Source organism: Klebsiella pasteurii (genome assembly GCF_018139045.1).
In the GTDB taxonomy this organism is placed as follows: Bacteria; Pseudomonadota; Gammaproteobacteria; order Enterobacterales; family Enterobacteriaceae; genus Klebsiella; species Klebsiella grimontii.
The window spans coordinates 1,773,176-2,234,548 of the sequence record NZ_CP073236.1 but is presented as its reverse complement, the minus strand read 5'-3'; the positions used below and the strand labels follow the sequence as shown (position 1 = coordinate 2,234,548).

395 protein-coding genes, 9 tRNA genes, 4 pseudogenes, 1 riboswitch and 1 other annotated feature (2 of these 410 only partly in view) are annotated in these 461,373 nt (G+C 54.8%); of the genes and pseudogenes, 223 read left to right on the top strand and 185 right to left on the bottom strand.

Annotated features, from left to right (window positions below):
• From nrdB to ubiG, 3 genes are all read right to left on the bottom strand, one after another.
• On the bottom strand, positions 1 to 139 hold the beginning of the coding sequence (gene nrdB, locus KCG39_RS10375; protein ID WP_211811598.1) for a class Ia ribonucleoside-diphosphate reductase subunit beta. The gene continues 992 nt to the left of window position 1, outside the view; only the first 139 of its 1,131 coding nucleotides appear in the window; the start codon lies at positions 137 to 139; its stop codon lies beyond the left edge, outside the window.
• A gap of 103 nt (positions 140 to 242) precedes the next feature.
• Positions 243 to 2,528: a class 1a ribonucleoside-diphosphate reductase subunit alpha gene (gene nrdA / locus KCG39_RS10370; RefSeq protein WP_142468003.1), complete on the bottom strand. Its 2,286-nt coding sequence runs from the start codon at positions 2,526 to 2,528 to the stop codon at positions 243 to 245.
• Positions 2,529 to 2,873: 345 nt separating this feature from the next.
• Positions 2,874 to 3,602 carry a bifunctional 2-polyprenyl-6-hydroxyphenol methylase/3-demethylubiquinol 3-O-methyltransferase UbiG gene (gene ubiG / locus KCG39_RS10365; protein ID WP_004123052.1) on the bottom strand — a complete coding sequence of 243 codons (729 nt, stop codon included), beginning with the start codon at positions 3,600 to 3,602 and terminating at the stop codon, positions 2,874 to 2,876.
• Between the two features lie 185 nt (positions 3,603 to 3,787).
• On the opposite strand from ubiG, the gene gyrA reads away from it, so the two are divergent.
• Complete coding sequence (gyrA, locus tag KCG39_RS10360) at positions 3,788 to 6,421, top strand: DNA topoisomerase (ATP-hydrolyzing) subunit A (protein ID WP_004123050.1); 2,634 nt, start codon at positions 3,788 to 3,790, stop codon at positions 6,419 to 6,421.
• A gap of 131 nt (positions 6,422 to 6,552) precedes the next feature.
• Complete coding sequence (rcsC, locus tag KCG39_RS10355) at positions 6,553 to 9,399, top strand: two-component system sensor histidine kinase RcsC (RefSeq protein WP_004123047.1); 2,847 nt, start codon at positions 6,553 to 6,555, stop codon at positions 9,397 to 9,399.
• A 43-nt stretch (positions 9,400 to 9,442) separates the two neighbouring features.
• Here the strand turns inward: rcsC and rcsB are convergent, their stop codons facing one another.
• Together rcsB and rcsD are read right to left on the bottom strand one after the other, a co-directional pair.
• Positions 9,443 to 10,093 carry a response regulator transcription factor RcsB gene (rcsB, locus tag KCG39_RS10350; RefSeq protein WP_004103995.1) on the bottom strand — a complete coding sequence of 217 codons (651 nt, stop codon included), beginning with the start codon at positions 10,091 to 10,093 and terminating at the stop codon, positions 9,443 to 9,445.
• A gap of 16 nt (positions 10,094 to 10,109) precedes the next feature.
• Positions 10,110 to 12,770 carry a phosphotransferase RcsD gene (rcsD, locus tag KCG39_RS10345; RefSeq protein ID WP_004123044.1) on the bottom strand — a complete coding sequence of 887 codons (2,661 nt, stop codon included), beginning with the start codon at positions 12,768 to 12,770 and terminating at the stop codon, positions 10,110 to 10,112.
• A gap of 770 nt (positions 12,771 to 13,540) precedes the next feature.
• On the opposite strand from rcsD, the gene KCG39_RS10340 reads away from it, so the two are divergent.
• Positions 13,541 to 14,635, top strand: a complete 1,095-nt coding sequence (locus KCG39_RS10340) for a porin OmpC (RefSeq protein ID WP_004123039.1) — start codon at positions 13,541 to 13,543, stop codon at positions 14,633 to 14,635.
• An 80-nt stretch (positions 14,636 to 14,715) separates the two neighbouring features.
• Here KCG39_RS10340 and KCG39_RS28150 read toward each other — a convergent pair whose 3' ends face one another.
• The gene (locus tag KCG39_RS28150; protein WP_464338689.1) at positions 14,716 to 14,859 is read right to left on the bottom strand and encodes a hypothetical protein; all 144 of its coding nucleotides are present in this window, start codon (positions 14,857 to 14,859) and stop codon (positions 14,716 to 14,718) included.
• On the opposite strand from KCG39_RS28150, the pseudogene apbE reads away from it, so the two are divergent.
• The 5 genes and pseudogenes from apbE to mgtE form a co-directional block, all read left to right on the top strand.
• Positions 14,798 to 15,790 (top strand): annotated as a pseudogene (gene apbE, locus KCG39_RS10335) (FAD:protein FMN transferase ApbE); the annotation flags it as partial. The gene KCG39_RS28150 and the pseudogene apbE overlap by 62 nt on opposite strands.
• Positions 15,791 to 15,862: 72 nt before the next feature.
• Positions 15,863 to 16,927: a bifunctional DNA-binding transcriptional regulator/O6-methylguanine-DNA methyltransferase Ada gene (ada, locus tag KCG39_RS10330; protein WP_004123023.1), complete on the top strand. Its 1,065-nt coding sequence runs from the start codon at positions 15,863 to 15,865 to the stop codon at positions 16,925 to 16,927.
• A complete protein-coding gene (gene alkB, locus KCG39_RS10325; RefSeq protein WP_004123021.1) occupies positions 16,927 to 17,577 on the top strand; it encodes a DNA oxidative demethylase AlkB in 651 nt (216 codons plus the stop codon). The genes ada and alkB overlap by 1 nt, the downstream gene beginning before the upstream one ends.
• Before the next feature lie 76 nt (positions 17,578 to 17,653).
• The gene (locus KCG39_RS10320) at positions 17,654 to 19,297 is read left to right on the top strand and encodes a multidrug ABC transporter permease/ATP-binding protein (protein WP_211811597.1); all 1,644 of its coding nucleotides are present in this window, start codon (positions 17,654 to 17,656) and stop codon (positions 19,295 to 19,297) included.
• Positions 19,298 to 19,465: 168 nt separating this feature from the next.
• A complete protein-coding gene (mgtE, locus tag KCG39_RS10315) occupies positions 19,466 to 20,902 on the top strand; it encodes a magnesium transporter (protein WP_004123017.1) in 1,437 nt (478 codons plus the stop codon).
• Here mgtE and KCG39_RS10310 read toward each other — a convergent pair.
• Positions 20,865 to 22,112 (bottom strand): SulP family inorganic anion transporter, encoded by a 1,248-nt coding sequence (locus KCG39_RS10310; protein WP_004123015.1) that lies wholly within the window; start codon positions 22,110 to 22,112, stop codon positions 20,865 to 20,867. The genes mgtE and KCG39_RS10310 overlap by 38 nt on opposite strands.
• Before the next feature lie 279 nt (positions 22,113 to 22,391).
• Between KCG39_RS10310 and mqo the strand changes: the two genes are divergently transcribed.
• Entirely contained in the window at positions 22,392 to 24,026 is a 1,635-nt protein-coding gene (gene mqo, locus KCG39_RS10305) for a malate dehydrogenase (quinone) (protein WP_142468000.1), read from the top strand.
• Positions 24,027 to 24,068: 42 nt separating this feature from the next.
• Here the strand turns inward: mqo and eco are convergent, their stop codons facing one another.
• Complete coding sequence (gene eco, locus KCG39_RS10300) at positions 24,069 to 24,560, bottom strand: serine protease inhibitor ecotin (RefSeq protein WP_004123012.1); 492 nt, start codon at positions 24,558 to 24,560, stop codon at positions 24,069 to 24,071.
• A gap of 336 nt (positions 24,561 to 24,896) precedes the next feature.
• Here eco and KCG39_RS10295 point away from each other — a divergent pair, with 336 nt between their 5' ends.
• A complete protein-coding gene (locus KCG39_RS10295) occupies positions 24,897 to 25,319 on the top strand; it encodes a hypothetical protein (RefSeq protein WP_087829143.1) in 423 nt (140 codons plus the stop codon).
• A gap of 65 nt (positions 25,320 to 25,384) precedes the next feature.
• On the opposite strand, the gene KCG39_RS10290 is transcribed toward KCG39_RS10295, so the two are convergent.
• The 4 genes from KCG39_RS10290 to KCG39_RS10275 form a co-directional block, all read right to left on the bottom strand.
• Positions 25,385 to 26,491 carry an AI-2E family transporter gene (locus KCG39_RS10290; RefSeq protein WP_004123009.1) on the bottom strand — a complete coding sequence of 369 codons (1,107 nt, stop codon included), beginning with the start codon at positions 26,489 to 26,491 and terminating at the stop codon, positions 25,385 to 25,387.
• 178 nt (positions 26,492 to 26,669) lie between these two features.
• Positions 26,670 to 26,746, bottom strand: a tRNA-Pro gene (locus KCG39_RS10285).
• Between the two features lie 77 nt (positions 26,747 to 26,823).
• A complete protein-coding gene (gene yejM, locus KCG39_RS10280; protein WP_004122956.1) occupies positions 26,824 to 28,584 on the bottom strand; it encodes an LPS biosynthesis-modulating metalloenzyme YejM in 1,761 nt (586 codons plus the stop codon).
• Positions 28,585 to 28,603: 19 nt separating this feature from the next.
• On the bottom strand, positions 28,604 to 28,831 hold the full coding sequence (locus tag KCG39_RS10275; RefSeq protein ID WP_004133900.1) for a YejL family protein: 228 nt from the start codon (positions 28,829 to 28,831) through the stop codon (positions 28,604 to 28,606).
• Positions 28,832 to 29,009: 178 nt separating this feature from the next.
• Between KCG39_RS10275 and yejK the strand changes: the two genes are divergently transcribed.
• Entirely contained in the window at positions 29,010 to 30,017 is a 1,008-nt protein-coding gene (gene yejK, locus KCG39_RS10270) for a nucleoid-associated protein YejK (RefSeq protein WP_004122954.1), read from the top strand.
• Positions 30,018 to 30,067: 50 nt separating this feature from the next.
• Here yejK and KCG39_RS10265 read toward each other — a convergent pair whose 3' ends face one another.
• Positions 30,068 to 30,826, bottom strand: coding sequence for a DeoR/GlpR family DNA-binding transcription regulator (locus KCG39_RS10265; RefSeq protein WP_004122952.1), 759 nt, complete (start codon positions 30,824 to 30,826; stop codon positions 30,068 to 30,070).
• Positions 30,827 to 30,906: 80 nt separating this feature from the next.
• Between KCG39_RS10265 and KCG39_RS10260 the strand changes: the two genes are divergently transcribed.
• Positions 30,907 to 31,509: an NUDIX domain-containing protein gene (locus KCG39_RS10260; protein ID WP_142467999.1), complete on the top strand. Its 603-nt coding sequence runs from the start codon at positions 30,907 to 30,909 to the stop codon at positions 31,507 to 31,509.
• A 58-nt stretch (positions 31,510 to 31,567) separates the two neighbouring features.
• Here KCG39_RS10260 and rplY read toward each other — a convergent pair whose 3' ends face one another.
• Both rplY and radD read right to left on the bottom strand, forming a co-directional pair.
• Positions 31,568 to 31,852 carry a 50S ribosomal protein L25 gene (gene rplY / locus KCG39_RS10255; RefSeq protein ID WP_004122948.1) on the bottom strand — a complete coding sequence of 95 codons (285 nt, stop codon included), beginning with the start codon at positions 31,850 to 31,852 and terminating at the stop codon, positions 31,568 to 31,570.
• Positions 31,853 to 31,989: 137 nt separating this feature from the next.
• The gene (gene radD, locus KCG39_RS10250; protein ID WP_049112169.1) at positions 31,990 to 33,747 is read right to left on the bottom strand and encodes a DNA repair helicase RadD; all 1,758 of its coding nucleotides are present in this window, start codon (positions 33,745 to 33,747) and stop codon (positions 31,990 to 31,992) included.
• Positions 33,748 to 33,893: 146 nt separating this feature from the next.
• On the opposite strand from radD, the gene rsuA reads away from it, so the two are divergent.
• The 3 genes from rsuA (at position 33,894) to KCG39_RS10235 (ending at position 36,481) form a co-directional block, all read left to right on the top strand.
• Positions 33,894 to 34,613, top strand: coding sequence for a 16S rRNA pseudouridine(516) synthase RsuA (gene rsuA / locus KCG39_RS10245; protein WP_087829141.1), 720 nt, complete (start codon positions 33,894 to 33,896; stop codon positions 34,611 to 34,613).
• Positions 34,610 to 35,806: a Bcr/CflA family multidrug efflux MFS transporter gene (locus KCG39_RS10240; protein ID WP_004122939.1), complete on the top strand. Its 1,197-nt coding sequence runs from the start codon at positions 34,610 to 34,612 to the stop codon at positions 35,804 to 35,806. The genes rsuA and KCG39_RS10240 overlap by 4 nt, the downstream gene beginning before the upstream one ends.
• 330 nt (positions 35,807 to 36,136) lie before the next feature.
• Complete coding sequence (locus KCG39_RS10235; protein WP_004122937.1) at positions 36,137 to 36,481, top strand: YejG family protein; 345 nt, start codon at positions 36,137 to 36,139, stop codon at positions 36,479 to 36,481.
• A 3-nt stretch (positions 36,482 to 36,484) separates the two neighbouring features.
• Here the strand turns inward: KCG39_RS10235 and yejF are convergent, their stop codons facing one another.
• The 10 genes from yejF to yeiP all read right to left on the bottom strand — a co-directional run bounded on the left by yejF (position 36,485) and on the right by yeiP (position 49,031).
• Entirely contained in the window at positions 36,485 to 38,074 is a 1,590-nt protein-coding gene (gene yejF / locus KCG39_RS10230; protein WP_032741910.1) for a microcin C ABC transporter ATP-binding protein YejF, read from the bottom strand.
• Position 38,075: 1 nt separating this feature from the next.
• Positions 38,076 to 39,101 (bottom strand): ABC transporter permease, encoded by a 1,026-nt coding sequence (locus KCG39_RS10225; RefSeq protein WP_004132447.1) that lies wholly within the window; start codon positions 39,099 to 39,101, stop codon positions 38,076 to 38,078.
• Positions 39,101 to 40,195, bottom strand: coding sequence for a microcin C ABC transporter permease YejB (locus KCG39_RS10220; RefSeq protein WP_004122930.1), 1,095 nt, complete (start codon positions 40,193 to 40,195; stop codon positions 39,101 to 39,103). Before KCG39_RS10220 ends, KCG39_RS10225 begins: the two co-directional genes overlap by 1 nt.
• Before the next feature lie 9 nt (positions 40,196 to 40,204).
• Positions 40,205 to 42,010: an extracellular solute-binding protein gene (locus KCG39_RS10215; RefSeq protein WP_032742169.1), complete on the bottom strand. Its 1,806-nt coding sequence runs from the start codon at positions 42,008 to 42,010 to the stop codon at positions 40,205 to 40,207.
• A 70-nt stretch (positions 42,011 to 42,080) separates the two neighbouring features.
• A complete protein-coding gene (locus tag KCG39_RS10210) occupies positions 42,081 to 43,643 on the bottom strand; it encodes a cyclic di-GMP phosphodiesterase (RefSeq protein WP_004122925.1) in 1,563 nt (520 codons plus the stop codon).
• A 189-nt stretch (positions 43,644 to 43,832) separates the two neighbouring features.
• A complete protein-coding gene (mepS, locus tag KCG39_RS10205; RefSeq protein ID WP_004122922.1) occupies positions 43,833 to 44,402 on the bottom strand; it encodes a bifunctional murein DD-endopeptidase/murein LD-carboxypeptidase in 570 nt (189 codons plus the stop codon).
• 426 nt (positions 44,403 to 44,828) lie between these two features.
• Complete coding sequence (locus tag KCG39_RS10200; protein WP_162626038.1) at positions 44,829 to 45,542, bottom strand: phosphatase PAP2 family protein; 714 nt, start codon at positions 45,540 to 45,542, stop codon at positions 44,829 to 44,831.
• Positions 45,543 to 45,577: 35 nt separating this feature from the next.
• Complete coding sequence (locus KCG39_RS10195; RefSeq protein WP_142467997.1) at positions 45,578 to 46,555, bottom strand: CobW family GTP-binding protein; 978 nt, start codon at positions 46,553 to 46,555, stop codon at positions 45,578 to 45,580.
• Positions 46,556 to 46,674: 119 nt separating this feature from the next.
• Positions 46,675 to 48,141 (bottom strand): mannitol dehydrogenase family protein, encoded by a 1,467-nt coding sequence (locus tag KCG39_RS10190; RefSeq protein ID WP_142467996.1) that lies wholly within the window; start codon positions 48,139 to 48,141, stop codon positions 46,675 to 46,677.
• A gap of 317 nt (positions 48,142 to 48,458) precedes the next feature.
• Positions 48,459 to 49,031: an elongation factor P-like protein YeiP gene (gene yeiP, locus KCG39_RS10185; RefSeq protein ID WP_004122911.1), complete on the bottom strand. Its 573-nt coding sequence runs from the start codon at positions 49,029 to 49,031 to the stop codon at positions 48,459 to 48,461.
• A gap of 148 nt (positions 49,032 to 49,179) precedes the next feature.
• Here yeiP and KCG39_RS10180 point away from each other — a divergent pair, with 148 nt between their 5' ends.
• Positions 49,180 to 49,434 (top strand): YkgJ family cysteine cluster protein, encoded by a 255-nt coding sequence (locus KCG39_RS10180; RefSeq protein ID WP_004122909.1) that lies wholly within the window; start codon positions 49,180 to 49,182, stop codon positions 49,432 to 49,434.
• 98 nt (positions 49,435 to 49,532) lie between these two features.
• On the opposite strand, the gene KCG39_RS10175 is transcribed toward KCG39_RS10180, so the two are convergent.
• Positions 49,533 to 50,231 carry a transcriptional regulator YeiL gene (locus KCG39_RS10175; protein ID WP_004122908.1) on the bottom strand — a complete coding sequence of 233 codons (699 nt, stop codon included), beginning with the start codon at positions 50,229 to 50,231 and terminating at the stop codon, positions 49,533 to 49,535.
• A 135-nt stretch (positions 50,232 to 50,366) separates the two neighbouring features.
• On the opposite strand from KCG39_RS10175, the gene rihB reads away from it, so the two are divergent.
• Complete coding sequence (rihB, locus tag KCG39_RS10170; protein WP_087829138.1) at positions 50,367 to 51,299, top strand: ribosylpyrimidine nucleosidase; 933 nt, start codon at positions 50,367 to 50,369, stop codon at positions 51,297 to 51,299.
• Between the two features lie 333 nt (positions 51,300 to 51,632).
• A complete protein-coding gene (locus KCG39_RS10165; protein WP_004122903.1) occupies positions 51,633 to 52,883 on the top strand; it encodes a NupC/NupG family nucleoside CNT transporter in 1,251 nt (416 codons plus the stop codon).
• Positions 52,884 to 52,919: 36 nt separating this feature from the next.
• Here KCG39_RS10165 and setB read toward each other — a convergent pair whose 3' ends face one another.
• Positions 52,920 to 54,101: a sugar efflux transporter SetB gene (gene setB / locus KCG39_RS10160; protein WP_032742168.1), complete on the bottom strand. Its 1,182-nt coding sequence runs from the start codon at positions 54,099 to 54,101 to the stop codon at positions 52,920 to 52,922.
• 330 nt (positions 54,102 to 54,431) lie between these two features.
• On the opposite strand from setB, the gene fruB reads away from it, so the two are divergent.
• The 6 genes from fruB to KCG39_RS10130 all read left to right on the top strand — a co-directional run bounded on the left by fruB (position 54,432) and on the right by KCG39_RS10130 (position 61,729).
• Positions 54,432 to 55,562: a fused PTS fructose transporter subunit IIA/HPr protein gene (gene fruB, locus KCG39_RS10155; protein WP_004870368.1), complete on the top strand. Its 1,131-nt coding sequence runs from the start codon at positions 54,432 to 54,434 to the stop codon at positions 55,560 to 55,562.
• Entirely contained in the window at positions 55,563 to 56,501 is a 939-nt protein-coding gene (gene fruK / locus KCG39_RS10150) for a 1-phosphofructokinase (RefSeq protein ID WP_004103928.1), read from the top strand.
• A gap of 16 nt (positions 56,502 to 56,517) precedes the next feature.
• Positions 56,518 to 58,194, top strand: coding sequence for a PTS fructose transporter subunit IIBC (gene fruA, locus KCG39_RS10145; RefSeq protein ID WP_142467995.1), 1,677 nt, complete (start codon positions 56,518 to 56,520; stop codon positions 58,192 to 58,194).
• Positions 58,195 to 58,519: 325 nt separating this feature from the next.
• Complete coding sequence (locus KCG39_RS10140; RefSeq protein WP_142467994.1) at positions 58,520 to 59,455, top strand: pseudouridine kinase; 936 nt, start codon at positions 58,520 to 58,522, stop codon at positions 59,453 to 59,455.
• The gene (locus KCG39_RS10135) at positions 59,448 to 60,383 is read left to right on the top strand and encodes a pseudouridine-5'-phosphate glycosidase (protein WP_004122893.1); all 936 of its coding nucleotides are present in this window, start codon (positions 59,448 to 59,450) and stop codon (positions 60,381 to 60,383) included. Before KCG39_RS10140 ends, KCG39_RS10135 begins: the two co-directional genes overlap by 8 nt.
• Before the next feature lie 95 nt (positions 60,384 to 60,478).
• Positions 60,479 to 61,729, top strand: coding sequence for a NupC/NupG family nucleoside CNT transporter (locus KCG39_RS10130; RefSeq protein ID WP_004122892.1), 1,251 nt, complete (start codon positions 60,479 to 60,481; stop codon positions 61,727 to 61,729).
• A 32-nt stretch (positions 61,730 to 61,761) separates the two neighbouring features.
• On the opposite strand, the gene KCG39_RS10125 is transcribed toward KCG39_RS10130, so the two are convergent.
• The 3 genes from KCG39_RS10125 to KCG39_RS10115 all read right to left on the bottom strand — a co-directional run bounded on the left by KCG39_RS10125 (position 61,762) and on the right by KCG39_RS10115 (position 64,863).
• Positions 61,762 to 62,850 carry a sugar kinase gene (locus KCG39_RS10125; protein WP_004122891.1) on the bottom strand — a complete coding sequence of 363 codons (1,089 nt, stop codon included), beginning with the start codon at positions 62,848 to 62,850 and terminating at the stop codon, positions 61,762 to 61,764.
• A gap of 1 nt (position 62,851) precedes the next feature.
• Positions 62,852 to 63,709 (bottom strand): deoxyribonuclease IV, encoded by an 858-nt coding sequence (nfo, locus tag KCG39_RS10120; RefSeq protein WP_142467993.1) that lies wholly within the window; start codon positions 63,707 to 63,709, stop codon positions 62,852 to 62,854.
• Between the two features lie 104 nt (positions 63,710 to 63,813).
• Positions 63,814 to 64,863, bottom strand: coding sequence for a YeiH family protein (locus KCG39_RS10115; RefSeq protein ID WP_004122887.1), 1,050 nt, complete (start codon positions 64,861 to 64,863; stop codon positions 63,814 to 63,816).
• Positions 64,864 to 65,036: 173 nt separating this feature from the next.
• Between KCG39_RS10115 and yieE the strand changes: the two genes are divergently transcribed.
• The 3 genes from yieE (at position 65,037) to cirA (ending at position 69,807) form a co-directional block, all read left to right on the top strand.
• Positions 65,037 to 65,903, top strand: a complete 867-nt coding sequence (gene yieE, locus KCG39_RS10110) for a DNA-binding transcriptional regulator YeiE (protein WP_004122885.1) — start codon at positions 65,037 to 65,039, stop codon at positions 65,901 to 65,903.
• Positions 65,904 to 66,061: 158 nt separating this feature from the next.
• Positions 66,062 to 67,531, top strand: a complete 1,470-nt coding sequence (locus tag KCG39_RS10105) for an amino acid permease (protein WP_004122883.1) — start codon at positions 66,062 to 66,064, stop codon at positions 67,529 to 67,531.
• Positions 67,532 to 67,833: 302 nt separating this feature from the next.
• Positions 67,834 to 69,807: a catecholate siderophore receptor CirA gene (gene cirA / locus KCG39_RS10100; protein WP_004122881.1), complete on the top strand. Its 1,974-nt coding sequence runs from the start codon at positions 67,834 to 67,836 to the stop codon at positions 69,805 to 69,807.
• A gap of 173 nt (positions 69,808 to 69,980) precedes the next feature.
• Here cirA and KCG39_RS10095 read toward each other — a convergent pair.
• Positions 69,981 to 71,214: pseudogene (locus KCG39_RS10095) on the bottom strand (mechanosensitive ion channel domain-containing protein); the annotation flags it as partial.
• Positions 71,215 to 71,583: 369 nt separating this feature from the next.
• On the opposite strand from KCG39_RS10095, the gene KCG39_RS10080 reads away from it, so the two are divergent.
• Complete coding sequence (locus tag KCG39_RS10080; protein ID WP_142467991.1) at positions 71,584 to 73,062, top strand: DUF1254 domain-containing protein; 1,479 nt, start codon at positions 71,584 to 71,586, stop codon at positions 73,060 to 73,062.
• 14 nt (positions 73,063 to 73,076) lie between these two features.
• Positions 73,077 to 74,540: a DUF1254 domain-containing protein gene (locus tag KCG39_RS10075; RefSeq protein WP_211811596.1), complete on the top strand. Its 1,464-nt coding sequence runs from the start codon at positions 73,077 to 73,079 to the stop codon at positions 74,538 to 74,540.
• A 121-nt stretch (positions 74,541 to 74,661) separates the two neighbouring features.
• On the opposite strand, the pseudogene KCG39_RS10070 reads toward KCG39_RS10075, so the two are convergent.
• The 3 genes and pseudogenes from KCG39_RS10070 to fghA form a co-directional block, all read right to left on the bottom strand.
• Positions 74,662 to 76,031: pseudogene (locus KCG39_RS10070) on the bottom strand (IS3 family transposase).
• A gap of 41 nt (positions 76,032 to 76,072) precedes the next feature.
• Positions 76,073 to 77,208, bottom strand: a protein-coding gene (locus tag KCG39_RS10065; RefSeq protein ID WP_208431119.1) for an IS3 family transposase whose coding sequence is annotated in 2 segments (ribosomal slippage) — positions 76,073 to 76,962 and positions 76,962 to 77,208 — 1,137 coding nt in all. Because the reading frame shifts where the segments join, the coding sequence is not laid out codon by codon here.
• A 362-nt stretch (positions 77,209 to 77,570) separates the two neighbouring features.
• Positions 77,571 to 78,407 carry an S-formylglutathione hydrolase gene (gene fghA / locus KCG39_RS10060; RefSeq protein WP_211811595.1) on the bottom strand — a complete coding sequence of 279 codons (837 nt, stop codon included), beginning with the start codon at positions 78,405 to 78,407 and terminating at the stop codon, positions 77,571 to 77,573.
• Positions 78,408 to 78,775: 368 nt separating this feature from the next.
• On the opposite strand from fghA, the gene folE reads away from it, so the two are divergent.
• The 9 genes from folE (at position 78,776) to KCG39_RS10015 (ending at position 87,720) form a co-directional block, all read left to right on the top strand.
• Positions 78,776 to 79,444 (top strand): GTP cyclohydrolase I FolE, encoded by a 669-nt coding sequence (folE, locus tag KCG39_RS10055; RefSeq protein ID WP_004103895.1) that lies wholly within the window; start codon positions 78,776 to 78,778, stop codon positions 79,442 to 79,444.
• 15 nt (positions 79,445 to 79,459) lie between these two features.
• Positions 79,460 to 80,617 carry a DUF418 domain-containing protein YeiB gene (yeiB, locus tag KCG39_RS10050; RefSeq protein WP_004122865.1) on the top strand — a complete coding sequence of 386 codons (1,158 nt, stop codon included), beginning with the start codon at positions 79,460 to 79,462 and terminating at the stop codon, positions 80,615 to 80,617.
• A 155-nt stretch (positions 80,618 to 80,772) separates the two neighbouring features.
• Positions 80,773 to 81,795 (top strand): HTH-type transcriptional regulator GalS, encoded by a 1,023-nt coding sequence (gene galS, locus KCG39_RS10045; protein WP_004122864.1) that lies wholly within the window; start codon positions 80,773 to 80,775, stop codon positions 81,793 to 81,795.
• 288 nt (positions 81,796 to 82,083) lie between these two features.
• Positions 82,084 to 83,082: a galactose/glucose ABC transporter substrate-binding protein MglB gene (mglB, locus tag KCG39_RS10040; RefSeq protein ID WP_004122863.1), complete on the top strand. Its 999-nt coding sequence runs from the start codon at positions 82,084 to 82,086 to the stop codon at positions 83,080 to 83,082.
• Between the two features lie 118 nt (positions 83,083 to 83,200).
• The gene (mglA, locus tag KCG39_RS10035; RefSeq protein ID WP_004122862.1) at positions 83,201 to 84,721 is read left to right on the top strand and encodes a galactose/methyl galactoside ABC transporter ATP-binding protein MglA; all 1,521 of its coding nucleotides are present in this window, start codon (positions 83,201 to 83,203) and stop codon (positions 84,719 to 84,721) included.
• A gap of 15 nt (positions 84,722 to 84,736) precedes the next feature.
• Positions 84,737 to 85,747, top strand: a complete 1,011-nt coding sequence (mglC, locus tag KCG39_RS10030; protein ID WP_004122861.1) for a galactose/methyl galactoside ABC transporter permease MglC — start codon at positions 84,737 to 84,739, stop codon at positions 85,745 to 85,747.
• 216 nt (positions 85,748 to 85,963) lie between these two features.
• Entirely contained in the window at positions 85,964 to 86,635 is a 672-nt protein-coding gene (locus KCG39_RS10025; protein ID WP_087829132.1) for a CsgG/HfaB family protein, read from the top strand.
• 72 nt (positions 86,636 to 86,707) lie between these two features.
• A complete protein-coding gene (locus KCG39_RS10020; protein ID WP_004122858.1) occupies positions 86,708 to 87,064 on the top strand; it encodes a DUF4810 domain-containing protein in 357 nt (118 codons plus the stop codon).
• Entirely contained in the window at positions 87,061 to 87,720 is a 660-nt protein-coding gene (locus KCG39_RS10015) for a DUF799 domain-containing protein (RefSeq protein WP_049113998.1), read from the top strand. The genes KCG39_RS10020 and KCG39_RS10015 overlap by 4 nt, the downstream gene beginning before the upstream one ends.
• An 82-nt stretch (positions 87,721 to 87,802) precedes the next feature.
• Here KCG39_RS10015 and sanA read toward each other — a convergent pair whose 3' ends face one another.
• From sanA to KCG39_RS09990, 5 genes are all read right to left on the bottom strand, one after another.
• On the bottom strand, positions 87,803 to 88,519 hold the full coding sequence (gene sanA / locus KCG39_RS10010) for an outer membrane permeability protein SanA (protein WP_004122854.1): 717 nt from the start codon (positions 88,517 to 88,519) through the stop codon (positions 87,803 to 87,805).
• A gap of 124 nt (positions 88,520 to 88,643) precedes the next feature.
• On the bottom strand, positions 88,644 to 89,528 hold the full coding sequence (cdd, locus tag KCG39_RS10005) for a cytidine deaminase (RefSeq protein ID WP_004122852.1): 885 nt from the start codon (positions 89,526 to 89,528) through the stop codon (positions 88,644 to 88,646).
• A 127-nt stretch (positions 89,529 to 89,655) separates the two neighbouring features.
• Complete coding sequence (locus KCG39_RS10000; protein ID WP_004122851.1) at positions 89,656 to 90,351, bottom strand: CidB/LrgB family autolysis modulator; 696 nt, start codon at positions 90,349 to 90,351, stop codon at positions 89,656 to 89,658.
• Positions 90,348 to 90,746 (bottom strand): CidA/LrgA family protein, encoded by a 399-nt coding sequence (locus KCG39_RS09995; RefSeq protein WP_004122849.1) that lies wholly within the window; start codon positions 90,744 to 90,746, stop codon positions 90,348 to 90,350. The genes KCG39_RS10000 and KCG39_RS09995 overlap by 4 nt, the downstream gene beginning before the upstream one ends.
• 121 nt (positions 90,747 to 90,867) lie before the next feature.
• Positions 90,868 to 91,785, bottom strand: a complete 918-nt coding sequence (locus tag KCG39_RS09990) for a LysR substrate-binding domain-containing protein (RefSeq protein WP_004122848.1) — start codon at positions 91,783 to 91,785, stop codon at positions 90,868 to 90,870.
• 128 nt (positions 91,786 to 91,913) lie between these two features.
• On the opposite strand from KCG39_RS09990, the gene mhbT reads away from it, so the two are divergent.
• The 9 genes and pseudogenes from mhbT to KCG39_RS09945 all read left to right on the top strand — a co-directional run bounded on the left by mhbT (position 91,914) and on the right by KCG39_RS09945 (position 102,432).
• The gene (gene mhbT, locus KCG39_RS09985) at positions 91,914 to 93,272 is read left to right on the top strand and encodes a 3-hydroxybenzoate transporter MhbT (protein WP_142467890.1); all 1,359 of its coding nucleotides are present in this window, start codon (positions 91,914 to 91,916) and stop codon (positions 93,270 to 93,272) included.
• Between the two features lie 11 nt (positions 93,273 to 93,283).
• A complete protein-coding gene (gene gtdA / locus KCG39_RS09980; protein WP_004122841.1) occupies positions 93,284 to 94,321 on the top strand; it encodes a gentisate 1,2-dioxygenase in 1,038 nt (345 codons plus the stop codon).
• A 23-nt stretch (positions 94,322 to 94,344) separates the two neighbouring features.
• Positions 94,345 to 95,043 (top strand): fumarylacetoacetate hydrolase family protein, encoded by a 699-nt coding sequence (locus KCG39_RS09975; RefSeq protein ID WP_142467889.1) that lies wholly within the window; start codon positions 94,345 to 94,347, stop codon positions 95,041 to 95,043.
• A gap of 8 nt (positions 95,044 to 95,051) precedes the next feature.
• Positions 95,052 to 95,696 carry a maleylacetoacetate isomerase gene (maiA, locus tag KCG39_RS09970; RefSeq protein WP_049112284.1) on the top strand — a complete coding sequence of 215 codons (645 nt, stop codon included), beginning with the start codon at positions 95,052 to 95,054 and terminating at the stop codon, positions 95,694 to 95,696.
• 8 nt (positions 95,697 to 95,704) lie between these two features.
• Positions 95,705 to 96,898 (top strand): 3-hydroxybenzoate 6-monooxygenase, encoded by a 1,194-nt coding sequence (locus KCG39_RS09965; RefSeq protein WP_004122835.1) that lies wholly within the window; start codon positions 95,705 to 95,707, stop codon positions 96,896 to 96,898.
• 172 nt (positions 96,899 to 97,070) lie between these two features.
• Positions 97,071 to 98,009 (top strand): tRNA dihydrouridine(16) synthase DusC, encoded by a 939-nt coding sequence (dusC, locus tag KCG39_RS09960; RefSeq protein ID WP_032742166.1) that lies wholly within the window; start codon positions 97,071 to 97,073, stop codon positions 98,007 to 98,009.
• A gap of 152 nt (positions 98,010 to 98,161) precedes the next feature.
• Positions 98,162 to 98,995, top strand: coding sequence for a transcriptional antiterminator BglG (gene bglG, locus KCG39_RS09955; protein WP_004122830.1), 834 nt, complete (start codon positions 98,162 to 98,164; stop codon positions 98,993 to 98,995).
• Between the two features lie 53 nt (positions 98,996 to 99,048).
• Positions 99,049 to 101,020 (top strand): annotated as a pseudogene (bglF, locus tag KCG39_RS09950) (PTS beta-glucoside transporter subunit IIABC).
• 17 nt (positions 101,021 to 101,037) lie between these two features.
• A complete protein-coding gene (locus KCG39_RS09945) occupies positions 101,038 to 102,432 on the top strand; it encodes a glycoside hydrolase family 1 protein (protein ID WP_211811594.1) in 1,395 nt (464 codons plus the stop codon).
• Positions 102,433 to 102,534: 102 nt separating this feature from the next.
• Here KCG39_RS09945 and KCG39_RS09940 read toward each other — a convergent pair whose 3' ends face one another.
• On the bottom strand, positions 102,535 to 103,269 hold the full coding sequence (locus KCG39_RS09940; protein WP_049112290.1) for a class I SAM-dependent methyltransferase: 735 nt from the start codon (positions 103,267 to 103,269) through the stop codon (positions 102,535 to 102,537).
• A gap of 119 nt (positions 103,270 to 103,388) precedes the next feature.
• Here KCG39_RS09940 and mdtQ point away from each other — a divergent pair, with 119 nt between their 5' ends.
• On the top strand, positions 103,389 to 104,828 hold the full coding sequence (mdtQ, locus tag KCG39_RS09935; protein WP_004122822.1) for a multidrug resistance outer membrane protein MdtQ: 1,440 nt from the start codon (positions 103,389 to 103,391) through the stop codon (positions 104,826 to 104,828).
• Between the two features lie 105 nt (positions 104,829 to 104,933).
• On the opposite strand, the gene KCG39_RS09930 is transcribed toward mdtQ, so the two are convergent.
• Complete coding sequence (locus tag KCG39_RS09930) at positions 104,934 to 105,503, bottom strand: DedA family protein (protein ID WP_004122820.1); 570 nt, start codon at positions 105,501 to 105,503, stop codon at positions 104,934 to 104,936.
• Positions 105,504 to 105,658: 155 nt separating this feature from the next.
• Between KCG39_RS09930 and KCG39_RS09925 the strand changes: the two genes are divergently transcribed.
• Entirely contained in the window at positions 105,659 to 106,246 is a 588-nt protein-coding gene (locus KCG39_RS09925) for a Yip1 family protein (RefSeq protein WP_004122818.1), read from the top strand.
• A gap of 176 nt (positions 106,247 to 106,422) precedes the next feature.
• Complete coding sequence (gene pbpG / locus KCG39_RS09920) at positions 106,423 to 107,370, top strand: D-alanyl-D-alanine endopeptidase (protein ID WP_004122816.1); 948 nt, start codon at positions 106,423 to 106,425, stop codon at positions 107,368 to 107,370.
• Positions 107,371 to 107,507: 137 nt separating this feature from the next.
• Here pbpG and KCG39_RS09915 read toward each other — a convergent pair whose 3' ends face one another.
• A complete protein-coding gene (locus KCG39_RS09915; protein WP_004122814.1) occupies positions 107,508 to 108,062 on the bottom strand; it encodes a GNAT family N-acetyltransferase in 555 nt (184 codons plus the stop codon).
• Positions 108,063 to 108,159: 97 nt separating this feature from the next.
• Entirely contained in the window at positions 108,160 to 109,902 is a 1,743-nt protein-coding gene (gene dld, locus KCG39_RS09910) for a D-lactate dehydrogenase (RefSeq protein WP_004122812.1), read from the bottom strand.
• Between the two features lie 194 nt (positions 109,903 to 110,096).
• Here dld and bglX point away from each other — a divergent pair, with 194 nt between their 5' ends.
• The 5 genes from bglX (at position 110,097) to KCG39_RS09885 (ending at position 116,305) form a co-directional block, all read left to right on the top strand.
• A complete protein-coding gene (bglX, locus tag KCG39_RS09905; protein WP_004122810.1) occupies positions 110,097 to 112,394 on the top strand; it encodes a beta-glucosidase BglX in 2,298 nt (765 codons plus the stop codon).
• Positions 112,395 to 112,561: 167 nt separating this feature from the next.
• Positions 112,562 to 113,479 carry a glycine betaine ABC transporter substrate-binding protein OsmF gene (osmF, locus tag KCG39_RS09900; RefSeq protein ID WP_123829087.1) on the top strand — a complete coding sequence of 306 codons (918 nt, stop codon included), beginning with the start codon at positions 112,562 to 112,564 and terminating at the stop codon, positions 113,477 to 113,479.
• 7 nt (positions 113,480 to 113,486) lie between these two features.
• Positions 113,487 to 114,644, top strand: coding sequence for an ABC transporter permease (locus KCG39_RS09895; protein WP_112165649.1), 1,158 nt, complete (start codon positions 113,487 to 113,489; stop codon positions 114,642 to 114,644).
• Positions 114,637 to 115,584: an ABC transporter ATP-binding protein gene (locus KCG39_RS09890; RefSeq protein WP_049114780.1), complete on the top strand. Its 948-nt coding sequence runs from the start codon at positions 114,637 to 114,639 to the stop codon at positions 115,582 to 115,584. The genes KCG39_RS09895 and KCG39_RS09890 overlap by 8 nt, the downstream gene beginning before the upstream one ends.
• Positions 115,568 to 116,305 carry an ABC transporter permease gene (locus KCG39_RS09885; RefSeq protein ID WP_142467887.1) on the top strand — a complete coding sequence of 246 codons (738 nt, stop codon included), beginning with the start codon at positions 115,568 to 115,570 and terminating at the stop codon, positions 116,303 to 116,305. Before KCG39_RS09890 ends, KCG39_RS09885 begins: the two co-directional genes overlap by 17 nt.
• On the opposite strand, the gene KCG39_RS09880 is transcribed toward KCG39_RS09885, so the two are convergent.
• Together KCG39_RS09880 and KCG39_RS09875 are read right to left on the bottom strand one after the other, a co-directional pair.
• On the bottom strand, positions 116,280 to 116,393 hold the full coding sequence (locus tag KCG39_RS09880; RefSeq protein WP_004103838.1) for a protein YohO: 114 nt from the start codon (positions 116,391 to 116,393) through the stop codon (positions 116,280 to 116,282). The two genes, KCG39_RS09885 and KCG39_RS09880, sit on opposite strands and share 26 nt — an antisense overlap.
• Before the next feature lie 159 nt (positions 116,394 to 116,552).
• Complete coding sequence (locus tag KCG39_RS09875; protein WP_004122800.1) at positions 116,553 to 117,311, bottom strand: MerR family transcriptional regulator; 759 nt, start codon at positions 117,309 to 117,311, stop codon at positions 116,553 to 116,555.
• A 210-nt stretch (positions 117,312 to 117,521) separates the two neighbouring features.
• Here KCG39_RS09875 and KCG39_RS09870 point away from each other — a divergent pair, with 210 nt between their 5' ends.
• Genes KCG39_RS09870 through KCG39_RS09860 form a run of 3 tightly spaced genes read left to right on the top strand, consistent with a single transcriptional unit; the run spans position 117,522 to position 120,444 of the window.
• Entirely contained in the window at positions 117,522 to 119,210 is a 1,689-nt protein-coding gene (locus KCG39_RS09870) for a sensor histidine kinase (RefSeq protein ID WP_004122798.1), read from the top strand.
• A complete protein-coding gene (btsR, locus tag KCG39_RS09865) occupies positions 119,204 to 119,923 on the top strand; it encodes a two-component system response regulator BtsR (protein WP_049113730.1) in 720 nt (239 codons plus the stop codon). Before KCG39_RS09870 ends, btsR begins: the two co-directional genes overlap by 7 nt.
• Before the next feature lie 53 nt (positions 119,924 to 119,976).
• Complete coding sequence (locus KCG39_RS09860; protein WP_004138601.1) at positions 119,977 to 120,444, top strand: YehS family protein; 468 nt, start codon at positions 119,977 to 119,979, stop codon at positions 120,442 to 120,444.
• Positions 120,445 to 120,555: 111 nt separating this feature from the next.
• Here the strand turns inward: KCG39_RS09860 and KCG39_RS09855 are convergent, their stop codons facing one another.
• The 8 genes from KCG39_RS09855 to metG form a co-directional block, all read right to left on the bottom strand.
• Positions 120,556 to 121,017, bottom strand: coding sequence for a YehR family lipoprotein (locus KCG39_RS09855; RefSeq protein ID WP_004122790.1), 462 nt, complete (start codon positions 121,015 to 121,017; stop codon positions 120,556 to 120,558).
• Positions 121,018 to 121,029: 12 nt separating this feature from the next.
• Positions 121,030 to 123,060: a hypothetical protein gene (locus tag KCG39_RS09850; protein WP_211811593.1), complete on the bottom strand. Its 2,031-nt coding sequence runs from the start codon at positions 123,058 to 123,060 to the stop codon at positions 121,030 to 121,032.
• Positions 123,057 to 124,193 carry a vWA domain-containing protein gene (locus KCG39_RS09845; protein ID WP_087829122.1) on the bottom strand — a complete coding sequence of 379 codons (1,137 nt, stop codon included), beginning with the start codon at positions 124,191 to 124,193 and terminating at the stop codon, positions 123,057 to 123,059. The genes KCG39_RS09850 and KCG39_RS09845 overlap by 4 nt, the downstream gene beginning before the upstream one ends.
• Positions 124,193 to 126,478, bottom strand: coding sequence for a DUF5682 family protein (locus tag KCG39_RS09840; RefSeq protein ID WP_211811592.1), 2,286 nt, complete (start codon positions 126,476 to 126,478; stop codon positions 124,193 to 124,195). Before KCG39_RS09840 ends, KCG39_RS09845 begins: the two co-directional genes overlap by 1 nt.
• Before the next feature lie 10 nt (positions 126,479 to 126,488).
• Positions 126,489 to 127,577: an ATP-binding protein gene (locus KCG39_RS09835; RefSeq protein WP_004122781.1), complete on the bottom strand. Its 1,089-nt coding sequence runs from the start codon at positions 127,575 to 127,577 to the stop codon at positions 126,489 to 126,491.
• A gap of 77 nt (positions 127,578 to 127,654) precedes the next feature.
• Positions 127,655 to 130,666 carry a DUF4132 domain-containing protein gene (locus tag KCG39_RS09830; protein ID WP_211811591.1) on the bottom strand — a complete coding sequence of 1,004 codons (3,012 nt, stop codon included), beginning with the start codon at positions 130,664 to 130,666 and terminating at the stop codon, positions 127,655 to 127,657.
• Positions 130,667 to 130,680: 14 nt separating this feature from the next.
• A complete protein-coding gene (locus tag KCG39_RS09825; RefSeq protein WP_142467884.1) occupies positions 130,681 to 134,394 on the bottom strand; it encodes a WGR and DUF4132 domain-containing protein in 3,714 nt (1,237 codons plus the stop codon).
• 141 nt (positions 134,395 to 134,535) lie between these two features.
• Entirely contained in the window at positions 134,536 to 136,569 is a 2,034-nt protein-coding gene (metG, locus tag KCG39_RS09820) for a methionine--tRNA ligase (protein ID WP_142467883.1), read from the bottom strand.
• A 151-nt stretch (positions 136,570 to 136,720) separates the two neighbouring features.
• On the opposite strand from metG, the gene apbC reads away from it, so the two are divergent.
• Both apbC and KCG39_RS09810 read left to right on the top strand, forming a co-directional pair.
• Complete coding sequence (gene apbC, locus KCG39_RS09815; RefSeq protein WP_087829118.1) at positions 136,721 to 137,830, top strand: iron-sulfur cluster carrier protein ApbC; 1,110 nt, start codon at positions 136,721 to 136,723, stop codon at positions 137,828 to 137,830.
• Positions 137,831 to 138,181: 351 nt separating this feature from the next.
• On the top strand, positions 138,182 to 138,511 hold the full coding sequence (locus tag KCG39_RS09810; RefSeq protein ID WP_004122766.1) for a hypothetical protein: 330 nt from the start codon (positions 138,182 to 138,184) through the stop codon (positions 138,509 to 138,511).
• Positions 138,512 to 138,570: 59 nt separating this feature from the next.
• On the opposite strand, the gene KCG39_RS09805 is transcribed toward KCG39_RS09810, so the two are convergent.
• Positions 138,571 to 138,888: an RcnB family protein gene (locus tag KCG39_RS09805; protein ID WP_024359184.1), complete on the bottom strand. Its 318-nt coding sequence runs from the start codon at positions 138,886 to 138,888 to the stop codon at positions 138,571 to 138,573.
• A gap of 169 nt (positions 138,889 to 139,057) precedes the next feature.
• Between KCG39_RS09805 and KCG39_RS09800 the strand changes: the two genes are divergently transcribed.
• Positions 139,058 to 139,978, top strand: a complete 921-nt coding sequence (locus KCG39_RS09800; protein ID WP_004122762.1) for a LysR family transcriptional regulator — start codon at positions 139,058 to 139,060, stop codon at positions 139,976 to 139,978.
• Between the two features lie 51 nt (positions 139,979 to 140,029).
• On the opposite strand, the gene KCG39_RS09795 is transcribed toward KCG39_RS09800, so the two are convergent.
• Together KCG39_RS09795 and KCG39_RS09790 are read right to left on the bottom strand one after the other, a co-directional pair.
• On the bottom strand, positions 140,030 to 141,373 hold the full coding sequence (locus KCG39_RS09795; protein ID WP_112165660.1) for an NCS2 family permease: 1,344 nt from the start codon (positions 141,371 to 141,373) through the stop codon (positions 140,030 to 140,032).
• Positions 141,374 to 141,375: 2 nt separating this feature from the next.
• Positions 141,376 to 143,187, bottom strand: a complete 1,812-nt coding sequence (locus KCG39_RS09790; RefSeq protein ID WP_142467881.1) for an adenine deaminase — start codon at positions 143,185 to 143,187, stop codon at positions 141,376 to 141,378.
• Between the two features lie 120 nt (positions 143,188 to 143,307).
• Here KCG39_RS09790 and KCG39_RS09785 point away from each other — a divergent pair, with 120 nt between their 5' ends.
• Positions 143,308 to 144,222, top strand: coding sequence for a LysR family transcriptional regulator (locus KCG39_RS09785; protein ID WP_176690180.1), 915 nt, complete (start codon positions 143,308 to 143,310; stop codon positions 144,220 to 144,222).
• A 55-nt stretch (positions 144,223 to 144,277) separates the two neighbouring features.
• Here KCG39_RS09785 and KCG39_RS09780 read toward each other — a convergent pair whose 3' ends face one another.
• Positions 144,278 to 144,700 (bottom strand): universal stress protein, encoded by a 423-nt coding sequence (locus KCG39_RS09780; RefSeq protein ID WP_142467880.1) that lies wholly within the window; start codon positions 144,698 to 144,700, stop codon positions 144,278 to 144,280.
• 174 nt (positions 144,701 to 144,874) lie between these two features.
• A riboswitch (TPP riboswitch) is annotated at positions 144,875 to 144,971 on the top strand.
• A gap of 34 nt (positions 144,972 to 145,005) precedes the next feature.
• Here KCG39_RS09780 and thiM point away from each other — a divergent pair.
• From thiM to KCG39_RS09765, 3 genes are read left to right on the top strand one after another with little or no spacing between them, the layout of a single operon-like run.
• Positions 145,006 to 145,779 (top strand): hydroxyethylthiazole kinase, encoded by a 774-nt coding sequence (gene thiM / locus KCG39_RS09775; protein ID WP_112165680.1) that lies wholly within the window; start codon positions 145,006 to 145,008, stop codon positions 145,777 to 145,779.
• Complete coding sequence (gene thiD / locus KCG39_RS09770; RefSeq protein WP_004122696.1) at positions 145,776 to 146,576, top strand: bifunctional hydroxymethylpyrimidine kinase/phosphomethylpyrimidine kinase; 801 nt, start codon at positions 145,776 to 145,778, stop codon at positions 146,574 to 146,576. The genes thiM and thiD overlap by 4 nt, the downstream gene beginning before the upstream one ends.
• Positions 146,577 to 146,632: 56 nt before the next feature.
• Entirely contained in the window at positions 146,633 to 147,379 is a 747-nt protein-coding gene (locus KCG39_RS09765) for a GntR family transcriptional regulator (protein ID WP_004122693.1), read from the top strand.
• Here the strand turns inward: KCG39_RS09765 and KCG39_RS09760 are convergent.
• From KCG39_RS09760 to KCG39_RS09750, 3 genes are read right to left on the bottom strand one after another with little or no spacing between them, the layout of a single operon-like run.
• Positions 147,353 to 148,309 (bottom strand): PfkB family carbohydrate kinase, encoded by a 957-nt coding sequence (locus KCG39_RS09760; protein WP_004122691.1) that lies wholly within the window; start codon positions 148,307 to 148,309, stop codon positions 147,353 to 147,355. The two genes, KCG39_RS09765 and KCG39_RS09760, sit on opposite strands and share 27 nt — an antisense overlap.
• Positions 148,306 to 149,310 (bottom strand): ADP-ribosylglycohydrolase family protein, encoded by a 1,005-nt coding sequence (locus tag KCG39_RS09755; protein WP_123829096.1) that lies wholly within the window; start codon positions 149,308 to 149,310, stop codon positions 148,306 to 148,308. The genes KCG39_RS09760 and KCG39_RS09755 overlap by 4 nt, the downstream gene beginning before the upstream one ends.
• Positions 149,307 to 150,590, bottom strand: a complete 1,284-nt coding sequence (locus KCG39_RS09750; protein ID WP_032741899.1) for a nucleoside permease — start codon at positions 150,588 to 150,590, stop codon at positions 149,307 to 149,309. Before KCG39_RS09750 ends, KCG39_RS09755 begins: the two co-directional genes overlap by 4 nt.
• Positions 150,591 to 150,838: 248 nt before the next feature.
• Between KCG39_RS09750 and fbaB the strand changes: the two genes are divergently transcribed.
• Positions 150,839 to 151,891 (top strand): class I fructose-bisphosphate aldolase, encoded by a 1,053-nt coding sequence (gene fbaB / locus KCG39_RS09745; protein ID WP_004103793.1) that lies wholly within the window; start codon positions 150,839 to 150,841, stop codon positions 151,889 to 151,891.
• 137 nt (positions 151,892 to 152,028) lie between these two features.
• Here the strand turns inward: fbaB and KCG39_RS09740 are convergent, their stop codons facing one another.
• Together KCG39_RS09740 and KCG39_RS09735 are read right to left on the bottom strand one after the other, a co-directional pair.
• Entirely contained in the window at positions 152,029 to 153,636 is a 1,608-nt protein-coding gene (locus KCG39_RS09740; RefSeq protein WP_142467878.1) for an FGGY-family carbohydrate kinase, read from the bottom strand.
• A 30-nt stretch (positions 153,637 to 153,666) separates the two neighbouring features.
• Positions 153,667 to 154,416 (bottom strand): SDR family oxidoreductase, encoded by a 750-nt coding sequence (locus KCG39_RS09735; RefSeq protein ID WP_004122684.1) that lies wholly within the window; start codon positions 154,414 to 154,416, stop codon positions 153,667 to 153,669.
• Between the two features lie 257 nt (positions 154,417 to 154,673).
• Between KCG39_RS09735 and KCG39_RS09730 the strand changes: the two genes are divergently transcribed.
• Positions 154,674 to 155,675: a LacI family DNA-binding transcriptional regulator gene (locus KCG39_RS09730; protein ID WP_087829107.1), complete on the top strand. Its 1,002-nt coding sequence runs from the start codon at positions 154,674 to 154,676 to the stop codon at positions 155,673 to 155,675.
• 21 nt (positions 155,676 to 155,696) lie between these two features.
• Here KCG39_RS09730 and KCG39_RS09725 read toward each other — a convergent pair whose 3' ends face one another.
• Positions 155,697 to 156,638, bottom strand: a complete 942-nt coding sequence (locus KCG39_RS09725) for a sugar-binding transcriptional regulator (RefSeq protein WP_004122682.1) — start codon at positions 156,636 to 156,638, stop codon at positions 155,697 to 155,699.
• A gap of 206 nt (positions 156,639 to 156,844) precedes the next feature.
• Between KCG39_RS09725 and dalD the strand changes: the two genes are divergently transcribed.
• The 12 genes from dalD (at position 156,845) to KCG39_RS09665 (ending at position 170,171) form a co-directional block, all read left to right on the top strand.
• Complete coding sequence (gene dalD / locus KCG39_RS09720; RefSeq protein WP_004122681.1) at positions 156,845 to 158,212, top strand: D-arabinitol 4-dehydrogenase; 1,368 nt, start codon at positions 156,845 to 156,847, stop codon at positions 158,210 to 158,212.
• A 9-nt stretch (positions 158,213 to 158,221) separates the two neighbouring features.
• Entirely contained in the window at positions 158,222 to 159,685 is a 1,464-nt protein-coding gene (xylB, locus tag KCG39_RS09715) for a xylulokinase (RefSeq protein WP_004122679.1), read from the top strand.
• A gap of 68 nt (positions 159,686 to 159,753) precedes the next feature.
• Complete coding sequence (dalT, locus tag KCG39_RS09710) at positions 159,754 to 161,031, top strand: D-arabinitol transporter (RefSeq protein WP_004122677.1); 1,278 nt, start codon at positions 159,754 to 159,756, stop codon at positions 161,029 to 161,031.
• A gap of 48 nt (positions 161,032 to 161,079) precedes the next feature.
• The gene (locus tag KCG39_RS09705) at positions 161,080 to 161,742 is read left to right on the top strand and encodes an HAD family hydrolase (RefSeq protein WP_004122675.1); all 663 of its coding nucleotides are present in this window, start codon (positions 161,080 to 161,082) and stop codon (positions 161,740 to 161,742) included.
• Positions 161,743 to 162,040: 298 nt separating this feature from the next.
• Positions 162,041 to 163,195, top strand: coding sequence for a mandelate racemase family protein (locus KCG39_RS09700; protein WP_142467877.1), 1,155 nt, complete (start codon positions 162,041 to 162,043; stop codon positions 163,193 to 163,195).
• Between the two features lie 119 nt (positions 163,196 to 163,314).
• Positions 163,315 to 164,937, top strand: a complete 1,623-nt coding sequence (locus tag KCG39_RS09695) for an ABC transporter substrate-binding protein (protein ID WP_087829106.1) — start codon at positions 163,315 to 163,317, stop codon at positions 164,935 to 164,937.
• Positions 164,934 to 165,971, top strand: a complete 1,038-nt coding sequence (locus KCG39_RS09690) for an ABC transporter permease (protein WP_087829105.1) — start codon at positions 164,934 to 164,936, stop codon at positions 165,969 to 165,971. Before KCG39_RS09695 ends, KCG39_RS09690 begins: the two co-directional genes overlap by 4 nt.
• Entirely contained in the window at positions 165,968 to 166,873 is a 906-nt protein-coding gene (locus KCG39_RS09685; protein ID WP_004122667.1) for an ABC transporter permease, read from the top strand. Before KCG39_RS09690 ends, KCG39_RS09685 begins: the two co-directional genes overlap by 4 nt.
• The gene (locus KCG39_RS09680) at positions 166,845 to 167,708 is read left to right on the top strand and encodes an ABC transporter ATP-binding protein (protein ID WP_087829178.1); all 864 of its coding nucleotides are present in this window, start codon (positions 166,845 to 166,847) and stop codon (positions 167,706 to 167,708) included. Before KCG39_RS09685 ends, KCG39_RS09680 begins: the two co-directional genes overlap by 29 nt.
• A gap of 10 nt (positions 167,709 to 167,718) precedes the next feature.
• On the top strand, positions 167,719 to 168,492 hold the full coding sequence (locus tag KCG39_RS09675) for an ABC transporter ATP-binding protein (RefSeq protein WP_004122658.1): 774 nt from the start codon (positions 167,719 to 167,721) through the stop codon (positions 168,490 to 168,492).
• Between the two features lie 415 nt (positions 168,493 to 168,907).
• Entirely contained in the window at positions 168,908 to 169,714 is an 807-nt protein-coding gene (locus KCG39_RS09670) for a winged helix-turn-helix domain-containing protein (protein ID WP_004122656.1), read from the top strand.
• A complete protein-coding gene (locus KCG39_RS09665) occupies positions 169,701 to 170,171 on the top strand; it encodes a hypothetical protein (protein WP_004122654.1) in 471 nt (156 codons plus the stop codon). Before KCG39_RS09670 ends, KCG39_RS09665 begins: the two co-directional genes overlap by 14 nt.
• Here KCG39_RS09665 and yegS read toward each other — a convergent pair whose 3' ends face one another.
• The 9 genes from yegS to KCG39_RS09620 all read right to left on the bottom strand — a co-directional run bounded on the left by yegS (position 170,172) and on the right by KCG39_RS09620 (position 184,802).
• Entirely contained in the window at positions 170,172 to 171,065 is an 894-nt protein-coding gene (yegS, locus tag KCG39_RS09660) for a lipid kinase YegS (protein WP_142467876.1), read from the bottom strand.
• Positions 171,066 to 171,309: 244 nt separating this feature from the next.
• The gene (trhP, locus tag KCG39_RS09655) at positions 171,310 to 172,671 is read right to left on the bottom strand and encodes a prephenate-dependent tRNA uridine(34) hydroxylase TrhP (RefSeq protein ID WP_004122648.1); all 1,362 of its coding nucleotides are present in this window, start codon (positions 172,669 to 172,671) and stop codon (positions 171,310 to 171,312) included.
• Between the two features lie 119 nt (positions 172,672 to 172,790).
• Complete coding sequence (locus KCG39_RS09650; protein ID WP_049114079.1) at positions 172,791 to 173,510, bottom strand: hypothetical protein; 720 nt, start codon at positions 173,508 to 173,510, stop codon at positions 172,791 to 172,793.
• Positions 173,511 to 173,689: 179 nt separating this feature from the next.
• Complete coding sequence (baeR, locus tag KCG39_RS09645; protein WP_004122643.1) at positions 173,690 to 174,412, bottom strand: envelope stress response regulator BaeR; 723 nt, start codon at positions 174,410 to 174,412, stop codon at positions 173,690 to 173,692.
• The gene (gene baeS, locus KCG39_RS09640) at positions 174,409 to 175,944 is read right to left on the bottom strand and encodes an envelope stress sensor histidine kinase BaeS (protein ID WP_142467875.1); all 1,536 of its coding nucleotides are present in this window, start codon (positions 175,942 to 175,944) and stop codon (positions 174,409 to 174,411) included. Before baeS ends, baeR begins: the two co-directional genes overlap by 4 nt.
• Entirely contained in the window at positions 175,941 to 177,356 is a 1,416-nt protein-coding gene (mdtD, locus tag KCG39_RS09635) for an MFS transporter (RefSeq protein WP_123829103.1), read from the bottom strand. The genes baeS and mdtD overlap by 4 nt, the downstream gene beginning before the upstream one ends.
• Position 177,357: 1 nt before the next feature.
• Positions 177,358 to 180,435, bottom strand: coding sequence for a multidrug efflux RND transporter permease subunit MdtC (gene mdtC / locus KCG39_RS09630; RefSeq protein WP_142446781.1), 3,078 nt, complete (start codon positions 180,433 to 180,435; stop codon positions 177,358 to 177,360).
• Positions 180,436 to 183,558, bottom strand: a complete 3,123-nt coding sequence (locus tag KCG39_RS09625; protein ID WP_004122635.1) for an MdtB/MuxB family multidrug efflux RND transporter permease subunit — start codon at positions 183,556 to 183,558, stop codon at positions 180,436 to 180,438.
• Complete coding sequence (locus KCG39_RS09620) at positions 183,558 to 184,802, bottom strand: MdtA/MuxA family multidrug efflux RND transporter periplasmic adaptor subunit (RefSeq protein WP_087829102.1); 1,245 nt, start codon at positions 184,800 to 184,802, stop codon at positions 183,558 to 183,560. The genes KCG39_RS09625 and KCG39_RS09620 overlap by 1 nt, the downstream gene beginning before the upstream one ends.
• 383 nt (positions 184,803 to 185,185) lie before the next feature.
• On the opposite strand from KCG39_RS09620, the gene KCG39_RS09615 reads away from it, so the two are divergent.
• From KCG39_RS09615 to KCG39_RS09600, 4 genes are all read left to right on the top strand, one after another.
• Entirely contained in the window at positions 185,186 to 185,947 is a 762-nt protein-coding gene (locus tag KCG39_RS09615; protein ID WP_004122631.1) for a dimethylarginine dimethylaminohydrolase family protein, read from the top strand.
• 27 nt (positions 185,948 to 185,974) lie between these two features.
• Entirely contained in the window at positions 185,975 to 186,748 is a 774-nt protein-coding gene (locus tag KCG39_RS09610) for an ABC transporter substrate-binding protein (RefSeq protein WP_004122619.1), read from the top strand.
• Positions 186,749 to 186,812: 64 nt separating this feature from the next.
• Positions 186,813 to 187,505, top strand: coding sequence for an ABC transporter permease (locus tag KCG39_RS09605; RefSeq protein WP_024359158.1), 693 nt, complete (start codon positions 186,813 to 186,815; stop codon positions 187,503 to 187,505).
• Positions 187,502 to 188,227, top strand: a complete 726-nt coding sequence (locus tag KCG39_RS09600) for an ABC transporter permease (RefSeq protein ID WP_004122607.1) — start codon at positions 187,502 to 187,504, stop codon at positions 188,225 to 188,227. The genes KCG39_RS09605 and KCG39_RS09600 overlap by 4 nt, the downstream gene beginning before the upstream one ends.
• Here the strand turns inward: KCG39_RS09600 and KCG39_RS09595 are convergent, their stop codons facing one another.
• Complete coding sequence (locus tag KCG39_RS09595; RefSeq protein ID WP_004122605.1) at positions 188,228 to 188,683, bottom strand: Lrp/AsnC family transcriptional regulator; 456 nt, start codon at positions 188,681 to 188,683, stop codon at positions 188,228 to 188,230. It lies immediately after the preceding gene.
• A 14-nt stretch (positions 188,684 to 188,697) separates the two neighbouring features.
• Here KCG39_RS09595 and KCG39_RS09590 point away from each other — a divergent pair, with 14 nt between their 5' ends.
• The gene (locus KCG39_RS09590; protein WP_087829100.1) at positions 188,698 to 189,816 is read left to right on the top strand and encodes a succinylglutamate desuccinylase/aspartoacylase family protein; all 1,119 of its coding nucleotides are present in this window, start codon (positions 188,698 to 188,700) and stop codon (positions 189,814 to 189,816) included.
• Here KCG39_RS09590 and KCG39_RS09585 read toward each other — a convergent pair.
• Positions 189,788 to 190,720, bottom strand: coding sequence for a proline iminopeptidase-family hydrolase (locus KCG39_RS09585; RefSeq protein WP_049113253.1), 933 nt, complete (start codon positions 190,718 to 190,720; stop codon positions 189,788 to 189,790). The two genes, KCG39_RS09590 and KCG39_RS09585, sit on opposite strands and share 29 nt — an antisense overlap.
• 84 nt (positions 190,721 to 190,804) lie before the next feature.
• Positions 190,805 to 191,557, bottom strand: coding sequence for a helix-turn-helix transcriptional regulator (locus KCG39_RS09580; protein WP_004122595.1), 753 nt, complete (start codon positions 191,555 to 191,557; stop codon positions 190,805 to 190,807).
• Between the two features lie 201 nt (positions 191,558 to 191,758).
• On the opposite strand from KCG39_RS09580, the gene KCG39_RS09575 reads away from it, so the two are divergent.
• From KCG39_RS09575 to KCG39_RS09545, 7 genes are all read left to right on the top strand, one after another.
• On the top strand, positions 191,759 to 192,658 hold the full coding sequence (locus KCG39_RS09575; protein WP_049113251.1) for a proline iminopeptidase-family hydrolase: 900 nt from the start codon (positions 191,759 to 191,761) through the stop codon (positions 192,656 to 192,658).
• Positions 192,658 to 193,596 carry an ABC transporter permease gene (locus tag KCG39_RS09570; RefSeq protein WP_004122588.1) on the top strand — a complete coding sequence of 313 codons (939 nt, stop codon included), beginning with the start codon at positions 192,658 to 192,660 and terminating at the stop codon, positions 193,594 to 193,596. The genes KCG39_RS09575 and KCG39_RS09570 overlap by 1 nt, the downstream gene beginning before the upstream one ends.
• Positions 193,593 to 194,438, top strand: coding sequence for an ABC transporter permease (locus KCG39_RS09565; RefSeq protein ID WP_142467873.1), 846 nt, complete (start codon positions 193,593 to 193,595; stop codon positions 194,436 to 194,438). Before KCG39_RS09570 ends, KCG39_RS09565 begins: the two co-directional genes overlap by 4 nt.
• Positions 194,435 to 195,415 carry an ABC transporter ATP-binding protein gene (locus KCG39_RS09560; RefSeq protein ID WP_064362993.1) on the top strand — a complete coding sequence of 327 codons (981 nt, stop codon included), beginning with the start codon at positions 194,435 to 194,437 and terminating at the stop codon, positions 195,413 to 195,415. The genes KCG39_RS09565 and KCG39_RS09560 overlap by 4 nt, the downstream gene beginning before the upstream one ends.
• Positions 195,415 to 196,449, top strand: a complete 1,035-nt coding sequence (locus KCG39_RS09555) for an ABC transporter ATP-binding protein (protein WP_004122577.1) — start codon at positions 195,415 to 195,417, stop codon at positions 196,447 to 196,449. The genes KCG39_RS09560 and KCG39_RS09555 overlap by 1 nt, the downstream gene beginning before the upstream one ends.
• Positions 196,430 to 197,944, top strand: coding sequence for an ABC transporter substrate-binding protein (locus tag KCG39_RS09550; protein ID WP_004122573.1), 1,515 nt, complete (start codon positions 196,430 to 196,432; stop codon positions 197,942 to 197,944). The genes KCG39_RS09555 and KCG39_RS09550 overlap by 20 nt, the downstream gene beginning before the upstream one ends.
• A gap of 276 nt (positions 197,945 to 198,220) precedes the next feature.
• Positions 198,221 to 199,453 carry a dicarboxylate/amino acid:cation symporter gene (locus KCG39_RS09545; RefSeq protein ID WP_235891357.1) on the top strand — a complete coding sequence of 411 codons (1,233 nt, stop codon included), beginning with the start codon at positions 198,221 to 198,223 and terminating at the stop codon, positions 199,451 to 199,453.
• Between the two features lie 299 nt (positions 199,454 to 199,752).
• Here KCG39_RS09545 and KCG39_RS09540 read toward each other — a convergent pair whose 3' ends face one another.
• From KCG39_RS09540 to KCG39_RS09525, 4 genes are all read right to left on the bottom strand, one after another.
• Positions 199,753 to 200,370, bottom strand: a complete 618-nt coding sequence (locus tag KCG39_RS09540; RefSeq protein ID WP_004122561.1) for a helix-turn-helix transcriptional regulator — start codon at positions 200,368 to 200,370, stop codon at positions 199,753 to 199,755.
• 108 nt (positions 200,371 to 200,478) lie between these two features.
• A complete protein-coding gene (locus KCG39_RS09535) occupies positions 200,479 to 200,619 on the bottom strand; it encodes a small membrane protein (RefSeq protein WP_004138686.1) in 141 nt (46 codons plus the stop codon).
• A gap of 365 nt (positions 200,620 to 200,984) precedes the next feature.
• Entirely contained in the window at positions 200,985 to 201,683 is a 699-nt protein-coding gene (locus tag KCG39_RS09530; protein ID WP_004122558.1) for a response regulator transcription factor, read from the bottom strand.
• Positions 201,680 to 203,587, bottom strand: a complete 1,908-nt coding sequence (locus KCG39_RS09525; RefSeq protein ID WP_049113241.1) for a sensor histidine kinase — start codon at positions 203,585 to 203,587, stop codon at positions 201,680 to 201,682. Before KCG39_RS09525 ends, KCG39_RS09530 begins: the two co-directional genes overlap by 4 nt.
• 713 nt (positions 203,588 to 204,300) lie before the next feature.
• Here KCG39_RS09525 and fdnG point away from each other — a divergent pair.
• The 4 genes from fdnG (at position 204,301) to KCG39_RS09505 (ending at position 210,582) form a co-directional block, all read left to right on the top strand.
• Positions 204,301 to 207,360 carry a formate dehydrogenase-N subunit alpha gene (fdnG, locus tag KCG39_RS09520; RefSeq protein WP_142467872.1) on the top strand — a complete coding sequence of 1,020 codons (3,060 nt, stop codon included), beginning with the start codon at positions 204,301 to 204,303 and terminating at the stop codon, positions 207,358 to 207,360.
• 126 nt (positions 207,361 to 207,486) lie between these two features.
• Positions 207,487 to 208,389: a formate dehydrogenase subunit beta gene (fdxH, locus tag KCG39_RS09515; RefSeq protein ID WP_004122548.1), complete on the top strand. Its 903-nt coding sequence runs from the start codon at positions 207,487 to 207,489 to the stop codon at positions 208,387 to 208,389.
• Positions 208,386 to 209,015, top strand: coding sequence for a formate dehydrogenase cytochrome b556 subunit (gene fdoI / locus KCG39_RS09510; protein WP_004122546.1), 630 nt, complete (start codon positions 208,386 to 208,388; stop codon positions 209,013 to 209,015). The genes fdxH and fdoI overlap by 4 nt, the downstream gene beginning before the upstream one ends.
• Positions 209,016 to 209,295: 280 nt before the next feature.
• A complete protein-coding gene (locus KCG39_RS09505) occupies positions 209,296 to 210,582 on the top strand; it encodes a citrate synthase (protein WP_004122544.1) in 1,287 nt (428 codons plus the stop codon).
• 124 nt (positions 210,583 to 210,706) lie between these two features.
• Here KCG39_RS09505 and yegD read toward each other — a convergent pair whose 3' ends face one another.
• Positions 210,707 to 212,059, bottom strand: coding sequence for a molecular chaperone (yegD, locus tag KCG39_RS09500; RefSeq protein WP_087828848.1), 1,353 nt, complete (start codon positions 212,057 to 212,059; stop codon positions 210,707 to 210,709).
• A gap of 136 nt (positions 212,060 to 212,195) precedes the next feature.
• On the opposite strand from yegD, the gene alkA reads away from it, so the two are divergent.
• The 4 genes from alkA to asmA all read left to right on the top strand — a co-directional run bounded on the left by alkA (position 212,196) and on the right by asmA (position 216,347).
• Positions 212,196 to 213,044 (top strand): DNA-3-methyladenine glycosylase 2, encoded by an 849-nt coding sequence (gene alkA, locus KCG39_RS09495; RefSeq protein ID WP_049131073.1) that lies wholly within the window; start codon positions 212,196 to 212,198, stop codon positions 213,042 to 213,044.
• Between the two features lie 114 nt (positions 213,045 to 213,158).
• Positions 213,159 to 213,800, top strand: a complete 642-nt coding sequence (udk, locus tag KCG39_RS09490; RefSeq protein WP_004122537.1) for a uridine kinase — start codon at positions 213,159 to 213,161, stop codon at positions 213,798 to 213,800.
• 90 nt (positions 213,801 to 213,890) lie between these two features.
• Positions 213,891 to 214,472 (top strand): dCTP deaminase, encoded by a 582-nt coding sequence (gene dcd, locus KCG39_RS09485; RefSeq protein ID WP_004122535.1) that lies wholly within the window; start codon positions 213,891 to 213,893, stop codon positions 214,470 to 214,472.
• 27 nt (positions 214,473 to 214,499) lie between these two features.
• Positions 214,500 to 216,347 (top strand): outer membrane assembly protein AsmA, encoded by a 1,848-nt coding sequence (asmA, locus tag KCG39_RS09480; protein ID WP_112167119.1) that lies wholly within the window; start codon positions 214,500 to 214,502, stop codon positions 216,345 to 216,347.
• A 243-nt stretch (positions 216,348 to 216,590) separates the two neighbouring features.
• On the opposite strand, the gene KCG39_RS09475 is transcribed toward asmA, so the two are convergent.
• Positions 216,591 to 218,177 (bottom strand): TerC family protein, encoded by a 1,587-nt coding sequence (locus KCG39_RS09475; RefSeq protein WP_112167121.1) that lies wholly within the window; start codon positions 218,175 to 218,177, stop codon positions 216,591 to 216,593.
• A gap of 958 nt (positions 218,178 to 219,135) precedes the next feature.
• On the opposite strand from KCG39_RS09475, the gene galF reads away from it, so the two are divergent.
• The 22 genes from galF to KCG39_RS09365 all read left to right on the top strand — a co-directional run bounded on the left by galF (position 219,136) and on the right by KCG39_RS09365 (position 246,659).
• A complete protein-coding gene (gene galF / locus KCG39_RS09470; protein ID WP_024360046.1) occupies positions 219,136 to 220,032 on the top strand; it encodes a UTP--glucose-1-phosphate uridylyltransferase GalF in 897 nt (298 codons plus the stop codon).
• Positions 220,033 to 220,492: 460 nt separating this feature from the next.
• Positions 220,493 to 221,122 (top strand): phosphatase PAP2 family protein, encoded by a 630-nt coding sequence (locus KCG39_RS09465; protein WP_087771515.1) that lies wholly within the window; start codon positions 220,493 to 220,495, stop codon positions 221,120 to 221,122.
• A gap of 997 nt (positions 221,123 to 222,119) precedes the next feature.
• A complete protein-coding gene (locus KCG39_RS09460; protein ID WP_123829112.1) occupies positions 222,120 to 223,553 on the top strand; it encodes a capsule assembly Wzi family protein in 1,434 nt (477 codons plus the stop codon).
• A gap of 130 nt (positions 223,554 to 223,683) precedes the next feature.
• Positions 223,684 to 224,823, top strand: a complete 1,140-nt coding sequence (locus tag KCG39_RS09455; RefSeq protein WP_112167129.1) for a polysaccharide export protein — start codon at positions 223,684 to 223,686, stop codon at positions 224,821 to 224,823.
• Positions 224,823 to 225,257 (top strand): arsenate reductase/protein-tyrosine-phosphatase family protein, encoded by a 435-nt coding sequence (locus tag KCG39_RS09450; protein WP_049080040.1) that lies wholly within the window; start codon positions 224,823 to 224,825, stop codon positions 225,255 to 225,257. The genes KCG39_RS09455 and KCG39_RS09450 overlap by 1 nt, the downstream gene beginning before the upstream one ends.
• Before the next feature lie 15 nt (positions 225,258 to 225,272).
• Positions 225,273 to 227,438 carry a polysaccharide biosynthesis tyrosine autokinase gene (locus tag KCG39_RS09445; protein ID WP_112167131.1) on the top strand — a complete coding sequence of 722 codons (2,166 nt, stop codon included), beginning with the start codon at positions 225,273 to 225,275 and terminating at the stop codon, positions 227,436 to 227,438.
• A gap of 111 nt (positions 227,439 to 227,549) precedes the next feature.
• Entirely contained in the window at positions 227,550 to 228,977 is a 1,428-nt protein-coding gene (gene wbaP / locus KCG39_RS09440) for an undecaprenyl-phosphate galactose phosphotransferase WbaP (protein ID WP_112167133.1), read from the top strand.
• 35 nt (positions 228,978 to 229,012) lie between these two features.
• Positions 229,013 to 229,924: a glycosyltransferase family 2 protein gene (locus KCG39_RS09435; protein WP_112167135.1), complete on the top strand. Its 912-nt coding sequence runs from the start codon at positions 229,013 to 229,015 to the stop codon at positions 229,922 to 229,924.
• Positions 229,925 to 229,975: 51 nt separating this feature from the next.
• The gene (gene rffG, locus KCG39_RS09430) at positions 229,976 to 231,040 is read left to right on the top strand and encodes a dTDP-glucose 4,6-dehydratase (RefSeq protein ID WP_142468545.1); all 1,065 of its coding nucleotides are present in this window, start codon (positions 229,976 to 229,978) and stop codon (positions 231,038 to 231,040) included.
• A gap of 20 nt (positions 231,041 to 231,060) precedes the next feature.
• The gene (rfbA, locus tag KCG39_RS09425; RefSeq protein ID WP_112167138.1) at positions 231,061 to 231,930 is read left to right on the top strand and encodes a glucose-1-phosphate thymidylyltransferase RfbA; all 870 of its coding nucleotides are present in this window, start codon (positions 231,061 to 231,063) and stop codon (positions 231,928 to 231,930) included.
• Between the two features lie 2 nt (positions 231,931 to 231,932).
• Positions 231,933 to 232,469: a dTDP-4-dehydrorhamnose 3,5-epimerase gene (gene rfbC, locus KCG39_RS09420; RefSeq protein WP_112167140.1), complete on the top strand. Its 537-nt coding sequence runs from the start codon at positions 231,933 to 231,935 to the stop codon at positions 232,467 to 232,469.
• Complete coding sequence (rfbD, locus tag KCG39_RS09415; RefSeq protein ID WP_112167142.1) at positions 232,466 to 233,329, top strand: dTDP-4-dehydrorhamnose reductase; 864 nt, start codon at positions 232,466 to 232,468, stop codon at positions 233,327 to 233,329. The genes rfbC and rfbD overlap by 4 nt, the downstream gene beginning before the upstream one ends.
• Before the next feature lie 25 nt (positions 233,330 to 233,354).
• Positions 233,355 to 234,230 (top strand): glycosyltransferase, encoded by an 876-nt coding sequence (locus KCG39_RS09410; RefSeq protein ID WP_112167144.1) that lies wholly within the window; start codon positions 233,355 to 233,357, stop codon positions 234,228 to 234,230.
• On the top strand, positions 234,172 to 235,086 hold the full coding sequence (locus tag KCG39_RS09405; protein ID WP_227635292.1) for a glycosyltransferase: 915 nt from the start codon (positions 234,172 to 234,174) through the stop codon (positions 235,084 to 235,086). The genes KCG39_RS09410 and KCG39_RS09405 overlap by 59 nt, the downstream gene beginning before the upstream one ends.
• Before the next feature lie 11 nt (positions 235,087 to 235,097).
• Positions 235,098 to 236,258: an EpsG family protein gene (locus KCG39_RS09400; RefSeq protein ID WP_112167149.1), complete on the top strand. Its 1,161-nt coding sequence runs from the start codon at positions 235,098 to 235,100 to the stop codon at positions 236,256 to 236,258.
• Between the two features lie 30 nt (positions 236,259 to 236,288).
• Positions 236,289 to 237,530, top strand: a complete 1,242-nt coding sequence (locus KCG39_RS09395; RefSeq protein WP_211811590.1) for a hypothetical protein — start codon at positions 236,289 to 236,291, stop codon at positions 237,528 to 237,530.
• Positions 237,531 to 237,561: 31 nt separating this feature from the next.
• Complete coding sequence (wcaK, locus tag KCG39_RS09390) at positions 237,562 to 238,833, top strand: colanic acid biosynthesis pyruvyl transferase WcaK (protein ID WP_142468547.1); 1,272 nt, start codon at positions 237,562 to 237,564, stop codon at positions 238,831 to 238,833.
• On the top strand, positions 238,830 to 240,056 hold the full coding sequence (locus KCG39_RS09385; protein ID WP_112167155.1) for a glycosyltransferase: 1,227 nt from the start codon (positions 238,830 to 238,832) through the stop codon (positions 240,054 to 240,056). Before wcaK ends, KCG39_RS09385 begins: the two co-directional genes overlap by 4 nt.
• The gene (locus tag KCG39_RS09380) at positions 240,053 to 241,378 is read left to right on the top strand and encodes an oligosaccharide flippase family protein (RefSeq protein ID WP_123829114.1); all 1,326 of its coding nucleotides are present in this window, start codon (positions 240,053 to 240,055) and stop codon (positions 241,376 to 241,378) included. Before KCG39_RS09385 ends, KCG39_RS09380 begins: the two co-directional genes overlap by 4 nt.
• A gap of 164 nt (positions 241,379 to 241,542) precedes the next feature.
• Entirely contained in the window at positions 241,543 to 242,949 is a 1,407-nt protein-coding gene (gene gndA, locus KCG39_RS09375) for an NADP-dependent phosphogluconate dehydrogenase (protein WP_112167159.1), read from the top strand.
• A 246-nt stretch (positions 242,950 to 243,195) separates the two neighbouring features.
• The gene (ugd, locus tag KCG39_RS09370) at positions 243,196 to 244,362 is read left to right on the top strand and encodes a UDP-glucose 6-dehydrogenase (protein WP_112167161.1); all 1,167 of its coding nucleotides are present in this window, start codon (positions 243,196 to 243,198) and stop codon (positions 244,360 to 244,362) included.
• Between the two features lie 431 nt (positions 244,363 to 244,793).
• Positions 244,794 to 246,659: an acyltransferase family protein gene (locus KCG39_RS09365; protein WP_142468548.1), complete on the top strand. Its 1,866-nt coding sequence runs from the start codon at positions 244,794 to 244,796 to the stop codon at positions 246,657 to 246,659.
• 1,299 nt (positions 246,660 to 247,958) lie between these two features.
• Here the strand turns inward: KCG39_RS09365 and KCG39_RS09360 are convergent.
• Both KCG39_RS09360 and KCG39_RS09355 read right to left on the bottom strand, forming a co-directional pair.
• Positions 247,959 to 248,081 (bottom strand): small membrane protein, encoded by a 123-nt coding sequence (locus KCG39_RS09360; protein ID WP_004138729.1) that lies wholly within the window; start codon positions 248,079 to 248,081, stop codon positions 247,959 to 247,961.
• Between the two features lie 477 nt (positions 248,082 to 248,558).
• Positions 248,559 to 249,563, bottom strand: a complete 1,005-nt coding sequence (locus KCG39_RS09355; protein ID WP_004122469.1) for an NAD-dependent epimerase — start codon at positions 249,561 to 249,563, stop codon at positions 248,559 to 248,561.
• 1,297 nt (positions 249,564 to 250,860) lie between these two features.
• On the opposite strand from KCG39_RS09355, the gene KCG39_RS09350 reads away from it, so the two are divergent.
• From KCG39_RS09350 to KCG39_RS09320, 7 genes are all read left to right on the top strand, one after another.
• Complete coding sequence (locus tag KCG39_RS09350) at positions 250,861 to 251,628, top strand: ABC transporter permease (protein ID WP_004122466.1); 768 nt, start codon at positions 250,861 to 250,863, stop codon at positions 251,626 to 251,628.
• Positions 251,628 to 252,368: an ABC transporter ATP-binding protein gene (locus tag KCG39_RS09345; RefSeq protein WP_004122464.1), complete on the top strand. Its 741-nt coding sequence runs from the start codon at positions 251,628 to 251,630 to the stop codon at positions 252,366 to 252,368. Before KCG39_RS09350 ends, KCG39_RS09345 begins: the two co-directional genes overlap by 1 nt.
• Positions 252,369 to 252,381: 13 nt before the next feature.
• Positions 252,382 to 254,274, top strand: a complete 1,893-nt coding sequence (locus KCG39_RS09340) for a DUF4422 domain-containing protein (RefSeq protein WP_087828824.1) — start codon at positions 252,382 to 252,384, stop codon at positions 254,272 to 254,274.
• Between the two features lie 18 nt (positions 254,275 to 254,292).
• Complete coding sequence (gene glf / locus KCG39_RS09335; RefSeq protein WP_049114063.1) at positions 254,293 to 255,447, top strand: UDP-galactopyranose mutase; 1,155 nt, start codon at positions 254,293 to 254,295, stop codon at positions 255,445 to 255,447.
• On the top strand, positions 255,444 to 256,337 hold the full coding sequence (locus KCG39_RS09330) for a glycosyltransferase (protein WP_004122456.1): 894 nt from the start codon (positions 255,444 to 255,446) through the stop codon (positions 256,335 to 256,337). Before glf ends, KCG39_RS09330 begins: the two co-directional genes overlap by 4 nt.
• Entirely contained in the window at positions 256,338 to 257,483 is a 1,146-nt protein-coding gene (locus tag KCG39_RS09325; protein ID WP_172879726.1) for a glycosyltransferase family 4 protein, read from the top strand.
• 131 nt (positions 257,484 to 257,614) lie between these two features.
• Positions 257,615 to 258,934 carry a glycosyltransferase gene (locus KCG39_RS09320; RefSeq protein ID WP_142468550.1) on the top strand — a complete coding sequence of 440 codons (1,320 nt, stop codon included), beginning with the start codon at positions 257,615 to 257,617 and terminating at the stop codon, positions 258,932 to 258,934.
• Positions 258,935 to 259,017: 83 nt separating this feature from the next.
• Here KCG39_RS09320 and hisIE read toward each other — a convergent pair whose 3' ends face one another.
• From hisIE to hisL, 9 genes are all read right to left on the bottom strand, one after another.
• Positions 259,018 to 259,617: a bifunctional phosphoribosyl-AMP cyclohydrolase/phosphoribosyl-ATP diphosphatase HisIE gene (hisIE, locus tag KCG39_RS09315; RefSeq protein WP_004122447.1), complete on the bottom strand. Its 600-nt coding sequence runs from the start codon at positions 259,615 to 259,617 to the stop codon at positions 259,018 to 259,020.
• Positions 259,611 to 260,387 (bottom strand): imidazole glycerol phosphate synthase subunit HisF, encoded by a 777-nt coding sequence (gene hisF, locus KCG39_RS09310; protein WP_142446877.1) that lies wholly within the window; start codon positions 260,385 to 260,387, stop codon positions 259,611 to 259,613. Before hisF ends, hisIE begins: the two co-directional genes overlap by 7 nt.
• Positions 260,369 to 261,106, bottom strand: a complete 738-nt coding sequence (hisA, locus tag KCG39_RS09305; RefSeq protein ID WP_004122442.1) for a 1-(5-phosphoribosyl)-5-[(5-phosphoribosylamino)methylideneamino]imidazole-4-carboxamide isomerase — start codon at positions 261,104 to 261,106, stop codon at positions 260,369 to 260,371. Before hisA ends, hisF begins: the two co-directional genes overlap by 19 nt.
• Positions 261,106 to 261,696, bottom strand: coding sequence for an imidazole glycerol phosphate synthase subunit HisH (gene hisH / locus KCG39_RS09300; RefSeq protein WP_004122439.1), 591 nt, complete (start codon positions 261,694 to 261,696; stop codon positions 261,106 to 261,108). The genes hisA and hisH overlap by 1 nt, the downstream gene beginning before the upstream one ends.
• Positions 261,696 to 262,763, bottom strand: a complete 1,068-nt coding sequence (gene hisB, locus KCG39_RS09295) for a bifunctional histidinol-phosphatase/imidazoleglycerol-phosphate dehydratase HisB (RefSeq protein ID WP_004122437.1) — start codon at positions 262,761 to 262,763, stop codon at positions 261,696 to 261,698. The genes hisH and hisB overlap by 1 nt, the downstream gene beginning before the upstream one ends.
• Entirely contained in the window at positions 262,760 to 263,821 is a 1,062-nt protein-coding gene (gene hisC, locus KCG39_RS09290; RefSeq protein ID WP_004122434.1) for a histidinol-phosphate transaminase, read from the bottom strand. The genes hisB and hisC overlap by 4 nt, the downstream gene beginning before the upstream one ends.
• Positions 263,818 to 265,122, bottom strand: a complete 1,305-nt coding sequence (hisD, locus tag KCG39_RS09285) for a histidinol dehydrogenase (RefSeq protein ID WP_004122432.1) — start codon at positions 265,120 to 265,122, stop codon at positions 263,818 to 263,820. The genes hisC and hisD overlap by 4 nt, the downstream gene beginning before the upstream one ends.
• Before the next feature lie 39 nt (positions 265,123 to 265,161).
• Complete coding sequence (gene hisG / locus KCG39_RS09280) at positions 265,162 to 266,061, bottom strand: ATP phosphoribosyltransferase (RefSeq protein WP_004122431.1); 900 nt, start codon at positions 266,059 to 266,061, stop codon at positions 265,162 to 265,164.
• 47 nt (positions 266,062 to 266,108) lie between these two features.
• Positions 266,109 to 266,231 (bottom strand) — a sequence feature (His leader region).
• Entirely contained in the window at positions 266,207 to 266,257 is a 51-nt protein-coding gene (gene hisL / locus KCG39_RS09275) for a his operon leader peptide (RefSeq protein WP_009654477.1), read from the bottom strand. It overlaps the preceding feature by 25 nt.
• Before the next feature lie 175 nt (positions 266,258 to 266,432).
• Between hisL and KCG39_RS09270 the strand changes: the two genes are divergently transcribed.
• The 4 genes from KCG39_RS09270 (at position 266,433) to KCG39_RS09255 (ending at position 269,831) form a co-directional block, all read left to right on the top strand.
• Positions 266,433 to 267,257: an SDR family oxidoreductase gene (locus KCG39_RS09270; RefSeq protein ID WP_004122430.1), complete on the top strand. Its 825-nt coding sequence runs from the start codon at positions 266,433 to 266,435 to the stop codon at positions 267,255 to 267,257.
• A gap of 37 nt (positions 267,258 to 267,294) precedes the next feature.
• Positions 267,295 to 268,185: a LysR family transcriptional regulator gene (locus KCG39_RS09265; protein WP_123829121.1), complete on the top strand. Its 891-nt coding sequence runs from the start codon at positions 267,295 to 267,297 to the stop codon at positions 268,183 to 268,185.
• Positions 268,186 to 268,420: 235 nt separating this feature from the next.
• Positions 268,421 to 268,483, top strand: a complete 63-nt coding sequence (gene yoeI, locus KCG39_RS28075; RefSeq protein ID WP_096335043.1) for a membrane protein YoeI — start codon at positions 268,421 to 268,423, stop codon at positions 268,481 to 268,483.
• Positions 268,473 to 269,831, top strand: coding sequence for an APC family permease (locus KCG39_RS09255; RefSeq protein ID WP_004122426.1), 1,359 nt, complete (start codon positions 268,473 to 268,475; stop codon positions 269,829 to 269,831). The genes yoeI and KCG39_RS09255 overlap by 11 nt, the downstream gene beginning before the upstream one ends.
• 73 nt (positions 269,832 to 269,904) lie before the next feature.
• Here KCG39_RS09255 and KCG39_RS09250 read toward each other — a convergent pair whose 3' ends face one another.
• The 4 genes from KCG39_RS09250 to nifL all read right to left on the bottom strand — a co-directional run bounded on the left by KCG39_RS09250 (position 269,905) and on the right by nifL (position 275,037).
• Positions 269,905 to 270,408, bottom strand: a complete 504-nt coding sequence (locus KCG39_RS09250) for a nitrogen fixation protein NifQ (RefSeq protein WP_004122425.1) — start codon at positions 270,406 to 270,408, stop codon at positions 269,905 to 269,907.
• On the bottom strand, positions 270,408 to 271,814 hold the full coding sequence (gene nifB, locus KCG39_RS09245; protein WP_142468551.1) for a nitrogenase cofactor biosynthesis protein NifB: 1,407 nt from the start codon (positions 271,812 to 271,814) through the stop codon (positions 270,408 to 270,410). The genes KCG39_RS09250 and nifB overlap by 1 nt, the downstream gene beginning before the upstream one ends.
• A 164-nt stretch (positions 271,815 to 271,978) precedes the next feature.
• The gene (gene nifA / locus KCG39_RS09240) at positions 271,979 to 273,553 is read right to left on the bottom strand and encodes a nif-specific transcriptional activator NifA (RefSeq protein ID WP_004122422.1); all 1,575 of its coding nucleotides are present in this window, start codon (positions 273,551 to 273,553) and stop codon (positions 271,979 to 271,981) included.
• Positions 273,550 to 275,037: a nitrogen fixation negative regulator NifL gene (nifL, locus tag KCG39_RS09235; protein ID WP_112167175.1), complete on the bottom strand. Its 1,488-nt coding sequence runs from the start codon at positions 275,035 to 275,037 to the stop codon at positions 273,550 to 273,552. Before nifL ends, nifA begins: the two co-directional genes overlap by 4 nt.
• A gap of 321 nt (positions 275,038 to 275,358) precedes the next feature.
• Here nifL and KCG39_RS09230 point away from each other — a divergent pair, with 321 nt between their 5' ends.
• Positions 275,359 to 275,889, top strand: a complete 531-nt coding sequence (locus KCG39_RS09230; protein ID WP_004122417.1) for a flavodoxin — start codon at positions 275,359 to 275,361, stop codon at positions 275,887 to 275,889.
• A gap of 23 nt (positions 275,890 to 275,912) precedes the next feature.
• Here KCG39_RS09230 and nifM read toward each other — a convergent pair whose 3' ends face one another.
• The 14 genes from nifM to nifH form a co-directional block, all read right to left on the bottom strand.
• Positions 275,913 to 276,713, bottom strand: coding sequence for a nitrogen fixation protein NifM (gene nifM, locus KCG39_RS09225; protein ID WP_004122413.1), 801 nt, complete (start codon positions 276,711 to 276,713; stop codon positions 275,913 to 275,915).
• Positions 276,710 to 277,156 carry a nitrogen fixation protein NifZ gene (locus KCG39_RS09220; protein ID WP_087828818.1) on the bottom strand — a complete coding sequence of 149 codons (447 nt, stop codon included), beginning with the start codon at positions 277,154 to 277,156 and terminating at the stop codon, positions 276,710 to 276,712. Before KCG39_RS09220 ends, nifM begins: the two co-directional genes overlap by 4 nt.
• Positions 277,153 to 277,413 (bottom strand): nitrogenase-stabilizing/protective protein NifW, encoded by a 261-nt coding sequence (locus KCG39_RS09215; protein ID WP_004122407.1) that lies wholly within the window; start codon positions 277,411 to 277,413, stop codon positions 277,153 to 277,155. Before KCG39_RS09215 ends, KCG39_RS09220 begins: the two co-directional genes overlap by 4 nt.
• The gene (gene nifV, locus KCG39_RS09210; RefSeq protein WP_139529788.1) at positions 277,413 to 278,555 is read right to left on the bottom strand and encodes a homocitrate synthase; all 1,143 of its coding nucleotides are present in this window, start codon (positions 278,553 to 278,555) and stop codon (positions 277,413 to 277,415) included. The genes KCG39_RS09215 and nifV overlap by 1 nt, the downstream gene beginning before the upstream one ends.
• Positions 278,556 to 278,569: 14 nt before the next feature.
• A complete protein-coding gene (gene nifS / locus KCG39_RS09205) occupies positions 278,570 to 279,772 on the bottom strand; it encodes a cysteine desulfurase NifS (RefSeq protein WP_142468552.1) in 1,203 nt (400 codons plus the stop codon).
• Between the two features lie 30 nt (positions 279,773 to 279,802).
• Positions 279,803 to 280,627 carry a Fe-S cluster assembly protein NifU gene (nifU, locus tag KCG39_RS09200; RefSeq protein WP_004122401.1) on the bottom strand — a complete coding sequence of 275 codons (825 nt, stop codon included), beginning with the start codon at positions 280,625 to 280,627 and terminating at the stop codon, positions 279,803 to 279,805.
• Positions 280,628 to 280,822: 195 nt separating this feature from the next.
• Positions 280,823 to 281,293 (bottom strand): NifB/NifX family molybdenum-iron cluster-binding protein, encoded by a 471-nt coding sequence (locus tag KCG39_RS09195; protein WP_004122400.1) that lies wholly within the window; start codon positions 281,291 to 281,293, stop codon positions 280,823 to 280,825.
• Positions 281,280 to 282,665 (bottom strand): nitrogenase iron-molybdenum cofactor biosynthesis protein NifN, encoded by a 1,386-nt coding sequence (gene nifN / locus KCG39_RS09190; RefSeq protein WP_004122397.1) that lies wholly within the window; start codon positions 282,663 to 282,665, stop codon positions 281,280 to 281,282. The genes KCG39_RS09195 and nifN overlap by 14 nt, the downstream gene beginning before the upstream one ends.
• Positions 282,666 to 282,675: 10 nt before the next feature.
• Positions 282,676 to 284,049: a nitrogenase iron-molybdenum cofactor biosynthesis protein NifE gene (gene nifE / locus KCG39_RS09185; RefSeq protein ID WP_049114606.1), complete on the bottom strand. Its 1,374-nt coding sequence runs from the start codon at positions 284,047 to 284,049 to the stop codon at positions 282,676 to 282,678.
• A gap of 239 nt (positions 284,050 to 284,288) precedes the next feature.
• Positions 284,289 to 284,951 (bottom strand): NifB/NifX family molybdenum-iron cluster-binding protein, encoded by a 663-nt coding sequence (locus tag KCG39_RS09180; protein WP_112167183.1) that lies wholly within the window; start codon positions 284,949 to 284,951, stop codon positions 284,289 to 284,291.
• Between the two features lie 10 nt (positions 284,952 to 284,961).
• On the bottom strand, positions 284,962 to 285,180 hold the full coding sequence (gene nifT, locus KCG39_RS09175; protein WP_004122392.1) for a putative nitrogen fixation protein NifT: 219 nt from the start codon (positions 285,178 to 285,180) through the stop codon (positions 284,962 to 284,964).
• Between the two features lie 39 nt (positions 285,181 to 285,219).
• Positions 285,220 to 286,782 (bottom strand): nitrogenase molybdenum-iron protein subunit beta, encoded by a 1,563-nt coding sequence (gene nifK / locus KCG39_RS09170; RefSeq protein ID WP_004122390.1) that lies wholly within the window; start codon positions 286,780 to 286,782, stop codon positions 285,220 to 285,222.
• Positions 286,783 to 286,837: 55 nt separating this feature from the next.
• Positions 286,838 to 288,286, bottom strand: a complete 1,449-nt coding sequence (nifD, locus tag KCG39_RS09165) for a nitrogenase molybdenum-iron protein alpha chain (RefSeq protein ID WP_032741895.1) — start codon at positions 288,284 to 288,286, stop codon at positions 286,838 to 286,840.
• 16 nt (positions 288,287 to 288,302) lie between these two features.
• The gene (gene nifH / locus KCG39_RS09160; RefSeq protein ID WP_004122384.1) at positions 288,303 to 289,184 is read right to left on the bottom strand and encodes a nitrogenase iron protein; all 882 of its coding nucleotides are present in this window, start codon (positions 289,182 to 289,184) and stop codon (positions 288,303 to 288,305) included.
• Between the two features lie 404 nt (positions 289,185 to 289,588).
• Between nifH and nifJ the strand changes: the two genes are divergently transcribed.
• Positions 289,589 to 293,104, top strand: a complete 3,516-nt coding sequence (gene nifJ / locus KCG39_RS09155) for a pyruvate:ferredoxin (flavodoxin) oxidoreductase (RefSeq protein ID WP_142468553.1) — start codon at positions 289,589 to 289,591, stop codon at positions 293,102 to 293,104.
• A 7-nt stretch (positions 293,105 to 293,111) separates the two neighbouring features.
• On the opposite strand, the gene KCG39_RS09150 is transcribed toward nifJ, so the two are convergent.
• Entirely contained in the window at positions 293,112 to 293,423 is a 312-nt protein-coding gene (locus tag KCG39_RS09150) for an ArsR/SmtB family transcription factor (protein ID WP_004122375.1), read from the bottom strand.
• 238 nt (positions 293,424 to 293,661) lie between these two features.
• Here KCG39_RS09150 and fusA point away from each other — a divergent pair, with 238 nt between their 5' ends.
• Positions 293,662 to 295,764, top strand: coding sequence for an elongation factor G (gene fusA / locus KCG39_RS09145; RefSeq protein WP_211811589.1), 2,103 nt, complete (start codon positions 293,662 to 293,664; stop codon positions 295,762 to 295,764).
• Between the two features lie 105 nt (positions 295,765 to 295,869).
• Here the strand turns inward: fusA and sbcB are convergent, their stop codons facing one another.
• Positions 295,870 to 297,294 (bottom strand): exodeoxyribonuclease I, encoded by a 1,425-nt coding sequence (gene sbcB / locus KCG39_RS09140; RefSeq protein WP_142468555.1) that lies wholly within the window; start codon positions 297,292 to 297,294, stop codon positions 295,870 to 295,872.
• A gap of 180 nt (positions 297,295 to 297,474) precedes the next feature.
• Here sbcB and dacD point away from each other — a divergent pair, with 180 nt between their 5' ends.
• From dacD to cobS, 7 genes are all read left to right on the top strand, one after another.
• Positions 297,475 to 298,641: a serine-type D-Ala-D-Ala carboxypeptidase DacD gene (dacD, locus tag KCG39_RS09135; RefSeq protein ID WP_211811588.1), complete on the top strand. Its 1,167-nt coding sequence runs from the start codon at positions 297,475 to 297,477 to the stop codon at positions 298,639 to 298,641.
• Between the two features lie 153 nt (positions 298,642 to 298,794).
• Entirely contained in the window at positions 298,795 to 300,231 is a 1,437-nt protein-coding gene (locus tag KCG39_RS09130) for a capsule assembly Wzi family protein (RefSeq protein ID WP_142468557.1), read from the top strand.
• 126 nt (positions 300,232 to 300,357) lie between these two features.
• The gene (gene sbmC / locus KCG39_RS09125) at positions 300,358 to 300,831 is read left to right on the top strand and encodes a DNA gyrase inhibitor SbmC (protein WP_142468558.1); all 474 of its coding nucleotides are present in this window, start codon (positions 300,358 to 300,360) and stop codon (positions 300,829 to 300,831) included.
• Between the two features lie 102 nt (positions 300,832 to 300,933).
• A complete protein-coding gene (locus KCG39_RS09120) occupies positions 300,934 to 301,992 on the top strand; it encodes an FUSC family protein (protein WP_004122357.1) in 1,059 nt (352 codons plus the stop codon).
• 168 nt (positions 301,993 to 302,160) lie between these two features.
• The gene (locus KCG39_RS09115) at positions 302,161 to 302,496 is read left to right on the top strand and encodes a DUF496 family protein (protein ID WP_004103624.1); all 336 of its coding nucleotides are present in this window, start codon (positions 302,161 to 302,163) and stop codon (positions 302,494 to 302,496) included.
• Between the two features lie 193 nt (positions 302,497 to 302,689).
• Complete coding sequence (locus KCG39_RS09110) at positions 302,690 to 302,923, top strand: bifunctional adenosylcobinamide kinase/adenosylcobinamide-phosphate guanylyltransferase (protein WP_004122355.1); 234 nt, start codon at positions 302,690 to 302,692, stop codon at positions 302,921 to 302,923.
• Positions 302,924 to 302,962: 39 nt separating this feature from the next.
• A complete protein-coding gene (gene cobS, locus KCG39_RS09105) occupies positions 302,963 to 303,703 on the top strand; it encodes an adenosylcobinamide-GDP ribazoletransferase (protein WP_004122352.1) in 741 nt (246 codons plus the stop codon).
• Between the two features lie 254 nt (positions 303,704 to 303,957).
• Here cobS and KCG39_RS09100 read toward each other — a convergent pair whose 3' ends face one another.
• Positions 303,958 to 305,067, bottom strand: coding sequence for an adenosylhomocysteinase (locus KCG39_RS09100; protein WP_087829196.1), 1,110 nt, complete (start codon positions 305,065 to 305,067; stop codon positions 303,958 to 303,960).
• A 185-nt stretch (positions 305,068 to 305,252) separates the two neighbouring features.
• Between KCG39_RS09100 and KCG39_RS09095 the strand changes: the two genes are divergently transcribed.
• Positions 305,253 to 305,984, top strand: a complete 732-nt coding sequence (locus KCG39_RS09095; protein WP_142468559.1) for an HPP family protein — start codon at positions 305,253 to 305,255, stop codon at positions 305,982 to 305,984.
• A 49-nt stretch (positions 305,985 to 306,033) separates the two neighbouring features.
• Here the strand turns inward: KCG39_RS09095 and KCG39_RS09090 are convergent, their stop codons facing one another.
• Positions 306,034 to 306,423: a tautomerase family protein gene (locus KCG39_RS09090; protein WP_112167192.1), complete on the bottom strand. Its 390-nt coding sequence runs from the start codon at positions 306,421 to 306,423 to the stop codon at positions 306,034 to 306,036.
• A gap of 114 nt (positions 306,424 to 306,537) precedes the next feature.
• Between KCG39_RS09090 and KCG39_RS09085 the strand changes: the two genes are divergently transcribed.
• Complete coding sequence (locus KCG39_RS09085) at positions 306,538 to 307,455, top strand: LysR family transcriptional regulator (protein ID WP_004122339.1); 918 nt, start codon at positions 306,538 to 306,540, stop codon at positions 307,453 to 307,455.
• Here the strand turns inward: KCG39_RS09085 and KCG39_RS09080 are convergent.
• Both KCG39_RS09080 and shiA read right to left on the bottom strand, forming a co-directional pair.
• A complete protein-coding gene (locus tag KCG39_RS09080; protein ID WP_112167195.1) occupies positions 307,448 to 308,179 on the bottom strand; it encodes a lipoyl protein ligase domain-containing protein in 732 nt (243 codons plus the stop codon). The two genes, KCG39_RS09085 and KCG39_RS09080, sit on opposite strands and share 8 nt — an antisense overlap.
• A gap of 9 nt (positions 308,180 to 308,188) precedes the next feature.
• Positions 308,189 to 309,523, bottom strand: coding sequence for a shikimate transporter (gene shiA, locus KCG39_RS09075; RefSeq protein WP_004122334.1), 1,335 nt, complete (start codon positions 309,521 to 309,523; stop codon positions 308,189 to 308,191).
• Positions 309,524 to 309,826: 303 nt separating this feature from the next.
• Between shiA and KCG39_RS09070 the strand changes: the two genes are divergently transcribed.
• The 4 genes from KCG39_RS09070 to KCG39_RS09055 all read left to right on the top strand — a co-directional run bounded on the left by KCG39_RS09070 (position 309,827) and on the right by KCG39_RS09055 (position 313,145).
• Complete coding sequence (locus KCG39_RS09070) at positions 309,827 to 310,324, top strand: putative pterin-binding protein (protein WP_004122319.1); 498 nt, start codon at positions 309,827 to 309,829, stop codon at positions 310,322 to 310,324.
• A 10-nt stretch (positions 310,325 to 310,334) separates the two neighbouring features.
• Positions 310,335 to 312,260 (top strand): putative bifunctional diguanylate cyclase/phosphodiesterase, encoded by a 1,926-nt coding sequence (locus KCG39_RS09065; protein ID WP_004122317.1) that lies wholly within the window; start codon positions 310,335 to 310,337, stop codon positions 312,258 to 312,260.
• Positions 312,261 to 312,465: 205 nt separating this feature from the next.
• Complete coding sequence (locus KCG39_RS09060) at positions 312,466 to 312,798, top strand: TehB family protein (protein WP_004122313.1); 333 nt, start codon at positions 312,466 to 312,468, stop codon at positions 312,796 to 312,798.
• A gap of 8 nt (positions 312,799 to 312,806) precedes the next feature.
• A complete protein-coding gene (locus KCG39_RS09055; protein WP_049115863.1) occupies positions 312,807 to 313,145 on the top strand; it encodes a DUF1869 domain-containing protein in 339 nt (112 codons plus the stop codon).
• Positions 313,146 to 313,230: 85 nt separating this feature from the next.
• On the opposite strand, the gene KCG39_RS09050 is transcribed toward KCG39_RS09055, so the two are convergent.
• Complete coding sequence (locus KCG39_RS09050) at positions 313,231 to 313,929, bottom strand: GntR family transcriptional regulator (protein WP_112167196.1); 699 nt, start codon at positions 313,927 to 313,929, stop codon at positions 313,231 to 313,233.
• 257 nt (positions 313,930 to 314,186) lie between these two features.
• Here KCG39_RS09050 and KCG39_RS09045 point away from each other — a divergent pair, with 257 nt between their 5' ends.
• Together KCG39_RS09045 and KCG39_RS09040 are read left to right on the top strand one after the other, a co-directional pair.
• Positions 314,187 to 315,722 (top strand): PTS transporter subunit EIIC, encoded by a 1,536-nt coding sequence (locus KCG39_RS09045; RefSeq protein ID WP_142468561.1) that lies wholly within the window; start codon positions 314,187 to 314,189, stop codon positions 315,720 to 315,722.
• An 11-nt stretch (positions 315,723 to 315,733) separates the two neighbouring features.
• Positions 315,734 to 317,062, top strand: a complete 1,329-nt coding sequence (locus KCG39_RS09040; RefSeq protein ID WP_004122302.1) for a 6-phospho-alpha-glucosidase — start codon at positions 315,734 to 315,736, stop codon at positions 317,060 to 317,062.
• Positions 317,063 to 317,100: 38 nt separating this feature from the next.
• On the opposite strand, the gene KCG39_RS09035 is transcribed toward KCG39_RS09040, so the two are convergent.
• From KCG39_RS09035 to KCG39_RS08990, 10 genes are all read right to left on the bottom strand, one after another.
• The gene (locus KCG39_RS09035; protein WP_375293862.1) at positions 317,101 to 318,576 is read right to left on the bottom strand and encodes an EAL domain-containing protein; all 1,476 of its coding nucleotides are present in this window, start codon (positions 318,574 to 318,576) and stop codon (positions 317,101 to 317,103) included.
• Positions 318,563 to 319,468, bottom strand: coding sequence for a fimbrial protein (locus KCG39_RS09030; protein WP_211811587.1), 906 nt, complete (start codon positions 319,466 to 319,468; stop codon positions 318,563 to 318,565). Before KCG39_RS09030 ends, KCG39_RS09035 begins: the two co-directional genes overlap by 14 nt.
• Positions 319,469 to 319,485: 17 nt before the next feature.
• Complete coding sequence (gene fimG, locus KCG39_RS09025) at positions 319,486 to 319,989, bottom strand: type 1 fimbrial minor subunit FimG (protein WP_004122292.1); 504 nt, start codon at positions 319,987 to 319,989, stop codon at positions 319,486 to 319,488.
• A gap of 12 nt (positions 319,990 to 320,001) precedes the next feature.
• Positions 320,002 to 320,529, bottom strand: coding sequence for a type 1 fimbrial adaptor subunit FimF (gene fimF, locus KCG39_RS09020; RefSeq protein WP_004122289.1), 528 nt, complete (start codon positions 320,527 to 320,529; stop codon positions 320,002 to 320,004).
• Between the two features lie 10 nt (positions 320,530 to 320,539).
• Positions 320,540 to 323,167: a fimbrial biogenesis usher protein gene (locus tag KCG39_RS09015; protein WP_211811586.1), complete on the bottom strand. Its 2,628-nt coding sequence runs from the start codon at positions 323,165 to 323,167 to the stop codon at positions 320,540 to 320,542.
• 75 nt (positions 323,168 to 323,242) lie between these two features.
• Positions 323,243 to 323,953 (bottom strand): fimbria/pilus periplasmic chaperone, encoded by a 711-nt coding sequence (locus KCG39_RS09010; protein WP_004122277.1) that lies wholly within the window; start codon positions 323,951 to 323,953, stop codon positions 323,243 to 323,245.
• 46 nt (positions 323,954 to 323,999) lie between these two features.
• Positions 324,000 to 324,536: a type 1 fimbrial minor subunit FimI gene (gene fimI / locus KCG39_RS09005; RefSeq protein ID WP_004122275.1), complete on the bottom strand. Its 537-nt coding sequence runs from the start codon at positions 324,534 to 324,536 to the stop codon at positions 324,000 to 324,002.
• A gap of 72 nt (positions 324,537 to 324,608) precedes the next feature.
• Positions 324,609 to 325,154, bottom strand: coding sequence for a type 1 fimbrial major subunit FimA (fimA, locus tag KCG39_RS09000; protein ID WP_004122273.1), 546 nt, complete (start codon positions 325,152 to 325,154; stop codon positions 324,609 to 324,611).
• Positions 325,155 to 325,193: 39 nt separating this feature from the next.
• Entirely contained in the window at positions 325,194 to 325,694 is a 501-nt protein-coding gene (locus KCG39_RS08995) for a helix-turn-helix domain-containing protein (RefSeq protein WP_032741891.1), read from the bottom strand.
• Between the two features lie 1,056 nt (positions 325,695 to 326,750).
• A tRNA-Asn gene (locus KCG39_RS08990) sits at positions 326,751 to 326,826 on the bottom strand.
• A 330-nt stretch (positions 326,827 to 327,156) separates the two neighbouring features.
• Here KCG39_RS08990 and nac point away from each other — a divergent pair.
• The 3 genes from nac to ldtA all read left to right on the top strand — a co-directional run bounded on the left by nac (position 327,157) and on the right by ldtA (position 330,151).
• Positions 327,157 to 328,074 carry a nitrogen assimilation transcriptional regulator NAC gene (nac, locus tag KCG39_RS08985; protein WP_004122265.1) on the top strand — a complete coding sequence of 306 codons (918 nt, stop codon included), beginning with the start codon at positions 327,157 to 327,159 and terminating at the stop codon, positions 328,072 to 328,074.
• Positions 328,075 to 328,180: 106 nt separating this feature from the next.
• The gene (gene cbl, locus KCG39_RS08980) at positions 328,181 to 329,131 is read left to right on the top strand and encodes an HTH-type transcriptional regulator Cbl (RefSeq protein ID WP_112166281.1); all 951 of its coding nucleotides are present in this window, start codon (positions 328,181 to 328,183) and stop codon (positions 329,129 to 329,131) included.
• A 111-nt stretch (positions 329,132 to 329,242) separates the two neighbouring features.
• Positions 329,243 to 330,151, top strand: coding sequence for a L,D-transpeptidase (gene ldtA / locus KCG39_RS08975; RefSeq protein WP_235891345.1), 909 nt, complete (start codon positions 329,243 to 329,245; stop codon positions 330,149 to 330,151).
• Positions 330,152 to 330,271: 120 nt separating this feature from the next.
• Here the strand turns inward: ldtA and KCG39_RS08970 are convergent, their stop codons facing one another.
• A complete protein-coding gene (locus KCG39_RS08970) occupies positions 330,272 to 330,877 on the bottom strand; it encodes a glutathione S-transferase family protein (protein WP_224325809.1) in 606 nt (201 codons plus the stop codon).
• Between the two features lie 216 nt (positions 330,878 to 331,093).
• Here KCG39_RS08970 and KCG39_RS08965 point away from each other — a divergent pair, with 216 nt between their 5' ends.
• Positions 331,094 to 332,041: a LysR substrate-binding domain-containing protein gene (locus tag KCG39_RS08965; protein WP_004122256.1), complete on the top strand. Its 948-nt coding sequence runs from the start codon at positions 331,094 to 331,096 to the stop codon at positions 332,039 to 332,041.
• Positions 332,042 to 332,055: 14 nt separating this feature from the next.
• Here the strand turns inward: KCG39_RS08965 and KCG39_RS08960 are convergent, their stop codons facing one another.
• Positions 332,056 to 333,054 carry an aldo/keto reductase gene (locus KCG39_RS08960; protein WP_004122254.1) on the bottom strand — a complete coding sequence of 333 codons (999 nt, stop codon included), beginning with the start codon at positions 333,052 to 333,054 and terminating at the stop codon, positions 332,056 to 332,058.
• Positions 333,055 to 333,154: 100 nt separating this feature from the next.
• On the opposite strand from KCG39_RS08960, the gene KCG39_RS08955 reads away from it, so the two are divergent.
• Positions 333,155 to 334,069: a LysR family transcriptional regulator gene (locus KCG39_RS08955; RefSeq protein ID WP_142468204.1), complete on the top strand. Its 915-nt coding sequence runs from the start codon at positions 333,155 to 333,157 to the stop codon at positions 334,067 to 334,069.
• A 156-nt stretch (positions 334,070 to 334,225) separates the two neighbouring features.
• On the opposite strand, the gene KCG39_RS08950 is transcribed toward KCG39_RS08955, so the two are convergent.
• From KCG39_RS08950 to KCG39_RS08940, 3 genes are read right to left on the bottom strand one after another with little or no spacing between them, the layout of a single operon-like run.
• Entirely contained in the window at positions 334,226 to 334,993 is a 768-nt protein-coding gene (locus KCG39_RS08950) for a molybdopterin-dependent oxidoreductase (protein ID WP_004122251.1), read from the bottom strand.
• A complete protein-coding gene (locus KCG39_RS08945) occupies positions 334,983 to 335,591 on the bottom strand; it encodes a cytochrome b/b6 domain-containing protein (protein WP_112166277.1) in 609 nt (202 codons plus the stop codon). The genes KCG39_RS08950 and KCG39_RS08945 overlap by 11 nt, the downstream gene beginning before the upstream one ends.
• Before the next feature lie 14 nt (positions 335,592 to 335,605).
• The gene (locus KCG39_RS08940; protein ID WP_112166276.1) at positions 335,606 to 336,232 is read right to left on the bottom strand and encodes a hypothetical protein; all 627 of its coding nucleotides are present in this window, start codon (positions 336,230 to 336,232) and stop codon (positions 335,606 to 335,608) included.
• Between the two features lie 139 nt (positions 336,233 to 336,371).
• Between KCG39_RS08940 and KCG39_RS08935 the strand changes: the two genes are divergently transcribed.
• Together KCG39_RS08935 and KCG39_RS08930 are read left to right on the top strand one after the other, a co-directional pair.
• Positions 336,372 to 337,043: a heavy metal response regulator transcription factor gene (locus KCG39_RS08935; protein WP_004122240.1), complete on the top strand. Its 672-nt coding sequence runs from the start codon at positions 336,372 to 336,374 to the stop codon at positions 337,041 to 337,043.
• A complete protein-coding gene (locus KCG39_RS08930) occupies positions 337,040 to 338,458 on the top strand; it encodes a heavy metal sensor histidine kinase (RefSeq protein ID WP_142446695.1) in 1,419 nt (472 codons plus the stop codon). Before KCG39_RS08935 ends, KCG39_RS08930 begins: the two co-directional genes overlap by 4 nt.
• A gap of 49 nt (positions 338,459 to 338,507) precedes the next feature.
• On the opposite strand, the gene KCG39_RS08925 is transcribed toward KCG39_RS08930, so the two are convergent.
• Positions 338,508 to 338,583, bottom strand: a tRNA-Asn gene (locus KCG39_RS08925).
• A gap of 6 nt (positions 338,584 to 338,589) precedes the next feature.
• Between KCG39_RS08925 and KCG39_RS28070 the strand changes: the two genes are divergently transcribed.
• The 3 genes from KCG39_RS28070 (at position 338,590) to KCG39_RS08915 (ending at position 340,435) form a co-directional block, all read left to right on the top strand.
• Positions 338,590 to 338,769, top strand: coding sequence for a DUF5951 family protein (locus KCG39_RS28070; protein ID WP_220676329.1), 180 nt, complete (start codon positions 338,590 to 338,592; stop codon positions 338,767 to 338,769).
• An 8-nt stretch (positions 338,770 to 338,777) separates the two neighbouring features.
• A complete protein-coding gene (locus KCG39_RS08920) occupies positions 338,778 to 340,235 on the top strand; it encodes an EmmdR/YeeO family multidrug/toxin efflux MATE transporter (RefSeq protein ID WP_049114763.1) in 1,458 nt (485 codons plus the stop codon).
• Positions 340,236 to 340,359: 124 nt separating this feature from the next.
• Positions 340,360 to 340,435 (top strand) — tRNA-Asn (locus KCG39_RS08915).
• 824 nt (positions 340,436 to 341,259) lie between these two features.
• On the opposite strand, the gene KCG39_RS08910 is transcribed toward KCG39_RS08915, so the two are convergent.
• Positions 341,260 to 342,714: an AMP nucleosidase gene (locus KCG39_RS08910; protein WP_004122234.1), complete on the bottom strand. Its 1,455-nt coding sequence runs from the start codon at positions 342,712 to 342,714 to the stop codon at positions 341,260 to 341,262.
• 131 nt (positions 342,715 to 342,845) lie between these two features.
• The gene (locus KCG39_RS08905) at positions 342,846 to 343,103 is read right to left on the bottom strand and encodes a histidine kinase (RefSeq protein WP_004122231.1); all 258 of its coding nucleotides are present in this window, start codon (positions 343,101 to 343,103) and stop codon (positions 342,846 to 342,848) included.
• Between the two features lie 177 nt (positions 343,104 to 343,280).
• Here KCG39_RS08905 and KCG39_RS08900 point away from each other — a divergent pair, with 177 nt between their 5' ends.
• Positions 343,281 to 344,816 carry an alpha/beta hydrolase gene (locus KCG39_RS08900; protein ID WP_375293859.1) on the top strand — a complete coding sequence of 512 codons (1,536 nt, stop codon included), beginning with the start codon at positions 343,281 to 343,283 and terminating at the stop codon, positions 344,814 to 344,816.
• On the opposite strand, the gene KCG39_RS08895 is transcribed toward KCG39_RS08900, so the two are convergent.
• Positions 344,808 to 345,740, bottom strand: a complete 933-nt coding sequence (locus KCG39_RS08895; protein WP_142468202.1) for a nucleoside recognition domain-containing protein — start codon at positions 345,738 to 345,740, stop codon at positions 344,808 to 344,810. The genes KCG39_RS08900 and KCG39_RS08895 overlap by 9 nt on opposite strands.
• A gap of 227 nt (positions 345,741 to 345,967) precedes the next feature.
• Here KCG39_RS08895 and pagP point away from each other — a divergent pair, with 227 nt between their 5' ends.
• Positions 345,968 to 346,543: a lipid IV(A) palmitoyltransferase PagP gene (gene pagP / locus KCG39_RS08890; protein WP_004122223.1), complete on the top strand. Its 576-nt coding sequence runs from the start codon at positions 345,968 to 345,970 to the stop codon at positions 346,541 to 346,543.
• Positions 346,544 to 346,709: 166 nt separating this feature from the next.
• Here the strand turns inward: pagP and KCG39_RS08885 are convergent, their stop codons facing one another.
• From KCG39_RS08885 to KCG39_RS08875, 3 genes are read right to left on the bottom strand one after another with little or no spacing between them, the layout of a single operon-like run.
• On the bottom strand, positions 346,710 to 347,633 hold the full coding sequence (locus KCG39_RS08885) for an acyltransferase (protein WP_162626068.1): 924 nt from the start codon (positions 347,631 to 347,633) through the stop codon (positions 346,710 to 346,712).
• A gap of 38 nt (positions 347,634 to 347,671) precedes the next feature.
• Positions 347,672 to 350,734 carry an efflux RND transporter permease subunit gene (locus KCG39_RS08880; RefSeq protein ID WP_004122215.1) on the bottom strand — a complete coding sequence of 1,021 codons (3,063 nt, stop codon included), beginning with the start codon at positions 350,732 to 350,734 and terminating at the stop codon, positions 347,672 to 347,674.
• Positions 350,734 to 351,819, bottom strand: a complete 1,086-nt coding sequence (locus KCG39_RS08875) for an efflux RND transporter periplasmic adaptor subunit (RefSeq protein WP_004122212.1) — start codon at positions 351,817 to 351,819, stop codon at positions 350,734 to 350,736. The genes KCG39_RS08880 and KCG39_RS08875 overlap by 1 nt, the downstream gene beginning before the upstream one ends.
• 533 nt (positions 351,820 to 352,352) lie before the next feature.
• Here KCG39_RS08875 and KCG39_RS08870 point away from each other — a divergent pair.
• From KCG39_RS08870 to KCG39_RS08855, 4 genes are all read left to right on the top strand, one after another.
• Positions 352,353 to 352,784, top strand: coding sequence for a universal stress protein (locus KCG39_RS08870; protein ID WP_142468201.1), 432 nt, complete (start codon positions 352,353 to 352,355; stop codon positions 352,782 to 352,784).
• A 50-nt stretch (positions 352,785 to 352,834) separates the two neighbouring features.
• Positions 352,835 to 355,522, top strand: a complete 2,688-nt coding sequence (locus tag KCG39_RS08865; RefSeq protein ID WP_142468200.1) for a cation-transporting P-type ATPase — start codon at positions 352,835 to 352,837, stop codon at positions 355,520 to 355,522.
• Between the two features lie 168 nt (positions 355,523 to 355,690).
• Complete coding sequence (locus tag KCG39_RS08860) at positions 355,691 to 356,620, top strand: alpha/beta hydrolase (RefSeq protein ID WP_004122203.1); 930 nt, start codon at positions 355,691 to 355,693, stop codon at positions 356,618 to 356,620.
• Positions 356,621 to 357,129: 509 nt separating this feature from the next.
• The gene (locus tag KCG39_RS08855) at positions 357,130 to 358,317 is read left to right on the top strand and encodes an OmpP1/FadL family transporter (protein ID WP_142446689.1); all 1,188 of its coding nucleotides are present in this window, start codon (positions 357,130 to 357,132) and stop codon (positions 358,315 to 358,317) included.
• A 980-nt stretch (positions 358,318 to 359,297) separates the two neighbouring features.
• On the opposite strand, the gene KCG39_RS08850 is transcribed toward KCG39_RS08855, so the two are convergent.
• Positions 359,298 to 360,395, bottom strand: coding sequence for a GGDEF domain-containing protein (locus KCG39_RS08850; protein WP_004122194.1), 1,098 nt, complete (start codon positions 360,393 to 360,395; stop codon positions 359,298 to 359,300).
• A gap of 813 nt (positions 360,396 to 361,208) precedes the next feature.
• Between KCG39_RS08850 and KCG39_RS08845 the strand changes: the two genes are divergently transcribed.
• Complete coding sequence (locus tag KCG39_RS08845; protein WP_112166260.1) at positions 361,209 to 362,840, top strand: mechanosensitive ion channel family protein; 1,632 nt, start codon at positions 361,209 to 361,211, stop codon at positions 362,838 to 362,840.
• 10 nt (positions 362,841 to 362,850) lie between these two features.
• On the opposite strand, the gene KCG39_RS08840 is transcribed toward KCG39_RS08845, so the two are convergent.
• From KCG39_RS08840 to mtfA, 11 genes are all read right to left on the bottom strand, one after another.
• Positions 362,851 to 363,852, bottom strand: coding sequence for an HAD family hydrolase (locus KCG39_RS08840; protein ID WP_087829036.1), 1,002 nt, complete (start codon positions 363,850 to 363,852; stop codon positions 362,851 to 362,853).
• Positions 363,849 to 364,862, bottom strand: a complete 1,014-nt coding sequence (locus KCG39_RS08835; RefSeq protein WP_049114542.1) for a BatD family protein — start codon at positions 364,860 to 364,862, stop codon at positions 363,849 to 363,851. The genes KCG39_RS08840 and KCG39_RS08835 overlap by 4 nt, the downstream gene beginning before the upstream one ends.
• Complete coding sequence (locus tag KCG39_RS08830; protein ID WP_142468198.1) at positions 364,859 to 366,376, bottom strand: VWA domain-containing protein; 1,518 nt, start codon at positions 366,374 to 366,376, stop codon at positions 364,859 to 364,861. The genes KCG39_RS08835 and KCG39_RS08830 overlap by 4 nt, the downstream gene beginning before the upstream one ends.
• Positions 366,373 to 367,350: a VWA domain-containing protein gene (locus KCG39_RS08825; RefSeq protein WP_004122177.1), complete on the bottom strand. Its 978-nt coding sequence runs from the start codon at positions 367,348 to 367,350 to the stop codon at positions 366,373 to 366,375. The genes KCG39_RS08830 and KCG39_RS08825 overlap by 4 nt, the downstream gene beginning before the upstream one ends.
• Positions 367,343 to 367,783 (bottom strand): DUF4381 domain-containing protein, encoded by a 441-nt coding sequence (locus KCG39_RS08820; RefSeq protein WP_211811585.1) that lies wholly within the window; start codon positions 367,781 to 367,783, stop codon positions 367,343 to 367,345. Before KCG39_RS08820 ends, KCG39_RS08825 begins: the two co-directional genes overlap by 8 nt.
• The gene (locus tag KCG39_RS08815) at positions 367,784 to 368,689 is read right to left on the bottom strand and encodes a DUF58 domain-containing protein (RefSeq protein WP_123829143.1); all 906 of its coding nucleotides are present in this window, start codon (positions 368,687 to 368,689) and stop codon (positions 367,784 to 367,786) included.
• Positions 368,689 to 369,687 (bottom strand): AAA family ATPase, encoded by a 999-nt coding sequence (locus KCG39_RS08810; protein ID WP_049114546.1) that lies wholly within the window; start codon positions 369,685 to 369,687, stop codon positions 368,689 to 368,691. Before KCG39_RS08810 ends, KCG39_RS08815 begins: the two co-directional genes overlap by 1 nt.
• Positions 369,684 to 370,979, bottom strand: coding sequence for an anaerobic sulfatase maturase (locus KCG39_RS08805; RefSeq protein ID WP_142468197.1), 1,296 nt, complete (start codon positions 370,977 to 370,979; stop codon positions 369,684 to 369,686). The genes KCG39_RS08810 and KCG39_RS08805 overlap by 4 nt, the downstream gene beginning before the upstream one ends.
• Before the next feature lie 91 nt (positions 370,980 to 371,070).
• Entirely contained in the window at positions 371,071 to 372,663 is a 1,593-nt protein-coding gene (locus KCG39_RS08800; protein ID WP_004122160.1) for an arylsulfatase, read from the bottom strand.
• 784 nt (positions 372,664 to 373,447) lie between these two features.
• Positions 373,448 to 373,523, bottom strand: a tRNA-Asn gene (locus KCG39_RS08795).
• 100 nt (positions 373,524 to 373,623) lie between these two features.
• Positions 373,624 to 374,424 (bottom strand): DgsA anti-repressor MtfA, encoded by an 801-nt coding sequence (gene mtfA / locus KCG39_RS08790; RefSeq protein WP_162626065.1) that lies wholly within the window; start codon positions 374,422 to 374,424, stop codon positions 373,624 to 373,626.
• Between the two features lie 90 nt (positions 374,425 to 374,514).
• Here mtfA and KCG39_RS08785 point away from each other — a divergent pair.
• Positions 374,515 to 374,604, top strand: a tRNA-Ser gene (locus KCG39_RS08785).
• Between the two features lie 442 nt (positions 374,605 to 375,046).
• Here KCG39_RS08785 and KCG39_RS08780 read toward each other — a convergent pair.
• The 4 genes from KCG39_RS08780 to KCG39_RS08765 form a co-directional block, all read right to left on the bottom strand.
• Complete coding sequence (locus KCG39_RS08780; protein WP_049114781.1) at positions 375,047 to 376,504, bottom strand: glucosyltransferase domain-containing protein; 1,458 nt, start codon at positions 376,502 to 376,504, stop codon at positions 375,047 to 375,049.
• Positions 376,501 to 377,493 carry a glycosyltransferase family 2 protein gene (locus KCG39_RS08775; protein WP_087829029.1) on the bottom strand — a complete coding sequence of 331 codons (993 nt, stop codon included), beginning with the start codon at positions 377,491 to 377,493 and terminating at the stop codon, positions 376,501 to 376,503. Before KCG39_RS08775 ends, KCG39_RS08780 begins: the two co-directional genes overlap by 4 nt.
• A complete protein-coding gene (locus tag KCG39_RS08770; protein ID WP_032741888.1) occupies positions 377,490 to 377,879 on the bottom strand; it encodes a GtrA family protein in 390 nt (129 codons plus the stop codon). Before KCG39_RS08770 ends, KCG39_RS08775 begins: the two co-directional genes overlap by 4 nt.
• A 610-nt stretch (positions 377,880 to 378,489) precedes the next feature.
• The gene (locus KCG39_RS08765) at positions 378,490 to 379,560 is read right to left on the bottom strand and encodes a porin (protein ID WP_004122148.1); all 1,071 of its coding nucleotides are present in this window, start codon (positions 379,558 to 379,560) and stop codon (positions 378,490 to 378,492) included.
• A 625-nt stretch (positions 379,561 to 380,185) separates the two neighbouring features.
• Here KCG39_RS08765 and drpB point away from each other — a divergent pair.
• From drpB to KCG39_RS08745, 4 genes are read left to right on the top strand one after another with little or no spacing between them, the layout of a single operon-like run.
• Entirely contained in the window at positions 380,186 to 380,467 is a 282-nt protein-coding gene (drpB, locus tag KCG39_RS08760; RefSeq protein ID WP_004122146.1) for a cell division protein DrpB, read from the top strand.
• Positions 380,468 to 380,509: 42 nt separating this feature from the next.
• A complete protein-coding gene (locus KCG39_RS08755; RefSeq protein ID WP_004122145.1) occupies positions 380,510 to 381,205 on the top strand; it encodes a phosphohydrolase in 696 nt (231 codons plus the stop codon).
• Between the two features lie 56 nt (positions 381,206 to 381,261).
• Positions 381,262 to 382,695, top strand: coding sequence for a DNA cytosine methyltransferase (locus KCG39_RS08750; protein WP_032742142.1), 1,434 nt, complete (start codon positions 381,262 to 381,264; stop codon positions 382,693 to 382,695).
• On the top strand, positions 382,676 to 383,170 hold the full coding sequence (locus tag KCG39_RS08745; RefSeq protein ID WP_004122141.1) for a very short patch repair endonuclease: 495 nt from the start codon (positions 382,676 to 382,678) through the stop codon (positions 383,168 to 383,170). The genes KCG39_RS08750 and KCG39_RS08745 overlap by 20 nt, the downstream gene beginning before the upstream one ends.
• Here the strand turns inward: KCG39_RS08745 and yedA are convergent.
• The gene (gene yedA, locus KCG39_RS08740; protein WP_211811584.1) at positions 383,145 to 384,056 is read right to left on the bottom strand and encodes a drug/metabolite exporter YedA; all 912 of its coding nucleotides are present in this window, start codon (positions 384,054 to 384,056) and stop codon (positions 383,145 to 383,147) included. The genes KCG39_RS08745 and yedA overlap by 26 nt on opposite strands.
• A 184-nt stretch (positions 384,057 to 384,240) precedes the next feature.
• Here yedA and KCG39_RS08735 point away from each other — a divergent pair, with 184 nt between their 5' ends.
• From KCG39_RS08735 to dgcQ, 3 genes are all read left to right on the top strand, one after another.
• A complete protein-coding gene (locus KCG39_RS08735; RefSeq protein ID WP_049123283.1) occupies positions 384,241 to 385,152 on the top strand; it encodes a DUF808 domain-containing protein in 912 nt (303 codons plus the stop codon).
• Between the two features lie 75 nt (positions 385,153 to 385,227).
• Complete coding sequence (locus KCG39_RS08730) at positions 385,228 to 385,407, top strand: YodC family protein (protein WP_004122136.1); 180 nt, start codon at positions 385,228 to 385,230, stop codon at positions 385,405 to 385,407.
• 107 nt (positions 385,408 to 385,514) lie between these two features.
• The gene (gene dgcQ, locus KCG39_RS08725; RefSeq protein ID WP_004122134.1) at positions 385,515 to 387,182 is read left to right on the top strand and encodes a cellulose biosynthesis regulator diguanylate cyclase DgcQ; all 1,668 of its coding nucleotides are present in this window, start codon (positions 385,515 to 385,517) and stop codon (positions 387,180 to 387,182) included.
• Between the two features lie 329 nt (positions 387,183 to 387,511).
• Here the strand turns inward: dgcQ and yodD are convergent, their stop codons facing one another.
• Entirely contained in the window at positions 387,512 to 387,727 is a 216-nt protein-coding gene (gene yodD, locus KCG39_RS08720; protein WP_142468196.1) for a YodD family peroxide/acid resistance protein, read from the bottom strand.
• A gap of 132 nt (positions 387,728 to 387,859) precedes the next feature.
• Between yodD and dsrB the strand changes: the two genes are divergently transcribed.
• The gene (gene dsrB, locus KCG39_RS08715) at positions 387,860 to 388,048 is read left to right on the top strand and encodes a protein DsrB (protein ID WP_004122127.1); all 189 of its coding nucleotides are present in this window, start codon (positions 387,860 to 387,862) and stop codon (positions 388,046 to 388,048) included.
• A gap of 41 nt (positions 388,049 to 388,089) precedes the next feature.
• On the opposite strand, the gene rcsA is transcribed toward dsrB, so the two are convergent.
• On the bottom strand, positions 388,090 to 388,713 hold the full coding sequence (gene rcsA / locus KCG39_RS08710; RefSeq protein ID WP_049114926.1) for a transcriptional regulator RcsA: 624 nt from the start codon (positions 388,711 to 388,713) through the stop codon (positions 388,090 to 388,092).
• Between the two features lie 453 nt (positions 388,714 to 389,166).
• Between rcsA and yedD the strand changes: the two genes are divergently transcribed.
• Positions 389,167 to 389,583: a lipoprotein YedD gene (gene yedD / locus KCG39_RS08705; protein ID WP_162626064.1), complete on the top strand. Its 417-nt coding sequence runs from the start codon at positions 389,167 to 389,169 to the stop codon at positions 389,581 to 389,583.
• A gap of 51 nt (positions 389,584 to 389,634) precedes the next feature.
• Here the strand turns inward: yedD and amyA are convergent, their stop codons facing one another.
• Positions 389,635 to 391,122: an alpha-amylase gene (amyA, locus tag KCG39_RS08700; RefSeq protein ID WP_142468195.1), complete on the bottom strand. Its 1,488-nt coding sequence runs from the start codon at positions 391,120 to 391,122 to the stop codon at positions 389,635 to 389,637.
• A 201-nt stretch (positions 391,123 to 391,323) separates the two neighbouring features.
• Between amyA and tcyJ the strand changes: the two genes are divergently transcribed.
• From tcyJ to sdiA, 5 genes are all read left to right on the top strand, one after another.
• The gene (tcyJ, locus tag KCG39_RS08695; protein ID WP_049114929.1) at positions 391,324 to 392,124 is read left to right on the top strand and encodes a cystine ABC transporter substrate-binding protein; all 801 of its coding nucleotides are present in this window, start codon (positions 391,324 to 391,326) and stop codon (positions 392,122 to 392,124) included.
• Between the two features lie 95 nt (positions 392,125 to 392,219).
• Positions 392,220 to 393,206, top strand: coding sequence for a D-cysteine desulfhydrase (dcyD, locus tag KCG39_RS08690; RefSeq protein ID WP_123829150.1), 987 nt, complete (start codon positions 392,220 to 392,222; stop codon positions 393,204 to 393,206).
• A 15-nt stretch (positions 393,207 to 393,221) separates the two neighbouring features.
• Positions 393,222 to 393,890 (top strand): cystine ABC transporter permease, encoded by a 669-nt coding sequence (gene tcyL / locus KCG39_RS08685; protein ID WP_004103458.1) that lies wholly within the window; start codon positions 393,222 to 393,224, stop codon positions 393,888 to 393,890.
• Positions 393,887 to 394,639 (top strand): L-cystine ABC transporter ATP-binding protein TcyN, encoded by a 753-nt coding sequence (gene tcyN / locus KCG39_RS08680; RefSeq protein ID WP_004122108.1) that lies wholly within the window; start codon positions 393,887 to 393,889, stop codon positions 394,637 to 394,639. The genes tcyL and tcyN overlap by 4 nt, the downstream gene beginning before the upstream one ends.
• Positions 394,640 to 394,927: 288 nt before the next feature.
• Positions 394,928 to 395,650: a quorum-sensing transcriptional regulator SdiA gene (gene sdiA, locus KCG39_RS08675; RefSeq protein ID WP_004122106.1), complete on the top strand. Its 723-nt coding sequence runs from the start codon at positions 394,928 to 394,930 to the stop codon at positions 395,648 to 395,650.
• A gap of 66 nt (positions 395,651 to 395,716) precedes the next feature.
• On the opposite strand, the gene KCG39_RS08670 is transcribed toward sdiA, so the two are convergent.
• Complete coding sequence (locus tag KCG39_RS08670; RefSeq protein ID WP_004122104.1) at positions 395,717 to 395,941, bottom strand: DUF2594 family protein; 225 nt, start codon at positions 395,939 to 395,941, stop codon at positions 395,717 to 395,719.
• Between the two features lie 462 nt (positions 395,942 to 396,403).
• Here KCG39_RS08670 and uvrY point away from each other — a divergent pair, with 462 nt between their 5' ends.
• The 8 genes from uvrY (at position 396,404) to KCG39_RS08630 (ending at position 401,747) form a co-directional block, all read left to right on the top strand.
• Positions 396,404 to 397,060 (top strand): UvrY/SirA/GacA family response regulator transcription factor, encoded by a 657-nt coding sequence (gene uvrY / locus KCG39_RS08665; RefSeq protein ID WP_004122102.1) that lies wholly within the window; start codon positions 396,404 to 396,406, stop codon positions 397,058 to 397,060.
• Positions 397,057 to 398,889 (top strand): excinuclease ABC subunit UvrC, encoded by a 1,833-nt coding sequence (gene uvrC, locus KCG39_RS08660; protein WP_004122101.1) that lies wholly within the window; start codon positions 397,057 to 397,059, stop codon positions 398,887 to 398,889. Before uvrY ends, uvrC begins: the two co-directional genes overlap by 4 nt.
• 57 nt (positions 398,890 to 398,946) lie before the next feature.
• Positions 398,947 to 399,495 carry a CDP-diacylglycerol--glycerol-3-phosphate 3-phosphatidyltransferase gene (gene pgsA / locus KCG39_RS08655; protein ID WP_004122100.1) on the top strand — a complete coding sequence of 183 codons (549 nt, stop codon included), beginning with the start codon at positions 398,947 to 398,949 and terminating at the stop codon, positions 399,493 to 399,495.
• A 151-nt stretch (positions 399,496 to 399,646) separates the two neighbouring features.
• Positions 399,647 to 399,722, top strand: a tRNA-Gly gene (locus tag KCG39_RS08650).
• 38 nt (positions 399,723 to 399,760) lie between these two features.
• Positions 399,761 to 399,834 (top strand) — tRNA-Cys (locus KCG39_RS08645).
• 13 nt (positions 399,835 to 399,847) lie between these two features.
• A tRNA-Leu gene (locus KCG39_RS08640) sits at positions 399,848 to 399,934 on the top strand.
• Positions 399,935 to 400,124: 190 nt separating this feature from the next.
• Positions 400,125 to 401,012 carry a dihydrodipicolinate synthase family protein gene (locus KCG39_RS08635; RefSeq protein ID WP_004122098.1) on the top strand — a complete coding sequence of 296 codons (888 nt, stop codon included), beginning with the start codon at positions 400,125 to 400,127 and terminating at the stop codon, positions 401,010 to 401,012.
• A gap of 66 nt (positions 401,013 to 401,078) precedes the next feature.
• The gene (locus tag KCG39_RS08630) at positions 401,079 to 401,747 is read left to right on the top strand and encodes a YecA/YgfB family protein (RefSeq protein WP_004122096.1); all 669 of its coding nucleotides are present in this window, start codon (positions 401,079 to 401,081) and stop codon (positions 401,745 to 401,747) included.
• Positions 401,748 to 401,778: 31 nt separating this feature from the next.
• Here the strand turns inward: KCG39_RS08630 and tyrP are convergent, their stop codons facing one another.
• A complete protein-coding gene (gene tyrP / locus KCG39_RS08625) occupies positions 401,779 to 402,990 on the bottom strand; it encodes a tyrosine transporter TyrP (protein WP_211811583.1) in 1,212 nt (403 codons plus the stop codon).
• 195 nt (positions 402,991 to 403,185) lie between these two features.
• Between tyrP and KCG39_RS08620 the strand changes: the two genes are divergently transcribed.
• A complete protein-coding gene (locus tag KCG39_RS08620; RefSeq protein ID WP_004122091.1) occupies positions 403,186 to 403,425 on the top strand; it encodes a YecH family metal-binding protein in 240 nt (79 codons plus the stop codon).
• 36 nt (positions 403,426 to 403,461) lie between these two features.
• Here the strand turns inward: KCG39_RS08620 and ftnA are convergent, their stop codons facing one another.
• Positions 403,462 to 403,959 carry a non-heme ferritin gene (ftnA, locus tag KCG39_RS08615; RefSeq protein WP_004122089.1) on the bottom strand — a complete coding sequence of 166 codons (498 nt, stop codon included), beginning with the start codon at positions 403,957 to 403,959 and terminating at the stop codon, positions 403,462 to 403,464.
• A gap of 422 nt (positions 403,960 to 404,381) precedes the next feature.
• On the opposite strand from ftnA, the gene KCG39_RS08610 reads away from it, so the two are divergent.
• Positions 404,382 to 405,020, top strand: coding sequence for an RpiB/LacA/LacB family sugar-phosphate isomerase (locus KCG39_RS08610; RefSeq protein ID WP_004122087.1), 639 nt, complete (start codon positions 404,382 to 404,384; stop codon positions 405,018 to 405,020).
• Positions 405,021 to 405,072: 52 nt separating this feature from the next.
• On the opposite strand, the gene KCG39_RS08605 is transcribed toward KCG39_RS08610, so the two are convergent.
• The gene (locus KCG39_RS08605) at positions 405,073 to 406,494 is read right to left on the bottom strand and encodes an MFS transporter (protein ID WP_142468194.1); all 1,422 of its coding nucleotides are present in this window, start codon (positions 406,492 to 406,494) and stop codon (positions 405,073 to 405,075) included.
• A 209-nt stretch (positions 406,495 to 406,703) separates the two neighbouring features.
• Between KCG39_RS08605 and azuC the strand changes: the two genes are divergently transcribed.
• Together azuC and KCG39_RS08595 are read left to right on the top strand one after the other, a co-directional pair.
• A complete protein-coding gene (gene azuC, locus KCG39_RS08600) occupies positions 406,704 to 406,787 on the top strand; it encodes a stress response protein AzuC (RefSeq protein WP_004136622.1) in 84 nt (27 codons plus the stop codon).
• Positions 406,788 to 406,865: 78 nt separating this feature from the next.
• Positions 406,866 to 407,117, top strand: coding sequence for a DUF2766 family protein (locus KCG39_RS08595; protein ID WP_142468193.1), 252 nt, complete (start codon positions 406,866 to 406,868; stop codon positions 407,115 to 407,117).
• A gap of 46 nt (positions 407,118 to 407,163) precedes the next feature.
• On the opposite strand, the gene KCG39_RS08590 is transcribed toward KCG39_RS08595, so the two are convergent.
• Positions 407,164 to 408,675, bottom strand: coding sequence for an MFS transporter (locus tag KCG39_RS08590; RefSeq protein WP_177447596.1), 1,512 nt, complete (start codon positions 408,673 to 408,675; stop codon positions 407,164 to 407,166).
• Positions 408,676 to 408,978: 303 nt separating this feature from the next.
• A complete protein-coding gene (locus tag KCG39_RS08585; RefSeq protein ID WP_004122084.1) occupies positions 408,979 to 409,482 on the bottom strand; it encodes a non-heme ferritin-like protein in 504 nt (167 codons plus the stop codon).
• 537 nt (positions 409,483 to 410,019) lie between these two features.
• Between KCG39_RS08585 and KCG39_RS08580 the strand changes: the two genes are divergently transcribed.
• From KCG39_RS08580 to otsA, 6 genes are all read left to right on the top strand, one after another.
• A complete protein-coding gene (locus KCG39_RS08580; RefSeq protein ID WP_004122083.1) occupies positions 410,020 to 410,592 on the top strand; it encodes a DJ-1/PfpI family protein in 573 nt (190 codons plus the stop codon).
• Between the two features lie 273 nt (positions 410,593 to 410,865).
• Positions 410,866 to 411,846 (top strand): arabinose ABC transporter substrate-binding protein, encoded by a 981-nt coding sequence (locus tag KCG39_RS08575; RefSeq protein WP_004122082.1) that lies wholly within the window; start codon positions 410,866 to 410,868, stop codon positions 411,844 to 411,846.
• A 61-nt stretch (positions 411,847 to 411,907) separates the two neighbouring features.
• Entirely contained in the window at positions 411,908 to 413,422 is a 1,515-nt protein-coding gene (gene araG / locus KCG39_RS08570; RefSeq protein ID WP_004122081.1) for an L-arabinose ABC transporter ATP-binding protein AraG, read from the top strand.
• 14 nt (positions 413,423 to 413,436) lie between these two features.
• Positions 413,437 to 414,417, top strand: coding sequence for an L-arabinose ABC transporter permease AraH (araH, locus tag KCG39_RS08565; protein WP_004122080.1), 981 nt, complete (start codon positions 413,437 to 413,439; stop codon positions 414,415 to 414,417).
• Positions 414,418 to 414,575: 158 nt separating this feature from the next.
• Positions 414,576 to 415,379 (top strand): trehalose-phosphatase, encoded by an 804-nt coding sequence (gene otsB / locus KCG39_RS08560; protein ID WP_004122079.1) that lies wholly within the window; start codon positions 414,576 to 414,578, stop codon positions 415,377 to 415,379.
• Entirely contained in the window at positions 415,354 to 416,778 is a 1,425-nt protein-coding gene (otsA, locus tag KCG39_RS08555; protein WP_004122078.1) for an alpha,alpha-trehalose-phosphate synthase, read from the top strand. Before otsB ends, otsA begins: the two co-directional genes overlap by 26 nt.
• Positions 416,779 to 416,806: 28 nt before the next feature.
• Here the strand turns inward: otsA and uspC are convergent, their stop codons facing one another.
• Both uspC and KCG39_RS08545 read right to left on the bottom strand, forming a co-directional pair.
• Positions 416,807 to 417,235: a universal stress protein UspC gene (uspC, locus tag KCG39_RS08550; RefSeq protein WP_004122077.1), complete on the bottom strand. Its 429-nt coding sequence runs from the start codon at positions 417,233 to 417,235 to the stop codon at positions 416,807 to 416,809.
• 129 nt (positions 417,236 to 417,364) lie between these two features.
• Positions 417,365 to 417,523, bottom strand: a complete 159-nt coding sequence (locus tag KCG39_RS08545; protein WP_157261974.1) for a hypothetical protein — start codon at positions 417,521 to 417,523, stop codon at positions 417,365 to 417,367.
• Between the two features lie 76 nt (positions 417,524 to 417,599).
• On the opposite strand from KCG39_RS08545, the gene KCG39_RS08540 reads away from it, so the two are divergent.
• Entirely contained in the window at positions 417,600 to 419,183 is a 1,584-nt protein-coding gene (locus KCG39_RS08540) for an MFS transporter (protein ID WP_004122076.1), read from the top strand.
• Positions 419,184 to 419,187: 4 nt separating this feature from the next.
• Positions 419,188 to 420,327, top strand: a complete 1,140-nt coding sequence (gene bglB, locus KCG39_RS08535; protein ID WP_004122075.1) for a beta-galactosidase BglB — start codon at positions 419,188 to 419,190, stop codon at positions 420,325 to 420,327.
• Between the two features lie 118 nt (positions 420,328 to 420,445).
• Here bglB and argS read toward each other — a convergent pair whose 3' ends face one another.
• Positions 420,446 to 422,179: an arginine--tRNA ligase gene (argS, locus tag KCG39_RS08530; RefSeq protein ID WP_004122074.1), complete on the bottom strand. Its 1,734-nt coding sequence runs from the start codon at positions 422,177 to 422,179 to the stop codon at positions 420,446 to 420,448.
• Between the two features lie 230 nt (positions 422,180 to 422,409).
• Here argS and KCG39_RS08525 point away from each other — a divergent pair, with 230 nt between their 5' ends.
• Both KCG39_RS08525 and cutC read left to right on the top strand, forming a co-directional pair.
• Positions 422,410 to 422,979 (top strand): VOC family protein, encoded by a 570-nt coding sequence (locus KCG39_RS08525; RefSeq protein WP_004122073.1) that lies wholly within the window; start codon positions 422,410 to 422,412, stop codon positions 422,977 to 422,979.
• 76 nt (positions 422,980 to 423,055) lie between these two features.
• Positions 423,056 to 423,799, top strand: a complete 744-nt coding sequence (cutC, locus tag KCG39_RS08520) for a copper homeostasis protein CutC (RefSeq protein WP_142468192.1) — start codon at positions 423,056 to 423,058, stop codon at positions 423,797 to 423,799.
• Between the two features lie 222 nt (positions 423,800 to 424,021).
• Here cutC and cmoB read toward each other — a convergent pair whose 3' ends face one another.
• Genes cmoB through KCG39_RS08495 form a run of 5 tightly spaced genes read right to left on the bottom strand, consistent with a single transcriptional unit; the run spans position 424,022 to position 427,642 of the window.
• Positions 424,022 to 425,032: a tRNA 5-methoxyuridine(34)/uridine 5-oxyacetic acid(34) synthase CmoB gene (gene cmoB, locus KCG39_RS08515; protein WP_123829157.1), complete on the bottom strand. Its 1,011-nt coding sequence runs from the start codon at positions 425,030 to 425,032 to the stop codon at positions 424,022 to 424,024.
• Positions 425,029 to 425,772, bottom strand: coding sequence for a carboxy-S-adenosyl-L-methionine synthase CmoA (gene cmoA, locus KCG39_RS08510; RefSeq protein WP_004122069.1), 744 nt, complete (start codon positions 425,770 to 425,772; stop codon positions 425,029 to 425,031). The genes cmoB and cmoA overlap by 4 nt, the downstream gene beginning before the upstream one ends.
• A gap of 39 nt (positions 425,773 to 425,811) precedes the next feature.
• Positions 425,812 to 426,207 (bottom strand): MAPEG family protein, encoded by a 396-nt coding sequence (locus KCG39_RS08505; RefSeq protein WP_004122068.1) that lies wholly within the window; start codon positions 426,205 to 426,207, stop codon positions 425,812 to 425,814.
• Between the two features lie 53 nt (positions 426,208 to 426,260).
• Positions 426,261 to 427,079, bottom strand: coding sequence for a DUF72 domain-containing protein (locus KCG39_RS08500; RefSeq protein WP_004122067.1), 819 nt, complete (start codon positions 427,077 to 427,079; stop codon positions 426,261 to 426,263).
• Positions 427,076 to 427,642 carry a hydrolase gene (locus KCG39_RS08495; protein WP_142468191.1) on the bottom strand — a complete coding sequence of 189 codons (567 nt, stop codon included), beginning with the start codon at positions 427,640 to 427,642 and terminating at the stop codon, positions 427,076 to 427,078. The genes KCG39_RS08500 and KCG39_RS08495 overlap by 4 nt, the downstream gene beginning before the upstream one ends.
• 268 nt (positions 427,643 to 427,910) lie before the next feature.
• On the opposite strand from KCG39_RS08495, the gene aspS reads away from it, so the two are divergent.
• The 6 genes from aspS to ruvB all read left to right on the top strand — a co-directional run bounded on the left by aspS (position 427,911) and on the right by ruvB (position 433,300).
• A complete protein-coding gene (aspS, locus tag KCG39_RS08490) occupies positions 427,911 to 429,698 on the top strand; it encodes an aspartate--tRNA ligase (protein WP_142468190.1) in 1,788 nt (595 codons plus the stop codon).
• 1 nt (position 429,699) lies between these two features.
• The gene (gene nudB, locus KCG39_RS08485) at positions 429,700 to 430,143 is read left to right on the top strand and encodes a dihydroneopterin triphosphate diphosphatase (protein ID WP_004122064.1); all 444 of its coding nucleotides are present in this window, start codon (positions 429,700 to 429,702) and stop codon (positions 430,141 to 430,143) included.
• A gap of 28 nt (positions 430,144 to 430,171) precedes the next feature.
• Complete coding sequence (locus KCG39_RS08480; RefSeq protein ID WP_004122063.1) at positions 430,172 to 430,912, top strand: YebC/PmpR family DNA-binding transcriptional regulator; 741 nt, start codon at positions 430,172 to 430,174, stop codon at positions 430,910 to 430,912.
• A 154-nt stretch (positions 430,913 to 431,066) separates the two neighbouring features.
• Positions 431,067 to 431,588 carry a crossover junction endodeoxyribonuclease RuvC gene (ruvC, locus tag KCG39_RS08475; protein ID WP_004113791.1) on the top strand — a complete coding sequence of 174 codons (522 nt, stop codon included), beginning with the start codon at positions 431,067 to 431,069 and terminating at the stop codon, positions 431,586 to 431,588.
• An 81-nt stretch (positions 431,589 to 431,669) separates the two neighbouring features.
• The gene (gene ruvA, locus KCG39_RS08470) at positions 431,670 to 432,281 is read left to right on the top strand and encodes a Holliday junction branch migration protein RuvA (protein ID WP_004103390.1); all 612 of its coding nucleotides are present in this window, start codon (positions 431,670 to 431,672) and stop codon (positions 432,279 to 432,281) included.
• Between the two features lie 8 nt (positions 432,282 to 432,289).
• Positions 432,290 to 433,300, top strand: coding sequence for a Holliday junction branch migration DNA helicase RuvB (gene ruvB / locus KCG39_RS08465; RefSeq protein WP_004122062.1), 1,011 nt, complete (start codon positions 432,290 to 432,292; stop codon positions 433,298 to 433,300).
• A 145-nt stretch (positions 433,301 to 433,445) separates the two neighbouring features.
• Here ruvB and znuB read toward each other — a convergent pair whose 3' ends face one another.
• On the bottom strand, positions 433,446 to 434,231 hold the full coding sequence (gene znuB, locus KCG39_RS08460; RefSeq protein WP_004122061.1) for a zinc ABC transporter permease subunit ZnuB: 786 nt from the start codon (positions 434,229 to 434,231) through the stop codon (positions 433,446 to 433,448).
• Positions 434,231 to 434,983 (bottom strand): zinc ABC transporter ATP-binding protein ZnuC, encoded by a 753-nt coding sequence (znuC, locus tag KCG39_RS08455; protein WP_004122060.1) that lies wholly within the window; start codon positions 434,981 to 434,983, stop codon positions 434,231 to 434,233. Before znuC ends, znuB begins: the two co-directional genes overlap by 1 nt.
• Before the next feature lie 78 nt (positions 434,984 to 435,061).
• On the opposite strand from znuC, the gene znuA reads away from it, so the two are divergent.
• The 3 genes from znuA to lpxM all read left to right on the top strand — a co-directional run bounded on the left by znuA (position 435,062) and on the right by lpxM (position 438,448).
• A complete protein-coding gene (gene znuA, locus KCG39_RS08450) occupies positions 435,062 to 436,006 on the top strand; it encodes a zinc ABC transporter substrate-binding protein ZnuA (protein ID WP_004122058.1) in 945 nt (314 codons plus the stop codon).
• Positions 436,007 to 436,021: 15 nt separating this feature from the next.
• Positions 436,022 to 437,344: a murein DD-endopeptidase MepM gene (gene mepM / locus KCG39_RS08445; RefSeq protein WP_004122057.1), complete on the top strand. Its 1,323-nt coding sequence runs from the start codon at positions 436,022 to 436,024 to the stop codon at positions 437,342 to 437,344.
• A gap of 117 nt (positions 437,345 to 437,461) precedes the next feature.
• Positions 437,462 to 438,448, top strand: coding sequence for a lauroyl-Kdo(2)-lipid IV(A) myristoyltransferase (gene lpxM, locus KCG39_RS08440; RefSeq protein ID WP_004122055.1), 987 nt, complete (start codon positions 437,462 to 437,464; stop codon positions 438,446 to 438,448).
• A gap of 26 nt (positions 438,449 to 438,474) precedes the next feature.
• Here lpxM and dcuR read toward each other — a convergent pair whose 3' ends face one another.
• From dcuR to KCG39_RS08425, 3 genes are all read right to left on the bottom strand, one after another.
• Complete coding sequence (gene dcuR, locus KCG39_RS08435; protein WP_049114578.1) at positions 438,475 to 439,191, bottom strand: two-component system response regulator DcuR; 717 nt, start codon at positions 439,189 to 439,191, stop codon at positions 438,475 to 438,477.
• A gap of 64 nt (positions 439,192 to 439,255) precedes the next feature.
• Positions 439,256 to 440,941, bottom strand: a complete 1,686-nt coding sequence (locus tag KCG39_RS08430; protein ID WP_211811582.1) for an NAD-dependent malic enzyme — start codon at positions 440,939 to 440,941, stop codon at positions 439,256 to 439,258.
• A 62-nt stretch (positions 440,942 to 441,003) separates the two neighbouring features.
• Positions 441,004 to 441,951, bottom strand: a complete 948-nt coding sequence (locus KCG39_RS08425) for an AEC family transporter (protein WP_004122045.1) — start codon at positions 441,949 to 441,951, stop codon at positions 441,004 to 441,006.
• Between the two features lie 412 nt (positions 441,952 to 442,363).
• Between KCG39_RS08425 and KCG39_RS08420 the strand changes: the two genes are divergently transcribed.
• Positions 442,364 to 443,698, top strand: coding sequence for a 2-hydroxycarboxylate transporter family protein (locus KCG39_RS08420; protein ID WP_142468188.1), 1,335 nt, complete (start codon positions 442,364 to 442,366; stop codon positions 443,696 to 443,698).
• A gap of 50 nt (positions 443,699 to 443,748) precedes the next feature.
• On the opposite strand, the gene pyk is transcribed toward KCG39_RS08420, so the two are convergent.
• Together pyk and KCG39_RS08410 are read right to left on the bottom strand one after the other, a co-directional pair.
• Positions 443,749 to 445,191: a pyruvate kinase gene (gene pyk / locus KCG39_RS08415; RefSeq protein WP_004122043.1), complete on the bottom strand. Its 1,443-nt coding sequence runs from the start codon at positions 445,189 to 445,191 to the stop codon at positions 443,749 to 443,751.
• Between the two features lie 125 nt (positions 445,192 to 445,316).
• Positions 445,317 to 446,222, bottom strand: a complete 906-nt coding sequence (locus KCG39_RS08410; RefSeq protein ID WP_162626063.1) for a MurR/RpiR family transcriptional regulator — start codon at positions 446,220 to 446,222, stop codon at positions 445,317 to 445,319.
• A 319-nt stretch (positions 446,223 to 446,541) separates the two neighbouring features.
• On the opposite strand from KCG39_RS08410, the gene zwf reads away from it, so the two are divergent.
• The 3 genes from zwf to KCG39_RS08395 all read left to right on the top strand — a co-directional run bounded on the left by zwf (position 446,542) and on the right by KCG39_RS08395 (position 450,728).
• Positions 446,542 to 448,017: a glucose-6-phosphate dehydrogenase gene (gene zwf / locus KCG39_RS08405; protein WP_004122041.1), complete on the top strand. Its 1,476-nt coding sequence runs from the start codon at positions 446,542 to 446,544 to the stop codon at positions 448,015 to 448,017.
• A gap of 220 nt (positions 448,018 to 448,237) precedes the next feature.
• Positions 448,238 to 450,049 carry a phosphogluconate dehydratase gene (gene edd / locus KCG39_RS08400; protein WP_004122039.1) on the top strand — a complete coding sequence of 604 codons (1,812 nt, stop codon included), beginning with the start codon at positions 448,238 to 448,240 and terminating at the stop codon, positions 450,047 to 450,049.
• Between the two features lie 37 nt (positions 450,050 to 450,086).
• Positions 450,087 to 450,728 (top strand): bifunctional 4-hydroxy-2-oxoglutarate aldolase/2-dehydro-3-deoxy-phosphogluconate aldolase, encoded by a 642-nt coding sequence (locus tag KCG39_RS08395; protein WP_004103368.1) that lies wholly within the window; start codon positions 450,087 to 450,089, stop codon positions 450,726 to 450,728.
• 45 nt (positions 450,729 to 450,773) lie between these two features.
• On the opposite strand, the gene purT is transcribed toward KCG39_RS08395, so the two are convergent.
• Entirely contained in the window at positions 450,774 to 451,952 is a 1,179-nt protein-coding gene (gene purT / locus KCG39_RS08390) for a formate-dependent phosphoribosylglycinamide formyltransferase (protein ID WP_004122035.1), read from the bottom strand.
• A 135-nt stretch (positions 451,953 to 452,087) separates the two neighbouring features.
• On the opposite strand from purT, the gene KCG39_RS08385 reads away from it, so the two are divergent.
• The 3 genes from KCG39_RS08385 (at position 452,088) to ptrB (ending at position 455,473) form a co-directional block, all read left to right on the top strand.
• Positions 452,088 to 452,447, top strand: coding sequence for a YebG family protein (locus KCG39_RS08385; RefSeq protein ID WP_004122033.1), 360 nt, complete (start codon positions 452,088 to 452,090; stop codon positions 452,445 to 452,447).
• 151 nt (positions 452,448 to 452,598) lie between these two features.
• A complete protein-coding gene (locus tag KCG39_RS08380; RefSeq protein ID WP_087828999.1) occupies positions 452,599 to 453,279 on the top strand; it encodes a tellurite resistance TerB family protein in 681 nt (226 codons plus the stop codon).
• Positions 453,280 to 453,412: 133 nt separating this feature from the next.
• Entirely contained in the window at positions 453,413 to 455,473 is a 2,061-nt protein-coding gene (ptrB, locus tag KCG39_RS08375; protein ID WP_087828998.1) for an oligopeptidase B, read from the top strand.
• Positions 455,474 to 455,479: 6 nt separating this feature from the next.
• Here the strand turns inward: ptrB and exoX are convergent, their stop codons facing one another.
• Both exoX and KCG39_RS08365 read right to left on the bottom strand, forming a co-directional pair.
• Positions 455,480 to 456,139, bottom strand: a complete 660-nt coding sequence (exoX, locus tag KCG39_RS08370; RefSeq protein WP_004122030.1) for an exodeoxyribonuclease X — start codon at positions 456,137 to 456,139, stop codon at positions 455,480 to 455,482.
• Positions 456,140 to 456,217: 78 nt separating this feature from the next.
• Positions 456,218 to 456,448 carry a DNA polymerase III subunit theta gene (locus KCG39_RS08365; RefSeq protein ID WP_004122029.1) on the bottom strand — a complete coding sequence of 77 codons (231 nt, stop codon included), beginning with the start codon at positions 456,446 to 456,448 and terminating at the stop codon, positions 456,218 to 456,220.
• Positions 456,449 to 456,583: 135 nt separating this feature from the next.
• On the opposite strand from KCG39_RS08365, the gene yobA reads away from it, so the two are divergent.
• The 3 genes from yobA to KCG39_RS08350 are packed head-to-tail and all read left to right on the top strand — an operon-like array spanning position 456,584 to position 458,187.
• On the top strand, positions 456,584 to 456,958 hold the full coding sequence (gene yobA, locus KCG39_RS08360) for a CopC domain-containing protein YobA (RefSeq protein ID WP_004122028.1): 375 nt from the start codon (positions 456,584 to 456,586) through the stop codon (positions 456,956 to 456,958).
• Positions 456,959 to 456,962: 4 nt separating this feature from the next.
• On the top strand, positions 456,963 to 457,832 hold the full coding sequence (copD, locus tag KCG39_RS08355; protein ID WP_004122027.1) for a copper homeostasis membrane protein CopD: 870 nt from the start codon (positions 456,963 to 456,965) through the stop codon (positions 457,830 to 457,832).
• 16 nt (positions 457,833 to 457,848) lie between these two features.
• Entirely contained in the window at positions 457,849 to 458,187 is a 339-nt protein-coding gene (locus KCG39_RS08350; RefSeq protein ID WP_004122026.1) for a YebY family protein, read from the top strand.
• A gap of 384 nt (positions 458,188 to 458,571) precedes the next feature.
• Here KCG39_RS08350 and KCG39_RS08345 read toward each other — a convergent pair whose 3' ends face one another.
• Together KCG39_RS08345 and KCG39_RS08340 are read right to left on the bottom strand one after the other, a co-directional pair.
• Positions 458,572 to 459,531, bottom strand: coding sequence for a Csu type fimbrial protein (locus KCG39_RS08345; RefSeq protein WP_049114593.1), 960 nt, complete (start codon positions 459,529 to 459,531; stop codon positions 458,572 to 458,574).
• A gap of 14 nt (positions 459,532 to 459,545) precedes the next feature.
• Positions 459,546 to 461,373, bottom strand: the 3' portion of a protein-coding gene (locus KCG39_RS08340) for a fimbria/pilus outer membrane usher protein (protein ID WP_142468187.1). The gene runs 503 nt beyond the window's last position; the window shows 1,828 of its 2,331 coding nt (coding positions 504-2,331); the start codon falls outside the window, past its right edge; its stop codon occupies positions 459,546 to 459,548.

Genomic DNA, 461,373 nt, shown 5'->3' with positions numbered 1-461,373 from the left:
AGGAGAGCTGTTTTTCAATCAGCTTTTCGAAGATGTCATATTTTTGCTGATCGTAGCGGGCGACGTTCACCGGCTGACCAAAAAACATCGGCTCAAGCAGCTGATCGTTTTTGGTCTGAGAAAAAGTGGTATATGCCATGAGTGAGGATCCTGTCCTGGAATTACAAGCCGGGTGGCACTTCGCTAACCCGGCCTACAATATACCGTAGGCCCGGCAAGCAACGCGCCGCCGGGCAATATTATCAAATCTTACATGCGCCGCTTTCGCAGCCGTCGTCCTGGATGGACGGCGCCAGATCATCCTGAGCATCTTCCGCGCCATCGCGAGTGTTGTGATAGTACAGCGTTTTGACGCCGAACTTATAGGCATTGAGCAAGTCTTTCAGCAATTGCTGCATCGGCACTTTACCTGACGGGAAGCGAGTCGGATCGTAGTTGGTGTTGGCAGAAATCGACTGGTCGATAAACTTCTGCATAATACCGACCAGCTGCAAGTAACCGTCGTTGTTCGGCATTTCCCACAGCAGCTCGTAGCCGTTCTGCAGTTTTTCGTAATCCGGCACCACCTGGCGCAGGATCCCGTCTTTCGATGCTTTGATGCTGACGTGGCCGCGCGGCGGCTCAATGCCGTTGGTGGCATTGGAGATCTGCGAAGAGGTCTCGGACGGCATCAGCGCGGAGAGCGTGGAGTTACGCAGGCCGTGCGTTTTGATCGATTCGCGCAACGCTTCCCAGTTGTAATGCAGGGATTCATTGACGATCGCATCCAGGTCTTTTTTATAGGTATCGATCGGCAGAATGCCTTTGGCGTAGGTGGTTTCGTTGAACCACGGGCACGCGCCCTGCTCGATAGCCAGTTCGTTAGAGGCTTTCAGCAGGTAGTACTGAATCGCTTCGAACGTTTTATGCGTCAGGTTGTTGGCGCTGCCGTCGGAGTAGCGTTTACCGTGCTTCGCCAGATAGTAGGCAAAGTTGATCACGCCAATACCCAACGTGCGACGGCCCATGGCACCGCGTTTGGCTGCCGGGATCGGGTAGTCCTGATAATCCAGCAGGGCATCCAGCGCGCGAACGGCCAGTACCGCCAGCTCTTCCAACTCATCAAGGCTATCGATAACGCCGAGGTTGAAAGCGGAGAGGGTGCACAGCGCAATTTCACCGTTTTCGTCGTTCACATCTTCCAGCGGCTTGGTCGGCAGGGCGATTTCCAGGCACAGGTTGGACTGGCGCACCGGCGCGACAACCGGGTCAAACGGGCTGTGGGTGTTGCAGTGATCGACGTTCTGGATGTAGATACGGCCGGTGGAGGCGCGCTCCTGCATCATCAGCGAGAACAGCTCTACCGCTTTGATGCGCTGCTTGCGAATGCTGTCGTCCTGCTCATATTTTGTGTACAGACGCTCGAACTCGTCCTGATCGGCAAAGAACGCATCGTACAGGCCCGGGACGTCTGATGGGCTGAACAGGGTGATATCGCCGCCTTTCAGCAGGCGGGTGTACATCAGCTTGTTGATCTGTACGCCGTAGTCCATGTGACGAACGCGGTTGGCGTCGGTGCCACGGTTATTTTTCAGCACCAGCAGGCTTTCGACTTCCAGATGCCACATCGGGTAGAAGAGGGTCGCCGCACCGCCGCGCACACCACCCTGGGAACAGGATTTTACCGCGGTCTGGAAGTGCTTATAGAACGGGATACAGCCGGTGTGGAACGCTTCACCGCCGCGAATCGGGCTACCCAGCGCGCGGATGCGGCCGGCGTTGATGCCGATACCGGCGCGCTGAGAGACGTATTTAACAATGGCGCTGGAGGTGGCGTTAATCGAATCCAGGCTGTCGCCGCACTCGATCAGCACGCAGGAGCTGAACTGGCGGGTTGGGGTGCGCACGCCGGACATGATCGGCGTGGGCAGGGAGATTTTAAACGTCGACACCGCGTCATAGAAACGCTTGATGTAGTCCAGACGCGTCTCGCGCGGGTAGTTGGAGAACAGGCAGGCGGCAACCAGAATGTACAGGAACTGGGCGCTTTCGTAGATCTCGCCGGTGACGCGGTTCTGCACCAGATATTTACCTTCGAGCTGCTTAACCGCCGCGTAGGAGAAGGTCATATCGCGATCGTGCTCGATGAACGAATCCATCTGCTTGAACTCTTCTTCCGTGTAGTCTTCCAGCAGATGAGTATCGTATTTGCCGTTTTTCACCATTTTCGACACGTGGTCGAACAGCGCTGGCGGCTCAAACTGGCCGTAGGCTTTTTTACGCAGGTGGAAAATCGCCAGGCGGGCGGCGAGATACTGGTAATCCGGGGCATCGCGGGAAATAAGGTCCGCGGCGGCTTTGATAATGGTTTCGTGAATGTCGGCGGTTTTGATGCCGTCATAGAACTGAATGTGGGAACGCAGTTCTACCTGGGAGATGGATACGTTATTCAGCCCTTCTGCCGCCCAATCCAGCACGCGGTGGATTTTATCGAGATTGATGCGCTCGGTGCTACCGTCGCGCTTTGTCACCAGCAGACTCTGATTCATGTGGATTATACCTGTCCGTGAAAGAAAATATCCCCCCACTTATCCACAGATCGCCGTTGTGACTAACTCTGTGGATAAATACTATATGTAGGGGGTTGTCGATAAAAGAAACGCTATATGGTGAGTATTCTAGTAAGGATTCTTTTGAGTACAAGAGTTGATTTTGAGGTTAAATTGAGGTTGCGGAAGGGTAATGATCGCGAAATCCACGCCACATAAGGCCTGGAGAAGATGTCAATAAAACAGAAAAAAAAATGAAAATTTGATCGAGTGCTGATTTCTTCATCGGAAGAAAAAATCACGCGGCTTGATGCCGCGCAATCATCATAGGAAAAACAGCTGACGCTATGCCTTCGTCGCCGTTGTATGCAACATATAGTTAACATCAACGCCCGGCGCCAGCTTGAAGGTATTGGTCAACGGATTGTAGTGAAGACCGGTAATATGCTGCTCTTTCAGAATAGTCTCATCAACCCAGCCGATCAGCTCCGCTGGTTTAATAAATTTCTTCACGTCATGGGTACCTTTTGGCACCATCTTCATCACGTATTCGGCGCCCACGACCGCCATCAGCCACGCTTTACCGTTACGGTTAATGGTCGAGAAGAAGACCTGGCCGCCGGGTTTGACCAGCCGCGCGCATGCGTGGACCACCGACTGCGGGTCCGGGACGTGCTCCAGCATCTCCATGCAGGTCACGACGTCATACTGCTGGGCATGCTTCGCCGCGTGCTCTTCAACGGTTTCCTGGACGTATTCGACCTGAATACCGCTCTCCAGGGCGTGCAGCCTGGCCACCTGTAACGGTTCGAAACCCATATCCAGACCGGTCACCGTCGCGCCTTCCCGAGCCATGCTTTCAGCCAGGATGCCGCCGCCGCAGCCGACATCGAGCACTTTTTTGCCAAACAGGCCGCCGGCGCGCTCCGCGATATAGCCAAGACGTAGAGGGTTGATGCGATGTAACGGCTTGAATTCGCCTTCTAAATCCCACCAGCGCGAGGCGACGGCTTCAAATTTAGCGATTTCATTATGATCAACATTGTGGGCCACCGACGGTTTTTCGGCATTCATGGGCGCTTTTACTCCTGTTCAGTTCAGACCCGCGAGTATATCAGGCCTCAGGGATGAATAAACCGTCTATCCCTGTCGCCTTCCGCCGCGCGAAAATCATTGGGTATAGGTTTACCCGTATCACTACGGGTGTGTTATAATTTGCGACCTTTGAATCCGGGATACAGTAGAGGGATAGCGGTTAGATGAGCGACCTTGCGAGAGAAATTACACCGGTCAACATTGAGGAAGAGCTGAAGAGCTCGTATCTGGATTATGCGATGTCGGTCATTGTTGGCCGTGCGCTGCCGGATGTCCGAGATGGCCTGAAGCCGGTACACCGTCGCGTACTATACGCCATGAACGTATTGGGCAATGACTGGAACAAAGCCTATAAAAAATCTGCCCGTGTCGTTGGTGACGTAATCGGTAAATACCACCCTCATGGTGATACTGCCGTATACGATACCATTGTACGTATGGCGCAGCCATTCTCCCTGCGTTACATGCTGGTAGATGGCCAGGGTAACTTCGGTTCTGTCGACGGCGACTCCGCCGCAGCGATGCGTTATACGGAAATCCGTATGTCGAAGATCGCTCATGAACTGATGGCCGACCTGGAAAAAGAGACGGTGGATTTCGTCGATAACTATGACGGCACGGAAAAGATCCCTGACGTTATGCCGACCAAAATCCCGAACCTGTTAGTCAACGGTTCGTCCGGTATCGCGGTAGGTATGGCGACCAACATTCCGCCGCATAACCTGACCGAAGTGATCAACGGCTGTCTGGCCTACGTTGAAAACGAAGACATCAGCATTGAAGGGCTGATGGAACATATTCCGGGTCCGGACTTCCCGACCGCCGCGATCATCAACGGTCGCCGCGGCATTGAAGAGGCCTATCGTACCGGTCGCGGTAAAGTGTACATTCGCGCGCGCGCGGAAGTGGAAGCTGACGCGAAAACCGGTCGCGAAACCATCATCGTGCATGAAATTCCGTATCAGGTGAACAAAGCGCGCCTGATTGAGAAAATCGCTGAGCTGGTCAAAGACAAACGCGTCGAAGGCATCAGCGCGCTGCGCGACGAGTCTGATAAAGACGGCATGCGTATCGTGATAGAAGTGAAGCGCGATGCGGTGGGTGAGGTGGTTCTTAACAACCTTTATTCGCAGACTCAGCTCCAGGTCTCCTTCGGTATCAACATGGTTGCCCTGCACCATGGTCAGCCGAAGATCATGAACCTGAAAGAAATTATTGCCGCGTTCGTGCGCCACCGCCGCGAAGTGGTGACCCGCCGTACGATTTTTGAACTGCGTAAAGCCCGCGATCGCGCGCACATCCTCGAAGCGCTGGCGATTGCCCTGGCCAACATCGATCCGATTATTGAGCTGATTCGCCGCGCGCCGACGCCGGCGGAAGCGAAAGCTGGCTTAATCGCCCGTTCATGGGATCTGGGCAATGTTTCCGCGATGCTGGAACGTGCAGGCGATGACGCCGCGCGTCCGGAATGGCTGGAACCTGAATTCGGCGTGCGCGACGGCCAGTACTACCTGACCGAACAGCAGGCACAGGCGATTCTGGATCTGCGTTTGCAGAAACTGACCGGCCTTGAGCATGAAAAACTGCTCGACGAATACAAAGAGCTGTTGGAACAGATTGCGGAATTGCTGCACATTCTGGGCAGCGCCGATCGCCTGATGGAAGTTATCCGCGAAGAGCTGGAGCTGGTCCGTGAACAGTTCGGCGACGCGCGCCGTACCGAGATCACCGCTAACAGCGCCGATATCAACATCGAAGACCTGATCAACCAGGAAGATGTTGTCGTGACCCTTTCGCATCAGGGCTACGTGAAGTATCAGCCGTTAACCGACTACGAAGCGCAGCGTCGCGGCGGCAAAGGCAAATCTGCGGCGCGTATCAAAGAAGAAGACTTTATCGACCGTCTGCTGGTGGCCAACACCCACGACACGATCCTCTGCTTCTCCAGCCGCGGTCGTCTCTACTGGATGAAAGTTTATCAGTTGCCGGAAGCCAGCCGCGGCGCGCGCGGTCGTCCGATCGTCAACCTGCTGCCGCTGGAAGCCAACGAGCGCATCACCGCGATCCTGCCGGTCCGCGAATACGAAGAGGGCGTGAACGTCTTTATGGCGACCGCCAGCGGTACCGTGAAGAAAACGGCGCTGACCGAATTCAGCCGTCCGCGTTCCGCCGGTATTATCGCGGTTAACCTTAACGAAGGCGACGAACTGATTGGCGTCGATCTGACTTCCGGTCAGGACGAAGTCATGCTGTTCTCAGCCGCCGGTAAAGTGGTGCGCTTTAAAGAGGACGCCGTCCGCGCGATGGGCCGTACCGCCACCGGCGTGCGCGGCATCAAGCTGGCCGGCGAGGACAAGGTGGTCTCGCTGATCGTTCCGCGCGGCGAAGGCGCCATCCTGACCGTCACGCAGAACGGCTACGGTAAACGTACCGCGGCTGAAGAGTATCCAACCAAGTCGCGTGCGACCCAGGGCGTTATCTCTATCAAAGTCACCGAACGCAATGGTTCCGTTGTGGGCGCGGTGCAGGTAGATGACTGCGACCAGATTATGATGATCACCGATGCGGGCACGCTGGTACGAACCCGCGTTTCTGAAGTGAGCATTGTGGGTCGTAACACTCAGGGCGTGATTCTGATCCGCACCGCGGAAGATGAAAACGTGGTTGGCCTGCAGCGCGTAGCTGAGCCGGTTGATGACGAAGAGCTGGATGCCATCGACGGCAGCGCGGCGGAAGGCGATGAGGATATCGCGCCGGAAGCGGATACTGACGATGATATTGCCGAAGACGAAGAGTAATTCTCTGCGGTGATTGTTCTGAAAGGGTCGGGGCTATCCCCGACCCTTTTTGTTTTCCCGTTGCGGGACCGTTGTTTTATCGTTACCTTAACGCCATTCTGTTGAGCCCCTGACGGCCGAGCATCGCCACATTGAAATATCTAGCTTCTTTCCATAACACGTTAAAGGTTTCACGCTATCTATTCAGAGCGCTGGCGGTACTACTGTGGGTGCTGGTCGCTTTTGTGTCGGTGTTTTACATCGTCAATGCTTTGCACGATCGCGAATCGGAAATTCGCCAGGAATTTAATCTCAATGCCGATCAGGCGCAGCGCTACATCCAGCGTACCGCCGATGTGATCAAAGAGCTGAAGTACGTTGCGGGCAACCGGCCGATGGACGGCGGCGAAGGCGGTGATACGCCGGTTCAGCGCGGCGATATCGCGATACCTAATTTTGAACCGCTCTACCCGGACTCCGACTGCGCGCTGATGAGTACGACCTGGCGTAATTCGCTACAGTCACTGGCGTGGTTTATGCGCTACTGGCGTGACAATTTCTCAACGGCCTACGACCTCAATCGTATTTTTTTGATTGGCAGCGACAATCTGTGTATGGCCAACTTCGGTCTGCGCGATATTCCGCTGGAGCGGGACCAGGCGTTAAAAGTGCTGCATCAGCGCATTGAGCAGTATCGCGACGCGCCGCAAAACGAGCGCGGTAATAATCTGTTCTGGATAAGCCAGGGCGTGCGTCCGGGCGTTGGTTATTTCTATGCGTTGACCCCAATCTATGTAGCGAATCGCCTGCAGGCGATGCTCGGCGTAGAGCAAACCATCCGTATGGAAAGCTTCTTTACTCCTGGTAGTCTGCCGATGAACGTCACTATCCTCGACGATAACGGTCAGTCGCTGATTTCGCTTGCCGGGTCGGACAGTAATATTAAAGCGGATGCGAAGTGGATGCAGGAGCGTCTGTGGTTCGGCTATACCGCCGGTTTTCGCGAGCTGGCGATGAAAAAAAACCTGCCGCCATCATCCCTGAGTATTGTCTATTCGGTGCCGGTGGATCAGGTGCTGGAACGCATCCGGATGCTGATACTGAACGCTGTGGTGCTCAATCTGCTCACCGGCGTGCTCCTCTTTGTCCTCGCCCGAATGTATGAACGGCGGATTTTTATTCCGGCGGAAAATGACGCCCAGCGGCTGGAAGAGCATGAGCAGTTCAACCGAAAAATCGTTGCCTCCGCGCCGGTGGGGATCTGTATTTTACGTACGCTCGACGGCACCAACATCCTGAGTAACGAGCTGGCGCATAACTATCTCAACATGCTAACCCACGAGGACAGGCAGCGGCTGACGCAAATTATCTGCGGCCAGCAGGTGAACTTTGTCGATGTGCTGACCAGCAATAACACTAACCTGCAAATCAGCTTTGTCCACTCGCGCTACCGTAATGAGAATGTGGCGATTTGCGTGTTGGTGGATGTCTCGGCGCGCGTCAAAATGGAGGAGTCGCTGCAGGAGATGGCCCAGGCTGCCGAGCAGGCCAGCCAGTCGAAATCAATGTTCCTCGCCACCGTCAGCCACGAACTGCGCACGCCGCTGTACGGGATTATCGGTAACCTTGATTTATTGCAGACCAAAGAGCTGCCGAAGGGCGTCGATCGCCTGGTGACGGCGATGAACAACTCTTCCAGCCTGCTGCTGAAAATTATTAGCGATATCCTCGACTTCTCAAAAATTGAGTCCGAGCAGCTAAAAATTGAGCCGCGGGAGTTTTCGCCGCGCGAGGTCATGAACCATATTTCCGCCAACTATCTGCCGCTGGTGGTGCGTAAGCACCTGGGGCTGTACTGTTTTATTGAGCCCGACGTACCGCAGCTGATGTCCGGCGATCCCATGCGCCTGCAACAGGTTATTTCCAACCTGCTAAGTAATGCGATTAAGTTTACCGATACCGGCTGTATTGTCCTGCACGTAGAGCGGGCGGATGATTATCTGCGCATCAGCGTACGCGACACCGGCGAAGGGATCCCGGCGAAAGAGGTGGTACGCCTGTTCGATCCATTCTTCCAGGTCGGAACCGGGGTGCAGCGCAACTTCCAGGGGACGGGACTCGGTCTGGCGATCTGTGAAAAGCTTATCAGCATGATGGATGGCGATATTGCCGTCGAAACCGAGCCCGGCATGGGCAGCCGGTTCACCATTCGTATCCCGCTTTATGGCGTACAAAATACGCCGCCGCTACTGATTGACGGCCTGGCTGAAAAATGCTGCTGGTTGGCGATTGATAACAGCTCGCTGGCGGTGTTCGTCGAGCAGTTGCTGACATTTCACGGCGTCCCGGTCCGTCGTTTTGACGGGCAAACGCCGGGAGCGGAAGATATTCTGTTAACCGATAGCGAGACGTATGAAGCCTGGACCGGCTGCGCAATGGTGATCTTCTCTCGTCGGCATATCGGTATTCCGCAGGAGCGGGCGCCCGGCGAATGGCTGCATAGCGTGGCCACGCCCCATGAACTGCTGCCGCTTCTGGGACGCATCTTCCATATCGCCGTGGCCAGCGCGGAAAACGGGCCCGCGCTATCCGCGGCGGATGCGGAAACCACCAGCAATGATGACATGATGATCCTGGTGGTAGACGATCATCCTATTAACCGACGTCTGCTGGCCGATCAGCTGGGATCGCTGGGCTATCAGTGCGTGACGGCAAATGATGGGGTCGATGCGCTGAATGTTCTGAGCAAGCAGCATATTGATATCGTGCTTAGCGACGTCAACATGCCGAATATGGACGGCTATCGCCTGACCCAGCGCATACGCCAGCTGGGACTCACGCTGCCGGTGATCGGGGTCACCGCCAACGCCCTGGCGGAAGAGAAGCAGCGCTGCCTGGAGTCGGGTATGGACAGCTGCCTTTCTAAGCCGGTGACTCTGGATATTATCAAGCAGACCCTGACGGTCTACGCAGCACGGGTACGTAAGGGAAGGGAGTAAGGCAGTTTCCCGGATAGCGCTGCGCTATCCGGGAAGGGAGACGTTAGTCTTTATCCGTGGAGCTCAGGGAAACGGAAGAGAGGTAGTTAAGCAGGGCAATGTCGTTTTCCACACCGAGCTTCATCATTGCCGATTTTTTCTGGCTACTGATGGTTTTGATACTGCGGTTGAGCTTTTTGGCAATCTCTGTGACCAGGAAGCCTTCGGCGAACAGACGCAATACCTCACTCTCTTTAGGCGACAAACGTTTGTCGCCGTAACCGCCGGCGCTGATTTTTTCCAGCAGGCGCGAAACGCTTTCCGGGGTGAATTTTTTGCCCTTTTGCAGCGCGGCCAGCGCTTTAGGCAGATCGGTTGGCGCACCCTGTTTCAGGACGATCCCTTCGATGTCCAGATCCAGCACCGCGCTCAGGATCGCCGGGTTGTTATTCATTGTCAGGACAATGATGGACAGATCCGGGAAATGACGCTTGATGTATTTGATAAGCGTAATGCCATCGCCGTATTTATCACCGGGCATGGATAAATCGGTAATCAGGACGTGTGCGTCCAGCTTTGGCAGATTGTTGATTAATGCGGTGGAGTCTTCAAACTCGCCGACAACGTTCACCCACTCAATTTGTTCAAGTGACTTACGAATACCGAACAGTACGATCGGATGGTCATCGGCAATAATTACGTTCATATTGTTCATGTATTAGGCTACCTTGCTACAGCAAGCTCTTGACGTAGTCGTCAATGTCGCTGATATATTTTTCTATGCCTTGCGCATCTTTTTCTCGAATCAGATGCTCAAGCGTTTCACATAACTGCTTGCCGGGTACCAGATTTAGCATAGCAAACGCCCCTTTGAGGCGGTGAGCGGTCTGCGCCAGCGCGGCGAAATCGCCTGTTGCCCGTTCATTATACAGCCTCTTAACATCATCTGGTACCGTGTCTGCAAACAGCGTGTAATAGCCGCTGGCATGCAGTTCGGCGTTACTTTCGCTACCGGCTGAGGAAGGGGGCTCCTCTTCCTCAGCAAGCTGCTGCTCAATCAGCTGGAGGATAGCTTCCTGCATCGCAGCGCTGATATTAAAGTTTACGCGGAGCTGACCAGGACCAATCTTATGAACCCGGACTTCATCATCGCTTAAAAGCAAGCCCGAAGCAGTAAGATTAGACGGATTATCCGTTAAAAAGAGATCATATTGTTGACTTGTGATTCTGTCATCCGGCGTGATGCAGGTGGCCCCCCAGCTTTCAAGCTGGCGGGTGACGATACGGCGGACTTCATGGGCCGTTACATCAAGCAGTATTACGACCTCATCCAACAGATGTTCCCCTGAATCACTCTCCTCTGCGCTGGCGGCCATTTTTAGATGCAGGGAGTAGCGGGTGCCCAGTGACTCGCGCGCTTTGATATTGAGCTGCCCGCCTAGCTTGCGGGTCAGGCGATCGCAGAGCCAGAAGGTGAGGGCGTTGGCTTTGCCGTAAAGGTCTGCCTGCGTCTCGTTGAGGAACGGGAAGTGCATATTGTCGATTTCATTCGCCGAAACGCCGTTGCCGGTATCCAGAATACGGAAGGTCAGGCGGTCGTCAGCTGATTCATCTTTACTCACTTCCAGGGTGATTTTGCCGATAGGCGTGGTGGTAACCGAATATTGGATGAGCAGTAAAAGTGTGCGGCGCAGGGCGTCGCGATCGCCGTAGCGTTGCTCATTGGCCGGCAGCGAGTTGTTAATCAGCAGCTGAAGACCTTTACGTTTGATGATGGGCAGGACTTCAGGCACCACTTCATCTATCAATTCCTGAATGGAGAACAGACCCTGCGCGCTCTTCCAGCTATCGGTCTCCAGCAGGTTTGCCAGCTGTATTTCATCGACCAGTTGGACCAGTTCATCTGCATGCTGGGCCAGCTTGCGGCTTTCAGCTATGCCGAGCGCCGCGGCTTCTTCCGCCAGCGTTTGCGCTGGCTGCTTCAGCGCCATACCGATATGCTGCATAAAAGCAGTGCGGCCCTGCTGGTTTTTCTCATACAGGCGCTGGGCCTGCTTGAGCTTCTTATTCACCAGCACTTCACGGTCCTGATCGCGAATAATAAAGATTTGCGTACGCGGCGAAACCTGGCTGCGGAACTGACGGATTTCATACAGTTCATTGTTCACCGTCGCCTGAATCACGCCCTGATGCTGATCGGCCATGTTAATGATGTTTTGCAGGTTCAGATGCGGCAGCAGATGATCGGCAATCGGATTGCTAATCACCGTACGGTTAGCGTCCAGATCGTGCACCAGAAGCCCTAGCGGCAGCAGGGAAACAATCTCTTCGTGAATGGCGCGCTGGGCGCGCAGCTCATTATTGGCTGCCGAAGAGACCGCCGTTCCCACGATGCTTTTACGGCCGCTGTAGTGGCGAAAGGTCGTAAATCCGAACAGCGCCAGCGCCAGCAGACCAATATTCAGCAACAGCGGCAGTAAGATACTCTGCAAGGACTCCAGAATCAGCTCGCTAAAGGGCACCATCCAGACCAGACGCATACCGGTGGTATTAATGGTGGTGAGAATTTCAATCTGCGGGCCGTTAAAGTTAATGCTAACGATGTCGGCGGCTTCTTTATCCGGGTTGCTGTTGACGCTTTGCGACGGATCGGGCTCCAGCCGGAAGCTCTCCAGCGACATACTAGGAGGAATGAGATCGTTAATGGGCAGATCGAAGGCGACAACGGTCGCCAGGTGACCGGGCTGGTTGAATGTCGTGCGTAAAGTAAAGTAGTAGCCGTTTTGCCAGGCAAGGTGGCGCAGCGACGAAAAGGTCTCGCGTTCATCTAAGGTGTTGGCCTGAAGCAGCATTTCTGCCCGTCGTGATTCGACGACGCTGCTGATGGTCGACTCTTTGAAGCTGGAAGAGAGGTCTTTTAAGGGCAGCGTTGAAACCAGAATCAGGCTGTTATCAAGCCCGTTCAGGTAATACATCGACCAGGGGATCGTCTCGGCGCCCCACAGGATATCGAGATAGTTGGAGATTTTTTGCGTCATTTCCAGCGTTGAGCCGTCATGCGAGCCAAAAATCAGCGCTTCTGTTTTGCGCCGGGGTTTCTCCAGGTAGTAAACATCCTGTTTTAAACGCGTTTCCTGGAGCCCTGTCTCTGAGACTGAACTGGACGAGGTCGCAGCGATATTGTCATAAATCTGCCAGGTGGCGTAGCGCCAGGTATCGATGCGTTTATGTAAGTCGTAGCTGACATCGACCACCTGGTAGCTTTTGTCTTTAAGCCAGGTGTTAACGGCGCTTTGGATCATGACCCCCATCGTCGCCAGTAGGACGATGACCATGAGAATAAAGAAGCGAGTAATGTTGCCGGGTATCAGGGAAAATTTTTTCGGGGTCATCGTGTGAGAATACGACTCATCATTGTGTGTAAACGGACTGTTGCACCAAGTTAACCGGGGGCAGCGCAGATGCTACGAACAGTATAAGGGTTAACGTCCAAAATCCATACATCTGAATATCCTACAATGACTTTTTGCCTTGAGATTTATGCCAAACCAGCGGGGCGTACAAAGATGTACGTCCCGGTTATTTTTGTACAATTATTTACGGATTCGATAATGTAAATAGCACTAAATAACAAGAAATTATATAAATTACTCCGATTTTAGCCGTAAGTTGTTTGATTAATAACCGTTATTTTTTTCGCGGTTAGCAGGGAATAATTAAAGATGTGTAAAGAAGGGTAAAAAAAACCGGATGCGAGGCATCCGGTTGAAATAGGGGTAAACAGACATTCAGAACTGAATGACGGTAATAAATAAAGTTAATGATGATAGCGGGATTAATTTTAGTCCCAGATGAGAATTTTGTTTTACCATTCAGTGCTATAGGTGTGTAACTGTGTAACTCTTTGACATTGATTGATAATTTTTATTTTTTGATTATTAGTGCTTATTTTTATGAGCTTTTTGTGCAGAAAAAAAGTTCCCTTGCATTTACAATTTGAAACATCTTGTGGGTATTTTGAAACATCTTAGAAGTTTTAGTATCATATTCTTGTTGGATTATTCTGCATTTTGCAGCACAATGAAATAGCCGACTGATTAGAAGGGTAATCAGTAAGCAGTGGCAATAATAAAAGGCATATAACAAACAGAGGGTTAATAACATGAAAGTTAAAGTACTGTCCCTCCTGGTACCGGCACTGCTGGTAGCGGGCGCAGCGAATGCGGCTGAAGTCTATAACAAAGATGGCAACAAATTAGACCTGTACGGTAAAATCGACGGTCTGCACTATTTCTCTGACGACAAAGGTCAAGATGGCGACCAGACCTACATGCGTCTGGGCATCAAAGGCGAAACCCAGATCAATGATCAGCTGACCGGTTACGGCCAGTGGGAATACAACGTCCAGGCTAACAACACCGAAAGCTCCAGCGATCAGGCGTGGACTCGTCTGGCGTTTGCAGGTCTGAAATTCGGCGACGCGGGCTCTTTCGACTACGGTCGTAACTACGGCGTTGTTTACGACGTAACTTCCTGGACCGACGTTCTGCCGGAATTCGGCGGCGACACCTACGGTTCTGACAACTTCCTGCAGTCTCGCGCTAACGGCGTGGCAACCTACCGTAACTCTGACTTCTTCGGTCTGGTTGACGGCCTGAACTTTGCTCTGCAGTATCAGGGTAAAAACGGCAGCGTAAGCGGTGAAGGTTCGACCAACAACGGTCGTGACTGGAACAAACAGAACGGCGACGGTTACGGCACTGCTGTGACCTATGATATCTACGACGGTATCAGCGCTGGTTTCGCGTACTCTCACTCTAAACGTACCAGCCAGCAGAACACTGTTCCTGCTCTGGGCCGCGGCGACAACGCTGAAACCTACACCGGTGGTCTGAAATATGACGCCAACAACATCTACCTGGCGACTCAGTACACCCAGACCTACAACGCAACTCGCGCTGGCAACCAGGGCTTTGCTAACAAAGCTCAGAACTTCGAAGTGGTTGCACAGTACCAGTTCGACTTCGGTCTGCGTCCGTCCGTGGCTTACCTGCAGTCCAAAGGTAAGGATCTGGAAGGTTACGGCGATCAGGATCTGCTGAAATATGTTGATGTAGGCGCGACCTACTACTTCAACAAAAACATGTCCACCTACGTTGACTACAAAATCAACCTGCTGGACGACAACCGCTTCACCCGTGCTGCCAATGTGTCTACCGACGACATCGTTGCTCTGGGCCTGGTTTACCAGTTCTAAGTACGCAGAAGTTTGAAAAAAGGCGCCGATGGCGCCTTTTTTTATGCCCGGTTTAACCTTACTGGTGTACTCTTTGCGCCTTAGCCAGAGGAAGCCAATTTTATGGATATCACTTTTTTCCGCGCCGCCCTGTTCGGCGCCTGCGTATTACTTTCAGGCTGTGATTCAGCCACCTCTCCCCAGACGCCAAAATCCGCCGCCACCGTGCTGGATGGCAAAACCATGGGCACATTCTGGCGGGTCAGCGTCATCAACCTTGATGAGGCGAAGGCCGAGGCGCTGCGCCAGAAAGTGCAGGCTCAGCTCGATGCCGACGACCGTCTACTTTCTACCTGGAAGAACGATTCAGCGTTGATGCGCTTTAACCATTCGCCGGGAACGTCGCCGTGGCCGGTCAGCGAGGCGATGGCAGATATCGTGACGATGTCGCTGCGCATTGGCGCGAAAACCCATGGCGCCATGGATATCACCGTCGGGCCGCTGGTCAATTTATGGGGCTTTGGTCCGGATAAACAGCCGGTAAAAACGCCGGATGCGCAGCAGATTGCTGCGGCGAAAGCGCGCAGCGGATTACAGCATCTGACGGTGATCAACCAGGCCGGCCAACAGTATCTGCAAAAAGACATTCCGGATCTGTTCGTCGATCTCTCTACCGTGGGTGAAGGCTACGCCGCCGATCATCTGGCGCGCCTGATGGAGCAGGAGGGGATCTCGCGCTATCTGGTCTCGGTGGGCGGCGCGCTGGTGAGCCGGGGTATGAATGCGGAAGGGCAGCCCTGGCGGGTGGCGATCCAGAAGCCAACCGATCGCGAAAACGCGGTGCAGGCGATCGTTGATATCAACGGCCACGGCATCAGCACCTCCGGCAGCTACCGCAACTACTATGAGCTGGACGGTAAGCGCATCTCGCACGTTATCGATCCGCAAACCGGGCGGCCTATTGATCATAAACTGGTTTCGGTGACCGTTATCGCCCCGACGGCGCTGGAGGCCGACGGCTGGGATACCGGGCTGATGGTGCTGGGGCCGGAAAAAGCGCAGGACGTGGTTCGCGAACAGGGGCTGGCGGTATATATGATTGTCAAAGAGGGTGACGGGTTTAAAACCTGGATGTCGCCGCAGTTCCGCGCGTTCCTCGTCGGCGAGAAAAATTAAAGCGCAAGATTTCGGGTTTTTGTTAACGGACTTCGGGCCAGACTGCAGATACACTTACAGCAGGAGTCCGTGATGAAACCGATAATGATTGATACCGATGAGCGCCGCTGGCAGGCGGTATGCGAACGTGATGCCCGCGCCGATGGTCAGTTTGTTTTTGCCGTGCTGACCACCGGCGTTTGCTGCCGTCCGTCCTGTCGTTCGCGTCGCGCGCTGCGGGAAAATGTTCGCTTTTACCCTGACGTTGCAACCGCGCAGGCGGAAGGCTTTCGCCCCTGCAAACGCTGCCAGCCGGAAAAAACCGACCCGCAGCAGCAGAAGGTAGAGAAAGTGGCCGCCGCGTGCCGTCTGCTGGAGCAGGAAATGCCGGTGACGCTGGAGGCGCTGGCGCGTCAGGCCGCGCTCAGCCCCTTTCATTTTCACCGCCTCTTTAAATCCGTCACCGGAATGACCCCTAAAGCCTGGCAACAGGCCTGGCGCGCTCGCCGTTTACGCGAAGCGCTGGGGCAGGGGGAGAAAATTACCGATGCGGCGCTGTCGGCCGGCTTCCCGGACAATAGCAGCTACTATCAGCAGGCAGATGCCGCGCTGGGGATGACCGCCCGCCAGTTTCGCCGCGGCGGCGAGGATCTCGATATTACCTGGGTATGCGGCGATGGTCCGCTGGGACGCTGTCTGGTGGCTGAGAGTAAGCGGGGCGTGTGCGCCGTGCTGCCGGGAGAGAGCGATGCTTTGCTCTACGCTGAATTAGCCAGCCTGTTTCCCAATGCGCGGCTGCATCCGGGCGATGATGCTTTTCGTCAGCGGGTGGCGCAGGTATTTTCCCATCTTGATGACCACCGGCAGCCGTTTTCCCTGCCGTTGGATTTGCGCGGCACGGCTTTTCAGCTTCAGGTCTGGCAGGCGCTGCGTCAGATCCCGGCGGGAGAGACCCGCAGCTATCGCCAGGTCGCGCAAAGTATCGGCCGCCCCCGCGCGGTGAGAGCGGTGGCAAGCGCCTGCGCCGCTAATAAGCTGGCGCTGGTTATTCCCTGCCATCGGGTCGTTCGCCAAGATGGGGCGCTATCCGGCTATCGTTGGGGAACGGCGCGCAAGGCGCTGTTGCTGGCGCGAGAAGCGTCATCCGAGGAGAAATAATGTTCGATCTTTTTGCCGATACGCCGCCCTGGCAGGAGCCGCTGGCTCCGGGGGCGATAATTTTGCGCCGCTACGCCCGAGAGCGCGCCCCGGCGCTGTTGCAGGCAATCGCCGGGATTGCCGATCGTTCGCCTTTTCGCCAGATGGTCACCCCCGGCGGTTATACGATGTCGGTGGCGATGACCAACTGCGGCGAGCTGGGCTGGACGACGAACCAGTATGGCTATCTTTATGCTGCCGACGATCCGCTGACCGGCAAGCGCTGGCCGCAGATGCCGCCGCCTTTCCGCGAGCTGGCCGCAGAGGCCGCGGCGGCGGCTGGCTATGCGCGCTTTACCCCGGATGCTTGTCTTATCAACCGCTACCAGCCCGGCGCGAAGCTGTCGCTGCATCAGGATAAAGACGAGCATAACCTGCGAGCGCCGATTGTCTCCGTCTCGCTGGGGCTGCCGGCAATATTTCAGTTCGGCGGGCTGCGGCGTAACGATCCGCTACAGCGTGTGCTGCTGGAGCACGGCGATGTGGTGGTCTGGGGCGGCGAATCGCGGCTGTTTTACCACGGTATTCAGCCGCTCAAAGAGGGCATCCACCCGGAGACCGGCGCCTGTCGTTACAATCTCACTTTCCGCCTGGCGGGTAATAAAGAATAAAAATAAGAATTATTCTTGCTGTCATCGTCGAGCAGTTTAAACTGCTGGCTGTTTTTGCTTGCCCGGATTATGCGTTATGGAACTTCTTCTTCTTGTCTGGCGTCAATATCGCTGGCCGTTTATCTCCGTCATTGCCTTGAGCCTGCTGAGCGCGGCGCTGGGTATTGGGCTTATCGCCTTCATTAACCTGCGCCTGATAACCCTTGTCGATACCTCCCTGACGGTCCTGCCGGAGTTCCTCGGGCTGCTACTGCTATTGATGGCGGTCACCCTCGGCTCGCAGCTGGCGCTGACCACGCTTGGCCACCATTTCGTCTACCGCCTGCGCGGCGAATTTATTAAGCGCATTCTGGATACGCAAATCGAGAAGATCGAGAAAATCGGCAGCGCGTCTCTGCTGGCCGGGTTAACCAGCGATATCCGTAATATCACCATTGCCTTCGTGCGCCTGCCGGAGCTGGTGCAGGGGATTATTCTCACCTTCGGTTCCGCCGCCTATCTGGCCTGGCTGTCGGAAAAAATGATGCTGGTTACCGCCCTGTGGCTGGCGTTGACCATCTGGGGCGGATTTATGCTGGTATCGCGGGTTTATAAGCATATGGCGTCGCTGCGCGAAAGCGAAGATAAGCTATATCACGACTACCAGACGGTGCTCGAAGGTCGCAAAGAACTCACTCTCAACCGCGAGCGCGCCGAATATGTGTTTAATCAGCTCTATCTGCCGGATGCGCGAGAATACCGGCACCATATTGTTCGCGCCGATACCTTCCATCTGAGCGCGGTTAACTGGTCGAATATTATGATGCTGGGCGCGATTGGCCTGGTCTTCTGGATGGCCAACAGCCTGGGCTGGGCCGATACGGCGGTGGCGGCGACCTACTCGTTGACCCTATTATTCCTGCGCACGCCGCTGCTCTCGGCGGTAGGCGCGCTGCCCACTCTGCTCAGCGCGCAGGTGGCATTCAACAAGCTGAATAAGTTTTCGCTCGCGCCGTACCGCGCTGAATTTCCGCAGCCGCAGGCGCATCCCCACTGGCAGACGCTCGAGCTGCGCGACATCACCTTCCATTATGCTGACAACAGCTTTGCGGTTGGGCCGATTAATATGACCCTCAAGCGCGGCGAACTGGTCTTTCTGATTGGCGGCAACGGTAGCGGGAAATCGACGTTGGCTATGTTGTTGACCGGTTTGTATCAGCCCCTTTCCGGGCAGATCCTGGTCGACGGGCAGCCGATGGCGGCGGATAAGCCGGAAGATTATCGCAAGCTGTTCTCGGCGGTGTTTACCGACGTCTGGCTGTTTGACAGACTGCTGGGGCCGGAAGGAAAGGCGGCTGACCCGGCGCTGGTGGAGCAGTGGCTGGGTTATCTGCAGATGAACCATAAGCTACGGCTCGACGATGGCAAAATCCTCGACCTGAAGCTGTCAAAAGGGCAGAAAAAGCGCGTGGCGCTGCTGCTGGCGTTAGCGGAAGACAGAGATATCATTATGCTTGATGAATGGGCGGCGGATCAGGACCCCCATTTCCGCCGTGAATTCTACCAGGTGCTGCTGCCGCTGATGAAGGAGATGGGTAAAACCCTCTTTGCTATTAGCCATGACGATCACTACTTTCAGCACGCCGACAGGCTGCTGGAAATGCGCGGCGGCCAGTTGTCTGAGCTGACCGGAAATGAGCGCGAGCTGGCGACGCGCGACGCGGTCGCCCGTACCGCCTGATCGCTTTATGCCGTCCCGGAGGCGCCAGCCGACCTCCGGGCTTCCCGCAGGCTGCTGTTTTTTCCGTCGACTGAATTCATAGCGGTTATTATTTCCGCCTCCTCGCGCTATGCTTAAGGCTTCCGGCCTGCTGGTCTGACAGATATTTTTACAAGGATTGCCTGACCGATGTCCGTTTTGCATAAAAAAAGCGCCAGATTGCGTGACGAAGAGCGCGCCCGCCTCATTTGGCTCCTGAGCACTGATAAAGCCGTCACATCTTCGCTGCTGGGGAAATTAACCCTCGCTGAACGTTACGATGACAGCACGCTTGCCGACGATCTGGCGGAAGTGGAGATGCTGGTTTCCCACCTGCCGCCCCCGGACCTTGCCGATGCGCTTGAGGCTCTGCCTTATGATGCGCGCAACGCGCTCTGGCGGCTGGTCGCTGACGATAAGCGCGGTGAAGTGCTGCTGGAGGCATCGGAAAGCGTCTGGGGCGACCTCATTGAGGAAATGAGCGATCACGACCTGCTGTTCGCGCTGCAAAATCTCGATATTGATGAACAGGTCTACCTGCTGCAGCACCTGCCGCGCGATCTGACCGGACGTTTGCTGGCAACGCTGCCCGCGGATAAGCGCGCGCGTATTCGCCAGATGATGCGCTACGCCGACAATACCGTCGGCGCGATCATGGAGTTTGAGGTCATTACCGTTCGTCCGGAAGCCACCCTTGCGGCGGTACAGCGCTATCTGCGGCGATTAGGGAAAATGCCGGAGAACACCGACAAACTGTTTGTTACCACCCGCAATAAGCTGCTGCTCGGCGAACTCGAGCTGCAAACCATTCTGCTTAACGATGCGCAGAAGCGGGTAGGGGAAGTGATGGAAGGCGATCCCGTCACCTTCCAGCCGCACGAGGATGCGGAAAAAGTGGCGCGTACTTTTGAACGTGATGACTTACTCAGCGCCGCGGTGATTGATGCCGACGGCAAGCTGATGGGGCGTTTAACTATCGATGAGATCGTTGATGTGGTCTATGAAGAGACGGACAACGATTTACGCCGGATGGGCGGCCTGAGCAACGACGACGACGTTTTTGCCCCGGTCAGTAAGGCGGTGAAGACCCGCTGGGCCTGGCTGGCGGTGAATCTATGCACCGCATTTATCGCCTCCCGCGTTATCGACGGTTTCGAACACACCATCTCCCAGCTGGTGGCGCTGGCCTCACTGATGCCGATTGTCGCCGGGATCGGCGGCAACACCGGCAATCAGACGATCACCATGATCGTACGGGCAATGGCGTTACAGCATATTCAGCCGGGAAGCTTTTCGTTTCTGATCCTGCGTGAGATGGGTGTTGCGCTGATCAATGGGATCGTCTGGGGCGGGATCATGGGGGCCATTACCTGGTGGCTGTATGACGATCCGCAGCTTGGCGCCGTGATGACCCTGGCGATGATGCTCAACCTGCTAATGGCGGCGATGATGGGCGTGATTATCCCGATGGTGATGGTTAAGCTAGGTCGCGATCCGGCGGTCGGCTCCAGCGTGATGATTACCGCGATTACCGACACCGGCGGATTCTTTATTTTTCTTGGGCTGGCGACGATTTTTCTGATGTAGACCGCGCTTGATTACGCAGGCGACGGGGGATCAGCACCATCGAAACCAGGCCTGCCAGGACGCCAATTGCCAGATTGCTGGTGCCGACGGTCGCGCCGACGGTTACCAGCATCACCAGCGTTTCCGGCCACGGGTTGCGCGCCAGCTCCGCCGGACGAACGCTGTGCCAGCTAAAGGTTTTTACCGCCACAATCACCATCACGCCGGCGAGAACGGCCATCGGGATTTTCGCCATCACTTCGCTGAGCGCGGTCACCAGCAGGAGGAGCACCAGGCCTGCGACAATGGTCGAGACGCGGCTGCGCGCTTTACCCATTTCAACGTTAACGATGGTCTGGCCGATCATTGCGCATCCGGCGATGCCGCCATAAAACCCGGCGAGGATATTGGCGATGCCCAGACCGGCGCTCTCGCGCGCCTTACTGGAAGGGGTATGGGTCAAATCATCGACCAGCTTCGCCGTCAGAAGTGACTCCATCAGGCCGACAAAAGCGATGCTCAGCGCGCAGGGCCAGATGATGCTCAGCGTGGTTAAGTCCAGAGGCACCATCAGGCTGGTTAATCCCGGCAGTCCGCCGCTCATGGAGCCTTCGTCGCCGACGGTCGGCAGCAGCTGGCCGCTGAAAACGGTAAACAGGGTCAACAGAACGATAGCAATCAGCGGAGAAGGGACTGCCTTAATAAAGCGCGGCGCCCACAGCACAATCAGCAGCGTTAACACGAACAGGCCGATAATCAGCGGCTGCTTGCTCCAGAAATGCGGTACCTGAGCAAAAAAGATGAGAATACCCAGCGCGTTAACAAAACCGGTCATCACCGGCTGCGGGATAAAGCGCATCAGGCGCGCCATGCCGCAAATGCCAAACAAAATTTGAATAACGCCTGCCATCACGACCGCTGGCAGAATGTAGCCGACGCCGTATTGATGCACCATTGGACCAATAACCAGCGCCACCGATCCGGCGGCCGCGGTGACCATGGCTGGCCGTCCGCCCAGGAGCGACATCGCCATACACAGCACCACGGAGGCAATCAGGCTAACTTTCGGGTCAACGCCAGCGATAACCGAGAAGGAGATGACCTCAGGGATGAGCGCCAGTGCGGTGAGCACGCCAGCCAACGTTTCACGCGTCAGCAGCGCGGGCGAACGCAGTATCTGGCCTAATGCGCCAGCGTCAGCGGAGGTAGCGGGATCAGAAACTGGAGGCATAAAAAAAGTTCGCAGATTTTAAAAATTTGGCGGCAGGATCGATCGCTGCTTACGTGCGGTCGGTCACAAAACCGAGGATAATAGCGCGTAAGCGTCGCTGACACCAGTACAAAATGTGATTTGCGATACACGTTTATTAAACATTTTTATAACAGATCTCAAAACTCAACTTAAAATTTAAACAATATTTAAATTTTTTTTCTTCAGTGTTACCTTTGAAGCCGAGAATCGTTTCACCTGCGCTAAATAAAAAAGCGAGTAAAGTAAGGCTCAAATCCGATGAAGAAAAAGATGGCCGTACCCAGCTCACAGGCGGTTGGTTCCAATAACACTCGGACCAACACCCGCCATGAGCAAGAGACGGATGTATTGTTGATTGGCGGCGGCATCATGAGCGCCACGTTGGGAACCTGGCTGCAGGAACTGGAGCCGGACTGGTCTATTACCATGGTCGAGCAGATGTCCAGCGTCGCGGAAGAGAGCTCGAACGGATGGAACAACGCGGGCACCGGCCACGCGGCGCTGATGGAATTGAACTATACGCCGCAAACCGCTAACGGTATCAATATCGATAAAGCGGTCGATATCAACGAATCTTTCCAGATTTCTCGTCAGTTTTGGGCCCACCAGGTGACCCGGGGCATTCTGAAAAAGCCTAAATCCTTTATTAACAGCGTGCCGCACATGAGCTTCGTCTGGGGCGAAGACAACGTTAACTTCCTGCGCGCCCGCTATGCGGCGTTACAACAAAGCGAGCTGTTCCGCGGTATCCGCTACTCCGAAGATCATCAACAAATTAAAGAGTGGGCTCCGCTGGTGATGGAAGGACGCGATCCGCAGCAGAAGGTGGCCGCAACCCGCTCGGAAGTCGGCACCGACGTGAACTACGGTGAAATCACCCGTCAGCTGATCGCCGGGCTGCAAACCCATGACAATTTCTCGCTTCAGCTGGGTACCGTGGTACGTCGCTTTAAGCGCAACGCCGACAATAGCTGGAGCGTCACGCTGGCGGATGCGAACAATCGCCACCAGAAACGGGTTATCAGGGCTAAATTTATCTTTATCGGCGCCGGCGGCGCCGCGCTGACCCTACTGCAGGAAACCGCTATTCCGCAGGCGAAGGAGTACGCGGGCTTCCCGGTCGGCGGTCAGTTCCTGGTCTGTGAGAACCCGGAAGTGGTTAACCATCATCTGGCTAAAGTCTATGGCCAGGCGGAAGTGGGCGCGCCGCCGATGTCGGTTCCGCACATCGACACTCGTATTATCGACGGCAAACGCGTGGTGCTGTTTGGGCCGTTCGCGACCTTCTCAACCCGCTTCCTGAAAAATGGTTCGCTTTGGGATCTGCTGGCTTCCACCAACACGTCGAACATCATGCCGATGCTCAACGTCGGGCTGGATAACTTCGATCTGGTCAAATACCTGATTAGCCAGGTGCTGCAAAAGGACAAAGATCGTCACGCGGCGCTGTGCGAGTATTACCCGGAAGCGCGCAAAGAAGACTGGCGCTTATGGCAGGCCGGCCAGCGCGTGCAGATTATCAAGCGTGATGAGAAGAAGGGCGGCGTTCTGCGTCTGGGTACCGAAGTCGTCAGCGATGATGAAGGTACCGTTGCCGCGCTGCTGGGCGCCTCGCCGGGGGCTTCCACTGCGGCGCCAATCATGCTGCAACTGATGGAGAAAGTGTTCAAAGAGAAGATTAACTCCGCGGACTGGCAGGCGAAACTGAAAGCGATCATACCGAGCTACGGTACGCGTCTGGATGGCAACGCGGCGGAAATTGAAAGGGCGTTGGCGTGGACCAGCGAAGTGCTGGAATTGCACTATGAGCCGCTTACCGCTGCTGACGATGTGCCGCAGGCGACGTTGAAACCGCTGCCTGAAGGCAAACCTATCGCGGATATCGCGCTGTAAATGCTTTCCGGCGGCTCTGGCCGCCGGAATCTGACTTAACCATTAACGCTCAACGGCAGTGCCGATGGTTTCGTCCGCTCGCCAGATACGATATTTCACGTCGATATTAGCCGGGGTGTAAACCACAATAGGTAACCTGCTGTTGTAACGCAGCATTCCCGCATCGCCCAGGCCAGCCATCACAAACTGTTTCTCTTTTTTACCGTCCGGGCAGGCCATCATGGTTGAGACGGGTGACGTCACTTTATCAAACACGTAGTAGTCGTAGCCCCAGCCTTCCAGGGTTCTGCTTTCCAGCTGGCCGCCAAGGCGGTGGCGATTGCAGTCGACTTCCAGCGTCTGGCCAATTAACAGCTCTACTTTTAATGCGGACTCATCCTGCTGCTGCGGCAGCTGAATCACTTGACGCTTCATCCCTTGTTCCGCCTTAGGATACGGAGCGATTTTTTCCAGCGGCTGCTCAGCAGCAACGGCGCTCGCGGAAACGCAGGCGATGGCCAGCAGGGAGGCGGCAAACGTAGTGATTTTTTTCACGAGAGTAATCCTTTGTTATCAATCATAAACAGCACAATGTTAGCATTGGTTTGCGTTATGGGTAGTGGTGTTTACCAAAGTTTTCATAGTTTCTAGTTATAAGTTCTGCTGGTGTGGTGGAGGCAGTTGTTCATCCCCTACGGCAGTCCGCGGTTTCCCCTTGCAGCCAATTATTGGTAATGTGAATTTTAAAATGATTATGATCAACAAAAGAATTAATTTACATATGAAATTATTTCATTCGTTATATTTATCTTCCGTCATTTAGAATGTTTTATAAGGGAAATTAATTGAAAGGGAATTGTTCATTTAAATAATTGATATGAGTGATGGTAGATGAAAGTGAAAAAGGTTTTACTGGTTGCGTCGCTGGCGGTTTTTTCGCTATTGGCAGGGTGCACTTCCGAGGCACAGCGTTTGGCGAACTGCGAGGCCAAGGGGATTTCCCGCGATACCTGCTACTTAGCGGAGCAAAATCGTCAGGCCTCGATGAATGCAGCTTATGAGAAGCAGGCCTTAGAAAACGCCGCTGCTGCCGTTCAGCATAGTCAGAGCGCGAAGGTGAAAACCCGGCATTTTAACGGCATGGAGATTAAAGGCACCAGTACCGGCTTAAGTATTGATGGTAAAGCGGCGGCGGTGATTGAGAAAAATAAAGACGCGACCGTTTACCAGCAGGGGCTTTACAACTTTATCGTTTACGCCAACGGTAAAATTGCCGTCACTCAGGACGGCGTGTTTAAAGGCTACGCCAAATAAAAGCGCCGATCGGGGGGATATGTTCCCCCTGTATGCCTGCGCTGCGGCGGTCCAAAAGGAACGCGTTACTCCTCGTGATTTTTACCCTCTTCTAAGAAATCCTCATCAAGCTCGTCGATATTTCCGGCGTGATCGCGTCCGGACAGCAGGTTCCAGCAAGCGATAAACAGGGCGGCGATCAGCGGGCCGATAACAAAGCCGTTGATGCCGTAGATTTCCATGCCGCCGATGGTGGTGATCAGGATCAGGTAGTCCGGCATTTTGGTATCTTTGCCAACCAGTAAAGGGCGGAGAATGTTATCGACCAGGCCGACGATGATCACAAAAAAGCCAACGATAAACGCCCCCTGCCATAGCTGACCGGTCGCGAAGAGATAGACCGCCGCAGGAACCCAGATGATCGCCGAGCCCACCGCCGGAATGAGCGACAGAAACGCCATCAGCGCGCCCCACAGGATGCTGCCATCAAGACCCACGATCCAGAACGCCAGTCCGCCAAGCGCGCCCTGCGCGAGGGCGACCGCCACGGTACCTTTGACGGTTGCTCTGGAGACGGCGGCAAATTTGGCGAAAAGATGCTGCTTCACGTGATTTGATAGCGGCAGGGATTCAAGGATCAGCCTGACCAGGTACGGACCATCTTTTAGCAGGAAAAACAGCAGGTAAAGCATGATGCCGAAGCTGATGGTAAAACCGAACGTGCCTTTACCAATCAAGAATGCGCTACCGGCCAGGTACTGGCCTCCTTTAAGCGCAACGTCCGAAAGCTGGCGCTGAATTTGTTCCGCGCTATCAAGGTTATGCTCTGAGAGGAAGCTCCTTGCCCATTCTGGCAGGTGCGCAAAGAGGCTGGCTACCACAGTCGGGAACTGGGTATCGTTATGCTGCAGTTTGGTGTAAACCACGTTTAGCTCGAAGGCCAGCGACGAGAGTATGATCGCCAGAGGGGTAAACACGATCAGACAGATAATCACTATCGTTAGAAACGCCGCCAGGCCGTTGCGCTCGCCAATCCGATCGCGCAGTTTGTTCTTCACCGGGTGGAAGATTACCGCCAGAATTGCTGCCCATAAAATAGCTGAATAATAGGGGGAGAGAACGTCGAAAAAAGCAAGGGTGACGATCAGCACGATCAGGATGAAAAATCCCTTCGTAAGTCCATTAACTCTCATGTGAATCCTTCATAAAAATGACGTGTACCATCAAATAATAGAAGCTTTTCCATGATTTACAATCAAAGTGGCTGGTGCAGTTTGCTGAGAACAGGGAGGATATATGACATTAAAAAACCCGCAGTCTTTGTAAGAGTGCGGGTTCTTAAGGGGTTACCGATTTAATCGGTGAATAATTTGGTCGGCACGAGAGGATTTGAACCTCCGACCCCCGACACCCCATGACGGTGCGCTACCAGGCTGCGCTACGTGCCGATTCGTGGGGAACAATATTACCCGTTCCCCAAGCGAATGCAAGCCGGGAAATGACTGATTGATTTATAAATAATCAATCAGTTAGCGATAAAGCGTTTTTCATCGGTCAGCACCTGCAGCAACAGGCTGAGCTGCGGTTTTTGATCGTTAATTTTCTCGCCGTCGCTGTTCCATGTTCGGTAAGTACCGTTGTGATTAAGCACGACGGTGACCTTCGGCGTGGTAATGGCCAGCGTATCGCTATTCGCTGCGGTGACCCAGGCACGGCGACGGGCGGCGCTAAACAGATCTTCGCCTTGCGAATACTCGTTTGCCGGGGTCGAAACGTGGAGCAAACGCTGCATCAGCGTCGTCATCACGTCTTTGTTATCCGTCAGTGTCGCGATTTCCTGAGCCGGCGTACCTGGCCAATGGATCACTAAGGGAACCTGCAGCTGCTCACGAGACCAGCCAAACTGCTCATGCTGCGGGTTCAGCGGCATTCCGCGGCCCGCCGTCACGATCACCACCGTGTTGTCGAGCTTGCCCGCTTCGCGCAGCGCGTTCAGCACGCGACCAATTTGCGTATCGACCGCACCGGCAGCGCTGCTGTAGCGACGGACAAAGTTTTGCTGCTGACCGTCGTCAAGGGTGGTGCCGTTGAGCGAAACCCATGAGAACCAGCGGTTTTCATCCTGGGCGTAGCGGTCCAGCCAGTTAATCCACTGGTTAGCCGTCTGCTCATCGCTTTGCGCTTTCGCGGCTGGCAGTGAAAAATCGGACAGCAGCGCCTGGCGGTAGAGCGGGCTGCTAAAACCGTCGGACGAGAACAGGCCCAGCTGGTAGCCCTGTTGGTTCAGCGAAGTAATCAGCGCTGCGGGAATACGCGCTGAGAGGACGCCGTCCATATAGCTCGGCGAAATACCGTAGAACAGGCCAAACATGCCGCTGTCAGCGGTGTTGCCGGAGCTCATATGCTGGGTAAAGTTAACGTTCTCTTTCGCGAACCCGGCCAGCGCCGGCATGTTTTTCTCAAAGCGTGAATAATTAAGATTATCAACGGTAATCAGCAGCACATTATAGCCGGTACCGAGATCGCGATAACGCAGATCGCTCAGCGGGTATTGCACCGAGACGGCTTCCGGCGCGCCTTGTTCCACCAGGCGGCGCTGGTAGTCCTGCGCGTCGAGCAGACCGTGTTTTTCGAGGAAACGGCGCGCCGTCATCGGATAGGAAAGCGGCAGGTTGGCCCGCTGCATGGTTATTGGGCGATAGAAATTGGCGTCCGCCCAGATATAGACCAGGTGGCTACTGATAAAAGAAATAAAGAAGAACCAGGCAACGGGACGCGCATAGTGGCGGCGACGCGTCAGGCTGCGCAGCTTCTGCCAGCTCCAGGTCGCAAACAGCATCTCCAGCAGGAAAATGATCGGCACGCTGATAAACATCAGCTGCCAGTCGCGCGCCATCTCGTTCTGGTCAGGGTTAATCACCAGTTCCCAGACAAAGGGATTAAGATGCAGGTGAAAACGGGTGAAAACTTCGCTATCGATCAGCAGCAGCGTCATGCCCACGGTCGCCAGAACAACCGAGATAAAGCGCATTAAGCGCTGAGAGACGACGATAAAAGTCAGCGGGAAAAGAATCAGCACGTAGCTGGTAAAGACCAGGAAGCTGAAGTGACCAACGAGACTGACGTACGAAAAGAGGCGTCCGGCAAGCGTCGTTGGCCAGTCGGCGACAAACAGATAGCGACTGCCGAGCACCATAGCCAACAACATGTTGAAAAGGGCGAACCAGTGCCCCCAACTGACCATCTGGGAGACTTTTTCTCGGTAGGGCTGACGAAGAGTCACCATATACTGTTGTTCGTTATCCTTAGTGCGCCGGATCGTCGTTGATAGATGACTGCAGCGCCTGGGCAAAAGAACGGGCGATGGCCTGACGCTGCGCCGGCGCGACGCTACTATTGATCAGGTTAGTCACCATATTGCCCAGTACCATCAGTGACAGGTCAACGGGCGCTTTATGTGTTTCCAGAACGCTCGTCAGCTCGCTGAGCAGCTGTTCGACGTGTTCATCGCTATAGCGGGATAATTGCGGCATAAACTCAAAATCTGTTTGTTCGTGAAAGGGCAACATATTACCGTAGCAGCAGCTTTTTTTCCGCATTTTTTCGCCGCGACGCAAAAGCGCGCGGCTTCGCTCGCAAAGAGTCACGCGGCGGTTGCGTCGTCGCCCCGCCGGTGGTTGAATACCGCCCGGTCTAAAAGGAGAGTTTAACATGAGTCTGGATATCGACCAGATTGCCCTGCATCAGTTAATCAAACGTGATGAACAAAATCTGGAGCTGGTGCTGCGCGAGTCACTGCTGGAGCCGACGGCGACGGTGGTGGAGATGATGGCCGAACTGCATCGTGTCTACAGCGCGAAAAATAAAGCCTACGGCCTGTTTAATGAAGAGAGCGAGCTGGCGCAGGCGCTGCGCGGGCAGCGTAAGGGCGAAGAAGCGTTCCTGCCGTTTAGCCGCGCCGCTACCGGTCGCCTGCGCGACGAACTGGCAAAATATCCCTTTGCTGAAGGCGGAATCGTGCTGTTTTGCCAGTATCGCTATCTGGCGGTGGAATATCTGATGGTGGCGGTGCTGAACAACTTAAGCAGCATGCGCGTTAATGAAGAGCTGGATATCAGCTCCACCCATTATCTGGATATCAATCACGCGGATATCGTCGCCCGTATTGATTTAACCGAGTGGGAAACCAACCCGGAGTCAACGCGCTACCTGACCTTCCTGAAAGGCCGGGTAGGGCGCAAGGTGGCGGATTTCTTTATGGACTTCCTCGGCGCTAGCGAAGGGCTGAACGCGAAAGCGCAGAACCGCGGCCTGCTGCAGGCGCTGGATGATTTCGCCGCCGATGCGCAGCTGGATAAATCTGAGCGTCAAAACGTGCGCCAGCAGGTATACAGCTACTGCAACGAACAGCTGCAGGCCGGTGAGGAAATCGAGCTGGAGTCGCTATCAAAAGAGCTGGCGGGCGTCAGCGAGAAGACGTTTCAGGAATTTACCGCGGAACAGGGCTACGAGCTGGAAGAGAGTTTCCCGGCGGATCGCAGCACTTTGCGTCAATTAACCAAGTTTGCCGGCAGCGGCGGCGGGTTAACCATCAACTTTGACGCGATGCTGCTGGGCGAGCGGGTGTTCTGGGATCCGGCCACGGATACCCTAACCATTAAAGGCACGCCGCCTAACCTGCGCGATCAGCTGCAGCGCCGCACCTCCGGCGGAAATTAAAACGCGAAATCCCGACGCCGAGTCGGGATTTTTTTAGCCTTAGGCCTGAGCTATCCGGCGCAGACGATCTCTACGCCATCGATGGCTAACTGCTGGCGCAGCGCCTCATCTAATGTCGTATCCACGATCAGCGTACTGACCAGACCCAGCTCGCCGATAGCAAAGGCCGACGCGGAGTTCAGCTTCTCTTGTGACGCCATCACCACCGTTTCGGCAGCCCGCGTCGCCAGCGCGCGCTTGATTCCCGCTTCTTCATAATCGCCGGTGGTGAATCCCGCCCGCGGGTGAACGCCGGTGACGCCCATAAAAAACAGATCGGCATTGATGCGGGAGATACTTTCCAGGGCGGCGGACCCGACGCTGACCACCGAATGTTTAAACAACCGGCCGCCAATCAAAATCACCTCGATCAACGGTTTATCCACCAGCGCGACGGCGATCCCCGGGCTATGGGTGACAACTGTACACGCGAGGGTAGCCGGTAGCAGACGTACCATCTCTCCGGTGGTGGTGCCGCCGTCGATAATCACTACCTGGCCGGGTTGAATGAGCTCTACCGCGCGCTGGGCAATGGTCTGCTTTGAGGCGATTTGCACGCTCTTTCTTGTTTCAATGGGCGCGATGGCTTCGGAAACCGGCAGCGCGCCGCCGTGGACGCGCTGCAGTTTGCCTTCCGCGGCCAGCTCCCGCAGATCCCGGCGAATGGAGTCTTCTGAGACGCTAAAGCGCTGGCTGAGATCCCCTGACATTACCTGTTTTTCCTCGGCGAGGATCTGCAAAATCTGCTGTTTTCTCTGGCTGGCAAGCATCAAAATACCTTCATGAGTGATCTTGTTTGTGCACGATTATGCATGTTATGTTGCTCTCTGTCACCTAAAAGGGGAAAAACATGCACGATGATGCACCGCGCGTTCGCCATATTCGCGAAACGCTATTATCGGACAACTGGTACACACTCAAGAAATATACCTTCGAATTATTACGCCGGGACGGGCGCTGGCAGGAGCTGAGTCGGGAAGCTTACGACCGCGGCAACGGCGCGGTGATCCTGCTCTACAATCGTGAAAAGCAAACGGTAGTGCTGGTTCGCCAGTTTCGCTTTCCGGTGTGGATTAACGGTCATGATGGCTTTTTGATCGAAGCCGCAGCCGGACTGCTGGATAACGCTTCTCCGGAGGCGCGCATCGTTGCCGAAGCCGAAGAGGAGACCGGTTTTCGCGTCACGCGGATTGAGCCGGTATTCACCGCTTACATGAGCCCCGGTTCGGTGACGGAGAAGCTTTACTTTTTCATCGCCGAATACTCTGCCGACGATCGGCGCGGCGACGGTGGCGGTGGCGGTCTGGCGACGGAAGGGGAAGATATCGAGGTGCTGGAGTGGCCGCTGGAAAAAGCGCTACAGGCTATTGGTGAAGGGGAAATCGTCGATGCGAAAACGATTATGCTGCTGCAGCATCTGGCACTGAATGCGGCAACGTTGTTAGCCCGATAAACAAAACGCCCCGAACCTTGCGGAGCGGGGCGTTTGCCATACAACTTTCAGTCGGCGATTAAGCGCGAACGAAGTCGATGTGAGTCAGCTTCGGCTTGAACGGGTGACGCTGAACAGCCTGAGCTTTAACTTTCTCTTCTTTGCCATCAACAACGAGGGTCAGAACTTCGTTGTAGAACTCAGCGTTGTTCTGCATGTTCCACACTTTGTCGTGATCCAGTTCGATTGCTACTGGCGCAGCTTCGCCGCCATAGATGATGGCCGGGAATTTGTTAGCTGCACGCAGGCGGCGGCTCGCACCCTTACCCTGCTCTTTACGTAATTCTGCATTGATAGTAAACATTGATGTCTCTCTATATATAAATCCTGCTACAGGCGACCCAGCAGCAGGCAGATTATCTGCTTTGCGAATGCAAAAGCGGGCGGCATTATAGCCGCCATACGTTTTTGCGGCAACCAAAACCTCAGGCGTACGGAGGATTAACGCAGTTCATTGGCCCGGCGGAATCGGCCCTGATAATCAAATACTTTCTCCCGCACCTGCCAGTATTGCCCCTTCATGCGCGCCACGACAAAGTCCGGATGGCGCAGCAGCGCCTGCTGGGCGAGGATATCGGCGGGCGTTATCCAGCGCAGCGGCACGCCCGGCGTTCGGGTGTGTGGGCGGATAAAGAGCTGCTCAAAGGCGGTGCGCTGGGCGGGGGTATGCAGGCGGAAGCGCTCGCTGACCTCCGCGCCATCTTCGTCGTAATAGGTGATTTTCAGCCAGTTGCCTTTATCATCCGCGCCGTGCTGCAGATCCATTCCGCTACAGCGCAGCACCAGCGCGTCTTTTAGCTTCAGCGCGGCTTTCAGCATGTCATCGGGGTCGACCAGAATGGTATCGCACTCGCGGCAGCGGCGGGCGGCGATATCGTTTTCCGCGTTACACTGCGGGCAGTTTTTGAAGCGAAAGCGAAAATCACACTGCTCGCGATGGCCTTCGTCATCTTCAAACCAGCCCTGGCAGCGGCGGCCAAAGTGTTCAATCAGCGTGCCGTCGGCGGTGGTTTTCCCCCAGAAAGTATTGGCGAAACCGCATGCCGGGCAAAACACCTGGACCGGCACGTTGTCGCTTTTTCCTTTCGGCGTCCCCACTTCCGGGGCATAGAGATCGTGCGGATTCCCGGCGTAATCAAGGATCAGGCAGTCGGTTTTACCCGGCGCCAGGCGCAGGCCGCGGCCGACGATCTGTTGGTAAAGACTCACCGACTCGGTCGGGCGCAGGATGGCGATCAGATCGACATGCGGCGCATCAAATCCGGTGGTCAGCACCGCGACGTTGACCAGATAGCGATACTGCTGGGCTTTAAACGCTTCAATGATGCGATCGCGCTCTGGACCCGGCGTTTCACCGGTGATTAAAGCCGCTTCGCCCTGCGGAAGTAACCCGGTCACTTCGCGGGCGTGTTCAACGGTGGCGGCGAAAATCATCACTCCTTTGCGCGTGTGGGCGAACTCGACGATTTGGCTAACGATATGCGGCGTGACGCGCTGCTGTTTTTTCAGCTCATGGTTCAGGTCGGACTCGCTGAACAAGCCATTGCTTTGCGCCTGGAGACGGCTGAAGTCATACTGAACCACCGGCATATCCAGCCGCTCCGGCGGCGTCAAATAGCCGTTCTTAATCATATAGCGCAGCGGCAGCTCGTAGATGCAGTCGCGAAACAGCGCTTTTTCATCGCCGCGCACCATGCCGTGGTAGTGGAATTGGTAAATCCATCCCTTGCCGAGGCGAAAAGGCGTGGCGGTCAGCCCCAGCAGACGCAGATGCGGATTGACCTGCTGAAGGTGGCTGATGATCTGCTGGTACTGGCTGTCATCATCGTCGCTGATGCGGTGGCACTCGTCGACGATCAGCAGCGAAAACTCGCCCTGAAACTGGTCAAGGTTGCGGGCGACCGACTGCACGCTGCCAAAGACCACTTTACCGTGGCTCTCTTTGCGCTTAAGGCCCGCGGCGAAAATATCCGCCTCCAGACCGAGCGCGCAATACTTGGCGTGGTTCTGTGCCACCAGCTCTTTAACGTGCGCCAGCACCAGTACCCGACCGCGCGCCAGGCGCGCCAGTTCGGCGATGACCAGGCTTTTACCTGCGCCGGTCGGCAGGACAATCGCGGCGGGTTCATGGTGGCGGCGAAACCAGGCGAGCGTGGCGTCGACCGCTTCTTTTTGGTAGGGACGTAGTGTAAAGGTCATGAATTTATAGCGGTTAATTAACTCGCGAATAGTATGCCACGAATCTTTTCCCTTGAGTGGTGTTAATAGCTCGTTATACTACCTATGAAATTCTTCTTTTTCGGGCGCGTTGCCCGCTCCAGCACTCTTACAGGCTAAAAAATCTCATGCGACTTGATAAGTTTATCGCTCAGCAACTTGGCGTTAGCCGGGCTATTGCCGGGCGTGAAATCCGCGGCAGCCGCGTTACCGTGGACGGCGACATTGTAAAAGACTCCTCCTTCAAGCTTCTGCCGGAGCATGACGTCGAGTATGACGGCAATACGCTGGTTCAGCAGACCGGCCCGCGCTACTTTATGCTCAACAAGCCGCAGGGGTACGTGTGTTCCACCGACGATCCGGATCATCCAACGGTCCTTTATTTCCTCGACGTGCCGGTGGCGCACAAGCTGCATGCCGCGGGTCGCCTGGATATCGACACGACCGGGCTGGTGCTGATGACCGACGACGGCCAGTGGTCCCACCGCATTACTTCTCCTCGCCATCATTGTGAAAAAACCTATCTGGTGACGCTGGAAAACCCGGTTGACGAGACGACCGCCGAGCAGTTTGCCAAAGGCGTTCAGCTGCATAATGAGAAAGAGCTGACCAAACCGGCGGTGCTGGAAGTCGTGACCCCGACCGAGGTCCGCCTGACCATTAGCGAAGGGCGCTATCATCAGGTTAAGCGAATGTTTGCTGCGGTGGGTAACCATGTGGTGGGCCTGCATCGCGAACGTATTGGCGACATTGCGCTTGATGCGGCGCTGGCGCCCGGTGAATATCGTCCGCTGACAGAAGCTGAAATTGCCAGCGTCGGCGGCCAACATGCGCGGAGTAAAACGTGACGGCAAAGCAGAATTCTTCGTTAGGGATTGTGTTTATTCTAGGCCTGCTGGCGATGTTAATGCCGCTGTCGATTGATATGTATCTTCCGGCGCTGCCGGTGATCGCGGCGCAGTTTAACGTGCCGGACGGCAGCGCGCAGATGACGCTGAGCACCTATATTCTGGGCTTTGCCCTCGGCCAGCTGTTGTATGGCCCGATGGCGGACAGCTTAGGGCGTAAGCCGGTTATTCTTGGTGGTACGCTGGTTTTTGCCGCGGCGGCGGTGGCCTGCGCGCTGTCGCAGACTATCGATATGTTGATTACCATGCGCTTTTTCCACGGTCTGGCGGCCGCAGCGGCGAGCGTGGTGATTAACGCCCTGATGCGTGATATCTATCCCAAAGAAGAGTTTTCGCGGATGATGTCGTTCGTCATGCTGGTGACGACCGTCGCGCCGCTGGTGGCGCCGATGGTCGGCGGCGCTGTGCTGGTGTGGTTTAGCTGGCATGCGATATTCTGGATCCTCGCGCTGGCTGCACTCTTAGCCTCGGCGATGATCGCGTTCTTTATTAGCGAGACCCTGCCGCCGGAACGCCGGCAGAAGTTTCACATTCGTACTACGTTAGGTAACTTCGCGACCCTGTTTCGCCATAAGCGGGTGCTTAGCTATATGCTGGCAAGCGGCTTTAGCTTCGCCGGGATGTTCTCGTTTCTGAGCGCCGGCCCGTTTGTGTATATCAATATTAACCACGTTTCGCCGCAGCACTTTGGCTACTATTTTGCGCTGAACGTCGTGTTCCTGTTTGTCATGACTATGATCAACAGCCGGTTTGTGCGGCGGGTTGGGGCGCTAAATATGTTCCGCGCCGGGCTGTGGATCCAGTTTGCCATGGCGGTATGGATGGTGGTATGCGCGCTGTTTGACGTGGGTTTTTGGGCGCTGGTGTTTGGCGTAGCGGCTTTCATCGGCTGCGTTTCGATGGTCTCTTCCAACGCGATGGCGGTGATTCTCGATGAGTTTCCGCATATGGCCGGGACGGCTTCCTCGCTGGCAGGCACTTTCCGTTTCGGCATTGGCGCCATTGTCGGCGCGCTGCTATCGATGGCAACGTTTACCACCGCCTGGCCAATGCTGATTTCGATCGCCTTCTGCGCCAGCAGCTCCATCCTCTTTTATCTCTACGCCAGCCGACGGCGCAAAGCCGCGCGCTAAGCGACTTTCAGGGGGCGATATCGCCCCTTTTTTTGATGCATGTCAACCGAATCCGGCTTCTCAGTTCAGTAATTTGTTTATTTTATGTAAAATCAAATCGCTCTAAAAGTCGCATGATTGCGATAAAAAAGTTGTTTTAGATCACAGAAACGGGTACATATAGCCCGAAGATGTTCCACCTGCACAATTATAAACTTTTACATTACAAACCAATAACACGGCTATGCCACTGGTGTAAGCGTTTTCTGTGCAGGATCAGGACTAGTTGTCAATAATGTGTTAGTATTGATGTAAAATTATTGTGAAGTATTTTGCTTCCGGGGTAAACACGTGAATACACTGCAACTCTCTATCGTACACCGTCTGCCGCAGAGCTATCGCTGGCTGGCCGGTTTTGCAGGTTCAAGAGTTGAACCGATTCCGCAAAACGGCGCCCAGAGCGAAAATAGCCTCGTGGCGTTGAAATTACTCAGCCCCGATGGCGAAAGCGCGTGGCCGGTCATGCATAAGCTCAGCCAGGCGCTTAGCGACATCGAGGTCGATAGCTCTGTCGTTGAATGCGAAGGGGAACCGTGCCTGTTTGTTAACCGTCAGGACGAATTTGCCGCAACCTGTCGCCTGAAAAATTTCGGCGTGGCGATTGCAGAACCCTTCTCCGGCAACAACCCCTTCTGACCGTCAGCTCAACGCCAGCAGCTGACGGGTATACTCCTGCTGCGGAGCGGTAAATACGCGCTCGCACTCACCCTGCTCGACGACTTCTCCCTGCCGCAGCACCATTACCTGATGACACAGCGCCCGCACGACGCGTAAATCATGGCTGATAAAAATATAGGCCAGCTGATGCTTTTGCTGCAACGCCTTCAGCAGAGTGAGGATTTGCGCCTGCACGGTTTTATCCAGCGATGAGGTTGGCTCATCCAACACAATAAGCTGCGGTTTGACGACCAGCGCCCTGGCGATAGCGATGCGCTGACGCTGGCCGCCGGAGAAGGCGGCAGGGTAGCGATGCCGGGATTGCGGATCGAGCCCTACCTCCTGCATCACCTGAATCACCGCCTGTTCCCGTTCGGCGGGCGTAAGCGTCGGCTGATGAACGCGCAGTCCCTCTTCAATAATTTGCAGCACGTTGAGCCGCGGGTTTAGCGATGAGTTAGGGTCCTGAAACACCACCTGCATGCGGCGACGTAGCGGCAGCATCTGCCGACGGTTGCGTCCCTGAAGCGCCTCACCGTCAAAGGCGATCGCGCCAGCGGAATGAATCAGACGCAGAAGCGCCAGCCCGGTGGTGCTTTTGCCCGATCCTGACTCGCCGACCAGCCCCAGCGTTTCTCCCGCGCGCAAATGAAAGCTGACGGCATTAACGACGCGGTTATGATCGACAACCCGTCGCAGCAGACCTTTACGTATCGGAAAGGCGATACTCAAGTTTTCCGCCCGCAGTAATACCGGCGCATCGGGCGCGAGCGGGACGGGATCGCCCGACGGCTCGCTGTCCAGCAGGCGGCGGGTATAAGGGTGTTCGGGGGCGGAGAACAGCGCCTGGCAGCCGTTTTGTTCAACGCAGCGGCCATTCTGCATCACCGCGACGCGATCGGCGAGCTGACGAACGATGCTCAGATTATGGGTGATAAACAGCAGCCCCATATTTAACTCTTGCTTCAGCTCGCGCAGCAGCGTGAGGATTTGCGCCTGCACCGAGACGTCCAGCGCGGTTGTGGGTTCGTCGGCGATAAGCAGCTCCGGGCGGGTCAATAGCGCCATGGCGATCATCACCCGCTGGCGCTCGCCGCCGGAGAGCTGATGCGGATAGTCAGCCAGCCGCCGGGGCGCATTGCGGATCCCGACGCGCTCCAGGCAGTCGAGGATTTCTCCGCGGGCCGCTTCTTTACGCATCCCGCGATGCAAGGAGAGCACTTCGTACAGCTGTTTTTCCAGGGTATGCAGCGGATTAAGCGAAACCATCGGTTCCTGGAAGATCATCGCGATGCGGTTACCGCGCACGCCGCGCAGGGTGCGTTCATCGGCATGCAGTAGCGACTGACCGTGAAAGCGGATATCGCCGGTGGGATAGCTGACCGGCGGCGACGGGAGCAGCCGCAGCACCGATAGCGCGGTCACGCTCTTACCGGAGCCGGACTCGCCGACCAGCGCCAGGGTCTCGCCGACGGCAATCTGCAGCGACAGTTCGCTGACGACCGAAGTGGTTTCTCCCTGCTGACGAAAGGCGATGGAGAGATTATCGATATCTAACAGAGGTTGCGTCATGCTACACCGCCTTGCTTGGATCAAAGGCATCGCGAACCGCCTCACCAATAAAAATCAATAACGTCAGCAGTACCGCCACCGATAGAAAGGCGGCGATGCCCAACCAGGGCGCCTGAAGGTTGTTTTTACCCTGCAACAGCAGCTCACCCAGCGAAGGTGAGCCCAGCGGCAGGCCAAAGCCGAGAAAATCGAGCGAGGTCAGGGTGGTTATTGAACTACACAGAATGAACGGCAGAAAGGTCAGGGTGGCGACCATGGCGTTAGGTAGCATATGGCGTAGAATAATCGCGCGATCGCTGACGCCAAGCGCCTGCGCGGCGCGGATATAATCATAGTTACGGGTGCGCAGGAACTCGGCACGGACGACGCCGACCAGCGTCATCCAGCCGAACAGCACGGTAATGGCCAGCAGCCACCAGAAGTTGGCCTGCACAACGCTTGAGAGCAGGATAATCAGAAACAGCGTCGGCATTCCCGACCATACTTCGATAAACCGCTGTCCCCAGAGGTCAATTTTTCCACCGTAATACCCCTGAACGGCGCCGGCCATCACCCCCAGCACGCTGGAGAAGAAGGTCAGCAGCAGACCAAAGAGAATGGAAATGCGCGTACCGTAGAGAATTCGCGCCAGCACGTCTCCGCCGTTGGCATCGGTGCCCAGCCAGTTCTGGGCTGACGGCGGCGAAGGGAAGGGCGCGTCGGTGGCGAAATTTATGGTCGTCGCGCCGAACCGAACCGGCGCCCACAGGGCCCAGCCGTTATCGTCCAGCCGCTTTTGCAGCCACGGGTCCTGATAGTCGGCGGCGGTGGCAAAGCTGCCGCCGAAAGTGGTCTCGCTGTAGTTTTTCAGGAGCGGGACGTAGAGGCTGCCCCGGTACTGGACGAGCAGCGGCTTATCGTTAGCAATCAGCTCAGCGCACAGGCTACAGGCGAAAAGCGCTAAAAAGATCCATAGCGACCAGTAGCCGCGGCGGTTGTGGCGAAAACGCGCCCAGCGGGCCTGGTTGACGGGACTAAAAAATGACATTAGCGGCCCTCAAAATCGATACGCGGATCGACCAGCGTATAGCTGATATCGCTGATGATATTCAGCAGCAGGCCAATCAGGGTAAAAATATACAGCGTGCCGAACATGACCGGGTAATCGCGAGATACGGTGGCCTCATAGCCCAGTAGCCCCAGTCCGTTTAGCGAGAACATCACTTCAATCAGCAGCGAGCCGGTAAAAAACATACTGATAAAGGTGGCCGGGAAACCGGCGATTACCAGCAGCATGGCGTTGCGAAATACGTGTCCCCAGAGGATCTGCTTTTCGCTGACCCCCTTGGCGCGGGCGGTAACCACGTACTGCTTGCGGATTTCATCAAGAAAGCTGTTTTTGGTCAGCATAGTGAGGGCGGCAAAACCGCCGATCACCGTTGCCAGCACTGGTAGGGTGATATGCCAGAGATAGTCGAGGATTTTTTGGTACCAGGGCAGGCTGTCGAAGTTGGCTGACACCAGCCCGCGCAGCGGAAAGAGATCGAAATAGCTGCCGCCAGCAAAGATAACGATCAGCAAAATGGCGAACAGGAATGCCGGGATTGCATAGCCGATAATAATCAGCGTACTGCTCCAGACGTCAAAATGGCTGCCGTTGCTGACCGCTTTACGGATCCCCAGCGGAATCGACACCAGATAGATAATGAGCGTACTCCATAAACCCAGGGTGATAGAGACCGGCAGGCTGTCTTTAATCAGCTGTAGTACCGATGAGCTACGAAACAGGCTATCGCCAAAATCAAAGCGCAGGTAATCTCCGAGCATTTTAAAATAGCGCTCGTGCAGAGGCTTATCAAAGCCGTAGCGGTGGGTTATCTCTGCAATCACCTCCGGGTCCAGCCCGCGCCCGCCGCGATAGTGCCCATCGCTGATGTTGCTGACCCCGGTACGCGCATGACTGGCGGCCATGCCGCCGTCTCCGGCGCCGGGCAAGCCGCCGCGGTCGCCGAACTCAATCGCCGCAATCGCCTGATCGACCGGACCGCCGGGCGCGATCTGCACAATAAAAAAGTTAATGGTGATAATCGCCCACAGGGTGGGGATGATGAGCAGTAGTCGGCGGAGCAGATATGCACCCATCTTAATTCCTTAGCGTCTGTCCGCGGGGAGTCTGGCCGCTTTGCTTGCGTCGTACCACCAGTTTTCGAAACCGGAGGAGTAGACCGCGCGGGTCTGCGGGAAGGAGAATTTGTCCCAGTAAGCGGTTCGGTCCTGCGCCATATACCACATCGGCAGCATGTAATAGTTCCAGGTCAGCACGCGGTCGAGAGCCCGGCCCAGCGGCAGCAGCTTTTCTTTATTACCCTGCCAGCGAATAATCTGCGCGATGAGCCGGTCGACGGCCGGGTTTTGTACTCCTGAGGCGTTGTAGCTGGAGTTTATATATTCGGAGTCCCAGGAGACTTGCAGGTCGGTGCCGGGCCAGGGGGTGGCGCGCCAGACGTTAGGCATCATGTCGTAATCCCGGCTGCGCTTGCGGTTACTGTATTGGGAGTTGTCGACCTGGCGAATATCCATGACGATGCCGAGCCGCTGGAGGTTGTGCTGGAAGGGCAGGACCCAGCGATCGCTACTGCCAGAGGGGAGCAGCAGCTCAAAGCGTAACGGTTTGCCGCTCTGCGCGTTTACCCGCTGCTGGTTTTTCACTATCCATCCCGCCTGGTTGAGGATGGCATCGGCTTTGAGTAAATTCTCTCGCGCAAAACCGTCGCCGCTGGAAACCGGCGGCCGGTATATCTGCGTGAAGACTTCAGCCGGGATCTCTTTTTTCAGCGGCGTCAGCAGGGCGAGCTCGTCGGCATCTGGATAATCGCGCGCCGCATATTCGGTATTCTGAAAGAAGCTGTTGGCGCGGCTGTAGGAGCGATAAAACAGCGCCTTATTCATCCATTCAAAATCAAAAGCGAGGGTAATGGCTTCGCGTACCCGGCGGTCGGAAAATACCGGGCGCTGAATATTAAACGCCAGCCATTGCGTGTTCTGCGCCGAGGTGTTGGTGTATTCGTCTTTTACGATATAGCCGTGGGTAAAATTGCGCCCGACGTAACGAGTAGCCCAGTTTTTGGCAACGTTCTCTTCGCGACGGTCAACGGCGCCGGCCTTAAAGGCTTCGAAAGCAACGTTGTCGTCCAGGTAATAGTCGTAGCGCAGCGTATCGAAATTCCAGCGTCCGCGGTTGACCGGTAAGTCGGCGGCCCAGTAGTCTTTTACCCGCGAGTAGGTAATGTACTGGCCCATGCGCCAGGCAGTGATGCGATACGGACCACTGGCCAGCGGTGGCGCAGAGAGTGGATCGCTAAGCTTATGGTGCTGCCAGTATTTTTCCGGCATAACGGGCAGCGTCATCAGGCTAAGCATGTTCTCTTTGCCCGGTTTGGCTAAATCAATGCGGACGGTGAGTGGAGCGATGGCTTTTACCGTGGTGCCTTTATAATAGAGGCGAAACTGCGGTACCCCTTCGGTCATAAACTTCTGGAAGGTAAACGCAACATCGGCGGCGGTGATGGGGCTGCCGTCGTGATAGCGCGCGCGCGGATTGAGCGTAATCTCCATCCATGAAAAATCATCGGCATAGCGCGCATGCTCGGCAATCAGCGGATAGTAGCTGCCGGGCTCATCGTCAGAGGTGGTGAAGAGCGTATCGTATAAACTTTCGGTACGAATACCCGGGTTGCCGCGCATGGCGTAGCGGTTGAAATTATCAAAGGTGCCGATGGCGGCGAGGGTAATTGCGCCGCCTTTAGGCGCGGCGGGATTGGCATAATCGTAATGGGTGAAGCCTGCGGCGTATTTCGGCTCGCCGATAATCGCGAACCTGTCGCTCTCTTTAATGGTTTGCGCCTGGCTGTGCAGGCTAAATAAGGTCAACAGTATCAGGCTGATGCGCGCAAAAATAACCAGGATATCGTCCTCCCATGCCGGGCCTGAAACGGCCTGACCTCTGATAGCAAATAATAAAGGACACTTAGCGGGTTGTGAAATATTTCGCCGGTTCATCATGGGCGGCGATCAGCGCTTCCAGCGTCAGCGGTCGGCTTAACCAGTATCCCTGCAAATAATTTACCCCATGATCGCGCAGCCATTCCGCCTGCTCCTGCGTTTCCACGCCTTCGGCGACGGTGGTGAGCTTCAGCCGGCGGCTTAGGGTGATAACGGCGTCCAGCACCGGCGAGGTCACGGTCTCCGTGCCGATAGCCTGTACGAAGCCGCGGTCTATTTTCAGGTAATCAAAGTTATAGCGTTCCAGATAAATTAGCGCGCTATGGCCGGTACCGAAATCATCAATCGCGATTTCAAAACCCTGCTCGTGCAGCCAGTCGAAGTTTTCTAAGGAACGATTTTTATCGATCATCGCGCGCTCGGTGATTTCCAGCACCACGCTAAAATGGTCGGCCGGCATGGCGGCGGTGAATCGCTGCAGATCCTGCTGAAAGCTCCCGGCGTGTAGATGCATGGGGGAAATATTGATCCCCAGCTTGCTCCCGGCGGGCAGGAGCGTTTGCAGAACAGGCGCATCCTGCGCAATCAAGGTTAAGAGATGGCGGGTAAGCGGAATGATGATCTGCTGGGTTTCCGCAAGGTTGATAAAGACATCGGGAGGGATCTCGCCGGCCACCGGATGCCGCCAGCGCATCAACACCTCAATGCCGCTAATTTGTAGCGTCTCTGACCTCACCACCGGTTGATAGACCACGTAGAACTGATCGTTTTTGATGGCCAGTAGAAGCTCTTTGCGCGGGTCCGACTTAATGGTGAGGACGTAGTAGCTTAAAAGCCCGGCCAACAGTCCGCAAACGACGCCCAACAGCAGAGCAAACTGCGTATTCTCCGCCAGCCAGCTGTTGGCGTAGAGATAGACTTTCAGCGGCAGGCCGTCAATTTGCGTCTGGCGAATGGGTGGCGAGATCAGGGTCTGCGGGTCGATGAGTTGGTTACTGAAGGTGGAAATGGCGACGTCCTTAATAGCCAGCGCCAGGCCGCTGAAATCATTCTGTCGCGCTGAATAGAGGATATAGGGCGTCAGGTTGGCATTAATCGAGACAAAAATACCGTCTTTCCCACCGTGGGGGCTACGGACCCACAACGCCAGCGCTGCGCTTTTGGGCATCATTGGCGTCCCGGGCAGAATCGCCATATCGACCGCTTGCGTTACATCAAGCTGCGGTATGAGCTGGGTTAAGGGCGTACTCATGACGCCTGTAGCGGAGGAACAAAACGCGAGGCCATTTTTGACCAGCAGGACAGCGCGGACGTTTGGGCTGAAGGCCGCATGGGCGGTTAAGCCTGAGGCGACGTTCTCACATGGCTCATCGACCAGCGGCTGCAGGTCGTGGATAGTCTGATTTAAATCGTGAAAATAGTCCTGCAGATAGGTATGGACGTTGTTAATAATGGCGTCGAAACGCTCCGCCCGGTTGTGATAAATCACCATAAACTGGATGCTACCGGCCAGCAGGGCGACGGCTATTCCAATACATATACTTGTCAGCCAGATTTTTCGCCGGGGAGCGAGGTGACGGGTAGGCATAGGCTATATTGTCAGTCCGTATTGTTGATGTGCGCCAAAGGGCTGATAGAAAACGTTTTTTCTATCCCTGCTTAAAGACATAGCTTATTTTACGAAGTTTATTGGCTGGCGAGCAAAAAAAAACACCGCCTCGGCAGTGTTTTTTTGTTTCTACCGTTGGCCAAGGGATTAACCAACGGTAGAAGACGATTACGAACGACTCAGAACGCGTCGCGCTTCGTTATAGCGCTTTTTCCAGTACGGTTCATCCATGCTTGAAATGGTCACACCGCTGCTGGTGGATGCATGAACAAACTGATTGTTGCCGATATAGATGCCAACGTGGCGGCCCGTGGAGCCGGCGCGGAACAGGACTAAATCACCGGTACGCAGCTGGGCGCGGCTGATCGATTTTCCAGAATCCTGCTGCTCTGAAGTGGAGCGGGGCAGTTCCAGGCCAAACTGTTCACGAAAAGTCCGTTGCACAAAGGCGGAACAATCGATGCCTTTACGGGTGCTGCCGCCGAGGCGGTAACGCACGCCCTTCCAGCTGGCATACTGATCCATCAAGCGGGACTTGACGTCCAGGTTGCGGACCATCGTTTCAAATTCATCCTGAGAGGCTTGCAGTGATGATAAATCGCCACTACCCACAGCAAGCGTCTCAGAATGCATATTTCTGGCGGTACTATTTGAACTACACGCGGAAAGCAGAACCGCAACTGCAATCGCGGGGGCGACCCGCAAGATATATCTCAAAATCGGCTGAGATTTGACCATGCTGTGTGTTATCCCTTGTTGTCCTTAACGACAATGTCGTTATAAAAAATGCCAAACGTGTTAGAGCCTAATTACCTGGTCGCAATGAGACAATTCCGTAAGCATAAAACTGTGGAGTCACGCACAAATTTATTCATTCTTTGAATTGATGTCGCTGACGAGGCAAAACGAGATTGAGGTTACCCGATCAACCGGGGGATGGCGAGCGGTTTTACGCATTTTCTTATAAGTATTTTTGCGACAAAAAGTGAATCATCGGCAAAGGACAAAATAGCGGCAGTGATGGGTAAAAAATACGCAATTTACTCATTTTTAAGATGATTAATATGACAGAAAGATGATGCAGGATGAGAAAACAGGCGAGGGCAAAAAAAGGGACCCAGAACGATCCCTTATGAATGATATTAATTAATTGTAAAGATAGATTTAAATTTTTGCTTTTCTACCCGGAAGGTGGCGCTCAAATAAGGCAATAACACTATCGCTCAATGAGGTCATCAATACCCAGGGGGCGCCTATGAGCACTGCCGTTAATGAGCCGACGGCAATATCGGTAAACCAGTGGGCGCCAATCATCACGCGTGGGAAAGCGAACACCACGAATATTACCAGCGCGATAGCAAACGCCCGGCGGCCAAAATAACGCCACATAAATGACGCAAATATCAGCAGCATCATCCCGTGATCGCCCGGGAAACTGTCTTTTGAAGCATCTTTGGTGGGGAATGAGATCACATCGCTCACTTTGGTGATGTCGGTAAAAGAGAGCGAAGGGCTGGCGCGCTTAACCGGCATCAGGTGCTGGGCCAGCTGATTGATAATGACGGCAGCCAGCAGCATCACCAGGCCGATGATAATCACCCGCCGGCGTCCGGCGCTCTGCTCTTTAAACCAGAAGCTCAGCATCAGGCTGCCCATCGCCAGTAGCGAGCAGGCGTCAAAGGCACGGTTATTGATAATCGCCAGCAGCCAGGTATAGGCGGTGCTCACGCCAACCAGGTGATTAAAGAAATAGAAGATCGCCGAGTCCAGCGGATTCCAGAAACCATGGTTAACGGGAAGGTACCATGAACAAAAAAGCGCTATACCCGCCGCGTTCAGCAGCAGAATAAGGGGAATTCGATTTTTAATCATAACTATCGTGTATTGGGTAAACGACGGCAACCATAGCCGTCTTAACTTAAACGAATCCTCAACAAGGAGGCCTGCAGTGCATTCCAGTCGGTCTCGGTATCGGCAATCAGCTCGATGCGGCTGTCGGGAGGGGAGAGGTTCTGCGTCTCAATATGCAGATCAAGCTGTTGGCGATTGATCCTTACCAGCCCCTCCGCAATGCGCATCACGCCTTTGACGCGCCCGACCGGCGCCAGGCGCGCCCATTCGAGCAGGGCAACGGTGTCGAAAACGGTTTCAGCGTCAAAAATCCAGCCGCAGGCGTGATAGCCCTGACCGCTATTCAGGCTGCGACGCCAGCGCTGATGGGCGGGGAGGCTAAGTGCCGCAAGGCCTTGTTTCTGCCCGTGGCCGTGCGCGTGTTCGGCGCTGGCGGGGAGCGGCGCAATATTGCGGCGCGGTAAATCAAGCAGCATCGGGTCGATATTGCCCCGCGTGGCGCTGACGAACCGGCGATCGCCCGCGTAGGCCTGCCACCATGCGGCAAAGGCGCGTTGACTTTCCTCCGTCGAGCGGTCGGCTTTATTGCTGATAATAACGTCAGCGGCCGCCAGCTGGTCGCGAAAGTTGTCGTTGGTCACCGCTTTTTCGTCAAGCAACTGGCGCGGGTCCAGCACGCACAAGGTGGCGCGCAGGTCGATCCACGGCTCGTATACCGAGGCGGTCAGCATATCGAGGATCTGTTTAGGATGGCCCAGCCCGGTGGGTTCTATCAGCAGGCGATCGGGTTTGCCCTGGCGTAGCAGGGTATTAAGCCCGACCTGCATCGGCAGGCCGTTTACACAGCACATGCAGCCGCCGGGGATCTCTTTGAGCAGCGCGCCGCTTTCCGCCAGCAGCGCGCCGTCAATACCCACTTCACCAAACTCGTTGACCAGCACGGCCCATTTTTCATCCGCGGGCTTATTGGCCAGCAGATGCAAAATCGTCGTGGTTTTACCGCTGCCGAGAAACCCCGTGATCAAGTTGGTTTTGGTCACTTTTTCTCCAGGATAAATGTAATGTTGTAACAGTTACGCCTATCCTGACGAAAAAAAGCGAAAAAGAGAAGTCTTAGCGCGGACAGAAGGGGACTCTGTCCGCTAAAAGGCAGTTATTGTTAAGCGTTCAGCGTGGCGGCAATCGCCTGACGCGCACCAAAGGCGGCAAGCTGATGCCATGCGGCGGTGATGTGAGCAACAAACTGCGGATCCTGCGGCAGGTCGTGACCGAAGATCTCCTCAAGCGTAAGCAGGGCCGCTACGCGCTGGTGTTCATCGCTGGCGGAGACCAGTTTCTGTATCTTATCGGCCAGCGGATCGCGAATATCAATGGCATTTCCGCCATCATCAATACCGCTGACGTAGCGCATCCAGCCCGCGACGCCGAGCGCCAGGAGCGGCCAGCGGCTGCCTTGCGTAAGGTGGACGCGAATACCGTCAAGCATACGTTGCGGCAGCTTCTGGCTGCCGTCCATGGCGATTTGCCAGGTCCGATGCTTCAGCGCCGGGTTGCTGAAGCGTTCGATCAGGCTGTCAGCATACGCCGTCAGATCCACGTCCTGAATAGATAAGGTCGGCGCCTGTTCGTCAAGCATCAGGCGGTATGCGGCGCTGCGGAAAATCGGATCCTGCATGCAGTCGCTAATATGCGCATGACCTGTCAGATAGCCAAGCCAGGCGAGGAACGAGTGGCTGCCGTTGAGCATCCGCAGTTTCATCTGTTCCCACGGCAGGACGTCATCGGTCATCTGGACGCCCGCGGTTTCCCAGGCCGGGCGTCCGGCAACGAAGTTATCTTCGATGACCCATTGAATGAAGGGTTCGCAGCTGATAGCGCAGGGGTCTTCTACGCCCAACGCGGCGCTAATTTCCGCCAGCGATTCATCGGTGGCGGCTGGCACAATACGGTCAACCATGGTGCCGGGAAAACTGACGTGCTCGGCGATCCACTGCGCCAGCTCCGGGCTCCGTTTTTCTGCCATTCCCAGCACGGCGTTTTTCACCACATGCCCGTTGTTGGGGATGTTATCGCAGGAGAGGACGGTAAACGGCGGTAGTTCACGCTGACGGCGGCGCGATAACGCTTCGACCAGAATGCCGGGAACCGATTGCGGCAGCGTCGGGTTTTGCAGATCGTGGATAATGCGCGGCTGCGTCATGTCCAGCAGGCCGCTGGCCGGATCGATGCAGTAGCCTTTCTCGGTGATGGTCAGAGAGACGATGGCGACCTGTGGTTCGCAAAATTTCTCAATAATCGCGGCCAGCGAATCCAGTTTTGCGTTCAGGCATTCATGGACGGCGCCGACCACGATTGGCTGATTGCCCTCGGCGCCTTTTTCTAGCACGGTAAACAGGTGGTTCTGCTGGCGAAGCTGGCTCATTAGCCGATCGCCGCTGAACAGACTGATCTCACAAATCCCCCAGTCCCCGCCGCCGGCGTTAAGCACCCGATCGGTGAGGAGCGCCTGGTGCGCGCGATGAAACGCGCCGAAACCAAAATGCACAATACGCGAACGCAGCTGGCTGCGGTCATATTGAGGGAGCTGTACGCCTTCCGGCAGCGTAGCCGTAGCAATGGTAGTCATTCTTAACACACCTGATTAACGGATAATTAACATTCCCAGTGTAAAGTTATATGACAACAAATTAAATTGGTGAGCCTTATTTATCCGCTTAATGTGAGCTCGATCATCAATTGTTAGCTGAATACCCGGCTGGCCTGAAAAGTGGGCGCGCTTAACGGAGGAGAGGAGCGATAGTTTAATTACTATTGGTATAACAACTTTGCAGCGAGTGAAGGGAGAGCAACGTTGCCAGCAGAGAGAGGGCCAGGCGCTGCGGATAAGGTGCGAAAAAAAAGGACAGCCGCTGGCTGCCCTTTATGATGTTGCAAACGCAGAGTTTAGTCCGCGCGGCCCATATAGCGACTCTCTTCGATATGGATACGAATGCGCTCGCCCGCGCTCAGGTATTCAGGCACCTGAACAACAAGGCCGGTGCTCAGCGTCGCCGGTTTGTTACGGGCGCTAGCGGATGCGCCTTTAATACCTGGTGCCGTCTCAACGATTTCCAGATCCACGGTCTGCGGCAGCTCCAGCGCCAGCAGCTGGCCGTCCCAGGTCAGAACCTGCATATCCGGCATGCCGCCTTCCGGCATAAACAGCAGCTCTTCTTCGATTTGCTCTTTGGTAAAGATATACGGGGTGTAATCTTCTTTATCCATAAAGACGTATTCGTTGCCATCGATATAGGAGAAGTCAACGAAGCGGCGGGTCAGGGTGACGGTATCAACGATGTCGTCGCCTTTGAAGCGTTCTTCCACTTTCAGGCCGGTGCGTACATCGGAGAAACGCATTTTGTACAGCGTCGCTGCGCCGCGGGCGCTGGGTGACTGAATATCAATATTTTTAACAATCAGCAGTTTGCCGTTGTAATTCAGCACCATACCTTTTTTAATTTCATTCGCTCTTGGCATTGCAGTAATCCTGTCACTTAAAGGGTCGAAAATATCGCGTAAAACTACTCGCGCCGGGCCTTTCAGGCAAGTGGAATTCGTCTGTTTTGCTATCTTCAGGTAAAACGTTTAGGCTGGGCTGCTAAAAGCGTTATCGGAAGAGTCGATTATGGAATGCCGCCCTGAATGCGGAGCTTGCTGTATCGCTCCTTCTATCTCCAGCCCTATCCCGGGCATGCCGCAAGGCAAGCCGGCAAACACCCGCTGCGTGCAGCTATCGCAAAATAATCTCTGCGCTATTTTTGGCTCGCCGTTAAGGCCGAAAGTGTGCGCCAGCCTGAAGCCGGAAGCGGAAATGTGCGCCTCCAATCGCGAAGACGCCATGACCTGGCTGCTTCATCTTGAACAGAGCACCTCTGCGTAGTGCATTTACCCGTCATACTTCAAGTGGCATGTGCGTTGGCTTCACTCGCTCACGCCTCCTGAAACTTGAATTATTTAGGGTATAAATTTTGTAAAAGCTTAATGCAATAAATCAGAAAAATTATGCTCAGGATCCATCTCCCGCGCGAGGGCGATCAGTTTCTTCTTATTACCAAGAGCGTAGCCGGATTTCTGTTTAACCAGCAGGCCTTCCTGACAGAATTGTGCGATCACATATAATAAATGACGATACGACACTCCCATATATTCCGCCGCCGGGGTATGTTTTTCGTGATAAATATCACAATGCTGAGTTAATAAAATAAATGCTGCCAGACGATTCACCAGTGGAAAAGATTGATTTTGGGTGAGCGACACGATGTTACGGTAGTTTTTTTGGCTTAACGCGATACAGAGATTACGCAGGAAAATGACGTCATTCAGCAACAAAGGGCGGAATGAAGCGATGGGCAGCGCCAGGCACCAGCACGCTTCGATGGCCTGAACGCCACGCGGATCGTGATGTTTATCAATGAGTTCTATCTCGCCGATAAAGCAGGGTGCGCCAAAGAAGTCGATCAGCGAGACCCGACCATTAGCTGATGTGGTGTAAAGCTTAGCCCGGCCGCGTGCGAGGTAAAAAAGGTGCGCGGGTTGAGCCCCCTCTTTAACAATATAATCCCCTGCCACAGCGTGGAACAATCGTGTATCCCGCACAACATCGACGGAAAATTTTTCCAGGTACCCCGAGTCGCTTATCAATTGCTGCTTGAGATTTTCATTTTGGATTTCTTTCACGGTCGCTTCCCGGTATGAGATTTCTCATATTCAGTATCAGTTTTCGCCTGGTATGCTGCAAACGTTAATCCGATACCTGTTTAATCCTGCTGTAATAACATAAAAATGGCGTAAAAGCGAAAAGAGGGAATAAAAATGGAAAAAAGAAAAATTATACTCGACTGCGATCCAGGTCACGATGATGCTATTGCGATAATGATGGCGGCCAGACATCCGGCAATTGATTTATTAGGAATAACAATTGTTGCGGGTAACCAAACGCTGGATAAAACGTTAGTCAATGGATTAAATGTTTGCCAACATTTAGATGTCAATGTGCCGATTTATGCCGGGATGCCACAGCCAATTATGCGTCAGCAAATTGTCGCTGATAATATTCATGGTGAAACCGGACTGGATGGGCCGGTATTTTCACCGTTAACTCGTCAGGCAGAAGAAACGCATGCGGTTAAATATATTATTGACACGCTCATGGCTAGTGAGGGTGACATCACGCTGGTGCCCGTTGGCCCACTGACCAATATAGCCGTCGCCATGCGAATGCAGCCGAAAATCCTGCCGAAAATTCGCGAGATTGTATTAATGGGCGGTGCTTATGGTACCGGAAACTTTACGCCATCGGCAGAGTTTAATATTTATGCCGACCCTGAAGCCGCTCGCGTGATATTCAGCTCGGGTGTCCCTCTGGTCATGATGGGTCTCGATTTGACTAATCAGACGGTCTGCACCGCTGATGTTATTGCACGCATGGAAAAAGCCGGCGGTCCGGCGGGACAGTTGTTTAGCGATATCATGAATTTCACCCTCAAAACGCAGTTTGAAAACTACGGCTTAGCGGGTGGTCCGGTGCATGATGCCACCTGCATCGGCTATCTGATTAATCCTCAGGCCATCAAAACACAGGACATGTATGTTGAGGTAGATGTTAACAGCGGCCCCTGCTATGGCCGTACGGTCTGCGACGAACTGGGCGTACTCGGTAAAGCGCCGAATACCAAAGTCGGCATCACTATTGATACCGATTGGTTTTGGGGTTTAGTCGAAGAGTGCGTGCGGATGTACCGCTAATTCACTTTGTACCAGGCGTGCGGAATATCCCTCATCGCCTGATATACCCGTCGTCTTTCAAGCGGCTTCTTTGTTGGCTACGTTCGTTCACCCCCGTCACTTACTTGAGTAAGATCCTGGGGCTTTAATGAGGGACATCCGTGTCCCTTACCAAAGGCAGCCTTTGGCTGTTCAAATTCGTACCAGACGAATTTGTCTCTCTTGCCGCCTCTAAGCAACTTGAAATCCATTGGGTATAGAAACAGGCGGGCAGTAAGCTGTCGCCCGTAATAAAATCAGACATACCAAAACCTGGCGTAATGCCGGGTTTGCTGGCATCAAGAGATAATCATTATGGATATAATGAGAAGTGTTCTGGGTATGGTGGTATTACTGGCAATCGCTTTTCTACTGTCAGTAAATAAAAAACGAATTAGTCTGCGCACGACTGGCGCGGCGCTGGTACTGCAAATTGCTATTGGTGGTATTATGCTCTATTTTCCGCCAGGAAAATGGTTGGCGGAGCAGGCGGCTTTCGGCGTACATAAAGTGATGACCTACAGCGATGCCGGTAGCGCATTTATTTTTGGTTCGCTGGTCGGGCCGAAAATGGATCTCTTATTCGATGGTTCTGGTTTTATTTTTGCTTTTCGGGTATTGCCTGCCATTATTTTTATCACCGCATTGGTAAGCCTGCTTTATTATATTGGCGTAATGGGAATACTGATCCGAACTCTTGGCGGAATTTTCCAGAAAGCGCTGAATATTAGCAAGATTGAGTCGTTTGTTGCCGTTACCACCATTTTCCTTGGGCAAAATGAGATCCCGGCGATCGTTAAGCCCTTTATTAATAAGCTAAATCGTAATGAGCTATTTACCGCGATTTGCAGCGGGATGGCTTCAATCGCCGGGTCGACGATGATTGGCTATGCCGGGCTGGGCGTGCCGATTGATTATCTGCTGGCGGCATCGCTGATGGCGATTCCCGGCGGTATTCTGTTTGCCCGCCTTCTCAGCCCGGCGACTGAAGTATCGCAGGTGACTTTCGAAAACCTCTCCTTCACCGAAACTCCGCCGAAAAGTTTTATTGAAGCCGCGGCTAGCGGCGCGATGGCTGGGGTAAAAATTGCCGTGGGCGTGGCGACGGTAGTGATGGCGTTTGTGGCAATTATCGCTCTGATCAACGGCGTGATTGGCGGTATCGGCGGTTGGTTCGGTTTTGGTCACGCGACTCTGGAGGGGATTTTCGGTTATATCCTTGCACCGCTGGCCTGGTTAATGGGCGTTGACTGGAGTGATGCGACGCTGGCGGGCAGCCTGATTGGCCAGAAGCTGGCGATTAACGAGTTCGTAGCCTACCTCAACTTTTCGCCGTTCCTGCAAACGCCGGGAGCGCTGGATGTGAAAACTATCGCCATTATTTCTTTTGCGCTATGTGGTTTCGCCAACTTTGGTTCTATTGGCGTGGTGGTTGGCGCATTCTCGGCAATTGCACCCCAGCGCGCGTCTGAAATTGCCCAATTGGGGATGAGGGCGCTGGCTGCGGCAACGCTGTCAAACTTAATGAGCGCAACAATTGCCGGGTTTTTTATTGGCCTGGCGTAATACTCTGGTGTGCCGCTGATGCGGCACACCGCTGCTTTACACGTCTTTAATACGCCACAAGCAGGCCTGGGTAGCTACGCCCATGACCAGCGCAATCCAGAAGACGGCGTGATAGCTCCAGATTTCCGCGACGACGCCCGCCAGCGAACCGGCGATAATCCAGCCAACGCGCGTGGTATTGGTATAAAGCGTAGTGGCCGCGCCCGCCTGTCCGGGCATCAGATCCTGAAAATAGAGCATGCCGATACCGGCGAGAATGCCGATAAATATGGCGTTCAGCGCCTGCAGGGCCAGCAGCAGTCCGGGGGTATGTACGGTTAGCATGCCAACGTAAAACAGCACGCCGGCCACCGCTGAGATGCGCATCAGGAAGCGCTTGCCGAAGCGTTTGGCATAATAGCCCGCAATCAGCATGGTCGGGATTTCCAGTCCGGCGGCGGTGCCCATCATGACTCCGGCCAGCTTCTCCGATAAATGCAGCTCATTGATGATAAACAGCGGCATATTAATGATGTACAGGCTGTTGATTCCCCACATCAGCGTACAGATGATAAACAGCAGCAGCGCGTCGCGGCGGTTGGTGCGCGGCGTTTCGAGATGTCCCGTAGCGATCTTCGGCTCTTTACGCATGCTGGGAAGAAAAAACCAGACCATTGCGCCGCAGATCACAAAGGCGACCGCCGCGCTGAGATACATCACGGTAAAGCCGAAACCCATCGCCAGCGCGTAGGCCAGCGGCGGCCCGATAACCCATGCCAGAGACACCTGAGCGCGCAGAATCGAGCTGAACATGACCGCCTCGCGGCCCGTTTTGTCCGCATGCTCGCGGGCGAGGGCAAACATCTGCGGGTTCGCGGTGGAGCCGAAGCTGCTGAGGAATACGCCGATAAACAGCAAAATAAAGTAGTTACGGTTCCAGGCGAAGAGCACGCAGGCCAGCACGCCCATCAGGCAGCAGAAGACGATCAGCCGCTTGCGGTCGCCTTTGCGATCCGAACGCCCGGCGAGGAACTGGCTTACCAGAATGCCGATCACCGCGCTGCCGGTAAAAAAGAAGCCGACCATCGCCGGTCGGACGTGAACCTCGTTAGTCAGAAACAGACTCAGCGTCGGCGTCTGGAGTGCCCCGGCGATACCCGTCAGGAAGGCGACGATCAGAAAGGCGGAAGAGGTGAAATCAAACCCGCGTCGTGGCAGGGCGGCGCTACTGTTTTGCATGTCGGCGTTCATCGGTTTTCAGGAGTCGCGGAGTTTACGCCGTCACTCAGAAAATGAACAGTACCAGGGCACGAATAAATCAAAAAGACGTTTCAAAATCAAACTTCAGCAGAAAGCTGAAGTTTTCCCTTCATCCAGCTCCTGCTTCAGCAAAAGTGTGCTGTATCTCTAACTTCTGTTATCAGGAAACGAACTTTTCTTGCCTGGCGGCTAATAAAGGTACAGACTTCTTGAAACGTTTCAGCGTCATCGGGAGATTCTCCAGCAGGTAGATGACGCATTTTTTCTCAAAGTAGCTGAAACGATTCAATTCAGCAGGAGAGGAGAACCATGTTCCAGTTATCTGTGCAGGATATTCATCCCGGTCAGCAGGCCGGTAATAAAGAAGAGGCTATTCGTCAGGTTGCCTCCGCGCTGGTCAGCGCGGGCAACGTGGCAGACGGCTACGTCAACGGGATGCTGGCTCGCGAGCAGCAAACCTCCACTTTCCTTGGCAACGGTATTGCGATTCCGCACGGTACCACCGACACCCGCGACCAGGTGCTGAAAACCGGCGTTCAGGTTTATCAGTTTCCGCAGGGCGTGACCTGGGGCGAAGGGCAAACCGCCTACGTCGCCATCGGTATCGCCGCCAGCTCGGATGAACACCTTGGGCTGCTGCGTCAACTGACCCACGTGCTGAGCGACGACTCCGTTGCTGAACAGCTTAAGTCCGCGACGACCGCCGAAGAGCTGCGCGCCCTGCTGATGGGCGAAAAGCAGAGCGAAGCGCTGAAGCTGGATAATGAGACGCTAACCCTGGACGTTGCGGCCAGCGATCTGCTGACCCTGCAGGCGCTGAACGCCGCGCGGCTGAAAGAAGCCGGCGCCGTCGATGCTTCCTTTGTTAGCCGTACGATTAATGATAAACCGCTGAACCTCGGTCAGGGCATCTGGCTGAACGACAGCACCGAAGGCAACCTGCGCAGCGCCGTTGCCGTCAGCCGCGCGGCCAACGCCTTCACCAGCGATGAGCAGCCGGTTTCTCTGCTGATTACCGTCGCGATGGCCGATGACCAGCCGACGGCGGTGCTTAATCGCCTGAGCAATCTGCTCCTTGATAAAAAAGCTGACCGCTTGCTGAAGGCTGATGGCGCCACGCTGCTGGCTCTTCTGACCAGCGACGATGCGATTGCCGAAGATGTTCTCAGCGCGGAATACGTTATCCGCAACGAGCACGGGCTGCACGCGCGTCCCGGCACGATGCTGGTTAATACCATTAAACAATTCTCCAGCGACATTACCGTCACCAACCTTGATGGTTCGGGCAAGCCGGCAAACGGCCGCAGCCTGATGAAAGTCGTGGCGCTGGGCGTTAAGAAAGGTCACCGCTTGCGCTTTACCGCGCAGGGTGAAGATGCGCAGCAGGCGCTGGATGCGATTGGCGAAGCGATCGCCGCAGGCCTTGGGGAGGGCGCATAAATGAGCAGACGTGTCGCAACGATTACTTTAAACCCGGCCTATGACCTGGTGGGTTTTACCCCGGAAATTGAGCGCGGTGAGGTTAACCTCGTTCGCACCACCGGTTTGCACGCCGCAGGGAAGGGGATCAACGTTGCAAAAGTGCTGAAAGATCTCGGTATTGACGTCACCGTTGGCGGTTTCCTCGGTAAAGACAATCAGGATGGTTTTCAGCAGTTGTTCAGCGAGCTGGGCATCGCAAACCGTTTTCAGGTCGTTCAGGGCCGTACCCGTATCAACGTCAAGCTGACTGAGAAAGATGGCGAAGTTACTGACTTCAACTTCTCCGGCTTTGAAGTGACGCCGGGCGACTGGGAGCGTTTTGTTAATGATTCTCTTAGCTGGCTGGGCCAGTTCGATATGGTCTGCGTAAGCGGTAGCCTGCCGTCCGGCGTTAGCCCGGAAGCGTTCACCGACTGGATGACCCGTCTGCGTAGCCAGTGCCCGTGCATCATTTTTGATAGCAGCCGCGAAGCGCTGGTTGCGGGGCTGAAAGCGGCTCCGTGGCTGGTTAAACCTAACCGTCGCGAGCTGGAAATCTGGGCTGGACGCAAGCTGCCTGAGATGAAAGATGTCATTGAAGCTGCTCATGCGCTGCGTGAGCAGGGCATCGCTCACGTGGTTATCTCCCTGGGCGAAGAAGGCGCCCTGTGGGTTAACGCATCCGGAGAATGGATTGCCAAACCGCCTTCAGTAGAAGTGGTTAGCACCGTTGGCGCCGGCGATTCAATGGTTGGCGGCCTGATTTATGGCCTGCTGATGCGTGAGTCCAGCGAGCATACGCTGCGCCTGGCAACGGCAGTCGCCGCGCTGGCGGTGAGTCAGAGCAATGTCGGTATTACCGATCGTACCCAGTTGGCCGCAATGATGGCGCGCGTCGACTTACAACCCTTTAATTAACAGCAGGAGAGGCATAATGAAAACGCTGCTGATTATTGATGCCGGGCTTGGACAGGCTCGCGCCTATGTGGCGAAGACCCTGTTAAGCACCGCGGCGCAAAAAGCGCAACTCGAACTGATTGATAACCCAAATGACGCTGAGCTGGCGATTGTGCTGGGGACGGCGCTGCCGGCCGACAGCGCGCTGAATGGCAAAAAGGTCTATCTCGGCGATATCAACCGCGCCGTGGCTCACCCGGAGCTGTTCCTCGGGGAAGCCAAAAGCCATGCGACGCCTTACGCCGCTCCGGCCGCTGCTGCGTTGCCGGCTGCGGCTAACGGTCCAAAACGTATTGTGGCGGTCACCGCTTGCCCGACCGGCGTCGCGCACACCTTTATGGCGGCGGAAGCGATTGAAACCGAAGCTAAAAAACGCGGCTGGTGGGTGAAGGTTGAAACGCGCGGCTCCGTAGGCGCGGGGAATGCAATCACCCCGGAAGAGGTTGAACAGGCGGGTCTGGTGGTCGTCGCTGCCGATATCGAAGTGGATCTGGCGAAATTCGCCGGTAAGCCGATGTATCGCACCACCACCGGCCTGGCGCTGAAGAAAACCGCGCAGGAGCTGGATAAAGCCGTGGTTGAAGCGAAACCGTATCAGCCTGCGGGTAAATCCCAGGCCGCGGCGGAAGGCAAAAAAGAGTCCGCGGGCGCCTATCGCCACCTGCTGACCGGCGTGTCATACATGCTGCCGATGGTGGTGGCGGGCGGTCTGTGTATCGCGCTCTCCTTCGCTTTTGGTATTAAAGCTTTTGAAGTGAAAGACACCCTGGCCGCGGCGCTGATGCAAATCGGCGGTGGCTCAGCCTTCGCGCTAATGGTACCGGTCCTGGCGGGCTTTATTGCCTTCTCTATCGCTGACCGTCCTGGCCTGACGCCGGGTCTTATCGGCGGTATGCTGGCGGTGAGCACTGGTTCTGGCTTTATCGGCGGTATTATCGCCGGTTTCCTTGCCGGCTACGTGGCGAAAGCGATCAGTACGAAGCTGAAGCTGCCGCAAAGTATGGAAGCGCTGAAACCGATCCTGATCATTCCGCTGGTTTCCAGCCTGATCGTCGGTCTGGCGATGATTTACCTGATTGGTAAACCCGTTGCCGGGATCCTCGAAGGTCTGACCCACTGGCTGCAAACGATGGGGACGGCGAACGCGGTTCTGCTCGGTGCTATCCTCGGCGGTATGATGTGTACCGATATGGGCGGTCCGGTGAACAAAGCGGCCTACGCGTTTGGTGTTGGCCTGCTGAGTACCCAGACCTATGCGCCGATGGCGGCTATCATGGCGGCGGGTATGGTTCCACCGCTGGCCCTGGGCCTGGCGACGCTGATTGCGCGTAAAAAGTTCGACAAAGCGCAGCAGGAAGGCGGCAAGGCCGCGCTGGTTCTCGGCCTGTGCTTTATCACCGAAGGGGCGATTCCGTTCGCCGCACGTGACCCGATGCGCGTCCTGCCTTGCTGTATCGTTGGCGGCGCGGTGACCGGCGCGATGTCCATGTGGGTTGGCGCGAAGCTGATGGCGCCGCACGGTGGTCTGTTCGTCCTGCTGATCCCTGGTGCGATTACGCCGGTGCTTGGCTACCTGATGGCGATTGTGGTCGGTACGCTGGTCGCAGGTCTCTCCTACGCGGTGCTGAAACGTCCTGAAGTTCAAGCCGCCTGATAGACGTAGCAAACGCTTCTCAAGGGCAGAGTCTTCTCTGCTCTTTTTTTATGCCGCATTCTTCCTCCGCCCTCCCGCCGTATGTGCTCTTCTTCGCATTTTTAAACTGTTTAAAAACCATACTGGCCAAATTTTGTGATTTTGTTCATGTTCATATGAAAATCCTATTTTACCTCTCTTTACTTTAAAATTATTCCGCTTACCATAAACACATGTTCACATTCAAACATGTGTTTAAATGAGGGGCTGTGAATCGTGAGGTGTTTATTTACTGATATTAAATAATTTTACTGCCATAGCGTTTTTTATGCTGGAGGGTATTTTTATGCCTGAAAATGATTACGTTGTGATTATTGGATCGGCAAACATGGATGTGGCTGGTTATTCCAATGTGTCGCTAAACTACGCTGATTCTAATCCTGGGAAAATAAAATATACTCCCGGCGGCGTGGGGCGCAACATTGCGCAAAATATTGCCTTATTGAATAAAACGGCGTGGCTATTATCCGTTGTTGGTGACGATTTTTATGGTCATTCATTATTAAATCAAACGGCCCAGTCCGGGGTTCACGTCGATAAATGTAAGATAATCCCGGGTGAAGGCACATCAAGCTATTTGTCGCTGCTTGATAATACCGGTGAAATGCTGGTGGCGATTAATGATATGAGCATCACTGAGCATATTACGCCGGCCTTTTTAAGGCAGCATCAAGACTTTATCTGCGGCGCCGCGGTGATTGTTGTTGACTGCAATATTAGCGAGTCGGCGCTGGCCTGGCTAATGGAAAATAGCGGCTCGACGCCCATTTTTGTTGACCCGGTTTCTGCCTGGAAATGCGTGAAAATCAGCCAGCACCTGGGGCGTATTCACACCCTGAAACCGAACCGGATTGAGGCTGAAACGCTGAGCGGCATCGCGCTGTCCGGCACTGAAGATGTGGCTCGCGTAGCCGACTGGTTTCACCATCATGGCCTGAAACGCCTGGTGTTGAGCATGGGCGGCGACGGCGTTTACTACAGCGAGAAAGATGGGGAACGCGGCTGGTCCGCGCCGCTGAAAACCCAGGTTGTCAATGTCACCGGCGCCGGTGACGCGATGATGGCCGGTCTGGCCTGCTGCTGGCTCGACGGCTGCTCATTTTCGCAAGCGGTGAAGTTTGCTCAGGGATGCTCTTCTCTGGCGCTTTCATCGGAATTCACCAATAACCCTAAATTATCTTACGCCAACGTAAAAAAGTTAGTGGAGAAAGAATATGTCTGAATTAAATATTTCCTCTGAATTATTACAGATTTCTGCGGAAGTTCAGCAGGCGTTAAAAAATAACCAGCCGATAGTGGCGCTGGAATCGACGATTATTTCTCACGGCATGCCGTTTCCGGAAAATGCGCAAACGGCGCTGGAAGTAGAAGAAACCATTCGTCGCCAGGGGGCGGTGCCGGCAACCATCGCAATTATTCATGGCGTAATGAAAGTTGGCTTAAGCCGTGAAGAAATTGAACTTCTGGGTCGCGAAGGTCATAACGTCGCCAAAGTCAGTCGTCGTGATTTACCCTTTGTTGTCGCCGCAGGATTAAATGGCGCGACCACCGTGGCGTCTACCATGATTATTGCGGCGATGGCCGGAATTAAAGTCTTTGCGACCGGCGGTATTGGCGGGGTACATCGTGGCGCCGAGCACACATTTGATATTTCCGCCGATTTACAGGAGCTCGCTAATACCAACGTTACCGTGGTCTGTGCCGGTGCGAAATCTATTCTCGATCTCGGTTTAACCACCGAGTATTTAGAAACGTTTGGCGTCCCGCTTATTGGTTATCAAACTTCGGCGCTGCCGGCATTCTTCTGCCGAACCAGCCCGTTTGACGTCAGCATTCGCCTCAATAGCGCCAAAGACATCGCCAAAGCGATGGCGGTGAAATGGCAGTCGGGTCTGAATGGCGGCATGGTGGTGGCAAATCCTATTCCTGAAGCGTTCGCGATGCCGGAAGAGAAAATCAATGCCGCCATCAACCAGGCGGTGAAGGAGGCGGAAGAGCAGGGCGTAGTGGGTAAAGCGAGCACGCCGTTCCTGCTGGCGCGCGTCGCGGAACTGACCGGCGGCGATAGCCTGAAATCCAACATTCAGCTGGTCTTCAACAACGCCGTTCTGGCCTGCGAGATTGCCAAAGAGTATCAGCAGATCGCCTGACGACAGTCGCGGGCCGTTTGCGGTTGCCCGCCCCGATATCAACGATACCGAAAGCCTGGCCTGCGCCGGGTTTTCCACCAGGTAAGGATATCATTATGGACATCATGAGAAGTCTTCTGGGGATGGTGGTGTTGCTGGCCATTGCCTTTGCGCTGTCAGTTAATAAAAAACGCATCAGCATCAGAACGGTAGGGGCAGCGCTGCTGCTGCAAATCGTGATTGGCGGGGTGATGCTCTATTTTCCCCCTGGCAAGTGGCTGGTCGAGCAGGCCGCGCTTGGGGTACACAAAGTCATGTCCTATAGCGACGCCGGAAGTGCGTTCATTTTTGGTTCACTGGTCGGCCCGAAGATGGACGTGCTGTTTGACGGCGCCGGCTTTATCTTCGCCTTTCGCGTTCTGCCCGCCATCATTTTTGTTACCGCGTTGATCAGTCTGCTTTACTACCTCGGCGTGATGGGGCTGCTGATCCGAATCCTCGGCGGGATCTTCCAGAAAGCGCTGAATATCAGCAAGATCGAGTCTTTCGTCGCCGTGACCACCATTTTCCTTGGGCAAAACGAGATCCCGGCGATCGTCAAACCGTTTATCAACAAGCTCAACCGCAATGAGCTGTTTACCGCGATTTGCAGCGGGATGGCGTCGATCGCCGGGTCGATGATGATCGGCTATGCCGGTATGGGCGTGCCGATTGATTATCTGCTGGCCGCTTCGCTAATGGCCATCCCCGGTGGGATTCTGTTTGCCCGTATGCTGAGTCCGGCAACTGAAGCATCCCAGGTTACTTTCGACAATCTCTCTTTCACCGAGACGCCGCCGAAAAGCGTGATCGAGGCAGCGGCGTCAGGGGCGATGACCGGCCTGAAAATTGCCGCCGGGGTGGCCACCGTGGTGATGGCATTTGTGGCGATTATCGCGCTGCTGAACGGTATTATCGGCGGCATTGGCGGCTGGTTTGGCTACGGTCACGCGACGCTGGAGGGGATTTTCGGCTTTCTGCTCGCACCGCTGGCGTGGATCATGGGCGTTGACTGGAGCGATGCGACGCTGGCAGGCAGCCTGATTGGCCAAAAGCTGGCGATCAACGAATTCGTTGCCTATCTCAACTTCTCGCCCTACCTGCAAAGCGGCGGAAACCTGGACGTGAAAACCGTTGCGATTATTTCGTTTGCGCTGTGCGGTTTCGCCAACTTTGGCTCGATCGGCGTGGTTGTCGGGGCGTTTTCGGCTATTTCACCGCAGCGCGCGCCGGAAATTGCCCAGCTTGGACTGCGCGCCCTGGCGGCGGCCACGCTCTCTAACCTGATGAGCGCCACCATCGCCGGGTTCTTTATTGGGCTGGCATAATGTGATGCGCGCGCCGCGTCTGCGGTGCGCTGCTATCCGTTGGGAAGTAAATTGAGCGCGTTATCAACGGACAAAGAGGGGTTGTTGATGCTGTCGCTGGCGCGGGTGATGGCGGTGCAGGCCATGGCGAAAGCGGCGCTCTCTTTAAAGTCGCTGCCGTCGAGGTAGCTATAAAGTAGCCCGGCCATCAGCGCATCGTCGGCGCCGAAGCTGTCAATCGTCGTATGGCCCGGCAAACTCATCCGGAAGCGTTCGCCGCCGGCTTCGCTACAGAAAATCGAATCATCTTCCGAGCAAATCACCACCCGCTGGGTGCCTTTTTCGTGTAGCCATGCTAGCGCCCGATCGCGATCGGCCTCGTTTTCAATGGGCTCGCCCCAGAGAATCTGCAGTTCGCGCAGCGTGGGTTTCAGCGTGTGGATCTTTCCCAGCCACGGGCGAATGCGGTGCGCTTTAAACTCTGACACGGTATCAACAAACACCGGAATAGCGTTGGTCAGAGTAAACACCCACTCCAGCGACTGTTCCGTTAAATTACAATCGACCAGAACGACGCCTGCATGCGTCAGTAGATCCCGATACTGATTCAGCAGCTGCGGCGTGAGCGACTGTAAAATATGCGTATCGTTAATCGCCAGCACCGTCTCTTCCTGCGGATTGGCGATGGAGAGGTAGGTGGCGGTATTGTGACCGTGCAGGCGGATACAGCTTTGCACGTTAACCCCGGCCTGTCGGGTCTGCTCCAGCAGCGTTTCGCCATAAAAATCGCTGCCGACGGCGGAAATCAAATGCACATCGCGGCCCAGCAGCGCCAGGTTATGCGCGATATTTCGCGCCACGCCGCCAGCGGAGCACTGGATATTACCCGGATTTGACACCGGTTGAGGATAATGGATATCGGCAATTCCGCGGATATCCATATTCACCGCGCCCAGCGAGACGCAATACTCCTGCTCGGTAAGGATGTAGCCTTTGCCCTTGATGGCCCCCTTACGCGTGAGGTCCATAATATGCGCGGCTACGCGGGAGCGGCTAATCTGCAGAATATCGGCAATCTCATGCTGCTGAATCAGCGGGTTGCGCCGCAAAATTTTGAGGATCTGCTTTTCCCTGTCGTTCATATCAGACCGTAGCCTCTTCCGTTTGCTGAGCCCGCAGCCAGGCGATCTCTTCCGCCCAGATATCAGGATTGATCGTTTCCAGAATCAGCGGGATACCGTCAAAGCGGCTGTCCTGCATAATCCAGCGGAAAGCATCATGGCCGATATTGCCTTCACCCAGGCTGTGGTGACGGTCAACGCGGCTGGCGAACGCGCTTTTCGCATCGTTCAGATGCATACCGCGCAGATACTGAAAACCGACAATCCGTTCGAAATCAGCGAAGGTTTTTTCACACTCTTCGGCGCTGCGCAGATCGTAGCCGGCGGCGAAGGCATGGCAGGTATCAATGCATACGCCGACGCGTGATTTATCTTCTACGCCGTCGATGATGGCCGCCAGATGCTCAAATTTAAAGCCCAGGTTACTGCCCTGGCCGGCGGTGTTTTCAATCACCGCCGTAACGCCATCGGTTTTTGCCAACGCGATATTGATCGATTCGGCGATTCGCGCCAGACATTCGTCTTCCGGGATTTGCTGCAGATGGCTACCCGGATGGAAATTCAGCAGCGTCAGGCCGAGCTGCTGGCAGCGGGAGAGTTCATCAATAAACGCATCGCGGGATTTTTCCAGCGCATCCTCAACCGGATGGCCGAGGTTTATCAGATAGCTGTCGTGCGGCAGAATTTGCCCCGGACCGAAATGGTGCTTTTCGCAGGCGGCTTTAAATTCAGCAATGGTTTCGTCGCTCAGAGGCGCGGCGCGCCACTGGCGCTGGTTTTTGGTAAAGAGGGCAAATGCGGTCGCGCCGATTTCGGCTGCGCGAATGGCGGCGTTGGCTACACCGCCGGAGGCGCTGACGTGCGCTCCAATATATTTCATAAAAAAACTCCAGATAAGCCGCTGGGGGGAGGGTAATGATAGCGGCTTAGCCGGAGAGTTACATCATCCTTAATACAACCTGAGTCGCGAGGGGCTTCAGGCCATCAGGCCATCAGGCTATGAATGGCCAGGTTAATCGCGCCGCCGCCGACAATCAGCCAGGCGAAGAGCATCAGCGCCATCAGCAGCGGTTTGGCGCCGGCTTTTTTCAGCGCGCTGACGTGGGTGGTCAGGCCGAGGGCGGCCATCGCCATCGCCAGCAGTACGGTATCCAGCGTGACCAGCATATCGACAACCGCTTTCGGCAGCAGGTGGAAGGAGTTAAACACCGCCACCAGAATAAACAGGATCGCAAACCACGGAATGGTGATTTTGCTTTTTTCCCCGCCGTTGGCCGGGGCTAGTTGTTTCACGCGCGCGGCGAGGAACAGCAGGAACGGAGCCAGCATCATCACGCGCAGCATTTTTGCAATCACCGCCGCGTTTTCCGCGTCCGGACCCACCGCGTGGCCCGCAGCGACAACCTGAGCAACCTCATGCATCGTCGACCCCATATAAATGCCGTAGGCTTCCGGCGTAAACCAGTGCGCCAGGAAGGGATAAATAGCCGGGTACAGGAAGATGGCAATGGTGCCGAAAATGACCACCGTGGCAACGGCAACCGTCACTTTGCTGGCTTCCGCTTTGACGACCGGTTCGGTCGCCAGCACCGCTGCGGCGCCGCAGATGCTGCTGCCGGCGCCAATCAGCCAACTGGTATGTTTATCCAGGCCGAAAACCTTTTGCCCAAGAAAGCAGGCGATAAAAAAGGTGCTGGAAAGTGTCAGCGCGTCAATGACGATACCGCCTATCCCGACGTCGGCAATCTGGGCGAACGTCAGGCGAAAGCCGTATAAAATGATGCCGAGACGCAGCAGGTGCTGCTTGGCAAAGATCACGCCGCCGTCGCAGGGCTGCCAGATTTTCGGGTAAACCGTGTTACCGATGACCATGCCGAATAAGATAGCCAGCGTGAGGGCGCTGAAGCCCGCGCCGGCGATAGCCGGATAACTACCGGCCCACAGCGCTGCGCCGGTGAGAACGGCGGTCAGCGCCAGTCCAGGTGCAAAGTGCCGCAATGGGCGATGTTTAGTCGGTAAAGTGAGTGCTGTCATAACCTTCTCCTTTGTCTGGGAAAAGCATACGACCCGCTGGTTTAAATATAAAATTGATTATATATTTATAATTAATCGAAATAAGTGGTAAATGCGCGATTTCGCGGTTTGAGATCGATGGACCTCAGCCTCACGCCGCGGATCGCGAGTTGTATATAAAGGCAGGAAAAATCATGCATATCACGCTAAGGCAGCTGGAAGTTTTTGCTGAAGTATTAAAAAGCGGTTCGACGACGCAGGCATCGCAAATGCTGGCGCTTTCCCAATCGGCGGTTAGCGCGGCGCTGACCGATCTCGAAGGGCAGCTGGGCGTGCAGCTATTTGACCGCGTAGGGAAAAGGCTGGTGGTCAACGAGCACGGCAGGCTGCTTTATCCGCGGGCGCTGGCGCTGCTGGAGCGGGCGCTGGAGATAGAACAGCTGTTTCGCGGCGACAACGGCGCGATCCGCGTCTACGCCAGCAGCACCATCGGCAACTATATTCTGCCGGAAATTATTGCGCGCTATCGACGCGATCTGCCGGATTTACCGCTGGAGCTGAGCGTAGGCAATAGCCAGGACGTGATCAATGCGGTGGCCGATCTGCGCGTGGATATCGGGCTGATTGAAGGTCCCTGTCACGCCGCGGATATTATTGCCGAACCCTGGCTGGAAGATGAACTGGTTGTCTTTGCCGCGCCGGATTCGCCGCTCCTCGAAGGGGAGGTGACGCTGCAACGGCTGGCGGAAGCGCCGTGGATTTTACGCGAGCATGGCTCTGGGACCCGGGAAATCGTCGACTATTTATTACTCTCGCATTTACCGGCGTTTCATCTGGGGATGGAGCTGGGCAACTCGGAAGCCATCAAGCACGCTGTGCGCCATGGCTTAGGCATTAGCTGCCTGTCGCGACGCGTGGTGGCGGAGCAGCTTGAAGTGGGGTCTTTGGTAGAGCTGACGATCCCGCTGCCGCGTTTAACCCGCACCTTGTGGCGCATTCATCACCGGCAGAAACATATTTCCAAGGCATTACAGCGATTTCTGCATTATTGCGACGTGTAAAAGTGACACAATGCGCGCTGGCGTTTCCGGGATTTCATGCTTTACTAATAATCCATGCTCGATCATGAAGCTCTCTTATAACTTTGCAATTGTATCGGATGGATCACAGACACTCTGCTACAATCTCGCCTCGTTTTTTGGATGGATAGCATTTTCACATGGTTTCGGATACTAAAACCACAGAAGCGCCCGGTTTACGTCGTGAACTGAAGGCGCGCCACTTGACCATGATCGCGATTGGCGGTTCCATAGGTACAGGTCTTTTTGTTGCCTCTGGCGCAACGATTTCTCAGGCGGGCCCTGGCGGGGCGCTGCTCTCTTATATTCTCATCGGCCTGATGGTTTATTTCCTGATGACCAGCCTCGGCGAGCTGGCGGCGTTTATGCCGGTGTCCGGCTCTTTTGCGACCTACGGGCAAAATTACGTTGAGGAAGGCTTTGGTTTTGCCCTGGGCTGGAACTACTGGTACAACTGGGCGGTAACCATCGCCGTTGACCTCGTTGCCGCTCAGCTGGTGATGACCTACTGGTTCCCCGATGCGCCCGGCTGGGTCTGGAGCGCGCTGTTCCTCGGTATCATGTTCCTGCTGAACTGGATCTCGGTAAAAGGCTTTGGTGAAGCGGAATACTGGTTTTCGCTGATCAAAGTCGCCACCGTCATCATCTTTATTATTGTCGGCGTGATGATGATCTTTGGCATCTTCAACGGCGCACAGCCTGCGGGCTGGAGCAACTGGGTCGTCGACGATGCGCCGTTTGCCGGTGGCTTTGCGGCGATGATTGGCGTAGCGATGATTGTCGGCTTTTCGTTCCAGGGAACCGAGCTTATCGGCATCGCGGCCGGCGAGTCGGAAAACCCGGAGAAGAATATTCCGCGCGCCGTACGGCAGGTGTTCTGGCGTATCCTGTTGTTCTATGTGTTCGCGATTCTGATTATCAGCCTGATCATTCCGTATACCGATCCGAGCCTGCTGCGTAACGACGTTAAAGATATTTCCGTTAGCCCGTTCACGCTGGTCTTCCAGCACGCGGGGCTGCTGTCGGCAGCGGCGATTATGAACGCGGTTATCCTGACGGCGGTACTGTCGGCGGGTAACTCCGGGATGTACGCGTCCACCCGCATGCTCTACACTCTGGCCTGCGATGGCAAAGCGCCGCGTATTTTCTCTAAGCTGTCCAAAGGCGGCGTACCGCGTAATGCGCTGTATGCCACCACGGTGATTGCAGGGCTGTGCTTCCTGAGCTCGATGTTCGGTAATCAGACCGTTTACCTGTGGCTGCTGAATACCTCCGGCATGACCGGTTTTATCGCCTGGCTGGGGATTGCTATCAGCCACTATCGCTTCCGTCGCGGCTACGTGCTGCAGGGGAACGATCTCAACGACCTGCCGTATCGTTCAGGCTTCTTCCCACTGGGGCCGATCTTCGCTTTCGTGCTGTGCCTGATCATTACCCTGGGCCAGAACTACGAAGCGTTCCTCAAAGATACCATCGACTGGGGCGGCGTGGCGGCAACCTATATCGGTATTCCGCTGTTCCTGGTGATCTGGTTCGGTTACAAGCTGGCGAAAGGGACGCGTTTTGTACGCTACAGCGAAATGAAGTTCCCGGAGCGCTTTAAAGGCTAAACCGCGCTCGCATAGTCAGATAAAACCCTCTCATGAAGAGGGTTTTTTTATGTCCCCAGCCCTTACAAATTGACACATTTCTCCATAATTTTATTGATAACTGTAATCATTATCTTTATCATTTCCGCCAAATTCAGGATGAAGCCAATCCCCGTATCTTGCAGAGGGTCAGACTGACAAGGGGCGACCAGCCACATCTACTGTAAAAAATTGCGCGCATACGCCGTTAGAGCGCTATGCCGACAGTACCTGTGAGCAGGACCTTTTTGTTTGTTTTGTTGTACACCTCATGGAGATATGGAATGTTCAGGCTAAACCCTTTTGTCCGGGCCGGATTATGCGCGTCCGTCGTATCCCTGGCGTTTCCGGCGCTCGCCGACGTCAATGAAGAAACGCTGGTCGTCACCGCTGCGGCAACTGAACAGAGCGTCAAAGATGCGCCCGCCAGTATTAGCGTTATCACCCAGCAGGATTTGCAGCGTAGACCGGTACAAAACCTGAAGGATGTCCTGCGGGAAGTGCCGGGCGTGCAGCTCACCAACGAAGGGGATAACCGCAAAGGGGTGAGCATTCGCGGCCTCAGCAGCGGCTATACGCTGATCCTCGTTGACGGCAAACGCGTTAACTCGCGCAACGCCGTTTTCCGCCACAACGATTTTGATCTCAACTGGATCCCGGTTGATGCCATCGAACGTATCGAAGTCGTGCGCGGGCCGATGTCCTCACTCTATGGTTCCGACGCCCTCGGCGGCGTGGTGAATATCATCACCAAAAAAGTCGGCCAGCAGTGGACCGGCACCCTCAGCGCGGACACCACTCTTCAGGAACACCGCGATCGCGGCGATACGTACAACGGTCAGTTCTTTACCAGCGGCCCGCTGATTGACGGCGTGCTGGGGATGAAAGCCTACGGCAGCCTGGCGAAGCGCGCCAAGGACGATCAGCAGGCTTCCAGCAACGCAGCGGGCGAAACGCCGCGTATTGAAGGCTTCACCAGCCGCGACGGCAACGTCGAATTCGCCTGGACGCCAACCGATAATCAGGACATGACCGCAGGCTACGGGTTTGATCGCCAGGATCGGGATTCCGACTCTCTTGACCGCAACCGCCTCGAGCGCCAGAACTACTCCCTGAGCCACAACGGCCGCTGGGATGTCGGCAATAGCGAGCTGAAATTCTACGGCGAGAAAGTGGATAATAAAAATCCGGGTCAGGCCGGGACCATCACTTCTGAGAGTAACTCGGTTGACGGCAAATACGTTCTGCCGTTGGGAATGATTAACCAGCTGCTGACCTTCGGCGGCGAATGGCGTCACGATAAGCTGAAAGACCCGGTCAATCTGAGCAGCGGCAGCCAATCCACCTCCGCCAGCCAGTACGCGCTGTTCCTCGAAGATGAATGGCGGATCATCGAACCTCTGGCCTTGACCACCGGCATTCGTATGGACGATCACCAGACCTATGGCGATCACTGGAGCCCGCGCGCTTATCTGGTGTATAACGCCACCGATACCGTGACCGTGAAGGGCGGCTGGGCGACGGCATTTAAAGCGCCATCCCTGCTGCAGCTGAACCCGGACTGGACCACCAACTCCTGCCGCGGCTCGTGCAGCATTATCGGTAACCCGGATCTGAAACCGGAAACCAGCGAAAGCTTCGAGCTGGGCCTGTACTATCGCGGCGAAGAGGGCTGGTTTGACGGCGTGGAAGGAAGCGTCACCACCTTCCAGAATAACGTTGACGATATGATCGATATCCTGCGTACCTCCAGCGCCAGCGAAGCGCCGGGCTACCCGAACTTTGTCGGCTGGAAAACGGTGAACGGTAAACGCGTGCCGATCTTCCGCTACTTCAACGTCAATAAGGCGCGTATCAAAGGGGTAGAAACGGAATTGAAGGTGCCGTTCGGCGACGAATGGAAGCTGACGGTTAACTACACCTATAACGATGGCCGCGACCTGAGCAACGGCGGCGATAAACCGCTGCAAACGCTGCCGTTCCATACCGCTAACGGTACTCTCGACTGGAAACCTCTGGACGACTGGTCCTTCTACGTCACCGCCAACTATACCGGCGAACAGCGTTCGGTCAGCGCGACGGGCAAAACGCCCGGCGGCTACACCATGTTTGATATCGGCGCGGCCTGGAACGTCACCAAAAACGTCAAGCTGCGCTCCGGGGTACTCAACGTTGGCGATAAGGATCTGAGCCGCGACGACTATAGCTATACAGAAGAAGGCCGCCGCTACTTTATGGCCGTCGATTACCGCTTCTAACTGGGCGATAAAAGAGGGCTGGCGGGGAAACCTGCAAGCCCTCGCAAAAGGCGCTCAGGGTGAAGCCAGACGGAAAAGCGGTGGGCGAACCCACCGCTCCAGGTGGCTACTTACCGGGGCGAATAATGGCACGAATACTGCCGCAAGTATTTCTAATATACCCTAAAGTTATTTTGTGCGCTGAGATTGGTGATCTTGCCGCTGACCACCACTGCGTTAGGCACGGTGACCACATAGTTTTCTCGGGTGATAATTTTGGTGGCGAGCATGCCTATTTCGCTGACTTTGCCTTCATTATCTGCCACGCGAATGACATCCCCTCTGCGCAGCGCGCGGGAATAAATAAGCACCAGACCGCTCATGGCATGGTTCATTACCCCCGCCGATCCCAGCGTTAACATCAGGCCAAAGAAGACGCTGATACCCTTAAAAGCCAGTGAATTTGCCCCCGGTAAAAACGGGTAAGCCGCAGACAGCGCAAATAACCACACCATCACCGAAATCAATTTGCGGGTCGCGCCAACCGTTTCGGGATGCAGGCCTGGAAACTGCAAGCGCCCCGCCTCGACCTGATTAAGGACCATCTTAAGAAGCTTAAGAATGAAGGCGGTGATGAGGAAAATAATCAACACAATCAGCAAGCCGGGCAGCGATGACGCGATGGAGAAGGCAATCTGACGAATGACGCGCAGAGACCAGTCACCCAACGATGTTGCCCAGACGCGAGTCCAGGGGAACATGCCAAACGCCCAGCTCAGCCATGTGTAAAAGGCAAAAATAGCGAGAATAATCATCAGCAGAGCGAACAGTCGGGCCTCCACAATGCCGATATATCGACGCCAGCTTTGCGGGATTTTGCTGCGCTGTTCCACCACACGCCGACGGAAATAGCGGCTGACCCAGCGGTACGCGCGCCATGCGCCGTAGAAAAAGCCGACTAAAACCAGCAATCCCGCCAGCGTTTTAATTCCGGAAAGCACCAGCCAGCCGGTATCGTACTGCTCGCGAAGCGCTGCGTTTCCATGCGGGCCAGTACGCGCTGCGCGGCCTGATCCAGAGTCAGATCGTCGCCCTCGTCCAGATCGGCCTGGGTCAGCAACATAACCGGTTTGCCATTCATCACGATAAGTCGGCCCTGCTGGTGATAGCGCATCACTGGAATGATTTTTAGCGGCTCACTGACATCCGCCTTTGTGAAGCCGGGTAAGGTATTTCGAATACGTAAAACCCGCTCTTCCGGCGTGGTGAGACCAAATTTGCCTGCAGCATTACCATCGGTTGATGGAATATATAAACCGTACGGGCTCGCTCTGCGTCGGTGGGTTCCTGGCGGGGTTCTGCGGCAAGAGAATAAAACGAGATAATCGATAACATCGCCAGGATAATTGCGAGCACAAGTTTATTCATACCCACCACCGAGTAATGTGAAATTATCATTATTATTCAGGCAACCAGCCGAGCGGCAGATTCTGTATTTTCTGAGCATAGACCAGCGATTCACATCTGCAATTTCTTCACGTGAGCGTGGCCGCCATTGCTCAACGTCCCGCCTGACGCTATCCGGTGCCCTCGCTGAAAAAAACGCATGATATCGCCAAATAATGCATTAGTAATAGTTTCAGAAATTTATAAATAAACAATTATAAAGATTACATTTTTGCAGTTTTGACTATTCTTAAATGGGTTCCCTTTTTGATGTCAGAGCACACCCACAATTACCACTCTGGAAGCCATTTTTACCTCTGATTATTCGTCCTACTCATTCAGGAAAGTTTTATGAAAGTTAAAGTCATCACTACCGCGGTTTTGCTGGCGCTCATGTGGACTCAGCCCGCATCAGCCGCCGAAGCGCCTCTGTCACCCCTCATGAAACAACTGAATAACGGTAACTGGCTTCCTCAGGAAGAGGCTCAGTCGCTCAGCGATGAACTTTACTATCAGGATGCAATCCAGGCCTATATTCAGACGTTGCCGTTGCTCAACACCATTGGACTACGCGACGGTTCAGAGGCGGCATTTGGCAAAGGCTATAACGTCCTGCCTATCTGGAAAGAGCGGATGGACAGCCGCGCCGTGGTACCCACGCCGAACGGCGACGTTATCTATTCAATGAGCTATCTGGATCTGAAAGAGACCGGCCCGCTGGTCATCAAAGCGCCGCCGAACGTGATCGGCATGTTTACCGACTTCTTCCAGAAAACCATTACCGATGTGGGCGCTATTGGGCCGGATCGCGCCCGCGGCGGCCTGTACCTGCTGTTACCGCCGGACTACGAAGGACCGGTGCCTCAGGGGTACTACGCGTTTAAATCATCGACCTACAATGTTTTCCTGTTCTTCAGAACCATTATGGGTAAAGGCGACGGTAAGCCAGACCCGGTTCCGGCGGTGAAAAACGCGGAAACCACACGCGTGTATCCGCTGTGGGATGTCGAAAAAGAAGTCAAACCGATGCAGTTCCCGGACGCCAGCGGCAAGCGCGTCAATATGATGTACCCGACCGACGCCAGCTACTGGCAGAAACTGAAAACCTTCGTGGACTATGAGCCGTTGACGGCAATCCCGGAAGAAACACGCAGCGCGTTACTGAGCATTGGGATGGTGAAAGGCAAACCGTTCAACCCGACTGCGAAACAGCAAGAGATGCTGAAAAAAGCCGTCGAGACCGCGCCGCGGATGATCCTTGCGCGTCGCCAGGTGGGCCGGGACGATCAACGCCAGTTGTATTACAAGGACCGCCAGTGGGAAAACTCATGGGCGGGAGCAACAGCGGAGTGGATGCAGTACGGCACGCTTGATGCCAATCAGCGCGCGGCATTTTTCCAGATTGCCTATTCCAGCGCCGCGGCAATGGTGATGCACACCACGGGGGCGGGGTCTAAATATCCGTATGCGGTCAAGGACAATACAGGCAAGTTCCTTGACGGAACCAACACTTACAAGCTCCATTTGCCACCAAACCCGCCAGCCGCGCTGTTCTGGGCGGTCACCGCTTATAACATCACCGACGGTACCATGCCGGAAACTGACCAATTACTGCCATCGACTAATGGCTATTACAACATACCCAAAAATAAAGATGGTTCGATTGACCTCTGGTTTGGGCCGAATAAACCAGAAGGCGTCGCCGACAGCGCGTTTATTAAAACCGTTTCTGGCCGTAATTTCCTCGTGGCATTACGACTTTATGGTACCGAAGACGGTTTCTATGACCAAACCTGGGTGCCGGACGATCTGGTTCAAACCAATAAATAACAGTGAGACATAAGATGAAAATAAAACACCTGGCGATGTTGACTGCTCTGATGTTAAGCGCCGGAGCTTTTGCCCAGAACGCGCCGTTGACGATCCCGCATCCGACCAAATTTGATGAGCTGAAACAACCGTCACCGGACGTCACGATGCCGGAGAGCTATGTGAAGGCCATTGCACAGCAGCCCTACCTTTGGGGCTGGCCAATGGTGAACCAGTTCAACCGCCGTGAAACAATCACCAAAGTACCATACCCGGCACTTAACGGTGGGATGGTTCCGGTCGCGCCGATGGGCCAGCTCAGCATGCTCACCGACTACATCAAACCGGAAGAGACCTTTGTTACCTGCCCGAACCAGGACGTGGCCTACGGCCTTGGCTTCTTTGAACTGGATAAAGAGCCAGTCGTTATCCAGGTGCCTGATTTTGGCGACCGATTCTGGGTTTATGCCATCTATGATGCCCGTACCGATCAGATTGGCAATGTGGGTAAACCCTATGGAACGAAGCCCGGTTTCTATTTGCTCGTGGGTCCCAACTGGAAAGGCGAAACGCCAAAAGGCTTTAACGGCGTAATTCAGTCTTCGACAGAAATGGCGAACGTCATTCCCCGTATTCAGATGGATGATACGCCGGAAGATCGCAAGGCGATTCAGGCTCCCATCAAAGAAGTGATGACTTATCCGTTGAGTCAGTTTGATGGCAAGATGAAATCCTATGAATATTCCAAAATTCCGGCAATCGGCGATAAACCGGATGCCAGCGCCGGAGAAACGCCTTGGGTCGTTCCGGAAAAATTCTTTGACCAGTTCGCTAACGTGCTGGAAAAAGTACCGCCGCTGCCGGGTGAAGAGGCCCTGTATGCTCAATTCCACCATCTGGTAGAAGCAGGCAAGAAAAACCCGGAAATCCGTAAATGGATGGATGCAGCCGCAGTCGAGACGGACAAAACCGTCATCGCGGATTTCTTTAAATGGAAGAACAACGGTGTGCCTGCGGGCAACGGCTGGAACCGTTCAAAAAATAATGCCGAGTTTGGTGTGGATTACTACAACCGTACCGGTACGTCCAAATCCAATATGTTCGACAACAAGCCGGACGAAACGCAGTATTTCTACACCGACAATGATGCCACAGGTAAGCAGCTTTCCGGTGAGCATGATTACACAGTAACCTTCCCTAAAGGCGGTCTTCCGCCGGTGAAGGGCTTCTGGTCACTTACGCTCTACAACGGCAAGCATCTGTTCAGCCCAAATGAACTGAACCGTTATTCGCTGGGGACGAAAAATAAAAACCTGAAGTATAACGAAGACGGTTCACTGACGCTCTACGTAAGCAAAAAGCGCCCTGCAGAGGATAAAGTGAATAACTGGCTACCGGCACCTGATGGCAACCTGTCACTCTATATCCGAGCATATTGGGGGGAACAACCAATTCTGGATGGTACCTGGCAGCCGCCAAAAATTGAAACGGTTAAATAAGCCGCCAGTAGCCCTCTGTTTATGACAGGGGGCTTTTTCCGCTTTTCGCTCATAGCAGACATTTACGTGAGCATATCCACCGACGTACAGGTTTCCTGATAGCATCCCTGTACAGACCTTGTTAATTTCTGCCTGGATAGCTCTTTAGGCGGTATTCAACCGGGCTTAGTACGTTAAATTTAAGGCTAATTCGTCGGGTATTGTAGTATCTTATGTAATCTTCAATAGCTATCTTAAGTTCATCAATATCCTTAAATTTTTTGGTGTAAAAACATTCTGATTTTAAAGTCCCGAAAAAACATTCTGCACAGGCATTATCGAGGCAGTTGCCTTTGCGGGACATACTTTGGATGATGCCAAACGCTTGTAACTGATACTGGTACCATCGATGACGGTATTGCCAGCCCTGATCTGAATGAAGAACCGGATTGATACCCGCATCAAGTCTGGCAAATGCCTTCATGAGCATGTCATCGATCATCGGCATGGTTGGACGTTCTGAAATACTGTAGGAGATCACTTCGTTATTGAAGAGATTAATAATGGGTGAAAGGTAGAGTTTGCGGCCACTGACGGCGAATTCAGTGACATCGGTGACCCATTTTTCATTGGGCCGTCTGGCTTTGAAATTTCGTTGCAGGATATTGTCAGCAGCGCGCCCATGTTCACCCCGCCATGAACTGTAGCGCTTAACTCTTATCGCAGCTTTGAGACGAAGCATATTCATCAGATGTTGAATCACTTTGTGGTTCAACGCTCCTCCCTCCCTTCTGAGCGCCAGTGCTATCTGCCGATAACCATAGCGACCCTGGTTCTCATCATAGATCTCTTTGATTCTGCATTTTACTTCATCGTATTTTCACGGAGCGCGGAGTGCTTTCAGATGATAGTAAAACGTACTCCTGGGTATTTGAGCTATCTGCAAAAGCTGATCGAACGAATAGTGCTGCCTCAGTTCGTCGATAATTCTGACCTTATCCCTTACCGAACTAAGGCTTTCAACTTTTTTAGATAAAGTACCCGTAACTCAAGACGCCGTACTTTCTGTTCAAACTCCTGAATACGTTTATCTATAGAACGTTCCAGTGCTACCTCAAACGCAACGGGATCATCAATCATATGAAGTGCCCTCTTTTTGCCTACACGAAGAGAACGAAGACCTTCCTCTCCATGTTCGCTGAACACTTTCATCCACTTCCCAAAAGAGGCTGCACCAGCGACGTTAAATTTCGTAGCAGCCTGCGTCTGGGAAATTTGCCCCGTAAACACAGCCTTCACGGCCTCAATTCTGATTTCGGGATCAATTGATACGCCCTTATCTCTGGGCTTAAGACCTTCTTCTCCATAAGCATCATAGGCTGCAACCCATAATCTTACCTGGGTTCTTGGAACATTTAAGCGAGTTGATGTTAAGCGATAGCCCTCATCAGTAGCTAAATAGTGCATAACCACTTCGAGGCGCTGTTCAAAGGAGTACTTACGTCTGGACATGGGACTTGGACTGACCCCACAACAGTAGACATTTCCTGTCCTCACGACGAGGCCTGTTCAAAGGCCTCCGGACTGACGCCGCCGAGGTGGCTGTGACGCCGGGTCCGGTTGTAGAACACTTCAATGTAATCGAAGATATCCGCCCGGGCCAGATCCCTGGTTTTATATATGCGTTTTCTGATCCGTTCTTTTTTCAGCGAACTGAAGAACGATTCGGCCACCGCATTATCCCAGCAGTTGCCACGCCTGCTCATGCTCGGCGCCAGGTTATTGGCCCGGCAGAAGCGCTGCCAGTCGTCACTACCGTACTGGCTGCCCTGATCGCTATGTACGATAACCTCGCCGTCCGGTTTTCGACGCCACACGGCCATCATCAGCGCGTCGAGCGCCAGTTCGCGTGAGAGAGTGGGTTTCATCGACCAACCGACCACATTACGGGCGAAGAGATCGATAACCACCGCCAGATACAGCCAGCCCTGCCAGGTGCGGATATAAGTAATATCGGTGACCCAGACCTGATTGGCCCGGACAACGGTAAACTGCCGCTGCACACGATTAGGCGCAACCACTGAAGGTCGGCCAGCGATACGACGCGGAGCTTTATAGCCGCGCACGGCTTTAATCCGGTTCAGTTGCATAATGCGGCCCACCCGGTTTTTACCGCAGATTTCCCCGATTTCGTTCAGGTCGCCATGAACCCGGCGGTAACCGTATACGCCTCCGCTCAGTGAATAGGAGTCACGGATAAGCGTCAGCAGACGCTGGTTATCTTTATCCCGCGCGGAGACCGGGTTATGCAGCCACGCATAAAACCCGGCCCGGGCAACGCACAACACCCGACACATCGTCATGACACCCCATACAGAGCGGTGCTCATTGATAAAGCGGTACTTCAGTCGGGCTCCCTTGCAAAGTACCGCGCGGCCTTTTTCAGTATGTCCCGTTCTTCCTCAGTGCGCTTCAGTTGGGCCCTGAGCTTCAGGATCTCGCTTTTCGCTTCCAGTAAATCACGGGCATGCTGCTCGCTGTTATCGGGTTTAATAGCCCGTAACCACTTATAGAGACTGTGTGCTGAAACGCCCAGCCGGTCAGAAACTTCGGCGACGGAATAACCGCGTTCCGTTATCTGACGGACGGCTTCTTCCTTAAATTCAGGTGTAAATCGTGGTGTGCCCATACGCTCCTCCTATGCTCAAACTATAGGGCAGGATCGTCTACCGGGGCGGGGTCAGTCCAACTATAGGGCAGGATCGTCTACCGGGGCGGGGTCAGTCCAACTCTCCAATTTGAGAGTCCAACTAAATGGGTGCAGTGCATGGGTGATTACATTACCTTCGGGGCTTTCTTATTTCTGCCTCAGCACAACGGTAAAACTCAATCCTGCCCTGAGACGAAAGCCTCAAGCGCCGCCAAAAATCATACCCCCGATGACGGAAAATACACTACCTCTCTGTATATACTCGTTTTTATGACTATTTGATAGTGAGGTATTTTGCGTATCAATGCGCCTGGAAGGAGCTTCACGACGCATTGAGATGATCAGGCGAAGAGGTACCGGGCGTGGAAGCGCAGGTGGTCCTCAATAAATGAGGCGATAAAGTAGTAGCTGTGATCGTAACCGGGCTGAATGCGCAGGGTTAACGGCCAGCTTTTCAGCCGCGCGGTTTCCGCCAGTACTGCCGGCTGCAGCTGCTCGGCAAGAAATGCATCGCTGTCACCCTGATCAATCAGGGTTGGAATCGCGTCAGATTCGCTGCTGGCCTGCATTAACGCGCAGCTGTCCCAGGCCTGCCAGGCCGCTTCATCCGCTCCCAGATAGGCGGTAACGGCTTTTTTGCCCCAGGGAACCTGGGTCGGGTTAACGATAGGCGCGAACGCGGAAACGCTGACGAAGCGGCCCGGATTCTTCAGCGCCATCACCAGCGCGCCGTGGCCGCCCATGGAGTGTCCGCTGATGGCGCAGCGATCGCTGAGAGTGAACTCGCGGGCAATCAGCTGCGGCAGCTCGTCGCGAAGGTAATCGAACATGCGGAAATGCGCTGACCACGGCGCCTGGGTGGCATTGAGGTAAAAGCCCGCGCCTTTACCCAGATCGTAAGCGCTATCGTCGGCAACATTATCACCGCGCGGGCTGGTGTCCGGCATCACCAGCGCAATGCCCAGTTCGGCGGCGACGCGCTGAGCGCCCGCTTTGGTAGTGAAGTTTTCATCATTGCAGGTCAGGCCGGAGAGCCAGTAGAGAACCGGCGGCGGCGCGTCCGCGTTGGCGGGCGGTAAAAAGATGCTGAAGGTCATTGCGCAGTTCAGCGTTGCGGAGTCGTGCCGCCAGCGTTGCTGCCGACCTTCAAAACAGCGGTGCTCTTCGAGCAGTTCCATGCAGGGCTCCTTAAGTGTCTCAGGCGTAATTTTCCATAATACAGATATTTCATGGTCTCGTGAGTAACTTTCACTTCCTCCTTTTCGGAACGTATTGCATCATTAATGCAACTTTTAACCAACATGCTGACCTTGCCGTAGCGGCAGGAGTCGCGCTATGGGGCGGCGATTGGGTTGGTTGCGGCAAGGTGAGCAGGGCGTTGCGTGACGCATCGTAGTGCGCTGGTCTGGCGGCGTGGAACGAGAGGTGACGCCAATTTCAACAATTATCGATGCGGCTACTGGATTCTGTGCGTCACCTCACGCACAATGAATACAAACTTTGCCCTCAGAAGAGCAAAGAGCGCCACACCTGCAGGAGAACAAAAATGTCATCACTGAGTAAAGAAGCCATACTCGTTCATGAAGCGCTGGTCGCTCGTGGGCTGGAGACGCCGCTGCGTCCGCCAGTACAAGAAATTGATAATGAAACTCGCAAGCGTCTGATCGCCGGACACATGACCGAGATTATGCAGCTGTTAAACCTTGATCTAAGTGATGACAGCCTGATGGAGACTCCGCATCGCATCGCCAAAATGTACGTCGATGAGATTTTCTCCGGCCTGGACTACGCCCGGTTCCCTAAAATCACCGTCATCGAAAATAAGATGCAGGTTGATGAAATGGTGACCGTACGCGATATCACTCTGACCAGCACCTGCGAACACCATTTTGTCACGATCGACGGCAAAGCGACGGTGGCCTATATCCCGAAAGATTCGGTAATTGGCCTGTCGAAAATTAACCGCATCGTGCAGTTCTTCTCCCAGCGCCCGCAGGTGCAGGAGCGACTGACGCAGCAGATCCTCACCGCGCTGCAAACGCTATTGGGAACCAGCAACGTCGCGGTTTCCATCGATGCGGTGCACTACTGTGTGAAAGCGCGCGGCATTCGCGATGCGACCAGCGCCACCACCACCACGTCGTTGGGCGGCCTGTTTAAATCCAGCCAGAATACCCGCCAGGAGTTCCTGCGCGCCGTACGTCACCACAACTAAAACGGAGCAGGGTACATGGAGAGAAATGTCACGCTGGACTTTGTCCGCGGCGTCGCCATCCTCGGTATCCTGCTACTGAATATCAGCGCCTTCGGTTTACCGAAGGCCGCTTACCTCAACCCGGCGTGGTCCGGGAGCATCTCCGATAGCGACGCCTGGACCTGGGCGATTCTCGATCTGCTGGCGCAGGTCAAATTCCTGACCCTGTTCGCCCTGCTGTTTGGCGCCGGGCTTCAGCTTTTACTGCCGCGCGGCAAGCGTTGGATCCAGTCGCGCCTGACGCTGCTGGCGCTGTTGGGCTTTATACACGGTCTGTTTTTCTGGGACGGCGATATTCTGCTGGCTTATGCGCTGGTAGGGCTGGTGGGATGGCGAATGGTGCGCGACGCCCACGATGTCAAATCGCTGTTTAATACCGGCGTGGTGCTGTACGTCATTGGCGTGGCGGTACTGCTACTGCTGGGATTGATTTCCGGCAATACGCCCAATCGTTCGTGGGTGCCGGACGCGGCCAATTTGCAGTACGAGCAGTACTGGAAGCTAAAAGGCGGCTTTGAGGCGGTGAGCAATCGCGCGGATATGCTGTCGGATAATCTGCTGGCGCTGGGCGCGCAGTACGGTTGGCAGCTGGCCGGTATGATGCTGATGGGCGCCGCGCTAATGCGCAGCGGCTGGCTCAAAGGGCAGTTCAGCCTTCACCATTACCGGCGTACCGGCGGGCTGCTGATTATCGCCGGAATGGCGGTCAATTTGCCCTCTATCGTCGCCCAGTGGCATCTGGGCTGGGATTATCGTTGGTGCGCATTTTTGCTACAGGCGCCGCGCGAGCTGAGCGCGCCGCTGCAAACCATCGGCTACGCGGCGCTGGCCTGGGGCTTCTGGCCGCAGCTGTGTAAGTTTCGTCTGGTGGGGGCGATTGCCTGCGTCGGGCGCATGGCGCTGACCAACTATCTGCTGCAGACCCTCATTTGCACCACCCTATTTTACCGCTTCGGCCTGTTTATGAAGTATGACCGCTTACAGCTGTTAGCCTTCGTGCCGCCCGTATGGGCGGTGAATCTTCTCTTCTCGTGGTTTTGGCTACGTCATTTCCGCCAGGGGCCCGTTGAATGGCTATGGCGCCAATTCACCCTGCGTGCGTCGGGGACATCATTAAAAGATACATCCAGATAACGATCTGGATCACAATCATTAACAAAATGGATGTAACCGTTTCCATCCCTGTGACCTCACTCACGTAGCGTACCGCACGTCGCTGCCAGAATAGCCTCCTTGCTGAACACAGGAGGTGAGTGTGACGTACTGCAATGCTCTACAGGTTGGTGAGTATGATCACCATTCGTGATGTCGCCCGCCAGGCGGGGGTTTCCGTTGCGACGGTTTCGCGCGTGCTGAATAACAGCGCGCTGGTGAGCCCGGATACGCGAGAAGCGGTAATGAAGGCGGTAACGCTATTGGGCTATCGGCCGAACGCCAACGCGCAGGCGCTGGCGACGCAGGTCAGCGATACCATCGGCGTGGTCGTGATGGACGTGTCGGACGCCTTTTTTGGCGCGCTGGTCAAAGCGGTTGATACCGTCGCCCAGCAGCATCAGAAATATGTGCTTATCGGCAATAGCTATCATGAAGCGGAAAAAGAGCGTAACGCCATTGAGGTGCTGATTCGCCAGCGCTGTTCAGCGCTGATCGTCCATTCCAAGGCGCTGAGCGACGCGGAGCTGGGGGATTTTATGGAGCATATGCCGGGAATGGTGCTGATTAACCGCATCGTGCCGGGGTACGCCCACCGCTGCGTTGGGCTGGATAACGTCAGCGGCGCGCTGATGGCGACCCGCATGCTGCTCAATCATGGTCACCAGCGCATCGGCTACCTCTCTTCCAATCACGGCATCGAAGATGATGAATTACGGCGGGAAGGATGGTTCAGGGCGTTACATGAACACGGCATTGTCGCTCCCGAAAGCTGGGTGGGATCCGGATCTCCGGATATGCAGGGCGGCGAGGCGGCGATGGTCGAACTGCTGGGGCGCAACCTCGGTCTGACCGCGGTCTTCGCCTATAACGACAGCATGGCGGCCGGCGCGCTCACGACGCTTAAAGATAACGGCATTGCCGTACCGCAGCATCTCTCGCTGATCGGTTTTGATGATATCCCCATTTCCCGTTACACCGACCCGCAGCTGACGACGGTGCGCTACCCGATTATGTCGATGGCGAAACTGGCGACCGAGCTGGCGCTACAGGGCGCGGCGGGGAAGCTGGATCGTGAAGCCAGCCACTGCTTTATGCCGACGCTGGTGCGCCGGCATTCGGTGGCGCAGAGGCAAATTGTGGGGCCGATCACTAACTAATTATCTGCCTGATGTAACCGCTTTCAATATGTGAGTGATTTCACAGTTTGTTAACATTAAGCTGACTATGATTGCTGCGTTTACAAGTCTGAACATACTATGTCACGGTGATTAATCACTTTTACAGCAGTAATCGGCGTTAAACGATGAATAAAGCCGTTTTTCAGGAGCGGTACCCTACACGGAAGACAGAATTACAGTCGTGAATGTCGCTGTGCAGTAACATTAATGTAACGCTCGCCAGCCATTTTCACACCAAAGACCCTGCATAATAAAACCGGAGATTCCATGAATAAGAAGGTGTTAACCCTGTCTGCTGTAATGGCCAGCATGTTATTCGGCGCCGCGGCGCACGCAGCAGATACGCGTATCGGCGTGACGATCTATAAATACGACGACAACTTTATGTCGGTGGTGCGTAAGGCAATTGAGAAAGACGGCAAATCGGCGCCGGATGTTCAGCTGCTCATGAATGACTCGCAAAACGATCAGTCCAAGCAGAACGATCAGATTGACGTACTGCTGGCAAAAGGCGTGAAGGCGCTGGCGATTAACCTGGTTGACCCGGCGGCGGCGGGGACGGTCATCGATAAAGCCCGTAGCCAGAACGTGCCGGTGGTATTCTTTAACAAAGAGCCATCCCGTAAGGCGCTGGATAGCTACGATAAAGCGTACTACGTCGGTACCGATTCAAAAGAGTCCGGCGTGATTCAGGGTGACCTGATTGCCAAGCACTGGAAAGCGAACCCGAACTGGGATCTGAATAAAGATGGCCAGATTCAGTTTGTCCTGCTGAAAGGCGAGCCGGGCCATCCAGATGCGGAAGCGCGTACTACCTATGTGATTAAAGAGCTTAACGACAAGGGCTTCAAAACCCAGCAGCTGGCATTAGACACCGCCATGTGGGACACCGCTCAGGCGAAAGATAAGATGGATGCCTGGCTGTCTGGCCCGAACGCCAACAAAATTGAAGTCGTTATCGCTAACAACGATGCGATGGCGATGGGCGCGGTAGAAGCGCTGAAGGCCCACAATAAGAGCAGTATCCCGGTATTCGGCGTCGATGCGCTGCCGGAAGCGTTAGCGTTGGTTAAATCCGGCGCTATGGCGGGTACAGTACTGAACGATGCCAACAACCAGGCGAAAGCCACCTTCGATCTGGCGAAAAATCTCGCCGATGGCAAAGAACCGGCTGCCGGCACTAACTGGAAAATTGAAAATAAGATTGTCCGCGTACCGTACGTGGGCGTTGATAAAGACAATCTGAGTGAATTTATCGGTAAGTAATAGCTTAATAAGCTGCGGGCGTGCGCGCTGTACGCCCGATTATTCCTGATACAGAACCCGTCCCTGTTCGTCGTTAATTCGTCGGCTGGGGTATGCACGCACGCAGCCAGGTATAACTATGGTCAGCAATAATAGCGAACGGTCAGGCGAATATTTGTTGGAAATGACCAACATCAACAAATCGTTTCCTGGCGTCAAGGCTCTCGATAATGTGAACCTCAAGGTTCGTCCCCACTCTATTCACGCCTTAATGGGGGAGAACGGCGCGGGCAAATCAACATTATTAAAATGCCTATTTGGGATCTACCAAAAAGATTCCGGCAGTATTCTTTTTCAGGGGCAAGAGATCGATTTCCATTCGGCTAAAGAAGCCCTGGAAAACGGTATTTCAATGGTTCATCAGGAATTAAACCTGGTCTTACAACGTTCGGTGATGGACAACATGTGGTTGGGACGTTATCCCACCAAAGGCGTGTTTGTCGATCAGGACAAAATGTATCGTGATACCAAAGCGATTTTCGATGAGCTGGATATTGATATCGACCCGCGCGCTCGCGTCGGTACGCTATCGGTATCGCAAATGCAGATGATTGAAATTGCGAAGGCATTTTCCTATAACGCCAAAATTGTCATTATGGATGAGCCGACCTCTTCGTTAACCGAAAAAGAGGTCAACCATCTGTTTAAAATTATCCGTAAGCTAAAAGAGCGCGGCTGCGGTATAGTCTATATTTCCCACAAAATGGAAGAGATCTTCCAGCTGTGCGATGAAATTACCATCCTGCGCGACGGCCAGTGGATCGCCACTCAGCCGTTGGAAGGGCTTGATATGGATAAGATTATCGCGATGATGGTCGGTCGCTCCCTCAATCAGCGCTTTCCGAACAAAGAAAATAAGCCGGGTGAGGTGATTCTCGAGGTGCGCAATTTAACCTCATTGCGCCAGCCGTCGATTCGCGATGTCTCTTTCGATCTGCACAAAGGCGAAATCCTGGGTATTGCCGGACTGGTTGGCGCGAAACGTACCGATATCGTCGAGACGTTATTTGGTATTCGCGAGAAGGCCGGTGGGACGATCAGGTTGCACGGTAAGAAGATTAATAATCATAGCGCCAATGAAGCCATCAACCACGGCTTTGCCCTGGTGACCGAAGAGCGACGCTCGACGGGAATTTATGCCTACCTGGATATCGGTTTTAACTCGCTGATCTCCAATATTAAGAAATACAAGAATAAGGTCGGATTGCTGGATAATTCACGCATGAAAAGCGATACCCAATGGGTGATTGATTCGATGCGCGTGAAAACCCCAGGGCAGCACACGCAAATTGGTTCGTTGTCCGGTGGTAACCAACAAAAAGTGATTATCGGTCGCTGGCTATTAACCCAGCCGGAAATTCTGATGCTCGATGAACCCACGCGTGGGATTGACGTTGGGGCAAAGTTCGAAATTTATCAGCTGATCGCCGAGCTGGCAAAAAAAGACAAAGGGATCATTATTATTTCCTCCGAGATGCCGGAGCTGCTGGGTATTACTGACCGTATTCTGGTAATGAGCAATGGTCTTGTTGCCGGAATTGTTGAGACTAAAACCACCACGCAAAACGAAATTCTCCGTCTTGCGTCGTTGCACCTTTAAGATCAGGGGCTCCTCATGAGTGCGTTAAATAAAAAGAGTTTTCTCACCTATTTGAAAGAAGGTGGGATTTACGTGGTTCTTTTAGTATTGCTGGCTATTATTATTTTCCAGGATCCGACATTCTTAAGTTTGCTGAACTTAAGTAATATTCTGACCCAGTCTTCGGTGCGTATTATTATCGCGCTCGGCGTGGCCGGACTTATTGTCACTCAGGGTACCGACCTTTCAGCCGGACGTCAGGTCGGTCTCGCGGCGGTTATCGCCGCCACGATGCTGCAGGCGGTGGACAATGCCAATAAGGTGTTCCCGGAGATGGCTACGATGCCGATCCCGCTGGTTATCCTGCTGGTGTGCGCGATCGGCGCGGTCATTGGTCTTATCAACGGTATTATTATCGCTTACCTGAACGTGACGCCATTTATCACCACTCTCGGCACGATGATCATCGTTTACGGTATCAACTCCCTGTATTACGACTTTGTTGGCGCGTCGCCGATTTCCGGCTTCGATAGTCACTTCTCGCAGTTTGCCCAGGGGTTCGTGGCGCTGGGCTCATTCCGCCTGTCGTATATTACCTTCTATGCGCTGATTGCGGTGTTCTTCGTATGGATCCTGTGGAACAAAACCCGCTTTGGTAAAAACATTTTTGCTATCGGCGGTAACCCGGAAGCGGCGAAGGTTTCCGGCGTCAACGTCGCTCTGAACCTGCTGATGATTTATGCGCTCTCCGGCGTGTTCTACGCCTTCGGCGGCCTGCTGGAAGCCGGACGCATCGGTTCGGCGACCAATAACCTTGGCTTTATGTATGAACTGGATGCCATTGCCGCCTGCGTGGTCGGCGGCGTATCGTTCAGCGGCGGGGTCGGCACCGTGTTCGGCGTGGTGACTGGGGTGATTATCTTCACCGTCATCAACTACGGTCTGACCTATATCGGCGTGAACCCGTACTGGCAGTACATTATCAAAGGGGCGATTATCATCTTCGCCGTGGCGCTGGATTCGCTGAAGTATGCGCGGAAGAAGTAAGTTCCTCTGTTGATAAAAGCTGCCTTCGGGCAGCTTTTTTATTTTGCGCGGGTCTGGCTCACGAAAATCGATATTGCTGAATAAATAGCTATTAGTCTTTTCATATCACGAATGAATTAATGAGTTTGTCAAGATGTAAACATATATTTATATATCTTTCCGCCAACTACGGATATTATGCTCATTTGCTTTTTGATGATGGAAAGGAACCATACAATGTTAAAGAAAATGATTGCCGCGATAGGCTTCGCAAGCCTCTTTTTATTGAGCGGCTGCGCAAAAGAATCATCCCGCTCTCTTGAAGTCGCCAAGGTGACGACCTGGAATACGCCTTACCACGGCGCTCGCAGCCCAATTTCAGTGGGTAAGTTTGATAACCGCTCCAGCTATATGAACGGCGTATTTTCTGATGGCGTCGATCGTTTGGGTAATCAGTCAAAAACAATTCTCATAACACATTTGCAACAAACCGGGCGATTCAATGTTCTCGATCGGAGTAATATGGCCGAGTTGCAGAATGAAGCCAGTATAAAAGGAACCAGCCAGACGCTGAAGGGCGCTGATTATGTGGTGACGGGCGACGTGACCGAATTTGGGCGCAAGGAAGTCGGGGACCATCAGTTATTTGGCATCCTGGGAAGAGGGAAGAGCCAAATTGCCTATGCCAAAGTGAATCTGAATATCGTAAATGTCCAGACATCCGAAGTCGTTTTTTCATCGCAGGGTGCCGGGGAGTTTGAGCTTTCTAACCGCGAAGTGATCGGATTCGGCGGTACCGCCAGCTATGACTCCACGCTAAACGGAAAAGTGTTGGATCTCGCTATCCGCGAAGCCGTAAATAATCTGGTTGCAGGTATCGAAAGCGGTGCGTGGACACCGGCTAAATAATCGTTCTGATTTCGACATTTCCCGTGTGCGCACGGTGAAATGTCGCGTTAAATCATAATATGGATGTTAAAAATGAATATTATTCGTTCTGTTTTCATTCTGCTCGCCGTGGCGGTGATAAGCGGTTGTGCGACAAGCCCCAAACCTCTCTATAGCTGGAATGAATATCAGCCTGTGGTTTATGAGTATTACGCGCTGGATATGGGGCCACAAGAGCAAATCGAAGCATTAAAAAAAGATATTGAAAAAGCGCGGGCGCAGGCCCTTCCTGTTCCTCCGGGACTGCATGCGCATCTGGGGATGTTATATATCGATACCGGTCATCCGGAATTGGCAAAAACAGAATTTGAACAGGAGAAACGGCTGTTTCCTGAATCCAGCCAGTTTATGGATTTTCTGTTGAAGAAAATGCAGGGAGGCAAAGCATGAAAAAGTTATATGTATTATGCGCAGGTTTATTAGTGACCCTGTTGTTGAGCGGTTGCGCACCGAAAAAATCCTATGACTACACGGCATTCAGGCAGAGTAAACCGAAGAGTATTCTGGTCCTGCTGCCGAAAAACGAATCACCGGACGTTAAAGCGGGCTATGGGGTACTTTCGCAGGTCACGCTGCCGCTTGCCGAGGCGGGATATTATGTTTTCCCTGTTGCCGTCGTTGAGAACACCTTTAAACAAAATGGCGTCGTGAATGGTGAAGAAATGCACGGTGTCAGCCATCAAAAGCTAAGAGAAATTTTTGGCGCCGACGCTGTGCTCTATCTTAAGGTCACGGAATATGGGACATCGTATCAGGTTATCAATAGCGATACGCGTGTCGCCGTTTCCGGTGAACTGGTGGATATTCGTAACGGGAAACTATTATGGAAAGGCAGCGCGGTAGCTTCCAGCAGCGAAGGTGACAGCAGCGGCGGTTCGCTTTTAGGCATGCTTATCCAGGCTGCCGTTGACCAGATAGTCAACACCATGACCGACAGAAGCTATAAGGTTGCGGGTATTGCCGATGCGCGCCTGCTTACGCCTGCCGCGCCGGCGGGTATGTTGTACGGCCCTCGCTCTCCTAAATACGGTAAAGATTTGCAATAGCGTCCTCAATAGATGGCCGATGCGCGCCTTTGCATCGGCCATTTATTGCTTATCAGGAAGCCGTCTTTGCCAGATAACGAGGCTACTTCTCTTTTTTCTGCAGCTCCAGCAGCTGCTGGGGCGTGACCGCAGGATAGGACTGCGCGCCGTCGGGAACTTCCTGCTGCGCGGGGATGGGGATCAGCGGGCCTAAAAAGCGCGGCTCGCGTTTAAAAATATAGAGATCCGCCAGCGCGCCGAAGCGGGCGCCGAACTCGCGCAGGCGAACGCTCCACATATCTTTTGGCGACGGTACCGCGTAGCACTGCGCCTGAATCCCCATATGCAGGGCAATAAACAGCGCCCGCTCGCAATGGAAGCGTTGGGTAATGATAATAAAGTCGTTCGTATCGAAGACTTTACGGGTGCGAACAATCGAATCGAGGGTACGAAAACCCGCATAGTCCAGCACGATATCCGCCGGATCGACGCCGGCTTTGATCAAATCGCGGCGCATGGTCATCGGCTCGTTATAGCTTTGCAGCGCGTTATCGCCGCTGAGCAGCAGATAGTTCACTTTGCCGCTGTTGTAGGCGTTCAGCGCGCCCTGAATCCGGTAACGATAATATTGGTTGATAACCCCGGTACGGTAGTACTTGGCGGTACCGAGCACGACGCCGACCTGGCGGTAGGGCAGGTCCTGTAGCTCATCGTAAATATAGGGAGAGGTTTTCCAGCTCATCCAGCGGTCGAGACCCAGCACGGTTAACAGCAGCAAGCCGAACAGGACTAACAGGCTGTATAACACACGCTTTAACATGAACCTGGCTCAATAGTGGATGAGGGAAGCTTCAGGCTACTTTACCCGTCGGGCAAGCGCAAGAAACCGTCGTTTAATTGCGGGGATTTTCAACAGTGCGGGCCGTTTGGCCCGCAGAATGTGACTAACCTAACAGTACGCGATCGATATTATGGCAGCCCAGCGCCTTTAGCGTCGCCGCGGTGGCGTCCCACTGAATTAGCGCCGCATCGGCCTTCTCGGCCAGAATCGCGCGCTGGATATCCGGGTAATCGTATCCATTGAGGCTCAGTAGATTTAGCGCGCCCTGTAGCGGAGGCAGCGTCGGGTTAAAAGCGGCGTTCTCGGCATAGCTGCCGGTGAAAAGGGTACCGTCTTTCAGCTCCAGCGCAACGCCGGATGGCGAATTGCTGTAAGGCATGTGGCAACGGTTGGCCGCCTGAATCGCCGCCTGAGCCAGCGCGTCGCCACTGAGCGGGAAGCCGTGGTCCTGCTCATCCATCAGCAGTATTTTAATGTCCAGATCTTTCGGGCCGAAAGCGTCCGGCAAATAGTGCTGCAGCGAATGCGCCTCGCGACCGGGGAGGTGGATGCGCAGCGCCAGGCCGCTGTTCAGCTCGTTCATAAACTGTCGGCAGTGGCCGCAGGGAGTGTAGTTAACGGTAATCGCCCGCAGGGATTTTTCGCCGCGCAGCCAGGCATGGCTGATGGCGCTTTGTTCGGCGTGCACGGTTTGCTGCATGGTGGCGCCGAGAAATTCCATATTTCCGCCGAAGTACCAGGTACCGCTGATGCCGCGGGCAATCGCGCCGACGTTAAAATGCGACAGATCGGCCCTCGCGCAGGCCGCCGCCAGCGGCAGCAAAGCAAAGGCCAGCGCGTCTTCATCCAGCCCCGTTGCGCTTTGCAGCGCCGCAACCTGGTCTGCATTCAGCAGGGCCGGGAAATGCCGATCGGCCAGCATCGGGGCGATGGCCGCTTGCAGGTCCGCCGCCAGTTGGGGAAGAACAGCTTGAAAACGTGGGTGCATGGCGTTGCCTCATAACAATGTAATGGAAATCTAGTGTACGGGGGGTGACAGCCTGTATATGTGATAAACATCTCATTGTCATTGCAACTAATTCGTGTTGCATTTAAAAATGTGATTCAAATCACAATTATCCAACAACAGCTAAAATAAGCGGAAATAAGAACGGCGCGACCAGCGAGGTAATGATCCCGCAAAGCACCAGCGCCAGCGAGCTGAATGCCCCTTCCTGATAGTCGAGCTCAGCGCAACGGGCGGTCCCCAGGGCGTGGGATGCGGTGCCCATCGACAGCCCGCGCGAGGCTTTGGTGCGGATGCGCATCACATTCAGCAGGGTGTGGCCAAAGACCGCGCCGAGAATGCCGACGAAAATCACGCACACCGCGCTGATCGCCGGGATCCCGCCAATGCTGCTGCTCACCGCCATGGCAATCGGCGTCGTCACCGATTTCGGCAAAATAGAGGCGGCAATCTGCGGGGTTGCGCCCATCATCAGGGCAACGGTAGTGCCGGTGACCATCGCCACCACGCTGCCGATAAAGCAGATGGTGATGATTGACTTCCAGCGGGCGCGGATTTGGTGCAGCTGCTCATACAAAGGAAAGGCCAACGCCACCACCGCCGGCTGCAGCAGGTCATTAAGAATTTTGCTGCCGAGGAAATAGCGCTCGTAGGAGATGCCGGTAATCAGCAGAAAAGGTATCAGCACCACCATCGCCACCAGCAGCGGGTTGAGCAGCGGAAATTTAAACCGCGCCGCCAGCCTGCGGGCAAGGAAAAAGACGGCCAGGGTTAGCGGCAGCGACCACCAGATTTCATGGATCATTCTTCACTTCCTTTTTGTCCAACCACTTTGCGCTCACCGTGAACCAGGTGTGAACTCCAGCTGACGACTAAAAAGACGACCAGCGTGCTTATCGCGCAGGAAACCACCACCGGGCCAAACTGCGCGCGCAGTAAATCCCAGTACTGCATGACGCCGACGCCGATAGGCACAAATAGCAGCGCCATATAGCGAATCAGAATGTTGCAGCCGGGGTTGACCCACTGTGGCGGCATGATCTGCAGCGCCAGCAGAAAAAACAGAATCAGCATGCCAATAATGCTGCCGGGAATAGCGATCGGCAGTAGCGAAGAGAGAAAAATGCCCGCATACAGGCAGGCGTAGATGAGCACGAAAGCGCGCAGATACTGCCAGACAATAATCAGTGATTTACTCATGGTAATAACCCTTGATGAACCGCATTCATCATACAATTAAAGCCAAAAATGTGCTACCGATCACATCATGAATTCTACGCATACCTGCAATAGAGACGGGGAACAGCAAAACGGACGGCTATCAGAGTGTAGATTGCAGCGACAGGCAGTGCAGAAACCGGCTCAGCGCCAACGACGGTGTTTCACTTTTTCGCCAGAACACCCCAACGCTACCTTTTTGTTCAATGCGCGGCAAATTAAGAATCGCCAGCTGGTGCTGGGCCGCGTAGCGCTGCGCCAGGCGCAAGGAGAGAATTGAGACCATATCGCTACTCTGCAGCAGGTTGCTGGTCACGTTCATCGAGGCCGATTCGATAGTATTCTCCGGCAGCATCACGCCGTTATCCACCAGCGCGTTGTCGATGCTCAGGCGAATTGGCGTGCCGGTGGGCCAGACAATCCAGCGCCAGGGGGAGAGGTCGGCCCAGCTTAATTGCGGTTTCTGGGCCAGCGGGTGATCGGGGCGGGCGACAAAGCAGACCGGTTCGGTGTAGAGCACCCGGTAGCTCAGCGGCAGTTCCAGCGCCCGCCCGCCAACGCGTCCGACAACGACATCAACCACGCCGGCGAGCAGATCGTTAAGCAGCGGCGTCATGACCTTTTCTTCGATATTCAGGTGCAGGGTCGGCATCTCTTTGAGCAGTTCGAGAATTGCCTGTGAGACGCAGTCGGTCGCCACCGGCGAACAGCCAATCATCAGGCTGCCCACCTGTCCGCCCTGTTTAAAACGCTCGATTTCATACTGCGAACGCGACATATCGTTAATCAGCCGCTGGGCGTGCTGAAGCAGCAGCTTTCCGCCTTCGGTCGGGCGCAGGCCTTTGCTATGGCGTTCGAACAAAGTCATGCCGACTTCCTCTTCAAACTGGCCGAGCCATTTGGAGAGCGCGGGCTGAGTAATGTTAATCATTTTCGCCACCTGCGTGAGATTGCCTTGCTCCCCCAGCGCCACCAGCATCTGTAAATGATGCAGCTTGAGTTTCTGCGTCCAGTTCACCATTAGGTATAACCTCCAGGTTATGTCTATGCCCGAAATACCATTGTACATTTCATTGCCATGCTTACAAAATCGCAACATAAAAGAAATAAATACAACATCTACTTCCCTACCTGCTCTGAGGCATAACCATGACTCAACGACTTGAACTACAAAAACTACTCAATGCCGCGCCAGTCGGCGCCCGACAATGGCGCGTGATTATCTGCTGTTTCCTGGTGGTCATGCTCGATGGTTTCGATACGGCGGCGATTGGTTTCATCGCCCCGGATATCCGTAGTCATTGGCAGCTCACCGCCGGTGACCTCGCGCCGTTATTTGGCGCAGGGCTGCTGGGCCTGACCGCCGGGGCGCTGCTCTGCGGTCCGCTCTCCGACCGCTTTGGCCGTAAACGGGTAATTGAGTTCTGCGTCGCTCTATTCGGCCTGTTCAGCCTGCTTTCCGCGTTTGCCCCCGATCTACAGATGCTGGTGTTCCTGCGTTTCCTGACCGGGCTCGGCCTCGGCGGCGCGATGCCTAATACCATTACCATGACCTCGGAATATCTGCCTGCCCGGCGGCGTGGGGCGCTGGTGACCCTGATGTTTTGTGGATTCACACTCGGCTCGGCGTTCGGCGGCGTGGTCAGCGCGCAGCTGGTCCCGCTGATTGGCTGGCACGGCATTCTGGTTCTCGGCGGCGTTTTACCGTTGATGCTGGCGGTGGCGCTGATACCGCTGCTTCCCGAGTCTCCGCGCTGGCAGATCCGTCGCCAGCTCCCGCAAGCGGTGATAGCCAAAAACGTTGGCGCAATAACCGGCGAACGCTATACCGATACCCATTTCTGGCTTGATGAGCCTGCCGCAGCGGCGAAGGGCAGCATCAGCCAGCTGTTCGCCGGGCGTCAGCTGGCCATCACCTTAATGTTATGGGTGGTGTTCTTTATGAGCCTGTTGATTATCTATCTGCTCTCCAGCTGGATGCCGACGCTGCTTAACCATCGGGGGATTGATTTACAGCACGCTTCGTGGGTCACCGCCGCCTTCCAGATTGGCGGTACCTTCGGCGCCTTGCTGCTCGGCGTGCTGATGGATCGCTTCAATCCCTATCGGGTGCTGGCGCTGAGCTACGGCCTGGGGGGGGTGTGTATCGTCATGATTGGCCTGAGCGAGAACGGCCTGTGGCTGATGGCGCTGGCGATTTTCGGCACTGGGATTGGCATCAGCGGTTCGCAGGTCGGCCTCAATGCGTTAACCGCCACTCTGTATCCCACCCAAAGCCGCGCGACCGGTGTGAGCTGGTCAAACGCGGTCGGCCGCTGCGGCGCCATCGTTGGCTCGCTCTCCGGCGGCGTGATGATGGCGATGAATTTCTCTTTTGACACCCTGTTTTTTGTTATCGCAGTACCGGCCGTCGTTAGCGCCGTGATGCTTGTCCTGCTGACGCTTGCCGTCCGCAACCCAACATCTGTACCTGCCGCGTTGCCTTCTGCGGGCATCGTGAATAAATAAGGAGAACGCTCATGACTCAATCTTCAATGGAAATCAATAAAGATCGTCAGCAGTACTATCAGCATATTTCCGGGCAAAACCTGACGCCGCTTTGGGAATCCCTGCACCACCTGGTGCCGAAAACGCCGAACGCCACCTGCGCCCCGGCCTACTGGAATTATCAGGAGATTCGTCCGCTGCTGATGAAAAGCGGCGAGCTGATTGGCGCGAAAGAAGCGATACGCCGCGTGCTGGTGCTGGAGAACCCGGCGCTGCGCGGACAGTCATCGATTACCTCATCGCTGTATGCTGGTTTACAGCTGATCATGCCCGGAGAGGTAGCGCCGAGCCATCGGCACAACCAGTCGGCGCTGCGCTTTGTCGTGGAAGGCGAGGGGGCGTTTACCGCCGTTGATGGCGAACGCACCGCCATGCGCGCCGGGGATTTTATTCTGACTCCGCAGTGGCGCTGGCACGATCACGGCAACCCCGGCAATGAGCCGGTGGTCTGGCTCGATGGTCTCGACCTGCCGCTGGTGAACTATTTGGGCTGCGCTTTTGCTGAGGATTACCCGGAAGATCAGCAGCCGGTGACCCGCAAAGAGGGAGACTACCTGCCGCGCTACGCCGCCAATATGTTGCCGCTGCGCCATCAGGTCGGTAACTCTTCGCCCATCTTTAACTATCGTTACGACCGCAGTCGCGAAGCGCTGCACGACCTGACGCGAATGGGCGATGCCGACGAGTGGGACGGCTATAAAATGCGCTACGTCAATCCGGTTACCGGCGGCTATCCGATGCCGTCGATGGGCGCTTTCCTGCAGCTGTTACCGCAAGGGTTTACCTCACGCGCGGCGAAAACCACCGACAGCACTATCTATCATGTGGTGGAAGGTAGCGGCCAGGTCACCATTGGCGAACAGACCTTCACTTTCCAGGCAAAAGATATCTTCGTGGTGCCGACCTGGCACGCCGTCTCTTTTAACTCTGCCGAAGATACCGTGTTATTCAGCTTTTCGGACCGTCCCGTGCAGGAAGCGCTCGGCCTGTTCCGCGAAGCGCGTTATTAAAAATGAAGAATAAGGAATCCATCATGACTCAATACGTTTTTGCCCCCCAGGCCCCGATTAGCGTTCCAGTTGTCGGCAGCGATGAGCAGTTTCCGGTGCGCCGCGTTTACTGCGTGGGCCGCAACTATGCCGCCCACGCGCGTGAAATGGGCTTTGACCCGGATCGCGAACCGCCGTTTTTCTTCTGTAAGCCGGCCGATGCGGTGGTGCCCGTCGCCGCGGGAGAAACGCTGAACCTGCCGTATCCGACGCAAACCGATAACTATCACTATGAAATTGAGCTGGTGGTGGCGATTGGCAAACAGGGAAGCGATATCCCGCAGGAGCAGGCCCACGAGTATATCTGGGGCTATGCCACGGGGCTGGATATGACCCGCCGCGATCGCCAGATGGAGATGCGCCAGATGGGCCGTCCGTGGGAGATTGGTAAAGCTTTTGACCTTTCCGCGCCGATTGCGCCGCTGCACAAAGCGGATGCGGCGGACGTGAACCAGGCCGGAATTTGGCTGCAGGTGAACGGGGAAGATCATCAGCGCAGCGATATTCGCCACCTGATCTGGTCGGTCAATGAAACCATCAGCTATCTTTCCGGCTTCTTTGAGCTGCAGCCAGGCGATCTGATTTTTACCGGCACGCCGGAAGGCGTCGGCGCGGTGGTGAAAGGCGATGTGATCACCGGCAACGTAGAGGGTCTGACGCCAATCGCCGTGCGTGTGGTGTGAGGTGAATGATGAAGCTGTACAGTTTTTTTAATAGCTCGGCGTCATATCGCGTGCGGATTGCGCTGGCGCTGAAGGGCATTGACTACCAGAGCGTGGGGGTCAACATCCGCATTGGTCAGCAGAACGCGCTGGAATACCGGCGGCTGAATCCGGTTGGCCTGGTGCCAACGTTGATCACCGATGATGGCGAATCTCTCGGCCAGTCGCTGGCGATTGCCGACTGGCTGGATCGGCACTATCCGCAGCCGCTGCTGCTGCCTCAGGACGACAGCGCGCGGATGCGGGTGCTGGAGATTGTTTACGCCATCGCCTGCGATATTCACCCAATAAACAACATGCGCGTTTTACGCTACCTTGGCGACGAACTGAAGGTAAGCGAAGAGGATAAAAAACGCTGGTATGCGCACTGGATCCAGCAGGGATTCAGCGCCGTCGAGCAGCTATTGCGCCACGCGAAATCCGGCGATTTTTGCGTGGGCGATGCGCCCACCCTGGCGGACTGCTGTCTGGTGCCGCAGTGGGCCAACGCCTTGAGGATGGGCTGCGATCTCAGCCACTATCCACGCTGTCAGGCGGTCTATGACGCCTGCACCCGGCTGCCGGCGTTTATCGCCGCTGCGCCGGAAAACCAACAAGATAAGATCCCGGCTTAGGAGGCAACATGGCAAAAGTAATGCGAGCAATCATTGTCGGCGGTGGGATTGGCGGGGCAGCTACCGCTCTCTCTCTGGCGCGCCAGGGCATCAAGGTCATGCTGCTGGAAAAGGCCCATGAAATCGGCGAAATCGGCGCCGGGATCCAGCTTGGCCCTAACGCGTTCTCGGCGCTGGACAGCCTCGGCGTCGGCGAAGTCGCCCGTCAGCGTGCGGTCTTTACCGATCATATCACCATGATGGATGCGGTCAACGGTGAAGAGGTGGTGCATATTGAGACCGGACAGGCGTTCCGCGACCATTTTGGTGGGCCGTATGCGGTGATCCACCGGGTAGACATCCACGCCACCGTCTGGGAAGCCGCGCTGACCCATCCGGCTGTCGAGTATCGCACCTCGACGCAGGTGGTGGATATCCGCCAGACCGCCGATGACGTGACGGTTTTTGATGATAAAGGCAACAGCTGGACGGCGGATATTCTGATCGGCTGCGACGGCGGTAAGTCTGTGGTGCGCCAAAGCCTGCTGGGCGATTCGCCGCGGGTCACCGGCCACGTGGTCTATCGTGCGGTCGTCGATGCCGCCGACATGCCGGATGATTTACGCATCAATGCGCCGGTGCTGTGGGCCGGTCCGCACTGCCACCTGGTACATTACCCGCTGCGCGGCGGCAAGCAGTACAACCTGGTGGTGACCTTTCACAGCCGGGAAACAGAAGAGTGGGGCGTGCGCGACGGCAGTAAAGAAGAGGTGCTCTCCTACTTTAAAGGTATCCACCCGCGTCCCCGGCAGATGCTGGATAAGCCGACCTCCTGGCGCCGCTGGTCCACCGCCGACCGCGAGCCGGTAGAGAAATGGGGCAACGATCGTATTACGCTGGTCGGCGATGCCGCGCATCCGGTGGCGCAGTATATGGCCCAGGGGGCCTGTATGGCGCTGGAAGATGCGGTGACGCTGGGTAAAGCGCTGGCGCAGTGCGACGGCGACGCCGCCCGCGCTTTCGCGCTGTATGAGTCGGTTCGTATTCCGCGTACCGCGCGGATCGTCTGGTCGACGCGTGAAATGGGGCGGGTCTATCACGCCGCCGGCGTTGAGCGCCAGGTACGCAACCTGCTGTGGAAAGGCAAAACCCAGAGCGAGTTTTATCGCGGCATCGAGTGGCTGTACGGCTGGAAAGAGGATAACTGCCTGGAAGCACGTTAAGCGGCTTTGCATTTCCCGGGTCGCAAACAGAGGTGACCTTGTAGCCCGGCTAAGCGCAGTGCAAGCCGGGAAGCAGCAGAGCCGCGGCAGGGAAAACCGATATTGGCCCCTTTCAACCCGCATCCAGAGGCGCTAACATAGCGCCTCTTTTTTCCGGGCAATGAAAAACAATATGCGTGTACTACTGGCGCCGATGGAAGGCGTGCTCGATTCGCTGGTGCGCGAGCTGCTGACCGAAGTGAATGATTACGATCTCTGCATCACTGAATTCTTGCGCGTGGTGGATCAGCTCCTGCCGGTAAAATCGTTCTACAGACTGTGTCCGGAACTGCATAACAACAGCCTGACGCCGTCCGGCACCCGCGTGCGCGTGCAGCTGCTCGGGCAGTATCCGCAGTGGCTGGCGGAAAACGCCGCTCGCGCGGTCGAGCTCGGTTCCTGGGGCGTTGACCTCAACTGCGGCTGCCCGTCAAAGCTGGTAAACGGCAGCGGCGGCGGGGCGACGCTGCTTAAAGACCCTGAGCTTATCTATCGCGGCGCGAAAGCGATGCGCGAGGCGGTTCCCGGCCATCTGCCGGTCACGGTAAAAGTACGGCTTGGCTGGGACAGCGGCGAGCGGCGATTTGAAATTGCCGATGCGGTCCAGCAGGCCGGAGCCAGCGAGCTGGTGGTGCACGGCCGCACCAAAGAGGACGGCTATAAAGCGGAGCGCATCGACTGGCAGGCCATTGGCGAAATCCGTCAGCGTCTGACTATTCCAGTGGTGGCCAACGGCGAAATCTGGGACTGGCAAAGCGCCCAGGATTGCCTGGCCGCGACCGGCTGCGACTCGGTGATGATTGGTCGCGGCGCCCTGAACGTTCCAAACCTGAGCCGGGTGATAAAATATAACGAACCGCGTATGCCCTGGCCGCAGGTGGTCGAACTGCTGCAAAAATACACCCGTCTGGAAAAGCAGGGCGACACCGGCCTTTATCACGTCGCGCGTATCAAACAGTGGCTGAGCTATTTGCGTAAAGAATACCTTGAGGCTGCTGAGCTGTTCAGCGCGGTACGCACCCTACAGGATTCAACCAGCATTGCGCGCACGATTAACGACTGGCGTAGCTAAACTATCTGACCGGCATCACATTTTTTAGCTTGTCCCATTGAGATTACCCGGCGGACAGTGAAATACTCACTACCGATTGTTACTGCTCCGGCAGGCAAAACCTGATTTCCTGGCATCCGTCGGGGTCAGGTTTTTTTGTTTTTGGGGTTCATATGCAAATCGCCAAAGTACTTAATAATAATGTAGTGGTGGTTGTTGATGAGCAGCAGCGCGAACAGGTAGTCATGGGCCGAGGGCTTGCCTTTCAAAAACGCGTTGGTGACTCTCTTGATGAAAGTAAAATTGAAAAGGTCTTCGCGCTACAGAGCGATGAACTGGTTGGCCGTTTAGGTGAATTACTCAGTCAAATACCGTTAGAAGTGATGACGACCTGCGATCGGATCATCGATCTGGCGCGCGGTCGTCTCGGTAAGTTACAGGATAGTTTGTACATTACCCTGACCGACCACTGCCACTTTGCGATTGAGCGGCAGAAGAAGGGCATCGCCATTCGTAATGTGCTGCTGTGGGAAATAAAGCGGTTGTATCCGAAGGAATTTGAGTTAGGGCAGGAGGCGCGGGCGATCGTCAGCAAACGGCTCGGGGTTGAACTGGCCGAAGATGAAGCGGGTTTTATCGCCCTGCATCTGGTCACGGCGCAGCTCAACAGCGAAATGCCGGAAGTGATGCACGTGACCCGGGTCATGCAGGAGATCCTGCAGCTGGTGAAGTATCAGCTGACGCTGAACTACGACGAAGAGTCGCTGAGCTACCAGCGCTTTGTCACCCATCTCAAGTTTTTCGCCCAGCGTATGCTGACGCGAACGGTGGTTGAAGATGATGATGTGACGCTGCACAGCGCGGTAAAGGATAACTACCCTAAAGCGTGGAAGTGTGCGGAAACCGTCGCCCGGCACCTGCAAAAGAGCTATCAGCGGCCGCTGACGACGGAAGAGATTATGTTTCTCGCCATTCATATTGAGCGGGTGAGAAAAGAGGGACGCTAAGCGCCGATCGGGCCTGGCGCATAGCTCCCACTCTACAACTGGATTGTTACTGCATTACGCAGGCAAAACCTGAGCGCAACGCCTACACGGCGTTGTTCTCGGGTTTTTTTATTTTTAATACTCAGTTAACGATGCCTGCGGGCAGCGGAAGTAAGGAAAAACAGCATGGAATATAAAGCACTCGCGCAGGATATTCTCACTCGGGTAGGCGGCAGAGAGAATATTGTGAGTCTGGTTCACTGCGCTACACGGCTGCGTTTTAAGCTCAAAGATAGCAAGAAGGCGGATGCCGAAGGACTGAAGGCGAACCCTGGCGTCATTATGGTCGTCGAAAGCGGCGGCCAGTTTCAGGTGGTTATCGGTAATCACGTGCACGATGTCTGGCTGGCGGTGCGCGGCGAAGCCGGCCTGACGGATGACAGTGAGCCGGTGGCGGTAAAAGGCGAAAAAGTGTCGATTATCGGCCAGCTTATCGACATTGTTTCCGGTATTTTCACCCCGTTTATCGGCGTCCTGGCGGCCTCGGGGATCCTCAAAGGCTTGCTGGCGCTGGCGGTGGTTTGCGGCTGGTTAACGACGCAGCAGGCAACCTACAAAATCTGGTTTGCCGCCAGCGATGCGCTGTTCTTCTTTTTCCCGCTGTTTCTCGGCTATACCGCAGGCAAGAAATTTGGCGGCAACCCCTTTATTACCATGGTGATCGGCGGCGCGTTAACCCATCCGCTGATGATTCAAGCGTTTGACGCCAGCATGGCGCCCGGCGCCGCGACGGAGTATTTTCTCGGCATTCCCGTGACCTTTATCAATTACAGCTCCTCGGTCATTCCGATTATCCTCGCTTCGTGGGTCAGCTGCTGGATTGAAAAACGCAGCAACGCGATACTGCCTTCCTCAATGAAGAACTTCTTCACGCCGGCGATTTGCCTCGCCGTCGTCGTACCGCTCACGTTTCTGATTATCGGCCCCGTAGCCACCTGGCTGAGCCAGCTGCTGGCCAATGGTTATCAGCTTATCTATCAGGTTGCGCCCTGGCTTGCCGGCGCGGCGATGGGGGCGCTGTGGCAGGTATGCGTTATCTTCGGCCTGCACTGGGGATTGATACCGTTAATGATTAACAACCTCGCCGTGCTGGGCCATGATTCGATGATGCCGATGCTGCTGCCTGCGGTGATGGGCCAGGTGGGCGCCGCGCTGGGGATTTTCCTGCGCACTCGCGATGCGCGGCAAAAAGTGCTGGCGGGTTCTGCGGTTTCCGCCGGGATCTTCGGCGTGACCGAGCCGGCGATTTATGGTCTGAACCTGCCTTTACGCCGTCCCTTTATCTTCGGCTGCGTTGCTGGCGCCATCGGCGGCGCGATGGTTGGTTTTAGCGACAGCCACGTCTACTCTTTTGGTTTCGGTAACATTTTCACGCTGGCGCAAATGATCCCGCCGGAGGGCATTGACGCTACGGTGTGGGGCGGCGCGGCGGGGATGTTTGCCTCGTTAATCATCGCCTGCGTACTCACCCTCGTCGCCGGACTGCCGCGCAGCAGCGCTGAGCAGGCTGCGGTTGTCGTGGCTCCGGCCTCGGAAAACGATATCCTGGCGCCGATGACCGGCAGCGTTCTGGCGCTGGATCAGGTGCCTGACAGTACCTTCGCCAGCGGTCTGTTGGGCAAGGGCGTGGCGATTATTCCCTCAGTGGGCAAGGTTATCGCGCCGTTCTCGGGCGAAGTCGCTTCCATTTTTCAAACCAAACACGCCATCGGTCTGCTGAGTGACAGCGGCATTGAGCTGCTCATCCACGTTGGCATCGACACCGTTAAGCTCGATGGCGTGCCGTTTACCGCCCATGTAAAAGAGGGCGACAAAATCAAAGCGGGCGACCTGCTGCTGGAGTTTGACCGCCAGGCGATCCTGGACGCCGGCTTTGATCTGGCGACGCCCATTATTATCAGCAACAGCGATGATTATCGTGCTCTCGACATGGTCTCCGCCAGCGCGGTGGAAGCCGGTCAGCCGCTGTTGTCTATAACCCGTTAATCACAGGAGAGAGATGAATGAAGAGATTCCCGCAGGCGTTTTTATGGGGCGGCGCGACCGCGGCAAATCAGGTCGAAGGCGCTTATCTGGAAGACGGGAAGGGATTAACCACTTCTGACGTCCAGCCGCGCGGCGTATTTGGCGAAGTGGTAGAGCGCGTACCCGGCGATAGCGGCATTAAGGATATCGCCATCGATTTTTACCACCGTTATCCGGAAGATATCAGCCTTTTTGCCGAGATGGGCTTTAACTGCCTGCGCGTATCAATTGCCTGGGCGCGTATTTTCCCTAACGGCGATGAGGCGCAGCCAAACGAAGCCGGGCTGGCCTTTTACGATAAGCTGTTTGATGAAATGGCGAAGCACAATATTACTCCGCTGGTGACCCTGTCCCACTATGAGATGCCGTGGGCGCTGGTAAAAAACTACGGCGGCTGGGGCAATCGCAAAGTGATTGGCTTCTTCGAGCGCTATGCCCGTACGGTGTTTGAGCGCTACCAGGCGAAGGTCAAACTGTGGCTGACCTTCAATGAAATCAATATGTCCCTGCACGCGCCGATGACCGGCGTCGGTCTGCCGGCCGACAGCAGCAAAGCGGAAGTCTACCAGGCTATTCACCATCAGCTGGTGGCGAGCGCGCTGGCGGCAAAGGCCTGTCATGACATCGTGCCAGAGGGCAAAATCGGCAATATGCTGCTCGGCGGCCTGATGTATCCGCTCAGCTGCAAACCGGACGATATTTTTGAAACCCTGCAGCAGAACCGCAGCTGGCAGTTCTTTGGCGATGTCCAGTGCCGCGGCGCTTACCCGGGCTATATGCTGCGCTATTTCCGCGACAACGGCATTAACCTCGAAATAACCGATGCCGATCGCGCCGCCCTGAAAGAGACCGTCGACTTTATCTCCTTCAGCTACTATATGACCGGCTGCGTGACCGCTGACGAAGAGCTGAACAAAAAAGCGCGCGGCAATATTCTCAGCATGGTGCCGAACCCGCACCTGGCAAGCTCGGAATGGGGCTGGCAGATTGACCCGCTCGGTCTGCGCACGCTGCTGAACGTGCTGTGGGATCGCTATCAGAAACCGTTGTTTATCGTGGAAAACGGCCTGGGCGCCAAGGATAAGGTGGAAGCCGACGGCAGCATCAACGACGATTACCGGGTCAGCTACCTTAACGACCATCTGGTGCAGGTTCGTGAGGCCATAGAGGACGGCGTTGAGCTGATGGGCTACACCAGCTGGGGGCCTATCGACCTGGTGAGCGCGTCGAAGGCGGAGATGTCCAAACGCTACGGTTTTATCTATGTCGATCGCGACGATGAAGGCAACGGCACCCTGGCGCGCAGCCGCAAGAAGAGCTTCTGGTGGTATAAAGAGGTGATTGCCACCAACGGCGGCAGCTTAAAAGAGTGATTGCTCTGGACAGGTAAAGCGTTAGCTGCCAGCTAATAAAATGCGAGCACGGAAGCTGACATCATTCTTATGGCCCGGATAACCTCCGGGCCATTTTGCGTATTACGCCGGCTTGCGCGCGCGCAGGAGGAAAATCATCGGCCGCTCTTTTTCTTCATCCAGCGCCGGCTGAGCGGCAATCTGCTCCGCCGTCGGTCCCCACTCATCCAGATGCTCGATGATAAAACCGGCGGCGATCAACTGGTTTATCCAGGTGGATAGCTTGCGGTGCTGTTTTTTCACTCCGTCGGCAAACCAGTTGCTGATGCGCTCGCCCTCCTGCTGGTAGTGGCTCACCGGCCAACTTTTCTGTCCGTTCTCATCCACCTGCCAGCCCTGCTGCGGCGGGGCGGTGTAGATGGGATGTTCAGCGGAAAACAGCAGCGTGCCGCCGGGCGTCAGCGCCTGGTAAACGGTGGCGAACAGCGGCGCGACGTCGGGCAGATAGTGCAGTGCCAGCGAGCTATAGACCAGCTCGCAGCTATCGGCGGGCAGGGTAAGCGTCTGGAGATCTTCGCAGCGATAGCGAATACCTTCGCCGTGGGTCATTTCGCGGGCGCGATCCAGCATACGGCTGGAGAGATCCAGCCCGTCCACCTGCACGGCGCCCTGGTCACGGGCCCAGCGGCAAAACCAGCCGTAGCCGCAGCCAAGATCGACGACGCGTAAACCGGATAACGGTGGAAGCATTTGCTGAAGGGTTGGCCACTCAGGCGCGCCTTCCAACCCTTTGACTGAACGGTCGAGGGTGGCGTATCCGGCAAAAAAAGCGGGATCGTCATAGATGTTCTGACTCATTTTCACTCCATGAGAAGTTTATTTTTAGCCTGCTAATAGTTACGGCACACGCTTTACTAAACGGCAAGGATGCAAGTAGCTTAATATACCCGACCTTATTTAATCATCTGACCGATTTCATGAACCTGACTTTGAGCAAACGCGCGTTGGCTGGCCTGCCACTGGTTATCGCGCTGGCGGGCTGCGCGCCATCGCACGATACTGGCAAGCCGCTCCAGCAGCAAACCCCGGCATCCCACGTCGCAATGGAACTGCCCGCCGCCGTGAAAAACGGCTGGCCGCAGAGCAACTGGTGGCAGGATTATCATGACCCTCAGCTCAATAGCCTGATTCAGCGTGCCTTAGCCAACGCCCCGGATATGCAGATTGCCGAACAGCGCATCAGGCTGGCGGAAGCGCAGGCGCGGATGTCGAAGTCTAACCTGGGACCGAACCTGGATTTTTCCGCCGATATCGAACGGCAGAGAATGTCCTCCGAGGGGCTGATGGGGCCGTTTGCCACCGATACCGAGGGCAACACCGGGCCGTGGTATACCAACGGCACCTTCGGACTGACCGCCGGATGGGATCTGGACCTGTGGGGTAAAAACCGCGCGCTGCTTAAAGCGCGCATCGGTGAAGTCAAAGCCCAGGTCGCCGAAGAGGCCCAGACCCGCGAACTGCTGGCCGGCAGCGTCGCCCGCCTTTACTGGCAGTGGCAGACCGAAGCGGCCATTAAAAACGTGCTGACGCAGGTGAAGCAGGAACAAAGTAATGTCGTCACCGTGGATACTGCGCTGTACCAGCGCGGGATCACCAACTCGGCCGAAGGGGCGGAGAACGATATTAACGTCAGTAAAACCGATCAGCAGCTCGCCGACGTAGCGGGTAATATGAAAGAGATCGAAGCGCGGCTGATGGCGCTGACCAACAGCCAGAGCCAGGCGCTGAATCTTCATCCGGCGGATTTACCCGCCGTCAGCGCGCAAATGCCCAGCCAACTGGGCTATGAGCTGCTGGCGCGACGCCCGGACCTGCAGGTCGCGCACTGGTATATCGAGGCTTCATTAAGCGAAGTTGATGCCGCGAAAGCCGCGTTTTATCCGGATATCAACCTGATGGCCTTCTTGCAGCAGGATGCTCTGCATCTCAGCGATCTGTTCCGCCACTCTGCCCAGCAGATGGGCGTCACCGCCGGGCTGACCCTGCCGATCTTTGATAGCGGCCGCCTGAACGCGAACCTGGATATCGCCAGCGCGCAAAACGCCCTGTCGATAGCGAAGTACAACAAAGCGGTGGTCGATGCGGTGAACCAGGTGGCGAAAACCGCCAGCCAGATGGAAACGCTGATGGCGAAAAATCAGCAGCAGCAGCAGGTTGAAAAAGATGCTCAGCGGATGGTCGCGCTGGCCCTGGCGCGAATGAATGCCGGGATCATTTCCGGCTCGCGCGTCAGCCTGGCGAAGCTGCCGGCGCTGCAGGAGCGGATTGCCGCGCTGCGCCTGCACGGCCAGTGGCTTGATGCCAGTATTCAGCTGACTTCCGCGCTGGGCGGCGGATATCATCAGGCGGCGAAGTAGTTCTGTTTCCCCGGCTCGCGCTGCGCTTAGCCGGGCTACAGATTGCGTAGTCCATGGGGTTTGTAGCCCGGATAAGGCGTTTACGCCGCCATCCGGGAACTCTCGTTACTCTTTCTTCTTTGCCTCGCGGCGCTTTAGCCACCAGTGCGCCGCAACCACCAGTGCCACCGCCAGAATCAGCCAGATCCAGTGCTTGAGATGCGCGTCCAGATGATGCAGCCACGGGCCAATCGCTTCGCCGCCGAGATAGCCGAGCGTGGTAAAGATAAGCGCCCAGATAATCGCGCCGAGAATATTCAGCGGCAGAAACACCTTCGGCGGCAGGCGGCTGGCGCCAATCAGCAGTGGGCCGATAACCCGGAAGCCGTACATAAAGCGGGTGCCGATGACAAACAGGTAGGGGCGACGCTGGATCATGCGCTGGGCTTTCTGGATCCGTTTTTTCTGGCGCGCAAACCGCCGCAGGATCCGTCCGCCAAAGCGCCTGCCGAGCAAATAAAGCAGCTGATCGCCAATCATGCCCCCGAGGGCGACCGAAATAACCACCAGCCAGAACTTCAATAATCCCTGATGTGCCGCCACGCCGCCGAGCAGCGTAATGGTTTCGCCTTCCGCCATGCTGCCAATGACCAGCGCCGCGTAGCCGTACTGGGAAATCAGGTTATTGATATCCATATAAAGATTAACTCCATAAAACGTCAGTCCCTTAATCATACACCCTGATGATAAAAATGCGGGGGAAGCGCATTTTTCTCGCTGTACACAAAATAATCTACAAGGTGAATTATACTTGGATCAATGCTGTACCACGCCGTGACAAGGGGGACGCTATGAACCATGTCTGGGGGCTCTTCTCTCATCCTAATCAAGAGATGAGCGTTATTAAAAGTGAAAACGAAACCGTTTCGCATCACTATACGCACCATGTGCTGGTCATGGCGGCGGTTCCGGTTATCTGCGCCTTTATCGGCACCACGCAGCTGGGCTGGAACTTCGGCGACGGCACGGTGGTAAAACTGTCGCTGATGACCGGGCTGGCCCTGGCGGTGCTGTTTTATGCCGTCATGCTCGCCGGGGTGGCGGTGATGGGGCGGGTTATCTGGTGGATGGCGCGAAGCTATCCGCAGCGGCCATCGCTTAAGCGCTGTATGGTTTTCGCCGGCTATGTCGCCACGCCGCTTTTCCTCAGCGGGCTCGTGGCGCTCTATCCGCTAGTGTGGCTGTGTGCGCTGGTGGGAACCGTTGCGCTGCTGTATACCGGCTATCTGCTGTATCTCGGTATTCCGACTTTCCTTGGGATCAATAAAGAAGAGGGGCTGAGCTTCGCCAGCTCGACCCTGGCGATCGGGGTGCTGGTGCTGGAAGTACTGCTGGCTATCACCGTCATTCTCTGGGGATACGGCTACCGACTCTTCTGATTTAACTCATTGCCGGCATAAATAGATTTTTATGTCGGCAATGCAGCATTTGTTCACGATTCTTATTAGCCAGCTCGCGTTCTGACAGGGTATGATGATTTTTGCCAGCGGCGTCATCACCCCAGCGCCGCGGCGTACGTTCATAACGTGCAAAAATACTTTTCAGAATGTTCACGATGACCAAATTTCGAGTTTCTTTGCTCAGCCTGACGTTGCTGCTGGCTGTGCCTTTTGCGCCCCAGGCGATGGCTAAAACTTCCACGGCGATGACCGCCTCCCAGCCGGATATCGCTTCCGGCAGCGCGATGATTGTCGATCTTGCCAGCAAAAAAATCATCTATGCCAGCCAGCCGGATCTGGTTCGCCCGATGGCGTCGATCACCAAGGTGATGACCGCGATGGTGGTGCTTGACGCCCATCTGCCTCTTGATGAAATGCTGACCGTTGATATCAGCCAGACGCCTGAGATGAAAGGGATCTATTCGCGCGTTCGCCTGAACAGCCAAATCAGCCGCCGCAATATGCTGCTACTGGCGCTGATGTCGTCGGAAAACCGCGCCGCCGCCAGCCTGGCGCACCATTATCCGGGCGGCTACGACGCGTTTATTCGCGCGATGAACGCCAAGGCGCAGGCGCTGGGGATGACCCGTACCCGTTACGTCGAGCCCACCGGCCTGTCGATTCATAACGTCTCTACCGCGCGCGATCTGACTAAGCTGCTGATCGCCAGCGAGCAGTATCCGCTGATTGGCCAGCTGAGCACCACCAAAGAAGATATGGCGACATTCGCCCACCCGGCCTACACGCTGCCGTTCCGCAATACCAACCATTTGGTCTACCGCGACAACTGGAATATACAGCTGACCAAGACCGGCTTTACTAACGCGGCGGGCCACTGCCTGATTATGCGGACGGTAATTAATCAGCGCCCGGTGGCGCTGGTGGTGATGGATGCATTTGGTAAATATACCCACTTTGCCGACGCCAGCCGTCTGAGAACGTGGATTGAAACGGGAAAAGTGATGCCGGTTCCGGCTTCCGCGCTCAGCTATAAAAAGCAGCGTGAAGCGCAAATGGCCGATGCGATGCTGAAAGGCGGCGCGCAGACCGCGCAGAACGATTAACCCCATTTCCCCGGCTTGCGGCGCGCAGATTGCTGGATATCTGTAGCCCGGCTAAGCGCAGCGCGAGCCGGGGAATTTTCCCGGCGGCGGCGCTGGCGCGCCTGTCCGGGCTACCGTTTACCCGCGACGCTAAGGGGTTACTCCGGCAGCGTCCAGTCGCCATCGCCGAGCGGGCGCTGCATAATCAAGGTATCCCGCCAGTCGCCCATCTTATAGCCGACGCTGCGCAGCTGACCTGCCACGCTAAAACCGAACTTTTTATGAATCGCGATCGACCCGGCGTTGCTGTGCCCGTCGCCGATAATCGCCAGCATCTGCCGCCACGGTCCCTGTTCGCATTTCGCAATTAACCGCGAGAGTAGGGCGCTGCCGATACCGCGTCCGCCCATTCCCGCTTCAACGTAAATCGACTCTTCCAGCGTGTAGCGATAGGCCGGACGCGGGCGGTAAAAAGTGGCGTAGCAGTAGCCGACGATGGTTCCGCGCCACAGGGCTACCAGCCACGGCAGACCGCTATCGCGCACGGTTTTGATACGCTTGCGCATCTCATCGACGGTTGGCGGGATCTCTTCAAACGAGGCGCGTCCATTGAGTACGTGCCAGACGTACAGCGCGGCGATGGCGTGGGCGTCATCGGGCAGCGCTTCGCGGATCTCTATGTCAGCGTCATGTAGCTTATCCACTGCGGGCATGATGGGTGGGTTCCTTAAACGGGTTTGCCGGAGAGGAGAATTCTCCGGCGTGCAGCGTAATACAGAAGCCCCGGGGCTGAACAGTCCCCCGTGCGGATTATTGCCGTTCGGCGGCGCTTGTCGTTTTATCCGGCGCTTCGCCCCAGTATTTTTGCTTACTGGTTTTACCGATCCCCGGATTCATGCTGTTGGTGGGATCGTTTTCGCGATAGAAGCGTTTTAAGCTTTCCGGCGCTTCATACAGATGGCCGACGTTATGCTCGGCCGGATACTGAGCGCCGCGCTCCTTCAGCAGCACCAGCATTTTCTCTTTCAGTTCGTGGGCATCGACGCCTTTTTTCACGATGTAATCCTGATGGAAAACGTGGCACATAAAGTGGCCGTAATAGAGCTTATGCACCAGTTGGCTATCAATATCGGCGGGAAGATGCTCAAACCACTCGGTGTCGTTACGGCGCAGGGCGATATCCAGCGCCAGAATATCTTCCACCTCATCGGCGTGAACCGCCTGGTAGCGGATCGCCGCGCCCGCGGCGGCAAAGCGGTGCAGAAAGGCTTTGCTGCCTTCTTCCGCAGTGCAGACGAAGAAATCGCCTTCGGCGTTCTTAAAATATTCCCCGAGCCAGGCCTGGGCTTCTTCGATGCCGTCACCCGCCATCTTCAGCAGCAGATGGTGTTCGTATTTATCGCGCCAGGTTTTCATTCGCTCCGGCAGATGCGCCGGGAAGACGTGACCCAGTTTTTGCATAAAGCGGTCGGTGAAGTGCGGCTTAAACAGCGACACTTTCTCCAGCATCGCGTCGGTACGGCCCTTCATGGTAAAGAAGAACGGCATTTTATCGGTGCCGAGCTTGTCGATCATCAGGAAGGTATCTTTCCCGTACTGCTCGGCGATATCGTAAATATCGCGGTGCATGTACTCGCCTGCCACCGGCAGATGGTTAAATTCGGCGAGAATATGGCGGCGAATTTCGGTCAGCACTTCCGGGCGGTTGGTGCCGATATAGAAGACCTGCTGGCGTTTTTCCGCCGGGAAGGTATCGAGGCGCACGGCGAACACCGCCAGCTTGCCGGCGCAGCCCGAGGATTCAAACAGGCGATCCGGGTCGGCGTTGTAGCGCGCCGGGGTATCGGCATTTACGTCGCGCACGCGGGTGACGTAATCATGATCGTGGGCGTGGCGACCATCGTGGCGGACATCTTCATCTTTAACCCGCTCGTCGTCGAGGCGGCTGAGGATTTGCTCCGGCGTGGCGCCGAGGTCAATGCCGAGGTGGTTCACCAGGCTGAGCTTGCCGTTTTCATCGATTTGCGCGTATAGCGACATTTCGGTGTACGCCGGGCCGCGCTGGACCAGCGAGCCGCCGGAGTTGTTGCAGATCCCGCCGACCACCGATGCCCCGATGCAGGATGAACCAATGACCGAGTGCGGCTCGCGGCCCAGCGGCTTCAGCGCTTTCTCCAGCGAATAGAGCGTCGTGCCGGGATAGGCCAGCACCTGCTCGCCTTTACCCAGCAGATGCAGTTTATCCAGGCGCAGGGTGCTGATAATCACGATATCGCGGTCATAGTCGTTGCCGTTCGGCGTTGAGCCTTCGGTCAGGCCGGTATTCGCCGCCTGCATCAGAATGATTTTGTCGGCGTTGACGCAAGCGCTCAGTACGCGCCACAGCTCCAGCAGCGTACCGGGAAAGACCACCGCCAGCGCGTCGCCCTGGCCGGAGCGGAAGCCTTTACGGTAGCGCTGGGTTTTAGCCGGGTCGGTGAGCAGATGGGACGAGCCGACCAGACGGGTGAGTTCAGCCAGAAAAGCGTTGTTATGGGTTGTTGCAGATGACATGTTCCACTCCTTGTGGTGGTACAAAATTATCAAAAATAAGAATAGCGCTTTGTATGACAATTTGATGCATCAATGTTTCGAAAAATCAGAGAACAACGCGCGCTTTATTCAGGCGTCTCGTTTATGTTTATGGCAGACTTCGATTTTTGCTATCTTTTCGCCGATCTGGTCGACTGGAACAATGAGGGATAAAAATGAAATGGCTTTGTACTGTAGGCGTCGCTGTGAGCCTGGCGCTGCAACCCGCGCTGGCGGATGAATTGTTCGGCAATCATCCCCTAACGCCGCAGGCGCGGGATGCGTTTGTGACGGAACTGCTGACGAAAATGACGGTGGATGAAAAAATCGGTCAGCTGCGCTTAATTAGCGTCGGCCCGGATAACCCGAAAGAGGCCATCCGCGAAATGATCAAAGAAGGTCAGGTGGGGGCGATTTTTAACACCGTGACCCGCCATGATATCCGCACTATGCAGGATCAGGTGATGGAACTCAGCCGCCTGAAAATCCCGCTCTTTTTCGCCTATGACGTGCTCCACGGCCAGCGCACCGTTTTCCCGATTAGCCTTGGTCTGGCCTCTTCTTTTAACCTCGACGCAGTGAATACCGTCGGGCGAGTATCGGCGTACGAAGCGGCCGATGATGGCCTGAACATGACCTGGGCGCCGATGGTCGACGTCTCCCGCGACCCGCGCTGGGGCCGCGCCTCGGAAGGCTTCGGGGAGGATACCTACCTGACCACCGAGATGGGCAGGGCGATGGTCGAGTCGATGCAGGGGAAAAGCCCGGCCGAGCGCTATTCGGTGATGACCAGCGTCAAGCACTTTGCCGCCTACGGCGCGGTTGAAGGCGGAAAAGAGTACAACACCGTTGATATGAGTCCGCAGCGCCTGTTCAACGACTATATGCCGCCGTACAAAGCGGGGTTGGATGCGGGCAGCGGCGCGGTCATGGTGGCCCTTAACTCGCTTAACGGCACCCCGGCGACCTCCGATGCCTGGCTGCTCAAGGACGTGCTGCGCGACCAGTGGGGCTTCAAAGGCATTACCGTCTCCGACCATGGGGCCATCAAAGAGCTGATTAAACACGGGGTGGCGTCGGACCCGGAAGACGCGGTGCGCGTGGCGCTGAAGTCCGGCATCAACATGAGCATGAGCGACGAGTACTACAGCAAGTATCTGCCCGGCCTGGTGAAGTCCGGGAAGGTAACGATGGCGGAGCTGGATGACGCGACCCGCCACGTGCTGAACGTCAAATACGATATGGGCCTGTTTAATGACCCGTATAGCCACCTGGGGCCGAAAGATTCCGACCCGCAGGATACCAACGCCGAAAGCCGCCTGCATCGCAAAGAAGCGCGCGAAGTTGCGCGCGAAAGCCTGGTGCTGCTGAAAAACCGTCTCGATACGCTGCCGCTGAAAAAATCGGGCACTATCGCGGTGATTGGCGCCCTGGCCGACAGCAAGCGCGACATGATGGGCAGCTGGTCGGCGGCGGGCGTGGCCGATCAGTCGGTGACCGTGTTGACCGGTATGCAGAACGCGCTGGGCGACAAAGGCAAGATTATCTATGCCAAAGGCGCCAACGTGACCGACGATAAAGGCATCGTCGACTTCCTCAATCTGTACGAGAAAGCGGTGCAGGTTGACTCGCGCTCGCCGCAGGAGATGATTGACGAAGCGGTGGCGGCGGCGAAGCAGTCTGACGTGGTGGTTGCCGTGGTGGGTGAGGCGCAGGGTATGGCCCACGAAGCCTCCAGCCGTACCGACATCACCCTGCCGCAGAGCCAGCGCGCCCTGATTAGCGCCCTGAAAGCGACCGGCAAGCCGCTGGTGCTGGTGCTGATGAACGGCCGTCCGCTGGCGCTGGTGAAAGAAGATCAGCAGGCCGATGCGATCCTCGAAACCTGGTTTGCCGGTACCGAAGGCGGCAACGCGATTGCCGATGTACTGTTCGGCGACTACAACCCGTCGGGCAAGCTGCCGATGTCCTTCCCGCGCTCGGTTGGACAAATCCCTACCTACTACAGCCATCTCAACACCGGTCGTCCGTACAATGCGGATAAGCCGAACAAGTACACCTCGCGCTACTTTGACGAGGCCAACGGTCCGCTCTATCCGTTTGGCTACGGCCTCAGCTACACCACCTTTAGCGTTTCCGACGTGAAAATGTCGGCGCCGACCCTGCAACGTGACGGCAAAGTGACCGCCAGCGTGCAGGTGACCAATACCGGCAAGCGTGAAGGAGCGACGGTGATTCAGCTTTATCTGCAGGACGTCACCGCTTCCATGAGCCGTCCGGTGAAAATGCTGCGCGGCTTCAAGAAGGTGACCCTCAAGCCGGGCGAGACGCAAACCGTCAGCTTCCCGATTGACGTTGAGGCGCTGAAGTTCTGGAACCAGCAGATGAAGTACGATGCCGAGCCGGGTAAATTCAACGTCTTTATCGGCGTCGATTCCGCCCGCGTGCAGCAGAGCGAGTTTGAACTGCTGTAATGGCGATTTGTCGCCCGGGTAAGGCGTCAGCCGCCACCCGGGAACACGCTTTCCGTTATCCTAAAGGCCGATTAATCGGCCTTTTCTTTTTCCGCTCCGCCCTAAATGAACTACGCTTTTCTCTTAAGCTCCTGTTAATGGAGCGCAAATTAAAGAGGGACGCGAGGATGATAAAGGCAAGTGTTTGGTCAGGCGCGCTGGCGCTGGCGGCCCTGATTAGCCTGCCGCTGCAGGCGGCCGAGCCGGTTAAGGTCGGCTCAAAAATTGACACCGAAGGGGCGCTGCTCGGCAATATTATTTTGCAGGTGCTGGAAAGTCATGGGGTAAAAACCGTCAATAAAATCCAGCTTGGCACCACCCCGGTGGTGCGCGGGGCGATAACCGCCGGTGAGCTGGATATTTACCCGGAATATACCGGCAACGGCGCGTTCTTCTTCAAAGAGGAGAACGACCCGGCGTGGAAAAACGCGCAGCAGGGATACGAAAAAGTCAAAAAGCTGGACGCGGAAAAGAATAAGCTCATCTGGCTCACCCCGGCTCCGGCCAACAATACCTGGACTATCGCCGTTCGTCAGGATCTGGCGGAGAAAAACCACCTCGCCTCATTAAGCGACCTCGCTGGCTATCTGCAAAAGGGCGGCGACTTTAAGCTGGCCGCCTCGGCGGAATTTATTGAACGGCCGGACGCGCTGCCGGCGTTTGAAAAAGCCTACGACTTTACGCTCAAGCAAAATCAGCTGCTGTCGCTGGCGGGCGGCGATACGGCGGTCACCATCAAAGCGGCGGCGCAGCAAACCTCCGGCGTGAATGCGGCGATGGCCTACGGTACCGATGGCCCGGTCGCCGCGCTGGGTCTGCAAACCCTGAGCGACCCGAAGGGCGTGCAGCCGATTTATGCGCCCACGCCGGTCGTGCGTGAAGCGGTGTTAAAGGCGTATCCGCAGATAGCCGACTGGCTACAGCCGGTATTTGCCAGCCTGGATGAAAAGACGCTGCAAAAGCTGAACGCCAGCATTGCGGTAGAGGGGCTGGATGCGAAGAAAGTCGCCGCCGACTATCTGCAACAAAAAGGGCTGCTGAAGTAGCGCGCGCGTGACGATTCGTTGCGGTAACCGGGTTGCGCTGCTGCTGGCATGGCTATTGCTATTGGCGATGGCGCTGCCGTTTATTAGTTATGCGCCTAACCGTCTATTATCCGGCGAGGGGCGTTGGCTATGGCAGGTCTGGCCGTGGCTGGCGGGGGGGCAGGCGGCGGTCGCGCTGCTGATAGCGCTGCTGAGCTGGCGTTCCGGGCGCCTCCCGCTGCTGTTTATCTTCCTGCTGGCGGATCTGCTGCTGCCTCTATTGCTGTGGGGGGCCGGCAGGGCGGCGGTGCAGCTGGCCCAGAACGGTTCTTCTTTGGCCCGCACCTCGCCGGGCAGCGGTCTGTGGCTGGCGCTGGCGCTTTGCCTGCTTATCGCCAGCGATGCGGTTCGTCGCCTGACCTCCCGCACCCTGTGGCGCTGGCTGCTAAATGCGCAAATCTGGCTGCTGCCCGCGCTGCTGCTGGGGTTCGGCGCGCTCAATGACCTCTCTTTGCTGAAAGAGTATGTCAATCGCCGCGATGTTTTTGACGATGCGCTGTCTCAGCATCTGATCCTGCTGTTCGGCACACTGCTGCCGGGGCTGCTGATTGGTATACCTGTTGGCGTTTGGCTCTGGCGGTATCCCCGCTGGCAATCGCCGGTTTTTGCGGTTCTCAACGTGATTCAAACCATTCCCTCCGTCGCGCTATTTGGCCTACTTATCGCGCCGCTGGCCGGGCTGGCGCGGCAGTTTCCGACGCTGGCGCAGATCGGCGTTTCCGGGACCGGTATGACGCCAGCGCTGATCGCGCTGGTGCTGTATGCCCTATTGCCGCTGGTGCGCGGGGTGACGACCGGCCTGCAGCAGGTGCCGCGTGAAGCGCTGGAGAGCGCGGCGGCGATGGGGATGAGCGGCGGGCAGCGCTTTCGCCAGATACAGCTACCGCTGGCCTTGCCCGTACTGTTGCGCAGCCTGCGGGTGGTCAGCGTGCAAACCGTCGGTATGGCGGTGGTGGCGGCCCTGATCGGCGCGGGCGGTTTCGGCGCGCTGGTTTTCCAGGGGCTGCTCAGCAGCGCGCTGGATCTGGTGCTGCTGGGGGTAATCCCGACCATCGCGCTGGCGGTGGTGGTGGATGCGTTATTCGCGCTGTGGGGCGCATTACTGAAAGGAGCGGCCGGTGATTGAGTTTGACGGCGTCAATAAAGCCTTTGCCGGACAGCCTGCGGTGAAAAACCTCAATCTGCACCTGCGTGAGGGGGCATTTTCGGTGCTGATCGGCACCTCCGGTTCGGGGAAGTCGACCACGCTGAAGATGATTAATCGTCTGGTGGAACACGATAGCGGGACGATCCGTTTCGCCGGGCAGGATATCCGCCAGCAGCCGGTGCTCGAACTGCGCCGCAAAATGGGCTACGCCATCCAGTCCATCGGCCTGTTTCCCCACTGGACGGTGGCGCAGAACATTGCCACCGTTCCGCAGTTGCAGAAGTGGTCGCGACAGAAAACTCAGGCGCGGGTCGATGAACTGATGGCCTTGCTGGGGCTGGAGCCCGGCCTGCGCGAACGCTACCCGCATCAGCTGTCCGGCGGGCAGCAGCAGCGCGTCGGCGTGGCGCGCGCCCTGGCGGCCAACCCGGAAGTGCTGCTGATGGATGAACCCTTCGGCGCGCTCGATCCGGTGACGCGCGAAGCCTTGCAGCAGGAGATGATCCGTATTCATCGCCTGCTGGGACGCACGATAGTGCTGGTGACCCACGATATCGATGAGGCGCTGCGGCTGGCAGACCATCTGGTGTTGATGGACGGCGGCGAAGTGGTACAGCAGGGGGAGCCGCTGCAGATGCTGCTTGAGCCGAAAAATGCGTTTGTGCAGACCTTCTTTGGCCGCAGCGAATTGGGCGTACGTCTGTTATCGCTGCGCGGCGTCGGTGATTATCTGCGCCGCGACGAGCGCCTGGCAGGGGATGCGTTAAACGTGGCGATGACCCTGCGCGAGGCGCTGTCGCAGTTCGTTGCCCATCGCCGCGAGGTGCTGCCGGTGGTTGATGAGCAGGGAGAGGCCTGCGGGACGCTGCATTTTGCCGACCTGCTGCGCGAGGAGGCCCGGCGTGAAGGCGCTGCGTGATCCGCTGCTGTGGCTCAGCGCCATGTTTATCGCGCTGCTGCTGGCGTTGCCCTACAGCGCGCCGCTGTTCAGCGCGCTGTTTCCCGAACTGCCGCGTCCGGTTTATCAGCAGGAGAGTTTTGTCTCTCTCACCCTGGCGCACTTTTGGCTGGTGGCGCTCTCCAGCCTCGCGGCGACGATCGTAGGCGTCGGGGCCGGGATTGCGGTCACCCGTCCGGGTGGAGATGAGTTTCGTCCGCTGGTGGAGACCATCGCCGCAATGGGGCAGACGTTCCCGCCGGTCGCGGTGCTGGCGATTGCGGTTCCGGTGATGGGGTTTGGCTGGCAGCCCGCGCTTATCGCGCTGGCGCTGTATGGCATATTGCCGGTTTTGCAGGGCACGCTGGCCGGGATTGGGGCGGTACCGTCCGGGGTGTTAACTATCGCGCAGGGGATGGGGATGAGCGGCTGGCAGAGGCTGATGAAGGTTGAGCTGCCGCTGGCGGCGCCGGTGATGCTGGCCGGAATTCGTACCTCGACTATCGTCAATATCGGTACGGCGACCATTGCTTCAACCGTTGGTGCGAATACGCTCGGTACGCCGATTGTTATCGGCCTCAGCGGATTTAATACCGCTTATGTGATTCAGGGGGCGCTGCTGGTGGCGCTGGCGGCGATTATCGTCGACCGGGGGTTTGAACGGCTGAACCGGCAAGTCAGCCGACACCACCGCGAACAATAAATGAATAACCGGCCAGCATCACGCCGCCGATGCCGCTGATGGCCATAAATAAGAACAGGGTAATTACCGCAATTTTCGCTGGCTTCATAATAGGCTCCTGATGTTAACGCAGGGATTATACGGTGAAGCGCAGGTGTTAATAAAACATTAATTGCTTTTTAGCGACGACAATAACCCCGGCTTGCGCTGCGCTTAGCCGGGCTACCGGGCCACAGATTGCGGGTAACCCGTAGCCCGGACAGGCGCGTCAGGCGCCGCCTCCGGGAGACGTGGCGGTGGCGTGATTGAGCCAGATAATCTGGCCCTGCTGCTCCCAGAGACGCATTTGGTTGACCTGAGCGCTACAGGGCGCTTCTCCACACCAGACCATCAGCGTACTCTCGGGGAAAAGCTCTGGCCGGAGTTGGTTTAGCGAATGGGCGAGAATATCCACCCGCCAGCCCTGCTCACTGGCTATCCATCCCTCCAGCCATAGCCGGGTAATATCGCTAACGTTCCAGCCAATAACCAGCGCATGGTTGCCGGGGTATTTTGCCGTAGATGAGAGACTGCGCGCGATATGATTAATCAGAATACCGTCAAGGATGCCACGCAGCGCCAGCAACGTCGGCTGCGGGCTAAGCAGGCGCTGGCGCAAAGGATTAATCAGGTGCTTGACCAGAATGTGCGCAGAGTCGCTGTGGTTGCGCTCCTTAAGCCACATGCGCAGGCGATGATAGCTACCGGTTTGTAAATAATCGAGCAGGATCTCCTGTTGAGCGCGCCAGCCGTCGGCAACCTCCTGCTCGTTATCCATCAGCAGCGTTTTCACTTTCCCGACCTGCACGCCGGAATCAATCCAGCGTTTAATTTCGCGAATGCGGTCTATTTCATATTCGTTGAACAGGCGATGACCGCCGTCGGTACGCTGAGGTTTCAGTAATCCGTAGCGCCGCTGCCAGGCGCGTAACGTCACGGGATTGATATCGCAAAGCTGGGCAACTTCGCCGATTGTATAAAGCGCCATTTTCTCCTCCCGCAGTGTTCTCCTCTATTAACTGTAGAAGCTGTTTGCCGAAGCGGGAATTTTTGTCTGTTTTTTGTACAGGGACGAACCGGCGAGACGCTGAAAAATGTGATCTTAACCATGAATTATCATTTTCATGTATTGCTTCAAAGAAAGTTATAAGCAAGCAGTGTATGTTACGCGCTTTCAAATGAAGTGTGGTCTGCGGGTATGTACGAGTTCGATCTGGTGTTGCTGCTGCTTCAGCAGATGTGCGTGTTTTTGGTCATCGCGTGGCTGATGAGTAAAACGCGGCTGTTCATCCCGTTAATGCAGGTCACCGTCCGACTACCGCACAAGCTGCTGTGCTACGTGACCTTTTCCATTTTCTGCATCCTCGGCACCTACTTCGGCCTGCATATCGAAGACTCGATCGCCAATACGCGAGCCATCGGCGCAGTGATGGGCGGCCTGCTGGGCGGCCCGGTAGTCGGCGGTCTGGTGGGGCTGACCGGCGGGCTTCACCGCTATTCGCTGGGCGGCATGACGGCGCTGAGCTGCATGGTGTCCACCATCGTTGAGGGGCTACTTGGCGGCCTGGTGCACAGCATTCTGGTCAAACGCGGGCGGCCGGATAAAGTCTTCAGCCCGCTTACCGCCGGCGCGATTACCTTTTTCGCCGAAATGGTGCAGATGCTGATTATTCTGCTTATCGCTCGCCCGTTCGAAGATGCGCTGCATCTGGTACAGAGCATCGCCGCGCCCATGATGGTTACCAACACCGTCGGGGCGGCGCTGTTTATGCGCATCCTGCTGGATAAGCGGGCGATGTTTGAAAAATATACCTCGGCTTTCTCAGCCACGGCGCTGAAGGTTGCCGCGTCGACGGAGGGGATCCTGCGTCAGGGATTTAACGAAGAGAACAGTATGAAGGTCGCGCAGGTGTTGATCCAGGAGCTGGATATTGGCGCGGTGGCGATAACCGATCGCGACAAGCTGCTGGCGTTTACCGGAATCGGCGACGATCACCACCTTCCCGGGAAACCCATCTCTTCGCTGTATACCCAAAAGGCGATAGATACCGGCGAAGTCGTTTACGCCGACGGCAACGAAGTGCCTTACCGCTGCTCGATTCATCCCAACTGTAAGCTGGGCTCGACGTTGGTTATCCCGCTGCGCGGCGAAAATCAGCGGGTGATCGGCACCATTAAGCTCTATGAAGCGAAAAACCGCCTGTTCAGCTCGATCAACCGTACGCTGGGAGAGGGGATTGCGCAGCTGCTGTCGGCGCAGATCCTGGCTGGTCAGTATGAACGGCAAAAAGCGTTGCTGACGCAATCGGAAATCAAACTGCTGCACGCGCAGGTGAACCCGCACTTCCTGTTCAACGCGCTGAATACGCTAAAAGCGGTGATTCGCCGCGATAGCGACCAGGCCGGGCAACTGGTGCAGTATCTGTCGACCTTTTTTCGCAAAAACCTGAAGCGGCCTGCGGAAATTGTTACCCTGGCGGATGAAATTGAGCATGTGAACGCCTATCTGCAGATTGAGAAAGCGCGTTTTCAGGCCAATTTACAGATTCAGATGCTGGTGCCCGAAGCGCTGGGACAGCATCAGCTTCCGGCGTTTACCCTGCAGCCAATCGTCGAAAACGCCATTAAACACGGGACTTCGCAGCACCTCGGGGTGGGCGAGATCACCATCCGCGCCAGTCAACACGAACGTTGGCTGCAGCTGGATATTGAAGATAATGCCGGGCTGTACCAGGACAAACCCAGCGCCAGCGGGCTGGGTATGAACCTGGTCGACCGCCGGCTGCGGGCGCGCTTCGGCGCCGACTGCGGGATCACCGTAACCTGCGAGCCGGAATGTTTTACCCGCGTCACGCTGAGACTGCCTGTGGAGGACAACGCATGTTAAAAGTATTAATTGTCGACGACGAGCCGCTGGCGCGTGAAAATCTGCGTATTTTGCTGGAGACACAGCCTGATATTGAGATCGTCGGCGAATGCGGGAATGCCGTCGAAGCGATTGGCGCGGTGCACAAACTGCGTCCCGATGTGCTGTTCCTGGATATCCAGATGCCGCGCATCAGCGGTCTGGAGATGGTTGGCATGCTCGATCCCGAGCATCGCCCCTATATTGTCTTCCTCACCGCGTTCGACGAGTACGCAGTGAAGGCCTTTGAAGAGCACGCGTTTGATTATTTACTGAAGCCGATTGAATCCACCCGGCTGGAAAAAACGCTGGTTCGTCTGCGCCAGGAGCGCAGCTTGCAGGATATGACCGTCCTCGACGATACTCAGCAGGCGCTGAAGTACATTCCCTGTACCGGACACAGCCGGATCTGGCTGCTGCAGATGGAAGATGTGGCCTTCGTCAGCAGCCGGATGAGCGGGATTTACGTCACCGACCGCGAAGGGAAGGAGGGCTTTACCGAGCTGACCCTGCGCACCCTGGAGAGCCGTACGCCGCTGCTGCGCTGCCATCGCCAGTACCTGGTGAACATGTCCCATCTCAAGGAGATCCGCTTTGAGGAGAACGGCCAGGCGGAGCTGCTGATGCGCGCCGGGCAAACGGTACCGGTCAGCCGCCGCTATCTGAAGAGCCTGAAAGAGGCGATTGGGCTGTAAAATGGCGGAATCGTGATAGACTGAGCGGCAGATTTTTTCATCATGAAGGCAATATGATCAGTAACGATATCTTACGTAGCCTGCGCTACACCCTGAAAACCAACAACAACGGCCTGGTCAGTATTTTTGCGCTGGCGGATGCGCCAGTGAGCGCGGAACAGCTGGTTCCCTGGCTGAAAAAAGAAGACGAAGAGGGGTTTGCGCGCTGCCCGGATATTGTGCTGTCCAATTTCCTTAACGGCCTGATTTACGCGAAGCGCGGTAAAGATGAATCCGCGCCGCCGCTCGCGGTCGAGCGCCGGGTCAACAACAACATCGTGCTGAAAAAGCTGCGAATCGCCTTCTCCCTGAAGACGGATGATATTCTCGCTATCCTCACCCAGCAGAAATTCCGCGTCTCCATGCCGGAAATCACCGCCATGATGCGCGCCCCGGAGCATAAAAACTTCCGCGAATGCGGCGACCAGTTCCTGCGCTATTTCCTGCGCGGGCTGACCGAGCGCGAACACGCGAAATCCTGATATGCCTCCCCCCAGCTTGCGGCGTAAACGCTTGAGCCGGGCTACCCGAAGACACAGCCCCGTCACCCGGCTCGCGTAGCGCTAGCCGGGAATTCTCCAAACCAGGCAGGGCTATTTCACTTCTTTAAATCCTTGCGATTTCAGCAATTTCTCCGACTCGCTCAGTGAAATAAACTTTTGTGAACAGTCGGTAAAACTGGCCCCCGGCAGGTGACACAGCTCGCTGATTTTAGCCTGATTAAAGTCGATGGAGAGGTGCTCCTGGGCAGCGTGCTCTTTATAGTCGACGCTGTGGGTGACGCCTTTGATTTTGCTGTAGGCCGCGCCGATAGGGTCGATGACCTTACGCGCCTGCTCTTCGTTACTTACCCCGAGCGATTGATAGGGGATAATGTTATCCGCGTCCTGGCGGGTGACGACATCGCCTTTGTAGTGATAGGTGTAGGTCAGGTCAACGCCGTTGATCGTGTTGTTGAACGTTTTGACCTCATCTTTGTTGTTATCGCAGCCGACAAGCGTGGCCATCAATAGCGTTGCGCCCAGAGCGGCGATAATCCTGCGGTTAAATTTCATTATCATTCCTTGTTAATCAATCATCATCTCTAATTGTATACAGAGTTGCGCGATGGTGCTGAGCGTATCCTCGGAGGTGGCCGTTTCGCTCTCGCCCAGCTGGCGGAGCAGGCGCGCAAGATGGCTAAAACCAGCGTTTGCCAAATCGACGCTCAGCGTTTGAGCCTCGCGAAACAGACTCTTTTGCTGATAGCGCAGGCCGTTGTGCAGTATCTGGATCAGCAGCGTTCGGGCGCGCTGCAGCAGACTTTGGGCCAGCGAAGGCGGCGGTAATATATTACCAGCGGGCAGTGGCCCGACGGAAAGCGGTTCGGCGTTCAGCGCCCAGGCGCGGCTGCGGGTCATCATGACCAGCGGCTCCAGACAAAGCATCCCGCCGCTAAGGGTGACCAGCCCGGAAACCATCACCACCGGATCGTCCTGTTGTTGTAGCAGCGCCGCCATTCGCTCAACGGCATACGGCGCGCTGGCGCAGACGGGGAGAGACAGCTGCAAAAGGTTGTCTTGTCCTTCGCCGCTGAGCACTAGCGCATCCAGCGTTTGTCGGGCGGCGTCCCACCCAACGGCTACGCAGGAATCCACGGGTAAAATAAACAGATTATCAACCTGGTCTAGCGGGCGCACCCAGGCCGGATCGCGCTGGCGCAGATGCTCGCGCAGCGCTGCGGCGCCCGGCTCGCGCAGCGCTGCGGCGCCCGGCTGGCGCAGCGGCGCGCTGAGCAAAAGCCAGGCATCTTCGCTGAGCGGAACGTTGCTGCTCAGGCGGTGGCGCGCGCCCAGCAGCAGTTCGCCGCCGGCGTTACGGCTCGCGGATTGCGTAATAATTTGCCCGCCCGCCAGCGTACTGGCCTGAAAGCTAAACAGACGGCGTTGCCATAGCGGACTTTGCGCTCTTTCAGCCAGCGGCCAGCTGCGCGACAGATGCATAACGCTGCCGGTATCGGGATCGCTAAACCAGATGCATAAGCCGTAGCGATGGTTATCCTGCCAGCAGCGCATGCCCAGTGAAATAAGCCGCAGATGGTCGAGCTGGGCTTCGCCGGCGATCCCCAGACCGACGACGGTACGCCACGGCAGAGGCGGGGTCTGGCCGGTATCGGCAAGCTGCGCCATGTGGGCGGCGCTCTCAAGTCGGGCGTTAAGGCCTGCAAGCTGGGCGAGCAGTTGTTCAGGATGGTAATGGCTGGCGCGCTGCTCAAAAGCCGTGACGCCTTCGCGCAGCTCGGCAAGCGCGGAGACGACCCAGCGCCAGTTAGCCGCCTGGGCTGCGCGCTGCGCGCGGGTGAACGCGGCCTCAAAGCCGATCGGCGGCTGGCTGACGCCGTTATGCCACAGCAGCTGACTGAGCTGGCGCAGGCGAAGTCGACAGGTCTCGCCCTCGGGCGTATCAAAAGGCCCGCCGCGGGCGGCTATTTTACGACTGCGCGTTTGCCATACCAGATGCGTAAAGCCGGGCTGCTGGGCTTCAGCATCGGTAAAGGCCTGCACCGCCAGCGCCACGTGCTCGCACAGCGAACAGTCCACGCAGTCGCAGCGGGCAAAACGGATGCTGCTGCGGGAATAAAAACGCACGTCGCTCATCGGCAGCTTTGCCGACGGCGCTTCGTTTGGTCGGCAGAATAATTCCACCGTTATCCCTTTATCCGCCAGCTGTTGTGCCCGCTTCAGAATCGATTCGGGCAGGGTGGCCAGTTCTTCTTGCCACTGTCCGGGATGCCAGCGTTCGGCGCTTTCCGGCTCCGCTTCGGCGAGGGCATTGCCGGCGTTGGCGCGCTGATAGCTCAGGATGAGCATCACCCGGTGACGGCACATTCCGCTGGCGCCGCAGGTACAGCTGGACTCTTTGAGGGCCTGATCTTTTGCCAGCCGGGTACAGGTGCCGTCGCTAAACACGGCGGTAAGCGTACCGTCGTCATCCTGCTCCAGCTCGGGGATATTGCCGTTATCCAGCTCTTTCTGACCGCGCTTGACGAAACCGGCGTTGCTCAACGCCATGAGCGCCTGCGGCGTAAGTTCCAGTAGTTCAGGGCGTAAAGGAGTCATGATTGTAAATTCTCCGCCAGCCAGGAGGCCAGCTCACCGGGAGTCATGGCGGCAATTTGCGCCCCGACGTTGACCAGCGCCTGGGCCATATCGTGGTCATAGCAGGGAGACGCCGAGCTGTCTAACGCCGCCAGCCCGAGGACTTTGACGCCGCTTTGCGCGCACTGCTTCACCTGGTTTATCAACAGCGAGTTCGCGCCGCCCTCAAAAAAGTCGCTCACCAGTACAATGACGCTCTTGTGCGGTTGTTCAATCAGCTGACGCGCGTATTCTACGGCCTGAGCGATATTGGTGCCGCCGCCAAGCTGGACTTTCATCAGCAGTTCAACCGGGTCGGCAATGTCATCGGTCAGATCCACCACGCTGGTATCAAATGCCACAAGGTGGGTGCGAATGCCGGGCAACTGCCACAGGCAGGCGGCCATGACCGCCGAATGGATAACCGAATCCACCATCGAACCGCTCTGATCGACCAGTAAAATCAGCTGCCATTTTTCGCTGTGACGTTTAACGCGGCTGATAAATTTTGGCGCTTCAATGTACAGCTTGCCGCGCTGCGGATCCCAGTGCTTGAGATTGGCGCGCAGGGTTTGTTTGAAATCGAAATTGCGCGCCAGCGGAATGCGCGAGGGTCTTTGCCGGTCGCGCGTGCCGGAAAACGCCTGACGAACCTCTTTTGCCAGCCTGGCCATAATCTGCTCGACCACCTGACGTACCAGCTTACGGGCGGCGTTAAGCACTTCAGGATTCATCAGATGCTTTGTATGCAGCACCGCGCGCAGCAGGCTTTCGGAAGGCTCGATGCGTTCCAGCACTTCCAGATTAGTCACCACTTCGTCGATGCCGTAGCGCAGCACCGCATCGCTCTCCAGCCGCTCGATAACCGGCTGCGGAAAAAGCGTATGGATGGCGTTGATCCAGTCCGGCGTCGTCAGACTGGACTCGTCCAGTCCGCCCTGACGCTCGCCCCGCTGTAGCCGTTGCGGATCGCGGCCATAAAGCCACTCAAGCGCCTGGTCTATCCGGCGGGCGTGCTCATCAAGGCCGCCGAGGCTATTCTCGGCGGCCTGGCCCAGAATCAGCCGCCAGCGCTGGAGTTCTCGGATGGTCAGAATATCGGATAGCGTATTCATTAGCGTGCTCCCCAGCGGCTTAGCGCTGCCAGCGCCTGCTGTTCCCGCTGCTGGTGATAGATTAGCTGCCCAGGCGAGCAGGAAACCGGCGCCTGTAGGGCATGCGCCGGCAGCATGGTCAGGTGATAGTGATCCAGCACCAGGCGGGCCAGATCGCCGCGTTCCCGGGGCGGTAGCCAGCCCATCGCCGCTCGTAAATCCGGCAGCGCGAGAATAAACTCATCCTCCGTCAGCCTGGCGAGGAGCTCGCTGAATCCAGTGATAAAGGCGGGCTGACAGGCAAGCTGGTGGCGCGCCAGCGCCAGCAAACCGTGGGCCGCTTCCCCCAACGATGCCGGAGGGAGCTGCGTTAGCAGGGTCAGCGCCGTTTCGGCGGAGGCGGCGGGATGTTCAAGGCGAATCAGCGCGCCGAGCGCCGCCCCGCGGTCAAGCGGTGCGGCGTCAAACGCGTGAATACGCCGCTCAAACAGCGCCATGGCGGCGTTGAGTGAAATCCCGGGTAAAACGGTACCGCTATGTATATCGCGCAGGATATGGCACAGGGCCCGCCAGCTATGCAGATGGGCGTGAAACTGCTTTTCGTCGGCAACGCCGCTGGATTCGCAGAGCCACAGCGTCCGGTCAAGGGCCGCGCAGAGCGCGATCTCCAGCACCTCGGCGTTCTGCATGCCGCTGCTGTCATCCCGCTGCCACAGGGCGTAAAGCACCTCCAGCGCCGGACCCATTTCCGCAAACCGGCTCTCTTCGGCAATCAGCTGCGCCAGCTGTTCCAGCAGCTGCTGGCTAAAGGTGGAGAGCCCCGCCAGCGCTGCCTGATTCAGGCTGGCGGCGAGGCTTTTGATGCCAAAAGAGGCAAGAATATCCGCTTCCAGCCGCTGGCGCGCGGCCTCCGCAAGTGACGCGCCGTAGCGGGAGGCTTCAATCAGGACTGCATGCTGCTCCATGGTCCGAAACAGAGCCCAGCGCTCTTCGCCGTCGCCGGAAAGCGTCACAGCGCTGCCCGTTCGCTGCTGGAACCCGGGGATCTCGAGGATAGACAGGCGGTGTAGCACCTGACTTTTGGCTAATCCACCGGGCTCAAAGCGGTTGAGATTCAGGTTTGAAGGTAGGGAAATTCCGACCCGCGTCAGCTCGCGATCGACGTCCTGCGGCAGCGGCGGCAGCGGTGTTTCCTGAGCGAGCTTGCCGAAACCGGCTCCCGCCAGCGCGTCAACGATGGTCAGCAGAATAGGATCGGTTTGCGGATGTATCACGCCGCGGTAGCTCCACGGCAGCGGGGCGTTCAGCGCTTCTTTAATCAATGAACCTGCCAGCGCGTCAAGCCAGTCGCAGCGCAGCGGCCGGGTATGGCCGCGCATTTGCGCCAGCGCCATAGCGCGCAGGTGGGCGGCAGCCAGATCTGCCGTTGAGGCCGGAAGACGATGCTGACGCAGGCGGGTAAGGATGGTTTTCAGCAGCTGTTCCCCGGCCCGCCGCTGGCCGAAGTGCCAGCACCAGTTTTGCCACACCGGCGCCGGCATACCGGAAAGATAGCCCGCCAGCACGTCCAGCCGCTTTTCGCTATAGGGGGTCAGATAGCTGCCGGTGACGCTACCGGGCGTTGGAGGGGGCGGAGATTCCGGCTCCCTCTCCTGCGCCAGGCAATTGCGCCAAAGAGCTTTCAGCGCCGGCGCGTGCCAGCCGCCGCAGATCGCCACCACCGGGCCATTATTTTGCTGCATTGCCCATGCCAGCCAGCGGGCCATATAGTCTTCCCGCTGCCGGCTGTTTTCGCCGCCGCTGCTGTCGCCGCGCAGCTGGATAAAGTACGTCTCCAGCGCCTGCTCCAGTTCGGCGCTCTGGGTTTCATCTTCAAACAGATGATCCCACAGCGTGTCGCTATTCTCCATTCCGCTGGCTTCGAGCAGACGCTGCTGCTCATCGACGCGGCGAGCGTCGGAGACATCGCTGTCGTCTTGTTCCTGCGCCCAGGCAGGCAAATCGATAAAGCGGATTTGAGCTCCGACCGCTCGCGCGGCCAGCAGGGCCTGCCACTCCGGGGAGAATTCGGCGAACGGCGTCCAGGCGCCGCGTCCCGCCGCGCCGCCATCCTGAGACTGACAGTAGCTATAAATGGCGATAGGCAGCTGATGAGATAAAAACAGCTCATCCAGACGCTGGTTAAAATCCACCGGACCTTCAATCAGAACGTAGCCCGGACGCGTATGTTCTATGCGTTCTTTCACCAGCCTGGCGCAGGCCGGACTGTGGTGGCGAACGCCGATAATTAACGGCTGCTCTGGCATGCGTGTTCCCTCACGGCAGGCGGTGGCGGGCCTGATAGTAGGCCTGCCAGTGGGCTTCTTTGTGCGAGCCGACGCGTTGTTCAAAATAGCGGCGCAGGCGGGCGCGATCGTCTTCGTTATCTTTGACGATGGTACCGGCGATGCAGTCTACCAGGTCGGCGGGTTCGCCGGCGCGACCGGCCAGGAACCACGCTCGCACGCCGACGGCGTGGGCGACGTTGACCGCTTCGGCGGTGGACATAATGGCGTTGAGGGTGTCCATCGAGGTTTTCTTACTCCCTTCGGCGCGCAGATCGCGGAAGGTCTGGACCAGCAGTTCCAGTACCGCATCAGGAACTTTGTGCGGGATGCCGCTATGCTCCAGCAGGCGGGCCGAAGCGTTAGCCACCAGCTCCAGCTCCTGCTGAAAGTCCATAATCGGAAAGACGGTTTCGAAGTCGAAGCGGCGTTTCAGCGCCGCGCTCATTTCGTTAACCCCGCGATCGCGAGTATTGGCGGTGGCAATAATATTAAACCCGGCGCGGGCGTACAGCTGGCTATCGTCGCCGGTGAGTTCCGGGATCGCCATCACGCGGTCAGAAAGCATCCCCAGCAGGCAATCCTGAACCTCCAGCGGCGTGCGGGTAATCTCTTCAAAGCGGACGATTTTGCCATCGCGCATGCCCTGATACAGCGGGGCGGGAACCAGCGCCTGCGTCGACGGGCCCTGGTTTATCAGCAGCGCATAGTTCCAGGCATATTTGATTTGATCTTCGGTAATCGCCGCACCGCCCTGAATGGTGAGCCCGGCGTCGCCGCAGATAGCGGTAGCCAGCAACTCAGAGAGCAGCGATTTTGCCGTACCTGGTTCTCCCACCAGCATCAGACCCCGCCCGGTCGCCAGCGTCACCAGCATGCGTTCGACGGCGGCCGGGCTGATGACCACTTTACGGCTGATGTCGCGTGCGCTATCGCCAAGAATAAACGCGCGCGCCGCAGGCAGGCTTAGCTGCCAGCCGGGCGGGCAGGGGAAGGGGTCATTCTGTTGCAGCCGCGCGAGCTCATCGGCGTACAGGACGGCGGCTGGGGGACGCTGAAGATGTTGTTCCTGTTGTATCATCGTTTCTTCCTTAAAGAGACCGCGGTAATTGGAGCGTTTTTATCCTATGTGCAGCGAATAGCGTAAATGCGCTTTGCTTATCCACGGAAAATGATCTCAATCGTGCTTAGCGCCTCGCTGAGATCCTGTGGATCGAGCTGTGAGAACGCAGCGGGCCGTTCGCCATCATAGAGTCTGATGGCGGCAAACCGCTGAGGAGCCTTCGCATCCATGTTGTAGTGCACGAACCCTGGCGTGACTTCCAGAATCAGTCGATGCCGCCCGACATCGTAGCAGAAACGGTTTTCAGCGCCCTGCCACCAGCCGCGGCTGCGGATGCCCAATAATTGCCCGCAGGTTGTTGATTTTCCCTGCCAGCGCGTAAGCTCGCTGCGGGCGGTTTCTTCCGCCAGCAGCTGCACCGTCTGGCGCGTCAGCTGGCGGAACGGTGGCAATAGCTGATAATCGGCAAAAATTTGGCTAAATGCTGCCTGCGTTGCGTCATCCATTTCCAGCGGATGAGCAAGGCCGAACAGCGCCTCTTCCGGTAGAGCGATAGTGTCATCCTGGCCATCGCAGAATTCCCCTTCCGCGGCGACGCGAAAGGCGTTGAGCAGACGACGGGGTTCACTGGCGGCGTAGATTCCCCATACCAGGCGCCGGGTCAGATTGTTGGTCAGCGGATGATCGACAAACAGCGATTGAAACTCCGTTCGCGTCCAGCGCCGCGCCAGCCGCAGGGCGTTTTCCAGATGCGGCAGCAGGCGTTTGGCTACCTGGGCTGCGTCTTTTTTCAGGCCTTTCAGTCTGGCCAGCGCTTCCGCAGCTTTTACCTGGTCATCTTCGGCGCGCAGGCGCGGCAGGCTCTTTTGCCGCGCTCCCTGCTGGTCGTAAATCACCGGCAGCAGATTTTCATCAAAACGGACATAAAAGCCACGGCAACCAAAATCAAAAGCCAGCGTTTGGGGATCGTCCAGCCCCAGCGTAGGCGTTAGCCGATCCTGCAGCTGCTCTTCGCTGAGATCGCGGGCTTCGGCGACCTCTTTAAGAGACTGCCCGGCGCTTTCGCGCAGCGGGCGGGATTTGGCGCGCTGCGCGATGTGGTGCAGCTGCAGCAGCGCCATATCGCTGCCGATGCGGGTGAGAAGATGCAGCCCGCTGGCGGCGCGGGCGGATTTCCCTTCCTGCGGCCAGGCCAGGATAAGCTGGGTTAAATCACGCACCGTCGCTTCATCGCCAAAAATCCCCAGCGCCTGAAACGCCCAGTTCTCTTTGGCCGGGGCTCCGGCAGTCTGCCATGCGCTAAATAAATCCCAGACGAAAGCGGCCAGCGATTGGGGCTGGCAGGCGGCTTTGACTAAATCCAGTCCGCCGTAATGATGGCCGCCCTGGGCGAAGCGCAGCATTTCGCCGAAGATCTCCAGCGCATCGTCGGTCAACGGCTGGTCGGTGCCGATAAGCCGCGGCCTGCGCCAGAGCGTCGGTTGCCAGAAGTCAGGCGCTTTGGGAATGCGAACAGGGTAGTTGTCCAGCGGATCCTGCGTCAGCAGCTGTTCCAGCTCCGCCCACAGCGCCGGTTCGTTCCAGCGTTGTGCTACCGCTTTCAGCCGTTCATGGTGGCCTTCCTGGTACAGCAGACGCAGCGCGTTAATAGCCGCCTCGCGGCTATCGCCCGCTTTATCGAACGCCAGTGGGATTAACGCGGCGGCTGCGTGCTCCGGCCACTGCAGGAGCCACTGACGAGCCAGTTGGCTGTGCGCCTGCAAGCGTCGCCAGACGCGGGCCATCGGTAGCGCCAGCTCCGTTGCGCCGAGATGCGTCAGCAGGGGGAAGATCTCCTTTGGCCGATGCTGCAACGCCAGCAGCAGGCCGGGTAGGGCATCGGTCCCGAGAATACTCAGCGCATATTCGGTGCCGACAAATCTAAAGTTCGCGTCATTGATGCCCTGCCAGGCCGCCAGCGCCCGTTCGCGAGGCAGCTGCATAAGCAGATAAAGATTCCAGCAGTCGTTGGGGTTGTAGGCTTTTACCAGGTAATCCCCCCATGCCTCCAGTAGCGTAGCGATATCGAAGTTTTGCAGTGCGTGGCAGGCGTTGCCCCACCAGACATATCGATGAAAATATTTCTCCGTATCGAAATGGTCCCGCTTGCCGCATAACGTGTACTGGTGGAACAGGTATTCAATGCTCTGAAAGCCCAGCTCCTGCATGACGATAGTGCTATCTATGCTGGCGAGACGTTCATCGAGTGGAAGGTTATTAAAGAAACAGGCGGGTTTGCTGGCAGCCAGCGCTTCCCGCTCTCCTGGCTGCCAGTACTCCTGCGGCGCAACGGTTAGCGACGTTAGCGCAAAACGCGGGGACGCGGCTTTTTTCTTTTTGCTGCGCCACGGCGGCGAGCGCAGGATCTCCGGCAGGCAGGAGCGATCGGTTGCCAGCGTAACGTCTAAAGGCATCGATGGTCGGCTGGCCGCCAGAAGTTCCTGTGCCTTCGTGCTTAGCCAGGGCGTAACCTGCTCAGCCAGCTGAGGATGCGTATTGAGCAGCGTCCGCAGCAGCGTTCTCCAGCTCTCTTCACACTTTTTCTCTGCGATCTCAGGATAGCCCGGACGCGCGGGCGGTTCCGGCAGCGCCAGCAATTCCCCTACAGCGGCCAGAGCGGCGTGGGGATATTTCTTAGCGAATGTTGACACGCGCTGCTGGCTGGATTTGTTTTTATCCGCCACCAGCAGCAGCCGGATAGCCTGCGGATGGTTAATTTGCGCCAGCAGGCTGCCGCAGTCATCCCGGTACGCATATAGCGCCAGCCTGGAGATCGCCGCCAGCGCGCGGGCGGGCATTGCCGGTTTGGCTACGCCCAAATAGCCGAACGCCTGTGCAATAGCCTGCCGCCATTCGGCAGTGCATGTTTCATAGTCCCACGTAAGGGCCTGAATATGTTGATAGCGCGAGGGAATATCGTTCGCCAGTCGTTGCAGGCGTCCCTCTTCGACCGGCGGTACCGGGTCGCCAGACCAGCGGCGATGGCTTAACGGTTGTTTGCCCTTTTTAAAGGACAGCTCCAGCTGCGCGTCATCCGCCAGCCATGGCGGGAGTGCTGTGTTGTGCATAAACGTTCCTTGTGTTACTCAAACAGTCCGTCAATATCGTTAATCAATTCGCTAATGGTGACTTTATCCAGCACCGAAAAGGTTGCCTGCTGATGGCCGTTGCTGCCCCATCCGTACTGCCGGGCACTTCCGGAAAAAAGCCAGACTTTCGTTAACTGCTGCTCCGCGCTGAGTTCATCAGGCAGCATACCCACGGCGAAACCTTCGTCAATCTCCATCACCAGCGCCCACTGTCCCAACGGTTTTAGCATCCAGCCGATCCAGCCCGCATCCTGCGGGTCGCCGCGCAGCCAGCCTTTATTCGCCAGCCCGATCACCCGGCCGCTCGGGCACTTGCGCCCGGCCCAGCGGGTCAGTTCGCTGGCCGTCAGCTCGTCCGGGGTCAGGGTATAACAGTTGCGATCGAGCTGACGGAACGGCGGCAGCAGTTCATAGTCGGCAAACAGCTGGCCGAAGGCGGCTGCATCCTCCGGGGACATTTCCAGCAGGTGCGGAAGGCCGATATGAATGTTGCCTTCCGGCAGGGTGAAGAGGTCGTCATCGGCGTTACCGTAGCTGTTGTCCTCCGCCACGCGGAAGCAGGCCAGCAGGTTGTTTTCCTCACCGTATACGCCCCAGATAAGGCGACGGGTGAGATGGCGCACCAGCGGATGATTAACCAGGAACAGGTTGAAGTTTTCCACCGTCCAGCGACGACGCTGGCACATGGCTGACTCCATCCGCGCAATTTGCTGGGCGGCAATTGTACGGGTGTCTTTTTTCAGAGCCTTGTAGCGATTAACGGCCTCGGCGGCCAGCGCGCTATCGTCGCTTTTATTCGGTTTCGGCAGGTCTTTAAGGCGGCTGCCGTTTTCATCGCGCACGTAGGGTTTAAGCGCTTCATCAAAGCTCACGATAAAGCGCCGCGGGCCGAAATCGAGGGTGAGTGTTCCATCATCGTTGAGCCCCAGATCCGGAGCGAGGCGATCTTCCAGCTCTTCCACGGTGAGCCCGCGGCTTTCGGCGATCTCACCGATTTTTTCTCCCGCGCGCGCCTGCAGCGCCTTAAATTTCAGCTTTTGGGCGATACCGTTTAGCTGCATCAGGGCGATATCGCTACCGATGGCGGCGAGAATATCCAGCCCGACAGTGGCGCGTTTATGTTGAGATTCTCCCGGCCACGCCCGGATCAGCGGCGTCAGCTGCCGGGCGGTATCGTCGTTGCCGAAGATACCGAGCGTGGTAAAGGCCCAGCTCTCTTTCGACGGTGCCCCGGCGGTTTGCCAGGCGCTGAACAGATCCCAGGCGAAGGCGGCGAGTGATTCCGCGGTGCAGAAATCTTTAACCTGCTGCAGCCCGGGATAAATACCTTCCTCTAACGGGAAGCGCAGCATTTCACCAAGCGATTTTAACGCCGTATCCGGGAGAGCCAGGCCATTTCCCCGCAGCAGCGGCCGTGCCCACAGCCCTGGCTGGTAAAACGCCGGGAGGGGCGGAATTTTGGTCGGATAGTTATCCAGCGGGTCGAGCGCCAGCAGGGCGCCGACGGCCTCCGCTACCTCCGGCTGGTGATAGCGCCGCGCGACCTCTTCAAGCAGCGGCTGATGGCCCTTCTCTACCAGCATACGGATTGCCAGACGCGCGCTATCCTGCGCTTCGCCCGCTTTGCCGAAGGCGGCGGGCAGCAGGCCGGTAATGGCGTGTTCCGGATAGGCCAGTAGCCACTCGCGCGCGCCTTCACGCAGCGTTTTGAGCTTGTTAAAGGCGCGGGCGATCATCGGGGCGATTTCGCTGGCGGCAAACCAGATAGCGACCGGTAAATTTTCCTGCGGATAGCGTGAAAGAGAATGGATAAAACCCGGCAGCCCGGCAAGACGCAGGTACGTCATCACATATTCCGCCCCGGTGTGCGGTTCTTTACTGAGCGCGTTCCAGGCCTGAAGCGCCTGCTCAGCGGGCAGCGCGGCGAGCATATAAAGATTCCACTCTTCCTGGCGAAAAGTACGGGAACTTTTAAATTCCGTAATCAGTGCCGGGTAGTCCTGCCGCTGCCAGGCATCCACAATGGCGTCGGATATGTCTTCAAAACGGTGACCATTCCAGCGCTGGAAGCCTAACTGGCTCAGGTATTTTTTTTCTCCCTTTCCTGTGCCCATCTCCACCTGATGTGCGTACCAGCTATGTTGTTTGAGGAGCTGCTTGCTTGCTTCTTCCGTCAGCATACAGACCGGTTCTATAGTAAGCGGCGTTAAGCTCAACTGGGGAACAGGGGATTTTTTCTTTTTCGCTATCCATGGTGGGGATACCAGTACCGCTGGCAGCATATCGGCGCTGGCGCAATCGGCCTGCTGGTTTAATTGCTGCAGGCAGGATTCCAGCAGCGTGACGGCCCGCGCCGAGAGCCACGGCAAAATTTGCCCGGCCAGCTGCCGATGGGTGCTCAGCAGGGTCATCAGCATGATGCGCCAGCGCTTCTCTTCTTTTTGCGTCAGCAGTTCGGCTAGTGCCGCCATCGCCGCGTGGGGGAAGCGGAGGCTGGCCTGAGACATCCGTTCGTGGCAGCGTTTTCCTTGTTCGCTCACGCGGATCAGTTGCATCAGCGCCTGCGGATGGTTTACCTCGCTGACCAGTTCTCCGCACAGGTCATCGTGCACGTAGGGGGCGAAGCGGGCGATGCCGGCAACGCCCTGTTCGCGCATCACCGTCGCGTTCCAGATGCTGCCGTGGTAGTAATCGTTAAACAAATTTTCCGCCTGATAAGGCTCCAGCGCTTTTACCAGCTGCGGGTCGCGAACCACCAGCTTAAGCCATTCCGCGGTGCGGACATTTTTATGCGCCAGCACCCGACGCGCAATGTCGTCAACAATATCCTGGCGCTCTGGCAATAAGATGGCGACCAGAGGCAGCTGCCCGACGGGCATATCCGCCAGGGCGGCGATCAGTTTATCTACGCACTTTTGCCAGAGCGGCTCTTCGGCCTGGGCCAGATGGGCGCGCAGACGAACGTCGAGTAAGCTCGGCCCCCTCGCGACGGTAGGCTCTGAATGGAAGGTCACCTGCACGGTTTGATAATTATATTCAAATTCAATGTGCTGCAGGGCGATAAACGTGTCGACGGCATATTCCAGACCGTAGACGTAAACAATTTCGTCCATCAGGTTGGCATTATCGCCGCTGCGCCAGCCCCGGCGGGTCGCAACGGCAACCTGTATCGCCAGCGCCGCAGGCGAGAGCGGGCCATCGGTAAGGGCGTCGTTGATGGTTTGCTGCCAGTAGGCCGAGCAGTCGGCGCAGTTGAAGGTGACGGTTTTTCCTGATTGCTGATGAATCGCTTTCCCGAGGTCCATTAGTTCGTTATCTTCCGGGGCCGCGATGGGGTTACCGGGAAAGAGGCGAGAAGGGAGCGCTTTTTCAAGCAGCTCATCGGATAAAAGCAGTTCGCCATCGTCCGCCAGCCACGGGCGGGTGATGTCCGCAGGCGTTAAGGCGTATTCGGGCTGCGGGGCGGCTGATGGAGATGCGGGTAAGGCAGGCCGCTCGGTGTGAGTATCTTCAACGTAGCCTTTGCGGATTTTTTCGTTAATCAATTTGACTTCAGTCTTGCTGGCCGCCGCCGCGTCGGCAAAGGTTTTGATCTGGCTCTGCCCGTTTGTGCCAACCTTGCCCCAGCTTAGATGCAGCTCGTGGCCCTGTTGCTCAATCGTCCAGAATTTATGTGATTTTTCGTCATGATAAATAAAGGTTTTCATCAACGTCCCTGTGTTTTTATCCAGCCTGGCGTTGATGCTAACAGCTATTGACAGGAACACCGAGGGTGGGGGTAGCAAGAATACAATTTTCAGAATTCATAAAATAAAAAAAGCGCTGCCGGAGCAGCGCTTTATGCGTCATTACTTGACCTGCTGGCCCGGCTGAGCGCCGCTGTCCGGGCTTAACAGGAAGATATCTTTCCCGCCAGGACCCGCGGCCATCACCATACCTTCAGAGATGCCGAAGCGCATTTTACGCGGCGCCAGGTTAGCGACCATCACCGTCAGGCGGCCAATTAGCGCCTGCGGATCCGGGTAGGCGGAGCGAATACCGGAGAAGACGTTGCGCTTCTCGCCGCCGAGATCCAGCGTCAGGCGCAGCAGTTTGTCGGAACCGTCGACGAACTCGGCGTTTTCAATCAGCGCGATGCGCATATCCACTTTGGCGAAATCGTCAAAGGTGATGGTTTCCTGAATCGGATCGTCCGCCAGCGGGCCGGTGACCGGTGCTGACAGCGCTTTGACTTCTTCTTTCGACGCTTCAACCAGCGCGTCAACCTGCTTCATCTCGATGCGGTTATAGAGCGCTTTAAAAGCGTTAACCTTGTGACCGAGCAGCGGCTGCTGGATAGCATCCCAGCTCAGTTCGCCGTTGAGGAACGCTTCGGCGCGGGCGGCCAGCTGCGGCAGGACCGGCTTCAGCCAGGTCATCAGCACGCGGAACATATTCAGGCCCATGGTGCAGATGGCCTGCAGGTCGGCGTCGCGCCCTTCCTGTTTAGCCACCACCCACGGCGCCTGCTCGTCAACGTAGCGGTTTGCTACGTCGGCCAGCGCCATGATTTCGCGGATCGCCTTACCGAACTCGCGGCTGTCCCACGCTTCGCCAATGCTTGTTGCCGCATCGGTAAAGGTTTGATACAGCTGAGGATCGGCCAACTCTGAGGACAGCATGCCGTCGAAACGCTTGTTGATGAAACCGGCGTTGCGCGAGGCGAGGTTCACCACCTTGTTGACGATATCGGCATTAACGCGCTGCACGAAGTCTTCCAGGTTCAGGTCGATGTCATCAATACGCGACGAGAGCTTGGCGGTGTAGTAGTAGCGCAGACTGTCGGCGTCAAAATTATTCAGCCAGGTGCTGGCCTTAATAAAGGTGCCGCGCGACTTGGACATCTTGGCGCCGTTGACCGTCACGTAGCCGTGAACGAACAGGTTGGTCGGTTTGCGGAAGCTGCTGCCTTCCAGCATCGCCGGCCAGAACAGGCTGTGGAAGTAGACGATGTCTTTACCGATAAAGTGATACAGCTCGGCGGTGGAGTCTTTCTTCCAGTATTCGTCGAAGCTGGTGGTATCGCCGCGCTTGTCGCACAGGTTCTTGAAGGAACCCATGTAGCCGATCGGCGCGTCCAGCCAGACGTAAAAATATTTACCCGGCGCGTTCGGGATTTCGAAGCCGAAGTACGGCGCATCGCGGGAGATATCCCACTGCTGCAGCCCGGACTCGAACCACTCCTGCATTTTATTCGCCACCTGCTCCTGCAGCGCGCCGCTGCGGGTCCACGCCTGCAGCATTTCGCTGAACGACGGCAGGTCGAAGAAGAAGTGTTCAGACTCGCGCATCACCGGCGTCGCGCCGGAGACGACCGATTTTGGCTCGATAAGCTCGGTTGGGCTGTAGGTCGCGCCGCACACTTCGCAGTTATCGCCGTACTGATCCGGTGATTTGCACTTCGGACAGGTGCCTTTTACAAAACGGTCCGGCAGGAACATGCCTTTTTCCGGATCGTAGAGCTGAGAGATGGTGCGGTTTTTGATAAAACCGTTCTCTTTCAGGCGCGTATAGATAAGCTCCGACAGCTCGCGGTTCTCGTCGCTGTGCGTGGAGTGATAGTTGTCATAGCTGATGTCGAAGCCAGCAAAATCGGTCTGATGCTCCTGACTCATTTCGCCAATCATCTGTTCCGGGGTGATACCGAGCTGCTGCGCTTTCAGCATGATCGGGGTGCCGTGGGCGTCGTCGGCGCAGATGAAGTTGACCTCATGGCCGCGCATTCGCTGGTAACGGACCCAGACATCAGCCTGGATGTGCTCCAGCATGTGGCCGAGGTGGATTGAGCCGTTTGCGTACGGCAGCGCGCACGTTACCAGAATTTTCTTCGCGACTTGAGTCATAGTGGGCATTACATCTTCTATTGTAAAAAGGGGTTTCGATGTTACCGCAAAGGCAATAATTTGGTAAGCCCAAAGCTTATTGTGGGGGAATTATTCCCTTTAAGGTAAACTTAACGCACAAGATTCAACTCACAATAACAAAGGAGTCGGGATGAGTTCGCAATCCCAGGCCAAATCCCCCGAGCGTCTGCGTGCGATGGTCGCCGGGACCCTGGCTAATTTCCAGCACCCAACCCTGAAACATAACCTCACTACGCTGAAGGCGCTGCATCACGTCGCTTGGCTGGACGAGACCGTACACATTGAAATTCAGATGCCGTTCGTCTGGCATAGCGCATTTGAGGTGCTCAAGGAGCAGTGCAGCGCCGAGCTGCTGCGCATTACCGGCGCCAAAGCCATTGACTGGAAGCTGACGCACAGCATCGCCACGCTGCAGCGGGTAAAAAATCAGCCCGGCATCAACGGCGTGAAAAACATTATCGCTATCAGTTCCGGCAAGGGTGGGGTGGGTAAATCGTCTACCGCGGTCAACCTCGCACTGGCGCTGGCGGCGGAAGGGGCGAAAGTCGGCATTCTGGATGCCGATATTTACGGCCCGTCAATTCCGACCATGCTCGGCGCGGAAGATCAGCGTCCAACCTCGCCGGACGGCACCCATATGGCGCCGATTATGAAATTTGGTCTCGCCACCAACTCCATCGGCTATCTGGTCACCGACGATAACGCCATGGTCTGGCGCGGCCCGATGGCCAGCAAAGCGTTAATGCAGATGCTGCAGGAAACCTTGTGGCCGGATCTCGATTATCTGGTTCTGGATATGCCGCCGGGCACCGGTGATATTCAGCTGACGCTGGCGCAAAACATTCCGGTCACCGGCGCGGTGGTGGTGACCACGCCGCAGGATATCGCCCTAATCGACGCCAAAAAAGGCATCGTGATGTTTGAAAAAGTCGAGGTCCCGGTACTGGGGATTGTGGAAAACATGAGCATGCATATTTGCAGCAACTGCGGACACCACGAGCCTATCTTCGGTACCGGCGGCGCGCAAAAGCTGGCGGAGAAATACCATACCCAGCTGCTGGGCCAGCTGCCGCTGCATATCACCCTGCGTGAAGATCTCGACAAAGGGACGCCGACGGTGGTGGCGCGCCCGGAAAGCGAGTTTACCGAAATCTACCGCCAGCTGGCAGATCGCGTCGCGGCTCAGTTGTACTGGCAGGGCGAAGTTATCCCCGGTGAAATAGCCTTCCGCGCGGTCTGATTTCTCCTCCCTTTTGAACCGTACGTCGCGTTGCGCCGTACGGTTTTTTATTATATCCCTGCCCGTTTTCTCTCGCTGAAATAATCACCGCTTGAATAATATTAGCGTTAAATATTACTTGTTTTTATTCACATTTAGCGATGTTGAGATTTATCAATAAAACATATTGTTAACATTGTTTTCCTCTGGCGGTTATGCGAGCTTAATTAGCATTGAAGTGAAGTATTTTAATTCGCCGTGACGATGTTTAATTTTGGCTGTGTGATTTGGCGAAATTTGGAAGTTATCAGTACGACGTCAATAAAAACGATGGAAGGAAAGTAGCGCTGTAATACATTTCCGGAGTGCATGATGAACAACATTGCTCTAATCGTTAAGTTACGAGAACTACTGGTTATTTTTATGCATACGCGCACGCTGCCGGAGAAAGCCGCAGACGCGTTACGCTATTGCCAGGAGCATCTCCCGATAGTTGAAATTCCGATAGGCGCTTATGGCGAATACAGTGATATTTTTGAACAGCTTGTTTTTTTATCGGATGAGAAGAGTCGTCCTGCCCCGGATGATTTACTGCGTAGCGGCGGCGATTTGATATTAAGTATTTTAATGCTCTATGAGCAGGTTGCTTCCGGGATTGCCGTCGAGGAATTTATGCATAAACAAAACCGCTTTAACGGATAGCGTTATCGCATCGGAAAAGGAAACGCCAGCGGCAGGGATAGCGCGCTGGCGTTCGGCTTTTAGCGATGGTAGAAAATCTCGCCATCATAGATTTTGAGGATTTTTCCCTCGGTTTCGGTAATCAGCACGTAGCTTCCGCCCATATAGGTCCAGCGGGTCCCGGCATCCGGCGCAGGTAAATTGCGCTGCTGCCACTGCTTGATGTTGTATTCTGGCGTGAGGTACAGCGGCGGGACGGTATCGCCGATATGGAATTGTTTGAAGTCTGCGGTCACCCCATCCAGCTCATATTTCTGTATACCTTCGCCGGACGCCGCCCACGCTCCGCTTGAGCAGGCCAACAGTACGCCCAGAAGCATCATTTTTGTTTTACGCATAATTTCCCCATTATTATCCTGGACACAAAATCGCAGCCTCGTATGATTCCTGATACGTCAAGGAAATGGCAAGCGTTGGTTTGGTTAAAAGTGTAAGCAAACGGTGATGCGGCGGCGTTTTTCATCGTGGCGCGCCTGTTTTGAGAATAATCCGGGGTGGGGAGTGGGTATGTTCAGGCTGGAAGATCTGGCATTGTTTGTCCGCGCGGCGGCGTTAAGCAGCTTCAGCGATGCGGCGCGGGAGGCCGGGCTGCAGCCCGCGCAGGTCAGCGCGGCGATAAAGCGTCTGGAAACGACGCTAAATATCCGTCTATTCGCCCGTTCGACGCGGAGCTTACGCCTGACGCCGGAGGGAGAAACCTGGCTGCCCTATGCCATGCAGATGATCGATACGCTGCACGCCGGGCTGCAAAAAATCCACACGCCGGATGACGAAGTTCGCGGAACGTTACAAATCGCCGTGCCGTCCGACCTTGGGCGCAATTTGCTTCTGCGCGTGTTTCGCGCTTTTCGTCAGCGCCATCCTGCGCTGCGCCTGCGGATTCTGTTTTCCGATCATCGGACCGACGTGTTTAAAGACCCGGTGGACGTCGCGTTTCGCTACGGCGATAACGACGATGCTTCGTTTATTTCTCTGCCCGTCGCGCCGGATAACCGCCGGGTGCTGGTGGCCTCGCCCGGCTGGATAGCTGAAAACGGCGAACCGCAGACGCTGGAGGATTTGTCCCGGTACAACGCGCTGACCTACGTGCTGCGCGGCAGGGCGTTTGACCGCTGGCCGTTGAGCCTGGAGGGGAAAGTCCATCACGTGCAGGTTTCCGGCACTATCGTGAGCGATGACGCGGAGGTGATACGCCGCCTGGCGATTGCCGGGGAGGGCATTGCCTTCAAATCTGAACTCGACGTCGGCGATGATATCCGGGAAGGGCGGCTGCGGGTGCTGTTGCCGCACTATCAGGGAGACGTGGTGCCGCTGAATATGATTTGCCCGCACCGTAAGCAGCTTTCTCCCGCAGTACGGCTGCTGTACGAAGAGGTGAAAGAAGCGTGTGAAGCGTTTAATTCCTGCACGCCCTCAGCGGGCCGGTAACCCGGACAAGGCGCGCCAGCGCCTCCTCCGGGAGAACGTTCGGCGCTAACCTTAATGCTTCACCAGCGTGGCAAAGTAGTACACCAGCGGAATCGCGAGGATCCACAGCCCGATGGGGATTTCCCGCCACTTCCCGGCGATGGTTTTGATCACCACATAAAACAGCAGCCCGCCGGCAATCCCGGTGCCGAAGCTATTCGCAATCAGCGTAATCATCACCATCATCAGCACCGGCAGGCCGTCGGTGAAGTTTGCCAGATCCACTTTGCGCAGGCCGCTGAACATGTTCAGCCCAATCAGGATCAGCGCCGGCGCGGTCGCCTCTTTCGGAATCATCAGCGCCACCGGAGTAAACAGCAGCATCAGGAGGAACATCACCGCCGCCGACAGCGCGGTCAGCCCGGTTTTACCGCCGGCTTCCGCTGCCGCCGAGGATTCAATCAGCGCGGTCGCCGCCGGAATGCCCAGCCAGGGGCCAACGGCCGCGGCGATCGAGTCAACCATAAACGGGCGATTGATATGCGGCATATTACCTTCTTCATCCAGCAGGCCCGCTTCGCCGCCGACCGCCAGCGTGGTGCCCATGGTGGAAAAGAACTCTGAAGCGAAGAACACAAACAGGAACGGCAAAAAGGCGATATTCAGCGCGCCCAGCATGTCGATTTGCCCCAGCACCGGCGTCAGCGAATGCGGCATATCGATAAAGCTGCCCGGGAGTCTGGTGACGCCCATCGGAATGCCGACCAGGGTGGCAAAGAGAATCGCCCACAGAATTGAGCCGGGGATTTTTCTCGCCTGCAGGGCGATGGCCAGAAACAGCCCGCAGAGCGCCACCAGCGCACCCGGCGAGAGAAAATCGCCGAGCATCAAGGCGTTGGTTTTGGCGTTGGCCAGCACCAGCCCGGCGTTACGGAAGCCCAGCACCGCGACGAACAGCCCGATGGACGCCGTTAGCCCGAGTTTGATCGACTGCGGCACCGAACGCGTCACCACCTCACGCAGGCCGAATTTGGTCAGCAGGAAAAACAGAATTCCCGACCAGCAGGCGATACCGAGACCGATCTGCCAGCCAATGCCTTCGCTGCCCGCCAGCGTGACGCCGACCAGCACTGAGCCGCCGATGCCCGGTCCGACGATAAACGGCAGGTTGGCATAAAACGCCATCAGCAGCGTACCGCCGACGAACACCAGGATCGTGCCGGTGGTTGCCGCACCTTTATCCATCCCGCCAACCGCCAGCAGGCCGGGGATAACCACCAGCAGATAGGCGGCGGCGAGAAAGCCGGTGATGCCCGCGAGGCATTCGGTGCGCAGCGTACTGCCGCGGGAATACAAGGCAAAACGGCGCTCCAGCCAGCTTCCTTGCGCGGATGAATGAAGGGTATTGTCGGCCATGCTCAGGCTCCCTGAAGATTATTGTTGTGTTCTGTGTGTTCCGGAATTTCCCGGCAGTCTATCAGCGGCTCGACTATCTGGCGGGTGCCGCCGTCGGTCAAACCTAAATCCGTCAAATGCGGACCGGCATTACAGGCCAGGCAGGTACCTTCAATCGCCTTAAAGACGCGGTAGGGCGGCTCCCAGTCGGCAATTTTCGCGCTCAGGTCGCGAAGCTCGCGGAACTGCCGCGCCAGCTCCGTGGCGGGTAAGTCGGAGAGCATCCCGGCAATTGGCATCGCCACGTGGGCGAGGATTTTTCCCTGCTGCGACAGCGCCATGCCGCCGCCGGATTCGATCAGCCGGTTTGCCGCCAGCGCCATATCGTCAGGATCGCGGCCGAGCACCACCAGGTTGTGGGAATCGTGGGAGTAGCTGGTGGCGATGGCGCCGCGCAGTTCGCCCCAGCCCTCTAATAGCGCAATTTGTGGTTTTGCTTCGTGACGACCGTGGCGATGCTTAACCCAAATCAGGCTAAACCCGTCCGGTATTTGCACTTTGCCATCGCGGACCTGTACCTCAACGTCTCCCCACTGGGTGAAGCGCGCGCCGCGAATATGCCGCAGGCGGGCGACGCCGTGGCGAATCACGCCGACGCGGAGGATAAAATCGGCTGGGCTGAGCGGCGGCATCTGTAGGGTATCGCGCGGCGGGGTTACGCCGCTCGCCGACGGAATCGACTCAAGCAGGGCGCCCTCGCGGGCAATCAGCTTCCCGGCGACGTAAACTTCCCGCGCGGCGAGCTTTTCTAATGAATCGAAAACCACCAGATCGGCGCGGCGTCCGGCGGCAATCAGCCCCAGATCGTTACGTTGCAGCCGGATCGCCGCGTTTAAGGTGGCGAAACGTAGTACGTCTGTTGCCGGCAATCCGTGCTCAATCAGCAGGTTGAGCAGGGCGATAATGCCGCCTTTTTCCAGCAGCATATCCGGCGGCACATCGTCGGTGCAGACGGTGATTTGCGAGGAGAGATGCGGCAGCGTTTTCAGGGCGTTAACGATATCCGGCAGCAGGTAAGGGTGCGAACCGCGGATCTCGATCGTCAGCCCGGCGCGCAGCTTTTCCAGCGCATCTTCCGCCGAGGTGAGTTCGTGATCGGAGGAGACCCCGGCGGCGAGATAGGCCTGCAGATCCGCGCCGCTCAGGCCGCGCGCGTGGCCTTCAATCAGCTTGCCGCTGTCCAGGCCGGCCTGGATAATCTCCTGCATCCTCTCGCTGCCGTGCAGCACGCCATGCATGTCCATCACTTCGGCGACGCCGCAAACTTCCGGCCAGGCCAGCATAGTAGCCATTTCCGCGCCGGCGAAATCCGCGCCGGACATCTCCAGCCCCGGCGTTGACGGTACGCTGGAGGGGGCGGCGACCATCACCCGCAGCGGCAAATGGCGGCTGGCGGCGACGGCGTAGCGCACGCCCTCAACGCCCAGCACGTTGGCCAGTTCGTGCGGGTCCCAGAATACCGCCGTGGTGCCCTGAGCCAGGACAATTTCGGCATAGCGTTCAGGCGGCAGGTGAGAGCTTTCAAGATGGACGTGGGTATCCATCAGCCCAGGCGATAAAAAGCGTCCCGCCAGCGAGCGGCGTTCGTGGGCATCGGAACGGCTGCCGCGCGGGTGTACGCTGGCGATCCTATCGCCGACGATCCCGACGTCGGCCTCGCGAATTTCGCCGGTGGCCATGTCGACAATCTGCGCGTCGGTTAATAAGAGATCGAACGGGGATTCACCGCGTGCGGCCTGAACGGCGCGGCGACGGGTTTCAGCACTGCTGGACATAACAACTCCGGCACAAGGATAATGGGGATACTCTAGGGGCAGAGCAAACGTTTGCCCAGATGAATAAATTTATCGCCCGATAACCTCGGGTTATTCTGCATGCTCACCGTTGACGAAAACATGATGACCGAACCCTGGCAGCGTCTGCCCGCGCTCTCTCTCAAGCAGATTCAGTACTTTGTGACCCTGGCCCAGCTGCGTCACTTCACCGACACCGCTAACCGGTTGGCTATCAGTCAGCCGGCGCTAAGCAGCGCGTTGCGGCAAATCGAGACGGTGCTGGGCGGCAAGCTGGTCAACCGTACCGCCTCGGCGGTCACCTTAACCGATCTGGGGGCGGCGATTTTGCCCCACGCCCGGCGGGTGTTGAGCGTGGCGCAGCTGGCGTTTCAGGATATGCAGCAGATAGTCGAGGCCGGCGGCGACGGTACGGTGCGTATCGGGCTGGTGCCCTCGGTGAGCTCGCTGCTGTTTCCGCTGCTGCCGCAAACGCTGGCCCAGGCGTTTCCGCGCCTGAGGGTGGAGTTCCACGATCAGACCAACGACGCCCTGTTTTGCGAACTGCAGTCGGGAAAGATAGATTTTGCCATTGGCGCAATAGATCGTTCGTTACCGCCAGAGCTGCAGGTTTATCCTCTGCGCGAAGATCCGTTTGTCGCGGTGCTGCACTGCGACGATCCACTGGCCGGGCAGCCGCATCTGCCGTGGAAGCTGCTGGCAGGGCGCGATATCGCGGTATTCTCAAAGGGCAATATTCAGCGGCTGGTCGGCGCGCTGGCGGAGAGCCATCGTCTTACGTTGAATACGCGTTATCAGGTTGACTATATTGAAACGCTTTACGGCCTGGTTCGCTCCCGGCTGGCGGTGGCGATTCTGCCTGAGCTTTATACCACTCACCTTCAGGATCCGGCGTTAAAGGTGGCGCAGCTTCAGCAGCCCGCGCTGACGCGAACCGTGGCGCTGATGCGCGGACCGCAGCCTCTACCACCGCTGATTGAGGAATGTTTCGCATTATTACTGAGTTCGCTGCGCTGACCGGCGCGGGGAGGGGAGCCCGACGAACGCAGCGCGCCGCCTCCGGGAAAGGCGGTCAGGGAAGATGCTTAATCAACACGTCGACGGTAAGATGATTAATATACTCCAGGGAGTGTGACGCGAGAACGCCCAGCAGCCGATTATGGTGTCCGGCAATAATCAAATCAATTCCCCGCTTATGCACGCACTCTTCGACATCGGCAAAACGACGCGTGGTTACCAGCGATAGCGTCTGCACCGGTAGGGCGACCGTGGTGGCCAGCTCAGTGAGCAGCGCTTTGGCCTGAATGACCTCCTGCGAAACATCGTCATTCATCAGGCTATCTGAGACGTAATTTAGCGCCCGATAGTCAGTACTGATATGGGCGATAGTAATGCGCATCGCGTTTTCTTCCGCCATTTTCGCGGCGTGCGCCAGCAGCGGAACGCCGTCAAGGCTGCTGTTGATGAGTACCAGGGCGTGTTGATATACGGGCATGACAACACCTTTAACGAGACAATACCTTGATTAATTTTGAGCCTACAGTATGGGGAAAGCAAATCAAACAATGCGTTGTACCGTCAGGGAGTTACCGTGTGATTTTTGATGCCTGCGCCGGCTTGCGTTGTTCCGCGACTTACCGTAACCTGCCCGCTGAGAACGTTTTTATCTCTCAATGACTCGGGGTGCCCTTCCTTGTGAAGGCTGAGAAAAACCCGTACCACCTGATCTGGATAATGCCAGCGTAGGGAAGTCAGAGACCGCAGGGTCGTCGCTTCTTCATCGCCTGGCGGGAGCAAACGATGTCTGACCTGCTGAACCCCGCGCATATTGCCCATCTGCGGCACCTTTTTCACCACCATTCCCCTCTTGTGCACTGCATGACGAACGACGTGGTGCAGACCTTTACCGCCAACGTCCTGCTGGCGATTGGCGCATCCCCGGCGATGGTTATCGACCCGGACGAAGCCAGCCAGTTTGCCGCTATTGCCGATGCTCTGCTGATAAATGTCGGTACGCTGACCGTCGAACGCGCGGCGGCGATGCGTGCGGCGGCGCGCAGCGCGCAGCAGGCGGGCAAGCCCTGGGCACTGGACCCGGTGGCGGTCGGCGCGCTGACCTTACGGACAGAATTTTGCCGGGAGCTGCTGGCGCTGCAGCCTGCCGCCGTTCGCGGTAATGCCTCGGAAATTATGGCCCTGGCCGGAATGAGCGGCGGCGGGCGCGGCGTCGATACCACCGATACCGCCGCCGCCGCGCTGCCCGCGGCCCAGGCGCTGGCCCGCCAACTGAATACCGTGGTCGCGGTCACCGGTGAGGTCGATTACATCACCGATGGCCAGCGTACGCGCGCGGTCACCGGCGGCGATCCGCTGATGACCCGGGTAGTCGGCACCGGCTGCGCGCTATCGGCGGTGGTTGCCGCCTCTGCGGCGATGCCCGGCGATCGGCTGGAAAACGTGGCCGCAGCCTGCGGTCTGATGAAGCGCGCGGGGGGAAAAGCGGCGCGACAGGGCGGCCCCGGCAGCTTTACTCCTGCCTTCCTCGATGCACTCTATGCGGGAGGTGATCTGTGAAACGAATTAATGCGTTAACCATCGCCGGCACCGACCCGAGCGGCGGCGCGGGGATCCAGGCGGATCTCAAAACCTTCTCAGCGCTGGGCGCTTACGGCTGCTCGGTCATCACCGCGCTGGTGGCGCAAAACACCCGTGGCGTCCAGTCGGTGTACCGTATCGAGCCTGATTTTGTCGCCGCGCAGCTCGATTCGGTTTTCAGCGATGTGCGCATCGATACCACCAAAATCGGGATGCTGGCGGAAACCGATATCGTCGAGGCGGTGGCGGAACGGCTGGCGCGCTACCGGATAACCAACGTGGTGCTGGATACCGTCATGCTGGCAAAAAGCGGCGATCCGCTGCTCTCAGCCTCGGCGGTGGAGACGCTACGTCAGCGCCTGCTGCCGCAAGTCTCGCTGATCACCCCGAATCTGCCGGAAGCGGCGGCGCTGCTGGATGCGCCGCATGCCAGAACGGAAAAAGAGATGCTGGAGCAGGGCAGAGCGCTGCTGGGAATGGGCTGCGGAGCGGTATTAATGAAAGGCGGCCATCTCGATGATGCGGAAAGCCCGGACTGGCTCTTTACCCGCGACGGGGAGCAGCGCTTTACCGCGCCGAGAGTCCAGACCAAAAACACCCACGGTACTGGCTGTACTCTGTCGGCGGCGCTGGCGGCCCTGCGTCCGCGTTACGAGGATTGGGGGCGAACCGTGGCGGAAGCCAAGGGCTGGCTCTCGGCGGCGCTGGCGCAGGCGGATTCGCTGGAAGTGGGGCACGGCATCGGCCCGGTACACCATTTTCACGTATGGTGGTAGTCTTCATGCCTGGCGAAAAGTATACTGTTTCCTGACTTTCGCCAGGAAAAAACACGATGGAACAAGCGCATACCCTGTTGATCGCACAACTGAACGAGCGTATTGCAGCGCCGGATAACACGCCGCTGTACCTGAAGTTTGCTGAAACGGTTAAAAATGCTGTTCGCAGTGGTGCGCTGGAGCACGGTAATATTCTCCCCGGCGAGCGCGACCTGAGCCAGTTGACGGGGGTGTCGCGCATTACCGTTCGCAAAGCGATGCGGACGCTGGAAGACGAAGGGGTGGTGACCCGAGCTCGCGGCTACGGTACGCAAATCAATAATATCTTTGAGTATTCATTGAAAGAGGCGCGCGGTTTTTCGCAGCAGGTGGTGCTCAGAGGAAAAAAACCTGACACTCTGTGGGTCAACAAACGGATAGTGAGCTGCCCGGATGAGGTGGCGACACAATTGGCGATTGCCCCGCAAAGTGATGTATTTTTGCTCAAGCGAATTCGCTATGTGGATGATGAGGCCGTGTCCATAGAAGAGTCCTGGGTTCCTGCCCAACTGATTCATGATGTTGATGCTATCGGCGTGTCGCTGTATGACTATTTTCGCAGTCAGCATATCTTCCCGCAGCGTACGCGCTCGCGTGTCAGTGCACGTATGCCGGATGCCGAATTTCAGTCGCACATTCATATGGATGAAAAAATACCGGTGCTGGTTATCAATCAGGTTGCACTCGATCAACAACAGCGGCCGATTGAATACAGCATCAACCGCTGTCGTAGCGATCTATACGTTTTTGTGTGCGAGGAGTAATGCTTCGCGCGTTGGGCTACAATCACCGCCGCGATGTCCTACCACCCAGGACGCAACCGCATTACCAAGCAGTACCGACTCGCCCAGCGTCCATCCAGAGGCGAGTCCGGCTAGCGTCCCTCCGGCGTGGCTGTCACCTGCACCGATTGTATCGACTACCGCCACAGGGAACGGTGCTGCCAGTCCCTGTTCTTCCGCGCTGAAGTACCATGCACCCTCTTCGTCATGACGAACAATCAACGGCATTGCGAATTTCTTTAGCCAGGCCTGACCAACCGCTTCGGTTGCCACGGGTAATCTAAAGCGCTCTGCGGCGATCTCCGCCTCCTGACGATTCAGCGAAACAATGGGCTTACAGGCCATGATTCGCTGCATTAACGTCTCGGGGATATCAGCGATACGCGGGCCGAAATCGATATACGGCGTAATATCGCGCAGAGATTCCAGCCAGTGCACCAGCACTTCCCCGCAGGGTGATGCCAGTTGATAACCAGAAAGTGACACCAGGCTTTGCGGCGGAACAGTTAGTTGCGCCAGCCAGGCGGGATTCCACTGGTTTTCAACACCGCTAAACGACATAAACGTGCGTTCGCCGTCCGGCTCAACCAGCGCAAGACACCAGCCGTTGTCACCCGTGACGCCGTCGATGCGGCTGGAAAGCCCTTCCCGGGCCATGTTATTACGGATGATATCAGCCCATACGCCTTGTCCAACGGGTAGGGCGTTATCGGCTTCCATTCCCAGACGTTTCAGGGCAACCGCAATATTCAGGGCACAGCCGCCAATATTGACGCTTTGCTGTTGCAGTTCAATATCACAGCCTCGCCAGGGGAGGGCGTAAGCGTCAGCAATCACATCGATGACCGCCGCGCCGACGATGGTGATGGGACGCTTGTTGCCTAAGGTGGGTAATCGTTGCATCAGATTCATGATGCCTCCCGTTGCTCTCGGTAGTGTGCAAGCGCCGTGGCGTAGCGGGTAAAGTCAAGTTGGTTCACTTCATCAAGCTGTTGCTTCAGGGTGGCGTCGATAGAAGAAATCCCCCTCAGTGCACCGCAAATTGCAGTTGCCATTGCGCCGATGGTGTCGGTATCGCCACCGAGATTTGCGCACAGAATGGCGCAGCGGTTAGGGTCGCCTCCAGCCAGCTCAACCATCGCAATTGCGCAGGGAACGGATTCAAGGGTACTGGTGCCTGCGCCAACGCGCTGATAGAGTCCCTCACAGGCTGATTCAATACCATCTGCCTGACGTACCACGCACAAAGCCAACTCCAGCCTGGCAGCCAGCGAGGCACTAAAAGTGGTGATCCGCTTTTCCTGCGCCTGGCGTGCCACAGCAGGCAGCGAGTCGACAATCGCCTGCCAGCTATCTCCTTCGATAGCCCGAGAGATTGCCCACGCCACCACGACGGCACCCGCAATCGCGAGGTCGGATTTATGCGTGGGGCTGGAAGCCAGCGCCACCTCATCAATAAAGCTGTCTAGCTGTGTTGGTGCGAGCAGGCAGCCTAGCGGTGAGACGCGCATCGCCGCCCCATTCGTGACGCCGTTGTTCTCCAGTTCATCGATCGGTACTGCGTCGCGAATGGCATTGAGCGCAATTTTAGAAGTCGGACCCAGCACGTTTTTATTGAACGCATCGAACCCTTCAGCCCAGGCAAGGATATTGCGCCCGATAACTTCTGGTGAGATTTTGCCATGGCATTCAATGATGGCATCCGCGAGGCAGAGCGCCATCGATGTATCATCCGTAAATTCGGCACGATTAAAGTAACAGGCTGCATTGTTTTCAGCCGGTCCGGGTAGAAAGCGATCAATCCACCCAAAGTGAGCTTTAACGCGTGAGCGAGGCCAGAGTTCAGACGGCATGCCCATCGCATCGCCTAATGCCTGCCCGTAGAGCGCGCCGAGAATACGTTCCGTTTTCATTTAACTTCCTCTTGTTTCAGTGCAGCATCGCAATCGTCGTTTTGCACCTTAATAGCGGTGATCTCTGTATCCGATTCGCGAAAGAAAATCATAAACAACACGGCGATAACGGCGATCATAGCGGCGCCGAAGCCCCACATTCCTGCCCAGTTGAAGGTCAACCCATTTACCGGCTCTTGATAAGCAAACATTTTCTCCATCATTACGCCGCCCAGACGATAGCCGAGTAAACTGCCAAACCCCTGGCAGCAGAGCGTGATTAGCCCTTGCGCCGCCGTACGCATGTGTACCGGTGCTTTTTTATCAACGTAGATATAGGCAGTAACGTAATAGAAATCGTAGCTTACGCCGTGAAGCAAAATTCCAAGAAACAGCAGGGCATAGGTGAAGTATTGATCTGCACCGCCGTAGACGAAAAATCCGTAACGAATCGCCGCGGTGATAAGACCAAGTAATAATACCTTTTTAATGCCAAAGCGTGTGGTGAAGAACGGTAGTGCCAGCATGAAGAAAATTTCAGAGAACTGGCCGAGCGTCATCCATCCTGTCGCGTTTTGCATTCCGACTTCCGTGAGGTAGCCGTTGGCGAAGATGTAGTAGAAAGCCAGCGGCATAGCGAACAGGAATGAGCAGAAGAAAAACACAAGGAAGTTTTTATCACGTAACAGGATGAGCGCGTCCAACCCCAGCATCACTTTTAAATCCAGCTTGCCGGTACTCTTCGGCGGCGTATCGGGCAGCATAAAGGCAAAAATACCCAGCAGCACCGAGCTGCCAGCAGTGATCAACAAAGGGATATTGGTCGGAGAAATATCGCTATAGCCCATCATTTGTGGCAGAAAGCCGCAGACCAGGCCTGAGACAATCCAGCCAATGGTGCCCATCACGCGAATGCGGGGAAAATCACGTTCGACATCCGGCACGTTGGCAAAAGCGATGCTGTTGGTCAGTGCAATGGTCGGCATATACGTGAGGGAATAGGCCAGCAACAACGGGAAGAAGCCGCTGAAGGTGGTTTGCTGCGCGGCGAAATACATTAATACCGCGCCGACAAACATCAGTACGGCCAGCACTTTCTGCGCTGAGAAAAAGCGATCGGTCAATGAACCTACGAGGATCGGCGAAAGGATCGCCGCAATGGCGGTACAGGCATAGGACCAGCCAATTTCACCAGCGGTAAATCCGCTTTTATTCAGCCATAACCATAAAGGGACAAACCACGCGCCCCAGATAAACCACTCAATGAACATCATGAATGACAGCTTTACTGTAGTTTTCATCTTTAAATCCTTCATGATAGGTAAGGTACGTAATAACAATACCATTATATAATACCTTTTAAATACCTTTGGGGTGGAACTTTGACCGATATAACATTTTCCCGGTTATGGATGATGTCAGTGGATGACATTTAAAAATCCCTCTGCAATGGAAAAATCCCACTTTCGATACCAGACTTATTGCTGCCCAAAATAATTGGGTTGGGAAAACGCATGCCGGTTTCGACCGGCACTTACGGGAGATAGCTATGACTGATATTACGCAGTTGCTTGGCAAAGATGCCGACACGCTTTTACAGCACCGCTGTATGACAATTCCAGCCGACCAGCTCTATTTACCGGGGGCGGATTATGTCGATCGGGTGATGGTGGATAACAATCGTCCGCCGGCGGTGCTGCGTAATATGCAAACCCTGTATAACACCGGCCGCCTGGCGGGAACCGGGTATCTGTCGATCCTGCCGGTCGACCAGGGCGTAGAGCATTCTGCTGGCGCCTCATTTGCCGCCAACCCGCTGTACTTTGATCCGAAAAATATCGTCGAACTGGCCATTGAGGCCGGTTGTAACTGCGTGGCCTCCACCTATGGCGTGCTGGCCTCGGTGTCGCGCCGCTATGCGCACCGTATCCCCTTCCTGGTCAAACTGAACCACAACGAAACGCTGAGCTACCCGACCGAATACGATCAGACGCTGTACGCCAGCGTTGAGCAGGCGTTCAATATGGGCGCCGTGGCGGTCGGGGCGACGATCTATTTCGGTTCCGAACAGTCTCGTCGGCAAATCGAAGAAATCTCCGCTGCGTTTGAACGCGCGCACGAACTGGGTCTGGTGACCGTACTGTGGGCCTATCTGCGTAATTCGGCGTTTAAGAAAGATGGCGTCGACTATCACGTCTCCGCTGACTTAACCGGTCAGGCCAACCACCTGGCGGCGACCATCGGCGCAGATATCGTGAAGCAGAAAATGGCGGAAAATAACGGCGGCTATAAAGCGGTGAACTTCGGCTATACCGACGATCGGGTTTACAGCAAGCTCACCAGCGATAATCCGATCGATCTGGTGCGTTACCAACTGGCGAACTGCTATATGGGCCGTGCCGGGCTGATTAACTCCGGTGGCGCGGCGGGCGGCGAAACCGATCTGTCCGACGCGGTGCGCACGGCGGTTATCAATAAGCGCGCGGGCGGCATGGGGCTGATCCTCGGACGTAAGGCGTTTAAAAAATCGATGGCCGACGGCGTGAAGCTGATCAATGCCGTGCAGGATGTCTATCTGGACGGCAAAGTCACCATTGCTTAACGGCTATATAAGCCTGTAAAGCAGCAGCGTCGTCTGTCTTTCCCGGCGGCGCTGCGCCTGGCCGCGCTACCGGTTCACCGCTGTCTGCAGGCCGGTAGCCCGGACAGGCGCGCCAAGCGCCGCCTCCGGGATCCCGCTTATTCGCGAATTAGCCGCGCCGTGTGCTGTAGCGTTTTATATGCTTCATAGCGCCGCTGATGATCGGCGCTAAATTGTTCTACGCAGCGATAGGTTTTATCCACCCGCGTAAACTGCTTCATCGCTTCCGGTAGGGAAGGGGCGACTTTACCTGCTACCGAGCCGAGGATGGCCGAACCTAACAGTACCGGCTCGCTGCTGGCGGTGCTAACTACGGTAACGCCGCAGGCATCGGCTAATAGCTGACGCACCAGCGGATGCTGTCCGGCACCGCCGCTAATGATGATATTCTCGCTGCGGATGCCGCACGCCTTCTGCGCGTCAATAATCTGCCGCAGGCCGTAACCGATCCCGCACAGCCCGGCGACGTAGAGCGCCATCAGGTTGTCCAGGTCCCGCTCCATCCCCAGCCCGGCGATAATTGCTTTCGCGTGCGGGTCGGCCAGCGGCGCCCGATTACCTAAAAATTCAGGCACCACGTGCAGCCCGGCGGCGAGTGTGACCGCAGCAGAAGAACTTTCCACTTTCGCCAGCACGCTATCGGCAAGATAAACCGGTAGCGGGACGCCGCGCGCCTTGGCCAGCGCCTTAGCCTCGGCGGCGGCGGGATGGAAGCTCAGCAACTGGTCGATGGCCGCTCCGGCCGCGCTCTGTCCGCCTTCGCTCAGCCAGAACCCTGGCACCATCGCCGAGTAATATGGTCCCCAGACGCCGGGCACGAACACCGCTTCCTGAGTGGTGGTCATGGTGCAGGAGGAGGTGCCGAAAACGTAGGCCATGTTATTGACCGCGCCGTTAAGCACGCCGACGGTGCCGATACCACCCGCGTGGGCATCGATCATACCGACCGCCACCGGAGTACCGACGGGCAGGCCCATCTCCTCTGCCGCCGTGGCGCAGAGGCCGTCGCCGCAGGGGGTTCCCGGATCGACAATACGCTGGCCGATGCGGACAAAATCTTCATCCGCCAGCTCTTCGAGGCCAATCTGGCGGAAGTACCCGGCGTCCCAGCGTTGTTCATGCGCCAGGTAGGTCCATTTACAGGTCACGGTGCACGCCGAGCGGGCTAAATCGCCGCTTGAGCGCCAGGTCAGATAATCCGCAAGATCGAAGAAGTGGCGCGCCTGCTGATAAGTGTGCGGGCGGTTCTCCTTCAGCCAGAGAATTTTCGGCGTTTCCATCTCTGGCGAGATTTTACCGCCGACGTACCGCAATACCGCGTGGCCCGTGGCGTTAATTTTTTCCGCCTGCCCGGTGGCGCGGTGATCCATCCAGACGATGATATTGCGATCCGGGTCTTCCGAAGGACCGACGGCCAGCGGCGCATCGTTTTCACCGATCACCACCAGCGAGCAGGTGGCATCGAAGCCGATACCGGCAACCGAGGACGGCGCGACGCCGGCGCTGGCCACCGCCGTTTTAATGCAGTAGCACACCGCCTGCCAGATCTCTCGGCTTGACTGTTCCACCACATTTCCGGCACTGCGAAATAGGGTAATTTCCCGGGTCGCGTGGGCGACAAGGTCTCCCCGCAGATTGAACACTCCGGCGCGAACGCTGCCCGAACCGACATCGACGCCAATAATATGTTGCGTATCGCTTTGCATAAAATCCTCTCACACAGGCTGGTTGAACGGTCAGAGATCCACGCTGTTCGGCAGGATCACGATGTCGCGTACGGTGACGTTTTTCGACCGCGTCACCATAAACAGCACTGACTCGGCCACTTCAATCGGCTGCATCAGGCTGCCGTTGGCCAGCGCTTCGTCCATTTTGGCTTTCGGCCAGTCGTCCAGCAGGGCGGTGACTACCGGGCCCGGCAGCACGGCGCCGACGCGCACGCCGTACTGGGAAACCTGGCGGCGGGTGGTATGCACAAACGCCTGAACGGCAAATTTCGACGCGGTATAGATAGGCTCCCAGATCACCGGTACCACGCCCGCGATAGAGCTGGTGAAGATAATGTCCCCGGACTTTTGCGCGATAAGATGCGGCAGGACGCTGCGCACGCAGCGGAAGGCGGCGTTGGTATTGAGGTGCAGCACGCGATCCCAGACGTCCGGGTCGCCCTCGGCCACCGGCCCGCCGATATAGGCTCCGGCGTTGGCGTGGAAAATATCAAGACGCCCGGTGAGCTGCAAAATTCCCTGCAGAAGGTTATCAACCTGATCCGCCTGCATCAGGTCAACCTGCAGGGCGAAGGCGTTTTCGCCGAGTTCGGCGACAAGTTTGTTGAGCTTTTCCCCTTCGCGGTCGATAAGCACCACTTTTGCGCCAGCCCCGAGCAGGGTTTTCGCGCATTCGAGGCCGATACCGGACGCCGCGCCGGTGATAGCGGCAACTTTACCGCTGAGGGAAGTATTCATAGAGGAGACAGAGTGGTTCATTTTATAATCCTTTACAGAGTTTGGTTGGCACTATCGAGCGCGAGGGCATCGCGTTCGACGTTAAAGACAAAAACTTGTTAAGGTATTGAATATGAGCGTCATTTCTTGAGTTTTTCTGGAATATTAATGCTGAATGCGTTAATACTTCGGAAAGTCGAATGGAAGCTCAATCGATGAAGCTCATGTTGCGCTAGCTTCATCGATTGAGCAAGTGGGGAAATTAACAGCGAAATGATTTTGTGACGCAAGTTGGGAAAATGAAGAAAATCACGATTTACGACCTGGCGGAACTTTCCGGCGTTTCGGCGAGCGCGGTGAGCGCTATCCTCAACGGCAACTGGAAAAAGCGCCGTATCAGCGCAAAGCTTGCCGAAAAGGTGACGCGGATTGCCGAGGAGCAGGGATATGCCATTAACCGCCAGGCCAGCATGCTGCGCAGTAAAAAATCGCACGTCATTGGCATGATTGTCCCCAAATACGATAACCGCTATTTCGGTTCGGTCGCCGAGCGCTTTGAGGAGATGGCCCGCGAGCGCGGCCTGCTGCCGATCATCACCTGTACGCGTCGTAGCCCGGAGCTGGAAATTGAAGCGGTAAAAGCGATGCTCTCCTGGCAGGTTGACTGGGTGGTGGCGACCGGGGCAACCAATCCGGACAAAATTACCGCCCTGTGCCAGCAGGCAGGCGTGCCCACGGTCAATCTCGACCTGCCGGGGTCTGTCGCCCCGTCGGTAATATCGGATAACTACGGCGGCGCGAAGGCGCTGACCCAAAAAATCCTCGCCAATAGCGCTCGCCGCCGGGGGGCGCTTGCGCCGCTGACCTTTATTGGTGGACGCAGCGGCGACCATAATACCAGCGAGCGTTTACGCGGCTTTCACGATGCGCATCGGGAGCTGGGGTTGAGCGTGCCGCAGGAGAACATCCTGGCGCCCGGTTATTCGAAAGGTAAAGTCGAGGCCTGCCTGCAAGAGCGGTTTGGCGCAGCGGAGACCCACTTGCCGGGGATATTTGTCAACTCGACGATATCGCTGGAAGGGGTGGTGCGCTGGCTATCGCAGGCGGGGCTGACCGGTAGCGAACAGCCGCCGATGGGCTGCTTTGACTGGGACCCGTTTGTCTATCTGCTAGGGCACGATATCGACATGGTGCAGCAGGACGTACCGGCGATGCTGGAAGCGGTGTTTCAGATTATCGATTCCGGCGATGCCAGCCAGCAGCGGATTGAAATTCCGCCGCTGTTGATGAGCAGCCGCTAAGCCGCTTTCTGGCGGTTGACGTTAGCGCGTCAGCAGCCAGCGGGCGGTATGTTCATCGGTCACCAGGCCATTGATCCAGCCGCCTTTAAGCGCCGCCAGAATCGCCGGACGTTTGTACTCGCCGCACGCCACCGCGATGCGCGGGCACTGGTTCTGGCGAATGTCATAGCTGGTAATCATTCTGTTGATTTCGCTGTCAACCACGCCGCCTTCGGCATCAATAAAGCGCCCCATAATCTCGCCGATGCCGCCGCGGGCGGTCAGCTCATCCATCTGCGCCTGATTGATAAAGCCGTCTTTGAAGATGGGGCTTTGGGTACCTAATGGCCCAATGCCGACAAAAATAACGTCCGCCTGGCGGGCGACGGCGGAAACGCTGCGGAACAGCCGGCTGGTGCACCACATGTCGTACTCCTCCTGAGTTTGCGCGTAGCGCGGCGCGGGCCACTGATAGTATTTGGCCTTAATTTTGCTGGTCAGCAGCAGCGGGACGTCATCGTAATAGTTGCACTGTCCGTCGGCGTCCATGGCGCTGATTAGCGCCACGCAGCGGGTATTCTGGCTATCGAAATCGATGCGCTGCAGCGCTTTTTTTAGGGTCAGGCCGGAACCCAGACCGATGATTTTCTCTTTATCATCCTGCAGATAGCGGGCCATCAGCTGATAGCAGCCGAACGACACGCTATCGAGGGTGCTTTCTTCGTTAAAGGCGGGCACGACATTGCACTCGATGAGCCGGTACTTCTCCTGCAGCAATTGTGCGTAATCGAGGCAGTTAGCCACCGGATGGTGCAGGCTAATCGACACGATCCCTTCTTCTTTCGCGGCGGCGATCAGCCGCTGCACCACCGGCCTCGAGGTGCCAAGCTGGCTGGCGATCTCGCTCTGATTCTGCCCGGCGATGTAGTACATCCATGCGGCGCGGACCTTCTGATCCAGCCGGATATCGTCTTCTTTGCTCATGGTTTCCCGCCCTAAGTTGCTGGCCGCGGCGATAATTTCACCCGGCGAATACCCGCATTCTGGCCGTGGTCAGGATAACTGGCAAGCTTTTGCTCTTTTTTGGTCATTTGTAATTTGTTTGGGTAATTGTTCTTTTGTGATCCATGGCTCTTATTTTGGTCAAATGATCAATTACAGTGAGCCCATCAACTCAAGGAGATCAGAACATGAACAATAAATTCACATGGCTTCACATTGGTCTGGGTTCTTTTCATCGCGCTCACCAGGCGTGGTATCTGCATCGTTTGATCGCTTCCGGAGATAAGCGCTGGCATATCGCGGCGGGGAATATTCGCAACGACGCCGAGCAGGTGGTCCAGGCGCTGGCGGCGCAGGGTGGACGCTACGTGCTGGAAACCGTCAGCCCGGAAGGGGAGCGCGAATATGAAGAAATCACCTCCATTCAAAAATTGCTGCCGTGGCAGGCCGGGCTGCAGCCGCTGATTAACGAAGGGGCAAACCCGCAGACCAAAGTTATCGCCTTTACCGTGACGGAAGGGGGCTACTACCTGAATACCCGCCATCAGCTGGAAACCAGCAACCCCGATTTGCAGGCGGATCTGGCAGGGGAGTGCAAAACCATTTACGGCACCCTTGCGCGGATTCTGGAAAAGCGCATGGCCGACAACGCCGGGCCGCTGACCCTGCTGAACTGCGATAACGTGCGCCATAACGGCGAACGCTTTCACGACGGCATGGTTGAGTTCCTGCAGCTAACCGGCAAGCAGGCGGTGATTGACTGGATGGCCGTCAACACCACCTGTCCGAATACCATGGTCGACCGCATTACACCGCGTCCGGCGGCTGACCTGCCCGCGCGCATCAAAGCGCAAACCGGTATTGACGATAAAGCGCCGGTGATGGGCGAGACCTTTATCCAGTGGGTAGTGGAAAACAACTTCCGCGATGAACGCCCGAACCTGGAAGCGGTCGGCGTGGAGATGGTTGCATCGGTGATCCCTTATGAAGAGGCGAAAATCCGCATACTGAACGCTTCGCATAGCTGCATCGCGTGGGCGGGGACGTTAATCGGCCAGCAGTATATTCATGAAAGTACGCTGACCGACTTCATCTACGCCATTGCCGACCGCTACGTCACCGAGGATGTGATTCCGTGCCTCGGCGATAACGGCATTGACCTGCCGACCTATCGTGACGTGGTGCTCAAGCGCTTTACCAACCCGTATATCCAGGACACCAACCAGCGCGTCGCCGCCGATGGCTTCTCGAAAATTCCGGCGATGATCGCGCCAACCCTGCAGGAGTGCTACCAGCGCGGCGTCCGCCCGGAAGCGACCGCCATGCTGCCCGCGCTGTTCTTCGTCTTTATGGAACAGTGGCATAAAGGAACCCTGCCGTATCAGTACCAGGACGGCATCCTCGACGCTCAGGCGGTACATGAAATGTTTGAAGCTCAGGATCCGGTGGCCCTGTACGCCCGTAATACAGCGCTGTTTGGCACGCTTGCCGACAATGTCGATTTCCTGGCGCTGATGCGCGAGAAGATCGCCGCAGTTTATACGCTGATTAACTAAGAGGTGGCTATGTATCTGGGTATCGATCTCGGCACATCGGAAGTCAAAGCGCTGGTCATTGATGAGAACAATGAGGTTATCGCCAGCCATAGCGCGCCGCTGAGTATTCAGCGTCCCCATCCGCACTGGTCAGAACAATCGCCGCAGTCATGGTGGGAGGCGACGGAGTATTTGATGGCCACGCTGCGGGAAAAATGCGCCCAGCACTGGCCGGCCATTAAAGCCATCGGCCTTTCCGGGCAGATGCACGGCGCGGTCCTGCTGGATGACGAGGGGGAGGTGATTCGCCCGGCCATTCTGTGGAACGACACCCGCTGCGCCGCAGAGTGCGCGGAGCTGGAAGAGATGGCGCCGGAGCTGCATCAGGTGGCGGGAAACCTGGCGATGCCGGGCTTTACTGCACCGAAGCTGCTGTGGGTTCGCCGCCACGAGCCGCACTACTTTCAGCGCACCGCCACGGTGCTACTGCCGAAGGATTATCTGCGCTATCGGATGACCGGTAAGAAAGTCTCCGATATGTCGGACGCCGCCGGGACGCTGTGGCTGGACGTGGCGAAGCGCGACTGGTCCGACTCTCTGTTGGATAAGTGCGGCCTGGCGCGCAGCCAGATGCCGACACTGGTCGAAGGCTGCGAGGTGTCCGCCACGCTTGACCCGCAGGTGGCCGAGCGCTGGGGGCTGAACCCCTCGGTAGCGGTTGCCGGCGGCGGCGGCGATAACGCGGTCAGCGCCATCGGCGTCGGCGCGGTCTCGCCGGGAGACGCGTTTATTTCGCTCGGCACCTCCGGGGTGCTGTTTGTGGTGACCGACGCCTATCGTCCAGCGCCGCAGTCGGCGGTACACGCCTTTTGTCACGTTCTGCCGAATCTGTGGCATCAGATGAGCGTCATGCTCAGCGCCGCCAGCTGTTTGCAGTGGTTCTGCCGCCTGACCGGCACTACGGAGGTAGCGCTGCTGGAGGAGATTGCCCAACTTAGCGAGGAGGAGAAGGCCCATGCGCCGTTCTTCTTACCCTATCTCTCCGGCGAACGTACCCCGCACAACGATCCTGACGCGCGCGGCATGTTCTGGGGCATGACCCACTCCAGCCTGCGCGCCCAGCTCGGCTACGCGGTGCTGGAAGGGGTGAGCTTTGGCATCAATGACGGCCTGCGGGTGCTGAAAGAGAGCGGGACGCGGATCGAACAATGTTCGCTGGTTGGCGGCGGCGCCCGCAGCCCGTTCTGGGCGCAGCTGTTGGCCGATATTCTCGATATGCCGGTGGTGACCCACAAAGGCGGAGAGACCGGCGGGGCGCTGGGCGCGGCGCGGCTGGCCTGCCTGGCGGCGGGCAAACCGCTTGCCGCGGTGTGTGAAAAACCGGAGGTCTGGCAGACCTGGCGCGCTGACCCGGCACGCCATCAGACCCTGATGCAGCGCTACGCACAGTTTAACTCCTTGTATTTAAACGATCTGAACTACCGGAAGCACTAATTTTTATCACGATAACCGTTCCGGTGAACTTACCGGAACGGCCTCCTGTACCCTAAAACGAGGTCATTATGTCTATCAATAATAAACAGTGGCTCGGCTTACCCCTGAACCTGCTCTGGGGATACATCGCCATTGCCGTATTCATGACCGGCGACGGTTTTGAACTGGCATTTCTCTCGCATTACATCAAAGAGCTCGGTTTCTCCCCGGCGCAGGCTTCATTTGCTTTTACCCTCTACGGCCTGGCCGCCGCGCTGTCGGCGTGGATCTCCGGCGTGGTGGCGGAAATCATTACCCCGCTGAAAACCATGATGATTGGCTTCGTGCTGTGGTGCGTGTTCCACGTACTGTTTCTCGTCTTCGGCCTCGGCCACGCGAACTATGCGCTGATCCTCGTTTTCTACGGTATCCGCGGCTTCGCGTATCCGCTGTTCCTCTACTCGTTTATCGTTGCCATTATCCACAACGTGAAAAGCGATAACGCTAGCTCGGCGATCGGCTGGTTCTGGGCGGTTTACTCGATCGGTATCGGCGTTTTCGGCAGCTATATTCCGAGCTTTACCATTCCGCATATCGGCGAGCTGGGGACGCTATGGCTGGCGCTGGCTTTTTGCGTCACCGGCGGCATCATCGCGCTGGCTTCCCTGCGCCATATTCAAACGCCGCGCCATATGCAGAACCTGACCACTCGCGAGAAGTTTTCCGAGTTGGGGCGGGCGGCGACGTTGCTCTATACCAACCGCAATATTCTGCTGTCGAGCATGGTGCGGATTATCAATACCCTCTCGCTGTTTGGCTTTGCGGTAATTATGCCGATGATGTTTGTCGATGAGCTGGGCTTTACCACCTCCGAGTGGCTGCAGGTGTGGGCGGTGTTCTTCTTCACCACCATTTTCTCTAACGTGCTGTGGGGCATTCTGGGGGAAAAACTGGGCTGGATGAAGGTGGTGCGCTGGTTTGGCTGCATCGGCATGGCGCTCTCCAGCCTGGCGTTTTACTACATTCCGCAGCACTTCGGACATAATTTCGCGATGGCGATGATTCCGGCCATTGCCCTGGGGATCTTTGTCGCCGCCTTCGTACCGCTGGCAGCGGTCTTCCCGGCGCTGGAGCCACAGCACAAAGGGGCGGCTATTTCGGTTTACAACCTGTCGGCGGGGATGTCGAACTTTCTCGCACCGGCCATTGCGGTGATTTTGCTGCCGTTCTTCAGCACCATCGGGGTGGTGATCGCCTATACCGCGCTGTACGTGGCGGCCTTTTTCCTCTGCGCGTTTATTCACGTCGAGCAGCCGGGTTTTACCCGCAAGGAAGCGCCGGCCGGCGAGCAGGTGGAGTTCTCTTAAGATAATGCGGCTGGCATGCCCGGCATGCCAGCCTTAACGAGGTGGATGATGAGTATTCAGGCAGTAATTTTTGACATGGATGGCGTCATTATTGATTCCGAATCCCTGTGGCGGCGGGCGCAGATCGAAGCCCTCGCCCGCTGGGGGGCAACGGCGAGCGATGAGGAGTGCGAAAGGCTGACCAAAGGTAAACGCCTTGACGACATTGCCCGTACCTGGTGTCAGTATTGTCAGCTTGACCTCGCCCCGCAGCGGCTTGAAGACGCCATACTGCAGCGTATCACCGGCCTGATCGCCGCCGAAGGCGAGCCGATGCGCGGGGTGCGCGAGGCGTTACGCTATTTTCGCCACGCGGGCTATAAGATTGCGCTCGCTACTTCTTCATCCCGTCAGGTTATCTCCGCGGTGCTGAACAAGCTCTCGCTCTGGCACTATTTTGACGTTATCTCCAGCGCGGATGATGAAGCGCAGGGCAAGCCGCATCCGGCGGTGTATCTGACGACGTTGCGTAAGCTCAATCTCGACGCCAGCCGGTGCCTGGTGATTGAAGATAGTTTCAACGGCTTTAGCGCGGCCCAGGCCGCAGGTATCGCCACGGTGATTATTGCCGAAGATAGCCAGCATGCGCGCTTCCAGGCCGCCGCTGGCCGCTATCAGGCTTTACCTGAGCTGCTGGAAAACCTCAACGCAGCGGCGGAAGCGGTCGAATAACTGACTCTTTCGTGGGCGCAGAACATCTCGGGATGTACCCGGTCGGTCACTCTCTTTTCTGCGCTCACGCCCCCTTTTTCATTATGCCGATCCTTCTCACATATCGCCCATCTTTTGTGAAAACAGTCACGTCCTGTTGTGCCAATGCCCAAATTTATTGCCTTGCTTAGCGGTGTTTGTCCGAGGCACTGCTACGTAATTGTGCTTAGATTAGATATTGAAACGTATTTTCAATAATGTGAAACCACTTTACCGATTTAACTCTATAGATCGGATTTGGCCGTGATAAGGACCGAGCATGAAAATTGAATCTGTAAATGTCACCGTTTTCCAGTATCCCACGCGTCGGGTTTCTGACAGTGCCGGACACTCCCATCCTGGAGCGGAAAGCATGGCGAAAATGGCGATGCTGACCATTACCGCCGATGATGGCACCCGGGGTTTTTCGTTTGCGCCACCGGAAGTGGTACGCCCGTTCGTGGTGAACACCTTTTTTCGCAAGGTGATGGTGGGGCAGGACCCGTTTAACCGCGAGCGTATCTGGCAGGATCTTAACCACTGGCAGCGCGGCAGCGCCCATCAGTTGACCGAGCGCGCGCTGTCGTTTGTGGAACAGGCGCTGTGGGACCTGATTGGTCGCAAGCTCAATATGCCAGTGTATAAGCTGCTCGGCGGCTATCGCGATACCGTTCCCGCCTACGGCAGCACCATGTGCGGCGACGATCTGCCTGGCGGTCTGTCGACCCCAGAAGAGTATGCTGCTTTTGCCGAAAAGCTGGTCGCCCGCGGCTACAAGGCCATCAAGCTGCACACCTGGATGCCGCCGATCGCTTTTGCGCCCAATCCGAAGATGGACATTAAAGCCTGCGCGGCGGTGCGCGAAGCGGTAGGGCCGGATATCGACCTGATGATTGACGGCTATCACTGGTACAGCCGCGCCGAGGCGCTGTGGATTGGCAAAGAACTGGAAAAACTCAACTTCGCCTGGTTTGAAGAGCCGATGGAGGAGGATTCGATGTCCTCCTACGCCTGGCTGGCGGAAAACCTGTCAATTCCCATCGTCGGACCGGAGAGCTTCGGCGGCAAGCATCATATGCGCGCCGAGTGGGTGAAAGCCGGAGCCTGCGACATCCTGCGCGCCGGGGCCAACGGCGTGGGCGGTATTACCCCCACCATGAAGGTGGCGGCGCTGGCGGAATCCTTCGGTATGGATTGCGAAGTCCACGGCAACGGCGCGGCAAGCCTGGCGGTAGTCGGCGCGATCCGCAATTGCCGCTGGTACGAGCGCGGCCTGCTGCATCCATTCCTCGACTACGATGAGCCGGCGGCCTATCTCAACAGTATTGTCGACCCCATGGATGACCAGGGTTTTGTGCATTTGTCACAGCGTCCGGGTCTCGGCGAAGACATTAATTTTGCGTATATCGAAGCCAACACCGTTAGCCACGACTGATTCAAAAAAATAAATGCCCGATGGCGCTGCGCTTATCGGGTCTGCGGCCCGGTAGACCGGATAAGGCGAAAATGCCGTCATCCGGCAACATGTACCCTACAGTACAGGCAAACAGAGATATGAAAAAAACCTCCCGACTGGCAGCGTGCTTACTCGCGCTCGCCGTGTCGATGGGGAGCGGGGCGGCGTTGGCGAAAACGCCGCCGGATCAGCTCATCATCGGCATGAATATGAATAACCTGCTCACCCTTGACCCGGCGGCGATGACCGGGAACGAAGTGGTGGGGATCGTGGTTAACCTCTACGACTCGCTGGTGGAGCTTGATCCTGAGCAGCTCACCAACGTCAGGCCCGCGCTGGCGAAATCCTGGGACATCAGCCCGGATGGCAAAACGCTGACCTTTCATTTGCGCGACGACGTGAAGTTTCATTCCGGCAACCCGCTGACCGCCGCTGACGTGGTGTGGTCGATGCGGCGTATTTTGCATCTCAACCTCGCCCAGGCCTCGGTGTGGAAATCCTACGGCTTCAGTAAGAAAAATATTGATAACCAGGTGAGCGCCCCGGACGACGTGACGGTACAAATCGTGTTACCGAAAGATAACGACCCGCAGCTGGTGATCTACTCGCTGGCGGCGCTGGGCAACCTCGGAGTGCTCGACAGCAAAACGGTGCAAAGCCACCAGCAGGATAACGACTGGGGTAACCGCTGGCTGACCACCCATGAAGCCGGCTCCGGGCCGTTCACGCTGGAAACCTGGCAGGCTAAAGATGTGCTGCGCATGAAACGCAATCCTGACTACTGGCGCGGCGAGGCGAAAATGAGCCGCGTGGTGCTGCGCCATTTCCAGGAGTCGCAAACCCTGCGCCTGATGATCGAAAAAGGCGACCTCGATATTGCCAACAATATGGCGGTTTCCGACATCAACGCCCTGCGCGGCGACCCCCAGCTGACCGTCGACGCGGTGCAGCGCGGCACAATGTACTACGTGGCGATGAGCATGAAAGAGGCGCACTTCGCTAACCCGAAAGTGCGCGAAGCGGTGCGCTATCTGATTGATTACCAGGGTATCAATAAAGCGCTGATGCCGGGCTACGGGGTGCTGCACCAGCGGCCGATTAAGGCGGGCATGCCGTCAACGCTGCCCGACCCGGGCTATAAGCTGGACGTGGCGCGGGCGAAAAAGCTGCTGGCGGAAGCGGGCTATCCCAACGGCTTTGACACCACGCTGCGGGTCCTCTCGGATCAGCCGTTCCTGAACATTGCTATCGCCGTGCAGTCGACGCTGATGCAGGCGGGGATTAACGCCAAAATTATCACCGGCACCGGTAACCAGATCTACGGCGCGATGCGCGAGCGTAAATTTGACCTGTTGGTAGGACGCGGCGGCAGCGGAATGGAGCCGCACCCGCACTCCAGCCTGCGCGCGCTGGTCTATAACCCGGATAACAGCGATGAGGCGCGCCTGACCAACTTCCAGGGCTGGCGCACCGGCTTTTACGACCCGCAGCTCAATTCGATGATTGACCATGCCCTGCTGGAACGCGATGCGCAAAAGCAGGTCGCCGATTACCAGGCCATTCAGACGCGCTACGACCAGCTGATCCCAGCGTTAATTCCGCTTTCGCAGATGGTCGATTCGGTGGTGGTGCGCAACGAGGTGCGGGATTATCAGCCGCACCCCTCCGCCACCACTTTTCTGCGTGACGTCTATAAAACCCGCGAAGGAGAGAAAGGATGAGCACCGCAATCCTTGCGCCCGGCTCACGCGGCCGGCGCTTATCAAAACGGCTGCTGCAGGTGGTCATTACCCTGTTCGGCCTGCTGCTGCTGACCTTCACCATTGGCCGCGTTATGCCCATCGACCCGGTGCTGGCGATTGTCGGCCCGGACGCTGATCAGAGTACCTATCAGCAGGTTTACCAGCAACTGGGGTTTGATAAATCGCTGACCACCCAGTTTGGGATCTATTTCGTCAACCTGCTGCACGGCGATCTGGGCAACGCGCTGCTGACCGGGAAACCGGTGGTGGACGATATTATTCGCGTGTTCCCGGCCACCATGGAGCTGGCGACGATGGCGATTATCGTCGGCGCCGGGCTGGGCATCCCGCTCGGCGTGCTGGCGGCGGCGCGACGCAACAGTATATCCGACTATGTGGTGCGCATTATCAGCCTGGCGGGCTACTCAACGCCGATCTTTTGGGTGGGGATGATGGGGCTGTTGCTGTTCTACGCCTGGCTTGGCTGGGTGGGCGGCGCCGGTCGGGTAGACCTCGGGCTGGACGGTATTGTGCCACGGCGTACCGGTCTGATGACCGTCGATGCGCTGCTGGCGGGCAACGGGCAGGTGTTCTGGAACGCCATTAACCACCTGATACTCCCCGCCTCGCTGCTCGGCTTTCACTCGCTGGCCTACATCAGCCGAATGACCCGCAGCTTTATGCTGGCCCAGCTGTCGCAGGAGTTCATTATTACCGCGCGGGTGAAAGGGCTGACCGAGCGTCAGGTCATCTGGAACCATGCGTTTCGCAATATCCTCGTACAGCTGCTGACGGTGGTGGCGCTGGCCTACGGCGCGCTGCTGGAAGGCGCGGTACTGATTGAAACCGTCTTCTCCTGGCCGGGCTTTGGCTCCTATCTCACCGGCAGCCTGCTGCTGGGCGATATGAACGCGGTGATGGGCTGCGTGCTGCTGGTGGGGGTGATCTTCGTGATGCTCAACCTGCTCTCCGACATGCTGTATCAATTCTTTGACCCGAGGACAAAATCATGACCGTTTCTCTGGATACGCCGCTTTCCGGCGGCACGGGCGAAGGCCGCCAGCGGCTGCGGCGCACGGCGTCGCGGGCGGCCGGGTTTATTGGCAAAATGGCGCGCAATCCGTTAACGGCCATCGGCGGCGGAATTATCTTTCTGCTGCTGGTGGTGGCGATTTTCGCGCCGCTGATTGCGCCTTACAACCCGCTGGTGCAGGACCTCAACAGCGCGCTGGTCGCCCCGAACGCGCAGCACTGGTTCGGCACCGATGAGTTTGGCCGGGATATCTTTAGCCGCCTGGTGTACGGCTCGCGCATTACCCTTTACATCGTGCTGCTGGTCTCGGTGACCGTCGGTCCGCTCGGGCTGCTGCTCGGCGTCAGCGCCGGCTATTTCGGCGGCAAAGTCGATATGGTGCTGATGCGCGTCACCGATATTTTCATCTCCTTTCCGAGTCTGGTTCTGGCGCTGGCGTTCGTCGCCGCCTTAGGCCCGGGACTGGAGCACGTGGTTATCGCCATCACGCTTACCGCCTGGCCGCCGATTGCTCGCCTGGCGCGCGCCGAAACCCTCTCTCTGCGCCAGGCTGATTTTATCTCCGCCGTACGTCTGCAGGGCGCGTCATCGGCCCGCGTCCTCTGGCGGCATATCGTGCCGCTGTGTCTGCCGTCGGTGATTATCCGCATCACCATGAATATGGCGGGGATCATTCTGACCGCGGCCGGTTTGGGCTTTCTCGGTCTCGGCGCGCAGCCGCCGGAGCCGGAGTGGGGGGCGATGATCTCCAGCGGGCGCACTTACATGATGGAGTGCTGGTGGGTGGTTACGATTCCGGGGCTGGCGATTCTGATCAACAGCTTAGCGTTCAACTTTTTAGGAGATGGCCTACGTGACATCCTCGATCCTCGCAGCGAGTAATGCTCCGCTGCTCGACGTACGCGATCTGTGCGTCGACTTTGTTAACGGCAGCGCGGTGACCCATGCCGTGCGCGGCGTCTCCTTCCAGCTGGGGCGTGAAAAGCTGGCGATTGTCGGCGAGTCCGGTTCGGGTAAGTCCACCGTTGGGCGCGCGCTGCTGCAGCTGCATCCGAAAAAAGCCCGCGTCACCGCCGCCCGGATGCAGTTTGCCGACCTCGACCTGCGGCATCTCAGCGAAGCGCAGATGCGCGACGTACGCGGTAAACGTATCTCGATGATTATGCAGGACCCGAAATATTCGCTCAATCCGGTAGTCTGCGTGGGTAAGCAAATCGCCGAGGCCTGGCTTACCCATCATCCGGGGCGTAAAGATGAGGCCAAAACAAAGGCGCTGGAGATGCTGGAGGTGGTGCGTATTCGCCAGCCGGAGCGCGTTTATCAGCTTTATCCCCATGAAATATCCGGCGGACAGGGGCAGCGCATCATGATTGCCATGATGCTGATTACCGACCCAGAGCTGGTGATCGCCGATGAACCCACTTCCGCGCTGGACGTGTCGGTGCGCCTGCAGGTGCTGGGCCTGTTGGATGACCTGGTTCAGTCGCGCGGGCTGGGGCTGATTTTTATCAGCCACGATATCAACCTGGTGCGCAGCTTCTGCGACCGCGTGCTGGTGATGTACGCCGGACGGGTGGTGGAGTCCATCGCCGCCGGCGATCTCGATAACGCCCGCCATCCCTATACGCAGGGGCTGATTAACTCGCTGCCGGATATTCGGCAGCGTCGTCCGGTTCTGCCGGTCCTGCAGCGCCAGGCCAGTTGGTTAGCGGAATAAGGAGCGGATAATGATTGAAGTGAAACATCTCAACCTCGCGTTCGGCGAAGGGGAGAAGCGCAATCAGGTGCTGTACGACGTTAATTTCCACGTCAGGCCCGGCGAGATTTACGGTCTGGTGGGCGAGTCCGGCTCCGGTAAAACCACGGTGCTGAAGTGTCTGGCCGGGCTGTTTACCCACTGGCAGGGGGAGCTGGCAATCGATGGTCAGCGTTTAGGCCATGAGATTAACCGCGAGCGCTGCCGACAGGTGCAGATGGTTTTTCAGGATCCGTACGGTTCGCTGCATCCCCGTCACACCATTGGCGACATCCTCGAGGAGCCGCTACAGATTCATCGCATTCGCGATCGCGACCGGCGGATGAATATGCTGCTGGACAAAGTGGGCCTCAATCGCGCCTTTCGCGAACGCTATCCGCACCAGCTCTCCGGCGGCCAGCGGCAGCGCGTGGCAATTGCCAGAGCGCTGATCCTTGAGCCGCAGGTGCTGCTGTTGGATGAGCCGACATCGGCGCTGGATGTGTCGGTGCAGGCCGAGATCCTCAACCTGCTGGCGGAGCTGCAGCAGGAGGCTAAGCTCACTTACCTGATGGTCACCCACGATCTCGGGGTTATTGCCCACTTATGCCAGAAAGTGGCGGTGATGCAGTATGGCAAGATCCTCGAAACTTTGACGGTGGACGCGCTGGTCAACGGCGAAGCGCAAACGGCCTATACGCAGATGCTGGTTAACGCAAGCCAGCAATATACGCGCGAAATGGCGCGGGCGGTGTCTATGTACTAGACAACATGGCGCATTCTCTACCGGGGTATGCGCCATTTTTTAGATAAAACATTGAAGCTATATGTATTTATAGTTATAAATATCGTATATTAATGTAAAAGTGGTGTTTAGATCTAAAATGATAATATCTTTCGTGTAAATGAAATTATGTGGAACTATAATTTATATTTATGGTTTTTAATGACATAAACGACCATTTTCTGTTTAAAGTAAAAAATCATCCATTCTGTAAATTCACTTAAACCTTGTTAATAGCAAGGAAAAACTGCGCATTGTGCCTCCAGTTCCGTTGAGTAATAGAGTAAACTCGCTTGCGAAAAATCTTAAACTGTCATCTCCGTCATGGAGGATTATCGTATTTAATATACGGTATCCATGTCGCTTATCCACATGATTACCACGCTCAGGGAACAGGATGGAAAAATATACGATTAATGGAATAGTGGAATTTACTCCGCAACGTAGTGTTTTAATACTCATTGCTGACGAGACGAAAGCGGTATCATTAAATATGCCGGCCAGCCGCTGCCTGTTGCTGCTTATTCAGCAGGATGGCAAAACCGTAGCCCGTGAAACCTTCTTTGAGGAAGTGTGGATAAAGCATGGTGCTCAGGTGACCAGCAACGGTTTCTACCAGAATATTTCTCTGCTGCGCCGCGCATTTAAGGAACTGGGCGTCGAGGAAGATATTATTATAACGGTGCCGAGAGTGGGGGTCAGGCTCGAAGCGACATTAACGATGGCGGAATTTCAGCCGGATGAGGCGATAAAGACGCCGGTCGCGGAGGAACAATGCTCGCATGTTGACGAGCCTGTACATAAGGAGGTCGCTGCTGCGAGTGTGCCTGGAAAAAAGCGGTTAAGGCCGCGAAGCTCTCTTCTGTGGGGGCTTGCGGCACTGCTGAGCTGTCTGGTGGGCGGTTTTGTTGCGTGGCACACAGAATTCGACTCTTATTTGCAAACTTATGTGCCCATTAATGCTAAATTTTCGCAACAATGTCATTTTTTTGCCAATGACGATGTGGTAGATCACGTTCGGCATACGACTTTTATCAATCGTAGCAAATTTGATTGCGAAAAATATTCGTGGATTTATTTGACGCTTTATCCTGGGGAAGCCCGCGTTTCGGTGATTAGCTGTCAGCAAAAATTTAGTCAATGGCGTGATAATCAATGCCTCACCAAATATTACATTAAGGAGGTAGTCAATGCGCCGGCGTGAAATTAACTGGTTAATCACTATCGTATTTATCGGCATATTAACTGGGGTGGCAATAAAATCGTGGCAATACTGGCAGCGCAACCATTTTCAGTGTAGCGGGGAGCTGCGGTTATTTAACGCGGGTTACCAGGGCGATATTTCGTTACGCTACGTATTTGATAGCAGCCGCGGGCTGGTGATTGTTCGCGGGGAAATTACGCCGCCGCAGGGCGAGTCGTTTACCATTAATCAGAACATCTGGTTTAGCTTTACCCGCGACGGCCAGCACTACTTCCTGCGTTCGGAAACCGTCTCGGCCAGCATCGGCGAGACCGAGCAGGAGGAGCACATAAAGCGCATCCTGCCCTCGTTTTTCCTGCAGCCGCAGGTGCCGTTTTACCTGAACATCCAGCGGCTTAACGAGCGTACCCGGCTGCTGTATACCAGCCGGGCGCCGTCTTTACTTTGCGAGGCTTGATTAGCGTAACAATGGGCAGTCGGGCGGCAGTCGGCAGCGCAGCGCGGCCGGTAAGAGCTCCATCCGGAAGGTTTTGCCGGTTAGCGGTTCGCCGTCGAGGTTAAACGTCATCTCGTGGGGAGCGGTTATCTCAAACCACGATGAGACGCCGTCGATAATATTCGGTGAGTTATCCGGATTGGCGAGGGTGCTGAACAGCGTGGGGATCAGCTCTTCGCCGGTGAAGATGCGCAGGTGCAGCAGACCGTCGTTAATTAACGCTTCCGGGCACAGCTGCTGGCCGCCTCCGGCCTGGCGTCCGTTGCCGATACCGATGACCAGCGCGTCGCCGTGCCAGTGAAAGTTCTCGCCGCGGATTTCGCAGCGGTCCGGCTTAAGCGTATCCATGCGCATCAGGCCGTGGATTAAATAAGAGACGCCGCCGAGCGCGGCCTTGAGTTTCTCCGGGGTTTCGGTCGTGATTCGGGTACCAAAGCCGCCGGTGGCCATATTAATAAAACCGGTCTTATCATTAACCCGCGCAATATCTATCGCCACGTCGCGGCCAACGATGGCCAGCTTCAAGGCGCTGGCCAGATCCTGGGGGATACCGACGCTGGTAGCGAAATCGTTCGCCGTGCCCAGCGGTAAAATTCCCAGCGCCATATCGCCATCGCGCTCAACTAGCGCCGTCGCCACCTCGTTGATGGTGCCATCGCCGCCGCCGGCAATCACCGTTTCGACATTCAGCTTCAGGGCCTCATCGATAAACCGAGCGGCATCGCCTTTTTCCCAGGTCACGCGGACATGAATATCGATTCCTTCGTCGCGTAACAGTTTAACCGCCTCTCGTAGCGACGGTTCATTGGCGCCTTTGCCATTCAGAATCAGTAAGCTGGCTGGAAACGTGGACATTATCAGGGGACCTTTGTTGCTCAGTAATGCATAAAGTGTACCGCATGAAGAAAGGGAAGGACGGGGGGGGAGATAAAAAATAAGCCCGCGTAAGGGAGATTACGCAGGCTAAGGAGGTGGTTCCTGGTACAGCTAGCATTTATGGGTTATGTTTTTCAGCGAAATGGATGATATCTGCTTTGAACGAAACGGTATGTGATCCGTTTCTAATATCTTTACATCGTGAAAAAATAACCCTGATTAACTAGTTACCGTGCGGGTTTCTGGTCGTCTGGCCCGCAAAATTGCGCATTAGCAGCGCATACTGCAGCGCCATATCTTCCGGAACAGGCAGCCATACCGTGTGGCCATCGCCCGGCGCGACCGGCATGATTTCGCCTTTGCCGTTTTCCATATGCTCAAGGGTAAAGTTGACGTTGCCCTGCGGGGTCATCAGCTCAAGGCTGTCGCCGACGGAAAATTTGTTTTTCACCGCCACCGCGGCCAGCTGGCCTTTGCGCTCGCCGGTAAATTCGCCGACAAACTGCTGGCGTTCGGATACGGAGTAGCCGTGCTCGTAGTTCTGGTAGTCGTCGTGGGTATGGCGGCGCAGAAAGCCTTCGGTATAGCCACGGTGGGCGAGGTTTTCCAGGGTATCCAGCAGGGAGGTGTCGAACGGTTTGCCAGCGGCAGCGTCGTCAATGGCCTTGCGGTAGACCTGAGCGGTACGGGCGCAATAGTAATGTGATTTGGTGCGGCCTTCGATTTTCAGCGAGTGGACGCCCATCTGGGTCAGGCGCTCAACGTGGGCAATCGCGCGCAGATCTTTCGAGTTCATGATGTAGGTGCCGTGTTCGTCTTCGAAAGCGGTCATGTACTCGCCCGGGCGCTTGGCTTCTTCAATCATAAACACCTGGTCCGTGGGCGCGCCGATGCCCAGCGTCGGCTCGACGTTCTGCACCGGGATCGGCTCGTGCTTGTGAACGATATTGCCGACGTCGTCTTCTTTGCCCTCCTGGACGTTATACTCCCAGCGGCAGGCGTTGGTGCAGGTCCCCTGGTTTGGGTCGCGTTTGTTGATATAGCCCGAGAGCAGGCAGCGGCCGGAGTAGGCCATGCACAGCGCGCCGTGAACGAAAATTTCGATTTCCATCTCCGGCACCTGGCTACGAATTTCGGCGATCTCATCCAGCGACAGCTCGCGGGAGAGAATAACGCGGGTCAGCCCCATTTGCTGCCAGAACTTGACCGTTGCCCAGTTGACGGCGTTAGCCTGTACCGAGAGGTGAATATCCATGTCGGGAAAATTCTCGCGCACCAGCATGATTAACCCCGGATCGGACATGATCAGCGCATCGGGCCCCATTTCCACTACCGGCTTCAGATCGCGAATAAACGTTTTCAGCTTGGCGTTATGCGGTGCGATATTGACCACCACATAGAACTTTTTACCCAACGCGTGGGCTTCGTTGATGCCGAGCTGCAGATTTTCGTGATTGAATTCGTTATTACGCACGCGCAGCGAGTAGCGAGGTTGGCCCGCATAGACGGCGTCTGCGCCATAAGCGAAAGCGTAACGCATATTTTTCAGCGTTCCCGCCGGGGAAAGGAGTTCCGGTTTAAACATGATTTTCTCGTTCTGATGACAGGTCAGATTCGCCGCACCCGGTGCGGCGAGTTGGGGAGTGCCCCCACATTAAGGGCGGGCATTGTAGCGCTGCGGGAGAGGGGAGTAAACCGTCCGGTTTAATCAACGCGCAGATAGCGCCCGTCGGCCCTGACGTTCATACCAAAACCACAGTCCGCAGGGGTATCGGTACTGGCGTCGATAGCCTGCGAAGAAAACGCCAGTGAGATATTACAGTGAATAACATCCCCTTCGCGAAGCGCTACGACGGCGTGGTTGTTGTTAAGCGTAACCGTTTCAGAGAATTCCCCCATGTTGGGGCCGGCATACATTCCCATTAGACCGAAATAATAGCCTTGAAAATCAACGTAATACTGTGATGATTGTGGTAAAGGCTTCAAGGTAAGGACGTTCCAGGAGGCGCGCCCGGCATAGCGCCAGTACTCTCCCGCTGCTGAAACAGGCTGCGGCATGGCGGCCAGCTTATCTTTGATAAGCCCCAGATTGTAAACTGACTTGCTGTCGTTCGGCCTTATCATCAGCCAGGCGCGGGCTTTACGCCATTGGCCTTCGCGTATCCAGGTCAGCGCCACATTGTTGTAGGCCGTGGCGATGGCGCTGTCATCAAGGGCACAGCTTTCGCTCCACGCAGCCTGCTGCTCGAAAGCGTTGCGCGCTTTAGAGTAGTTTTTGGCTTTATAGTACTGCTCGCCCTGGCTGGCCCAGACCGGGATTTTTGCGCAGTCGGCCTCGATCTGCTGCTCGGTGATTTCTGCTCTGGCAACGGCGCAGAGCAGAAGAAGAGTACAGGAAAGTCCTATTTTTCCTTTTATTATCATTCTTTTATACCATCCAACGTATAAGAAAATATCCATGCGCAATATAACATACTGTCAGGCCATTTCTTATCAGCGAGGGTATTCTCAGATTATGGCTTAGCCGCCAGGCCGGACTGAAGTGAGTCTGTAGCCCGGCTATGCGCAGCGCAAGCCGGGGAAAATATGGGGCAGATGGCCAATTACGCCAGCCGGCAGGCGTCGGCTTCCCAGCGGTATCCAACGCCGTACACCGCGCGGATAAACGACTGATCGGCGTCCAGCGACTCCAGCTTACGCCGCAGGTTCTTGATATGGCTGTCGATCGTTCGGTCGGTGACCACCCGATAATCATCGTACAGATGATTCAGCAACTGTTCGCGCGAGAAGACTTTACCCGGCTCCTGGGAGAGGGTTTTCAGCAGGCGGAACTCGGCGGGGGTGAGGTCCAGCAGCTTATCGCGCCAGGAGGCCTGGAAGCGCCCCTCGTCAACAATCAGCGGGCTTTCCGCATCCAGCGCCTGCAGATCGCGCTGCGGTTTGCAGCGGCGAAGAATGGTCTTGACCCTGGCCACCACCTCGCGTGGGCTGTAGGGCTTACAGATATAATCATCGGCGCCGATCTCTAACCCCAGCAGGCGGTCGATCTCTTCGATTTTGGCGGTCACCATCACCACCGGAACCTCAGAGAAACGGCGGATTTCCCGACACAGGGTCAGGCCGTCGGTGCCGGGTAGCATCAGATCCAGCAGGATCAGATGCGGCGGCGTCTGGCGAACGTACGGGAGAACCCGATCGCCGTGATTAATCAGCGTCGGCGCATAGCCCGCCGCCTGAAGATAATCGATCAGCAGCTGACCCAGCTTGGGCTCATCTTCCACGATAAGAATGCGTGGCGTGTTTTCATCAACAGGTAATTCAGTCATACGTCTCTCGATAAATGACGTTCCAGAGGTAGTTCTACTTTAATGCTAACCCCGCCCAAAGGCGAATGGCCGGCACGCAAAGTGCCGCCGTGGGCCGCGACGATGTTAAGGCAAATCGCCAGCCCTAAACCAGAGCCGCCGCTGGCACGATTGCGTGACCCTTCAGTACGGTAAAAACGCTCAACCAGCCGCTCCAGCTGTTCATCGGTGACGCCGGGGGCGCTATCGGCGAAATCGAGAATCAGCCTATCGCCGCTCTGGCTGGCGCTAATCTGCAGGCCGCCGCCGCTATCGGTATAGCGCAGGCTGTTTTCCAGCAGGTTATTAAAAAGCTGCATCAGGCGATCCCGGTCGCCGAAAACCGTCGCGCTTTCCGGCAGCGAAACGCCGATCGACAGCCCGCGGCTGGCGAAGCGTTCGCGAAACGCGCCGGCGGCGACCTCCAGCAGGTTGATGATATCCACCTCGCTTTTCTGGTAGGAGAGGGCGCCTTCATCGGACATCGACAGCTGGTGCAAATCATCGACCAGTTTGGTGAGGGTGGCGACCTCCGCCTGCAGGGAGGCGATGGAATCCGGGGTGAATTTCCTGATCCCATCCTGAATCGCCTCCAGCTCGCCGCGCAGCACCGCCAGCGGCGTGCGCAGCTCGTGGGAGATATCGGCCATCAGGTCCCGGCGCATCTGCTGGTTGCGCTCAAGGGTGCTGGCTAACTGGTTAAAATCTTTGGCCAGACGCCCCAGCTCATCGCTGCTGGTGGCGGCAACGCGAGTGGAGAAATCCCCGGCCGCCAGACGGTGTGTCCCCTCAACCAGCCGTTTGACCGGCGCGAGCAGGCCGCGCGCCAGCGGGAAAGTGGCCAACGCCGCCAGCAACGTGGCGAGGGCGACAATCAGCCAGCTGGTGCGCTTCTGCTGGCGGTCGAAGTTGATATCGGTGTTGCGCGTCAGGCGTTCAACCGGCGAGGCGATAACCGCGCCAACCTCAACGCCGTCGACCATAATACTGCGCCGGGTCCCGTCCTGCGGCACGCGCTCGCGCGGACCCACCAGTACGCGCCCTTTTTGATCGACCACCCAGAACATGGTACGCCAGCCGTGGGGAGGCATATCGGGGCCGGGACCGCGATCGCCACGATCGCCGCGTGGACCGTCGAGCGGCCGGTCCGGAGCGGCACCCGGCGGCATCTCTTCGGGGCCGGTGCCACCGTGCGGCTCATCCCTCGGTCCATGACCCATACCGCGGCCCGGCGGCGAGCGGTCGTCGTTGTCGCGTTCAAAGGTTCTCAGCAACTGAAAAATAAAGCGGTCGTTGTTGCGCAGGAACGTCCAGCTGCCGTGCTGGGCATACTGCTCGCTCAGGGCATCGCCGAGCATCGTCAGCCGCTGTTCATTGCCGCGCTTGATATAGTCGATAAATCCGCGTTCAAAGCTGATGCGCACCGCCCAGTGCATGCTGATCAACAGCACGATGCAGGTGGTAAGAATCGCGATAAACAGCTTGCCGGTAATGCCGGGACGCCAGAACTTCAAGACTCACTCCTTTTACGGCGACGAATCACGGTATTGACCGTGGTATCGTCCGGTACGCGGGCAAAAATCAGCGCGGGCAGCGCGATAACCACCGCCATGCTTAAGTAGGTATAGAGAAAAACCTGGTGCGTGGTCGCCGCATCGGCGCTGATATGCTGTTGGCCGTAGAGACCCAGCAGCATGCCGGCGATGGTCACGCCGATACTCATCGACAGTTGCATGACCATCGACAGCAGGCTGTTGCCGCTGCTGGCCAGATCGTCAGGCAGATCTTTCAGGGTCAGCGTATTCATAGAAGAAAAGCGGCTGGCGTTGATCATCCCCTGCATAAACAGCACCACCGGCAGCAGCCAGTACCAGCCCGCGAGGGCGACGGCCATAAACAGCAGACTGACCAGCGCGAGGCCGATAGTCGAGGCCACCAGCACCCGACGGTAGCCGAAGCGGTTGACCACCTGGACTACGATGCGCTTCATCCCCATGCTGCCGAGCACCATCGGGATCATCATCAGACCGGCGTGGAACGGCGTGAAGCCGAGGCCGATCTGTAAAAACACCGGGGTCATAAACGGCAGCATACCGCTGCCGATACGCCCGGCGAAGCTGCCGCCAAGGCCGAGCGAAAAGGTGCGGTTGTTGAATAGCTTAAGGCTAAACAGCGCATTGCGGTTGCCGCGCGCGTGCCACAAATAGTAGAGAATGGACGCCACGCCGACCGCCACCAGCCCCGCCAGCCACAGGGGTGAGATCCCGAGCCCTTTGCTGCCGTCCAGCGCCAGGGTCAGCGTCGCCATACCGGCGGCCAGCAAAACAAAGCCGAAGAGATCGAAGCGGCGGGTTTGCAGGGTGTAGTTGGGCATCAGGCACAACGTGGCGATGGCGCCGACAATGCCGACCGGAATGTTGATCAGAAAGATCCAGTGCCACGAGGCGTACTCCACCAGCATTCCGCCGAGAGCCGGGCCGAGCAGCGGGCCCACCTGGCCGGGTAGGGTGACGAAGGTCATCGCCGCCATATATTGGCTGCGCGGGACGATTTTCATCACCGTCAGGCGGCCCACGGGAACCATCATCGCGCCGCCGACGCCCTGCAGCACGCGGGCGAGTATTAACCCATCGAGGGTGGCGGCCTGGGCGCAGAACAGGGAGCCAGCGGTAAACAGCACGATGGCGCAGAAAAAGATATTGCGTACCCCAACGCGGTCCGCCAGCCAACCGCTGGCGGGCAGCATCACCGCAACCGTCAGGACATAGGAGACGATAACCATATGCATATGCAGCGGGCTCTCCCCGAGGCTTTTCGCCATTGAGGGGAGAGCGGTGTTAACGATAGTGGTATCCAGCGCCTGCATAAAGAAGCCGAAGGCTACTATCCATAGCTGCCAGCGCACGCTGGAGGGGAGGTCTGTCATGTTATTCGCTTACCGGTTGATGGACTTTACGCGAAAAAGGCAGCCGCAGACGGTCGAAGAACAGATAGACCACCGGCGTGGTGTACAGGGTCAACAGCTGACTCATCACCAGACCGCCGACAATAGTAATCCCCAGCGGCTGGCGCAGCTCGGAGCCGTCGCCGCCGGAGAGCACCAGCGGCAGCGCGCCGAACAGCGCCGCCAGGGTGGTCATCATTATCGGCCGGAAGCGCAGCAGACAGGCCTGGAAGATCGCCTCTTCCGGCGGCAGGTTGCCGTTGCGTTGCGCCTCAAGGGCGAAATCGACCATCATGATGGCGTTTTTCTTCACGATGCCAATTAATAGCATAATCCCGATAAGCGCGATTAGGCTGAACGGGGCATCGAAAAGCTCCAGCGCCAGCAGCGCGCCGACGCCGGCGGACGGAATGGTCGACAGAATAGTCAGCGGATGAACGTAGCTCTCATAGAGGATCCCCAGCACAATATAGACCGTGGCGATGGCCGCCAGTATCAGGATCACCTGCGAGTTCATGGTTTGCTGAAACACCTGTGCGGTCCCGGCGAACGACCCGCGGACGCTGGATGGCACGCCAATCTGGGTCATCGCCCGGTTGATGGCATCGCTGGCTTCCGACAGCGACTTGCCGGTAGGCAGGTTAAAGGAGATGGTCGATGCCGCCGACAGCCCCTGGTGGTTCACCGACAGCGGCGCGTTGGCCGGCTGCCATTTAGCGAAATAGGCAAGCGGAATCGGCTTGTCTTCGCTGTTGATCACAAACATCTTATCGAGGGCGCTGACGTCCTGGGTGTAGGCCGGGTCGACCTGCATCACCACTTTATACTGGTTCAGCGGCTGGTAGATGGTAGAGATCTGCCGTTGGCCGAAGGCGTTGTTCAGCAGATTGTTGGCGTCCTGCACGCTGATGCCGAGCCGCGACATGGTATCGCGATCGTAGATCAGGTCCATCTCCGCGCCGTTATTCTGACTGTCGGAGTTAACGTCCGCCAGCTCCGGCAGCGCCGCCAGCGTTTTGCGGATTTTCGGCTCCCATTCCCGCAGCGCCGCGAGGTCGTCCGACAGCAGCGTATACTGGTAGCTGGCGTTGGCCTGACGGCCGCCGACGCGGATATCCTGTACCGCCATCAGGAACAGGTTGGCCCCCGGCTCCTTCGCCAGCTTTTTGCGCAGCCGATCGATAATCTGTTGCGCCGTCTCATGGCGCTCATCGCGCGGCTTCAGGGTGATAAACATCATCCCGCTGTTGACCCGCGAGCCGCCGGTAAAACCGGTGACGTTGTCTACCGCCGGATCTTCACGAATGATCTTCATAAAGTCCTCCAGCTTGCCGCGCATCGCCTGGAACGAGATGCTCTGGTCCGCCTGGATACCGCCCATCAGCACCCCGGTGTCCTGCTCGGGGAAGAAGGTTTTGGGTATCGAGATATAGAGCCAGACGCTTAGCGCGATGGTGCCGAGCAGCACCAGGCCGGTTAAGCGGCTGTGCTTCAGCACCCACTTCAGCGACTTACCGTAACCGCCCTGAATCGCTACCAGCAGGCGGCCAAAACCACGCTTGCGCGTCGGCTCGTGGGGCTTGCCGCTTTTCAGCAGCCAGCCGCACATCATCGGCGTCAGGGTCAGGGAGACCGCCAGCGAGATGCCGATCGCCACCGACAGAGTGACGGCGAACTCGCGCAGCAGCCTTCCCGGCAGGCCGCCCATCAGCAGCAGCGGCAGGAACACCGCCACCAGCGACAGGCTCATCGACAGGACGGTAAAACCGACTTCCCGGCTCCCCTGCAGCGCGGCCTGCAGCGGCTTCATGCCGGCTTCGAGATGACGGGAAATATTCTCCAGCACCACGATGGCGTCATCGACCACGAAGCCGGTGGCGATAGTCAGCGCCATCAGCGACAGGTTATTGAGGCTGAAGCCGCACAGGTACATGGCGGCGAAGGTGCCGATCAGCGATACCGGAACGGCCACCGCCGGGATCAGCGTCGCGCGGCCCGAGCGCAGGAACAGGAAGACCACGAGGATCACCAGCGCCACCGAAATCACCAGCGTTTGCTCGACTTCCTCCAGCGAGGCGCGGATGGTCGGCGAACGGTCCTGGGCGATTTGCAGATCGACAGAGGCCGGGATGGTGCGCTGCAGCTCCGGCAGGCGGGCGCGAATACTGTCCACCGTCTCAATGATATTGGCTTCCGGCAGCTTGCGGATCATCAGCAAAATCGCCGGTTTGGCGTTGGTCATCCCGGCGTTGCGCACGTCCTGCACCGAGTCGGTGACGTTGGCGACGTCGGCGAGGCGCACCGCCGCGCCGTTATTGTAGTGCACGATCAGCGGCTGGTATTCGGCGGCGGTCTTCAGCTCGTCGTTGGTCGCGACCTGCCAGCGGTGGGTTGCGTCTTCCAGCGCCCCCTGCGGTCTACGCACGTTGGCGTTGCTGATGGCGGTTCGCACCGCGTCCAGCGACACGCCCTGGTTAAACAGCGCCTGCGGGTTGAGGTCGACGCGTACCGCGGGCAGCGAACTGCCGCCGACGTCAACGTCGCCGACGCCGTCAATCTGGGCAATGGTCTGCGCCAGCTGGGTAGAGGCGAAGTCGTACAGCTCACCCTGGGACCAGGTATCCGAGGTGAGGGTGAGGATCATGATCGGCGCGTCGGACGGGTTGGCTTTGCGGTAGGTCGGACGGCTCGGCATGCCGCTCGGCAGCAGGCTTTGCGCGGCGTTAATCGCCGCCTGCACGTCACGGGCCGCGCCGTTGATGTCGCGGTCAAAGTTGAACTCGAGAATGATTCGCGTACTGCCGAGCGAGCTGGAGGAGGTCATCTCATTGACCCCGGCAATCCGCCCCAAAGAGCGCTCCAGCGGGGTCGCCACCGACGAGGCCATGGTCTCCGGCGACGCGCCGGGCAGCGAGGCGCTGATCATGATCACCGGGAAATCCACCTGCGGCAGCGGCGCCACCGGCAGCAGGCGGAAGCCGAGGATGCCGCACAGCGTAATGGCGAGCGAAAGCAGAATCGTCGCCACCGGACGATAAATGAAGAGGGCGAAAAACTTCACTTACGCCTCCTCCTCACGCCGCGGGAAGCGGCTCTTCATATACAGCGACAGGCGGTCGAACAGCAGATAGATAACCGGCGTGGTGAACAGCGTCAGCACCTGGCTGAGCATCAGGCCGCCGACCATGCCAATCCCCAGCGGTCGCCGCAGCTCCGCGCCGACGCCGGTACTGAGCATCAGCGGCAGCGCGCCGAGCAGGGCGGCGAGGGTGGTCATCAGGATCGGGCGAAAACGCAGCAGACAGGCCTGATAAATCGCCTCGCGCGGCGGCATACCCTGTTCGCGTTCGGCGGCCAGCGCGAAGTCGATCATCATGATGGCGTTTTTCTTGACGATGCCGATCAGCAGGATGATGCCGATAATGGCGATAACGTCCAGCTCGCTCCCGGCCAGCCATAGCGCCAGCAGCGCGCCGACGCCCGCCGTCGGCAGGGTGGAGAGAATGGTGATCGGATGAATAAAGCTCTCATACAGCACGCCGAGGACGATATACATCGCCACCACCGCGGCGACCACCAGCCAGACGGTACTGCCGAGCGCCGACTGGAAGGCCAGCGAGCTGCCCTGGAACTGGGTGCGGATATCGCTCGGGAATTCCAGCGCCTGCTCGGCGCTAAGAATCGCCTCGACCGCATCGCCCAGCGAATAGTTGTCCGGGACGTTAAACGAAATGGTGGTGACCGGGAACTGATCGAGGTGGTTAATCGATAGCGGAGCAAAACGCTGTTCGACTTTGGCGATCGTGGTGAGCGGCACGATCCCGCCGTCGCTGCTGGTGAGGCGGATATTGTCCAGCGCCGCCAGCCCCGGCGTGGCCTGGGTATCATGCTCCAGCACTACGCGGTACTGGTTAGCCTGGGTATAGATGGTGGAAATCAGACGTTGCCCAAAGGCGTTATACAGGGCGTTATCGACGTCCGCCATGCTGATGCCGAGACGGCTGGCGCTGTCGCGATCAACGTTGATATACGCCGCCAGGCCCTTATCCTGCCAGTCGCTGCTGACGTCGGAGAGCTGCGGCAGCGCCTGCAGCCGGGCCAGCAGCTGCGGGACCCAGTTGCTGAGCGCGTCCAGCGAGTTCGCCTGCAGGGTGAACTGGTACTGGGTGCGGCTGACGGTGGTGTCAATGGTCAGATCCTGGGTCGGCTGGAGATAGAGCTCGACGCCGGGGATGCCGCTCACCGCGTTCTGCAGACGGCCAATTACCGTCTGTACCCGATCGTCGCGTTCATCGAGCGGCTTGAGGTTAATCTGCAGGCGGGCGCTGTTCAGCGCCGGGTTGGTGCCGTCGACGCCGACGTAGGAGGTCAGGCTTTCCACCGCCGGATCTTGAAGTATCGCCGCTGACACCTGCTGCTGGCGCTCGGCCATATTGGCGAACGACGCGGACTGCGGCGCCTGTAGCGTGCCCTGGATAATGCCGTTGTCCTGAATCGGGAAGAAGCCTTTCGGAATAAATACCCACAGTATAATTGACAGCGCCAGGGTGCTGAGGGCCACGCTCAGGGTCAGCCACGGATGATTCAGCACCCGGCTCAGCCAGCGGCCATAGACGGCGATCACCCGCTCAAAAAAGCGTTCGCTGGCGCGCGAGAAGCGATTCTGCTTGCGCAGCGATTCATGGCTGAGCATGCGGGCGCACATCATCGGCGTCAGGGTCAGCGACACCACCGCGGAAATCAGAATCGCCACCGCCAGGGTGATGGCGAATTCGCGGAACAGACGACCCACGATATCGCCCATAAACAGCAGCGGGATCAGCACTGCAATCAGCGAGAAAGTCAGGGAGATAATGGTAAAGCCGATCTCCCCGGCCCCTTTCAGGGCGGCGGCCAGCGGCTTTTCGCCTTTCTCGATATAGCGGGAGATGTTTTCAATCACCACGATGGCGTCATCGACCACAAAGCCGGTGGCGATGGTCAGGGCCATCAGCGTCAGGTTGTTAATCGAGAAATCGAGAAACACCATTACCGCGAAAGTGCCGACCAGCGATAGCGGCACGGCGATGCCGGGAATAATTGTCGCCGGGACGTTGCGCAGAAAGACGTAAATAATCATCACCACCAGGGCGATGGCCAGCATGAGTTCAAACTGGGTATCGCTGACCGACGCGCGGATATTGGTGGTGCGGTCGGAAAGCACCTGCACTTTAACCGATTTCGGCAGGCTTTCGGTGAGCTGCGGCAGCATCTGGCGGATGCTGTCGGCGGTCGAGATAATATTCGCCCCCGGCTGGCGCTGGACGTTCATGACGATCGCCCGCTGATTGTTGGCCCATGCCCCGAGCCAGCTGTTTTCCGCGCCCTGTTCCACGGTGGCGACGTCGCCGAGGCGAATCGGCGCGCCGTTCTGGTACGCGATAATCAGGCGGCGGTAATCCTCCGCCGACTGCATCTGATCGTTGGCGGAGAGGGTGACCGCCCGCGACGGGCCGTCGAGGCTACCCTTCGCCGAATTGACGTTAGCGCTGGTAATCGCGGTGCGCACCGTTTCGCTGGTCAAACCGAGGGCGGCGATCGCCTGGGCGTTGAGCTTGACGCGTACCGCCGGGCGCTGCCCGCCCGCCAGAGTCACCAGCCCGACGCCGGAAACCTGGGAGATTTTCTGCGCCACGCGGGTCTCGACCATATCTTCGACCTGGGTCATCGGCACGGCGGAAGAGGTGACCGCGAGGGTCATAATCGGCGGATCGGCGGGGTTCACTTTGCTGTAGACCGGCGGGTTAGGCAGATCCGAAGGCAGCAGGTTGGTGGCGGCGTTGATGGCCGCCTGCACTTCCTGCTCAGCGACGTCCAGCGGTAGCGTGAGCTGGAACTGGAGCGTGACCACCGACGCGCCGCCGGAGCTCTGGGAAGACATCTGCTTAAGGCCGGACATCTGGCCAAACTGCCGCTCCAGCGGGGCGGTCACCGACGAGGTCATCACGTCCGGGCTGGCGCCGGGATAGAGGGTCACCACCTGAATCGTTGGGTAGTCCACTTCCGGCAGCGCCGAAACCGGTAGGAAACGATAGCCGATAATCCCGGCCAGCATAATGGCCACCATTAACAGCGTGGTGGCGACCGGGCGCATGATAAACAGACGGGATGGGCCGCCCGTACTGCTCGGCGGTAACACTTGCATCAGGAGCGCGCTCCTTTTTTACCGTATTCGCGGCTGGTGGCTTTCGCCGGCTCGGCGGCGGTAGCCGCATCCTGGGCTTCCACCACTTCAACCTTCGCGCCTTCGGTCAGACGGTCGATACCGTCGGTCACCACGCGATCGCCGGCGGAAAGCCCGGCGTTAATCACCACTTTCAGGCTGTCCTGAATACCCGGCGTGACGGTGTGCTTGCTGACTTTGTTCTCATCGTTCAGAACCCAGACAAAATGACCTTCGTTACCCATTTGCAGCGCGGCGGTTGGGATCACCACCGCGTTCTGCTCGGTATCGACCAGCATCCTGGCGTTGACGAACTGATTCGGGAACAGGGCATCGTCCTGGTTAGTGAAGCGCGCTTTCAGCTTGATGGTGCCGGTGGTGACGTCAATCTGATTATCGAGGCTCAGCAGTGAGCCTTCGCTGATTTTCTGTTTATTGGTGCGGTCCCAGGCTTCGACGACCAGCTTTTTCCCCGCTTTTTGCGCCTGTACCACCGTGGCGATTTGGTTTTCCGGCAGCGTAAACACGACGTCGATCGGGTGGGTTTGCGTCAGCACCACGATCCCGGTGGTATCGCCGCTGGAGATTTGGTTGCCGATATCCACCTGCTTTAAGCCGACCCGGCCGTCGATCGGCGCGGTGATGCGGCTCCAGTTCAGCTGCAGCTGGGCGCTGGCGACGGCGGCTTCGTCCGCTTTGATCGTGCCCTGGGTTTCGCTGACCAGCGACTGCTGGGTATCCAGCTCCTGACGGGAAACCAGATTGGTTTTCACCAACTGCTGGTAGCGCGCCAGATCGCGGCGGGCATTGGCCAGGGTGGCCCGATCTTTCGCCAGCTGGCCTTCGGCCTGGGCGAGGGCGACTTTAAACTGGCTGGGGTCGATTTCCGCGAGCAGATCGCCCGCTTTAACCTGCTGGCCCTCGGTAAAATGGATGGCCAGAAGCTGACCGTCGACGCGGCTGCGAACGGTGACGGTATTCGCCGCCGTTACCGTACCGAGACCGGAAAGATAGCGGGGCACCGCTTCGCTGGTGGCGGTTGCCGCCTGCACCGGCGCGAGGGCGGCGCCAAAACGGCCAGGACGCCCGCCGCCGGGCCCCGGACCTGCCGACGTTGCCGACGGCGTGCTTGCCGCTTCGCGACCCTGCCAAAACCAGTACGCGGCACCCGCGATGATTGCCACCACCAGCACGGCTGCCCAACGGCTTTTATTGCTACCTTTCATTAATTTGCGATCTCATCCTGAAACGTTTCACGGAATGATACTAGTTTAGCCAGCGAACGCCGCTTAAAAATGGAGGAATTATGAAAAGACTGTCCAGATATGTCTGTAAAAAAGGCTTTTCGCTGAGCCGTTTACGGTGAATATTTACGCGCAATTTACGCTTAGTCATTTTCCGCTGCCGGCCTGGCGAACAGGGATGCTTATTACCCTCATTCGGCGCTTTCAGGGTGCCAACAGCGGAATACGTCGAACCTGAACTGATATACAGCGTGAATAAGCGGCCCGGGGAAGTGATTCAGCCTGATTGGCGGCGGCATCTGATTAATAATCAAATTCACTCACCGTTTTGCCTTAACAATGCGACCAATACCAGAGGGTTCTTTATGCATTTTACCCAGGCTATCGCCCGCCTACCGGCCGCCACCTGCGGCGCGGGACAAACTACCGCCCAACTGGGCGCGCCGGATATCGCCACGACCAGCCACCAGTTTCTCGCCTATGTGGAAACCCTACTGCAGCTTGGCCTGAAGGTCACGGTCCTGCCCCCGGCGGCAGATTATCCTGATGCGCACTTTGTTGAAGATACCGCCGTGGTCATGCCGGAACTGGCGGTGATTACCCATCCGGGCGCGCCGAGCCGTCAGGGCGAAGTCGATACTATTGCGCCGGTGCTGGCGGGTTTCCGTCCGCTGGTGCGGATGAGCGAGCGCGGGCATATGGACGGCGGCGACGTGCTGCTGGTGGACAAACAGTTTTTTATCGGCCTGACGGCGCGCACCGATGAGCAGGGGATCCGCGAGTTTGCCGCCGCCGTTGAGCCGCACGGCTATCAGGTCGCGGCGATCGAAGTCAGCGCCGGTCTGCATCTGAAATCAATCGTCAACTACGTTGGCCGCAATACGCTGCTGCTGACGGAAGGCTACGTTAACCATCCGGCGTTTAGCGGTTTCAACAGCATCGTCATCCCGGAAGAGGAGGCCTACGCCGGAAATACGCTGTGGATTAACGATACCTTAATTACGCCGCAGGGCTATCCCCATACCCTCGGTGAAATCAGCAAGCTGGGAATGCCTATCGTGCAGCTCGACACCAGCGAATTTAAAAAAATGGATGGCGGCCTGACCTGCCTCTCACTGCGTTTTTAATCATCGCGCCAACACCGGGGAATCAAAATGAAAATACGCCTTGCCGCATTATTGGCCTGTATGGCGCTGAGCGCGCCGCTGGCCGCCCAGCAGTTTGACACCATCAGCTTTGGCGTCGATGGCGGCTATCCGCCTTTTGACGTGCTGGCGCCCAGCGGCGAAATCACCGGCTTTGATATTGATATCGCTAACGCGCTGTGCACCCAGCTAAAAGCCAAATGCGTTTTCGTGAAGCAGCCCTTTGAGAGCATGATCGCCGCCCTCAACGCGCATAAGTTCGATGCCATTATCGCCTCGCTCAATATTACCGATGAACGTAAAAAGGAAGTGGATTTCACCGACCGCTACTACCGCAGCGCGGCGCAACTGGTGGCGCGCAAAGGCAGCCCGCTACTGCCGGATGCCGCCAGCCTGAAAGGCAAAACCGTCGGCGTCCAGACGGGCTCCACCCATGAAGCGTTTGCGAAGGCCAACTGGGCCAACCACGGCGTGAAAATTGTCGGTTACGCTAACCAGGATAATGTCTATCTCGACCTGCTCTCAGGGCGCATCGACGCCGCGTTGCAGGATAATATCCAGGCGGCGACCGGCTTTATCGATACGCCGCGCGGGCAGAAATTCGCCTTTGCCGGCCCGGTTATCCAGGATGGCGGGATCTCCTCCGACGTCGGGATTGCGGTCAATAAGGACAATCCGGCGCTGCGCGATGCGCTGAACGGGGCCATTAAGGCAATCCGCGCCGACGGAACCTATGACGCCATTCAGAAAAAATACTTTAGCTTTGATATTTATGGCAAATAAGTCGTAAAGGTACGGGCGTGGGCGCTGGCCTGCGCCCCTTTACGACCTCCGCGGAAGGCTGAATATGGTCGCAGACTATTTACCCCTGTTGTTACGCGGCGCGGCGCTTTCGCTGTGCGTGATGCTCTCTTCATTACTGGTCGCTCTGCTGCTGGGGCTGATTAACTCGCTGATTAAGCTCTTCGGCCCGCCGTGGCTGCGCCTGTTTTCCACCGCCTACACTACGCTGGTACGCGGGATCCCGGAGCTGGTAATTATGCTGCTGCTGTTTTTCGGCGGCGAGATGCTGGTTAACCTGCTGCTGGGTCTGGTGGGGCTGGGGCCGGTACGCTTCAATACTTTTATCTCCGGCGTGCTGGCGATTGGTTTTGTTTTCGGCGCCTATTACACCGAGACTTTTCGCGGCGCGTTTCTGACTGTCGATAGCGGGCAAACCGAAGCCGCGCAGGCCTACGGGATGCGACCCTGGACGGTGTTCCGCCGGGTGATGCTGCCACAGATGCTGAGCTTCGCGATCCCGGGCATCAACAACAACTGGCTGGGGCTGATGAAAGCGTCGGCGCTGGTGTCGATCCTCGGCCTTGAGGATATGGTCTGGCTGGCCGAACAGGCCGGGCGCGCCACGCAAAAGCCGTTCCTCTTCTACTTTCTGGTCTCGCTGATTTACATGGTGATTACCGCGCTCTCCAGTTGGCTGTTCAGCCGCCTGGCGAAGCGTTACGCGCTGCGCTCTTCCACGGCGGGGGCGGCCTTATGAATCTGCAAACCTTTATCGATGCGATCCCGAGCTTTTTGTGGAGCGACGGCAACGGCGCCGCCAGCGGACTGGCGGTCACGGCGGAGCTGTTTTTACTCTCCATCGTTCCCGGGATGGCGCTGGCGATAGCGATGGCGGTGGGGCAGGTGTACGGCCCGCGCGGGCTGGCGCTACCCATTCGCGCGTTTACATATTTTTTTCGCAGCACGCCGCTCTATCTCCAACTGATGCTGATTTACTACGGCCTGTCGCAGTTCGATATCGTACAGACGGGCTGGATGAACGACCAGCCGTTCTGGCTGCTGTTTCGCGATGCGACCTTCTGCGCCACCCTGGCGCTGGTGCTCAACACTGCCGCGTACGTCGCGGAGCTGCTGGCGGGGATGATGGTGACTTTCCCGCGCCAGGAGTGGGTCGCCGGAGAAGCCTACGGGATGGGGAAATGGCAGATTATTCGCCGTCTGGTTCTGCCCGCGACCTTGAGGCGCGGGATCCCGGCGCTGAATAATGAAATGGTCTTTTTGCTGCACGCCACGTCGCTGGCCAGCACCGTGACCCTGCTGGATATTACCGGCGTGGCCCGCGCGTTCTACGCCATGACCTATTCGCCGTTTATTCCGTTTCTGATGGCCGCGGCGCTGTATCTGCTCTGCACCTTTTTGCTGATTTTCACCTTCGCGCGCGCCGAGCGGCGCTGGCTGGCGTTTATCCGTCGCGGCTAGTCAGGATCGCTTAATGGCCTGCAGTTCGGTGAGGGTGACGATTTTATCAACGTGAAACTTTTTACTGGTCAGCCAGCTATCCGCCAGCTGGCAGTAGTGCGCCATGCTGCGACAGCCGATACGCACCAGAAAGTCGAAGCTGCCGCTGACCAGCCAGCAGTCCAGCACTTCGGGCGTCTGGCGCATCTCCTGTTCAAACACCGGCTGCGATCGCCCGTGGTCGGCCAGCGCGATTTGCGCCTGCACCACAAACGCGTGCTCCGGCTCGGGCAGTTCTACAATGGCGCTGTAGCCGCGAATAATGCCGTCGCGCTCGAGGCTGCGCACCCGTTCCAGGCACGGACGGGCGGTAAGGTTTACCTGCTCCGAGAGCTTTTGATAAGAAATGCGGCCATCCCGGCGCAGGATTTCAAGGATCTTGTGATCGATACGGTCAAGCCGGATTTTCTTTTCCACAACCAGGACGTCCAATGAAAATTAAACACTATACATTACCTGAACATGCACTCGGTGGGCAGCGGCAATTAAGCCATTTTCATTTCGGCGCGCCCGGCACAGGAGAGAAGGTCTATCTGCAGGCGGGGCTGCACGCCGATGAAATTCCGGGCATGCTGGTTCTGCATTATCTTAAAAGATTACTCAGCCAGGCGGAACGGCGCGGCGAGCTGCGCGGCGAAATCATTCTCGTACCGGTGGCTAACCCGCCGGGGCTGGCCCAGGTGCTGCTCAGCGGCGGCGTAGGTCGTTTCGATCTGGCGAGCGGGCGTAATTTTAACCGCGACTTCCCCGATCTGGCTGCCCTGGCGCAGCCCTATCTGCGTCCGCCATCGCCCGGCTCGCGCCGCGAGTATCTGCAGCAGGTGCGCGCAGCGATGCGGGATGCGCTGGCGGCGCTGCCCGTCGTCAGCGAAGTTCAGGCCCTGCGCCATCATCTGCTGGGCCTCGCCTGCGATGCCGATCTGGTGCTCGATCTGCACTGCGATGACCAGGCGATTTTACATCTCTACGCTGACCCGGCCTGGCAACGCGAGGCGAAGGTTCTGGCGGCTTTTCTCGGCGTCGGCGCGGTACTGCTGTCGCAGGAGAGCGGCGGTCATTCCTTTGATGAGGCCTGCGGCCTGCCGTGGCAGCGCCTGACGGCGCTTGATTCATTGCAGTCGCAGCAGCAGCCCGGCTGTATGGCGGTGACCGTCGAACTGCGCGGCCAGCAGGAGGTGGATCACGCCACCGCTTGCGACGATGCCGAACGTCTTTATCGCTACCTGCAGTACCGCGGCGTACTGGCCGGCTCGAGGCCTGAGATTCCGCAGCAGGAAACGGTAATGCTGCCGTTTGCCGCTGGGGAGATTGTTACCGCCCCGGCCACCGGCATCCTGGTGCTGTTAAAACAGCCCGGCGAGTGGGTCAGCGCCGACGATGTGGTTGCGGAAATCATCGATCCGCTGACCGATATGGTCAAAGCGGTCCGCCCGACATCGGGCGGGCTGATTTATGCCAGCCGTCGGGCGCCGTTTGTCACCCTGGGGGCCGAAGTGATGAAAATCGCCGGCGAGCGGCCGTTCAGCGGCGGAGGCGGGCTGGCGCTGTAAGCGGCTTTTCGTTTATCGCGCGGGTTAAAAAGTCGTTCACTGTCTTCATGCACAGCTCGCGTTCTTCGACGTGCGGCATATGGCTTGAGGCTTCGAAAATGACCCACTCCGCGTCGGGGATGTGGTCCATAAAGGGTTGTACCACCTCCGGGGTGGCTTCATCGTAGCGCCCCGAAATCAGCAGGACCGGAACCGTAATGCGCGCGAGGCGGTCGATAATCGTCCACGCTTTCATGCTGCCGATGACGTGAAATTCGGTTGGGCCATTCATGGCGTGATAAACCGTCGGATCGGCATCCATGGCATCGAAGGTACGCCGCACTTCCGCCGGCCAGGGATCGAGCCGACAGACGTGGCGTTGATAAAATACCTGGCTTGCCGCCTTATATTCCGCGCTGTCCAGCGTTCCCGCCGCCTCATGGGCCAGCAGCGTCTGCTGGACGTCGGCGGGAAGCTGCGCCCGCAGCCTGGCCGCTCCCTGTAGCCACAGCGCCATCGATGCCGGGGAATTGGCGATAATCAGCGCCTTTAACCCCTTTGGCCGCGTCACGGCGTGCTCCGCGCCGAGCATACCTCCCCACGATTGGCCGAGCAGGGCGTAATTATCGGCAATATTGAGATGCTGCAGCAGGTTAGCCAGTTCGTCGAGGAACAGCGCCGGTTGCCAGAAGTCGGCGGGCTGCTGCGGGAGATGGGTTGAGCGCCCGTTGCCTAACTGATCGTAGTGGATCACCGCCCGCCCGCTGAGGGCGATATCGCGGAACGCATCAACATAATCATGCGTGCACCCCGGCCCGCCGTGGGCGATGACCAGCGGCGTGAGCCCGCTATCGATATCGCCGCAAACGCGAAACCAGGTTTGATAGCGCCGAAACGGGGCGTAACCTTCGCTGATGGTATACATGAATCATCTTTACCCTGCTAAGTGGACCGGCTTTCAGGGTAAAGGGTGACAACCGCGGCTGAACACTAGCAAAAATGCTAGTTCTTAGCTGTCGAGCAGACGGTAGTGCAGGGCGCGGACTACCGCCTGTACGCGGTTGCTGGCGCCGAGCTTTTTGGCTGCGGTATTAAGATGCAGCGTCACCGTCGCCACCGAGCGGTGCAGCTTGCGGGCGATCTCTTTGGCGGTAAGTCCTTCGGCGGACCACGCCAGGCATTCGCGCTCGCGGTTGCTTAGCTTCACATGACGGCAGGTAAGCAGGGTGCTGTCGAACAGCGGAAACGCCGACTCCTGAAACTGGTGGGCGAGCAGCATCAGCTGCGCCAGGGTGGCGCTGATTTCCTGTTCCTGACGCTGGCCGGTATGGATGCCGGTGAGAGTGACGAAACTGCCGTTGGGGAGATGCAGGGGAACCGTCGCCCCGCAGGGCATATTATGTTCGCGCATATAGTCGGTGACCGCGGTGGCGTGATTGTTCAACCTCCCGCGCAGCATGCTGTTGTCCGGTCGTTGATAGGACCAGACAAAAGGCGCGCAGCTTTCTAGCGCGCAGTGCTGCACCGGATCAACCTGGTAATATCCGCGCTCGCACCATAGCTGGCGCATATCTTCCGGCACATTGCACGTTTTCAGCAGCGAAGGCGTAATCAGCTCCCCTTCCAGAGAACGCGGGACCGGCGTGTAGTCGTAAATGACCGCGTCAAATCCTAACTTCCGGGTGGCGTGAAAAAGTCCGCTGAATGCCTCATCCAGGCTGGCCGCCCGCGCGCTGCCGGGGCGTTCAAATTCCAGTCGCATATAACCCCCTTCATCTAAAACGAGACCTGCGACGGGCACGATTTGTGCAAATCCGTCAATAGTTAGCGCAAAAGGCATGCAATTCCGGTGCCGCACCGGCGCCGCGCAAAACTAGTATTTTTGCTAACTGTTCAGCCTCTGCCGTTGCCGTTAGCGTTAACGCAACGCCAGAACCGCGCTATTGATGATGAGGAGTACACCATGTGGAGCGAAATAGCGCCCGATCAGTGCCATAACATTGCGGTGGAGGGATATAACGTCGTGGCCTATCAGTTTGGCGACGGCGAGGAGACCGTTCTCTGCCTCAACGGCGGGCCGGGGCTGCCCTGCGATTATCTGCGCGAAGCCCACTCCTGCCTGAAGCTTCACGGTTATCGGGTGATCGCGTTTGACCAGTTGGGTACCGGCAAGTCCGATCGGCCGGATGATGCCAGCCTGTGGACGATGGCGCGCTACGTGCGTGAAGTGGAGACCGTGCGTCAGGCGCTGGGGCTCGGTAAGGTGCATCTGCTTGGTCACTCGTGGGGCGGATGGCTGGCGATTGAAGTGGCGTTGCACCATCCTGGCGCAATTCGCTCGCTGATTCTGGAAAACACCGTCGCTGATATGCCGCATCTGGTGCAGGAGCTAAACCGTCTGCGCGGGGCGCTGGGGCCAGAAACCGTCGCGATGATGCAGCGCTACGAAGCGCTCGGCTGGTTGGATCATCCGGCCTATCAGGCGGCGATTACTCTGCTGAATTATCGCCACGTGTGCCGCCTTGACGTCTGGCCAGAGCCGGTTATCCGCTCGCTTGGGGACTGGAATATGGGGCCGTATACCACCATGCAGGGGCCGAACGAATTCCTCTATACCGGCAATTTGAAAAACTGGAACCGCAGCGCTGAACTGGCGTCAATCCGCGCGCCCTGTCTGATCACCAGCGGCCAGCACGATGAACTGACGCCCGCCTGCGCCCTGAAAATGAAGCAGGGGCTGGCGAACGCCGAAATAGCCATTTTTGCCAACAGCAGCCATATGCCGTTTTACGAAGAGCCGCAGGCTTACTACCCGGTACTGCTCGATTTTCTGGCGCGCCAGCGCGACGCGGGAGGCTGTTGATGCACCGTTACCGCTTTTTGCTTCTTCGCCCGCTACAGCTGCTGCCGGTTCTGCTGGGTATCAGCCTGATCACCTTCATGATGGTGCGCGCCATCCCCGGCGATCCGGCGCGTATTCTGCTCGGGGTGCGCAGCACGCCGGCGGCGCTGGCCCGCATCCGCGCGCAGTTTGGCCTTGATGAACCGCTGTGGGTTCAGTACGGCTATTTTCTGCGCAATCTGCTGCAGGGCGAGCTGGGTAAGTCAATTGTTTACCGGGTCGATACCCTGAAGCTGATTACTTCGCGTCTGGAACCGACGCTATGGCTGGTGCTCGGCAGCGTTCTGCTGGCAATTGCGTTGACGGTACCGCTGGCGGCGATAGCCGCCCGCCAGCGCGGGCGCCTCGCCGATCGGCTGATTCGTCTGTTTACGACCGCCGGGCTCGGGTTTCCGGCGTTCTGGCTCGGTATCATGTTGATTCTGCTGTTCAGTATCGTGCTCGGCTGGTTTCCGGTCTCCGGCTACGGCAGTGATTTTTTAGACCAGCTGCACCATATGGTTCTGCCGTGCCTGACCGTGGCGCTGGCGCTGTCGGCGGTATTGATTCGCAACCTGCGCGCCAGCCTGCTGATGGAGATGAATAGCGACTATGTGGTGGCGGCCCGGGCGCGGGGGCAGCAGGAAAGACGTATCTTCTGGCGGCACGTGCTGCCGAACTCTCTGGTGCCGACCATCAATCTGCTGGCGGTGAATATTGGCTGGCTCATTGGCAGTACGGTGGTGATCGAAAGCGTGTTTGCCATCCCTGGCCTCGGACAGCTGTTGGTTAAAGCGATTTTTAGCCGCGACTACATGGTGGTACAGGGCGTGGTGATGGTCTTTGCTCTCGCGACCGTAGCGGTCAGCCTGCTGGCGGATATTCTTACCGTAGCCCTCGACCCGAGGATAAAACTATGAAGGCGATAGCGACGTTTTCCCGCCTGCGTCAACGGGCTATCCCGCGTCAGCAGGCGCTCTGTGCCGGACTGGCGATCGTCGGGCTATGGCTGCTGGTCGCCAGTCTGGCGCCGTGGATCGCGCCGTTCGATCCGATTGCCCAGGACGCCTCTTCCAGCCTGCTGTCGCCGGGCGGCGCGCATCTCTTCGGTACCGACAACTTTGGCCGCGACGTTTTTTCCCGCGTGCTGTGGGGAGCGCGGGTCGATCTACAAATCTGCCTGCTGGGGGTGCTGTTCCCCTTTATGCTCGGCACCGCGCTGGGGGCGCTTGCCGGCTATTCTGGCGGCGTGGTCGATGCGCTGGTGATGCGGGTTATTGATATCGTGCTGGCCTTTCCGTTTCTGGTGCTGATGCTGGCAATCATCGCCATTCTCGGGCCGGGGCTGAGCAGCTTTTACATCGCGATGGCGATGGTGGGCTGGGTCTCATACGCCCGGCTGGTGCGCGCTCAGGTACTGACGCTGAAACAGCGCGATTTTATTCTGGCGGCCCGCAGTCTGGGCTACGGCCATCTGCGGATTTTGTTCCGCCATCTGCTGCCGAACGCGCTAACCGGAGCGATCGTTTTTTCGATGTCCGACTGCGTACTGGTGCTGCTGAACGGAGCTGCGGTGAGCTATCTCGGGCTCGGCGTGCAGCCGCCAACCGCCGAATGGGGCGTTATGGTGGCCGAAGGGCAGAGCTTTATCACTACCGCATGGTGGATAACCACCTTTCCTGGGCTCGCCATCGTGCTGCTGGCGATGGGCTTTAGCCTGCTGGCCGATGGGCTCGGCGACAAGTTAGGAGGACGGGGATGAGTTTGCTGAAGGTGAATCGCCTGACGGTTACGCGCGGCGAGGATATCGCGCTGGTCGATAACGTCTCATTCGCGCTTGAAGCCGGGGAGATGCTGGGGCTGGTTGGCGAAAGCGGGTCGGGAAAAACCGTGACCTGCCGGGCGCTGATGCGCCTGCTGCCGGGGGACGGACTGCGGATTAGCGGCGGTGAGGTTGTGCTCGACGGCCGGGATATTTTGCCCCTCAGCGAAGGGCAAATGTCGGCGGTGCGCGGGCGGGAAATCGGTATGATTTTCCAGAACCCGACCAGCCATCTCAATCCGGTGATGACCATTGGGGAGCAGATCGCGGAAAGCCGGCGCCTCCATTTTTCGGCAAACCGCCGTCAGGCGCGGGAGGATGCGCTGGCCCTGCTGCGCCAGGTCGGCATCCCGGACCCGCAGAATCGGCTTAATAGCTATCCGCACGAATTTTCCGGCGGGATGCGCCAGCGGGCGATGATCGCCGTCGCCCTCGCGCCGGAACCGAGGCTGCTGATTGCCGACGAACCGACGACCGCGCTGGACGTCACCGTGCAGATGCAGATTTTGCGCCTGCTCAGCGACCTGCGTGCCGAGCTGGGGCTGGCGGTCATTATGATCACCCACGATCTCGGGGTGGTGGCGCAAACCTGCGACCGGATCGCGGTGATGTACGGCGGCAGGCTCTGCGAGGTGGGCGACAAACGCGAAGTGCTCGCCGGGCCGCTGCACCCTTATACCCGCGGACTTATTGATTGTCAGCCGGCCAGCGAAGGCGGACGGGGGAGGCTGACGATCATCGACGGCCAGCCGCCGAGCGCCGACCACTTTCCATCAGGCTGTCGCTTTCATCCGCGCTGCCGCCGCGCCGATGAAGCGTGCCTGCAGCAGCCGCCGCTGCATTACGGACAGGATCGCCATAGCCACGCGGTGGCTTGTCATCACCGGTTACCCACGCTGACCCGGCAGGAGGGATAATGGTTAACGCTCACTGGCCGCTGCTTGAGGCCGATAATCTTTGCGTCACCTTCCCGGTATCGGGCGGTCTTTGGCAGCCGAAGCGGGTCGTGCACGCGGTGAACCAGGTCACGATGCAGATCTTTCCTGGCGAAACGCTCGGTCTGGTCGGCGAGTCCGGCAGCGGCAAGAGCACGCTTGGCCGAGCGCTGTTACAGCTTGAACGGGTAGCCGATGGCGAGGTGCGGTTCGAGGGGCAGCGTATTACCCATGGCTTAACCAGCGATATCGCCCGTCTGCGCCAGCAAAGCGCGATGATTTTCCAGGATCCCTTTGCCTCGTTAAACCCGCGGCAGACCGTGGGAGAGAGCATCGCCGAGGTGCTGCGCGTGCATCAAAAAGTGCCCCGCGGGCAGGAGGCGCTGCGGGTAGCAGAACTGCTCACCCTGGTCGGCCTGCGTCCGCAGCATGCCAGCGCGAAACCAGCCCAGCTTAGCGGCGGCCAGTGCCAGCGCGTCGGTATTGCCAGAGCGCTGGCCATGGAGCCGCGACTGATCGTGGCCGATGAGTGCGTCGCGGCGCTGGACGTCTCTATTCAGGGACAGATCGTCAACCTGCTGATGGAGCTGCGGGAGAAGATGGGGCTGGCGATTCTGTTTATCGCCCACGATCTGGCGATTGTGCGGCGGCTCTGCGATCGGGTGGCGGTAATGTACCTTGGGCGGATTGTGGAGGAGGGGCCTGCAGAGGCGGTCTTCACCCGTCCGCTGCATCCTTATACCGCCGCGCTGGTCTCGGCGATCCCGGAAATCGACCCGGATAAACCCCTACCGAAGAATTTGCTGGGGGGCGAGCCGCCCAGCCCCGTTGCCGTTCCACAAGGCTGTGCATTTCATCCGCGCTGCCCTTATGCGCAGGTGCAGTGCCGCACCGGCGCACCACCACCAACCCGGCAGATTGCCGACCGCGCTTATGCCTGCGTGCTCAACCTCGCGGGTGATGAGACCGTTTTTCCTTTAACAGGGGGATCTTTTGATGAAGCACAGGCAAGTTAAGTTACTGGCGGCGAGCGTTTTTCTGGCGCTTAGCGTGGTGAGCGAAATGGCCCAGGCGGCGGGGGTATTGACCATTGGCCGCCGGGAGGACAGCACCACGTTTGACCCGATAAAATCGGCGCAAAACGCGGATAACTGGGTCTTTTCCAACGTTTTTGACCCGCTGGTGCGGGTAGATAAGAGCGGGACGAAGCTGGAGCCGGGCGTGGCTGAGAGCTGGACGATTTCTCCGGATGGCAAGGTCTACACTTTTAAAATTCGCGACACGACCTTCTCTGACGGCACACCGCTGACCGCCAGCGATGCGGCGTTTAGCTTAATTCGTATCCGCGATGATGAAGGCTCGCTGTGGCGCGACTCCTATAGCATTATTGCCAAAGCGGAAGCCCCGGACCCGCGCACGCTGGTAGTGACGCTGAAATCGCCGTCAGCGCCGTTCTTGTCGCAGCTTGCCCTGCCGAACGCCTCGGTGATTTCGCAGAAGGCGATGAAAGCGGAAGGCGAAGAGGCGTTTGCCGAAAAACCCGTGGGCTCCGGCGCGTTTAGCGTGAAAGAGTGGCTGCGCGGGGAAAAGATCGTGCTGGTGAAGAACCCGCACTTCTGGCAGGCGAAAAACGTTAGCCTCGATGGCGTGGAGTGGTTAACCATTCCGGACGATAATACCCGCATGCTGAAGGTGCAGGCCGGCGAGCTCGACGCCGCGCTGACCGTGCCTTTCTCGCGCATTGCATCGTTACAAAAGGATGCCAATCTGAAGGTGGAGCTGGACCCCTCCACGCGCGAGGACCATCTGCTGATCAACCATTCTCACGGCGCGCTGGGCAAGGTAGAGGTGCGCCAGGCGCTGGACTTCGCGATTGATAAAGACGCGATCGTGAAGACCGTGACCTTTGGCTACGGCCAGGTGGCCAACTCCTATATTCCCGCCGGGGCGCTTTACCACTATCAGGATAATCTTCGTCGGCCTTACGATCCGCAGAAGGCCAAAGCGATGCTAAAAGCGGCGGGCGCTGCCGATCTGAAGCTGAACTACGTGGTCAACGCCGGGGATGAAGTCGATGAGCAGATTGCCATTTTGCTGCAACAGCAGCTGGCGAAAGCCGGGGTGACGGTGAATTTGCAAAAAGTCGACCCGAGCCAGAGCTGGGATATGCTGGTGGCCGGAGAGTACGATATTTCGGTGATGTACTGGACCAACGATATTCTCGACCCCGATCAGAAAACCACTTTCGTGCTTGGTCACGATGCCAATATGAACTATATGACTCGCTATCATAACGAGCAGGTAAAAGCGCTGGTGGCTGCCGCGCGCGTCGAAATGGACGGTAAAAAGCGCGAGCAGATGTATATCGACCTGCAAAAAATGGCTAAGGCCGACGTGAACTGGGTTGACCTCTACTACAGCCCGTACCGTAACGTCAGCCGCAAAAATATCGATGGTTTTTATCAGAATCCGCTGGGACGTTTCTTCCTGGAGGATACCGTAAAACGCTAATGCCTCTTTGCGCCGGTTGGTCTCTGACGCCGGCGCCTTTTTCATCTTACCGGCGGCACGACGCGGTTTGATGCATATCAACCAGTACATTAACTTTTACTATAAAAACTAAAAAAGAGTTGTAACCCCGCCTGCTTTTATTCAATTTATGTGGTGAATGTTTAATGTATTTCAATAATTAAAAAATATATACATTAAAAAACAACACGTTAAATAAATCAGGGGTTAATTTTTGTGGCAAGTGCAAACAAACTCACGCTGTTCATCGTCATCTTCATGCTGCTGGGGATCCTCTCCGGTGCGGCCATCCACGCTTACGCCGGGCAAACGACCATAACCGCATGGTCGGAAAACATTACGCTGCTGACCGATGTGTTCCTGCGCCTGATTAAAATGGTGATTGCGCCGTTAGTCTTCAGTACCCTGACGGTCGGTATTATGCGCCTTGGCGAAACGGCGACCATTGGCCGGGTCGGCGGTAAAGCCATGGTGTGGTTTATTACCTCGTCAATTCTCTCCATTCTGGTCGGGCTGGTGATCGTTACCCTCGAGCATCCCGGCGCCGGCCTGAACCTGGCGATCCCGAAAGAATCCGTGGATACCGGGCTGGCGGTGAGCGGGATGAGCCTGAAAGGCTTTCTGACCCATACCATCCCAACCAGCATTACCGAAGCGATGGCCAGCAACGAGATTCTGCAAATCGTGGTGTTCTCAATGTTCTTCGGTATCGCCGGGGCGTCGCTGGGGGAGAAATTCAATGCCCCGCTGGTGGCGGCGCTCAACGTGATTTCCCACATTATGCTGAAGGTGACCGGGTACGTGATGTACGTCGCGCCGCTGGCGATTTTCGCCGCTATCTCTTCGGTTATCGCCTCGCAGGGGCTGGGGATCCTGCTTAACTATGCCTCGTTTATCGGCGGATACTATGTCGCGATCCTGCTGACCAGCGCGGTGCTGCTGGCGGTGGGGTATATGGTGCTCAAGAAAGAGGTTTTTCGCCTGCTGAATATGCTGAAAGACCCGGTGCTGGTGGCGTTCACCACCAGCAGTTCCGAAGCGGCCTATCCGAAGACCCTGGAGCGCCTGGTGGAATTTGGCTGCTCGCGAAATATCGCGTCGTTTGTGCTGCCCATCGGCTACTCCTTTAACCTGGTCGGCTCAATGGTGTACTGCTCTTTTGCCGCCATGTTTATCGCTCAGGCCTATAATGTTCAGCTGAGCTTTAGCGAAATTACCGTGATGATGCTGACGCTGATGCTGGCCTCGAAAGGGATTGCCGGGGTACCGCGTTCGGCGCTGGTGGTGCTGGCCGCCACCATCCCGAGCTTCAATATTCCGGTGGCAGGTATTTTGCTGCTGATGGGCATTGACCATTTCCTCGATATGGGGCGCTCAGCGATTAACGTGCTGGGTAACGGGATTGCGACGGCGATGCTGTCAAAAAATGAAGGTCAACTGCAGGAAGAGGTCCCGGAGGCTGAAGTTGCGCCTCAGCAGGCCGAAGCCTGATCGTCGCGCGCCCTCTCTGACGGGGGCGCGTTCCGCAGTGAAAAAGAGGCCCCTAACAGGCACGCAAGGGGCAATGTGACGAAGTAACAGATTCCTCGATAAAGACGTTGTTCTTATTATATAAAAATACGCTCCGGTATTTTTACATTGAGGAACCGGGTAATGGTACCCGCAGCCTGTTACCCCTGAGTAGATGTTTTTGAGGTTACCGATCTTTTTCGGAATCCCGTCGCTGACAAGCCGTCAAATTCCTAATTTTAACGTCCAGAATGCGCTCACCGGCGGGCGCGGGCGCGAGCTTACCAGCGCTCTTTTAACAAGTTAATGAACTGGAAAAAGTCATGATTGTTATTAAGACTGTATTTTTCCATGATTTTGCTTTTGTGCCAGGTGATGGTTTTAGGGGTGACTTTGTTGAGGGCAGAAATTTTAATGATATCAAAGCCATCGATGATGCCGGTGGCGACGGCAGCCTGCGATTTGGAGAGCATTTTATGCGGGCAATGGGTGCAGACGAGCGTGGAGTCGCTTCTCTGCGCGTCGGGAGGAATTTCGCTCCTTTTTAGCTCCTGGGCAATAATTTCGAACATTTTATCGATATTGACCGATTTGATAGAGACAAAGATAACGCCCTTGAGACAGTTAACGATCAGCTCTTTTTCCGGTAACTTGTCATAGCTGTGCAGGATAATCACCGAACTATTTTGTTTACGGTTCTTTATGCTGGTATTGCACAGATAGATTTCGCCGGGGAGAACTTCAGCGATGATGATATCTTTATCTAAAAAATCATTATGCTTATAAGAAAAAGCGACTTTGAGATTACCGCTGCGGCTGATGAGCTCATTGACGACGGAAACCAATGATTCTCTGAGAAAGGTATTTCTGGTGTTGATTGCGATGTTTACTTTTTTCATGGCGTTATTTCCCTGATATATCAACATAACGCCATGTTGTGATCAATCCTCCGGGCGTATGCGGTGATTGTTGCTATGCAGATTTCGTTATTATTAATGTGGCTTTAGTTATTTTCTGCGCGTAGAGTTCTTTGCTGAAAATGGAAATTTCTGTTTTCGCCTGTCGCGGATATACGACACCAGACTATAAACAGAAACGCAAAGGCAAAATATGCACAGTAATAAGGCTAACCATGTTTGCATGGCCATAATTGAGATCCTTTAACTTAATTTTTGGTTTTAAAAATGTACCTCACAGGCACGCGAATATTTTTATACTCTTCGTTAAACCGTGCTCGCGATGCGCGAACGAAAAGCGCCTGACAAACGGCCTGCATTCGGCTTGTGCTAAATTCAGCAATAGCCTGTTAGCTCAGCCGCTGTGGGTCAAAACGCTCACGACGCCCTGTCAATGTAAGAAAATTCTTAATGTGCTGTCAGTCTCATTTCTCTCAATCCTCTCAAAAACTGAAAAAAATTAACAAGAAACACCAGGCTGGAAACATACTAGTCATCACTCCGGGCGGATGGCGGAACAATAGCCGGCAGCGCCGCCGCTGCCGGCTGGGAAAAGGTCAAGAGAGAAACGCCAGCCCTTTGCCAAAAATCGCGCGAATCGGCAGGGTGATGCCCTGCAGGCGGGCCTTGTGCCGCAGGCGGCTGATCACCACGTCGATGCGGTGCAGTTCCGGTTCGCCCTCATCGGTAAACAGAGAAGTGTGCAGGTCAACTTTGCTGCACACTTCATTGCGGTTACGCATTAAGACTTCCAGCAGCCGGTACTCTTGCTGTGTTAGCGGCAGGATCCGCCCCGATGGCGCCACCAGGCGCTCGCTCTGGAGTATCCAGTGGGAAGGGGCTGACCGCTCCGCTAATGGCGCCGGATTGACGCTTTCCGCCGGTTGTTGCTGGCGAAGCCGGGAGCCCAGCGCGTGGATGCTCTCCGCGAGGTCGGAAAAGTTGACCGGCTTGATGAGATAGAGGTCGGCGCCGGCGTTTAAGGCCTGGAGCCGATCCTGCTCATGCCCTCTGGCGGTAATGACGACCAGGCCGAACTGGCCAATCTCGTGCAGATAGTCCAGCACGCTAAACCCGTCTTCGCCCGGCAGGCCAATATCGATAAGTACGATATCGACCGGATCGCGATGCAGCTGCCGCCAGAAGGCCTCGGCGCTGCCGACGCCCCAGGCGTCGAAGCCGCGATGGCGCAGAAAAGCCAGCAGCTCGTCGAGTAGATCTGCGCTATCTTCGATGATAGCTACGCGTAATGTCATGGTTTGTCCTTCTGCTGTCCCGTCAGCGGGAGAGTGAGCGCAAATTCGCATCCGGCTGAGCTATTTTCTGCCAGCCATAGGTCCCCGCCGTGGGCCTGGATGATTTGTCGGGCGACGTACAGCCCAAGGCCGGTCCCGGCAGGCGTTGTGGTGTGAGTTTCGCCGCGTCGATAGCGCTCGTAAATATGCTCGACCTGTTCCGGCGGGATGCCGGGACCGCGATCGCCAATGCGTAATTCAACGTGCTTTTCCTGCTGATAAATCTCGACTCTTATCTCCCCGGCTGCGGCATATTTAACCGCGTTATCGAGCAGGTTGGCGATCGCAATACACAGCAGCCCGCTATCAATAAACAGCACCGGTGAAGGGGATTGCGGGCCGACAGTTTGCCCCTCAAGGGTGACATTCAAATAATGATTAAGCGAAAGATCTACGACGGTCGCCGCCATATGGATGACCGGCAGCAGTTCGGCATCCTGCTTGTCGGCGTGCAGGTCTCGGGAGGAGAGGCGGGCGTCGGCCAGGCAGTTATCGGTGAGCTGCACCAGGCGGGTTGTCGCGCGCTGCATGCGATCGAGGCGCAAGCTCTGGGTGACGGTTGCGGGACTCAGGCGCAGATTTTCCAGCGCGGCCTGGAGGATCGCCAGCGGCGTTCTGAACTCATGCGCCACCATTCCCATAAACTGGCGCTGGTGGAAGCTGGCCTCGCGTTCAATCTGTAGCTCCCGCGCCAGCTGCTGCTTGCGCACCAGGGTACGGTTTTCCGCCCGCACCCGCAGCACCGCAATGATCAGGACGGTGACGATGTGGATAATCAGCGCGTACTGCCAGGTGGAATAAACCATGTTATGAAACGGAATGACGCCGTGGATAGAGAGCAGCGCCAGCCCGGCGGAGACCACGTATACCGGCGGCAGCAGCCCCAACAACAGGGTATTGATATCAACCGCTTTGCGCCGCCACAGCATCCATGAGGTGATCAACAGAATTGGCGCGGCGATGAAGAATATCCCCGCTTCAATCTGCATTGCCTGGCCGTAAAACCCTAGCGGGATACTGATTTGCAGAACAATGTTTAAGGCGATCGCCGCCAGCAGCAGTTGATACAGCCGTGGCATGTTTTTCTTCAAATCGAAAACTTCGCTATGTAACCACAGCGCGGTGGCGTAGCTCACCAGCGACAGGCAGCTAATCATGTAATCCTGCACCGGCAGTAGGGCGTCGCCAAAGAGCCATTCCGGGTAGCCATGAAGGGCCGCGACGAGCGGATAGTTGAGCGAGAACAGGCAGATCCCCCACAGCAGGCGTCGGCGCAGCGCGACGGCAAGCCACAGGGCGATACCGCTGGCAATCACCGCCAGGCCAAAATAGAAACTCCAGAAGGCGGTATCGAGGGTGGCCGAACGTACGAACTCCTGCGGTGACGAGAGCGTCGCCAGCAGGATCAGGGTGCTGGTGCTCTGGAGACGGAAGACCATCTCGTAGCCAGCCGCCGTGGGCGGGGGCGGTAAAATTAGCACGCTTTCGCGGTAGTCGAGATCGTTATCGCGGGCAGAAGCGTGGTCGCCAAACTCTTTTTGTTTCCAGGGGGCATCGCTAGCGTAGGGGCGATAAAAAACGGTCAAGCGATCGACAAACGACGGACCGAGCTGCAGCCAGCGCTGTTCGCCAGCAAACCAGGCCGCCGGGAGCGAAGTGCGTAGCCAGTAGGTCTTTGACGAATAGCCGAACGACGGGATAAGCGGCGCCGTTTTTAGCGCCTCCTCTGGCAGCGAAAGAAAGGCGTCGAGGGACATTGTATCGCTGGCGTCGGCGTACCAGTAGACCGGGATATCGATACCCAACTGCCGGACTTCCGCGCGCGCCGGCGCCCACCACAGCAGGGAAATGATGACGCCGCACATTGCCCAGAAATACGCGCTGTGGCTCCTGCGAATAAGATCAAAAAAAGCGCACAAACGATACAATCACGCCCCCTTATGGCATGGATTAATAAATCAGTACGGTAAAAATGAACAGGGACTCTGCTACTGGCACAGATAACCCTCCGCCATTCGGCAAATATACGTGTAGGGCTGGACAACGCAGCATTCTGCTGGTGCCGAAGATATTATTCCAGCGTTATCTACATGCCGGAGAACTGGCCAGACCTGCTGTAAGCAAATTCTTAATAAAAGTTAACGTATGGGGGAGTTGGATAATAAGCAAGCGGAAAGTTCAGTCGCGACATACGGTTTTATGATGTTATGCCATGAATTCACGCGATAGTTATATAAAAATTGACAATAAATTATTTAAGCAGCGCATATAAAACCAGATAGTTATATTAAACGTTAATTACCGTTGTTATTGATGGCCGGATAAAGGCGGCGCATTGCCCGCATCGTCGAATGAGGTTAGGTACGGTTCGAAGGATTGCTGACGGCAGGGGATAACAATGATTAGCATGGTGTTAACATTCCTGGCCGCTGTTTTAAAGCGATTGATGTTAACTAATTGAAATAAAAAGGATTGATTGTTTATTATTTGTCGTAAATGTTAACAGCAGATGCAAAAGCCAAAAATACCCGTATAATCATTGTCCCTTTTCCTGTCTTAAGTTTAAGCTGGAGGCACAATGGAGCTCAGTCGCAGGCAGTTCTTTCGCATCTGCGCGGGTGGTATGGCAGGGACGACCGTAGCATCGCTTGGTTTTCTTCCCTCGTTTTCCGCTCACGCAGAGACGCGTCAATATAAACTCTTAAAAGCTAAAGAAACCCGTAATAACTGCACCTACTGTTCAGTCGGCTGCGGGATCCTCATGTACAGCTTCGGAGATAACGCCAAAAACGTGCGTGAACGCATTTATCACGTCGAAGGCGACCCCGATCATCCCGTGAGCCGCGGGTCGCTGTGCCCAAAAGGCGCAGGCGTACTGGACTATATTCACAGCGATAACCGATTACGCTATCCGGAGTACCGCGCGCCGGGCTCGGATAAGTGGACGCGTATAAGCTGGGATGAGGCCATCGATCGTATCGCGCGATTGATGAAAGATGACCGCGACGCCAACTTTATCGAAAAGAATGCCCAGGGCGTCACCGTCAACCGCTGGACCTCAACCAGCATGCTGTGCTCTTCGGCGGCGAGTAATGAAACCGGGATCCTTGACGGTAAATTTACCCGCGCGCTGGGGATGGTATCGATTGACTGCCAGGCGCGCCTTTGCCACGGCCCGACGGTATCGGCGCTGGCGCCAACCTTTGGTCGTGGGGCGATGACCAACAACTGGGTGGATATTAAAAACGCCAATGTGGTGCTGATTATGGGCGGCAACGCGGCGGAAGCGCATCCGGTAGGGTTCAAATGGGTTATCGAAGCCAAAATTAAAAATAATGCGACCGTTATCGTCGTTGATCCGCGCTTTAACCGCAGCGCGGCGGTGGCTGACCTGTACGCGCCCATTCGCGCCGGCTCCGACAGCGCTTTCCTGCTCGGCGCGATCCGCTATCTGATCGAACACGATCGGATACAGCATGAGTACGTGCGTCACTACACCAACGCCAGCATGATCGTGCGGGAAGATTATGATTTCGACGAGGGGCTGTTTAGCGGCTTTGATCCGCAGAAGCGTCAGTACGATAAAGTCAGCTGGAACTATGAACTCGACGCTAACGGCTACGCCAGGCGCGATGATACGTGGAACCATCCGCGCTGCGTCTGGAATCTATTGAAACAGCACGTTGAGCGCTATACGCCGGAACTTGTCAACCGCCTGTGCGGCACCTCTTTACACGATTTTCAGCGCATTTGCGAACTGTTAGCCAGCACCAGCGCTGCGAATCGAACCGCGACAATCCTGTATGCCCTCGGTTGGACCCATCACACCACCGGAGCGCAAACTATCCGCGCGGCCGCGATGCTACAGCTGCTGTTGGGCAATATCGGCATGGCAGGCGGCGGCGTTAACGCGCTGCGCGGGCACTCCAATATTCAGGGCTATACCGACCTGGGACTGCTTTCGACCAATCTGCCGGGATATATGCCGCTACCGTCGGAAAAACAGGTTGATTATCAGAGCTATATTTCACAAATCACCCCCGCGGCGCTGGGCGTGAACGAAGTGAATTACTGGCAAAATACGCCGAAGTTTTTCGTCAGCATGATGAAAAGCTTCTGGGGCGATGCCGCAACCGCGGAAAACAGCTGGGGCTATGACTGGCTGCCGAAATGGGATCGTTTATACGATGTCATGACCCAGGCCGAGCTGATGGCCCAGGGCATAATCAACGGCTACGTGGTGCAGGGATTTAACCCGCTGGCGGCGTTCCCGGATAAAAACAAATCCGCCCGCGCGCTGGCGAAGCTTAAATATCTGGTGGTGATCGATCCGCTGGTGACCGAGTCGTCGAATTTCTGGCAGAACCACGGCGAAATGAACGACGTGCGTCCTGCAGATATCCAGACCGAAGTCTTCCGCCTGCCGTCCTCCTGCTTCGCCGAAGAGAACGGTTCGATCGCTAATTCGGGCCGCTGGCTGCAGTGGCACTGGGCGGCGGCCGAACCGCCGGGCGAAGCGCTCCACGATGGCAAAATTCTCGGTCGCCTGTTTATGCGCCTGCGCGATCTGTATCGGCAAGAGGGCGGCGCAAACCCGGCGCCGGTGCTGAATATGTCCTGGGATTATCACGATCCCCTCGACCCGCAGCCGGAAGAGGTCGCCAGGGAGGCCAACGGCAAGGCGCTGCGCGATATCGTTGACGAGCAGGGCCGGGTGGTTATCAAAAAAGGCCAGCAGCTGAGCAGCTTCGCGCAGCTAAAAGATGACGGTTCAACCAGCAGCTACTGCTGGGTTTATTGCGGCTGCTGGACCGAGCAGGGCAATCAGATGGCGAACCGCGATAATAGCGACCCGTATGGTTTAGGCTGTACACCCGGCTGGGCATGGTCCTGGCCGGCGAACCGCCGCATCCTCTACAACCGCGCCTCCGCGGACCCGGCGGGTAAACCCTGGGATCCGCAGCGCTCGCTGCTGAACTGGGACGGCAAACGCTGGACCGGTATGGACGTCGCCGACTATAGCCAGGCGGCGCCGGGCACCAACGTCGGGCCGTTTATCATGAATCCGGAAGGCGTGGCGCGCCTGTTCTCGCTGGACAAACTAAACGATGGCCCGTTCCCGGAACACTATGAGCCTGTCGAATCGCCGATTGGCACTAACCCGCTGCACCCGAAAGTGGTCTCCAGCCCGGTAGCGCGCATCTTTCACGATGACCTGGCGAATATGGGCAAGGCGGATGAGTTCCCCTACGTGGCGACAACCTACTCAATCACCGAACTGTTCCGTCACTGGACCAAGCATGCGCGGCTGAACGCCATCGTTCAGCCCGAGCAGTTTGTTGAAATTGGCGAGGCGTTGGCGAAGGAGAAGGGCATCGTCGCGGGGGACACGGTAAAAGTGATGTCGAAGCGCGGGTTTATTAAAGCCAAAGCGGTAGTGACTAAGCGAATACAGGCGCTGACTATTGATGGCCGTACGGTGAATACCATCGGTATTCCGTGCCACTGGGGTTTTGAGGGGGCGACGCGGAAAGGATTCCTGGCCAATACGCTGACGCCATCGGTGGGGGACGCGAACTCGCAGACGCCTGAATATAAAGCTTTCCTCGTGAACGTGGAAAAGGTGGATACCCAATAGATTTCAGGTTGCAGGAAGGCGGTGACGCCGTGAATGCCGGGAGCGTAGAAACGCTACGTGACCGGGATGAATAAGGAAACCAACGAACCTGCAAACTGAAAGATGAAGGGTAAACGGAGACCAATTATGGCTTATCAATCTCAGGACATTATCCGTCGTTCCGCGACTAACGGCTTCACCCCCGCGCCCCGCGCGCGGGACCACCAGGAAGAGGTGGCGAAGCTTATCGACGTCACCACCTGTATCGGCTGTAAAGCCTGCCAGGTGGCCTGTTCCGAGTGGAACGACATCCGGGATGAAGTCGGTCACAACGTCGGGGTATACGATAACCCCGCCGACCTGACCGCCAAATCCTGGACCGTGATGCGCTTCTCGGAAGTGGAGCAGAACGATAAACTGGAGTGGCTCATCCGCAAGGATGGCTGTATGCACTGCGCCGACCCGGGCTGCCTGAAGGCCTGCCCGGCGGAAGGGGCGATCATTCAGTACGCCAACGGCATCGTCGACTTCCAGTCCGAGCAGTGCATCGGCTGTGGTTACTGCATCGCCGGCTGCCCGTTCAACGTGCCGCGCCTGAATCCGGAAGACAACCGCGTCTACAAATGCACGCTGTGCGTCGACCGCGTTAACGTTGGCCAGGAGCCGGCGTGCGTGAAAACCTGCCCGACCGGCGCTATCCACTTTGGCTCCAAAGAGGAGATGAAAACGCTGGCGGGCGAGCGCGTCGCCGAGCTGAAAACCCGCGGCTACGACAACGCGGGGCTGTACGATCCGGCCGGCGTTGGCGGCACGCACGTGATGTATGTGCTGCACCACGCCGACAAGCCGAACCTGTACCACGGCCTGCCGGAGAACCCGGAAATCAGCGCCACGGTTAAGTTCTGGAAAGGGATCTGGAAGCCTCTCGCGGCGGTCGGCTTTGCGGCCACCTTCGCCGCCAGCATCTTCCACTACGTCGGCGTCGGTCCGAACCGCGCGGAAGAGGAAGAGGACAATCTGGATGAAGAGAAAGACGAGGTGCGCAAATGAAAAGACGTGACACCATCGTGCGCTACACCGCGCCGGAGCGAATCAACCACTGGGTCACCGCCTTCTGCTTCGTGCTGGCGGCAGTGAGCGGACTGGGCTTTTTCTTCCCGTCCTTCAACTGGCTGATGCACATCATGGGCACCCCGCAGCTGGCGCGTATTCTGCACCCGTTCGTGGGCGTGATTATGTTTGCTTCGTTCATCATCATGTTCTTCCGCTACTGGCACCACAACCTGATCAACCGGGACGATATTTTCTGGGCGAAAAATATTCGCAAGATTGTCGTCAACGAGGAAGTGGGCGACACCGGGCGCTATAACTTCGGCCAGAAATGCGTGTTCTGGGCGGCGATTATCTTCCTGGTGCTGCTGCTGGTGAGCGGCGTGATCATCTGGCGTCCGTACTTTGCGCCGGCCTTCTCCATCCCGGTTATCCGCTTCGCGCTGATGCTGCACTCCTTCTCTGCGGTGGCGCTGATTGTGGTGATCATGGTGCATATTTACGCTGCGCTGTGGGTGAAGGGCACGATAACCGCGATGGTAGAAGGCTGGGTGACGAAGACCTGGGCGAAGAAACATCACCCGCGCTGGTATCGTGAAGTGAAAGCGAAACGGACGAAAGATTGATAAAACAAATACGATAAGTTCGCGGCTATGCAGCGGATATTATCGTAGCGAGCGCGCGTAATGGCAGGGAAACCGCAAGGTGAACACGCGATTACGCGCTATTTTTATCGGTAATTATTAAAGGGCAATCAACATAAAACCGCTGATAATAACGCTGTTTTATGAATGTTTTGGTTATCCATATCAAAGAATCGCCGGACGACTCTGGTTATGTTGGCCGTTGCGCCCGGAGAAACGCCCGGGTTAATTCATCATTCGTTGTGGAAGGGGGCCTGACAGGATGACGACGAAATCGCTAACGCTTTCTTTGGATGAACAACAGTCAATTCCTTTGAGTACGGTCTCGGGGACCCTGGGCTACCTCGGCATGGATATTCGTCCGCTGGCTTCCGCGGGGATATGCAGTTTCGACCCCGGCTTTGCTAACACCGCAGGCTGTACGTCAGCCATCTCGTGGATCGATACCGAAAAGAGCATTCTGCTGCACCGCGGCTATCCGGTCGATCAGCTGGCACGCCAGTGCGACTTCCTGGAAGTGGCCTGGATTCTGCTGCGCGGCGATGCGCCTGACGAAGCCAGCTATCAGGACTTCAAAAACACGATTACCCGCCATAGCCTGGTACATGAGCAGATTGCCCGCATGTGCAGCAGCTTTCGTCGCGACTCGCATCCGATGGCCTTAATGTGCGCCCTGGTGGGCACCCTGGCGGCGTTCTATCACGATGTGCTGGACGTTGAAAATCCTGAGCACCGCGCGCTGGCCGCCACCCGCCTGCTGTCGAAAATGCCAACGCTCGCGGCGATGAGCTATAAGTTTTCAATTGAGCAACCGGCGCAGTATCCGCGCAACGATCTGTCCTATGCGGGGAATTTCCTGCATATGCTGTTTGCTATTCCGGCGGAACAATATCAGCTGAATCCGGTGATTGAGCAGGCGATGAACCAGATCCTGGTGCTGCACGCCGACCACGGCCAGTGCGCATCGACGACCACCGTCCGGGCGGCGGGCTCCTCCGGGGCGAATCTCTTTGCCTGCATCGCCGCCGGGCTTGCGTCTCTGTGGGGCCCGGCCCACGGCGGGGCGAACGAAGCCAGTATGCGGATGCTGGAGGAGATCAACACCGTCGATCAAATTCCGGCGTTCCTGAGCAAAGCGAAACGCGACCCGCAGACGTTCCGTCGTCTGGGATTCGGTAACTCTCGCTACCGTCATCTTGACCCGCGCGCCGCTATTTTGCGCGAGACCTGTCATCGGGTACTGGAAGAACTAGGGATGTCCGACATGCCGTTGCAGGTGGCGATGGCCCTCGAAGAGGTGGCGCTAACCGACCCGTACTTTGTTGAAAATGGCCTGTCGCCGAGCGTGGATTTCTATACCGCGGTGATCCTCAAGGCGATGGGACTGCCTTCATCGATGTTTGTGGTGATTACCGCCGTAGGCAGAACGCTTGGCTGGGTGGCGCACTGGAACGAAATGCATGAAGCGCCGCTGACGATATATCGTCCCCGGCAGATTTACACCGGCGAACAGCGGCGGGATTACGTTTCACGGCGTGAAGGGAAATAACAGAGTGCGGTTTTGATGTTGTGTTCGTATTGTTGCCGGGCGGCTGACGCCTTGCCCGGCCTACAAAACCCCGGCCTGTAGCCCGGATAAGGCGTCAGCCGCAATCCGGGATCGTACCGTGTGATTAACGAAACACCACCTGCGCCCAGCGGGCCAGCCCGGCGGTGACCGAGCCAAAATCATCGCCTCCGGCCACCGGAATGCCCGGCAGGTGTGCCGCCAGCGCTTTTTTGATCAACGGCGAGCGAGCGCTGCCGCCGGTCAGGTAAATCACATCCGGCTTGTCATTGCTGTTATCCAGCGCCAGCTGAACCTGCTCCATGATGCGGGTCAGCGGCTGATCCAGCGCCGCTTCCAGACCCTGCTGGCTGATGGCTGTCGCCAGCTCGTCGCTGATAAACGGCAGCCCGGTAGTGACGTTCGGCTGCGCGGAGAGGGCGATTTTGCTCTCTTCCGCGCTCCGCACCAGGCGATAGCTCAGACGCTGACGCCAGACCTTCAGCAGCAGCGCGACTTTTTCGCTATCGCGGGCGCTGCGCAGCAAATCGTTAAGCAGGCGACCGTTGGCGGCGCTGTAAAAATCAGTTTGCGCCGGAACGTCGTTAATCGCCACCGCATTCCACCACGGCAGAATCGGCAGCGCGATGCCTTTTTCGGTATCGCCGCCCATGCCCAGCAGCGGCATCAGGCATTTAAAGGCCAGGGCGATATCGAGGTCGTTACCGCCGACCCGGCAGCCGCTGTGGCCAAGCAGGCTTTGCTGGCGATCGGCTTTTTCACGCCACTGCGGCCCCATCAATAGCAGCGAACAGTCGGTGGTACCGCCGCCGATATCGACGACCAGCACGCGTTTTTCCTCGCTCAGCGTCGCTTCGAAATCCAGACCGGCGGCGACCGGTTCAAACTGAAACACGACGTCGCGGAAGCCCGCGCGCTTTGCAGCGCGTTCGAGAATGCCCTGCGCCTGGGCGTTGGCGTCATCGCCGCCCAGCCCCTGGAAGTTAATCGGCCGGCCGATAACCGCCTGGTCGATGGTTTCCGGCAGCTGCGTTTGCGCCTGGAGTTTGATATGCAGCATCATGGCGCACACTAAGTCTTCAAACAGCGCCACCTGCTGCGGCTTGAGCCCGCTGGCGCCGAGAAAGGATTTCGGCGACTTTACGAAGTAGACTTCTTCCGGATCTTCAACGTACTGATGCAGCGAAGCGAGACCAAACTGCACGCTGTTGCCGAGTACGTCGATATCTTCCTCGCGGTTGAAGCTGATGGCGCGACGCAGCAGCGCCTGGTTTTCATCACCGCTGGGCGGGACATCGTGATGGCGGTAGAGCCACTCGCTGACCGCTTCGCGGGTCGGCGCGCAAAGCATTGATGGCAGCAGTGAGCTGCCGTTTTCCAACGTCAGCAGCTGCGGCGTATTCTCGCGCATTACCGCCACCGAACAGTTAGCGGTACCGTAGTCAAAACCAATAAACATAGCCTGCAAAATCCCCATGCCGGTGAAGAAGGGGGGCGACTTTAGCGGATTGACGGCACTGCGACAACTGGAATTTAAAAGCAAGGCGCCCGCGGCGCAGAGCCGCTATGATTGAAGCGCTAAAAAAGGAGAAAAGATGACGCTGCTACCCTGGCATCCCCCCTACGACTGGCAATGGATGTTTCATTTTCTTGAGGCGCGTACGGTGCAAGGGATTGAAACCTTTGTCGACAACAGCTACTGCCGCAGCTTTGCCCTCAATGGCCACGCCGGGCTGATCGCGGTGACGCCGGATGACGCCGCGCAGGGCATGCGGGTGACGCTTTCCGCCGGGCTACAGCCGGTCGCGGAAGAGTGCCTGGCGCGGGTTGCGCGCTTATTTGATTTGTCCTGCGACCCGCAGCGGATCGGCCTGACGCTGGGAAACCTCGCGCTGCCAAGGCCGGGGCTGCGCCTGCCGGGATCCCTGGATGCGTTTGAACAAGCGGTACGCGCGGTGCTCGGGCAACTGGTGAGCGTGGCCATGGCGGCAAAGCTCACCGGGAAAGTGGTGGCCGCCTTCGGGGAACCGTTGACCGACGCGCCGGGCTTTTATCTCTTCCCGAGCGCGCAGCGGCTGGCGCAGGCCGATCCGCTGGCGCTAAAGGCGCTGGGCATGCCCCTGCGGCGCGCGGAGGCGCTGATCCATCTGGCGCAGGCGGCTATCCGCGGCGATCTCCCCCTCTCCGCGCCGGAGAATATCGACGCCGGAATAAAGCAGCTGCAGACGCTGCCCGGCATAGGCCGCTGGACGGCGAACTATTTCGCGCTGCGCGGCTGGCAGGCGCCGGATATCTTTCTGGCGGATGATTATCTGATTAAACAGCGTTTTCCCGGCATGACGCCGGCGCGGATTGCGCGCTACGCCAGCCGCTGGCACCCCTGGCGCTCGTACGCTTTATTGCATATCTGGTATACGCAAGGCTGGTCGCCGGAGGAGGAATAGACCCGAGAGGCGCTTAGCACTGGTATCGACGCGCTGAAATCCCTATAATTGCGGCGTTTGGCGGTCAACCGCCACCCTTCCTACATTCCCAGGTTAATCAGGTCGCAAAAATTTATGACTGATACGTCTCATCAGTGCGTCATTATAGGCATCGCCGGCGCATCGGCTTCGGGCAAAAGCCTTATCGCCAGTACGCTATATCGTGAATTACGTGAACAGGTCGGCGATGAACATATCGGCGTTATTCCGGAAGACAGTTATTACAAGGATCAAGGTCATCTGTCGATGGAAGAGCGTGTAAAAACCAACTATGACCATCCGAGCTCCATGGATCATAGTCTGCTGTTTCAGCATCTGCAGATGCTGAGAAGCGGCCAGCCGATAGAGTTGCCGGTATATAGCTACGTTGAGCATACCCGTATGCCGGAAACTATCCATATTGAACCAAAGAAAGTCATCATTCTTGAAGGGATTCTGCTGCTGACCGACGCCCGCCTGCGCAATGAACTCAGCTTTTCCATTTTTGTCGACACCCCGCTGGATATCTGCCTGATGCGACGCATCAAGCGAGACGTTAACGAGCGCGGACGTTCAATGGATTCGGTGATGGCGCAGTACCAGAAAACGGTGCGCCCGATGTTCCTGCAGTTTATCGACCCTTCCAAACAGTATGCCGATATTATTGTGCCTCGCGGCGGTAAGAACCGTATCGCCATCGATATTCTGAAGGCCAAGATCAGTCAGTTCTTTGAATAACACGAACGAATTGTGTAACGTGCAAAGAGAAGCCAATTTGCCCTTATCCCCGGAAGGCGTAGGGGCGCAATGCCTTAAAGGAGAACGTTCATGCGTCTGTGCGACCGAGATATAGAAGCCTGGTTGGATGAGGGGCGTCTGGCCATTAATCCGCGCCCGCCCGTTGAGCGCATTAACGGCGCGACGGTCGATGTTCGGCTGGGGAATAAGTTTCGGACTTTCCGCGGGCACACGGCGGGCTTTATTGACCTGAGTGGGCCGAAGGCGGAAGTCAGCGCGGCGCTGGATCGCGTGATGAGCGAAGAGATTGTTCTGCCGGATGGTGAAGCGTTCTTCCTGCATCCGGGCGAGCTGGCGCTGGCGGTGACCTTTGAATCGGTTACCCTGCCGCCGGACCTCGTCGGCTGGCTTGATGGCCGTTCTTCGCTGGCGCGTCTGGGCCTGATGGTGCACGTCACCGCACACCGTATCGATCCGGGTTGGTCCGGCTGTATCGTACTGGAATTCTATAATTCGGGTAAGCTGCCGCTGGCGCTGCGTCCAGGGATGCTGATCGGCGCGTTAAGTTTTGAACCTTTATCCGGCCCGGCGGTGCGCCCTTATAACCGCCGCGAAGATGCGAAATATCGCGACCAGCAGGGCGCGGTAGCGAGTCGAATCGACAAGGATTGATAATTTTAGCGGTTTGCTGAGGATGCCATGAGACGAATTCTGACCACGCTGATGATCTTACTGGCGGTAGTTGTCGCCGGTCTTACCGCGCTGGTATTGCTGGTCAACCCCAACGATTTTCGCGCCTATATGGTTAAAGAGGTGGCGGATCGTAGCGGCTATCAGCTTGAACTCAATGGGCCGCTGCGCTGGCACGTCTGGCCGCAGCTCAGCATTCTCTCAGGCCGCATGACCCTGACCGCCCCGGGCGCTGAAGAACCTGTTATTCGTGCGGATAATATGCGCCTTGACGTCGGGCTGCTTCCACTGCTTTCCCATCAGCTGCAGGTTAAGCAGGTGATGTTGAAGGGGGCGGTGATTCAGCTGACCCCCAAAACCGAAGCCGTGCGAAGCAAGGGAGCTCCGGTCGTCCCGCATGATAACACGCTGCCTCAGGTCCCCGAGGATCGCGGCTGGTCGTACGATGTCCAGAAGCTGCAGATTGCCGATAGCGTGCTCTTTTTTCAGCATGAAGATGGCGAGCAGGTGACGGTGCGCGATATCCGCCTGCAGATGGAGCAGGACAGCAGCCATCGCGCAACGGTCGATTTCTCTGGCCGGGTGAACCGCGATCAGCGCGATCTGGCGCTTTCCTTTTCCGCCGAGGTGCAGGGCGGTGATTATCCTCATTCTCTGAAGGCGGATATTTCACAACTGAACTGGCAGCTTCGCGGCGCGGAGCTTCCCCCTGAAGGGATTAGCGGCCAGGCCAGCATGCAGGCCAGCTGGCTCGAGGATGCGAAAAAGCTCAGCTTTGATAAGCTGAACTTAACGGCTAACGGCAGTACCCTTGCCGGCAACGGCAGCGTGGTGCTGGGCCAACAGCCTGACTGGACGCTGAATCTTCAGGCGGGCACGCTCAATCTCGATAGCCTGCTGTCTCATACCTCTGCATCTGACAATAATGGCGTTAACCAGCAAGGGCAAAGCCAGGCCAGGCAGCTACGCCCGGTGATTGCGGATAACGGTATTCAGCAGGATTACAACTCGCTGCGCGGTTTTAACGCCCGGCTGAACCTGACGGCTGAGCAACTGCAGTGGCGGGGCATGCATTTTACCCAAGTGAAAAGCGATATCAGCAACCTGCAAGGGCTGCTGACGATTCATCAGATGCAGGGGAACCTGGACGGTGGGCGACTCTCGCTTCCCGGCTCGCTGGACGCGCGAGGTGAAACGCCGCGAGCCTCCTTCGAGCCACAGCTAGACAACGTTGAGATCGGCTCGATTCTGAAAGCGTTCAATTATTCGATAAACCTGACCGGCAAGCTCTCGCTGACCGGTGAGTTCTCCGGCGGCAAGATTGATGCCGACGAGTTCCGCCGCAGCTGGCAGGGGCAGGCGCAAATTCAGATGACGGATACACGCACTGAAGGTCTCAACTTCCAGCAGCTGGTCCAGCAGGCCGTCGAGCGCAGCACCAACGTTCAGGCGCAGGAAAACTATGACAATGCGACCCGGCTGGATTCCGTCAGCACCGAGTTTACGCTGGATAATGGACAGGTGACCTTAAAGGATATGCAGGGGAAATCTGAACTGATGGCGTTAACCGGTCAGGGGGAGCTCAACCTGCTGAAAGAGGACTGCGATATGCGCTTCAACGTCCGGGTTCTGGGTGGCTGGAAGGGCGAAAGTAAACTCATCGACAGGCTCAAGCAGACGGCGATCCCTTTGCGAATTTATGGTAACTGGCAGACGCTGAGCTATAGCCTGCAGGTTGACCAGATACTCCGTAAGCAGCTGCAGGATGAAGCGAAAAAACGGCTTAGCGAATGGGCTGAACGCAATAAAAACACCCAGGATGGCAAGGATGTGAAGAAGCTGCTGGATAAGCTGTAAGTCTGGCGGTTGTTGTCGGCGGATGATAATCCAGGGTCGGCGTCTTTGCTGACAAATTGCGACATGTGGCATTGCCCGGCGGCGCTTCGCTTACGCGGCCTACGGGTAAGGCGTGATGTGTTGCGAGGGTGGGTTTGTAGGCCGGGTTAGGCGTCAGCCGCCACCCGGCAATAATGTCAGCGGCTCCTCAAAAAGCGGTTTGCCATTGTTCGTGCGGCTTTAGAAAATTCATTGAAGAGATCATTACACTTCATAGTCCAGTTCATCTTCATCATGCGCCGGCGGCACTATTTGTACTTTTTGCACCCGATGGCTCTCCACCTGCAGCGTGCGCAGAACGTAGCCGTCAAGGTTCACTTCTTCACCTTCCTGGGGCACATGCTGTAGGTACTCCATCAGCAGACCGGCGACCGTATGGTATTCACGTTTCTCATCCAGCGGCAGGGGAACATACTGAACCAGGTCTTCCAGCGGCATATGCCCGTTAACCGTCCAGCTACCGTCGCCGTTTTTATGAATATCGTGGCGAGCGTCAATCTCTTCCACTTCATTAGGCAGATTACCGGCGATGGTTTCCATAACGTCACTGAGCGTAACAATGCCCTCAACGGATCCAAACTCATCGACCACAAAGGCAAAGTGGGTTCTGGCTTTGCGGAACTGCTCCAGCGCCGGAAGCAGCGGCAGCGTCTCCGGGAACACCAGCGGCTGACGAATCAGGGCCTGCAGGTTGAGCGGTTCATGACGTAATGATTGCTGCAGCAGATCGATCACGTGCACGACGCCAAGCATATCTTCGTCATCATCGCCACCGGTAACCACCAGGCGGGTATGCTGATTTTTGTCGAGTAAGGCGCGGATCTCCTCTTCCGGCGCGCTGAGATCAATATGTTCAATGTCATGACGCGAGGTCATGATGCTGCTGACGGTACGCTGATTGAGATTCAGTACCCGCTCAATCATCCGCCGCTCTTGCGGATTAAACAGCGGGTTATCGTCGCGATCGGCAACCAGCGAGGCGGTCTCGCTATCCAGCTCGCTACTGTCTTTGCGCCCGCTCAACAGATTCATCACCGCTTCAGTGGTTCGCTGGCGTAGCGTCAGGTTGGCCGAGAGAAAGCGATGGCGGTTAAAAATCGCCAGCTGGTTGAAGGATTCAATCATGACCGAGAAGCCGATAGCCGCGTACAGGTAGCCTTTAGGTATAGGGAAGCCAAAGCCTTCGGCAATCAGGCTAAAGCCGATCATTAGCAGGAAGCTCAGACAGAGAATAACGATGGTCGGATGGCTGTTAACAAAGCGGGTGAGGGCCTTGCTGGCCATCAGCATCAGGCTAATGGCAATAATCACCGCGGCCATCATGACCGCCAGGTGGTCAACCATGCCGACCGCGGTTATCACCGAGTCGAGAGAGAAGATGGCATCAAGCACCACGATTTGCGCTACCACCCCCCAGAACCTGGCGCCTTTACGCTGGGTCGGGTTATCGCTATCTTTGCCTTCCAGCCGTTCGTTGAGCTCAACGGTAGCTTTAAAGAGGAGGAACAACCCGCCAAACAGCATAATCAGATCGCGGGCGCTAAAGCTTAGATCGTGCCACGTAATCAGCGGCCTGGTGAGAGTAACCAGCCATGAGATCGACGCCAGCAGCAGCAGGCGCATCACCATTGCGAGTAGCAGACCGGTCACGCGCGCCCGGTCACGCTGCGCGGGAGGGAGTTTTTCCGCGAGAATGGCGATAAAGACCAGATTATCAATACCGAGTACCAGCTCAATAACGACAAGCGTGATGAGCCCGGCCCAGATCGAGGGGTCGGCAATCCATTCCATATTCAGTTAAAACCTTTACAACCTAAGAGTGCCATGTACCGATCATGGATAAGCCATAGATAAAATGCAATATTTTCTGCTGCTAATTACCTCAGGTACAAAATCGGGCCTCGTAATACCCGTAAATAAAATAGCCACTTGCGCAGGATATAACCATATTCAACCATCAGCACATCGGTTGATTGTTATTTGTCATCGTGCGAATTTCCATCGATATAGACTGAGAGGGTCCACATGATTTTAAGCTGGATCCTACGGAGGCGGTGAGTTGCTATACCAGGAAGCGGCCCCGCAACGGTAAAGTTTATCAATAGATTTGATGTATATAACAACGATTTTCCGGAATTTAGATATTTATACTACTTAATGTTGTGGCTTGTCGGAGATCAATTTTTGCCGGAGGATGTGCTGCGCGTTACCGGGGAGGCAGAGCGACAAAACGGTGCTGGGTATAATTTGCAGCAAGTAGAATGCGCCCGATTTTAGCGGAACAGCCCTCGGTGCCGCTGAAGCCAATAGTGACGAGTAATTTGCTGTAGTTCAGACGGTTTTGTACGTTAAATAATTTTATTATCACTATAATCGATTATATGGTCTGGATTTTTATTTTTTTGCAGTCACTTGTTCTGTGTCAACTCTTGGTGGAAGATAACAAGGTATTAAAAGAGGAATGATGGAGAAACGATAAACTCCATTACTCTATCTTATGAATTGAATGGGGTAGGTTTTCTGCATAACCTATTGTAAATATTGGGTATTTGCGTCGAAAAAATTCGCATAAGAATTTTCTTAAAACTGTCTATTGGTATGTAGACTTTGCGTGTATTCTTAAATTCTGCGTGTAATTTCAGAATTTGACGGACAGTATGGCAGAGATCAACCGTGTATCATCACTGATAAATGCCAGTGATACATACAAACTGACAGGATCAAAAGGTTTATAACCATACGGGTGGATATGAAAATGGTGAGTTTGAAAGCAGTTATACCGGTAGCAGGATTAGGGATGCATATGTTGCCCGCCACCAAGGCCATTCCGAAAGAGATGTTGCCGATCGTCGACAAGCCTATGGTGCAGTATATTGTTGATGAAATTGTAGCTGCGGGAATCAAGGAAATCGTGCTGGTAACGCATTCATCCAAGAATGCGGTAGAAAACCATTTCGACACCTCCTACGAACTGGAAGCATTGCTCGAACAGCGCGTAAAACGTCAGCTTCTGGCGGAGGTACAGGCTATCTGTCCGCCTGGCGTAACGATCATGAACGTGCGTCAGGGCCAGCAGCTGGGGTTAGGTCACTCCATTCTTTGCGCCCGCCCGCTGATTGGCGATAACCCGTTTGTGGTGGTGCTCCCGGATATCATTCTGGACGACGCCAGCGCCGATCCTCTGCGCTATAACCTTGCCGCGATGGTAGCGCGTTTCAATGAAACGGGCCGTAGCCAGGTTCTGGCCAAACGGATGGAAGGCGACCTCTCCGAGTACTCTGTTATTCAGACTAAAGATCCGCTGGAATCGGCTGGGCAGGTGGCCCGAATCGTTGAATTCATCGAAAAACCTGATGAACCGCAAACCCTGGATTCCGACCTGATGGCGGTGGGGCGTTATGTGCTCTCTGCCGATGTATGGTCCGAGTTGGAGCGCACCGAACCGGGCGCCTGGGGACGTATCCAGTTAACCGATGCCATCGCCGAGCTGGCGAAAAAGCAGTCGGTTGATGCAATGTTAATGACTGGCGATAGCTATGACTGCGGTAAAAAAATGGGTTATATGCAGGCTTTTGTAAGCTACGGTCTGCGTAACCATAAAGAAGGGGCAAAATTCCGCGAGAGCATTAAGAAGCTGCTGGCGTAGTTTCAGCGCTATGGCTTTTTAGCGGATGAGAGTGAACGGCCCGAGCTTTTTGATGAAGAACAGACAATTCGTGGCCGTTCACAACAGTAAGTTCAGCAGATATCGCAGATTAATATCCATTTCAATACAATGGGTTAGCGTTTTTCTTGTTATATTGTAGCATTTACGAATATGAGGCAATGTTCGGAGACTTCTGGTAGTAGAAGAAGATGTAACATGCTGAAATGGTCGGACTAGCTAAATTTACTCTTTGTTGATAATTACTTACTAAGACTTTTCTTAAGTAAGTGGCCCTTAGTCAAGGCGTGAGACGAAAATAAAACTTGACTGAGATCATGTTTGCGCATTAAACAACGGTAACGCATGCATAATAATGTGAAGTTACTGATTGTGTATGCCCACACCAATGTCGCGGAAAAGACGTTACGGACTGGAGAGATCGTCAAAGGATGAAAAAGAAATGAACTGGCAAGTTGTCACTTTTTTTGGCGATAGCACCGTACTGTTACCCAGTGCGGCCGTACTGTTTATCGTTCTTTTTCTGCGAAAAGATTCAAAGCAGCTGGCCTGGCACTGGGCTCTGCTGTTCGGCATAACAGGCGCCATTGTTTGCGCATCAAAACTGGCATTTATGGGTTGGGGTATCGGGATTCGCGAGCTGGACTTCACTGGCTTTAGCGGGCACACCGCACTCTCTTCCGCTTTCTGGCCAATCCTCTTATGGCTGCTGTGCGCGCGCGCCACACCAGCTCTTCGTTTTACTGCCGTCTTATTAGGGTATGCACTGGCCGGGCTGGTAGGGTATTCCCGTTTGATGGTTCATGCACATTCAACTTCGGAAGTGATTGCCGGCTTACTGCTGGGTGCCGCAGGGAGCGCAGCCTTTCTGCTACTCCAGTTGCGTGTTCGTGATACTCATACAGCGCAACTATCGTTTGGCGGCCTGGCGAGCATGATCATTATCCCGGTGCTTCTGCTGAATACCGGGGCGAAAGCGCCAACCCAATCGCTGCTGGGCGAGATAGCGGTGAAGCTTGGCCCACTGGAAAAGCCTTTTACCCGAGTTGATCTGCACAAGGGATTTTACTGACTCAGGGGAGCGTGGGAGAGATGAAGGATTCAGAGTGACTCATGTTCTGTTCACATTGTATGCGATATGAAATTTAAAGTGAAATGGTCTGCAGTTGCAATATTTCATATCCATGAAATAAATCTGTGATGGGTCATTCTGCGCAATAATTAGCATAATGATAATCAGCCAGGATGTTTCCTAAATAAGTTTTCTGGCTAAATATCGAATTTATTAATGATAACAGCATGCTGGCATAATTCTTTTCACTATTAATTTTTGTAGTTGACTAACTATAATTAATTTGAAACTAAGTCAACACGCTTTATGTGGTGAAAAAACAATAAAATCATAAGGTTGAAATTATCTGGTTGGTCGATACTGTTGGCATTTGATAGTGATAGCCGGAAAACAATAACCTTATCGGCGGGTCGTTCAGAGTGCTGCCAGCGTATCTGATAATTCAAGATTACGCTCCCAATTGAGGGCAGAATCTCGTAAACTTATGGCCGCGAAATTGTTGTTTTGATGGATTAATCGCCGATTTATCGAAATCAGCGATTGAATTTAAAGGGAAAGAAGTACAGTGCATTGGTAGCTGTTAAGCCAAGGGCGGTAGCGTACCTGCGGACGGACGTTTTCTCCATATCACATCTCATTTCATGCGACTGAAATTCCTAAAGTGAACGCTATACAGGTGATTATCTTTACAACCTGTATATACTTGCATGTTGTCGCCAGCTCAGAACGTGTTCGTTTGACGGCGGGCAGGAGAAGCTGCGGGTATGAAGCGTAAGGAATGGCCTTCAATAACAATTTCGCATACATTGTGTACTGCAGGTAGCCTGTGAACCGAAAGCGAGCATTGGCATGAGATTCCGATAACATGCTTTCGTTTTCTTTGATCAAACCTGTAGACCAAAAATAGCAAAGGTTGGCGTCAGAGGGCGCTGCATCTATCAGTGTTCCCCTTGTCGCGCCAGCTTGCGGAAACGGGGCTTTAAATGGATCTTGTACAATGATAAAAATTGCGCGAATCGCACTCGCATTAGGGCTGCTAACTTCTGCCAGCTCACTTGCCTATGCCTCCGGGTTAGTGATGAATGACAACGAACTGCGCAACGATCTGGCGTGGCTTTCCGATCGCGGCGTTATTCATCTCAGCCTGTCGACCTGGCCTCTGAGCCAGGAAGAGATTAATCGGGCACTTAAGAAAGCAAAACCCTCTTACTCTTCTGAACAGGTTGTTCTCGCTCGAATCAACCAACGCCTCGATTCCTTAAAAGCTGATTTCCGGGTGAGTGGCTATACCTCAACGGATAAACCCGGAACGCCGCAGGGGTTTGGGCAGAATCAGCCTGCGGATAGCTCTTTATCATTAGCCTTTAATAACAGCGGCGAATGGTGGGATGTGCACCTGCAGGGCAACGTTGAAGGTGACGAACGCATCAGCAACGGTTCACGTTTTAATGCTAACGGCGCCTACGGCGCGGTTAAATTCTGGAACCAATGGCTCTCCTTCGGCCAGATGCCGCAGTGGTGGGGACCGGGTTATGAAGGAAGTCTAATCCGCGGTGATGCGATGCGCCCGATGACCGGCGTTTTAATGCAGCGTGCTGAACAGGCTGCACCGGAAACCTGGTGGCTGCGCTGGATTGGACCTTGGCAGTATCAGATTTCCGCCAGCCAGATGAATCAATATACCGCCGTACCGCATACCAAAATTATCGGCGGTCGTCTGACGTTTTCTCCTTTCCAGTCCCTTGAGCTTGGTGCATCGCGCATTATGCAGTGGGGCGGGGAGGGGAGACCGGAATCGTTTAGCAGCTTTTGGGATGGTTTTACGGGTAAAGATAACACCGGTACAGCCAATGAACCGGGTAACCAGCTAGCCGGTTTTGATTTTAAATTTAAGCTAGAGCCTACGCTCGGTTGGCCGATTAGTTTCTATGGTCAACTTATTGGTGAAGACGAGGCCGGCTATCTTCCCTCAGCAAATATGTTCTTGGGAGGAGTTGAGGGGCACCACGGTTGGGGTAAAGATGCCATCAACTGGTATGTGGAAGCGCATGATACTCGATCGAACATGGACCGCCTGAACTACAGCTACAACCACCATATTTATACCGACGGGTATTATCAACAAGGATATCCGCTGGGTGACGCAATGGGCGGCGATGGCCAATTATACGCCGGCAAGGTTGAATTGGTGACGGAAGATAATCAACGCTGGAGCGCACGCCTGGCCTATGCCAAGGTCAATCCTAGAAGTCAGTCGATAAATAAAGCCTTCCCGCAATCGGATACTCTGAAAGGAGTACAGTTGGGCTGGAGCGGTGATGTGTATAAATCAGTGCGTTTAAATACTTCTCTCTGGTACACCGATGCTGATAACAGTGATAGCGACGACGTTGGTGCCAGTGCCGGGATTGAAATACCATTTAATTTATAGCCCAGCTACAGCAACTTTAGGATGTCAGCAGGCTGTTATGTGACCGATGGTTTCAGCAGTCTGTGAAGAGCTAAAAAACGCGCGGTAGTTTGGGAATTAGACACTTTTAGTTTACTGATGATGTGACATTATGAAGAAAAAAATTGTTAGATTTTCGGCATTGGCATTAGCTATAGGGTTTTTATCGGGTTGTACAATCATGCCGGGCCAGGGATTGAATAGCCTTCGTAAGAATGTGGTTGAGCTGCCTGATAGCGACTACGATCTGGATAAACTGGTTAATGTTTATCCCATGACGCCGGGTCTGATAGATAAACTCCGCCCCGAACCCGTCATTGCTCGTTCGAATCCTCAATTAGATAGCCTGTTAAAAAGCTATGAATATCGTATTGGCGTTGGCGATGTGCTTATGGTTACTGTATGGGATCACCCTGAGTTGACAACCCCTGCGGGTCAATATCGTAGCGCAAGTGATACGGGCAACTGGGTAAACTCTGATGGGACTATTTTCTATCCATATATTGGCAAAGTTCAGGTCGCGGGTAAGACGTTAACGCAAGTGAGACAAGAGATTGCGAATCGCCTGACTACTTATATTGAAAGTCCGCAGGTTGATGTCAGTATTGCTGCGTTTCGATCGCAGAAAGTTTACGTCACTGGTGAAGTAACAAATTCCGGTAAGCAAGCCATAACAAACATTCCTCTGACAGTAATGGATGCAATTAACGCTGCGGGTGGTCTTGCGGCTGATGCCGACTGGAGAAATGTCGTCCTGACTCATAATGGTAAGGATACGAAGATTTCACTGTATGCACTTATGCAGAAAGGCGACCTTACACAGAATCACCTCTTATTCCCTGGTGACATACTTTTTGTTCCTAGGAACGATGACCTGAAAGTGTTTGTCATGGGCGAGGTCGGTAAGCAGAGCACGCTCAAGATGGATCGTAGTGGGATGACACTTGCAGAGGCCTTAGGGAATTCCGAAGGGATTTCTCAATCGATGAGCGATGCAACTGGTATCTTCGTGGTTCGTCAATTGAAAGGTGATAATCAAGGCAAAATCGCTAGTATCTATCAATTAAATGCTCAAGATGCTTCTGCAATGGTTCTAGGCACAGAATTTCAGCTACAGCCTTACGACATTGTGTATGTCACTACCGCTCCGCTGGTGCGTTGGAATAGGGTCATATCTCAGTTAGTCCCAACTATCACCGGAGTACATGATATGACTGAAACTGTACGCTACATTAAGAGATGGCCGAACTGATGTTTGATTCAATTCTAGTTGTGTGTACCGGAAATATTTGCCGCTCACCAATAGGTGAGCGCTATCTTCAGGTTGCTTTGCCTACTAAACGAATTAATTCAGCAGGTACTGGGGCATTAGTAAATCATGCTGCTGATGCCAGTGCGGTGAAGGTAGCTGAACAGCATGGTCTTTCACTAGAAGGTCATTCAGGACGCCAGTTTACATCTGCTTTAGCGCGCCAATATGATTTGATTTTAGTGATGGAACGCTCTCATATAGAACAGATAGGGAATATTGCACCTGAAGCAAGGGGGAAGATAATGCTGTTTGGACACTGGTTAAATCAAAGGGAAATCCCTGACCCGTATCGCAAGAGTGATGAAGCCTTCCTATCTGTATATAAGCTTATTGAACAGGCTGGTAAACTTTGGGCCGAAAAATTAGGTGCATAATTCAGGAATAATCGCATGTCATCAGTAATAAATAAATCTACATCTAAAGATGATGAAGGAATTGACTTAGGTCGCCTTGTTGGGGAAGTTATCGATCATAGGAAACTAATCGTTTCAGTAACATCCTTATTTACATTAATTGCACTATTATACGCAATTTTTGCTACACCCATTTATCAAGCAAATGCCCTTGTACAAGTTGAACAAAAACAGGCTAATGCTATATTAAATAATCTTAGCCAGATGCTTCCTAATAGCCAGCCACAATCTGCACCGGAAATAACATTACTTGGCTCGCGTATGATTCTTGGCAAAACTGTAGATGATTTAAATCTGCAAATACGAGTAAAGCAAGAATATTTTCCAATATTTGGGCGAGGTATGGCAAGGTTAATGGGAGATAAACCAGGGACGCTGTCAGTATCACGGTTATATATACCTGAATCAAATGGGGAAGATGTCCCTGAAATTCAATTAATAGTAATCGATAATAACAATTTTAAACTTGATATTGGTGATGAATCTTACGATGGTAAAGTGGGGGAGCTGTTAGACAAAGGTGGTATAACAATAAAAGTAGATGAAATTAAGGCGACACCAGGTGCTAAATTCTCAATTAAATACGTTAGTAGATTAAAGGCAATAACAGATTTACAAGAGGGCTTGGAAGTCGCCGATCAAGGTAAGGACACTGGAATGTTGGGTATTTCCTTGACTGGAGATAACTCACAACTTATTGAAAGAATAGTTGATAGCGTTAGCAATAATTACCTTGCCCAAAATATTGCAAGGCAGGCTGCTCAGGATGCGAAAAGTTTAGATTTTTTAAATGAACAATTGCCTAAAGTTCGAAGTGAACTAGATTTAGCTGAGGATAAATTAAATAAATACCGTCAGCAAAATGATTCCGTTGATTTGTCATTAGAAGCAAAATCAGTTCTTGATCAGATAGTTAATGTTGATAACCAGTTGAATGAATTAACATTTCGCGAGTCCGAGATATCTCAGTTGTATACGAAAGAACATCCAACGTATAAAGCTTTGATGGAAAAAAGAAAAACATTACAAGATGAAAAAACAAAGTTAAATAAACGTGTGGCAACAATGCCAGAAACTCAACAAGAAATACTAAGATTTAGTCGTGATGTTGAATCGGGGCGAGCTGTGTATATGCAGTTACTTAATCGCCAGCAAGAATTAAGTATATCTAAGTCAAGTGCTATTGGTAACGTCAGAATAATTGACAATGCGGTAACTGAATTAAAGCCAGTCAAACCAAAGAAAGTATTAGTTGTACTTATCGGTATTGTATTGGGTGGAATGGTCTCAATTGGTATCGTATTACTACGTGTCTACCTTAGGAGAGGTATAGAAAGCCCTGAGCAATTAGAGGAAGTGGGTTGTAATGTTTATGCAAGTATACCTGTTGCTGAATCCTACACTAACACCGTTTCACAAGCTAAAAAATGGGGTAAAAAGAGTAGTGATGAAAATCAAGGTTTTCTCGCGGTAGATAACCCCGCTGATCTTGCTATCGAGGCAATTCGTGGCTTACGTACAAGCTTACATTTTGCCATGATGGAAGCAAGAAATAACGTTCTGATGATTTCAGGTGCTAGTCCAAACGCAGGGAAAACATTTGTAAGCTCTAATTTAGCCGCAGTAATCTCGCAAACAGGTAAAAAAGTATTATTCATTGATACTGATATGAGGAAAGGTTATACGCACAAGCTCTTTCATGAGAACAACGAAAATGGGCTTTCCGATATATTAGTCGGAAAAATTGAACCTTATGCAGCCATCAAAAAAGTTACATCAGCAGGTTTTGATTATATCTCAAGAGGAATGGTTCCACCTAATCCTGCTGAGTTGCTAATGCATCGTCGCTTTGGCGAGTTAATAAATTGGGCAAGTGAAAACTACGACATTGTAGTATTAGACACTCCTCCTATTTTAGCAGTAACAGACCCTGCCGTGATTGGGCATTATGCGGGTACTACACTATTAGTTGCGCGCTTTGAACTAAATACTGTAAAAGAGATAGAAGTAAGTGTTAAGAGATTTGAGAATACTGGAATTGTAGTTAAAGGTTGTATTTTGAATGGTGTAGTGAAAAAAGCCAGTAGTTACTATGGTTATGGGTATAGTCATTACGGTTATACCTACAAGGATAAAAATTAAAAAAAAAAGTATATGTGGGACTAAGAAGGGTTCTGCATATACTTTATTCTAAACCTAAATATAATTATGAAAATTGATTTAATGGGTTAAGCGAATCGAAGAGAGGGCATTATGACGCTTATCGTCAGAAATATTATTGTCAGTATTGCTTTGGCAGTATCTGATTTTTTTTCGTTTGTAATTTCTTTGTATTTGGCTATAGGTGTTTTATCGCTCACAATGAGCGATTACGAAAAAATTGTGCCTAGTAATCAAATAGAAGGCTGGATTGCGCTTCATTGGCTTCTTGCTTTCTGTTGTGTCGGTTGGTATACCATAAGATTACGTCATTATTTTTACCGAAAAACATTTTGGTTCGAATTAAAAGAAATACTTCGTACATTAGTCATTTTCGCAGTAATAGAAATCGCCGTCATGGCATTTACTACCTGGTCTTTTTCACGTTTTTTATGGGTATTAACCTGGATATTCGTATTATTTCTAGTTCCTACACTAAGGATGATAACGAAAAGAGTGTTAGATGTTTTTGGTTTATGGCGTAGGGATACATGGATTATTGGTAGTAGTACAAATGCGATAGAGGCTTACAAAGCAATAAATAGTGAACGTAATCTGGGGTTAGTAATTGTAGGTTTTATTGCATGTGAAGGCGACACTAAAAGAGTTAGTGACATTGATGGCATACCGGTTTTAATGAACGATCTAAATTGGCTGTCAACGATTGATAAAAAAACTCAATTTATAGTCGCGGTTGAGTCATACCAAGGTGAAATACGCAATGCTTGGCTGCGAAACTTTATGATAAGAGGATATCGCTACGTATCGGTAATTCCGACTTTGCGCGGTATGCCGCTCGACAGCACTGATGTATCCTTCATTTTTAGTCATGAAGTGATGATATTTCGTGTGCAACAAAATTTAGCTAAAATGTCATCGCGGATTCTTAAACGTGTGTTTGATATATTTGGATCTTTATTTATTATTCTCATACTTTCTCCTGTTTTGCTATATATAAGTAGGAAAGTTAAGATAGATGGAGGACCTGCTATTTATGGACATGAACGTATTGGTAAAGGCGGTAAACCATTTAAGTGTTTAAAATTTCGCTCAATGGTAATTAACTCTAAGGAAGTCCTAGATGAATTATTGGCAACTGACAAAGAAGCAAAACAAGAATGGGACGCAACTTTTAAATTAAAAAATGATCCCCGTATTACAAAAATAGGCGGGTTTCTACGTAGAACAAGTTTAGATGAATTACCACAGTTATTTAATGTTCTGAAAGGTGAAATGAGTTTAGTTGGACCTAGGCCAATAATAACTGCGGAATTGGAAAGATATAACGATGAAGTTGATTATTATCTTCTCAGTAAACCTGGAATGACTGGTTTATGGCAGGTTAGTGGGCGTAGTGATGTCGATTATGAAACAAGGGTATATCTAGACGCATGGTATGTTAAAAACTGGTCAATGTGGAATGATATTGCCATTCTCTTTAAGACTATTGGTGTGGTATTGAAAAAGGATGGTGCATATTAAACCGCACTTAAAATTAGTTAATAAAGAGTTTTAATATGAAATACTATATTGCAATACCAACATATAATGGTGGGGAAATATGGAGATCAGCAGTCGCTAATATACAAAAATATGCGCCTGCTAATTTGCTGGTACACGTTATTGACTCCACAAGCAAAGATGATACCGTTGCCATCGCGGAAAAAGCGGGTTTCGATGTGCTCACTATAGCAGGCAGTGATTTCAATCATGGCGGTACAAGAAATCAAGCTGTTGAAAAGTATATTGAAAATTATGATGTAGTTATTTTTCTGACACAAGATGCTATCCCCCATCAGAATTTTATTGAGGAAATAATATCAGTATTTGCTGATGAGAGTATTGCATGTGCTTACGGACGGCAGTTACCTCATAAAGATGCTAATCCGCTTGCACGACACGCTAGAGGATTTAGTTATCCGGAAAAAGGATATATTTGTGGGAAAGAAAACATTCCAGAAATGGGATTGAAAACAGTATTTATGTCAAATTCCTTCTCAGCTTATAGGCTATCAGTCTTCAAAAAACTAGGGGGGTTCCCGTCAAACACTATTCTGTGTGAGGACATGTTTTACACAGCAAAAGCCGTTCTTTCTGGCTATAAGGTGGCTTATGCTGCAAAGGCCGAGGTACAACATTCTCATAACTACACACCATTAGAAGAGTTCAGACGTTATTTTGATATTGGTGTGTTCCATAAAGATGAACCATGGATTCGTCAAAGTATCGGAGGCGCTGGAGGAGAGGGGAAGAGATATTTGCTCTCGGAAATTAAGTTCCTGCTAAAAAATGCTCCTCATTGGATCCCTTTGGCATGCATAAATAATGTTATGAAAATATTAGGGTACAAGTTAGGACAAAAATATGAAAAGTTACCTAGAAAACTGATTAAATTATTTAGTATGCACAAGCGTTATTGGGATTTTTGAATTCTTAGGTAGTATCTTTCACATTGAGCTATTTTGATATTAGAGGGCAACATGAAAATAATTGTTACCGGTGGTGCGGGATTTATTGGTTCGGCCGTAGTGCGTCATATAATTAACGATACTCCAGACGAAGTAGTCGTTGTTGATAGTCTTACCTATGCAGGTAATCTAGAGTCATTGACAGATGTTGCTGACAGCCCACGTTTTAAATTTGAACAGGTGAGTATCTGTGACAGAGCAGAACTTGATCGGATTTTTAACGAGCAGCAACCACATGCTGTAATGCATTTGGCTGCTGAAAGTCATGTTGATCGCTCAATCGATGGTCCAGCCGAGTTTATTGAAACCAATATTATCGGAACCTATACGATGCTCGAGGCCGCTCGTTCTCACTGGAATCAGTTAGACGAGGAAGGAAAACAAAATTTCCGTTTTCATCATATCTCGACTGATGAAGTTTATGGAGATCTTCATGGAACTGATGATCTATTCACTGAGACGACTCCTTACGCTCCTAGCAGTCCCTATTCTGCATCTAAAGCGTCAAGTGATCATTTAGTACGAGCGTGGCTTAGAACCTATGGTCTTCCAACAATTGTGACTAATTGTTCTAATAACTACGGGCCATATCATTTCCCGGAAAAATTGATACCTTTGATCATCCTGAATGCATTAGACGGTAAACCACTGCCAGTGTATGGGGATGGTGGTCAGATCCGTGATTGGCTATATGTTGAAGATCATGCTCGTGCGTTATATAAGGTGGTTACCGAAGGTATTGTAGGTGAAACATACAATATTGGCGGGCATAACGAACGTAAAAATATCGATGTTGTAAAGACTATATGTCATCTACTTGAAGAACTTGTACCGGTTAAGCCTGCTGGGGTTGCACAATATACCGATCTCATCACATATGTTACAGATCGTCCTGGCCATGATATGCGCTATGCAATTGATGCCGATAAAATCTATAAAGAGTTAGGATGGAAACCACAGGAAACCTTTGAAAGTGGAATTCGTAAAACTGTTGAATGGTACTTGGCTAACGAAGTATGGTGGAGTCGTGTAAAAGATGGTTCCTACGCGGGTGAGCGCTTAGGTTTGTCTCGTTAATTTTTTAGGAAAAGAAGAAAATGAAAGGTATTGTTCTTGCAGGTGGTTCTGGTACTCGTCTTTATCCTATTACTAAAGGGACTTCGAAGCAGCTTTTACCTATTTATGATAAACCAATGGTTTATTATCCAATCTCTGTTCTGATGCTTGCTGGTATTCGCGATATTTTAATCATTTCGACTCCTGATGATATGCCTGGATTCAAGCGTTTGCTCGGGGATGGCAGTCAGTTTGGTGTAAAATTTAGTTATGCTATTCAGCCAAGCCCTGATGGCCTTGCACAAGCATTCTTGATTGGTGAAGAGTTTATCGATGGGGACAGTTGTGCGCTGGTTCTGGGGGATAACATTTACTTTGGTGAAAGTTTTGGACGTAAGTTAGAAACTGTTGTGCAACGAACAGACGGCGCGACTGTATTTGGCTACCAGGTAATGGATCCGGAACGTTTCGGTGTTGTTGAATTTGATGAAAGAAATCGGGCAGTGTCTCTCGAAGAAAAACCATCCGAACCAAAATCTAATTGGGCGGTTACGGGACTTTATTTCTACGATAAAAATGTTGTTGAAATGGCAAAGAAAGTTAAACCATCTGCCCGCGGTGAGTTAGAGATTACTACGCTAAATGAAATGTATCTTGAACTAGGCAATTTGCATGTTGAAAAATTAGGTCGAGGATTTGCGTGGTTAGATACCGGTACTCATGAGAGTTTACTTGAGGCCTCTCAATTCATCCATACAATTGAACAGCGACAGGGATTTAAAGTGGCGTGCCTTGAAGAGATTGCATACCGCAAAGGCTGGTTAAGCTCTGACGATGTATTAGCTCAGGCCAAGGTCCTAGGGAAAACTCAATATGGACAGTATCTCAAGATGCTGGTAGAGGAAAAATAATAATGCAAGTTCTTGATACGAAGATTAAAGATGTGAAAATTATTCAGCCAAAAGTCTTTGGTGATGCTCGCGGTTTCTTTCTCGAAACGTTTGAAAAAAATCGTTATAGAGACATGCTTAATTTAGATTTGGATTTTGTGCAAGATAATCATTCACGCTCATCTAAGGGAGTATTACGTGGTTTACATTTTCAGAAGCATAATCCGCAAGGGAAACTTGTACGAGTCGTACGCGGCACTGTATTTGATGTAGCGGTTGATATACGTAAAGATTCTCCTACGTTTGGCGAATGGCAGGGGGTAATTTTATCAGAGGATAATAAAACCCAATTTTGGATTCCGCCCGGGCTAGCGCACGGATTTGTTGTTATATCAGATATAGCGGATTTCGAGTATAAATGTACTGATTATTACACTCCTGAAAATGAGAGATGTTTGATCTGGAATGATCCAGATATAGGAATTGATTGGCCTATTGATAAACCTTTATTATCAGAAAAAGATAAAGCTGGTAAGCGACTGACGGAGCTTTTTGAATGAGAATACTATTAACTGGTTCAAATGGCCAATTAGGTCATTGTTTCATGGATAGGATCCCTGAAGATTGGCAAGTGATAGCAACTGATACTAAAGAGCTTGATATTACAAATTTTTCGAACGTTTCAAAATTTGTTGATGAGGTAAGACCAGATGTCATAGTAAATGCTGCAGCATATACAGCAGTAGATAAAGCTGAGACAGAAAAAGAGATCGCTAAACTTGTTAACGTTGATGGGCCTAAAAATTTAGCTGCGGCTGCTAAAAAAAACGGAGCAGTTTTAATTCATGTATCTACTGATTATGTTTTTGATGGCCAGCAAAAAGAACCTTATATAGAAAATGATTTAACAAATCCACTAAGTGTTTACGGCAGAACGAAACTTGAGGGAGAGAAAGTTGTTTTCGAACAAAACGAAAACTCTATTATAGTACGTACTGCATGGGTTTATAGTGAGTATGGCAACAACTTCGTTAAAACAATGGTCCGTTTAGCATCAGAGCGCGATGAAATTAAAGTTGTTGATGATCAGTATGGCAGTCCTACATATGCAGGTGATATTGCGTTTGCGATCATTTCATTAATAAGAGCAAAAGCTACGCCTGGAATTTATCATTATTGTGGTAATCAGGACATGAGCTGGAAGGACTTTGCTTCCCTGATAATTATGGAGGCAAAGAATATTAATATAATATGTAAAAATGTCAAGGTTCATTCCATTACAACTGATGAATATCCAACACAAGCGACGCGGCCGAAATTTTCGACTTTAAACTGTGATAAAATAAAACATTACGGTATAGAACTATCTAGTATTGAAAAAAACCTGCAAAAGGTTTTATATTTTATCAATAAGAAATAATATTTCGCATAATTAGGGTAAAATAATGGACTCTGAAATCGCTAAAAAAACAAAAGTGAGTGTTTATATATCAACGCATAATCGACTTGAACGATTAAAAAGAGCAATAAGATCAGTACTGTCGCAAGATTATGAGAATATTGAACTTTTAATATGTGATGATGCTTCAATTGATGGCACACAAGAATATATCATGTCACTTTGTCGTGAAGATAGCCGGGTCCGTTATTTTAGAAATGATGTAAATAAAGGTGCATGTGCCACAAGGAATTTAGGTATCTTTAATGCGTCAGGATATTTTATTACGGGCTTAGATGATGATGATGAATTTATGCCGAATCGACTAAGTACTTTTGTTAGTAATTGGGATGACAAATATTCATTTTTATCATGTGATTTTTATGATTGCTATAATAATATAAAAAGGAGATCACATTATAAGAGGAAAAACAAAGAGGTTTGTTATAATTACAAGGATTTACTTTTTGACAACATTGCATCTAATCAAGTATTCACATTGACAGAGCGTATGCGAGAAATAAACGGATTCGACGTCAGCGTGAAAAGATTACAAGATTGGGATACATGGTTAAGGTTGGCTCATCATTTCGGTATTTTCAAAGTTTTACCTGAGATTACTTATATTATGCATCATGATCATAGTCCGCATGAACAACGTGTTTCAAAAAATTATCCTTTTGCATTAGCGTTAAATGAACTCAGTCAGCGTAACTTAAACTTATATAATAATGATGAAAAGAAATTTGTTGATTATCTTGTGTCTTTAGAAAATAAAAAAGGGAAGTTATTAGATAGTGTGATATGGAGTATTAAAAGGAAACATGCAAAATACTCGATTAAATATTTACAACAGTTCTTCACAAAAAATAACCAAAGATGAGTTTGAGGTTTATATGTCAACGGAGTGTTTAGTAATAATTGTAACGCACAATAGCCAGAAACATATACAATGGTGTTTGGATGGGTTAGCTACATCTGAGTCAGACTTAAGTATAAAAATTGTGGATTCCGGATCGAATGATACTTCATATTTAGATAACCTATCGTGCAAACATAAGTTAGAAGTAATAAAAAAAGATAATATTGGATTTGTTAAAGGTAATAATCTGGTTTTACAAATGGGATTCCAATGTAAATGGACTTTATTATTGAATCCAGATGCTGCAATTGATGGTTCAAAATTAGATAAGTTATTAACTTTGGCCAATGAAACTGATAATGACGATATCGGAATTTTTTCGGTCCCTTTAATTCGTTATTCAATTGATCAAATGAAGGAGATGGATGTCTATGATTCTTTAGGTATAGCCGCAACATCTTATGGTAGATGGTATGATATTGGTTCAAGCGAGCCGCTAAAAAAATTAGATAGTAACCCATCTGAAGTTTTAGCTGTTTGTGGTGCGTTTATGCTTATACGTAATGATGCTCTTAAAGTATGTCTCGATAAATCTAATTCAATAGGATTTGAAAGTAGTTATCATATGTATAAAGAGGATATAGAATTGTGTCTCAGGTTTAGGAAATATAATTGGAAAGTAATGATGATCAATCACTTAAATGCATATCATTGCAGAGGGTGGAATAAACCTAGAGGAAAGATTCCTTTTTGGGCAAAGTATCATTCCGCAATTAATGATTTAGATCTTGCATTTAGATATAAAAAAATGCACATGCCATATGCAATTAGTAAGTATTTATGGGTAAATTTCGTAGAACGCTTTAAATTAATATAGATGGATAATTTATGCCTCACTTTTTTGATAATGAGTTGATATTGTTATATTTGCTTATCTCAATAATTTTATTGTTTTTGGCATCGATTAGTATCATCTCGAATAATAATAAATTAGATAATTTTACGTTGTTACTGGTGTTTATTTTAATCACACTATTTTATGGTCTTCGTTTTCCCGGGACAACCGATACAAAAATGTATTTGAATGAGTTTGATAGTTTATCAAATCTCGATTCCTTTTCCTGGGGTTGGGGGTTCTATGGATTGATGAAGATAATCTCTTACTTTGGTAAGTCACATGATCTTTATATATTCGCTTCGTCTTTATTTTTAACACTAAGTCTCTTGATATTTGTGCTCTATGCCTTTAAAGGAAAAGCATATAAGGCATTTGTATTTATCGCTTTTTTTTATAGCTGGGATGTGCTTGAGTTATCAACGAATGCTTACAGGCAAGGTGTCGCGGCTATAATTGCAGGGATAGCGTGCGTATTGTTTTACCGCAAAAAATTTATATTATCAGCAGCTCTGTTTTATGTTGCACTATCATTCCACTGGGGTGCAATTGTTGTTATATTGGCTTGTGTGTGCTCCTATTTATTTACTAATGAAAAAATAATTACTTATACTGGTCGAATTGCACTACTGATGTTTCTTCTTTCAGTTTTTATTAAAATTGATATCATGGGGATTGTTTATGAAAACGTGTCCTCACTTGGTTTTCTATTTAGTGGTGTAAATATAGCATCTAAGGCCGACGCATACCTTGCTGGCGGTGTTGAAGGTGCCAATTTCTATGATTTTAACATTCCCCGGCGACTGTATAATATATTAACAACAATCATCCCTTTGCTTTTATTTGTGCTATATACTTTAAACAAAGATAACAGGAAAGCTTTTTTTTCCGAAGTGAACTCCACTTGTATTATATCTCTCTTTGCTATTATGAGTGTTTATGGCGTATTGTTAATTTCCATGACTTGGTTTATGCGTAACTTTTACTGGAATACCTTTTTTTCATGCGCAATTTATCCTTTGTTTCTTGATTCAGTAAGTAAAAGTAATCCAAAAAAATTAACTAAATATACGATAGTATTAGCATCGTTTTTGTTGTTTCTATCATTCATAACAATGTGGCGTACTCCTTCAATATTTATATCCTATCCATAAAAGTTATTTTTCAGGTAAATGGGAGTGTAAATGAAATTTAAAAGATGGTTTTTATTATTTTTATTTCTGGCTGAAGCTCCGCTGGTTGTGCACGGTCAGGATATAAAATTTAACTACCTGGGGAAGCCAATTACGACTTTTGACGGATATTCACCTATTTATCTTAAAGGAGTATATGCCGCTAAGGATACCTTTGGAATGAGGCAAAATGCTGTTGTTGCATCTTTTAAAGCGAATTCCGGTAATCCATTTAGTTTCCCAATCCTAGGACTAAATTCTCTATATGATCTGACTCGGTACATGGATCGTGATTCAGTAGCTTTATATGCAGATAATACGGCGCCTAACTTCAAGTCATGGGAAATAATATCTGACGCCAAAATAACAGCCACTTCGATTGTTTCTGATTACATCGACAATCAAAAAGTTCAGCCGGGAATGATTATCGAAACTCAAAGTAACCCTAAATGGACTACATATGTAGTGTCTGTAACCAAGGGAAAAATAATCACAAGTGGTTGGGTTAACATGAAAACCAAACACATGGGTACACCAGATACAAATGTAATAATATTAAATCCATTAACCAAAATTTGGGCTGCTAATTTCAATATTACTCTTCCGAGTGATTCTCGAGCTATCAAAGGCGTCGTACAGGAGAATGGTGTCGTTAATAATAAGATAAAGTCGGGTATTGTAAACGGTGTTGATACTGTAATTCTACCATATTCAAAATTTGGTGGGGCTTCAGCTTATGTTGCAAGATCAGCAAATACAGGATTTAATCAACAATGGAATGCGGGATATTTATCATTAGGGAATAAATACAATTTTGTTAGTAGAAATACGAGTGTAAATAATTCTCTTGTCAGTTATCTTGATGCCTCCAATTCTGACATAGGTTTGCAGTTTTCAGGTAATAATAAAAAACAATCAATTGAATGGTTAAATGGTGAAAAGGTAACTGCTGCTATATCCCCTACCGGCCAATTGCAAAAAATAAATTACAAAACATCTACTATTACTAAATCTGCAAAGCTTACAGATGATAATGCAAGATATATATTCTTAACACATGAGAATATAATAGTGACATTACCAGACACTGATGACTTGATTGATGGATATACGCTTAAATTATCTTCTTTTGGTGATGGAGCTTACAAAATAAAATTTGAATCCAAATTGGCTATTAAGGGTAACGTTGATTTGAAAAATGATAATTGGAGTAAAGAGTTAATATACTTCGATAAGCAATGGTTTCTTAGTTAATTTATTATTTTATCTATTATAGGGTTTTTGTATGAAACTATTATTAGTTGGCAATCACACTTGTGGGAATCGTGGTGATGCTGCAATTCTTAGAGGATTGTTAAATTGCATCAGGGAAATTGATAGTGAAATTGAGATAGATATTATAAGCCGATATTCCATAAGCTCTTCATATTTATTGGGTGAGAGCATCAAGCAAGATACTTTATATTCTGACGCAAAAAAAACAAAAGGGGGAATATACGCTAAGGTTAGGTCAAAAATAAAAAGCATATTTTTACCATGGGTCCTTATTGCACATTGCCGTGAAAAGGGGATTCTTAGGTATATTAGTCTGCCGAAGCATATTACTAACTTTACTGAAAGCATAAAAGAATATGATGCCATTATTCAAGTAGGCGGCTCTTTTTTTGTTGATTTGTATGGCGCTGCACAATTTGAACATATCTTTTGTTCTTTATTAGCCAAAAAACCGATCTATCTAATTGGGCATAGCGTAGGTCCATTCGATAACAAAAATATTCAGAAAATTGCAAAATTTGCTTTTTCTAATGTAAATAATCTAATTTTGAGAGAAAGTATTAGTAAGGAGCTTATTGCTGATTATAAATTCGATATGGACAACGTGTCAGATGGTGTTGATACTGCTTTTTTAGTAGAAGGGACAAATTATTCTTCTTTCAACGATTACATCTGTCAGCATTGGTTAACCAAAATAAGAAACAGCAAATGTGTTGCCATGACTGTAAGAAAACTAGCTCCATTTGATAAACGACTCGGTGTAACTCAGGAACAATATGAATTTGCAATTGCTCGCGTAATTGACCATGTGATTAGTTTAGGATATCAAGTAATCATTTTTTCAACATGCACAGGAATTGAAAGTTATAATAATGATGATAGAATTGTGGCGCTTTCAGTTAAGGATAAAGTAAAAAACACTGAAAAAATTAGTGTTGTTATGGATGAGATTAATGATGCTCAGTTAGGTTTTCTTCTAAGTAAGTGCGAGTTTACAATTGGCACAAGACTTCACTCTGCTATTATATCAATGAATTTTGGGACGCCAGCAATAGCAATTAATTATGAGCATAAATCGAAAGGCATCATGCAATCACTATCTATGGATATTCTTTCTGTCAGTGTACAGGGACTATTCACTGATGAAGTGGTTAATAAAATTAATCACCTTCATAATAATTATGATGGCATCAATCATGATTTATCTCTTCAATTGAAAAGAGTCAAAAAAGAAGGGCGGGATATAATTTCCGAAGTTATTAAAGAAATTGGTGCGAAATGAAAATTTTATTTTTTTGTGTTAAATTCCCCTTGGCATCAGAAACCTTTATTTTAAATCAAATTATCTCTTTTATTAAGAAGGGATATGATGTCAAAGTGCTCTCAATTTATCCTGGCGATATGGATAAAATACATGATGACTATCTGGAATATGATTTAAAAAGTAAAGTGCATTATATTTTTGATGAAGATATAACATCAAAATCCAAATATTTTCAGTTTAGTAAAAGAGTACAATATAGCTTGAAGTCTTTTGCCTTGGGGAACATAAACTCGTTTAATTTTAATAAATATGGATTTTTGTCTTATACGCTTCTTCTTCCCGCTTTAATTGGTCGTGTCGCAAGTAGGATTGAAAGTGATTATATCATAGCACATTTTGGGCCGTGTGGAGTTTTAGCAAATTGTTTGCGGAGTTGTGGTGTTTTACATGGGAAAATAGTTACTGTTTTTCATGGTTACGATCTTTCAGCCACCAATTTGCTAAACAGATATAAAGGATTCTATAAGAGACTCTTTAATGATGGTGATTTGTTCCTTCCTGTGAGTCATGTGTGGGAAAGTAAATTAATCGAAATGGGATGTGATAAAGGTAAAATTTCTGTTATTAGAATGGGTATCCAGATTGAAAATTTTAGCTTTTATCCGCGCCCCTTTAGAAATGAACCATTGAAAATTATATCAGTATGTAGATTGACAGAGAAAAAAGGCCTGCGCTATGCAATTCAGGCGTGTGATATCTTGAATAAGAGTGGTTATAGATTTCAGTATGATATTGTTGGTTATGGAGAGTTAAATGCAGAACTTCAACAGCTCATCAGCAAATACGGGCTTGAAGATAAAGTAAATATTATCGGTTTTCAACCTCAGTCTGTGGTTAAAAAATTGTTGATGAAGAGTGATGTTTTTCTCCTACCCTCTGTTACTGCAAATAATGGTGATATGGAAGGTATTCCCGTTGCTTTAATGGAAGCAATGGCAATTGGTTTACCAGTTATTTCTACTTTTCACAGTGGAATTCCTGAACTAATTGAAAACGATGTTAGTGGTTGGCTATGTGATGAACGAGATTTTCAGGCTATTGCCAATATCCTAATTTCATTGTTAAAGGATCAAAAAGATCTGAAATATATTCAAGATAATGCTAGACGCAAAATCGAATTATCATTCAATCAGGAAAAAGAATACTCTCAAATGGCTAATCTCTTGGAGAGGCTTTCATGAGTGGATTGAGGAAGCAAGCTTCTTGGCTTTTGTTTTCCAACATATTTGCAGCAATACTTCAGATTATCCAAATTAGTGTGTTAGCCCGACATTTGGAACTACATGAGTTGGGTATGCTTGCGATCGTTAATTCAATTTTAATGATAGCAATGATTTTGCAAGATATGGGTATGAGTAGTTATATTATTCATAGACAAGATCTTAGTCGAGATGAACAAAGCACAATATATTGGGTTAATTTTATTTTAAGTATTTTGGCAGGGGGGATTGTTTTATTAGTTGCTTGGCCTTTAGCTAGATTTTATATGATGGATAAGCTTACTCCATTGGTCATGCTTTCAAGTATAAACTTTCTGTTTTTAGGTTCGCTTTCACAATATCAAGCTCATTATATCAAAGCAAAGAGGATGGTGTCTCTTTCCCAAATAGAAATGTCCGCAAAGACTCTCTCTTTTTTATTTGTTATATATGCAATATTGTATACAGAGTTAAGAACTTCGGCTGTTATTATCGGTCTCATTGTAAATGCCTGTCTCAGGTTAGCTTTTATGAGCTATTTTGGAGATAAAGATTGGAGGCCTAAATTTGTTTTCGAAAAAAACATTTGTAAAGGTGTCTTCAGTTATGGGATATACCAGCTCGGTTCTCAGATAATCAATCAGCTTAGAACTCAATTAGACGTAATTATTATTGGCAAAGTCCTTGGTGGTGATTCTTTAGGTTTATATTCTCTTGCAAAAGATTTGATTATGCAACCTTTGAAACTGATTACACCAGTTATAAATAGATTAGCACTACCTCGTTTTGCTGAAGCACAGCGTGATACTAATCTTCTAGAGACAGTATACTTAAAAGGGACTCTGTTAATAGTATCAGCCAGTGCAATATCGTTTGTCGGAATTTTTATCTTTTCTCCTATAATTATTTTTATTTTGTATGGAGAGCAGCGTATGACAATAATGACTTTATTACCTTATATGTTGCTTTTTGGAATGTTGAGACCAATGGGGGGATTAACTGGCGCGATAGCTCAAGCCAACGGAAGAACCAATGTTGAATTCAAGTGGAATATAATAGCAGGTATTGTAGCATTATGTTTGTCAAGCTCAATATTTTTATATTCCTCTCTATGGTATGTCTCTCTGGTGCTATCGATTACTCAAATAATAATAACTTTTCTTGTATATCCATTTTTTGTTAAGCCAATAGTAAATTCAAATTTCTCTTCTTACCTTCTAAATTGGATGCCGGTTTGTTTGTTGTTTATTGTTATTGTAATATTGATTCAGAATTTTAATTTCTTTGTTTATCCTTTTTGGTAATTTTTTTAAAGATAAATATCTTATTAATTTATTTCATAGTGTTATTGTATCGTTTTTACATTAAAAATAATTTTGCCCTATCCATATTACTAGCTTTGCGCTAACATAATCATCACATTAAGCTGCGAATTTGTCGCAGTGACCACACCTGACAGGAGTATGTAATGTCCAAGCAACAGATCGGGGTTGTCGGTATGGCAGTGATGGGGCGTAATCTTGCGCTCAACATCGAAAGCCGCGGTTATACCGTCTCCGTTTTCAACCGCTCCCGTGAAAAGACCGAAGAAGTGATTGCCGAGAATCCAGGCAAGAAACTGGTCCCACATTATACAGTGCAGGAGTTTGTTGAATCACTCGAGACTCCACGCCGTATCCTGTTAATGGTGAAGGCGGGCGCAGGTACTGATAGTGCCATCGCCTCTCTGAAGCCCTACCTGGATAAGGGTGACATTATCATCGATGGTGGTAATACCTTTTTCCAGGATACGATTCGCCGTAATCGTGAGCTTTCTGCTGAAGGTTTTAACTTCATTGGCACCGGCGTATCCGGTGGTGAAGAAGGGGCTCTTAAAGGTCCTTCGATCATGCCTGGTGGTCAGAAAGAAGCTTATGAACTGGTTGCTCCAATTCTCAAGCAGATTGCTGCAATCGCCGAAGACGGTGAGCCATGCGTAACCTATATCGGTGCGGATGGTGCTGGTCATTATGTAAAAATGGTTCACAACGGTATTGAATACGGTGATATGCAGCTTATTGCAGAAGCCTACGCTTTACTGAAAGGGGGTCTGGCGCTTTCTAATGAAGAGCTGGCGCGAATCTTTACCGAATGGAATGAAGGTGAGCTTAGCAGCTATCTCATTGATATAACTAAAGACATCTTCACCAAAAAAGATGAAGAGGGTAAATACCTGGTCGACGTGATCCTCGATGAGGCAGCAAACAAAGGTACCGGTAAATGGACCAGCCAGAGCTCTCTTGATCTCGGTGAACCGCTGTCACTTATCACTGAATCTGTATTCGCTCGCTACATCTCTTCACTGAAAGATCAGCGTGTAGCTGCTTCGAAAGTCCTTACCGGGCCGCAGGCGAAAAGTGCAGGCGATAAAGCGGAGTTCGTTGAGAAAGTTCGTCGCGCTCTGTATCTGGGCAAAATCGTCTCTTACGCTCAAGGCTTCTCCCAGTTGCGCGCGGCTTCTGATGAATACAACTGGGATCTGAACTACGGTGAGATCGCGAAAATCTTCCGTGCCGGCTGTATTATTCGTGCTCAGTTCTTGCAAAAGATTACTGATGCCTATGAGCAGAACGTTGGCATTGCCAACCTGCTGCTGGCTCCATACTTCAAGCAGATCGCCGATGATTATCAACAAGCGTTGCGCGATGTAGTTGCATACGCAGTGCAGAATGGTATTCCGGTTCCAACTTTCTCTGCGGCCATCGCTTACTACGATAGCTATCGTTCCGCAGTCTTGCCTGCTAACCTGATTCAGGCGCAGCGTGACTATTTTGGCGCGCATACCTATAAGCGTACCGATAAAGAAGGTGTGTTCCACACTGAGTGGATGGATTAATTTCCATTCGGTAATTCAATGCAAAATCCCGGTTGGTTTTTAGCCGGGATTTTTTGTACATTTTCTCCAGACACTCGCAATTCTGTAACAAATTTGTACTTCCTCTTTAGAGTTTAGGCTGTTACCCCGCCACTGGTAAGGTCTCTCCTTGACATACATCCAGCCACGGAGTAAAACCGCCGCAAGTGTTGATTACCAGGGTGGCTAATATGCCGCCGTCCAGTTAACTTATTAAAGTGTGATCGAATGAAAATTACTATTTCCGGTACCGGTTATGTTGGTTTATCGAATGGCATCTTGATTGCGCAAAACCACGAAGTGGTGGCGCTGGATATCATTCAATCCAAAGTTGATATGATTAACCAAAAGATTTCTCCGATTGTCGATAAGGAGATCCAGGAATATCTGGCGGAAAAACCGTTGAATTTTCGCGCGACAACGGACAAGCATGATGCCTACCGTAATGCAGATTATGTCATTATCGCTACGCCGACTGACTACGATCCTAAAACGAACTACTTCAATACTTCGACTGTTGAAGCCGTTATTCGTGATGTCACCGAGATTAACCCAGACGCGGTAATGATTATTAAATCCACCATTCCCGTTGGCTTTACGCGTGATATTAAAGAGCGCCTGGGCATTGATAACGTCATTTTCTCTCCTGAGTTTCTGCGTGAAGGCCGCGCCCTTTACGACAACCTGCACCCGTCTCGTATCGTCATTGGCGAACGTTCAGAACGCGCGGAGCGTTTCGCTAATCTGCTGAAAGAAGGCGCGATTAAGCAGGATATCCCGACGCTGTTTACTGACTCCACCGAAGCTGAGGCGATTAAGTTATTCGCCAATACCTACCTGGCGCTGCGCGTAGCCTACTTTAATGAACTGGATAGCTATGCTGAAAGCCAGGGTCTGAACAGTAAACAGATCATCGAAGGCGTGTGCCTCGATCCGCGAATCGGTAATCACTATAACAACCCCTCCTTTGGCTACGGCGGCTACTGCCTGCCGAAAGATACCAAGCAGCTGCTGGCAAACTACGAATCTGTACCTAATAACATCATCGGTGCCATCGTAGATGCTAACCGCACGCGCAAAGATTTTATCGCTGACTCAATCCTGGCGCGCAAACCTAAAGTCGTTGGTATCTATCGCCTGATCATGAAGAGTGGCTCCGATAACTTCCGCGCTTCTTCTATTCAGGGCATCATGAAGCGTATCAAGGCCAAAGGTATCCCGGTCATTATCTACGAACCGGTTATGCAGGAAGATGAGTTCTTCAATTCCCGCGTGGTTCGCGATTTCGACACATTCAAACAAGAAGCTGACGTGATTGTCTCAAACCGAATGGCTGAAGAGCTGTCGGATGTCGCTGACAAAGTGTATACCCGTGATTTGTTCGGTAGTGACTAAATCGATCTCAGAGATAAGCTGGAGGGGGAAGATTCCCCCTAAATAGTTATTGCTAAGAAACGGTTGAATCATATTTATATATTGCCTTGCTATATATGAAACCAATGTTCTAATATTTGTTATTGCAATATCATTATTTATTAATATCTATAGTATAAAATTATTTGCATATTTAAAATGGTATAAGTACTCGTAAGGATGTTGCATTTTTGCTTATTTTTATTAAATGCGTTCTATATTTTGGAAGCATACAATTTGGCTGAGATTGCGGAGGCTTTCAGTGACCCTTGAAAAATTATCTCATGCTGGTTTTTCGATTCATATTAATCTTTTTTAAAATAAGTTAGGCATTAATATATTTTTTGTAAACACTTAAATATTTATATTTCACGAAAATATATTTCATCTATACATTATCCTAAGGTATTTAAATGTTTCGTCTTGACATCAACGGCTTGCGTTTCATTGCTGTAGCAATGGTGGTACTTTTTCATTTCAAAATAGGATATTTTTATGGCGGTTATGCTGGAGTAGATGTTTTCTTTGTAATATCTGGATTTCTGATGAATGAAATCTGTAAAGAAAAAGTAGGTACTAAAGGCTGGGTTAGTAATTTTTATAAAAAGAGGTTTAAAAGGATCTACCCTGCATTAGTAGCGTGTGTTTTGTTTTCGTTTATATTGGCAATTACATCCACACCACCATCAATGCTTAGAAGTCTTTTTTTGCAAGTAATATCATCATTGAGTTTTACTTCTAATCTATATTATCTAAAAGCAACTTCTGGATATTTTACAGATGCGGCTGATAGTTTTATTTTCTTACATACCTGGTCATTGTCTGTTGAATGGCAGTTTTACTTGATTTTCCCTTTAATTTTAATTGTTTCTAATGCGTTATCTAAAAAAGCCCCACAATATGTTATCTATTTCAGTCTCATTTTGACTTCTTTTATATTTTGTGTTTTATTAATGAAATACAGCCAAATGTATTCTTTTTATTTGTTGCCTAGTCGTGCATGGGAGTTAATAATTGGTGCGATGGCTTCATCAATCACGTTCAAGAATAGGTACCCTAGAATTACAGAAGTTATATCGTTGGTTACTTTAATGCTATTTACTGGTATAGTTAAAGAAAGCTATAGTTGGCCTGGTTTTACGACATTAATCCCCACGATTGCAACGGCGTTGCTACTACATGCGAACATTGGGAATAATAAAACTTTGTTAAAGGCAAAACCATTCCAACTGATTGGGTCAGCATCATATTCAATTTATTTATTTCACTGGCCAGTAGTGTCGTTATTTTATTTGAATAATATTGAATTCAGTCTCTTCAATCAGTTCGCTGGGATATTAATATCTCTAGTTCTTGGCTTTTTATCCTATTTCTTCATTGAAAAAAGAGCGCAACTAGCGATTCTTAAACTTGCTTTTTGCGCAATATTTATTTCATTTGTGGCTTTTTTATGTAATAAATTCAATGCTTCTAAGTTGTGGTTACCTAATTCCGTATTGGCAATGGATGAATTTCATTCTTATGCGGGATCTAAAGAAGGTATTGAACAGTTTGGTAACCAAGGACGAATATGCTTCCTGACGAGTGGATATAATAGCGCTAGTCAATTTACCGAGAGCTCATGTTTGGCGAAAAAGGCTGATTCTAGTGTACAAAGATTGCTTCTGGTGGGTGACAGTCATGCTGCAGAGTATTACAAGGCATCAACAGAATTATACAAAGATTTTTTGGTAATGCAAGTAACCTCATCAGGCTGTATGCCTTTCGTAAATAATACTTATGGGGAGAAGAGATGTACTGATTTAATGGAAAGGCTATATAAGCAATACATTAAAGAATATAAGATTGATACCGTGATTATATCTGCTAACTGGATTGATGGTGAGAAGTATTTTTCCCATTCGCAAATTGCAAATAACATAGAAAATACAGTTGCTTTTTTCAAGCAATATGCTAGGGATGTAGTTGTGTTGGGGCAAACAAAAAATTACGACACAGCATTCTATCGTATCGCACAAAGTAATGATTTTAATGAAATTGATAAACATGCATTGAAACCCCCTAAAAATCTGAATAATTATCTCGTGGCATTTATGGAAAGGAAAAAAATTAATTATATAAATCTTTATGATTTAGATTGTGACGATAAGAAAAATTGTTCTTATATCTCACCAGAAGGATATCCCATGATGTTTGATAACAATCATTTTACATATCCATGGACGAAAATTATGTTATCCAAGGTTCGATATCAAAATAATCAATCAACGCATGAATGATTTAAGACGAGACAATGACAGGCTATATTAGTTAGGATGATTTTTTTATTATCGACATTTTAAATGTAGTAGTTGTTGGTGGAAGCATTGCTGTTGTTGAAATGTAATATTTTCCTAGGAAGAAAGACCTATTTAAATTTAAGCCACAGGTCTTTCATTCATATATATAAGGCGCATTGTTCTGAGAATGTTCTGTGATGCTGTGTTAGCATTGAAATCGGCCCAAACAGTTAAACACAACCAGGTGTTCTCCAGTGAGATAGGAATCCCAAAGCTACCTTTTCCTATTTGAAGACGTGATTGGCTGCCCTACCTAATAGGGAGGTTTACGATGTCTTCTGCCGCCGTAGAATGAAACGCAGAAATTGAGTCGGCGTATACAATTTTTAAGGACTATACATATCATTAAGATAGCAAGAATCAGTATACACTACTCCTGTCGAAGCATTTATTTACTTTTATTTCGGTAATTCCCTATATTTAACGTTAAGTAAAACTTCAGGATTTATTGGTCTGGAAGATATGAAAAGGATTTTTGCATAACTTACTTGGCTGGAGATTTAAAATGTATGGAATTAATATGGAGATATTTATGAATTTGTCCGACCGTTTATATCATTTATTAAGAAATTGTAATGAGGTATAAAAATAACAGATTATCCGACACAATATCATAAGACTTTAGAAACGTAAATTTATGAATTCATATTCCTTCGGCTATGTCAAGGCTTTATTACAGTGATGTTTAAAAGATCATAAGAGGCTTTTTATTCTTAGGCGACTAGAATCTAAATGATTCAGTTATTCGCCTGACAAATCGTCTTACTTCTCATACCCGACCAACCCCCCTAAAAAACGTGACCTCGCTTAGATTCTTCAATCGATCATCTTGTCCCAACCATTGAGGTCGGATATGTTAAATTCACCTTGTGAAGAGCTACCGTCACTGTGATGTAGACGCTGGAGATAAGCGCCGGAAGGTAAAACAAAGCCTGCTTGCAGGCTTTTGTTGTTTCTGGAATCCGGGTTCTCAGGCGAGCTTCGTTACGACGAGCTAAGGCTCTGATTAAAATTTACACGGGTGATGGTACGGGATCTTTCAAGGGAAGGGCGCAGGCATAGAAAACACAAATCATTTACTGCCATTAGAATAGTAAAGGCGAAGTACCAGTTTGATATAACTTTTTTAAATGGTATCCATTGCCAGCTGAAAGGCTATATGTATCCCCACCGCTGGCAGTGTTTATTCTTATATTATTATTTCCTATGCCTGTATTATAATTATATTAAGTTTTCTTTTCACCACTTTCGTTTGTTAAAAGTCAGCTTGGTCTTTTTCTGATCTTTGATATAAGAAATCAGAAAATAGACTGAAACAATCAACAGGATGGCAGCAACTGCTAAGAAAATTATGTTTGCCATAATGCGTACCAGAATGAAAGAATGTTATAAATCCATTTGCCTGCGAACTAATATCTCTGCAAAAGCATGCCTTTGCCTGCTTAACATATCCTGAATTTAAGAAAAATCCTATATGGCGTTTGTGGTTTTTTTACGGAAAGTGGAAAACCCTTTTCCGCGCCAGTAGTTTGAACAATAGCGCTGTAACCGACTTTTGCACCAGCTTGATTCGCTGGTCACAGTTTCCTTTGTACGCGAATGCTCTTCAGTGATTGTATTGAAAGTGGCTTATATCAGAGTTTGTTAATGAATTTGTTTGTTTTGTGTTAACTTAGTGTTTCGTTATTGTGTGGGCCGCGGGCTTTGCGCTGAGATAGTTATAAACAGCGTGTTTTTACGAGCATCTGAATGGATAAGATTGCCGAATGACAATTCTCGATATAAAAAAGCCGCAGTAGTACCTCACTGCGGCTAAATACCTGCGCCATGCCGGGTTGATTAGACCTTGTAGTAGGCCTTATACCAGTCAACGAAGTTCTTCACTCCCTGCCTGACCGTCGTCTGCGGTCTGAATCCCACCGCATCATACAGCGGCTTGGTATCTGCGCTAGTTTCCAGTACATCGCCCGGCTGTATTGGCATCATATTTTTCTCCGCAACCATCCCCATAGCTTCCTCAAGCGCCGTGATGTAATCCATCAGCTCAACCGGTGAACTATTACCGATGTTATACACCCGGTATGGCGCTGAGCTATCTGCCGGTGAACCCGTCTCAACGGTCCATTCCGGATTGGGCTGCGGGATAATATCCTGCATCCGAACAATCGCCTCAACGATATCGTCAATGTAGGTGAAATCGCGCTTCATCTTGCCATAGTTGTAGACATCGATGGGCTTTCCTTCCAGCATGGCTTTTGTAAATTTAAACAGCGCCATATCCGGACGTCCCCAAGGACCATAGACGGTAAAGAATCTGAGTCCAGTGGTCGGAATACCATAAAGGTGAGAGTAGGTATGCGCCATCAGTTCGTTTGCCTTCTTGGTGGCGGCATACAGCGAAACCGGATGATCAACCGAATCATCGGTAGAGAACGGCATTTTACGGTTAAGGCCATAGACCGAACTGGATGAGGCATAGAGCAAATGCTCAACATTATTGTGTCTGCAGCCTTCAAGAATGTTCAGATAACCAATCAGATTAGCGTCGGCATAAGCGAACGGGTTTTCAAGGGAGTAGCGAACTCCAGCCTGAGCGGCAAGATGGATCACCCGGTTAAATTTCTCATTAGCAAAAAGTCGGGCAATACCCTCGCGATCCGCCAGATCGATTTTGTGAAAACTAAACAGGGGAGACTGCAGTAAATCCAGACGGGCCTGCTTAAGATTGACGTCATAATAGTCGTTCATGTTGTCGAGGCCGACAACTTCATGACCCGCCTCCAGAAGGCGCTTGCAGGTATGAAAGCCGATAAATCCTGCGGCTCCAGTTACTAAAAATTTCATATTCATCCTCTGGGGTGACTGTATCCCGCTATATATTCCTCGATTTTACACTGGCTTGCTGCGTGGATCACCTGCTTTACCGTTGCTGTTTATATTCATGCCTTCGATGGCCAGATGATGTCGTCTATAGCAAGGCATTTTGAGATGGAGATGAGATTCATTATCGATGCTGGATGGTTAGCAGGGTAACAATTGCATGAGGTCTTGTCATAATCTCGCGATTTCAACTCGCTGTACGGCCCTTTAAACCCTCGAAAGTTAACGTTGATAAAAATTGGTTTTATGTATGAATTTACAATTCTTTCACATCGATATGGCTTATTTATTTTTTATCCTTTAAAATCAGCTGGTTAGTTTTTAGATTCTATTTGTTTTACATTATGTTTACTACATGAATCATTTGCAATATGAATTGATTGGCAACGTATTTTCATTTTTATTCCTATAGACCAGCGCTATAATGCGGCAACTCATTTGCATGACCATTGTGTTGTCAGTTTAATCAGCTATCCTGTGCGCAGTATTAAATATGGCACCAGACTGATTGTTGGCGTCATTTCGATCAATAGTGCGCACAGTTTGCGCTGATTCTCAGAAGATGGATGGGAAGATAACGGGAAGAACCCTGTCATGAGTTCAAAAAACAGGCTTGCTAAACGTGCTAATTGAGAAATTCCTGATGGATGGGTCTTAAGCAAACAGCGAGAGTGTGGGCCTGCTAGAATCTTTTAAATTTTCTAGCGAGCAGCACCCAGCGTCACGGGCGATAATCTTGGCCGACAGCCGCTGCGAGAGCGTTTGATGTAAGAAGAGGGTGTGTCGGTTTAGTGCTGCCGTCAAAGGTAGCCGCAGGAGATGTTTACAGATAGGGTTGTTGAATCATTACGCCGTTTGGTTGCGACAGCCAAGGGCGGTAGCGTGGTTGAAAGCGACCTCGTAAGACTATGGGGGGGAGTATCTGACTGAAAAATAGCAGTTTTTACTGTACATTCAGAAACAGCACGTTAACTGGCCATCTCTACGCCAGCTTCTCGCTTGTCCCTGCTTAGTATGGAAGAGCTACCATGGTCGGCTGCTGCCAATGAATTAGAGCGTACAGAAAATTTGGGAAAATCTTGCTTTAACCTATGTGCTTAAGATTTCAGGTTGTATGTCCAAAGACATGGTGTCTATCGGCAGTGTATCTGTCAGGGCGTTAGCGCTATCGCAGTGGATTTCGTTAGTCAGCGACAACTCGCAAATCTAAAGTGCATAACCCAATGCTTAAAATTTCGTAGAATAATTTATGAGTATAAAAATGAAGTATAATCTAGGGTATTTATTTGACCTGCTTGTTGTTATCACCAATAAAGATCTAAAAGTACGCTATAAGAGCAGTGTATTTGGTTATTTATGGTCGATTGCCAACCCCTTACTGTTTGCGATGATCTACTATTTTATTTTTAAATTGATCATGCGAGTCCAGATACCTAATTATACCCTTTTCTTAATAACGGGTCTCTTCCCCTGGCAGTGGTTTGCAAGCTCAGCGACGAATTCGCTTTTCTCATTTATTGCTAATGCGCAAATTATCAAAAAAACCGTATTTCCGCGTTCGGTTATTCCTCTTAGTAATGTGATGATGGAAGGCTTGCACTTCTTATGCACTATTCCTGTCATTGTCGCTTTTCTTTTTGTGTACGGTATGCGTCCTTCGCTTTCATGGCTTTGGGGAATACCGCTCATTGCTATCGGACAGGTGATTTTTACCTTTGGTGTATCAATTATCTTTTCGACTTTGAATCTATTTTTCAGAGACTTAGAACGATTTGTTACTCTCGGTATTATGCTGATGTTTTACTGCACACCCATTTTATACGCATCGGATATGATTCCAGCAAAATATAGCTGGGTTATTGACTATAACCCTCTGGCTAGTATGATTTTAAGCTGGCGTAACTTATTTATGGATGGTGTTTTAAACTATGAGCATATTTCAGTGCTATATTTAACTGGTATTGTGCTGACAGTTATCGGATTAAGTATTTTTAATAAATTAAAATATCGATTTGCAGAGATCTTGTGATGGAACCAGTAATTGATTTTAATAATGTGACAAAAGAATATCCACTTTACCATCATATTGGCTCAGGTATTAAAGATTTAATATTTCATCCTAAAAGAGCATTTCAATTACTGAAAGGCCGTAAATATCTTGCTATTCAGGATGTCTCTTTTACGGTTGGCAAAGGAGAGGCTGTTGCGCTCATTGGCCGAAACGGCGCCGGCAAAAGCACCTCTTTAGGGTTGGTTGCTGGTGTTATCAAGCCAACGAAAGGGTCAGTCACAACTCGAGGGCGAGTGGCCTCAATGCTTGAGCTAGGTGGTGGTTTTCATCCAGAATTGACAGGCCGTGAGAACATTTTTCTTAATGCCACTCTTCTTGGATTACGTCGTAAAGAGGTTTTACAGCGAATGGATCGCATCATTGAATTTTCCGAATTAGGAGAATTTATTGATGAGCCGATCCGCGTCTACTCTAGCGGTATGCTAGCGAAGCTTGGCTTCTCGGTTATTAGTCAAGTTGAGCCTGATATTCTGATTATCGATGAAGTGCTTGCCGTCGGCGATATTTCATTTCAGGCCAAATGTATCAAGACGATTAAAGAGTTCAAAAATCGTGGTGTGACAATACTGTTCGTTAGTCACAACATGAGTGATGTGGAAAAAATATGCGATCGGGTTGTCTGGATCGAAAATCACCGCCTCCGGGAAATCGGTTCTGCTGAAAGAATCATCGAACTTTATAAACAAGCAATGGCCTAAATCTGGTAATTAAATGAATAGTATTAAGATCTATACCTGTCATCATAAGCCGAGCGCATTCCTTAATGCATCTATTATCAAACCATTGCATGTAGGTAAAGCCAACTCCTATAATGATATCGGCTGTATTGGCGATGATACGGGAGATAATATTTCGTTTAAAAACCCTTTCTACTGTGAGTTAACAGCACATTATTGGGTTTGGAAAAATGAGACTCTTTCTGATTATGTCGGTTTTATGCATTATCGCCGGCACCTCAATTTTTCCTCACAGCAGAGCTTTGCGGAAGATAACTGGGGCGTAGTGAATTCTCCGGTTATCGATACAGAGTATGAAAACCAGTTTGGTTTAACCGACACGGCAATACAAGATTGTCTTTCAGGTTTTGACCTGCTGTTACCGAAGAAGTGGTCAGTAACCTCTGCTGGCAGTAAAAACAACCTCGATCATTATGAGAAAGGTGAGTTTTTACACATCAAGGATTATCTGACTGCCCTGGACGTTGTCGAAGAGCTTTATCCGGATTATAAAGCGGCTATTCAGCAGTTTAACAATGCAACAGATGGCTATTATACGAACATGTTTGTGATGCACAAAGATATGTTCGTGGATTATTCTGAATGGCTGTTCGCGATTTTGACTCATCTTGAAAGTCGCATCTCGATGAATAATTATAACGCTCAGGAAAAGCGTGTTATCGGCCATATCGCAGAGCGTCTGTTTAATATTTACATTATTAAACAGCAGCAAGACCGTGCCCTGAAAGTTAAGGAGCTACAGCGCACTTTCGTGATGAATGAGACCTTCAACGGCAAGCTGATGCCGGTCTTTTCAGACGCTGCGCCAATAGTCATCAGTTTTGATGATAACTACGCCATCAGCGGCGGGGCTTTAATCAACTCTATCGTTCGCCATTCTGATAAAAATACCCATTACGATATCGTTGTGCTGGAAAACAAGGTTAGCAATCTTAACAAGCAGCGCTTAACCAAGCTGGTCTCAGCCCATGCAAACTTTTCACTTCGATTTTTTGATGTGAATGCCTTTACCGAATTGAATGGTGTACATACCCGAGCGCACTTTAGCGCATCAACCTATGCTCGCTTGTTCATTCCGCAGCTTTTCCGTGAATATGAGAAGGTTATTTTTATCGATTCCGATACTGTGGTGAAGGCCGATCTGGCGGCTTTGCTTAATGTCGAACTTGGCACTAACCTTGTTGCCGCCGTTAAAGATATCGTGATGGAAGGCTTCGTCAAGTTTGGCGCGATGTCGGAGTCTGCTGATGGCGTAATGCCGGCCGGCGAGTATCTGCAAAAAACGCTTAAAATGACCAATCCTGACGAGTATTTCCAGGCGGGGATTATCGTTTTCAACGTCGCGCAAATGGTGCAGGAAGATACCTTCTCCGAGCTGATTAAAACCCTTAAAGAGAAAAAGTACTGGTTCCTTGATCAGGACATCATGAACAAAGTTTTCTATGGCCGGGTTGAGTTTTTACCGCTGGAGTGGAATGTCTATCATGGTAATGGCAATACCGATGACTTTTTCCCCAATCTCCAGTTCGCAACATACATGCGCTTTTTAGAAGCCAGAATGAACCCGAATATGATTCACTATGCCGGGGAGAATAAACCGTGGAACACGGACAAGGTTGACTTTTATGACGATTTCCTGGAAAACGTCATCAATACGCCATGGGAAAAAGAAGCCTATTTCCGTCAGCTATCCCTGATTAATTCATCAAATCCTGCTCATACTGCAGGGCAAACGCCTGTTCTGCTTCAGACCAGGATAAAAAAAGCGTTGATGCCTTTCCTTAATAAATATGCTCCTGTCGGTTCACCGAGGCGAAATACGATAACAAAATACTACTATAAAGTTAGACGCTCAATTCTTGGTTAAGGCTGCTGGAATAATATTATGAACAGTAAAAATATTTTAATTGTCGGCGCTGGTTTTTCTGGTGCGGTTATCGCACGCCAGCTTGCTGAGCAAGGTCATCGTATCAGAATTATCGATCAGCGGGACCACATTGGCGGTAACTCCTACGACGCACGGGATCCGCAAACTGACGTTATGGTCCACGTCTATGGTCCGCATATCTTTCATACCGATAATGAAACAGTGTGGAACTATGTGACTCAGCACGCTGAAATGATGCCGTATGTGAACCGCGTCAAAGCAACCGTTAATGGGCAAGTGTTCTCTCTGCCGATCAACCTGCATACCATTAACCAGTTTTTTGCCAAAACCTGTTCGCCAGATGAGGCCCGGGCGCTTATTGCAGAAAAAGGGGACAGTTCGATCCAGGAACCGAAGACCTTTGAAGAACAGGCTCTGCGTTTTATCGGCAAAGAGCTCTATGAGGCGTTCTTCAAAGGCTACACCATCAAGCAGTGGGGGATGGAGCCATCACAGCTTCCTGCGTCGATTCTTAAGCGTCTGCCGGTTCGTTTTAACTACGATGATAATTACTTTAACCACAGATTTCAGGGCATGCCGAAACTGGGTTATACGAAAATGATTGAGTCAATTGCCAATCATGAAAATATCACTATCGAACTTCAGCAATCGTTTAACGCTGAAGAGAGAGAAAAGTACGATCATGTGTTCTATAGCGGGCCGCTGGATGCCTTCTATTCCTATCAATATGGCCGCCTGGGCTATCGTACTTTGGATTTTGAAAAATTCACCTTGCAGGGCGATTATCAGGGCTGCGCGGTGATGAACTACTGCTCACTGGATGTTCCTTACACCCGTATCACTGAACATAAGTACTTTTCGCCCTGGGAAACCCATGAAGGGTCGGTATGCTATAAGGAATACAGCCGCGAGTGTGGAGAAAAAGATATTCCTTATTATCCGATTCGTCAGATGGGGGAGATGGCTTTACTCGATAAGTATTTGTCCCTTGCGGAAAGTGAAAAGAACATTACTTTTGTTGGCCGTCTTGGAACCTATCGATATCTGGATATGGATGTGACTATCGCAGAAGCATTAAATACTGCCGAGAAGTACTTATCTTCCCTTGATAATCATGAAGCTATGCCAGTATTCACGGTTTCTGTGCGATGAATTGCTCTGCATTAATAGTCACTTATAATCGCTTAGAGAAGTTAAAAGTATCTATTGCCAACACTGTGAAATTAAATTTTACAGCGATAATGGTTGTCAATAACGGGTCCACGGATGGGACCCTGGAGTGGTTAGCCACCCTTAGCGACCCTCGGGTAATTGTCCTCAATCTGCCTTCTAATACCGGTGGGGCGGGGGGCTTTAAGGCCGGAAGTCAATATTTATGCGACAATGTCGATACCGACTGGGTTTTCTTTTACGATGATGACGCCTGGCCCGAGAGCGATGCGCTGGAAAAATTTACCCAGCTGGATAAGGCTAATTGTCGGGTGTTCACCGCTTTGGTAAAAGATCTTCGGGGGCAACCTTGTTCGATGAACATCCCTTTTGCTAAAGTACCGTCATCGTTTATCGACACATTACGCTACATCAAAAATCCGGCTGAGTTTCTACCGTCTCTTTCCTGTTCGACCGCGGTGCAAACGGTATCCTTTGTCGGGATGATTATTCAGCGAGATTTGCTGCGAAAGAATATACACAATATTCACGATGAGTTATTTTTATATTTTGACGATCTTTACTTTGGCTATCAGTTAACACTCGATGGCGAAGAGATTCGTTATTCGCCTGAGGTTGTCTTCTCGCACGATGTGAGTATCCAGGGGAAGTCTATCTTTCCCGAATGGAAAGTTTATTACCTTTGTCGAAATCTTATTCTGGCGAAGAAAATTTTCCCGCGAGTTGCCATTTTTAGCCGTCTCTCAATCCTTTTGCGGTTGATTAAATATGTATCAATATTGCCATGGCAACGCAATAAATTGTTATATTTTAAATACTTGCGTCGTGGAATTATCCATGGTGTAAAAGGAATCAGCGGTAAGAACCATTAAGTGGATATAGCAATGAAAAAACTGTGTTATTTCATAAATTCGGATTGGTATTTTGATTTGCACTGGATAGATCGTGCAATCGCCGCCCGAGATGCTGGTTATGAGATTCACATCATCAGTCATTTTGTCGATGGTAAAGTGCTGAATAAATTTAAAACATTTGGTTTTAAGTGTCATAACGTTCCACTTGATGCTCAATCATTTAATGCATTAACTTTCTTTCGGGCCTTTTTTGCGTCCCGAAGGATCATCAAAGAGATTAATCCCGACCTTTTACACTGTATTACAATTAAGCCATGTCTGATCGGTGGGCTTATTTCGAAGGCCAATAATCGCCCGGTCATCGTGAGTTTTGTCGGCCTCGGGCGTGTATTTTCTTGTGATACGGGCTTGCTTAAGCTATTGCGCAATATCACTATCATGGCATATAAGTATATTGCCAGTAATAAGCGCAGTATATTTATGTTCGAGCATGATAAAGATCGTAAAAAACTCGCGGGTTTTGTTGGCATTGACTACCAGCAGACTATTGTCATCGATGGCGCAGGTATCAACCCGGATATCTATAAATATTCACTGGAGCAGGAACGTGATGTTCCGGTCGTGCTGTTTGCCAGCAGAATGCTGTGGAGCAAGGGGCTCGGGGATTTAATCGAAGCCAAGAAAATTCTCGAATCCAGAAATATTCATTTTACGCTAAACGTTGCTGGAATACTTGTTGAAAACGATAAGGATGCCATTTCCCTTGCCGTCATTCAGCAATGGCATAAAGAAGGGCTGATTAACTGGTTAGGTCACAGTTCTAACGTCTGCGACTTGATCGAGGAGTCGAACATCGTGGCCCTGCCTTCGATCTATTCCGAAGGCGTCCCGCGTATTTTGCTTGAGGCTTCCTCGGTTGGACGGGCGTGCATTGCCTACGATGTTGGCGGCTGCGATAGCCTGATCATTAATAACGATAACGGCATTATCGTGAAAAGTAACTCTCCGCAGGAGCTGGCGGATAAGCTTGAATTCTTATTAGCCAACCCCAAAGCACGAGTTGAGATGGGTATCAAAGGACGGCAACGCGTTCAGGATAAGTTTTCTAGCGGTATGATCATTAGTAAGACGCTCAAGACTTATCATGATGTGGTTCAGGGATGATATAGCGCAAGAGATTACAGCTTCATGTAAATCAAACACCTCCGAAGCGTTACATTTATTCAATGTAACTGCTCTGCAAACGCATTATTTACGTTTAATGATTGCGTGCCTCTTATTTTGAAGGTGATTGAATGTCTGATGAATCAAGTAACGTTGTTGTTTCCGTTATCATCCCCGTTCATAATGCCGCGGAGTATATTTCCGAAACGCTTAATACGGTATTAGCTCAGTCTTTAAAAGACATTGAGATTATCATTATTAACGATAACTCAACCGATAATACTCTGGGCATTGTCGCTACAATAGCCGATGAGGACTCACGAGTCCGGATTATCACCAACCCCAGCAACGTCGGCGGGGGTGAATCGCGAAATATCGGCTTACGTATAGCGACCGGCGAATACATCATTTTCCTCGATGATGATGATTATGCCGATAAAGAGATGTTAAAGAGAATGTCCGACCGGGCTACGGCCCTGCAAACGGATGTTGTTATCTGCCGATGCCAGTCAATCGATCTGCAAACCAATACTCATTCTCCCATGCCTATGTCCGCGCGTGAGGATTTACTACCTGAAAAAGAGGTCTTCTCTTCACAGGAAATTGCTGACGATTTTTTCCGGGCCTTTATATGGTGGCCGTGGGATAAGCTCTTCAGACGCGAAGCTATTTTGGCATTGGGTCTGGAGTTTCAACCGCTGAGAACTACAAACGACCTGTACTTTGTGAGTAGTTTCATGCTGTTGGCAAACCGTATCTCGCTGTTGGATGAGATCTTAATCTCTCATACGATCAACCGCGCGAAGTCGCTTTCTTCCACCAGGGCAACCTCATGGCACTGCGCGCTGGAGGCATTGACTTCGCTACGTTCGTTTATGAAAGCGCATGATTTACTGGCGTCCAGAAGTCGGGATTTTAATAATTACGCCGTTGTTTTTCTGGAGTGGAACTTAAATACGATCTCGGGCCCTTCCTTTAACCTGCTCTTCAACGATGTGAAGTCGTTCATCTTATCTTTAGAAATCGATCGTGATGACTTTTATGATGACTTTATCAAAGCTGCGCATGGCCGGATCGTTAATCAGTCAGCGGAAGAGTATATTTTTTCTCTGAAAGACAGAGTGTTGCGCGAGCTTGAACATGCACATATGTTGAATTCAACGCTGCAGGAAGAAATCACTTCGCTTAAACAGTCGACTGTATCTCAGCGAAGTGAAATTGATGTCCTGAAGACGCAGGTTAACGATAAAACCAGGATTATCCACGAGCTCGAACAGCGGAATACGCGTATAGAGGGCGAGTATCAAACTCAACAACAGAAATTGCTCAGCATCGAAAATGCTTACCAGGAGCTGACTCAGCGCTATACCGATTTGGTTTCATCTTTGTCATGGAAAATGACGAAACCATTTAGGATAGTCAAAGCGATAACCGCACGAAAAAAGTCATGACGACGATAAACAGGTGATATCAACCAGCGCGCTGGCGAGGGTTATATTGCAAGGGAGGCGTTATGCCGCCTCCCTTTGATGACTTACTTATGCCTGCTCCGCAGGTTTTCCACCACATCCGTCAAATTCAGCCCCTGATCCTGCAGCAGCACCAGCAGGTGATACATCAAATCCGACGCCTCATTCTTCAGCTCGAACTGGTCATGCACCGTTGCGGCCAGCGCGGTCTCCACGCCTTCTTCTCCCACCTTCTGCGCAATACGCTTGGTTCCGCTGGCGTAAAGCTTCGCGGTATACGAACTCTCCGGGTCGGCGTGCTTACGTTCCGCCAGCAGCTGCTCCAGCTGATATAAGAACAGCCACTGATGGCCGGTTTCGCCAAAACAGCTTGAGGTGCCTTTATGGCAGGTTGGGCCAATCGGATTGACCAGCGCCAGCAGGGTATCGTTATCGCAATCCGGGGTGATGCTCACCACGTTAAGGAAATTGCCTGACGTTTCCCCCTTGGTCCACAGACGCTGTTTGGTCCGCGAATAAAAGGTCACTTTGCCGGTTTCTTCGGTTTTCGCCAGCGCATCCTGATTCATATAGCCCAGCATCAGCACTTCACCAGAAACGGCGTGCTGCACGATGACCGGCATCAGACCGTCGGTTTTTTGCCAATCCAGCTGTTCACTTAACATACCCTAATCTCCACGCCCTGTGCTGCCAGGTACGTTTTCAGTTCACCAATGTTGATAATTTGCTTGTGGAACACCGAGGCGGCCAGCGCGCCGTCGACGTTAGCGTCGCGGAAGGCTTCCAGGAAGTGTTCCATGGTGCCCGCGCCGCCGGATGCAATCAGCGGCACGCGGCACACGGCGCGCACCTTGCGTAACTGCTCCAGATCGTAGCCGTTACGCACGCCATCCTGATTCATCATATTGAGGACGATCTCGCCGGCTCCGCGCTTTTGCACTTCCTGCACCCAGTCCAGGGTTTCCCACTGCGTCACCCGCGTCCGACTTTCATCGCCGGTATACTGGTTGACGTGATACTTGCCGCTCGCGGCGTCAAACCAGGTATCAATGCCCACCACAATACACTGCACGCCGAACCGATCGGCCAGGCGGGTAATCAGCGTGGGATCCGCCAGGGCAGGGGAGTTGATGGAGATTTTATCCGCGCCGAAGGAGAGGATTTGCGCCGCATCGTCCAGCGACTTAATACCGCCGGCGACGCAGAATGGAATGTCGATCACTTCCGCGACCCGCGACACCCAGCTTTTATCCACCACGCGGCCGTCGCTGGAGGCGGTGATATCGTAGAACACCAGCTCATCCGCGCCTTCGTCGGCATAGCGTTTAGCCAGCGGGACGATATCGCCGATGATTTCGTGATTACGGAACTGCACGCCTTTCACTACCTGGCCGTCGCGAACGTCAAGACAGGGGATTATCCGTTTTGCCAGCATTGAATGGCCTCCGTTACGTTGAATTTACCTTCCAGCAGCGCCCGGCCGACAATTACCCCGCGCACTCCGGTTCCGCGCAGCGCGGCGATATCATGCAGATCGCCAATGCCGCCGGAGGACTGAAACGCGACCTGCGGATAGCGGGCGCAGACTTCTTCATACAGTGAGACGTTAGACCCGGCCAGCGTCCCGTCGCGGGAAATATCGGTACACAGCACGTGCTGCAGGCCGACGGACTGATAGCTCTCCACCAGTTCTTCCAGGGTTACGCCGGAGTTCTCCTGCCAGCCGCTGACCGCCACCTGCTTGCGGCCTTCCGCGTCGATCCGTACGTCAAGCGCCAGCACCAGATGCTGCGGGCCAAAACGTGTAAACCAGCCTTTCACCACTTCCGGCGACTTCACCGCCGTCGAACCCACCACCACGCGCGCCACGCCCGCTTCAAGCAGGGCGGCCACGTCTTCTTCCGTCCGCACGCCGCCGCCAACCTGCACCGGCACATTGACGCCGGCAACCAGGGTTTTTAGCAGCGGGATTTGACGCTTAGCTGGATCTTTCGCCCCGGTCAGGTCGACCAGGTGCAGCACTTCGGCCCCTTGGGCGGCATAGGATTGCAGGCGCGGCAGCGGGTCGTTGCCGTAGTCGCGCTGCTGGCCGTAATCGCCCTGATGGAGACGGACGACCGTACCGTCAATTAAATCTAAAGCAGGAATGATCATCACATCTCCAGGAAGTTTTTCAGCAGCTGCGCCCCGGCGCTACCGGAGCGTTCAGGGTGGAACTGGACGCCAAAAAAGTTATCTTTCTGCACCGCCGCGGTGAAGGCCTCGCCGTAGCTGCACTGGGCGATGGTATTGACGTTGACCGGCATCGCGTAGCTGTGGACGAAGTAAAAATACGCCCCGTCTTCAATGCCGCGAAACAGACGATCGCCCGCTTTGGCATACACCTGGTTCCAGCCCATATGCGGCAGTGGCAGGCCGTGGTCGGTCATTTTCGGCACGTCCTGCTCGATAATGCCCAGCAGGTCGACGCCGTTGTTCTCTTCGCTGCGTTTTCCCAGCAGCTGCATGCCGAGGCAAATGCCCAGCACCGGCTGGGTACAGGCTTTAATCAGTTCGATTAACTCGCGCTCGCGCAGCTGGTCCATCGCCGCCTGCGCCGTCCCCACCCCCGGCAGAAACAGCTTATCGGCGCGCAGCACCACATCCGGGTCGCGGCTGACCTGCGGCTCATAGCCGTGGCGGCTCACCGCGGATTTCACCGAATTGAGGTTGGCGCAGCCGGTATCGAGGATCACCACGTTCATCAGAGTACCCCTTTCGAAGACGGCAGCGTGTCGCCCTGGACGCGAATCGCCTGGCGTAGCGTGCGGCCGAAGGCCTTAAACAGGCTCTCTACGCGGTGGTGGTCGTTTTTGCCCTTGGTTTTCAGGTGCAGAGTGACCGCCATGGTATAGGAGAGCGAGCGGAAGAAGTGTTCCACCATTTCGGTGCTCAGATCGCCAACGCGCTGATAGGTAAAGTCGGCTTTATATTCGAGGTGCGGGCGGCCGGAGATATCCAGCGCGCAGCGGGCCAGACATTCGTCCATCGGCAGCACAAAGCCGAAACGGCCAATGCCGCGCTTATCGCCGAGCGCCAGCTTCAGCGCTTCGCCGAGCGCCAGCCCGGTATCTTCCACGGTGTGGTGATCGTCGATATACAGATCGCCACCAACGTTAACCTCCAGGCGGAAGCCGCCGTGGGTAGCGATTTGGTCCAGCATATGATCGAAGAAGCCGACGCCGGTGGAGATTTTGCTGCCGCCTTCGCGGTCCAGCCACACTTTCACATCCACCTGGGTCTCTTTGGTGATGCGCTCAACGTGGGCGTAGCGGTCGCGGCGGGTTAGCTGTTCGCAAATGGTCGGCCAGTCCAGCTTTTCGCGGTCATAGCGCAGGCCGGTAATGCCCATGTTATCCGCCAGCTGAATGTCGGTCGCACGGTCGCCAATCACGTAGCTGTGGGCGGTGTCCATCACCCCTTGTTCCAGCCACGGCAGCACCAGTCTGGTTTTCGGCTTGCGGCAGTCGCAGTTATCCGCCGGGAGATGCGGGCAAATCAGCACTTCGTCAAAGTTGACGCCCTGGGAGGCGAATATTTGCATCATCAGGTTGTGCGGGCCGTCGAACTCGTCCTGCGGCAGGCTGGCGGTTCCCAACCCATCCTGGTTGGTGATCATCACCAGCTTGTACCCTTCCTGCTGCAGCTTGAGCAGGGCCGGGATCACCTGCGGCTCAAAGGCCAGCTTATCGAAGCGATCTACCTGAAAATCAACCGGTGGCTCGGAAATCAGCGTACCGTCACGGTCAATAAAGAGAAACTTCTGGGTCATACATTCTCCGCAGTCAAAGCGTCAATGACGCGCTGGCTCTCTGCACGGGTACCGATAGTGATACGCAAACAGCCGCTTAATGAAGGTTGTTTATTCTGGTCACGTAAGATAATGCCCTGATCCCACAAAGATTTAAACACCGCGCTGGAGGCGGTGATCCGCGCCAGAACGTAGTTGCTCTCGGAGTCGAACACCTCTTCAACGCAGGCGATGCCGCGCAGCTGGCTCACCAGATAATCGCGTTCGGCGAGGATCTGCGCCACGCGCGCCCGCATGGCGGCAAGGCCTTCCGCGCTGAGCGCCTGGGCGGCGATATCGGCCACCGGCGTGGAGAGCGGATAAGGCGCGATAACCTTCATCAGCACGTTAATCACCTCGGCGTTGGCGAGGGTAAAACCGCAGCGCAGTCCGGCCAGGGCGAAGGCCTTGGAGAGGGTACGCAGAATCACCAGGTGCGGATACTCGTTCAGCCAGGCCGCCAGCGTGGCCTGCGGGCAGAATTCGATATAGGCTTCATCCGCGACCACGATGGCTTTACCGCGCGTCATCTCCAGCAGGGTGCGAAAATCTTTCGGGTTGATAATCTGCCCGGTCGGGTTATTCGGGCTGCAGACGAAAACCACTTTCACGCCGTCGAGATTAGCCGCGATGCCCGGCAGATCTAACTGCCAGTCGGCGAGCGTCGGCACCGTACGGCAGGTCACGCCGATAGTTTCGGCGCTGACGCTGTACATGCCGTAGGTCGGTGGGCAATAGAGCACCGCGTCCTGGCCCGGCTCGCAGAACGCGCGGATCAGCAGTTCAATGCCTTCGTCGGCGCCGCGACTGACCAGCACCTGCTCCGGCTTGACGCCCGCATACTGTGCGTAGCGTTCAATGACCGCTTTCGGCTGCGGTTCCGGGTAACGGTTCATCGTCTGCTCGGTCAGTTGGAACTCTACCGCGGTAGGGAATTCGTTGGCGTTCAGCCAGACGTCGCCTTTACCCCCCAAACGGCGAGCTGATTGATACGGCGTCAGCGCGCGGACGTTGGCGCGGGCTAAATCTTCAATGCTCATGCTTGCTCCTTAAGGGCTGCGACGCGCAGCGTAACGGCGTTTTTGTGGGCGTCCAGGCGCTCGGCGGCGGCCAGAATTTCAATCGTTGATGCGAGGGCGGCAAACCCGTCACGCGACAGCTCCTGCACGGTCATACGTTTCTGGAAATCCGCCAGGCCGAGGCTGGAGCAGGTCGCGGTGTAGCCGTAGGTCGGCAACACGTGGTTGGTGCCGGAGGCGTAATCGCCGGCGGATTCCGGCGACCAGTCGCCGAGGAATACCGAACCGGCGCTGGTGATACCGTCTACCAGCTCGCGGGCGTTACGGGTCTGAATAATCAGGTGCTCCGGGCCGTACTGGTTGGAAATCGCCACGCACTGGGCGATATCGCGCGCCACGATGATGCGGCTGGCGGAGAGCGCCCCGCGGGCGGTTTCCGCCCGGGACAGCGCGGCCAGCTGGCGCTCAACGGCTTGCGCGACGCGGGTGGCCATATCGCTATCCGGCGTCAGCAGGATCACCTGCGAATCCGGGCCGTGCTCGGCCTGGGAAAGCAGGTCGGACGCGACGAAATCCGGGGTGGCGCCGCTGTCGGCGATCACCAGCACTTCCGACGGTCCGGCGGGCATATCGATAGCCGCACCGTCAAGACGCTGGCTCACCTGGCGCTTGGCTTCGGTCACGAAGGCGTTGCCCGGGCCAAAGATTTTATCGACCTTCGCCACCGATTCGGTGCCGAACGCCAGGGCGGCAATCGCCTGCGCGCCGCCGACGTTAAAGATATTGCGCACGCCGCACAGCTGGGCGGCATAGAGGATTTCATCAGCAATCGGCGGCGGCGAGCACAGCACCACCTGCTGGCAGCCGGCGATGCGTGCTGGCGTTGCGAGCATCAGCACCGTTGAGAACAGCGGCGCCGAGCCGCCGGGAATATATAAGCCGACGGAGGCGATAGGGCGGGTCACCTGCTGGCAGCGCACGCCCGGCAGGGTTTCAACATCCACGGCCTGCAGCTGCTGCGCGTTGTGGAAGGTTTCGATATTTTTGACCGCTACGGCCATCGCCTGCTTGAGCTCGTCGCTCAGGCGCGCGCCGGCGGCGGCAATCTCTTCGTCGCTGACCTTCAACGCCTTGACGTCGGTTTTGTCGAACTTCGCGCTATATTCACGCAGAGCCGCATCGCCATTGTCTTTGACGTTATTGAGGATCTCCGACACCGTCTTGCTGATGCTCTCGGAGGCGGAAATGGCCGGGCGCATTAAGAGTTGTTGCTGTTGTTCAGCGCTACAGCCGTTCCAGTCGATAATTGTGTTGAAGCTCATGGTTGATTCCCCTGTTTATCCCGTGACCGACCCGCCGGATTACTCCATCATCTTCTCAATCGGCAGGACCAGAATGGAGCTGGCGCCCAGCGCTTTCAGTTTTTCCATGGTTTCCCAGAACAGGGTTTCGCTGCTCACCATGTGCATTGCCACGCGCTGCTTGTCGCCGGCCAGCGGCAGAATGGTCGGGCGCTCGGCGCCAGGCAGCAGGGCGATCACTTCTTCCAGGCGTTCGGTCGGCGCGTGCATCATGATGTATTTTGATTCGCGGGCCTGAATCACCCCCTGAATACGGGTCAGCAGGCGGTCGATCAGCTGCTGTTTGCTATCGGCCATCTCGCCGTCGCGCTGGATCAGGCAGGCTTTGGAGCGGAACATCACTTCCACTTCGCGCAGGCCGTTCGCTTCCAGAGTCGCCCCGGTTGAGACCAGGTCGCAAATCGCGTCGGCCAGACCGGCGCGCGGGGCCACTTCAACCGAGCCGTTCAGCAGGCAGGATTTGAACGAGATGCCTTTCTGGTCAAGGTAGCGCTTCAGCAGATGCGGGTAGGAGGTGGCGATGCGTTTGCCGTCCAGTGCCGCCGGGCCGTCCCAGGGTTCATCCGCCGGGGTCGCCAGCGACAGGCGGCAGCCGCCGAAGTCGAGACGACGCAGGGTGAAGTAGCGCGGGTCTTCGCCCTGAGCGCGGCGGCTCAGCAGCTCTTCCTCCAGCACGTTTTCGCCGATAATCCCCAAATCGACCACGCCGTCCATGATAAGGCCCGGAATATCGTCATCACGCACGCGCAGAATATCGATGGGCATATTTTCCGCCAGCGCGATCAGGCGCTGGGTGTGGAGATTCACTTTGATGCCGCAGCGGCTGAGTAATTCGCGTGAATCTTCGCTTAAACGCCCTGATTTCTGAATAGCTATGCGTAAACGGCTGTTGTCTAACATTCTTATTTTCCTCTGTAACCCTGTCTGAATCTGTCCGAATTCGGTCCAAAAAAAAGCCCCCGGAAGCGAATCTTCCGGGGGCTCTCTTTGCGTTCATGCACCACTGGAAGATCCAAACGTCTTCCAGCACACATCGCCTGAAAGACTAGTCAGGATGATGGTGATGATGGTGGTTTTTAAATTGAACGCTGTTCATAAAATTCTCTGTGAATGACTATGCATTTGATGCCTTTTAACCTAAACCACTTTACTCGCATAAAGCAAGGGCTTTTTTCTATCATTAATTCATTTCATATTGACCGAAGAAATTGTCAGTTGCCGCCAGCTGGCGTAGCCTTAAGTCAGCACAGCGAAAAGTCAGGAGCAAGGGGATGAAAAAGGTCGCGATTGTAGGTTTAGGATGGCTGGGTATGCCGCTTGCGCTGTCGTTGATGTCGCGGGGATGGCAGGTGACCGGCAGTAAGACCACGCAGGATGGCGTGGAGGCGGCGCGGATGTGCGGCATCGACAGCTATCCGCTGCGACTGGAGCCGCAGCTGGTCTGCGACACCGAGGATCTGGATGCCTTAATGAACGTCGACGCGCTGGTGATTACTTTACCGGCTCGGCGGACCGGTCCCGGAGAGGAGTTTTACCTTCAGGCGGTACAGGAAATCGTTGATACCGCGCTGGCGCATCACGTGCCGCGCATCATATTCACCAGCTCAACGTCGGTTTACGGCAACGCCAGCGGCACGCTGAAAGAGAACTCCCCCCTTAATCCGCAAACCGCCAGCGGACGGGTGCTGAAAGAGCTGGAGGACTGGCTGCATAACCTTCCAGGCACCTCGGTGGACATTCTGCGCCTCGCCGGGCTGGTGGGGCCGTCCCGTCATCCGGGGCGCTTCTTTGCCGGGAAATCCGCGCCGGACGGCCAGCACGGCGTCAACCTGGTGCATCTCCAGGATGTGATCGCCGCGATCGAACTGTTATTGCAGGCTCCGAAAGGCGGGCGCATCTATAATATATGTGCGCCTAAGCATCCCGCGCGCGGCGTCTTTTATCCGCAGATGGCCCGCGAGCTTGGGCTTCCCGTCCCCGTATTCTCTGATAACCCGGAGAACGGTAGCGGCAAGATCGTGGATGGCAGCCGTATTTGCAACGAACTGGGGTTTGAGTATCAGTACCCCGATCCGCTGGTGATGCCGATGGAGTAATGCGCCAGCGGTGAATCGCGTACCGTAAGGGGGAGCGATGAAACCACTGCTGGATGTGCTCGTCATCCTTGATGCCCTCGATAAAGAGGGCAGCTTTGCCGCCGCCTCGGCGAAGCTCTATAAAACGCCCTCGGCGCTGAGCTATACCATTCATAAGCTGGAAAGCGATCTCAATATTCAACTTCTCGACCGCAGCGGCCACCGGGCGCGCTTTACCCGTACCGGGCAGATGCTGCTGGAAAAGGGGCGCGACGTGCTGCACACCGCCCGCGAACTGGAAAAGCAGGCCGTCAGGCTGCATCAGGGCTGGGAAAATACGCTGATACTCAACGTCGACGCCACCTTTCCGTTCCCGCTGCTGGCCCCGTCGATCGCGGCGTTTTATCGCCAGCATCACGCCACCCGCCTTGAATTCCGCCGCGATACCCCAGGCGCAAACTGGCAGATGCTGATGGAAGGGCGGGCGGATCTTCTGCTGGGCGTACTGGGCGACCCGCCGGCGCTCAGCGGCTGCGCCTCGATTCTGCTGGGAGAGGTGGCGCAGGCGTTTGTTGTTGCGCCCCAGCATCCGCTTGCGCAGATTGCCGGTCCGCTGGGATGGCGGACGCTGCGCCGCCATCGGGCGATTACCACCGACGGCGCGTGGCCGCAGGCCGAAGGCCAGGAGAGCCTGACGGTATTCGATCTTCCCGCCCAACTGATGCTGCTGTGCGCCGGACTGGGCTGGAGTTATTTACCGCTATTTCAGGTGCAGGCATTAATCGCCCGCGGCGAGCTACTCATAATAAAAACGACGGTCCCCGAACCGGTCAATCGCGCATGGATAGGCTGGAATGAAGACGTTTGCGGGCAGGCGGGAGAGTGGTGGCGAAAGGAGATATTAGCAAATAGTGCTATCCATCAGGTCTATAATACTAAAATCGTATGAATATTAATCTGTTAGAGAATCACCGGGATTATTAAGCCTTGTAACATCTTGTCATCGGGCCAGCAGTTGTTGCAAAATACGCGTCCTGAAAATCAGAAACTGGCCGACGCTTTTTTAAAGTGTCGGTTATTTTTTTGGTTGAAAGACACATCATTCAATACCAAGAGGCCGGGCTTCGTACCGGATAGATATTTACTAAAAACCGACAGTGGTTGTCGCTGAGGAATACAAAGAAATGGGGCAATTTTTTGCTTACGCGCTGGCGTTCACCGTAAAAGGGGATAACTATGTCGCATAACGCTACTCCAAAAACCTCTCGCGTGGAATTACGTAAAACGCTTACGTTAATTCCGGTTGTCATGATGGGCCTGGCCTATATGCAGCCGATGACGCTGTTCGATACGTTTGGTATCGTCTCTGGATTGACTGATGGTCACGTTGCGACGGCTTACGCCTTCGCGCTGATCGCCATTCTTTTCACGGCGCTGAGCTACGGTAAACTGGTTCGCCGTTTCCCGTCGGCGGGTTCCGCTTATACCTACGCGCAGAAATCCATTAGCCCGGCCGTTGGCTTTATGGTGGGCTGGTCATCGCTGCTGGACTACCTGTTCATGCCGATGATCAACATTCTGCTGGCCAAAATTTACTTTGAAGCGCTGGTGCCTTCTATTCCTTCGTGGATCTTCGTTGTCGCGCTGGTGGCCTTTATGACCATCTCCAACCTGCGCAGCATCAAGACCGTGGCGAACTTCAATACCCTGATCGTTATCCTGCAGATGGGCATCGTGGCGGTGATTGTTGGCCTGATTATCTACGGCGTTATGCACGGCGAAGGCGCGGGCACGCTGACCAGCACCCGTCCGTTCTGGTCTGAAGGCGCGCACGTGGTGCCGATGATTACCGGCGCGACCATCCTGTGCTTCTCGTTCCTCGGCTTCGACGGCATCTCTTCGCTGTCTGAAGAGACCAAAGACGCGGAGCGCGTGATCCCGAAGGCTATCTTCCTGACCGCGCTGATTGGCGGCCTGATCTTTATCGGCGCTTCCTACTTCCTGCAACTGTACTTCCCGGACATCTCGCGCTTTAAAGATCCGGACGCTTCGCAGCCTGAAATCATGCTGTACGTAGCGGGCAAAACCTTCCAGTGGGGCGTGCTGATTTTCTCCAGCGTTACCGTGCTGGCATCCGGCATGGCCGCGCATGCGGGCGTTTCCCGTCTGATGTACGTGATGGGCCGCGACGGCGTGTTCCCGACGCGTTTCTTCGGCTACGTGCATCCGAAATGGCGTACTCCGGCGTGGAACGTGCTGCTGGTTGGCGCGATTGCGCTGCTGGCGATTAAATTCGACCTCGTCACGGCGACAGCGTTGATTAACTTCGGCGCGCTGGTGGCGTTCACCTTCGTTAACCTGTCGGTGATCTCCCAGTTCTGGATCCGTGAAAAGCGCAACAAAACGCTGAAAGACCACTTCAACTATCTGATTCTGCCGGTGTGCGGCGCGCTGACCGTCGGCGCACTGTGGATCAACCTCGAAGAGAGCTCCATGGTTCTCGGCCTGATCTGGGGCGGTATTGGTCTGGTCTACCTGGCCTGCGTGACCAAAAGCTTCCGCAACCCGGTACCGCAGTACGAAGACGTCGCGTAATCACGTTTGATGATGTGAAAAGCCGGAGGGAAACCTCCGGCTTTTTTGTTTGCAGTCTCCCTTCGGGAAACGGCTACTCAAAACAGGCGCTGCGTTCCCAGCACTCGTCGCAACTTGGCGAACGGCAGATAACTTCTCCCTGCTGCAGCAAACAGCGCTGACGATAAAAGAACTTTTTCCAGCGCATATTGTGTTCGTTCATCACCACCAGCTGCGGAAAGCAGTCGCTCATCAGCAGGCGTAATTCGGCGCGCGACGCCAGACCAAGATCCTGCCAGAGATGGTTAAACGCCAGCGAAACCTCGGCGATAATCTGCGCCATCGGCCCGGCATCCTGCTGCATCCAGCCCGCCAGCCACGCGCCCAACTGCTGGCGCTCCTCTTCGCGGGTGGCGTTGAGCTCCGCCATCAGGCGGCGGCGGGTGAGCGTCTCGCCGTCGAGCGGCGTTTCAGCCTCGCCCAACCGCCGGCGCAGCGCCTGCCAGTCGCGCGGGCTAAGACCCATGCGCAGAGGAAAGCTGCCTTGACCCGCGTGATACAGCAGCCATAAGCGCCTCAACCAGTCGAGCGGCGGCATCAGGCGACCCCCTTATGCGGTAACGCGGCAGGCCAGCTCCCCCGACGCTGTTGCCACCACGCGGGCAGCACTTCGGAGACCGGCCGCCACGCGCCGTCAATGCACGGTTCAATGCCTTCCTGTTCCAGCTGTTGCCACGGCGTATGGCCGATACGTACGCAGAATACGGCTTTAACGTCCGCCAGCAGTTCGAGGATCGCCGCAAACCGGGCTGTGTTATCCTGCGGCTCGCAGTCATCGCGCCCCTGACAATATTTGGGCGTAAAGCGCTCGTTGACCAGCACCATGCCGGCGGCCGAGAGGCTGTAAATGTAGAACCGGTCGGCGTGGCCAAAGTGACAATCAATGACGTCCCCGCGGCTTGACGCCACGGCGACCAGGCAGGCGTCATCGGCTTCAGATTCGCCGCGGGTCGCAATGCTGGCGTGCAGCTGCGCGCGCTGGTGGAGGATTGGCAGCCAGGCCGGGAGGCTCTCTGGCGCCGGCAACTGGGTAAACTGCTGGCTGCGGTCTTCGCCGAGCATCCCGATGGCGTCGGCGCGACACTGGTGGCAGTGGGTCATCTGCGGCATCACTTCGCCGCACCGGCTGCGGGTGGCGGCGAGCATCTCGGCGTCCGGCTCCGGCTGGCCGTTGAGGCCAAATACCGTGCCGTGCTCCGGCCTGGCGATCAGCGGCATAATATTATGGATAAACGCGCCGCTGGCCCGCAGCGCGCGGCTCACGTCGGCCATGCCGCTATCGTTGATGCCGGGGATCAGCACTGAATTTATTTTCACCAGCACGCCTTTGGCGGTCAGCCTGCGTACGCCCTCAAGCTGACGGGCAATCAGGATCTCTCCCGCTTCGCGCCCGCTGTACCGTTCGCCGTCCAGCCATAGCCAGGCGTAGATTTGCGCGGCAATCTCCGCGTCGAGGGTGTTAATGGTGACCGTGACGTGGTCAACGCCGACATCCAGCAGGCGGTCCACCGCGTCAGGCAGCATCAGTCCGTTGGTCGACAGGCATAATTTCAGGTCCGGCAGCTGTTCGCGGATCATCTCCAGGGTACGAAAGGTGCGGGCGATATTGGCGAGCGGATCGCCGGGCCCGGCGATGCCCACCACCGAAAGCTGCGGGATCGCCTGCGCGACCTGACGCACTTTCACGACCGCCTGTTCAGGCGTCAGCAGCGTTGACGATACCCCGGGGCGGGACTCGTTGCTGCAATCGAATTTGCGGTTACAGTAGTTGCACTGCAAATTGCAGGCGGGCGCGACGGGCAGGTGCATCCGCGCGAAACGGTGATGCCCATTGCGAGAGTAGCAGGGGTGCGCGGCAGCTTTATCGGCCACAAGCGGCGTCAATGCGCTGTCATCTGCCGGGCGGCAGGCTTTGCCGCCAGAAAAAGAGGAGCAGGAAGTCATGGTCGTACCTTCGTGGTTGGGCGATACCTTCCTGCTGCAAATGCTGTACCAGAGGTCAATTTCGCAACCGCATGAAAAATAGACTCTTTAACCGGCAACCCGCGTCCCTGAATTGTCGCAATTCCGCCGCGCTGGCGACAATGTCCTGAAACTCACATAAGGCTTCACAGTCGCGGCATGGTGATATCCATAATCTGAATGCGATACGCCACCTGGCGCGGGGTCATGCCGAGCAGCCGCGCCGCTTTGGCCTGCACCCAGCCCGCTTTTTCCAGGGCGGCAATCAGCCGCTGGCGCTCGTCGAGGCTGTTATCAAGCCAGCCGTCCTCCGCCGGACCGCTGCTGGCGAGCGCTTTCGGCGGGTTATCGCGATGGTTGAACAGAATCACGTCCCGGTCTATCAGGCCGCTTTCCGACAGCACCGCCGAACGTTCGAGACAGTTTTCCAGTTCGCGCACGTTCCCCGGCCAGCTGTACTCCATCAGCAGGCGAATCGCCCCATCGCTGATGCGCAGCGTTCGCCCCTGGCTGTGGGCGATTTTTCGCACCAGAAAGTGCGCCAGCTCGGCGATATCCTCCTGGCGTTCGCGCAGCGGCGGCAGCGCGATAGGCATTACGTTCAGGCGGTAGTATAGATCCTCGCGAAAATGACCCAGCCGCACTTCCTCTTCCAGATGGCGGTTGGTCGCCGCAATAATGCGCACGTTGACGCGCAGGGTTTCGTCGCCGCCGACGCGCTCCATCTCCCCCTCTTGCAGAATACGCAGCAGCTTAGCCTGAAACGAGGCGCTGCTTTCGCCGATCTCATCGAGGAATAAGGTGCCGCCGTCCGCCAGCTCAAAGCGGCCTTTGCGCTGGCGCACCGCGCCGGTAAATGCGCCTTTCTCATGACCAAACAGCTCGCTCTCCAGCAGGTTGTCCGGCAGCGCCGCGCAGTTAAATTTGACGAACGCGGCGGCGGCGCGCGGAGAATTATGGTGGATGGCGTTGGCGATGAGCTCTTTCCCGGTGCCGCTCTCGCCGCGTACCAGCACCGTGGTATCCCAGCGGGAAACCTGACGAATAATATCCATAATTTGCCGCATCGCTGGGCTTTTACCGACCATATTCTCCAGGCCGAAACCGCGCGAAGAGGTACACGCCCGCGGGCGCTCTACTCTGGGGCTCTGCTGCGGCGGCTGCGCGGCGGAGGTCGGCAGGATCATCAGGCGAATCGTCTGGGCGATCAGATTGGCGACGGTTTCGAGAAAGCGCGTGCAGGCGGGCAGCCGCTCTTCCTGACGCGCCATCGGCTGCGCCGCCAGTACGCCGATGGGCCGGGAGTGGGGGCCCATCAGCGGAACGGCGATAAACGGCAGATCATAGTCGTACAGGCTCAGCCGATCGAGAAAACGCTGGTCGTCGGCGACGCGTGGCAGCACCAGCGACTGGCCCTGCGCCAGTACGGTACCGACTAATCCTTCCCCCGGCCGGTAGCGAATTTGCGTACTGCCGGGCAGCGTCTGGTTTTCCGTTTGCTGCAGCGCTTCGATGCTCAGGATCTCCTGCTGGCTGTCGTACAGGCAAATCATCCCGTGCTGCATAAACGCATCGTTATGTAGCACGCTCAGGACCTCCTGCAGGGTTTTGCTCGCTTCGGTGGCGCGGCTCAGCACCACGCTTATCCGCTGCATGGCGGTAAACTGCTGGGAGAGATCGAAACGTCTGACGGTGGTGTCCGAATCGGATTTATGGATCATTGCTCACCTCCGGTCAGGGTATTAAACAGCGGGAAACGCAGAACCAGGCTGGTGCCTCCCTGGGGTCGCGAAGCCAGTTCAATCGCGCCGCTGTGGTAGGCGACCAGCGTTTGGATCAGCCGCAGCTCCATCCCTTTGCCGGGAGAGTTTAAGGCATCCGGGGAGTGGGCGTAGCGCACCTGCAGCAGCGGGACATTGTCGTTGAGATAAAAAGAGAGCCAACCCTCGTCCTCTTCGGCGTAAAGTTCGATCTCCAGCGGTACGGAGGGCAGCTCGGCGGCGAGGGCCAGCGTCCGGTCGAGCCATAAACTCAAGCAGGCCAGCAGTTGGGTACGCTGGCCGAAGCCGACCAGATGCGGCGATGCCATGTCCACCTGCAGCCGCGCGCGATCGTCAAAGCGGGTGCGGTAAAGGGCGTACAGGTCGTCAAAAAAGGGCTGAAGCGGCCAGACGGCATTGCTTTCCAGCTCAAGCGAAGGACGGCAGCGCTGCAGGCGCGCCATGGCCTCTTCACCTTCGCGCCACGCCGCATCCAGCGCCACGTTGCCGCTGTCTTCGCCGTTCAGCCGGCGGGCCGCCGCCAGCATGTTGATTGGGCAATTAAGCTGAATCAGCGCCGCGTCCAGCGACTCGCGAATCGCGGCCAACAGCTTACCGGCGGTCATCTGCTGTTTCAGACGGTCGAGCCGGCCCTGTTCCTGCTGCTGGCGCTGCTGGGTGCAGTCGGCGATCACCACCAGCGTGCGCGCCGGGGCGCTGTCGACGAAGTAGCGGCTGGCTTCTTCACTCACGCCGGGCAGCGCCCAGCAGGTCACCGACAGCCAGCGGACCGCGCCGCGAACCACCACCGGCAGGATTTGCTCCGCGCCGGGCCCCATTTTGCGCGGTGAAACCTGGAGCTCGACCAGCAGCTCTTTCCCACCGCAGTCCGCGCAGAACGTTTTGTAGGCGAGATTATCCATCACCACCCGATCCTGCTCATCCACCACGACCACGGCGGCGGGGATGTTATTGAGCACCGCTTCCATTAGCGTCATATGATTGCGCAGCCGCTGTTCCAGGGTATAGCTGACGCTGATATCCCGCTGCATCGCCAGATAATGCTCCAGCTCGCCCTGCGGATTCAGCACCGGCGTGATATCGATATCCACCAGATACAGGCCGCCGTCACGGCGCTGATTAATCAGCTGACCGCGCCACGGCTGGCGCTGGAGCAGGGTTTGCCACATCTCCTGGTAGATCTCGCGCGGCGTCTGGCTGCTGGCCAGCAGACGCGGATTTTGATTGAGCAATTGCGCCAGCGAGTATCCAGTCTGGCGGCAAAACGCCGGGTTGGCGTAGATGATATTCGCCCGGGCATCGGTGAGGGAAATCGCTACCGAAGCCTGTTCGACCATTGTAAAAAACAGCCCCGGATGTTGTTGAGTCAGCGCACCGGCAATCGCCTCGGGTACGGCGTTATCGAGCATCATATTCAGGGTCATCGCAAACTCCTGTGTCGCAGTTATGACAATTTGTCCGACACCGTGACAGGGACGCCGCGGTGTTTTCCGAACGGTGATAACCATGCAAACCGTGCGCCCTTATCGGCGTAATAAGCAGAAACATTGATCCGGTAGGGGAAAAGCAGGCGCTTTTTGCATTTCAAGCGCCCCGCCAGCCCCGCTGCGTGCGGCGGGAGGGGGCTAAAGCGATCGTTTTGGGGCAAGGATGGGCCGCGGTAGTGCAAAGAAACCTGGCACAGCCTTCGCAATACCCCTGTGAGAACGCGTGTTTTCAACCCCCTTTTCTGACAGGAGCGCAACATGGCGAACATTGGTATTTTCTTTGGCACCGATACCGGTAAAACCCGCAAAATCGCGAAAATGATCCACAAGCAGCTGGGCGAGCTGGCGGATGCCCCGGTCAACATTAACCGCACGACGCTGGACGACTTTATGGCCTATCCGGTGCTGCTGCTGGGCACGCCGACGCTCGGCGACGGCCAGCTGCCGGGGCTGGAGGCCGGATGCGAAAGCGAATCATGGAGCGAATTTATCAGCGGCCTCGACGACGCCAGCCTGAAAGGAAAAACCGTGGCGCTGTTCGGCCTCGGCGATCAGAGAGGCTATCCGGACAACTTCGTCAGCGGGATGCGCCCGCTGTTCGATGCCCTGAGCGCGCGCGGCGCGCAGATGATTGGCAGCTGGCCAAATGAGGGTTATGAATTCAGCGCGTCCTCGGCGCTGGAAGGCGACCGCTTTGTTGGGCTGGTGCTGGATCAGGATAACCAGTTCGACCAGACCGAAGCGCGTCTGGCGAACTGGCTTGAGGAGATTAAACGCACCGTGCTGTAGGCGTTAACGGGTAGCCGCTGAGGCTACCCGCACAGTCCCGGCTGACGGGAGATCATCTGTTCCAGCCACTGGCGCTGATGGCGCTGCTGGCTCTGCTGCCAAAGATAATCGCGCGCGCTCTCCAGCGCCTGCTGCGGCTCCATGGGCGCGGCGGGGCGAATCGCTTCGCACCATAAAAGATGCCACCCCAGCTCGCTGGCGATGGGAAGGCTTAGCGCGTTTTCCGCCAGTGAAAACAGCGCGGTCTCGAGCTGCGGATAGAGCAGGCCGCGGCTAATCCAGCCTAAACGCCCCTCTTCCAGGGCGCTTGGGCAGTGGGAATGGCGGTGGGCCAGCGGAGCGAAAGCGTCCCGCGAGGCGTTGATTTGCCGGTACAGACCGAGGATCCGCTGGTGCACGGCTTCGCGGTCGCCATCGACCGTCAGCAGCAGGTGGCGGGTCAGACGCTGTTCCGGGCGCATAAACTGCGTCTGGTGGCGCAGATACCACGCCTGTACCGTGGAGAGATCCGGCTGCGGCGCCTGGCGGGCAATATCGGCGAAGGCGAGTTCCAGCCGGGCGTGATGGCGCACGATGGCAGCGCGTTCGGGCTGAGTAAAATCCCCCTCGTCGAGCCAGATGGTAAGGGAGGCGGCGATATTCTCCAGCAACGCCTCCGGAACATCGCCTTCAGGGACCCGCGCGACGATCGCTTGCTCCATATGGCACTGGCGTTGCCAGGCCTGTTCAAAAGCCGGCGTATCGGCCGGATCCAGGGCCGCCGGATCGCGATTCCAGCGGCTGCGCGCCAGCCGCTGCCGGGCAAAACGTTGCCATGGGTTCATTCTTCTCTCTCCTCTGCAAGGGCGATGGCCTGCGCCGGGACTCTGAACCAGCGGCCGCTAAAATCGACGGTGTAGCTATCGCCGAGCTCTCCCCGATCGGTAGCCTCAATGCGTCCCCGCTGGCCGGCGCTCACGACCACATCACCGTTGACCGCGAGCGCCATCTGGCAGGTCACGCTATCCCCGTATTGCAAGTTTCCTGCCAGCCACGGCTGGGTGATGGGGATCAGCTCCTGTTCGCGGCAGCCGATGATCCGATCGGTTTCCGGAAAGTGGATCTGGTAGATAATCTGATCCTGCAAAAAAACGCCCCAGTCGCGGACAAAGCCGGTGCTGCCGCGCCTGACCAGCAGCGCGCCGGGCGCGAAGCCCGCCACGGTGCCGTCGTTACGAATCGCGCGTACGACGCGGACCTCTTCGCTAAAGGTGAATTTTGGTCTCATGTTCCGCTCTCCTGAAACTGTTGCTGATAGCTCTCCGCGAGCAGTCTTCGCGCCAGTAGCCAGGGCGCGCGGTCGTTATCCTCGAGCCGGTTTTGCAGCGGCACCTCCGCGCGGAGTTTGCGATGAAACGTTGCCAGCACCGGCAGGCTGCAGCGGCCAAGCAACTCGGGCTGATAGGGGACGGCGAAAAACTGAAAAAAAGATTCGGCGGAGCGAAGTTCGTCCACGCCGGGAATTTGATAAAACCACTCCATCATTACCCCCTCGCCCGCAGGGCGGATTCACCGCACAGCTCATCGTAGATAGCCACCAGCTCGTAATCTTTCGGGTTGCGCTTCCAGTTCTCGGCGAAGCGGCGGATGGCGGGCAGCAGCTGGTTAATCTGCGCGGCGTTGAGGTGATAGCCCATCTGGTCAAAAACGCCGTTGACCGCCTGACGCCCTGAGTGTTTGCCCAGCACCAGCCGGTAGCTGCGGCCCATCAGGGAAGGGGCGATGGACTGGTAGCTCTCGCTGTCGCGCAGCAGCGCCGCCACGTGGACACCTGACTCATGGGTAAACACCAGCTCGCCGACCAGCGGCTGCTGCGGGTCGATGGCGCGCTGGGCGGCTTCCGCGACCCTCTGACAAAGCGCGGGCAGCGCCGAAAAATGCACGCCGGTCTCCACGCCCAGACAGCGTTCAAGGCCCAGCGCGACGGTTTCCAGCGCCGCGTTGCCCGCCCGCTCGCCGAGACCGAGCACCGTCGTATTCACGCTGGTGGCCCCGGCGCTTACCGCCGCCAGCGTATTGGCGGTCGCCATGCCCAGATCGTTATGGGCATGCATTTCGATCTCGCCGGACCAGACTTCGCGCAGGGCCGAGATTTGCGCCGCGGTGGTAAAAGGGTCGAGCAGGCCGACCGTATCGGCATAGCGCAGGCGGGCGGCGGCGCATTGCTGCGCGACCCCGGCGATAGCGCGCAGGGTCTGGCCGCTGGCCCGCGAGGCGTCCTCGCAGCCGATGCATACCTTCAGGCCGAGGCTATGCGCAAGATGGATAAACATCGCCAGCCGCTCCAGCAGCACCGCCAGCGGCTCGCGCAGTTTGTACTGCCGCAGCTTATCCGAAGCCGGAATCGAGATATCCACCCAGTCGATGCCCAGATCGGCGCTCTGGCGGATTTCCAGCGCGTTCATCCGACACCAGGTCATCAGGGTTGCGTCGGGCAACTGGCGACGCACCAGCTGGATCCGCGCGATCTCCTCGTCGCCCATCGCCGGGGTGCCGACCTCCATCGCCGTTATTCCTGCGGCGTAAAGCGCCTCGGCAATGGCGACCTTTTCGCTGGTGCGAAAGGCGACGCCGGGGCTCTGCTCGCCGTCGCGCAGGGTGGTATCGTTAATCAGCACGCGTTCCATCAGCCACCTCCGCCTTAGCCGTAAACCGGCGCGAATACGGCGTCCGCCGGGCGCGGCTTACCGTTCTGCCAGTAGGGCGACAGCGCGCGCAGCCGGTCGATAATCGGCGGCAGCGTGGCGACGACGTAATCGATCTCTTTCTCCCGGGTGTAGCGCGAGAGAGAAAAGCGGATGGTGCCGTGGGCGGCGGTATAGGGAATATTCATCGCCCGCATCACGTGGGAGGGTTCCAGCGAGCCTGAGGTGCAGGCGCTGCCGCTGGAGGCGGCGATCCCGGCCTGGTTTAACAGCAGCAGAATGGCTTCACCTTCAATAAACTCAAAGGCCAGATTCACCGTGCCGGGCACCCGCGGCTGGCCGCCGCCCATCACCATGACCGACGGTACGCTGGTCAGCAGGCGATGCTCCAGCCTGTCGCGCAATTGGCCGATATGCGTCATTCCCGGCAGATGGATATTCGCCAGCTCGCAGGCCGCGCCCATGCCGACGATTCCGCAGATATTTTCCGTTCCGGCTCGCCGGCCGTACTCCTGGTGACCGCCGCGCAGCAGTGGGCGAAAGCGCGTTCCCCGCCGCAGATAAAGACAGCCTACGCCTTTTGGTCCGTGGAACTTATGCGCCGAGCAGGAGAGCATATCGATGCGGGTCTTGCCCACGGCGATCGGTATTTTCCCGACCACCTGCACCGCATCGCAGTGAAACAGCGCCCCTTGTTCATGGGCCAGCTCCGCCATTTCGCCGATCGGGAAAAGCACCCCGGTTTCGTTATTCGCCCACATCACGCTGACGAGCGCCACGCGCGGGCTGAGCGCCGCGCGGAACTGCGCCATGTCCAGCGCCCCCTCGCTATCCACCGCGATGCGATGAATCCGATAGCCCTGGCGCTCCAGGTGCTCGCAGGCCGCCAGCGTCGCCGGATGTTCGACCGCGCTGGTGATGATTTCGCGACGCTCAGGCAGCAGGGCGATCGCCGAGGCGATGGCGGTGGCGGTGGCTTCGGTGGCGCAGGAGGTAAAGATGATCTCGCTGGGATACTCCGCGCCCAGCAGCGCCGCAGCCTGCTGATGCGCGCGTTCCAGGGCCGCCTGGGCCGGAATGCCAAAATCGTGTATCGACGAGGGGTTGCCGTAAAAATCGGTCAAAAAGGGCATCATCGCTTCCAGGACCATCGGGTCCAGACGGGTGGTGGCGTTGTTATCGAGATAAACCTGTTTCATCTTGTCCCCCTTGGGTCAGTTAACCGCGGCTCAGGCCGCTACCACTTCCATATAACAGCCGGTACGTTCCATCAGTTTTTGCTGCAGCCAGGCCAGGGTCATATCGGTCATCATGCAGCCGCTACAGCTGCCGGAGAGGCTGACGGTCACCTGGTGGTTGGCGACGCTGAGTAGCGCCATGTCGCCGCCGTCGGCCTGAATATGCGGGCGCAGTTCGGCGATGGTATCGACGACGCTCTGCCAGTGCGGATCTTTGCCGCTGGCCACGGCTGGCGTCGTCTGCGGCTGCTGGGCGAGGATCTCCGCCAGCGCCAGCTCAATTTTTTCGTGGCAAGAGGTGCAGCCGCCGCCCGCTTTGGTGTAGTTGATCACCTCGGCAAGGGTGGTCAGCCCGTTGTTCTGTACTGCGCGGCGAATATGCCCTTCATCGACGCCGAAGCATTTGCAGATCAGCTTGCCTTCGTCGTGCTCCTCCTCAAGGCTTTCGCCGCGGAAGTTGGCGATGGCCGCGCGCAGGGCCTCCTGGCCCATCACCGAGCAGTGCATTTTCTCCGGCGGCAGTCCGTCGAGATAATCGGCAATCTGCTGATTGGTTATCTGCCCGGCTTCGGCGAGGGTATGGCCGATAATCAGCTCCGTCAGCGCGGAGGAGGAGGCGATGGCGCTGCCGCAGCCGAAGGTCTGGAAGCCCGCCTCCTCAATGATTTCGCTTTGCGGGTCGACGCGCAGCATCAGGCGCAGCGCGTCGCCGCAGCTTAACGAACCGACGTCGCCTACCGCGTTGGCGTTGTCCACCACGCGCGCGTTGCGGGGGTTAAAAAAATGGTCTTTCACTTTCTCGGAGTAATTCCACATGCTGTCAGCTCCAGGGATGAGGACGGAAAACGCCGGGGCGCGGTTCACCGCGAAAGCGCGGTGGCGATAACGAACTAGCAATTGCGATACCAGAGAATAAAATTAATATTTTTCAAATTGTTGTGTATTTTTCCTGACAAGGTTGGTCCGACAGTGTCGCGATGTTTTGTGGGCTTTGTCACAGAAACGACACGGCTAGCGGCGCGGGTCCGGATCCCCATGCCACTCCTGTTCCTGCAGCAGACGGGTAAAGCGCTCCGGGTCGCGCTGGCGCGTATTTTTGCGCTGCCCTTTGTCGTACCAGTAGAGCTGGATCTCCTGCAGTAAGCCGACGATGGTGGTGTCGGCGGGAACGCGTTCGGCGCGCACGCCAACCTGCAACAGCTGGCGAAAAACCGCGTCGCCAATCGCCACGCAGAACAGCGTGACGCAATCCTCCAGAGCGTGGATCCGCCTGGCGATCTTCTCCGTCTGGTGGCCGTTCTCGACCGAGAAATCAACCACCCGGATTAGAGTGACCCGGTCCGCCTTGACGCCGTACACCACCAGCCGCGGGGTGGCGCCGAAGTGCTGATCGACGTGACGATAGTCAGAGCTGGCGAAGGCGACCTTCATAGACCACTCATCGGAGTGGACCATATCAAACTGACGGTTAATCGGCGGCATAAGCGCCTCCTGTGGAGAGTGACGATTCGGGGTTCTGGCGAAGCGGCGATCGGTAGTGGGCGAGGTGGTGGTGACGCTCGCGCATCAGGTTTGCCAGCTCAAACAGCGTATCGCGCATTCCGCTATATCCCTGGCGCACCCGGCGGAATTCGCCGAGTTTGTCAAAGAGCGGAAAACCCGCGCGCACCAGCGGCAGCGCAAACTGCTCCGCCAGGTCGCGGGCGTGCGAGTTCGCCACCAGCAGGTCGGCGGGATGCGCGCACAGCAGGGTTTGCAGATCCTCCAGATCCCCCGGCACCACCCGTTCTACCGGCAGCTGGCGCAGGCTGGGATGACCGGTAGGGGCCACCAGCGGGCCGGGCTGCATCCCCTGGCTGTTGGCGAAGTCACACCACGCCGCCAGCAGATCGCCTTCCGCCGCTATCGCCATGCGCTGGCCCTGGAGCCACATATGGCAGTCGATCATCGCATCCTGTAGCTGTCCGCGCTGGCGTTCCAGCCACTCGGGAACGGCGCGTCCGGAAATTTTCGCCAGTTGATGAATAAAGGCGTCGCAGCGTTCGAGGGTCATCAGGTGCGGCAGGGCGATAACCTCGCCGCGGCAGCGCGGGGCCAGCAGCGATGAGGCGCGATGAAGGGAGACGCCAATGGCGAAGCTACACAGGCTTTGCCCCATCTGCTCTATCTGGCGCAGCGGCGTCCCGCCCTGGGTTAACGGTGAGAAATCGCCCTGCGCCAGGTGGCCGTCCATCGACTGCGCCAGGTCCGGCAGGATTACCGGCTGCAGGCTGAACGCTTCGACGCATCGGCGCAGCCACTCGATATCGCCCGGCGAACAGAGGTGGCTGACCAGCAGATTGACCCGGCGATTGCGCTGAGCCGGTCGCGGCGCCGGCGGCACCCACTGCTCAATGACGCTCTCTAGCACCGCGCTGAAGCCGTTCTCCATGGAGCCATAAAAATCCGGCGTGTTAACCGTCAATATCGCCACGCCCTTATGCCGGGGATACTCTTCGCGAAACTGGCGAACCACGCGGGAAATATCGCTGCCCTGGGCCTCTGACAGCCCGGTGCTGAGCAGTACGATAGCCTGCGGATTGTTGCGCTGGCAGAGGGTATCCAGGGCGGTAAAAATATTGCCGTCCGCGCCCATAATCGTCGACGTGGGGTCCATCGCCGTCGACTGCAGGGGAACCGGGTCGTGGAAATGTTGAATAAAAAAGACTTTGGCGAAGGCACTGCACCCCTGCGCGCCGTGGACCAGCGGGATGCTGTGTTCGATCCCAAGGCTCGCGAGGATCGCGCCGAGCGGCTGGCCGGTTTTGATAGGGCTGACCGCCAGCGGTTTATCGGTGCGGAAAATGTCTGCCATGATGAGCTCCTTAGCGCCACGGGGCGCGAGAATGGGTTTGCGGCCAGATGGGGCTATTGATGGTCTGACACAGCTGGCGGGCGAGGGTGACGATCCCCTGATAGCCAGCGAAGGCGTGTTCGCGCTCCTGATTGATATCGAGAAACGGCAGCCTGGCTTTATAGGCGGTGTACATATTGCGTCCGCCGGCAATCATCAGGTCGGCCTGATAGCGATAGACCACATCCAGCAGCGTGCGGGCGTTGCCCTCTTCCAGCATTACCGCCTCTTCGCCCATCAGCTCGCGGATCCGCTGTTTATCCTCTTCGGTGGATTTACGCGTGCCGGTTGCCACCACGGTCATGCCCAAATCCTGAAGCGCCGATACCACCGACCAGGATTTCACCCCGCCGGTATAGAGCAGCGCTTTGCGGCCGCGCAGCTGTTCGCGCCACGGCTGTAGCGCCAGTTCCGCCGCCTGTTCCTCCCGCGCAATCAGCGCTTCGGTGCGCTGACGAAGGTCGTCGTCGCCCAGCAGCGCCGCCAGCTGGCGCAGGGCGTCAGAGGTGGCGCGGATCCCGTAAAAGCTGCCTTCGAACCACGGCGTGCCGTAGCGCTGCTCCAGGGCTCGGGCGACGTTGATTAACGCCCGCGAGCAGACCAGCATATTGGCCTGCGCCCGGTGCATGGTCTGGATCTCGGCGAAGCGGCCATCGCCGGAGAGGCTGCCGAGCACGCGGATCCCCAGTTCGTCGAGCAGCGGCTGAATATGCCAGAACTCACCGGCAATATTGAATTCGCCAATCAGGCCAATATCGTGACGCTGCTCCGGGGCAAAGGGCGTGCTCTCCGGCCAGGGCGCGGGCTCGCGCTGGCCGATAACCCGTTTGACCATGACGTCGCCCGCCAGCCGGTTACCGAGATTTTTACTGCCGTAGAAACCGGCGGCGTCAATGGCGATAACCGGTACGCCGGTGGCGGTCTGCGCGGCCTGGCATACCGCTTCGAGGTCATCGCCCTCCATGGCCGGTACGCAGGTGTTATAGATAAAGACCGCCGCCGGGTGATAGCGGGTGACGATATGGCGCACGGCGTGAAACAGGCGGCGTTCGCCGCGGCCCATAATCACGTCCTGTTCGTTGAGATCGGTGGTGAACCCGAGCCGATTAAGGGTGGGGCCGGAGCTGGCGCTGCCGCGGTTATCCCATGAGCTTCCGGCGCAGCCGATAGGACCGTGGACCAGATGCGCCACGTCGGCGATGGGCAGCAGGGTTATCTGCGCGCCGTCGAACGCGCAGCCGCCGGCGGTGGCGCCGGGTTTGGGCGCGCTGCAGCCGGATTTTTGTTTATGGTTGTGTTCACAAGCCGGTTCATCCAGCAGCGCCAGAATTTCATTTCCCTTCATAGTGACCTCGTTGACGGTGGGGGATGAGGGGGAAGATGCAATTCGCGCTCCATAAGCGGTGCCTTGATATTTAAAGAAAAAGGGTTGTTGGCTTTGCGACAAAGCCAACAATCGGACAAGGGGATGGCGGGGCGTGTCTTGTTTTGGCGAATAATCTTCCCCTGACCGTAACGTGGGGAATGCGTCCATACGCGAAAAAAAGCCCGCGGGGTCAGCGGGCAACAAGCACAAAACAGGGATTAAAAAACGCGTTCTTCCAGAGGATTATCCCTGTTAAGCCGCTTCGCCAGCCACGGCGGCAAACGGCCGGCCAGCAGCGTATTGATCGCCTCGCACTGCGCCTGAATCGTCGTCCCAGGCTGCGCTTTCATCGGGTGGATGCGATGGCGGATCAGCCGCGCGGCGGCGGGCCCGCCGATCTCCTGGCAAAACAGCAGCTGACAGTCCTCAATAAGTCGGGCGCGCACTTCGTTGGCCTCCTGCTGGTGGGGCGCGGAGGGGTAGCGGCGCAGATCGTACAGCCAGCCGCCTTGCTCATCGAACGCGTAGATAAAAAACAGTCGTCCCTGGCCGAAATGGCCGTTAATCACCAGCCCATCCTGAGAGCAAAATGCCGCCAGCAGCTGCGGCGTGCGCTGGGCAGGGCGAACGATGCGTAAATGGGCGGGCAGCGCGCCCTGCAGGCTCGCCATCACCCGCGACCAGCGAGCGGGGGACATCACCGCCGTCGCGGAGGGAAAGCTGGCGGCCAGCTGCGGCTGGGTCAGGGTCGCCAGACGCGCTGGCGTCAGCGTCTCGCCGCTCTCCTGCGCCAGCCAGTCGACGATTTGCGCCGGCTGTAGGTCCGGCAGGGACTGAAACAGCGCCAGCATACGCCAGAATAGGGTATCGTTGTCGGACATCACCAGCTCCTTATATCAAGGTATTGCGCGTCGCGCGCAGGCTTATCGGGAAGACGGGACGCCCCGGCTGCGGATGCACGTAGTAGCGGCGTCCCCCCTCCAGCGAAATCGCGCCGCCCCAGCGTTCAGCGTCGTTATGCTCAATCTGGATCACTCGCGCTTCCAGATCCTGTTTCGCGATATAGGCGTACAGGTCCGCGCCGCGCTCACGGAAAATCACGATGGGCATACTCCCTCCTGGCCCCGCATGACGCGGGGCACCTGATGGTTAACGGACGAGATCGAAGCTGTAATCGGTTTTGCCCAGCTGGCTGGTATCGCTATCCAGTTTCTCCAGCACGGCGTTCACCAGCGTCGTCACAATGTTCATCGCGCCTTCATAACCCCAGGTTGTCTGGCGGTGCAGATGGTGGCGGTCGAACAGCGGAAAGCCGAGGCGGATAAGCGGCACTTCAAAGGCTTTGCCCTTCGCCAGGGTATCGCGCTGGATAAACTTGCCGTAGGAGTTGCCGATCATAAAGTCCGGCTGACGGGTGAACATCAGCGAACGGAAGTGCCACAAATCGCAGTTGATAAACACTTCGCTATCTCGCCCGTACGGCGAGGCATCGAGCATTTTCTTCATCGCTTTTTGCCAGCGTTTGTTGGCGTTATGGCTCAGGATCACCGTCGGCTCGCAGCCCAGCTCCAGCAGGAAGCGGGTGAGGCCCATCACGAAGTCCGGATCGCCGTACAGGCCAAACTTCTTGCCGTGCAGCCAGGTGTGGGAGTCGAGCATCATGTCAACCAGCCTGCCGCGCTCAATGGTGAGGGCGTCGGCAATTGGCTTTCCGCTAAGCTGGCTGACGGTCATCAGCAGTTCATCGGTGGCGGCCAGTCCCAGCGGAATGGCGACCTCGGTGGCGGGCTGGTTCCACATCTCCTGCACCACTTTTTTGCTCTTCAGCAGCTGCCACGGCTGCAGGAGTAGCGTATCGATGGCGTCAGGGGCTTCTTTCATCTCCTGCTGCGTGGTGCCGCCGGAATACATCCGGTAGTGGCCGTCGGCGGGCGTGTCGAGAACTTCCGACGGATCGGAGAGCAGGCTGCACGGTACCGCCATCTGTTCCATCATCCGCTTTAATACGCGGAAGTTGCCGAGATAGGTTTCAAAGCCGGTCACCAGATTGAGCTTCGGCAGTTTGCCCGGCTGCCCCTGGTAGTCCGCGGTGAAGGTTTTGGCGAAGCCTTCAAACATGTTATCCCAACCGGTGACGTGGCTGCCGATAAAGCTTGGCGTATGGGCATGGGGCACGGCGATGCTGCTGTCGACGAAGCCATCTTTTTTGGCGTTGGCGATAAACGCCTGCAGGTCATCGCCGATAACTTCCGCCATGCAGGTGGTGGACACCGCAATGATCTCCGGTTTGTACAGCGCGCTGGCGTTCTGCAGGCCCAGGTTCATATTGTTGTTGCCGCCGAAGACTGCCGCGTCTTCGGTCATCGAGTCGGAGACGCAGGCGATCGGCTCTTTGAAATGGCGGTTAAAATAGGTGCGAAAGTAGGCCACGCACCCCTGAGAGCCGTGCACATACGGCAGGGTGTTGGCAAATCCCAGCGAGCAAAGCACCGCGCCAAGCGGCTGGCAGGCTTTTGCCGGGTCAACGGTCAGCGCCTCGCGCTGGAAGTTCAGCGCTTCATACTCGGCGGTGGTGGTCCAGTCAAAGACCTCCTGCACGCGCTGCGCATCGTGCGCCTCTTCCAGCTGCCGCTTATTGCGAAACAGCTCCTGGTATTCATCCTGTTCGAATAGCGGATAACAGCTATTAATTTTATCAATCGTTTGGCTCATGGTGTTCTCCTCCCGCGCCACAAATCGGTGAACAGACGGGACAGTGAGTGGGCAATCACGCAGACTTCAGCCACGGGGCGGTCAGTTCGTTCCACGCCGGGTTGTTCAGGGTCATATCCATATCGCGGGCGAAAATGGCGAAACCATCGTAGCCGTGGTACGGGCCGGAATAGTCCCACGAGTGCATCTGGCGGAACGGCACGCCCATTTTCTGGAAGATATATTTTTCCTTGATGCCGGAGCCGATAAGGTCGGGCTTCAGCGCCTTGACGAACGCTTCCAGCTCGTAGCTGCTGGCGTCATCGAACAGCAGTGTGCCCTCTTTGAGATCCGGCAGGGTGCGGTCGTAGTCATCGTTATGGGCAAACTCGTACCCGGCGGCGATGATCTCCATGCCGAGATCCTCATAGGCGCCGATGACGTGGCGTGGTCGCAGGCCGCCCATATAGAGCAGCACCTTACGCCCCTCCAGGCGCGGGCGATATTTGGCGATAATCGCCGCCATCTGCCCCTCATATCTGGCGATCACCGCTTCGGCGTTCGCGCGAATGGTATCGTCGAACTGGTCGGCGATTTTGCGCAGCGATTCGGCGATTTTGGTCGGCCCGAAGAAGTTGTACTCCATCCACGGAATCTGATGTTTCTCCTCCATATGGCGGGCGATATAGTTCATCGAACGGTAGCAGTGAACCAGGTTCAGCTTGACGAATGGGGTGTTCTCCATCTCCACCAGCGTGCCGTCGCCGGACCACTGCGCGACCACCCGTAGCCCCATCTCTTCCAGCAGAATGCGTGAGGCCCAGGCGTCGCCGCCGATGTTGTAGTCGCCGATAATCGCCACATCGTAAGGGGTGGTTTCAAACGGCTGCCCTTCGCGATTGTTAAGGATCCAGTCGCGCACCACGTCGTTGGCGATATGGTGCCCCAGCGACTGCGACACGCCGCGAAAGCCTTCGCAGCGTACCGGGATCACCGGTTTATCCAGCGCTTTGCTGCTGGTGTTGGCCACCGCGCTAATATCATCGCCGATCAGCCCCACAGGACATTCCGATTGAATGGTGATCCCTTTGGTGAGCGGGAACAGCAGCTCCATCTCTTCAATCAGCTTGCTGAGTTTTTTATCGCCGCCGAAGACGATGTCGCGCTCCTGAAAATCAGAGGTGAAGTTCAGCGTGCCGAAGCTATCGACGCCGCTGACCCCGGTGTAGTAATTGCGTCGTCCGGCGCGGGAATACTGGCCGCAGCCGACCGGTCCGTGCGAAATGTGGGCCATATCCTTGATCGGCCCAAATACCACCCCTTTGGAACCGGCGTAGGCGCAGCCGCGTACGGTCATCACGCCGGGTTGTGACTTGCGGTTAGAGATAATGCACTTGCCGACGCTCTCCATTTCCGGATCGCTGACCATCATGTGCTTTCTGCGCTCTTTTCGCGCGGTTTCCGGGAACACTTCCAGGACTTCCTGGATGAGCGCCAGATTACGTTCGCCCGTTGCGTTGGTCATCATAATTGTCCTGTGCTCAGGCCGCGTTTTCTTCGGCGGCGGTTTTACCAATGATGCTGGTGTCTTCCTCTTCCATGATGCCGAACTCCATCAGCAGCGACTCCAGCTCATCCATGGTGCAGGGCGTCGGCACCACTTTCATGGTGTTGTTGACGATCTTCTGCGCCAGGGTGCGGTATTCGTTGGCCTGTTTGCAGGCGGGGTCGTACTCGATAACCGTCATGCGGCGGATCTCCGCGCGCTGCACGATGTTGTCGCGGGGCACAAAGTGGATCATCTGGGTACCGAGCTTTTCCGCCAGGGCAATAATCAGTTCGTCTTCACGGTCGGTCTGACGGGAGTTACAGATCAGGCCGCCGAGGCGCACCTTGCCGGATTTGGCGTATTTAACGATCCCTTTGGAGATATTGTTGGCGGCGTACATCGCCATCATTTCACCGGAGCAGACGATGTAGATCTCCTGGGCTTTGTTTTCGCGGATCGGCATGGCGAAGCCGCCGCAGACCACGTCGCCGAGCACGTCATAGAACACGAAATCGAGATCGTCCTCGTAGGCGCCTTCTTCTTCAAGAAAGTTGATCGCCGTGATCACGCCGCGTCCCGCACAGCCGACGCCTGGCTCCGGGCCGCCGGATTCCGCGCAGCGCACGTCGCCGTAGCCAATTTGCAGAACGTCTTCGAGTTCGAGGTCCTCGACCGAGCCGACTTCCGCGGCCATCTCCATAATGGTGTTCTGTGCTTTGGCGTGCAGGATCAGACGGGTGGAGTCCGCCTTCGGATCGCAGCCGACGATCATCACTTTCTTACCCATCTCCGCCAGCGCGGCGACGAGGTTCTGCGTGGTGGTGGATTTACCGATACCGCCTTTACCGTAAATAGCGCATTGACGCATGGTCATGGTGACTTCTCCTGTTGTTGAGTGTTTGCCAGCAGAGAAGTGCAGGGAACATACCAGCCGTGCCTGTTTATGTATTTATTTGATTTTTATGTATTTATTAATTCATTGTCGCGCAGGGCGTAAAACAAAACGGCACAATAAGGCGACCAAATGTGGGAAACAGAACAATTCCGTCTGCCGGGGCCATTGTGGCGGTTTGTCGCCTGTTCAACAGCTTGTCGCCCCCTGTGTCTTATTCCACGCAATCTCTTTGCGCGCTGTGCGACGACGCTCTTCATAACGCGTTGAATTCGCGCCAACTATTCTGTCATCCGCGAGCTGGCACAGGCTGTGCTTGAGGCAACAACTGGGTTTGCCGCTTATTTGAGGCGGCGAAGATGCCTCTCACCTTCGAGGATTGAACAATGTCCGGAAAAATGAAAACAATGGATGGCAACGCCGCGGCGGCCTGGATCTCTTATGCCTTTACCGAGGTCGCGGCGATTTACCCCATTACCCCCTCCACGCCGATGGCGGAAAACGTCGACGAGTGGGCGGCGCAGGGGAAAAAGAACCTCTTTGGCCAGCCGGTGCGCTTAATGGAGATGCAGTCGGAAGCCGGCGCGGCAGGCGCGGTACACGGCGCGCTGCAGGCCGGGGCGCTCACCACCACCTATACGGCCTCCCAGGGGCTGCTGCTGATGATCCCCAACATGTACAAAATCGCCGGTGAGCTGCTGCCGGGCGTTTTTCACGTCAGCGCCCGGGCGCTGGCGACCAACTCGCTGAATATTTTTGGCGATCACCAGGACGTGATGGCGGTTCGCCAGACCGGCTGCGCGATGCTGGCGGAGAACAACGTGCAGCAGGTGATGGATTTGTCGGCGGTGGCGCATCTGGCGGCGATTAAGGGACGCATCCCGTTTGTTAACTTCTTCGACGGTTTTCGCACTTCGCACGAAATTCAAAAAATCGAGGTGCTGGAATATGAGCAGCTGGCGACGCTGCTGGACCGGCCTGCGCTCGACAGCTTCCGCCGTAACGCGCTGCATCCGGATCATCCTGTCATCCGCGGAACGGCGCAGAACCCGGATATCTACTTCCAGGAACGGGAGGCGGGCAACCGTTTTTATCAGGCGCTGCCAGACATTGTCGAAAACTATATGGCGCAAATCAGCGCGCTCACCGGCCGGGAGTACCATCTGTTTAACTATACCGGCGCGGCGGACGCTGAACGGGTGATTATCGCGATGGGATCGGTCTGCGATACCGTTCAGGAAGTGGTGGATACGCTGAACGCGGCGGGAGAGAAGGTCGGGCTGCTCAGCGTGCATCTGTTTCGCCCTTTTTCGCTGGCCCACTTCTTCGCCCAGCTGCCGAAAACCGTGCAGCGTATTGCCGTCCTGGACCGCACCAAAGAGCCCGGCGCTCAGGCTGAACCGCTGTGCCTGGATGTGAAAAACGCCTTCTATCATCACGACGATGCGCCGTTAATCGTCGGCGGCCGCTATGCGCTTGGCGGTAAGGATGTTCTGCCTAACGATATCGCGGCCGTCTTTGATAACCTCAATAAACCGCTGCCGATGGACGGGTTTACCCTCGGGATTGTCGATGATGTGACCTTTACTTCGTTGCCCCCGCGCCAGCAGACGCTGGCGGTCTCGCATGCCGGCATCACCGCCTGTAAATTTTGGGGCATGGGCTCGGACGGCACCGTGGGGGCCAATAAAAGCGCGATCAAAATTATCGGCGATAAAACACCGCTCTACGCGCAGGCCTACTTTTCCTATGACTCGAAAAAATCCGGCGGCATTACCGTTTCACATTTGCGCTTCGGCGACCGGCCGATCAATTCGCCCTACCTGATCCATCGGGCCGATTTTATCTCCTGTTCGCAGCAGTCCTACGTTGAGCGCTACGATCTGCTGGACGGATTAAAGCCGGGCGGGACCTTTTTACTCAACTGCAGCTGGTCCGATGCGGAGCTGGAGCAGCATCTGCCGGTTAGCTTCAAACGCTATCTGGCGCGGGAAAATATCCATTTTTATACCCTGAACGCCGTGGATATCGCCCGCGAGCTCGGACTGGGCGGGCGCTTTAATATGCTGATGCAGGCGGCGTTCTTTAAGCTGGCCGCGATTATCGACCCGCAGACCGCGGCGGATTACCTTAAGCAGGCGGTTGAAAAAAGCTACGGCAGCAAAGGGGCGGCGGTGATTGAGATGAACCAGCGGGCAATCGAGCTGGGCATGGCCTCGCTGCATCAGGTGACGATTCCGGCGCACTGGGCGACGCTGGATGAACCCGTGGCGCAGGTTTCAGCTATGATGCCGGATTTCATCCGCGATATTCTGCAGCCGATGAACCGCCATTGCGGCGACCAGCTGCCGGTGAGCGCGTTTGTCGGTATGGAGGACGGGACGTTTCCTTCGGGCACCGCCGCCTGGGAAAAACGCGGGATCGCGCTGGAAGTGCCGGTCTGGCAGCCGGAGGGCTGCACGCAGTGTAACCAGTGCGCCTTTATCTGCCCGCATGCGGCGATCCGCCCGGCGTTGCTCAACGGCGAAGAGCATGACGCCGCGCCGGTTGGGCTGCTGAGCAAACCCGCGCAGGGAGCGAAGGAGTATCACTACCATCTGGCTATCTCGCCGCTGGATTGTTCCGGCTGCGGCAACTGCGTGGACATCTGTCCCGCGCGCGGCAAGGCGTTAAAAATGCAGTCTCTCGATAGCCAGCGTCAGATGGCGCCGGTCTGGGACTATGCGCTGGCACTGACGCCGAAGAGCAATCCGTTTCGTAAGACGACGGTCAAAGGTAGCCAGTTTGAAACCCCGTTGCTGGAGTTTTCCGGCGCCTGCGCGGGGTGCGGAGAAACGCCTTATGCCCGCCTGATAACCCAGCTGTTTGGCGACCGGATGTTGATCGCTAACGCCACCGGCTGCTCTTCTATCTGGGGGGCCAGCGCGCCGTCGATTCCCTATACCACCAACCACCGCGGCCACGGCCCGGCATGGGCGAACTCGCTATTTGAGGATAACGCGGAGTTTGGCCTCGGCATGATGCTCGGCGGTCAGGCGGTGCGTCAACAAATCGCCGATGATATGACCGCCGCGCTGGCGCTACCGGTCAGCGACGAACTTAGCGACGCAATGCGCCAGTGGCTGGCGAAGCAGGATGAAGGCGAGGGCACCCGCGAGCGCGCGGACCAGCTCAGCGAACGGCTGGCGGCGGAAAAAGAGGGGGTGCCGCTGCTGGAGCAGCTGTGGCAGAACCGCGACTATTTTGTTCGTCGTTCGCAGTGGATTTTCGGCGGCGACGGCTGGGCCTACGATATCGGCTTCGGCGGCCTCGACCACGTGCTGGCGAGCGGGGAAGACGTCAATATTTTGGTGTTTGACACCGAGGTTTACTCCAATACCGGCGGCCAGTCGTCTAAATCGACCCCGGTGGCGGCCATCGCGAAGTTTGCCGCGCAGGGTAAACGCACGCGGAAAAAAGATCTCGGCATGATGGCGATGAGCTACGGCAATGTGTACGTGGCCCAGGTCGCGATGGGCGCTGATAAAGATCAGACCCTACGGGCGATCGCCGAGGCCGAAGCCTGGCCGGGACCGTCGCTGGTGATTGCCTACGCCGCCTGCATTAACCACGGGCTGAAAGCCGGTATGCGCTGCAGCCAGCGCGAGGCGAAACGGGCGGTTGAGGCGGGATATTGGCACCTGTGGCGCTATCATCCGCAGCGGGAAGCGGAAGGCAAGACGCCGTTTATTCTCGATTCCGAAGAGCCGGAGGAGAGTTTCCGCGACTTTTTGCTTGGCGAAGTGCGCTACGCCTCGCTGCACAAAACGACGCCGCATCTGGCGGATGCGCTCTTTAGCCGAACCGAGGAGGACGCTCGGGCCCGCTTTGCCCAGTATCGGCGGCTGGCCGGCGAGGAGTAGCAGGCCTTTAGTTCTCCAGCTGCATGACCTTAAGCAGCGTCTCCAGCAGGCCGGGAAAGCGCGCGTCTAAATCTTCCCGGCGCAGCGAAATCAAGTTCTCCCGCCCCTGTGGCCGCTGCCAGATCACACCGCTGTCGCGCAGGACGCGCCAGTGGTGGGTCATGGTCGACTTTGCCACATCTTCATGACGCAGGGCGTTACAGCTCTGCTCGCTGCCGTCGGCAAGGATGCGGATAATCTCAAGCCGTAGCGGGTTACCGAGGGCGAAAAGGACATTTTCGAGGCGAATTTGTTCACGTTCGGGGTGATTGGCGATCATACTATTCCTGTGTCGGCGGTTGCGCTGCCTTACGAGCAGCGGCCCGTATCGGCGGCTGGCCGGTAATATACCCAAACTGCTTTTCTAAAGCCACGCGCGTCGTCGCAGCTTTACCAATAGTAACGATAGCAAAAATAGTTCGAATATACTCGTACAGTTGTACTATGATAGATGCCGTTATATGAACGGCGGCCAATTCCGGCCGCCTGCTGACAGTCAAAATGACTAAGGACGCATCATGCCCCGACCCATCCCCCTCGAACGTTATCGCAACATCGGTATCTCCGCGCATATCGATGCCGGCAAAACCACCACCACCGAGCGCATCCTGTTTTATACCGGGATGAGCCACAAGCTGGGGGAAGTACACGATGGCGCGGCAACCACCGACTGGATGGCGCAGGAGCAGGAGCGCGGGATCACCATTACCTCCGCGGCGGTGAGCTGCTTCTGGCCCGGCATGGACCGTAGCTTTGAGCCGCACCGGATAAACATCATCGATACCCCCGGGCACGTGGATTTCACCATCGAAGTGGAACGTTCTATGCGCGTACTGGACGGCGCGGTGATGGTTTACGACTCCGTCGGCGGCGTGCAGCCGCAGTCGGAAACCGTCTGGCGGCAGGCGAATAAATACCACGTTCCGCGGCTGGCCTTCGTCAACAAGATGGACCGCCCCGGCGCGGATTTTTTCCGCGTGGTGCAGATGATGACCGATCGCCTGAAGGCCAATCCGGTACCGATTGTGATCCCGGTTGGCGCCGAAGAGCACTTTACCGGGGTGGTGGATCTCATCAAAATGCGCGCTATTTTGTGGGACGACGCCACCCAGGGGATGACCTTCAGCTATGCCCCGGTGCCTGACGATCTCATGGAAACCGCCCGGCTGTGGCGGGAGAAAATGGTCTCGGCGGCGGCCGAAGCCAGCGACGAACTGATGGATAAGTATCTCGAAACCAGCGAGTTGAGCGAGGCGGAAATCGTTGCCGGACTGCGCCAGCGCACGGTGAAGGGCGAAATCCAGGCGGTGCTGTGCGGCAGCGCATTTAAAAACAAAGGCGTGCAGCGGATGCTTGATGCGGTGGTTGAGCTGATGCCGTCGCCGCTGGATATCCCGGCTATTCAGGGCGTGGATGAGAAAGGGCAGTCCGCGGAACGTCACCCGAGCGACGACGAACCGTTCTCGGCGCTGGCCTTCAAGCTGATGACCGACCCCTATGTCGGACAGTTAACCTTTATCCGCGTCTATTCCGGGACGTTGAAAAAAGGCGATGCGGTGTGGAATCCGGTGAAAGGTAAGAAAGAACGCATCGGACTCATCGTGCTGATGCAGGCCAACGATCGCCATGAGGTGGACGAACTGCACGCCGGGGATATTGCCGCCTGCGTCGGCCTGAAGGATGTCACTACCGGCGACACGCTGTGCGACCCGGATGCGGTGATTACCCTCGAACGGATGGAGTTTCCGGAGCCGGTGATTTCACTGGCGATTGAACCGAAAACCAAAGCCGATCAGGAGAAAATGGGTATCGCTCTGCAGCGGCTGGCGGCGGAAGATCCGTCGTTTCGTCTGCATACTGACGAGGAGTCCGGCCAGACGATCATTTCCGGGATGGGCGAGCTGCATCTGGAGATTATCGTCGACCGCATGAAGCGCGAGTTTGGCGTTGAGGCGAATATCGGGCGTCCGCAGGTGACCTATCGCGAGACGATCCGCAAAACGGTCAAAGAGGTGGAAGGCAAGTTTGTCCGCCAGTCCGGCGGGAAAGGGCAGTACGGCTACGTGGTGTTGACCCTTGAACCGCTGGAGCCGGGAAGCGGTTTCGTGTTTGAAGACGCGACCAAAGGCGGCGTGGTGCCGCGCGAGTACATCCCTTCAGTGGAAAAAGGGCTGCGCGAAGCGATGGGCGCTGGCGTGCTGGCGGGCTATCCGGTAGTGGATATCAAGGCGACACTGACGTTTGGTTCGTATCATGACGTCGACTCCTCGGAGATGGCTTTCCGGATGGCGGCGATATTTGGCTTCAAGGAAGGGGCGCGCAGGGCCGACCCGGTAATTCTTGAACCGGTGATGCACGTGGAAGTGGAGACCCCGGAAGAGTATGCCGGGAATATTATGGGCGATCTCTCCTCCCGTCGCGGAATGGTGCAGGGGATGGAAGAGCGCTTCGGCAGCCAGATTATTCGCGCCGACGTGCCGCTGGCCGAGATGTTTGGCTATTCCACCACGCTGCGTTCAATGTCCCAGGGCCGGGCGACCTACAGCATGGAGTTCCACCACTACGCGGAAGCCCCGCGCAACGTGGCTGAGGCGATTATCGCCAGCCGCGCCAAAGGCTAAGCAACGTTCCCGGGTGCGACGCGAGCTGTCTTACCCGGGCTACGAGTCCTGCCATCGTTTGTAGCCCGGGTAGGGTGTTAGCCGCAACCCGGGAATTTCCTCCAATTAAACAATATCCTGCGCGTACTGCCACAGCGCCTTCAGCTGCGCCAGCTTTTCTTTATCATCCGCATACTGTTGATACAGCATCTGCAGCTCATCGGCATAGGCCTGTAAAAACTCTGGCGTAAACACCTCACGACGGTGTTCTAACCAGCGCTGCTGCTCGGCTTCATCGAGCGTACCGGGATAGTTGCGCGCGCGATAGTTGAAAAGCAGACGCTCAATACGCTTATCGGCGAAGGTAATATCCAGCGCCGGCAGGTTATGCGGCTCGGTCTCAAGCACGATTTTCATTGCCGCGCGATCGGCATCGCTGAAAAAGCCGTTATACAGCTGGGCATCGACGTTATCGGAAGGCACAAACGGCTCCGCTTCGGCAAAAATCGCCACCACTTTTTCGCGCACCTGCGGATTGGCCCGTAGCTGCTGGGCGTTATCCAGACAGCGCTGGATATTGATGCCCAGCCGGTCGGCATCCTGCGGACGCAGAGTGTTTTGCTGCGCCAGCACCGGGCATTTATTGAGGTGAACCAGCTTAATCGGCACCGCGGGCAGGTCGCCCAGCTCGCTTTTCGGCGTATACAGCCGCTCGCGCAGGGTGTCGGCATCCAGATCCAGCAGGGGAGCGATATCTCCGGCCAGGTCGACCATAATCACCGCGTTACGGTTGTCAGGGTGCCACGCCAGCGGGGCCACCAGGCTGGTGTTGCCGCGCGCCGCGCCAAACATGCCGGAAACATGCACCAGCGGTTTGATTTGCGGCACATCGATCAGCGTCGCCAGCTTGCGTTTGTTGCGATAGGTATATAGATAGTCAAACAGGCGCGGCTGCTGGGTTTTCACCAGTTTTGCCATCGCGATGGTGGCGTAAACGTCGGCCATCGCGTCGTGGGCGTTGCTGTGCTCAATGCCGTTGGCGACGGTCAGATGCTCGAGGCGGAAGCTCGGTAAGCCCTCTTCGTTTTCCGGCCAGTTGATCCCTTCCGGGCGCAGCGCGTAGCAGGCGCGCATCACATCCAGCAGATCCCAACGGGAGTTGTCGTGTTGCCAGCTCCAGGCGTAAGGATCGTAAAAATTGCGATAAAAGATATTGCGCGTCACTTCGTCATCGAAGCGCACGTTGTTGTAGCCGACGATGCAGGTTTTTGGCACCGTGAACAGATCGTGAACGCGACGGGCAAAGGCGGCTTCGCTGTCGCCCTTGGCGTTCGCCTCCTGCGGCGTTATCCCGGTGACCATGACCGCCTGCGGCTGCGGCAGATAGTCATCGGCGATCCTGCAGTAGAACACTTCAGGTTCACCGACGATATTGAGGTCTTCATCGGTGCGGATGGCGGCAAACTGCGACGGTCGGTCGAGCGAAGGGCTGGTGCCGAAGGTCTCGTAATCGTGAAACAAAAATCCGGGCTGGTTGGCGCGATCTTGCATAATCTGTTCATTATCCCTGGTGGCGAGCAGCCATCATGGTAAACGATTTGCCGGGCCATCAGAAGGGTATCCCCTTTGTCCTGCGTCGGCGATGTCATATTTTCTTGCAATTAAACCCTGATTTGAAACGAGAAGTTCCGTAAAAAGGACGGCGAATCTGTCAATTTAGAGGATATGCCGTTGAAAGGCCGTTTGTTTATTGCTGTATCTTTGCTCGCTACGAGCGTTTCCTGCGCATTTGCCGCCAATGATTTTCCCGTCAACGTGACGCCTCCTTCTATTCAGGCCGGTTCCTGGGTGCTGATGGATTACACCACCGGTCAGATCCTGACCGCCGGTAACGAGCATCAGCAGCGCAATCCCGCCAGCCTGACCAAACTGATGACCGGCTACGTGGTCGATCGCGCCATCGACAGCCACCGCATCACCTTTGACGATATCGTCACCGTCGGTAAAGACGCCTGGGCGCAGGGTAACCCGGTCTTTAAGGGTTCTTCGCTGATGTTCCTTAAGCCCGGCGATCGGGTCAGCGTACGCGACTTAAGCCGCGGACTGATCGTTGACTCCGGCAACGATGCCTGCGTGGCGCTGGCGGACTACGTCGCCGGCGGCCAGCCCCAGTTCGTCGCGCTGATGAACAGCTACGTGGAAAAACTGCATTTGCAGGATACCCATTTTGAAACCGTCCACGGTCTGGATGCGCCGGGTCAGCACAGTTCGGCCTACGATCTCGCCGTGCTCTCGCGGGCGATTATTCACGGCGAACCGGACGTCTACCATATGTACAGCCAGAAGAGCCTGACCTGGAATGGCATTACCCAGCAGAACCGCAACGGTCTGCTGTGGGATAAGACCATGAACGTCGATGGTCTGAAGACCGGCCACACTTCCGGCGCCGGCTTCAACCTGATTGCCTCCGCGGTGGACGGCCAGCGCCGGCTGATTGCGGTGGTGATGGGCGCCGACAGCCCGAAAGGGCGTGAACAGCAGGCGGCGAAGCTGCTGCACTGGGGGCAGCAAAACTTCGATACCGTCCAGGTCCTGCAGGACGGCAAGCAGGTCGGCGTTGAGCGAATCTGGTATGGCGATAAAGAGCTGATTAAGCTGGGGACCGATCAGGACTTCTGGCTAGCGCTGCCGAAGCCGGAAGTCGCGCGCATTAAGGCCAAATACGTGCTGGATAACAAAGTGCTGGAAGCGCCGATTGCCGCCCACCAGCGGGTGGGCGAAATCTCCCTTTACGATGGTGATAAAGTGGTGGCCCACTGGCCGCTGGTGACGCTGGAAAGCGTTGGCAAGGGCGGCATGCTGTCGCGCTTTAGCGATTACCTGCATCAAAAACTGTAACTGTCCCGCCGCTCCGCCCGGAGCGGCATTTCGTAGCTGTTTGATTATTATGCCGCTTCGGTTGGCGCTTCGTTTACTTTCACTCCATTACCTTACCCGGTCACCCTTCAGGAAAAAGCCTGGCGTTTCTGCGCCATAAATGGAGCTGGGAAGATGAAATATTTTGCGCGTAGTGCGCTTTCTCTGGGACTTATCGCCGTTTTTAGCACCTCCAGTTTTGCCTCTGGCCTCGTTCTGGCCGATAACGAATTTCGCAATGATTTAGCCTGGTTATCCGACCGTGGAACCCTCGCGTTAAGCCTGTCGACCTGGCCTCTGAGCGAAGAGGAGATTAACCGCGCGCTGGCCAATGCCCATCCGACAACCTCAGCAGAGCGGGTCGTGTTGAACCGGGTGAATCAGCGATTAAGCGCGCTGAAAGCCGATGTCCGCGTCACCGGCTACAGCGCAACCGACAAGCCGGGCACGCCGCAGGGGTTTGCCCAGTCCTATCCCGCCAACCAGTCGCTTTCTCTCGCCCTGAACAACAGCGGCGAATGGTGGGATCTGCACCTACAGGGCAATGTTGAAGGCGACAAGCGTATCAGTAACGGTTCGAACGTGAACGCCAACGGGGCATACGGCGCGGTAAAACTGTGGAACCAGTGGCTGGCGTTCGGGCAAATTCCACAGTGGTGGGGGCCGGGCTACGAGGGCAGCCTGATTCGCTCCGATGCCGCGCGACCGATGACCGGTTTTCTGCTGCAGCGTGCCGAACAGCGCGCGCCGGAAACCTCCTGGCTGAGCTGGATTGGCCCCTGGCAGTATCAGCTTTCCGCCAGCCAGATGAGCCAGTATGCCGCCGTACCGCATACCAAAATCTTCGGTGGTCGCCTGACTTTTTCACCAATCTCCTCGCTGGAACTGGGGGCTTCGCGCATCATGCAGTGGGGCGGCGAAGGGCGACCTTCATCATTCAGCAGCTTCTGGGATGGTCTGACAGGCAATGACAACACCGGCGAATCGGCCGACGATCCCGGCAACCAGCTGGCCGGTTTTGATTTTAAGCTGAAGCTGGCGCCCACACTCGGCTGGCCGGTGAGCATTTACGGCCAGATGATCGGCGAGGACGAAGCCGGATATTTACCCTCGGCGCATCTCTATCTTGGCGGCGTGGAAGGGCATCACCAGTGGAACAGCAATGCGGTTAACTGGTATCTGGAAGCCCACGATACCCGTTCGAACATGGGGCGCACCAACTACATCTATAACCACTTCATCTATAAAGACGGCTACTACCAGCAGGGCTATCCGCTGGGCGACGCGATGGGCGGCGATGGGCGTCTGTATGCCGGTAAGGTGGAGCTGGTAACCGAAGAGAATCAGCGCTGGAGTGCGCGTCTGGTCTACGCTGAGGTCAATCCGAAGAACCAGCGAATCAATAAAGCCTTCCCGCGCGCCGATACGCTGAAGGGCGTACAGCTGGGCTGGAGCGGCGATGTCATGCCGACGGTACGCCTGAATACCTCCGTGTGGTACACCGACGCTAACCACAGCGCCAGCGACGATGTCGGGGCCAGCATCGGCGTTGAGCTGCCGTTCAGTTTATAACCGGACGGCGGTGGTTTTTTACTCTTCTTGCCGCGCGGATTTGTGAATTGCCGCACATACTATGGCTGATAGTACTGCTAATTTATGTGTATGTATATACAGTATTTTATCAACGGTGGAGGCAGCATGGAATATAACGTTAAGTCCGTGGGCAAGAAGAAAATTGCCGGGTTTCATCTGGTCGGGCCCTGGGAGCAGACGGTTAAACAGGGGTTTGAACAGCTAATGATGTGGGTTGATAACTGCCAGGTTCCGGCGCAGGAGTGGGTGGCCGTTTACTACGACAATCCTGATGAGGTCCCGGCGGAAAAGCTGCGCTGCGCGACCGCCGTCACGGTGGCGGAAGACTACTCAATCCCCGCCAACAGCGAAGGCGTGATGATGACCGATATCGCCGGCGGAGAGTACGCGGTTGCTCGTGCCAGAGTCGAGAATTATGACTTTGCAACGCCGTGGTATCAGTTCTTCGAGAGCCTGATGCAAAGCAAAACGCACCAGATGGCGATGAAACCCTGCTTTGAAGTCTATCTTAACGATGGTAACCAGGACGGCTACTGGGATATTGATATGTATATCGCGGTTGAGCCTGCGATGAAGTAAATCGAACATTGTCCCTTCGCTGGACAAGGTTTATTACATTCGCGTGATGCTTGCGGCGAAAAAGCAGTTACAATTGGCCTTTTCGTTGTGTCGGAGTAGGTTGTGCGCGCGGATAAATCACTTAAGCCATTTGAAATTCGGCTGTATCGCCATTACCGCATCGTCCATGGCGTGCGAATAGCATTGGCCTTTGTGCTCACCTTTGTGCTGGTGCGCCTGCTTAACGTTCCTGAAGGCACCTGGCCTCTTATCACCCTGGTGGTGGTGATGGGGCCAATCTCCTTCTGGGGAAACGTCGTACCGCGCGCGTTTGAACGCATCGGCGGCACGATCCTCGGCTCGGCGCTCGGGCTGGTGGCGCTTAAGCTGGAGCTCATCTCGCTGCCTATCATGCTGCTGTGGTGCGCGGTGGCGATGTTCCTGTGCGGCTGGCTGGCGCTGGGCAAAAAGCCTTACCAGGCGCTGCTGATTGGTATCACCCTGGCGGTGGTTGTCGGCGCGCCGCCGGGCGATATGACGACCGCGCTGTGGCGAAGCGGCGATGTTATCTTCGGTTCCCTGCTGGCGATGCTGTTCACCGGTATCTGGCCGCAGCGAGCCTTTCTGCACTGGCGCATCCAGATGGCCAACTACGTCACCGCCTTCAATCGGCTTTATCAGGCCGGCTTCTCGCCGAACCTGGTCGAGCGTCCGCGTCTGGAAAAGCACCTGCAAAAGGTCCTCAACGACGTGGTGAAAATGCGCGGATTGATTACGCCCGCCAGCAAAGAGACGCATATCCAGAAAGCCATCTTTGAGGCGATCCAGACCGTTAGCCGTAACCTGGTGTGCATGCTGGAGCTGCAAATCAACGCTTACTGGGCGTCGCGTCCCGGCCACTTCGTGATGCTTAATGCCCATACGCTGCGCGAAACCCAGCAGATGACTCAGCAAACGCTGCTGACTATCGCCCACGCCCTGTATGAGGGCAACCCGCAGCCGATCCTGGCCAACAATGAAAAGCTCAACGAAATCGTTGCCGAACTGCGCCAGCTCATCAAAGAGCAGCAGGACGACAATTTCTCCGAAACGCCTATTCATGGTTATGTGTGGTTAACTATCGAGCTGGCGCGCCAGCTTGAACTGCTGTCGCATTTAATCTGCCGGGCATTGCGTAAATAAAGACCAGACTCGCGTGGTTTTTCCATCGCTTGCTTCGATTCAGCAGCGTTTAGGGTTATGATAACGGCAAAGGAAAAAACATTGTCATCAGCGGCTGCTAACAGTTATGTTAGCCCTATGTAGCAGTCGCTTTAGCGAATCCGAATCTCAAATATTAGGGGTATAAAAATGGAAACAACTAAGCCTTCTTTCCAGGACGTACTGGAGTTTGTTCGCCTGTACCGTCGTAAGAACAAACTGCAGCGTGAAATTCAGGACGTTGAGAAAAAGATCCGTGATAACCAGAAGCGCGTCCTGCTGCTGGACAACCTGAGCGACTACATTAAGCCGGGCATGAGCGTTGAAGCTATTCAGGGCATCATTGCCAGCATGAAGAGCGATTACGAAGATCGCGTTGACGATTACATCATCAAAAACGCCGAGATCTCCAAAGAACGTCGCGACATCTCTAAAAAGCTGAAAGCAATGGGCGAAGCGAAAGTAGAAGATAAATCTGCCGAGTAATGCCCGTTTAAGCGCTCCGGCGGCGCTCGCTGCCGGAGCTCCTCTTCTTTCTCTTGCGCCATCTCGCAAATCCTTCGCAAAACAGCCTCTGCAACGCTGAATCTTTCCCCAGGAATTTGGTATACTTCCGCGGTAAACATATTGATATCGGAAGGGTTTATCTCATGCTGTCCCTGCAACAGGTGCCGCCGCGATGATACTGATGACCGGCGACGCGCTTAGCGGCCAACGCCGCGACGCCGAATCTTTACTCAACTCTTTCGTTTCGGCGATCTACATCGCTACCTCCCGGATATCCGACAATCAAATCGCTGCGCGCATTCAACACCACCGTGATACCCGGCTTGCCCACTGGCGGCTGGAAGAACGCGGCCGCGCTAAAGCCGCGCGTACAAGTCAGGTTACGGCCGGCGGCGGAGGTGCATAACCGCTGGCCGCAGGGTTTATCGACAGGAGTCCTCTCTCAATGATTAAGTCTTTTTTTGCCGCATTATCGTTTATCAGCCGCCTGCCGGTCCCGGCGCGTTTATCCCAGGGGCTGGAAATTGAACAATATCAACGCAGTATTGTTACTTTCCCCTTTGTCGGCCTGCTGCTGGGGGCGATTGCCGGCGCCGTCGTGATGCTGCTCCAGCCGTGGTGCGGCGGCCCGCTTGCCGCGCTGCTCGGCGTGCTGGCGCTGGCGCTGTTGACCGGCGGTTTCCATCTTGATGGGCTGGCGGATACCTGTGATGGCATCTTCTCCGCCCGCCGCCGCGAACGGATGCTGGAAATTATGCGCGACAGTCGGCTGGGCACTCACGGCGGGCTGGCGCTGATTTTCGTGCTGATGGCTAAAGTGCTGGTGGTCAGCGAGGTGGCGCTGCGCGGTACGTCGGCGCTTGCCGCGCTGGCGGCCGCCTGCGCCATCGGTCGAGGTATGGCGGTGCTGCTGATGTATCGCCAGCGCTACGCCCGCGAAGAGGGGCTGGGCAATCTGTTTATCGGCAAAATCACGCTGCGTCAGTCGCTGATTACCATGGGGATCGCCCTCGCGCTGGCGACGCTTCTGCTCGGGGTCAACGGTCTGCGGGCGGCGCTTATCACGCTGGTACTGGTCTGGGCGTTAGGTCAGGCGCTGAAGCGTACCCTGGGCGGGCAAACCGGCGACACACTAGGCGCGGCGATTGAGCTGGGTGAAGTCATATTTCTGCTGGCCCTGCTGTAGGATTGGTTTTCATCCCGGTGGCGCTGCGCTTAGCCGGGCTACGGGTTAGCAGCAGTCTGCGGGCCGGTAGCCCGGACAGGCGCATCGCGCCGCCTCCGGGGAATATGGCGGGGTAACGGATCGGCGTGGCTTCTCCCGGCTCGCGCTGCGCTTAGCCGGGCTACGGGTTAACAGCAGCCTGCGTGCCGGTAGCCCGGACAGGCGCATCGCGCCGCCTCCGGGAAATGTGCCGGGATATTATCCGGCACTTATGCCTATAGCGCTTTTTGCCATACGCTCTGCGGCAGGAGATAAACGTCCGCCGGTGCCGTCATGCCGTCGGTCACAATATGCTGAATGCCGCTGGCCATCACCGCCAGGGTGACGTCAAAGGCGTTCAGGCTATCGCCAAAGCCCGCGGTCAGGTTGAGCATCGAACCGTTCGCCATCAGATAAACGGTTTTATCGCCCATCCGGTAAGCGTTGATATAGGGCATGACCTCTTCATGACTGAACTGGCGCAGGTACTCGCAATCAATCTCTTCCGCCACGTGACCCACGTTGAGAATAAACACCCCATCTTTGGACTTATCCAGCGCCTGGCGGTTAACGACTTTTTTGCCGCCGGTCGCCGTGGCCACCACGTCCGCCGAGGCGATAGCCTCCTGTAATTCAACGACGTGCCAGCCGTCATAGGCCGCCTGTAATCTCCGTGCTGGGTCGATTTCCGCTACCATCACCTGGCCGCCGAAGGCCTTCGCCGCCGCCGCGACGCCCTGACCGACCAGACCATAGCCGATGACCAGCACTTTTTTCTCATGCAGGGTCAGGTGGGTCGTCTGGAAAAAGGTATGCCACGCGGTCAGGCCGACCATATGACGGTTGTGCAGGCCTTCCTTAACCGGCAAATCATCCCAGTTAAAAATCGGATAGCCAGGACGAATATCGCCCAGACGGCTCACGCCCGAACCTGTCGCTTCAAGCCCGGCGACAACGTTGCCAAACTCCCCGCGCTGATGCAGTAGGGTAGTAATATCCGCGCCCATTTCGCACAGATGCGTCGGCTGCCAGGCAATCGCTTTTTCCCACGACTGCTGCCAGTCGGCGTCGCTCATATCGCGCCATGCGCAGGCCTCCGCGCCGCGTTCTACCAGCCAGGCGACAACCTCATCCTGTACCGTGGTTGGGTTACAGGTGGTGAGAAAAACCTTCGCGCCTTTCTCCAGGATCCCCTGCACCAACGGGATCATTTTCATATCGAGATGCATACAGCAGGCCAGACGCACCTCGCTGAGATCGGGCAGGGCGGCGACCTGACGCAGGGTGCGCGGCATATTCTGACTGGCCCATGCGATTTCTTTCTCTAATTTTATTTTGTTATTCAACGTATTTGACCTTCAATCCATAGAATGCTGATACCCAGAGGTGAGGGGATTTTAACGTAGCGCGCGCCGTTTTTACATTCACAAAATGAATGGCCAAAAGCCACGAAAAAGACATGGTTGTTAAAATAAGGTTAAAAAAAGAAAATGAAGCATAAGTTTTTACGATGACGTAAGCGAGCAGCAGGATGTTAAGCGTATTACCCGGATCGATCTTTTCGCGGATCCGCATTTTTCTCGGTCGCCTGAAGCCACACGCCTTACCGGTCGCCAGAAAACATATTGTTCTGGCCTCGATCGGCGCCGGGACGGGCCTGGCGGTGACCAGTTTGTTCAGCCACTGGCTGTTAGGCGAGGTTAATATCTGGTTTATCGCCCCCATGGGCGCCTCGGCGGTACTGCTGTTTGGCGTCCCGAGTAGCCCGCTGGCCCAGCCGTGGTCGATAGTCGGCGGCAACGTGCTCTCGGCGCTGATCGGCGTGACCGTGGGCATAGCGATCCCGAACCTGGCGCTGGCCTGCGGGGTGGCGGCAGGGCTGGCGATCGCCGGTATGTACTTCCTGCGCTGCCTGCATCCGCCGGGCGGAGCGGTGGCGTTAACGGCGATCCTCGGCGGGGCGGGGGTACAGAGCGAGGGCTACCACTTTGTTCTGACCCCGGTATTACTCAATTCCCTGATGCTGGCGCTGCTGGCTATCGTCTTCAACAACCTGGTCGGACGACGCTACCCGCACCCGCTGGCCGCGGAAGAGGTGAAGGATAAAGCGGTACCGCTGGGCCTGTCGGTGACCCGCGATGATATTCACGCGGCCCTGCTGGACGGCCAGTTTCTCGACATCGATGAAGACGATGTGCAGGAGCTGCTGGAAAATATAGAACAACAGGCCAGACTGCGGATCGCCGGCGCCCGCCGATCCTGATTTTCCCACCACCCGCAGGGCGATGCGGCGAGCCGCATCGCCGCCAGGGCTAAAGTTCGCCGGTAACGTACTGCGCCACGCCGCGGCCAAAACTCCAGTCCCCTTTGTGGTTGCTGATGAGCGAGATCATCAGGTCGTCGCCGCTCAGCCCGCACTGCTCCTCAAACTCAGCTTGCAGGGTGGCATAAAAAAGCTGCTTCTGCGCTTCGCTGCGCGGGCTGGTATAAACCCTCACCACCACTACGTCCCGGCTTCGCGTCAGCCCCAGCCCGGTATCTTCAATAATCATATGGTGAGCTTTGTTTTCGTGAACAATCTGGTAGCGGTCGCGCTCTGGCACCTTGAACGCCCGCACCACGGCGCGATGTGCCGCATCCAGCAGGGTTTTGATCTCGCTCTCGCTGCGTCCTTCAATGATATCAAACGTCAGTAATGGCATAGCAGATGATCCTTATTGTCGGGTTAACGGTCTGTGAATGTGATGCTAACCAATGCTGATGACGGCAAAAACCGCTATATTTGAACGCATTGTTTTTCTCTGTGAACAATCGATATGCGCGAGTTACGCCCGGAAATTTACTGGACCCATCTGTACTGGCTTACGGTGCTGGAGGAGCAAAAAAGCTATACTCGCGCTGCGGAAAAGCTGGCGGTCAGCAAATCCGCCATCAGCCAGAAAATTAGTGAACTGGAGCGGGTCACCGGGAAAACGCTGGTGCACCGCACCACCCGCAACGTGACCCTAAGCGAAGATGGCCTGCGGCTGGTGGCGGAACTGAACGAGCCGTTTGGGCAGATCCGTGAGATCTTTACCGGCACCTGCGACGAAGAAGGCGGCCCGCTACGCGGCACCCTACGCCTGACCGCGCCGGTGGCATTCTCACGTCAGCAGCTGGTCCCTGCCATTACCCCTTTTCTGCATCAGCATCCGCAACTTCATCTCCAGCTGGAGGTGACCGATCGGCTGGTGTCACTCGCCAGCGAGGGGTTCGACCTCGCCATTCGCCACTGTCGTCGCGAGCTGCTGCCGGAGACCCACGTGGCCTGGCCGCTGTGCCGTACGACCACTCTGGTGGTCGCCTCGGCGGACTATATTCGCCGCTTTGGCCGTCCCGATTCGCCTGACGCGTTACGTCAGCATCAATGCCTGACCTACCCGCGCGGGCCGCAAAGCCCGCACTGGACCTTTGAGCGCAACGATGAGCGGGTGAGCGTTAAGGTGCAGGGGCCGTTTGCCACCAATAACAGCGAATCCCTGCGCGACGCGGTGCTGGCAGGGCTGGGCATTGCCTTACTGCCGGATTTTAGCGCCAGGGAGGCGATTGGACGCGGGCTGGTACAGGAACTGCTGCCGGGATGGCGGTCGGTGGATGTGTTTGCGGAAAGTCTCTACGTCATTCGCCCCTACACGCCGCGCGTATCGCGGGCGGTAGAGACCTTTAGCCGCTATCTGAAGGCGACCTTCAGCTGATATTATCCAGCTGCTGCGCCAGCGCCTCGCGAAAGCGCGGCAGCAAATCGGCCCCGTCTGAAATCAGCTCCGCCAGGGTCACGGTTTTATCGGCGCGGTAAACCCGCCCGCTGCCGAGCCGGGCTTCAAAATCATTGGCTGCCCGGTGAGCCGCTGCCAGGTCGGCATCCAACAACACCACAGCGTGCGCGAGAACCACATGGCCTTGACCTTCGGCCATCGGTCGCCAGTACTGTGCCGTGCCGGCTATCTTTCGCGCATCCCCGCCCTCGCCGCAGGCCAGATTATAGCGACCATCGCAAAATGAACCCTTGACCGCCTGAAAGTGGCTGGTCACCCCGAAAGCCGCCAGAGTGCGCTGCAGCAGCGCGCAGAGGGAAAGATAAATCGGCTCTGCGGCTTCGCCCAGCGACTGATAAACCGGCCAGGCCAGGCTGAGATTAACAATTCCCGGCCCCTGCGGCACCAGCCCGCCGCCGGAGCGGCGCAGCCAGACCGGCCATCCCCGTCTGGCGAACTGCTCGCTCGTCGCCGGGAGTTCAGCAAATTTCCGATAGCTTCCCGGCACCACAAACCCCTGCGGGGCCTCCCAGAGCTGAGCCACCGCTTCCCCGTCGCGAGCCTGATCAAACAGCGGCTGCTCGGCCAGCGTTGGGTCTGCGCAGTAACGAACCGGCAGCTGCTGGTGGTTAAAACGCAGCGGCCAGCAGGGATCCTGAGTCATCATTTCTCCTTACAGATGTTCTTCGTCATGGCGGCTGGGTTTCATCAGCATCGCCGTGAGGGCGGAGAGCAGGCAGCCCGCGGTCAAGTAGATAGCGACGCTATGCCAGGCGCCGCCCGATAAGGTGACCAGGGCGGCGGCGATAAACGGCGTAAAACCGCCGCCGACGACGCTGGCGACCTGATACCCCACTCCGGCACCGCTGTAGCGATAGCTGGCGCCGAACATTTCGGTAAACATCGGCTGCTGTACACAAACCACCATGTCGTGCGCGATATTCGCCAGCATGAGCGCGAAAAACAGGATCCAGAAGTAAGACTGGCTTTCGAGCGCCATAAAGAATGGGAAGCCGCTGAGGGTACCGATCAGGGCGCCGGTGATATAGACGCGGCGTCGGCCGAAGCGGTCCGCCAGCCAGGCGAAGCAGGGGATCGTCAGGCAGCTGATGGCGCCGACGAGCAAGCCAATATTCAGGAACAGCTCGCGCGGCAGACCGAGGTTTTGCGTCGAATAGTTGAGCGCAAAGGCGGTCACGATATACATGGTTAGCAGTTCGCACAGGCGCAGACCGATAATCATTAAGAACGCGCCCGGATGGCGGAGTAGCGCTTCCACGACCGGCAGACGCTTTTTCTTTGGCTGCTGCTGCTGTTCGCGCTGCTGCTGTTCAAATTCGGCGGATTCCGCCATACCGTTACGGATCCAGAGCGCCGCCAGCACCAGCACGACGCTAAACAGGAACGGCAGACGCCAGCCCCAACTGAGGAACTGTTCATCGGTGGTGCAGGAGCTTATCAGCGATACCAGCCCGGTAGAGAGCAGCAGCCCGACGCCGTAGCCCACCTGCACGCCGCTGCTGTAAAATGCTTTCTTATTTTTCGGCGCACTCTCTACCGCCAGCAGCGCCGCGCCGCCCCATTCACCGCCCACCGCAAACCCCTGGACGGCGCGCAGCAGGACCAGCAGAACCGGCGCCCACCAGCCAATCTGGCTGAAGGAGGGAAGCAGACCGATACAGGCGGTGGCGATCCCCATCATCCACACCGTCAGCATCAGCATGCGTTTGCGGCCGAGGCGATCGCCAAAATGGCCAAAGATAATGCCGCCGAGAGGGCGGAACAGGAAGCCGACGCCGAAGGTGGCAAACGCGGCGAGGGTCCCCATTGCCGGGCTGATTTGCGGGAAAAATTCCCGGTTAAATACCAGCGCGGCGGTGATACCGTAGAGAAGAAAGTCGTACCAGTCGACCACGGCCCCGGCGAAGCTGCCCCAGGCCGCTCTGCGGGCGCGGTTGAGTGAGCATGCCTCCTTGCCGGGGCGTTGAGAAATTAACGTTGAGTCCATACCTGTCCTGTCTGTTGCTGAGTTTCTAATTATTGGAATGAGACGCTTTTCGGATCCGCGCCAGACTTGAGACTACCGCGCGGACGGTTAAGAGAAAAGATTTTTACCTTCTCTGCGCGTTTAAAGGCATAAAGGGTTTGCTTAACCAGGCGCGGGACGTCCTTGCGACGCGTTCAGAATGTGAGCTTCGGAGTCCGCTTATTGTTTTAAATTTTAATTTTTGAACTCAATGGGGACACCTTTTAAGAAATGACTTAAATGGTTTACAATTAACAAGTCTCCAATTTCGGAAGGGTGAGTTAAATGCGTTTAATTTTTGCAGCTTTATTTTGTGTTATGGTTTCCCCTTTCGCTTTTGCAGAAAAACTGCCAGCGCCGGTGGGCAAACCCGTTTTAACTATTTCCGGCCTGATTAGTAATACGAATGAGGGTGATACCGCCGTTTTTGATGTCGCGGCATTAGAAAAACTGGGGATGGAAACGGTGATCACAACCACGCCGTGGTACTCGGGAAAGGTGCGCTTTGACGGCATTTCCCTCAGTAAACTCATGGATTTAGTTGGCGCCAAAGGTAAGTCGGCGCGGGTGCTGGCGCTGAACGATTACACTACCCTCGTCCCCATCGATGATTTTCATAAATTTCCGGTAATTTTGGCTTTAAAAATGAACGGCGAATATATGCGCATTCGCGATAAAGGGCCTTTATTTATTGTTTATCCCTACGACAGTAGCCCGGAATTGCAGAATCAGATTTATTATTCCCGTTCGGCATGGCAGGTTTCGAAGATTATAATTGAGTAAGGGTTTGATCTTGAATCGAATACTCACTGCCATTATTTTGTTGCTCTTCCTTGTGACCGGTTACATTACTTATCTGGTGCATGAGAGGCAAATTGAGCTGCAAAAATTAACGCGTTATACCGATTCGTGGTCAGTTTCCCAGATAGTCTCCGAGTATATGCGCCTCGAGGCGCGGCTAAGCGCGATGGGGCTGGAGGTGAAGGGAAGCGATCACGACGAGGTACGCCTGCGCCTGGAAATTATGATGAGCCAGATCGCGCTGCTGCAGCAGGGTGATTTGGGAAAGTTTATCGGCAAAGATCCTCACCGTAAGGCGATAGTAGACCGCCTGATCGATATTTTGGACCGGCTGGATAAGCAGTTGGATACCATGTCGACAGCGCAGCTGAAGCTGATGCTGCAGGAGATGAGCACCCTCGACGGGCCGTTGACCTCACTTGCGTCAACTTCGCTCGCCCAGGATTTTAATCTTGTTAATCTGACCCACGATAAAATACAGAACCTGTATTACATCTATTCGGCTATTTCTATTCTGCTGATTATCCTGTGTATCACTCTTGGGCTGTTGATGCTAAAGCAGAATAACACCCTGCGTCGCGCCCACGTGCGGATGAAATTACTGGCAACCGATCTGCAGGCTTCAAAAGAGAAGCTTCAGGTGCAGAACCGTCGGCTGCAGTACGATGCCTATCATGATTCGCTGACGGGTATGCCCAACCGGCTCTCTTTCTGGCAACGTCTGCAGGAGGTCGTCAATCAGGTTCGGCCCTATAACGGCTCGGCGGTCGTCATGCTGTTTGATCTGGATAATTTTAAGGACGTCAACGATACCCAGGGGCACGATGCCGGGGATAAGCTACTGCAGGATTTGGCCAGCCGTCTCTCCTTTTTTCGCAAATCGTCAGAAACGCTCTACCGGTTGGGAGGGGACGAGTTTGCCCTGGTTTCGCACGATCTCAACGAGGAAATGGCGCTGGAGCGGGCGGAGGCGATCCGGGAAAAGATCAGTCAGCCATATCAGATTTACGATACGCTGATCCAGATTGGCGCCTGTATCGGGATTGTGATCTCTGACGGGGAAAGTCGCACCGACTATTTATATAAATGCGCCGACCTGGCGCTGTATGAAGCGAAAAAAGAGGGGTCCGGTAAAGTCCAGGTATACCGCCCTGGGTTGCTTCAGCGCCAGCAGGAGAATAAATCCTTCGAAGATGATCTCATCCAGGCGCTGAACAAAGGTGAGTTCAGGGTTTACTACCAGCCGATAGCCGACACCATGAACGGTGAAATCTACGGCTACGAAGCGCTGGTGCGCTGGTTCCATCCGCTGCGCGGCAGCGTTCCGCCGACCGAATTTATCCCGGTCGCGGAGAAGATTGGGCTGATTAATCAATTGGGCGAATGGGTGTTGAGAACCGCCTGCGAAGCGGCCGCCAGCTGGTCGTCGCCGCTAAAAGTGTCGGTTAACGTATCGCCCATTCAGCTGATTAATAGCTCGCTGACCGATACCGTGGTGGCCATATTAAGAAGCACCGGGCTTGACCCGCATCGTCTGGATCTGGAGATCACCGAATCTGACGTCTTTAACGAAAATACCCGCTCTTTAGAGATCCTCAGCCAACTGCGCGAGCTCGGGGTACAGATCTCCATTGATGATTTTGGTACCGGCTATTCTTCGTTATCACGCTTAAGCTACTTCCCCTTTGATAAGATAAAAATCGACCGCTCTTTTGTCATTAATATTCCTGACCAGAAAGATGACCTCGATATCGTCAGGCTGATTATCAGCATGGGTAAAAGCCTGCATATGCGTATCGTGGCCGAAGGGGTCGAAACAGAAGCGCAGCTGCAGTCGTTACGAAAATTAGGCTGTGACCTGGTACAGGGTTATTTGATCGGTAAGCCGGGGCCGCTTAATTCACCCGAGAACAGGTAATTCATCTCTTAATACGGGCGATATTAATTTACCGGATATCGCCCGTATTTATTTTTAAATTGCTGTAATCCCTAATAGGTATAAATAGGGGTAGAGATTCGTGTCGTTAAAAAATAATACCCTTAGCGAACGAAAGGGGTATATCATATGCAACATATTTTCCTGGTTCCGACCGTATATGCGGTGCGTTAAGAGAGGCAAAATCATGCAGCGAATCATTATTCCTACCCACTATGTGCATACCCGGAGCACGCCGCTGTGGACCAAACAGACGGCGCCGGCCTCAATCTGGAAGCGGCACCTGGATGCCGGTACCCGCCAGGGCGTCTATCCGCGTCTGTCGGTAATGCGGGGGGCGATCCGCTATTTTGGATATGCTGATGAGACCAGTGCGGATCCGCTGGAAACTCTGACCATTGCCGAAGGCGAATTTGGCGTCTTTCCCCCTGAGAAATGGCACCGCATCGAGGCGTTAACGGAGGATACCGTTTTTAATGTCGATTTTTACGTTGACCCCAAAATTCTGATCGAAGGATAGACATTATGATGAACAGTGAAAATAAAGGTTATGCGTTAGCGGTTATCAACGGCAACAATAAAGAGAAAAAAGAAAAAGTCTATCTTAAGCCGATGGCTCTTTATGTACCTGATATCGCCGCCCAGGCCGTGTCTGAACTTATTTCTACGCTGTCGACGGATAACGCCGGAGAAAAAGGATTTATATTAACGGTGACCAATAATAATAACGGCGTGTCGGTCGATAGCGAATTTGCTACCCTGGCCGGGCTGCAGGATCCGCAGACGGCTGCCGACGCGGTAAAAGACCTGATTAATATTGTCCGCGGCTACGAGTCCGACGAAGAGACTAACGTCTGCGGCTGGTAGCCGTATGCCGAAGGAAAACCGTTAGCTGACGCTGGGCGCCTCGCGTTGACCCGCGCGCCGTTGGCGTCAGCGGTAGTCAGCGGTTTTAACGGCGAGTGATGTGTTTGACATTGTATTTATTAGTATTTTGGTAAATATCGGATAAATCGACAATGGTATTGTTATGCGCATAGCTAATCGACTGCACCCGTAGCAAAAGGCTGTTTTGCGGAACCTGCAAAAGTTCCGCCTGTTCGCGGGTGGCGAGAACCGGGGTATAGCTGCGGTGGCTCTCCAGAATGGTGATATTGCACTCTTTCTTGAAATAGTTAAATTTCGATCTTTCCAGATTTCCGATGCTTAACCAGGGAAAAATCGCAACCGGTATATAGCTGTTCTCAATCAGAATAGGCGCGTCGTCAATCATCCGGATGCGTCTGACGTAATAGACCTTTTCACCCGGCTCAATTTTTAACTGTTGTGCTATCGCCAGAGGCGCATCGATCATCGTGAACTCAATGACCTTGTTACGATAGTTGGTGACGCCGCCGATGTGCATCTGGTAGTTGAACCCGTCAAGTTCCCCACCGTGATAATTGCTCTTACGCGCCACGTATGAACCGCTGCCGTGACGCTTGACGATCAGTTTCTCACTCTCCAGCAGCGTGAGCGCCTTACGGATGGTCATCACTGAGACCTGCAGCTCCCCGGCCAGCGCTTTTTCACTCGGGAGCGCATCTCCGACCTCAAACTCATCGCTATTGACGCGACTTTTTAGCCTGTCAGCAATTAATTTATATATCACTTATAGATGTCTCCTGGCGGTGCTTTTTAGTGAATTTTGTTTATATATTATTGATTTTAAAAGTGTATTTATTTTTATTGGCTTTCTCATTATATCTGTCATCTATTTATTTGATTTTATTTATATATCTATTACCTCAAGAGATATATGACTTTCATCACAGATGACGATTTAACTCCTCTGATTTATTTCCGTCGACGCATAGGCTGAATCGCATGTTTCGAGCGCTGATGGTCGATAAGCAGTACGGGGGGAGAATGATCGGGGTAAAAAAATTACAGGATTTTTCGAAGGCCATGATTGGGCCTGTGTTGTATTTGCCGGTGATTGGACTGTTGATTGCGTTGCTCAGTATGACAACCAATAAAATTTGGCTAGCGGAAGACAGCTCGCTTTATCTGCTGGGGAAATACGTTTCCAGCATGCTGTGGGCAGTCATGAACAACCTTGGCTTCTTTTTTTGCCTCGGGCTGGCGGGGGGGCTGGCTAAAACCCGCAAAGCGGAAGCGGCTTTTGTTGCCGCAATGACCTGGTTTATGTACCTGGCGGCGAATAATAGTTGGCTAACTTTGACCCAGCGCCTCGCCGCCGGCGCCAGTAATGCGCAGCTTTACGGCAGCGGACAAACCTATATTTTTGGTTTCCAGGTCATTGATATGGGTGTCTTTCTTGGCATCATTCTTGGCTGTGCGGTCGCTTTTGTTCATAACCGGTTTGTCGAGATTGAGTTCCGCGGCGCATTCTCTATTTATGGCAACAGCAAGCTGGTCCTGATTATCATGATCCCGCTGGTCGGCGTATTTGCCATCGCCACGGTGTATCTCTGGCCGATCGTGGAACACGGCATTTCGGCGCTGACCGGGGTGATGAAAACCTTCGGGGCCGCGGGCGTTTTTCTATATGGTTTTCTAAATCGTTTTCTTATTCCGACCGGATTACACCACCTGATTTGGTCGCCGTTTGTGTTTACCTCCATTGGCGGACAGCTGTTGATTGATGGCCAGACGGTGGTGGGGGCAAAACCCATTTTCCTCGCGGAAATCGCCAATAACACCGGGGAGGCGTTAAGCGACTCGGCGCGATTTCTCACCTACGGTATGGTGAAAATATTCGGTACCGCCGGAATGGCGCTGGCCTTTTATAAAACCGCCCGGCCCGAAAATAAGCAAAAGTTGAAAATCACGCTTATTCCTTTGATTGTGACCTCGTTCCTGGTGGGCATAACCGAACCTTTTGAGTTTTTATTTATCTTTACCGCACCGCTGCTGTGGCTGGTTTATTCGCTGTTGGACGGTTTTTTCCAGATGCTGGCGTGGCTGCTTGATGTACGGGTCTGCGCCACCAACGGCATTATCGACTTTATTGTTTACAACATTCCGGCGGGAGCGCATCTCACGCGCTGGCCTGTGTTTGTCGCGCTGGGGCTAATGGAAACAGCGGCGATGTACTATGTCGGTATGTTTATGATTATCCATTTCAAAATGCGCACGCCCGGCCAGGAACAAGAGACTGCCGTGGTTAATCAACCGGCAAGCGCAGGTTCGCCTGACGCGGCCTCAGGGGAGCAGGTCATCCTCGGTCTTGGCGGCAAAGAAAATGTCTGTTCTGTCGATAATTGTTTTACGCGACTTCGGGTTGACGTGCGGGACCCTGCATTGATTCAGGAACATATTCTGAAGACCAGCGGCGGTACCAGCGTCATTATTAAAGGTCATCACGTTCAGGTTATTTATGGTTTAGGGGTTAATAAAATCCGTAACGCCGTGAATCACTATTTAGATGTGCATGAATAATGAGGTGGAAGATGAAAAATAAATTTGTTGTGACTATTGCAGGCGGCGGCAGTACCTATACGCCGGGAATTGTGATGATGCTGCTGGAAAATATGGACAGGTTTCCACTGAGCGAAATTCGTCTCTATGATAATCATCGCGATCGGCAAAGCGTTATCGGTGAAGCCTGTGCGATTCTGGTAGCTGAACGCTATCCGCAAGTCGCATTTAGCTTCACCACCGATCCGCAGGAAGCCTTTACCGGCGTCGATTTTGTGATGGCCCATATTCGCGTAGGCCTTTATGAGATGCGCGAAAAAGACGAGAAAATCCCGCTTAAGCATGGCGTGATTGGCCAGGAAACCTGCGGACCGGGCGGTATCGCTTATGGTATGCGCTCTATCGCCGGCGTCCTTGAACTGGTTGACTATATGGAAACGTACTCACCCGGCGCGTGGATGCTTAATTATTCTAATCCGGCGGCTATCGTTGCCGAGGCCACGCGTCGACTACGCCCAACGGCCAAAATTATCAATATTTGCGATATGCCGGTGGCCATCGAAGGGTTATTTGCCGATATTCTCGGACTTAAATCGCGTAAAGAGATGAACGTGCGTTATTTCGGCCTGAACCATTTCGGCTGGTGGACCAGCATTACCGACAAGGCCGGTAACGATCTCATGCCGGCCTTAAAAAACCACGTTGCCGAACTGGGCTATTGCAGTCCGAAAGAGGATTTTCAGCATAAAGCGCCGAGCTGGATTGAGACTTTCAAAAAGGTGAAGGACGTCTTTGCGCTGGATACCGACACGTTGCCCAACACCTATCTGAAATACTATTTTTATGCCGATTATGAGGTGGCCCATTCGGACCCTGACTTTACTCGCGCCAACGAGGTTATGGCGGGGAGAGAGAAGGAGGTGTTTGATATGGCCAGAGAAATCGTCGCCCAGCAGAGCGGCAAAGCGGCACATTTCCATGCCGGGGCGCATGCGACCTTTATCGTCGACCTCGCCTGCGCCATCGCCTTTAACACCCAGGAGAGAATGCTGCTGATTGTGGAAAACAACGGCGCTATCGCGAATTTTGACGATACCGCGATGGTCGAAGTGCCTTGCCTGGTGGGCGTTAATGGCCCCGAGCCGCTGGCGATGGGTAAGATCCCGCTGTTTCAAAAGGGGATGATGGAGCAGCAGGTGGCGGTTGAAAAACTGGTGGTTGATGCCTGGGTTGAAGGAAGCTATCAGAAGCTTTGGCAGGCGATGACCCTGTCCAAAACCGTACCGAGCGCTTCGGTGGCAAAAGCGATCCTTGATGAACTGATTGTGGCCAACCGCGGCTACTGGCCGGAACTGCGCTAAAGCGCCGTCAGCGCCCGATGTCTCCCGTCGGGCGCTGTCTATACCGCGACGCCGGACTGCGGCTCCGTTTCGCCTGAGAGCTCCGCTATCATCTCCGCCACGTTTTCCCTGCCTACCGGCGCAGCGATGGCGTCCCCCTGAAAAGAGTCGACGCCAAGCGCTTTTAGTTTGTTAAATTTATCCCGGCTGTCCACGCCTTCCGCCAGACAGCGGCTGTCGGTCAACTGGCAGTAGTGGATGAGGCTTTTAATCAGGGCGATCGCGTGCGGATCGCGCTGCATATCATTGACGATGCTCATATCCAGCTTATAGGCGTTGAATCTCACCGTACGTACCGGAAACATCACGCTGCTTTGCGAGAAGCAGCCATCGAGCATGATACGAAAGCCGCGCTTTTGCAGGCGGGCGATATTGTCGGCTATTTTGCCGTGGCGGTTGAGGTCGCTGTTTTCAGCGAACTCGAGCACCAGCCTCTGCGACAGCTGAGGCTGACGCAGCTGCTGGCGCGCGGTCTCCATCATGCGAAGCAGGTTATCATTACTGGCGACGGCGGCGGGAATATTCACGGCGAAATAGCATTCGCCAGAATGCCGGTTGATATTCTGTACCGCTTCCTGAAGCACAAAAGCGGTGAGCGCCAGCCAGGCATATTCCGCGCCTATTTGCGGTAAAAACTCATCGGCAAGCAGCACGCTGCCGTTTCGGTTCCAGCGGGAGAGGATCTCTATCCCCTTTATTTGCCGGCGTTCATCGGCAATGGCCTGGAAAACCGGGAAGATATGTCGGGTGTGGATCGCATGGACGAGTTCGCGCTCGAATGCGGAAAGGGCGGCGATGGGCCCGCTTTTCTGTTCTCGTATCTGGCTACCGGGAAAGCCGGGGGCCATTTCTGGATGGTGTTCCACCATTTTTTTCAATCCTGCGGTTCTTTGATTGTAGAGCGTTTTGTGGCTGATGCCGCGGCGTTTCGCCTGAGCGCTGGCGCTGTAGCCGCAGAGTAAACCGAGGATGGCGTCCAGCTCCGGCCTGGTGAGCCCGGCGGGGCGCTTGCCGAAAGCTCGCATCTCTTCCTCTGCCAGCTGTTCAAGGGAAGGATACCCGTCGAGTATGGCGTCGCGCAGTAGCGCCGCCAGGCTGGGGACCGGCAGATCGGATGCGGCGGCCCGCACGGCTGAAAGCAGGCGACGGTCGGCGACCTGATGCAGTAGGGTGGGCCACAGCCAGCTCGCCGGGCTGCGGCTGAGAAACAGCATGGGAAGCGGCGTGGCGGACCGATCCAGCAGCGCGGCGGCCCGCTTCAGGGTGGCGAGAAGCCGGGCGGGAGCTTCAGGGAGAAAAACCACTACGCGGCGAACGCCAGCCGGTAGGGCCGACGACTCTGACGGTAGCACGACGGGCCGGGTTCCCCCTTCCTCTATTATCCGCATCAGCCCCTCGGCGGCCAGCGAACAGGGCGACAGGATGCAGTCGACCTGTCGCTTGCCGCCAGGGGGAGGGGGGTTATTCGTAAACAAAGGTTACTCCGATAATTGACTGCACGTTACCGGCGGTCACCTGGCCGCTGGTGCGCGCGTAGTTAGCGGTTAATCCGAGGCTGACAGCCGAGGTTCCGACGTTGCCTAACGACACCGTGGTGTTGGCGGGAACGACGCTGCCGTTACGGGTCAGCTGAATGCCCACCCCCCGGGCAGGGGAGGCCGAGGCGGTATTGGTAAATATCGAATTGGCGGCGTTCTCGGTGGTGCCGGAGAGGTAGTAGCCCAGATTCTGGTTTTGCGCGCAGTAAACCGTCAGCGGTATGGCGGCGGACGCGGGATATTCCGGCAGCGTCACCGTCACATCGCGAGCGGAAACGTCACAGCCGCCGGTTGGCACCACGACGCTGTTGTTGGCGTAAATGTTCCATATGAACTGGAAGTCGTCGTTATCCTTGTTGTTGGTCTGGCGCAGGATCAGGACCGCGATTAACGAACCGGCGGAAATCGCGACGCCGCCCGCGCTGCTCATGGGGGTCAAATAGAGGACAGTGGGCCAGGGTCTATCAACAATGGAATTGTAGGTCATGCGCTCCGTTTCGCTGGTGGTCGGGAACGGGTAGCTGACGCCGTTATACCTGACGGTGCCGGAAAAACTCGACAGTAAGCCGCCGTAGGCTGAACCGCGCTGTAGCGTCACATAGTCGATCATAGTTTCCGGGTAATCGTTATGGCAAAAAATCTGCGTCGAGAGATCCACCACCAGGTTCTGCCCGACGCTGACCGCCGGCGCGAGGTTCACGTAAACGTTCGCCGAGCCGCCGCCGATGGGGATTGTCACCCCGGCGGCGGTTTTACAGGCGAACGACCAGGCGTTGAGCGACCAGCCCGCCAGCAGCAGTGTTAACAACAGGGTGACTATTTTTTTCATTCCTCTTTTCTCCTGGCTCAGGCGTAGGTATAGGTGACGTTAATCACCGCCTGGATCGTTCCTTGCGTCGCGCCGCCGTTGACCGTTAGCGCCCTGACCTGGAGCGGGAAGCTGGCTGACTGGCTTGCGTCATCCACCTGTACCTCCTTTCTCGCACCGGTATTCAGCCTGGTACCCTCGGCATCCTGGAGCTCGAGCTGGATATTCCCGGCGGTACCCTGGTTTTTGTAATAGCCGGTGGCATCCGCCGTGCCGCTGAAGCTGGCGGTAACCCGCGACGTGCCGACCGGGCAGTTGCTCAGGTTGAGCGCCACGCTGTGCCAGGGCGACGAAGAGCCGGCGGACACCAGGCTAAAGGTATAGAGATCGCCGAGATCGACGGTGGCGTTAACGGTGGAAACCGTACAGGGTTTGGCCACCACTTTGCCGTTAACGGTAATGGTGACGTCGGCGGCCTGTAGCGTCGGGGAGGACGCCGCCAGCATCGCGGCCAGCAGCCATCCGAAATAGGTCGGGTTCATCAGCGCCTCCGGTTACTGAAATTCAAGCGTGAAGGTTGCGGTTGCATTAACGTGTCCGGCGGTCACCGGCACCTGGGTGGCCATCAGTCGGGCGTAAAAGTTCAGCGTGTTGGTCTGGCTGGGGGTCAGCGTGGTCCAGGCGATCGCTGACGACGCGGCGTTGAGCGGCAGCGCCGTTTGCCGCGCGTCAAGGATCTGCACGCCCATGCCTGCCGCCGCTGAAGCCCCGCCGTCGAGCTTTAACAGTTCGGTATTGCTGCTATCTGCAACGCCAACAAAGCCGACCTTGACGGCGGTGACCGAGCTGCCGCAGGGCGATAGCACAATGCGAAACGGCACCAGCGGCGTGGTCGCCCCAACCGCATGGAGTTGCCTGGCGGCGTTATTCATCAGGTCGACGGTAAAATCTTTCGATTCACCGGCCACGGCGCAGGCGTTATCGCGGACGTAGCCGCTGATGGTGATGGTGCTGTCCGCCGCGCTGGCGTTGTTGACCGCCAGTGACACGAGGGCGCTCAGCAGGTAGCGTTTTTTTCTCATCATGGTTTCCTTAGCGGCACTCGGCGGACAGCGAGATCAGCATCTGGCTCTGTTTTTCCGGCGGCAGGCTGTAGTTCGCCTCGCAGCTGGCATTCGGGCCTTCACCCCATTTCGCCTGTACTTTGCCGACCAGCGGCATCCCGCTCAGATAAACCTGGCCGTTATCGGCGACGATGCTGCTGCCCTGGCTACCGACAGAGGTGACCAGCGCGCCGAAGGGAACCGGCTTACCGTTATAGATGAGCGACATCAGCAGCTTGAGCCCTACGTGGGCCTTAAACTCCGCGCGAACTATCGCGCCGTGGGTCGGCACTACGCTGGCCACCGCGTCGTCCAGATCGACGTTATCGGCCAGGCTGTTGGTGTTCAGCGCCACCCGGTTTTCCCGGTATTCGGTGGCGTAGGGCAGAACGGCGTAGCCGCGCCAGTCGGTCTGGACCCCGGTCTGGTTTTCTACTTTTACATTGTCTGCGCCGGGGGCTTTGATCAGCACCACCGTGTCGTTCATCGGCTGGCTCAGGGTGATGCCGTCGGCGTGGGCCAGTACGCCGCCGCTCAGGCCGTAGTACAGCTGTTTGATGCCGTCGCTGCGGCTGTAGCCGACGTTGGCGTTGCCGTAGCCGCCGCGGTAGTTCAGCGCCGCGTAGCCGGTACCGCCGCTGTTGCCCTCACCGCCGCCGGCGTAGCCGGTCTGCATGCTGTAGCTCAGGTTGTTGTCCTCCAGCAGCGTGCCGTACAGCCCCGCCAGGCTGGTGGTCCTGCCGTTCAGATCGTTGGACATGCTGTAGCTGGCGCTGGCGTGTCGCCAGGCCGACTTGCTGTCGGAGCGCATCCAGTGGCTGAACGGAATATTGACGTTGACGGCCAGCATCTGGTCACGACCCTGCTGCCAGGCGTTTTTGGTCAGGCTGTAGCTCAGGGTCCAGTTGATATCGTCCACGGCGGCGTTAAGCCCGGCCTGGAGCTGCCGGTCGGACTTGCTGGTCTCCCAATAGGTCTGGTGGCTGCCGCTCAGGTAAAGCGTGGCGGTGCGTCCCAGCTGCTGGGTGACGCTGAGCTGCACTTTGCCGCGCTTGTTGTACGCGAGGTTGTAGTAATCGGTGAACTTCGGCTTTACCTCAATCACCCCGTCCTGGGTCTCGACGTTGTAGCCGCTCATCCGGCTGTAGGTGGTGTCGGCGAAGCTGAAATAGCCGCGCGTCGAGTAGCGGTAGCCCACCAGCTGGATGTTGGTGCCGGTATCCGTCAGCGACTTGTTATAGAGGAAACGTACCGACTGGCCCTGACGATCGCTGTCATCGGGCAGGGTGGCGTTGGCCTGGGTGATATCCAGCGACAGCGCCCCCAGCTCCCCCATATTTTTGCCGACGCCGAGGTTAAAGGCGCGGTAGCGGTCCGCCAGCTGGGTGCCGCCGTACAGTGTCCAGCCCGCCGGGAGACCGCGCAGCAGAGTCCCCTGGAAGAACTTCGGTTTTTCCTGCTGATTGCTGCCGCTGCGGTACTCTCCGGCGGTGACGGCATAGCGGGTATGGCCCTCGCGCTGGAGCACCGGAACGGACGAGTAAGGGACGGTGAAGACCTGGCTGCTGCCGTCGGCCTCTTTGATGGTCACCTGCAGATCGCCGCCATTGCCGGCGGAGTAGAGATCGTTGATGGTGAACGGGCCGGGCGGTACCGTGCTCTGGTAAATCTCATAGCCGTTCTGTTTCACCGATACCTGAGCGGTGCCGCGGGCAATGCCGTGAATGACCGGGGCAAACCCTTTCTGGCTGTCCGGCAGCATATTGTCATCGGAGGCAAGCTGCGCGCCGCGGAAGTTGATGCCGTCGAAGACGTCGCCGTTGGTGTAGCTGTCGCCGAGGGTCAGGCGCGAGCGCAGCAGCGTAATATCACGTTCAAGCCAGGTATTGATGTGCTGCCACTTGTTTTCATTGGTCGACGAGCTGCCGCCGCTGCTGTAGCTCCAGGTGGTGTTGTCGCGCAGGCGCCAGGCGCCGAGGTTGAGCCCGCTCTGCAGGTTCAGGTACGCGTAATTGCTGCTGCCGCCAACGTCGTTGTGCACGTTGTTGCCGGTGAAGTTGTAGTTCAGCAGGCCGGCGTTAATCCCGTGGTCCCAGAGTTCGGGGGGAATATAGCCGCGGGCGCGGTTGCCCATAAACGCCTGGGGTACGGTCAGATACAGCCGCTGCTGCCCGGCATCAAAGCGGGTTGTCGCGTCTTTAATCATCTCGGTTAACGGTACGCAGGCATCCGCCGCCAGGACGTCGATTCCGGCGATCGCTGAGGTATTCACGCCCATCCCGGCCAGCTGTCCGCGCGTCAGGCAGGGGGCCAGACCGTGGCCTTTTTCACCGGCATTAAACGTGACATCGCGGGTGGTCATATATCCGTCATTCAGATAGATATCGGCGCGGTAGGTGCCCGGCGGCAGCTCCTGGCCCTTTTCAAAGCCGGACAGATCCGCCACTGCGGCGGGATCGTCCGCCAGAAAGCGTGGGTTGAAATAGAGCTCCGCCTGGGCGTAAAAAGCCGGCGAGGCGAGTAAAAGAGCTAAGGGGATCTGCGCGAATGCGCGCGCAGATCCTGGAGTCATACGCCGGGAGCTCACGTGGTCGAGTCCATATTTCAGATGTGACATAGTCCCTCCGGTCCAAAGTCGCCCGGCCATCGTTATTTTTTTAGTTCAGGGGGGAGAGCGCGGCTCCCCGATTCATTACTGCATGACGCCTTTCATTCGCGGGGTGAGTGCGCCGTAGTCGTTAATCGTCCGGTATGTAATCTCGCGACCTGCATCGGACGGTAAACTGACGCTGGTTTCGCCCATCGGCGGGACCAGCGCATTTTTCAGCACCCGGGTGCCGGCGTTGAGTTCGGTGACCGTCAGGTAATAAGGGGTTGGGTTAATCAGCGTGAGCGCATTTCCGCTGCGGCGAAACTTCAGCTTTTCCGCGGCCTGATCCGGCGGCAGCGCCAGTTTAGCCGGGCGGTAATAGAGCTTAATGCGGCTGATAATCGCCAGTTGGAGAGTGTTATCGCTGAGCTTTGATTTATCCATCGATGGGATCGCCTTGACGTTCATCCAGAACAGCGTTTCCCGATCCTGCGGCAGCTGGTTATTGGTGGCATCGAGGATGCGCAGGGTATTCTCTTTCTTCCCCTGCATAGCGAACAGCGGCGGGGTGATAACAAAGCTTCCGTCCTTCGCGCCGTCGGCATTCTCTACCCATGACTGGATCAGATAGGTGTTGTCATCGTTATTTGTTACCGCCAGCTGCGCCTGTTTCTGCCCCGCCGGATAAATTACGCGGGTGGCGCCCAGCGCCACGCCGGCCTGCGACTGAGTCGAAAAACCGGCGGTGGCGATCAGTAAAAGTCCCGCCAGTAAACCGCGCATCCCGCGCGTGGTAGCCAGTCTATTTTTCATCTTTATCTCTTTCTTTCTCACGGTGATTTCCTGTTACCGGCGCTGATTACTGGTAGGTCAGGGAGAACCAGGCCTGCGCATTCGCGGCTCCTCCGGTGACCTGACTCCCGGTGGAACGATATTTAGCGACAAAATGCAGCGTGGTTGGCCCGGTGTGCAGCTGCGCCCATGCCCCTGCTGGCGCGTTGAGTGGGATCTGGCTGCCGGTTTTATCAAACAGGGCAACGCCAATGCCGGTAGCGATCCCCGGTCCCTCGCCAACCGAGAGGACATCCGGGTTTTTACCATCGGCGACGCCGTGAAAGGCCACGCCAACGCGCTGGCTCACGGCGGTACTGCACTCCTGCAGATGAATATCGAAAGGGACGGGATTGGTGTCTTCCCCGGCCGAATGAAACCGATTGCTGCTGATTTGCCCCATCTTGACCGTCATTTGCTGGTCTCCCGCTTCAACGCGGCAGGACTCAGCAATCACTATCCCCTGGAAGCGCATGTTCCCGCCGGGCAACATCACCTCCCAGTTACCGGCCAGCGCCAGCGGTGGTAGCAAAAATATCAACAGACCCGACTTCATCTTTTGCATCGTTATCACCCTCAGTCTTATTCGGATAACGGGCCATCCTGGCCCGATGCGCCTCCTTGCCTGATGAAGAAATTACTCGTACTGCACTTTAAAGGTCGCGTCCGCGTTGGCCGTACCGGCCGTCGCGACACCGGTCGCAAAGTAGCGAGCCTGGAACGGAATAACGTTGGTACCATTGCTGAGGGTGGTTTGCGCGCCGAAAGTCGCGCCATCCAGCGCCAGCGGGGTACCGGTACGGTCAAGGATCTGTACGCCGACGTTAGTCGCGCCGCCCGCGGCAGAACCCTGCAGGGCCAGAACGGTTGGGTTAGTGCTGTTAATCGCCGTGCCAGCAAATGCAATCGCGGCCTTCTCGGAAACGGTGATATCGCAATCATTCAGCTGGATGTTGAAGCCCACGGGAGCACTGGTGTTGCCTGCGGCGGCGAGTTTCGCTGAACGAACCTGGCCTAACTGAACGGTCTGGTCGAGAGAACCGGCATCCACTGCGCAGGCCGCATTCACCACTTCACCTTTAAAATGTACCGTGCCGCCGTTCACCGTAACGGGATCGGCTGCCAGGGCTGCAGTAGCGCTCAGGGACAGTGCTGAAAAAACGATAACGGCTAATTTGTTCATGGTAAAACTCCTGTTTATGAATAATCCTGAAGCGATGCTTCACTTAAAAAGACATTTATTGTTGAAAAATAATTTTTGAAACGTAATCCTATTTTTACAGCCTAATTTATTCATCAGGTTGCGACGGTGGGTATAAATAGTCTTAAGTTTCACGCCAAACTCTTCTGCGATCTCCTGGTTGCTTTCCCCTCTGCTCAACATGCTTAACATCTGCTTTTCACGCAGACTCAGCTGGAACTTGGTATGATAATTTCCTGCGGTTTCTTTCTTTAAAAAGAAATTCAGAATACTTCTGGTGTTGCTCTTTTTGTCAAGTACCGTTACTTTGCCAAATAGCTCGGACTTATAGAACGCTAAGTCGCTGGATGCAAAGGCGACAATGTTCTTATTCGAAAAATAAATCCACTCCGAACCGGGAAGGTCGTTAGAGTCCAAATCTATAATCAAAAAGAAATTGTCAATAAACTCTTCTCCAAGCAATTCAATCAGGCCCAGAGTAAAATATTTATCCTTAGATAAAATATTAGTTGATTGATTCATATCTGAACGCGATCTCATCCTTGGGTTGACCTTTAACTCAGCGTTAATAAAACCATTCAGCGAATTGAGGGTAATCTAACATTGCCCACCTCAATGAGACATGTCGCTAACGCTCTAAAAGATATAACAGCCGCTAAGTTGTTTATTCGTAGTTTTTTAATTTGTATTTTTATTTTTTATTGGTGTGAAATTTTGTGATTAAATTTATTTTTGGTTTTTTATAAAACAAAATTGATAGGGGAGGGTTATCATTAAAGCTTGAACAATAGCCCTGCTCTTTGTATTGGAATTTTCTTAGGGAATATTCCTTGTTAAAGGCGTGGGATTTTCTATCTTCAGCGCAGAAAAAATTTTTAAGGGCTTCTGAAGAGCCCTATAGAGGTGGCCCGAGTATACCTTTTCCGCTCGCATCAGAACGCTAATTCTGCGGGGGAAAATAGCATCGTATTTATTCAGAAGCGATGACGGAGGGCTATGGCTAGATGGCGACTCGCCCGGGAGCATTGCTGTTTGTGTGGTCAGTACCTTCAACGCGATTGCGGTTGCTCCGCAAATTTGAGCATTGTATTAGCTCTTTTGGTCTTGATGCGCACCTTAAAATATTGTTACTGAGGCGGAGGACATAACCGCGGCTATTTTGCCATCTCCGGGAGATGATGGTTGATAACGTCAAGTACAACGGCAAAAGATCGTATCATTTCATCTGTGCAAAGGAAGCTAATAACATTTACCTCGGAACGCAAACTACCGCCCTGAAGAGAAGGGAGGCAGTATAATTGAGGAAATGATGCAAAAAGTCTTTCTTAACCTGGCTACGGATTCGGAGCGTGATATTAAGATACAAGGGCTGAAAAGCATGGGGGGTCTGTCGCAGCCTGTGCTCACCCTCGTTTGTCTGGGTAATGAATTGATATTAATGTGCTATGGCGTTTTTTGTCTACGATAGCCCGGGGGGACGCCGTTGCAAAACGCTTGCGGGGTTATCAAAGAAGGCGGTATAGCTGCCCGGAGAGAGTAAAAAGCAAAAAGCCTGCTCGAAAGCAGGCTTCTTAAATTTGGCTCCTCTGACTGGACTCGAACCAGTGACATACGGATTAACAGTCCGCCGTTCTACCGACTGAACTACAGAGGAATCGTGTGAACGGGGCGCATATTAACGATGACCATTCCCCTTGTCAAAGCCTGAATCACCTGCGCTTGTTCGTTTGCTGACAATTTCAACAGTGTGCCTGTTTTTCCGGCATTGACCGGCCTGGTGCACCGTTGCAGTGCATTTATACCTCTAATGGGGCATACCGCAATCCGCTTACTGGGCAACAAAATCGCAGTTTGCTATCAGTATCCCTTATTACGCGGCCTGCAGCGGCATTTGCGTCTCTAAAAAAAAGCTGGCAAGCAAATTGCAAAACCTTCTGCATCTAAACGGCCAGTGTTGGTACTGGTGTTCCTTACAGGAGGCAAAATGAACTTAAGACGACTGAAGTATTTTGTGAAAATCGTCGATATCGGCAGTCTGACCCAGGCCGCTGAAGTCTTGCACATCGCACAACCGGCGTTAAGCCAGCAGGTTGCGACCCTGGAAGGCGAGCTGGACCAGCAGCTGTTGATCCGCACCAAGCGCGGCGTCACGCCGACCGAAGCGGGCAAGATCCTTTACACCCACGCCCGCACTATCCTGCGCCAATGCGAGCAGGCGCAGCTGGCGGTCAACAACGTCGGTCAGACGCTAAGCGGCCAGGTGTCAATCGGCCTGGCGCCGGGAACGGCGGCTTCAGCCATTACCATGCCGCTGCTGCAAACGGTGCGTAATGAGCTGCCGGAAGTGATGGTCTATTTGCAGGAAAGCAGCGGAACGATCCTTAACGACAAGCTTATCGACGGTCAGCTGGATATGGCCGTGCTTTACGAACGCTCGCCGGTTGCCGGGATCGTCAGCCAGCCGCTGCTGAAAGAAGATCTCTACCTGGTCGGCACCCGGGATTGTCCGGGGCAGAGTGTGGATTTGACGGCGGTTGCGGAGATGAATTTGTTCCTGCCGCGCGATTATAGCGCCGTCCGCGCGCGGGTCACCGAAGCCTTCACCCTGCGTCGCCTGTCGGCAAAAATTATCGGCGAAATTGAATCCATCACCACCCTGACGGCGGCCATTGCCAGCGGCATGGGCGTCACCGTGCTCCCTGAATCCGCCGCCCGTTCGCTATGCAGCGCGGCTAATGGCTGGATGGCGCGCATCAGCACGCCGTCAATGAGCCTGTCGCTGTCGCTCAATATGTCGGCTCGCGGCAGCCTGTCACCGCAGGCGCAGGCGGTGAAGGAAATTTTGATGTCGCTGGTGAGTCGCCCGTCGCTGGAAAACCGTGAATTATTGTTAGTCAGTTAGGCTATATTCCTGGATGGAATAAGTTGCTGGTTTTTATTATTTGTTAGCAGGGACAACAGACTTTAACAATAGCGCCTATGTTATGTCTGATAGCCCGGAGGAAAGGGTGAACTTCCAGCAACTCAAAATTATTCGTGAAGCGGCCCGTCAGGATTACAACCTGACGGAAGTCGCCAATATGCTCTATACATCGCAATCGGGCGTCAGCCGTCATATTCGTGAACTGGAAGAAGAACTGGGGATCGAAATCTTTATCCGCCGTGGCAAACGTCTGCTGGGGATGACGGAGCCGGGCAAAGCGTTACTGCTGATTGCCGAGCGTATTCTTAATGAAGCCAGCAATGTTCGCCGCCTGGCTGACCTGTTTACCAACGATGCCTCCGGCGTCTTAACCATCGCCACTACCCATACCCAGGCGCGCTATAGCCTGCCGCCGGTGATTAAAGCCTTCCGTGAACTCTTTTCCGACGTGCGTCTTGAGTTAGTTCAGGGAACGCCGCAGGAAATTGAAGCGCTGCTGCACAACGGCGGCGCGGATATCGGTATCGCCAGCGAGCGCCTGAGCAACGATCCGACGCTGGTGGCTTTTCCCTGGTTCCGTTGGCACCACAGCCTGCTGGTCCCCAAAGATCATCCGCTGACCCAGGTGACGCCGTTAACCCTCGATGCCATCGCCCGCTGGCCGCTCATTACCTATCGTCAGGGAATTACCGGCCGCTCGCGTATTGACGAAGCTTTTAACCGTAAAGGACTGATGCCGGATATCGTCTTAAGCGCTCAGGACTCCGACGTCATCAAAACGTATGTCGAACTGGGGCTGGGAGTTGGGCTGGTAGCGGAACAGTCAGGAGACGCGCGCGAGACTGATACCTTTACGCGTCTCGATACCCGCCATCTGTTTGACGCCAATACCGTCTGGCTGGGCCTGAAGCGTGGGCAGCTGCAGCGAAACTACGTCTGGCGCTTTATTGAACTGTGCAACGCGGGGCTGTCGCTGGAGGAAATTAAACGCCAGGCGATGGAGCCGGAAGAGGCGGCGATTGATTATCAGATTTAGCAGGATGATAAATCAGATATGAGATAGCAAACGAAGCTATAATTTATCCACGATTATCGCCACAAAGGAAGGGAAATTGTGCGGCGTGTGAAACTGCTTTGTTCTCTTATTATGATCCTCACCAGCCAGAGCGCTCTGGCGGTGAGCTACCCGTTGCCGCCGGAAGGAAGCCGCCTGGTGGGCAGTCCGCTGACCATCACTATTCCGCAACACAATACCCAGCCGCTGGAGGCCTTCGCCGCTCAGTACGGCCAGGGTCTGAGCAACATGCTTGAGGCCAACCCCGGCGTCGATGTGTACCTGCCGAAGTCGGGTTCCACGCTGGTGGTGCCGCAGCAGCTTATTCTGCCCGCTACGCTACGCCAGGGCATTGTGATTAACGTGGCTGAAATGCGTCTCTACTATTATCCACCTGAAGGCACAACCGTTGACGTTCTGCCAATTGGAATTGGTCAGGCAGGACGCGAAACTCCGCGTAACTGGGTCACCGCCGTGGAGCGTAAGCAGGAGGCGCCAACCTGGACGCCAACCGCCAATACCCGTCGTGAATACGCCAGCCGGGGCGAAAGCCTGCCCGCGTTTGTGCCAGCCGGGCCGGATAACCCAATGGGGTTGTACGCGATTTACATCGGCCGGCTCTACGCGATTCATGGCACCAACGCCAATTTCGGTATTGGCCTGCGCGTGAGCCAGGGCTGCATCCGTCTGCGTAACGACGATATCAAATACCTGTTTGATACCGTTCCGGTCGGGACGCGCGTGCAAATCATCGATCAGCCGGTGAAATATACCGTCGAGCCGGACGGCAGCCGCTGGGTTGAAGTCCACGAACCGTTATCGCGCAACCGCGCGGAGTATGAATCGGACCGTAAGGTGCCGCTCCCGGTCACGCCAGCGCTTCAGGCCTTTGTGAAGGGGGAGGGCGTGGATGTGAATCGCGCCGAGCAGGCGCTTGAGCGCCGCTCCGGTATGCCGGTGGACATTGGGCATTCAGCTATGCCGGCAGGTAGCGGATTTTAATCTTTTCCGCCACGCTGAAGGGTTTCTGCCATCGCGATAAGGCGCCCGCGGTTGCCGGGCGCTATTGGTCTTCGTGAAAGGTCATTTTGGGTATTTAGCTTCATCTCATTGAGTGATGCCTTAACCAAAGGGATGTTTTTTAAATGCTGCATGGGCTTCATATAATTCAGCAGCGGATTGAATATGAGTAAAGTCTCCCGCATGAACCACGTGGGGGATCATCGACTGAATAAAGGTCCAGATAACCGTACTCGTTACTGCCACCTGATCGGGGACCGCGGCCGCCGGACGGTTTTCCAGCAGGGTATTCCACTCCCTGCAGGCCGCCAGCAGCTGAATCGTGATGCGCTCTATCCACGGATTATGCTGCTTTTCCGCCGGGCGCAGTTTGTGTTCATACACGTTCTGCACCGCCTTTTCACCCGCGGCGAGAATAAAACCCAGCGTTTGCAGATCGCTTGCCTGCGCCAGTGGATCGGCCGGCAGCAGCTTGCGCGCCGGGGAGGCAAGGCCTTCAAAATAGGCCAGTATCAGCGACGAGTCCATCAGACGAATTCCGTTATCCAGCACCAGCGTCGGCGCTTTTACCGCGGGATTGATGCGGGAAAACGCGTCAAAGCTGCTGAATACCGACAGCGGGTGACTTTCAAACTCGACCCCGTAGAGTTCAAGAGAAATCGCCACACGCCTGACATAAGGCGAATCCATCATGCCGATAAGTTTAATCATGATTCCTGTTTTCCTGTCTCTGTGAAATGACGCATCTCAATTCATTGCTACGAATGGCGACTCAATAGCGGCTGGTTAACGCTTCATCACCGGTAGTGAACAGACATTACAATAAAATGTGCATAGCGAATATCATCGGTATCTAACGGATCGGGTTAGTATTACTGACAGGTTGTTGGTCACGTATATTGAGTTAAGCTGCGGGAGTGAAGCATGTCGGATTTTCCACCTATTGCCAGTTTGCGTAGTTTTGAAGCCGTGGCCCGGCTTGGCAGCGTGACGTTGGCGGCGAAAGAACTTCACGTTACGCATTCAGCCATCAGCCAGCAGATTAAAGTGTTGGAGGAGATGGTCGGTTTAAAGCTGTTTATCCGTCACGGTCGCGGCGTGCAGATTAATGAAGACGGGCGGCTCTATGCCTTACAGGTCCGCGAGGCATTGCATCATATCGCTGATGCCACCCGGCTGGTGCAGGTCAAACCGCGAAGGCAGGAGCTGACGCTGGCGATGGTACCCTCCTTTGGTAGCCACTGGTTAGTGCCGCGACTGGAGCGGTTTCGGGCGACATATCCCCATATCTCGCTGCGCATACAGGCAAGCCTGGCGATCGCCAGTATGCAGCAGGAAGGGATTGATATGGCGATCCGTATGGGCAAAGGCGACTGGGAAGGAATGGAAAGCCATTATCTTTTCGCCGATGAGCTTATCGTCGTGGCCGCGCCATCCTATAACGACGGCGTGCTTCCCCAAACACCGTCAGAGATAGCGAAGAGTAAAATTATCTTCTCGATGGAGTCGTGGAAAACATGGTGCATTAATGCGGGGCTTGAAAGAGAGATTGTGCCCGGCGGTTTGTGCATCAACGACTCGAACCTGGTTCTGGAGGCCGTCCGGCTGGGAAAAGGTATCGCGCTGGAACGCCGCTCTTTAGTTCAGGATGCGCTCTCCAGAGGCGAACTAGTACAGCTTACGCCTTTCACCGCCCCTTATCCCTGGCCTTACTGGCTGGTGTCGTCGCAGGCCGCTGAACAGAAAACCGAAGCCGTTCTGTTCAAAGCCTGGCTTGATGAGGAGGTTGCTGCATGGGGTCAACAAACTGGCGCGCTGGAAGAGAAACATGCGCGAGACGGAAACCGTAGCACCCGCCCGGAGGCGGGATAATTTAGAGTAGGATGTTACTTATCGATTAAATTAAAATCATCCTGGTTATATCTTAATCCGTGAACATGGTCAGGAGTAAAGATAAGATCAATGGCTTTAATATCAGCATCGGAAATGTCCAGGCTGACTGCGCCGGCATTATCCCGCATATGCGCTATTTTCCGCGCGCCGGGAATAGGGACGATATCATCGCCTTTACTCATCACCCATGCGAGTGCGAGTTGGGCCAGGGTACAGCCATATTTATCGGTTATCTCCCGCAGTTGACTGAGCAGCTGCTGGTTTTTTTGCAGGGCATCGTTCTGGAAGCGAGGGAGATTGCGACGAAAATCATCATCGGCGAAGCCGGACCGGTCGGTGATTTTTCCCGTTAAAAATCCGCGCCCCAGTGGGCTATAGGGCACAAATCCTACCCCTAATTCGCGGCAGGCTTTGAGAATGTTTTCTTCCGGTTCGCGAGTCCAGAGAGAATATTCAGTCTGAACGGCGGCGATCGGATGAACTTCACAGGCCCGGCGTAAAGTATCGGCAGAGACCTCGGAAAGTCCGATGTGGAGAACTTTCCCTTCCTTGACAAGTTCTGCCATTGTGCCCACCACGTCTTCAACGGGAACGGTGGGATCAACGCGGTGCTGATAAAGGAGATCAATCGTGTCGACGTTGAGACGTTTAAGCGAGCCTTCTACCGCTTCGCGGATATGTTCAGGGCGGCTGTCAACGCCGGCCATACGCTCAAGCCCGTGGCCGCCAGGAAGAATGTGGAAACCAAATTTGGTCGCGATTTGTACCTTGTCACGAATTCCTTTGATGGCTTTCCCGACCAGCACTTCATTATCAAATGGTCCATAAACTTCCGCCGTATCAAGGAAAGTAATCCCCAAATCAACCGCAGCGTGAATGGTGTTAATTGCCTGCGACTCTTCGGCGCCACCATAGGCAAAACTCATCCCCATACAGCCCAGACCTAATGCCGACACCTGAAGTTTGTTCTTTCCCAGATAACGTGTTTTCACCTTATTTTCCTCATTTGCCAAGTGTGCTTAGATATATACTTCCAATTTACATTCACAACAATTAATCTCTCTCTAATGCAGTATTTTACGGATGTTAACAATGAAAAATATTCCCGAATTGCAACATGTAGAAATGCTTATTCTTATTGTGAAACATGGAAGTTTTCGTCAGGCAGCAAAAGAGTTGAATATTTCTCCACCAACGTTAACCATCGCCATAAATAATCTGGAAGAGAAACTGGGCGCGAGGCTTCTAAATCGTTCTACGCGCAGTCTTTCTCTGACCGCTATCGGCCAGGAATTTCTGAATGACGTTACTCCTGTGCTCAATGACTACAGGCGGGTGATTGATAACCTTAATGAGCGCAGGGCAAAGCCGGAAGGGGTGGTGAGAGTAAATTTGCCGCGAGTCGTGCTGGATCTCTTCTTTCAACGCTATTTCGTGCAGTTCAAAAAAGATTATCCAGATATTAAACTTGAATTATTCACCACCGACAGGAAAATAAATATTATCGATTCAGGGTTTGATGCGGGGATTCGCTACACGCAAGATGTGCCGAAGGATATGATTGCAGTACCCTTTGGAGAAGAGCTCTCTCTTATTGCAGTGGCGAGTCCAGATTTTATAAAAAAGTCAGGGGTACCCTCCTCACCGAAGGACCTCGTGAATTTCAGATGCATCAATCGTTGCTTTCCTGGCGGGCAGCTTTATCGTTGGGAGTTTCTCAACGCTGAGGGCGATAAAACGGAAGTCGCTGTTAAAGGCGATCTTGTTATTGATTCCGATGCGGCAATGATACAGGCTGCGGAATCCGGATTAGGGATTGCTTTTGTGTATGAGAATCTGGTTAAGGTTCAAATTAAAGAAGGCAGTCTTATCCGCCTGCTTTCTGATTATTATTACCCCGCCGATCGTTTTACTATTTATTATCCGAGCCGCAAACATATCCCCGTGCCGCTGAGAACATTTATAACATGGGTGATGTCGATGAATAAAAATATTCTCCAGCAATAGAATGTGAAAAGGCGGGTGAAAATAACCTGGCTTAAAACCGATCCTATCACCCTCTTTTGTCTTGTCGTACTCCGGATGCCTCTTCGGTTTGTCGTCCGGTCGCGATCCCGCGCCATTAACGCTGCCCGATTCCGTTTTACCGGCGCAGCGCGGGCGCTAAATACCGCTAAACCAGTTATAGCCCTGATCCTCCCAGTAGCCTCCAGGGTTGGTATCGCTGACGAAAATGGCGGCGATATGCTTGGCGTTTTTGAACCCCAGCTTGGTCGGCACCCGCAGTCGTAGCGGAAAACCATACTCCGCCGGCAGCGGCTGACCGGCAAAATCCAGCGCCAGAATGGTTTGCGGGTGCAGCGCGGTGGCCATATCAATACTGGAATAATAGCGATCCGCGCACTTAAAGCCGACATAGCGCGCGTTGAGGTCGGCGCCGACGTGTTGCAGGAATAGCTTGAGCGGTACGCCGCCCCATTGACCAATCGCGCTCCAGCCTTCAATGCAGATCAGCCGGGTGATCTGGCTCTGTTGCGGCAGACGCTGTAGCTGTTCCAGCGTCCACGGCGCTTTTTTCTCCACTTTACCGGAGACTTCCAGACGATAGTCGAACAGATCGACTTCCGGCGCGTTATATTCCGGATAAAAAGCGTTAAACGGAAAGGGGTGGGTAATTTGGTCCGGACGGTAAGTCTGGGCCAGGCGCTGGCCGCTGAACAGCCAGGACTGGACCCGATCGTTCCAGCGCGACATAGCCCACAGCACTTTGTCGACTTGATCGCCATCCTGCATGTTGCATCCGGTCAGCATCGCCACGCCTCCCAGCGTCAACCCGGATCGCAGAAGTAATCGGCGCTGCACATTTACCAGCTGTTTTTTCTGATCCGGCTCGAGCGCGGGCGCGCGGCGAGTTGGCGCTTTACCCTTCATGTTTACCTCCTGACAGCATGGCCCACAGGGTGGAAGGTACGATTAACACCATCAGCACATGGATAACGACGAACAGTCCGATACCTGCCATGGCGCAGAAGTGGACATAGCGCGCGACAGGAAAACCGCCGAACAGCGCCACCAGCCAGTAGAGCTGTACCGGTTTCCAGATAGCCAGCCCGGAGAGCACCAGCAGCAGGCCGAGCGCCATAACGCCGAGGTACATTAGCTTTTGAATCGCATTGTAATGGCCGAGGCGATGGTTCAGCCGCAGCGTTAAGGTCAGCCAGATATCCTGCCGGAGCGCGGACAGACGTAGCGGCAGCAGGTCGCGGCGTAGATGGCCGCTGAACAGACTCCACAGCAGGTAGCAAACAGCGTTAACGATCAGCAGCCACATGACCGCCAGGTGCCAGCCAATCGCGCCGCCCAGCCAGCCGCCCAGGGTGAGGGAGGGCGGAAAGCGGAAGTCGAACAGCGGCGAAGCGTTGTAGATTTCCCAGCCGCTCATGAACATTCCGATCATGGCGACCAGATTCACCCAGTGGGTGAGCCTGACCGGCCAGCGATGTACTGGCCGCGACGCGTTGGTTTTCATGCACGTCTCCTGGATTACATCGGCGGTACGGTACCGTCTTTTCCGGCGGAAATGCGGGTGGCGACGCGCTCGCCTTTATCGTTAGTGGCGGAGAACAGCACGATATGCGTACCGGGCTTCAGCAGGCCGCGATCGCCGGGATTGATGGTCACCACCGGCGTATCGTCAGGGACGATGACGTTTTTTTGCCGATCGCCGTATTTAACGGTTAGCGTGCGGCCGTTGGCGTTTACCAGCTTGCCGATGGTGCCGTTGGTCATGGTGTTGATTTTACCGTCGGCGGACTCCCACGGAGAGTGTCCTTCGCCCGTGCCGCGAAGGCTGGCGGCAAACACGTGTACTTCCAGCGCCTTCAGGCTACCGTCGGCCTGGGGGACCGCTGCGGTGCCGATAAAGCTGTCCGGCTTGATATCGTCGATCGAACCTTTGGCGACGCTAAAAACCTGCGTTTTGTCGTTGAGCTTTACGTCGACCTTTTCCCCTTGACGGTTGCTGATTTGCAGATCGGTATCCGAGACCTGGGCGATGGTGCCGCGCAGCGGCGCGATAGCTTTAGCCGGCGCCTGCTCTGCAGCGGCGATGCCGCTGCAGAGCATCAGGGTGGACAACAGTAAACCGGCAATACGATGGCGTGTATGCATGACATTCTCCTGTAATGGTTTGCCGGTTAAGCATGGCCAGGCGATCGGGACAACACCATGTCCGTTTGATGACATTAATGTCATCAAGACGCGGCGCAGAAACTGTTAATCTGTCCGCAGACGTGAAGAGGTGTTAAGCATGCGCATATTGGTGGTGGAAGATGATATCGGAACCGGTAATTACCTGAAGAAGGGGTTAACGGAGGCCGGATACGGCGTTGATTTGGCGCGCGACGGTACCGACGGCTTATTTCGGGCGCTGGAGTATGGTTACGATGCGATTGTGCTCGACGTCATGCTGCCCGGGCTTGACGGCTGGCAGATTATTGATGTTTTACGCAAGAAAAGCGATGTGCCGATACTGTTTCTTACCGCCCGCGACGAGGTGCAGGATCGTATTCATGGCCTGGAGCTGGGGGCGGACGATTACCTGGTCAAACCTTTCTCCTTTACCGAACTGGTGCTCAGGTTACGTACGCTGTTGCGCCGCGGAACCGTACGGGAATCCGATCGCTATGACATTGCCGACCTGCATATTGATGTGCTGCGGCGCAGAGCCACCCGTCAGGACACCGTGATACCGCTGACCAACAAAGAGTTTATGTTGTTGCATCTGCTGGTCCGGCGTGAAGGAGAGGTACTGTCGCGCACCATGATCGCTTCGCAGGTATGGGATATGAATTTCGACAGCGACACCAACGTGGTGGATGTGGCGATCAAACGCCTGCGCGCCAAAATCGACCGGCCGTTCGATATCAAACTTATTCATACCGTACGCGGCATCGGCTACGTTTGCGAGGTCCGCTCATGAAGGTGCTGGCCCGGCGCTGGCAGGCGACATCGTTGACGCTGCGAAGCGCCGTTCTGTTTGCCCTGGTTGCAGCGCTGGTGGTCAGCGCCGCCGGGGGTTACTTATATCACGCCATGCGTCAGGAGATGATTCACCGTAGCGATCTGCAGGTGACCGGGCGCATAGAATATTACCGAAACGTCCTGAGTAAACGCTTTCCGCTGGAGCGGCTGGTGGCGAACACCGGGATGTTCGAAAACATGTTGGGCAACGAGCAGGACGTTTTAATCTTTCGTATTCCGGGACAGGCTCCGTTAATTAAGGTGAATCCTGCCAGGATTCAATTACCGTCGGTGACGCCGACGCCGGCGGATCGTCCGCAGCGCCTGAATCAGGTACAGGGCGGGATGACCGGGCAGGGGGTTCCGCTGCGTGTGGCGTCGGGGCTGGTGACGCTGGAAGATGGCAGGGTACTGCAAATTTCTGTCGCGCATGTGATGGTAAATGAACAGAAAATGCTGGCGCGCTACCTGTGGCGCGTCATCGCGGCGGTGGCGGCGGCTTTTTTGGTGATTGCGCTGCTGGGCTACTGGGTGATGCGTCGCGAGCTGCGGCCATTAAGGCGTATGGCCGCTGAGGCGGCGGTCATCACGCCCAGTACGCTGGCGACTCGCCTGAGCGAACAGGACGCGCCGCAGGAGCTGCAGCAGCTGATTGTCTCCTTCAACGCCATGCTCGACAGGCTCAACGAAGGCTATCAGCGCCTGACGCGGTTTTCCGCCGATCTGGCCCATGAGATCCGCACGCCGGTGGGGGCGCTAATGGGCCAGTGTCAGGTGGCGCTGTATCAGCCTCGCAGCGTGGAGGAGTATGAAACGTTGCTCTCCAGCAACATGGAGGAGCTGGAACGCATTTCACGCATGGTGGAAAATATTCTGTTTCTGGCGCGCGCCAGCCATGCGCAGTCGGTGCTGAACTGCCGGGAACTGGATATTGCTCAGGAGCTACAGCGTGTCGCGGATTATTTCGAGGGGCTGGCGGAGGAGCGCGATATTCAGCTGATTTGCGAAGGTGAAGGGCAACTGCGGGCCGATGCGATGCTGTTTCAGAGGGCATTAAGCAACCTGGTGGCCAACGCGGTTCGCTATGCCGATGAAGCGAGCCAAATCATCTTACGAGCCGGCATGGAAGAAAACCGACAGATTATTCAGGTGATTAATCAAGGCCCGCCGATTGCGCAGGTACATCTGGAAAAGCTGTTTGAGCGTTTCTATCGTGCAGACGCCGCGCGCAGTAGCCACGCCAGCGGGCTGGGATTGTCGATCGTACGCGCAATTATGACTCTGCACGGCGGTGAGGCCCGCGCTCAGTGCCTGCCGCAGCAGCCGGGCGCGCAAATCGTTTTCAGCCTGATTTTCCCGAAACGCTCAACGTAGCGGTAAACAAAAAGCCCGCTTAAGTTTCCTTAAGCGGGCTTTTCAAATTTGGCTCCTCTGACTGGACTCGAACCAGTGACATACGGATTAACAGTCCGCCGTTCTACCGACTGAACTACAGAGGAATCGTTGTGGAGTCGTATCTTAGCGGCGAAAAAACTTTTGTCAAACATCTATTCGCCGTCTGTTGTTCAACTGGCGCATCCATCAACAAATTGTCGCCATTATCGACAATTTATCGGGAAAAATGCTTTGCAGGATTAGCTTTTCTCTATCATCATTTGAAATGTAGTTTCAACTTTTCTCACTAAGGTCTCCCTTGAACGTCACCGCCGCCTTACGCCAGTCCGTCGAACGCACGTCCTGGTTTAAAAAACGCAAGAGCTATCGCGTCCTCTACTGGCGTGAAATCAGCCCGCTTGCGGTCCCGATTTTGCTGGAAAACGCCTGCGTACTGCTGATGGGCGTGTTGAGTACTTTCCTGGTCAGTTGGCTCGGTAAAGAGGCCATGGCGGGCGTTGGCCTGGCCGATAGCTTCAACATGGTGATTATGTCCTTTTTTGCCGCCATCGACCTCGGTACGACCGTGGTGGTGGCGTTTAGCCTGGGCAAACGTGACCGGCGGCGGGCAAGGGCGGCAGCGCGCCAGTCGCTGGCGATAATGACCCTGTTTTCGATTATTCTCGCGGCCGTTATCCATGCTTTTGGCGCGGAAATTATTAATTTTGTCGCCGGAGATGCGACAGAAGAGGTGAAAGGTCTGGCGCTCACCTACCTTGAACTGACGGTATTGAGCTATCCAGCCGCGGCCATCGCCCTGATCGGCAGCGGCGCGCTACGCGGCGCTGGAACCACTAAAATTCCGCTGTTGATCAACGGCGGGATGAATATCCTCAACATTATCATCAGCAGCATCCTGATTTACGGCATTTTCTCGTGGCCCGGCATGGGATTCGTCGGCGCCGGTCTTGGATTGACGATTGCCCGCTATATTGGCGCGGTGGCCACCATTTGGGTGCTAATGATCGGTTTTAACCCAGCGCTACGCATTTCGCTGAAGAGCTATTTTAAGCCGTTTAACTTCGCCATTATCTGGGAAGTGATGGGTATCGGTATTCCCGCCAGCATTGAATCGGTCTTGTTTAACGGCGGCAAGCTGCTGACGCAAATGTTTGTCGCCGGGATGGGGACCAACGTGATTGCCGGCAACTTTATCGCCTTCTCGGTTGCCGCGCTGATCAACCTGCCGGGGAATGCCCTCGGTTCGGCGTCGACCATTATTACCGGCCGACGTCTCGGAAAAGGGCAGATTGGCCAGGCGGAGCGTCAGGCGTGGCATGTCTTCTGGCTGTCGACCATCATTTTGACGGTGATTGCCTGGGGAACCGCGCCACTTGCCGGTCTGATTGCCTCGTTCTATACCAGCGAAGAAGATGTCAAAGTGGTGGTAAAAGAGCTGCTGTGGCTGAACGCCTTCTTTATGCCGATTTGGGCGATGGCATGGACGTTGCCGTGCGCCTTTAAAGGGGCGCGTGACGTGCGCTACACCATGTGGGTCTCCATGCTGGGTATGTGGGGCTGTCGCGTGGTGGCGGGCTATACGCTGGGGATTGTACTGGGGATGGGTGTTATCGGCGTTTGGCTCGGGATGGTGCTTGACTGGGCGGTGCGCGGCGTTCTTTTTTACTGCCGAATGGTTAGCGGGCGCTGGCTGTGGAAGTATCCGCGAACGAAATTGCGGGCCGATGAGACCCGCGCGCAGGTTGAAGAAACGTAACATGCGGTGGGCAAACGGGACTTTTTGCCCAAAGTGGAGAATTATTCGGCAAACGGTTTGAAATGTGAAAACAGCCTTTGACAAGGTGGGGCGCCATCGATAATATGCGCCCCGTTCACACGATTCCTCTGTAGTTCAGTCGGTAGAACGGCGGACTGTTAATCCGTATGTCACTGGTTCGAGTCCAGTCAGAGGAGCCAAATTTAAGAAGCCCGCTTAAGGAAACTTAAGCGGGCTTTTTGCTTTCTATTCCATAGACACGAGGGTGGCGACGACGGGGCACAGAAGAACATACCCTGCGTACCATCAGGTTTTTAAAACCAGGATACAATAAGGGAAATTAGCCCGATCGCGACCGTCCAGAAAAAAAGAGTTGCTAATATAATAAACAGGCGGATATTCCCTATGGTTAATTTCATAAAGCTGTCTTCCCTACTTTTACGAAAATAGTACATTGCCGATCGCGATTGATAAGCGTATCCATGGTTGCTTACAGTCGACATGCGCAATTTTATCTCTGGTAATGTCGTAACAAGATGTTTGTTGCAAGTAACCTGTCGCTATTAAAGGATAATTCCAGGGTAGAGTAGCGCCCATAGATAACTCTTTGATTATTTTGATCTCTCTTTGGCGCTGTCTATTTTGTATGGTTGTTTTATAACCTGTAAATTTCTGTAATCAATTTAAAGGGTTACGAGACTCCATACAAGTGTCAAGCAGGCCACGGCTGGGCGTTTTATGGCTACGGGAAAAATGATATCGAAGTGTTAATTAAATGTTTATTTTTTTAATTGGCGTAGCGGGTTTTTAATTGCGGCAGTTTGGTAATAATATTTCGCGGGTAGGCAATATGGGCGTGTTCTGCGGAATTTTTACCACAAAAGAAAATAAATCCTTTATTTTATAACGGCAGGAGAGTGTCTATTGACCCTCTGCCGAATGACTCTTCTTGGCTAACGCTCAGTCCGGAAAGTGTAAATATTTCACGCCATCCGGACTGAGTTTATTCTGCGCGTATTAGCGCTTAGCGGAACGGCGGTTCGTTAAAGGTTCTCAGCTTGCGCGAATGCATGTGGTCACCTTCGGCACGCAGCAGGTCAATCGCCCGGATACCAATCTGCAAATGTTCGGAGATAGCCCCTTCATAGAAGCGGTTCGCCTGGCCCGGAAGCTTAATTTCGCCGTGCAGCGGTTTATCGGAGACGCACAGCAGGGTGCCGTAGGGGACACGGAAGCGATAGCCCTGGGCGGCAATAGTCGCGCTTTCCATATCGATAGCCACCGCGCGGCTGAGGTTAAAACGCAGCGCCGAGGCCGAGTAGCGCAGCTCCCAGTTACGATCGTCGGTGGTGACCACTGTTCCGGTACGCAGCCGCTGTTTAACTTCTTCACCGGGCATGCCGCTGACCTGCTTCGTGGCATCGTAGAGCGCGCGCTGAACTTCGGCAATGCTCGGAATCGGGATATCCGGCGGCAGCACCGCATCCAGCACATGGTCGTCGCGCAGATAGGCGTGGGCCAGCACGTAGTCGCCGATATTCTGGCTTTCACGCAGGCCGCCGCAGTGACCAATCATCAGCCAGACGTCCGGACGCAGCACCGCCAGATGGTCGCAGATATTTTTGGCATTCGCCGGGCCGACGCCAATATTAATCAACGTGATCCCCTGGCCGTCTTTGGTGATCAGGTGCCAGGCGGGCATCTGGTGCTTTTTCCACGCCAGATCGGAAATCGCCTCTTCCGGCGCCTCCGTGTCCGCTGTTATCCAGATCCCCCCCGCGCAGGAGAGGGCGATATAGGGACTCTCGGGATCGAGAATTTGGCTACAGCCCCAGCGCACGAACTCATCGACGTAGCGGGTGTAGTTGGTAAACAGCATATACGGCTGGAAATGATCAACCGGCGTGCCGGTATAGTGACGCAGGCGCGCCAGCGAGAAATCGACTCGGCGGGCGTCGAAGTGCGAAAGCGGATAGTATTCCGTCGAATGAAACAGGCCATCGGCGGTTTCATCGCCAATTTGCGACAGTTCGGTGGTGGGGAAAAAACGCGTCAAGCCGGCGCTCATTGAACGGTCGAGCGTAAGCTCTGAGCCATCAATGACGTACGGATAGGGGATCTCATGCTGCGATAGCCCGACGGTAATCGCGGCATCGTAATCCTGATACAGCATGGTGAGCTGTTCCAGCAGATAGGCGCGAAACAGTTTAGGGTTAGTAATAGTGGTGGTATAGCAACCGCTATGGGTAAAACGACCCCAGGCCCGGGTTTTTAACGCTTTATGTTCCGCTCCGTCCCACGATACCGACAGCTGCGGGTAAACGAACAGCCCTTCCGCACGGGCGCTATTCTCGGGAAGGATATTGTGGTGGATATAGTCGCCGATGGCTTTACGCAGCGCATTGACCGATTTTTCATAGAGCGCTTCGAGTTGCGTAAGCGCCTGTTCTGGGGTCAGCCTGGCGGCTTGCTGGTTCATGACTTACTCCTTGTTTCTGCTCTGCTGACGTTTTGCTTAGTATGTCACAGGCTGAACCAGGCGTAGGACAATTTCACCCGCTGAGTTGAGAAAGTACTGAGATTAGAACCGGTTGATGCTGAGTACGTTGCTTAATGCGCGGTGATATTCATGATGGCCCCCCAGCGTTCAGCGCTGAAATGCGTGGCGTTGAGCACTTTAATCGTGATCGATTTATCGCCGTTGATGCAGTACAGCGCGTTAGCCAACGGCGTGAGCTTATCGCCTTCCTGTAAACGTCGGCCGCAGGGCGTGAGTTCGGCAATGATCGTTAACTGGCCGCTTTGCAGAACCGCGTGGGCATGTGTAGACGTCGAGGTCTCGCGTAGTTTCTTAATCCACCATTCCATTTGTTTATTCCTGACCTGTTACACTCCGGCGATAATTCATGTTTGCTCCTCATCTGACAATAAGAACAGGCGGTTGGTTTAGTCTATGTTTAATAAGTGAATCGCAGGATCGGATTCGCTCTGAGTAATACCACCCGCCCTGGCAGTTAAAGAGATAATTCGGACAGAAATATGGCAATGATGCGTTTTACCCGCCTGCTGAATAAGTCGGGCTTAAGAATGGTCTCAGTGGCGAAAAAAACCATCATTGGGCTGCTGGTGGTCGTGATAGTCTTTTTTATTGGCCGTATTTACGAGTCGCAGCGCGGCCCGGCGCTGCACCGCTGGCATACCTGGACGGCGAATGAAATGACCGCCAGCGAGATTGACCACGCCACTTTTGCTGAATACCAGGCGCGGGAAGCGGCGATCTTCCGCGATATGAAAAGCAAAATTACCGATACGCTGAGCGACGATGAAAAAACGGCCATTAACCGCTTTTACGCGCAAAGCCTGGTCTATCCGGATAAGTTTCATCCCGACTGGAACCGCTCCTTTATTCTGCTGCCGCAGGGCAAACCGCGCGGCGCGGCGGTGCTGCTCCACGGCCTGACGGATTCGCCCTACAGCGTACATTATCTGGCGCAGCGCTATCAGCAGCTGGGATTTGTCGCCGTCGCGCCGCGTCTGCCTGGACACGGGACCGCGCCCGGCGCGCTCACCGCGGTGGACCGTGAAGAGTGGATAGCGACGACCCGGCTTGCGGTGCGCGAAGCGACGCGGCTGGCGGGGGATGACGCGCCGCTGCACGTGGTTGGCTACTCCAACGGCGGGGCGCTGGCGCTGAAGTACGCCCTCGATAGCCTTGAGGATAAATCGCTACGCCGGCCGCAGCAGGTCATCCTGCTGTCGCCAATGATTGGCGTGACCGCATTTGCCCGTTTCGCCGGGTTGGCCGGTTTACCCTCTGTGTTTCCGGCCTTCGCCCGCGCGGCATGGCTGAACATCGTGCCGGAATTTAACCCCTATAAATACAATTCGTTCCCGGTGAAGGCGGCAAGGCAGTCGTGGCTATTGTCGCAGGCGCTGCAGCAGCAAATCGTGCAGGAAGCGCAGAGTAAGCGGCTTTCTGAACTGGCGCCGGTATTAACTTTCCAGTCGGTGATGGATTCTACGGTCAGCACCCGGGCGGTGGTGGATTCGCTCTATCGCTATCTACCGGATAACGGTAGCGAACTGGTAATTTTCGATATTAACCAGGCGGCGAATTTGCGCGCGTTATTCCGTCCGTCGCTCTATTCGGCGGTGAATACGTTATTGCCGCCGGCGCCGCGGCCCTACGGCACCACGGTGATCACCAACGCCGCGCCCGACACCTACGAGACGGTGGCCCGCACCACGCTTGCCGGGACGCGAAGCGAAACCGTGACGCCGCTGCATATCGCCTGGCCGCAGGATATGTACTCCCTGTCGCATGTGGCGGTGCCGTTCCCGCTGAGCGATTCGCTCTATGGCCGCGAACCGGCGGAGAAAAATCGCTACGGGATCAGCATCGGGACGATCTCGTTGCGCGGAGAAACCGCCACGCTGAGCGTCGGGTTGGATACGCTGATGCGCGTCACGTCCAACCCCTTTTTCCCGTGGATGATGGTGAGAATTAACCATCATATCGCCTGTAGCGATCGGGCTGATATCGCTGCCTGTCTCCGCCCAGAGTCGGCAGCGTCAGAATAGCGTAAGATGCATCACGGTACGGATGGCGATCCCGGCGATTGCGCCGGTCGCGGCGAAGCGGAACAGGCGTACGAAGCGCGAGCTGACGCCCAGAAAGATGCCGATGCCGGGGAGGTCGAAGGTCTGCACCAACAGGCCCGCCGAGGCGTTGATCTGGCTTACGGTCACTTTACCCTGCTGAACGAGCTCGGAGACCACGCCAAAGTAGGCCGTACCGCCGGCCACGCATTTGACCAGCGCCGGCAGCACGAAGTTAACCGGAATATTCAGCCACAGCAGCAGCGGCATCAGCAGGCGCTGGAGCATCTCAATCAGGCCCGCCGCCTGCATGAAACCGACGATAGCCAGCGACAGGATCAGCATGGGCACCGCGCCGAGGGCCAGGCGAATGGCGTCGGCGCCGGCGCTGTTGATAACGGCGATAATCCCCTGGCTATTTTGCTCGGCCTCAGTCAGCGCTTCGGCCCGCGCGTTTTCAACCATTGACAGCCTGCGGCCGGTGATATGCCAGGTGACCGCGGCGGCGCACAGTCCGCCGACAATCGAGATGACGATAGAGGCCAGCCAGTGCAGGCCGAAGGGCGTTAACGGATAAAACACGTTGCCTTGGCCCATGGCGAAAAGCATCGCCAGCGTGGCGGCCATCTGCCGATCCGAAGCGCCGCGTTTATCCATAATCGCAAGAGTTGCCAGCGGGGCGGCGAAGCTGACAAAATTCATCTGAATCAGGGCAAACGCGCTCATCCCGGTTAAGCCGAACGGCTTAAGCAGCGGGGCGAGCCAGCGAACGATAACGTCCAGTACCCCGCGTACTTCGAGATATTTCATCACGATGAGCATGACGACCATGATTGGCAACAGCGTATAAAGCGCCACATCGACGGAGGTTTTCCCCGCCGACATAATAATGCTGATGAAGTCCATCTATTTCTCAATCACTACGGACAGAAAGGATAATTAGCGCCATCATAATCCCAGCGGCAAGGAATTGAAATCGCCGTGGCGGTTCTCACTGTCCTGAAATGGGCGCTTAACTGGACTTGCATTTAGCCCCTGGCCGGTGCAGAAAATTTGTTTGCCGATATTTGCAAAGCCTGTTTTTTGTTCCCAAACTGAATGAACACCGGGCGACTTTCTTTAAGGATAAAACTATGCAACGTTGTCTGCGGGTAGCGTGGGGAATTGTGTTTATTTTCGCCTTTTCAGTACAGGCTGAAACTAAAATATACGGCGAGCAGCGCGTCAGCGGCTGGTGGAACTGGCTAAAAAACGATGTCTCTCAGACCTGGAATGAGCCGCAAAACTACGATCTTTATCTGCCGTTTCTCAGCTGGCACAACCGCTTTATGTACGATAAAGAGAAGACCGATAACTATAATGAAATGCCGTGGGGTGGAGGATTTGGCGTGTCCAGATATAACCCGGAGGGGAACTGGAGTTCGCTCTACGCCATGATGTTCAAGGATTCGCACAACGAGTGGCAGCCGATTATCGGCTACGGCTGGGAGAAGGGCTGGTATCTTGATAGCCGCCGTGATTTTCGCCTTGGTCTTGGCGTCACTGCCGGCATCACCGCCCGTGATGACTTCGCCAACTACGTGCCGCTGCCGATTATTTTGCCGCTTTTCTCTGCCAGCTATCGCCGTCTGAGCGTGCAGTTCACCTATATTCCCGGCACCTATAACAACGGTAACGTGCTGTTCGCGTGGCTGCGCTACGGTTTTTAAATGCGTGGGCGGCGGTGGCCTGAATCTTTATCAGGCAGGCGTTTGGTTTTATGTCGGGGGGCGGCTGCCGCCTTACCCGACCTACAAAGATCGGCTCCAACCTGAAGTTGAATCCTTCCCCTCGGTCCGGTAAGGCGGCGTCCGCGCGGCCAGAAATCAAAGATCGTCAAATCGTAATCACTTTTTTGACCACCGAATTGGAGAGCGCCAGCATCGAAATCAGCACCGAAGTAATAAACGTGAGGACAATCAGCATTAATTTTGTCCCCAGCGAGTTAATCGGGATAAACGCAGTGAGCAGGTGAAAAACGGAGTAGTGGAGAATATAAACGCCGGTCATCGTTTTGCTAATGGTAGCGAGAAGAGTCTCTTTAAACTCGCTGTTTTTACGAAAACGCACGCCGTTGGCCGCAATAACCAGCGCAACAACCAGAATATAAATTTGTGAACCAGTCAGAATGAACGCATTTCTGTCGGCCTTAAACAGGGCGAAAAAGAAATGCCGCTCGTAAAACCAGGTGAAAAGATAAATAAACGGAATGGCGATCATCGCACCTTTGACCACTTTTTCACGCCTGAGCCAGTCGGCGACCAGCGGGTCGCTGAACAGCTGACCGGTCAGATAAAATAGCAGCCAGGTCCACAGGCGGTACTGCGGCGCCAGGCTTAGCGGATGAATATCAGGGTACAACGCGGATAAAAGATCGTAACCATACGAGAACAGCAGCAGGGAGAACACCGTGGCAAAGAACGCTGCGCGTCTTTGGCTGAGCCACTCGATAACCGGGTGAAAGGTGTAAATGACGATAAACGCAAATACAAACCATGGCTGGATAAGATAGCCGCGCTGGTAGGGCTCCCAGAGATAGTACACCGTCATCCAGAACAGAAAGACGATCACCACGCTCTTGATTTTGCCCAACTGCCATTGTGAATCATGGCGAGACTGCGAATCCAGATAGCCCGCTACCACAAAAAACAGCGGCGTGGCGATAGTCGAAATAAACGTCAAAAACCCAAGGATCCAGTGATAGTCATAATCATAGCTATCCCAGGTGTTGTAAATAGTGAAGAAAGTCACCGCCGTCATGCATCCCAGCGTTTTAATAATATTTAAACCGGTACTATTCATGGTTGTCGCTTCATGTCCTTATTGTGGAAACAGGCGTAAATCACCGGCAGAACCAGCAGCGTCAGAATAGTAGCAAAACCCAGACCAAACATGATAACAACCGCCATGCTCTGGAAGAAAACGTCCAGTAATAGCGGCGCCAGGCCGAGCACGGTGGTAAACGCCGTCAGCAGGATCGGGCGCAGACGCGAAGTGGCGGCATAGATAATGGCCTCCTGTTGCCCTTTCTCCTGCTTCTGCTGTTCAATCTCTTCTACCAGCACGATGCCGTTACGGATCAGCATGCCGCTCAGGCTCAGCAAGCCGATTAACGCCATAAAGCCAAAGGGGATGCCGGTAAGCAAGAAGCCCGGCGTTACGCCAATCAGAGCCAGCGGTACGGTCAGCCAGATCGCCACCGCGTTTTTCAGTGAGCTGAACATCAGCACGGTAATCACAAACATCACCAGGTAACCCAGCGGCAGGGTAGTGAACAGACCCTGCTGCGCCTCGCTGGAGTTCTCCGCATCGCCGCCCCACTCAATGCTGTAGCCGTGCGGCAAAGCGATCGCATCAATCTGCGGCTTCACGCGGGACAGGATATCCCCCGACGTCTGGTTGCTAAGCGGATCGGGATCGGTCTGCACCGTCAGCACGCGGCTGCGGTCGCGGCGCAGGATAAGCGGATCTTCCCATTCGAGGTGAAAACCGCTAACCACGTTACTGAGCGGAATATACTGCTGGCGGCTCTGGCTCCAGACCAGCACGTTGTTCAGGTGATTCGCGTCCTGGCGCTCAGCGGCCGGGGGGCGGACGACCACTGGCAGCAGGTCGGCTCCCTCGCGGTACAAGCCCGCGCGGCTGCCGGAGAAGTTCATCTCCAGCGCGTTATCAATATCCTGTTTATCTACCCCCAGCTCGCGCCCAAGCGAGGTGGAGTACTGCGGGCGGATGACTTTGCTGCGGTTTTGCCAGTCATTCCGGACACCATCGGTAGCCGGATCTGCGGAGAGAATATCGCCAACCTGGCTGGCGAGCAGGCGCAGGCGGTCGGGGTCCGGACCTTTAATCCGCACCTCAATGGCGCTGTCGCCGGAAGGGCCGAACATCACGCGTTTCGTGCTGGCGTTTACCTGCGGGTAGTTGCGCGCAATATAGCGATCAACATGCTGCGTCAGGGCGGCAATATTGCGCTGATCGTCCATGCGCACCATGATTTGCGCATAGTTGCTGTACTGCCGTTGTCCGCTATAGGTGAGGATAAACCGCATGCTGCCCTGGCCAACGGTGGCCACGGTGGTGACCACCCCGGGCTGGCCGTTAATGGTGGTCTCAATATCGCTGGTCATCTTTTCGGTGGTCGCGATATCGGTACCGTACGGGAGCCAGAGATCGACAAAGAAAATCGGCGTATTTGACGAGGGGAAAAAGTTTTGCCGCACCGATCCAAACCCCCAGATAGCGGCGGCCAACAGCGCCGCCATGACGGTCAGGGTGAGGGTTTTGCGCAGCAGAAGGGCTCGCAGAGCCTGCTGATACAGGCGGTAAAAGCGCCCGCCGTACGGGTTGGCGTTGGCCTGCGCTACCGGCTGCGATTGATTTTTAAACAGCCACCATTTGATTAGCACCGGCGTGATGGTCAGCGCCGAGAACCAGCTCAGCATGAGCGAAATCAGCAGCACCTGGAACAGCGATTTACAGTATTCCCCGGTCGAGTCCTGCGACAGGCCAATCGGCGCAAAGGCGAGAATGGCAATCACCGTTGCCCCCAGCAGCGGCAGCGCCGAACGGCGGATCACATAATTTATCGCCGTAAGCAGCGTAGACCCCTGCTGGCGGGCGATCAGCACCCCTTCAACGATGACGATGGCGTTATCAACCAGCATACTGAGGGCGATAATCAGCGCCCCCAGCGAAATGCGCTGCAGCTCGATGCCCCACAGATACATGATCAGCAGCGTGCCGAGCACGTTGAGCGCCAGCGACAGGGCGATAATAATGCCGCTGCGCACGCCCATAAAGATCAGCAGGACCCCAACTACAATCGCCAGCGCCATCAGGAAGTTAGTGATAAAACCGTTGACCGAGTGGGCGACTTCCGCCGCCTGATCGTAGAACAGGTCAATGCTGATCCCGGCCGGTTTTTCCGCCGACATTTGCTCCAGCTTGCTCTCCAGCGCGCGGCCAACATCAATCACGTTAACCCCGGGAATAAACGATACCCCCATGGTGACCGCCTGGCGGCCATTGGCATGGTAGATGCTGGCGGGCGTTTCGCTCAGCCCGCGCGATAGCGTGGCGATATCGCGCAGCCGCGTCGCCGTTCCCGAACCGTGCGGGCTGATTAACAGGTCGCCGAGCTCATCGAGATTGGCAAATTCCCCCGTCGGGTGCAGACGGATCGACTCGCTGCCGGATTTAATCTCGCCGGCGTTAGAGACCACGTTCAACCGGCTGAGGATAGCCGCCAGCTGGTTGAGCGTGATGCCGCGGGCGGCCATTTTCGCCAGCGAGATATCGATGTTGATTTGCTGAGGGATCGCCCCGCCGATAGCGACTTTACCGACGCCGGGAACCAGCACCAGCTCGCGGCGCAGCTGCTCGGCGTAGCGAACCAGTTCAGGATTGGTAAAGCTCTCGCCGGAGATAGCAAAGAAGAAGCCAAAGACATCGCCAAAATCGTCATTGACAAATGGGGAGGAGACCCCGGGAGGAAACTGACGGGCGGCGTCGCCCACACGGCGGCGCAGTTCATCCCAGATTTGCGGCAGCTCGCTGGAGTGGTAGTGCGAGGCGATATTGACGGTGATTTGCGACAGGCCGTTGGAGGAAATTGAACTGACGTTGTCGAGATATGGCAGCTGCTGCAGCGCGTTCTCGAGCGGCAGGGTGACTTCTTCTTCAACCTGCTGCGCCGACGCGCCGGGATAATGGGTGATCACCACGGCGGTTTTAATAGTAAACGCCGGGTCTTCCAGGCGGCCAATATTCAGCAGGGCGAAGATCCCCCCGATGCCCAGCAGCAAAATAGTCAGCCAGACGCGGATCGGGTTGTTAATAAACTGGCGGGAGATATCCATTACAAACCTCGTTCACGCGTCCAGATACGAACCGGCTGTTGCGCATGCAATTCGCTGACGCCTGCCGCCACGACACGCTCGCCGACGCTGAGCCCTTCGGTGATCACCACGCCCTGAGAGGTGACCTGACCAACGCCGACTTTTCTCTCTTCCAGCTTAAGCTGGTCGCCGCTGCCCTGAACGACCCAGACGTGGGGGTCATTGCGCGGGCGATTATCCGGGTTAAACACCGCTTCGACCGGCACCACCACCGCATTTTTACCGGCGCTGGCGGGCAGGTTCGCCAGGTTGATTGTCACCGTTCCGCTCACGCCGCCCACCGCGGGAAAGTCGGCCGGTCGCGGCATGGTCAGGATGATTTGCCAGGTGAGCGTATTGCTGTCGCTGCTGCCGGTGTGCTCTTTATATTCAGCGGTAAACTGGCGGTCCGGCATGGCGTTAATTTTGACGACCGGACGATACTGCGCGTTGCGAATATCGAGCGCGGTAAAGAGATTTTCCGGAACGCTAAACACCACGTCGAGCAGATCGGTTCGCGTCAGGGTCACAATTGGCTGCCCGGCGGCAACCACCTGATGGTTACGTACCGGGACGTAAGCGGCAACGCCGCTGAACGGGGCGGTCAACGCCATTTGCGACAGCTCTTCGCGGGCGATTTTCAGCGCGGCGTTGGCAGCGTCGCGGTTGGCCCGCTGGATATCCATTTCCGCCTTTGAAATCGCCTGGCGACCGGCCAGCGTCTGGAAACGATCGAACTGCCGCTGGGCGAGGGTAGCGGCGGTCTGCCGTTCATTCACTCGCTGCTGCGCTTCCCGTGCGCTGAGGCGGGCAAGGGTCTGCCCCTGAGTAATAGCGGCTCCCTGACGCACATCAAGCGATTCAATCTGCCCGCCGCGTTTAAATGATAAATCGGTGGAGTCCCCGGACTCAATGCGGGCGGGGAATACGCGCTGCTGTGAATCACCGATGGCAACCACCTCGGCGACTTTAACCATCCGCGGTAGCGGGGTAATTTGAGGTGCTTTCCGATCGCAAGCCGTTGTTATTAAAATAACAAGCGGAATGAGAGAAAAATAACGGTTCACTGTATTCCCCTCGGAGTTAAAGGCTATGTTTTACATATTGTTCACAATCGCTGGTTTTATTCAGCGAGCGCCGAGACAACGAAATAGGTAATTAACCCGGTAGCCGTACAAGCGATTATTGCCAGGGCAATAAACAGGCTCAGGCGAAACAGACTGTAACCGAACATCGTTCCTCCTTTAGCTTAAATAGCTGGCTAAGTAAATTCTTATCTTAATAATTATTGTGGGGCGCCAGAAAACGAGCAAGCCACTGATAATGAGGATAGTCGTAGTAAAACGGAAATGTTAAAAAGAGCAAAAATTATGGCGATGTCGACGATTTTACCGGGTTTGTAGTCGAATTGTCTGGCGGTGCCAGGCTCTGTGATATTTTTCAATATATTAATTGGCTGCTTAATAATGTTAACCGTGGTGTGCTACGTTTAATTATAGCCACGCATCTAACAGATCTTGTTCTTGAGATTGCTTCCTCAGCGCCATTGCCTGGGCTGTTGTCACCACCTTTTTTTATAGGTAATAAAAGGATTGTCTCTATGTATAAAAATATCCTCGTGCCGGTTGATGTGTTTGAAATCGGTCTTGCCGACAAGGCCATATCTCACGCCCGATTCCTTGCGCAAAGCTCTGCTGGAAAGATTCATCTCCTGCACGTTATCCCCGCTTTTTCCCCGATACTGACGCGCGGTTTTATTTCCGATGCACGGAAAATGGAAGACTATCTGATTAATACATCTAAAGAAAAGCTGGATGAGCTCAGTAAAAAACTCTCGCTGGCGGAAAACGATATCGAGATTCATATACGCAGCGGCAACATTCGCGATGAAGTGACCAAACTGGCCGATGAGCTGAAGGCGGATGTGGTGATCGTTGGTTCGCGCAATCCCAATATTCAGACCCATCTGCTGGGGTCAGAGGCGGCAGGTATCGTTCGTTATGCCCATGTTCCGGTTTTTGTGGTGCGTTGAGGACGGCCTGAGGCTGTCCTGATTTCCGTTACAGGAGTGAGGAGATAACTATGAATACAGAAAAACCGGGCGGCCCGTTTTATCAGCTCTCCGTAGAAGACACGCTGACCAGCACCAACAGCACCCCGGAAGGCATCAGCGGTGCCGAGGCATCGGCGCGCTTGCAGCAGTATGGTGAAAATGCGTTGCCGCAAAAGGCCGGGAAGCCGGCGTGGCTGCGCTTTCTGGCGCATTTTAATGATGTGCTGATTTACGTCCTGCTGGCGGCGGCGCTGCTGACGGCGGTCATGGGCCACTGGGTAGATACCCTGGTGATTCTGGGCGTAGCGGTGATTAACGCGCTGATCGGCCATATCCAGGAGAGCAACGCGGAGAAATCGCTCCAGAGCATTCGCAACATGCTTTCCAGTGAGGCGGTGGTGATTCGTCAGGGTAATCATGAAACGATCCCGACTACCGCTCTGGTTCCCGGCGATATCGTGGTGATCCGCGCGGGCGATCGAATACCTGCCGACCTGCGGGTTATCGAAGCGCATAATCTGCGGGTGGAAGAGGCGATTCTGACCGGTGAATCGACGGTGGTGGAAAAAAGCATCGAGGCGCTTAGTGGCGAACTGCCGCTTGGCGATCGCACGAATTTGCTGTTTTCCGGCACCACGGTGAGTTCGGGCGGCGGAAAAGGTCTGGTGGTGGCGACCGGCGGCGATACCGAGCTGGGCCACATTAACCAGATGATGTCGGATATCGAAAAACACCGTACTCCGCTGCTGGTGCAGATGGATAAGCTCGGTAAAGCCATTTTTATCATCATTCTGGTGATGATGGCCGCGCTGTTTGTCTTCAGCCTGCTGTTCCGCGATATGCCGGTTTCCGAGCTGATGCTGTCATTGATTAGCCTCGCGGTGGCGTCGGTGCCGGAAGGGCTACCGGCGATTATCTCGATTATCCTCTCGCTTGGCGTACAAACCATGGCCCGGCAGAAGGCGATTATCCGCAAACTGCCGACCGTGGAAACCCTCGGCGCGATGACGGTGATCTGCTCGGATAAAACCGGGACGCTGACCATGAACGAGATGACGGTCAAAGCCGTTATCACCGCCGATAAGGTTTATCGGGTGGAAGGCGACAGCTACGAGCCGGTAGGGAAAATTCATCCGATCGATGAACCCGCCCCGATAACCGTTGCTCCAGGCACGCTGCTGGAACGCTATCTGCGCACCATCGATCTGTGTAATGACAGCCAGCTTATCAAAGATGAAAGCGGGCTGTGGAAAATTACCGGCGGCCCGACCGAAGGGGCGCTGAAGGTGCTGGCGGCGAAAGTCCCGCTCCCGGCGGTCAACACCGAGCTGCGCAGTAAAATACCTTTCGATTCACAGTACAAATATATGTCGACGCTGTACCGCATTGGCGATGAAGAGATGATTTTGCTTACCGGCGCGCCCGATGTCCTGTTTCGCCTGTGTCAGCATCAGCAAACCGACCATGGTCTGGAGCCGCTCGACCAGCCTTACTGGGAAGCGAAAATCGAAGAGTACGCGCGGGAAGGGCTGCGGATGGTGGCGGCGGCGTGGAAACCGGCAGCCAACGGACAAACGGAGCTTGGCCATCAGGATTTACAGCAGGGCGTCATTCTGCTGGGGATCGCCGGGATGATGGATCCGCCGAGACCGGAGGCGATTACGGCGATCGGCGACTGCCTGCAGGCGGGGATCCGCGTGAAGATGATCACCGGCGACCACCCGCAAACCGCCATGAGTATCGGCAAGATGCTGGGGATCGGCAATGCGGAAAACGCCATTACCGGACGCGAGCTGGAGGTGATGGATGATATTCAGCTTAGTGAAGCGGCGCAGAAATTTGATATTTTCGCGCGTACCAGCCCGGAAGATAAATTCCGCCTGGTCCAGGCGCTGCAAAGCAGGAAAGAGGTGGTCGGGATGACCGGCGATGGCGTGAACGATGCCCCGGCGCTGAAGCAGGCCGATGTCGGGATCGCCATGGGGATTAAGGGCACCGAAGTGACTAAGGAGGCCGCTGATATGGTGCTCACCGATGATAACTTCGCCACCATCGCCAGCGCCGTCAGAGAAGGGCGTCGGGTATACGATAACCTGAAGAAAACCATTCTGTTTATCATGCCGACCAACCTGGCGCAGGGACTGTTAATTATTATCGCGCTGCTGGCGGGGAATTTAATACCGCTGACGCCGGTGCTGATCCTGTGGATGAACATGGCGACCTCCGCCACGCTGTCGTTTGGCCTGGCGTTTGAAGCCGGAGAGAAGAACATCATGCGGCGTCCGCCCCGCGATCCTAAGCTGCACGTAATGGACGGCTTTGCTATCTGGCGGGTAATTTTTGTCGGTTCGATGATTGCCGTTAGCGCCTTTGTGCTTGAGGCCTGGCTGCAGCCGCGCGGCTATTCGCCTGAGTTTATTCGCACGGTGCTGTTGCAGACGCTGGTCACCGCCCAGTGGTTCTATATGCTTAACTGCCGGGTTGCGGATGGCTTCTCATTGAGTAAAGGGCTGCTGGCGAATCGCGGGATCTGGATTGTCAGCGGGGTGCTGCTGGTGCTGCAGCTGCTGATTATCTACGCGCCGTTTATGCAGATGCTGTTTGGTACCGAAGCGCTGCCGTTCCGCTACTGGGTGATCACCTTTATTATCGGTTTTGTCATGTTCCTTATTGTAGAGGTTGAGAAACCGCTGACCCGGAGATGGCGCACCGCCTGATCCTTACCCTGAGGCGCTGCTGCGCACCTGTCCTGGCTACCCGTAAGATGATGATTGGATAGCCGGCCAGGTGCAAGGCGCCGCCCTGGGATACCCCCCTCAGCTTGCAATTGAGATTGATATTGGCAATCATTATCATTAATGATGGTGTGCTGGAAAAATCAATCGATGTTAATCCGTAAGTTTTGTTCTGCTTATCCGCCTAAAGGGCGAATTTTTATCGCCGCGCTGGTCTTCGCGTTTTACGGTATTAATGCTGACGCCAAACCGGATATGAGGCCACTAGGGCCGAATATCGCCGACCGCGGCTCCGCGTATTATCACTTCAACGTTGCTTATTTCGATTCCCTTGACGGCGAACGGCATTATAAGGTCTGGACCGCGATACCGAACGCGGCGCCGCCAGCAGAGGGGTATCCGATTCTCTACGCTCTGGATGGCAACGCGGTGATGGACCGGGTCTCCGACTCGCTGCTTGCGCAGCTTACGCAAAAAACGCCGCCCGTGATTGTGGCCGTGGGCTATCAAACGGCATTGCCCTTTGATCAGAACGCCAGAGCCTATGACTACCGGCCGGCCGTAAAGGAGGATCCTGCCGATAGCGGGTGGGACGCACGCAAAAGCGGCGGTAGCGAGGCATTTCGCCTGCTATTACAGAATACAATCGTGGAAAACGTTGAGCGCGGGATGAAGATTGACCCGCAGCGACGGGCGATCTGGGGGCACTCCTACGGAGGATTATTTATTATTGATTCCTGGCTGGCATCATCCCGCTTCCGGATCTATTTTTCTGCCAGTCCTTCCCTGGGACGAGGCAATACCTCGCTGTTAGATAAAATGGCCGAGGCAAAAGCCGATGCGTTTAGCCAGAAGTCCCTGTACCTGATGGAAGGGGCGGTTGCGACGCAGCGTGTCTCTTCCGCAGGGGCAGAAGAGACACGGGGCAACGTCCTGCAGACGGTTTCTCTGCTCAAGAAAAAGGGCGTGGCGGTCAACTGGTGGCCTTATCCCGGGCTGACTCACGGGGAGATGTTTAACGCGTCGTTGCAAAGCGCGCTGCTGACGATGAGCGGTTATCCGCGGGGAACGGGCAAGTAGCCGAGCGTTACTTTCGTATGCCGCCGAAAGCTAGCATGAAGGTAGTGAATGACGTTCAGATGATGTGGCCATCGTTTGCCGCATAGCCTGAGCGCATCGCGCAGGATTCATTCACCCGGGCCGACAGCATCTTCCGGCGGCGTTTACCCTGGTGGTCGACGCGCTGCGCTGGCGTCACCAAGGCTAAAATTGGCCTCCATGAATCTCTTTAACTTATTTGCTGTTTTTATTTTGTGTTGGCATGCTGTTCCTGAATTTCACAGAAGACGTATCCGCTTAAGCTGGGTATTTATTATCGTCCCTGTGGATATTCGGACGCCTGGTCGCAATATTTAATATTAGACAAAACTTACAGAGACCTGAGTAACGCGGTTGTTTATAATATTAGGTCATTTAATAATCTGGTTATATGCAAAATAGATAGCAAGTTCTAAAATTATACAGGACAAGAAAATAGACTTTTTTGCAAAAAAATAGCTCATCGTTTTATTCAAGTAGTAGGTAACATAATGAGAAAAAGTATAATTATTATCTGTGGGTTATTTTTTTCCGCAGTAAGTCATGCGAGCGCGCTCTATTTTTACGAAGTGGGTACGGAAGATGCTGCGCTGGCCGGAGCGGGGCAGGCTGCACGCGCGCAGGATGCGTCAACGCTTTTAACTAATCCGGCAGGAATGACGCGATTACCCGATCATATGCTGACGGGGGGAGTACAGGCTATGGGAGGTGATATATCCTATAAACTGGATAATGAATCGAGCGGGCGTCAAAGTCCGGGCAATGTCATGAACCTGTTTCCTAATGCCAGCGTGTTCTATACGCAACGGCTGAATGATTCCGTGTCCGCGGGACTGGGCCTGTACAGTAACTATGGACTTGGTATTGATTTTGGCAACTGGGCAGGCGATCGACTCATCAAAAAAAGTACAATGGTAGCGATGACGCTCAGCCCGGCAATTGCCTGGAAACTCAGTGATAACGTTTCCGTCGGCGCCGCTGTAGGACTTAATTACGGCTACCTTTCTTTAACCCGGAATGTTGATAGCCGTGATGAACGACAAAATGACCACGATTGGGCAATGAACTACCGCCTGGGCATATTGATGGATCTCACCGACCAGACTCGAGCGGGAATAACCTGGACAAGTAAAACTGACTATCACTTTAGTATTGACGGCAAGGCACGTTTTCCGAACTTGCCAAACGTCGAGTACGATCTACCCGTGGCGGCTCAAGTCCGCGCGCCTCAGCAGGTCATGCTGAGTCTGGTTCATGATGTAAATAAATATTGGTCGGTCATGGGCGATCTTGGTTGGCAGGACTGGAGCCAGTTTGGTAGCCCGGATATTACGATTAATGGCCAATCGGGCAATAGAAACAACCGGTTAAAAGATACCTGGCATACGGCATTAGGCGTTCAGTTCCGGCCTGACGAGCGATGGCGCCTTAACGCGGGTGTCGCTTTTGACAGCACGCCATACAACACCCAAAGCGATGTCGCTCTGACTCTACCTACCGGTGATGAGTGGCGTTTTGCGACCGGGGCGCAATATCAAATGACATCGGCGAGTAATATCGGATTTGCGGTTGAATATCTGCATATGCAATCATCTCAGGTGAATTCCGCAGCTTTCGCTGGAGAATATAATAAACCCTGGCTATGGTTCGCCAGCGTAAACTACAGCTATCAGTTCTGATCTGTAAACCAGGCATTTAGTTTGGCTAGCATGACGATAGGCCTGCAGTGGCAGTCGTGGCTGCAACCGGCTAAAAGGACGGCGGAGATGGTCACCGGCTATCGCTATCGTACCGGCGGCGCTGGAGATAGGTGACTAAAAAAGCCTCCTTAAATTCCCATAAGGAGGCTTTTTTTAGTCTTCAATAATGGTATTCAGTAATTCGCTCAGCGTACGCAGTCCCGAAATATTCTTCTCTTTCAGATAACGATTGTTTATGACGTTTATCTTGTAAAGCCTGACCAAAGAACAGTATGCCTGATAGGTCTGACTATGGGTATCGACCAGTTCATCGATATGGCTTTTCTGCAGGTGTTCTTTTTTTAGCTGGCGATATATCTTTTTGAGCAGAGACTTATTTTTATCATGTAGTGAGGCATAGCTCGTAGAGTCTATCGGTGACCCCGGGTGCTTATTGTAGATGATAGGTATCTGTATTACATGTAGTTTGCGTAAAATACCCGGAGGTGATGTTTTGCAGGGGGCAACGACGCCCGAGAGTATAATTTGATGGAGCTTCCGCATTATTCTACCTGTGTTATGAGTGAGATGTATTAATTATCACGCTACGCATTGTGGGTGCAAATTCAATTAGTTTAAAATTAAATGTTTTGCGGGTTAATATTTAAAAGGCAATATTAATGTATTTTATTTTGCAATGTATGTTATGAGCATGTCATAAAGATAATAATGACTTCCTGTCAGGCATGCTGCGGGGACTGCGTTAATGCGCCACATCAGTTACCCCTTGTATATGACTTAGGTCATTGGTATGCTCAATTTGAGAGAGGGGGGCTTATTCAATGGCAGTGATTAAATACTTAAAACCGCGCGTAGCGGTATTTTTTTTGCGAACACTAAACGCGCCGTTGGTTGATATAGGGCGATGAATACTGGAATTATGTACTGGCGTCAGCAGGGCACTTTTTGCCGCGACATGATCATCTTTTTGCTGCGGAAACCTGGTTACGTCCGGCCTGTTTTGCTTTGTAGAGCTCCTTATCGGCTTTTTCTGCCAGTACGGCAAATGAATAACCCTTGACCCATTGAGCAACGCCAAAGCTGGCGCTGAGCCAGGGCGAAAGTTGAGAACCCCGATGTGGGATCTTCGCTTTTTGAATATTGGTACGAATGCGTTCTGCAATCATCACGGCTTCAGCCATTTCATTGCAATGAGTCAATATGACAAACTCTTCTCCGCCAAAGCGAAACGCTGTGTCAGATGTTTTACGTAATGACTGGTTGATGCATTTCGCAACGCTTAATAAACATTCATCACCGGCAATATGCCCATATAAATCGTTATATTGTTTGAAATAGTCGATATCCATTATAATCATGAATAAATTACCACCTGAGTGCGGCAGTCGTTGTGCCTGTTCCTCAAAATGGGTTAACAGACTGCTTTTATTTAACAATCCCGTTAAGGCGTCACGATGAGCAAGGTGGGTGAGTTTTTTAATGAGTAGATTCTTTGCGTATTCACTTTGTTGGGTTCGGGTGTACCATTCAAGCAATATGTAGCGAGCGGTTATCACGACAATGAAAATAATGACAGAACCAGACAGTTGCAGAAAGTTAAATTTATCATAAGCGGTGATTTCGCTTAACAGCATGGCGATGCTGATCGGTACGCTAAATAATAGCAATACAGTGCCGGAGATATAAAAGGAGATGGTGGCGGGTAACAGCGTGCTGATGAGCAATGAAAGCGTTAATGAAGGGTTATTGTAATGTTTGACCATCATATAGAACATGGCGCCCCAGAGGATGCCTTGTAGTAGCGCGTATGTCGGTAGCAACCTGGCGAGATATTTTCTGGAGATCAACGCCTTTAACGTAAATCCCAGCGCTGAAAAAAGCGTGGTTGCTATACATAGCATATTCATCACCTCCCGATAAAAGTCATTCGGGGTATGTATAAAATTGTTCAAAATCAACCACAAGCAAAAAACGATGTTAAGGCTCAGGAACCAGACCAGGTTCCATGAGTTAACAATATCCAGGTTTTTATGGTTTTCATTCGTCGTATTAATCATGAACCGATCTCGGTGGCGCAGAAGAGAATAATGTCTATATCCGTCATATCTTCAAATTACCTGTGCGTTGGCTTTGTTACTCAGCTTATCCATGAGCCTCGGCCTTACGGGGCGCCATGACACAGCGTTCAAATCTGTTCCAGACAGATTTGTCATTCGCCCCAGCACGTAGTTATCTATGCTCCAGGTGACTAATGAGAGGCTCCTGCCTCTCACCGACTTCCAGCCTTCGCTGGTCAAATTTGTTGCCGACGAATTTGTCACTTCAATGCCGCCTTTAAGCAACGCGAATTATTTAGGGTATAAATATAACCAGTTATGGCCCGGATGGCGAATCTCGTTCGTTGTTGAAATCCAATAATAAACATATTTTTATTATAAAACTCACGCCATCCTGATTAACTGACGATGACGGCGTCAACTACCCTCACACAGGGGATTATTCTGCAACGCTTACCGTGAGTATCACTATGACTTTGGTGGAAATGAGTTAATACCTCTCATATTTAACGGAGTCCCTTGCCTTTAAAGCGAAAGAGGTCATCGTTAAACGGACAGAAGATCTGTACTTTATCAAACTAGGGCAATCACCGTCTGTCTGGCTGCTGACGGGACTTTTGGGTTAAGGTAAATCGTAAAGTACGGATAATGAATATTGGTAGAGATATATTATTTAATTTCCAGGTTGCGTATCTGAAACGCAAAAAAGTGACGTGTTCTTGAATTCACGCCGCTCTGGTCTAAGCTCAAAAAGGCGAAAGCGTGTCGGGTTGTTGTAGCATAAAACAATAAATCTCTCTGTAGGTGAAGGTCATGAACAGGGCAATTTCCCGGGTAGTTCTGTGGTTTTTTGTTTTGATGGCTTATCCTCTACAGGCCGCGGAGCCACGTCAGGCACCTTCAGCGCAAGAACGGGCCCGAACGGTTTATGTTTTCCACCAGCCGATAGTGATGCTTCAGGCGAAGTTTGGCTTAACCACGCCGGAAGAGCGCGTACTGCGCATTCGCAATACCCTGCGCGGCTTTAGCCGTGAAGACGTGGCAAAGCCCCTGACTATTGTCCCGGTGACTCGATATAACCAGGCGGGACGCCTGATCGTGATGAACGGCAAACCGGTGATGCTGCTGGTGGAGGCGGATCTCGACGAAGGCGACGATCTCACCCTCGACCAGGCGGCATCTCGTGTCTTAACCCGGCTGGAAGCCCAGCGAAAGGCGCTAAGAGACCAGTACGATCACCGCAGTCTGGCGCTTTCCGCACTAAAAACCACCGTTGGCGTGGCGGCGTTACTGGCGCTCTGGTTCGTTCAGTACCGATCCTGGCGCTGGGTGCGCCGGGTTTATCGGCGCAAAATAATCGATAATAAAGGGCTTATTCCCCAAACCTGGCGACGCTTTTTAGGTGAGGTTGAAAGCCGTCTGTACGCGCTACTGATGCTACTGCTGGGTATCACCGCGATCTATGTTTTGCTCCGCTGGGCCTTCAGCCTGTTTCCCTGGACGCGCGTCTGGGGCGAGTCCCTGGGCGACTGGTCGATACGTATCGTCAGCCAAATCTCTTACTCCATCGTCTCAGCGCTGCCGGGACTGCTGGTGGTGCTTATTATCTTTGTGATGACCTCCGTCATCCTGAAAATCCTCAAAGTGGTGCTAAACCAGGTTGCCACGGGACGCCTGTATATTCCCGGCCTGCATCCGGAAACGGTGGGGGCCACGCGCAAGCTGATTGCGGTAATCGTCTGGCTGTTTGCGCTCTCCGCTGCGTATCCCTTCCTGCCGGGGGCCAACTCGCTGGCGTTTAAAGGCATTAGCGTCTTCTTCGGTCTGATGCTCACGCTGGGGTCCGCGGGGGTAATGAATCACGCTATGAGCGGGCTGGTGCTGATTTACTCCCGGGCGCTGCGCAAAGGCGATGTGATCCGCATTGCCGAAAACGAAGGGCGGGTGACCGAAGTCGGGATGCTGGCGACCAAAATTGTAACCCGGGAAAACTACGTTATTACGCTGCCCAATGCGGTAGTGGTCAGCGGCAAAATTACCAACCTTAGCGTGCAAAACCCCGACGGCAGCGTCAACCTGACGCTCAACGTGACGATTGGCTACGACACCCCGTGGCGGCAGGTGCACAGCATGCTGGAGCTGGCGGCGCGGCGGGCGAAGTGCGTCGATCAATCCATCGCGCCGCGGGTGCGCCAACTGGCCTTAATGGACTGGTACACCTCCTACGAGCTGCAGGTCAGGCTGCTGCCGGTTGAGCAGAACGGTCCGGGTGATGGCCTGATGGCTGGGGCGCGCACCGAGATGCACAGCCTGATTCAGGACGTATTTAACGAATTTAACGTGCAAATTATGTCGCCAAACTTTGTGCTGCAACCCAATGAACCGGTGATGGTGCCCAAAGAGAAATGGTTTACCGCTCCCGCACAGCCGCCTGGAGAGGGGTAAACCTGATGGATTACTGCGCGGTTTTCGCCGGGCACTGCGCCGGGTCGAATACCGTTTTCCAGTCTTTTTGCATATCGACCACCACCCAGCCTCTCTCTTTGGCCTCTTTTAAGCCTTCCACCAGTTTACCGCTGGCCGGTGGATGGCTGTCGTAGGCGTATTCGCGCGCCGCATCGGTATGGTGCACCAGCAGCCCGAAGGTTTTGTAATCCGGGTTGCTGGCGGTGTACTGCATCATCGCCAGGTCGCCATCGCTGTTGCCAAAAGCCGCTACCGGGCGCTGACCCATAAACAGATGGATCGCCACCGGTTTGTTCGCCACATCGTCATTAAAGGCACCCTGCATAGTTTTGCGTATTTGCGAGCCATCTTTGGTCAACGAGAACTCGCCCAGGGCGAACGAACCGACGACCTGTTCCGGCGGAATGCCGTACATCTTCTCAGACAGCACGCGCATAAAATCGATGCCGCCGCCGGAGATAATCCACGTCTTAAAGCCATTTTCGCGCAGGTAGTCCAGCAGCTGACGCATAGGCTGATAGCCCAACTGGTTGTACTGACAGCCAAACCGCGGGTCTTTGTGCGTATCGACCCAGCTGGCGACGCGTTGAGTGAACTCGTCGGTGGTGATATCGCTGTGGGTCAAGGCCAGCAGCTTGAGCAAGCCTTTTTCGCCCGCGGCCGCCACCGTTTTCAGATCGTTTTTCAGCGCCGCGCTGACCAGCGGATCGTTTTGCCATTCAGGATGTTCAGGCGCAAGACGCTTAACCTCATCCAGCACGAACTGGATCTGGAAGGTCATCGGCGCTTCTGGCCACAGGGTGCCGTCGTTATCAAACACCACGTAGCGCTTTTCCGGCGGGATAAAAGAGTGGCTGTTGGCATCGGTGGCATTGTGCACCCAGGTTTCTATAGCCCGTTTAGCCGCCGTGTCGTTCCAGGCGGAAAGCGGAGCCGCCGCAGCGCCGCCGCACAGGCTCACTAATAACATACCGATCAACGTACGCTTCATCGAGAACTCCTTTTTTCAGGGACCAGATCCGGCAGCGATGTGGGATGCCAGAAACGGTGCCATTGGTGAAAAACATACCGGGCGCTCTGCGACAGCGTACGGCGAAACATAAACAGCAGCGCGACCGTCGCAGCCAGCACCGCGACCCACAATGACAGCAGACCCCACGAGGTTGGTGCCTGGCCTTTGAGCGCCGCTTCCGCACCCGCGTTCGGCGCCGGGGCAATCTTGTACTCACTGCCCGGCAGTTCGGCGGTTTGCCACTGCTGATGGGCGGTATCCCACCAGCGTAATTTTATCGGCGGAAGGGCAACGGTACCGGCTTCCACCGGCAGATAGCGCAGCGTTTCGACGCGTTGGGCGCCGTGGATATCGCCGCGACCTGCCGTCACCAGAGTATTTTGCGGCGATAAACGTTGGGTGTGCGTGCCGGGAATGGCGTACAGCAGCGGCGGGATCTGCGTTGCAACGGCGTCGTCGGCGACCACCGTTACCACACGCTCAATCACATCTCCGGCGTGCAATTGTCCATCATCGCCGCTGTGGAACAGGGTAATTTTTTGGCTCAGCGACAGGCTGGCGGCGGGCAGGAAATGGTCCGGCTGTTGTACATCGTCAGGCCAGCTTACCGCCTTATCTAACGCCGGCAGTTTTACCGTCACCGGCGCTTGTCCGGCTCCGGTAAGCGTCAGCTCAAAGGCAGGAATATGCAGCTGCCCTTGATCCCAGGCCGTTACCTGACGTTCCATACGAATACCGCTCCAGCTGGTGCCGCCCTCATGACGGGTGAGCAGCTGATTGGGTTCGGTGGTGGTCAACAATGCGCCATTTTCAACAGGGAAATCAGGCCACTGCGGCGGCGGGTTAAACCAGCTATCGGTCCAGAAGGTCACGGCGATGCGCACCGGCTGACCGGGAGCAACGTGCTCTGGCGCGATAAGCTCGCGCGAAACCGTCATGGCCGCCTGACAGGGCAGCGTGGCAATCAGTAATAACCACAGCAGCTTCATTGCTGATCTCCTGACTGGGTGCGATAGAGGTTTTCCAGCAGGCCGGAAGGCGAAACGCTGAGATTCTCATACCACTGGTTCACCTGCGGGTTGCCTCCGACCTGCGGCTGAATATCTTTTTGCTCAACGCCTTCCTCGGGTTTGAGATCGTGTTTGATCTCATCCGGTTTATAGTCCTGCTCCTCGCCCTGCGCCGACTGGCGGTCGCGCTCTTTTTGCCGCAGCTGCATGATGATGGCGGCAATCTTCGCCCGGTTGCCCTGCGCCAGCTGCCAGTCAGGCCGCAGGCTGAGCGCCCGGTCATAGCTGTTGAGCGCCTGCTGCCACAGCTTTTGCTGCGCGTAGCTGTTACCGGTCCACAGCAGCGCTTCTGGCGTTTGTTCCGCCTGATGGAAAGCGGCGGTGGCGGCGGGGTAGTTCTCCGCCCGATACCAGGCGATCCCCTGCCGCAGCGGGTCGGTAAAACGCTGCGCGGCGGTGGTGTAATCCCCGCGTGCGAACGCCTGCTGCCCTTGAATATCGGGGCTGACCCACGCATCCAGCCATGACGCGGCGTGCCCGGCGGGCTGCCACATCAACAGCGGCACGATAAGCAGCCAGCAAAAAAGCTGGCGTCGCCACAGCAGTATGATGATCAGCATGGGAATGACCGCCAGCCAGCCGCTGTTGCGCCAGTGTAGATCGTTGCGCGCGTTGTTTTGCGCGCTGACGGACTGCTGTATATGGCTGCGGATCGCCGAAAAATCGCTGTCGTCCGACGTCACCAGGGTGACCGGAATACCGCCATCGCGGATCTGCTCAAAGCGCGCGACGTTAAGCCGGGTATCGGTGCCGCGACTGGCATACTTCTCCGGCAGCGTCCCGCCGTGGGCGGTGCCGGGAACCCAGATTTGCAGCGGTAGCGACTGTTTTGTCAGCCAGCGCGCATCGCGCTCATCGATATTATCCGCCACCAGAATGATGCTGCGCGGCGGCGAGGGCATATTTTTCATCGCCAGGGTCAGGGCCGCCTGTAGCCCTGATCCTTCACCTGCCGGAAGCAGGGCGGGGGACTGGGCATGCAGGAACAGAGCGTAAAAATCCTGATCGACGGTCAGCGGCGTGGTGAGCCACGCGCCGGACTGATACACCACCAGGCCAAAGCGGGTGCCGGGCATCTGCGCCATCAGCGACAGGATTTTACTTTGCATCCGCTGGTGACGGCTTGGCGCCAAATCGCTTGCCAGCATGGCGTTATCCTGCTGCAACACCACCATCACATTACTTTGCGGGGTTAACGCCGCGGGAAGCTGACGCTGCCAGGCAGGACCGGCGAGGCCGATAATCCCTGCCATCATCAGCCACGGCAGCGCGCGGGTTATTTTTCGTGGCTGATTGACGATAAGCGCGCGGGCAAGCGGCTTATCCATCATACGTACCCAGGCGCTGCGTCCGGCGGACGGCAGCCACCACAGCGCGAGGCACAGCGGTAACAGCACTAAAAACCAGGGGTGTAAAAAGTGGAAGTCGCTCATGCGCTTTCCTCCCTGAGTACGCGATAAAGGGCGAACGCCAGCAGCAGCAACAGCGCGGCGGCAAGCGGCCAGCCAAACAGCGGCTCGCGCCAGGACCAGCCGATACTTTTAACCTGCACCGGCGTGATAGCGTCAATTTCCTGCCATACGGCGTCCAGCGACGCGCCGCTGCTTTCGGCAGTCCACGCGCGTCCACCGGTCATCTGCGCGATTTCGGCGAGCAGCGGCAGGTCGACTTTATCGTCCCCGGTGCTGTTCACGTCGCCAAAAGCGATGGTGTGCACCTGTACGTGATGCGCGGCGGCCAGTTTGGCGGCAAGACGCGGCGTCAGCTGTGAAGCGGTATCATTGCCGTCGGTGAGAATAATCGCCAGCTTACTGGCGTCGGCGTTTTGCGCGGAATCGAACAGTTTCACCGTGACTCCCAGCGCGTCGCCGATCGCCGTCTGCTGCCCCACCATGCCCGGCGATAGCTGGTTGATTCGGGTTTCCAGCGCCTGTTTATCTTCGCTAATTGGCGCGAAGGGCCATGCGCCGTTAGCAAAAATCACCAGCCCAATTCGGTCGGACGGGCGGGCGGCGACAAATTTTTTCACCGAGGCCTGTACCGCTTCCAGACGGGTGCTGCCTCCGGCGACATCGTTTTTCGCCATCGAACCAGAGACGTCTAAAATCAGCATGATGTTACGCATCGGTTTTTCAATATGCTGCGGCGGGGTGAGCCATTCCGGACGCGCCATGGCGCAAACCAGCAGCCCCCACACCAGCCAGAACACCACGGCGGCAAGCTTACCGCTGCGCACAGGCTGGCTGTTGGGCTGGATCTCGTGGATAAGCGCGGGTAAAAACGGCACGCGCACGTATTCCTTTAGCGGCCGCGCTTTAGCCATAAAAAAGCGGCCCACCAACGGCAGCAGCAGCAGCAGCCAAACCCAGGGCCAGACAAAGTCCACGCGAGAGAGATATTCAGACATAGGGTAATCGCTCTATCCATGCATGTAACTGCGCACGCAGACGCGCGTTATCGTCGTCATTCAACTGGTTTTCACGCTGGCAATAGCGCAGGCTAAGCTGTTCGCGCAGCGCGTCGTCCAGCGGCACCTGTTGCAGGCATTGCGTCGGGTTGGACGCGGCGCTTATCGCTTCGCGCGGGTGATGAACCAGCAAAATGCGTTTAATCAGCAGCAGCCAGCTATCGGCGGTATGCGGCTGCGACAGGGCGCTTAGCGCCTGGTGACGCCAGACATTCCGCCGCCAGCGGGCGTAGCGAAACAGGGCGACGGTCAGCCCGGCAAGCAGAACCAGGATGCCGAGCACAACCCAGCCCGGCGGCAGCGGAAACCAGGAGGGTGAACCGGGCAGCGCCGGCTCCGCCAGATGGGGGACGGTAAAACCTTTCTCCAGCATTCAGACACCTCGCTGTAGCTGTCGCAGGAGATCGCGGGTGACCACGATTTGATTGACCCGCACGCCAAGCCGGGCAAGACGCGTCTCCTGCTGCGCCAGCCGGGCGGTGACGCTATGCACGATCTCGTCGCGGCGGGAGGGGGAAAGGGAGAAGGTTGCCTCCTGGCCTTCGTAACGCGCGGCAAGCTGGCCGTGGGTCGGCAGCCGCAGATGGAGATCGTCGAGCGTCACAAAGGCGCTGATCTCCCCCCGGCGGCGCAGCGCGGCCAGCAGGGCATCGCACTGGCTATCCAGATCGTGAAAATCGCTTATCACCGCAACCCAGCTCCCGGTAGGGATCAGCGGCAGGCTGTGGCGCAGCATATCGGCCAGCGACAGCGGATTTGGCGCTTCATGAGGATAGGCCTCGGCGACGGCGTGGTTATACTCGACGATGTCGTCCAGAAAGTGGGGCAGGGTCGCGTTCGGCGGACGACAGGCGCGCAGCGCGTAGTCTTTGTCGCCAAACACCGCGCCGCCCAGACGGTCACCGTCGTGCCAGCTGCGCCATGCCAGCAGCGCGGCAATTTTTGCCGCCGCCACCGATTTGGTCTGGACGCGGGTGGAAAAAAACATATCCCGACGCTGATCGACAAGCAAAAAGACCGGCCGCTCTTTTTCTTCATTGTACAGGCGGATCCACGGCGTACGCATACGCGCGGTGGTCTGCCAGTCCATCAGACGAACGTCATCACCGGGCTGGTAGCGGCGCAGACTGTCAAAATTAAGCCCGCGACCTTGCTGGCGCGAAATGCGCTCTCCGGCCAGCGCGTTGGGCGGGATTTGCCCTGGCGGATTGATAATAGAACGCGCCTGCGCCGCCAGTTTTAGCAGGCTACCACGCGAGACGCGGACGGCATCGCTCATTACGCCACCACCGCGTCGAGCAGCATTTGCACCGCATCGTCCGGGGTGCAGTTGTCGGCATTGGCCTGGTAGCTCAGCATCAGACGGTGACGTAGCACCGCAGGGGCTATCTTTTTGATGTCTTCCGGCATAACGGCGTCCCGGCCTTCCAGCCACGCCTGGGCGCGGCCGCAGCGCTCCAGCGCCAGCGTCCCGCGTGGACTTATCCCAAAGGTCAGATAGCTTGCCAGGGTATCGCTGACGTTTTCAGGGTGACGACTGAGATCCACCAGATTGACGATATAGTTTTCAATGGTTGGCGCGACGTGAACATGGGCAATCGCCTGCCAGCACTCGGCAATCTCCTGCTGCGTCAGCATCAGGGTTTCGGCGGCGGCGCTCGGCTGGTTTTGGCTCAACTGCTGATATTTTTGCTGCTGCTCGGCGCGAACCAGCTGCATCACCTTCTGTTCATTCTCTTTCGAGGGATAGCTCACCAGTACTTTCATCAAAAAGCGGTCAAGCTGGGCCTCCGGCAGGGGCCAGGTGCCTTCCTGATCCACCGGGTTTTGCGTGGCGAGAACCATAAACACCCCCGGCAGCGGCCAGGTTTTGCCCGCCACGGTCACATGGCGTTCTTCCATCGCTTCCAGCAGGGCAGACTGAACGCGGGCGGAGGCGCGGTTGATTTCATCGGCCAGAATCAGGTTGCCAAACACCGGGCCGGGACGGAACGTAAACTGATCCTCCTCGCGGGTGGCATTTTGCTGATAAATCTCGCTGCCGGTGATATCAGAAGGGAGCAGATCGGGGGTGAACTGAATGCGCCGATACTCGCCCTCCACGCGGCGGGCGAGTTCGCGCACGGCGCGGGTCTTCGCCAGCCCTGGCAGCCCCTCCAGCAGAACGTGTCCATCGCAGAGCAGGGCGATTATCAACATGCGCACCAGCTCTTCCTGACCCAGCACCTGCTGGTTCATTTTCTGCTCAAGTTCTAATAGCTTCTCGCGCTGCATCATCGTTTTAATCCTGAATAGTCACGTTTGATTAAGGTGGCTAATCCCACCAGCATCGGCTCGGCGTAGTTGAAGAAGGCTTTGATGCCCGGGCACAGATAGTTGAGACCCGTTTCGCCGTCCGGCGCGCGCACGATGCGGTTTTTCGGACACTCGCCCCAGCACATTTTTAAATACGGGCAGGCCTGGCAATATTTCGGCAGCGTATCGCGCTTGCCCATGCCAAAGGCTTTCTGCCGCTCGGAGAACGCCAGGTGTGACAGTTTCGTATTAGCGATATTGCCTATCTGGTATTCCGGGTAAACGTAGTGGTCGCAGGAGTAGATATCACCGTTTTTTTCAATCGCCAGCCCTTTGCCGCAGAATTCGGAGTGGGTGCAGATTTGCGCGGGCATGCCCAGCGTTTGCGCCACCGCCGTTTCAAACAGATTGACCTGAACGCGGCCTAAATCGTTGTTAACCCACTCCTCGAACACCGCAATCAGGAAGCTGCCCCAGTCATCCGGGTCAACCGACCAATCGGTCACGACAGAGTCGAGATCGCCGGGGCGAGCGCGGCGGCTACCGGTCAGCGGAATGGTGTCATCGCGCCAGAACTGCGGGGCGGTCTGTTTAAAATCAACCGGTTCCACGCACGGGTTAAACTGTACGTAGGTCGCGCCCAGTTCCTGGGTCATAAAGCGATAGACTTCAAGCGGGTAGCGGGCATTGGTGCGGTTGACGGTTACCAGGGCATTAAACGGTACGCCGTGACGCTTAAGCGCCTCAACCCCGGCCATCACCTTATCAAAGGTCGGTTTGCCGCTACGCGTGACGCGGTAGCGGTCATGAAGTTCCCGTGGGCCATCAATCGACAGACCCACCAGAAAATGATGTTTTTTGAGAAATTCAGCCCATTTATCGTTCAGCAAAACACCATTTGTTTGTAAGTCGTTCTCGATGCGCTGGCCGGATTTTTGGTACTGCTTTTGAAACTTAACCACTTTTTCGAAAAATTCGAGCCCCATCAGGGTCGGTTCGCCGCCCTGCCAGGAGAAGACCACCTGCTCACCGTCTTGCCCTTCAATATACTGGCGAACGAACTGTTCAAGCGTCTCATCGCTCATGCCGGTATGCCTGTCCTGGTGCAGCAGATCTTCTTTGTGCAGATAGAAACAGTAGGAACAGTCAAGGTTACAGGTCGAGCCGGTAGGCTTGGCCATTACGTGGAAGCGACGCTTATATTCAGGGCCTTTGCCGTTATATTTCTCGGCAGACGGTAATGCGGTAACGGGTAGTGTTGTGCTGTACTTCATCGTATGCCCCTGAGAAGTGATAACAAAAAGGTGAACTGATTTTTATCATCCAAAGCGGACAGGCTGCTTTAGCAACCTGTCCGAGGTGGCGTTATTTATTAATACCGGAACCCTGCTCAAGCATGGCTGAAGCATCGGAAATGGTGAACGAACCTGGTTTCTGACGCGGTGGGAACTCTTTGAAGGTGGCCAGCATCTCTTTGGCATATTTCTGCGCACCGCCCATCAGGAACAGACGATCGTAGAACCATGAGTTGTAGCCCATACCGTCGCTGCCTTTCTCCAGCGGATCGATCTCCAGATCGAAGATCATTGGCGTACGCAGTTTGGTGAACGGATATTTCCACAGATCCAGACCGGTGTGCTCCTGAATCATAAAGTGCGCTTTCCAGCGGCCATAGCGCATCGCCAGCAGGTCGCCGTCATCACTCCAGTAGAAGAATTCTTTACGCTGGTTGTCGCCTTTACCCTGCAGGAAGTCGAGCTGGTTATAACCATCCAGATGTACCTTGTAGGTCATCGAGGTCGTCTTATAGCCTTTCAGCAGTTCATCTTTGATGTTAGCGTCCCCGGCGGCTGCGACCAGCGTTGGGAACCAGTCGTAGCTGGCGAACATGCCGTCAATGATGGTGCCCGGCTTAATATGCCCCGGCCAGCGAACCATGGCAGGTACGCGGAAGCCGCCTTCCCAGCCGGTGTTTTTCTCACCGCGGAACGGCGTCTCACCCGCATCAGGCCAGGTGGCGGTCATCGGGCCGTTATCGGTGGTGTAAACGAGAATGGTGTTATCTTCGATGCCGAGATCTTTAATTTTCTGCAGCACTTCACCGATCATGGCATCGTGTTCAACCATACCGTCGGCATAGGTCCCCAGACCGGTTTTACCGATGCTGCCGTCTTTCAGGTGGGTTTTGTTGTGCATACGGGTGGTGTTAAACCAGGTAAAGAATGGCTTACCGGCTTTTACCTGACGTTCCATAAAGTCGTTATTGGCAGCCAGCGTCTCTTCATCGACCGTGCCCATACGTTTCACGGTCAGCGGACCGGTATCTTCAATCTTGCCGTCTGCGGTGCTCTTAATCACGCCGCGCGGGCCAAATTCTTTACGGAAGGCCGGGTCTTTTGGATAGTCCGGGTTCTCCGGTTCTTCTTCGGCGTTCAGGTGGTACAGATTGCCGAGAAACTCATCAAAACCGTGCGCGGTAGGCAGGAATTCATCGCGGTCGCCGAGGTGGTTTTTACCAAACTGACCGGTGGCATAACCGAGCTGTTTAAGTGCCGTGGCAATCGTAATGTCTTCTTTTTGCAGACCCTGCGGCGCGCCAGGCATCCCAACTTTGCTCATGCCGGTACGGAACGGCATCTGGCCGGTAATAAACGCAGAACGGCCGGCCGTTGAACTTTGCTCAGCATAATAGGAGGTAAATTTAGCCCCTTCTGCGGCAATGCTATCAATATTCGGCGTTTTATACCCCATGGTGCCCTGGTTATAGGTGCTCAGGTTCCAGTAACCAATATCATCACCAAAAATAACGACAATATTCGGTTTTGAGGTATTTTGTTTGGGGGCATTTTCTGGTGCGGTGGCTGTCGCTGGTGCCGCATAAGCGCTGGACACTGCGCCGGCTGCTAAGGTTAACAGGCTGGCGAGCATTGTCCTTTTGAAAGGCACTATATATTGCATTGGGTGAGCTCCGTTATTAGGAAAGCGATTTAAGTATAGACATGGCGGCGATTCTGCAATTTCAAATATCAATAAAAAGACCTGCTGCGGATGGGTTAGGCCAACGTCCTACGTTAGATATCTGAAGTCTTAGCTTAAATTGCTGAAGATTGTGTTTTTTGAGATTATGGGTTTTCGCAGATCAAAGCGACTGCTCATTTATTTATTAATAAATTTGATAATTTAATATTCCAGTAAAACGTTTGAGGGACGAAGATCGTTCGTCTTGTCGAAGCGGTAGCCCTTAGCATGTTTTATGTTGCTGGTGGGAAAGCCAGAACTGCTGATGTTGATAGTCCGGTTTATATGAGATCTGGTAAACCATAACGACTATTATGATGACGTATTGTTATCGCATGATGACTGTCGCTTTTGGCTTTATTTATCTCTAGCGTATGTCGTGTTATGGCTTTAATATGCTTTTCTGTGGTGCGGCCAGTTTATTAATTTGTTAGTTGTTCAGTGTGATGACTTTTTGGAGAAAGGTTTTTATGTCCTGCAGGGACGTTGCGTATAGCGCTAGCGGGGAAAGATGCCTGGTGTTGTTATTTTTTGCTTAGAAGTGGGATACCGGTTGAAAAGTCGCTATCGTGCTGAATGGGCTGCAGAGGCTGTCACAGGTTGCGCTAAAGGCGGTGATGATGAGTTAATATTTTCATTGAGATATAAACAGTAGTGCATACCCGAATCCCGGGACGGACAGCAAAAAGCCCGCTTAAGTATCCTTAAGCGGGCTTTTCAAATTTGGCTCCTCTGACTGGACTCGAACCAGTGACATACGGATTAACAGTCCGCCGTTCTACCGACTGAACTACAGAGGAATCGTGTGAACGAGACGAATACTACTGGTCTCGGATTTTTGTGTCAACACTAAATTTAACTTGCTGATTCAAATGGCTAAATTTAGCGCAGGTCGTTGTTTTAGTGTACTACCGGGTTATCACTATCATCTGGCGGGCTATTCTCACGTAATCTCGCGAGCGGATCCTGACGATAAAAAAGGCAGAAACGCTGCCAAAGCGCGGGAAAGCGGGGAGCAAATAGCTCTGGTGCGCTGAAGAAGTATTCAGAGAGCACGGCGAAACATTCTGCAGGATCGGTGGCTGCATACGCATCGATACTCGCGGCGCTTTCACCGACCAGGTCTATCTCATCCTGAATATTGTTCATTGCAGCATGGAGATCGTGTTCCCAGCCCGCCACCTCGCGCAGGGGGATGAAGGGCACGCCGCTTGCGCGATCGCCATTGCGGGTATCCAGTTTATGCGCTACTTCATGGACTATCAGATTGAAACCGGACGCATCGAAGGAGTCCTGAATATCCAGCCAGTTGAGAACAATCGGCCCCTGCTGCCAGCTTTGACCTGATTGTACGATTCGCTGGTTATGCACCAGGCCGATATCATCTTCCCATTCGTCGTCGACGACGAACGGGGCAGGGTAGATAAGCACTTCGTGAAAGCCATCTAACCATTCGATACCCAGTTCGAGAACCGGCAGGCAAAACAATAGCGCGATACGAGCGCTGTGCAGGGGAGTAAGCTCAAGCCCCTGTAAGGCAACCAGACGCTTTTGTTGCAAAAAGCGGGAAGCCATCTGCACCAGCTGCTGCTGCTCATGTTCGGAGAGGTTGGCTAATACAGGAATGGCAAGCGCCTTTTCCCAGGGGATTTCCGCGTTGCCGGACTCTTCATCTACTTTCCAGGGCCATTTAAATATCATATTGCTCGCAAAGTCGTCACTTGAACTGAATTAAAGAGACAGGAACTATTAAAATGCCAAAGAACCTGGCATTATAGCAACCTCAACAGCGGAGAGATGCCGGAGCGGCTGAACGGACCGGTCTCGAAAACCGGAGTAGGGGCAACTCTACCGGGGGTTCAAATCCCCCTCTCTCCGCCAATTATTTAGAAAAATCAATAAGTTGAATGTCGCTTTTAATTTTTCTCTGCAAAATCCCCGCATTAAAATTTCTTTCTATCGCTCTGTTTTCCCATCCCTAATGCTGTCTTTTTTACCATGTTGCCTCTTGTTGGGCATCCACTTTTATCTTCTTTAGTTCACAAGCTCACATTCTTAACAACAACATAGCCCGTCTTGCATCCCTGATAACAAAGCAGTCAACTGCCCTTGCTACACATAGATTCTGTAGAAGTATCTTAAAGAGAAGGGATGATGGATGGAAAGGAGCGAACTCAGGAAAGCACTGGAGCAGGGATTGTTGTCAAGTGAGCGCATAAGGTGATAGAGAAACTTATGACCCTGACCTGAGCTGCCGGGATAAAAAGATCCCGTGCGGATCTGGCGCGGGATCATCTTTCTGCATGCCGGGGGGCGAAAAGATTCAATAGTTGGAGGTTGAACTCCTCATGGCATCGCCCGTTTTTATAATGATGCAATCAGTGGTGCATTGCTCCTTTGCCGTCAGAATAACATTTTCTGGAAGCCTGAAATGCATGGACTTGCTGATTAAGATTTGCTCCGCCATCCCCTTGATAGCCCAGGGGGCCGCAAGTGATATATTGCCAAACTCGTCATAACGTTGTGTTTTAGTAAAGGCATTATAGGCGGGATCTTGAATGTCAAAAAGAACATCCCCTGTAAATGTTTTTCCCACCTTGTAGGAAAGTGCGCTTGCTAATGCGTTTAACTCTGATTTTTGTGGGATAATGAAACCATTAAAGATATTGTATGAGGCAGCGATCATCGCGAATACCGTCAATATGGGGAGCGCTTTTTTTGCTATATTGAGTTTGCTTGTCAAGGCATCCACCCCAATAATGATAAGAGCGCACGTGAAAAATTCCAGTGCTATCAGTGACCTATATGCAGCCCAGTTTTCCTTGACTAATAAGTTTGGAGAGTAGGCGCCAATCCCCATGATAATAAACATGAGCACCTTAATAGGTCCTGATTTGCCTTTTATTATTGAAAATAAACCTATTGCGCAAATTATTAATGACAGCGTTGTGAATAAGGTGCCAGGGGTTATATTAAAGTTGTTGATGGCGTTAATCAATGGTTCTTTGACAAACCATCGTAATTTCTCAAGTGGATTATTCGTTAACTCGGCACGTGCAATTGAACTGCCATATAACCATACAGGTACAAATTTTGAAAATAGCAGACTAGCAAGCATGCCGATAAATAAAACTGCGCCACTGATTAAAACAATGCTGATGGAAAATGGTTTGTCTTTTTTCAGGCAGTTATCAAGCATGACGAAAAATAAAAATGCCATCGCCGTTGGTTGGTATATGGCAAATGCAAACCATAAAATAATGACGGATGCTGCAAATCTTATAATTGTCGTTTTTTTATTGGTGGGCTTTAATGTCGCATAACTTATTCCGGCAAGGAGTATAGATAGTACAAAAGGGAAACATGTCGCCCAGGAATTATATACTTGTATGGCTGGCGCCAAACATATTAATAAAGGGAAGGTGATCGTTGTTATGTTACGCTTGAATATGTTTCTTTTTTCTATAAATAAAAAGAGGAACAAGCAAAATATAAAAACCGTTATTATGGTGAAAAATCTAAGATAGGCAAGGTCATCGATATTGTGAACTAGCGTAAAGGCAAGTCGTCTGGCAATGGCATACAAGGGCCTGCCGGATTGCATATCCCATTGAAATGGAGAACCTTTCCCTGAAAAAACATCGGAAAGTGTCGACCAATCATCTGAAAATGCGTAACTAAATATAATGGTTGGGCTGTAAACTAAGAAAATTGCCGCGAGGTAAAGCATTGCAATAACTCTTTTAGTGTAGGGCGTCATTCGTTCGTCCATGGTGTTCATTGCTCGCCTCTCATTTCGTATCTTGCTACCTCTTCGATAAAATATTTTGGCCGGTTTTTGGATTCCATGTATATTTTTCCAACGTATTCACCAATTATCCCTAAAGAAAGCATCTGGACGCCGCCAAGGAAGAAAATCGCAATCATAACAGATGTCCAACCCGCAACGGTATTTCCCTGGATCTTCTCAATGAGGGCATAGATTGCAGCTATTGTAGATAGAAGGCATGTGGTAATCCCAGTGGCGGCGATCATCCGTAATGGGGTAATTGTCAGAGACGTTATTCCTTCTAACGCCAGTGCTACCATCTTTTTCAAGGGGTATTTTGACTCGCCTGCAACCCTTTCATCTCTGCTATAATAAACGCGGGTAGACTTATAACCCAACAAAGGGATTAGCCCCCTTAAGTATAAGTTTTGTTCTTTAAAATCCTTTAATGCTGTCAACGCTGTCCGGCTAAGAAGCCTGAAGTCCGCATGGTTAGGAACCTGATTGACACCCAGCCTTGACATCAGAGAATAGAATTTATTGGCTGTTGTCCTTTTGAATACTGAGTCGCTACTTCTGTTGTCGCGTACGCCATAAACAATCTCAAACCCTTCATTATATTTGTCTATCATTTTCTCAATGCAACTTATATCATCCTGTAAGTCTGCATCTATACTTACAGTAACGTCCGTATCCGCGTTTGCTAACCCCGCCAGCAGGGCTATCTGATGGCCCCGGTTTCGTGATAATTTCAAACCGCGAACGAACGACTTTTCCTGCGATGTGGATTTGATTTGTTCCCAGGTGTTGTCTTTACTGCCATCATCGACAAAGAGGATATAACTATTTCGAGCGATTTTTTCTTTTGCAAGGAGGTTTTTTAATACAGTGGCAAGCCCCTCCACGCAGTATGGAAAGGCGTCTTTTTCATTATAACAAGGAACAACGATTGCTAACGAAGGTATTTCACTCCTCGTGCGGTTTATATTTATTTCTTTCATTTCATTGACCAGTGTTTGTTTATAATAAAACCAGCTGTTGTGTAAATAATCATTCCTACAACTTGTGCTGTATAGATAGCATTAGGTATAACGATGAAAAAAACTTTCATTGCTATTATATTTAAAATATAACAAAAAACACATGTGGATACGAATTTGATAAATCTCAGGGGGTTTAAGGTCGTTGAGAAAGTGAACTTCGCATTCATTATAAAGCTAAAAATAATGCCAACGACATAACCTGCTGCATTTGAAGGGTAGACACCCGCACCGGCATGCATAAGGCCAAATATAACAACTGCGGTTATTGCTGTATTTGCCAGGCCAACGATAATGTACCTGACCGCTTCTCTGGATGTGTTTTTTTTCAAGGTATGATTAATCATTTATTGATTTACATCAATTTTATAAAAGGAAAATTAAGAGATTAAATGCGCGATCGATATAAGCAATAAGCTCCCGGATGATAAATATTTGACGCCAACTCGTGGTCTGTGTCAACCAGGGTTTTTATCACAGTAGACATATTCCTCGACGGATGTTGTTTTACGCTTCTCCACCCGAGTTTGTTTGGACGTGATTATGCCGAATGGAGACTATAAAAGCGGGAAAGCTATCGGGGGCATGAGTTTTGGTGCGGTCATTACCAGGCAGTCCTGCGGGATTAACAGTGTCTACTGTAGCGGTAACGATATTTATGCGCGTAATTTGTTTGGCTTACGGAGAAAAACAGGTTAAATCTACCGGATAGGGCGGAAGGTAAAAGTATTGTGAATACCCTGTTTTTTTATTGTTGATTTCATGGTTTAAATGATTAAGTTAAAATCTCGAAAACCGGAGTAGGCGCCACGCATCCGGGGGAAATCTCCTCTTCATGGTTTACTGCATATGGATCGCAACACTCTATTTTTCTGCCGTGTAGCGATACAGGATGACTATCCGTTGGTAAAAACGAAAAAACCCGCACAAGGCGGGTTTTAGCGTAGCTATACAATCTTAAAACTGGTAGGTGATACCCACAGCGAACTGATCGTCGGTGGCTGCGCCACTTACCGCCGCGTCTTCATCATCCATCAGATTGAATTTGTATGCGGTGTAAACGTTGAAGTTTTTGTTGAAATAGTACCAGGTACCCAATTCAACGTAGTTCATGATATCCGCATTGGTGTCTTCTTTGGCGCCCAGGTCTTTACCTTTCGCGTAGACATAGCCCAGGGACGGACGCAGGCCGAAATCAAATTGATATTGCACAACGGCTTCGATGTTTTGCGTGTGATTGGCAAAACTGCCAAAAGTCGTTTTCTCCAGCGGAGTCATGTTACGGGATTCACCATACATGACTGATGCATACAGATTATTTGCATCGTATTTAGCCGCCAGGTTCCAGACTTCAGCTGTCTCGCCCCGCTTGTCCGCTGCTTGCTCATCAGTACGATCGGAGTTGCTGTAAGCGCCAACGAAACCGAAGCCGTCGATGTTGTAGTTAACGGAGAAACCGAAACCGTCGCCGTTTGATTTTTTCGCGGTGGTGTCGTTGTTTTTACCCTGATACTGCAGAGCAAAATTCAGACCATCCACCATGCCGAAGAAGTCGGTGTTACGATAGGTTGCTACGCCGTTGGTACGGCCGGTCATGAAGTTATCGGTGTAAACCAGACCGTCACCGCCCCACTCAACGAGCATATCGGTGTAACCCGCCGCGTCATAAACCACGCCGTAGTTACGACCATAATCGAATGAGCCGTAATCGCTGAATTTCAGACCAGCGAATGCTAAACGGGTAGCGCTGCCCTGCTGACCTTCCGGTTTGTCCGCTTTGATGTTGTATTCAAACTGGCCATAACCGGTCAGTTCGCTGCTAATCTGGGTTTCGCCTTTAACGCCGAAACGCGCATAGGAGGTATCGTCAGAATTGTTGTTGTCGCCATCATGGGTCATGATGTGTTCGCCAACCATTTTGCCGTAGAAATCCAGTTTGTTGCCGTTCTTATTATAGATTTCTGCTGCATTAGCCGCGCCAGCGACTAATAAAGCTGGAACCAGAATTGCCAATACTTTTCTTTTCATTATATATTCCCTTTTAATCATAATTAATATGAATTGTGTCATTCCTTCCGGGGTGACTATTTGATATTAGCGATTAAGTTCATTTTTCTTTAAATCAAATATGTAACGAAATTATATCTAATATTGCAAAATGTTTCAGTTATATTCTTTATATTAAAATTGTATTGTTTTGTGATAAATTATTTTCCGTGTTTATAGCTTTTAATAACATGGACTTATGATTATTCATTGATTGAATTTTGTCGTTGATGAGTTTCATGTGTTCTATGTGTCATCATTTAATATTGATTTTATGAATAATTATTTGCTCGTGTTTAAACGTGGAGTTTTCTTTCAGAGAGTGGTCTGAGTAAGAGTGGTTGATGGTGAAGTGAGGGGCTGGGGAGGGGGAGTGGGAAATGGCCAGAAATTAAATGCCATTCATTAATTTGTATTATTTAAAAATGGAATAAATTCATTGAGTATATATAGCCGGTATTATGACAATGAAGCCGGTTGATGCACAAAAATGCATCGGGCAGAGAGAAATGCTGTCTTGCAAGAATTTTCGCTATATAATGTGATGGATGTCACTATTTTTGACTGGCAAGTGATGTTGCTTGTTGAGTACATGGAGAGCAAATGAATGGAAGATAAAGCGAAAAGAAGTCCTGGTGGAAAACTGGCGCTGTGGGCATTTTATGCTTTTTGTGGTTATTTTCTGTGGGCGATGGCGCGGTACTGGTGGGTTGTCGGGCAGATTCAAAGCGTGCCCGGCGCCACGATTGACGGTGAACTTGGTTCAACGAGTGGGAAGTGGATTGGTGCCCTGTTGGGGTTTCTGGTGTTAGGTATCGTGGGGACCATTCTTGGTGCAATTGCGTGGTACACGCGCCCCAATCCGCAAATCTATGAACATCACGAATAAAGTTGCTATGCTCGTTGCTGGCCTGACACCTAAGGAACATGCATGGACCTTTTTCACTGGCAGCAACGATTTGAAACCTGGCTAACCGAACATCACGCGCAAGGGGATGCGGCTCATGATATTTCGCATTTCCGCCGCGTTTGGGCGACTGCGCAGCGACTGGCCGAAGATACGGATGCTGACCGTCTGGTGATCCTGACTGCCTGCTACTTTCATGACATCGTCAGCCTGGCGAAAAACCATCCTGAGCGTAGCCGCTCTTCTGCGATGGCGGCGGAAAAAACGCTGGCTATCCTCCAGTCAGCTTTCCCTGATTTCCCCGTCGAACGCTACGCGGCGGTTTTACACGCTATTGAAGCGCACAGTTTTAGCGCGGCGATTGCTCCGCGAAGCGAAGAAGCGAAAATCGTCCAGGACGCCGATCGACTTGAGGCGTTGGGGGCGATTGGCCTGGCGCGCGTTTTTGCCGTGTCCGGCGCGTTGAACAATATCTTGTTTGATGCCAGCGATCCCTTTGCCGACCGGCGGGAATTAAATGATAAAACCTACGCGCTGGATCATTTCCAGTGCAAGCTGCTGCGTTTACCGCAAACGATGCAGACCGAAAAGGGCAGGGCAATGGCGATACACAATGCGCGCTTTCTGGTGCAGTTTATGGCCAAGCTCAGCGCGGAGCTTCGCGGAGACCCGATGGCTATTGATGACGAGGTTTTGCAGCGCTTTAACCCACTCGCGTAAAACTGGCTGCGCTATTTATGGTAACCTCTGCAAAAATAGTCGGGCTGGTTGAGGTTATGGCGCAAAATTTATCCAAGGAAAATCCCCCGTCTTTGAAGGTTGAACATACCGGAGAAGACGCGCAGGCGCTATTGCGCCAGCTGATGGCGATATACGATGTCAAAACGCTGGTCGCGCAGCTGGTCGCCGTCGGCGAGCAGCACTGGAGCCCGGCTATCCTCAAGCGCGTTGCGACGGTAGCGCGCGCGGCAGGTCGCATATCCCACCAGGAGCAGGCCCACCTGCGTACGCTCCTGCCGCAGCCGCCTGCGCATCATCCGCATTATGGATTCCGCTTCGTCGACCTGTTTGCCGGTATCGGCGGCATTCGCCACGGTTTTGAAGCGATTGGCGGGCAATGCGTGTTTACCAGCGAGTGGAATAAACATGCGGTGCGCACCTATAAAGCCAACTGGTACTGCGATCCTGAGCAGCATCGTTTCAATGAAGATATCCGCGATGTGACTTTAAGCCATCTCCCTGAGGTGAGCGATGAAGACGCGGCGCAGCATATACGCCAGACTATCCCGCAGCATGACGTACTGCTGGCCGGCTTTCCCTGCCAGCCGTTTTCACTCGCCGGCGTGTCGAAGAAGAATGCCCTTGGTCGCGCTCACGGCTTTGCCTGCGAAACGCAGGGGACGCTGTTTTTTGACGTGGTCAGGATTATCGCCGCCCGTCAGCCGCCGATTTTTGTTCTGGAGAACGTCAAAAACCTGAAGAGCCACGATAAGGGGCGGACGTTTCGTATCATTATGCAGACGCTGGATGAGTTGGGTTATGAGGTTGCTGATGCGGCTCATACTGGAGCGGATGATCCGAAAGTGATCGACGGGCGTCATTTTTTACCTCAGCACCGGGAACGCATTGTGCTGGTGGGTTTTCGGCGTGACCTCAAGCTGCATGAGGGATTCACCCTGCGTGATATCGCCACTCTCTATCCCTCCGTTCGCCCGACTTTCGGCGAGCTGCTGGAACCCGCCGTTGATGACAAATTTATCCTCACCAGAGTGCTGTGGAAATATCTCTATCGCTATGCGCGCAAGCATCAGGAGCGAGGGAACGGCTTTGGCTACGGGCTCGTTGACCCAACGAATCCGCACAGCGTGGCGCGTACGCTGTCTGCCCGCTACTACAAAGATGGTGCGGAGATCCTTATCGATCGCGGTTGGGATCGGCCTTTAGGCGAAAAGTCTTTTGACGATCCTGAAAATCAGCTTCGGCGGCCGCGTCGGTTGACTCCCCGCGAGTGTGCGCGTCTGATGGGATTTGAAGCGCCGCAGGGGTATCATTTTCGCATTCCGGTATCGGATACCCAGGCCTATCGCCAGTTTGGCAATTCGGTTGTTGTGCCGGTCTTTGCGGCGGTAGCGAAGCTGCTGGCGCCGCGTATTGCAAGAGCGGTGGCTTGCCGTGAGCAAGAGATTGACTATGGCCGACGTCCACGATAAAGCCACCCGCAGTAAAAACATGCGCGCGATCGGCACCCGCGATACGGCGATTGAAAAACGGCTGGCGGGACTGTTGGCGCGTGCAGGATTTTCCTTTACCGTGCAGGATGCCGCGCTGCCCGGCCGCCCGGATTTTGTGGTGGCCGAGTATCAGTGCGTTATCTTTACCCACGGTTGCTTCTGGCATCATCATAATTGCTACCTGTTTAAGGTCCCCGCGACGAGAACTGAGTTCTGGCTGGATAAAATAGCCAAAAATGTGGCGCGCGATCGCCGGGATATCGGCATCCTGGCGGAGCAGGGATGGCGGGTGCTGGTGGTCTGGGAGTGCGCGCTGCGCGGGCGCCAGAAGCTTAGCGACGAAGCGCTGGGGGAACGGCTGGAAGAGTGGATCTGCGGCGGTGGGAACTGCGCGCAGATCGATACGCAAGGTATAGGTCTGTTAGACGTTACTTCTCCGCCTTACAGGAGGTGACATCGCGGCGAGCCGGGAGCAGGTACTTGCCGAGCGTGACCAGAACGACGGCGAAGATGATGATTCCCAGCGCCAGCCACTCTACGGCGGATAGGCTTTCGCCGGCAAAACCGGTGCCTAATAGCACGGCGACCACCGGGTTAACGTAGGCGTAGCTGGTCGCTACCGCCGGTGTTACGTTGCGAATCAGATACATATAGGCGTTGATGGCGATAAGCGAACCAAAGATCGCCAGATAGGCGACGGCAAAAATGCCGGACCACGACGGCATCTGGGTTAATTTTTCTCCAGTTAGCGAGGAGGCGATCATAAGTACGATGCCTGCCGCCAGCATCTCAATAGCGCCCGCCATCATCCCCGTCGGTAGCTCGATTCGCGAGCCGTAGACGGAACCAAACGCCCAGCTCATTGAACCGATAAGTATCAGCAGCGCGCCCCAGGGGTTACCGTTCAGGTTGCCGCCGCTGTTGAGCAGTAAGATCCCCGCGAGACCAATAGCGATACCCAGCCATTCAAGTTTGCGGGTCGCAATACCAAAAAAGCGGCTAAAGCACAGGGTGAACAGCGGCACCGTTGCGACCATGACCGCCGCAATACCGGAGGGCACGTGCTGGTGCTCGGCGAGAGTGACAAAACCATTACCCACGGCCAGCAGTAACACGCCAATCAGCGCCGCGTTGAGCAGCGGCTTTCGCGCAGGGAGCTTATGGCCGGTTGCCAGTAGCCAGGCGGTCAGCAGTGCGCCTGCGGAAAGGAAGCGCACGCCAGCCATCATTAGCGGGGGCCAACTGGCGACGCCGACGGCGATAGCGAAATAGGTGGAACCCCAGATGATATACAGCGCAAACAACGCCCCGATGAGCGGTAACAGCTGACGGGTAGACATACTTCCTCACGACGGTACAGAGACAGAAAGGGGGAGATATAGTAAACGTGAAAACTCTCGTGCTGGCGAGCGCTTTAATTCGCCTGCTATGGTTAAATTTTTGTTGACTATGGACACTGGTGGGCGAAAAAGCGCTTTTGCTTCATACTTCAGGAGGAACAACCATAAATGAAGGAATGCAATTTTGGCGGGAAGTAGTCTATTAACCTTATTGGATGATATTGCCACGTTACTCGATGATATTTCGGTCATGGGGAAACTGGCAGCAAAAAAAACGGCAGGCGTATTGGGAGACGATTTATCGCTTAATGCTCAACAGGTCACCGGCGTGCGGGCCAACCGCGAATTGCCGGTCGTTTGGGGGGTAGCTAAAGGCTCATTGATCAATAAAGTGATCCTGGTGCCGCTGGCGTTGTTGATCAGCGCCTTTATCCCGTGGGCGATTACCCCGCTGCTGATGGTGGGGGGCGCGTTTCTCTGCTTCGAAGGCGTCGAGAAGGTGCTGCACAGTCTGCAGGCGCGGAAGCATAAAGAGGATCCGCAGGTACGCCGGCAGCGGCTTGAGGCCCTGGCGAACCAGGACCCCATGGCTTTTGAACGGGATAAGGTGAAAGGGGCGATACGCACCGATTTTATTCTGTCAGCTGAAATTGTCGCGATTACGCTGGGGATTGTGGCTGAAGCGCCGTTATTAAATCAGATCCTGATTTTATCCGGCATTGCGCTGCTGGTGACGGTGGGGGTTTACGGTCTGGTGGGGATCATCGTCAAGCTTGATGATATGGGCTACTGGCTGGTGGAGAAAACCAGCTCGCTGGCGCAGTGGTCAGGTAAAGCTTTGTTGGCAATTGCGCCCCGCCTGATGAAAGTATTGTCCATCGTTGGCACGCTGGCGATGTTCCTGGTCGGCGGCGGTATTGTGGTCCACGGTATTACGCCGCTGCACCATGCCGTTGAAAATCTGGCCCATGGGCAGAATGCGGTGATTGCCTCGCTGTTGCCAACGGCCGCCAACCTGGTGCTGGGATTCATCATTGGCGCCATCGTGTTGGCTGGAGTGAAAGCGATTTCCGCTCTTCGTCGTCCGGCGAAGTAAATGTGCTCCTGCTCATGCAAAGTGGTTCAGCTTCGTCTAAGGTAAATCTGTTTCTTCCTGATACCGGAGGCAAAAATGGTCTTGTTGGTCAGTGATGAAGTGAGGCGAAAAAACGGCGGCCCTCGTATGGTCGTTACCGGGTTCGCCAGCGGCATGGTGGAGTGCCGCTGGTATGACGGTTACGGCGTTAAGCGCGAGGCGTTTCGTGAGGATGAACTTATTCGAGGAGGGGGAGGGAAGTCGAATCGCACCTGACCCTTTATCAGCGCCCGGCATTCGTCGGGCGTTTTCATAATAGTGATTATTTTACAAACAGGGAGCGTGGATGACGTTTGCTTCTTTAACCGTGCTGCGAGAAAACGATGGATAAGCTGATATGGGTGGAAAAATTGCGTCAGATTTTAAGCCCCGGATATGTGGTTAATCTCTGTTTTTTTATCGTCTTCTGCTTCTCCACGCTGCTGATATGGCGTGAGATCAAGGTCCTGGAAGAGGCCTACGTCGCAAACCAGCGCAATAATCTTGAAAACGTGGCCCATGAGTTCGACAGCCTGCTGCAGTTTAATATCGACAGAATGATTTTTTTTCGTAACGGTATGCAGTCGGCGCTGGGTACGCCGTTGGATTTTGCCGCGCTGCGTAAGGCCGAAGAGGATTACTTAACAAAGCGGCACGATCCCATATGGTCGGTTGAGATCCATAACCGCCGGACGCTGCCGATCTACGGCGTTGCGGATGCCTTTGTCGATGGCGACGCGCTTCTTTCCCGTGATAATCCCTTTTCCGGCAATGAGCTCATGGCCACACTGGAGTTGGGTTATATGTTGCGTCTGGCCAATAACAACCGTGGATTTGCGAAACGCATGCTGTACGTGTCGCGCAGCGGTTTTTTTACGACTACCGAGCTGCCGAAAAATTCAACGCAGGCGCTGGCCCTCTATTCGCGGGCAACAGGCGCTGCATGGTTTACCCGACAAACGCAGCGGAATAATCCTGCCCGCGGAATTGTGTGGCAAACGTTCCCCGATGATGAATCGCAGCGCGAAATGCAGGTGGTAACGGCATCTATTCCGCTTGATTTCCAGCGCCACTGGCTCGGCGTTCTGGCGATGGATTTCTCGGTTCAGGAGATGAAAACGTTTCTGGTCAATGCGATAAAAACGGGCGAGGAAGGCGAGTACCAGCTTTATGATAATCGACTCAATTTAATTGCCTCTTCTGCGCCGGGCAACGTGCTGACGCTGCTGTCGCCGCGTGAACAGGAGATGCTAAGCCGCGCGTCCTCCCATGAGAATCAGGGCGGGATTCGCCTGGTAACGCGTTATATTAGCTGGGAAAATTTACGCAATTTTGATGGAGTGCTGATCCGTATCCATACTATCCAGGAAGGGGTCCGCGGTGATTTTGGCAGCATCACCATTGCGTTGATGCTGATGTGGTTAATGTTTACTTTTATGCTGCTGATCTCCTGGCTGGTCATTCGTCGAATGGTGCGCAACATGAGCGTGCTGCAGACCTCGCTGGAATGGCAGGCCTGGCATGATGCGCTGACCCGTTTATTAAACCGCGGCGCGCTGTTTGAACGCGCTATTGCGGAAACTCGTCTGAGCGAGCGTCTGAAGCGACCTGTGGCGGTGATTCAGCTCGATCTGGATTATTTTAAAAGCGTTAACGATCGCTTCGGTCATCACGCGGGGGATCGCGTACTGTCGCTGGTGGCCAGCACTATCGCCAGCCATATTCGGCAAGGCGATCTGGCGGGGAGGGTTGGCGGGGAGGAGTTTTGCATTGTGCTGCCGAATACCCCATTAAAAGAAGCGAAGGTGATTGCTGAACGGATCCGTATCCGCATCAATAGTCGCGAGATTTTGCTGGGAAACAGCACCTCTTTGCGTATTACCGCTTCGCTAGGGGTGAGCGCCAGCGATGATACCGGCGAATATAACTTCGAAAATTTGCAGTCAGTTGCCGATCATCGCTTGTATCTGGCCAAGCAGGATGGGCGCGATCGGGTCTGCGCTGAAGGGTGAAAGAAATTTCTTTTGTGAATAAATTGAATTGAAATCATCCACTGTGGTTATTTTAGTGAGATTATTCTTAAAAATCGTTTGGCGGCAGTCGGACGTTCGTGGAAGAACGAAGTGTTGGAGTACTTGCCTGGCGAGCTTTGCCAGCGTGACGATGAAGCTAAGTCACTTTTTTCAATAATTTGCCTCATGAATGTTTGTTGTCATGCAAAATAATTGAGGGTAATGTTTGTAGCGCATCGGATATCCTGATGTAACGAATTTTCAAGTGCTTCTTGCATTAGCAAGCTTCATCCCGACTCCTGCGAGTCGGGATTTTTTTCGCGCAGAATTCAGCGGTTGGCTTCGGTGACGCTGAAGTCATGGATATCGAGTTCAAAGGCCTCAGCCAGCTCGCGCCAGGTATGGTAATCCCGGCCATCAATACTGACGCGGTGGGGATCGTCTTGCCTACGCTGCACTTCACTTTCGCTGATTTCATTAATCGCCGCCAGCAGGGCGTCAACATCAACGCCGCCTGCGCCTTTATTTTCTTTGGCGGTTTTCATTTCGGCTACCTCGCTTAACTCAGATAGGGCCACTTAAGTATAGACGGTCTAGAAAAACAGCAGTTACCGGGCTGGACACTGCGCGATCGGCTGTTTTGTTCTACACTGGCTCAAAAATAGAGGAGATGAGTTATGCAGGTAAACGATCGTGTCACGGTGAAGACCGATGGTGGCCCACGTCGATCGGGTGTTGTGCTGGCGATAGAGTCGTTTAGCGAAGGGGTAATGTATCTGGTATCGCTGGAAGATTATCCGCTCGGCATATGGTTTTTTAACGAGCACGGGCATCCTGACGGTATTTTCGTTGAGCGGGACGAGTGACTTGCCGCAAGTGAACTGGCGGCAGCGGCCGCCAGCGTCTTTCAACGCAGGTTGACATGAATTCCGGACGTGATGTTTTCAGTCAGTCGTACTATGTGATAAATCACCTGTTTATTGTGGGTGTGAATTTTCTTTTTAATATTGCCCTTGTGCGATGAGACGGTCTTCGCCTTAATGTTCATCTGCGCTGATATGTGCGAGGTTCCGTGACCAGCCATCCACATCTGCAGCATATTTGACTCGGTCTGGCTTAAGGTCAGCGTGGGGATATTAAGCCGGGTAGCGCGATAGTTCTCATATTTTAGGCGGATGGCGAGAATGTCATCCAGGTCTTTTTCGGTGAGAGATTTAGAGCAAATAAGTAAGTTTTTACGTACCAGCAGGTAATGGTCGAAATGAATATTCGCCAGCGACATAAAGATCACAAATAGCGTCGCAGGATACTGGCTAATGATTTGCCGGACAAGCTGGTTGCTGTCTTCATGATGAATAAAGCAATCTTCGTTGATAAATACCACTGAAGGGCGGCTGGCCTCGCAGAGGGTTTTCAGGCTTTGAGCACTGTGAACTTCAGTGATATCTCGCTTCCTTACCCCCCTGCCAGTCAGGTACCCGGTTAATCCCAGCCGGGTGAAGCTGCACAAATCCATAATAATCGTTGACATGACCCATCCTCAATCAACACGTAACGATAATTTATTCCTCGCCGATAAGCGATGAAGTCCATTTTGTTAGCAATAAAAACGACTGCTGCCATGGAACCATTAGGCAGCCTGAACTATTTCGTAATAAGCCCCATAATTTGCCAGGAATATTCTCAAAGTAAAGGCTACAAATCGCTATGTGGAGGAAATAAAAACATTCAATACCCGTCATATACAGGATGGTCATTTTTGTGGTTTTTTAAAATAGGATTATCCTTATATTGAATGGTTAAAATAACATCTTCTCATTTATTGGTTTTATAAGATGAGTAAGAATAACTTAACATTCGAAGGCAAATTCTAGCCATATTGGTTGAGGACGGCGGCGTCTTGCTGCGCTGCTCCCCGATCCGGGAAGGGTGGCGAGCTTAACGCTTTAATGCCACAATGTTTTTTTATCGGTTTGTGGGATGGATGATGAAAAAGATAGTGTTTGCTGGTGCTCTGCTGACCCTCGCCGGGTGCGTTCAGGTTGATAGCTACAGCGATGTTGTTAAAGCGCCAGCCCCGACAGGGCTGGAAGGATACTGGCAATCGGCAGGCCCGCAGAGCGAAATGATGAGCCCGGAGGCGATCGCCAGCCTGATTGTGACCAAAGAGGGTGACACGCTTGACTGTCGTCAGTGGCAGCGGGTCATTGTCCTGCCGGGGAAATTAATGAAGCGTGATGACGCGGTTTATAACGTCACCTCCGCTTTGGATGTCTATCCGATTGAGCGCGAAGGTGATACCTTGAGCTACGATCGGATGACGCTTAAAAGGGTGAATCGTCTCACTCCGGAATGTGAACTGGCATGGAAAAAAGCGTCAGCGGATAAAAGCGGACAATAAGCTTTTTGCGGGCTGAAAACCTTCTCAGCCCGCGGCGTTTCCCCCCGTATTTTACAGCACCTCTTCAATAACCCACACGCTCACGCTGCCGCCGTTACAGGTAAAAATGCCGTTTCCTTCATCGTCGGTTTCAACGATTTCCTCGCGGTTGCCGAGAAAATCCCTCCAGCGTTTATTACGGTAGTTTTCGCCCAGAGGCAGCGTTTTTTCGCCGTCGTCGCCGTTGGAAAGCACGACCACGCAGCCCGGATCGTCCTCGGTGCCGCTTCGGCTGAAGGCGATACAGTTCGGGTGATCGAACCACAGCGTTTGTACGCCGTGAGCAAAACGCTGACGGGCATCGATCAGCTCATGTAATTGCTCAATCACCGGCATCTCAATGGCGTAGGTCTCGCCGTCGCCGCCGGTGTCCTCATAGCTTGCGCCGAACAGATCGGCATAAAAGACTGACGGAACGCCGTTCTCACGTAACAAAATCAGCGCATAGCCCAGCGGCTTGAACCAGGCCTCAACTGGCGCCTCCAGCGCCTGCAGCGGCTGGGTGTCGTGGTTAGTCACCAGAGTCACGGCGTGGAACGGGTCGGCTTCCACCAGCGTGCCGCTAAAAATCTGGCTCATGTCGTAGTCGCGACCCTGCCGCGAGGCTTCATGGAATTTCATCTGCAGGGGGGCGTCGAAGAGCATCGTCTTGCCGTCAACCATGGCGATATACTGCTGGAGTTTATCGACTTCGTGCGACCAGTATTCCGCGACGATAAACAGCGGTTTTGTCGCGACCTCCTGGACGTGGTCGATCCACTCTTTATAAAACCAGGCGGGGATATGCTTAACCGCATCGAGGCGAAAGCCGTCGCAGCCGGTTTGTTCCATCACCCAACGCGCCCAGTACTTAATCTCCTCGGTCACCGCCCGATTACGAAAGTCGATATTTTCGCCCATCAGGTAGTCGAAGTTACCCATTTCATCATCGACCTGATCGTTCCATCCCTCCCCGGTGTAGTCGTTGACGATTTTAAACACGCCATCTTCGTCGGGATTCTCGATATGATCGATGCCGCTGAAGCACTTATAATCCCAGATGAATTCAGAGTATTGACCGGCCCGTACCGGAAAGGTGTAGCGTGTCCAGGCTTCACACTCGATAATCTCATCGGCGATTTGCGTGCGGTCGTTTTGATCAACACGCTGAATGCGTACCGGCTCTTTCTCATCCGCCCCCATTTTGTGGTTGACCACCACGTCGAGCAGCACGGCGATATCGTGCTCGCGCAGCGCGGCGATGGCGGCCAGTAGCTGGGTTTTATCGCCGTATTTCGTGGCGACAGACCCCTTTTGATCGAACTCGCCGAGATCAAACAGATCGTAGCAGTCATAACCGACCGAATATCCTCCGGAAGCACCCTTATAAGCTGGGGGCAACCAAATCATATTGATACCGATTTCATTGAGGTTCGGCGCCAGGGCCTCGACTTCACGCCATAATTCGCCGCCGGTGGGGTAGTACCAGTGAAAGCACTGCAGTAACGTGGGGTTTTTCATCTTCCATGCTCCAGACGTCATCAAGCTGACTATTGCAGTATGAGAGATATCCAGCAAAATGCAGACGTTTCGCCTACGTTTTCCCTATGCCCTAAAAGGCATCATATATAATAATTTGGAATAAGATGTAGCGTATCGATGTTGGTGACCAGGGCTAAACGCCTTACACTATTGCAAAATATCACTCTGTTAGGGGTATCTATGAAATTAGCACTTCTGGGTCGTCAGGCGCTGATGAGCGCAATGGCTGTTGTATTAATGGCTGGCGTCAGCGCAAAAACCTTTGCGGCTGAAAATCTGCTCAATCAGGTTAAAGAGCGCGGCACGCTACGCGTTGGCCTGGAAGGGACTTATCCGCCATTCAGCTACCAGGGAGATGACGGTAAGCTGACCGGTTTCGAGGTGGAATTTGCTAACGAGCTGGCAAAACACCTTGGCGTGAAAGCTGACCTTAAACCTACCAAGTGGGACGGCATGCTGGCTTCGCTGGACTCAAAACGTATTGATGTGGTGATTAACCAGGTCACTATTTCCGATCAGCGTAAGAAAAAATATGACTTCTCAACGCCGTACACCATCTCCGGGATTCAGGCGCTGGTGAAGAAAGGTAACGAAGGCGTGATCAAAACCGCTGCTGACCTGAAAGGTAAGAAAGTTGGCGTTGGTCTGGGCACCAACTATGAAGAGTGGTTGCGCCAGAACGTACAGGGCGTCGACATTCGTACCTATGATGATGACCCGACGAAATATCAGGATCTGCGCGTAGGCCGTATCGACGCTATCCTGGTTGACCGCCTGGCGGCGCTGGATTTGGTGAAGAAAACCGGCAATACCCTGGCTGTGACCGGGGAGGCCTTCTCCCGTCAGGAGTCCGGCGTTGCGCTGCGTAAAGGTAATGAAGACCTGCTGAAAGCGGTTGATGGCGCCATTGCGGATATGCAAAAAGACGGCACCCTGAAGGCGCTGTCGGAAAAATGGTTTGGCGCTGACGTGACGAAGTAACGGCTGGCGATGAAAAAAGGCGCTCTTGATAGCGCCTTTTTTTATTTCGAGCGCCATAGCGTGCATAATCAAGGATAACTCAGTCAGGAGGTCTTATGTCACTGCAAAATTTAACCCTTTTCCCGCGTCTGGAACTGATTGGCGCGCCGACGCCGCTTGAATATCTGCCGCGCTTGTCCGATTACCTTGGCCGCGAAATCTTTATCAAGCGTGATGATGTGACCCCGCTTGCGATGGGGGGCAATAAACTGCGTAAGCTTGAGTTCCTGGTGGCTGATGCGCTGCGGGAGGGGGCGGATACGCTGATTACCGCAGGGGCTATCCAGTCCAACCACGTGCGCCAGACGGCGGCCGTGGCCGCAAAACTGGGCCTGCACTGCGTTGCGCTGCTGGAAAACCCAATCGGCACCCGGGCCGAGAACTACCTGACTAACGGTAACCGTCTGCTGCTTGACCTGTTTAATACTCAGGTCGAAATGTGCGACGCACTGACCGATCCGAATGCGCAGCTGGAAGAGCTGGCGACCCGTATCGAGGCTCAGGGCTACCGTCCGTACACGATCCCGGTTGGCGGTTCGAACGCGCTTGGCGCGCTGGGCTACGTGGAAAGCGCGCTGGAAATTGCTCAGCAGTGCGAAGGGGCGGTTGAGCTCTCCTCCGTGGTCGTCGCGTCCGGCAGCGCCGGTACGCATGCGGGTCTCGCCGTGGGGCTTGAGCAACTGATGCCCAATGCCGAACTTATCGGCGTGACTGTGTCGCGCAAGGTGGCCGACCAGCTGCCAAAAGTGGCTGCGTTGCAGCAGGCAGTGGCCAATAGCCTGGAGCTTGAGGCAAAGGCCGGGATTCAGCTGTGGGATGACTACTTTGCGCCGGGTTACGGGACGCCGAACGACGAAGGGATGGCCGCGGTGAAGCTACTGGCGCAGCTGGAAGGTATCCTGCTGGATCCGGTTTATACCGGGAAGGCGATGGCTGGACTGATTGATGGCATTAGCCAGAAACGCTTTAAGGATGAAGGCCCAATACTGTTTGTTCACACCGGTGGCGCCCCTGCGCTGTTCGCCTATCATCCTCATATCTAATGCAGAACACATAGAATGCAAGAAAGTATCCAACTGGTGATCGATTCTGCGCCTTTTCTGCTGAAAGGTGCGGTATTTACCCTACAGCTCAGCATCGGCGGCATGTTTTTTGGCCTGGTGCTGGGGTTTATTCTGGCGCTGATGCGCATGTCGCCCGTCTGGCCGATTAAGTGGCTGGCGCGGATGTATATTTCCATCTTTCGCGGAACGCCGCTGATAGCGCAGCTGTTTATGATCTATTACGGCTTACCGCAGTTTGGTATTGAGCTGGATCCCATTCCCGCGGCGATGATCGGCCTGTCGCTTAATACGGCGGCCTACGCGGCGGAAACGCTGCGCGCAGCGATTGCCTCGATTGATAAAGGGCAGTGGGAGGCGGCAGCGAGTATCGGGATGACGCGCTGGCAGGCGATGCGCCGCGCTATTCTTCCCCAGGCCGCGCGCGTGGCGCTACCGCCGCTGTCCAACAGTTTCATCAGCCTGGTGAAAGATACGTCGCTTGCGGCTACGATCCAGGTGCCGGAACTGTTCCGCCAGGCCCAGTTGATCACTTCCCGAACGCTGGAGGTTTTCACCATGTACCTGGCCGCTTCGCTTATCTACTGGGTAATGGCGACGGTGCTTTCTACGCTGCAGAACTATTTTGAAAATCAGCTGAACCGCCAGGAGCGAGATCCAAAATGAGTGCGATTGAAGTCAAAAACCTGGTGAAAAAATTCCATGGTCAAACGGTGCTCCACGGTATCGACCTTGAGGTTCAACAGGGTGAAGTGGTGGCGATCATCGGTCCCAGCGGTTCGGGGAAAACGACGCTGCTGCGCAGCATTAATCTCCTGGAGCAGCCGGAAAGCGGCACGATTCGCGTAGGCGACGTGACGATTGATGCCGCGCGCAGCATTAACCAGCAAAAAGCGGCGATTCGTCGTCTGCGTCAGCATGTGGGCTTTGTGTTTCAGAACTTTAATCTGTTTCCCCATCGTACGGTGTTGGAAAACATTATCGAAGGGCCGGTCATCGTCAAGGGGGAGGATAAAAATGAATCCATTGCCCGGGCGCGTGAACTGCTCACGAAAGTTGGGCTTACTGGTAAAGAGAATAGCTACCCGCGCCGTTTGTCCGGCGGGCAGCAGCAGCGCGTGGCGATTGCTCGCGCGCTGGCGATGCGTCCCGATGTTATTCTGTTTGATGAGCCAACGTCGGCGTTAGACCCGGAGCTGGTCGGTGAGGTTCTCAATACCATTCGTCAACTGGCGCAGGAGAGGCGCACGATGGTTATCGTGACCCATGAAATGAGTTTTGCCCGCGACGTAGCGGACCGCGCTATTTTTATGGATCAGGGGCGCATCGTTGAACAGGGAGAAGCGAAATCCCTGTTTGCTAATCCTCAGCAGGCGCGTACTCGACAGTTCCTCGAAAAATTCCTGATGCAATAATCTCCTTGCGCTGGCCGCATTCGCTCAGGCGGATGCGGCAGACCGCGAAGAATTTCCGGTTGTTCAGCAAAAAAGCCTCCCCAGATATTGGCGCTCATCAACGACGATACCTCTGTCAAGGTTTTGTGCCACATCAATTGGCATAATTTTTTAACGCGTCTGGCGCTTTTGCCAACCGCAGTCTAATAAATGCGGTGGCTACCATTTTTTATACATATAAGCAGGATTTATGTGTTAGCTTTATGTATTTATAATAATGATTATCACTCAGGAGTTATTTGGTCAGTTATGAGGGACAATGATTTTTTCAGCTGGCGGCGGGAAATGCTGCAACAATTTCAGTCAGTTTCTGTAGGTGAGGGGGTTTTTCATCTTCTCCAGCAGCAGGCAAAAGGGCTGGAATATGACTACTTCGCACTCTGCGTAAGGCATCCTGTGCCTTTTACTCGCCCCAGGGTCACGCTGCAATCAACTTATCCGCAGGCCTGGATGGCGCATTATCAAGCCGAGAATTATTTTGCGATCGACCCGGTACTGCGTAAGGAGAATTTTCTTCGTGGCCATTTGCCCTGGAACGATAAGCTATTCAACGATACGCCTGAATTATGGAACGGCGCGCGCGACCATGGATTACGCAAGGGCGTGACGCAGTGTCTGACCCTGCCTAACCATGCTCAGGGATTCCTGTCGGTTTCAGGCGCAAGCCATAGCCAGGGCCCCTTTGCGGAAGACGAACTGGAGATGCGCTTAAGAACCCTAACCGAATTGAGCCTGCTGACGCTCTTGCGTCTGGAGGACGAGATGGTTATGCCGCCGGAAATGAAATTTAGTCGACGTGAACTGGAAATTTTGAAATGGACAGCAGAAGGGAAAACCTCGGCTGAGGTCGCAATGATTCTGTCTATCTCAGAAAATACCGTCAATTTCCACCAGAAGAATATGCAGCGAAAATTCAATGCGCCAAACAAAACCCAAATTGCCTGCTATGCCGTGGCGACGGGCCTAATTTGATCTCATTGGTGTTCTGCGTGCCAGACGTAAGACCGGCTGTTAGTAATACCTTCAGCCGGTAAATGATTACTGACGATATGCCTGTTTAATTTGCTTAACGGTGCTGGAGAATACGGCAGCCTGAGCCTCATCTTCCATCTGCGCGATTTGCTTTTCCATTTTAATAATCACGCGGCCTGCATCAGCCTGACCCATGGCCTGCAGCATCAGCGTTATCATTGCTTTCAGACACGAAACTTCCTGTGCCAGTTCTTGATTATTTTCCGCAGTGGAAAAATCTGGTGTGCTCATCGATATCCTCGGTTGCTTTCTGCGCAAATGCGCATGACTAAAAGTGAAGGCGGCGCAGTATACCACAAGCAAAGGAAAAAAAAGGAGTGCTGGATTTCCGTTCTTTCATCCGAATGGTGAATGATTTAATTGACTGAATAATACGTATTCATGAGGGCTAAGCGGGTTAATTTTTTCATGGTGCTGTTTTCGTGTTAATAATTGTTACATATTCAGGCGCTTATTTATGGCCTACGCATTGTGTTGTGTTTTTACGTAATCTGTATGATGAATGTTAAAAAATAACTATTGCACAACTCTATGTTATGTATGGCTTTCCAGCAGGTGTGCAGACAAATTTCCATCGCTGCGTAAGAAATCTTTCCCAGAACATTTTTTGGCTTTTAAAATTAGGTTAAAACCCGGTAATATGTGGGAGATAAGCTATCAGTAGCGTTATCCCTAATTCTGGAGAATATTCCTTTGATCAACGTCCTTCTTGTTGATGACCACGAACTGGTGCGCGCAGGGATACGACGCATTCTGGAAGATATAAAAGGGATTAAAGTTGCCGGCGAGGCCTGCTGCGGTGAAGATGCCGTGAAATGGTGCCGCGCGAATCCCGTAGATGTAGTCCTGATGGATATGAACATGCCGGGTATCGGCGGCCTCGAGGCTACGCGAAAAATTGCCCGTTCCGTTGCTGACGCCAAAGTGATTATGCTTACCGTGCATACGGAAAACCCGCTGCCGGCAAAAGTGATGCAGGCCGGTGCTGCTGGCTACCTTAGTAAAGGCGCCGCGCCGCAGGAGGTCGTGAATGCAATTCGCTGCGTGGCATCGGGCCAGCGTTACATCGCCTCTGATATCGCCCAGCAGATGGCTCTCAGCCAGATCGAACCGGAAAAGGCGGAGTCGCCGTTTGCCAGTTTGTCTGAGCGAGAATTGCAGATTATGCTAATGATTACCAAAGGTCAGAAGGTCAACGAGATCTCAGAGCAGTTGAATCTGAGTCCGAAGACCGTGAACAGCTACCGTTACCGCATGTTCAGTAAATTGAATATTCATGGTGACGTGGAGCTGACGCACCTGGCAATTCGCCATGGCCTGTGCAATGCGGAGTCGTTAGCAAGTCAGTGAGTGATGTTTTTGACGCAAAAGCTTTCCTGAAAACAGTGACCAGCCAGCCGGGCGTCTATCGGATGTATGATGCTGGCGGTACTGTCATCTATGTAGGCAAAGCGAAAGACCTGAAAAAGCGGCTTAGCAGCTATTTCCGTAGCAACCTGGCTTCGCGTAAAACCGAAGCGCTGGTGGCGCTTATCGCCCAGATAGACGTCACGGTGACCCACACCGAGACGGAAGCGTTGCTGCTTGAGCACAACTACATCAAACTATACCAGCCGCGTTACAACGTGCTGCTGCGCGATGATAAATCCTATCCCTTTATTTTCCTTAGCGGCGATACGCATCCTCGCCTGGCGACGCATCGCGGGGCGAAGCACGCTAAAGGTGAATATTTTGGCCCATTCCCTAACGGTTACGCGGTTCGCGAAACGTTAGCGTTGCTGCAAAAAATCTTCCCCATCCGCCAATGCGAGAACAGCGTCTATCGCAACCGTTCTCGGCCGTGCCTGCAGTACCAAATTGGCCGCTGTCTGGGGCCGTGCGTCGCCGGACTGGTGAGCGAGGAAGAGTATGCCCAGCAGGTCGACTACGTGCGTCTGTTCCTTGCGGGTAAAGACGATCAGGTGCTGACCCAGCTGATTGCCCGTATGGAAAAAGCGAGTCAGGCGCTGGAGTTTGAAGAGGCGGCGCGGATCCGCGACCAGATTCAGGCCGTACGCCGGGTAACGGAGAAGCAGTTCGTCTCCAATACCGGGGACGATCTGGACGTTATCGGCGTGGCGTTTGATGCTGGAATGGCGTGCGTCCACGTGCTTTTTATACGCCAGGGGAAAGTTCTTGGTAGCCGCAGCTATTTCCCTAAAGTGCCCAATGGCACCGAGCTGGGTGAAGTGGTGGAAACGTTTGTCGGGCAGTTCTATTTACAGGGCAGCCAGATGCGTACGCTACCGGGCGAAATCCTGTTGGATTTTAACCTCGGCGACAAAACCCTGCTGGCGGATTCGCTCTCGGAACTGGCCGGGAGGCGGGTTAACGTACAGACTAAACCCCGCGGCGATCGCGCCCGCTACCTGAAGCTGGCGCGAACTAACGCCGCGACCGCGCTGACCACCAAACTTTCCCAGCATTCGACGATTACCCAACGCCTGCGGGCGCTGGCGACATTGCTCAAGCTTCCTGCCGTCAACCGGATGGAATGCTTTGATATCAGCCATACGATGGGTGAACAAACGGTTGCGTCATGCGTGGTTTTTGATAGCAACGGACCGCTACGAGCGGAGTATCGCCGCTACAATATCACCGGCATCACGCCGGGAGATGATTATGCGGCGATGAACCAGGTTCTGCGTCGTCGTTACGGCAAGGCAATAGAAGAGAATAAAATCCCCGATGTCATTCTGATCGACGGCGGTAAAGGCCAGCTTGGGCAGGCGAAAGCGGTTTTTGCCGAACTTGATGTGCCGTGGGATAAAAATCATCCTCTACTATTGGGCGTGGCAAAAGGCAGCGATCGTAAAGCAGGGCTGGAGACGTTATTCTTCGAACCAGAAGGCGAGGGTTTTAGCCTGCCGCCGGATTCTCCCGCGCTGCATGTGATTCAGCATATTCGCGACGAGTCGCACGATCATGCCATTACCGGCCACCGTAAGAAACGGGCAAAAGTAAAAAGCACCAGCACGCTGGAAACCATTGAGGGCGTCGGACCCAAACGCCGACAGATGCTGCTGAAATATATGGGCGGTCTGCAGGGGTTGCAGAAAGCCAGCGTCGAAGAAATTGCGCAAGTACCGGGTATATCTCACGGTCTGGCAGAAAAGATCTTCTACTCGTTGAAACATTAGGGGCTCTGTAGCAACATAGGGCTAATTTTTACTTACAACAGATAGTTACCCGTTACTATGCAATTTAATATCCCTACATTGCTTACCCTGTTTCGCGTCATTCTTATTCCTTTCTTTGTACTGGCGTTTTACCTGCCGTTTACCTGGGCGCCTTTTGCCTGCGCGCTGATTTTCTTTGTTGCCGCCGTGACCGACTGGTTCGATGGTTACCTGGCGCGTCGCTGGAATCAGAGCACCCGTTTCGGTGCCTTTCTCGATCCGGTTGCCGATAAAGTTATGGTTGCCATTGCGATGGTCCTGGTTGCCGAGCATTATCATACCTGGTGGGTGACGTTACCGGCCGCCACGATGATCGCTCGTGAAATTATTATCTCCGCACTGCGCGAGTGGATGGCTGAACTGGGCAAGCGCAGCAGCGTTGCGGTATCCTGGATAGGCAAAGTAAAGACCACCGCGCAAATGGCGGCGCTGGTGTGGATGCTGTGGCGGCCAAATATCTGGGTCGAGTGGGCGGGAATTGGTCTGTTTCTCGTGGCGGCAGTGCTGACGCTATGGTCTATGCTGCAATATTTGAACGCGGCGCGCGGCGATTTGCTTGATCAGTGATCGTTTCGGCGCAATTTTCAGCAAACAACACAAGGTTTTAAAAAATATCGTTGACTCATTGCGCCAGGTAAGTAGAATGCAACGCATCGAACGGCAGCACAGTCTGGCAGACGATAACAAAATCAAGTAATTAGCAAATTAGCTTGATGATGCGGGAATAGCTCAGTTGGTAGAGCACGACCTTGCCAAGGTCGGGGTCGCGAGTTCGAGTCTCGTTTCCCGCTCCAGTTTAGAACATCGGCAGTTGCGGGTGTTAAAGCATTAAGGCGCGTTAGCAAAGCGGTTATGTAGCGGATTGCAAATCCGTCTAGTCCGGTTCGACTCCGGAACGCGCCTCCAATTTCTATCCCGAGCCCGGATGGTGGAATCGGTAGACACAAGGGATTTAAAATCCCTCGGCGTTCGCGCTGTGCGGGTTCAAGTCCCGCTCCGGGTACCATTGGGATAAAGCAGAATAATCAAAGCAATAAGCAGTGTCGTGAAACCACCTACGGGTGGTTTTTTTGTTTTTCCACCATGTCCCTTTAGTCCCTCAACGTCACCTCACTCTATTTTGTCATAGGACAAAACAAATTTCTGTTGCTACTATTTGCCAGCACTCGATCATTATCTCAATAAGTGGGGATGAAATGTTTACTGGCCTTTGCGCTTTTCCTCTGACTCCGTTCAATCATCACGTCGTTGATGAAACCGCTTTTGCTCGCATTGTTACTCATCTCGTTGACGCTGCTGTCGATTCGCTCGGCGTGCTCGGCTCGACGGGAAGCTACGCATACCTCAGCCGTGAGCAGAGAATGCAGGTTGTCCGACAGGCAAAATCGCATGCCGGCTCGGTGCCGCTGATGGTAGGGATCGGGGCGGTGGGAACCGATCAGGTTCTTCGTCTGGCAGACGATGCCCAGCGGGCAGGTGCGAACGCGCTACTCCTGCCGGTGATGGCTTATCAGCCCCTGTCAGATGAGGAAATTTTAACTTTTTACCAGACCGTTTGTCGCCATGTCTCAGTACCCGTTTGCGTTTACGACAATCCAGTTACTACCCATATTTCTCTGTCCGATGAGCTCAAAAGCGCGATAGCCGCGCTGCCGGGAATTGCCTCAATTAAAATACCCGGACCTGCCAGCCATGAAGTCGCGCAACGTGTGCAGAGCCTGCGGCGACAGCTCCCGGACGGGGTGTCTATTGGGATTAGCGGAGACGCCTGTGCGGCCGATGGGCTGAACGCCGGCTGTGCAGTATGGTATTCCGTGTGCGGCGGACTTTTTCCGAACGTTGCCCAAGAGATAGTGGCAGCCGCGACGCGGGGCGAGGCCCAGCGGGCGATGGCGATAAGCGCCAGGCTGGAGCCGCTGTGGATGCTGTTCCGCAAGCATGGCGGAAGCCTGCGGGTCATTGCCGCCGCAGCGACGATCCTCGGTATTTGCGCTGAGGATTGCTTACCGCGCCCGCTGTTACCGCTCTCGCCGGAGGCCTTTAGCGAGATTGCTGAGACGCTGCGCAGCCTGAACCTTCAGTAGCCGGGTGGTTTTCTCTCGCTATTTCCGCTACTGTAAGCGCCATTTTTTACGACGATGAGCCTGTTTATGAAAACTGGACCCCTGAACGAAAGCGAAGTTGAATGGCTGGATGATATCCTGTCGAAATACGCGGTTGAAGGCACTATCATGGACGTTGCCGAGCTTGATGGGCTGCTGACGGCCATTCTCTCCGGGCCGACGGAGATTGAGCCTGCGCAGTGGCTGATGGCTATCTGGGGCGGAGCGGATAACGTGCCGCGCTGGGCCAACGATCGCGAACGGGATCGTTTTGTGAACCTGACGCTGCAGCAAATGAGCGATATCGCCGAGCGTTTAAGCGATTATCCCGATCAGTTCGAGCCGATGTTTGGCAGCCGGGAAGAGGAAGGGCAGGAGCTTACGATTGTTGAAGAGTGGTGCTTCGGCTATATGCGCGGAGTAGGATTGAGCGACTGGTCCGCGCTGCCGGCTGCGCTGCAGCCGGAGTTGGACGTCATCGCCCTGCACGGTACCGAGGAGCGATTCGAGGCGCTTGATGAATTATCCGCCGAAGCGTTTATTGCCAGCGTTGAGCGAATTCGTCCTGCGGCCCTGGCGCTATACAACTACTGGACTGAGCACGCGCAACCGGCGGAAGTTCAGCAGCCCATCAGAAATGAGGCGAAGATTGGGCGCAACGATCCTTGCCCGTGCGGCAGCGGTAAGAAATACAAGCAGTGCTGTTTAGTGAAATAAAAGAAGGGGGCTAAATCGGCCCCTTCTTTTTTTACCCCACCGCGGGCAGCAGGCCTGCGACTATCGCAAACTGAATCGCGACAATGCCGATTCCGCATAGTAGAACAAGCCATAGCGCGGGAGAACCGCCCGCCACTCGCCATGCGGCATTGGGGTGCTGCTGACGGCTCTTCATGACCAGCAGCGAAGGCAGCATGAGCGCGAGCACGGCCAGCGCGACGCCCGCGTAACCTAACGCCATCACGAAGCCGCGTGGATAAAATAGCGCGAAGGCCAGAGGGGGCAAAAAGGTAATCAGACCGCTCTGTATCCGTCCTGCGGCGCTGTCCTGGCGTTGAAACAGATCGGCCAGATAGTCGAACAACCCAAGTGCCACGCCGAGGAACGACGTCGCCAGCGCCAGATCGGCAAACAAATGTACCGCCAGTTCAACGTGCGCAGAGGCAACCACTTCACGGATCGCTTCCAGCAGGCCATTAAGCCCGGCATTTTTTGCCAGCAGCGCGGTAAATACCGTGGAGTCAATACTGCCAAGCGTCGCTAGCTGCCAGAAAATATAGGCGACCAGGGGAATAAAGCTCCCGATGACAAATACCCGGCGCAGCTTGCGAATATCTCCGCCCAGATAACTCACAATACTGGGTATGCTGCCGTGAAAACCAAAGGAAGTAAAAATCACCGGAATGGCCGATAGCGCCAGTCCTTGCTGTAGTGGCAGAGTCAGCAGATTTATCTGGTGAATATGCGGCAGGAGAAGAGCCAGCATAATGGCGAGAAAGATAATTTTTGCGCTGAATAAAAAGCGGTTAAAAAGATCGACCAGCGAGGTCCCGATGCACACTACCGTTCCGCCGATCCCGGTAAAAATCAGGACACCTGCCGCGGGAGGCAGGCGCCAGTCCAGCCACTGATTGAGGCTTGAAGCCAGCAGCTCGCCAGCGCCGCTGATATAGGCAGCGGTGAGCGCGTACAGCAGAAACAGCATGCAAAAACCGGTGGCCCACTGCCCGTAACGCCCCAGATAGCGAGCCGCCAGCGAACCCAGCCCCATATCCGCCGGCACGTGTTGATACACTTCCAGCAGCAGTAAAGCGGTGTAACACATCAGCGCCCACAGCGTTATCAGCAAACCTAACGTGACGCCGAAACCGACGCCCGCTGATGCCAACGGCATTGCTAACATCCCGGCGCCGATGGTGGTGCCGGCAACGATTAAAATACTACCCAGAGTGCGGTTCTTCACGCTTTTCTCTATCCATCACGGAATACACAATAAATTATGCCGCGCAGAGTATGTGAAATCAGTGAGTTCGTCAAATGAGGGTTACAGATGGTGTAATGATAAATTTACAATCCCAAAGGGTTTGCGCTAAAGCTGCGCTGGCGCAATAACCTGCCGCTGCGGCTGGTTTACTCTTCGGTGTTTACGGGAGGGGTTATGCCATCAATACATGGTCACGAAGTGCTGCAAATGATGATTTCATCAGGCGAGTCTTATACTGTTGCAACGCTGGAAGCGGCGATTATCGTCCGTTTCGGGAAAGAGGCTCGATTCCATACCTGCTCGGCGGAAAATCTGAGCGCGGCGGAGCTGGTGGCGTTTTTGCAGAAAAAAGGCAAGTTTATTGCCGCTGATGAAGGCTTTAATACGCACGAAAGTAAAATTTGCCGTCATTAATCTGGCAGCGAGCGCTGAGCCTCGCTGCCGTATTTATTAATTTTGCGTATCGAGCGTTGCCAACTCTTTATCAATAAAATACAGGCCTTCGCCGCTTTTGCCGGCGAGGGACAGTTTATCAATAACGGATTTAAACAGTTTTTCTTCTTCGTGCTGTTCAGCAACGTACCACTGCAGGAAATTAAATGTTGGATAATCCTGACTGGTCATCGCCGCATGGGCCAGTTCGTTAATTTTCTGCGTAATCAACTGTTCATGTTCATAGGTCGCGCGAAACAGCTCATCCAGAGAGGTATATTCTGCAACCGGCGAAGCTATAGCGGTGATGCTGGGCAGGCTACCGGTATCGGTCAGGTAGTCGAACAGGCGCTGCATATGGGTCATCTCTTCCTGTGCGTGGCGGCGCAGAAACGCGGCGGCGCCTTCAAAACTGTGGTAGCTGCACCAGGCGCTCATTTGCTGATAAAGCAGAGAAGAATAAAGTTCAAGGTTCATCTGCGCATTCAGCTTATCGATCATTTCAGTTTTTAGCATCAGGCTGCTCCGGGAAAATAGAGTTAAGGATTATTGTGCGCTCACTATAATTTGTTATTAATTTATTTGCAAAAAGTAAATTAATAAAATTATTTATTAATAATGCAAATGGGAATAACACGCATTGGCGATTTAAAAATAATGAGAATGGTTTTAATTTAATATTTCATGTGAAAAAACGGCGAGCCAAATTTAGCGGTAAAAATAGACGCGCCCGGCGGCCGCGGCGGGATTCGTATGACGCGGATAAGTGTGGGGGACGCCTTACCGCCAGGGGATGGAAGTCAAAAGTGTGAGGCGAGATGCAGTTTATAAAACAACTTTTCATAAAATTTGAAAGTATGTTCGTAAGGTAGTATTGTTCTTAGCAACGCTAACGAACTATCGCGGGAGTATCCGCACAGCATTCAGGAGAGTAAAGCATGAAAATCGCACTGATGATGGAAAACAGCCAGGCGAACAAAAACGCCATCATCCTCAATGAATTAAACGCCGTTGCTGACGAGAAAGGTTTCCCGGTTTACAACGTCGGGATGAGCGATGAAAACGACCATCACCTGACCTATATCCATCTGGGTATCATGGCCAGCATCTTGCTGAATTCGAAAGCGGTCGACTTTGTCGTGACCGGCTGCGGCACGGGCCAGGGCGCGCTGATGTCGCTGAATATTCACCCGGGCGTGGTTTGCGGCTACTGCATCGATCCTGCGGATGCCTTCCTGTTTGCGCAGATCAACAACGGTAACGCGCTTTCTCTGCCGTTTGCGAAAGGGTTTGGCTGGGGCGCAGAGCTGAACGTCCGCTTTATCTTTGAAAAAGCCTTCACCGGCCGTAATGGCGAAGGCTATCCGCCGGAGCGTAAAGAGCCTCAGGTGCGTAACGCCGGGATCCTGAACACGGTCAAAGCTGCGGTTGTTAAGGAGAACTACCTGGATACGCTGCGCGCCATCGATCCGGAGCTGGTAAAAACTGCCGTTTCTGGCCCTCGTTTCCAGCAGTGTTTCTTTGAGAACTGCCAGGATAAAGAGATCGAAGCGTTCGTTCGCCAGATCGTCGGTTAATATCCGGTCAGTATGAAATTTGCCAGGCCAGCGCTGCTGGCCTTTTCTTTCGTTATTTCTTTTTGTTCGACACGCTGCTACCCGCCTCTCTGTTCAGATGCAGGCTATCAATCATTCCTACCAGGCAAATCAGCGCAATAAAAATAAACGACAGGCGGAAGCTGATGCCCGGCAGATGAGAAAGCATAAACCAGTCGCTCAACGCTTCCCCAAGACGAATACCAATCGCGCCGAGCGTGATCCCAAGCCCAACGGCCAGCTGTGAAGCGGTGCTGAACAGGGTATTGGCATAGCTCATTTGCGTGGCAGGTACATCGGCAAACGCGAGCGTGCTGATGCCGGTAAACTGGATAGAACGAAAGACCCCGCCGAGATAGAGAATCACAACGATCAGCCAAACCGGCGTTTGCGGGGTTAAAAAGGCGCAGGCCAGCAGCGACAAAACGTTTAATGCGCCGTTAATCAGCAACAGTCGGCGAAAGCCCAACCAGCGGATCAGCGGCGTTGTGAGGGGCTTGATGGTTAAGTTGCCGACAAACACGGCCAGCACCAGCAGCCCCGAGTGGAAAGGGTCCATACCAAATCCGACCTGGAACAGCAGCGGCAGCAGAAACGGCACGGCGCTAATGGAAGCGCGGAACAGGGAACCGCCGTACATGGTGACCCTGAAGGTGGGGATCTGTAGGGCATCAAGGCGCACCATTGGCCACGCGGTTCGACGGAAATGCCGCAGCGAGAAGAGCATGCAGCCAAGGCCTAACGCCAGCAGCGCCAGGTTCTGCCAGCCCAGAGGCTGGCGCTCGCCGAGAAGCTCCATGGCGGCAACCAGGCTAACCATCGCCACCGAGGTGGCAAGAAAGCCCGACAGATCGAAAGGGCGTCGCTCATCTTCGCGAATATTGGGAATGATGCGCAACGACAGGGCGATAGCGATAAGCCCGAGCGGAACGTTAATAAAGAATATCCAGTGCCAGCTGGCGTAGCGGGTAATAAATCCGCCCAGCGGCGGGCCAATAATTGGCGCGACCAGCGCCGGCCAGGTCAGGGTAGCAATCGCCTTAATCAGCTGATGCTTCGGTGTGGTACGCAGCACCGCCAGCCGGCCAACGGGTACCATCAGCGCGCCGCCTACCCCTTGAAGAATGCGCATCGCGACGAACACATCAACATCGGTCGACAGCCCGCAAAACACCGAAGCCAGGGTAAATATCGCCAGCGCCAGAGTAAAGATTTTCCGCGCGCCGAAACGATCGGCGATCCAGCCGCTGGCCGGTATCAGGACCGCAAGGGTAATAAGATAGGCGCTAATCCCGATATTGAGGTCGACCGCTGTCACGCCAAAATCTTTCGCCATGTCGGGCAGGGCGGTGGCAATCACCGTGCCGTCGAGAAACTCCATAAAAAACGCGCCAGCCACCAGCAGCGCAGGTGCTGAAAAAGAACGTTCATCCCTGGAAGAGGTGTTTGTACTCATTATTGTGTCGCTGCCATAGCAAAGAGAGCGCAGACTTGTCCGGAGCGTTCAGTGCTTAACTCTCCGATTTCGCTCAGTGTTGTTTAATAATTAAATTATTTTTGTAAAAAATGGGTGATTTATCGCACGTTCTGATTGATTTTTGTGATGTGAGTCATATTATAGCCGTAAAGACATTAACACCTGCATAACAAAAAATGGAGTCAACCATGAAGCTGCGCAAAATCCTGAAAAGCATGTTTGAAAACTACTGTAAAACCTTCAAAGACGTACCGCCTGGCGGTATGTTCTGATAAAAAACCTGCTGCGGCAGGTTTTTTTATATTTCACGATTTAGGTTACTATTACGCTCCTGAAAAAAGGAGTGAAAAATGTCTCAACATCTTACCGAACACGACGAGCTGGTCTCTGACGTGGTTGCCTGCCAGTTAGTCATCAAACAGATCCTCGATGTCATTGATATTATCGCCCCTGTCGAGGTGCGCGAAAAAATGACCACCCAACTGAAAGCGATCGATTTTGCCGGCCACCCGGCGTCGGCTGACCCGGTGACCCTGCGGGCGGTACAAAAGGCCATCGCGCTGATTGAACTGAAATTCACCCCGCAGGAAGAAGCGCACTAGCTGCGTCAGCCCCGTCATCATTGTGATAGCGGGGCGTTATAACGGTTTAGTGGGATACTGCGGTTTGAATGGCGCCTTCCTGCGTGTCTTTAAACAGCTTGCTGTTGCCCCAGCACTCTTCGTAGCGATGGCCGACTAAATCTTCCACGATAAGGCGAACGTCCGGCGCGATATCGCCAATCTTACCACCTGCCTTAATGCGCGCGACTTCCTGCAATACCACCAGGTGCGCCTTGCGATCGAGTTTCATCTGCTTACTGAACACAATGGCTGCCAGCGCCAGCAGAATCACGCCCGCGCAGAACACCACCGCAATCGCAGTGACCGCGCTTTCAGGCTGCGTATGCGCCTTCGACTGGAATCCGTAGAAGCTGAGGATCGCCCCCATGGAAAAGACGATGATAGAGCGCAAAATTTTACCGGAGAAGGTCATGGCTCCCGCATAGATCCCTTCGCGGCGACGGCCGGTATAGATTTCATCGACATCCGCCAAAAAGGTGTAAACGGTCCAGGGAATATAGTATACGCCGCCGGTGCCCAGGCCGAAGAGTACGGTAATACCAAACATCAGGATGGTGGCCAGATGTGCCGGCAGATGGAAGAACCACAGCGAGGTGTAGAGCAGAACGGCAAAAATAACCACGCTCAGCGCCAGAATATACGGTTTACTGAAACCTTTCTTCACGCAAAGGCCAATAAACAGGGCGGTTGATACCAGCTGCAGGATGGAGTTCAGACTGTTGAGCCCGGCCACCATCGCCGGATCGTGCTGCAGCACGAAGATAACGAAGTAAGTGAAGATCGAGGCAAAAAGCCACTCGGCACCGAAGCCGCAGAGATACATGCCCAGGTGTTTGCGGAATACGCGCAGGTAAAATGTTGAGCGCATATCTTTCGCCAGCATGAGCAGAGTATTGAACAGCCCCTTTTTCTCTCCCTTGCTTATCTCCTCTTCGCGGGGACGCTCCCAGCTGCAGCACCACAGGCAGGAGATGGCCACGATAAGAATAACGCCGTAGGTCAGCCCGGTGAGAAAAAACGGGGTGGCGGATTCTTTACCATACAGGAGGATGAATTGTCCGGGGATAAATGCCGCGAGAAAGTTGGCCAGTTTGCCGAAAATCGCTTTGTAACCGGTCAGTTTCGAACGCAGTGAGAAATCGTCAGTCATTTCGGTCGCCAATGTTTCATAGGGGACCATAATCGATGTATATATGATTTCAAAGACGACGTAGGTGCACAGGTAGTACCAGAAACCGAGGCCTTCTACCCACAGCAGCGGGTAGAACATCATCAGCGGAATGCCAATCAATAAAAAGAAGCGGCGACGACCGAAGCGTTTACCCAGCCGCGTTTTGCCAAAGTTATCGGTGAGATAACCCATAAGCGGGTTACTAATCGCGTCAATAATACTGGCGACGGAAAAGATAAAGGAGGCTTCGATCAGCGTCAGCCCGCAGAAGGTTGTATAAAAGTAGAGCAGCCATGCGCCGCTGATCGCCAGTGCGCCGCTTCCCAGTAAATTCCCGCCGCCGTAGGCTAACTGATGGCGTAACAAAATGGGTCTTCCCTGCAGCCCCTGCGGGGCTGAAGCCGTATATCTTGCCATTAAAATAAACTCCGTGTTTTAAATTTTTGAAACACTGTTTTTATATTATTAACTCGTAGCTTTAAACGTGATCCAGATCACCAATGCCTTGCTAATTCCACCGGCTGAGCGGGAATGAGATCTGGTTAAAACTTTTTAATGCTTTTCAGGAATAAAAAGCGGCGCCGAAGCGCCGAAAAAGATGGTGAGCAGGGGAGGTAGGATAAAGCGAGTGCGGGTGTGAACAGGCGACATATCCCCGGCAGTATGGGGTTAACCTCGCTGGTTGCTGACCAGACCGAGCAGGTGACGATCGGTTTGTTGTTCGCTGGTCCCGACTTTTTGCGCATGGCGTACTTCGTTAAGAATCGTCTCCAGCAGCATGCCATCCTGATTCTGTTGTTCCGCAAGCAGGGTCAGAAAGCGCAGGGTTGGCGCATCGCTTTGTGTCTTCGCCTCCTCAGCCAGGCCGGAGAGTATGCTGCTGCGCTGCTGATAATCTTCGACGGTTTTGCTAAAGAGATCTTCCAGGGACGAACATTCAGTGCTGTAGGTTCCTTCCGCTTTCACAACGGGCCAGGCGCCTGATTTTTTCATAAAATCAAAGACCCGCATCATCTGCGTTATGCTGGCTTGCGCTCGGTTACGGAGAAAAGTGGCGGTACCGTTCAACCGGTGCTGAGTACACCATTCGCTCAAATGTAGATATAAATTTGAGGTATGGAACTCAAGATTCATCTGGTTATTCAGCTTTTGAACCATTCCTGGAACGACCATATAAATATCCTTATTCTCTTTGGAGGGGCTGGCGTCATGTCCTGACGCATCTGTATCAGGGCTGCGTAGAAATTATTGGACACATGAAGATAGCTCTGAATAATAATATTCAGTCTTCCTGCATATGCCTGTCTATTAAATTTCTTATCTCAAGGGATATAGAATAGCGCTATGTCTCAATTGAGAAAACTCTCAATGCCTGATATTTACATTAAGTTACAGCATCGGTAGATATCTTTATATAATGATTTTTTGTCAGGTAAAACGCTAAGGTTTTAGCAGCATATTTAAATTTATCTGGATGATTTTATGTATTTTTATCTCGATCGATAATTAATTAATAGTAGTGCTAATTATGTTAATGAAATTGCATTTTAAAAATAGTGATTAATCGTTCTTTATTGTGGTAGCCTGCGAGTAAGAAAATCAGCGGGGTCGTTTGGTCTCATGTAACAAAGAGCAGATGATGACGTTAATTTAAAAAACGCTGTGTTTGTAAACACATTATTGCTACCAGGCTATCAGAAGGAGACGGAAATGAAAAAAGTTGCGGTGCTGCTGGCGCCGGGTTTTGAGGAAGGCGAAGCGATTGTGGTCATTGATATTCTTCGTCGCTTGCACCTCGATGTTGAACTACTCGCCTGCGCCGAGTCGCGCGCGGTGGTGAGCTACCATAATATCCCCATGGTGGCGGACAGCACGCTAACGGAACGCGCCGGCACGCTATACGACGCGGTGGTTCTGCCTGGCGGTCCGCAGGGAAGCGTGAATCTGGCCGCCAGTCGGGACGTCGTGACGTTTATCTCGGCCCACGATAAAGCGGGAAAGCTGATCTGCCCAATCTGTTCGGCGGCCGCGAGAGTCCTCGGCGGCAACGGTCTGCTGAAGGGGCGTCGCTACGTCTGTTCGGGAGAGTTATGGCAAGACGTCTCCGACGGCGAGTACGTTGACCAGGCGGTGGTGGAAGACGGGAATTTGATCAGTGGTAAAGGGTTAGGGCACGTATTTGATTTTTCGTTCACCGTCGCCGCCCGTTTATTGGGGGACGAGGCGCCTGTTCGCCTTCATGCGGAGCACATTTATTGCCAATGGCGATCTCTCCAGGGATAACTCTGCTGATGATATAGAGAATATTGCTACGGCCTGCGCTAATTGTCTGACAATTAGCGCTTTTTTTATGTCTTTTTTCGCTGTTTATATGTACGCAATTACTGTAATTCCGCGATGTGATTGGGCTCTCGTATGGAGAAATAATTTCCGGTTAATACTATTTAAACAACGGCACTCATGGTTGACATTTTCCTAATGCCTTGTTTTTCGTCCGATAAAAATTTTAAGTCATATTTTTCCCTACATAAAAGCGAATTAAAGCTGGAGTTTACCATGCACAAATTTACTAAAGCGCTGGCGGCGATTGGTCTTGCCGCAGTTATGTCACAATCAGCTATGGCTGAGACGCTTAAGCTGGGTTTTCTGGTGAAACAGCCTGAAGAGCCATGGTTTCAAACAGAGTGGAAATTTGCCGATAAGGCCGGTAAAGATTTAGGTTTCGATGTGATTAAAATCGCGGTTCCCGACGGCGAAAAAACCCTTAACGCGATTGATAGCCTGGCAGCCAGCGGAGCCAAGGGCTTCGTCATTTGCACCCCGGACCCGAAACTCGGGGCGGCTATTGTCGCCAAAGCACGCGGCTATGATATGAAAGTAATTACCGTCGATGACCAGTTCGTCAACGCCAAAGGCAAACCGATGGACAGCGTACCGCTGGTAATGATGGCGGCCAGCGAAATCGGCGCGCGTCAGGGGCAGGAGCTCTATAAAGAGATGCAAAAACGCGGATGGGATGTAAAAGACACCGCGGTTATGGCTATCACTGCCGATGAGTTGGATACCGCCCGCCGCCGTACCAGCGGATCTATTGATGCGCTGAAAGCCGCCGGTTTCCCGGAGCAACAAATCTATCGCGTACCAACCAAATCTAACGACATCCCCGGCGCCTTTGACGCCGGTAACTCCATGCTGGTTCAACATCCTAATGTTAAGCACTGGCTTATCGTCGGCATGAACGACAATACCGTGCTGGGCGGCGTGCGCGCGACCGAAGGCCAGGGCTTTAAAGCCCCTGACGTTATCGGTATCGGTATTAACGGCGTTGATGCGGTGAACGAGCTTTCTAAAGCACAGGCCACCGGTTTCTACGGCTCTCTGCTACCAAGCCCGGATATTCACGGCTATAAAACCAGCGAGATGCTTTACAACTGGGTAACGAAAGACGTTGAACCGCCGAAATTCACCGCGGTAACCGACGTGGTGCTGATTACCCGCGACAACTTTAAAGAAGAGCTGGCGAAAAAAGGGCTGTAAGGCCGGTTGACCGGGCCTCTCGCAGTGCGCGAGGGGCTCCGTACAGAAAAGCGGAGTCGTTATGCAACAGTCTACCCCTTATCTCTCATTTCACGGCATTACCATGACCTTCCCGGGCGTTAAAGCGCTGTCCGACATTAGCTTTGGCTGCTATGCCGGACAGGTTCACGCCCTGATGGGAGAAAACGGCGCCGGGAAATCCACGCTGCTGAAAATTCTCAGCGGCAACTATATACCGACGGCCGGCAGCCTGCAGATCCGCGGTCAGCAGATGACGTTCAATCACACCACCGAGGCGCTGAACGCCGGGGTGGCGATTATCTATCAGGAGCTGCATCTGATTCCGGAAATGACCGTGGCGGAAAATATCTACCTCGGCCAGTTGCCGCATAAAGGCGGGATTGTGAATCGGTCGCTGCTGAATTATGAAGCAGGCCTGCAGCTTAAACATCTGGGGCTCGATATCGACCCGGAAACGCCGCTCAAATATCTCTCTATTGGCCAGTGGCAAATGGTGGAGATCGCCAAAGCGCTGGCGCGTAACGCCAAAATTATCGCCTTTGATGAGCCGACCAGCTCCCTTTCGGCGCGAGAAATTGAAAACCTGTTTCGGGTGATCCGCGAGCTGCGCCAGGAAGGACGGGTCATTATTTACGTTTCCCACCGCATGGAGGAGATCTTTGCGTTAAGCGACGCCATTACGGTATTCAAAGATGGCCGCTACGTACGCACCTTTGACAATATGCAGGAGGTTAACCACGACGCGCTGGTCCAGGCGATGGTGGGGCGCGAACTGGGCGATATCTACGGCTGGCAGCCGCGTGAATATGGCAAAGAGCGTTTGCGTCTTGAGCAGGTGAAGGCGCCCGGCGTGCGCCAGCCCGTCAGTCTGTCGGTGCGGAGCGGAGAAATCGTCGGTCTGTTTGGGCTGGTCGGCGCCGGACGCAGCGAGCTGATGAAAGGCTTATTCGGCGGTAACAGAATAACCGGCGGTCAGGTTTATATCGACGGCGAGGCCATTGATATTCGTAAGCCGGCCCAGGCGATTCAGGCCGGGATGATGCTCTGCCCGGAAGACCGTAAAGCGGAGGGCATTATTCCGGTCCATTCGGTGCGCGACAACATCAATATCAGCGCTCGCCGCAAGCATATTCTCGCCGGCTGCGTTATCAACAACGCCTGGGAAGCGCAGAACGCCGACCAGCACATTAAATCGCTGAATATCAAAACGCCCGGCGCAGAACAGCTGATTATGAACCTCTCCGGCGGCAATCAGCAGAAGGCGATCCTTGGCCGCTGGCTGTCGGAAGAGATGAAAGTCATCCTGCTTGATGAGCCAACGCGCGGTATTGACGTAGGCGCTAAGCATGAAATCTACAACGTTATCTATGCATTAGCGGCATCTGGCGTCGCGGTGGTTTTTGCCTCCAGCGATTTACCGGAAGTTCTCGGCGTTGCCGATCGCATCGTGGTTATGCGCGAGGGTGAGATTGCCGGAGAACTGCTGCATGAACATGCGAATGAACAGCAGGCATTGAGCCTTGCGATGCCAAAAGTGAGCCAGGCGGTCGCCTGAGTAAGGAGTCTATGATGTCATCAGTTACTACTTCAGGTACTACCCGGTCAGCTTTTAGCTTCTCCCGCGTCTGGGATCAGTTCGGCATGCTGGTTGTTTTTGCGGTGCTGTTTATTGGCTGCGTGATTTTTGTGCCTAATTTTGCCTCATTTATCAATATGAAAGGCCTGGGGCTGGCTATTTCTATGTCCGGAATGGTGGCCTGCGGGATGCTGTTTTGCCTGGCATCCGGCGATTTTGACCTGTCGGTGGCCTCGGTTATCGCCTGCGCCGGGGTGACCACGGCGGTGGTGATTAACATGACAGAGAGCATGTGGATTGGCATCGGCGCCGGTCTACTGCTCGGGGCGCTAAGCGGTCTGGTAAACGGTTTTGTGATTGCACGCCTGAAGATTAACGCCCTGATCACCACCCTGGCGACCATGCAGATCGTTCGCGGTCTGGCTTATATTATCTCTGACGGTAAGGCGGTAGGGATTGAAGACGAGCGCTTCTTTACCCTCGGATATGCCAACTGGTTTGGTCTGCCTGCGCCTATCTGGCTGACCGTAGCCTGCCTGATTGTCTTCGGCCTGTTGCTTAATAAAACCACCTTTGGCCGGAATACCCTGGCGATTGGCGGCAACGAAGAAGCTGCGCGTCTGGCGGGCGTGCCGGTGGTGCGGACCAAGATCATTATTTTCGTCCTTTCCGGCCTGGTTTCTGCCGCGGCAGGCATTATCCTTGCTTCCCGTATGACCAGCGGTCAGCCGATGACCTCGATTGGCTATGAGCTGATTGTTATCTCGGCCTGCGTGCTGGGGGGCGTATCGCTGAAGGGCGGGATCGGTAAGATCTCCTACGTGGTGGCCGGGATCCTGATCCTGGGGACGGTGGAGAACGCGATGAACCTGCTGAACATTTCGCCGTTCTCGCAGTACGTCGTTCGCGGCGTGATTTTGCTGGCGGCGGTTATCTTTGACCGCTACAAACAGAAAGCGAAGCGCGTCGTTTAATCCGGCCAACTTTTCAGTTTAATCCTAATCCATTGCCAGCGCTCGTTCCGCTGGCAATGACTATCAAAAATGGCGAGGCTGGTCACACTGTCTATACTTACATGGCTACAATAAATTAACACCCAGCATGTTGCTGGCCATGATAAGGAGGAAACAGGGTGGCTGACCAGATTTATGTACCGCCTGCGTTAACCGGAAACTACGCTTTTTTCTTTGACCTCGACGGTACCCTTGCCGGTATCAAACCCCATCCCGATCAGGTGGTTATTCCTGCCGATGTTCTGCAGACGCTGCGCCAGCTCGTGCAGCAGCACAGCGGCGCGGTGGCATTGATTTCAGGGCGCTCAATGGTTGAGCTGGATGAGCTTACCCGTCCTTACCGGCTGCCGCTTGCCGGTGTACACGGGGCTGAACGCCGTGACATCAATGGTAAAACGCATATTGTCTCTTTACCTGATTCCCTCCTGAAGGCGCTGTCGGCGGAGCTGACCGCGGCGCTGGATGCGTTGCCGGGATGCGAACTGGAAAGTAAGGGGATGGCTTTTGCGCTGCACTACCGTCAGGCGCCGGAGCATCAGCACGCGGTGCTGGCGCTGGCGCAAGCTGTCGTGCAGCGCCATCCCATTCTGGCTTTACAGCCGGGTAAATGCGTGGTGGAGATCAAACCGCGCGGAGTGAATAAGGGTGAAGCGATAGCCGCTTTTATGCAGGAAGCTCCATTCAGAGGGCGCAAACCGGTATTTGTCGGTGATGATTTAACCGATGAAGCGGGTTTTAGCGTTGTCAATCAACTGAGTGGCGTATCGGTCAAAGTGGGCGGCGGCGAGACCCAGGCGCACTGGCGCCTGCCGGATGTCGCCGCTGTTCATCTTTGGATTAGTAACATCGCGAATCATGGGCAACAACCAGATGCGCTAACCGACAGGAGAGATGGCTATGAGTCGCTTAGTCGTAGTATCTAATCGTATTGCCCCGCCGGACGATAAAAAGGCCAGCGCCGGTGGCCTTGCCGTGGGGATTATGGGGGCATTAAAAGCAGCCGGAGGATTGTGGTTCGGCTGGAGTGGTGAAATCGGTGATGACCAGCAGCCGCTAAAGAAAGTGACTCAGGGAAATATAACCTGGGCCTCTTTCAACCTTAGCGAGCAGGATCACGACGAATATTACAACCGCTTTTCCAACGCCGTGCTGTGGCCCGCATTCCATTATCGTCTTGACCTGGTCGATTTTCAGCGTGAAGCCTGGGAGGGCTATCAGCGGGTCAACGCGAAGCTGGCCGATAGGCTACTGCCGCTGATCGAACCTGACGATATTGTCTGGATCCACGATTACCACCTGCTGCCGTTGGCCAGCGAACTGCGCCAGCGCGGCGTCAATAACCGCATCGGCTTCTTTTTACATATTCCTTTCCCGACGCCGGAAGTCTTTAACGCGCTGCCGCCGCATGCGGAGCTGCTTGAACAGCTTTGCGATTACGATTTACTGGGCTTCCAGACCGAGAGCGACCGATTGGCGTTTCTTGACTGCGTATCGATGCAGACCCGCCTGACGACGCGCGGCGGAAAAAAACATGTGGCCTGGGGCAAACCTTTCCAGACCGAAGTCTACCCAATCGGTATCGATCCGGAAGAGATAGCGCGCAGCGCAAAAGGGCCGCTGCCGCCCAAGCTGGCGCAGCTGAAAAGCGAACTGAAAAGCGTGCAGAATATCTTTTCCGTCGAGCGACTGGATTATTCGAAGGGGCTGCCGGAGCGTTTTCTCGCCTACGAGGCGCTGCTTGAAAACTATCCCCATCATCACGGTAAGATTCGTTATACCCAGATTGCGCCGACGTCGCGCGGCGATGTTCAGGCCTATCAGGATATTCGTCACCAGCTCGAAACCGCAGCCGGACGCATTAACGGCCGGTATGGTCAGCTGGGCTGGACCCCGCTCTACTACCTGAACCAGCACTTTGAACGCAAGCTGCTGATGAAAATCTTCCGCTACTCGGACGTCGGGCTGGTTACGCCGCTGCGCGATGGGATGAATCTGGTGGCGAAAGAGTATGTTGCCGCGCAGGACCCGCAAAATCCGGGCGTGCTGGTGCTGTCGCAGTTTGCCGGCGCGGCGAACGAGCTCCCGACTGCCTTAATCGTCAATCCTTACGATCGCGACGAGGTCGCCGCAGCGCTGGACCAGGCGCTAACGATGCCGCTGGCCGAGCGTATAGCCCGTCATTCGGCCATGCTGGCGGTGATTAAGGATAACGATATCCATCGCTGGCAGGAGCGGTTTATTGCCGATCTAAAGGAGATTGAGCCGGGCAGTGAGGAGAGCCACTTAGCGCGTAAGGTCGCGACCTTCCCCAAACTCGCCTGATGCAATGATGGTTAGCGCTTCCACGGCGCTAACCTTTTTCCAGACACACCAGCAGCACGTCAACGCCGCTGCTGCCAACGATATCTTTCGCCGAACAGGTCGCGCGAGAAAACAGGCTCTGGTTGTGGTTACCGCAAATCACCAGGTCAACGCGATGCTGCCGACAAAAATCCTTCACGTGATGAGCAATCCCGCCGCTGGCGATGGTCATTTTTTCGATAGGGTAGTCGGCGTGGCGGGCGAGCTCGGCCAGAAAGCCGCGCGTCTCTTCCTGCATGACTTCGCGTAAATTTTCCATCATCGGCGCCGCAAACTGATTGTACAACTCCGGATCGGTTGCCAGCGTGATCAGGCTGACTTTCGCATTAACCGGACGGGCGATAGAGACGGCTTTCTGAATGAGAACCCGGCTTTCCGGGGTTGGCGCCACGGCGACCAGTAGATGTGAGTAGGGCATCAAGCCTCCTTGAGATACGCGAAATAACCCTTTTCTATTGTCTTTACTCCGATTCCTTAGCTTTCGCAAGGTTTATCCGCGGCGAAAAATAACGCGCAGGTTTTGCCCGTTGCAGGGCCTTTTTGATTGTCACTTCGCAACTTTTGGTCCGATCTTTTGTATTAAAAGAAACGCTGTTTTATAAATCAGTGAGGCGCGTTCATCGACTCTTTGTGTTTTTGCCAGTGAACGCTTTTGGCTGGCAAAAATGAAAAGGTAACGCCGTTCCCATGTTCTTAATGTAGCCATGTATCAACCCTCTTTTGGCTGAATGGGCCAAAAAGCGGTTCGGAGTTCTCTAAAAAAAGACACAGGATTTACGGCGATGAAAACACGTAAAATCGGTTTGGTTAACTACCTTGCCTATGGATCGGGCGATTTCCTTGGTGCGGGAACGACCGCACTCACAGCAGCATGGCTGCTCTATTTCTACACCACTTTTTGCGGTCTTACCCCTATCGAAGCGACGCTTATTTTTGCCACCGCCAGGGTTCTGGATGCGGTAATCAGTCCGCTGATGGGCTTCCTGACGGATAACTTTGGCTCGACCTGGCTGGGGAAACGTTTTGGCAGACGCAAGTTCTTCATCCTGCTCGGTATCCCCTGCGTATTTAGCTACTCCATCATGTGGGTAGGGGATATGGGGTTTTGGTACTACCTGCTGACCTATCTGCTGTTTGATATTGTCTACACCATGATTCTGGTGCCGTATGAAACGCTGGTGCCGGAAATGACCGATGATTTTAAACAGAAAACAAAATTCTCCGGCGCGCGTATTTCAATGGCGCAGATGTCGGCGATTCTGGCTTCGTTCCTGCCGGGCGTGCTGCTGACTATCTTCGGTAAGGATAACGCGGTTTCTTTCTTTTACGCGAGCCTGGTGTTCTCGGTGCTGTGCGCGATGATGCTGACCTTCGTCTGGTTCTTTACCTGGGAACGCCCGCGTGAAGAGTGGACGGAGGCCGCGCTGCGCGCCGAAGAAGAGAAACAGAATCTGAGCCTGTCTCAGAGTCTTAACCGCCTGTTTATTGAGTTAAGTTCGACCCTGCGGATTAAAATTTTCCGTCAGCATCTGGGTATGTATCTGGGCGGCTATATCGCCCAGGACGTGTTCAATGCGGTCTTTACCTACTACGTGGTATTTGTTCTGATGCAGGAAGCGTCGATGGCCTCCAACCTGCTCGGTACCATGGCAATCTTCCAGTTTATCGCGGTTATCGCCATGATCCCGCTGTGCATTCGCTTCGGGCCGGCGCCATCGTACCGCATGGTGGTGGTGCTGTTCGGCCTGAGTTCGCTCTCCTACGCGGTGTTGTACTACGCTGGCCTCAGCGATGTCTATTCGCTGCTGCTGCTGATATCCGCGGTGGCGGGCCTGGGGCGCGGCGGCATCAACTATGTTCCGTGGAACACCTACACCTATATTGCCGACGTGGACGAAGTGATCACCGGCCAGCGCCGCGAAGGCATCTTCGCCGGGATTATGACCCTGACGCGTAAGGCATCCCAGGCCGGCGCGGTGATGCTGGTGGGGATCATCATGCAGATGTCGGGCTTTGTCTCCGGGCAGAAAACGCAGCCCTATGAAGTGAGCCATACCATTCTGCTGATCCTCAGCGTCGGTACCTTACTGGTGCTGGCCTGCGGTTTCCTCGTGTCCCTGCGCTTTAAGCTCAATCTGCAAACCCACAGCGTCCTGCGTGCGGAAACGCTGAAAATGCGTGAATCAGGCCGCGCTCAGCCGGAACTGGCCAGCGCCGAGGATCGTGAAGTGGTGGAGATGCTGGCCGGGATGCCGTACGACGCCCTGTGGGGAAACAACAATATTGGTTATCTGAATCGGAATAAACCCGCCGCGCCAGCGCTGAAGCAGCGTTCAGCCATGAATTCGACATATAACAGAGGTTAAGGATATGAAAGTTTGGCCTGTCAAACATAGCCCACTACTGCGCCAGCCGGAGCGTTTTATCGCCCGCAATGAACTGCAGGCGCTGATTCAGAAGGTGACGCACAATCTGGTCAACATTAAGGACGAAAGCGGGCAATTTTTACTGCGGCTGGACGACGGACGCGTTATCGACACCAAAGGATGGAACGGCTGGGAGTGGACTCACGGCGTCGGCCTGTACGGTATTTATCAGTATTATCAGCAGACCGGCGATACGGCAATGCGCGACATTATCGATAGCTGGTTTACCGACCGCTTTGCCGAGGGCGCGACCACCAAAAACGTCAACACCATGGCGCCGTTTCTCACCCTGGCATACCGCTACGAAGAGACGGGCAACTCCGCGTATCTGCCCTGGCTCGATAGCTGGGCGGAGTGGGCAATGAACGAAATGCCGCGCACTGAATCTGGCGGCATGCAGCACATCACCCTGGCGGAAGAGAATCATCAGCAGATGTGGGACGACACGTTGATGATGACGGTTCTACCGCTGGCGAAAATCGGCAAGCTGCTTAATCGTCCGGAATACGTAGAGGAGGCGGTGTATCAGTTTCTGCTGCACGTGCAGAATCTGCTGGACCGCGAGACCGGCCTGTGGTTCCACGGCTGGAGCTACGAGGGGCGGCATAATTTCGCCCACGCTCGCTGGGCGCGTGGGAATAGCTGGCTGACTATCGTGATTCCGGATTTTCTGGAACTGGTGGATTTACCCGAGAGCAGCGCGGTACGTCGTTATCTGGTGCAGGTGCTGAATGCGCAGATTGCGGCGCTGGCCCGCTGTCAGGACGATAGCGGCCTGTGGCATACGCTGCTTGACGATCCCGGCTCCTATCTTGAAGCGTCGGCGACCGCCGGTTTTGCTTATGGGATCCTCAAAGCTGTGCGCAAGCGCTACGTGAGCCAGGCGTATGCGGAGGTTGCGGAAAAAGCGATTCGTGGCATCGTGCAGAATATCTCACCGCAAGGGGAGCTGCTGCAAACGTCGTTCGGTACCGGAATGGGTTCGAATCTTGATTTTTATCGCGACATTCCGCTGACGTCGATGCCGTATGGTCAGGCGATGGCGATCCTGTGCCTGACGGAGTATCTGCGGAAGTATTTCTGAGAAGGGGGAATTCCCCGGTGGCGCTTACGCTTACCGGGGCTACAATGATGTTGCAGGTCTGATGAGCGTGGCGCCATCAGGCGTTATAAAACAAACCCGGCTTTCGCCGGGTTTGTTTTTACATCCGTTCTACGGTTTCGATACCCAGGGTATCCAGACCCAGCTTCAGCGTTTTTGCGGTCAACAGTGCCAGCTTCAGGCGGCTGTTGCGCGTCTCTTCGCTTTCGGCGCTCAGGATCGGGCAGTGCTCGTAGAATCCGGAGAACAGGCCAGCCAGATCGTACAGATAAGAGCACATGACGTGCGGCGTGCCTTCACGGGCGACGACGGTCAGGGTTTCTTCAAACTGCAGCAGACGGGCTGCCAGCTGGGCTTCACGGTCTTCGGTGATGACCACCGGCGCCGCCGCCAGCGCGCTTTCATCGGTATCCGCTTTGCGGAACACGGAGAGCACGCGGGTATAGGCATACTGCATATAAGGCGCGGTATTGCCCTCAAAGGCCAGCATGTTGTCCCAGTCAAAGATGTAGTCGGTGGTGCGGTTTTTAGACAAATCGGCGTATTTCACCGCGCCAATTCCGACCGCGTTCGCCAGTTTCTCCAGCTCGTCGGCGGGCATATCCGGGTTTTTCTCCGCCACCAGACGACGGGCGCGTTCCAGCGCTTCGTCCAGCAGGTCGGCGAGCTTCACGGTGCCGCCGGCGCGGGTTTTAAATGGTTTGCCGTCCTTGCCGAGCATCATGCCGAACATGTGGTGCTCCAGCGGGACGGAATCCGGTACGTAGCCGGCTTTACGCACAATGGTCCACGCTTGCATCAGGTGCTGATGTTGGCGAGAGTCGATGTAGTAAAGGACGCGGTCTGCATGCAGGTTTTCGTAACGGTATTTTGCGCAGGCGATATCGGTAGTGGTGTAGAGATAGCCGCCATCCTTCTTCTGGATAATCACGCCCATCGGTTCGCCTTCCTTGTTTTTGTACTCATCAAGGAACACCACGGTCGCGCCTTCGCTTTCTACCGCCAGACCTTTGGCTTTCAGATCGGCAACGATACCCGGCAGCATCGGGTTATAGAGGCTTTCACCCATTACGTCGTCGCGGGTCAGGGTGACGTTGAGGCGGTTATAGGTAAGCTGGTTTTGCGACATGGTAATGTCGACCAGCTTGCGCCACATTTCGCGGAAGTACTCGTCGCCGCCCTGCAGCTTAACGACGTAGCTGCGCGCGCGCTCGGCGAAGGCTTCATCTTCGTCGTAGTGTTTTTTCGCTTCGCGATAGAAACCTTCGAGGTCGGCCAGCGCCATCTCGCCGGCGTTTTCCTGCTGCTGCTTTTCCAGGTACGCGATCAGCATGCCGAACTGGGTGCCCCAGTCACCCACGTGGTTCGCGCGGATCACTTTATGCCCGAGAAACTCCAGCGTACGCACCGCGGCATCGCCAATAATGGTGGAGCGCAGGTGGCCTACGTGCATCTCTTTCGCCACGTTCGGCGCGGAGTAATCGACCACCACCGTCTGCGCCTGCGGCTGAGCCACGCCCAGACGTTCGGATTTCAGCGCGCTGCTGACGTTTTCCGCGAGGAAAGCCGGGTCGAGGAAAATATTAATAAAGCCGGGACCGGCGATTTCGACCTTACTGGCAATGCCGTTCAGGTCGAGATGAGTCAGGACCTGCTCTGCAAGTTGTCGCGGCGCCATGCCCAGTTTTTTGGCTACGGCCATCACGCCGTTGGCCTGATAGTCGCCGAACTGGACTTTTGCTGACTGGCGGACCTGAGGTTCGCAATCGGCAGACGCGCCTGCCGCGATCAGGGCCTGACTGACTTTTTCTGAGAGAAGAGCCTGAATATTCACCGAAATACCTTACGTTTAACACGCCGTCACCCAGAAGGGGCGGCGCAGGAATGTGGACAAATTAGGGCGGGAGTATACTGCATTTGCGCCCACGCGTCAGCACCGCGCAGAGGTTGCTAAGCCTCGCGCTCAACGAATAACCGTTCACTGGGGGCTGCCGACGATTGTCGGTTGGTAGGGCGCGGGAAACGCGATAAATTAACTCTTTTTAGCGAGTACCGAGGCTTACGATGGCGAACTGGCAGCAGATTGATGAACTGAACGATATTTCCGCGGACCTGCCGCGCTTTACCGAGGCGCTAAACGCGCTTGCTCACCGACTCGGTCTTGATATTACGCCCCATGACGCCGATCATATTTCCCTACGTTGTCACCAGAACGCCACGGCGGAGCGCTGGCGTCGCGGCTTTGAACAATGCGGTACTCTGCTGTCGGAAAATGTCATTAACGGTCGACCCATCTGCCTGTTCAGGCTGGATGAGCCGGTGGTCGTGGCGCATTGGCGTTTTCACATCGTTGAGCTACCGTGGCCGGGCGAAAAGCGCTATCCGCATGAGGGCTGGGAACATATTGAAATCGTACTGCCGGGCGAGCCTGAAACGCTCAATACCCGCGCGCTGGCGCTGCTGTCCGATGACGGGCTGAGCCAACCGGGCATTTTTGTGAAGACCAGCGCGCCGAAAGGCGAGCGTGAGCGTTTACCGAATCCGACCCTGGCGGTAACCGATGGCAAAGTGACGATTAAATTTCACCCGTGGTCGATTGAGCAAATTGTCGCCAGCGAACACGCTGAACGATGACAGTGTGACGTTACGCGGCGTCTGGCGGGAGAAATCGTGCCATTCTGGCGTGCCTGCTCAATCTACGGAGAGAAGAATGACCTTACTGGAAGTTTGCTGTTACAGCATGGAGTGCGCGCTGGAGGCCCAGCGCCGCGGCGCCGACCGCATCGAACTATGCGCCGCGCCGCAGGAGGGAGGGCTGACGTCTTCGCTGGGCGTACTGAAATCGGTACGTGGAGCGGTGACCATTCCCGTCCATCCGATTATTCGCCCGCGCGGCGGTGATTTTTGCTACACCGCGGGCGAGTTTGCCGCGATGCTGGATGATGTCGCTGCGGTGAAAGATATCGGTTTTCCCGGCCTGGTAATCGGTATTCTGGACGCCGATGGGCGGGTGGATGGCGGGCGAATGAAAAAAATAATAGCGGCGGCGGGAACCCTGGCCGTCACCTTTCATCGGGCCTTTGATATGTGCGCCAACCCGCGCCAGGCCAGCGCTGAGCTGGCTGAACTCGGCGTTCAGCGTATCCTGACTTCGGGCCAGCAGGCGTCTGCCGAAAAAGGAATTTCATTAATCAGGGAACTTATTTCCCAAAGCGATACTCCTATTATTATGGCCGGTGCAGGAGTGCGCGCCGCCAACCTGCCGCTGTTTTTACAGGCGGGGGTAAAAGAGGTGCATACCTCGGCAGGCCAATGGTTACCGTCTCCGATGCGCTTTCGCAATCCCGGATTGTCGATGTCTACGGATGCAGAAGCAGATGAATACTTACGCTACGCCGTCAATGGCGAAGCGGTAGCGGAAATGAAGAAGATTATTTCCGCACAGAGAGATTAAAACCCTAAATAATTCGAGTTGCGAGAAGGCGGCGATGCAGGGAATCCCCTGGAGCTTACTCAAGTAGTGACTGGAGGGAGCGAGGAAAGCCAACGTACATGCAACTTGAAGTATGACGGGGATAAACCGTTTTTTGCTGCACATCATGTCGCCCAATATGATGATTGCCCGTACCAGGCCCCTGCCCATTAAACAGGGGCCTTTTTTTATCCAGAATTCGCTCTAGCCGCGGGCTTTTTTCGCCGCTAACGACTGCTGCGTTTCCGGTTTACTGGCAATAATCACCGCGCGTAGCGGGGCAGGATAGCCTTCGAGAGTTTTGCTGCTATCGTGCGGATCGAGGAAATCGGCCAGCGACTCGGTGGTCATCCACTCGGTGCGGCGCTGCTCGTCGGTCGAAGTGACGCACGCATCGACAATACGCACATCGACAAAGCCGCACTTCTCCAGCCACTGCTTCAGCGCGGCGGCGGACGGGATAAAGTAGACGTTGCGCATTTGGGCATAGCGGTCGCCCGGCACCAGCACGGTATTTTCGTCGCCTTCAACGACCAGCGTCTCCAGCACCAGCTCGCCGCCGGGAACCAGCTGATCTTTGAGCTGCCACAGGTGATCGAGCGGAGAGCGGCGATGATACAGTACGCCCATCGAAAAGACGGTATCAAAGGCGTTGAGCGCGGGAAGCTGCTCAATACCCAGCGGCAGCAGATGCGCGCGCTGATCGTTGCCCAACAGTTTTCGCACCGCTTCAAACTGGCACAGAAACAGCTGGGTAGGGTCGATGCCCACCGCCAGATGAGCGCCGGCGCCAATCATGCGCCACATGTGGTATCCGCTGCCGCAGCCGACATCAAGGATGGTACGCCCGGTCAGGTCGGAAAGGTGCGGCAGTACGCGCTCCCACTTCCAGTCGGAACGCCATTCGGTATCGATATTCACGCCGTAAAGGGAGAAGGGCCCTTTACGCCACGGCATCAGATTCTTCAGCAGGTTTTCAATCCGCAGGCGCTGGCCGTCACCGAGCGGCGTTTCGCTCTCGGCGGTGACGCTATGCAGCAGATCCAGACGGTAGGGCGCAAACTCGGGCAGAAACTCGACGGCCCGTTCCCATTCCCGGTATTTGCCGTGCAGCGCGTCGCGCTGCCATGCCGCCACCTGGGCTGGCAGCGTCTCCAGCCAGTGCGAAAGCGGGCTTTTGGCAATCAATTGATAAAAGTTGCTGAAATCAATCATGCCGGGTCCCCGGATTTTACGGCGATTAACGATCCGAAGTTAAAGCACTGGAACCACAGCTCGGCATGTTCGAAACCGGCCTTACGCAGGCGCGCTTTATGGGTTTCCACGGAATCGGTGAGCATTACGTTTTCCAGCATGCTGCGCTTTTGGCTGATTTCCAGCTCGCTGTAGCCGTTAGCGCGTTTGAAGTCGTGATGCATGTTGAACAGGAGTTCGCCGACGTTGTCATCTTCGAAACTGAATTTTTCCGACAGCACCAGCGCGCCGCCCGGGTTCAGCCCCTGATAGACCTTGTCCAGAATGGCCTGACGTTCGCCGGGTTCGAGAAACTGAATGGTGAAATTCAGCACCACCATCGAGGCGTTTTCTATCGTGATGTGGCGAATATCGCCTTCAATCACCTCGACCGGCGTCGGCGCCTTATAGGCGTCAATATGGCGACGGCAGCGTTCGACCATCGCCGGCGAGTTATCGATGGCGATGATTTTGCAGCCTGCATGCGCAATATTGCGGCGCACGGACAGCGTGGCTGCGCCAAGCGAGCAGCCGAGATCGTAAACCTGGGTATCCGGCTGAACGAAACGTTCCGCCAGCATGCCGATCATCGAAATGATATTGGAATAGCCGGGAACAGAGCGCTGGATCATATCCGGGAAGACTTCAGCAACCCGTTCATCAAAGGTCCAGTCGCCGAGACTGGCAATCGGCGCGGAAAAAAGCGTATCGCGGTGAGACATAACGTTAAACCCGAAAAATCGAAAACGGCGTATTGTGCGCTAACGGACGGAGAAAACCAACTCCCAGGGCATATACCAGAAGTTCGCCAGCACCATCAGCAACAATGAACACCACGTCGCGCTCATGCCGGAACGACGCCAGCGGTAGAGACGATGATGAAAGCCATACGAGTGCATCAGGCGCCCGGCAATCAGCAAAATACCGCAGACGTGGACCATCCAGGTCTGTGCGCCGTTCATCTCCATAAACAGCAGCAGGATCAGACCAATGGGAACATACTCCACCGCGTTCCCGTGCACGCGAATAGCAACCTGCAGCTCGCTAAAACCGCCGTCGCCGTAGCCAACGCGATATTGCGTTCTCAGGCGTACGACGTCCCAGGAAAACTTAATAAGCAATAACGCACCTAAGACCGCATACAGCGCGCTGACCATACTCAAAACTCCCTTTTATCGCTTCCGGTGGCTCAATTGAGGATAGCAGGATATCAGAAAAGAGAGGTTTGCTGCGGAATTGACGGCGCATTCCCTATTTCCGGTAGGGCGGTACGCAGATCGCTCCACAGGGTATCGACCAGTTCCGGCGCCTGGGCGATATCCGGCGTATGGAGAAACAGGTACGGCGTGGCGGTCTGCGTCCATTTTGGCAGCGTGCGAATCCACACGCTAAAAAGCTCGCGATTCTGCGTCATATCATCGCTGCCGATAAAACGCACCATCGGATTATGGGCCGTCACCAGTGCATGGACGGGGACTTTCGGCTTCTTCTTCTGCGCCTCGATCATCGCCGGGCTGCGGGCGACGGCGCTATGAACCGGACGGCTATCCAGGATCACGCGATTGACGTTACGCTGATGCAGGCCGCGATTGAGCTGCTGTTCCGCTTCCCCTTTGGCGAAAAATTCCGGATGCCTTACCTCAACGCCGTAGCGGAATTCGCGCGGCAGGCTGTCGAGGAACGGCCAGAGGGCGGTGAGGTCCCGAGGGCCGAACGTCGCCGGCAGCTGGAGCCAATACTGGCCGATGCGCGAAGACAGCGGCGCCAGACGGGTAAAAAACTCATGGCTTAAGTCGTCGCAGTTGCGCAGCGCCGCCTGGTGCGAAATGGTGGCCGGAAATTTGAAGCAGAAGCGAAAATCGTCGTGGGTTTGTTCATACCAGCGGCTGACAATCTCCGCTTTTGGTAACGCGTACAGGGTGGTGTTGCCCTCCACGCAGTTGAAGTGGCGGGCATACTCTTCAAGGCTGGTGATACCCAGCCGCACCCACTTCGGGTGCGCCCACTGGGGAAGCCCTATATAAATCATAATGCGGCAAGCACCTCCTCGGTACTGCGTACGCGGGCAATCCGCGGGAAGATGTTCGTCATGCTGCCCTGATGCTGTTCAGCCGTTGCTGCGCTGCAGGCGTCTTCAACGAGAATCAGATTGAAGCCCAGCTCCCAGGCGTTGCGCGCCGTCGATTCGACGCCGATATTCGTGGAGATACCGCACAGAATAATCGTATCGATACCGCGACGGCGAAGCTGCAGCTCCAGGTCGGTGCCGTAAAAAGCTCCCCACTGGCGTTTGGTGACTTCGATATCGCTCGCCTGTTTTTCCAGCGCCAGCGGATAGGCCCACCAGTTTTCCGCTAACGTTGGCGCGCCTGCCTGGGCATCGACCGGCTGTTTCAGCGCTTCGGCGAAATCCGCCGACCAGCCAACGCGAACCATGACCACCGGGGAACCCTGCTGGCGGCACTTTTTGGCCAGACTCGCGGCGCGCTCAACCACTTCGTCAGCACGATGCGGGCCGCCGGCAAACGGTAAAATGCCTTCCTGCAGGTCAATAACCACCAGCGCGGTCTTTTTTGCATTGAGTTCTAACATGATATCCCCGTATCTTCTTTTGTTGTCAGGCCGCTACAATACCGTTGCCGATCTCGCCCGAGGGTAACAAATTTTGTTAATTTTTGTGAGTACAAGCAATAAGCGCGTAGCAAAGCAACGCAGCGCGCTGCGCCGGGCTTATCGTGCGCCATAATTTCCAGTATAATAGCCGCCTTTTTTCATTCAGTTGTGACATCAGCTAAAGCTGCGACCTCGTCGCCTGCAAGGCAGGCAACAATCCGCCTGCGGCTAAGTTAAGGGATATCTCATGCGTACAGAATATTGCGGGCAGCTTCGTCTGTCCCACGTAGGGCAGCAAGTGACTCTGTGTGGTTGGGTCAACCGTCGTCGTGATCTTGGTAGCCTTATCTTTATCGATATGCGTGACCGCGAAGGCATCGTGCAGGTGTTTTTCGATCCGGATCGCGCCGACGCATTAAAGCTGGCCTCTGAACTGCGTAATGAGTTCTGCATCCAGGTCACCGGCACCGTGCGTGTGCGTGACGAAAAAAACGTTAATAGCGATATGGCCACCGGCGCCATCGAAGTGCTGGCATCCGACCTGACCATTATCAACCGCGCGGAAGCGCTGCCGCTGGATTCCAACCACGTCAATACCGAAGAAGCGCGTCTGAAATACCGCTACCTGGATCTGCGTCGTCCGGAAATGGCGCAGCGCCTGAAAACGCGAGCGAAGATTACCAGCCTCGTTCGTCGGTTTATGGACGACCACGGTTTCCTCGATATTGAAACGCCGATGCTGACCAAAGCTACGCCGGAAGGCGCGCGCGACTACCTGGTGCCTTCACGCGTGCATAAAGGTAAATTCTACGCGCTGCCGCAGTCTCCACAGCTGTTCAAACAGCTGCTGATGATGTCCGGTTTTGACCGCTACTATCAGATTGTGAAATGTTTCCGCGACGAAGACCTGCGTGCCGACCGCCAGCCGGAATTCACCCAGATCGACGTCGAGACCTCCTTTATGACCGCCGAGCAGGTGCGTGAAGTCATGGAAGCGCTGGTGCGTAACCTGTGGCAGGAAGTGAAGGGCGTGGATCTGGGCGATTTCCCGATCATGACCTTCGCCGAAGCCGAGCGTCGCTACGGTTCCGATAAACCAGACCTGCGCAACCCGATGGAGCTGGTGGATGTCGCCGATCTGGTGAAAACGGTGGAATTCGCCGTCTTCGCAGGTCCGGCTAACGACGCCAAAGGCCGCGTTGCCGCGCTGCGCGTACCGGGTGGCGCTGCGCTGACCCGTAAGCAAATCGACGAGTACGGAAAGTTTGTCCAGATCTACGGCGCAAAAGGCCTGGCCTATATTAAAGTCACCGAGCGGGCGAAAGGCCTTGAAGGCATCAACAGCCCGGTAGCTAAATTCCTTAACGCCGATATCGTTGAAGCGATCCTTGAGCGCACCGGCGCGCAGGATGGCGACATGATCTTCTTCGGCGCGGATAACAAAAAAGTGGTCGCCGACGCGCTCGGCGCGCTGCGTCTGAAGCTGGGCAAAGACCTGAACCTGACCGACGAAGCCAAATGGGCGCCGCTGTGGGTTATCGACTTCCCGATGTTTGAAGACGACGGTGAAGGCGGTCTGACCGCGATGCACCATCCGTTCACCTCGCCGAAAGATATGTCCGCCGCCGAGCTGAAGGCCGCGCCGGAAGACGCGGTGGCCAACGCCTACGATATGGTCATCAACGGCTATGAAGTCGGCGGCGGTTCGGTGCGTATTCACAGCGGTGAAATGCAGCAGACCGTGTTCGGCATTCTCGGGATTAACGAACAAGAGCAGCGCGAGAAGTTTGGCTTCCTGCTGGACGCGCTGAAATACGGTACTCCGCCGCACGCGGGCCTGGCTTTCGGTCTTGACCGTTTGACCATGCTGCTGACCGGTACTGATAATATCCGTGACGTTATTGCTTTCCCGAAAACTACCGCCGCCGCTTGCCTGATGACCGAAGCGCCAAGCTTCGCTAACCCGGCATCGCTGAGCGAACTGGGCATTCAGGTGGTGGCGAAAGAGGCAAAAGAGTCTTTGGAGAATAAGTAAGATGTCATTCAAGCTCCCCGTTTCCGTACTGGTGGTGATTTACGCCAAAGATACGAAGCGGGTGCTGATGTTGCAGCGGCGCGACGATCCCGCGTTCTGGCAGTCGGTTACCGGCAGTCTGGAAGAGGGAGAGACCGCGCCGCAGGCTGCCGCGCGTGAAGTTATGGAAGAAGTCGCCATTGATGTCGCCAGCGAGCAGCTGGCGTTGGTTGACTGTCAGCGCACGGTAGAGTTCGAGATTTTTTCTCATTTACGTCATCGCTATGCGCCGGGCGTTGAGCGTAATACGGAATTTTGGTTCCGTCTTGCGCTCCCTCATGAACGCCAGATTGTCTTTACGGAACATCTGGACTATCGCTGGGTTGATGCGGCGGAAGCCGCCACGTTGACCAAGTCCTGGAGCAACCGGCAGGCGATTGAAGAATTTGTAATTAACGCCGCCTGAAAGGGCGCGCTTTTTTGGAGAGTTTTTTATGGCAGGTCATAGTAAATGGGCCAACACCAAACACCGCAAAGCGGCACAGGATGCCAAGCGCGGTAAGATCTTTACGAAAATTATTCGCGAGCTGGTCACCGCCGCGCGTCTGGGCGGCGGCGACGCAGGCTCTAACCCGCGTTTGCGCGCGGCAATCGACAAAGCGCTGAGCAACAACATGACCCGCGACACCCTGAACCGTGCTATCGCGCGTGGCGTGGGCGGCGATGATGATGCGAACATGGAAACCATCATCTATGAAGGTTATGGTCCTGGCGGCACGGCGGTGATGGTTGAATGTCTGTCAGACAACCGTAACCGTACCGTTGCTGAAGTACGTCATGCCTTCACCAAAACCGGCGGTAACCTGGGGACCGACGGTTCCGTTTCCTACCTGTTCAGCAAAAAAGGCGTTATCTCCTTCGAGAAAGGCGACGAAGATGCGATCATGGAAGCGGCGCTGGAAGCGGGCGCGGAAGACGTTGTGACTTATGACGACGGCGCGATTGACGTTTATACCGCGTGGGAAGAGATGGGCGCGGTACGCGATGCGCTGGAAGCCGCCGGCCTGAAAGCGGACGCCGCTGAAGTCTCGATGATCCCGTCAACCAAAGCGGATATGGACGCGGAAACTGCGCCGAAACTGCTGCGTTTGATCGATATGCTGGAAGATTGCGACGACGTGCAGGAAGTTTATCACAACGGCGAGATCTCTGATGAGGTCGCCGCAACCCTGTGATACCCGTAATCTTTCAGCCCACAGCGGTGTTGGCTCTCCTCGCTTACCCCGGTCACGTAGTGAATCTACGCTCCCGGGGATGCGCTGCGTGGCCGCCTGGCTGTGAACTGAAATCTTTAGGGTCTCACGGGCTAGTTATGACCGGAGGCGCGTGATGGCCATTATTCTCGGCATTGACCCGGGGTCGCGCGTCACTGGTTATGGCGTTATCCGCCAGGTTGGACGCCAGCTCAGCTATCTGGGCAGCGGCTGTATTCGCACGAAAGTGGATGATTTACCGTCTCGCCTGAAGCTTATCTATGCGGGCGTAACGGAAATTATCACCCAGTTCCAGCCTGACTATTTCGCCATCGAACAAGTGTTTATGGCGAAGAACGCCGACTCGGCGCTGAAGCTCGGCCAGGCTCGCGGCGTGGCGATTGTCGCGGCGACGAATCAGGACCTGCCGGTCTTTGAGTACGCCGCCAGGCAGGTAAAGCAGACCGTTGTCGGGATCGGCAGCGCGGAAAAGAGTCAGGTGCAGCATATGGTGCGCACCTTGCTCAAGCTGCCGGCTAACCCGCAGGCGGATGCGGCGGATGCCTTAGCGATTGCCATTACCCACTGCCACGTCAGCCAGAACGCCGCCCAGATCAGCGAAAGCCGCCTGAATCTGGCGCGCGGACGCTTACGATAACCTGAAATCAGGCTGGATATCTATCCAGCCTTTTTTTATGATACCGCATTAGACTTTCAGCCCTTAATCCAGGAGCTCCACGTGATAGGCAGACTCAGAGGCATCATTCTCGAAAAACAACCCCCGCTGGTTTTACTCGAAACGGGAGGCGTAGGTTATGAGGTTCATCTGCCGATGACCTGTTTCTACGAGCTGCCGGACGTGGGCAAAGAGGCGATCATTTTTACCCACTTTATCGTGCGCGAAGATGCCCAACTGCTGTATGGCTTTAACAACAAGCAGGAGCGCACGCTGTTTAAAGAGCTGATTAAAACCAACGGCGTCGGTCCGAAGCTGGCGCTGGCGATCCTTTCCGGCATGTCGGCGCAGCAGTTTGTGAATGCCGTTGAGCGCGAGGAGCTGGCGGCGCTGGTGAAGCTGCCGGGAATCGGTAAGAAAACCGCGGAACGCCTGATTGTCGAAATGAAAGACCGCTTTAAAGGGCTGCACGGCGATCTGTTTACGCCGGCGGCAGATCTGGTGCTGACGTCTCCAGCCGGTCCTTCTGATGATGATGCTGAACAGGAAGCGGTTGCCGCGCTGGTGGCGCTGGGCTATAAACCTCAGGAGGCCAGCCGGATGGTCAGCAAAATCGTACGCCCGGATGCCAACAGTGAAACGCTAATTCGCGAAGCGCTCCGCGCCGCGTTGTGAGGTAAGGGATGATTGAAGCAGACAGGCTGGTATCGGCGGACAGCAGCGGTTTTGAAGAGGCGGCCGACCGCGCCATTCGCCCTAAATTGCTGCAAGAGTATGTGGGCCAGCCGCACGTCCGTTCGCAAATGGAGATTTTTATCCAGGCGGCGAAGCTGCGCGGCGACGCGCTCGATCACCTGCTGATTTTTGGCCCGCCGGGGCTGGGGAAAACCACCCTGGCAAACATCGTCGCCAACGAGATGGGCGTGAACCTGCGCACCACCTCTGGCCCGGTGCTGGAAAAGGCGGGCGATCTGGCGGCGATGTTGACCAATCTTGAACCCCACGACGTCCTGTTTATCGACGAGATTCATCGCCTGTCACCGGTTGTTGAAGAAGTTCTCTATCCGGCAATGGAAGATTATCAGCTGGATATCATGATTGGCGAAGGGCCCGCGGCGCGTTCGATAAAAATCGATCTGCCGCCGTTTACCCTGATTGGCGCGACGACTCGCGCAGGTTCATTGACTTCGCCGCTGCGCGACCGTTTTGGCATCGTCCAGCGCCTGGAGTTCTACCAGATCCCGGACCTGCAGCATATTGTCAGCCGCAGCGCCCGCTATATGGGGCTGGAGATGAGCGAAGATGGGGCTCTGGAGGTCGCGCGTCGCGCGCGCGGCACGCCGCGAATCGCCAACCGCCTGCTGCGCAGGGTGCGCGATTTTGCCGAGGTTCGCTACGACGGGCGTATCTCTGAGGATATTGCCGCGCAGGCGCTGGATATGCTCAACGTGGATGCGGAAGGCTTTGATTATATGGACCGTAAGCTGCTGCTGGCGGTCATCGATAAATTCTTTGGCGGGCCGGTCGGGCTGGATAACCTGGCGGCGGCCATTGGCGAAGAGCGGGAAACGATTGAAGATGTACTGGAGCCGTATCTGATCCAGCAGGGCTTTTTACAGCGTACCCCGCGCGGGCGAATGGCGACGGTGCGGGCCTGGACCCACTTCGGCATTACACCGCCGGAGATGCCTTAAACGTTGTCCGGCGATAAAACAGCAGACCGCAAGAACCAGTAGCCCGGCTAAGCGGAGCGCAAGCCGGGAAAATAGCTGAGCGGTGGATGTCCCGGCTTACGGCATGAACGCCTTAGCCGGGCTACAACGTACGCGGAGCATAGCGTCAGGCGGCCGATTTCTTGCTCATGCTGATGATAAACAGCAGCGCGGCGCATAGTACCACGGAAGGCCCCGCCGGCGTGTCGTAGAACGCCGAGAAGGTCAAACCGCCGGTCACGGCAATCATTCCCACTCCAACCGCTACCCCCGCCATTTGTTCAGGCGTACGGGCAAAGCGACGGGCCGTTGCGGCGGGAATAATCAGCAGCGATGTGATAATCAGCGCCCCGACGAACTTCATCGCCACGCCGATCGTCAGCGCGGTGACCAGCATCAGAAGCAGTTTCACCCGCTGGAGCTTAACGCCATCAACAAACGCCAGATCTGGGCTAATGGTCATCGACAGCAGGTTGCGCCACTGCCAAAGCAGGATCGCCAGCACGATAACCACGCCAATAGCGATAGCTATCAAGTCTTCCGGCGTCACCGCCAGCAGATCGCCGAACAGATAGGCCATCAGGTCGACGCGCACGTTTGACATCAGGCTGACCACCACCAGACCCAGCGACAGCGCGCTGTGCGCCATGATGCCGAGTAGCGTGTCCACCGCCAGGTGGGGACGTTTTTCCAGCCATACCAGCCCGCCCGCCAGCAACAGCGTCACCGCGATGACCGCATAAAACGGGTTAACGTTCAGCAGTAAACCAAAAGCGACGCCAAGCAGAGAGGCGTGGGCGAGGGTATCGCCGAAGTAGGACATTCGCCGCCAGACGACGAACGATCCCAGCGGACCCGCGGCACAGGCGAGCATCATTCCGGCCAGCCAGCCGGGGAGCAGTAATTCAATCATTAACGGTCATTTCCCCGACGCAGTACAATCCGCCCCTGCAGGTCATGGCGGTGATTATGATGATGGCGATAAATACCCAGCTGTTCCGCGCCGCGCTGGCCGAACATCGAGATAAATTCCGGGTGCATAGAAACCACTTCCGGCGCGCCGGAGCAGCAAATATGCTGATTGAGACACAGCACTTCGTCGGTTTTGGCCATCACCAGATGCAGGTCATGAGAAACCATCAGCACGGCGCAATCAAGCTCCTGGCGCAGTTGGTTAATCAGATCGTAAAGCGCCACCTGGCCGTTGACGTCAACGCCCTGCGTTGGCTCGTCGAGCACCAGCAGCTGCGGCTTATTGAGCAGCGCCCGCGCCAGCAGTACCCGCTGGGTCTCGCCGCCGGAAAGTTTCTGCATTGGGGCGTCGATCAGATGCCCGGCCTGTACGCGCTTCAGCGCCGGCAGAATATCGCGCTTGTGGGTTCCCGGACGTAAAAGCATAAAGCGGCTGACGGTCAGCGGCATCGTGGCATCAAGATGCAGCTTTTGCGGGACATAGCCGATCCGCAGATGTCCCTCGCGTTTGATAACCCCTTCCGAAGGTGCTACCAGTCCAAGAACTACCCTTACGAGGGTCGATTTACCGGCGCCGTTTGGCCCCAGTAAGGTTAAAATTTTGCCCGGCTTTAGCGTTAGCGAAATGTCAGACAGCACGCGCCTTTGGCCATAAACGACCGCGACGTTTTCCAGCGTTACAAGATTTGTCATATCAAATTAGAGGTTGCACAAGCCAGTGAATGTTATAATATCACATCTTTCTCATTCTATACGATGATTAGACGCATTATGTTACATAAAAATACGCTTCTTTGCGCTGGACTTAGCGCCGCTTTTTTGTTCGCCCATGCGCCGTTGGCTAGCGCCGCCGTTGTCACCTCCCTTAAACCGCTGGGCTTTATCGCTTCCGCTATCGCGGATGGGGTCACGGAGACCCAGGTACTGCTGCCAGACGGGGCGTCCGAGCACGATTATTCGCTGCGGCCATCGGATGCAAAACGCTTACAGAACGCAGACTTAGTGGTCTGGATTGGACCCGAAATGGAAGCGTTTATGGATAAGTCAACGCAAAGCATTGCGCCAAACAAAAAGGTGACGATTGCCGAGCTTGACGGCGTGAAACCGTTACTCATGAAAGGCACCGACGACGACGATGACCATCATGGTCACGACCATGGCGCAGGGGAAAATAGTGACGACGATCACCATCACGGCATCTATAACATGCATCTGTGGCTTTCCCCAGAGATAGCGCGCCTTTCGGCGGTTGCAATCCACGATAAATTATTGGAACTTATGCCGCAGAGTCGAGCCAAACTTGACGCCAACCTGAAGGATTTTGAGGCAAAATTAGCCGCAACCGACAAGCAGGTTGGGACCGAGCTGGCACCGCTGAAAGGGAAGGGATATTTCGTTTTTCATGACGCCTATGGCTACTTTGAAAAACACTACGGTTTGACCTCACTGGGTCATTTTACTGTCAACCCTGAAATCCAGCCTGGTGCGCAGCGTTTACACGAAATCAGAACACAGCTGGTTGAGCAAAAAGCAACTTGCGTTTTTGCTGAGCCACAGTTCAGGCCAGCGGTCATAGAAGCTGTTGCCAGGGGAACGTCCGTGCGCATGGGAACCCTGGATCCACTTGGAATCGGAATTAAGCTGGGTAAAGAGAGTTATCCGCAATTCCTGAGCCAGATGGCGAATCAGTATTCAAGCTGCCTGAAAGGAGAATAACGAGGAAGTGAATACGTGCAACAGATAGCCCGCGCTGTCACTCAGGCATTTAACAATCTGCCACGACCTCACCGCGTTATGCTGGGGTCGCTTAGCGTTCTTACCTTAGCGGTCGCCGTCTGGCGACCTTACATTTACCACCATCCTGAAACGGCTCCCATCAGCAGAACCATCGAGCTTGAGCAAAGCGAAATTCGTTCTCTGCTGCCAGAAGCCTCGGAACCTATCGATCAGGCACCTCAGGAAGAGGAGGCCATCCCTCAGGATGAGCTGGATGATAAAGCGGATGGCGATTCCGGCGGCCACGAATATGTGGTGTCGACCGGCGATACGCTCAGCAGCATTCTTAATCAGTACGGCATCGATATGGGCGATATTGCCCGGCTCTCCTCGGTAGATAAAGAGCTGCGTAATCTGAAAATTGGTCAACAGCTCTCCTGGACCCTGACGGCGGACGGCGACCTGCAAAGCCTGACCTGGGAAATGTCGCGCCGCGAAACCCGCACCTACGATCGAGTCGCTAACGGTTTCAAAATGAGCAGCGAGCTGCAAAAAGGCGACTGGGTCAACAGCGTACTGAAAGGTACCGTTGGCGGCAGCTTTGTCGCCAGCGCTCGTGATGCCGGCCTGACCAGCACCGAAATCAGCGCGGTGATCAAGGCCATGCAGTGGCAGATGGACTTCCGTAAGCTGAAAAAAGGCGATGAATTCTCCGTGCTGATGTCGCGTGAAATGCTCGACGGTAAGCGCGAGCAGAGCCAACTGCTTGGCGTGCGCCTGCGCTCGGATGGTAAAGACTACTACGCGATCCGCGCTGAGGATGGCAAATTCTACGACCGCAACGGTACCGGCCTGGCGAAGGGGTTCCTGCGTTTCCCGACCGCACGTCAGTTCCGCGTCTCTTCGAACTTTAATCCACGTCGTTTGAACCCGGTGACCGGCCGCGTAGCGCCGCATCGCGGCGTCGATTTTGCAATGCCGCAGGGCACACCGGTGCTGTCGGTAGGGGATGGCGAAGTGGTGGTGGCTAAACGTAGCGGTGCGGCCGGTTATTACGTCGCCGTCCGCCATGGCCGCACCTATACCACCCGCTATATGCACCTGCGTAAGCTGCTGGTCAAACCCGGGCAGAAGGTCAAACGCGGCGATCGCATTGCGCTGTCGGGCAACACCGGCCGTTCTACCGGCCCGCATCTGCATTATGAAGTGTGGATTAACCAGCAGGCGGTCAACCCGCTGACGGCGAAACTGCCGCGTACGGAAGGGCTCAGCGGTTCCGACCGTACCGATTATCTGGCGCAGGCAAAACAGGTTATTCCGCAGCTGCGGTTTGACTAACCTTCCGTCAGTTAAAGCCGGCGCCAGCTGTGCGCCGGCTTTTTCTTTTGTACGTTACTCAACGTATCGCTAAACTAACTCATTATCTTTATTGAGCGGAACGTCTGCGGATTAGGCATGGAAACGAAAAAAAATAATATTGAATTTATTCCAAAATTTGAAAAATCCTTTTTACTGCCGCGCTACTGGGGCGCTTGGTTAGGGGTTTTTGCCTTCGCCGGTATCGCTCTGACGCCAGCGTCTTTCCGCGATCCGATTCTCGGCAAACTGGGGCGTTTTGTGGGTCGCCTGGCAAAGAGTTCGCGCCGTCGGGCGCAGATTAACCTGCTGTACTGTTTCCCGGAAAAGAGTGAGCAGGAACGAGAAGACATTATTGATGCAATGTACGCCTCCGCGCCGCAGGCGATGGTCATGATGGCGGAACTAGGCCTGCGCGACCCGCAGCGCATTCTTTCCCGCGTCGACTGGCAGGGCAAAGAGATCATCGATGAGATGCAGAGGAACAACGAGAAAGTGATCTTTCTGGTTCCTCATGCCTGGGGAGTGGACATTCCGGCGATGCTGATGGCGTCGGGCGGGCAAAAAATGGCGGCGATGTTCCATAATCAGGGCAACCCGGTCTTTGATTACGTCTGGAATACCGTCCGCCGACGTTTCGGCGGACGTATGCACGCGCGCAACGACGGGATCAAACCGTTTATTCAGTCGGTGCGTCAGGGCTACTGGGGCTACTATCTACCGGATCAGGATCACGGCGCCGAGCACAGCGAATTCGTTGATTTCTTTGCCACCTATAAAGCGACGCTGCCGGCGATTGGCCGTTTAATGAAAGTGTGCCGCGCCCGCGTCGTGCCGCTGTTCCCGGTCTATGATGGCGAAACGCATCGCCTGACGGTGCTGGTGCGCCCGCCGATGGACGATCTGCTGGAGGCGGACGATACCACTATCGCCCGGCGGATGAACGAAGAGGTGGAAGTGTTCGTGAAGCCGCATACCGAGCAGTACACCTGGATCCTCAAACTGCTGAAAACGCGCAAGCCGGGTGAAATCGAGCCGTATAAGCGTAAAGAGCTGTACCCGCGAAAGTCGTCGCGCCAGGGTTAATAATCGCAGCCAGTGGGCTTCCGGGTTCATTGGCTGTATTGTTTGAGTAGCGCCAAATGGTCGACAACGAGCCGGTAACGATATTCTGGACGACCGGTGATGCCGTAATGATTGGTGGTGTAGAGAATATGTAGCTGCTCAAGCCAAATCAGGTATTTACGGCATGAAACTCTGGATATCTGCAATGCCGCAGCCAGCTCATTGGTCGAAAAATCACGTTCCTGCCAGGCGTCAATCCACTGGCACACCAGACGAAGCGTCTGCGGCGTAAGTCCTTTTGGCAAGCGGCGCGCGCCCTCGTGTTGTTGAACCCCGCTGCGCAACAGGCTGTCGACATCGGCTTGAGCGTAGCAGGATTTCGCGTTTTTCAAATCGCGCTTTTTACGCCATGACAGCAGCGCCTCCTCAAAGCGCGGAAACTGAAACGGTTTTATCAGGTAATCGACCACGCCGTAATGCAGCGCCGTCTGAACCGTTACCCTATCGGCGGCGGAGGTAATCATAATGACATCAATATTGCGCGCATCGGCGCGTAGCGCAGGCAGCAGTTCCAGCCCATTATCCTGCTGCATATAGACATCCAGCAGCACCAGATCGATCTGCGGCAAATGGCTAAGCATCTCCCTGGCTTCGCGGACCGTCGGGGCTACGCCGCAGCAGTGAAAATCAGCCACCCGGCTGAGAAACAGCCGGTTCAGTTCGGCCACCATCGAATCATCATCGACAATCAGCACATTAATCATGCGTGGGTTCTCGCTTCGGCGGGAAGCAGGGCGCTTCCCGCAGTGTTCACCCGGCAGCGGGCGTTTAAAATGGCGAGCGTTTATACGCGGTGTAGCGCGCTCGCCAGAAGGTGCGATCGATATTCTCGGCCAACTGGGCTTCGCTGATAAGCGGCGCGACGCCGTCCTGCTGAGCCGCGCGAGCGACATCTGCGGCAATCGCCCGGGAAATCATCTCAATCTCTTCGACCGGCGGCAGCAATCCGCCGGCTTCGCGGGTAGCTAAAGGCGAGTGGGCGGCGAGGGTTTTACTACAGGTGATAAGCATTGCCTCGGTAACGCGTTCCGCTTTACTGGCCAGAATTCCCAGCCCCAGGCCGGGGAAGATATAGGCGTTGTTGCACTGGGCGATATCGTAGGTCTTACCGTCATAGCAGACGGGAGCGAACGGACTACCGGTGGCAATCAGCGCGTTCCCCCGGGTCCATTCCAGCAAATCCTTCGGCTGGGCTTCAGCGCGGGACGTCGGGTTAGATAAGGGCATAATAATCGGGCGCGGGCAGTGCTGATGCATCTCTTTGATGATCTCTTCGCTGAACAGTCCCGGCTGGCCTGATACGCCGATCAGCACGGTGGGGTGGACGTTGCGTACAACATCCATCAGCGACAGGTGGGCCGCGTCGGTATCCCAGTGGGCAATATGTTTCTGCGGCGTCACGTGGCTGCGCTGAAAATCCAGCAAATTGGGCATCTCATCGGTTAACAGACCAAAGCGGTCAACCATAAAGATCCGATTGCGCGCTTCCTGCTCTGACAGCCCGTCATCAACCATCAGGGCCATGATTTTTTCCGCAATCCCACATCCGGCGGAACCGCTGCCGAGAAACACCACGCGCTGGTCGCGGATCCGCGTACCGGCCGCAGCGGCGGCGGCAATCAGCGTGCCAGAGGTCACGGCCGCCGTGCCCTGGATATCATCGTTGAAACAGCAAAGCTGGTCACGATAGCGGTTAAGTAACCGGGTAGCATTTTTTTGCGCAAAATCTTCGAACTGCAGTAACACTTGTGGCCAGCGCTGACTGATGGCATGCACAAACATGTCCATAAATTCCATGTACTGCTCGTCGCTAATACGTGGATGACGCCAGCCCATATACAGCGGGTCCTCCAGATGCTGGGCGTTGTTGGTGCCCACATCCAGCATAATGGGCAGCGTTGATGCCGGATGAATCCCCCCGCAGGCGGTATATAACGAGAGTTTGCCGATCGGGATCCCCATGCCGCCAATCCCCTGATCGCCGAGACCCAGGATGCGCTCGCCGTCGGTCACGACAATGACTTTGATATCGTTGCGGGAGAAGCCCTGCAGCATCTCGTCAATATTGTTGCGGTTAGGCCATGAAATAAACAGGCCGCGCCCCCGACGATAAATTTCTGAGAAGTGTTCACACGCTTCGCCTACCGTTGGGGTATAAATGATCGGCAGCGTTTCTTTCATATGGTTGCGCAGCAGATTATAGAATAGGGTCTCGTTAGTATCCTGTATATTTCGAAGATAAATATGCCGCGATATATCCCGTTTAAACTGGCAAAATTGCCCCCAGGCGCGCGCGGTTTGTTCTTCAATAGTTTCAACATTATGTGGCAGCAGCCCCTGAAGATTAAATGCGGACCGTTCACCTTGAGTAAAAGCGAGGCCTTTATTTAATAACGGGTTTTCCAGCAGGACGGCACCGTTATAAGGCGTGTATAAGGTTTCTGTGGCTAACATTGGATGACTCCTGAATATGATATCAAATAATTGCCGGGATTCTTCCGGCTTTACTTCAGTGATTATGAGATTAAATAAATCATAATTCCTTCGGTAACGACGCCGATGGCGGTGCCCAGCAAAATAGAGGATGAGGCGGGCTCGATATAGGTATCGCTGCGCAGGGCAAACATCCCTGCCGCAATGGCGGAAGGCGTCGCGCCGATGATAATGACCTGCTGCATCAGGCTATGGCTGAGGCCAAAGGCTAAACCAGCCACGGCCATCATTGCCGGTTGGATCAGGTTTTTAATACTGATATTGGTACAGGTTTGAATATTGACCGTAGGACGCTCACCGTAAAAGAGCAGCCCAAGGGCGAACAGGGAGAGGCCGCCCGCCACTTTTCCCACCATCTCAATAGGCATACTGAGCATATGCGGCAGCTGTACCCCCGCGAGGCTGAGCAGCACGCCGGAAATCGGGATCCAGACTATTGGGTTTCTGACGGCTTTAAACAGGTTTTGCAGGATAAGCTGCAGCGCATCAGGCTGTTGTAGATCAGCGTAGGCGCGCTTATCTCCCATGCGAATCAGAATGATGGTCAAGGGGATCATCAATACGCTGGTCACCAGGTTGCCGATAAGCACCCCGAGAAAGCCCTCGGGGCCAATCAGCACCGCAAGCACGGGGGCGCCAAAGTAGGCCATATCGGGGAAAGCGCACACCAGGGACTGAATTGCGCTGGTTTTTATATCATGGCGAAAAACGTAGCGTGAGATCAGTAGCGTGAGGAAATACGATCCCATAAGACCGATGACCAATACCGCCATAAAGGTGAAGTTTTTAATCTTATCGGGATGGGTATTCAATGCGCCGATAAACAGATGGAAGGGAAGTGCAAAACGAATAACCACCGTGGCCAGCACGGACGCGTCCTCGCGGCGGCTGTAGCCCAACTTGCCGCTTAGCCATCCGAGCAGCATGATAAACACCAGGGGAAAAAGGGATTCTAAAAGCAGTGAAGGCATAGGATGTCCTGAAAATATATTATCGGCGACGTTGTATTTTTTTAATCTAACGATCCCTCGGTATTTAAAAGGTGATAGTCATCACAGTCGCCGGGCTTTAAATAATTTCGCCTTGACTACTTTACTTACAAATAGGGAAAAGAGGGTGGGATCATCAACTTATATCCCTGGCATTCAATTATTGCGACGATGCTAACTTTAGTTTCGTGGTGATAAATTAAATTACTTAAAATGAATTTTGTGGTTTAGTCACAAAGTAGAACAGCGAAATTTGGATCTCGTTTTTAATTTTAAATTCCTGTGCTAACGTTTTTTTGTTTTATTGGCATTGTGGCTGGTACTCTTTTTTAATTTTATTACGCAGTTTTAATATTGCGTCGATACCCTACGTCATCATAATTCAGGTAAAAATATGGAAAATAATTCTCTGAACCACCCGATAGATAAAACGCTGCCGAGCGGGTCGTCGGTCCGACTTTTATCCAATATTGAGGTCGGCGCCGTACCGTTGACGCTCTTTATCGGGATAGCGACGATTGTGGCTATCTCTGCAACCGCAGGTCTGCTGCCGAAGAATATGATTGGCGGCCTGGCGGTGATTATGACCCTGGGGTTCGCGTTGGCTAAAATTGGCCGAATGGTGCCGATCCTTAAGGATATAGGCGGCCCGGCCATTTTGTGCCTGATGGTGCCCTCGGTGCTGGTCTATTTCGGCATGTTTGAAGCGCATACCCTCGATACCGTGCATTTGCTGATGAAGGAGGCCAATCTCCTCTATTTCGTTATCGCCTGCCTGGTCGTCGGCAGCATACTGGGTATGAACAGAACTATCCTGATTCAGGGAATGGTCCGTATGTTTGTCCCGCTGGTCGTAGGGACCGGGGCGGCAATCTTAACCGGCCTGCTGGTGGGCAGTTTATTTGGCTACAGTTTCTACCACACCTTTTTCTTTATTATCGTGCCGATCATCGGCGGCGGCATCGGTGAAGGGATCCTGCCCCTGTCGCTGGCCTATTCAGCCATTCTCGGACAAACGCCCGATGTTTACGTTGCGCAACTGGCGCCGGCCGCCGTGGTGGGCAACATTTTCGCCATTATTTGCGCCGGTTTTCTGGCGCGCATGGGCGCGCGACGCCCTTTGCTTTCCGGCAACGGGATGCTGATCCGCAGCCATGAAGATAATAGCGTCTTTGCGCAAAATCAGAGCGCGCAACCCACGGATTTCCAACTGATGGGGGCCGGGCTTTTAATGATTTGCGCGTTTTTCATCGTCGGCGGTCTGTTGGAAAAGGTGGTGCATATTCCGGGGCCGGTACTGATGATCCTGGCTGCGGTGTTCTGTAAATACGCTAAAGTTATCCCGGCGGCGATGGAGCTGGGGGCGCACAGCTGCTACAAGCTCGTGTCGGCCGCGCTGGTTTGGCCGCTGATGATTGGTCTGGGAATGCTGTATGTTCCGCTGGAAAGCGTGGTTGCGGTATTTTCGGTGGGCTACGTGGTGGTTTGCGGCTCCATCGTCATGGCAATGGCGCTGAGCGGCTTCCTTATCGCTTCACGTCTGAATATGTACCCTGTTGAAGCGGCTATCGTGACCAGTTGCCATAGCGGGCTGGGGGGAACGGGGGATGTGGCTATTCTCTCGGCGTCGAACAGAATGGGGTTGATGCCTTTTGCTCAGATTGCGACTCGTATCGGCGGCGCATCAACGGTAATTACCGCTACGCTATTGTTGAGCTGGCTTGTGTAGTTTATCGGATATACCTGCCAGCTGCGGCGCTGGCAGGTAGACGGAGAGGCTTACTCGACGGTCAGAATACGGGTGGTGTTGGTGCTACCGATGGTGCTCATGACATCGCCCTGAGTGACGATAACCAGGTCGCCGGTCACCAGATAGCCTTTGTCGCGCAGCAGCGTTACCGCGTCGTGCGCAGCGGCTACGCCATCATTTACGCTATCGAAATGAACCGGCGTCACGCCGCGATACAGCGCAGTCAGGTTCAGCGTGCGTTCGTGGCGAGACAGGGCGAAAATCGGCAGGCCGGAGCTGATGCGCGAAGTCATCAGCGCGGTCCGACCGGATTCGGTCATGGTAATGATAGCGGTGACGCCCTTGAGGTGGTTCGCCGCATACATGGCGGACATCGCAATGGCTTCTTCCACGTTATCGAACTGAATGTCCAGACGGTGCTTGGAGACGTTGAGGCTCGGGATTTTTTCCGCGCCGAGGCAGACGCGCGCCATCGCGGCAACGGTCTCAGACGGATACTGGCCCGCGGCGGTTTCAGCCGACAGCATTACGGCATCGGTCCCATCCAGCACGGCGTTCGCCACGTCCATGACTTCGGCGCGGGTAGGCATCGGGTTGGTGATCATCGACTCCATCATCTGCGTCGCGGTAATGACCGAGCGGTTCAACTGACGGGCGCGGCGGATCAGCGCTTTCTGGATGCCGACCAGCTCCGGATCGCCGATTTCCACGCCGAGGTCACCGCGGGCCACCATAACAACGTCCGAGGCGAGGATCACGTCATCCATCGCGTCCTGATCGCATACCGCCTCGGCACGCTCGACCTTGGCGACGATTTTGGCGTCGCAGCCGGCATCGCGCGCCAGGCGACGGGCGTAGTTTAGATCTTCGCCGCAGCGCGGGAAGGAGACGGCCAGATAGTCGACGCCAATTTTGGCGGCGGTGACGATGTCCGCTTTGTCTTTTTCCGTCAGCGCTTCTGCAGAGAGGCCGCCGCCCAGTTTGTTGATGCCTTTGTTGTTAGACAACGGGCCGCCGACGGTGACTTCGGTGAACACCTTCATGCCCTGAACTTCGAGGACCTTCAGCTGCACGCGGCCGTCGTCCAGCAGCAGGATATCGCCCGGAACCACGTCAGCCGGGAGTCCTTTATAGTCGATGCCCACTTTCTCTTTGTCGCCTTCGCCTTTACCCAGGTTCGCGTCGAGGAGGAATTTGTCACCGATATTGAGGAAAATTTTCCCTTCTTTGAAGGTGGATACGCGGATTTTCGGCCCCTGTAGGTCACCGAGAATCGCGACATGACGGCCCAGTTTTGCCGCAATCTCACGGACTTTATCCGCACGGATCTGATGATCTTCCGCGGTACCGTGAGAGAAGTTCATACGTACCACGTTAGCGCCTGCGGCGATAACCTTCTCAAGGTTGTTATCGCGGTCGGTAGCCGGGCCTAAGGTGGTAACGATTTTGGTTCTGCGAAGCCTTCTGGACATGTAATACTCCGTTGACTGAAACATCTTTGGTGTTGCGTGAACATGGATTCGGTAGCGCCGATGAGCAAAGTCGCTATACCGGAACGATACCGACGGTGTAATAGGATAGTGCTTTGTTTCTACTTTTATTGGTCATTGCTGTGTACGATGAGCTCTTTATCAAACCGCGATTCCTTAAGCGCTTCCTTGACCCTCTTCAAGTTATCTCTGAATTTTGCGCCCCGCCGCAGGGTGAAGCCGGTCGCCAGTACATCAATCACCGTCAGCTGCGCTAAGCGGGAAACCATCGGCATATAGATATCGGTATCTTCCGGCACATCCAGGGTAATAGCCAGCGTTGCCTCTCGGCAAAGCGGCGTACCGGGTGAGGTAATGGCGATCACCATCGCATCGTTTTCACGTGCCAGCTGCGCCAGCTCCACCAGGCTTTTAGTCCTGCCGGTGTGCGAGATGATCACTACCACGTCATCGTCATTACAGTTCATACAGCTCATGCGTTGCAGGACGATGTCGTCGGAATAGATCACCGGTACATTAAAGCGGAAAAATTTGTTCATCGCGTCGTGGGCGACGGCGGCCGAAGAGCCAAGGCCAAAAAAGGCGATTTTCTTCGCCTGCGTGAGCAGGTCAACCGCGCGATTGATCGCCGACATGTCGAGAGAATGATGGACCTGATCTAAACTGGCCATGGCGGATTCAAATATCTTTCCCGTATAGGACTCGACGCTGTCGTCTTCATCGACGTTGCGGTTAACATAGAGGGTACCGTGCGCCAGGCTTTGCGCCAGATGCAGTTTAAAATCGGGGAAACCGCGGGTTTCCAGACTGCGGCAGAAACGGTTAACCGTGGGCTCGCTGACGCCGGCTTCCAGCGCCAGGGCGGCAATACTTGAATGGATGGCCTGCGCGGGGGTTGCAAGGATGACTTCCGCCACTTTGCGTTCAGATTTGCTAAGGTGTTCCAGCCGGGACTGGATTTTTTCCAGCATGTTCATGGGTAATCGGGCGCTCATCAATGGAAGCGATTTCATTAATGGGTGAAATCATCAGGCGTTTTAGCAAGAATATACCCCTCCGTTGTCGGAAACGGTGAGGAATGACCTTAAAATATGTTGTTTTTTTTCATTACATGATCAGAGTCGTATTTTACTAACTGAGAATCGGTCGAAACAACGAACAATATTAGCCGCATGCCCAAAATCTCAGCGCCTGTTTTCCACCCTGTGCGATTTAGCTGCGGGAACCGGCGCTGAGGGTTTCGGGAAATTCGTAAACACAGTACGATGCAGTGAAAGAAAATTACAAATATAGCCTGGCACAAGCACCAGTCTATCAACTAAGGAGAATGACATGGCGGTAACGCAAACGGCCCAGGCATGCGATCTGGTCATTTTCGGCGCGAAGGGTGACCTGGCGCGACGTAAATTGCTGCCTTCCCTGTATCAGCTCGAAAAAGCTGGTCAGATCCATCCTGACACCCGCATCATCGGCGTCGGCCGTGCCGACTGGGATAAAGACGCTTACACCAAAGTTGTGCGTGAAGCGATGGAAACCTTCATGAAGGAAAAAATCGATGAAGGTTTGTGGGAGACCCTGAGCGGGCGTCTGGATTTCTGTAACCTTGATGTCAACGATACCAAAGCGTTTACCCGCCTGGGCAAAATGCTCGATCAGAAAGAGCGGGTGACCATTAACTATTTCGCCATGCCGCCAAGCACCTTTGGCGCGATTTGCAAAGGTCTGGGCGAAGCGAAGCTGAACGCGAAACCGGCGCGCGTGGTGATGGAAAAACCGCTGGGGACTTCCCTGGAAACCTCCCGCGAGATCAACGATCGGGTAGGCGAGTTCTTTGAAGAGTGCCAGGTCTACCGTATCGACCACTATCTGGGTAAAGAGACGGTGCTGAACCTGCTGGCGCTGCGCTTTGCCAACTCGCTGTTCGTTAATAACTGGGACAGCCGTACCATCGATCACGTTGAGATCACCGTGGCGGAAGAGGTGGGCATTGAAGGCCGCTGGGGCTACTTCGATCAGGCCGGGCAGATGCGCGATATGATCCAGAACCACCTGCTGCAAATTCTGTGCATGATTGCCATGTCTCCGCCGTCAGATTTGACTGCCGATAGCATCCGCGATGAAAAAGTGAAGGTGCTGAAATCGCTGCGCCGCATTGACCGCACCAACGTGCGTGAAAAAACGGTGCGCGGCCAGTACACCGCCGGCTTCGCGCAGGGTAAAAAAGTGCCGGGCTACCTCGAAGAAGAGGGGGCCAACAAGTCCAGCCATACTGAAACCTTCGTGGCGATCCGCGTGGATATCGACAACTGGCGCTGGGCGGGCGTACCGTTCTACCTGCGTACCGGTAAGCGACTGCCGACCAAATGTTCCGAAGTCGTGGTTTACTTTAAGACACCGGAACTGAACCTGTTCAAAGAGACCTGGCAAGAGTTGCCGCAGAATAAGCTGACCATTCGTCTGCAGCCGGATGAAGGGGTGGATATCCAGGTGCTGAACAAAGTCCCGGGGCTAGACCACAAGCATAACCTGCAGATCACCAAGCTGGACCTGAGCTACTCGGAAACCTTTAATCAAACCCATCTGGCGGATGCCTACGAGCGTCTGCTGCTGGAAACGATGCGCGGTATTCAGGCGCTGTTCGTGCGTCGCGACGAAGTGGAAGAGGCGTGGAAGTGGGTCGACTCCATCACGGAAGCCTGGGCCGCCGATCGCGATTCGCCGAAACCTTACCAGGCGGGCACCTGGGGGCCGGTTGCCTCCGTGGCGATGATCACCCGCGATGGTCGTTCGTGGAACGAGTTTGAGTAATCGCCATCTCCTCCGTCAGGGTTATTTTACCGGTAACATGATCTGACGCAGCAAGTCGTGTAATTTTTAATCTTTTAAGCCCCGGAGGATTCACCCCCGGGGCTTTTTTTATTACACTGCCTACAGATATTTTGCCCCTGAGCCCCAGTACAGGTGCCTTAAACACCGAAAAGTATCGTTAAAGCGCTGCGGCCGGACAGATAAAATTTGAGGAGCCTTTATGAATTCAGAAATGTTACGGGTAACAAATCGCATCATCGAACGCTCGCGCGATACCCGCGAAGCCTACCTCGCCCGGATTAACCAGGCCAAAACCGATACCGTGCATCGCGCCCAACTGGCGTGCGGTAACCTGGCCCACGGCTTCGCCGCCTGCCAGGCGGATGACAAAGCCTCACTGAAAAGCATGCTGCGCAATAACATCGCCATCATTACCTCCTACAACGATATGCTCTCCGCCCACCAGCCCTATGAGCGTTATCCGGACATTATCCGCAAAGCGCTGCACTCCGCGAACGCGGTGGGCCAGGTCGCCGGCGGCGTTCCGGCGATGTGCGATGGCGTGACGCAGGGGCAGGACGGGATGGAGCTGTCGCTGCTCAGCCGCGAAGTGATTGCCATGTCCGCCGCGATTGGCCTGTCGCACAACATGTTTGACGGCGCGCTCTATCTTGGCGTCTGCGATAAAATTGTCCCGGGCCTGGCGATGGCTGCGCTGTCGTTCGGCCATCTGCCGTCCATCTTTATTCCTTCCGGCCCGATGGCCAGCGGCCTGGCGAATAAAGAAAAAGTGCGCATTCGTCAGCTCTATGCGGAAGGAAAGGTGGATCGCATGGCGCTGCTGGAGTCCGAGGCCGCGTCTTACCATGCGCCCGGCACCTGTACCTTCTACGGTACCGCCAATACCAACCAGATGGTGGTTGAGTTTATGGGGATGCAGCTACCCGGATCGTCATTCGTGCATCCGGATGCGCCGCTGCGCGAAGCGCTGACCGCCGCCGCCGCCCGCCAGGTGACCCGTCTGACCGGCAACGGTAACGAGTGGATGCCGCTGGGTAAAATGTTTGATGAAAAAGTAGTGGTCAACGGGATCGTCGCGCTGCTGGCAACCGGCGGGTCCACCAACCATACCATGCACCTGGTGGCCATGGCGCGGGCGGCAGGGATTATCATTAACTGGGATGATTTCTCCGATCTCTCTGACGTGGTGCCGCTGCTGGCGCGCCTCTACCCGAACGGCCCGGCGGATATTAACCACTTCCAGGCCGCGGGCGGCGTACCGGTGCTGGTGCGCGAGCTGCTGAAAGGCGGCCTGCTGCATGAAGATGTTCACACCGTTGCCGGTTTCGGCCTCTCTCGCTACACCATGGAACCCTGGCTTAATAACGGTGAGCTTGACTGGCGCGAAGGAGCGGCCGCTCCGCTTGATGAAGCGGTTATCGCCACGTTTGACAAGCCGTTCTCTCGCCACGGCGGCACCAAAGTGCTGAGCGGCAATCTCGGTCGCGCGGTGATGAAAACTTCCGCTGTGCCGGTTGAGAACCAGATTATCGAAGCGCCGGCGGTGGTTTTCGAGAGCCAGCATGACGTGCTGCCCGCCTTTGAAGCGGGGCTGCTCGATAAAGATTGCGTGGTGGTGGTCCGTCATCAGGGACCAAAAGCGAACGGCATGCCAGAATTACATAAACTTATGCCGCCACTTGGTGTATTATTGGACCGCCGTTTCAAAATTGCGCTGGTGACCGATGGTCGACTCTCCGGCGCATCAGGCAAAGTGCCGTCGGCTATTCATGTGACGCCCGAAGCGTACGATGGGGGTCTGCTGGCGAAGGTACGCGATGGCGACATTATTCGCGTCAACGGCCAGACGGGCGAGCTGACGCTGCTGGTCGATGACGCCGAGCTGGCTGCCCGTCAGCCGCATATTCCTGACCTGAGCGGTTCGCGCGTGGGAACCGGCCGGGAGATGTTCGGTGCGCTGCGTGAGAAACTCTCCGGAGCAGAACAGGGCGCAACCTGCATCACTTTTTAAGACGATTCGATTTGTAGATCTGGCGAGAGAAAATCTAATGAAAAACTGGAAAACAACTGCAGAAGCAATCCTCACCTCCGGCCCGGTTGTACCGGTAATCGTGGTGAAAAAGTTGGAACACGCTGTGCCAATGGCGAAAGCGCTGGTTGCGGGCGGCGTACGCGTGCTGGAAGTGACTCTGCGTACCGAGTGCGCGATGGACGCTATCCGCGCGATCGCCAAAGAGGTCCCGGAAGCGATTGTCGGTGCCGGTACCGTCACCAACGTTGAGCAACTGAAAGAAGTGACCGAAGCGGGCGCGCAGTTTGCTATCAGCCCGGGCCTGACCGAATCCCTGCTGAAAGCGGCGACCGGCGAAGGCACCATCCCGCTGATCCCGGGGATCAGCACCGTATCCGAGCTGATGCTGGGTATGCAGTATGGTCTGAAAGAGTTCAAATTTTTCCCGGCAGAAGCTAACGGCGGCGTGAAAGCGCTGCAGGCGATTGGCGGCCCGTTCGCGCATATTCGCTTCTGCCCGACTGGCGGTATCTCCCCGGCGAACTATCGTGATTATCTGGCGCTGAACAGCGTGCTGTGCATCGGCGGCTCCTGGCTGGTTCCGGCGGATGCGCTGGAAGCCGGTGATTACGACCGTATCACCAAACTGGCTCGTGAAGCGGTAGAAGGCGCGAAGTAATTATCGCGCGCTCACCAGAGGCCCGGTCTGCGACCGGGCTTTTTTTTATCCCGCAACCAAGACTGCCGAAGCCGCCGCTTTGGCGCGCGCAACCGCGTCCTCAACGTTATCGGCTATTGCCAGCGTGACGCCCAGGCGACGCGAACCGTCGATTTCCGGCTTGCCGAACAGACGCAGTTGCAGTCCCGCGCCGACCGCGGCCTGAATATTGCTGAAGGTGACGTTCTGGCTGGTCAGCTGCGGCAGGATCACCGCAGAGGCCGCCGGGCCGTACTGGCGGATCGCGCCAATCGGCAGTCCGAGGAAGGCGCGAACGTGCAGGGCGAACTCCGATAAATCCTGCGAAATCAGCGTGACCATACCGGTGTCGTGCGGGCGCGGCGAGACTTCGCTAAAAATCACCTCGTCGCCGCAGACGAACAGTTCGACGCCGAACAGGCCGTAGCCGCCCAGCGCCAGCACCACCTGGCGGGCGATCTCCTGCGCGCGTTCCAGCGCCAGCGCGCTCATCCGCTGCGGCTGCCAGGATTCACGATAGTCGCCATCCTCCTGGCGATGACCGACCGGCGCGCAGAAGTGTACGCCGTCCGCGGCGCTGACGGTGAGAAGGGTGATCTCGAAATCAAAATTCACCACGCCTTCAACGATAACGCGTCCGGCTCCGGCGCGGCCGCCCTGCTGCGCATATTGCCAGGCGTCAGCCAGCTGTTCGCTGGAACGAATAAAGCTCTGGCCTTTACCCGATGAACTCATTACCGGCTTGACGATGCACGGCAGGCCTATCTCGGCGACGGCTTCGCGGAAGGCGGGTTCACTGTCGGCAAAACGGTAGGCGGAGGTCGGCAGCTTCAGCTCTTCAGCGGCCAGGCGGCGGATCCCTTCACGATTCATGGTGAGCTTTGCCGCGCGGGCGGTGGGGACGACTTTCTGCCCGGCCTGCTCCAGGTCGACCAGGGTGTCGGTGGCGATGGCCTCGATTTCCGGCACGATAAAGTCAGGCTTTTCCTGCTCAATCAGCGCCTGCAGCGCTTCGCCATGCAGCATATTGATGACGTGCGAACGGTGTGCGACCTGCATGGCCGGGGCGTCAGGGTAACGATCGACGGCGATGGTCTCAATTCCCAGACGCTGGCATTCAATGGCCACCTCTTTACCCAGTTCGCCGGAACCTAACAGCATTACCTTTGTTGCCGCAGGGCGCAGCGCCGTACCTAATACAGTCATAACTCTCTTCCGCAGTAAAAAAACATGCGCCGCATTATAAACGAAAACGTTTGCGCATGTCTTTATGCGCGTCATTTGAGTTCGGGGAAGAAATTTGATATACTGTATAAAAATACAGTGCTGAGAGGCTGCATCATGGCGGTTGAAATTAAATATGTAGTGATTCGCGAAGGTGAGGAAAAAATGTCTTTTGCCAGCAAAAAAGAGGCCGATGCTTATGACAAAATGCTCGATCTGGCGGAAGTACTGAACGACTGGCTGGTTGAGTGCCCGCTAACGCTTGACGAAGAGCAGCGCGATAGTATGGCGATGTGGCTGGCCGAGCGCAAAGATACCCTCAACCATATTTTGCGTTCCGGTAAGCTGCCGGAAGCCGAGGGCGCCGCCGAGGCGTCAGCCGATAGCGCAGAAGCAGAAGAGGGCGATAAGACTGACGACGTCATCGAATCTGAAGCCCCGGCGCCGGCGAAGCCGCGCAAAGCGAAAGCGGCCTGAGTTACGCTTTACGCTGCCGCCGCCAGCAGTTCTGGCGGCAGGCTCCCGCGCTTCCCGGCGTGGAATTTGCGCATCTTTAGCTGTCGATAACGTTTCCTGACGTCGCGTCGGTTAGGCTGGTGGTATCGCTTATCGCGCAACGAGGAAATGTATGGCTAACTGGCTTAATCAACTGCAGTCTCTGCTGGGTCAGCAGGGGCGGTCTTCTTCATCTGACGATCAACCAAGCGGCAAAAATTTACTGCTGCCGGGCGCGCTCGGCGGGCTGGCAGGTCTGCTGGTGGCCAGCAAATCATCGCGCAAGCTGTTAGCCAAATACGGTACCGGCGCGCTGCTGGTGGGCGGCGGCGCGGTTGCGGGCAGCGTGTTGTGGAATAAATACCAGCAGAAAATGCGCGCCAGCGCGCAGCCGGCATCGGCAGAGGCTGTGCCCGTTCAGGCGCCATCTTCCGCACCGGCCGAACTCGACGCCCGCAGCGAACGGCTAATTATGGCGCTGGTCTTCGCCGCCAAAAGCGATGGACATATTGACGATCGCGAGCGGGCAAATATTGAAGAGCAACTGCGTGCGGCAAATGTCGACGTCCAGGGCCGAGTGTTAATTGACCGGGCGCTGACGCAGCCGCTTGACCCGCAGAGCCTGGCGCAGGGTATCAGCAGCGAGCAAGAGGCGCTTGAAGTTTACTATATCAGCTGCGCGGTCATCGATATTGACCACTTTATGGAACGTAGCTACCTCAATGCCCTCGGCGAAGCGCTGAAGCTCCCGCAGGAAGTGCGTGAAGATATCGAACGGGATATTCAGGCGCAAAAACAGGCCGTAACGGCTTAAATCCGCACGTTTCGCTTGCATCGCTGGCGACTTTTGCCACCCTTATATATTGTGTAGTCACGTTACCCTTCAGGCTGCTTTGAGGCAGCCTGAAAATTTTACTACCCAATACAAGCCGCAGAAGAATAAGCAGATGCCACCAAAAGCCAAACGGATCCCCCATGCCATGACCTTACATGGCGACACGCGAATCGATAATTACTATTGGCTGCGCGATGACGATCGCTCGCAGCCGGAAGTGCTGGATTATCTGCGCCAGGAAAATGAGTACGGCAAAAAAGTGATGTCTTCGCAAAGTAGCCTGCAGGATAGGGTGCTCAAGGAGATTATCGACCGTATTCCGCAGCGCGAAGTGTCGGCCCCCTACAACAAAAATGGCTATCGTTACCGTCAGGTCTACGAGCCGGGCTGCGAGTACGCGATTTATCAACGCCAGCCGGTAGTCAAAGAGGAGTGGGACGAATGGGACGTCCTGCTTGACGGCAACCAGCGTGCGGCCGGTAGCGAATTTTATACCCTCGGCGGATTAGGCGTTTCGCCCGACAACAGCCTGATGGCAGTGGCGGAAGACTATCTCTCCCGACGCCAGTATAGCCTGCGCTTCTTTCCCTTAAACGACGACCGACAATTTGCGGAAGTGCTGGAGAACGTCTCACCTGATTTTGCCTGGAGTAACGATTCGCAGACTCTGTGGTACGTGCGTAAACACCCCACCACGCTGCTGCCGTATCAGGTCTGGCGCCACCGTCTGGGTACGCCGGCCAGTGCGGATGTTATGGTGTATGAAGAGCAGGACGACACTTTTTACGTCAGCGTACACAAGACTACATCCCAGCAGTTTGTGGTGATCTACCTGGCCAGCGCGACCACCAGCGAAGTACTGCTGCTCAATGCGGAAATGACCGACGCCGAACCGGTCTGTTTTCTACCCCGGCGTAAAGATCATGAATATAGCCTCGATCACTATCAGCACACTTTCTATCTGCGCTCTAATCGTGAGGGTAAGAACTTCGGCCTTTATCGCAGCACCCTGCGCGATGAGCAGGAATGGGAGACCCTGATAGCGCCGCGTCACGAAGTGATGCTGGAAGGTTTTACCCTGTTTACCGACTGGCTGGTTGTGGAAGAGCGCCAGCGCGGGCTAACCAGTCTGCGCCAGATCAACCGTAAGACAAGAGAATCGCAGGGGATCGCGTTTGACGATCCGGCCTACGTAACCTGGCTTGCCTATAATCCGGAGCCGGAAACCTCGCGCCTGCGCTATGGCTACTCCTCCATGACAACCCCGGATACGCTGTTCGAGCTGGATATGAATACCGGCGAGCGGCGGGTACTCAAACAGCAGGAAGTCAAAGGATTTGATGCCAGCCACTACCGCAGCGAGCATCTTTGGATCAACGCCCGCGACGGCGTGGAAGTCCCGGTCTCGCTGGTCTACCGTGATGAATATTTCCGCAAGGGCGCCAGCCCTCTGCTGGTGTACGGCTACGGCTCCTATGGCGCCAGCATGGATGCGGATTTCAGCGCCAGCCGACTGAGCCTGCTCGACCGCGGCTTTGTCTTCGCTATCGCCCATATTCGCGGCGGTGGCGAGCTGGGCCAGCAGTGGTACGAAGACGGTAAGTTTTTGTGCAAGAAAAATACCTTCAACGATTATCTCGACGTCTGCGATGCGCTACTGGCACAGGGTTACGGCAATCCACGTTTTTGCTACGGCATGGGCGGCAGCGCCGGCGGTATGCTGATGGGCGTAGCGGTGAACCAGCGGCCGGAGCTCTTCCACGGCGTGGTGGCCCAGGTTCCATTTGTGGATGTCCTCACCACCATGCTCGATGAGTCGATCCCGCTGACCACCGGCGAGTTTGAAGAGTGGGGTAATCCTCAGGATGAAGAATACTATCGCTATATGAAAAGCTACAGCCCGTATGACGGCGTTGAGGCTCAGGCCTATCCGCATCTGCTGGTCACCACGGGCCTGCATGATTCGCAGGTACAATACTGGGAGCCAGCAAAATGGGTGGCGAAACTGCGCGAGCTGAAAACCGACGATAACCTGCTGCTGCTGTGTACCGATATGGATTCCGGCCACGGCGGTAAATCCGGCCGTTTTAAAAGCTATGAGGGCGTGGCGCTGGAGTTTGCGTTTCTGATTGGTCTGGCGCAGGGGACGCTGCCGGGCCAGGCGGAGGTATAGCGCCGATTACTCCCCGAGATAGTGCTTCAGCGTCAGGCGCAGCTCGGGGCTCATGCGATCCAGGTTATTGAACAGCCAGCGCAAATAGCCGGGATCGTTTTCCGCCACTTCCGAGACCGGCTTGCCGCGATATTTGCCGAAGGTAAAGGTGGAGAGCAGCGCCGGGCGGCCGGTAATGGTCGCCATCTCCTCAGGCGTCCAGCCGGAGGTGTTGATGATATCGAGCAGCAGGGCCGCGGTGATATAGCAATCGTACAGCGCCCGGTGATGATGCAGTCCCGGTGGCGTCGCGACGCTGAGCTTGCGCGATTTATACAGCCCCATATTGCTGTACTTGATGCCTGGCCACAGGCGGCGCGCCAGCTTCATCGTGCAGATCCACTCACCCTGCATTTCCGGTAACACCCGGCGGTCAAAGCTAGCGTTATGGGCGACATACCACGGACTGCCCATATACAGCGGCACAATCTCCTCGATCCATGGCTTATCGGCAACCATCTCTTCGGTGATGTGGTGAATCGCCATCGCCTGTGGGCTGATAGGACGATCGGGGCGAACCAGATGGCTCATGGGATTGGTGATTTGTCCGTCGATGATATCTACCGAGGCGATTTCAACAATGCCTCCCTGCAATCCGCAGGTTTCTGTATCGATTACGCGCAGCATGGCTCGCTCCAGGCCAAAGAAACCAGCGTAATGGAATGCGCAGGTCTTGCCAACTCGGATGTCCGCAGAGGACGGGAATTATTTCTGTTTCGGTTCATAGGGCAGGCGAGAGAGCGAAACGGAGGCCAGCCGATGGGCAATCAGACGCTCGCGAAACCAGCTGCGCAGATGCTCGGGCTGTTCTCTTTCGACTAAATCAGCCACCACCGGCATATTGTAGCGTTCTTTAAAGGCGACACCAGCCGCGGCGAGATCGACATTCACTTTGTCCATCTCCTCCTGGGATAGTTTAGCCAGGTTGTTTTCCATCGGTTTCTCCTCTGATAATGCCGCAAAAAGTACTAAGCACGCGGCAAAAAGGCAAGTCTCAGACGCTTAGCTCGACTGCGCCATTATACAGGGTTATTCTCTGTGCTACATACATAACAAAAAGGAATGACAACTATGCCAATCATCGCCGGACGCGCCCTGCGTCTGTCTCTGTTTCTCGCCGGTTGCCTGACCTCCGCAGGCGCATTTGCCCACGCCCATTTGCAACAACCGCTGCCGGCTGCCGGTAGTGAGGTGGAGGCGTCACCGCAGGCGCTGACCCTGAACTTCTCCGAAGGCATCGAAACGCAGTTTAGCGGCGTAACCCTCACCGGGCCGCAGCAGAAGACCATCACCCTCGGTAAACCCGTCCGCAGCGACAGCAATAAGGCTCAACTGACGGTACCGGTTGAGCAGGCGTTGACGCCGGGCGAATATACCGTTGACTGGCACGTGGTCTCCGTAGATGGCCATAAGACCAAAGGGCAATACACCTTTACCGTGAAGTAAGCCGATGCTCAGTGCCGTCTATGTCAGCTTACGCTTTATCCATTTCATTTCGCTGATCGTCGCTTTCGGCTGCCTGCTTTACGGCGCGTGGTGGGCGCCAGCGGCCTTGCGCCGTCTGATGATGCAGCGTTTTTATCCGCTAATGCGTCATTTACTACTGGCTAGCGCGCTGTCGGCGCTGCTGATGCTGATGGCGCAGGGCGGCCTGATGGGCAACGGCTGGTCGGATGTCTGGCAGCCGGCTATCTGGCAGGCGGTGGCCGGGACGCAGTTTGGCGGTGTGTGGGTATGGCAAATTTTACTCGCCTTTGTGGCGTTGGCAGTGGTTTGGCTGAAGCCCCGGCGACCGGGGCGTTTACTGCTGGTGCTGTTTTGCGCCCAGTTGCTGCTGCTGGCGGGCGTCGGACATGCCGCGATGAACGATGGCTGGCTGGGGATAGTGCAGCGAACCAATCATGCGCTTCATCTGTTTTGCGTGGCCAGCTGGTTTGGCGGTCTGCTGCCGTTTATCTACTGTCTTCGCCTGGCGCACGGTCGCTGGCGGCAGGCGGCGATTTTCACCATGATGCGGTTTTCGCGTTACGGACATCTGGCGGTTGCCGGCGCCATCGCCAGCGGGGTGGTAAATGCGCTGCTGATCCAGGGCGAACTTATCAGCGCCTCGCCCTGGGGGCGTATGCTGTTGTTGAAATGTGCGCTGGTAGCGGCAATGGTGGCAATTGCGCTGGTGAACCGGTATGTTCTGGTGCCACGCATGTCGGCAGGCGGAACGCGAGCGGAGCAGCTCATCGTGCGCACCACGCAGATAGAAATTGCGTTGGGGGCGCTGGCGCTGTTTGCCGTCAGCCTGTTTGCCACCTGGGAACCTTTCTGAATAAACTGGTTAAATCATGAAAAAAATCGTTCTGACAATGTTGTTATTGGCAAGTTCTGGCGCTGCGCTGGCGGCGCCGCAGGTGATTACCGTGAGCCGCTTTGAGGTGGGTAAAGAGAGCTGGGCGTTTAACCGTGAAGAGGTGATGCTGACCTGCCGTCCGGGCAATGCGCTGTTCGCCATTAATCCGAGTACCCTGGTGCAGTACCCGCTAAACGACATCGCCGAACAGCAGATGAAAGACGGTAAAACCAACGCGCAGCCGATTTCCGTGATCCAGATTGACGATCCGCAACGGCCGGGACAAAAAATGAGCCTGGCGCCCTTTATTGAGCGCGCGCAGAAACTCTGCTGATCGCCGCCTGCATCCCGCTGTATTTACATGAAAAAAACCGCCATCCCCCAATACCGGGCATGGCGGTTTTTTGTTGATATCAGCAATTTTGAGACGAATTATTCGTCCACTTTTGTCACGGACTGGAAAACCTGACACGGTAAACTATTCTTATAAGGCAAGGCGACTTAGCCTGCATTAATGCCAACTTTTAGCGCACGGCTCTCTCCCAAGAGCCATTTCCCTGGACCGAATACAGGAATCGTGTTCGGTCTCTTTTTATCTATTTTTCACAAATCGCAGATTCCCTTGCAAAACCCCATTCACTTTTTTCGGGGCTTTTTTCTTATACCACAACAATAATTTCCCAAACATTTCTTTTACAAAAAATCGTCTGTTAACGTTTTAGTAGCTAACGGTCACCAGTACGGTATCGGTATAGGTTCCGGCAGGCTGGTTACTCTGGGTCGGGTTTATTTTTAGGGTGTAGTTTGCGGGCTGCGCGGCGCCGGATCCGGCCACGCTGAGATTGTTATTTTCCGTCCATGCGCTGCCGTTGGGCTGGTAAAATTGGTACTGCAGCCAGGCGGTAGGCTGGTTCGCGATGGGTTGGCTCATCTGCCGCCAGTCGCCGACGCTGGCGTTAGTGCTGGTGAGGTTGATGGTGTAGGCCGCGTTTTTCGTGCAGCGGATGGCAAGCTGGCCGCTGTAGTTGCTAAAACCGGACGGAAGGGCGGCAGAGGTAAATTCGACGTCTGGCGCGCTGTCGATATAGCAAACATTGGTTACCTTCACCGACACATTGACCGTAGAGGTCAGCGTTCCGTTATTCGGAATACATATCTTAATGCCCAGCAGATCGAGCCCGACGTAGCAGAATCGGTACACCCAGGTGATGGTTAACACATCGGTATAGGTACCGGCGGGGACGTTGGCGCCCGGGGTGGTTCTGAAATAGAGCGGCATGGTGCCATCGCTTGAGTTAAATAAACCCAGCAGTTCGAGCAGCGTTGTTCTGGACCAGCTAATCACGCCGCCATCCAGATAGGCCGGCGAGCACGAAGCGTCAGAACAGACGCTGTAAGGGATGGCGTCGCCCGCACCATTAAGCAGCCGCGGAATACCGTTGCTCTTGTTGGCCGACGACAGGGTGGCGCTTAATGTGTTGGTTGAGTTCAGCGCCACCAGCTCCGGGGTGCAGTAAAACCCCGCGCCGGCCATCACGCCCTGAGGCGCGCTGTTGAGAGCAAAGGAATCCACCGGGCCGATAACCGGCGCGCTGGTTTTGATGCTGCAGGCGGCCAGCGCGTTGCTTGTTAGCCCAAGGAGCAAGAGCAGCGCGCAGATCGGGAGGATACTTTTCAACTTGATCTCCACTGTTATGGGTGACAGCTAACCGGACCTATCCGTTGCGGAACCGGCGTTGTTTCCGGGAGCGCAAAGCGCACGCGGCATTGAAACTCCCCGGTGTTGACTATGACTTTATTGTCGCGCGTGAGATGCGAGAACCAGGCGACGCCGTCGTAGCCCACCAGACCGCGCTGTTTGCTGTTCACTTCCTCGACGGGCGTACCGACCGGCAGCGGCTGTCCCTGAGCATTGACGAAGACAATGGTTGCCGAACGCACGCGGTTAACCGGGAATTCAACCAGCGCGCCGCTGCCTTCGCGCACGGCGATGCGTTTCTCCACCATCAGCGCTTCGGTGTCCGTTGGCAATGGCAGCGTATCGAGGGTAATTTTTCCCGGATACCACGCCGTCGCCCACGGGATCAGCAAATGGCCGTTTTTATCCGTCACGCCGACTTTGCGGTTTTCATAGCTCACCGCAATGTTCGGGTAGTTACCGGTGGAGACAACGATAAACGCGTCGTTAATCTGCCGGGCGAAGAACAGACTGTTATCCATCAGCACCACCGCTCCCGTGGCTTCAAACCAGCTGTGACGATCGTTGCGTGAGCCGTAGTAGCCTCCGCTCAACGTCGACACGCGGTTGATCCAGGTCAGATCCGCCTGGCTATAATTATCGCCGCCCACCGAATGGGCGAGGTTCCAGCCAAGCCCGCCTTCTGCCGGGGCGGAGCGGTTGAGGCTGATATTTTCGCCCCATTGACCGGAGCTGGCGCGCTGGCCGCTTAACTGCATAGAGCTTTGCGAATCGAAAGGGATGATTATCTGCAGCATGCTTGAGTAGCTACCTTCCTGCAGATCGCGGTTTACGCTCAGGTTGAGGCTGCTGCTAAGCCACAGGCTACGGCTCCAGGAGAGGTTCAACAGGCGGGTGCGCGAACGATCCTCGGCCTGGATATCAAAGTAGCCAATGCTAAAAGAACCGAGGGTTCTTCCCCACGGGCTCAGGCTCAGCGTGGCCTGGTCTGACTGACGGCTGAGCGTGGCGCTAGAGCCATAGGTGCTGAGGTTGTCGTAGCTGGCGCTGCGGCGGATATGCTGATAGTTCACTCCCCAGCTATTGCCATAGTAGGAGTAACCCGAGGTGAGCTGGTTTCCGTCTCCTTCGCCGCGGCTGGCGCTGCCCGACAGGCTGAGGGTGCCCAAATTTCCTACCCCAATATCGCCGCCTAGCCCGGCATTGGCTAATCCCTGGCGGTCTTCGGTATGCGCCGAGAGCGTAAGCCAGTGGGTTAATCCATAGCGATAAATCGCGCTCACCGCCCCGGCGCCATAATCGGCATTCTTGATGCCGTAGTTGTTGCGCAGGGCGCCAAGGGTGAAATCAAAATCGCTCAGGCCTTCCCGCAGGAGGGTATTAGAGACATAAAAAGGAACGCTAGTAGAGACCTGGCGGCCAAGGGCGTCGGTAGTCACTACGGTCGCTTCGCCGGCGCCGCTGATCCACGGAACGTTGGTCAGCGTATAGGGGCCGCCATTAACCTGCGACGAGCTGGTTTTATAACCGTTAATAAACAGGTCGACGCTTGAAGGGACCGCCGCGCTGCCGGATAAGTTAAGCAGCGGATATGTCACCAGATCCGGGCGCACGCTGAAGTTACGGCTTACGCGTAGCCCACCCATGCGCACGGAACTGCTCCAGGTCAGAGCGTTACTGACCACGTCGCCGGCCTGGTAGCTTATCACCTGTTCGCTATCGCTGTATTTCCACAGGGTGTCGTAGCGCATATAGCCCTGTTGTTGATAGCCCGACGAAGACCAGTTTTGCCGGATCGCGGCGTTATTGGAAAGGACGCCC

Bases quoted from the DNA above. Each gene is read 5' to 3' on its own strand.
- rffG (WP_142468545.1), top strand. From the start codon at position 229,976: ATGAAAATAATTGTTACCGGTGGTGCGGGATTTATTGGTTCGGCCGTA.
- KCG39_RS09115 (WP_004103624.1), top strand. From the start codon at position 302,161: ATGGAAACAACTAAGCCTTCTTTCCAGGACGTACTGGAGTTTGTTCGC.
- KCG39_RS08845 (WP_112166260.1), top strand. From the start codon at position 361,209: ATGAACAGGGCAATTTCCCGGGTAGTTCTGTGGTTTTTTGTTTTGATG.
- KCG39_RS09380 (WP_123829114.1), top strand. From the start codon at position 240,053: ATGAGTGGATTGAGGAAGCAAGCTTCTTGGCTTTTGTTTTCCAACATA.
- KCG39_RS08900 (WP_375293859.1), top strand. From the start codon at position 343,281: ATGATGCGTTTTACCCGCCTGCTGAATAAGTCGGGCTTAAGAATGGTC.
- KCG39_RS09700 (WP_142467877.1), top strand. From the start codon at position 162,041: ATGAAAATTGAATCTGTAAATGTCACCGTTTTCCAGTATCCCACGCGT.
- mdtD (WP_123829103.1), bottom strand. From the start codon at position 177,356: ATGACAGACCTCCCCTCCAGCGTGCGCTGGCAGCTATGGATAGTAGCC.
- pgsA (WP_004122100.1), top strand. From the start codon at position 398,947: ATGCAATTTAATATCCCTACATTGCTTACCCTGTTTCGCGTCATTCTT.
- znuB (WP_004122061.1), bottom strand. From the start codon at position 434,231: ATGATTGAATTACTGCTCCCCGGCTGGCTGGCCGGAATGATGCTCGCC.
- fdoI (WP_004122546.1), top strand. From the start codon at position 208,386: ATGAAAAGACGTGACACCATCGTGCGCTACACCGCGCCGGAGCGAATC.
- KCG39_RS09110 (WP_004122355.1), top strand. From the start codon at position 302,690: ATGATACTGATGACCGGCGACGCGCTTAGCGGCCAACGCCGCGACGCC.
- KCG39_RS09085 (WP_004122339.1), top strand. From the start codon at position 306,538: ATGCGCGAGTTACGCCCGGAAATTTACTGGACCCATCTGTACTGGCTT.
- KCG39_RS09730 (WP_087829107.1), top strand. From the start codon at position 154,674: ATGAAGAAAATCACGATTTACGACCTGGCGGAACTTTCCGGCGTTTCG.
- dusC (WP_032742166.1), top strand. From the start codon at position 97,071: ATGCGTGTACTACTGGCGCCGATGGAAGGCGTGCTCGATTCGCTGGTG.
- hisG (WP_004122431.1), bottom strand. From the start codon at position 266,061: ATGTTAGACAACAGCCGTTTACGCATAGCTATTCAGAAATCAGGGCGT.
- KCG39_RS08670 (WP_004122104.1), bottom strand. From the start codon at position 395,941: ATGAGCACACCAGATTTTTCCACTGCGGAAAATAATCAAGAACTGGCA.
- KCG39_RS10320 (WP_211811597.1), top strand. From the start codon at position 17,654: ATGGAACTTCTTCTTCTTGTCTGGCGTCAATATCGCTGGCCGTTTATC.
- KCG39_RS08865 (WP_142468200.1), top strand. From the start codon at position 352,835: ATGAATACAGAAAAACCGGGCGGCCCGTTTTATCAGCTCTCCGTAGAA.
- KCG39_RS09090 (WP_112167192.1), bottom strand. From the start codon at position 306,423: ATGCCATTACTGACGTTTGATATCATTGAAGGACGCAGCGAGAGCGAG.
- KCG39_RS08855 (WP_142446689.1), top strand. From the start codon at position 357,130: ATGAGAAAAAGTATAATTATTATCTGTGGGTTATTTTTTTCCGCAGTA.
- mqo (WP_142468000.1), top strand. From the start codon at position 22,392: ATGAAGAAAAAGATGGCCGTACCCAGCTCACAGGCGGTTGGTTCCAAT.
- ubiG (WP_004123052.1), bottom strand. From the start codon at position 3,602: ATGAATGCCGAAAAACCGTCGGTGGCCCACAATGTTGATCATAATGAA.
- KCG39_RS09015 (WP_211811586.1), bottom strand. From the start codon at position 323,167: ATGTCACATCTGAAATATGGACTCGACCACGTGAGCTCCCGGCGTATG.
- KCG39_RS09830 (WP_211811591.1), bottom strand. From the start codon at position 130,666: ATGCACAACACAGCACTCCCGCCATGGCTGGCGGATGACGCGCAGCTG.
- yedD (WP_162626064.1), top strand. From the start codon at position 389,167: ATGATGAAAAAGATAGTGTTTGCTGGTGCTCTGCTGACCCTCGCCGGG.
- lpxM (WP_004122055.1), top strand. From the start codon at position 437,462: ATGGAAACGAAAAAAAATAATATTGAATTTATTCCAAAATTTGAAAAA.
- yieE (WP_004122885.1), top strand. From the start codon at position 65,037: ATGCATATCACGCTAAGGCAGCTGGAAGTTTTTGCTGAAGTATTAAAA.
- KCG39_RS10190 (WP_142467996.1), bottom strand. From the start codon at position 48,141: ATGACTACCATTGCTACGGCTACGCTGCCGGAAGGCGTACAGCTCCCT.
- KCG39_RS08810 (WP_049114546.1), bottom strand. From the start codon at position 369,687: ATGATGCAGCGCGAGAAGCTATTAGAACTTGAGCAGAAAATGAACCAG.
- yejK (WP_004122954.1), top strand. From the start codon at position 29,010: ATGAGTCTGGATATCGACCAGATTGCCCTGCATCAGTTAATCAAACGT.
- KCG39_RS09195 (WP_004122400.1), bottom strand. From the start codon at position 281,293: ATGCCGCCGATTAACCGTCAGTTTGATATGGTCCACTCCGATGAGTGG.
- hisIE (WP_004122447.1), bottom strand. From the start codon at position 259,617: ATGTTAAGTGAACAGCTGGATTGGCAAAAAACCGACGGTCTGATGCCG.
- azuC (WP_004136622.1), top strand. From the start codon at position 406,704: ATGAAGCTGCGCAAAATCCTGAAAAGCATGTTTGAAAACTACTGTAAA.
- yejF (WP_032741910.1), bottom strand. From the start codon at position 38,074: ATGACGCAACCTCTGTTAGATATCGATAATCTCTCCATCGCCTTTCGT.
- cutC (WP_142468192.1), top strand. From the start codon at position 423,056: ATGACCTTACTGGAAGTTTGCTGTTACAGCATGGAGTGCGCGCTGGAG.
- nifT (WP_004122392.1), bottom strand. From the start codon at position 285,180: ATGCCCATCGTGATTTTCCGTGAGCGCGGCGCGGACCTGTACGCCTAT.
- KCG39_RS09975 (WP_142467889.1), top strand. From the start codon at position 94,345: ATGACTCAATACGTTTTTGCCCCCCAGGCCCCGATTAGCGTTCCAGTT.
- KCG39_RS09230 (WP_004122417.1), top strand. From the start codon at position 275,359: ATGGCGAACATTGGTATTTTCTTTGGCACCGATACCGGTAAAACCCGC.
- KCG39_RS09590 (WP_087829100.1), top strand. From the start codon at position 188,698: ATGAAAATTAAACACTATACATTACCTGAACATGCACTCGGTGGGCAG.
- KCG39_RS09215 (WP_004122407.1), bottom strand. From the start codon at position 277,413: ATGATGGAGTGGTTTTATCAAATTCCCGGCGTGGACGAACTTCGCTCC.
- KCG39_RS09845 (WP_087829122.1), bottom strand. From the start codon at position 124,193: ATGAATACGCTATCCGATATTCTGACCATCCGAGAACTCCAGCGCTGG.
- KCG39_RS09750 (WP_032741899.1), bottom strand. From the start codon at position 150,590: ATGAAAACTACAGTAAAGCTGTCATTCATGATGTTCATTGAGTGGTTT.
- rcsB (WP_004103995.1), bottom strand. From the start codon at position 10,093: ATGAACAATATGAACGTAATTATTGCCGATGACCATCCGATCGTACTG.
- alkA (WP_049131073.1), top strand. From the start codon at position 212,196: ATGACGCTGCTACCCTGGCATCCCCCCTACGACTGGCAATGGATGTTT.
- KCG39_RS10125 (WP_004122891.1), bottom strand. From the start codon at position 62,850: ATGAACGACAGGGAAAAGCAGATCCTCAAAATTTTGCGGCGCAACCCG.
- KCG39_RS08350 (WP_004122026.1), top strand. From the start codon at position 457,849: ATGAAAAAAATCGTTCTGACAATGTTGTTATTGGCAAGTTCTGGCGCT.
- KCG39_RS08805 (WP_142468197.1), bottom strand. From the start codon at position 370,979: ATGAAGTACAGCACAACACTACCCGTTACCGCATTACCGTCTGCCGAG.
- mglC (WP_004122861.1), top strand. From the start codon at position 84,737: ATGAGTGCGTTAAATAAAAAGAGTTTTCTCACCTATTTGAAAGAAGGT.
- KCG39_RS10210 (WP_004122925.1), bottom strand. From the start codon at position 43,643: ATGCCTACCCGTCACCTCGCTCCCCGGCGAAAAATCTGGCTGACAAGT.
- KCG39_RS09535 (WP_004138686.1), bottom strand. From the start codon at position 200,619: ATGGCCATGCAAACATGGTTAGCCTTATTACTGTGCATATTTTGCCTT.
- hisB (WP_004122437.1), bottom strand. From the start codon at position 262,763: ATGACCCAGAAGTTTCTCTTTATTGACCGTGACGGTACGCTGATTTCC.
- KCG39_RS09570 (WP_004122588.1), top strand. From the start codon at position 192,658: ATGCACCGTTACCGCTTTTTGCTTCTTCGCCCGCTACAGCTGCTGCCG.
- KCG39_RS09855 (WP_004122790.1), bottom strand. From the start codon at position 121,017: ATGAAATTTAACCGCAGGATTATCGCCGCTCTGGGCGCAACGCTATTG.
- KCG39_RS09340 (WP_087828824.1), top strand. From the start codon at position 252,382: ATGAATAGTATTAAGATCTATACCTGTCATCATAAGCCGAGCGCATTC.
- KCG39_RS10140 (WP_142467994.1), top strand. From the start codon at position 58,520: ATGCCTGAAAATGATTACGTTGTGATTATTGGATCGGCAAACATGGAT.
- araG (WP_004122081.1), top strand. From the start codon at position 411,908: ATGCAACAGTCTACCCCTTATCTCTCATTTCACGGCATTACCATGACC.
- folE (WP_004103895.1), top strand. From the start codon at position 78,776: ATGTCATCACTGAGTAAAGAAGCCATACTCGTTCATGAAGCGCTGGTC.
- KCG39_RS09850 (WP_211811593.1), bottom strand. From the start codon at position 123,060: ATGACTCCTTTACGCCCTGAACTACTGGAACTTACGCCGCAGGCGCTC.
- KCG39_RS09525 (WP_049113241.1), bottom strand. From the start codon at position 203,587: ATGTGCGGCGTCATCATTTCCCTGCTGTGGTGGGCGCCGGCGCGCGCG.
- fimF (WP_004122289.1), bottom strand. From the start codon at position 320,529: ATGAGAAAAAAACGCTACCTGCTGAGCGCCCTCGTGTCACTGGCGGTC.
- edd (WP_004122039.1), top strand. From the start codon at position 448,238: ATGAATTCAGAAATGTTACGGGTAACAAATCGCATCATCGAACGCTCG.
- nifE (WP_049114606.1), bottom strand. From the start codon at position 284,049: ATGAAGGGAAATGAAATTCTGGCGCTGCTGGATGAACCGGCTTGTGAA.
- KCG39_RS09060 (WP_004122313.1), top strand. From the start codon at position 312,466: ATGCAGCGAATCATTATTCCTACCCACTATGTGCATACCCGGAGCACG.
- wcaK (WP_142468547.1), top strand. From the start codon at position 237,562: ATGAAACTATTATTAGTTGGCAATCACACTTGTGGGAATCGTGGTGAT.
- bglG (WP_004122830.1), top strand. From the start codon at position 98,162: ATGCAAATCGCCAAAGTACTTAATAATAATGTAGTGGTGGTTGTTGAT.
- KCG39_RS09150 (WP_004122375.1), bottom strand. From the start codon at position 293,423: ATGATCGCCAATCACCCCGAACGTGAACAAATTCGCCTCGAAAATGTC.
- yeiP (WP_004122911.1), bottom strand. From the start codon at position 49,031: ATGCCAAGAGCGAATGAAATTAAAAAAGGTATGGTGCTGAATTACAAC.
- wbaP (WP_112167133.1), top strand. From the start codon at position 227,550: ATGACGCTTATCGTCAGAAATATTATTGTCAGTATTGCTTTGGCAGTA.
- KCG39_RS09255 (WP_004122426.1), top strand. From the start codon at position 268,473: ATGTCGCATAACGCTACTCCAAAAACCTCTCGCGTGGAATTACGTAAA.
- KCG39_RS09385 (WP_112167155.1), top strand. From the start codon at position 238,830: ATGAAAATTTTATTTTTTTGTGTTAAATTCCCCTTGGCATCAGAAACC.
- KCG39_RS09055 (WP_049115863.1), top strand. From the start codon at position 312,807: ATGAACAGTGAAAATAAAGGTTATGCGTTAGCGGTTATCAACGGCAAC.
- rfbD (WP_112167142.1), top strand. From the start codon at position 232,466: ATGAGAATACTATTAACTGGTTCAAATGGCCAATTAGGTCATTGTTTC.
- nifB (WP_142468551.1), bottom strand. From the start codon at position 271,814: ATGACTTCCTGCTCCTCTTTTTCTGGCGGCAAAGCCTGCCGCCCGGCA.
- nrdA (WP_142468003.1), bottom strand. From the start codon at position 2,528: ATGAATCAGAGTCTGCTGGTGACAAAGCGCGACGGTAGCACCGAGCGC.
- uspC (WP_004122077.1), bottom strand. From the start codon at position 417,235: ATGCCCTACTCACATCTACTGGTCGCCGTGGCGCCAACCCCGGAAAGC.
- KCG39_RS09755 (WP_123829096.1), bottom strand. From the start codon at position 149,310: ATGAAAACGGAACGTATTCTCGGCGCGCTCTACGGGCAGGCATTAGGC.
- KCG39_RS08580 (WP_004122083.1), top strand. From the start codon at position 410,020: ATGAAAAAAGTTGCGGTGCTGCTGGCGCCGGGTTTTGAGGAAGGCGAA.
- KCG39_RS09575 (WP_049113251.1), top strand. From the start codon at position 191,759: ATGTGGAGCGAAATAGCGCCCGATCAGTGCCATAACATTGCGGTGGAG.
- KCG39_RS09760 (WP_004122691.1), bottom strand. From the start codon at position 148,309: ATGAATCTGATGCAACGATTACCCACCTTAGGCAACAAGCGTCCCATC.
- KCG39_RS09925 (WP_004122818.1), top strand. From the start codon at position 105,659: ATGAACCATGTCTGGGGGCTCTTCTCTCATCCTAATCAAGAGATGAGC.
- nifM (WP_004122413.1), bottom strand. From the start codon at position 276,713: ATGAACCCATGGCAACGTTTTGCCCGGCAGCGGCTGGCGCGCAGCCGC.
- fghA (WP_211811595.1), bottom strand. From the start codon at position 78,407: ATGGAACTGCTCGAAGAGCACCGCTGTTTTGAAGGTCGGCAGCAACGC.
- KCG39_RS09080 (WP_112167195.1), bottom strand. From the start codon at position 308,179: ATGACTCAGGATCCCTGCTGGCCGCTGCGTTTTAACCACCAGCAGCTG.
- galF (WP_024360046.1), top strand. From the start codon at position 219,136: ATGAAAATGGTGAGTTTGAAAGCAGTTATACCGGTAGCAGGATTAGGG.
- cmoB (WP_123829157.1), bottom strand. From the start codon at position 425,032: ATGATTGATTTCAGCAACTTTTATCAATTGATTGCCAAAAGCCCGCTT.
- KCG39_RS09870 (WP_004122798.1), top strand. From the start codon at position 117,522: ATGTACGAGTTCGATCTGGTGTTGCTGCTGCTTCAGCAGATGTGCGTG.
- cirA (WP_004122881.1), top strand. From the start codon at position 67,834: ATGTTCAGGCTAAACCCTTTTGTCCGGGCCGGATTATGCGCGTCCGTC.
- KCG39_RS09040 (WP_004122302.1), top strand. From the start codon at position 315,734: ATGAAAAATAAATTTGTTGTGACTATTGCAGGCGGCGGCAGTACCTAT.
- rcsA (WP_049114926.1), bottom strand. From the start codon at position 388,713: ATGTCAACGATTATTATGGATTTGTGCAGCTTCACCCGGCTGGGATTA.
- hisC (WP_004122434.1), bottom strand. From the start codon at position 263,821: ATGAGCATTGAAGATTTAGCCCGCGCCAACGTCCGCGCGCTGACGCCG.
- yeiB (WP_004122865.1), top strand. From the start codon at position 79,460: ATGGAGAGAAATGTCACGCTGGACTTTGTCCGCGGCGTCGCCATCCTC.
- KCG39_RS08610 (WP_004122087.1), top strand. From the start codon at position 404,382: ATGAAAATCGCACTGATGATGGAAAACAGCCAGGCGAACAAAAACGCC.
- ldtA (WP_235891345.1), top strand. From the start codon at position 329,243: ATGATCCTCACCAGCCAGAGCGCTCTGGCGGTGAGCTACCCGTTGCCG.
- gndA (WP_112167159.1), top strand. From the start codon at position 241,543: ATGTCCAAGCAACAGATCGGGGTTGTCGGTATGGCAGTGATGGGGCGT.
- nifA (WP_004122422.1), bottom strand. From the start codon at position 273,553: ATGATCCATAAATCCGATTCGGACACCACCGTCAGACGTTTCGATCTC.
- otsA (WP_004122078.1), top strand. From the start codon at position 415,354: ATGAGTCGCTTAGTCGTAGTATCTAATCGTATTGCCCCGCCGGACGAT.
- pyk (WP_004122043.1), bottom strand. From the start codon at position 445,191: ATGTCCAGAAGGCTTCGCAGAACCAAAATCGTTACCACCTTAGGCCCG.
- dcd (WP_004122535.1), top strand. From the start codon at position 213,891: ATGCGTCTGTGCGACCGAGATATAGAAGCCTGGTTGGATGAGGGGCGT.
- KCG39_RS10290 (WP_004123009.1), bottom strand. From the start codon at position 26,491: ATGAGAGTTAATGGACTTACGAAGGGATTTTTCATCCTGATCGTGCTG.
- mglB (WP_004122863.1), top strand. From the start codon at position 82,084: ATGAATAAGAAGGTGTTAACCCTGTCTGCTGTAATGGCCAGCATGTTA.
- KCG39_RS09965 (WP_004122835.1), top strand. From the start codon at position 95,705: ATGGCAAAAGTAATGCGAGCAATCATTGTCGGCGGTGGGATTGGCGGG.
- KCG39_RS10080 (WP_142467991.1), top strand. From the start codon at position 71,584: ATGAAAGTTAAAGTCATCACTACCGCGGTTTTGCTGGCGCTCATGTGG.
- KCG39_RS09780 (WP_142467880.1), bottom strand. From the start codon at position 144,700: ATGCCCGTATATCAACACGCCCTGGTACTCATCAACAGCAGCCTTGAC.
- gyrA (WP_004123050.1), top strand. From the start codon at position 3,788: ATGAGCGACCTTGCGAGAGAAATTACACCGGTCAACATTGAGGAAGAG.
- KCG39_RS09685 (WP_004122667.1), top strand. From the start codon at position 165,968: ATGACCGTTTCTCTGGATACGCCGCTTTCCGGCGGCACGGGCGAAGGC.
- KCG39_RS09615 (WP_004122631.1), top strand. From the start codon at position 185,186: ATGCATTTTACCCAGGCTATCGCCCGCCTACCGGCCGCCACCTGCGGC.
- KCG39_RS09360 (WP_004138729.1), bottom strand. From the start codon at position 248,081: ATGGCAAACATAATTTTCTTAGCAGTTGCTGCCATCCTGTTGATTGTT.
- pagP (WP_004122223.1), top strand. From the start codon at position 345,968: ATGCAACGTTGTCTGCGGGTAGCGTGGGGAATTGTGTTTATTTTCGCC.
- KCG39_RS09580 (WP_004122595.1), bottom strand. From the start codon at position 191,557: ATGCGACTGGAATTTGAACGCCCCGGCAGCGCGCGGGCGGCCAGCCTG.
- KCG39_RS09735 (WP_004122684.1), bottom strand. From the start codon at position 154,416: ATGAACCACTCTGTCTCCTCTATGAATACTTCCCTCAGCGGTAAAGTT.
- KCG39_RS09940 (WP_049112290.1), bottom strand. From the start codon at position 103,269: ATGAGTCAGAACATCTATGACGATCCCGCTTTTTTTGCCGGATACGCC.
- KCG39_RS08770 (WP_032741888.1), bottom strand. From the start codon at position 377,879: ATGATTAATCATACCTTGAAAAAAAACACATCCAGAGAAGCGGTCAGG.
- KCG39_RS08420 (WP_142468188.1), top strand. From the start codon at position 442,364: ATGGAAAATAATTCTCTGAACCACCCGATAGATAAAACGCTGCCGAGC.
- KCG39_RS09990 (WP_004122848.1), bottom strand. From the start codon at position 91,785: ATGGTGAACTGGACGCAGAAACTCAAGCTGCATCATTTACAGATGCTG.
- fimA (WP_004122273.1), bottom strand. From the start codon at position 325,154: ATGAACAAATTAGCCGTTATCGTTTTTTCAGCACTGTCCCTGAGCGCT.
- KCG39_RS08540 (WP_004122076.1), top strand. From the start codon at position 417,600: ATGAAAACACGTAAAATCGGTTTGGTTAACTACCTTGCCTATGGATCG.
- hisA (WP_004122442.1), bottom strand. From the start codon at position 261,106: ATGATCATTCCTGCTTTAGATTTAATTGACGGTACGGTCGTCCGTCTC.
- KCG39_RS08630 (WP_004122096.1), top strand. From the start codon at position 401,079: ATGAAAACTGGACCCCTGAACGAAAGCGAAGTTGAATGGCTGGATGAT.
- yedA (WP_211811584.1), bottom strand. From the start codon at position 384,056: ATGTCTACCCGTCAGCTGTTACCGCTCATCGGGGCGTTGTTTGCGCTG.
- ugd (WP_112167161.1), top strand. From the start codon at position 243,196: ATGAAAATTACTATTTCCGGTACCGGTTATGTTGGTTTATCGAATGGC.
- bglX (WP_004122810.1), top strand. From the start codon at position 110,097: ATGAAATGGCTTTGTACTGTAGGCGTCGCTGTGAGCCTGGCGCTGCAA.
- KCG39_RS09560 (WP_064362993.1), top strand. From the start codon at position 194,435: ATGAGTTTGCTGAAGGTGAATCGCCTGACGGTTACGCGCGGCGAGGAT.
- fdxH (WP_004122548.1), top strand. From the start codon at position 207,487: ATGGCTTATCAATCTCAGGACATTATCCGTCGTTCCGCGACTAACGGC.
- KCG39_RS08820 (WP_211811585.1), bottom strand. From the start codon at position 367,783: ATGCTGGAGAAAGGTTTTACCGTCCCCCATCTGGCGGAGCCGGCGCTG.
- KCG39_RS08750 (WP_032742142.1), top strand. From the start codon at position 381,262: ATGGCGCAAAATTTATCCAAGGAAAATCCCCCGTCTTTGAAGGTTGAA.
- KCG39_RS09605 (WP_024359158.1), top strand. From the start codon at position 186,813: ATGGTCGCAGACTATTTACCCCTGTTGTTACGCGGCGCGGCGCTTTCG.
- fbaB (WP_004103793.1), top strand. From the start codon at position 150,839: ATGACTGATATTACGCAGTTGCTTGGCAAAGATGCCGACACGCTTTTA.
- KCG39_RS09555 (WP_004122577.1), top strand. From the start codon at position 195,415: ATGGTTAACGCTCACTGGCCGCTGCTTGAGGCCGATAATCTTTGCGTC.
- drpB (WP_004122146.1), top strand. From the start codon at position 380,186: ATGGAAGATAAAGCGAAAAGAAGTCCTGGTGGAAAACTGGCGCTGTGG.
- KCG39_RS08595 (WP_142468193.1), top strand. From the start codon at position 406,866: ATGTCTCAACATCTTACCGAACACGACGAGCTGGTCTCTGACGTGGTT.
- KCG39_RS09395 (WP_211811590.1), top strand. From the start codon at position 236,289: ATGAAATTTAAAAGATGGTTTTTATTATTTTTATTTCTGGCTGAAGCT.
- znuC (WP_004122060.1), bottom strand. From the start codon at position 434,983: ATGACAAATCTTGTAACGCTGGAAAACGTCGCGGTCGTTTATGGCCAA.
- KCG39_RS09740 (WP_142467878.1), bottom strand. From the start codon at position 153,636: ATGCAAAGCGATACGCAACATATTATTGGCGTCGATGTCGGTTCGGGC.
- KCG39_RS09365 (WP_142468548.1), top strand. From the start codon at position 244,794: ATGTTTCGTCTTGACATCAACGGCTTGCGTTTCATTGCTGTAGCAATG.
- KCG39_RS09045 (WP_142468561.1), top strand. From the start codon at position 314,187: ATGATCGGGGTAAAAAAATTACAGGATTTTTCGAAGGCCATGATTGGG.
- fruA (WP_142467995.1), top strand. From the start codon at position 56,518: ATGAAAACGCTGCTGATTATTGATGCCGGGCTTGGACAGGCTCGCGCC.
- rcsD (WP_004123044.1), bottom strand. From the start codon at position 12,770: ATGACCCCGAAAAAATTTTCCCTGATACCCGGCAACATTACTCGCTTC.
- KCG39_RS09550 (WP_004122573.1), top strand. From the start codon at position 196,430: ATGAAGCACAGGCAAGTTAAGTTACTGGCGGCGAGCGTTTTTCTGGCG.
- KCG39_RS09800 (WP_004122762.1), top strand. From the start codon at position 139,058: ATGTTCAGGCTGGAAGATCTGGCATTGTTTGTCCGCGCGGCGGCGTTA.
- KCG39_RS10275 (WP_004133900.1), bottom strand. From the start codon at position 28,831: ATGCCGCAATTATCCCGCTATAGCGATGAACACGTCGAACAGCTGCTC.
- KCG39_RS10165 (WP_004122903.1), top strand. From the start codon at position 51,633: ATGGATATAATGAGAAGTGTTCTGGGTATGGTGGTATTACTGGCAATC.
- alkB (WP_004123021.1), top strand. From the start codon at position 16,927: ATGTTCGATCTTTTTGCCGATACGCCGCCCTGGCAGGAGCCGCTGGCT.
- nifD (WP_032741895.1), bottom strand. From the start codon at position 288,286: ATGACCAACGCAACGGGCGAACGTAATCTGGCGCTCATCCAGGAAGTC.
- KCG39_RS08430 (WP_211811582.1), bottom strand. From the start codon at position 440,941: ATGTTAGCCACAGAAACCTTATACACGCCTTATAACGGTGCCGTCCTG.
- mgtE (WP_004123017.1), top strand. From the start codon at position 19,466: ATGTCCGTTTTGCATAAAAAAAGCGCCAGATTGCGTGACGAAGAGCGC.
- fdnG (WP_142467872.1), top strand. From the start codon at position 204,301: ATGGAGCTCAGTCGCAGGCAGTTCTTTCGCATCTGCGCGGGTGGTATG.
- KCG39_RS09810 (WP_004122766.1), top strand. From the start codon at position 138,182: ATGAACAACATTGCTCTAATCGTTAAGTTACGAGAACTACTGGTTATT.
- KCG39_RS09840 (WP_211811592.1), bottom strand. From the start codon at position 126,478: ATGCCAGAGCAGCCGTTAATTATCGGCGTTCGCCACCACAGTCCGGCC.
- KCG39_RS09695 (WP_087829106.1), top strand. From the start codon at position 163,315: ATGAAAAAAACCTCCCGACTGGCAGCGTGCTTACTCGCGCTCGCCGTG.
- KCG39_RS09460 (WP_123829112.1), top strand. From the start codon at position 222,120: ATGATAAAAATTGCGCGAATCGCACTCGCATTAGGGCTGCTAACTTCT.
- KCG39_RS09330 (WP_004122456.1), top strand. From the start codon at position 255,444: ATGAATTGCTCTGCATTAATAGTCACTTATAATCGCTTAGAGAAGTTA.
- mhbT (WP_142467890.1), top strand. From the start codon at position 91,914: ATGACTCAACGACTTGAACTACAAAAACTACTCAATGCCGCGCCAGTC.
- KCG39_RS09030 (WP_211811587.1), bottom strand. From the start codon at position 319,468: ATGAAAAAAATAGTCACCCTGTTGTTAACACTGCTGCTGGCGGGCTGG.
- KCG39_RS10295 (WP_087829143.1), top strand. From the start codon at position 24,897: ATGAAAGTGAAAAAGGTTTTACTGGTTGCGTCGCTGGCGGTTTTTTCG.
- mepS (WP_004122922.1), bottom strand. From the start codon at position 44,402: ATGGTCAAATCTCAGCCGATTTTGAGATATATCTTGCGGGTCGCCCCC.
- sdiA (WP_004122106.1), top strand. From the start codon at position 394,928: ATGAGGGACAATGATTTTTTCAGCTGGCGGCGGGAAATGCTGCAACAA.
- metG (WP_142467883.1), bottom strand. From the start codon at position 136,569: ATGACTCAAGTCGCGAAGAAAATTCTGGTAACGTGCGCGCTGCCGTAC.
- mglA (WP_004122862.1), top strand. From the start codon at position 83,201: ATGGTCAGCAATAATAGCGAACGGTCAGGCGAATATTTGTTGGAAATG.
- KCG39_RS08545 (WP_157261974.1), bottom strand. From the start codon at position 417,523: ATGGCTACATTAAGAACATGGGAACGGCGTTACCTTTTCATTTTTGCC.
- KCG39_RS10015 (WP_049113998.1), top strand. From the start codon at position 87,061: ATGAAAAAGTTATATGTATTATGCGCAGGTTTATTAGTGACCCTGTTG.
- nifV (WP_139529788.1), bottom strand. From the start codon at position 278,555: ATGGAACGCGTGCTGATTAACGATACCACCCTGCGCGACGGCGAGCAG.
- dcyD (WP_123829150.1), top strand. From the start codon at position 392,220: ATGTCACTGCAAAATTTAACCCTTTTCCCGCGTCTGGAACTGATTGGC.
- KCG39_RS08850 (WP_004122194.1), bottom strand. From the start codon at position 360,395: ATGATTAATACGACGAATGAAAACCATAAAAACCTGGATATTGTTAAC.
- KCG39_RS08800 (WP_004122160.1), bottom strand. From the start codon at position 372,663: ATGCAATATATAGTGCCTTTCAAAAGGACAATGCTCGCCAGCCTGTTA.
- KCG39_RS10310 (WP_004123015.1), bottom strand. From the start codon at position 22,112: ATGCCTCCAGTTTCTGATCCCGCTACCTCCGCTGACGCTGGCGCATTA.
- amyA (WP_142468195.1), bottom strand. From the start codon at position 391,122: ATGAAAAACCCCACGTTACTGCAGTGCTTTCACTGGTACTACCCCACC.
- mtfA (WP_162626065.1), bottom strand. From the start codon at position 374,424: ATGATATTTAAATGGCCCTGGAAAGTAGATGAAGAGTCCGGCAACGCG.
- KCG39_RS10260 (WP_142467999.1), top strand. From the start codon at position 30,907: ATGCACGATGATGCACCGCGCGTTCGCCATATTCGCGAAACGCTATTA.
- KCG39_RS09180 (WP_112167183.1), bottom strand. From the start codon at position 284,951: ATGTCCGACAACGATACCCTATTCTGGCGTATGCTGGCGCTGTTTCAG.
- KCG39_RS09620 (WP_087829102.1), bottom strand. From the start codon at position 184,802: ATGAAAGGTAGCAATAAAAGCCGTTGGGCAGCCGTGCTGGTGGTGGCA.
- KCG39_RS09625 (WP_004122635.1), bottom strand. From the start codon at position 183,558: ATGCAAGTGTTACCGCCGAGCAGTACGGGCGGCCCATCCCGTCTGTTT.
- xylB (WP_004122679.1), top strand. From the start codon at position 158,222: ATGTATCTGGGTATCGATCTCGGCACATCGGAAGTCAAAGCGCTGGTC.
- KCG39_RS09930 (WP_004122820.1), bottom strand. From the start codon at position 105,503: ATGGATATCAATAACCTGATTTCCCAGTACGGCTACGCGGCGCTGGTC.
- dcuR (WP_049114578.1), bottom strand. From the start codon at position 439,191: ATGATTAATGTGCTGATTGTCGATGATGATTCGATGGTGGCCGAACTG.
- dld (WP_004122812.1), bottom strand. From the start codon at position 109,902: ATGTCATCTGCAACAACCCATAACAACGCTTTTCTGGCTGAACTCACC.
- copD (WP_004122027.1), top strand. From the start codon at position 456,963: ATGCTCAGTGCCGTCTATGTCAGCTTACGCTTTATCCATTTCATTTCG.
- thiM (WP_112165680.1), top strand. From the start codon at position 145,006: ATGTCTGACCTGCTGAACCCCGCGCATATTGCCCATCTGCGGCACCTT.
- KCG39_RS08815 (WP_123829143.1), bottom strand. From the start codon at position 368,689: ATGAGCGATGCCGTCCGCGTCTCGCGTGGTAGCCTGCTAAAACTGGCG.
- KCG39_RS08950 (WP_004122251.1), bottom strand. From the start codon at position 334,993: ATGAAGGGTAAAGCGCCAACTCGCCGCGCGCCCGCGCTCGAGCCGGAT.
- ruvB (WP_004122062.1), top strand. From the start codon at position 432,290: ATGATTGAAGCAGACAGGCTGGTATCGGCGGACAGCAGCGGTTTTGAA.
- nifN (WP_004122397.1), bottom strand. From the start codon at position 282,665: ATGGCAGACATTTTCCGCACCGATAAACCGCTGGCGGTCAGCCCTATC.
- KCG39_RS09095 (WP_142468559.1), top strand. From the start codon at position 305,253: ATGTTAAGCGTATTACCCGGATCGATCTTTTCGCGGATCCGCATTTTT.
- tcyN (WP_004122108.1), top strand. From the start codon at position 393,887: ATGAGTGCGATTGAAGTCAAAAACCTGGTGAAAAAATTCCATGGTCAA.
- KCG39_RS08995 (WP_032741891.1), bottom strand. From the start codon at position 325,694: ATGAATCAATCAACTAATATTTTATCTAAGGATAAATATTTTACTCTG.
- KCG39_RS09505 (WP_004122544.1), top strand. From the start codon at position 209,296: ATGACGACGAAATCGCTAACGCTTTCTTTGGATGAACAACAGTCAATT.
- zwf (WP_004122041.1), top strand. From the start codon at position 446,542: ATGGCGGTAACGCAAACGGCCCAGGCATGCGATCTGGTCATTTTCGGC.
- KCG39_RS08585 (WP_004122084.1), bottom strand. From the start codon at position 409,482: ATGGTCGTTCCAGGAATGGTTCAAAAGCTGAATAACCAGATGAATCTT.
- gtdA (WP_004122841.1), top strand. From the start codon at position 93,284: ATGACTCAATCTTCAATGGAAATCAATAAAGATCGTCAGCAGTACTAT.
- KCG39_RS09445 (WP_112167131.1), top strand. From the start codon at position 225,273: ATGTCATCAGTAATAAATAAATCTACATCTAAAGATGATGAAGGAATT.
- btsR (WP_049113730.1), top strand. From the start codon at position 119,204: ATGTTAAAAGTATTAATTGTCGACGACGAGCCGCTGGCGCGTGAAAAT.
- KCG39_RS09250 (WP_004122425.1), bottom strand. From the start codon at position 270,408: ATGCCGCCGCTCGACTGGTTGAGGCGCTTATGGCTGCTGTATCACGCG.
- sbcB (WP_142468555.1), bottom strand. From the start codon at position 297,294: ATGCAAGATCGCGCCAACCAGCCCGGATTTTTGTTTCACGATTACGAG.
- KCG39_RS08525 (WP_004122073.1), top strand. From the start codon at position 422,410: ATGGCGAACTGGCAGCAGATTGATGAACTGAACGATATTTCCGCGGAC.
- cobS (WP_004122352.1), top strand. From the start codon at position 302,963: ATGATTAAGTCTTTTTTTGCCGCATTATCGTTTATCAGCCGCCTGCCG.
- baeR (WP_004122643.1), bottom strand. From the start codon at position 174,412: ATGACTGAATTACCTGTTGATGAAAACACGCCACGCATTCTTATCGTG.
- nfo (WP_142467993.1), bottom strand. From the start codon at position 63,709: ATGAAATATATTGGAGCGCACGTCAGCGCCTCCGGCGGTGTAGCCAAC.
- KCG39_RS08940 (WP_112166276.1), bottom strand. From the start codon at position 336,232: ATGCATACACGCCATCGTATTGCCGGTTTACTGTTGTCCACCCTGATG.
- KCG39_RS09610 (WP_004122619.1), top strand. From the start codon at position 185,975: ATGAAAATACGCCTTGCCGCATTATTGGCCTGTATGGCGCTGAGCGCG.
- KCG39_RS10105 (WP_004122883.1), top strand. From the start codon at position 66,062: ATGGTTTCGGATACTAAAACCACAGAAGCGCCCGGTTTACGTCGTGAA.
- nac (WP_004122265.1), top strand. From the start codon at position 327,157: ATGAACTTAAGACGACTGAAGTATTTTGTGAAAATCGTCGATATCGGC.
- KCG39_RS08860 (WP_004122203.1), top strand. From the start codon at position 355,691: ATGTTAATCCGTAAGTTTTGTTCTGCTTATCCGCCTAAAGGGCGAATT.
- KCG39_RS10340 (WP_004123039.1), top strand. From the start codon at position 13,541: ATGAAAGTTAAAGTACTGTCCCTCCTGGTACCGGCACTGCTGGTAGCG.
- ruvC (WP_004113791.1), top strand. From the start codon at position 431,067: ATGGCCATTATTCTCGGCATTGACCCGGGGTCGCGCGTCACTGGTTAT.
- KCG39_RS09355 (WP_004122469.1), bottom strand. From the start codon at position 249,563: ATGAAATTTTTAGTAACTGGAGCCGCAGGATTTATCGGCTTTCATACC.
- tcyJ (WP_049114929.1), top strand. From the start codon at position 391,324: ATGAAATTAGCACTTCTGGGTCGTCAGGCGCTGATGAGCGCAATGGCT.
- KCG39_RS08755 (WP_004122145.1), top strand. From the start codon at position 380,510: ATGGACCTTTTTCACTGGCAGCAACGATTTGAAACCTGGCTAACCGAA.
- maiA (WP_049112284.1), top strand. From the start codon at position 95,052: ATGAAGCTGTACAGTTTTTTTAATAGCTCGGCGTCATATCGCGTGCGG.
- znuA (WP_004122058.1), top strand. From the start codon at position 435,062: ATGTTACATAAAAATACGCTTCTTTGCGCTGGACTTAGCGCCGCTTTT.
- KCG39_RS09475 (WP_112167121.1), bottom strand. From the start codon at position 218,177: ATGGAATGGATTGCCGACCCCTCGATCTGGGCCGGGCTCATCACGCTT.
- KCG39_RS09765 (WP_004122693.1), top strand. From the start codon at position 146,633: ATGGAACAAGCGCATACCCTGTTGATCGCACAACTGAACGAGCGTATT.
- KCG39_RS09265 (WP_123829121.1), top strand. From the start codon at position 267,295: ATGAAACCACTGCTGGATGTGCTCGTCATCCTTGATGCCCTCGATAAA.
- KCG39_RS08885 (WP_162626068.1), bottom strand. From the start codon at position 347,633: ATGACGGCGGTGACTTTCTTCACTATTTACAACACCTGGGATAGCTAT.
- osmF (WP_123829087.1), top strand. From the start codon at position 112,562: ATGATAAAGGCAAGTGTTTGGTCAGGCGCGCTGGCGCTGGCGGCCCTG.
- KCG39_RS08425 (WP_004122045.1), bottom strand. From the start codon at position 441,951: ATGCCTTCACTGCTTTTAGAATCCCTTTTTCCCCTGGTGTTTATCATG.
- KCG39_RS10115 (WP_004122887.1), bottom strand. From the start codon at position 64,863: ATGACAGCACTCACTTTACCGACTAAACATCGCCCATTGCGGCACTTT.
- araH (WP_004122080.1), top strand. From the start codon at position 413,437: ATGTCATCAGTTACTACTTCAGGTACTACCCGGTCAGCTTTTAGCTTC.
- KCG39_RS08605 (WP_142468194.1), bottom strand. From the start codon at position 406,494: ATGAGTACAAACACCTCTTCCAGGGATGAACGTTCTTTTTCAGCACCT.
- KCG39_RS08840 (WP_087829036.1), bottom strand. From the start codon at position 363,852: ATGAAGCGTACGTTGATCGGTATGTTATTAGTGAGCCTGTGCGGCGGC.
- nifS (WP_142468552.1), bottom strand. From the start codon at position 279,772: ATGAAACAGGTTTATCTCGATAACAACGCCACCACCCGTCTGGACCCG.
- rfbC (WP_112167140.1), top strand. From the start codon at position 231,933: ATGCAAGTTCTTGATACGAAGATTAAAGATGTGAAAATTATTCAGCCA.
- KCG39_RS09270 (WP_004122430.1), top strand. From the start codon at position 266,433: ATGAAAAAGGTCGCGATTGTAGGTTTAGGATGGCTGGGTATGCCGCTT.
- KCG39_RS09825 (WP_142467884.1), bottom strand. From the start codon at position 134,394: ATGAAAACCTTTATTTATCATGACGAAAAATCACATAAATTCTGGACG.
- tcyL (WP_004103458.1), top strand. From the start codon at position 393,222: ATGCAAGAAAGTATCCAACTGGTGATCGATTCTGCGCCTTTTCTGCTG.
- KCG39_RS08870 (WP_142468201.1), top strand. From the start codon at position 352,353: ATGTATAAAAATATCCTCGTGCCGGTTGATGTGTTTGAAATCGGTCTT.
- exoX (WP_004122030.1), bottom strand. From the start codon at position 456,139: ATGCTGCGCGTAATCGATACAGAAACCTGCGGATTGCAGGGAGGCATT.
- yobA (WP_004122028.1), top strand. From the start codon at position 456,584: ATGCCAATCATCGCCGGACGCGCCCTGCGTCTGTCTCTGTTTCTCGCC.
- rfbA (WP_112167138.1), top strand. From the start codon at position 231,061: ATGAAAGGTATTGTTCTTGCAGGTGGTTCTGGTACTCGTCTTTATCCT.
- KCG39_RS10025 (WP_087829132.1), top strand. From the start codon at position 85,964: ATGTTAAAGAAAATGATTGCCGCGATAGGCTTCGCAAGCCTCTTTTTA.
- KCG39_RS09220 (WP_087828818.1), bottom strand. From the start codon at position 277,156: ATGAGACCAAAATTCACCTTTAGCGAAGAGGTCCGCGTCGTACGCGCG.
- KCG39_RS09860 (WP_004138601.1), top strand. From the start codon at position 119,977: ATGATCAGTAACGATATCTTACGTAGCCTGCGCTACACCCTGAAAACC.
- KCG39_RS09835 (WP_004122781.1), bottom strand. From the start codon at position 127,577: ATGATACAACAGGAACAACATCTTCAGCGTCCCCCAGCCGCCGTCCTG.
- KCG39_RS08395 (WP_004103368.1), top strand. From the start codon at position 450,087: ATGAAAAACTGGAAAACAACTGCAGAAGCAATCCTCACCTCCGGCCCG.
- fruK (WP_004103928.1), top strand. From the start codon at position 55,563: ATGAGCAGACGTGTCGCAACGATTACTTTAAACCCGGCCTATGACCTG.
- KCG39_RS08955 (WP_142468204.1), top strand. From the start codon at position 333,155: ATGAAAAATATTCCCGAATTGCAACATGTAGAAATGCTTATTCTTATT.
- nifK (WP_004122390.1), bottom strand. From the start codon at position 286,782: ATGAGCCAAACGATTGATAAAATTAATAGCTGTTATCCGCTATTCGAA.
- KCG39_RS09880 (WP_004103838.1), bottom strand. From the start codon at position 116,393: ATGAAGCCAGCGAAAATTGCGGTAATTACCCTGTTCTTATTTATGGCC.
- setB (WP_032742168.1), bottom strand. From the start codon at position 54,101: ATGCAAAACAGTAGCGCCGCCCTGCCACGACGCGGGTTTGATTTCACC.
- dalD (WP_004122681.1), top strand. From the start codon at position 156,845: ATGAACAATAAATTCACATGGCTTCACATTGGTCTGGGTTCTTTTCAT.
- KCG39_RS09785 (WP_176690180.1), top strand. From the start codon at position 143,308: ATGATGACCGAACCCTGGCAGCGTCTGCCCGCGCTCTCTCTCAAGCAG.
- KCG39_RS08765 (WP_004122148.1), bottom strand. From the start codon at position 379,560: ATGAAAAGAAAAGTATTGGCAATTCTGGTTCCAGCTTTATTAGTCGCT.
- KCG39_RS28150 (WP_464338689.1), bottom strand. From the start codon at position 14,859: ATGGTTTTGCCATCCAGCACGGTGGCGGCGGATTTTGGCGTCTGGGGA.
- dgcQ (WP_004122134.1), top strand. From the start codon at position 385,515: ATGGATAAGCTGATATGGGTGGAAAAATTGCGTCAGATTTTAAGCCCC.
- KCG39_RS08905 (WP_004122231.1), bottom strand. From the start codon at position 343,103: ATGGAATGGTGGATTAAGAAACTACGCGAGACCTCGACGTCTACACAT.
- KCG39_RS08895 (WP_142468202.1), bottom strand. From the start codon at position 345,740: ATGGACTTCATCAGCATTATTATGTCGGCGGGGAAAACCTCCGTCGAT.
- ada (WP_004123023.1), top strand. From the start codon at position 15,863: ATGAAACCGATAATGATTGATACCGATGAGCGCCGCTGGCAGGCGGTA.
- KCG39_RS08730 (WP_004122136.1), top strand. From the start codon at position 385,228: ATGGTCTTGTTGGTCAGTGATGAAGTGAGGCGAAAAAACGGCGGCCCT.
- nifU (WP_004122401.1), bottom strand. From the start codon at position 280,627: ATGTGGAATTACTCCGAGAAAGTGAAAGACCATTTTTTTAACCCCCGC.
- yegD (WP_087828848.1), bottom strand. From the start codon at position 212,059: ATGTTTATTGGTTTTGACTACGGTACCGCTAACTGTTCGGTGGCGGTA.
- KCG39_RS09350 (WP_004122466.1), top strand. From the start codon at position 250,861: ATGAAGTATAATCTAGGGTATTTATTTGACCTGCTTGTTGTTATCACC.
- KCG39_RS09465 (WP_087771515.1), top strand. From the start codon at position 220,493: ATGAACTGGCAAGTTGTCACTTTTTTTGGCGATAGCACCGTACTGTTA.
- KCG39_RS09565 (WP_142467873.1), top strand. From the start codon at position 193,593: ATGAAGGCGATAGCGACGTTTTCCCGCCTGCGTCAACGGGCTATCCCG.
- glf (WP_049114063.1), top strand. From the start codon at position 254,293: ATGAACAGTAAAAATATTTTAATTGTCGGCGCTGGTTTTTCTGGTGCG.
- hisF (WP_142446877.1), bottom strand. From the start codon at position 260,387: ATGCTGGCAAAACGGATAATCCCCTGTCTTGACGTTCGCGACGGCCAG.
- KCG39_RS09725 (WP_004122682.1), bottom strand. From the start codon at position 156,638: ATGAGCAAAGAAGACGATATCCGGCTGGATCAGAAGGTCCGCGCCGCA.
- KCG39_RS09915 (WP_004122814.1), bottom strand. From the start codon at position 108,062: ATGCCCGCAGTGGATAAGCTACATGACGCTGACATAGAGATCCGCGAA.
- nifL (WP_112167175.1), bottom strand. From the start codon at position 275,037: ATGACCCTGAATATGATGCTCGATAACGCCGTACCCGAGGCGATTGCC.
- KCG39_RS08830 (WP_142468198.1), bottom strand. From the start codon at position 366,376: ATGAGCGACTTCCACTTTTTACACCCCTGGTTTTTAGTGCTGTTACCG.
- KCG39_RS09410 (WP_112167144.1), top strand. From the start codon at position 233,355: ATGGACTCTGAAATCGCTAAAAAAACAAAAGTGAGTGTTTATATATCA.
- KCG39_RS09945 (WP_211811594.1), top strand. From the start codon at position 101,038: ATGAAGAGATTCCCGCAGGCGTTTTTATGGGGCGGCGCGACCGCGGCA.
- fimI (WP_004122275.1), bottom strand. From the start codon at position 324,536: ATGCAAAAGATGAAGTCGGGTCTGTTGATATTTTTGCTACCACCGCTG.
- KCG39_RS09130 (WP_142468557.1), top strand. From the start codon at position 298,795: ATGAAATATTTTGCGCGTAGTGCGCTTTCTCTGGGACTTATCGCCGTT.
- KCG39_RS08910 (WP_004122234.1), bottom strand. From the start codon at position 342,714: ATGAACCAGCAAGCCGCCAGGCTGACCCCAGAACAGGCGCTTACGCAA.
- rsuA (WP_087829141.1), top strand. From the start codon at position 33,894: ATGCGACTTGATAAGTTTATCGCTCAGCAACTTGGCGTTAGCCGGGCT.
- shiA (WP_004122334.1), bottom strand. From the start codon at position 309,523: ATGGACTCAACGTTAATTTCTCAACGCCCCGGCAAGGAGGCATGCTCA.
- KCG39_RS09400 (WP_112167149.1), top strand. From the start codon at position 235,098: ATGCCTCACTTTTTTGATAATGAGTTGATATTGTTATATTTGCTTATC.
- KCG39_RS08880 (WP_004122215.1), bottom strand. From the start codon at position 350,734: ATGGATATCTCCCGCCAGTTTATTAACAACCCGATCCGCGTCTGGCTG.
- KCG39_RS09450 (WP_049080040.1), top strand. From the start codon at position 224,823: ATGTTTGATTCAATTCTAGTTGTGTGTACCGGAAATATTTGCCGCTCA.
- KCG39_RS09600 (WP_004122607.1), top strand. From the start codon at position 187,502: ATGAATCTGCAAACCTTTATCGATGCGATCCCGAGCTTTTTGTGGAGC.
- KCG39_RS10180 (WP_004122909.1), top strand. From the start codon at position 49,180: ATGGAATGCCGCCCTGAATGCGGAGCTTGCTGTATCGCTCCTTCTATC.
- ptrB (WP_087828998.1), top strand. From the start codon at position 453,413: ATGCCACCAAAAGCCAAACGGATCCCCCATGCCATGACCTTACATGGC.
- ftnA (WP_004122089.1), bottom strand. From the start codon at position 403,959: ATGCTAAAAACTGAAATGATCGATAAGCTGAATGCGCAGATGAACCTT.
- KCG39_RS10000 (WP_004122851.1), bottom strand. From the start codon at position 90,351: ATGATCCATGAAATCTGGTGGTCGCTGCCGCTAACCCTGGCCGTCTTT.
- hisH (WP_004122439.1), bottom strand. From the start codon at position 261,696: ATGAACGTGGTGATCCTCGATACCGGCTGCGCCAACCTCAATTCGGTG.
- KCG39_RS09405 (WP_227635292.1), top strand. From the start codon at position 234,172: ATGCAAAATACTCGATTAAATATTTACAACAGTTCTTCACAAAAAATA.
- KCG39_RS09690 (WP_087829105.1), top strand. From the start codon at position 164,934: ATGAGCACCGCAATCCTTGCGCCCGGCTCACGCGGCCGGCGCTTATCA.
- dsrB (WP_004122127.1), top strand. From the start codon at position 387,860: ATGCAGGTAAACGATCGTGTCACGGTGAAGACCGATGGTGGCCCACGT.
- hisD (WP_004122432.1), bottom strand. From the start codon at position 265,122: ATGAGCTTCAACACAATTATCGACTGGAACGGCTGTAGCGCTGAACAA.
- KCG39_RS08945 (WP_112166277.1), bottom strand. From the start codon at position 335,591: ATGAAAACCAACGCGTCGCGGCCAGTACATCGCTGGCCGGTCAGGCTC.
- KCG39_RS09705 (WP_004122675.1), top strand. From the start codon at position 161,080: ATGAGTATTCAGGCAGTAATTTTTGACATGGATGGCGTCATTATTGAT.
- KCG39_RS08930 (WP_142446695.1), top strand. From the start codon at position 337,040: ATGAAGGTGCTGGCCCGGCGCTGGCAGGCGACATCGTTGACGCTGCGA.
- KCG39_RS09435 (WP_112167135.1), top strand. From the start codon at position 229,013: ATGAAATACTATATTGCAATACCAACATATAATGGTGGGGAAATATGG.
- fruB (WP_004870368.1), top strand. From the start codon at position 54,432: ATGTTCCAGTTATCTGTGCAGGATATTCATCCCGGTCAGCAGGCCGGT.
- KCG39_RS10220 (WP_004122930.1), bottom strand. From the start codon at position 40,195: ATGGGTGCATATCTGCTCCGCCGACTACTGCTCATCATCCCCACCCTG.
- KCG39_RS08365 (WP_004122029.1), bottom strand. From the start codon at position 456,448: ATGGAAAACAACCTGGCTAAACTATCCCAGGAGGAGATGGACAAAGTG.
- KCG39_RS10130 (WP_004122892.1), top strand. From the start codon at position 60,479: ATGGACATCATGAGAAGTCTTCTGGGGATGGTGGTGTTGCTGGCCATT.
- KCG39_RS10265 (WP_004122952.1), bottom strand. From the start codon at position 30,826: ATGCTTGCCAGCCAGAGAAAACAGCAGATTTTGCAGATCCTCGCCGAG.
- KCG39_RS08495 (WP_142468191.1), bottom strand. From the start codon at position 427,642: ATGTTAGAACTCAATGCAAAAAAGACCGCGCTGGTGGTTATTGACCTG.
- KCG39_RS08500 (WP_004122067.1), bottom strand. From the start codon at position 427,079: ATGATTTATATAGGGCTTCCCCAGTGGGCGCACCCGAAGTGGGTGCGG.
- KCG39_RS08575 (WP_004122082.1), top strand. From the start codon at position 410,866: ATGCACAAATTTACTAAAGCGCTGGCGGCGATTGGTCTTGCCGCAGTT.
- sbmC (WP_142468558.1), top strand. From the start codon at position 300,358: ATGGAATATAACGTTAAGTCCGTGGGCAAGAAGAAAATTGCCGGGTTT.
- purT (WP_004122035.1), bottom strand. From the start codon at position 451,952: ATGACTGTATTAGGTACGGCGCTGCGCCCTGCGGCAACAAAGGTAATG.
- KCG39_RS09320 (WP_142468550.1), top strand. From the start codon at position 257,615: ATGTCTGATGAATCAAGTAACGTTGTTGTTTCCGTTATCATCCCCGTT.
- KCG39_RS08965 (WP_004122256.1), top strand. From the start codon at position 331,094: ATGTCGGATTTTCCACCTATTGCCAGTTTGCGTAGTTTTGAAGCCGTG.
- KCG39_RS08775 (WP_087829029.1), bottom strand. From the start codon at position 377,493: ATGAAAGAAATAAATATAAACCGCACGAGGAGTGAAATACCTTCGTTA.
- KCG39_RS08635 (WP_004122098.1), top strand. From the start codon at position 400,125: ATGTTTACTGGCCTTTGCGCTTTTCCTCTGACTCCGTTCAATCATCAC.
- KCG39_RS09455 (WP_112167129.1), top strand. From the start codon at position 223,684: ATGAAGAAAAAAATTGTTAGATTTTCGGCATTGGCATTAGCTATAGGG.
- trhP (WP_004122648.1), bottom strand. From the start codon at position 172,671: ATGTTTAAACCGGAACTCCTTTCCCCGGCGGGAACGCTGAAAAATATG.
- KCG39_RS09995 (WP_004122849.1), bottom strand. From the start codon at position 90,746: ATGAGTAAATCACTGATTATTGTCTGGCAGTATCTGCGCGCTTTCGTG.
- mdtQ (WP_004122822.1), top strand. From the start codon at position 103,389: ATGAACCTGACTTTGAGCAAACGCGCGTTGGCTGGCCTGCCACTGGTT.
- KCG39_RS09010 (WP_004122277.1), bottom strand. From the start codon at position 323,953: ATGAAAAATAGACTGGCTACCACGCGCGGGATGCGCGGTTTACTGGCG.
- cmoA (WP_004122069.1), bottom strand. From the start codon at position 425,772: ATGTCTCACCGCGATACGCTTTTTTCCGCGCCGATTGCCAGTCTCGGC.
- bglB (WP_004122075.1), top strand. From the start codon at position 419,188: ATGAAAGTTTGGCCTGTCAAACATAGCCCACTACTGCGCCAGCCGGAG.
- KCG39_RS08480 (WP_004122063.1), top strand. From the start codon at position 430,172: ATGGCAGGTCATAGTAAATGGGCCAACACCAAACACCGCAAAGCGGCA.
- KCG39_RS10135 (WP_004122893.1), top strand. From the start codon at position 59,448: ATGTCTGAATTAAATATTTCCTCTGAATTATTACAGATTTCTGCGGAA.
- KCG39_RS10020 (WP_004122858.1), top strand. From the start codon at position 86,708: ATGAATATTATTCGTTCTGTTTTCATTCTGCTCGCCGTGGCGGTGATA.
- yodD (WP_142468196.1), bottom strand. From the start codon at position 387,727: ATGAAAACCGCCAAAGAAAATAAAGGCGCAGGCGGCGTTGATGTTGAC.
- nudB (WP_004122064.1), top strand. From the start codon at position 429,700: ATGTCATTCAAGCTCCCCGTTTCCGTACTGGTGGTGATTTACGCCAAA.
- KCG39_RS10225 (WP_004132447.1), bottom strand. From the start codon at position 39,101: ATGTCATTTTTTAGTCCCGTCAACCAGGCCCGCTGGGCGCGTTTTCGC.
- fimG (WP_004122292.1), bottom strand. From the start codon at position 319,989: ATGAACCCGACCTATTTCGGATGGCTGCTGGCCGCGATGCTGGCGGCG.
- KCG39_RS09545 (WP_235891357.1), top strand. From the start codon at position 198,221: ATGCTGCTGGGGATCCTCTCCGGTGCGGCCATCCACGCTTACGCCGGG.
- KCG39_RS10075 (WP_211811596.1), top strand. From the start codon at position 73,077: ATGAAAATAAAACACCTGGCGATGTTGACTGCTCTGATGTTAAGCGCC.
- KCG39_RS08745 (WP_004122141.1), top strand. From the start codon at position 382,676: ATGGCCGACGTCCACGATAAAGCCACCCGCAGTAAAAACATGCGCGCG.
- KCG39_RS09790 (WP_142467881.1), bottom strand. From the start codon at position 143,187: ATGTCCAGCAGTGCTGAAACCCGTCGCCGCGCCGTTCAGGCCGCACGC.
- KCG39_RS08380 (WP_087828999.1), top strand. From the start codon at position 452,599: ATGGCTAACTGGCTTAATCAACTGCAGTCTCTGCTGGGTCAGCAGGGG.
- udk (WP_004122537.1), top strand. From the start codon at position 213,159: ATGACTGATACGTCTCATCAGTGCGTCATTATAGGCATCGCCGGCGCA.
- KCG39_RS09530 (WP_004122558.1), bottom strand. From the start codon at position 201,683: ATGACATTACGCGTAGCTATCATCGAAGATAGCGCAGATCTACTCGAC.
- KCG39_RS08835 (WP_049114542.1), bottom strand. From the start codon at position 364,862: ATGAAGCTGCTGTGGTTATTACTGATTGCCACGCTGCCCTGTCAGGCG.
- rplY (WP_004122948.1), bottom strand. From the start codon at position 31,852: ATGTTTACTATCAATGCAGAATTACGTAAAGAGCAGGGTAAGGGTGCG.
- apbC (WP_087829118.1), top strand. From the start codon at position 136,721: ATGAGTTCGCAATCCCAGGCCAAATCCCCCGAGCGTCTGCGTGCGATG.
- KCG39_RS09650 (WP_049114079.1), bottom strand. From the start codon at position 173,510: ATGATAATAAAAGGAAAAATAGGACTTTCCTGTACTCTTCTTCTGCTC.
- cdd (WP_004122852.1), bottom strand. From the start codon at position 89,528: ATGCACCCACGTTTTCAAGCTGTTCTTCCCCAACTGGCGGCGGACCTG.
- rihB (WP_087829138.1), top strand. From the start codon at position 50,367: ATGGAAAAAAGAAAAATTATACTCGACTGCGATCCAGGTCACGATGAT.
- KCG39_RS09345 (WP_004122464.1), top strand. From the start codon at position 251,628: ATGGAACCAGTAATTGATTTTAATAATGTGACAAAAGAATATCCACTT.
- KCG39_RS08825 (WP_004122177.1), bottom strand. From the start codon at position 367,350: ATGTCTGAATATCTCTCTCGCGTGGACTTTGTCTGGCCCTGGGTTTGG.
- KCG39_RS09665 (WP_004122654.1), top strand. From the start codon at position 169,701: ATGCGCCGGCGTGAAATTAACTGGTTAATCACTATCGTATTTATCGGC.
- radD (WP_049112169.1), bottom strand. From the start codon at position 33,747: ATGACCTTTACACTACGTCCCTACCAAAAAGAAGCGGTCGACGCCACG.
- galS (WP_004122864.1), top strand. From the start codon at position 80,773: ATGATCACCATTCGTGATGTCGCCCGCCAGGCGGGGGTTTCCGTTGCG.
- nifJ (WP_142468553.1), top strand. From the start codon at position 289,589: ATGTCCGGAAAAATGAAAACAATGGATGGCAACGCCGCGGCGGCCTGG.
- KCG39_RS09585 (WP_049113253.1), bottom strand. From the start codon at position 190,720: ATGTATACCATCAGCGAAGGTTACGCCCCGTTTCGGCGCTATCAAACC.
- KCG39_RS08410 (WP_162626063.1), bottom strand. From the start codon at position 446,222: ATGAAATCGCTTCCATTGATGAGCGCCCGATTACCCATGAACATGCTG.
- KCG39_RS08935 (WP_004122240.1), top strand. From the start codon at position 336,372: ATGCGCATATTGGTGGTGGAAGATGATATCGGAACCGGTAATTACCTG.
- KCG39_RS09875 (WP_004122800.1), bottom strand. From the start codon at position 117,311: ATGGCGCTTTATACAATCGGCGAAGTTGCCCAGCTTTGCGATATCAAT.
- dalT (WP_004122677.1), top strand. From the start codon at position 159,754: ATGTCTATCAATAATAAACAGTGGCTCGGCTTACCCCTGAACCTGCTC.
- sanA (WP_004122854.1), bottom strand. From the start codon at position 88,519: ATGTTAAAGCGTGTGTTATACAGCCTGTTAGTCCTGTTCGGCTTGCTG.
- KCG39_RS09805 (WP_024359184.1), bottom strand. From the start codon at position 138,888: ATGCGTAAAACAAAAATGATGCTTCTGGGCGTACTGTTGGCCTGCTCA.
- asmA (WP_112167119.1), top strand. From the start codon at position 214,500: ATGAGACGAATTCTGACCACGCTGATGATCTTACTGGCGGTAGTTGTC.
- KCG39_RS09540 (WP_004122561.1), bottom strand. From the start codon at position 200,370: ATGAAAAAAGTAAACATCGCAATCAACACCAGAAATACCTTTCTCAGA.
- KCG39_RS08780 (WP_049114781.1), bottom strand. From the start codon at position 376,504: ATGAACACCATGGACGAACGAATGACGCCCTACACTAAAAGAGTTATT.
- fusA (WP_211811589.1), top strand. From the start codon at position 293,662: ATGCCCCGACCCATCCCCCTCGAACGTTATCGCAACATCGGTATCTCC.
- KCG39_RS08505 (WP_004122068.1), bottom strand. From the start codon at position 426,207: ATGGTCAGCGCGCTGTATGCGGTCTTAGGTGCGTTATTGCTTATTAAG.
- KCG39_RS09070 (WP_004122319.1), top strand. From the start codon at position 309,827: ATGCGTTTAATTTTTGCAGCTTTATTTTGTGTTATGGTTTCCCCTTTC.
- nifH (WP_004122384.1), bottom strand. From the start codon at position 289,184: ATGACCATGCGTCAATGCGCTATTTACGGTAAAGGCGGTATCGGTAAA.
- yejM (WP_004122956.1), bottom strand. From the start codon at position 28,584: ATGGTGACTCTTCGTCAGCCCTACCGAGAAAAAGTCTCCCAGATGGTC.
- yegS (WP_142467876.1), bottom strand. From the start codon at position 171,065: ATGTCCACGTTTCCAGCCAGCTTACTGATTCTGAATGGCAAAGGCGCC.
- KCG39_RS08620 (WP_004122091.1), top strand. From the start codon at position 403,186: ATGCCATCAATACATGGTCACGAAGTGCTGCAAATGATGATTTCATCA.
- aspS (WP_142468190.1), top strand. From the start codon at position 427,911: ATGCGTACAGAATATTGCGGGCAGCTTCGTCTGTCCCACGTAGGGCAG.
- pbpG (WP_004122816.1), top strand. From the start codon at position 106,423: ATGACCAAATTTCGAGTTTCTTTGCTCAGCCTGACGTTGCTGCTGGCT.
- KCG39_RS09675 (WP_004122658.1), top strand. From the start codon at position 167,719: ATGATTGAAGTGAAACATCTCAACCTCGCGTTCGGCGAAGGGGAGAAG.
- KCG39_RS09670 (WP_004122656.1), top strand. From the start codon at position 168,908: ATGGAAAAATATACGATTAATGGAATAGTGGAATTTACTCCGCAACGT.
- KCG39_RS08385 (WP_004122033.1), top strand. From the start codon at position 452,088: ATGGCGGTTGAAATTAAATATGTAGTGATTCGCGAAGGTGAGGAAAAA.
- KCG39_RS09795 (WP_112165660.1), bottom strand. From the start codon at position 141,373: ATGGCCGACAATACCCTTCATTCATCCGCGCAAGGAAGCTGGCTGGAG.